The organism is Flavobacterium sp. (genome assembly GCF_035195345.1).
Taxonomy (GTDB): Bacteria; Bacteroidota; Bacteroidia; order Flavobacteriales; family Flavobacteriaceae; genus Flavobacterium.
Genome location: NZ_CP136574.1, coordinates 1322082 through 1783454, shown reverse-complemented (window position 1 = coordinate 1783454; position 461373 = coordinate 1322082). Strand labels below are relative to the sequence as shown.

443 protein-coding genes, 8 tRNA genes and 1 riboswitch (2 of these 452 running past the window's edge) are annotated in these 461373 nt (G+C 31.6%); of the genes, 268 read left to right on the top strand and 183 right to left on the bottom strand.

Going from position 1 to position 461373, the window contains the following annotated elements; all coding sequences use genetic code 11:
- Nucleotides 1-271, bottom strand: the 5' portion of a protein-coding gene (ybeY, locus tag RSE15_RS08655; RefSeq protein WP_324067577.1) for an rRNA maturation RNase YbeY. Its footprint begins 149 nt before the window's first position; only the first 271 of its 420 coding nucleotides appear in the window; its start codon is at nucleotides 269-271; its stop codon lies beyond the left edge, outside the window.
- Nucleotides 264-3593 carry a hypothetical protein gene (locus RSE15_RS08650; protein ID WP_324067575.1) on the bottom strand — a complete coding sequence of 1110 codons (3330 nt, stop codon included), beginning with the start codon at nucleotides 3591-3593 and terminating at the stop codon, nucleotides 264-266. Before RSE15_RS08650 ends, ybeY begins: the two co-directional genes overlap by 8 nt.
- Before the next feature lie 203 nt (nucleotides 3594-3796).
- Here RSE15_RS08650 and gltX point away from each other — a divergent pair, with 203 nt between their 5' ends.
- Together gltX and RSE15_RS08640 are read left to right on the top strand one after the other, a co-directional pair.
- Nucleotides 3797-5293 carry a glutamate--tRNA ligase gene (gene gltX, locus RSE15_RS08645; RefSeq protein WP_324070440.1) on the top strand — a complete coding sequence of 499 codons (1497 nt, stop codon included), beginning with the start codon at nucleotides 3797-3799 and terminating at the stop codon, nucleotides 5291-5293.
- Between the two features lie 59 nt (nucleotides 5294-5352).
- Entirely contained in the window at nucleotides 5353-6327 is a 975-nt protein-coding gene (locus RSE15_RS08640) for an SPFH domain-containing protein (protein ID WP_324067573.1), read from the top strand.
- A gap of 446 nt (nucleotides 6328-6773) precedes the next feature.
- Here RSE15_RS08640 and RSE15_RS08635 read toward each other — a convergent pair whose 3' ends face one another.
- The gene (locus tag RSE15_RS08635) at nucleotides 6774-8456 is read right to left on the bottom strand and encodes a glutamine--tRNA ligase/YqeY domain fusion protein (RefSeq protein ID WP_324067571.1); all 1683 of its coding nucleotides are present in this window, start codon (nucleotides 8454-8456) and stop codon (nucleotides 6774-6776) included.
- Nucleotides 8457-8587: 131 nt separating this feature from the next.
- Here RSE15_RS08635 and folB point away from each other — a divergent pair, with 131 nt between their 5' ends.
- Nucleotides 8588-8947, top strand: coding sequence for a dihydroneopterin aldolase (gene folB / locus RSE15_RS08630; RefSeq protein WP_324067569.1), 360 nt, complete (start codon nucleotides 8588-8590; stop codon nucleotides 8945-8947).
- Between the two features lie 75 nt (nucleotides 8948-9022).
- Here the strand turns inward: folB and RSE15_RS08625 are convergent, their stop codons facing one another.
- A complete protein-coding gene (locus RSE15_RS08625; protein WP_324067567.1) occupies nucleotides 9023-10942 on the bottom strand; it encodes an LTA synthase family protein in 1920 nt (639 codons plus the stop codon).
- Nucleotides 10943-11065: 123 nt separating this feature from the next.
- Between RSE15_RS08625 and RSE15_RS08620 the strand changes: the two genes are divergently transcribed.
- Nucleotides 11066-11139 (top strand) — tRNA-Cys (locus RSE15_RS08620).
- 28 nt (nucleotides 11140-11167) lie between these two features.
- Here RSE15_RS08620 and RSE15_RS08615 read toward each other — a convergent pair.
- The 4 genes from RSE15_RS08615 to rnr form a co-directional block, all read right to left on the bottom strand.
- On the bottom strand, nucleotides 11168-11806 hold the full coding sequence (locus RSE15_RS08615; RefSeq protein ID WP_324067565.1) for a GldM family protein: 639 nt from the start codon (nucleotides 11804-11806) through the stop codon (nucleotides 11168-11170).
- Between the two features lie 54 nt (nucleotides 11807-11860).
- Complete coding sequence (locus RSE15_RS08610) at nucleotides 11861-12556, bottom strand: LysE family translocator (RefSeq protein WP_324067563.1); 696 nt, start codon at nucleotides 12554-12556, stop codon at nucleotides 11861-11863.
- Nucleotides 12557-12679: 123 nt separating this feature from the next.
- Nucleotides 12680-13354 (bottom strand): head GIN domain-containing protein, encoded by a 675-nt coding sequence (locus RSE15_RS08605; RefSeq protein WP_324067561.1) that lies wholly within the window; start codon nucleotides 13352-13354, stop codon nucleotides 12680-12682.
- A 388-nt stretch (nucleotides 13355-13742) separates the two neighbouring features.
- Nucleotides 13743-15920: a ribonuclease R gene (rnr, locus tag RSE15_RS08600; protein ID WP_324067559.1), complete on the bottom strand. Its 2178-nt coding sequence runs from the start codon at nucleotides 15918-15920 to the stop codon at nucleotides 13743-13745.
- Nucleotides 15921-16710: 790 nt separating this feature from the next.
- Here rnr and rpiB point away from each other — a divergent pair.
- On the top strand, nucleotides 16711-17142 hold the full coding sequence (gene rpiB / locus RSE15_RS08595) for a ribose 5-phosphate isomerase B (RefSeq protein ID WP_324067557.1): 432 nt from the start codon (nucleotides 16711-16713) through the stop codon (nucleotides 17140-17142).
- A 23-nt stretch (nucleotides 17143-17165) separates the two neighbouring features.
- On the top strand, nucleotides 17166-17999 hold the full coding sequence (locus RSE15_RS08590; protein WP_324067555.1) for an NAD(P)H-hydrate dehydratase: 834 nt from the start codon (nucleotides 17166-17168) through the stop codon (nucleotides 17997-17999).
- On the opposite strand, the gene RSE15_RS08585 is transcribed toward RSE15_RS08590, so the two are convergent.
- Nucleotides 17934-18296 carry a DUF1294 domain-containing protein gene (locus RSE15_RS08585; RefSeq protein ID WP_324067553.1) on the bottom strand — a complete coding sequence of 121 codons (363 nt, stop codon included), beginning with the start codon at nucleotides 18294-18296 and terminating at the stop codon, nucleotides 17934-17936. The genes RSE15_RS08590 and RSE15_RS08585 overlap by 66 nt on opposite strands.
- On the opposite strand from RSE15_RS08585, the gene RSE15_RS08580 reads away from it, so the two are divergent.
- On the top strand, nucleotides 18286-20412 hold the full coding sequence (locus tag RSE15_RS08580) for a Tex family protein (RefSeq protein ID WP_324067551.1): 2127 nt from the start codon (nucleotides 18286-18288) through the stop codon (nucleotides 20410-20412). The genes RSE15_RS08585 and RSE15_RS08580 overlap by 11 nt on opposite strands.
- Here the strand turns inward: RSE15_RS08580 and RSE15_RS08575 are convergent.
- The 4 genes from RSE15_RS08575 to RSE15_RS08560 form a co-directional block, all read right to left on the bottom strand.
- Nucleotides 20409-21311: a porin family protein gene (locus RSE15_RS08575; RefSeq protein WP_324067549.1), complete on the bottom strand. Its 903-nt coding sequence runs from the start codon at nucleotides 21309-21311 to the stop codon at nucleotides 20409-20411. The two genes, RSE15_RS08580 and RSE15_RS08575, sit on opposite strands and share 4 nt — an antisense overlap.
- Nucleotides 21295-22335, bottom strand: a complete 1041-nt coding sequence (locus RSE15_RS08570) for an RNA polymerase sigma factor (RefSeq protein ID WP_324067547.1) — start codon at nucleotides 22333-22335, stop codon at nucleotides 21295-21297. Before RSE15_RS08570 ends, RSE15_RS08575 begins: the two co-directional genes overlap by 17 nt.
- A 4-nt stretch (nucleotides 22336-22339) precedes the next feature.
- A complete protein-coding gene (locus tag RSE15_RS08565; RefSeq protein ID WP_324067545.1) occupies nucleotides 22340-23326 on the bottom strand; it encodes a hypothetical protein in 987 nt (328 codons plus the stop codon).
- A 133-nt stretch (nucleotides 23327-23459) separates the two neighbouring features.
- The gene (locus tag RSE15_RS08560; RefSeq protein WP_324067543.1) at nucleotides 23460-23660 is read right to left on the bottom strand and encodes a Sec-independent protein translocase subunit TatA/TatB; all 201 of its coding nucleotides are present in this window, start codon (nucleotides 23658-23660) and stop codon (nucleotides 23460-23462) included.
- Nucleotides 23661-23790: 130 nt separating this feature from the next.
- Between RSE15_RS08560 and RSE15_RS08555 the strand changes: the two genes are divergently transcribed.
- From RSE15_RS08555 to RSE15_RS08430, 26 genes are all read left to right on the top strand, one after another.
- Nucleotides 23791-24663: a murein hydrolase activator EnvC family protein gene (locus RSE15_RS08555; protein WP_324067541.1), complete on the top strand. Its 873-nt coding sequence runs from the start codon at nucleotides 23791-23793 to the stop codon at nucleotides 24661-24663.
- Between the two features lie 2 nt (nucleotides 24664-24665).
- Entirely contained in the window at nucleotides 24666-26165 is a 1500-nt protein-coding gene (locus RSE15_RS08550) for a GH3 auxin-responsive promoter family protein (protein ID WP_324067539.1), read from the top strand.
- 5 nt (nucleotides 26166-26170) lie between these two features.
- Nucleotides 26171-27049 carry a carboxypeptidase-like regulatory domain-containing protein gene (locus RSE15_RS08545; protein ID WP_324067537.1) on the top strand — a complete coding sequence of 293 codons (879 nt, stop codon included), beginning with the start codon at nucleotides 26171-26173 and terminating at the stop codon, nucleotides 27047-27049.
- Nucleotides 27049-27864: a carboxypeptidase-like regulatory domain-containing protein gene (locus RSE15_RS08540; RefSeq protein WP_324067535.1), complete on the top strand. Its 816-nt coding sequence runs from the start codon at nucleotides 27049-27051 to the stop codon at nucleotides 27862-27864. The genes RSE15_RS08545 and RSE15_RS08540 overlap by 1 nt, the downstream gene beginning before the upstream one ends.
- Nucleotides 27865-27905: 41 nt before the next feature.
- Complete coding sequence (locus RSE15_RS08535; RefSeq protein WP_324067533.1) at nucleotides 27906-29597, top strand: DUF6909 family protein; 1692 nt, start codon at nucleotides 27906-27908, stop codon at nucleotides 29595-29597.
- A 6-nt stretch (nucleotides 29598-29603) separates the two neighbouring features.
- A complete protein-coding gene (locus RSE15_RS08530) occupies nucleotides 29604-30596 on the top strand; it encodes a hypothetical protein (protein ID WP_324067531.1) in 993 nt (330 codons plus the stop codon).
- On the top strand, nucleotides 30596-31609 hold the full coding sequence (gene rfbB / locus RSE15_RS08525; protein ID WP_324067529.1) for a dTDP-glucose 4,6-dehydratase: 1014 nt from the start codon (nucleotides 30596-30598) through the stop codon (nucleotides 31607-31609). Before RSE15_RS08530 ends, rfbB begins: the two co-directional genes overlap by 1 nt.
- A gap of 56 nt (nucleotides 31610-31665) precedes the next feature.
- The gene (gene rfbA, locus RSE15_RS08520; RefSeq protein WP_324067527.1) at nucleotides 31666-32529 is read left to right on the top strand and encodes a glucose-1-phosphate thymidylyltransferase RfbA; all 864 of its coding nucleotides are present in this window, start codon (nucleotides 31666-31668) and stop codon (nucleotides 32527-32529) included.
- Nucleotides 32530-32531: 2 nt separating this feature from the next.
- A complete protein-coding gene (gene rfbC, locus RSE15_RS08515) occupies nucleotides 32532-33083 on the top strand; it encodes a dTDP-4-dehydrorhamnose 3,5-epimerase (RefSeq protein WP_324067525.1) in 552 nt (183 codons plus the stop codon).
- The gene (gene rfbD, locus RSE15_RS08510; protein ID WP_324067523.1) at nucleotides 33077-33982 is read left to right on the top strand and encodes a dTDP-4-dehydrorhamnose reductase; all 906 of its coding nucleotides are present in this window, start codon (nucleotides 33077-33079) and stop codon (nucleotides 33980-33982) included. Before rfbC ends, rfbD begins: the two co-directional genes overlap by 7 nt.
- A gap of 10 nt (nucleotides 33983-33992) precedes the next feature.
- Nucleotides 33993-35090 carry an acyloxyacyl hydrolase gene (locus RSE15_RS08505; protein ID WP_324067521.1) on the top strand — a complete coding sequence of 366 codons (1098 nt, stop codon included), beginning with the start codon at nucleotides 33993-33995 and terminating at the stop codon, nucleotides 35088-35090.
- A 1-nt stretch (nucleotide 35091) separates the two neighbouring features.
- Nucleotides 35092-35841, top strand: a complete 750-nt coding sequence (locus RSE15_RS08500; protein ID WP_324067519.1) for a GIN domain-containing protein — start codon at nucleotides 35092-35094, stop codon at nucleotides 35839-35841.
- 2 nt (nucleotides 35842-35843) lie between these two features.
- Nucleotides 35844-36809, top strand: a complete 966-nt coding sequence (locus tag RSE15_RS08495) for a glycosyltransferase (protein WP_324067517.1) — start codon at nucleotides 35844-35846, stop codon at nucleotides 36807-36809.
- Nucleotides 36784-38640 carry a glycosyltransferase family 39 protein gene (locus RSE15_RS08490; RefSeq protein ID WP_324067515.1) on the top strand — a complete coding sequence of 619 codons (1857 nt, stop codon included), beginning with the start codon at nucleotides 36784-36786 and terminating at the stop codon, nucleotides 38638-38640. Before RSE15_RS08495 ends, RSE15_RS08490 begins: the two co-directional genes overlap by 26 nt.
- Before the next feature lie 76 nt (nucleotides 38641-38716).
- Nucleotides 38717-39244 (top strand): hypothetical protein, encoded by a 528-nt coding sequence (locus tag RSE15_RS08485; protein ID WP_324067513.1) that lies wholly within the window; start codon nucleotides 38717-38719, stop codon nucleotides 39242-39244.
- 37 nt (nucleotides 39245-39281) lie between these two features.
- A complete protein-coding gene (locus RSE15_RS08480; protein ID WP_324067511.1) occupies nucleotides 39282-40415 on the top strand; it encodes a glycosyltransferase family 4 protein in 1134 nt (377 codons plus the stop codon).
- Between the two features lies 1 nt (nucleotide 40416).
- Entirely contained in the window at nucleotides 40417-41073 is a 657-nt protein-coding gene (locus tag RSE15_RS08475) for a class I SAM-dependent methyltransferase (protein ID WP_324067509.1), read from the top strand.
- Between the two features lie 135 nt (nucleotides 41074-41208).
- Nucleotides 41209-42393 carry an MATE family efflux transporter gene (locus tag RSE15_RS08470; protein WP_324067507.1) on the top strand — a complete coding sequence of 395 codons (1185 nt, stop codon included), beginning with the start codon at nucleotides 41209-41211 and terminating at the stop codon, nucleotides 42391-42393.
- Nucleotides 42394-42399: 6 nt separating this feature from the next.
- Nucleotides 42400-43188, top strand: a complete 789-nt coding sequence (locus RSE15_RS08465) for a glycosyltransferase family 2 protein (protein ID WP_324067504.1) — start codon at nucleotides 42400-42402, stop codon at nucleotides 43186-43188.
- Nucleotides 43189-44442 (top strand): O-antigen ligase family protein, encoded by a 1254-nt coding sequence (locus RSE15_RS08460; RefSeq protein WP_324067502.1) that lies wholly within the window; start codon nucleotides 43189-43191, stop codon nucleotides 44440-44442.
- Nucleotides 44429-45538 carry a glycosyltransferase family 4 protein gene (locus tag RSE15_RS08455; protein ID WP_324067500.1) on the top strand — a complete coding sequence of 370 codons (1110 nt, stop codon included), beginning with the start codon at nucleotides 44429-44431 and terminating at the stop codon, nucleotides 45536-45538. Before RSE15_RS08460 ends, RSE15_RS08455 begins: the two co-directional genes overlap by 14 nt.
- A 37-nt stretch (nucleotides 45539-45575) precedes the next feature.
- Nucleotides 45576-46682, top strand: coding sequence for a DUF1972 domain-containing protein (locus tag RSE15_RS08450; RefSeq protein ID WP_324067498.1), 1107 nt, complete (start codon nucleotides 45576-45578; stop codon nucleotides 46680-46682).
- A gap of 55 nt (nucleotides 46683-46737) precedes the next feature.
- Nucleotides 46738-47958 carry an O-antigen ligase family protein gene (locus RSE15_RS08445; RefSeq protein ID WP_324067496.1) on the top strand — a complete coding sequence of 407 codons (1221 nt, stop codon included), beginning with the start codon at nucleotides 46738-46740 and terminating at the stop codon, nucleotides 47956-47958.
- 1 nt (nucleotide 47959) lies between these two features.
- Complete coding sequence (locus RSE15_RS08440) at nucleotides 47960-48943, top strand: UDP-glucuronic acid decarboxylase family protein (protein ID WP_324067493.1); 984 nt, start codon at nucleotides 47960-47962, stop codon at nucleotides 48941-48943.
- Nucleotides 48944-50296, top strand: a complete 1353-nt coding sequence (locus RSE15_RS08435; RefSeq protein ID WP_324067491.1) for an exopolysaccharide biosynthesis polyprenyl glycosylphosphotransferase — start codon at nucleotides 48944-48946, stop codon at nucleotides 50294-50296.
- Nucleotides 50296-51048, top strand: coding sequence for a glycosyltransferase family 2 protein (locus RSE15_RS08430; protein ID WP_324067489.1), 753 nt, complete (start codon nucleotides 50296-50298; stop codon nucleotides 51046-51048). Before RSE15_RS08435 ends, RSE15_RS08430 begins: the two co-directional genes overlap by 1 nt.
- On the opposite strand, the gene RSE15_RS08425 is transcribed toward RSE15_RS08430, so the two are convergent.
- Nucleotides 51045-52355, bottom strand: a complete 1311-nt coding sequence (locus tag RSE15_RS08425; protein WP_324067487.1) for a phenylacetate--CoA ligase family protein — start codon at nucleotides 52353-52355, stop codon at nucleotides 51045-51047. The genes RSE15_RS08430 and RSE15_RS08425 overlap by 4 nt on opposite strands.
- Before the next feature lie 112 nt (nucleotides 52356-52467).
- Here RSE15_RS08425 and purD point away from each other — a divergent pair, with 112 nt between their 5' ends.
- Entirely contained in the window at nucleotides 52468-53739 is a 1272-nt protein-coding gene (gene purD / locus RSE15_RS08420) for a phosphoribosylamine--glycine ligase (protein ID WP_324067485.1), read from the top strand.
- A gap of 20 nt (nucleotides 53740-53759) precedes the next feature.
- Here the strand turns inward: purD and RSE15_RS08415 are convergent, their stop codons facing one another.
- Nucleotides 53760-53990, bottom strand: coding sequence for a DUF6341 family protein (locus tag RSE15_RS08415; RefSeq protein WP_324067483.1), 231 nt, complete (start codon nucleotides 53988-53990; stop codon nucleotides 53760-53762).
- A gap of 46 nt (nucleotides 53991-54036) precedes the next feature.
- Between RSE15_RS08415 and RSE15_RS08410 the strand changes: the two genes are divergently transcribed.
- Nucleotides 54037-54966 carry a DUF6427 family protein gene (locus RSE15_RS08410; RefSeq protein WP_324067481.1) on the top strand — a complete coding sequence of 310 codons (930 nt, stop codon included), beginning with the start codon at nucleotides 54037-54039 and terminating at the stop codon, nucleotides 54964-54966.
- On the opposite strand, the gene upp is transcribed toward RSE15_RS08410, so the two are convergent.
- Nucleotides 54961-55614, bottom strand: coding sequence for a uracil phosphoribosyltransferase (gene upp, locus RSE15_RS08405; RefSeq protein ID WP_324067479.1), 654 nt, complete (start codon nucleotides 55612-55614; stop codon nucleotides 54961-54963). The two genes, RSE15_RS08410 and upp, sit on opposite strands and share 6 nt — an antisense overlap.
- A 74-nt stretch (nucleotides 55615-55688) precedes the next feature.
- Between upp and RSE15_RS08400 the strand changes: the two genes are divergently transcribed.
- Nucleotides 55689-56294: a DUF4254 domain-containing protein gene (locus tag RSE15_RS08400; RefSeq protein WP_324067477.1), complete on the top strand. Its 606-nt coding sequence runs from the start codon at nucleotides 55689-55691 to the stop codon at nucleotides 56292-56294.
- Between the two features lie 52 nt (nucleotides 56295-56346).
- A complete protein-coding gene (locus RSE15_RS08395; RefSeq protein WP_324070439.1) occupies nucleotides 56347-57342 on the top strand; it encodes a glycosyltransferase family 9 protein in 996 nt (331 codons plus the stop codon).
- A gap of 40 nt (nucleotides 57343-57382) precedes the next feature.
- Here the strand turns inward: RSE15_RS08395 and RSE15_RS08390 are convergent, their stop codons facing one another.
- Nucleotides 57383-58435 (bottom strand): 2Fe-2S iron-sulfur cluster-binding protein, encoded by a 1053-nt coding sequence (locus tag RSE15_RS08390; RefSeq protein ID WP_324067475.1) that lies wholly within the window; start codon nucleotides 58433-58435, stop codon nucleotides 57383-57385.
- 384 nt (nucleotides 58436-58819) lie between these two features.
- On the opposite strand from RSE15_RS08390, the gene RSE15_RS08385 reads away from it, so the two are divergent.
- From RSE15_RS08385 to RSE15_RS08365, 5 genes are all read left to right on the top strand, one after another.
- Entirely contained in the window at nucleotides 58820-59461 is a 642-nt protein-coding gene (locus RSE15_RS08385; protein ID WP_324067473.1) for a hypothetical protein, read from the top strand.
- Nucleotides 59462-59858: 397 nt separating this feature from the next.
- Nucleotides 59859-60350 carry a DUF1648 domain-containing protein gene (locus RSE15_RS08380; RefSeq protein ID WP_324067471.1) on the top strand — a complete coding sequence of 164 codons (492 nt, stop codon included), beginning with the start codon at nucleotides 59859-59861 and terminating at the stop codon, nucleotides 60348-60350.
- A gap of 61 nt (nucleotides 60351-60411) precedes the next feature.
- Nucleotides 60412-60813 carry a hypothetical protein gene (locus tag RSE15_RS08375; protein WP_324067469.1) on the top strand — a complete coding sequence of 134 codons (402 nt, stop codon included), beginning with the start codon at nucleotides 60412-60414 and terminating at the stop codon, nucleotides 60811-60813.
- A gap of 138 nt (nucleotides 60814-60951) precedes the next feature.
- Complete coding sequence (locus RSE15_RS08370; protein WP_324067467.1) at nucleotides 60952-61491, top strand: hypothetical protein; 540 nt, start codon at nucleotides 60952-60954, stop codon at nucleotides 61489-61491.
- A 78-nt stretch (nucleotides 61492-61569) separates the two neighbouring features.
- On the top strand, nucleotides 61570-62043 hold the full coding sequence (locus RSE15_RS08365; RefSeq protein ID WP_324067465.1) for a hypothetical protein: 474 nt from the start codon (nucleotides 61570-61572) through the stop codon (nucleotides 62041-62043).
- Nucleotides 62044-62183: 140 nt separating this feature from the next.
- Here the strand turns inward: RSE15_RS08365 and RSE15_RS08360 are convergent, their stop codons facing one another.
- Nucleotides 62184-62405 (bottom strand): hypothetical protein, encoded by a 222-nt coding sequence (locus RSE15_RS08360; protein ID WP_324067463.1) that lies wholly within the window; start codon nucleotides 62403-62405, stop codon nucleotides 62184-62186.
- Nucleotides 62406-62586: 181 nt separating this feature from the next.
- Here RSE15_RS08360 and RSE15_RS08355 point away from each other — a divergent pair, with 181 nt between their 5' ends.
- The 6 genes from RSE15_RS08355 (at nucleotide 62587) to RSE15_RS08330 (ending at nucleotide 66117) form a co-directional block, all read left to right on the top strand.
- On the top strand, nucleotides 62587-62922 hold the full coding sequence (locus RSE15_RS08355) for a PadR family transcriptional regulator (RefSeq protein ID WP_153207153.1): 336 nt from the start codon (nucleotides 62587-62589) through the stop codon (nucleotides 62920-62922).
- Nucleotide 62923: 1 nt separating this feature from the next.
- Complete coding sequence (locus RSE15_RS08350; protein ID WP_324067461.1) at nucleotides 62924-63559, top strand: hypothetical protein; 636 nt, start codon at nucleotides 62924-62926, stop codon at nucleotides 63557-63559.
- The gene (locus tag RSE15_RS08345) at nucleotides 63550-64086 is read left to right on the top strand and encodes a hypothetical protein (protein WP_324067459.1); all 537 of its coding nucleotides are present in this window, start codon (nucleotides 63550-63552) and stop codon (nucleotides 64084-64086) included. The genes RSE15_RS08350 and RSE15_RS08345 overlap by 10 nt, the downstream gene beginning before the upstream one ends.
- A 73-nt stretch (nucleotides 64087-64159) precedes the next feature.
- On the top strand, nucleotides 64160-64789 hold the full coding sequence (locus RSE15_RS08340) for a hypothetical protein (protein WP_324067457.1): 630 nt from the start codon (nucleotides 64160-64162) through the stop codon (nucleotides 64787-64789).
- A gap of 3 nt (nucleotides 64790-64792) precedes the next feature.
- On the top strand, nucleotides 64793-65419 hold the full coding sequence (locus tag RSE15_RS08335) for a hypothetical protein (protein ID WP_324067455.1): 627 nt from the start codon (nucleotides 64793-64795) through the stop codon (nucleotides 65417-65419).
- Nucleotides 65416-66117, top strand: a complete 702-nt coding sequence (locus tag RSE15_RS08330; protein WP_324067453.1) for a hypothetical protein — start codon at nucleotides 65416-65418, stop codon at nucleotides 66115-66117. Before RSE15_RS08335 ends, RSE15_RS08330 begins: the two co-directional genes overlap by 4 nt.
- An 89-nt stretch (nucleotides 66118-66206) precedes the next feature.
- Here RSE15_RS08330 and RSE15_RS08325 read toward each other — a convergent pair whose 3' ends face one another.
- On the bottom strand, nucleotides 66207-66719 hold the full coding sequence (locus RSE15_RS08325; RefSeq protein WP_324067451.1) for an acyl-CoA thioesterase: 513 nt from the start codon (nucleotides 66717-66719) through the stop codon (nucleotides 66207-66209).
- Nucleotides 66720-66813: 94 nt separating this feature from the next.
- Nucleotides 66814-67746, bottom strand: a complete 933-nt coding sequence (locus RSE15_RS08320; protein WP_324067449.1) for an HU domain-containing protein — start codon at nucleotides 67744-67746, stop codon at nucleotides 66814-66816.
- 284 nt (nucleotides 67747-68030) lie between these two features.
- Between RSE15_RS08320 and dprA the strand changes: the two genes are divergently transcribed.
- The 7 genes from dprA (at nucleotide 68031) to RSE15_RS08285 (ending at nucleotide 73680) form a co-directional block, all read left to right on the top strand.
- A complete protein-coding gene (gene dprA, locus RSE15_RS08315; protein ID WP_324067447.1) occupies nucleotides 68031-69134 on the top strand; it encodes a DNA-processing protein DprA in 1104 nt (367 codons plus the stop codon).
- 200 nt (nucleotides 69135-69334) lie between these two features.
- Nucleotides 69335-69457 (top strand): GIY-YIG nuclease family protein, encoded by a 123-nt coding sequence (locus RSE15_RS08310; protein ID WP_324067446.1) that lies wholly within the window; start codon nucleotides 69335-69337, stop codon nucleotides 69455-69457.
- A 27-nt stretch (nucleotides 69458-69484) separates the two neighbouring features.
- The gene (locus RSE15_RS08305) at nucleotides 69485-69655 is read left to right on the top strand and encodes a GIY-YIG nuclease family protein (RefSeq protein WP_324067444.1); all 171 of its coding nucleotides are present in this window, start codon (nucleotides 69485-69487) and stop codon (nucleotides 69653-69655) included.
- Between the two features lie 155 nt (nucleotides 69656-69810).
- Nucleotides 69811-72384 carry a phosphoenolpyruvate carboxylase gene (locus RSE15_RS08300; RefSeq protein ID WP_324067442.1) on the top strand — a complete coding sequence of 858 codons (2574 nt, stop codon included), beginning with the start codon at nucleotides 69811-69813 and terminating at the stop codon, nucleotides 72382-72384.
- Between the two features lie 31 nt (nucleotides 72385-72415).
- The gene (locus RSE15_RS08295) at nucleotides 72416-73036 is read left to right on the top strand and encodes a hypothetical protein (RefSeq protein ID WP_324067440.1); all 621 of its coding nucleotides are present in this window, start codon (nucleotides 72416-72418) and stop codon (nucleotides 73034-73036) included.
- A 4-nt stretch (nucleotides 73037-73040) separates the two neighbouring features.
- Nucleotides 73041-73505 carry a hypothetical protein gene (locus tag RSE15_RS08290; protein ID WP_324067438.1) on the top strand — a complete coding sequence of 155 codons (465 nt, stop codon included), beginning with the start codon at nucleotides 73041-73043 and terminating at the stop codon, nucleotides 73503-73505.
- Entirely contained in the window at nucleotides 73471-73680 is a 210-nt protein-coding gene (locus tag RSE15_RS08285; protein ID WP_324067436.1) for a hypothetical protein, read from the top strand. The genes RSE15_RS08290 and RSE15_RS08285 overlap by 35 nt, the downstream gene beginning before the upstream one ends.
- A gap of 59 nt (nucleotides 73681-73739) precedes the next feature.
- Here RSE15_RS08285 and trpS read toward each other — a convergent pair whose 3' ends face one another.
- Nucleotides 73740-74708 carry a tryptophan--tRNA ligase gene (gene trpS / locus RSE15_RS08280; protein WP_324067434.1) on the bottom strand — a complete coding sequence of 323 codons (969 nt, stop codon included), beginning with the start codon at nucleotides 74706-74708 and terminating at the stop codon, nucleotides 73740-73742.
- Between the two features lie 107 nt (nucleotides 74709-74815).
- Between trpS and RSE15_RS08275 the strand changes: the two genes are divergently transcribed.
- Complete coding sequence (locus RSE15_RS08275) at nucleotides 74816-75556, top strand: lysophospholipid acyltransferase family protein (protein ID WP_324067432.1); 741 nt, start codon at nucleotides 74816-74818, stop codon at nucleotides 75554-75556.
- A 91-nt stretch (nucleotides 75557-75647) separates the two neighbouring features.
- Here the strand turns inward: RSE15_RS08275 and RSE15_RS08270 are convergent, their stop codons facing one another.
- From RSE15_RS08270 to recA, 4 genes are all read right to left on the bottom strand, one after another.
- On the bottom strand, nucleotides 75648-77297 hold the full coding sequence (locus RSE15_RS08270) for a hypothetical protein (protein ID WP_324067430.1): 1650 nt from the start codon (nucleotides 77295-77297) through the stop codon (nucleotides 75648-75650).
- On the bottom strand, nucleotides 77294-77836 hold the full coding sequence (locus RSE15_RS08265) for an RNA polymerase sigma factor (protein WP_324067428.1): 543 nt from the start codon (nucleotides 77834-77836) through the stop codon (nucleotides 77294-77296). Before RSE15_RS08265 ends, RSE15_RS08270 begins: the two co-directional genes overlap by 4 nt.
- An 11-nt stretch (nucleotides 77837-77847) precedes the next feature.
- On the bottom strand, nucleotides 77848-78249 hold the full coding sequence (locus RSE15_RS08260) for a hypothetical protein (protein ID WP_324067426.1): 402 nt from the start codon (nucleotides 78247-78249) through the stop codon (nucleotides 77848-77850).
- A gap of 93 nt (nucleotides 78250-78342) precedes the next feature.
- Nucleotides 78343-79347, bottom strand: coding sequence for a recombinase RecA (gene recA, locus RSE15_RS08255; RefSeq protein WP_264548632.1), 1005 nt, complete (start codon nucleotides 79345-79347; stop codon nucleotides 78343-78345).
- A 218-nt stretch (nucleotides 79348-79565) separates the two neighbouring features.
- Between recA and RSE15_RS08250 the strand changes: the two genes are divergently transcribed.
- The 11 genes from RSE15_RS08250 (at nucleotide 79566) to RSE15_RS08200 (ending at nucleotide 90324) form a co-directional block, all read left to right on the top strand.
- A complete protein-coding gene (locus RSE15_RS08250) occupies nucleotides 79566-80924 on the top strand; it encodes an oxygen-dependent tRNA uridine(34) hydroxylase TrhO (protein ID WP_324067422.1) in 1359 nt (452 codons plus the stop codon).
- Complete coding sequence (locus tag RSE15_RS08245) at nucleotides 80924-82165, top strand: peptidase U32 family protein (RefSeq protein WP_324067420.1); 1242 nt, start codon at nucleotides 80924-80926, stop codon at nucleotides 82163-82165. Before RSE15_RS08250 ends, RSE15_RS08245 begins: the two co-directional genes overlap by 1 nt.
- Complete coding sequence (locus RSE15_RS08240; protein WP_026725596.1) at nucleotides 82165-82395, top strand: ferredoxin; 231 nt, start codon at nucleotides 82165-82167, stop codon at nucleotides 82393-82395. Before RSE15_RS08245 ends, RSE15_RS08240 begins: the two co-directional genes overlap by 1 nt.
- A gap of 178 nt (nucleotides 82396-82573) precedes the next feature.
- Complete coding sequence (locus tag RSE15_RS08235) at nucleotides 82574-83734, top strand: PSP1 domain-containing protein (RefSeq protein WP_324067416.1); 1161 nt, start codon at nucleotides 82574-82576, stop codon at nucleotides 83732-83734.
- A complete protein-coding gene (locus RSE15_RS08230; RefSeq protein WP_324067414.1) occupies nucleotides 83715-84212 on the top strand; it encodes a gliding motility lipoprotein GldH in 498 nt (165 codons plus the stop codon). The genes RSE15_RS08235 and RSE15_RS08230 overlap by 20 nt, the downstream gene beginning before the upstream one ends.
- Nucleotide 84213: 1 nt before the next feature.
- Complete coding sequence (locus RSE15_RS08225; RefSeq protein WP_324067412.1) at nucleotides 84214-86508, top strand: penicillin-binding protein 1A; 2295 nt, start codon at nucleotides 84214-84216, stop codon at nucleotides 86506-86508.
- Between the two features lie 14 nt (nucleotides 86509-86522).
- Nucleotides 86523-87221 (top strand): CoA transferase subunit A, encoded by a 699-nt coding sequence (locus RSE15_RS08220; RefSeq protein WP_324067410.1) that lies wholly within the window; start codon nucleotides 86523-86525, stop codon nucleotides 87219-87221.
- A 133-nt stretch (nucleotides 87222-87354) separates the two neighbouring features.
- Nucleotides 87355-88014, top strand: a complete 660-nt coding sequence (locus RSE15_RS08215) for a CoA transferase subunit B (protein WP_324067408.1) — start codon at nucleotides 87355-87357, stop codon at nucleotides 88012-88014.
- A gap of 129 nt (nucleotides 88015-88143) precedes the next feature.
- Nucleotides 88144-88512 (top strand): four helix bundle protein, encoded by a 369-nt coding sequence (locus RSE15_RS08210; protein WP_324067406.1) that lies wholly within the window; start codon nucleotides 88144-88146, stop codon nucleotides 88510-88512.
- Between the two features lie 114 nt (nucleotides 88513-88626).
- Nucleotides 88627-89790, top strand: a complete 1164-nt coding sequence (locus RSE15_RS08205; protein ID WP_324067405.1) for a class I SAM-dependent rRNA methyltransferase — start codon at nucleotides 88627-88629, stop codon at nucleotides 89788-89790.
- A 135-nt stretch (nucleotides 89791-89925) separates the two neighbouring features.
- The gene (locus RSE15_RS08200; protein ID WP_324067403.1) at nucleotides 89926-90324 is read left to right on the top strand and encodes a hypothetical protein; all 399 of its coding nucleotides are present in this window, start codon (nucleotides 89926-89928) and stop codon (nucleotides 90322-90324) included.
- 68 nt (nucleotides 90325-90392) lie between these two features.
- Here RSE15_RS08200 and RSE15_RS08195 read toward each other — a convergent pair whose 3' ends face one another.
- From RSE15_RS08195 to RSE15_RS08160, 8 genes are all read right to left on the bottom strand, one after another.
- Nucleotides 90393-91994, bottom strand: a complete 1602-nt coding sequence (locus RSE15_RS08195) for a fumarate hydratase (protein WP_324067401.1) — start codon at nucleotides 91992-91994, stop codon at nucleotides 90393-90395.
- A gap of 71 nt (nucleotides 91995-92065) precedes the next feature.
- Nucleotides 92066-92680: a DUF6438 domain-containing protein gene (locus tag RSE15_RS08190; RefSeq protein ID WP_324070438.1), complete on the bottom strand. Its 615-nt coding sequence runs from the start codon at nucleotides 92678-92680 to the stop codon at nucleotides 92066-92068.
- Nucleotides 92681-93054: 374 nt separating this feature from the next.
- Complete coding sequence (locus RSE15_RS08185) at nucleotides 93055-94065, bottom strand: IS1595 family transposase (RefSeq protein ID WP_324067399.1); 1011 nt, start codon at nucleotides 94063-94065, stop codon at nucleotides 93055-93057.
- Between the two features lie 8 nt (nucleotides 94066-94073).
- Complete coding sequence (locus tag RSE15_RS08180; protein ID WP_324067397.1) at nucleotides 94074-94532, bottom strand: hypothetical protein; 459 nt, start codon at nucleotides 94530-94532, stop codon at nucleotides 94074-94076.
- Between the two features lie 57 nt (nucleotides 94533-94589).
- The gene (locus tag RSE15_RS08175) at nucleotides 94590-94754 is read right to left on the bottom strand and encodes a hypothetical protein (protein WP_324067395.1); all 165 of its coding nucleotides are present in this window, start codon (nucleotides 94752-94754) and stop codon (nucleotides 94590-94592) included.
- A gap of 16 nt (nucleotides 94755-94770) precedes the next feature.
- A complete protein-coding gene (locus RSE15_RS08170) occupies nucleotides 94771-94974 on the bottom strand; it encodes a hypothetical protein (RefSeq protein WP_324067393.1) in 204 nt (67 codons plus the stop codon).
- Between the two features lie 19 nt (nucleotides 94975-94993).
- Nucleotides 94994-95368: a hypothetical protein gene (locus RSE15_RS08165; RefSeq protein WP_324067392.1), complete on the bottom strand. Its 375-nt coding sequence runs from the start codon at nucleotides 95366-95368 to the stop codon at nucleotides 94994-94996.
- Nucleotides 95369-95371: 3 nt separating this feature from the next.
- On the bottom strand, nucleotides 95372-96811 hold the full coding sequence (locus tag RSE15_RS08160; RefSeq protein WP_324067390.1) for a spore maturation protein: 1440 nt from the start codon (nucleotides 96809-96811) through the stop codon (nucleotides 95372-95374).
- A gap of 125 nt (nucleotides 96812-96936) precedes the next feature.
- On the opposite strand from RSE15_RS08160, the gene RSE15_RS08155 reads away from it, so the two are divergent.
- Nucleotides 96937-99897, top strand: coding sequence for a S8 family serine peptidase (locus RSE15_RS08155; protein ID WP_324067388.1), 2961 nt, complete (start codon nucleotides 96937-96939; stop codon nucleotides 99895-99897).
- A 45-nt stretch (nucleotides 99898-99942) separates the two neighbouring features.
- On the opposite strand, the gene RSE15_RS08150 is transcribed toward RSE15_RS08155, so the two are convergent.
- From RSE15_RS08150 to RSE15_RS08135, 4 genes are all read right to left on the bottom strand, one after another.
- Nucleotides 99943-100656, bottom strand: a complete 714-nt coding sequence (locus RSE15_RS08150; protein WP_324067386.1) for a 3'-5' exonuclease — start codon at nucleotides 100654-100656, stop codon at nucleotides 99943-99945.
- Nucleotides 100657-100706: 50 nt separating this feature from the next.
- Nucleotides 100707-101867, bottom strand: coding sequence for a serine hydrolase domain-containing protein (locus tag RSE15_RS08145; RefSeq protein WP_324067384.1), 1161 nt, complete (start codon nucleotides 101865-101867; stop codon nucleotides 100707-100709).
- Between the two features lie 60 nt (nucleotides 101868-101927).
- Nucleotides 101928-102401 carry a methylated-DNA--[protein]-cysteine S-methyltransferase gene (locus tag RSE15_RS08140; protein WP_324067382.1) on the bottom strand — a complete coding sequence of 158 codons (474 nt, stop codon included), beginning with the start codon at nucleotides 102399-102401 and terminating at the stop codon, nucleotides 101928-101930.
- Between the two features lie 72 nt (nucleotides 102402-102473).
- Nucleotides 102474-102980 carry a DUF1573 domain-containing protein gene (locus tag RSE15_RS08135; protein ID WP_324067380.1) on the bottom strand — a complete coding sequence of 169 codons (507 nt, stop codon included), beginning with the start codon at nucleotides 102978-102980 and terminating at the stop codon, nucleotides 102474-102476.
- 145 nt (nucleotides 102981-103125) lie between these two features.
- Here RSE15_RS08135 and RSE15_RS08130 point away from each other — a divergent pair, with 145 nt between their 5' ends.
- Both RSE15_RS08130 and RSE15_RS08125 read left to right on the top strand, forming a co-directional pair.
- Nucleotides 103126-104394, top strand: coding sequence for a sensor histidine kinase (locus tag RSE15_RS08130; protein ID WP_324067379.1), 1269 nt, complete (start codon nucleotides 103126-103128; stop codon nucleotides 104392-104394).
- Nucleotides 104387-105073, top strand: a complete 687-nt coding sequence (locus RSE15_RS08125) for a response regulator transcription factor (protein ID WP_324067377.1) — start codon at nucleotides 104387-104389, stop codon at nucleotides 105071-105073. Before RSE15_RS08130 ends, RSE15_RS08125 begins: the two co-directional genes overlap by 8 nt.
- Nucleotides 105074-105076: 3 nt before the next feature.
- Here the strand turns inward: RSE15_RS08125 and RSE15_RS08120 are convergent, their stop codons facing one another.
- From RSE15_RS08120 to hemA, 11 genes are all read right to left on the bottom strand, one after another.
- Complete coding sequence (locus RSE15_RS08120; RefSeq protein ID WP_324067375.1) at nucleotides 105077-105490, bottom strand: c-type cytochrome; 414 nt, start codon at nucleotides 105488-105490, stop codon at nucleotides 105077-105079.
- A 69-nt stretch (nucleotides 105491-105559) separates the two neighbouring features.
- Nucleotides 105560-106555 (bottom strand): porphobilinogen synthase, encoded by a 996-nt coding sequence (gene hemB, locus RSE15_RS08115; RefSeq protein ID WP_324067373.1) that lies wholly within the window; start codon nucleotides 106553-106555, stop codon nucleotides 105560-105562.
- A 32-nt stretch (nucleotides 106556-106587) separates the two neighbouring features.
- A complete protein-coding gene (hemF, locus tag RSE15_RS08110) occupies nucleotides 106588-107490 on the bottom strand; it encodes an oxygen-dependent coproporphyrinogen oxidase (protein WP_324067371.1) in 903 nt (300 codons plus the stop codon).
- Nucleotides 107480-108016 carry a GNAT family N-acetyltransferase gene (locus RSE15_RS08105; protein ID WP_324067368.1) on the bottom strand — a complete coding sequence of 179 codons (537 nt, stop codon included), beginning with the start codon at nucleotides 108014-108016 and terminating at the stop codon, nucleotides 107480-107482. The genes hemF and RSE15_RS08105 overlap by 11 nt, the downstream gene beginning before the upstream one ends.
- Before the next feature lie 45 nt (nucleotides 108017-108061).
- Nucleotides 108062-108295, bottom strand: a complete 234-nt coding sequence (locus tag RSE15_RS08100) for a hypothetical protein (protein ID WP_324067366.1) — start codon at nucleotides 108293-108295, stop codon at nucleotides 108062-108064.
- 67 nt (nucleotides 108296-108362) lie between these two features.
- Nucleotides 108363-109388 carry a uroporphyrinogen decarboxylase gene (hemE, locus tag RSE15_RS08095; protein WP_324067364.1) on the bottom strand — a complete coding sequence of 342 codons (1026 nt, stop codon included), beginning with the start codon at nucleotides 109386-109388 and terminating at the stop codon, nucleotides 108363-108365.
- A gap of 52 nt (nucleotides 109389-109440) precedes the next feature.
- Nucleotides 109441-110109, bottom strand: a complete 669-nt coding sequence (locus tag RSE15_RS08090) for a uroporphyrinogen-III synthase (protein ID WP_324067362.1) — start codon at nucleotides 110107-110109, stop codon at nucleotides 109441-109443.
- A 1-nt stretch (nucleotide 110110) separates the two neighbouring features.
- A complete protein-coding gene (locus RSE15_RS08085) occupies nucleotides 110111-110818 on the bottom strand; it encodes a potassium channel family protein (RefSeq protein ID WP_324067360.1) in 708 nt (235 codons plus the stop codon).
- Nucleotides 110819-110828: 10 nt separating this feature from the next.
- The gene (locus RSE15_RS08080) at nucleotides 110829-112571 is read right to left on the bottom strand and encodes a TrkH family potassium uptake protein (protein ID WP_324067358.1); all 1743 of its coding nucleotides are present in this window, start codon (nucleotides 112569-112571) and stop codon (nucleotides 110829-110831) included.
- Nucleotides 112572-112583: 12 nt separating this feature from the next.
- The gene (gene hemC, locus RSE15_RS08075; protein WP_324070437.1) at nucleotides 112584-113504 is read right to left on the bottom strand and encodes a hydroxymethylbilane synthase; all 921 of its coding nucleotides are present in this window, start codon (nucleotides 113502-113504) and stop codon (nucleotides 112584-112586) included.
- Nucleotides 113501-114757, bottom strand: coding sequence for a glutamyl-tRNA reductase (gene hemA, locus RSE15_RS08070; RefSeq protein ID WP_324067356.1), 1257 nt, complete (start codon nucleotides 114755-114757; stop codon nucleotides 113501-113503). The genes hemC and hemA overlap by 4 nt, the downstream gene beginning before the upstream one ends.
- 230 nt (nucleotides 114758-114987) lie before the next feature.
- Here hemA and RSE15_RS08065 point away from each other — a divergent pair, with 230 nt between their 5' ends.
- From RSE15_RS08065 to gdhA, 6 genes are all read left to right on the top strand, one after another.
- Nucleotides 114988-115860 (top strand): helix-turn-helix domain-containing protein, encoded by an 873-nt coding sequence (locus RSE15_RS08065; protein WP_324067354.1) that lies wholly within the window; start codon nucleotides 114988-114990, stop codon nucleotides 115858-115860.
- Nucleotides 115861-115965: 105 nt separating this feature from the next.
- Nucleotides 115966-116982 (top strand): ferrochelatase, encoded by a 1017-nt coding sequence (hemH, locus tag RSE15_RS08060; protein ID WP_324067352.1) that lies wholly within the window; start codon nucleotides 115966-115968, stop codon nucleotides 116980-116982.
- A 65-nt stretch (nucleotides 116983-117047) separates the two neighbouring features.
- Nucleotides 117048-117605, top strand: coding sequence for a CopD family protein (locus tag RSE15_RS08055; RefSeq protein ID WP_324067350.1), 558 nt, complete (start codon nucleotides 117048-117050; stop codon nucleotides 117603-117605).
- 56 nt (nucleotides 117606-117661) lie between these two features.
- Complete coding sequence (locus RSE15_RS08050; RefSeq protein ID WP_395654545.1) at nucleotides 117662-119077, top strand: sensor histidine kinase; 1416 nt, start codon at nucleotides 117662-117664, stop codon at nucleotides 119075-119077.
- 10 nt (nucleotides 119078-119087) lie between these two features.
- Entirely contained in the window at nucleotides 119088-119864 is a 777-nt protein-coding gene (locus tag RSE15_RS08045) for an enoyl-CoA hydratase/isomerase family protein (RefSeq protein WP_324067345.1), read from the top strand.
- Nucleotides 119865-120132: 268 nt separating this feature from the next.
- Nucleotides 120133-121476, top strand: a complete 1344-nt coding sequence (gdhA, locus tag RSE15_RS08040; protein ID WP_324067343.1) for an NADP-specific glutamate dehydrogenase — start codon at nucleotides 120133-120135, stop codon at nucleotides 121474-121476.
- 105 nt (nucleotides 121477-121581) lie between these two features.
- Here gdhA and RSE15_RS08035 read toward each other — a convergent pair whose 3' ends face one another.
- From RSE15_RS08035 to RSE15_RS08005, 7 genes are all read right to left on the bottom strand, one after another.
- Nucleotides 121582-122226 carry an HD domain-containing protein gene (locus RSE15_RS08035; RefSeq protein WP_324067342.1) on the bottom strand — a complete coding sequence of 215 codons (645 nt, stop codon included), beginning with the start codon at nucleotides 122224-122226 and terminating at the stop codon, nucleotides 121582-121584.
- Between the two features lie 71 nt (nucleotides 122227-122297).
- Nucleotides 122298-123296: an acyl-ACP desaturase gene (locus tag RSE15_RS08030; RefSeq protein ID WP_324067340.1), complete on the bottom strand. Its 999-nt coding sequence runs from the start codon at nucleotides 123294-123296 to the stop codon at nucleotides 122298-122300.
- 3 nt (nucleotides 123297-123299) lie between these two features.
- The gene (locus tag RSE15_RS08025; RefSeq protein ID WP_324067338.1) at nucleotides 123300-124034 is read right to left on the bottom strand and encodes a lysophospholipid acyltransferase family protein; all 735 of its coding nucleotides are present in this window, start codon (nucleotides 124032-124034) and stop codon (nucleotides 123300-123302) included.
- A gap of 98 nt (nucleotides 124035-124132) precedes the next feature.
- On the bottom strand, nucleotides 124133-124519 hold the full coding sequence (locus RSE15_RS08020) for a hypothetical protein (protein ID WP_324067336.1): 387 nt from the start codon (nucleotides 124517-124519) through the stop codon (nucleotides 124133-124135).
- Nucleotides 124520-124574: 55 nt separating this feature from the next.
- Complete coding sequence (locus RSE15_RS08015; protein WP_324067334.1) at nucleotides 124575-124985, bottom strand: BrxA/BrxB family bacilliredoxin; 411 nt, start codon at nucleotides 124983-124985, stop codon at nucleotides 124575-124577.
- A gap of 101 nt (nucleotides 124986-125086) precedes the next feature.
- Entirely contained in the window at nucleotides 125087-126262 is a 1176-nt protein-coding gene (locus tag RSE15_RS08010) for a lycopene cyclase family protein (protein WP_324067332.1), read from the bottom strand.
- 1 nt (nucleotide 126263) lies between these two features.
- A complete protein-coding gene (locus RSE15_RS08005) occupies nucleotides 126264-127001 on the bottom strand; it encodes a transporter (RefSeq protein WP_324067329.1) in 738 nt (245 codons plus the stop codon).
- 81 nt (nucleotides 127002-127082) lie between these two features.
- On the opposite strand from RSE15_RS08005, the gene RSE15_RS08000 reads away from it, so the two are divergent.
- Together RSE15_RS08000 and RSE15_RS07995 are read left to right on the top strand one after the other, a co-directional pair.
- Entirely contained in the window at nucleotides 127083-127730 is a 648-nt protein-coding gene (locus RSE15_RS08000) for a metal-dependent transcriptional regulator (protein ID WP_324067327.1), read from the top strand.
- Between the two features lie 2 nt (nucleotides 127731-127732).
- Nucleotides 127733-128551, top strand: a complete 819-nt coding sequence (locus tag RSE15_RS07995; RefSeq protein WP_324067325.1) for a ZIP family metal transporter — start codon at nucleotides 127733-127735, stop codon at nucleotides 128549-128551.
- On the opposite strand, the gene RSE15_RS07990 is transcribed toward RSE15_RS07995, so the two are convergent.
- The 5 genes from RSE15_RS07990 to RSE15_RS07970 form a co-directional block, all read right to left on the bottom strand.
- The gene (locus tag RSE15_RS07990; RefSeq protein WP_324067323.1) at nucleotides 128548-128676 is read right to left on the bottom strand and encodes a FeoB-associated Cys-rich membrane protein; all 129 of its coding nucleotides are present in this window, start codon (nucleotides 128674-128676) and stop codon (nucleotides 128548-128550) included. The genes RSE15_RS07995 and RSE15_RS07990 overlap by 4 nt on opposite strands.
- A gap of 70 nt (nucleotides 128677-128746) precedes the next feature.
- Entirely contained in the window at nucleotides 128747-130972 is a 2226-nt protein-coding gene (locus tag RSE15_RS07985) for a TonB-dependent receptor family protein (RefSeq protein WP_324067322.1), read from the bottom strand.
- A gap of 253 nt (nucleotides 130973-131225) precedes the next feature.
- Nucleotides 131226-133328 carry a ferrous iron transport protein B gene (gene feoB / locus RSE15_RS07980; RefSeq protein WP_324067321.1) on the bottom strand — a complete coding sequence of 701 codons (2103 nt, stop codon included), beginning with the start codon at nucleotides 133326-133328 and terminating at the stop codon, nucleotides 131226-131228.
- Entirely contained in the window at nucleotides 133329-133559 is a 231-nt protein-coding gene (locus RSE15_RS07975; protein ID WP_324067319.1) for a FeoA family protein, read from the bottom strand.
- A gap of 81 nt (nucleotides 133560-133640) precedes the next feature.
- Nucleotides 133641-134339 carry an SCO family protein gene (locus RSE15_RS07970; RefSeq protein WP_324067317.1) on the bottom strand — a complete coding sequence of 233 codons (699 nt, stop codon included), beginning with the start codon at nucleotides 134337-134339 and terminating at the stop codon, nucleotides 133641-133643.
- A gap of 131 nt (nucleotides 134340-134470) precedes the next feature.
- Here RSE15_RS07970 and RSE15_RS07965 point away from each other — a divergent pair, with 131 nt between their 5' ends.
- Nucleotides 134471-137854, top strand: a complete 3384-nt coding sequence (locus tag RSE15_RS07965) for a VPS10 domain-containing protein (RefSeq protein WP_324067315.1) — start codon at nucleotides 134471-134473, stop codon at nucleotides 137852-137854.
- Nucleotides 137855-137856: 2 nt separating this feature from the next.
- Entirely contained in the window at nucleotides 137857-139926 is a 2070-nt protein-coding gene (locus RSE15_RS07960; protein ID WP_324067313.1) for a M13 family metallopeptidase, read from the top strand.
- Nucleotides 139927-140064: 138 nt separating this feature from the next.
- Here RSE15_RS07960 and RSE15_RS07955 read toward each other — a convergent pair whose 3' ends face one another.
- From RSE15_RS07955 to RSE15_RS07935, 5 genes are read right to left on the bottom strand one after another with little or no spacing between them, the layout of a single operon-like run.
- Nucleotides 140065-140988, bottom strand: coding sequence for a DMT family transporter (locus tag RSE15_RS07955; protein ID WP_324067312.1), 924 nt, complete (start codon nucleotides 140986-140988; stop codon nucleotides 140065-140067).
- 2 nt (nucleotides 140989-140990) lie between these two features.
- A complete protein-coding gene (locus tag RSE15_RS07950) occupies nucleotides 140991-141833 on the bottom strand; it encodes an SDR family oxidoreductase (protein ID WP_324067310.1) in 843 nt (280 codons plus the stop codon).
- The gene (locus RSE15_RS07945) at nucleotides 141824-142249 is read right to left on the bottom strand and encodes a hypothetical protein (RefSeq protein WP_324067308.1); all 426 of its coding nucleotides are present in this window, start codon (nucleotides 142247-142249) and stop codon (nucleotides 141824-141826) included. Before RSE15_RS07945 ends, RSE15_RS07950 begins: the two co-directional genes overlap by 10 nt.
- A 47-nt stretch (nucleotides 142250-142296) precedes the next feature.
- Nucleotides 142297-142647: a hypothetical protein gene (locus tag RSE15_RS07940; RefSeq protein ID WP_324067305.1), complete on the bottom strand. Its 351-nt coding sequence runs from the start codon at nucleotides 142645-142647 to the stop codon at nucleotides 142297-142299.
- A 3-nt stretch (nucleotides 142648-142650) separates the two neighbouring features.
- Nucleotides 142651-143148 carry a DUF6265 family protein gene (locus RSE15_RS07935; protein ID WP_324067304.1) on the bottom strand — a complete coding sequence of 166 codons (498 nt, stop codon included), beginning with the start codon at nucleotides 143146-143148 and terminating at the stop codon, nucleotides 142651-142653.
- Nucleotides 143149-143338: 190 nt separating this feature from the next.
- Here RSE15_RS07935 and RSE15_RS07930 point away from each other — a divergent pair, with 190 nt between their 5' ends.
- The 4 genes from RSE15_RS07930 to RSE15_RS07915 all read left to right on the top strand — a co-directional run bounded on the left by RSE15_RS07930 (nucleotide 143339) and on the right by RSE15_RS07915 (nucleotide 145003).
- The gene (locus RSE15_RS07930; protein ID WP_008255617.1) at nucleotides 143339-143707 is read left to right on the top strand and encodes a four helix bundle protein; all 369 of its coding nucleotides are present in this window, start codon (nucleotides 143339-143341) and stop codon (nucleotides 143705-143707) included.
- Between the two features lie 70 nt (nucleotides 143708-143777).
- Nucleotides 143778-144098, top strand: coding sequence for a single-stranded DNA-binding protein (locus RSE15_RS07925; RefSeq protein WP_324067302.1), 321 nt, complete (start codon nucleotides 143778-143780; stop codon nucleotides 144096-144098).
- Nucleotides 144099-144234: 136 nt separating this feature from the next.
- Nucleotides 144235-144558 carry a single-stranded DNA-binding protein gene (locus tag RSE15_RS07920; RefSeq protein WP_133608852.1) on the top strand — a complete coding sequence of 108 codons (324 nt, stop codon included), beginning with the start codon at nucleotides 144235-144237 and terminating at the stop codon, nucleotides 144556-144558.
- A 7-nt stretch (nucleotides 144559-144565) separates the two neighbouring features.
- A complete protein-coding gene (locus tag RSE15_RS07915; protein ID WP_324067300.1) occupies nucleotides 144566-145003 on the top strand; it encodes an HRDC domain-containing protein in 438 nt (145 codons plus the stop codon).
- Nucleotides 145004-145032: 29 nt separating this feature from the next.
- Here the strand turns inward: RSE15_RS07915 and RSE15_RS07910 are convergent, their stop codons facing one another.
- The 5 genes from RSE15_RS07910 to metG form a co-directional block, all read right to left on the bottom strand.
- On the bottom strand, nucleotides 145033-145656 hold the full coding sequence (locus tag RSE15_RS07910; protein WP_324067298.1) for a CatA-like O-acetyltransferase: 624 nt from the start codon (nucleotides 145654-145656) through the stop codon (nucleotides 145033-145035).
- The gene (locus RSE15_RS07905; protein ID WP_324067296.1) at nucleotides 145653-146339 is read right to left on the bottom strand and encodes an HAD family hydrolase; all 687 of its coding nucleotides are present in this window, start codon (nucleotides 146337-146339) and stop codon (nucleotides 145653-145655) included. The genes RSE15_RS07910 and RSE15_RS07905 overlap by 4 nt, the downstream gene beginning before the upstream one ends.
- A 3-nt stretch (nucleotides 146340-146342) precedes the next feature.
- Nucleotides 146343-147023 (bottom strand): RloB family protein, encoded by a 681-nt coding sequence (locus tag RSE15_RS07900; RefSeq protein WP_324067294.1) that lies wholly within the window; start codon nucleotides 147021-147023, stop codon nucleotides 146343-146345.
- Entirely contained in the window at nucleotides 147024-148388 is a 1365-nt protein-coding gene (locus tag RSE15_RS07895; RefSeq protein ID WP_416380756.1) for an AAA family ATPase, read from the bottom strand.
- A 94-nt stretch (nucleotides 148389-148482) separates the two neighbouring features.
- Nucleotides 148483-150540: a methionine--tRNA ligase gene (gene metG, locus RSE15_RS07890; RefSeq protein ID WP_324067291.1), complete on the bottom strand. Its 2058-nt coding sequence runs from the start codon at nucleotides 150538-150540 to the stop codon at nucleotides 148483-148485.
- A 155-nt stretch (nucleotides 150541-150695) separates the two neighbouring features.
- On the opposite strand from metG, the gene RSE15_RS07885 reads away from it, so the two are divergent.
- The 31 genes from RSE15_RS07885 (at nucleotide 150696) to RSE15_RS07735 (ending at nucleotide 178119) form a co-directional block, all read left to right on the top strand.
- Complete coding sequence (locus RSE15_RS07885) at nucleotides 150696-151592, top strand: S66 peptidase family protein (protein ID WP_324067289.1); 897 nt, start codon at nucleotides 150696-150698, stop codon at nucleotides 151590-151592.
- A gap of 40 nt (nucleotides 151593-151632) precedes the next feature.
- Nucleotides 151633-151992, top strand: a complete 360-nt coding sequence (locus RSE15_RS07880; protein ID WP_324067287.1) for a YraN family protein — start codon at nucleotides 151633-151635, stop codon at nucleotides 151990-151992.
- A 62-nt stretch (nucleotides 151993-152054) separates the two neighbouring features.
- The gene (locus RSE15_RS07875) at nucleotides 152055-152720 is read left to right on the top strand and encodes an aspartate kinase (RefSeq protein WP_324067285.1); all 666 of its coding nucleotides are present in this window, start codon (nucleotides 152055-152057) and stop codon (nucleotides 152718-152720) included.
- A gap of 106 nt (nucleotides 152721-152826) precedes the next feature.
- Nucleotides 152827-155457 (top strand): type IX secretion system periplasmic lipoprotein PorW/SprE, encoded by a 2631-nt coding sequence (locus RSE15_RS07870; protein WP_324067283.1) that lies wholly within the window; start codon nucleotides 152827-152829, stop codon nucleotides 155455-155457.
- Nucleotides 155458-155476: 19 nt separating this feature from the next.
- A complete protein-coding gene (locus RSE15_RS07865) occupies nucleotides 155477-155830 on the top strand; it encodes a bactofilin family protein (protein ID WP_324067281.1) in 354 nt (117 codons plus the stop codon).
- 58 nt (nucleotides 155831-155888) lie between these two features.
- On the top strand, nucleotides 155889-156110 hold the full coding sequence (locus RSE15_RS07860) for an AtpZ/AtpI family protein (RefSeq protein ID WP_324067279.1): 222 nt from the start codon (nucleotides 155889-155891) through the stop codon (nucleotides 156108-156110).
- Complete coding sequence (locus RSE15_RS07855) at nucleotides 156110-156514, top strand: DUF6168 family protein (protein WP_324067277.1); 405 nt, start codon at nucleotides 156110-156112, stop codon at nucleotides 156512-156514. Before RSE15_RS07860 ends, RSE15_RS07855 begins: the two co-directional genes overlap by 1 nt.
- 120 nt (nucleotides 156515-156634) lie before the next feature.
- Entirely contained in the window at nucleotides 156635-157711 is a 1077-nt protein-coding gene (gene atpB, locus RSE15_RS07850) for a F0F1 ATP synthase subunit A (RefSeq protein WP_416380755.1), read from the top strand.
- Nucleotides 157712-157752: 41 nt separating this feature from the next.
- The gene (gene atpE / locus RSE15_RS07845) at nucleotides 157753-157953 is read left to right on the top strand and encodes an ATP synthase F0 subunit C (protein ID WP_026717725.1); all 201 of its coding nucleotides are present in this window, start codon (nucleotides 157753-157755) and stop codon (nucleotides 157951-157953) included.
- Nucleotides 157954-158026: 73 nt separating this feature from the next.
- Entirely contained in the window at nucleotides 158027-158518 is a 492-nt protein-coding gene (locus RSE15_RS07840) for a F0F1 ATP synthase subunit B (protein WP_153207230.1), read from the top strand.
- 4 nt (nucleotides 158519-158522) lie between these two features.
- Nucleotides 158523-159056 (top strand): ATP synthase F1 subunit delta, encoded by a 534-nt coding sequence (gene atpH / locus RSE15_RS07835; protein WP_324067275.1) that lies wholly within the window; start codon nucleotides 158523-158525, stop codon nucleotides 159054-159056.
- Nucleotides 159057-159069: 13 nt separating this feature from the next.
- Complete coding sequence (locus RSE15_RS07830) at nucleotides 159070-159579, top strand: hypothetical protein (RefSeq protein ID WP_324067272.1); 510 nt, start codon at nucleotides 159070-159072, stop codon at nucleotides 159577-159579.
- Nucleotides 159580-159594: 15 nt separating this feature from the next.
- A complete protein-coding gene (gene atpA, locus RSE15_RS07825) occupies nucleotides 159595-161172 on the top strand; it encodes a F0F1 ATP synthase subunit alpha (protein WP_008255651.1) in 1578 nt (525 codons plus the stop codon).
- Between the two features lie 76 nt (nucleotides 161173-161248).
- A complete protein-coding gene (atpG, locus tag RSE15_RS07820) occupies nucleotides 161249-162106 on the top strand; it encodes an ATP synthase F1 subunit gamma (RefSeq protein ID WP_133608822.1) in 858 nt (285 codons plus the stop codon).
- 214 nt (nucleotides 162107-162320) lie between these two features.
- Nucleotides 162321-163544 carry a DNA cytosine methyltransferase gene (locus tag RSE15_RS07815; RefSeq protein ID WP_324067269.1) on the top strand — a complete coding sequence of 408 codons (1224 nt, stop codon included), beginning with the start codon at nucleotides 162321-162323 and terminating at the stop codon, nucleotides 163542-163544.
- Nucleotides 163541-164680, top strand: a complete 1140-nt coding sequence (locus RSE15_RS07810; protein WP_324067267.1) for a phospholipase D-like domain-containing protein — start codon at nucleotides 163541-163543, stop codon at nucleotides 164678-164680. Before RSE15_RS07815 ends, RSE15_RS07810 begins: the two co-directional genes overlap by 4 nt.
- Nucleotides 164681-164825: 145 nt before the next feature.
- A complete protein-coding gene (locus tag RSE15_RS07805) occupies nucleotides 164826-167168 on the top strand; it encodes a S9 family peptidase (RefSeq protein WP_324067265.1) in 2343 nt (780 codons plus the stop codon).
- A 1-nt stretch (nucleotide 167169) separates the two neighbouring features.
- Entirely contained in the window at nucleotides 167170-167595 is a 426-nt protein-coding gene (locus RSE15_RS07800) for a GNAT family N-acetyltransferase (protein ID WP_324067263.1), read from the top strand.
- Nucleotides 167596-167600: 5 nt separating this feature from the next.
- Entirely contained in the window at nucleotides 167601-168053 is a 453-nt protein-coding gene (locus RSE15_RS07795; RefSeq protein ID WP_324067261.1) for a hypothetical protein, read from the top strand.
- Nucleotides 168054-168080: 27 nt separating this feature from the next.
- Nucleotides 168081-169541: a lipopolysaccharide biosynthesis protein gene (locus RSE15_RS07790; RefSeq protein ID WP_324067259.1), complete on the top strand. Its 1461-nt coding sequence runs from the start codon at nucleotides 168081-168083 to the stop codon at nucleotides 169539-169541.
- 76 nt (nucleotides 169542-169617) lie between these two features.
- Complete coding sequence (gene dut, locus RSE15_RS07785; RefSeq protein ID WP_324067258.1) at nucleotides 169618-170052, top strand: dUTP diphosphatase; 435 nt, start codon at nucleotides 169618-169620, stop codon at nucleotides 170050-170052.
- Nucleotides 170053-170154: 102 nt separating this feature from the next.
- Entirely contained in the window at nucleotides 170155-171165 is a 1011-nt protein-coding gene (locus RSE15_RS07780; RefSeq protein WP_324067256.1) for a sugar phosphate nucleotidyltransferase, read from the top strand.
- Nucleotides 171166-172506 (top strand): tetratricopeptide repeat protein, encoded by a 1341-nt coding sequence (locus RSE15_RS07775; RefSeq protein ID WP_324067254.1) that lies wholly within the window; start codon nucleotides 171166-171168, stop codon nucleotides 172504-172506.
- Nucleotides 172507-173271 carry a lipoprotein insertase outer membrane protein LolB1 gene (locus RSE15_RS07770; RefSeq protein ID WP_324067252.1) on the top strand — a complete coding sequence of 255 codons (765 nt, stop codon included), beginning with the start codon at nucleotides 172507-172509 and terminating at the stop codon, nucleotides 173269-173271. It abuts the gene before it with no gap.
- A 46-nt stretch (nucleotides 173272-173317) separates the two neighbouring features.
- Complete coding sequence (locus tag RSE15_RS07765) at nucleotides 173318-174556, top strand: murein hydrolase activator EnvC family protein (protein WP_324067250.1); 1239 nt, start codon at nucleotides 173318-173320, stop codon at nucleotides 174554-174556.
- 75 nt (nucleotides 174557-174631) lie between these two features.
- Nucleotides 174632-175582 carry a 2-hydroxyacid dehydrogenase gene (locus tag RSE15_RS07760; protein ID WP_324067248.1) on the top strand — a complete coding sequence of 317 codons (951 nt, stop codon included), beginning with the start codon at nucleotides 174632-174634 and terminating at the stop codon, nucleotides 175580-175582.
- A 117-nt stretch (nucleotides 175583-175699) separates the two neighbouring features.
- Nucleotides 175700-176041: a TM2 domain-containing protein gene (locus RSE15_RS07755; RefSeq protein WP_324067246.1), complete on the top strand. Its 342-nt coding sequence runs from the start codon at nucleotides 175700-175702 to the stop codon at nucleotides 176039-176041.
- 3 nt (nucleotides 176042-176044) lie between these two features.
- Nucleotides 176045-176458: a DUF2752 domain-containing protein gene (locus tag RSE15_RS07750; protein ID WP_324067244.1), complete on the top strand. Its 414-nt coding sequence runs from the start codon at nucleotides 176045-176047 to the stop codon at nucleotides 176456-176458.
- A complete protein-coding gene (locus RSE15_RS07745; RefSeq protein WP_324067242.1) occupies nucleotides 176455-176901 on the top strand; it encodes a magnetosome magnetite crystal formation protein family in 447 nt (148 codons plus the stop codon). Before RSE15_RS07750 ends, RSE15_RS07745 begins: the two co-directional genes overlap by 4 nt.
- A complete protein-coding gene (locus tag RSE15_RS07740) occupies nucleotides 176885-177679 on the top strand; it encodes a M48 family metallopeptidase (RefSeq protein WP_324067241.1) in 795 nt (264 codons plus the stop codon). The genes RSE15_RS07745 and RSE15_RS07740 overlap by 17 nt, the downstream gene beginning before the upstream one ends.
- Before the next feature lie 8 nt (nucleotides 177680-177687).
- Nucleotides 177688-178119 (top strand): RDD family protein, encoded by a 432-nt coding sequence (locus tag RSE15_RS07735; RefSeq protein ID WP_324067239.1) that lies wholly within the window; start codon nucleotides 177688-177690, stop codon nucleotides 178117-178119.
- 15 nt (nucleotides 178120-178134) lie between these two features.
- Here RSE15_RS07735 and RSE15_RS07730 read toward each other — a convergent pair whose 3' ends face one another.
- Nucleotides 178135-179925: a lysophospholipid acyltransferase family protein gene (locus RSE15_RS07730; RefSeq protein WP_324067237.1), complete on the bottom strand. Its 1791-nt coding sequence runs from the start codon at nucleotides 179923-179925 to the stop codon at nucleotides 178135-178137.
- A 196-nt stretch (nucleotides 179926-180121) separates the two neighbouring features.
- Between RSE15_RS07730 and RSE15_RS07725 the strand changes: the two genes are divergently transcribed.
- The 3 genes from RSE15_RS07725 (at nucleotide 180122) to RSE15_RS07715 (ending at nucleotide 183078) form a co-directional block, all read left to right on the top strand.
- Nucleotides 180122-180883, top strand: a complete 762-nt coding sequence (locus RSE15_RS07725) for an exodeoxyribonuclease III (RefSeq protein ID WP_324067234.1) — start codon at nucleotides 180122-180124, stop codon at nucleotides 180881-180883.
- Between the two features lie 86 nt (nucleotides 180884-180969).
- The gene (locus RSE15_RS07720; protein ID WP_324067231.1) at nucleotides 180970-181935 is read left to right on the top strand and encodes an OmpA family protein; all 966 of its coding nucleotides are present in this window, start codon (nucleotides 180970-180972) and stop codon (nucleotides 181933-181935) included.
- 102 nt (nucleotides 181936-182037) lie between these two features.
- Nucleotides 182038-183078, top strand: a complete 1041-nt coding sequence (locus tag RSE15_RS07715) for an aldo/keto reductase (protein ID WP_324067229.1) — start codon at nucleotides 182038-182040, stop codon at nucleotides 183076-183078.
- Nucleotides 183079-183094: 16 nt separating this feature from the next.
- Here RSE15_RS07715 and RSE15_RS07710 read toward each other — a convergent pair whose 3' ends face one another.
- Nucleotides 183095-184468, bottom strand: coding sequence for a PQQ-dependent sugar dehydrogenase (locus tag RSE15_RS07710; protein ID WP_324067227.1), 1374 nt, complete (start codon nucleotides 184466-184468; stop codon nucleotides 183095-183097).
- Between the two features lie 132 nt (nucleotides 184469-184600).
- Nucleotides 184601-186217: a DUF4139 domain-containing protein gene (locus RSE15_RS07705; RefSeq protein WP_324067226.1), complete on the bottom strand. Its 1617-nt coding sequence runs from the start codon at nucleotides 186215-186217 to the stop codon at nucleotides 184601-184603.
- A gap of 99 nt (nucleotides 186218-186316) precedes the next feature.
- Here RSE15_RS07705 and RSE15_RS07700 point away from each other — a divergent pair, with 99 nt between their 5' ends.
- Nucleotides 186317-187003: a hypothetical protein gene (locus RSE15_RS07700; protein WP_324067225.1), complete on the top strand. Its 687-nt coding sequence runs from the start codon at nucleotides 186317-186319 to the stop codon at nucleotides 187001-187003.
- Here RSE15_RS07700 and mgtE read toward each other — a convergent pair.
- The 5 genes from mgtE to serS all read right to left on the bottom strand — a co-directional run bounded on the left by mgtE (nucleotide 186987) and on the right by serS (nucleotide 192742).
- On the bottom strand, nucleotides 186987-188339 hold the full coding sequence (gene mgtE, locus RSE15_RS07695; RefSeq protein WP_324067224.1) for a magnesium transporter: 1353 nt from the start codon (nucleotides 188337-188339) through the stop codon (nucleotides 186987-186989). The genes RSE15_RS07700 and mgtE overlap by 17 nt on opposite strands.
- Nucleotides 188329-189108, bottom strand: coding sequence for a 16S rRNA (adenine(1518)-N(6)/adenine(1519)-N(6))-dimethyltransferase RsmA (rsmA, locus tag RSE15_RS07690; RefSeq protein WP_324067222.1), 780 nt, complete (start codon nucleotides 189106-189108; stop codon nucleotides 188329-188331). Before rsmA ends, mgtE begins: the two co-directional genes overlap by 11 nt.
- 1 nt (nucleotide 189109) lies before the next feature.
- Entirely contained in the window at nucleotides 189110-189436 is a 327-nt protein-coding gene (locus tag RSE15_RS07685) for a DUF4286 family protein (RefSeq protein ID WP_324067220.1), read from the bottom strand.
- Between the two features lie 184 nt (nucleotides 189437-189620).
- Nucleotides 189621-191327: a tetratricopeptide repeat protein gene (locus tag RSE15_RS07680; protein ID WP_324067219.1), complete on the bottom strand. Its 1707-nt coding sequence runs from the start codon at nucleotides 191325-191327 to the stop codon at nucleotides 189621-189623.
- Nucleotides 191328-191470: 143 nt separating this feature from the next.
- Nucleotides 191471-192742 carry a serine--tRNA ligase gene (gene serS / locus RSE15_RS07675; protein ID WP_324067217.1) on the bottom strand — a complete coding sequence of 424 codons (1272 nt, stop codon included), beginning with the start codon at nucleotides 192740-192742 and terminating at the stop codon, nucleotides 191471-191473.
- A 202-nt stretch (nucleotides 192743-192944) separates the two neighbouring features.
- Here serS and RSE15_RS07670 point away from each other — a divergent pair, with 202 nt between their 5' ends.
- The 4 genes from RSE15_RS07670 (at nucleotide 192945) to RSE15_RS07655 (ending at nucleotide 196529) form a co-directional block, all read left to right on the top strand.
- The gene (locus RSE15_RS07670; RefSeq protein WP_324067215.1) at nucleotides 192945-194876 is read left to right on the top strand and encodes a M1 family metallopeptidase; all 1932 of its coding nucleotides are present in this window, start codon (nucleotides 192945-192947) and stop codon (nucleotides 194874-194876) included.
- A 70-nt stretch (nucleotides 194877-194946) separates the two neighbouring features.
- Nucleotides 194947-196272: an RIP metalloprotease RseP gene (rseP, locus tag RSE15_RS07665; RefSeq protein WP_324067212.1), complete on the top strand. Its 1326-nt coding sequence runs from the start codon at nucleotides 194947-194949 to the stop codon at nucleotides 196270-196272.
- 72 nt (nucleotides 196273-196344) lie between these two features.
- Nucleotides 196345-196418 (top strand) — tRNA-Asn (locus tag RSE15_RS07660).
- Between the two features lie 37 nt (nucleotides 196419-196455).
- Nucleotides 196456-196529 (top strand) — tRNA-Asn (locus tag RSE15_RS07655).
- Between the two features lie 39 nt (nucleotides 196530-196568).
- On the opposite strand, the gene RSE15_RS07650 is transcribed toward RSE15_RS07655, so the two are convergent.
- Nucleotides 196569-197162, bottom strand: coding sequence for a 2OG-Fe(II) oxygenase (locus RSE15_RS07650; protein WP_324067210.1), 594 nt, complete (start codon nucleotides 197160-197162; stop codon nucleotides 196569-196571).
- 200 nt (nucleotides 197163-197362) lie between these two features.
- On the opposite strand from RSE15_RS07650, the gene RSE15_RS07645 reads away from it, so the two are divergent.
- The 3 genes from RSE15_RS07645 (at nucleotide 197363) to RSE15_RS07635 (ending at nucleotide 199707) form a co-directional block, all read left to right on the top strand.
- The gene (locus tag RSE15_RS07645) at nucleotides 197363-198652 is read left to right on the top strand and encodes an NAD-dependent succinate-semialdehyde dehydrogenase (RefSeq protein ID WP_324067208.1); all 1290 of its coding nucleotides are present in this window, start codon (nucleotides 197363-197365) and stop codon (nucleotides 198650-198652) included.
- 74 nt (nucleotides 198653-198726) lie between these two features.
- Nucleotides 198727-199149 (top strand): endonuclease domain-containing protein, encoded by a 423-nt coding sequence (locus tag RSE15_RS07640; RefSeq protein WP_324067207.1) that lies wholly within the window; start codon nucleotides 198727-198729, stop codon nucleotides 199147-199149.
- A gap of 54 nt (nucleotides 199150-199203) precedes the next feature.
- Complete coding sequence (locus RSE15_RS07635; RefSeq protein ID WP_324067204.1) at nucleotides 199204-199707, top strand: nuclear transport factor 2 family protein; 504 nt, start codon at nucleotides 199204-199206, stop codon at nucleotides 199705-199707.
- On the opposite strand, the gene RSE15_RS07630 is transcribed toward RSE15_RS07635, so the two are convergent.
- Nucleotides 199708-200664 (bottom strand): NAD-dependent epimerase/dehydratase family protein, encoded by a 957-nt coding sequence (locus RSE15_RS07630; RefSeq protein WP_324067202.1) that lies wholly within the window; start codon nucleotides 200662-200664, stop codon nucleotides 199708-199710. It abuts the gene before it with no gap.
- A gap of 232 nt (nucleotides 200665-200896) precedes the next feature.
- On the opposite strand from RSE15_RS07630, the gene RSE15_RS07625 reads away from it, so the two are divergent.
- The 5 genes from RSE15_RS07625 (at nucleotide 200897) to RSE15_RS07605 (ending at nucleotide 206361) form a co-directional block, all read left to right on the top strand.
- Nucleotides 200897-201505 (top strand): hypothetical protein, encoded by a 609-nt coding sequence (locus tag RSE15_RS07625; protein ID WP_324067200.1) that lies wholly within the window; start codon nucleotides 200897-200899, stop codon nucleotides 201503-201505.
- A gap of 96 nt (nucleotides 201506-201601) precedes the next feature.
- Nucleotides 201602-204865 (top strand): transcription-repair coupling factor, encoded by a 3264-nt coding sequence (gene mfd, locus RSE15_RS07620; RefSeq protein ID WP_324070434.1) that lies wholly within the window; start codon nucleotides 201602-201604, stop codon nucleotides 204863-204865.
- Between the two features lie 44 nt (nucleotides 204866-204909).
- Nucleotides 204910-205464, top strand: coding sequence for a tetratricopeptide repeat protein (locus RSE15_RS07615; RefSeq protein WP_324067197.1), 555 nt, complete (start codon nucleotides 204910-204912; stop codon nucleotides 205462-205464).
- Nucleotides 205465-205648: 184 nt separating this feature from the next.
- Nucleotides 205649-206152: a DUF2975 domain-containing protein gene (locus tag RSE15_RS07610; RefSeq protein ID WP_324067195.1), complete on the top strand. Its 504-nt coding sequence runs from the start codon at nucleotides 205649-205651 to the stop codon at nucleotides 206150-206152.
- Nucleotides 206153-206154: 2 nt separating this feature from the next.
- Entirely contained in the window at nucleotides 206155-206361 is a 207-nt protein-coding gene (locus RSE15_RS07605) for a helix-turn-helix domain-containing protein (RefSeq protein ID WP_250580626.1), read from the top strand.
- Nucleotides 206362-206364: 3 nt separating this feature from the next.
- Here RSE15_RS07605 and radA read toward each other — a convergent pair whose 3' ends face one another.
- Genes radA through panC form a run of 5 tightly spaced genes read right to left on the bottom strand, consistent with a single transcriptional unit; the run spans nucleotide 206365 to nucleotide 211157 of the window.
- The gene (radA, locus tag RSE15_RS07600; protein WP_133608740.1) at nucleotides 206365-207726 is read right to left on the bottom strand and encodes a DNA repair protein RadA; all 1362 of its coding nucleotides are present in this window, start codon (nucleotides 207724-207726) and stop codon (nucleotides 206365-206367) included.
- Nucleotides 207727-207732: 6 nt separating this feature from the next.
- Nucleotides 207733-208944 carry an alpha/beta hydrolase gene (locus tag RSE15_RS07595; protein WP_324067193.1) on the bottom strand — a complete coding sequence of 404 codons (1212 nt, stop codon included), beginning with the start codon at nucleotides 208942-208944 and terminating at the stop codon, nucleotides 207733-207735.
- A 39-nt stretch (nucleotides 208945-208983) separates the two neighbouring features.
- Nucleotides 208984-209943, bottom strand: a complete 960-nt coding sequence (locus RSE15_RS07590; protein WP_324067191.1) for a lysylphosphatidylglycerol synthase transmembrane domain-containing protein — start codon at nucleotides 209941-209943, stop codon at nucleotides 208984-208986.
- 1 nt (nucleotide 209944) lies between these two features.
- A complete protein-coding gene (panD, locus tag RSE15_RS07585; protein ID WP_026725939.1) occupies nucleotides 209945-210295 on the bottom strand; it encodes an aspartate 1-decarboxylase in 351 nt (116 codons plus the stop codon).
- Nucleotides 210296-210308: 13 nt separating this feature from the next.
- Nucleotides 210309-211157 (bottom strand): pantoate--beta-alanine ligase, encoded by an 849-nt coding sequence (gene panC, locus RSE15_RS07580; protein ID WP_324067187.1) that lies wholly within the window; start codon nucleotides 211155-211157, stop codon nucleotides 210309-210311.
- Between the two features lie 107 nt (nucleotides 211158-211264).
- Between panC and RSE15_RS07575 the strand changes: the two genes are divergently transcribed.
- The 5 genes from RSE15_RS07575 to RSE15_RS07555 all read left to right on the top strand — a co-directional run bounded on the left by RSE15_RS07575 (nucleotide 211265) and on the right by RSE15_RS07555 (nucleotide 217663).
- Complete coding sequence (locus RSE15_RS07575) at nucleotides 211265-212071, top strand: glycogen/starch synthase (protein WP_324067185.1); 807 nt, start codon at nucleotides 211265-211267, stop codon at nucleotides 212069-212071.
- 14 nt (nucleotides 212072-212085) lie between these two features.
- Nucleotides 212086-213786 carry a BamH family beta-barrel-assembly machinery protein gene (locus RSE15_RS07570; protein ID WP_324067183.1) on the top strand — a complete coding sequence of 567 codons (1701 nt, stop codon included), beginning with the start codon at nucleotides 212086-212088 and terminating at the stop codon, nucleotides 213784-213786.
- A gap of 7 nt (nucleotides 213787-213793) precedes the next feature.
- Entirely contained in the window at nucleotides 213794-215641 is a 1848-nt protein-coding gene (gene glmS, locus RSE15_RS07565) for a glutamine--fructose-6-phosphate transaminase (isomerizing) (RefSeq protein ID WP_324067181.1), read from the top strand.
- 151 nt (nucleotides 215642-215792) lie between these two features.
- On the top strand, nucleotides 215793-217304 hold the full coding sequence (atpD, locus tag RSE15_RS07560; RefSeq protein ID WP_324067179.1) for a F0F1 ATP synthase subunit beta: 1512 nt from the start codon (nucleotides 215793-215795) through the stop codon (nucleotides 217302-217304).
- Between the two features lie 77 nt (nucleotides 217305-217381).
- A complete protein-coding gene (locus tag RSE15_RS07555; RefSeq protein ID WP_324067178.1) occupies nucleotides 217382-217663 on the top strand; it encodes a FoF1 ATP synthase subunit delta/epsilon in 282 nt (93 codons plus the stop codon).
- A 54-nt stretch (nucleotides 217664-217717) separates the two neighbouring features.
- Here RSE15_RS07555 and RSE15_RS07550 read toward each other — a convergent pair whose 3' ends face one another.
- Nucleotides 217718-219214: an aminotransferase-like domain-containing protein gene (locus RSE15_RS07550; RefSeq protein ID WP_324067176.1), complete on the bottom strand. Its 1497-nt coding sequence runs from the start codon at nucleotides 219212-219214 to the stop codon at nucleotides 217718-217720.
- Between the two features lie 68 nt (nucleotides 219215-219282).
- On the opposite strand from RSE15_RS07550, the gene RSE15_RS07545 reads away from it, so the two are divergent.
- Nucleotides 219283-221097, top strand: coding sequence for a TonB-dependent receptor plug domain-containing protein (locus RSE15_RS07545; protein WP_324067174.1), 1815 nt, complete (start codon nucleotides 219283-219285; stop codon nucleotides 221095-221097).
- A gap of 97 nt (nucleotides 221098-221194) precedes the next feature.
- On the opposite strand, the gene RSE15_RS07540 is transcribed toward RSE15_RS07545, so the two are convergent.
- Nucleotides 221195-221944 (bottom strand): uroporphyrinogen-III synthase, encoded by a 750-nt coding sequence (locus tag RSE15_RS07540; RefSeq protein WP_324070433.1) that lies wholly within the window; start codon nucleotides 221942-221944, stop codon nucleotides 221195-221197.
- An 18-nt stretch (nucleotides 221945-221962) separates the two neighbouring features.
- Nucleotides 221963-222628 (bottom strand): DUF4271 domain-containing protein, encoded by a 666-nt coding sequence (locus RSE15_RS07535; RefSeq protein ID WP_324067172.1) that lies wholly within the window; start codon nucleotides 222626-222628, stop codon nucleotides 221963-221965.
- Nucleotides 222629-222734: 106 nt separating this feature from the next.
- Between RSE15_RS07535 and RSE15_RS07530 the strand changes: the two genes are divergently transcribed.
- The 3 genes from RSE15_RS07530 to RSE15_RS07520 are packed head-to-tail and all read left to right on the top strand — an operon-like array spanning nucleotide 222735 to nucleotide 225198.
- The gene (locus RSE15_RS07530) at nucleotides 222735-223457 is read left to right on the top strand and encodes a polyprenol monophosphomannose synthase (protein WP_324067170.1); all 723 of its coding nucleotides are present in this window, start codon (nucleotides 222735-222737) and stop codon (nucleotides 223455-223457) included.
- A complete protein-coding gene (locus RSE15_RS07525; RefSeq protein WP_324067168.1) occupies nucleotides 223457-224809 on the top strand; it encodes a dihydroorotase in 1353 nt (450 codons plus the stop codon). Before RSE15_RS07530 ends, RSE15_RS07525 begins: the two co-directional genes overlap by 1 nt.
- Entirely contained in the window at nucleotides 224809-225198 is a 390-nt protein-coding gene (locus tag RSE15_RS07520; protein ID WP_324067166.1) for a DUF4296 domain-containing protein, read from the top strand. Before RSE15_RS07525 ends, RSE15_RS07520 begins: the two co-directional genes overlap by 1 nt.
- Here RSE15_RS07520 and RSE15_RS07515 read toward each other — a convergent pair.
- Nucleotides 225182-226171, bottom strand: a complete 990-nt coding sequence (locus tag RSE15_RS07515) for an NAD-dependent epimerase/dehydratase family protein (protein WP_324067165.1) — start codon at nucleotides 226169-226171, stop codon at nucleotides 225182-225184. The two genes, RSE15_RS07520 and RSE15_RS07515, sit on opposite strands and share 17 nt — an antisense overlap.
- 102 nt (nucleotides 226172-226273) lie before the next feature.
- Between RSE15_RS07515 and tyrS the strand changes: the two genes are divergently transcribed.
- Complete coding sequence (tyrS, locus tag RSE15_RS07510) at nucleotides 226274-227581, top strand: tyrosine--tRNA ligase (RefSeq protein WP_324067163.1); 1308 nt, start codon at nucleotides 226274-226276, stop codon at nucleotides 227579-227581.
- On the opposite strand, the gene RSE15_RS07505 is transcribed toward tyrS, so the two are convergent.
- The 5 genes from RSE15_RS07505 to RSE15_RS07485 all read right to left on the bottom strand — a co-directional run bounded on the left by RSE15_RS07505 (nucleotide 227574) and on the right by RSE15_RS07485 (nucleotide 235218).
- Nucleotides 227574-228554, bottom strand: a complete 981-nt coding sequence (locus RSE15_RS07505) for a LuxE/PaaK family acyltransferase (protein WP_324067161.1) — start codon at nucleotides 228552-228554, stop codon at nucleotides 227574-227576. The two genes, tyrS and RSE15_RS07505, sit on opposite strands and share 8 nt — an antisense overlap.
- 81 nt (nucleotides 228555-228635) lie before the next feature.
- On the bottom strand, nucleotides 228636-230516 hold the full coding sequence (locus tag RSE15_RS07500; protein WP_324067158.1) for a T9SS type A sorting domain-containing protein: 1881 nt from the start codon (nucleotides 230514-230516) through the stop codon (nucleotides 228636-228638).
- 103 nt (nucleotides 230517-230619) lie between these two features.
- Nucleotides 230620-230961 carry a T9SS type A sorting domain-containing protein gene (locus tag RSE15_RS07495; RefSeq protein ID WP_324067156.1) on the bottom strand — a complete coding sequence of 114 codons (342 nt, stop codon included), beginning with the start codon at nucleotides 230959-230961 and terminating at the stop codon, nucleotides 230620-230622.
- A 186-nt stretch (nucleotides 230962-231147) separates the two neighbouring features.
- Complete coding sequence (gene odhB, locus RSE15_RS07490; RefSeq protein WP_324067154.1) at nucleotides 231148-232362, bottom strand: 2-oxoglutarate dehydrogenase complex dihydrolipoyllysine-residue succinyltransferase; 1215 nt, start codon at nucleotides 232360-232362, stop codon at nucleotides 231148-231150.
- 84 nt (nucleotides 232363-232446) lie between these two features.
- Nucleotides 232447-235218 carry a 2-oxoglutarate dehydrogenase E1 component gene (locus RSE15_RS07485; RefSeq protein ID WP_324067152.1) on the bottom strand — a complete coding sequence of 924 codons (2772 nt, stop codon included), beginning with the start codon at nucleotides 235216-235218 and terminating at the stop codon, nucleotides 232447-232449.
- Between the two features lie 116 nt (nucleotides 235219-235334).
- On the opposite strand from RSE15_RS07485, the gene RSE15_RS07480 reads away from it, so the two are divergent.
- A complete protein-coding gene (locus RSE15_RS07480) occupies nucleotides 235335-235880 on the top strand; it encodes a hypothetical protein (protein ID WP_324067151.1) in 546 nt (181 codons plus the stop codon).
- Here the strand turns inward: RSE15_RS07480 and RSE15_RS07475 are convergent.
- Nucleotides 235877-236230, bottom strand: a complete 354-nt coding sequence (locus tag RSE15_RS07475; protein ID WP_324067149.1) for a hypothetical protein — start codon at nucleotides 236228-236230, stop codon at nucleotides 235877-235879. The two genes, RSE15_RS07480 and RSE15_RS07475, sit on opposite strands and share 4 nt — an antisense overlap.
- A gap of 47 nt (nucleotides 236231-236277) precedes the next feature.
- Nucleotides 236278-237252, bottom strand: coding sequence for a polyprenyl synthetase family protein (locus RSE15_RS07470; protein ID WP_324067147.1), 975 nt, complete (start codon nucleotides 237250-237252; stop codon nucleotides 236278-236280).
- A gap of 160 nt (nucleotides 237253-237412) precedes the next feature.
- Here RSE15_RS07470 and RSE15_RS07465 point away from each other — a divergent pair, with 160 nt between their 5' ends.
- From RSE15_RS07465 to RSE15_RS07450, 4 genes are all read left to right on the top strand, one after another.
- The gene (locus tag RSE15_RS07465) at nucleotides 237413-238009 is read left to right on the top strand and encodes a TetR/AcrR family transcriptional regulator (protein ID WP_324067145.1); all 597 of its coding nucleotides are present in this window, start codon (nucleotides 237413-237415) and stop codon (nucleotides 238007-238009) included.
- A gap of 2 nt (nucleotides 238010-238011) precedes the next feature.
- Nucleotides 238012-239355, top strand: a complete 1344-nt coding sequence (locus tag RSE15_RS07460) for a TolC family protein (protein WP_324067143.1) — start codon at nucleotides 238012-238014, stop codon at nucleotides 239353-239355.
- A 21-nt stretch (nucleotides 239356-239376) separates the two neighbouring features.
- Nucleotides 239377-240504, top strand: coding sequence for an efflux RND transporter periplasmic adaptor subunit (locus tag RSE15_RS07455; protein WP_324067141.1), 1128 nt, complete (start codon nucleotides 239377-239379; stop codon nucleotides 240502-240504).
- A 66-nt stretch (nucleotides 240505-240570) separates the two neighbouring features.
- Complete coding sequence (locus RSE15_RS07450; RefSeq protein WP_324067139.1) at nucleotides 240571-244023, top strand: efflux RND transporter permease subunit; 3453 nt, start codon at nucleotides 240571-240573, stop codon at nucleotides 244021-244023.
- 67 nt (nucleotides 244024-244090) lie between these two features.
- Here the strand turns inward: RSE15_RS07450 and RSE15_RS07445 are convergent, their stop codons facing one another.
- Complete coding sequence (locus tag RSE15_RS07445) at nucleotides 244091-244435, bottom strand: toxin-antitoxin system YwqK family antitoxin (RefSeq protein WP_324067137.1); 345 nt, start codon at nucleotides 244433-244435, stop codon at nucleotides 244091-244093.
- 163 nt (nucleotides 244436-244598) lie between these two features.
- A complete protein-coding gene (locus tag RSE15_RS07440) occupies nucleotides 244599-245606 on the bottom strand; it encodes a TlpA family protein disulfide reductase (protein WP_324067135.1) in 1008 nt (335 codons plus the stop codon).
- A 90-nt stretch (nucleotides 245607-245696) separates the two neighbouring features.
- On the opposite strand from RSE15_RS07440, the gene aspS reads away from it, so the two are divergent.
- The 3 genes from aspS (at nucleotide 245697) to RSE15_RS07425 (ending at nucleotide 247960) form a co-directional block, all read left to right on the top strand.
- The gene (aspS, locus tag RSE15_RS07435) at nucleotides 245697-247442 is read left to right on the top strand and encodes an aspartate--tRNA ligase (protein ID WP_324067133.1); all 1746 of its coding nucleotides are present in this window, start codon (nucleotides 245697-245699) and stop codon (nucleotides 247440-247442) included.
- A gap of 2 nt (nucleotides 247443-247444) precedes the next feature.
- Nucleotides 247445-247675: a hypothetical protein gene (locus tag RSE15_RS07430; RefSeq protein ID WP_324067130.1), complete on the top strand. Its 231-nt coding sequence runs from the start codon at nucleotides 247445-247447 to the stop codon at nucleotides 247673-247675.
- 84 nt (nucleotides 247676-247759) lie between these two features.
- Nucleotides 247760-247960 carry a cold-shock protein gene (locus RSE15_RS07425; protein WP_008255794.1) on the top strand — a complete coding sequence of 67 codons (201 nt, stop codon included), beginning with the start codon at nucleotides 247760-247762 and terminating at the stop codon, nucleotides 247958-247960.
- Between the two features lie 464 nt (nucleotides 247961-248424).
- Here the strand turns inward: RSE15_RS07425 and pckA are convergent, their stop codons facing one another.
- On the bottom strand, nucleotides 248425-250050 hold the full coding sequence (gene pckA / locus RSE15_RS07420) for a phosphoenolpyruvate carboxykinase (ATP) (protein ID WP_324067127.1): 1626 nt from the start codon (nucleotides 250048-250050) through the stop codon (nucleotides 248425-248427).
- 69 nt (nucleotides 250051-250119) lie between these two features.
- Nucleotides 250120-250506, bottom strand: a complete 387-nt coding sequence (locus RSE15_RS07415; protein ID WP_324067125.1) for a DUF423 domain-containing protein — start codon at nucleotides 250504-250506, stop codon at nucleotides 250120-250122.
- Between the two features lie 125 nt (nucleotides 250507-250631).
- Between RSE15_RS07415 and RSE15_RS07410 the strand changes: the two genes are divergently transcribed.
- Nucleotides 250632-252002, top strand: coding sequence for a saccharopine dehydrogenase family protein (locus RSE15_RS07410; protein WP_324067122.1), 1371 nt, complete (start codon nucleotides 250632-250634; stop codon nucleotides 252000-252002).
- 103 nt (nucleotides 252003-252105) lie between these two features.
- The gene (locus RSE15_RS07405) at nucleotides 252106-252576 is read left to right on the top strand and encodes an Lrp/AsnC family transcriptional regulator (RefSeq protein WP_324067120.1); all 471 of its coding nucleotides are present in this window, start codon (nucleotides 252106-252108) and stop codon (nucleotides 252574-252576) included.
- Between the two features lie 84 nt (nucleotides 252577-252660).
- Here the strand turns inward: RSE15_RS07405 and RSE15_RS07400 are convergent, their stop codons facing one another.
- The 4 genes from RSE15_RS07400 to RSE15_RS07385 all read right to left on the bottom strand — a co-directional run bounded on the left by RSE15_RS07400 (nucleotide 252661) and on the right by RSE15_RS07385 (nucleotide 259906).
- Nucleotides 252661-253350: a zinc metallopeptidase gene (locus tag RSE15_RS07400; RefSeq protein WP_324067118.1), complete on the bottom strand. Its 690-nt coding sequence runs from the start codon at nucleotides 253348-253350 to the stop codon at nucleotides 252661-252663.
- A gap of 247 nt (nucleotides 253351-253597) precedes the next feature.
- Nucleotides 253598-256660, bottom strand: coding sequence for a class I tRNA ligase family protein (locus tag RSE15_RS07395; RefSeq protein ID WP_324067116.1), 3063 nt, complete (start codon nucleotides 256658-256660; stop codon nucleotides 253598-253600).
- Nucleotides 256661-256759: 99 nt separating this feature from the next.
- Nucleotides 256760-258280: a toxin-antitoxin system YwqK family antitoxin gene (locus RSE15_RS07390; protein WP_324067114.1), complete on the bottom strand. Its 1521-nt coding sequence runs from the start codon at nucleotides 258278-258280 to the stop codon at nucleotides 256760-256762.
- Nucleotides 258281-258283: 3 nt separating this feature from the next.
- Nucleotides 258284-259906: a WG repeat-containing protein gene (locus RSE15_RS07385; protein WP_324067112.1), complete on the bottom strand. Its 1623-nt coding sequence runs from the start codon at nucleotides 259904-259906 to the stop codon at nucleotides 258284-258286.
- Nucleotides 259907-260078: 172 nt separating this feature from the next.
- On the opposite strand from RSE15_RS07385, the gene RSE15_RS07380 reads away from it, so the two are divergent.
- From RSE15_RS07380 to RSE15_RS07355, 6 genes are read left to right on the top strand one after another with little or no spacing between them, the layout of a single operon-like run.
- Complete coding sequence (locus RSE15_RS07380; protein WP_324067110.1) at nucleotides 260079-260954, top strand: cell division protein FtsX; 876 nt, start codon at nucleotides 260079-260081, stop codon at nucleotides 260952-260954.
- 41 nt (nucleotides 260955-260995) lie between these two features.
- Complete coding sequence (locus tag RSE15_RS07375; protein WP_324067108.1) at nucleotides 260996-261235, top strand: DUF3098 domain-containing protein; 240 nt, start codon at nucleotides 260996-260998, stop codon at nucleotides 261233-261235.
- Nucleotides 261236-261240: 5 nt separating this feature from the next.
- Nucleotides 261241-262026: an undecaprenyl-diphosphate phosphatase gene (locus tag RSE15_RS07370; RefSeq protein ID WP_324067106.1), complete on the top strand. Its 786-nt coding sequence runs from the start codon at nucleotides 261241-261243 to the stop codon at nucleotides 262024-262026.
- The gene (gene truB / locus RSE15_RS07365) at nucleotides 262026-262724 is read left to right on the top strand and encodes a tRNA pseudouridine(55) synthase TruB (protein WP_324067104.1); all 699 of its coding nucleotides are present in this window, start codon (nucleotides 262026-262028) and stop codon (nucleotides 262722-262724) included. Before RSE15_RS07370 ends, truB begins: the two co-directional genes overlap by 1 nt.
- Entirely contained in the window at nucleotides 262714-263274 is a 561-nt protein-coding gene (locus RSE15_RS07360; RefSeq protein ID WP_324067102.1) for a hypothetical protein, read from the top strand. The genes truB and RSE15_RS07360 overlap by 11 nt, the downstream gene beginning before the upstream one ends.
- Before the next feature lies 1 nt (nucleotide 263275).
- The gene (locus RSE15_RS07355; protein WP_324067100.1) at nucleotides 263276-263893 is read left to right on the top strand and encodes a YiiX/YebB-like N1pC/P60 family cysteine hydrolase; all 618 of its coding nucleotides are present in this window, start codon (nucleotides 263276-263278) and stop codon (nucleotides 263891-263893) included.
- On the opposite strand, the gene RSE15_RS07350 is transcribed toward RSE15_RS07355, so the two are convergent.
- Nucleotides 263885-264490 (bottom strand): thioredoxin family protein, encoded by a 606-nt coding sequence (locus tag RSE15_RS07350; protein WP_324067098.1) that lies wholly within the window; start codon nucleotides 264488-264490, stop codon nucleotides 263885-263887. The genes RSE15_RS07355 and RSE15_RS07350 overlap by 9 nt on opposite strands.
- A 64-nt stretch (nucleotides 264491-264554) precedes the next feature.
- On the opposite strand from RSE15_RS07350, the gene RSE15_RS07345 reads away from it, so the two are divergent.
- The 8 genes from RSE15_RS07345 (at nucleotide 264555) to RSE15_RS07310 (ending at nucleotide 275460) form a co-directional block, all read left to right on the top strand.
- Nucleotides 264555-265334, top strand: a complete 780-nt coding sequence (locus RSE15_RS07345; RefSeq protein ID WP_324067097.1) for a patatin-like phospholipase family protein — start codon at nucleotides 264555-264557, stop codon at nucleotides 265332-265334.
- A 68-nt stretch (nucleotides 265335-265402) separates the two neighbouring features.
- Complete coding sequence (gene pyrH / locus RSE15_RS07340) at nucleotides 265403-266110, top strand: UMP kinase (RefSeq protein WP_324067095.1); 708 nt, start codon at nucleotides 265403-265405, stop codon at nucleotides 266108-266110.
- 46 nt (nucleotides 266111-266156) lie between these two features.
- Nucleotides 266157-266720 carry a ribosome recycling factor gene (gene frr, locus RSE15_RS07335; RefSeq protein ID WP_324067093.1) on the top strand — a complete coding sequence of 188 codons (564 nt, stop codon included), beginning with the start codon at nucleotides 266157-266159 and terminating at the stop codon, nucleotides 266718-266720.
- 67 nt (nucleotides 266721-266787) lie between these two features.
- Nucleotides 266788-269271 (top strand): DUF5686 family protein, encoded by a 2484-nt coding sequence (locus tag RSE15_RS07330; RefSeq protein ID WP_324067091.1) that lies wholly within the window; start codon nucleotides 266788-266790, stop codon nucleotides 269269-269271.
- Nucleotides 269272-269346: 75 nt separating this feature from the next.
- Nucleotides 269347-271806 (top strand): efflux RND transporter permease subunit, encoded by a 2460-nt coding sequence (locus tag RSE15_RS07325; protein ID WP_324067089.1) that lies wholly within the window; start codon nucleotides 269347-269349, stop codon nucleotides 271804-271806.
- Nucleotides 271807-271836: 30 nt separating this feature from the next.
- The gene (asnS, locus tag RSE15_RS07320; RefSeq protein WP_324067087.1) at nucleotides 271837-273285 is read left to right on the top strand and encodes an asparagine--tRNA ligase; all 1449 of its coding nucleotides are present in this window, start codon (nucleotides 271837-271839) and stop codon (nucleotides 273283-273285) included.
- An 84-nt stretch (nucleotides 273286-273369) separates the two neighbouring features.
- The gene (gene rpoN / locus RSE15_RS07315; protein WP_324067085.1) at nucleotides 273370-274839 is read left to right on the top strand and encodes an RNA polymerase factor sigma-54; all 1470 of its coding nucleotides are present in this window, start codon (nucleotides 273370-273372) and stop codon (nucleotides 274837-274839) included.
- Between the two features lie 9 nt (nucleotides 274840-274848).
- Entirely contained in the window at nucleotides 274849-275460 is a 612-nt protein-coding gene (locus tag RSE15_RS07310; protein ID WP_324067083.1) for a hypothetical protein, read from the top strand.
- On the opposite strand, the gene RSE15_RS07305 is transcribed toward RSE15_RS07310, so the two are convergent.
- The 9 genes from RSE15_RS07305 to RSE15_RS07265 all read right to left on the bottom strand — a co-directional run bounded on the left by RSE15_RS07305 (nucleotide 275455) and on the right by RSE15_RS07265 (nucleotide 281811).
- Complete coding sequence (locus RSE15_RS07305; protein ID WP_324067081.1) at nucleotides 275455-276114, bottom strand: porin family protein; 660 nt, start codon at nucleotides 276112-276114, stop codon at nucleotides 275455-275457. The genes RSE15_RS07310 and RSE15_RS07305 overlap by 6 nt on opposite strands.
- 72 nt (nucleotides 276115-276186) lie before the next feature.
- Nucleotides 276187-276660, bottom strand: coding sequence for an ExbD/TolR family protein (locus RSE15_RS07300; RefSeq protein ID WP_324067079.1), 474 nt, complete (start codon nucleotides 276658-276660; stop codon nucleotides 276187-276189).
- A 20-nt stretch (nucleotides 276661-276680) separates the two neighbouring features.
- Nucleotides 276681-277292 carry an ExbD/TolR family protein gene (locus tag RSE15_RS07295; protein ID WP_324067077.1) on the bottom strand — a complete coding sequence of 204 codons (612 nt, stop codon included), beginning with the start codon at nucleotides 277290-277292 and terminating at the stop codon, nucleotides 276681-276683.
- A 6-nt stretch (nucleotides 277293-277298) separates the two neighbouring features.
- A complete protein-coding gene (locus RSE15_RS07290) occupies nucleotides 277299-277727 on the bottom strand; it encodes a hypothetical protein (protein WP_324067075.1) in 429 nt (142 codons plus the stop codon).
- Between the two features lie 20 nt (nucleotides 277728-277747).
- Nucleotides 277748-278566: a MotA/TolQ/ExbB proton channel family protein gene (locus tag RSE15_RS07285; RefSeq protein WP_324067073.1), complete on the bottom strand. Its 819-nt coding sequence runs from the start codon at nucleotides 278564-278566 to the stop codon at nucleotides 277748-277750.
- An 83-nt stretch (nucleotides 278567-278649) separates the two neighbouring features.
- Nucleotides 278650-278737: transfer RNA gene (locus tag RSE15_RS07280), tRNA-Ser, on the bottom strand.
- A gap of 75 nt (nucleotides 278738-278812) precedes the next feature.
- Nucleotides 278813-279844 (bottom strand): asparaginase, encoded by a 1032-nt coding sequence (locus RSE15_RS07275; protein WP_324067071.1) that lies wholly within the window; start codon nucleotides 279842-279844, stop codon nucleotides 278813-278815.
- Nucleotides 279831-280970 (bottom strand): 1-acyl-sn-glycerol-3-phosphate acyltransferase, encoded by a 1140-nt coding sequence (locus RSE15_RS07270; RefSeq protein ID WP_324067069.1) that lies wholly within the window; start codon nucleotides 280968-280970, stop codon nucleotides 279831-279833. Before RSE15_RS07270 ends, RSE15_RS07275 begins: the two co-directional genes overlap by 14 nt.
- 61 nt (nucleotides 280971-281031) lie before the next feature.
- A complete protein-coding gene (locus tag RSE15_RS07265; RefSeq protein ID WP_324067067.1) occupies nucleotides 281032-281811 on the bottom strand; it encodes a TatD family hydrolase in 780 nt (259 codons plus the stop codon).
- A 97-nt stretch (nucleotides 281812-281908) separates the two neighbouring features.
- Between RSE15_RS07265 and RSE15_RS07260 the strand changes: the two genes are divergently transcribed.
- Complete coding sequence (locus RSE15_RS07260) at nucleotides 281909-282346, top strand: retropepsin-like aspartic protease (protein WP_324067065.1); 438 nt, start codon at nucleotides 281909-281911, stop codon at nucleotides 282344-282346.
- A 48-nt stretch (nucleotides 282347-282394) separates the two neighbouring features.
- Here the strand turns inward: RSE15_RS07260 and RSE15_RS07255 are convergent, their stop codons facing one another.
- On the bottom strand, nucleotides 282395-283555 hold the full coding sequence (locus RSE15_RS07255; protein ID WP_324067063.1) for a beta-helix domain-containing protein: 1161 nt from the start codon (nucleotides 283553-283555) through the stop codon (nucleotides 282395-282397).
- A 165-nt stretch (nucleotides 283556-283720) separates the two neighbouring features.
- On the bottom strand, nucleotides 283721-286501 hold the full coding sequence (locus RSE15_RS07250) for a TonB-dependent receptor (protein ID WP_324067061.1): 2781 nt from the start codon (nucleotides 286499-286501) through the stop codon (nucleotides 283721-283723).
- A gap of 178 nt (nucleotides 286502-286679) precedes the next feature.
- Here RSE15_RS07250 and RSE15_RS07245 point away from each other — a divergent pair, with 178 nt between their 5' ends.
- Both RSE15_RS07245 and RSE15_RS07240 read left to right on the top strand, forming a co-directional pair.
- Entirely contained in the window at nucleotides 286680-287369 is a 690-nt protein-coding gene (locus RSE15_RS07245; protein WP_324067059.1) for a response regulator transcription factor, read from the top strand.
- Nucleotides 287369-288412 carry a sensor histidine kinase gene (locus RSE15_RS07240; RefSeq protein ID WP_324067058.1) on the top strand — a complete coding sequence of 348 codons (1044 nt, stop codon included), beginning with the start codon at nucleotides 287369-287371 and terminating at the stop codon, nucleotides 288410-288412. Before RSE15_RS07245 ends, RSE15_RS07240 begins: the two co-directional genes overlap by 1 nt.
- Here RSE15_RS07240 and RSE15_RS07235 read toward each other — a convergent pair.
- Together RSE15_RS07235 and RSE15_RS07230 are read right to left on the bottom strand one after the other, a co-directional pair.
- Entirely contained in the window at nucleotides 288386-289441 is a 1056-nt protein-coding gene (locus tag RSE15_RS07235) for a glycosyltransferase (RefSeq protein ID WP_324067055.1), read from the bottom strand. The two genes, RSE15_RS07240 and RSE15_RS07235, sit on opposite strands and share 27 nt — an antisense overlap.
- A gap of 44 nt (nucleotides 289442-289485) precedes the next feature.
- Nucleotides 289486-290307, bottom strand: a complete 822-nt coding sequence (locus RSE15_RS07230) for a UDP-2,3-diacylglucosamine diphosphatase (RefSeq protein ID WP_324067053.1) — start codon at nucleotides 290305-290307, stop codon at nucleotides 289486-289488.
- A gap of 117 nt (nucleotides 290308-290424) precedes the next feature.
- On the opposite strand from RSE15_RS07230, the gene trmB reads away from it, so the two are divergent.
- From trmB to RSE15_RS07180, 10 genes are all read left to right on the top strand, one after another.
- Nucleotides 290425-291099 (top strand): tRNA (guanosine(46)-N7)-methyltransferase TrmB, encoded by a 675-nt coding sequence (gene trmB / locus RSE15_RS07225; RefSeq protein WP_324067051.1) that lies wholly within the window; start codon nucleotides 290425-290427, stop codon nucleotides 291097-291099.
- Nucleotides 291100-291152: 53 nt separating this feature from the next.
- Nucleotides 291153-291779: a hypothetical protein gene (locus RSE15_RS07220; RefSeq protein ID WP_324067049.1), complete on the top strand. Its 627-nt coding sequence runs from the start codon at nucleotides 291153-291155 to the stop codon at nucleotides 291777-291779.
- Nucleotides 291780-291783: 4 nt separating this feature from the next.
- Nucleotides 291784-292125: an MGMT family protein gene (locus tag RSE15_RS07215; protein ID WP_324067047.1), complete on the top strand. Its 342-nt coding sequence runs from the start codon at nucleotides 291784-291786 to the stop codon at nucleotides 292123-292125.
- Between the two features lie 166 nt (nucleotides 292126-292291).
- Nucleotides 292292-292879 carry a YceI family protein gene (locus tag RSE15_RS07210; RefSeq protein ID WP_324067045.1) on the top strand — a complete coding sequence of 196 codons (588 nt, stop codon included), beginning with the start codon at nucleotides 292292-292294 and terminating at the stop codon, nucleotides 292877-292879.
- A 50-nt stretch (nucleotides 292880-292929) separates the two neighbouring features.
- On the top strand, nucleotides 292930-294339 hold the full coding sequence (locus RSE15_RS07205) for a hypothetical protein (protein WP_324067042.1): 1410 nt from the start codon (nucleotides 292930-292932) through the stop codon (nucleotides 294337-294339).
- Between the two features lie 60 nt (nucleotides 294340-294399).
- The gene (locus tag RSE15_RS07200) at nucleotides 294400-294957 is read left to right on the top strand and encodes a YceI family protein (RefSeq protein ID WP_324067040.1); all 558 of its coding nucleotides are present in this window, start codon (nucleotides 294400-294402) and stop codon (nucleotides 294955-294957) included.
- Nucleotides 294958-295166: 209 nt separating this feature from the next.
- The gene (locus RSE15_RS07195) at nucleotides 295167-296306 is read left to right on the top strand and encodes an Mrp/NBP35 family ATP-binding protein (RefSeq protein WP_324067038.1); all 1140 of its coding nucleotides are present in this window, start codon (nucleotides 295167-295169) and stop codon (nucleotides 296304-296306) included.
- Between the two features lie 75 nt (nucleotides 296307-296381).
- Complete coding sequence (locus tag RSE15_RS07190; protein ID WP_324067036.1) at nucleotides 296382-296621, top strand: NifU family protein; 240 nt, start codon at nucleotides 296382-296384, stop codon at nucleotides 296619-296621.
- A 117-nt stretch (nucleotides 296622-296738) separates the two neighbouring features.
- Nucleotides 296739-297797, top strand: coding sequence for an NAD(P)/FAD-dependent oxidoreductase (locus RSE15_RS07185; RefSeq protein WP_324067034.1), 1059 nt, complete (start codon nucleotides 296739-296741; stop codon nucleotides 297795-297797).
- A 76-nt stretch (nucleotides 297798-297873) separates the two neighbouring features.
- Complete coding sequence (locus tag RSE15_RS07180; RefSeq protein ID WP_324067032.1) at nucleotides 297874-298206, top strand: 2Fe-2S iron-sulfur cluster-binding family protein; 333 nt, start codon at nucleotides 297874-297876, stop codon at nucleotides 298204-298206.
- Nucleotides 298207-298237: 31 nt separating this feature from the next.
- Here the strand turns inward: RSE15_RS07180 and RSE15_RS07175 are convergent, their stop codons facing one another.
- From RSE15_RS07175 to RSE15_RS07155, 5 genes are all read right to left on the bottom strand, one after another.
- The gene (locus tag RSE15_RS07175) at nucleotides 298238-299020 is read right to left on the bottom strand and encodes a DUF3050 domain-containing protein (RefSeq protein WP_324067030.1); all 783 of its coding nucleotides are present in this window, start codon (nucleotides 299018-299020) and stop codon (nucleotides 298238-298240) included.
- Between the two features lie 101 nt (nucleotides 299021-299121).
- The gene (locus RSE15_RS07170; RefSeq protein ID WP_324067027.1) at nucleotides 299122-300300 is read right to left on the bottom strand and encodes an acyl-CoA dehydrogenase family protein; all 1179 of its coding nucleotides are present in this window, start codon (nucleotides 300298-300300) and stop codon (nucleotides 299122-299124) included.
- A 198-nt stretch (nucleotides 300301-300498) separates the two neighbouring features.
- Nucleotides 300499-301203, bottom strand: a complete 705-nt coding sequence (locus tag RSE15_RS07165) for a tRNA1(Val) (adenine(37)-N6)-methyltransferase (RefSeq protein WP_324067025.1) — start codon at nucleotides 301201-301203, stop codon at nucleotides 300499-300501.
- Between the two features lie 62 nt (nucleotides 301204-301265).
- Nucleotides 301266-301793: a ribosome maturation factor RimM gene (gene rimM / locus RSE15_RS07160; protein ID WP_324067023.1), complete on the bottom strand. Its 528-nt coding sequence runs from the start codon at nucleotides 301791-301793 to the stop codon at nucleotides 301266-301268.
- A 15-nt stretch (nucleotides 301794-301808) separates the two neighbouring features.
- On the bottom strand, nucleotides 301809-302375 hold the full coding sequence (locus tag RSE15_RS07155) for a 30S ribosomal protein S16 (protein WP_324067021.1): 567 nt from the start codon (nucleotides 302373-302375) through the stop codon (nucleotides 301809-301811).
- 174 nt (nucleotides 302376-302549) lie between these two features.
- Between RSE15_RS07155 and RSE15_RS07150 the strand changes: the two genes are divergently transcribed.
- The 6 genes from RSE15_RS07150 to RSE15_RS07125 all read left to right on the top strand — a co-directional run bounded on the left by RSE15_RS07150 (nucleotide 302550) and on the right by RSE15_RS07125 (nucleotide 311092).
- Nucleotides 302550-303242 carry a DUF6252 domain-containing protein gene (locus RSE15_RS07150; RefSeq protein WP_324067018.1) on the top strand — a complete coding sequence of 231 codons (693 nt, stop codon included), beginning with the start codon at nucleotides 302550-302552 and terminating at the stop codon, nucleotides 303240-303242.
- Nucleotides 303243-303397: 155 nt separating this feature from the next.
- Nucleotides 303398-307921, top strand: a complete 4524-nt coding sequence (dnaE, locus tag RSE15_RS07145; protein WP_324067016.1) for a DNA polymerase III subunit alpha — start codon at nucleotides 303398-303400, stop codon at nucleotides 307919-307921.
- A gap of 112 nt (nucleotides 307922-308033) precedes the next feature.
- A complete protein-coding gene (gene trxA, locus RSE15_RS07140) occupies nucleotides 308034-308351 on the top strand; it encodes a thioredoxin (protein ID WP_133608539.1) in 318 nt (105 codons plus the stop codon).
- Nucleotides 308352-308472: 121 nt separating this feature from the next.
- Nucleotides 308473-309411 (top strand): DUF58 domain-containing protein, encoded by a 939-nt coding sequence (locus tag RSE15_RS07135; RefSeq protein WP_324067014.1) that lies wholly within the window; start codon nucleotides 308473-308475, stop codon nucleotides 309409-309411.
- Nucleotides 309412-309496: 85 nt separating this feature from the next.
- A tRNA-Asp gene (locus RSE15_RS07130) sits at nucleotides 309497-309573 on the top strand.
- A 250-nt stretch (nucleotides 309574-309823) separates the two neighbouring features.
- The gene (locus RSE15_RS07125; RefSeq protein ID WP_324067012.1) at nucleotides 309824-311092 is read left to right on the top strand and encodes an NAD(P)/FAD-dependent oxidoreductase; all 1269 of its coding nucleotides are present in this window, start codon (nucleotides 309824-309826) and stop codon (nucleotides 311090-311092) included.
- Between the two features lie 65 nt (nucleotides 311093-311157).
- Here RSE15_RS07125 and RSE15_RS07120 read toward each other — a convergent pair whose 3' ends face one another.
- A complete protein-coding gene (locus RSE15_RS07120) occupies nucleotides 311158-311655 on the bottom strand; it encodes a DUF456 domain-containing protein (RefSeq protein ID WP_324067010.1) in 498 nt (165 codons plus the stop codon).
- Nucleotides 311656-311720: 65 nt separating this feature from the next.
- Between RSE15_RS07120 and RSE15_RS07115 the strand changes: the two genes are divergently transcribed.
- Entirely contained in the window at nucleotides 311721-312338 is a 618-nt protein-coding gene (locus RSE15_RS07115; RefSeq protein WP_324067008.1) for an energy transducer TonB, read from the top strand.
- 1 nt (nucleotide 312339) lies between these two features.
- Nucleotides 312340-312825, top strand: a complete 486-nt coding sequence (locus RSE15_RS07110; protein ID WP_324067006.1) for a hypothetical protein — start codon at nucleotides 312340-312342, stop codon at nucleotides 312823-312825.
- A 167-nt stretch (nucleotides 312826-312992) separates the two neighbouring features.
- Here RSE15_RS07110 and RSE15_RS07105 read toward each other — a convergent pair whose 3' ends face one another.
- Both RSE15_RS07105 and RSE15_RS07100 read right to left on the bottom strand, forming a co-directional pair.
- The gene (locus tag RSE15_RS07105; protein ID WP_324067004.1) at nucleotides 312993-314018 is read right to left on the bottom strand and encodes a glycosyltransferase family 2 protein; all 1026 of its coding nucleotides are present in this window, start codon (nucleotides 314016-314018) and stop codon (nucleotides 312993-312995) included.
- 87 nt (nucleotides 314019-314105) lie between these two features.
- Nucleotides 314106-315032 (bottom strand): hypothetical protein, encoded by a 927-nt coding sequence (locus tag RSE15_RS07100; protein ID WP_324067002.1) that lies wholly within the window; start codon nucleotides 315030-315032, stop codon nucleotides 314106-314108.
- Nucleotides 315033-315086: 54 nt separating this feature from the next.
- Here RSE15_RS07100 and ruvC point away from each other — a divergent pair, with 54 nt between their 5' ends.
- Together ruvC and hemW are read left to right on the top strand one after the other, a co-directional pair.
- Nucleotides 315087-315641: a crossover junction endodeoxyribonuclease RuvC gene (gene ruvC, locus RSE15_RS07095; protein WP_324067000.1), complete on the top strand. Its 555-nt coding sequence runs from the start codon at nucleotides 315087-315089 to the stop codon at nucleotides 315639-315641.
- A gap of 62 nt (nucleotides 315642-315703) precedes the next feature.
- Nucleotides 315704-316834 (top strand): radical SAM family heme chaperone HemW, encoded by a 1131-nt coding sequence (hemW, locus tag RSE15_RS07090; RefSeq protein ID WP_324066998.1) that lies wholly within the window; start codon nucleotides 315704-315706, stop codon nucleotides 316832-316834.
- Nucleotides 316835-316838: 4 nt separating this feature from the next.
- Here hemW and RSE15_RS07085 read toward each other — a convergent pair whose 3' ends face one another.
- Nucleotides 316839-317219: a hypothetical protein gene (locus RSE15_RS07085; protein ID WP_324066996.1), complete on the bottom strand. Its 381-nt coding sequence runs from the start codon at nucleotides 317217-317219 to the stop codon at nucleotides 316839-316841.
- Between the two features lie 200 nt (nucleotides 317220-317419).
- Here RSE15_RS07085 and RSE15_RS07080 point away from each other — a divergent pair, with 200 nt between their 5' ends.
- From RSE15_RS07080 to RSE15_RS07050, 7 genes are all read left to right on the top strand, one after another.
- Entirely contained in the window at nucleotides 317420-317797 is a 378-nt protein-coding gene (locus RSE15_RS07080) for a GxxExxY protein (protein WP_264367588.1), read from the top strand.
- Between the two features lie 79 nt (nucleotides 317798-317876).
- Complete coding sequence (locus RSE15_RS07075) at nucleotides 317877-318638, top strand: cyclase family protein (RefSeq protein WP_324066992.1); 762 nt, start codon at nucleotides 317877-317879, stop codon at nucleotides 318636-318638.
- A 79-nt stretch (nucleotides 318639-318717) separates the two neighbouring features.
- Nucleotides 318718-319377, top strand: a complete 660-nt coding sequence (locus RSE15_RS07070; RefSeq protein WP_324066990.1) for a hypothetical protein — start codon at nucleotides 318718-318720, stop codon at nucleotides 319375-319377.
- A complete protein-coding gene (locus RSE15_RS07065) occupies nucleotides 319356-319928 on the top strand; it encodes a hypothetical protein (protein ID WP_324066987.1) in 573 nt (190 codons plus the stop codon). Before RSE15_RS07070 ends, RSE15_RS07065 begins: the two co-directional genes overlap by 22 nt.
- Nucleotides 319918-321015, top strand: coding sequence for an MBL fold metallo-hydrolase (locus tag RSE15_RS07060; RefSeq protein ID WP_324066985.1), 1098 nt, complete (start codon nucleotides 319918-319920; stop codon nucleotides 321013-321015). Before RSE15_RS07065 ends, RSE15_RS07060 begins: the two co-directional genes overlap by 11 nt.
- 1 nt (nucleotide 321016) lies before the next feature.
- The gene (locus RSE15_RS07055; protein WP_324066983.1) at nucleotides 321017-321388 is read left to right on the top strand and encodes an MmcQ/YjbR family DNA-binding protein; all 372 of its coding nucleotides are present in this window, start codon (nucleotides 321017-321019) and stop codon (nucleotides 321386-321388) included.
- Between the two features lie 43 nt (nucleotides 321389-321431).
- Nucleotides 321432-322139 carry a PH domain-containing protein gene (locus RSE15_RS07050; protein ID WP_324066981.1) on the top strand — a complete coding sequence of 236 codons (708 nt, stop codon included), beginning with the start codon at nucleotides 321432-321434 and terminating at the stop codon, nucleotides 322137-322139.
- Between the two features lie 84 nt (nucleotides 322140-322223).
- Here the strand turns inward: RSE15_RS07050 and RSE15_RS07045 are convergent, their stop codons facing one another.
- Nucleotides 322224-323324 carry a DUF4407 domain-containing protein gene (locus RSE15_RS07045; RefSeq protein ID WP_324066979.1) on the bottom strand — a complete coding sequence of 367 codons (1101 nt, stop codon included), beginning with the start codon at nucleotides 323322-323324 and terminating at the stop codon, nucleotides 322224-322226.
- A 172-nt stretch (nucleotides 323325-323496) separates the two neighbouring features.
- On the bottom strand, nucleotides 323497-324813 hold the full coding sequence (gene ahcY, locus RSE15_RS07040; RefSeq protein ID WP_324066976.1) for an adenosylhomocysteinase: 1317 nt from the start codon (nucleotides 324811-324813) through the stop codon (nucleotides 323497-323499).
- A gap of 129 nt (nucleotides 324814-324942) precedes the next feature.
- Between ahcY and RSE15_RS07035 the strand changes: the two genes are divergently transcribed.
- From RSE15_RS07035 to RSE15_RS07010, 6 genes are all read left to right on the top strand, one after another.
- Complete coding sequence (locus tag RSE15_RS07035; RefSeq protein WP_324066974.1) at nucleotides 324943-325572, top strand: 4'-phosphopantetheinyl transferase family protein; 630 nt, start codon at nucleotides 324943-324945, stop codon at nucleotides 325570-325572.
- Between the two features lies 1 nt (nucleotide 325573).
- On the top strand, nucleotides 325574-326290 hold the full coding sequence (locus RSE15_RS07030; RefSeq protein WP_324066972.1) for a phosphoglycerol geranylgeranyltransferase: 717 nt from the start codon (nucleotides 325574-325576) through the stop codon (nucleotides 326288-326290).
- Complete coding sequence (pnuC, locus tag RSE15_RS07025; protein WP_324066970.1) at nucleotides 326287-326901, top strand: nicotinamide riboside transporter PnuC; 615 nt, start codon at nucleotides 326287-326289, stop codon at nucleotides 326899-326901. Before RSE15_RS07030 ends, pnuC begins: the two co-directional genes overlap by 4 nt.
- Nucleotides 326871-328406 (top strand): DUF4301 family protein, encoded by a 1536-nt coding sequence (locus RSE15_RS07020; protein WP_324066968.1) that lies wholly within the window; start codon nucleotides 326871-326873, stop codon nucleotides 328404-328406. The genes pnuC and RSE15_RS07020 overlap by 31 nt, the downstream gene beginning before the upstream one ends.
- Nucleotides 328399-328800, top strand: a complete 402-nt coding sequence (gene arfB, locus RSE15_RS07015; RefSeq protein WP_324066967.1) for an alternative ribosome rescue aminoacyl-tRNA hydrolase ArfB — start codon at nucleotides 328399-328401, stop codon at nucleotides 328798-328800. Before RSE15_RS07020 ends, arfB begins: the two co-directional genes overlap by 8 nt.
- Nucleotides 328801-328893: 93 nt before the next feature.
- Nucleotides 328894-328989, top strand: a riboswitch (TPP riboswitch).
- A gap of 82 nt (nucleotides 328990-329071) precedes the next feature.
- Complete coding sequence (locus RSE15_RS07010; protein ID WP_324066965.1) at nucleotides 329072-331261, top strand: TonB-dependent receptor; 2190 nt, start codon at nucleotides 329072-329074, stop codon at nucleotides 331259-331261.
- Nucleotides 331262-331307: 46 nt separating this feature from the next.
- On the opposite strand, the gene RSE15_RS07005 is transcribed toward RSE15_RS07010, so the two are convergent.
- Nucleotides 331308-331730 carry a Rieske (2Fe-2S) protein gene (locus tag RSE15_RS07005; protein WP_324066963.1) on the bottom strand — a complete coding sequence of 141 codons (423 nt, stop codon included), beginning with the start codon at nucleotides 331728-331730 and terminating at the stop codon, nucleotides 331308-331310.
- A gap of 151 nt (nucleotides 331731-331881) precedes the next feature.
- On the opposite strand from RSE15_RS07005, the gene greA reads away from it, so the two are divergent.
- Genes greA through RSE15_RS06990 form a run of 3 tightly spaced genes read left to right on the top strand, consistent with a single transcriptional unit; the run spans nucleotide 331882 to nucleotide 333696 of the window.
- A complete protein-coding gene (gene greA, locus RSE15_RS07000; RefSeq protein WP_324066961.1) occupies nucleotides 331882-332358 on the top strand; it encodes a transcription elongation factor GreA in 477 nt (158 codons plus the stop codon).
- 14 nt (nucleotides 332359-332372) lie between these two features.
- Nucleotides 332373-332762, top strand: coding sequence for an HIT family protein (locus tag RSE15_RS06995; RefSeq protein ID WP_324066959.1), 390 nt, complete (start codon nucleotides 332373-332375; stop codon nucleotides 332760-332762).
- Between the two features lie 40 nt (nucleotides 332763-332802).
- Nucleotides 332803-333696 (top strand): hypothetical protein, encoded by an 894-nt coding sequence (locus tag RSE15_RS06990; protein ID WP_324066957.1) that lies wholly within the window; start codon nucleotides 332803-332805, stop codon nucleotides 333694-333696.
- Here RSE15_RS06990 and RSE15_RS06985 read toward each other — a convergent pair.
- On the bottom strand, nucleotides 333693-334844 hold the full coding sequence (locus tag RSE15_RS06985; RefSeq protein ID WP_324066955.1) for a sensor histidine kinase: 1152 nt from the start codon (nucleotides 334842-334844) through the stop codon (nucleotides 333693-333695). The genes RSE15_RS06990 and RSE15_RS06985 overlap by 4 nt on opposite strands.
- 157 nt (nucleotides 334845-335001) lie before the next feature.
- On the opposite strand from RSE15_RS06985, the gene RSE15_RS06980 reads away from it, so the two are divergent.
- The 3 genes from RSE15_RS06980 to aat all read left to right on the top strand — a co-directional run bounded on the left by RSE15_RS06980 (nucleotide 335002) and on the right by aat (nucleotide 337010).
- Nucleotides 335002-335877, top strand: a complete 876-nt coding sequence (locus RSE15_RS06980; protein WP_324066954.1) for a flavin reductase family protein — start codon at nucleotides 335002-335004, stop codon at nucleotides 335875-335877.
- Between the two features lie 11 nt (nucleotides 335878-335888).
- Nucleotides 335889-336266, top strand: a complete 378-nt coding sequence (locus RSE15_RS06975) for a DUF3127 domain-containing protein (RefSeq protein ID WP_166234885.1) — start codon at nucleotides 335889-335891, stop codon at nucleotides 336264-336266.
- Between the two features lie 108 nt (nucleotides 336267-336374).
- Nucleotides 336375-337010: a leucyl/phenylalanyl-tRNA--protein transferase gene (gene aat / locus RSE15_RS06970; protein WP_153207396.1), complete on the top strand. Its 636-nt coding sequence runs from the start codon at nucleotides 336375-336377 to the stop codon at nucleotides 337008-337010.
- On the opposite strand, the gene RSE15_RS06965 is transcribed toward aat, so the two are convergent.
- The 7 genes from RSE15_RS06965 to rplM form a co-directional block, all read right to left on the bottom strand.
- The gene (locus tag RSE15_RS06965; RefSeq protein WP_324066952.1) at nucleotides 337007-337258 is read right to left on the bottom strand and encodes a VF530 family protein; all 252 of its coding nucleotides are present in this window, start codon (nucleotides 337256-337258) and stop codon (nucleotides 337007-337009) included. The two genes, aat and RSE15_RS06965, sit on opposite strands and share 4 nt — an antisense overlap.
- Nucleotides 337224-337784, bottom strand: a complete 561-nt coding sequence (locus RSE15_RS06960) for a DNA-3-methyladenine glycosylase I (RefSeq protein ID WP_324066950.1) — start codon at nucleotides 337782-337784, stop codon at nucleotides 337224-337226. The genes RSE15_RS06965 and RSE15_RS06960 overlap by 35 nt, the downstream gene beginning before the upstream one ends.
- Entirely contained in the window at nucleotides 337774-338433 is a 660-nt protein-coding gene (locus tag RSE15_RS06955) for a queuosine precursor transporter (protein ID WP_324066948.1), read from the bottom strand. The genes RSE15_RS06960 and RSE15_RS06955 overlap by 11 nt, the downstream gene beginning before the upstream one ends.
- A 92-nt stretch (nucleotides 338434-338525) precedes the next feature.
- Nucleotides 338526-339347 (bottom strand): translation elongation factor Ts, encoded by an 822-nt coding sequence (gene tsf, locus RSE15_RS06950; protein WP_324066946.1) that lies wholly within the window; start codon nucleotides 339345-339347, stop codon nucleotides 338526-338528.
- A gap of 138 nt (nucleotides 339348-339485) precedes the next feature.
- Complete coding sequence (gene rpsB / locus RSE15_RS06945) at nucleotides 339486-340247, bottom strand: 30S ribosomal protein S2 (RefSeq protein WP_324066944.1); 762 nt, start codon at nucleotides 340245-340247, stop codon at nucleotides 339486-339488.
- 175 nt (nucleotides 340248-340422) lie between these two features.
- Entirely contained in the window at nucleotides 340423-340809 is a 387-nt protein-coding gene (rpsI, locus tag RSE15_RS06940; RefSeq protein ID WP_008256015.1) for a 30S ribosomal protein S9, read from the bottom strand.
- Nucleotides 340809-341264 carry a 50S ribosomal protein L13 gene (gene rplM / locus RSE15_RS06935; protein ID WP_297868720.1) on the bottom strand — a complete coding sequence of 152 codons (456 nt, stop codon included), beginning with the start codon at nucleotides 341262-341264 and terminating at the stop codon, nucleotides 340809-340811. The genes rpsI and rplM overlap by 1 nt, the downstream gene beginning before the upstream one ends.
- A 197-nt stretch (nucleotides 341265-341461) precedes the next feature.
- On the opposite strand from rplM, the gene RSE15_RS06930 reads away from it, so the two are divergent.
- Nucleotides 341462-342484: a LacI family DNA-binding transcriptional regulator gene (locus tag RSE15_RS06930; protein ID WP_324066941.1), complete on the top strand. Its 1023-nt coding sequence runs from the start codon at nucleotides 341462-341464 to the stop codon at nucleotides 342482-342484.
- Here RSE15_RS06930 and RSE15_RS06925 read toward each other — a convergent pair.
- The 7 genes from RSE15_RS06925 to RSE15_RS06895 form a co-directional block, all read right to left on the bottom strand.
- Nucleotides 342479-343189, bottom strand: a complete 711-nt coding sequence (locus tag RSE15_RS06925; protein ID WP_324066939.1) for a nicotinamide mononucleotide transporter family protein — start codon at nucleotides 343187-343189, stop codon at nucleotides 342479-342481. The genes RSE15_RS06930 and RSE15_RS06925 overlap by 6 nt on opposite strands.
- 2 nt (nucleotides 343190-343191) lie before the next feature.
- Nucleotides 343192-344559: a serine hydrolase domain-containing protein gene (locus RSE15_RS06920; protein ID WP_324066938.1), complete on the bottom strand. Its 1368-nt coding sequence runs from the start codon at nucleotides 344557-344559 to the stop codon at nucleotides 343192-343194.
- Between the two features lie 46 nt (nucleotides 344560-344605).
- Complete coding sequence (locus RSE15_RS06915; protein WP_324066936.1) at nucleotides 344606-345247, bottom strand: SdpI family protein; 642 nt, start codon at nucleotides 345245-345247, stop codon at nucleotides 344606-344608.
- Nucleotides 345248-345250: 3 nt separating this feature from the next.
- Nucleotides 345251-345505, bottom strand: a complete 255-nt coding sequence (locus RSE15_RS06910) for an autorepressor SdpR family transcription factor (RefSeq protein ID WP_111566189.1) — start codon at nucleotides 345503-345505, stop codon at nucleotides 345251-345253.
- Nucleotides 345506-345568: 63 nt separating this feature from the next.
- Nucleotides 345569-346225, bottom strand: a complete 657-nt coding sequence (locus RSE15_RS06905; protein ID WP_324066933.1) for a methyltransferase — start codon at nucleotides 346223-346225, stop codon at nucleotides 345569-345571.
- A complete protein-coding gene (locus tag RSE15_RS06900; protein WP_324066931.1) occupies nucleotides 346222-347226 on the bottom strand; it encodes a hypothetical protein in 1005 nt (334 codons plus the stop codon). Before RSE15_RS06900 ends, RSE15_RS06905 begins: the two co-directional genes overlap by 4 nt.
- A gap of 9 nt (nucleotides 347227-347235) precedes the next feature.
- Entirely contained in the window at nucleotides 347236-348759 is a 1524-nt protein-coding gene (locus RSE15_RS06895) for a B12-binding domain-containing radical SAM protein (RefSeq protein WP_324066929.1), read from the bottom strand.
- Between the two features lie 76 nt (nucleotides 348760-348835).
- Between RSE15_RS06895 and RSE15_RS06890 the strand changes: the two genes are divergently transcribed.
- The 4 genes from RSE15_RS06890 to RSE15_RS06875 are packed head-to-tail and all read left to right on the top strand — an operon-like array spanning nucleotide 348836 to nucleotide 352338.
- Nucleotides 348836-350584 carry a carbamoyltransferase family protein gene (locus RSE15_RS06890; protein ID WP_324066927.1) on the top strand — a complete coding sequence of 583 codons (1749 nt, stop codon included), beginning with the start codon at nucleotides 348836-348838 and terminating at the stop codon, nucleotides 350582-350584.
- Nucleotides 350571-350981, top strand: a complete 411-nt coding sequence (locus RSE15_RS06885) for a hypothetical protein (protein ID WP_324066925.1) — start codon at nucleotides 350571-350573, stop codon at nucleotides 350979-350981. Before RSE15_RS06890 ends, RSE15_RS06885 begins: the two co-directional genes overlap by 14 nt.
- A gap of 1 nt (nucleotide 350982) precedes the next feature.
- A complete protein-coding gene (locus RSE15_RS06880; protein ID WP_324066923.1) occupies nucleotides 350983-351141 on the top strand; it encodes a DUF5989 family protein in 159 nt (52 codons plus the stop codon).
- A gap of 6 nt (nucleotides 351142-351147) precedes the next feature.
- Nucleotides 351148-352338 (top strand): SGNH/GDSL hydrolase family protein, encoded by a 1191-nt coding sequence (locus RSE15_RS06875; protein WP_324066921.1) that lies wholly within the window; start codon nucleotides 351148-351150, stop codon nucleotides 352336-352338.
- Here RSE15_RS06875 and RSE15_RS06870 read toward each other — a convergent pair.
- The 12 genes from RSE15_RS06870 to polA form a co-directional block, all read right to left on the bottom strand.
- Nucleotides 352335-353414, bottom strand: coding sequence for a radical SAM protein (locus RSE15_RS06870; protein WP_324066919.1), 1080 nt, complete (start codon nucleotides 353412-353414; stop codon nucleotides 352335-352337). The two genes, RSE15_RS06875 and RSE15_RS06870, sit on opposite strands and share 4 nt — an antisense overlap.
- A gap of 29 nt (nucleotides 353415-353443) precedes the next feature.
- Complete coding sequence (locus RSE15_RS06865; RefSeq protein ID WP_324066917.1) at nucleotides 353444-354610, bottom strand: polysaccharide biosynthesis protein; 1167 nt, start codon at nucleotides 354608-354610, stop codon at nucleotides 353444-353446.
- Entirely contained in the window at nucleotides 354594-356114 is a 1521-nt protein-coding gene (locus tag RSE15_RS06860; RefSeq protein ID WP_324066915.1) for a glycosyltransferase family 87 protein, read from the bottom strand. The genes RSE15_RS06865 and RSE15_RS06860 overlap by 17 nt, the downstream gene beginning before the upstream one ends.
- Nucleotides 356115-356117: 3 nt before the next feature.
- The gene (locus tag RSE15_RS06855) at nucleotides 356118-356858 is read right to left on the bottom strand and encodes a glycosyltransferase family 2 protein (protein WP_324066913.1); all 741 of its coding nucleotides are present in this window, start codon (nucleotides 356856-356858) and stop codon (nucleotides 356118-356120) included.
- Nucleotides 356858-357985, bottom strand: coding sequence for a hypothetical protein (locus RSE15_RS06850; protein ID WP_324066911.1), 1128 nt, complete (start codon nucleotides 357983-357985; stop codon nucleotides 356858-356860). The genes RSE15_RS06855 and RSE15_RS06850 overlap by 1 nt, the downstream gene beginning before the upstream one ends.
- A gap of 36 nt (nucleotides 357986-358021) precedes the next feature.
- Entirely contained in the window at nucleotides 358022-358819 is a 798-nt protein-coding gene (locus tag RSE15_RS06845; protein WP_324066909.1) for a class I SAM-dependent methyltransferase, read from the bottom strand.
- Entirely contained in the window at nucleotides 358819-360183 is a 1365-nt protein-coding gene (locus RSE15_RS06840) for a B12-binding domain-containing radical SAM protein (protein ID WP_324066907.1), read from the bottom strand. The genes RSE15_RS06845 and RSE15_RS06840 overlap by 1 nt, the downstream gene beginning before the upstream one ends.
- A complete protein-coding gene (locus tag RSE15_RS06835) occupies nucleotides 360180-360950 on the bottom strand; it encodes a class I SAM-dependent methyltransferase (RefSeq protein WP_324066905.1) in 771 nt (256 codons plus the stop codon). Before RSE15_RS06835 ends, RSE15_RS06840 begins: the two co-directional genes overlap by 4 nt.
- Entirely contained in the window at nucleotides 360940-362385 is a 1446-nt protein-coding gene (locus RSE15_RS06830) for a B12-binding domain-containing radical SAM protein (protein ID WP_324066902.1), read from the bottom strand. Before RSE15_RS06830 ends, RSE15_RS06835 begins: the two co-directional genes overlap by 11 nt.
- Nucleotides 362378-363280 (bottom strand): nucleotidyltransferase domain-containing protein, encoded by a 903-nt coding sequence (locus RSE15_RS06825; RefSeq protein WP_324066900.1) that lies wholly within the window; start codon nucleotides 363278-363280, stop codon nucleotides 362378-362380. The genes RSE15_RS06830 and RSE15_RS06825 overlap by 8 nt, the downstream gene beginning before the upstream one ends.
- Before the next feature lie 401 nt (nucleotides 363281-363681).
- Nucleotides 363682-364005, bottom strand: coding sequence for a hypothetical protein (locus tag RSE15_RS06820; RefSeq protein ID WP_324066898.1), 324 nt, complete (start codon nucleotides 364003-364005; stop codon nucleotides 363682-363684).
- A 91-nt stretch (nucleotides 364006-364096) separates the two neighbouring features.
- On the bottom strand, nucleotides 364097-366949 hold the full coding sequence (gene polA / locus RSE15_RS06815; protein WP_324066896.1) for a DNA polymerase I: 2853 nt from the start codon (nucleotides 366947-366949) through the stop codon (nucleotides 364097-364099).
- 124 nt (nucleotides 366950-367073) lie between these two features.
- Here polA and RSE15_RS06810 point away from each other — a divergent pair, with 124 nt between their 5' ends.
- A complete protein-coding gene (locus tag RSE15_RS06810; protein WP_324066894.1) occupies nucleotides 367074-368303 on the top strand; it encodes a metallophosphoesterase in 1230 nt (409 codons plus the stop codon).
- 74 nt (nucleotides 368304-368377) lie between these two features.
- The gene (locus tag RSE15_RS06805; RefSeq protein WP_008256043.1) at nucleotides 368378-368674 is read left to right on the top strand and encodes a thioredoxin family protein; all 297 of its coding nucleotides are present in this window, start codon (nucleotides 368378-368380) and stop codon (nucleotides 368672-368674) included.
- Here the strand turns inward: RSE15_RS06805 and RSE15_RS06800 are convergent.
- Together RSE15_RS06800 and RSE15_RS06795 are read right to left on the bottom strand one after the other, a co-directional pair.
- Entirely contained in the window at nucleotides 368671-369309 is a 639-nt protein-coding gene (locus RSE15_RS06800; RefSeq protein WP_324070432.1) for a polysaccharide deacetylase family protein, read from the bottom strand. The two genes, RSE15_RS06805 and RSE15_RS06800, sit on opposite strands and share 4 nt — an antisense overlap.
- Nucleotides 369310-369384: 75 nt before the next feature.
- Nucleotides 369385-372585 (bottom strand): glycosyltransferase family 117 protein, encoded by a 3201-nt coding sequence (locus tag RSE15_RS06795; RefSeq protein ID WP_324066892.1) that lies wholly within the window; start codon nucleotides 372583-372585, stop codon nucleotides 369385-369387.
- A gap of 158 nt (nucleotides 372586-372743) precedes the next feature.
- Between RSE15_RS06795 and RSE15_RS06790 the strand changes: the two genes are divergently transcribed.
- Nucleotides 372744-372814, top strand: a tRNA-Gln gene (locus RSE15_RS06790).
- A 120-nt stretch (nucleotides 372815-372934) separates the two neighbouring features.
- Here the strand turns inward: RSE15_RS06790 and RSE15_RS06785 are convergent.
- A complete protein-coding gene (locus tag RSE15_RS06785) occupies nucleotides 372935-373759 on the bottom strand; it encodes a universal stress protein (protein WP_324066890.1) in 825 nt (274 codons plus the stop codon).
- Between the two features lie 171 nt (nucleotides 373760-373930).
- Between RSE15_RS06785 and rimP the strand changes: the two genes are divergently transcribed.
- The 3 genes from rimP to infB are packed head-to-tail and all read left to right on the top strand — an operon-like array spanning nucleotide 373931 to nucleotide 378498.
- Nucleotides 373931-374398, top strand: coding sequence for a ribosome assembly cofactor RimP (rimP, locus tag RSE15_RS06780; protein WP_324066888.1), 468 nt, complete (start codon nucleotides 373931-373933; stop codon nucleotides 374396-374398).
- Nucleotides 374399-374412: 14 nt separating this feature from the next.
- Complete coding sequence (gene nusA / locus RSE15_RS06775) at nucleotides 374413-375654, top strand: transcription termination factor NusA (protein WP_324066886.1); 1242 nt, start codon at nucleotides 374413-374415, stop codon at nucleotides 375652-375654.
- Between the two features lie 48 nt (nucleotides 375655-375702).
- On the top strand, nucleotides 375703-378498 hold the full coding sequence (gene infB / locus RSE15_RS06770; RefSeq protein WP_324066884.1) for a translation initiation factor IF-2: 2796 nt from the start codon (nucleotides 375703-375705) through the stop codon (nucleotides 378496-378498).
- Between the two features lie 64 nt (nucleotides 378499-378562).
- On the opposite strand, the gene RSE15_RS06765 is transcribed toward infB, so the two are convergent.
- Entirely contained in the window at nucleotides 378563-378952 is a 390-nt protein-coding gene (locus RSE15_RS06765) for an SPOR domain-containing protein (RefSeq protein ID WP_324066882.1), read from the bottom strand.
- Between the two features lie 216 nt (nucleotides 378953-379168).
- Here RSE15_RS06765 and RSE15_RS06760 point away from each other — a divergent pair, with 216 nt between their 5' ends.
- The 30 genes from RSE15_RS06760 to RSE15_RS06615 all read left to right on the top strand — a co-directional run bounded on the left by RSE15_RS06760 (nucleotide 379169) and on the right by RSE15_RS06615 (nucleotide 415336).
- Entirely contained in the window at nucleotides 379169-380443 is a 1275-nt protein-coding gene (locus RSE15_RS06760) for a c-type cytochrome (protein WP_324066880.1), read from the top strand.
- Nucleotides 380444-380475: 32 nt separating this feature from the next.
- Complete coding sequence (locus RSE15_RS06755; RefSeq protein ID WP_324066878.1) at nucleotides 380476-383529, top strand: TAT-variant-translocated molybdopterin oxidoreductase; 3054 nt, start codon at nucleotides 380476-380478, stop codon at nucleotides 383527-383529.
- Nucleotides 383530-383560: 31 nt separating this feature from the next.
- Nucleotides 383561-384970 (top strand): NrfD/PsrC family molybdoenzyme membrane anchor subunit, encoded by a 1410-nt coding sequence (gene nrfD / locus RSE15_RS06750; protein WP_324066877.1) that lies wholly within the window; start codon nucleotides 383561-383563, stop codon nucleotides 384968-384970.
- Between the two features lie 4 nt (nucleotides 384971-384974).
- Nucleotides 384975-385499: a DUF3341 domain-containing protein gene (locus tag RSE15_RS06745; RefSeq protein WP_324066875.1), complete on the top strand. Its 525-nt coding sequence runs from the start codon at nucleotides 384975-384977 to the stop codon at nucleotides 385497-385499.
- Between the two features lie 9 nt (nucleotides 385500-385508).
- Nucleotides 385509-386054 (top strand): c-type cytochrome, encoded by a 546-nt coding sequence (locus RSE15_RS06740; RefSeq protein ID WP_324066873.1) that lies wholly within the window; start codon nucleotides 385509-385511, stop codon nucleotides 386052-386054.
- A 27-nt stretch (nucleotides 386055-386081) separates the two neighbouring features.
- Nucleotides 386082-387590: a quinol:cytochrome C oxidoreductase gene (locus RSE15_RS06735; protein ID WP_324066871.1), complete on the top strand. Its 1509-nt coding sequence runs from the start codon at nucleotides 386082-386084 to the stop codon at nucleotides 387588-387590.
- 19 nt (nucleotides 387591-387609) lie between these two features.
- Nucleotides 387610-388767, top strand: a complete 1158-nt coding sequence (locus RSE15_RS06730; RefSeq protein ID WP_324066869.1) for a cytochrome c oxidase subunit II — start codon at nucleotides 387610-387612, stop codon at nucleotides 388765-388767.
- 31 nt (nucleotides 388768-388798) lie between these two features.
- Nucleotides 388799-390565 (top strand): cytochrome c oxidase subunit I, encoded by a 1767-nt coding sequence (locus RSE15_RS06725; RefSeq protein WP_324066866.1) that lies wholly within the window; start codon nucleotides 388799-388801, stop codon nucleotides 390563-390565.
- Between the two features lie 74 nt (nucleotides 390566-390639).
- On the top strand, nucleotides 390640-391662 hold the full coding sequence (gene ruvB / locus RSE15_RS06720) for a Holliday junction branch migration DNA helicase RuvB (protein ID WP_324066864.1): 1023 nt from the start codon (nucleotides 390640-390642) through the stop codon (nucleotides 391660-391662).
- A 54-nt stretch (nucleotides 391663-391716) separates the two neighbouring features.
- On the top strand, nucleotides 391717-392070 hold the full coding sequence (locus RSE15_RS06715) for a four helix bundle protein (RefSeq protein WP_324066862.1): 354 nt from the start codon (nucleotides 391717-391719) through the stop codon (nucleotides 392068-392070).
- Nucleotides 392071-392073: 3 nt separating this feature from the next.
- Entirely contained in the window at nucleotides 392074-393003 is a 930-nt protein-coding gene (gene queG, locus RSE15_RS06710) for a tRNA epoxyqueuosine(34) reductase QueG (RefSeq protein ID WP_416380769.1), read from the top strand.
- 96 nt (nucleotides 393004-393099) lie between these two features.
- Nucleotides 393100-393981, top strand: coding sequence for a DUF808 domain-containing protein (locus RSE15_RS06705; protein ID WP_324066860.1), 882 nt, complete (start codon nucleotides 393100-393102; stop codon nucleotides 393979-393981).
- Nucleotides 393982-393989: 8 nt separating this feature from the next.
- On the top strand, nucleotides 393990-394424 hold the full coding sequence (locus RSE15_RS06700; protein ID WP_324066858.1) for a hypothetical protein: 435 nt from the start codon (nucleotides 393990-393992) through the stop codon (nucleotides 394422-394424).
- A 169-nt stretch (nucleotides 394425-394593) separates the two neighbouring features.
- A complete protein-coding gene (locus RSE15_RS06695) occupies nucleotides 394594-396876 on the top strand; it encodes an NADP-dependent malic enzyme (RefSeq protein ID WP_324066856.1) in 2283 nt (760 codons plus the stop codon).
- A 9-nt stretch (nucleotides 396877-396885) separates the two neighbouring features.
- On the top strand, nucleotides 396886-397467 hold the full coding sequence (gene ruvA, locus RSE15_RS06690; RefSeq protein ID WP_324066854.1) for a Holliday junction branch migration protein RuvA: 582 nt from the start codon (nucleotides 396886-396888) through the stop codon (nucleotides 397465-397467).
- A gap of 63 nt (nucleotides 397468-397530) precedes the next feature.
- Nucleotides 397531-404697, top strand: coding sequence for a T9SS outer membrane translocon Sov/SprA (gene sprA, locus RSE15_RS06685; protein WP_324070430.1), 7167 nt, complete (start codon nucleotides 397531-397533; stop codon nucleotides 404695-404697).
- A 141-nt stretch (nucleotides 404698-404838) separates the two neighbouring features.
- Nucleotides 404839-405219 carry a glycine cleavage system protein GcvH gene (gene gcvH, locus RSE15_RS06680; protein ID WP_324066852.1) on the top strand — a complete coding sequence of 127 codons (381 nt, stop codon included), beginning with the start codon at nucleotides 404839-404841 and terminating at the stop codon, nucleotides 405217-405219.
- On the top strand, nucleotides 405188-405580 hold the full coding sequence (locus RSE15_RS06675; RefSeq protein WP_324066850.1) for a VanZ family protein: 393 nt from the start codon (nucleotides 405188-405190) through the stop codon (nucleotides 405578-405580). Before gcvH ends, RSE15_RS06675 begins: the two co-directional genes overlap by 32 nt.
- A 43-nt stretch (nucleotides 405581-405623) precedes the next feature.
- On the top strand, nucleotides 405624-406361 hold the full coding sequence (locus tag RSE15_RS06670; RefSeq protein WP_324066849.1) for an energy transducer TonB: 738 nt from the start codon (nucleotides 405624-405626) through the stop codon (nucleotides 406359-406361).
- 89 nt (nucleotides 406362-406450) lie between these two features.
- Nucleotides 406451-407206: an energy transducer TonB gene (locus tag RSE15_RS06665; RefSeq protein ID WP_324070380.1), complete on the top strand. Its 756-nt coding sequence runs from the start codon at nucleotides 406451-406453 to the stop codon at nucleotides 407204-407206.
- Between the two features lie 76 nt (nucleotides 407207-407282).
- Nucleotides 407283-408026 (top strand): deoxyribose-phosphate aldolase, encoded by a 744-nt coding sequence (deoC, locus tag RSE15_RS06660; protein ID WP_324070379.1) that lies wholly within the window; start codon nucleotides 407283-407285, stop codon nucleotides 408024-408026.
- Nucleotides 408027-408036: 10 nt separating this feature from the next.
- Nucleotides 408037-410142 carry a gliding motility outer membrane protein RemB gene (locus tag RSE15_RS06655; RefSeq protein WP_324070377.1) on the top strand — a complete coding sequence of 702 codons (2106 nt, stop codon included), beginning with the start codon at nucleotides 408037-408039 and terminating at the stop codon, nucleotides 410140-410142.
- 90 nt (nucleotides 410143-410232) lie between these two features.
- A complete protein-coding gene (gene cyoE, locus RSE15_RS06650) occupies nucleotides 410233-411135 on the top strand; it encodes a heme o synthase (RefSeq protein WP_324070429.1) in 903 nt (300 codons plus the stop codon).
- 2 nt (nucleotides 411136-411137) lie between these two features.
- Nucleotides 411138-411725: a cytochrome c oxidase subunit 3 gene (locus tag RSE15_RS06645; RefSeq protein WP_324070375.1), complete on the top strand. Its 588-nt coding sequence runs from the start codon at nucleotides 411138-411140 to the stop codon at nucleotides 411723-411725.
- Nucleotides 411726-411770: 45 nt separating this feature from the next.
- The gene (locus tag RSE15_RS06640) at nucleotides 411771-412751 is read left to right on the top strand and encodes a cytochrome c oxidase subunit 3 (protein ID WP_324070373.1); all 981 of its coding nucleotides are present in this window, start codon (nucleotides 411771-411773) and stop codon (nucleotides 412749-412751) included.
- A gap of 20 nt (nucleotides 412752-412771) precedes the next feature.
- Entirely contained in the window at nucleotides 412772-413122 is a 351-nt protein-coding gene (locus RSE15_RS06635; RefSeq protein ID WP_324070371.1) for a cytochrome C oxidase subunit IV family protein, read from the top strand.
- 77 nt (nucleotides 413123-413199) lie between these two features.
- Nucleotides 413200-413904, top strand: coding sequence for a hypothetical protein (locus tag RSE15_RS06630; RefSeq protein ID WP_324070369.1), 705 nt, complete (start codon nucleotides 413200-413202; stop codon nucleotides 413902-413904).
- A gap of 2 nt (nucleotides 413905-413906) precedes the next feature.
- Nucleotides 413907-414533 (top strand): SCO family protein, encoded by a 627-nt coding sequence (locus RSE15_RS06625; RefSeq protein ID WP_324070367.1) that lies wholly within the window; start codon nucleotides 413907-413909, stop codon nucleotides 414531-414533.
- A 1-nt stretch (nucleotide 414534) separates the two neighbouring features.
- On the top strand, nucleotides 414535-415074 hold the full coding sequence (locus RSE15_RS06620; protein ID WP_324070366.1) for a DUF420 domain-containing protein: 540 nt from the start codon (nucleotides 414535-414537) through the stop codon (nucleotides 415072-415074).
- On the top strand, nucleotides 415064-415336 hold the full coding sequence (locus tag RSE15_RS06615) for a CAMCR motif-containing small membrane protein (protein WP_324070363.1): 273 nt from the start codon (nucleotides 415064-415066) through the stop codon (nucleotides 415334-415336). Before RSE15_RS06620 ends, RSE15_RS06615 begins: the two co-directional genes overlap by 11 nt.
- A 63-nt stretch (nucleotides 415337-415399) precedes the next feature.
- On the opposite strand, the gene RSE15_RS06610 is transcribed toward RSE15_RS06615, so the two are convergent.
- Complete coding sequence (locus tag RSE15_RS06610) at nucleotides 415400-416791, bottom strand: DUF4403 family protein (RefSeq protein ID WP_324070361.1); 1392 nt, start codon at nucleotides 416789-416791, stop codon at nucleotides 415400-415402.
- A 111-nt stretch (nucleotides 416792-416902) separates the two neighbouring features.
- On the opposite strand from RSE15_RS06610, the gene RSE15_RS06605 reads away from it, so the two are divergent.
- From RSE15_RS06605 to tsaB, 3 genes are all read left to right on the top strand, one after another.
- The gene (locus tag RSE15_RS06605; RefSeq protein WP_324070359.1) at nucleotides 416903-418336 is read left to right on the top strand and encodes a TolC family protein; all 1434 of its coding nucleotides are present in this window, start codon (nucleotides 416903-416905) and stop codon (nucleotides 418334-418336) included.
- Nucleotides 418337-418356: 20 nt separating this feature from the next.
- Nucleotides 418357-419670 carry an efflux RND transporter periplasmic adaptor subunit gene (locus RSE15_RS06600; RefSeq protein WP_324070357.1) on the top strand — a complete coding sequence of 438 codons (1314 nt, stop codon included), beginning with the start codon at nucleotides 418357-418359 and terminating at the stop codon, nucleotides 419668-419670.
- A gap of 98 nt (nucleotides 419671-419768) precedes the next feature.
- Nucleotides 419769-420428, top strand: a complete 660-nt coding sequence (tsaB, locus tag RSE15_RS06595) for a tRNA (adenosine(37)-N6)-threonylcarbamoyltransferase complex dimerization subunit type 1 TsaB (protein ID WP_324070355.1) — start codon at nucleotides 419769-419771, stop codon at nucleotides 420426-420428.
- A 2-nt stretch (nucleotides 420429-420430) separates the two neighbouring features.
- On the opposite strand, the gene RSE15_RS06590 is transcribed toward tsaB, so the two are convergent.
- Nucleotides 420431-421249 carry a mechanosensitive ion channel family protein gene (locus tag RSE15_RS06590; protein ID WP_324070353.1) on the bottom strand — a complete coding sequence of 273 codons (819 nt, stop codon included), beginning with the start codon at nucleotides 421247-421249 and terminating at the stop codon, nucleotides 420431-420433.
- Nucleotides 421250-421553: 304 nt separating this feature from the next.
- On the opposite strand from RSE15_RS06590, the gene RSE15_RS06585 reads away from it, so the two are divergent.
- Nucleotides 421554-423806 (top strand): inorganic phosphate transporter, encoded by a 2253-nt coding sequence (locus RSE15_RS06585; protein WP_324070351.1) that lies wholly within the window; start codon nucleotides 421554-421556, stop codon nucleotides 423804-423806.
- A 55-nt stretch (nucleotides 423807-423861) separates the two neighbouring features.
- Here RSE15_RS06585 and RSE15_RS06580 read toward each other — a convergent pair whose 3' ends face one another.
- Nucleotides 423862-424761, bottom strand: coding sequence for a NifU family protein (locus tag RSE15_RS06580; protein WP_324070349.1), 900 nt, complete (start codon nucleotides 424759-424761; stop codon nucleotides 423862-423864).
- Nucleotides 424762-425098: 337 nt separating this feature from the next.
- Between RSE15_RS06580 and RSE15_RS06575 the strand changes: the two genes are divergently transcribed.
- Both RSE15_RS06575 and RSE15_RS06570 read left to right on the top strand, forming a co-directional pair.
- A complete protein-coding gene (locus RSE15_RS06575) occupies nucleotides 425099-426097 on the top strand; it encodes a PorP/SprF family type IX secretion system membrane protein (protein WP_324070346.1) in 999 nt (332 codons plus the stop codon).
- Between the two features lie 63 nt (nucleotides 426098-426160).
- Nucleotides 426161-426673 (top strand): gamma carbonic anhydrase family protein, encoded by a 513-nt coding sequence (locus RSE15_RS06570; RefSeq protein ID WP_324070344.1) that lies wholly within the window; start codon nucleotides 426161-426163, stop codon nucleotides 426671-426673.
- Here RSE15_RS06570 and murI read toward each other — a convergent pair.
- The 8 genes from murI to RSE15_RS06530 form a co-directional block, all read right to left on the bottom strand.
- Complete coding sequence (gene murI, locus RSE15_RS06565; protein ID WP_324070342.1) at nucleotides 426670-427449, bottom strand: glutamate racemase; 780 nt, start codon at nucleotides 427447-427449, stop codon at nucleotides 426670-426672. The genes RSE15_RS06570 and murI overlap by 4 nt on opposite strands.
- Before the next feature lie 73 nt (nucleotides 427450-427522).
- The gene (locus RSE15_RS06560) at nucleotides 427523-428026 is read right to left on the bottom strand and encodes an OmpH/Skp family outer membrane protein (protein WP_324070340.1); all 504 of its coding nucleotides are present in this window, start codon (nucleotides 428024-428026) and stop codon (nucleotides 427523-427525) included.
- 24 nt (nucleotides 428027-428050) lie between these two features.
- Entirely contained in the window at nucleotides 428051-429106 is a 1056-nt protein-coding gene (locus RSE15_RS06555; RefSeq protein ID WP_324070339.1) for an OmpH/Skp family outer membrane protein, read from the bottom strand.
- A 115-nt stretch (nucleotides 429107-429221) separates the two neighbouring features.
- Nucleotides 429222-431915: an outer membrane protein assembly factor BamA gene (gene bamA / locus RSE15_RS06550; protein WP_324070337.1), complete on the bottom strand. Its 2694-nt coding sequence runs from the start codon at nucleotides 431913-431915 to the stop codon at nucleotides 429222-429224.
- Nucleotides 431833-432588: an undecaprenyl pyrophosphate synthase gene (locus RSE15_RS06545; RefSeq protein WP_324070335.1), complete on the bottom strand. Its 756-nt coding sequence runs from the start codon at nucleotides 432586-432588 to the stop codon at nucleotides 431833-431835. The genes bamA and RSE15_RS06545 overlap by 83 nt, the downstream gene beginning before the upstream one ends.
- Nucleotides 432589-432591: 3 nt before the next feature.
- Nucleotides 432592-433275, bottom strand: a complete 684-nt coding sequence (locus tag RSE15_RS06540; protein WP_324070333.1) for a type IX secretion system protein PorG — start codon at nucleotides 433273-433275, stop codon at nucleotides 432592-432594.
- 120 nt (nucleotides 433276-433395) lie between these two features.
- Nucleotides 433396-434280 carry an NAD kinase gene (locus tag RSE15_RS06535; protein WP_324070331.1) on the bottom strand — a complete coding sequence of 295 codons (885 nt, stop codon included), beginning with the start codon at nucleotides 434278-434280 and terminating at the stop codon, nucleotides 433396-433398.
- Nucleotides 434281-434291: 11 nt separating this feature from the next.
- Nucleotides 434292-434951, bottom strand: a complete 660-nt coding sequence (locus RSE15_RS06530; RefSeq protein ID WP_324070329.1) for a CBS domain-containing protein — start codon at nucleotides 434949-434951, stop codon at nucleotides 434292-434294.
- 93 nt (nucleotides 434952-435044) lie between these two features.
- On the opposite strand from RSE15_RS06530, the gene RSE15_RS06525 reads away from it, so the two are divergent.
- From RSE15_RS06525 to clpX, 8 genes are all read left to right on the top strand, one after another.
- Nucleotides 435045-435758, top strand: coding sequence for a pyridoxine 5'-phosphate synthase (locus RSE15_RS06525; protein WP_324070327.1), 714 nt, complete (start codon nucleotides 435045-435047; stop codon nucleotides 435756-435758).
- A 1-nt stretch (nucleotide 435759) separates the two neighbouring features.
- Nucleotides 435760-436524, top strand: coding sequence for an alpha/beta fold hydrolase (locus RSE15_RS06520; protein WP_416380767.1), 765 nt, complete (start codon nucleotides 435760-435762; stop codon nucleotides 436522-436524).
- Between the two features lie 124 nt (nucleotides 436525-436648).
- The gene (locus RSE15_RS06515; RefSeq protein WP_324070325.1) at nucleotides 436649-437914 is read left to right on the top strand and encodes an OmpP1/FadL family transporter; all 1266 of its coding nucleotides are present in this window, start codon (nucleotides 436649-436651) and stop codon (nucleotides 437912-437914) included.
- Nucleotides 437915-437932: 18 nt separating this feature from the next.
- Entirely contained in the window at nucleotides 437933-439477 is a 1545-nt protein-coding gene (locus RSE15_RS06510) for a G-D-S-L family lipolytic protein (protein WP_324070322.1), read from the top strand.
- A 78-nt stretch (nucleotides 439478-439555) separates the two neighbouring features.
- Nucleotides 439556-439900: a phage holin family protein gene (locus RSE15_RS06505; RefSeq protein ID WP_324070320.1), complete on the top strand. Its 345-nt coding sequence runs from the start codon at nucleotides 439556-439558 to the stop codon at nucleotides 439898-439900.
- A gap of 101 nt (nucleotides 439901-440001) precedes the next feature.
- A complete protein-coding gene (tig, locus tag RSE15_RS06500; RefSeq protein WP_324070318.1) occupies nucleotides 440002-441327 on the top strand; it encodes a trigger factor in 1326 nt (441 codons plus the stop codon).
- A gap of 167 nt (nucleotides 441328-441494) precedes the next feature.
- The gene (gene clpP, locus RSE15_RS06495) at nucleotides 441495-442151 is read left to right on the top strand and encodes an ATP-dependent Clp endopeptidase proteolytic subunit ClpP (protein WP_262319236.1); all 657 of its coding nucleotides are present in this window, start codon (nucleotides 441495-441497) and stop codon (nucleotides 442149-442151) included.
- Nucleotides 442152-442227: 76 nt separating this feature from the next.
- Nucleotides 442228-443460, top strand: coding sequence for an ATP-dependent Clp protease ATP-binding subunit ClpX (gene clpX, locus RSE15_RS06490; protein ID WP_324070314.1), 1233 nt, complete (start codon nucleotides 442228-442230; stop codon nucleotides 443458-443460).
- Nucleotides 443461-443532: 72 nt separating this feature from the next.
- On the opposite strand, the gene RSE15_RS06485 is transcribed toward clpX, so the two are convergent.
- The 5 genes from RSE15_RS06485 to RSE15_RS06465 form a co-directional block, all read right to left on the bottom strand.
- Nucleotides 443533-444249, bottom strand: a complete 717-nt coding sequence (locus RSE15_RS06485) for a hypothetical protein (protein WP_324070312.1) — start codon at nucleotides 444247-444249, stop codon at nucleotides 443533-443535.
- A 245-nt stretch (nucleotides 444250-444494) separates the two neighbouring features.
- Nucleotides 444495-444959 carry an HNH endonuclease gene (locus RSE15_RS06480; protein ID WP_324070310.1) on the bottom strand — a complete coding sequence of 155 codons (465 nt, stop codon included), beginning with the start codon at nucleotides 444957-444959 and terminating at the stop codon, nucleotides 444495-444497.
- A gap of 27 nt (nucleotides 444960-444986) precedes the next feature.
- Nucleotides 444987-445586 (bottom strand): DUF262 domain-containing protein, encoded by a 600-nt coding sequence (locus tag RSE15_RS06475; protein ID WP_324070308.1) that lies wholly within the window; start codon nucleotides 445584-445586, stop codon nucleotides 444987-444989.
- Complete coding sequence (locus RSE15_RS06470) at nucleotides 445583-446551, bottom strand: adenine-specific methyltransferase EcoRI family protein (protein ID WP_324070306.1); 969 nt, start codon at nucleotides 446549-446551, stop codon at nucleotides 445583-445585. Before RSE15_RS06470 ends, RSE15_RS06475 begins: the two co-directional genes overlap by 4 nt.
- Nucleotides 446552-447186: 635 nt before the next feature.
- Nucleotides 447187-448701 carry a GH3 auxin-responsive promoter family protein gene (locus RSE15_RS06465; protein ID WP_324070304.1) on the bottom strand — a complete coding sequence of 505 codons (1515 nt, stop codon included), beginning with the start codon at nucleotides 448699-448701 and terminating at the stop codon, nucleotides 447187-447189.
- Nucleotides 448702-448801: 100 nt separating this feature from the next.
- Between RSE15_RS06465 and RSE15_RS06460 the strand changes: the two genes are divergently transcribed.
- The gene (locus RSE15_RS06460; RefSeq protein WP_324070302.1) at nucleotides 448802-449593 is read left to right on the top strand and encodes a DUF2797 domain-containing protein; all 792 of its coding nucleotides are present in this window, start codon (nucleotides 448802-448804) and stop codon (nucleotides 449591-449593) included.
- A 55-nt stretch (nucleotides 449594-449648) separates the two neighbouring features.
- Here the strand turns inward: RSE15_RS06460 and RSE15_RS06455 are convergent, their stop codons facing one another.
- Nucleotides 449649-452255, bottom strand: coding sequence for an AsmA-like C-terminal region-containing protein (locus tag RSE15_RS06455; protein WP_324070300.1), 2607 nt, complete (start codon nucleotides 452253-452255; stop codon nucleotides 449649-449651).
- 140 nt (nucleotides 452256-452395) lie between these two features.
- Nucleotides 452396-454162, bottom strand: coding sequence for a signal peptide peptidase SppA (gene sppA / locus RSE15_RS06450; RefSeq protein WP_324070298.1), 1767 nt, complete (start codon nucleotides 454160-454162; stop codon nucleotides 452396-452398).
- Nucleotides 454163-454277: 115 nt separating this feature from the next.
- On the opposite strand from sppA, the gene folK reads away from it, so the two are divergent.
- A complete protein-coding gene (gene folK, locus RSE15_RS06445) occupies nucleotides 454278-455420 on the top strand; it encodes a 2-amino-4-hydroxy-6-hydroxymethyldihydropteridine diphosphokinase (protein ID WP_324070296.1) in 1143 nt (380 codons plus the stop codon).
- Nucleotides 455421-455531: 111 nt separating this feature from the next.
- On the opposite strand, the gene RSE15_RS06440 is transcribed toward folK, so the two are convergent.
- The gene (locus RSE15_RS06440) at nucleotides 455532-456059 is read right to left on the bottom strand and encodes an RNA methyltransferase (protein ID WP_324070294.1); all 528 of its coding nucleotides are present in this window, start codon (nucleotides 456057-456059) and stop codon (nucleotides 455532-455534) included.
- Nucleotides 456060-456328: 269 nt separating this feature from the next.
- Here RSE15_RS06440 and mutS point away from each other — a divergent pair, with 269 nt between their 5' ends.
- The 4 genes from mutS (at nucleotide 456329) to RSE15_RS06420 (ending at nucleotide 459687) form a co-directional block, all read left to right on the top strand.
- Nucleotides 456329-458896, top strand: a complete 2568-nt coding sequence (gene mutS, locus RSE15_RS06435; RefSeq protein WP_324070426.1) for a DNA mismatch repair protein MutS — start codon at nucleotides 456329-456331, stop codon at nucleotides 458894-458896.
- A 150-nt stretch (nucleotides 458897-459046) separates the two neighbouring features.
- Nucleotides 459047-459119, top strand: a tRNA-Gly gene (locus tag RSE15_RS06430).
- Between the two features lie 16 nt (nucleotides 459120-459135).
- A tRNA-Leu gene (locus RSE15_RS06425) sits at nucleotides 459136-459221 on the top strand.
- Between the two features lie 106 nt (nucleotides 459222-459327).
- A complete protein-coding gene (locus tag RSE15_RS06420) occupies nucleotides 459328-459687 on the top strand; it encodes a YegP family protein (RefSeq protein WP_324070293.1) in 360 nt (119 codons plus the stop codon).
- A 53-nt stretch (nucleotides 459688-459740) separates the two neighbouring features.
- Here RSE15_RS06420 and RSE15_RS06415 read toward each other — a convergent pair whose 3' ends face one another.
- The 3 genes from RSE15_RS06415 to RSE15_RS06405 form a co-directional block, all read right to left on the bottom strand.
- A complete protein-coding gene (locus RSE15_RS06415) occupies nucleotides 459741-459956 on the bottom strand; it encodes a hypothetical protein (RefSeq protein ID WP_324070291.1) in 216 nt (71 codons plus the stop codon).
- 78 nt (nucleotides 459957-460034) lie between these two features.
- Nucleotides 460035-460241, bottom strand: coding sequence for a hypothetical protein (locus tag RSE15_RS06410; RefSeq protein ID WP_324070289.1), 207 nt, complete (start codon nucleotides 460239-460241; stop codon nucleotides 460035-460037).
- 164 nt (nucleotides 460242-460405) lie between these two features.
- On the bottom strand, nucleotides 460406-461373 hold the 3' portion of the coding sequence (locus RSE15_RS06405; RefSeq protein ID WP_324070287.1) for a S46 family peptidase. It continues 1186 nt past the right edge of the window; only the last 968 of its 2154 coding nucleotides appear in the window; its start codon lies beyond the right edge, outside the window; the stop codon is at nucleotides 460406-460408.

Sequence of the window (461373 nt, the reverse complement as noted above, 5' to 3'; positions counted from 1 at the left end):
AATCGCTTGCATTATCTTGAACTCGCTCTATAGAAACAAAAATATCGCCTTGTATTAAATTTCCTACTGTGTAATCAAAACTAATAATATCAGTTAAAGTATCGTGATCTAAATATTCTACATTAATTTTATGTAGGTACTCGTCATCACAAAAAATATAATTGATTTCCCCTTCATCAAATCCTTCGGAATGAATAATACGAGAAATCCAATCTTCATAATGCGCCTCGTTTTCGAGTTCGAAATCTGTTTCGTAATTAAAACTAATCATTGCTTTTAAAATAGTTTTGAACCTTCTGGTTAAAATTGGGTTGCAAAGGTAAGCTTTGTCTGTTTAATATTTCAACACTATTTAGATATTCTTTTAATTCCTTTGAAAGTGGAGTAGTGCTACCATTATAGTTTTTGTCATTCGTTTTAGATTGACGTTTAGTGTCTTCTCCTTGTTGTTGAATTGCCTTTTCTAATTTTAAAAGTTCGTGTTTTAAATTCAACATTTTTTGCAACGTCTCATTTTTAAAGCCTTTATTGATTAATTGCTTCTCTATATCCTTCATTTGGTTTAAAGCATTCTGGCCTTGACCTGACATACCTTCCTTTTCTAATGCCTTTTGCAAAGCATCACGCAATTGTCGCTGTTCTTTTAAAATTTCTAAAACCTTTCCAGCATTTCCATCAGAACCATTTTCACCTTCTTGATTTCCTTCACCAGATTGCCCTTTACCATCTTTACCTTTTTGTTTGCCTTGACCAGGCTTGTCACCAGGCTTGTCACCCGGTTTATCGCCAGGCTTCATTCCTTCTTTCATTTTATCACCTAAACCTTCTTGTTTTTTAATAATGTCAGGTAATTGCATGCCTTTGCCTTGACCTTTACCTGGTTTAGGTTTTCCTTGGCCTTGGCCTTGCATTTCCATATTCATATCACTTTGAACATTGCTTAAATAATCAGCTAAACGATTAGCAGAAGTTAAAACATACTGTTGATGAGATGCACCTTTTTGAATATTGTTATCAGCAATGGTCTCTAAAGTCTTGTCTAGATTATAATGGATTTCACCGACTTCATTAAGAATAGTTTCAGTAATTTTTGGATTACGTAAAGCTACTGCAAACAAACTATCATCTACATGTTTGAATTGTAATTTCAAATCTTGTTGCTTTTTTAACACCTTATTCAATTGCAAAGAACGAACTTGAGAAGCATTAGTAGTTTTAATTAACGATTCTTCATCAAATGAAAAAGCTAATAAATTATCTAAAATTTGACGCAATAATTTAGCATCTTCTTCCATTTGTTCCATACCACTAGCTGCCATAGAAGAAGACATCTTACTGCTCATTTCTTTCATTTTTTTTGCTGCTGCTTTTTGCTTGGGTTTTGCTTTTTGTTGATTTTGTTTTTGTAAATCTTCAGAAGCCTTCTCCATATCTTTCTTAACATCCTGTTGTTCATTCTTATCATTAGGAATGTCCATAGGTGCTTTTAATTCATTATTTTCTTTATCTAATTCTTGAAGTTCATTCTGAATATCCTCAAATTCCTTATTAATAGCATCTTGATTTTTCACCGTATTTTCCTTTGCATCATCAGACAACTTATCTTCTTTATCTGATAACTTATCTAATTTATCCGCAATTTGTTCTGCTTTCTTTTCTACGTAAAAACGTTTCGTTAATTCAACTAACTGTTCTAAATTTTGTTGTTGACTTTTAGCATTTTGTTTTAGCTTATCAGCTTTTTCAAACAATTCATCCTTTTCTAATTTCTTAGAAAGTTCCTCTAATTCTTTCAATAACTTTTCGTTTTTATCTGCTTGTTTTTCAGCTTCTTCTAAACGACGCACTAATTCTTCTTTGTCTTTGTCTTGCGATTTAGGATTGAACTCTTCCAAATTCTCGGTCAACTTTTTAGTAAATTCTTTCATCATTCCGTCTTGTTGTTTTTGACGATTGATAAAGTCTTCTACTTTCTTTTGATCTTTGAAATCTAAATTAGATTTCTCTTTATTCATCTTTTGCAGTTTGTCTAATTCAGAAATTTGCTTCTCTTGATTTTGAAGGGATTTTTCTAAACTATTGATGTTTTCATTCTGCTCTTGCAACTGTTTGTCTTCTTTTTGGTCTTCAGTCAATTCATAATGAAGAAAAACGGATGATTTAGTGCTTTTATAATTATTAACTACATCATTATCAAATACTTCAAAGTAATATTCGTAATTTACACCTTCTTCAATTGATAAACCATTAGGAAATGAATAAATAAATTGATCCACCGCTTGTTTGTTGATAGCTAAATTCGCTTTTCGAACTGCATTTGGATTTTCTTTCGGATAAAAAACAACTTGTAATTTAGATAAGCCATGATCATCGGCAACTTGACCAATCATCATTTTCGATTTTAACTTTAATGAATCCGGAGCAATTTGGACTGAAATGGTTGGATATTGATCTTTAATAGTCGCGATTTGATAAGACAATTTTTCAAATTCGTTAATATTTCTATTTGAAGTAATTACTTCGTAATTCAAATTATCAGTGATTCTTCTTGAAAGCGAAAAGTTGTTTTCTTTATTCGCAAAAACACTCAATAGATTATTCGATTTGAAACTAACTTTATCCGTTGCTAAAGCGTTAATTCTCCAATTCACAACAGTACCTTCTGGAACTACAGCATTTCCAGTTCCTTGAATAATTTCAGATTTCTTACCTAAATAAGAAGGATATTGTAAAACCATTTCAAAATTGGCAATAGTTGGTACATCCACCACATTAATCTGATAATCTTTCGAATTTAATCCATTTGCTAGAAGCGAAAAAGTAACATCTTTAGATACTTTTGAAAATGTATATTCAAAAACTCCAGGTTTTGTACTTTGTAGAAAATATTCTTCATCACCAATTTGAATCGCAATATTTTCAGGCATTACTTTTCCTTGTGTTTTCACTTGTAGAACGAAATCAGAATTCTGTTGAGCAGTTAATGATTTATTCAAAACCACAAATTCGAAAGGAGCTGGCGGTGCATATTTGGTTTGAAAATGAACTACACGATCAAAACTATTAGATATTATAGAAGAATTTCCAGTAACAAAAAACAAAATCAATAAAAAAATTGGAAGAATAGCATAAGGCAAAAACTTCTTATTGTTTGCAAAAATTACAGCATTTGAAAAAGGAATCGGTTGTAATGAAGCTGCTTTTTGCTCGATGGAAGCAGCTAATAATTCCGAAGTTTGGTTTTGGTTTGCCAATTGCAAAAAGTTCAACAACTTATCTTGCACTTCTGAAAAGTGATTTCCGATAATTTCTGATGCTTGTTCGTAGTTAATTCCTTGTTGTAATTTAAATAATTTAAACAATGGAAAAGCAATGAATCGAAGCAATAAAAATGATTCAACTCCAACGAATAACCAGAATAAAATTGTTCTTCCAGAAGTAGATAACCATAAAAAGTATTCAATCAGTAAGGTAAAAATGAAATACAACAAGCCCAATCCGATGAAAAGAATAACTCCTCTTATCAGTTCATTAGTATAAAACTTCTTGATAAATGCTTCAAGTTTATCGAAAATAATGCTTTTTGTTTCCAAGACTATTTATATATTGTTTATAACTGATAAAAATACAACATCTTCCTAGAATAGTCAATAGGTTTTTAATGAAACTTAACATTTGGGATTTGTTTCAAGTTTCAGGTTACAAGTTTTATTTTAAGTTTTCATCATCCAACTTCCATCATCCATCATCCACAAAATCAAAATTCAAATCGTATCTTTGCAAAAAATTTAATGAAATGTCAGTAAGAGTAAGATTTGCACCAAGTCCAACAGGACCTTTGCATATTGGTGGTGTTCGTACCGCTTTATTCAATTATTTATTTGCCAAAAAACATGGTGGTACTTTTTATTTACGCATTGAAGATACCGATCAAACGCGTTTTGTTCCAGGAGCAGAAGCTTATATTTTTGAAGCTTTAGAATGGTTAGGAATTGCGCCAGAAGAAACCGTTGGAAAGAATGAAAAATTCGGACCTTATCGTCAAAGCGAACGTAAAGCGATGTATCAACAATATGCGGATCAATTGATTAATTCAGGTTGGGCGTATTATGCTTTTGATACGGCTGAGAGTTTAGATGCGATGCGAAAAGAAGCAGAAGCAAATGGAAAAACGTTTATTTACAATCATTCGGTTAGAGAACAATTGGATAACTCGTTGACAGTTTCACGTGAGAAAGTAGCAGAACGAATTGCAAATGGAGAACATTATGTAATCCGTTTTAAAACACCTGTGAATGAAATTTTAGAATTGAAAGACATTATTCGTGGCGATATTAAGTTTGATACAAATTTATTAGACGATAAAGTATTATTCAAATCAGATGGAATGCCAACCTACCATTTAGCTAATATTGTGGATGACCATTTAATGGAAACTTCGCACGTGATTCGTGGAGAAGAATGGTTGCCATCAATGCCTTTACACGTTTTATTATACAAAGCATTTGGATGGATTGCACCCGAATTTGCGCATTTACCCTTGATTTTAAAACCAATTGGAAACGGAAAATTATCAAAACGTGATGGTGATAAAATGGGATTCCCAGTATTTCCTTTAGAATGGAAAACGGAAGAAGGAACTTCATCAGGTTACAGAGAAAACGGATTTTTCCCAGAAGCTGTAATTAACTTTTTAGCTTTATTAGGATGGAATGACGGAACCGAACAAGAGATTTTCTCATTGGAAGAATTGGTAGAAAAATTTGATTTAAACCGAATTCACAAAGCGGGAGCGAAGTTTGATCCAGAGAAAAACAAATGGTTCAATCATCAGTATCTAATAGGGAAAAGTGATAAGGAATTAGCCGTAAATTTTTCTGAAAATTTAGAAAAAAGAGGTGTTTCTACGTCAATAGATTTAGAAAGAGTTGTATCCTTAATTAAAGAAAGAGCACATTTTGTGAATGAGTTTTGGGATTTAGCCGATTATTTCTTTGAAGCGCCAACAACTTACGATGAGAAAGCAGCAAAAAACTGGAAAGAAGAAACGCCGGTATTAATGCAACAAGTGATTTCTGAATTGAATAAAATAGAAAATTTTACTTCAGTTAACATAGAAACCTTATTAAAAGAATGGATGGCAACCAATGAAATTGGAATGGGGAAAGTAATGCAACCGTTACGATTGAGTTTAGTTGGAGCGCTTAAAGGTCCACATTTATTCGACATTATCGAAATGATAGGAAAAACCGAAACAGTGGAAAGAATTGAAAAAGCGATTGAGAGACTATAAGTGTAACTTTTTTAAAAATTAAGCGTATAAGTATCATATAACTAAAACAATAAAAAATTATGGAGTTTATCATGTTTCCAATTATCTTCATTGGATTAATTGTCCTTTTTTCTTCTTTCTTTACCGTGAAACAGCAAACTGTTGTAGTAGTAGAGCGCTTTGGAAAATTTCTTAGCCTTAGAAATTCAGGTTTACATTTAAAAATTCCAGTAGTAGATCGAATTGCTGGAAGAGTAAATTTAAGAATTCAACAATTAGATGTAATCATTGAAACTAAAACTAAAGATAACGTATTCGTTAAAATGAAAGTTTCAGTTCAGTTTAAAGTGTTACAAGAAAAAGCATACGAAGCGTTTTATAAATTAGAATATCCACACGACCAAATTACATCGTATGTATTTGACGTAGTGCGAGCTGAAGTTCCAAAATTAAAATTAGATGACGTTTTTGAACGTAAAGATGATATTGCAGTTGCCGTAAAACGTGAGTTAAACGAGGCAATGACGACTTATGGATATGACATCATCAATACATTAATTACAGATATTGATCCAGATATTCAAGTTAAAAATGCGATGAACCGTATTAATGCGGCAGACCGTGAAAAAACAGCTGCAGAATATGAAGCTGAAGCTGGAAGAATTAGAATTGTTGCTAAAGCTAAAGCTGAAGCAGAAAGCAAAAGACTTCAAGGTCAAGGTATTGCTGATCAAAGAAGAGAAATTGCTCGTGGTTTAGTAGAATCGGTTGATGTATTAAACAAAGTGGGAATTAATTCTCAAGAAGCTTCGGCTTTAATTGTGGTAACGCAACATTATGACACATTACAAGCAATTGGTGCAGATGCAAATTCTAATTTAATTTTATTACCAAATTCACCACAAGCAGGAAGTGACATGTTGAATAATATGGTAGCGTCTTTTAGTGCATCAAACCAAGTAGGTGAAATGATGAAAAAAGGAAACATCAAAAAAGTTGCAAAGAAACATCAAAAAGATGAATTTGGAACTGAAGGCGAATCTGAAGAAGTATAAATTGATGCTGAAATAATCCCGAAGTTTCGGGACAACATAACAAAATGAAAACCATCAATTTAAAATTGGTGGTTTTTTTGTGTCTAATTATTAAAAAAGAATCCTGACAGGTTTTTGAAACTTGTCAGGATTAAAAACAAGCGTTTTTTAGCAAAAATTAAAATAAAGCGTTTTTAGACACTTTTAGTAATTGGGATGTAAAAACACTTTACCTAAAAAAGTTTTATTCTTAAAATTCATTTATGAAAGTCGCTTTTTTAAGTTTTTAGTTATTAAAAATTAAATTTCGATAGATTTTACTAATGATAATTTTTAGTGATAATTTTGTGATTTTTTATTAAGATTTCTATATAAAACGAAAACGTGTCAAGTTTTGAAAACCTGACACGTTTAAAAAATAACTTTGGATACTGAAATAAATTAAGCATGACAAAAATTGATACTTTTTATTGTTCTGAAATTTTTGCCCAAGTATCTCGTAATCCAACTGTTTTATTAAAAACTAATTTTTCAGCGGTAGAATCTCTATCGACACAAAAATAGCCTAAACGTTGAAATTGAAAATGATCTAATTCTTTTGAAGTAACTAAACTTGGTTCCACATAACCTGTAATTACTTTTAATGAATTTGGATTGATAAATTCTTTAAAATCAACTTCTTTATCTTTATCTGGACTTTCGTTGGTGAATAATCTATCATACACACGAACTTCTGCTTCTTTTGCATGAGGAATAGAAACCCAATGAATGGTCCCTTTTACTTTTCTTTGACTCGCTTCAGTTCCACTTCCAGATTTAGAATCTACATCGTAAGTAACATGAATTTCTGTAATTTTTCCGTTTTCATCTTTTACAACTGATTCACCTTTAATGATATACGCATTTTTCAAACGTACTTCAGTTCCTAAAGTTAATCGGAAAAATTTCTTATGTGCTTCTTCTTGAAAATCATCTCTTTCGATATATAATTCTTTAGAAAAAGGCACTTTTCTGTAGGTCATTACTTCTTCTTCCGGATTATTTTCAGCTTCTAACCATTCTTCTTGACCATTTGGATAATTAGTAATTACTAATTTCACTGGATCTAAAACGGCCATTACACGAGGAGCAATTTTGTTCAAATCTTCACGAACACAAAATTCTAAAAGTGAAACATCAATCAAATTATCACGTTTAGCAATTCCAATTGTGTTAGCAAAATTTACGATAGAATTTGGTGTATAACCGCGTCTTCTCATTCCAGAAATAGTACTCATTCGTGGATCATCCCAACCTGTAACGTGCTTTTCTTCAACTAATTGCAATAATTTACGTTTAGAAACAACCGTATGTGATAAATTTCTACGCGCAAATTCTCTTTGTTTGGGACGTACTTTAGTTTCATCATAAATTTGATTCAAAAACCAATCATATAATTCACGATGAGGCAAGAATTCTAACGTACAAAAAGAATGTGAAATTTGCTCTAAATAATCACTTTCACCATGTGCCCAGTCGTACATTGGATAAATACACCAATCGTTTCCTGTTCTGTGGTGATGTGCGTGCATGATACGGTAAATAATAGGATCACGCATCAACATATTGTTTGCACCCATTGAAATTTTAGCACGCAAAACGTGAGTTCCCTTTTCGAATTCACCGTTTTTCATACGAGTAAATAAATCTAAATTCTCTTCGATAGAACGATTTCTGTAAGGAGAATCAGTACCAGGTTGTGTAGGCGTTCCTTTTTGTTGCGCCATTTCTTCCGAAGTTTGGCTATCTACATACGCTTTATCTTTCTTGATTAATTCCACTGCCCAATCGTATAATTGTTGGAAATAATCGGAAGCATAACATTCTTTATCCCATTCAAAACCAAGCCATTCTACATCGCGCTTAATAGCATCAACGTATTCTTGTTCTTCTTTAGAGGGATTGGTATCGTCGAAACGAAGGTTTACTGGCGCTTTATAATCGATTCCTAAACCAAAATTTAAACATATTGCACTGGCATGACCCACGTGTAAATACCCATTTGGTTCTGGTGGAAAACGAAAACGTAATTTATCTGTTGTCAAACCATTTTTTAAATCTTCTTCAATGATTTGTTCTATAAAATTCAATGATTTTTCTTCTGTTGACATAGTATCAAAAATTTATGCAAAGATAGAAAATGTTTCAGGTTTCAAGTTTAAAAGTTTCAGGTTTTATGTAACTTTGAATAAAGAAAAACAAGTTGAAACTAAAAAACCCTCAAACTTGAAACTAAAATTTTATGGGAACTATTAAATTACAAAATATTCGCACTTTTTCCTATCACGGATGTTTAATTGAAGAAGAAAAAATAGGTTCTGACTACCGAGTAGATCTAGAAATAAAAACCGATTTACGTAAATCTTCTCAAACAGATGAGTTAGCAGATACGGTTGATTATGTGCTATTGAATAAAATTGTGGTAGAAGAGATGGCGGTTCGTTCCAAATTATTAGAACATGTTGCCCAACGCATAATCACTAGATGTTTTGCTGAAATACCGTCGATTTCTCGAATAAAATTAGCAGTTTCTAAATTAAATCCACCTATTGGAGGCGATGTAGAAGCAGTTACGATAGAAATGGAAGAGTTTAGAAATTAAAAAAAAGAATCGGAATTAACATCCGATTCTTTTTTTTTAGATGCTGAATCGAGTTCAGCATGAAAATAAGTATTTTTAATCGATTTTATACACTCTATTTTTATACATATTGCTTGATGCTACAATATGCGCTAAAGCATCTTTGGCTAATTCTTTATTTAAAGCAACTGGGATTAATTCGGTGTCACTTTTTACTTTAAATTGTAATGGTTTTGCATTTGGATTTAAGATAACAATATCGTCATCTACTCTAAAGGCATATGTTTCATGGAATAACATAATGGTTCTTCCTTTTGTGCCTTTTGGTAATTTTAATAAATTTCTTCCAACCATTGGAGTTTTAGTAGTTATTCCAGACAAAGCTAAAACTGTTGATGGAATATCCATTTGACTTGCTAAATTATCATAAGTAATTCCTTTTTCAACATTAGGAGCAATGATTAAAGCTGGAATATGAAATTTATTAACTGGAACTAAATTCTTACCATATGTTCTAGTGTTATGATCAGCTATTACTACAAAAATAGTGTTTTTGAAATAGGCTTCTTTTTTAGCCAATTCAAAGAATTTACCAATTGAAAAATCGGCATATTTCATTGCGTTGTGCACTGTGTTTTTTGGTTGTTCATACAATTTAATTCTTCCATCAGGAAACTCAAAAGGCTCATGATTTGAAGTAGAAAACATTAATGAAAAGAATGGTTTTTTACCAAGGCTTTTGTAGTATTCGTTTGCTTTAACTGCTAAATCTTCATCAGAATATCCCCAAGTTCCTTTCATGGCATATTTTTTACCATCGGCATCAAAATCAGTTTCATCAATTATATTTTTAAAACCATTTCCGTTAAAAAAAGAAGCCATATTATCAAAATTAGCCATTCCTCCATAAATGAAACTAGTATCATAATTATGACGACCAAAAGCGTCTGCTAACGTAAAAAATCCTTGTTGAGAACCACTAAGTTTTACAATACTTTCAGAAGGATTGGGTAAAAATCCAGCAGTTACTTGCTCAATTCCACGCACACTTCGTGTTCCTGTACAATATAAATTAGTAAACAATAATCCTTCTTTTGATAGTTTATCTAATTCAGGAGTTAGTGGCAAACCATTTAAACATCCCACATATTCGGCACCTAAACTTTCTTGTAAAAAAACAACAACATTGTAATTAGGTTGAGAAACATCTGGTTTTTGAAGATGTAAAAAAGGAACTTCTCCTGGAAGAAATTCGGTTACATCCATATATTTTTTTACACGGCTGTAAGCTTCTAATTCATCCATTTTTCCATATTTTTTTACATCCCCTTCATTCTTCATAGAATAAGCAGCAAAAGCAACGGTGTAAAACGAGTTTAATCCCAATGAGTTTGTCATTTGATCCGAACAAAAAATAGCATTACTAGTATTTATAGGTCGTTTAGTTGTTAAACTACCTCGAGCACCCCAAAACAAGAAAAATGAAACAACTAAAAATAAAAGCAATTTAGTTTTATAGTTACTTTCTTGAGGATAAAATAATTTTTTACCAAATTTTAAAGCAAAAAATAAAGCACTGTTTAATAAAATAGTAGTTATAATTAATGAAGGTAAATAACTTTTTAAAAGTGTTCCAACCACTTCTTTTGGATAAATTAAATAATCTAAAAACAAACGATTTGGACGTGTATCGTATTGATTAATAAAATCTAATGTTGATAATTCCATTAGTAGGAACAAAAACAAGAAGAAAATAAAGTAAATATTGAAGAATTTTTTAATGTATTGTAACACCGAATCTGGAAGTAAAGAAAGTAACACCGCTGGTAAAAAAGCAATGTAACTCATAAGAATTAAATCAAAACGAAGACCAATTAAAAACAATTGTCCATAGTTTGGATTCTCAACAACCCGTTCTTTGAAAATAAAAAACAAGAGAATTCTACTAATGGTGGTTATACACAAACCGATTAAGAAAAAACTAACTATAGGTTTAAGGTAACGTAAATTCTTCATAATTAATCAACTATTTGTTTTGAACAAAATTAAACTTTAAAACTAAATATTTCTACTTAATAAATGCTTAATATTTTTGGAAAAGAAGAAATAAAATGTAAATTTGCAGTCCGTTCAAATAATGGCGTCTTGGCCGAGCGGCTAGGCAGCGGTCTGCAAAACCGTCTACCCCGGTTCGAATCCGGGAGATGCCTCCAAAACCTTCTAAGAAATTAGGAGGTTTTTTTATTCTTTTACAATTCTAAAAGTTATAGGTGCTGGTTTTTTTATTAAACCGTCATATTTTCCTGCGTATACACCTTTAATATCAAAAATGATTATCACATCATTCTTTTTAACTTTTTTAAAAAGATTAACAATTTCTTCTGAAAAAGTATTTCCTGAGACTGTAATCGTTGGTTGATTAGGAATTTTTATATTAAATTGTTTTACTTCAATTTCATTTCCAAAATATTCTATAAAATTTACACCAACAATAGCGCTTTTTAACTCATTTAAAGTAAATAGCAACTCTCCTCTATTAGTATAATAACCGTTTAATGTTCCTTTTGGTGCAGATGAATTTATAACCCTAAAAACATGTTCTTCAACAACTTTAGAACCATCAAAATTTTCTATTTCAACAAATACTTTAGTTTCACTACCTGAGCCTGGACGAATAACATATTTTCCATCATCCTTTTTTGAAACACCATTTCCGTAAATAATATATGATTTAGCATTGTTAACCGCAAATGAAATAGGATTAGGAACACCACGATAAACCACATTCATTCTATCTAAAGCAATAACACTTTTTGAAGCTGGAATGGTGTCTTGAGCGTAAATTGATAGAGAAAATAAAAGAAAAAAGATGTATTTCATTAGTTTAAAAATTAGATCCTGAAACGAGTTCAGGATGACAAACAATAGAAAATATTATTCAGAAACTGCAGTATCAGGTAATAACTTATTGGTTATCATTTCTTTTTCTTTTGGGAAAAAACCTTGGAGTATAAAAAACAATCCAAAAATGGAAATAACCAAACTAATTACTCTTTTAATTTTGTAGATGTTTGCTGGAATTAATTTGTGTTTCAATTGCTTTGCTAATAATATTTTAGCGACATCAAATGCTAAATAAAAAGCTAAAATAGAAGCAAAAAAGATAGAAATACGAGAAGTATTCATTTCCATTTGTGGTCCGTATGTAATGATAATCATCATCCAAAAACCTAAAACTCCAATATTAATAAAATTCAATAAAAAACCTTTAAAAAACAAAGCGAAATAATTTTTTTTTGGAATGTTATCGTCGTCTTGTTCTTCGTCTTGTTGCTTTTTAAAATTACGTTTTAGCATGATAAAAGAAACCAAACCGTAAACCAACATGATAATTCCGCCAATAATAAACAAGGTGGGATTATCTTTTAATTGTTCTAAAAGTTGATTGGTACTTAAATAAGCAATCAAAATAAAGATAATATCTCCAAAAACAATTCCTAAATCAAAAGTAAAAGCAGCTCTAAAACCTTTGGTAATACTAGTTTCTAGTAATACAAAAAAACCAGGACCAATTGAAAAAGCTAACAAAAGTCCCCAAGGGATTGCGGTAAGTATGTCTTGTAAATGCAAATTTAAGTGATAAGTAAAGAGTGATAAGTGATAAGTTCACAAGGCTCTTTTGAATTAAAATATAAAATTACTAATTTCTAGAAAAAATAACTAATTACTAGTTACTTTTTACTAATCACTAAACTATTTCGCTTGTTCGATAGTTCCTCCAGCGATTTTCTTTTCGTTGATTTGTTTTGGTTTACCGTAGATTTTTATTTCACCACCTGCTCTTGTTTTAGCATCTACTAAATCCGTTGCATACACGTGAGCCATGCCGCCAGCGTTTACCGTAACTACTGTTTGTTGGGTTTTACAATCTTGACCATCATATTTTCCACCAGAATTGGATAAAATATCTTGGTTTTTAACGGTTCCTTTTGTAGTTACAATACTTCCTTGCGAAACACGAACTTGTAATCTATCGGCTTGTAAATTAGTTAGTTTAATTTCGGAACCTTCTTTACAAATGATGTCAAAATTTATCGCAGAAATTTCATCTTTTGAAGAAACTCTGCTTCCTTCATTAGCTTCAACAGCATCTAATTTTTTATAATAAACAGTTGCAGAAACATCGTCACCACTTAACATTTTTGTTAAAGGCATTCTGATTTTTAATTCGCCACTTTTATTAATTACTTCTACTTCTTGTGAATTAGCACCCGTTAAAACAACTTTATTTTCAGTCGATGCTACTAAGTTGACATCAATTTTATCAAAAGCGGTTACTTTAGTAAAATCACCAACTTGTTTTTCAGTTTGAGCTATTCCTAATGAAAAGATGGAACAGGTTATAAAGGTTAAAAATGTGTTTTTCATAGTATTTTTAATTTATTTATAGTAATAAAAAGTATAAACTGATAATAAAATAATTATTTCTAAAAGGTTTATAATCAATCGATTTTTAATTAATTTTTTAAAAATATAATCAAGCAAAAGTAAAATAAGTATCACAATTAAAAATCCAATTTTTAATTTAATAACTTTATAAAAAGGATTTGGATTAAAATTAAATTCTTGCCAAACTAAATGTAACGTGATTACAAAAAGTAGTAAAGAAATTACACTAAAAACAGAAATATACCTCTTTATAAATTCAACTACTTTCATCTTATTATGAGATTTAGTTTCACTGAACTAACGTTTCTCCTTACGTCGAAATGACAACTTTGTGTCTAACTAATTACTTTTCACTTATCACTAAAAATTACTCTCTCTTTCTCAAATAATGAAAATCCAATTGTTTCTTCACTAAATCGGCATTTTTTACTTTAACGTAAATTTCGTCTCCTAATTGTAAAATATTTTTAGAAACTTCACCTACTAAAGCATATTGTTTGTCATCAAAAGTGTAATAATCATCTCTAATTTCACGAATTCTAACCATTCCTTCGCATTTATTTTCGATGATTTCTACATAAATTCCCCATTCGGTTACACCCGAAATTACACCTAAAAACTCTTCGTCTTTGTGATCTTGCATGTATTTTACTTGCATGTATTTCACAGAATCGCGTTCGGCTTGTGCGGCTAAACCTTCCATTTGTGAAGAATGTACACATTTTTCTTCGTATTCTTCTTCACTTACACTTTTTCCACCATCTATGTAAAATTGTAACAAACGGTGTGCCATAACATCTGGATAACGACGAATTGGCGAAGTAAAATGACTATAATAATCAAAAGCTAATCCGTAGTGACCAATATTTTCAGTAGAATAAGCAGCCTTACTCATACTTCTAATGGTTAAGGTATCTACTAAATTTTGTTCTTTTTTACCTTGAACTTCTTCTAATAAATTGTTTAACGAATTCGAAATATCTTTTTTAGAACGGAAATTGATTGAATATCCAAACTTAGCAATCACGGTTTGAAGATTGATTAATTTATCTTCATTTGGTTCATCGTGAATTCTGTAAATAAAAGTTTTCTTTTGTTTTCCAATGAATTCTGCTACTTTTCTATTCGCTAACAACATGAATTCTTCAATCAAATGATTCGCATCTTTACTTTGTTTGAAGTAAACTCCAATTGGTTCTGCATCTTCATTCAAATTGAATTTTACTTCTACTTTATCAAACGAAATCGCTCCAGCTGCCATTCTTTTTCTTCGAAGAATTTTAGCTAATTCATCCATTTTTAAAGTAGCATCAACTATTAGTTTTGGAACAATGTATTCGTTTCCAGTCAATGAAATTTCAGCTGGAATAACATCTGATTTTGTTTCGATGATACTCTGAGCTTCTTCATAAGCAAAACGTTGGTCAGAATACGTTACGGTTCGTCCAAACCATGCATCTAAAACTTCCGCTTTATTATTTAATTGAAAAACAGCTGAAAACGTATATTTTTCTTCATGTGGTCGGAGCGAACAAGCAAAGTTGGATAACACTTCTGGTAACATTGGAACAACTCTATCTACTAAATAAACAGAAGTAGCTCTTTTATAAGCTTCATCATCTAAAATAGTTCCTTCTTGTAAATAATGCGAAACATCAGCAATATGAACTCCGATTTCGTAATTTCCATTTTCTAAAATTTGAAATGATAACGCATCATCAAAATCTTTAGCATCTTTTGGATCAATTGTAAACGTTAAAACATCACGCATATCGCGACGTTTTTTTATTTCTTCTTCTATGATTGAAGTATCTATTTTATTCGCATACGCTTCTACTTCAATTGGAAAATCATATGGTAAACCATATTCAGCTAAAATTGCATGAATTTCTGTATTGTGTTCTCCTGGTTTTCCTAAAACTTTTATCACAGAACCAAAAGGAGAATCGGCTTTTTTAGGCCAGTCTTCTAGCGTTACTAAAACAACATCACCATGTCCTGCATCACCAATTTTATTTTTTGGGATGAAAATATCGGTATACATTTTAGCATTGGCTGTTGTTACAAAAGCAAAGTTTTTTTGAATATCGATAACTCCAACAAATTCTGATTTTTTTCGTTCTAAAATTTCTAAAACTTCTGCTTCTGGTTTGCGTGAACTTCTTCTATTGTAAATATAAGCTTTCACTTTATCACCATCTAATGCATGATTTAAGTTAATAAACGGAACAAAAACATCATCTTCTAATTCATCACAAACAAAATAGCCTGTTTTACGAGAAGTCATATCTATAATTCCTTCGTAATATTCTGCTTTGGAAATAATTTGATATTTTCCAATTTCCGTTTCGTGAATTTTATCTTGTGCTTTAAGTATTTTTAAATCTCTAATTATTTCGTTTCTGCTTTTCGTATCTGAAAGTTCTAAAACAGCAGCTATTTGTTTGTAATTAAAAGATTTAGAAGGTTCTCTTGAAAGTATTTTAAATATTTGTGCAGTAAAATCTTTTGGTTTATTTCCTAATTTTTTTGGTTTCTTACTCATTGTATCATTTATGTGTGCGTTGATATTTTTTACGGGAACACATGAATATAGCTTTACATTCAGTATTCATATAAAAATTATCTTAGCTATATTTCTAATTATTGTTTAAAGTTACGAAGAAGAAATTAGAAATCAGAATTGAAAAATTAGAATTAACCAAATTATAACAAAATTGATAAAATGAAAGTTTTCAACATTTATTAAAAACAACAAAAAATATTTTTAATTAAATTTAAATTTATGATGGTTATTATAGCGTGTTAATATGTGGAATAAGTTTTTTTACAGAATTCATTTTTAAAAGTTATTGTTACTTATACAACGTAATTAACAATTATAAAAATTAGTAAAGAACTAAAAATAAGAACTTCTAAATTCTTTCTTTTGTAGTTATCAACAGTTGTTGAAAATAGATTTTATAATCGTTTTGTAAATAACTTCAATTGTTGATTTCTGTTGAAAACTAATTTTTTTCTATTGATAACTTTTCTAAAAATTCACGAAACTAAATTAGGATTTTTAATTTCAATTTTGGATTACTAATTTTTTTATTACAACCTAAAAAAACTTCTAAATTTCTATCCAAAGTTGTTAACAATTAATGTTAAATTAAGGTTAACTGATTATCAACGATTTACATAAAGAAATTAACAATGTGTAATTTTTAGTTTACTTTATTATATAATTCATTGATTTTAAATGATTTGGTTAAAAAAATATCAAAATACAAATCATATTATTATTACTCCTATATCTTTAGTATTTTTGCATAGATAAAACACACAATATTATGAAAATTTCAATTGGAAACGACCATGCAGGTCCAGATTATAAAAAAGCAATTGTTCAATATCTAGAAGAAAAAGGACATACCGTATATAATCATGGAACAGATACTTTTGACAGTGTTGATTATCCAGATTTTGGTCATCCAGTAGCGTATGATGTTGAAAGCAAAAAAGCTGATTTAGGAATTGTAATTTGTGGTTCAGGAAACGGAATAGCTATGACAGTGAATAAACATCAAGATATTCGTGCGGCTTTGTGTTGGACAAAAGAAATCGCAGCTTTGGCTCGTCAACATAATGATGCTAATGTTTTAAGTATTCCAGCTCGTTATACTTCTATTCAGCAAGCTATTGAAATGGTAGATACGTTTTTAAATACTTCTTTTGAAGGCGGAAGACACGGTAATCGCGTAAAAAAAATCGCTTGTAAATAATCAAATAATTAAAATCAATTCAAATGAAAGTTGTAAAATTAGATTTGAATTGTATTCAAAAAAGTTATAAAAAAAGACCTTGTGATTCTCATAAAGGAACACAAGGTCATGCTTTGTTAATAGCAGGAAGCACAAACAAAATGGGTGCTGCTATTATTGCTTCTAAAGCCAGTTTGCGTTCAGGTGTTGGATTGTTAACTGTAGCTTTTTCTCCTGAAAACAAAAATGTACTTTTTAATTCCATTCCCGAAGCCATATATGAAAATACATGTGTGATGAATGATTTATCTCCTTATCAAGCTATTGGAATTGGTCCCGGAATTGGCGTAGATGAAATCAGTCTGCAATGCATTTACGAATTGTACGAAAACAAACTTCCCGTTGTTTTTGATGCCGATGCCTTGAATTTAATAGCCAAATACAAAATAGATTGGAAAAACTTTAATTTTCCATTTGTGTTAACACCCCATCCAAAAGAATTTGATCGATTATTTGGTGAACATGATTCTGAATCCGAAAGAAGAATTTCGGCAATTCAAAAAGCGGCAGCATTAAATTGTGTAATCGTTTTAAAAGGTCACAAAACGTTTATCACTGACGGAATTCACATTTTTGAAAACACTACCGGAAATTCAGGTTTAGCAAAAGGTGGTTCAGGTGATGCGTTAACTGGAATGATTACTTCATTTTTAGCACAAGGTTACACTACTTTAGAAGCTTCAAAATTAGGTGTTTATCTTCATGGATTAGCTGCTGATATTACACTTCAAACACAAAGCGAAGAAAGCATGTTAATAACCGATGTTATTGAAAATATTGGATTCGCTTTTAAACGTTTGAATTCCGAAATACAATAAAACAATCTGAAGTATCACAATAGTATAAAAAGCGATTATAAAAGAAAATTTATTGGTTTTGTGTTTGAAAAGATAGATACTTAAAATCCCACCAATAGTTCCACCAACACCAGCTAATAAAAGCAAATTGAATTCTGAAATGCGTCTTTTATTGTTTTTAGCTTGCCATTTATCGTAGCCATAAGTTAAGAAACAGAGGCTATTAATCACAATTAAATAAATAGTACTTCCAAAAGTTAATAATTTTGTCCAAAGATAGTATTTTAGCAGTTCAATTTTATTTACAATGATCAACATTCAATTCATTCAAAACCAAACCAACATTGCTCCAAAAAACATTGAAGCTACTATAAAATTACTTTCGGAAGATTGTACGATTCCGTTTATTTCGCGTTATCGAAAAGATCAAACCGGCAATTTAGATGAGGTACAAATTGAAGCCATTTCGAAATTAAACAAGCAATTTGACGAAATCATCAAGCGAAAAGAAAGCATTCTAAAATCAATTGAAGAGCAAAAGGCGCTTTCGCCTGAATTGAAATCAAAAATTGAAAATAGTTTCGATTTACAAGAATTGGAAGATTTCTATTTACCTTATAAAAAGAAGAAAAAAACCAAAGCCGATGTGGCTCGTGAAAACGGTTTAGAACCATTGGCAAAAATCATCATGAGTCAACGAAATGATGATATTGAGTTTTTAGCATCGAAATATTTGAATGCAAACGTTAAAAACGAAGACGAAGCTCTACAAGGTGCTCGCGATATCATTGCCGAATGGATTAACGAAAACATTTTTATTCGTAAAAATTTACGTCGCTTGTTCCAACGAAAAGCAGAAATCACAACCAAAGTTGTTAAAACTAAAAAAGACGAGGAAGCGGCTCAAAAATTCAATCAGTATTTTGATTGGAACGAACCGATTTCTAAAGCACCATCGCATCGTTTATTAGCCATGTTGCGTGCCGAAGCAGAAGGTTTTGTGAAGTTAAATGTCGCTGTTGAAAAAGAAGAAGCTCTAGATTTTATCGAAGAAAATATCATCAAAAATAAAAATTCTGAGGCAACAGAACATTTAGAATTAGCTATTAAAGACAGTTACAAACGTTTGTTAGAACCAGCTATTTCAAACGAAACGTTACAAGAAGCTAAGGCTAAAGCGGATATCAAAGCAATTGATGTGTTTTCGGAAAATTTACGACAATTGTTATTAGCGCCACCATTAGGAGAAAAACGAATTTTAGCCATCGACCCAGGTTATAGAACCGGTTGTAAAGTGGTTTGCTTGGATGAAAAAGGCGATTTATTAAACAACGAAACCATTTATCCACACGCACCACAAAACGACACTGCCATGGCGATGAAGAAAATACGTTCAATGGTGAATGCGTATAATATTGAAGCAATTTCTATTGGAAACGGAACTGCTTCTCGTGAAACCGAATTTTTTATTAAAAAAATCGCTTTTGATAAACCCGTTCAAGTTTTTGTAGTTTCCGAAGCGGGTGCATCGGTGTATTCTGCCAGTAAAATTGCACGAGAAGAATTCTCAAATTATGATGTTACCGTTCGTGGTTCTGTTTCGATTGGAAGACGACTTTCTGATCCATTGGCAGAATTGGTAAAAATTGATCCAAAATCCATTGGTGTTGGACAATATCAGCACGATGTAGATCAAAGTAAATTGCAATCGGCTTTAGATAGTACGGTGATGAGTTGTGTGAATTCAGTGGGAATTAACATCAACACCGCAAGTAAATCGTTGTTGAGTTATGTTTCTGGAATTGGTGAAAAAATGGCTGAAAATATTGTAGCCTATCGTTCAGAAAATGGTCCTTTTGAAGATAGAAAACAACTGAAAAAAGTACCACGTTTAGGTGAAAAAGCCTACCAACAAGCCGCCGCTTTCATTAGAATTCGCGATGGAAAAAATCCGTTGGACAACTCGGCTGTTCACCCGGAAGCGTATCCTATTGTGGAAAAAATGGCAAAAGATTTAGGTATCAAAACCACGGAGTTAATCGCTAATAAAGAAAAAATCGCGCAGATAAAACCAGAAATTTACATTACATCCGAAATCGGAATTTTAACGTTGAAAGATATTCTAAAAGAGTTAGAAAAACCAGGTTTAGATCCAAGAAAAGCAGCAAAAATTTTCGAATTTGACCCGAATGTAAAAACCATAAAAGATATACGAACTGGCATGATTTTACCCGGAATCGTAAATAACATTACCGCATTTGGTTGCTTTGTGGATGTGGGAATTAAAGAAAGTGGTTTGGTGCACATTTCGCAACTAAAAGAAGGCTATGTTTCCGATGTAAACGAAGTAGTAAAAATGCATCAACACGTTCAAGTAAAAGTGGTTGAAGTAGACGAAGCTAGAAAACGCATTCAGTTGACGATGGTATTTTAATGCAAAAAAGTATAACGTAAACCAATTCCAAACGTGGTTTGCGTCTGTTTTTTAGATATTGCAAAAGATTCATCGTCACGACGAAACACTAATTTTTTAGCCGAAGCAAATGAGTAATTTACTCCAATAGACCAATTTTTATGTAAAGAATATTCTAGTTGAGCTAAATAGCCAAAATAAATAGCATTTGCGTTAAACGTTTGCGTTTCATCAAATCGTAGTGGTAAATTTCCGCTAGAACCAATAAATTTTGCTTGGTATTTGCTAAATATACTAAACACACCAACTGAAGGTGTAAATTTATTTATTTTCCAAAAAAACAGGAGTGGAACCTGAAATTGAAACCCTTTTGTATTTATACTTTCAAACAATTTTGGGTTGCCATCATTTGTGAAATAATAACCCAATAAATCAGATTCAGAATTAGTGTTCGTTTGTTTTACAACATCTAATAAAAAAGAAGTTTCAATTCCAGTACCAATCGAAAAATTCGAATTAAATAATTTCTTTTTTACTAACAATCCAAAACTTAAATAATGTTGGTTTTTTATTTCAAATTCTTTTAATAAACTAACAGAAGTTATACCGCTGTTAAGTTTTAAACTATAATCTAAATTAGAGAAAATATTATTTTTGAACCGTTTAATTAGTATAGTGTCAGCAGAAATAATAGTTGTTTGTTTTTTTTGAATAACAGAAATACTTGGTTTACTTCCTTTTTGTTCTTTATTTAAGATTATTTTATCGGCTTTTATTTTTGTTAATGGTTTTTCAATAAAAACAGTGTCTCTAATGATTACTTCTTCATAAACATATACCGTGTCAACCTTTTTTTCTTGAGAAAAACCAAGATGAAAAAGAAGTAAAAACCAAATAAAACAGTTATTCTTTTTCAACATAAACCGTATCTTTTTTAATAATTTGCTTTTTAATTACAACGATTTTTGGAACTTCAGAATTGGTTGCCGAATCCTTTTTTTCAACAGAATTTATATGTAACGCTGGTGTTTTCACTTCAATTATAGCCCTCTTTTTTTCTGAAGTTTTCACTTCATTTGATAAACTTATTGTGTCTTTTTTGTCTATAGTATTTATAATTGTATTTTTTTTAGTTTCTTGTATTATTTTAGGTGTTGCGTTATTGTAAAAGAATAATACAATCAATGAAACTAAGCCTGTAAAAAGAGTGATTAATTTTAATATTTTAGTTCGATAAATAGACGTATTAAGTAAAATCAAGTCTAAGTTATTACATTTTTTATCAGGATTAAAGGTGTTTTTTGGTGAAATTTCAAAATTAGAAAATGCTTTTTTGTAATAATTGGCAAAAAGTTGGTTTCCAAAACCTAAAAACAATAAAAACGCAATTATTCGTTTTTTCTTTTTCTCTTTTGAATGTAAAGAAAGTTTTTCAAAAAGAAATTCCTGAATATTTTTTCTTGCCCTTGACAAACTTGATTTAGAAGTTCCAACGGATATACTCAATAGTTTGCTAATTTCAAGGTGTGAAAAACCATCAATAATATAAAGGTTAAAAACGGATTTATGGTTTTCAGAAAGCGAATCAATCGCCTCTAACAATTCCTTGTGGCTGAAATCACTCGCTAAAAGGACTGATTTTTTATCGAGTTCCATTATATTTATTTCGTTTGTTTCATCAGCACATTCAAAATTTGTTGTACTTGTAAAATTTATTTTCTGTTCGTTTTTTAAATAATTTATCGCTCGATGAACTACAATTTTCCGCAACCATCCATTTAAAGCATCTTTGTTTTTTAATTCCTGCTCTTTTTGAATGGCAACAATGAAAGCATCTTGAACAATGTCTTCGGCTGTTGCGATATCCTTTATATATCTGCGACAAACACCTAAGAGCTTAGGAGAAAGCTTACTATATATCTCGTGCCAATTGGTTTCTTGCATTTTTTTAGTTTTGAACTACAGTGAGCGCATTAAATCTTCCTTGGTCAACAAAGATTTGAAAAACATTTATATCGTTAATATATACTGCATCGAAAGTTCCAAAATCGCCCTCTCTTTTTAAGATATAAACATTATTATTTAAAGCAATAAAGTCTAAGTAAAAGGAAAAAAAGCTTGAACTATATATTTGTGTATTGTTTTTAAAAATATTTACAACATCTGCTACGAAGGTGTTGTTATTATCAAAAAGTAATTTAAAAACGGATGGGATTGTTGTTAAAGTAGTTTCAACTCCAGTTGCCATATTTTTGTAAAACCCTGTATTTGTTGACGTATTTGTTCCATAAACATAAACCTGATTGTCTTTTACTGTAATATCTTTTAATAAATCCCCTACAGAAACAGATTGAAAAACGTTATTTACATATATTCCATGACAAGAGTTAAAGCAACTAGAGGTGTTGCCAATCACATAAACGGTATTTGTAACTACTTTTATTTTTGCTTGAAAAGTTGGGTTATTAATATTGTTGTCTAAAACGGTTTTTACCCCATTTTTCCAGTACGCTAATTCATATATTTCGACAGCAAGTAATGGATTTTTGGTATAACCTACAAAATACACATCGTTACCAACAACCTCCATATCAGTTATTGAGTGAACATATTGAGCGGGTGTATTAAATGCTGTGTTTAAATTGATTAGATTTCCGTTTTCCCAATATAAATATTCTGTTCTCCAGTTGTCTAACGTTTTCTTTCCTAAAACATGTAGGTTGTTATTTGATACACAAATTTTAGTTGCTTCTCCACCATTTCCGCCAGTTAATAAATAGGATTGATTATTTTTCCAATAGGCAGCATTATTTGTCTTAACACCTGCAATATATACATCAACAGGGTTTTGTGTTGAAGAATTTACTAAATCATCTACATCATTACAGCCAATAAGAATTATTGCAAATAAAAGGGAAACTAATTTATTCATCATGATACATAATTTGAATGTTACTATTAAAAGACATCAAAAAACAAAAAGGTTGCACTAAAAAACAAAAAAATCCCAAATACCAGCTAATTAAAGTTGGAATTTGGGATTTTAAATATATTAGTTAAAAATAAAATTATTCTTTAGTTTCTTCTTCTTTTTTAGAATTTGCTGGTTGTTCGTCTTTGGCAGCGTTTTTAAATTCTTTAATACCTGTACCAATTCCTTTCATTAATTCTGGAATTTTTTTTCCACCAAAAAGTAATAAAACTATTACCGCAATCAAGATAATTTGTGGAACTCCAACTACTCCTAAAAATATAGTTAATGCATTCATGATTTTAATATTTTAAAGCACAAAGATATAAAGAATTTAACAAATCATTATTTTTTAACGATATATTATACTATTCCAATTTACAAACCCGTTGTATTTAGTATATTTGTGATATAAATTGGTTCAAAAAATGGCTAACAAAAAGCTAAAAAGACAGTTACTTCTTAAAAAGTTATACAACAAAAGAAGACTAGTTATTCTTAACGAAGATACTTTTGAAGAGACCTTTTCATTAAAATTAAATTTAATGAATGTCTTTGTTGTGGGAACTATTGGCGCTATTTTAATCATTTTCGTTACTACTTATATCATCGCCTTTACGCCTCTGCGCGAATATATTCCAGGGTATGCTTCAACAAAATTAAAACAAGACGCATTGGAAATGGCAATTAAATCGGATTCTCTTGAAAAATCGGTGAAAATAAACAATGCATATATTGCTTCTATTAAAAAAGTATTAACAGGTGATTTAGAATACGCAAAACTGAACAAAGACTCCATCAAAGCATTAGATGTTTCCGATATAGATATTTCAGGACTTTCACCAACCGAAAAAGAGCAAGAATTAAGAGAACAAGTAATAAAAGAAGACAAATACAATGTATTTGAATCGTCTAAACCTAAAGTTAGTTTTGTATTGTTTCCTCCAGCTCAAGGTGCTATTTTACAAAAATACAATGTAGCTAATAAACATTTAGCGGTTAAAATTGCATTGACCAATAATACACCCATAAAATCTGTTGGAGCAGGAACTATTATTTTTTCCGATTGGACTCCTAGTTCGGGTTATGTGGTTATTATTCGCCATAAAGATGATATTTTATCGGTATATAAAAATGCGGCTTCGGTAACAAAATCACAAGGAAACATTGTTAGATCAGGTGAAGTTATTGCTCTTGCAGGAAATGCCAATGCTGTCCAAAATTCGGGCGCAACACTTCATTTTGAATTATGGAAAGATGGTTTTCCTATTGATCCAACTCAATTTATCAATTTCAATTAAACATGTCAGTAAAAGCCTTTGCGGCAAAATTATTTGCTAAAAGAATTCACGCTAAAACTCAAAAATGGGCCAATAATCCTGTTGAAACCCAACAAAAAGTTTTTGAAGCTTTAATCAAAGAAGCCGCACAAACGCAATTTGGAAAAGACCATAATTTTTCAGCTATAAAAACGTTTTCAGATTTTGCGCAAAAAGTTCCAATCCGTGATTACGAAGGGTTGAAACACTATGTGGATAAAGTTGTAAAAGGCGAAGAAAATGTACTTTGGAAAGGAAAACCACTTTATTTTGCTAAAACTTCTGGAACCACTTCTGGTGCAAAATATATTCCGCTAACAAAAGAATCCATGCCTTTTCATATTCAAGCAGCTCGAAATGCCATTTTGAGTTACATTCACGAAACGGGAAAAGCTGAGTTTGTAAAAGGTAAAATGATTTTCTTGCAAGGAAGTCCTATTTTAGAAGAAAAAAATGGCATCAAGCTGGGAAGATTATCAGGAATTGTAGCGCATTTTGTTCCGAAATATTTACAAAAAAATCGAATGCCAAGTTGGGAAACCAATTGCATTGAAGATTGGGAAACTAAAGTCAATGCCATTGTGGAAGAAACCATTAATGAAGATATGGCGGTGATTTCAGGCATTCCATCTTGGGTGCAAATGTACTTTGAGAAACTAGCAGCAAAAGCAAACAAGCCTGTTGGTGAAATTTTCAAAAACTTCAATTTATTCATTTATGGCGGCGTAAATTACGAACCTTATCGAGCGAAGTTTGAAAATTTAATCGGAAGAAAAGTTGATTCTATTGAGTTATTTCCTGCTTCGGAAGGTTTTTTTGCCTATCAAGATTCTCAATCAGAAAATGGAATGTTATTGCTATTGAATTCTGGAATTTTCTACGAATTCATAAAGGCAGATGAATTTTTTACCGAAAATCCAAAACGCTACACGATTAGTGAAGTAGAGTTAGGAGTCAATTACGTTTTAATTATTTCTACGAATGCCGGACTTTGGGCATACAATATTGGCGATACGGTTCAGTTTACGAGTTTAAAACCATATCGTGTGATTGTTTCAGGTAGAATCAAACATTATATTTCGGCTTTTGGAGAACATGTTATTGGAAAAGAAGTAGAATCTGCTCTACAAGAAGCAATGGAAGGAACTGATGTTCGTGTAAATGAATTTACCGTAGCACCACAAATTACGCCAACCGAAGGTTTACCTTATCACGAATGGTTTATTGAATTTGATTCCGAAAAATCGGAACAACCCAATAATTTAGAAGATTTTGCGTTAAAAATAGATAACGCCATGCGTAAACAAAATGTATATTATGATGATTTGATTGTTGGTAACGTGTTACGAACATTGGTCATCACAAAAGTTCCAAAAAACGGTTTTCAAGAGTATATGAAATCCATTGGCAAATTAGGTGGACAAAATAAGTTACCGAGACTTTCAAATGATAGAAAGATTGCTCAATTTTTTGAGATAAAATAATAAAGATGAAAGAAAATAGAGTGATTTGGATTTTTTTGATTCTTACACAATTTGCGTTTTCACAAATCCGTGGTGTAGTCAAAGACAGCATTTCAGGTGAACCTATTCCGTACGTGAATATTTGGGTGGAGAATGAAACTATTGGTACTACTTCGGAAACTAATGGTAGTTTTTCATTGGATATAAAAGAAGAGAAACTATTGGTTTTTTCGGCATTGGGTTATGAAAGCAAGAAATCATCTTCTAAAAACGAAATAATTCTTTTAAAACCTAAAGTTTTTGAGCTGAATGAAGTGGTGGTTACATTTCCTAAAAAAACGAAAGAATTAGAAATTGGAGAGGCTCACAAAGTTCACATAAGTCAATTATCAGGAAATAAACCATGGATTTATGCTAAATTATTTAATTATGATGAAAAATACATGGAAACACCATTTATTAAGAAAATTGTTTTCTACTCTAATAGTGATATCAAAGGAGCTAAAATTAAATTAAGAATTTTTGGCATTAATGATTCAATTCCTTCAGAAGATTTGATAAATGAAGATATCATTGTTACTGTAAAAGAAGGAATGAAAAAAAACACAATAGATGTTTCTAGTTATAATATTGAATTTCCTAAAAAAGGAATTGTAATAGGTTTAGAATGGTTAATTATTGAAGAAAATAAATACTTCTTTACATATAAAGACCCAAAAACAAAACAAAAAGTAAGTTTAGAAAACTATGCCCCATCTTTAGTAATCAATCATTCACCTGATGAAATTTCATTTACTTATTCAAAAGGGAGATGGTATAAACATAAAAGACATTCTTCTAATTACAAAAAAGAATGGAATAATAAAGTTGATACACCAGCCATAAATCTAATTTTAACCAACTAATGCAAAAATTCCTTTTTATTTTCATCCTCTCATTTTCCCTTTCCGCCCAAATCCGCGGTGTAGTCAAAGACAGCATTTCCGGCGAACCGATTCCTTTTGTGAATATTTGGGTGGAGAACGAAACGGTTGGAACTACTTCTGAAGCAGACGGAACTTTTTTCTTAGAAGCGTCAAAAGAAAAAAACATTGTGATTTCGGTTTTAGGTTATGAACGAAAAACGCTAAAAGGAACAGCTATTTCAATAGTTCAATTAAAACCAATGACTTACGATTTAGCGGAAGTGGTAATATTAAATAAGAAACAATCTAAAATAATAGAAATTGGCGATATTAAAAATGCGATATTTCAATCCTTTGATAACGGACCAAAAATTGAAGCCAAATTTTTCCCCTATCAAGCTTCTTACAGTAAAACCAAGTTTATAAAAGAAGTCACTGTTTTTACCGACAGCCGTATTGATGACGCAACCATAAAACTTCATTTTTATAGCGTAGATGAGAATGGTTCTCCAGGTAAAGAATTATTAACAAAAGACTATATAGTAACATTAAAAAAAGGTATAATTAAACATCGATTTGTTATTTCGCAATTTGATTTGATATTTCCAGAAAAAGGAATGTTTGTTGCCTATGAAAAATTGTTAATTGAAAGCAATAAAACAGGCTCAAAATACCAACCCTACGTATTGTATAATTATGTTGAACGCGATTTCTTTTATACTTATGCCTATGGAAAATGGACAAAATTAAATGCAGAAACACAAGGAAAATTACAATTAAACGAGCCCGCAATCAACCTAGTTTTATCCAACTAAAAATAAAAGTAGTACATTTGCAGGTTAGATAAACATATATAATGAAAGACATTAAAAACATTTCGCGTTCTAGAGCGCAAGAGTCCTCAGCAGCTATTGAGCGACTGTACATTACCATGAGACACTTATTCAACAGAGGTTTTTATAAACCAATGGGTGTTTCGGGAGAAACTTTAAGAGAAGCTTTATTAGCGCTTCGACCAGAAATTTACGGAAGTATTGCCGAAGAAAAAGTTGAATTAAACGGATTATTATACGTAATTGAACGTTTACCAATTGGAATTGAAGAGTGTTGTTATATCAATTTAACTTCAGATGAAGGGTATTCAAATTCACACTTTAAAGCGATTGTACCACCAAAAAGAAGAAGAAATTGTTACCGAATCGATGACGAACAAATGAATGTGGAAATCACACGTGGTCGTTCAGATATTTATGATATTTTAACGCATTTAACATTCATTTTCATCGAATCACATAAAATTAAAAATAGAGTTTTAATTGATGATGAAGGAGCTGTTTCAAGAGATTGGCAAAAACTAGAAATTGCAGTAAAGCAAACCAAAAAATTACCTTTAATTGAAAGAGAAAAGGCAATTTCACACGCAGCCAATGTATTAGGAAGAACGTTTGCCGAAGTACAAGCTATTTATGATGATTTTGCTACTACCGAAGCACCAGACCGATTTTTACATGTAGTTTATTGGTTAGGAAAATTAGCTATTGAAGAAGTAGTAGACAACAATAAAAGAACCATAACATTTAGTCCTATTTTAAGAGAACGATTAGGACACCATATTTATGGAGATATTTGGGCAACCACTATTAAAGAAGTTTTACAAAAGAATAATTTATTAGAACGTCCTATACACATTATAAGTGCTAACATGCACAGTGTTATGAACTCTCTTTTTGCTGAACCAGTTTTAGGAAAAAAATACAAAAATACTCCTGAATTTCAGATATTTGAAGATTTAAGTAGCTCATCCAATAAAGAGTTACGCAAGAAAGTGGAAGAATTTGCGTTTCAACAAGGAATGATTAGTTTACCCGATACATCTGGAACTAATATAGATGTTCAAATTTTTGACACCGCAAAAATTGATTTATCAAAAACCATTTTTGCTTCGTCTAAACTTGCCAAAGAAAAACCAGTACTTATAGTAATGGATTATGCTTTTGGCGAGCAAGCTTTTGAAACTATAGATGAGTTGTTGAAACCTTTTAAAGAAGAAAAAAACAATAAAATATTCTTAAATGTAGAGTCGGTTTCAATAATGGGTAAAGCGGGGATTTTAGAAGGTGGTAAAGGAGATATTATGATTCCTACAGCACACATAAACGAAGGAACAGCAGACAATTATCCTTTTGAAAATGAATTAACAAAAGCAATGTTTGAAGGAAATAATATTCCCGTTTTTGAAGGACCTATGATTACCGTTTTAGGGACATCACTTCAAAATAGAGATTTATTAAAATTTTTCCACGAATCTACATGGCAAGCCATTGGTTTAGAAATGGAGGGGGCTTACTATCAAAAAGCTATACAATCTGCTTCAAAAATTAGAAAAAGCATTAATCCAAATGTAAAGGTTCGATACGCATATTATGCTTCAGATAATCCTTTAGAAACAGGAAGTACATTAGCTTCAGGTGGATTAGGTACAACAGGAGTTAAACCTACATACTTAATTACAATTAAAATATTAGAACAAATTTTTAACATAAAATAAGAATTGATGAGCACAAATTCTCAAGATCAAGAAATCGACTTAGGACAAATAGGTAAAGGAATTAAGAATTTTTTTAATGGAATTGTTAATTCTGTATTTGATTTTATATTTTTTTTAAAAAAGAAAACGATAATAATAGGAATTTTGTTTGTAACCGGAATTATTTCAGGCTATTTATTAGATCAAAAAACTAAAAAATTTACTTCTGAAGTTATAGTTGCCCCTAATTTAGGAGGTTACGACTATTTATATGCAAAAGTTGACTTAATTAAATCTAAATTGAAGGAAGGAGATATAACTTTTTTTAAATCAATTGGAATTTCTAAAACAGATATTATATTAGATATTGAAGTAGAACCTATTATTGATATCTATACTTTTGTAAACACAAAAACAGCTATTGTAGATAAAACTCAAAGCACACAAAATTTTGAGTTGATGAAATTATTAGCTGAAAATGAAGATATAAACAAAGTTATCAAAGATGAAAAAACCAGTAAAAATTACCCTCATCATAAGATATTAATAACTACAACAAAAAAAATAAAAAATAACGATGTTATTGATCCTATTTTAAATTATTTAAATTCTGATGAATATTTGAATAAAATATTAGCAATAACTCGAGAAAACACTTTTATAAAGATTAAAAAAAATGAAGAACAAATCCTTCAAGTAGATAAATTAATCTTTCAAATTTCTGAAAATTTAGCAAAAGATAAAAGTGCCTCAAATTTAGTTTACAATAATGAAAACAGTGAGATAAACAGTTTGTTTATATTAAAAAATTCATTGATAAATGAGATAGCAGAACAAAGAATCACCCTAGAGAATATTAAATTGTATATTAAAGATATTAGCACAACAACAAATAGTATAAATTCTAAAGGGATAAATAATAAAATGAAATTTCTGTTACCATTTATTTTTGTTATTATTTATTTGATTTTATATGGTTTTATGTCACTTTATAAAAAACAATTAACTAGAGTTCGTTAATGAAAAATATATTAGTTACTGGAGGTGCAGGATTTATAGGCGCTAATTTTGTTCCTTACTTTATAGAAAACAATTTAGATTATCATTTGGTAAATTTGGATTTACTGACTTATGCAGGAAATTTAGAAAATGTTTCTGAAGTAGAAAATCATCCGAGATATACTTTTGTTCAAGGTGATATTTGCGATAGAAATTTTATTGAAGAATTATTTCAAAAATATCAATTTCACGATGTAATTCATTTTGCAGCAGAAAGCCATGTTGATAACTCCATTTCTGGTCCGGAAGCATTCATTAAAACCAATGTTTTAGGAACATTTAATTTGTTAGATACAGCAAGAAAACTTTGGATGTCGGCTCCTAATCAATACAATGCTGTATTTGAAAATTCCCGTTTTCACCACGTTTCTACCGATGAGGTTTATGGAACGTTAGGTGAAACCGGTTTGTTTGAAGAAACCACTCCTTATGCGCCAAATAGTCCATATTCTGCATCAAAAGCAGGTTCCGATATGATTGTGAGAAGTTATTTCCACACCTACGGAATGAATGTAGTTACGACAAATTGTTCTAACAATTATGGGCCTAAGCAGCATAATGAAAAGTTAATCCCAACCATTATTCGTAAAGCAATTTCTGGAGAAAATATTCCAATCTATGGCGATGGAAAAAATGTACGCGATTGGTTATATGTTTTAGATCATTGCAAAGGAATTGAATTAGCTTTCAAAACAGGAAAAGCAGGAGAAACCTACAATATTGGCGGAAGAAACGAACACAATAATTTATATATTGTTGACACTGTTTGTTCTATTTTGAATGAACTACAACCTAAATCAAACGGAAAATATCAAGATCAAATAACATTTGTAAAAGATAGACCAGGTCATGATTTACGTTATGCAATTGACGCCACCAAAATTGAAACAGAATTAGGCTGGAAAGCCGATGAAAATTTTGAGTCGGGAATCAAGAAAACAATAGAATGGTACTTAAACAAATTTAAAGGATAGAATTTAGGTTGATTTTCAACTTCTAACTTCTAACTTCTAACTTCTAACTTTGAAAAATGAAAGGAATTATATTAGCAGGAGGTTCTGGCACACGTTTACACCCGTTAACATTAGCAGTAAGTAAACAGTTAATGCCAATTTATGATAAACCAATGATTTACTATCCATTATCAACATTGATGTGGGCAGGAATCAACGAGATTTTAATTATTTCAACACCGCATGATTTACCCTTATTCCAAAAACTTTTAGGAGATGGAAAAACTTTAGGTTGTAAATTTGAATATGCGGTACAAGAAGATCCAAACGGATTAGCAGAAGCATTTATTATTGGAAAAGATTTTATTGGACAAGATAAAGTAGCGCTAGTTTTAGGAGATAATATTTTTTATGGGACGGGCTTAGCTGAGTTACTTCAGGCTAACAATAATCCAGAAGGAGGAATTATTTATGCTTATCACGTTCACGACCCAGAGCGTTATGGCGTGGTTGATTTTGATGCCGAAGGAAATGTACTTTCTATAGAAGAAAAACCATTAGAACCTAAATCAAATTATGCCGTTCCTGGTATTTATTTTTATGACAATTCTATTGTAGAAATAGCAGCTAATATTAAACCAAGTCCTCGTGGCGAATTAGAAATTACAGACGTAAATAAAGAATATTTAAAGCAAGGAAAATTAAAAGTAAGCATATTAGATAGAGGAACCGCTTGGTTAGATACGGGTACATTTCAATCATTAATGCAAGCTGGACAATTTGTGCAAGTTATTGAAGAACGCCAAGGATTAAAAATTGGAGCTATTGAAGAAGCAGCATATAAAATGGGATTTATCAATGCTTTACAATTGCAAAAATTAGCAGAACCGCTTTTAAAAAGTGGCTATGGTACACATTTAATGAGTTTGATTAAAGAATAAGCATGAATTTTATTACAACAAAATTAAAAGGATGTTTTATCCTAGAACCCAAAGTAATTATTGATGAACGTGGCTATTTTATGGAAAGTTTTAACCAAAAAACTTTTCAAGAAGGAGTGGGTCAAGAAGTTTGCTTTGTACAAGATAATCAATCGTTTTCAACTAAAGGTGTTTTACGTGGTTTACACTATCAATGTGGTGAACATGCTCAAGCAAAATTAGTTCGTGTTTTACAGGGAGAAGTACTAGATGTTGCGGTAGATATACGCCCAGAATCAGAAACATATGGTCAATATGAAGCCATTTTATTATCGGCAGAAAATCAAAAACAATTTTTTGTACCTAGAGGTTTTGCCCATGGATTTTTAGTGTTATCTGAAACAGCTACTTTCTTTTATAAATGTGATAATTTTTATAATAAAGAATCTGAAGGAGGCCTAATGTATAACGATAATACCGTTAATATCGATTGGAATTTTCCTGTTCAAGATTTAATTATTTCTGATAAAGATAAAGTATTACCTAATTTACAAAATGCTAAAAAAGTATGGTAGTACTTGTAACAGGAGCAAATGGGCAGTTAGGACAAGCTATTCAATCTATTTCTGGAAAATATCCTGAAATAGATTTTGTGTTTTGTTCTTCTTCTGAATTAGACATTACTAATTTAGAAAATTGTCAAGCTGTTTTTTCAACCTATCAACCACATTTTTGTATCAATGCAGCTGCTTACACAGCGGTTGACAAAGCAGAAAGCGAACCAGCAAAAGCTTTTAACATCAACGCAAACGGAGCAGAAAACTTAGCAATTACATCAAAACAACACAATACGATACTAATTCATATTTCTACTGATTTTGTTTTTGATGCTTATTTCTCAGAAGGAGTTGCCTATTATGACCGAGAATTTAGATTACCATTAAAAAGTAATATAGGACTTAGTGAAACCGATATCCCTTTTCCAAGTGGGGTTTATGGTTTAACAAAATTACAAGGTGAACAAGCAATTCAGGCAATTTGGGAAAAACATTTTATTATTAGAACTTCTTGGGTATATTCTCAATTTGGCAATAATTTTATGAAAACCATGCTACGATTGGCCTCTGAAAGAGATAGTCTTTCTGTTGTTGCAGACCAAATAGGAACACCAACAAATGCGGTTGATTTAGCGGAGGTTTTGTTAAAAATCATCCAATCACCCAACACTCATCGCCCTTCATCTTTTGGAATTTATAACTTCAGCAATGAAGGACAATGTTCATGGTACGATTTTGCAAAAGAAATATTTTCGCAAAGTAATATTACTATTGATTTAAAATCAATTCCAACAACCGCCTATCCAACACCTGCAAAACGACCTGCGTATAGTGTGTTAGATAAATCGAAATTAAAAGAAATATTTAATATTGAAATTAAAGATTGGCAAACTAGTTTAAATTCATGTTTAAATTAATTATAGGGTTATGAAGAAAGAAATCATTATTTTTTGTTTTTCATTCTTTATTTCTTTTTCTCAGGAAAAAGCAGCTACCTATTTAGATGTTCAACTTTTTAGAGGAAATGTTTATAAACATACAGATGATATTGGACATTTAATAAAAGGCCATCCAGATGGATTTATGCTAAGTTATAATTGGAAAACATTTGGCAAAAAAGAATGGCAGCAAGTTTATAATTATCCCGAATACGGAATTTCATATCATTATTTAGACTTCAAAAATCGTTACTTAGGAGTTAATCAAGCCATTGGTGTACATTATAATTTTTATTTTTTTAATCGCCAATTGATGCTTCGAATTTCCCAAGGAATCGGAATGACTTCAAATCCTTACGATAAGGAAAACAATAACAAAAACAATGCTTTTGGCACTAAAATAATGGATAATAACTATTTTTTATTGCAATATAAAAAGGAAAATATTTTTGATAAAATTGGATTTCAAGCAGGTTTTATGTTAACACATTTTTCTAATGGTAGGTTTAAAGCGCCGAATAGCGGTATAAACACCTTTGCCTTTAATGTGGGTTTAAACTATAATTTTGCAGATAAACAAGAATTTATTAAAGATTCTTTACCATCTAAAGAAACATACAAAGAAAAAATAAAATATAATATTGCTTTTAGAACGGGTATTTCAGAAGGACCAGTTCCGAATTTAGGACAACGACAGTTTTATCATATTGGTTTATATGCCGATAAAAGAATTGGCAGAAAAAGCGCCTTACAGCTTGGAACGGATGTTTTTTTCTCACGCTATTTGCAAGATTATATTAAATTTGTTTCAGTGGCTTTTGAACCTACACACGATTCTTATACTAAAGCGGATACTGATTATAAAAGAGTTGGATTATTTATAGGACACGAATTATTCATCAATAAATTTTTAATAGAAACTCAATTAGGTTATTATGTGTACAAACCATTTAATTACGAAACAGACATATACCAAAGAGTTGGAGTAAAATATTATATTTACAAAAATATTTTCTCAGGAGTTGGTTTAAAAACCCACGGAGGAAGAGCTGAGGCCATTGAAGCGACAATTGGAATACGATTATAATATGAAAAAAAGTGTTTTACATATTGCTCTTTTGTGTTGTCTATTTTTAGCAACTGCTTGTGGTATTTCAGAAGATTGTTTTAAAGGAAACGGCAATAGAATTACTCAAAGTTTCCCAATAGATAATTTCACCAAAATAAAAGTCTATGACGGTGTTGGGTTGGTCATAAAAGAAGGCCCAAACTATGAAGTTAATATAGCAACATCAGATAATATTATTGATGATATAGAAGTAAGATTAAACGGAGATATGCTTGTAGTTAAAGACAATTCTACATGTAATATTGCACGGGATTATGGACAAACAACGGTTTATGTAACAGCTCCCAATTTAGAAGAAATTTACTCTAAAACAGACCAAGACATTCGAAGTGATGGGATTTTACATTATAATTTACTAAGATTGTATTCTATAGGAGATGATGGCGACGGAGCTGGAACAGGAGATTTTTATATTACGATAGAAAATAATGGACAATTAGTAATTGAAAGTAATAATGTTTCTAATTTTTATATAAATGGCCATTGTAATGAAATGTTATTAAATTTTTATTTTGGAGATGGTCGTTTTTATGGTAAAGATTTACATTCTCAATTCATAAAAGTGTATCATAGAGGTTCAAATGATATGATTGTATATCCAGTTCAAAAGATAGAAGGAACTATCTTTGCCACAGGAAATATTATTTTAGAAAATGTACCGCCATTTGTTAATGTGGAAGAGGTTTATACAGGAAGAGTAATTTATTAGAAATGAATCAAAATAAAAATATTTATTGTTTAACTCCTATTTATAATGATTGGGATAGCTTTGCTGTATTGATTCAGGAAATTAGTAATCACAAACAAGATTTAAAGCAGTATAATTTTTTTGTAGTAGCAGTGAATGATGGTTCTACCGAAGATTTACCTAAAGATTTTGATTACAAGAATATACCTGTAACGGTATTAAATTTAAAAATCAACATTGGACATCAAAGAGCTATTGCTGTTGGGTTGCAATACATTTATAATGAAGTTTCTGATTATGATTTTGTTGTGGTTATGGATAGTGATGGAGAAGACAAGCCACAAGATATTAAGGAATTAATCAATAAGGCACAACAAGAAAAAGAAAAGAAAATCATCTTTGCTCAACGAAAAAAGCGTCAAGAATCTACTTTTTTTAAAGTAGGTTATTTTTTCTATAAGTATTTGTTTTATTTTTTAACAGGACAAAAAATAAGCTTTGGAAATTTTAGTGTTATCCCAAGTAAATTACTTTCAAAAGTAGTCCATCAAAATAATATTTGGAATCATTACTCTGGAGGGATTATCCAATCTAAAATTCCTTTTGAAAAAGTATTACTTGATAGAGGTAAACGATACAAAGGGGTTTCTAAAATGAATTTTAATAGTTTAATTATTCACGGTTTGAGTTCCATTGCTGTTTATTTTGATTTTTTATCATTAAGAATTTTAAGATATTCATTGTATGGCATAGGAATTTGTTTTGTTTCAGTTTTATTCATTCTATATCAAAAAATTTTTACAGATAATGCCATTCCTGGCTGGGCCTCAAGCCTAATATTGATAATATCAGGAATTATTTTACAATTATTTTCCGTTACCCTTATAGTGTTATTATTGCAATTAAGTTCAAGAAAAAACATAAGCGCACCTAATTCAAAAATATATAAAAATTTTATCAAAAATGAAGAAAATTTTAACAAAAATTAGAGAAAACAAGCTTTTAACAATAGTAATTGTAGTAGGAGCAATTTTAAGATTTTATAATTTAGATTTTCAAAGTGTTTGGCTTGATGAAATTCATACATTAAACGAGGCAAATCCAAATTTAACATTTATTGAAGTATATGAAAGTGTATTTCAAGGAGAGCAAATGCCGCCATTATACTTTTATATAATATATGTATTATTTAAAGTTTTTGGTTATGTACCAATTGTGATGCGAATTTTTTCTGCCATTATAGGAGTATTTAGCATTTATGGAATTTATCTATTAGGAAGAGAAATGTATTCAAAAAAGGCAGGAATAATTGCTGCACTTTTACTTTGTATAAATTATTTTCATATATTACATTCACAGGAAGGTAGACCTTATGCTTTTTTTGCCTTATTTACAATTTTATCTTTTTATTGGTTAATTAGATTATTGAAAGATTTTTCAAAAAGAACAATAATATATTATAGTCTTTTTACAGCATTAATGCTTTATGGACATTATTTTGGCTTGTTTACCTTTTTTTCACAATATATAATTATTCTATTTATATTTTTAATATCTAATAAGAATGAGCGAATTCAGTTATTTAAGCAAACGTTTTTTTCTTCTCTAATTGTCTTAATTTTATTTTTACCAGCCCTTCCACGTTTATTTAGTATTTCTAAAATTACTGATTTTTGGATTCCTAAACCAACAAATGAAACGATTACATTGATATTTAAAGAGTTTTTTGGATATTCAGAAATACTGGTTTCATTGATAACTATTTCCGTTATATGGTATTTTATTAGTTTATATAACAGAACTACTAAAATATCATTTACTAAAAAAGATTTAATGAATGATAGGATTACATTTAGCTTTATTACTTTACTTATATGGTTTACAATAGTAATAATATCTCCTTTGATACGTTCTTATTTATCAGTACCGATGTTATTAACGCGTTATTTTATAACATTATTACCAGCGATTATATTGCTAATAGCAATAGGTATTGCATCACTTAAAAATAAAGTGATTGCATATTCATTTTGTTTGGTATTATTTTTATTTAGTATTGTTGATTTAGTAGTTGTAAAACAGTTTTATACTACTATTTATAAATCTCAATTTAGGGAAGTAACAAATTTTATCAAAGAAAAAAACAAAACTAATAGGCCTGTTGTTAGTAGCATAGGAGTTTATATGCCTTATTTTTTTAGTGAAAAAACAGAGATTATAAATAAAAATTTAGATGAATTTGTTACAGAAATGCAAGCCGATTCATCTAAAATTAGAGAATTTTGGTATGTAGATGGTCATGGTAAAGATTATACAACGAATGAAAAAACATTAGATTTTTTAACTAAGAATTTTTATGTGGAAGATAATTTTGATCAAGTTAGCGCATGGACAAAACATTTTGTTTCTGTAAAGAAATTTTCATCAAAAGTAGATTTATCAAAATACACAAAAATAAATGAAATTAATGGTAACGAAATTACAAGTAATATTGAATTTTTCGAGAATAATGCTGGAAAATTAAAAATGACAGGTTGGGCAATATTTGAAAACCAACCTAGTATCACAACAAAGACAGAAATTATCCTGATAGATTTAAAAACCAAAGTTGCTTCAAAAATGAGAACTCAAAAAGTTTTTAGACCAGATATAACAATTGCTTTTAAAAACGAATATGATTTAGAAAGCGCTGGTTTTAGTGCAGAAATTTCACTTTCAGATTTAAAACCAGGAACATATAAATTAGCATTATTACTGATTGATATTACAACAAATAAAGAAGGGTTAAAACTTACAGATAGAGAAATAGTGATAAATTAAAAACCGAATTATTAAGTATCTAAACAATAAATTTAATTTATATATTTGCAAAAAAAAAATTTAAAAATCAAAAATTATGAATAAATGTATTTTTTTCCTTGGATTGTTACTAGTTTTTGTATCATGTAAAGATGAGGTTAAGGAACCAATAGATAAACCAGAAGCTGTAAAGGAGTCTTTCGAAGTTGCCTTAGATGCTGTAATTAAGAAAGATGATAGTTTACAGATTTTTTATTGTGAAAATGGCGAAATAAACTACGATGGAGTAAAAACGGTTTGGGCAAAAGTAAAAGGAAGTGAAACTTTACAAACAGTTAAGTTTAAGTTTCCTGAAGATGCCGTACCTACAAAAATGAGACTAGATATAAGTACAAATAAAGATCAGTCGCCAATTGAATTTAAAAAGTTTTCAATGAAATATTATGACAAAGCATATGAAATCAAAGACACAATGTTTTTTCAATATTTTATACCAAGCCATCAAATAGAGTGGAATAGAAAACAAGCAATTGCAACATTTAAAGTAAAAGATGGAGAGTTTTTTGACCCTCAATTTGGGAGTAGAACAAGTATTGAAGAAGAGCTTACGAAGATGTTTAACTAGTTAAAATAATAACTTTCTAGTTATTGTTTTTTACAATATGAAAAAAAAAATTGCTATTGCATTTATAACAGCATCTAACCCTTTAGATAAAAAATCGTGGTCAGGCATTTATTATCAAATGCACAATGGGTTAGCTAATAATATTGAAAAAGTGGAATGTATTGGACCCATTCCACTTTTTTTTATTAAAGCTATGGCTGTTACAAATAGGATAACTAAGTTTTTTTTTGGAAAAGGATATAATTATAAAAACTCAATTGTTTTAAGCTTCATTCACTCAAAGTTCATCCAATTTAAATTGCGAGGGAAAAAGTTTGATTATATTTTTGCGCCAGCTGCTTCAACCGAAGTTGCTTTTTTAAAAACAAATATTCCAATAATATATTGTTCTGATTCTTCTTTTGGACAATTAAATGAGTATTACGATACATATTCAAATCTTTTCGATTTTTCTGTAAATGAATCAAACCTAATAGAACAAAAAGGAATCCAAAAAGCAAAATTTTTAACATACCCTTCAATTTGGGCAAAATCTTATGTTGAACAAAACTATATTAATAAAGCTACAACAAAAGTTATTCCGTTTGGCGCTAATATTAATCAAGAATATATTTATTTTGAACCAAAAACAATTTCTAAAGCAGAAGAGATTAATCTATTATTTTTAGGTGTTGATTGGTATAGAAAAGGAGGAGAAATAGTTTATGACTCATTTTTACAGCTTATTGAAAAAGGATATAATGTTTCACTAACAGTATGTGGATGTATACCTCCAATAGTTCACAATAAAATGGAGATAATCCCGTTTTTAGATAAGAACAAAAATGAGGATTTAATTCGATTAACCACTTTGTTTTCTGCGGCTCATTTTTTGTTTTTACCGAGTAAAGCAGAGTGTTTTGGTATCGTTTTTTGTGAAGCAAGTGCTTTTGGAATACCAAGTATTACAAGAAACACCGGCGGAATAGGTAATGCAGTAATAAACGGTGTAAACGGATATTGTTTAGATGAAAAATCAAACTCGGACGCTTACACATTACAATTACAAAACTTAATTGAAAATGAAGAAGAGTATAAGAAATTAAGTTTATCTTCGAGAAAATTATACGAAGACGAATTAAATTGGGACCACTGGGCAAAAGAGGTTATTGCTATGTTAGAAACAAAATAATATGAATTACGCAAATAAGCAACAAGGGTATTATGGTAATGTAAGACACGATCTAATTGATTTCTTTGGAGAAGTTAATAATTTGAAAGTGTTAGAAATTGGAGCCGCATATGGCGAAACATTATATTATTTAAAAGAGCAAAAAAAAGCCTCTGAAGTTATTGGTGTTGAGCTATTTAAAGATGAAAAAAACTTAGATAAATATAAAAAAATTGATAAATTATATTTTGGCAATATAAATGACATAGATCTTTCAATTTATAAAAATTATTTTGATCTTATCATTTTAGCTGATGTAATTGAACATATAGATGAGCCATTATCAACTCTTGAAAAAGCTAAATCTTTATTAAAACAGAACGGTGTTCTTTTGATTAGCTTACCAAATATTAGACATTATTCAGCTTTTGTTAAAATATTTATAAAAGGTAGTTTTAAATACGAAGACAACGGAATTTTTGATTACACACATGTTAGATTTTATTGTAAAAAAGACATGATTGAATTGGCAAATAAGGCTAATTTAAACGTATTAAAATCGGAAGGTTCAATATCAAATTATAAAGGAAAGTCTCTTGTGAAATACATCAATAAATTAACTTTTGGTTTTTTTGAAGAATTTTTTTCTGTTCAAAATTATTTTATATTCGGAAAATAAATAATAAATATTCTTTGATTTAAAAATTAGAGGTTATAATGTATGCGATTAATTGAGAATTTATGGTTGCTGATTAAAAAGCAAATATTCAAACCAGGAGGAAGTGTCTTTTTGTTCAAATTTTTTGGAATGTTCTTGAATTTTATAGTTACTCTTATAATAACAAATATTTTCGGGGGCTTTTCATATGGATTATTTTCTCTTTCACTAACAATTAATCAATTGTTGGTAATGTGTTTTTCACTTGGAATACCTTCTGCATTCATAGCTTTTACAGGGTCTTTTGATTCGCCTACTCAAAATAAAGGTTTGCTAATTAAGGCCATTAAGTTGTCTTTTTTTACAACAATAGTTCCTTGTGTATTATTGTTTTTATTATCACAGGACATTGCAGAAATGTATGGTAAAATTAATTTAGAGCTGTTTTTAAAATCGGTTTTTCTTTTTTTCTTTTTTTCAATTATTCATGAAATAAACATTAATTATTTTTTATCTATAAAGAGTTTTTTAAAATACGGTTTATTTTATTTTGTTTTTCCTAATTTGTTTTTTTTATTACTTCTATTACTATTCAAATATTTAAATTATGAACAACATTATATAATGATTGCCTATAATTTGTCAATTGTATTAAATGTTATTTTGGCGCTTTTCCTTATTTTTAGAAAAGGTAAATACGAAGTTGTTCAAATTAAATCTCGTAAAATTTTAAACAAATCTTTACCAATGATGATTAGTGGGTTTTTTATTATGCTACTAAGTTGGACAGATATATTAATCATGGGTAAGTATGAAACGGAAGAGAATATTGGTATATATAATGCGGCTTTTAAAGTAGGTACTTTAGCCCTTTTTGTTATAAATGCAACAGGCGTAATAATACTTTCAGATATTTCAAAACATTATAACGACAAGAATTTCTTAAGACTAAAGAAAATAATAAATAAAACTACACAAATAACCATTTTATTAACACTTCCGATTGTACTATTTATCTTTTTCTTTGGAAAAGAAATGTTATCTTTATTTGGTAATGATTTTAAAAAAGGATATTTAGCTTTAATAATAATTGCTACTGGAGCCTTTTTTAATTCAATCACCGGAAATGTGGATCAAATACTGAATATGACAGGAAATGAACAAAAGGTAATTAGAGTTATGTTTGTTGGGTTTGTTTTAAACATACTATTAAACTTTATGCTTATTCCTAATTATGGTTATGTAGGAGCAGCCTTTGCAAGTTTTGTAGTAAATATTGTTGTAAACACTATATTTGTTATTGTAATAAGAAAAAAATTAGGATTTTACACATTCATATAAACTCAAATGGAATTATCTATAATAATTGTAAATTATAACGGTCAATTATTTTTAAAGAATTGTTTTGAAAGTATAAAGAATTGTTTAAAAAATGTAGCTTATGAAATAATAATCATTGATAATAATTCCTCCGATGATAGTTGTAATTTTATAAAAGAAAATTTCAAAAATGTTATTTTAATTGAATCAAAAATCAATTTAGGCTTTGGTAAAGGAAATAATGAAGCTGTAAAAAGAGCATCAGGTAAACATTTATTATTATTAAATAACGATACCATATTGTTGAATGATTTATCACCAATTCTGTCATTTATTAATAAAGAAAAAAACATTGGAGCAATTGGTATAAACATGTTAAATTCAAATAAAAATTACATACAAGCTGCAGGTAATTTTCCTAATTTTTTTAATTTATTTTGGATGAAATTAGCATTTAATATTAATTCAGATTTTAAGACTGGCAATTTCAAACAAGATTTTTATAATGTTGATTGGCTAACAGGATCTTTCCTTTTTATACCTAAATTTGTTTATGATGAAGTTGGAGGTTTTGATGAGGATTATTTTTTGTATGTAGAAGATGTAGATTTGTGTAAGAGAATAGCTAATAAAGGATACAAAAGAGTGTTTTTTTCTAGATTAAATTATATTCATTTTGTAGGTTTTAATAAAAACAAAAACCCACTTTTAATAAATGGATATAAAATTTATATAAAAAAACAATCATCGGGTATTCATAAATTATTTAATATTTTTGCATTATATATAAACAGTATTGTAAAAAAAATAAAGTAAATGAAAATAAACAGAACAACATTTTATAGTAGTATATTTTCTTTTCTTTTGCTGTCTCAAGTTTATTTACCTTCTTTTAAATTGAATATTGCATTTCAATTATTGGCATTATTATATTTTATTAGCACCCAAAAAGTAGTAATTTCATACAGTTATATAAAATTATTGTCTCCATTACTAATATTACTACTATTTCCAATTTTTATAGGTGTTGTACAAGGAAACTCAATAGCAAACATTATTAAAGATTTATCCTATTTTTTAAAACCAACATTAGGACTAATTTTAGGATATATTATTTTTAAGAAAATTAACAATATTGAGGTTTTTGTAAAAACAGTTGTATTTTCAGGCTTAATATCAGCGCTTATACACTTTGTTATATTGATTTTTTTTACAAATTTAATGTCTGGAGAAGTTTCTCAAATAAGAGAATATGGAAAAGATAATTTTCTAGAACTTTTTTCTTTATTTGTTCTTTTAACACATTCAAAATTTACAAAAGATAAGTTATTTAGCAAAAAAGCACATTATTTTTATTTGATTTTATTATCATTTTCATGTTTAATGTATTTATCTAGAACAATGCTAATTGTTGGAATTATACTTTATCTTTCAATAAAAGGATACACCTTAATTAGGTATCGTTCTATAAAAATAATAGCAATTATAATTTCAATTGTACTTTTGTTTTATGTTTATTTGTTTTCTGTTAAGATAGATCGAAATGCAAAAGGTTTTGAAGGCTTTTTGTATAAAATGAAAATTGCGCCATCAGAAATTTTTCTATCTAAAATAGATAGAGAAAATCATAAAGACCTTTGGGATCATTGGAGAGGTTATGAAGCAAATAGGGCTTTTGCATTAATGAAACAATCTCCTTCAAGTTATTTAGTTGGAACAGGATTTGGCTCCCTTATAGATTTAAAATTTAATTCTCCGCTAGGTGATCAAAAAAAAGGATTAAGATATATTTCTGAAATTCATAATGGTTATGTGTTTGTACTTTATAAAACAGGAATTATTGGATTGTTATTACTTTTAATTTTTTTAATCAATTTATATTTAAAAGGGTATCATAGAAAAAATTTTATATTCATTATGATTTCTAGTATTTCAGTAACATATTTTTTTACAACTTTAACAATTACTGGAATATTCAATAAGCGAGATATAATAATACTTTTACTTGGAGCTTTTTTATATTATGGCACAAAAAATGAGCAAATTGTTCAAGCAGATGAAAGCAAATAAACCAATTAAAATATTTGTAGATTGCCATAAATTTGATGAAGACTATCAAGGAATAACATCATATATAAAAGGGCTTTATAATGAACTAAGTAAAGACGAAAATTTTCATTTTTATTTTGCTTCATCAAATAGTATTTCTTTAAAAAAAGTATTTGGAGAAGCATCAAACATAACCTATTTAGACTATTTTTCTAATAATAAGTGGATAAGGCTTTTAATAGATATTCCGTTAAAAATTCTAAAATATAAAATTGATTTTGCTCATTTTCAATATGTAGTTTCGCCTTTTAAATTTTGCAAATACATCGTTACTATCCATGATGTTCTTTTTTTAGATTATCCTCAATATTTCGACAAAAAGTATCGTTTTAAAAACAATTTTTTATTTAAAATTTCTGCAAAAATGTCAGAAATTGTTTTAACGGTATCGGAATATTCAAAGCAAAGAATTGCATTTTATTATAATTTATCAAGTAAAATATTTGTTGTGCCAAATGGTATTAATAGTGAATATTTACAAGAATTCAATAAAGAGAAAAGTAAAATATACATAAAAGAAAAATATGGTGTAGAAAACTTTTTTTTATTGGTAAGCAGAATTGAACCAAGAAAAAATCATTTATTATTACTTAAGACATTTTACGAAGAAAAATTTTATCTTAATTATAGTCTATTATTTATAGGAAAAAGAGATTTATATTATAAAGAATTTGAAGTTTATCTAGAAAATATTCCAGAAGAGGTAAGAAAAAAAATTTATATTTTAGAAAACATTGATAATTCAAATATTATTGAATTTTACAGAGCTGCAGTTTTATTTATTTATCCCTCATTTGCTGAAGGTTTTGGAATTCCTCCTATAGAATCAATAGCGGTTAATACGCCTACATTGTGTTCAAATTCAACGGCAATGTCAGATTTTGATTTTTTAAACAATTTTTTATTTGACCCAAAAGACAATAATGAACTTACAGATAAAATTAAATTAGCACTTAAGGAAAATCAGGTATATAGTCAGAGAGAAAAAATGATATCAAAATACAATTGGACAAATAATTCTGTAAAATTTTTAGAAGCGGTGTATTCAAAAACTTAATGTTCTTATTACATTTGCCTTTGATAAAAAAAGCTAAATGAAAATTGGAATTTTAGGAACTCGAGGCATCCCTAATCATTATGGTGGTTTTGAGCAATTTGCAGAATATTTTGCAATTTATGCCGCAAGCCATGGACATGATGTGTATGTTTATAATTCTCATAATCATCCTTGTCAGGAAAAAGTTTTTAATAATGTTCATCTAGTTCATTGTTTCGATCCAGAGTATAAAATAGGCACAGTTGGTCAATTTATTTATGATTTAAACTGTATAATAGACGCTAGAAAAAGAAATTTTGACATCATTCTTCAATTAGGATATACCAGCAGTTCGGTTTGGTATTCACTTCATCCCCAAAAATCAATTGTTATTACAAATATGGATGGTTTGGAATGGAAACGAACTAAATATTCAAAAACTGTGCAAAAAGCACTTCAATTTGCTGAACGTTTAGCGGTTAAAAAAAGTGATTATTTAATATCAGATTCCTTAGGTATTCAAAAATATTTAAAAGAAAAACACAACGCAGAAAGCAGTTATATTGCTTATGGTGCTCATAATTTTACCAAACCTAATTCAGAAATATTAAAACTATATAATGTTGAAGCCGAAAATTTCAATATGATTATGGCTCGATTTGAGCCCGAAAATAATATTGAAATGGTATTGGAAGGTGTAAGTAAATCAAGTTCAAATACTCCAATTTTAGTCATAGGAAATCACAACACTAAATATGGCATATATTTAAAAGAAAAATTTTCTAACTATGAAAATATAAGATTTTTAGGCGCGGTATATAATTTAGAACATTTAGATAATTTACGATATTATTCAAATCTATATTTTCACGGTCATACAGTTGGAGGAACCAATCCTTCTTTATTAGAAGCAATGGCATCAAAAGCGCTAATAATTGCCCACAATAACGAATTTAACAAAGGTGTATTACTAGAAAATGCCTATTATTTTTCATCACCAGAAGAGGTTAAAAAAATCTCAAATTCAATCAAAAAAAGTAATAACTTGCAATTCGTAGAAAATAACTATGCCGCAATAGCTTCAACTTTTAATTGGGAGAAAATAAATGAAGAATATTTACAGCTTTTTAAACAATGTTTGGAGAGAAATTTTAGAAGAAAGTAAGCAAAATAAAGCTTTTATTCCTTTATTGTTATTATTGATTACTTTGCCTATTTCGATGGCGATTAATAATTTTTTATTAGGTGTTTTTTTTATTTCTGCTTTTTTTCTTATTGGTAAAAATAAGGTAAAATTTTCCTTAACATATTTTTTGCCAATTTTATTATTTGCATGGATGACCATTTCATTTTTTTGGTCTATTGATGCAAAAAGAACTTTAAATGCTATCCCAAAGGAGTTACCATTACTTCTTGTTCCATTAGCATTTTTTTTAATACCATCTTTTACAAAAGTTCAAAAAGAAAAAATATTGAAATATTATAGCTATAGTATCTTACTATATGTAATTTTCTTTCTATTAAGAGCCTCTATTCGTTTTTATATTACTAGCGATTCAAGCGTGTTTTTTTATCATGGTCCAGATAATGAAACAGATACAGGATTAGTGCCTAGGTTGTTAAATGCCATTCATGTTTCTGTTTATGTTGCGATTGCTTTTTTTTATTTTTTCAATAAAGAAATTAAAACAAAAGGTGAGCACTTTGTAAGTTTATTATTATTTGTATTTGTAATTTTACTTTCATCAAAAAATATTATTATTGTTTTTGTATTCTTGATTTTAACTCAGGTTTTCTTTTATTCAAAAATTGCTAATCGTTTAAGATTAAGGAATATTACTTTATTATTGTTAATATTAGGAGGGATTTTGTCTTTTGGAAAAATAAAAGAACGTTTTTTAATTGAATTTACTAGCAATACAGAAAAAAGTTTATCACACAATATAAAAGTTAATAACGAAGTAGGTGTTAACAATATTAGTGTTTATGAAGCATGGAATAATGAATCATTTACTCACAACGATTTTTTCCCAGGAACATCTTTTAGAGTATATCAATTTAGGATGTTTACAGAATTTTTATTTGAAGAACCTATATTTTGGAATGGATTTGGATTAAATGCGTCCTTAAGTAAGTTACAACAAAAAGAAAAATTTTATAACTTATATCCTGGTTACGGAAATTTTAATTTTCATAATCAATATGTACAAGTTTTCGCAGAACTAGGAATAATTGGATTTGTGATATTATTATTTATGTTGTTTTTAAATATAAAAAATGCTCTTAAATATAAAGATTTTCTTCATATTACTTTTGCAATTCTAATGATAAGCTTATTTTTGACAGAGTCTTTCTTGTGGAGACAGCGAGGCGTATTGTTTTTTATGATTTTTTATTGTCTACTTAACACTATGAATCAATCTATAATTGAAAAAAAATAAAATGAAAAGAATATTAATTACAGGCGCTGCAGGTTTTTTAGGCTCTCACCTTTGCGATAGATTTATCAAAGAAGGCTATTTTGTTATTGGAATGGACAATCTGATAACAGGAGATTTAAAAAACATTGAACATCTTTTTAAAGATAAAAATTTTGAGTTTTATCATCATGATATTACAAAATTTGTTCATGTTCCTGGAAAATTAGATTACATATTGCATTTTGCTTCACCAGCAAGTCCGATAGATTATTTAAAAATTCCGATTCAAACTCTAAAAGTGGGTTCACTAGGGACTCATAATTTATTAGGTTTAGCTCGTGTTAAAGGTGCTAGAATACTAATTGCCTCTACTTCAGAAGTGTATGGAGATCCATTAGTTCACCCTCAAACAGAAGAATACTACGGAAATGTTAATACTATTGGTCCTCGTGGTGTTTATGATGAGGCTAAGCGTTTTCAAGAATCTATCACCATGGCATACCACACTTTTCATGGGGTTGAAACCAGAATAGTTCGTATTTTTAATACTTACGGACCAAGAATGCGATTAAATGATGGTCGTGTTATCCCAGCTTTTATTGGGCAAGCACTTCGCGGAGAAGATTTAACTATTTTTGGAGACGGTAGTCAAACCCGTTCTTTTTGTTATGTAGACGATCAAGTTGAAGGAATTTTTAGATTATTACATTCTGATTATCATTTACCTGTGAATATTGGAAATCCAGATGAAATCACCATTAAAGATTTTGCTGAAGAAATTATAAAACTTACAGGAACTAATCAAAAAGTGGTTTACCATCCTTTGCCAGTAAATGATCCAATGCAAAGACAACCAGATATCACAAAAGCAAAAGAAATTTTAGGTTGGGAGGCAAAAGTTTCAAGATCGGAGGGAATGAAAATTACTTATGAGTATTTTAAAACACTTTCATCAGAAGAATTATTAAAAGAAGAACACAAAGATTTCACAAATTACATTCATTAATTGAAGAATAAAACCGGCAGATACTCAATTTATATAAGACCCACCATAATATTTTTAGATTTATTAATTGTAAATCTATTAGTATTATTGTGTATGAGACCTGCTATGAGTAATTTTGGTTATCATACTATTTTAACTTTGTTTTGGTTAGTTATTTCATATTATTCGGGATATTATGAAGTATTTCGATATAGTAAAGGAATTGAAATATTTGGAAAGTTATTAAAACAATTTTTCTATATTAGTTTAATAACATTTGCTTATGTAGGTTATAAATACAAATATGTTACTACAGATGAGGTTGGATTTTATATTCTTTCGTCATTTATTTTAGTTGGATTATTAAAGTTTTCAATTTTTATTTTACTTAAAAAGTATCGTATTTTATATGGTGGAAATTATAGAAATGTTATAATTGTAGGAAGTGGAAAAAATGTAGATGAATTAAGAAATTTTTTTACACAAAATCCTGATTATGGCTACAATCTTATTAAAATTTTTGATTTAAAAGGAAATAAGAAAGAGGCATTAATAGATTGTAGTAATTATGTAATTGAACATAAAATTGATGAAATTTATGCATCAATTAGTACTCTTAACAATAGAGAAATTAATAATTTAATACAATTTGCAGATAATAATTTAAAAACTATAAAATTTTTACCAGACAATAAGAACACTTTTTTTAGAAATTTAGCCGTAGAATATTATGAATATATACCTATCATTTCATTAAGAACAATTCCATTAGATAAGGAGGTAAATAAGCGTTTAAAGCGTTTTTTCGACATTTTTTTCTCATTATTAATCATTATCTGTTTGCTCTCATGGTTAACACCTTTTATTTCGATTATAATTTTAATTGAATCTAAAGGACCTATTTTTTTTAAGCAAAAAAGAAATGGTTTAAATTATGCAGAGTTCTATTGTTATAAATTTCGTTCAATGCATTTGAATCCAATAGCAGATCTTGAACAAGTACAAAAAAATGACCCTAGAATTACTAAAGTTGGAAAATTTATACGAAAAACAAGTATTGATGAATTACCTCAATTTTTTAATGTTTTATTAGGTGATATGTCAGTTGTGGGGCCTAGACCACATATGGTGAGTCATACAGAAATGTATGCAAAAAGTGTAGATAAATTCATGGTAAGACATTTTATAAAACCAGGAATCAGTGGTTTAGCCCAAATAAATGGTTTTAGAGGTGAAGTTGAAACGGAAAAAGATATTATTAATAGAGTAAAATATGATATTTTCTATTTAGAAAACTGGTCATTATTATTAGATATAAAGATTATTTTTATTACTGTTGTAAATGCAATTAAGGGTGAAAAAAAAGCGTACTAATGATTTCTTTAGTTTCTATAATTACCCCATCTTATAACTCTGCAAAATTTATTGCTGAAACAATACAATCAGTACAAAATCAAACCCATCAAAATTGGGAAATGATTATTGTAGATGACGCTTCTTCAGATGAAACGGAAAATATTGTTTTATCTATAATGCAAAACGATAGCCGAATACAATTTCATAAACTCAGTCAAAATTCAGGACCAGCTGTGGCTAGAAATACAGCTATTGAAAAGGCTTCTGGAGATTTTATGACTTTCATTGACGCAGATGATATTTGGTTTCCAACCTTCATCGAAAACAATATTAAAACCATTCAAGAGACCGCTATTCCCTTTGTGTTTTCATCTTATAGAAGAGCCAATGAACAATTAGAATTTGTGTATTCTGATTTTATAGTGCCACAAAAAGTTTCGTATACCGACATTTTAAAATCCAATTCAATTAGTTGTTTGACAGCTTTTGTTGATATAAAAAAGTTAGGTAAAAAATACATGCCCCTCATCCGAAAACGTCAAGATATGGGATTGTGGCTAAACTATTTAAAAGTAATTCCCTTTGCATACGGAATCCAAGAAACACAAGCTATTTATAGAATTAGAGAAAATTCGCTTTCTAGAAAAAAAACGGATTTAATTAAATACCAATGGCAATTTTATACAGAAGTTGAAAAATTGAATGTTTTCCAATCAGCTTATTACATGTTGCATTGGATGTATCGTGGTTTTATGAAATATAGAAATTAAATCATCGACTGAAATTGCTTCAATTTTCCTCTTTTTGTGCGTTCTAATACTTCTTTTCGATTGTAAGCGAAATGCAATCCAGGTTCTAAATATTTAGCAATTGCTTTTTCAATTTCTTGAATTTGTTCCAATGATAATTCCACAGAACTCACATAGTCAATTTCAAAACTATCCAATTTGGTTTGGCGCACAATAAATTCTTTTACGTTTCCATCGTCTTCAATAATACTTTTGGTTACGTAGTAAAAGGTTAATCCTGGTGATTTTTTTCCACTTGGTAAAAGTGCCACATCACTACTTCTCCCAATTATTTTTTTCAAAATAGGTTTTTTCAACGTACTTTTTTCATCCAAAATTCCAACATCGCCAATTTCATAACGAATAAACGGATGCGCTTTGTTATACAACGAAGTAATCACCACTTTCCCTTCTTTTCCATTAGAAATTGTTTGATTGTTTTCATCCAAAATTTCCACGAACAAGGTTTCCGAATTCACTTGCCATTCATTTTTTATATTCTGAAACGCAATTAAATCCAATTCTGAAGCACCATATTCATTCACAACCGGAATTCCTAAATGTTTTTCCAATAAAATTTTATCTTCCTCAAACAACATTTCTGAAGTTACCATGCAAACTTTCAACGTAGGACAAACATCGGTTAGAATAATATTTCGCGCTTGTAAGTATTTTCCAAAAAGCACAATCGAACTCGTGTAACCATTGATGTAATCAAATTTTTTGGTTTTAAAATGTTCTAAAACGCCGTCTAAAATTGTATCCGATAAATCAAAAATAGGAAAACGATATCTTTTGCTCAAAAAGTCTTTCAAACGTTCTTTTCTGTACCCAATAAAATCCAACGGAATACCATAAAACCGTGCTTGATAGGACGAATTAAAATCAACATCATACCAACCAAAACGATGAATTATGGAAGCCCAAGTAATCGCATGTGCTACTTTATCCTTAGCAAAAACAAACGGATCACCACTTGAGCCCGAAGTTTTGTTTACAAAAACGGTTTTTTCTGTGTAGCTTTTCGACAATCTATCTTTTAAAGGTTTTTGTAAATCTTTTTTGGTGAGAACGGGTAAATCTGTCCAATTGTCAAAGCTGTCTTTTTCAACTAAATTTTGATAAAATGGATTGTTTCTCAAATGAAATTCCACAATTTCTCGCTTTTTAGTTTCGAGATAATCGGGATAATCTACTTCCGAAATTTGTAGAATTTTTTCAAAATCAGCCTGAGCTTTCGCAATAGGAAAACCGCTTAATTTTAAAGAAAGATGAAACAAGTTGAACATTCGTTGGAATTTATCCAAAAGTAATAAATCCGAAAATAATCTTTCTTCTTTTTTCTTTTTTCTTTCTTCTTAAGAAATAGTACTTTTGCCAAACAACATAACAACACACAAAATGACTATTTTACTACTTGGTTCTGGCGGTCGCGAACACGCATTGGCTTGGAAAATGCTTCAATCTTCAAAATGTACTTCTCTTTTTGTTGCGCCTGGAAATGCAGGAACAGCAACCATCGCAAAAAATGTAGATTTAAATCCGAATGATTTTGAAGCCGTTAAAACTTTTGTTTTACAAGAAAAAGTAGTAATGGTTGTCGTAGGACCAGAAGATCCATTGGTCTTAGGAATTTATGATTTCTTTAAAAATGATGCTCAAATTAATCATATTCCAGTTATTGGTCCATCAAAAGTTGGTGCACAATTAGAAGGAAGTAAAGAATTTGCTAAAGAATTTTTAGTAAAACACAATATTCCAACCGCTCGCTATGAAAGTTTCACTAAAGAAACAGTTGAAAAAGGTTGTGCTTTTTTAGAAACGCTAGAAGCTCCATATGTTTTAAAAGCAGATGGATTGGCTGCAGGAAAAGGAGTTTTAATCTTATCTGATTTAGAAGAAGCAAAAACGGAATTAAGAAAGATGTTGGTGGAAGCTAAGTTTGGTCAAGCAAGTTCAAAAGTAGTTATCGAAGAATTTTTAGATGGTATCGAATTAAGCTGTTTTGTTTTAACGGATGGAAAATCATATAAAGTATTACCAACCGCAAAAGATTACAAACGTATTGGAGAAGGTGATACAGGATTAAATACAGGCGGAATGGGAGCAGTATCTCCAGTGCCATTTGCCGACGCTGTTTTATTAGAAAAAATAGAAACTCGAATTGTAAAACCAACGATCGCTGGTTTACAAAAAGACGGAATTGAATACAAAGGATTTGTTTTTATCGGATTAATCAATGTGAAAGGAGAGCCAATGGTTATTGAGTACAATGTTCGTATGGGTGATCCAGAAACAGAAGTGGTAATGCCAAGACTTAAAAGTGATTTAGTTGAAATTTTTGAAGCAATTGGTAATCAAGAATTAGAAAAAATTACATTAGAAATTGATGAAAGAGCTGCTACAACTATCATGGTCGTTTCAGGTGGATATCCAGAAGAGTACGAAAAAGAAAAGGAGATTTTCGGATTGGAAAACATCACCGATTCTATTCCATTTCATGCAGGAACAAAATTAGAAAACGGAAAAGTGGTGACAAATGGAGGTCGCGTAATTGCGGTAACTTCATACGGAAATGACTTTCAGGAAGCCATAAAAAAATCTTATCAAAGTATAGCAAAACTACAATTTGATAAGATGTATTTTAGAACGGATATTGGTAAGGATTTATAATCCTTGCTGATACCTTAAGATTATTTTAAAAATGAGTGTGCTGTAGTATCTTGCTCATCTTCATTGTTTGATTTGAAGATATTCAATTGCTTAATCCAATAAGTCATAGCTCCACAACAGATAATAATAAAAATCCAGTTTAAGATATTTGCAGTCCACCAATTAGTTAATTCTAATTCTCTTAACCAATCCATTGGTAAGAATAAAAAATCTACGAAAAGTGATTGTATTCCTTCAAAAAATGATTTCATTTTGATAAAGTATTATATTTACACCACAAAAATATAAAATATTCGCATGATAGCAAGTGTTTTTAGTAAAACTAGACCATTTAATTATTTAGTAATAGGAATTCTATCGCTTTTTTTCTTTTCTATAAAGATAATTACACTAGTAAAGCCTAATGCAGACTGGATTTACTATGCAGAGGAGTTTGGTTTATACCTGTTACTTTTTGCGTCATTATTTATTTTAAATTTTATTACACTCAAGAACGGATTAACCAAAGGAAATAATTATGCGTTATTTTTATTCTTTGTTTTTCTTTTATTCTTTTCTTCAATTTTTCAGAATAAAAATATTATAATTTCCAATTTCTTATTGTTGTTGGCGCTTAGAAGATTAATTTCGTTAAAGTCATTATTACAAACAAAAGAGAAAATTTTTGATGCTTCTTTTTGGATTTTCTTAGCGGCATTATTTCACTTTTGGAGTATGTTTTATATTGTTTTGGTGTTCATTGCAATCATCCTTCACGTTTCAAAAGATTATCGAAATTGGATTATCCCATTCATTGCATTATTTGCTGTAACCATTTTGTTTTTCCTTGCAAATAGTATCTTAGACAATAGTTTAATGAGTACATTGTTAAGTAAAACATATGTTAGTTTTGACTTTTATTACTTTGAAAGTATTTACCAAAGAATAGCTTTGGCGTTGTTCACGTCAATAAGTTTATTTTTCTTCGTATCACATGTTTTTGATGTCCCAAATAAGGCATTGAATATGCAATCCTCTCACAAAACAATTTTGTTTTCTTTTATTTTGGGTGTGGGAATCTATGTTCTTTCAGCCAATAAAAACAATGGTAGTTTAGCTTTTTGTTTTGGACCCTTAGCGATAATTGGCGCAAATTTTATTGAAAAAATCGAAAATAATTGGGTAAAAGAAATCGTAATTTATGCTTTATTTGGACTAGGAATTTTCTTTTTCACGATGCAATTATAATTTGATTCCGTACGCTAAATCTCCAGCATCGCCTAAACCAGGAACAATGTAGTTGTGTTCGTTTAATTTTTCATCTAAAGCGGCCACCCATAAATGACAATTTGAAGGCACGTTTTCTTCTAAATATTGAATACCTTCTGGAGTTGCAATAACAACTGCAATATGAATTTCTTTAGGTTGGTGCTCCAAATGCAATTTGTGTAATACCGCTACTAATGATTGACCTGTGGCTAACATTGGGTCAATTAAAATTAGATTTTTTCCTTCGAATGATGGAGCTGCTTGATATTCCACCAAAATCTCAAATTTATCGTCGTTGTTATAATGATGGCGGTAAGCTGAAACAAAACCGTTTTCTGCATTATCAAAAAAGTTCATAAAACCTTGATGTAACGCTAAACCAGCGCGTAAAATCGAACATAAAACCACAGGTTCAGCAATGGTTGTTGTGTGTTTAATACCAAGAGGTGTTTGCACATCGATATTTTTGTAATCAAGGGTTTTACTTAGTTCATAAGCCATTATTTCTCCAATACGCTCAATATTTTTTCTAAAGCGCATGCTGTCTTTTTGGATGTTTACATCGCGAATTTGCGCTAAAAAGTGATTTAGAATACTGTTTTGTTCTGAGATATAATGAATGTGCATCGATTTTATTTTTTGTAATTCAGGATAAAAGTACAAAAAATCGCTATTTTTGTATCAATTTTAAAGCTATAAATATGTTTGCTGAATTTGCATTTCCCATTTTTGAACAAAGTATAAAAACATATCACATTGTTGATGATGTGTATCAACCCGTTGTAAATCCTTTCGAAAAAGGAACTATTGAATATTTATTGTTTGCAAAAAACTGGGTAGATACGGTACAATGGCATTATGAAGATATTGTTCGTGATCCCAATATTGATCCCGTAGCGGCTTTAGATTTAAAACGTAAAATTGATGCTTCTAACCAAGTTCGTACGGATATGGTGGAATACATTGATAGTTATTTCTTAGATAAATATAAGACTGTTCAAGTAAAATCACATGCAAAAATCAACACCGAAAGTCCAGCTTGGGCAATTGACCGTTTGTCGATTTTAGCTTTAAAAATTTACCACATGAACGAAGAGGCAACTCGTGCTGAAGCTACGGCAGAACACAGAGCAAAATGTCAAGAAAAATTAAATGTTTTGTTAGACCAAAAAAACGATATGTTTACTTCAATCAGTCAATTAATTGAGGATATTGAAGCGGGCGACAAATACATGAAAGTATACAAACAAATGAAAATGTACAACGACGAGGAGTTAAATCCAGTGTTGTATCAAAACAAAAAATAGTATTCTATTGTTATCTACACCAAAACACATATTGGTAATAAGGCTCTCAGCTATGGGTGATGTCGCGATGACAGTTCCTGTGTTGAGAGCCTTAGTTTTGCAATATCCCGAAGTAAAAATTACCGTAGTTTCCCGACCTTTTTTTCAACCTTTTTTTGATGGAATTCCGAACGTGAATTTCTTTGGTGTCGATTTACATAAGCGTCACAAAGGTTTCATTGGTTTACTTCGCTTGTTTTCTGATTTACGAAAATTAAATATTGATTTGGTTGCCGATTTACACAATGTGCTTCGTTCCAAAGTCGTTCGTACATTATTTGCATTAAGTGGGAAAAAAGTGTCTTCAACGGATAAAGGAAGAACCGAAAAGAAAGCATTAACGAGTTTAACCAACAAAGTTTTTGCTCCTGTGAAGCCAATGTTCGAAAGACATGTGGATACTTTCAAGCAACTTGGATTTTCAATTGATTTAACGAATGTTCAATTTCCTGAAAAAGCTACGTTATCAGAAGAAATTCTTTCCATCATAGGAACAAAAAATCAAAATTGGATTGGAATTGCACCTTTTGCACAATACGAAAGTAAAGTCTATCCTCAAGATTTAATGCAACAAGTAATTGATGAATTAGCTGAAAATAAAAATCATAAAATCTTTTTATTTGGCGGAGGCAATAAAGAAATACAATTGTTGAACCAACTACAAAGCCAACATGAAAATGTACTAGTTTTAGCTGGAAAACTAAAATTCAAACATGAATTAGATGTAATTTCTAATTTAGACGTTATGCTTTCCATGGATTCTGGAAATTCACATATTGCTGCGATGTTAGGCGTAAAAGTGATTACACTTTGGGGAGCCACTCATCCTTACGCGGGTTTCAAACCATTTAACCAACCCGATGATTTTTGTTTGACTTCGGATAGAGCACAATATCCATTATTGCCAACTTCTATCTACGGAAATAAAAAAGTGGAAGGTTATGATGAGGTAATGAGAACGATTTTACCTACTCAGGTCATTGAAAAAATAAATTCCAATCTTACCTAGATAAAATTGGAATTTGTATTTTTAATTGAAATCTTAAAGATTAAACATCGTCAAAATCAATCTTAATCATAGTTGTTGTTGGATGTGCTTGACAAGCCAATGTTAACCCTTCAGCTACTTCAGAATCACTTAAAATTTGGTTTTTCTTCATGTCGGCCGCACCTTCGGTAATTCTACAAATACAGCTACTACAAATACCGCCTTGACAAGAATACGGAACATCCAACCCTTGTTTTAAAGCTGCTTCTAATAAAGTTTGTTTATGGCTCATTTCGAAAGTCGTTTCTTCATCATCTACTAAAATAGAAATTTTAGTATGACCTTCATTTCCAACGGTCGATTCATTTTCGTTTGAAGAAGTTGAAAACAATTCGAATTTAATATCAGCATCTGAAATGTTGTTTTCTTTCAAAGTGTCTGAAACCAAATTGATCATTTCTTCTGGTCCACACAAATAGAATTTTGAAAATTCGATTTCAGCGTGTTTGTTTTTTAAGATGAAATTCACGGTTGATTTATCGATTCTTCCAAGTAAAGCGTTATCTCCTGTTGATTGACTGTATACATATTGTACAAACAAACGCCCTACGTATTGCAATTGCAAATCGTGTAATTGGTTGTGAAAAATGGTGTCTTTTTCCGATTTGTTTCCGTAAACCAACACAAAAGTACTGTTTGGTTCCTCTTCTAAAACCGATTTTAATATTGAGTACACAGGTGTAATTCCACTTCCTGCTACAAAAGCTGCGTAATTTTTTTGACGTTCTGCTTTAGGTTCAAAGGTAAATTTTCCTTCAGGCGTTCCTACTTCGATTACGTTACCAACCGCTAATTTGTCGTTGGCAAATTTAGAGAAGAATCCAGTTTTTATAGCTTTAACAGCAATTCTTAATTCGCCACTTTTTGGAGAAGAACAAATAGAGTACGCTCTTCTAATTTCTTGTCCGTCCAACGTAACTTTTAAGTTTACATATTGTCCAGCAACAAAAGAATAGTATGATTTTAATTCGTCGGGAACATTAAAAAGAATGGAAACAGCATCAGCAGTTTCTTTGATGATTTCTTTAATGCTTAATTTATAAAATGATGACATGTGAAATATTTTTTTGCAAAAATACTATTTATCAAGAAAATAGAAGATAGAATTTAGAAAATAGATTTTCAGATTTTCGGATGTTCTGATTTTTGGAACACAGATTTATAAAATTATTGAAATAGTTGTAATCTTTTATGGACTTAATAAGTTAATGTTAGTTACGCTTTTTATATTCTACTATGACTTTTATGTTTTAATTTTTGAATTTGTTCTTGAACTTGAAAAAATACTTAAGAATGTTATGCATAAGAAATTTATGCATATATTTGTTTTCTCAAATTTATTTCTAAATGGACAACGGTTTAAGTTAATTAATTTACAATTTATACGTAATAATTTACATAAAATATCGTTGTACAAGAAAAATTAAAAAATAAAACAATGAAAAAAACAAAATTTACACTGCTATTTATCTGCTTTTTGACATTTGTTAGTCAAATTCAAGCTCAGGAAAAAAATGAAGAAAAAGAATCAAAATTTAATATTATTGCTTACGGTGGAATTGGCTATGCAATTGTTAAAAATGATGATGCGCCTAGTTACAATTTAAACACTAACAGTGGAGATATTCTTTTGAATTACAGAATAAATCAAAAATATGGTGTAGCAACAGGTATCGGAATAACCGAACTATCTGGAAATGGTTTTAACTCGTTAGGAAATTTTTATCACGAAAGAACAACTCTAAAGATTCCTTTATTGGTAACTTTAGATTATAAAATTTCTGAAAAAATAAAAATGATTGGAAATTTCGGTTTTTACACTCAAAATATAATAACTGATGAATATCGATTTTTGAATATTTCGCAAAAAGATGTATATGAAGGCTGGAATTTTGGGAGCCAATTAGGTCTTGGGTTTGTATTTAAAATGTTTGATAATTTTAGTGCAGGTGTAAATTATTCGGGACAATCAGATTTTAATTTTAGTAAGTTTAATTCAAATAACAATTCGGGAATAAATAACAAACAAAATTTGAAAAACATGAATTCAATAGGAGTTGTCTTAATGATAGATTTATAAAAGATTGCCCAAGAAAAATTATCCGCAATAATTGATTTTTCTTGAACTGGGATCATTTTTCGAGATTTTTATATTAGTGAACAAGCATTGAGTTCGATGGAATTGCTTCATTCAGATAACGACGAAACTTAGACCGACGTTATCCCAAAATTTCGAGTTAGAAATATTGGAGGGAGATTTTGAGGTTGTTTTTCCAAAATTCTACGAAGAAAAGAAATCTTTTATAAGACAAATGTTTGTTAGCCATATGAAATCGGATTATAAAAAAGGATACAAACAGCTTCTTAACAAGCTTTTTTCATTAATTTTTTTATATTTGTTAATAGGATGGTGAGCTTTTCCAAACTCTGAAGTTACAGTAAATGCTAAAAAACGACAACGAAGAAATGGAACAAATATGAAAGAAAGACCAAAATTAAAATTAGAACTTACACAAACTGACAAGACAATTGAAATAATTGGCTGGCTTTTAATTTTTGCGGTATGTTTTTTGACTGTTATAAACTACCAAAGTTTGCCTGATATTATTCCGACACACTACAATGGAGCTGGTATGGCAGACGGATTTGGCGACAAATGGATGATTTTGACTTTACCATTAGTAGCAACAGTTCTATTTGTTGGACTAACGATTTTTAATAAGTTCCCACATATTTTTAATTATCCTACAGAAATAACCACAGACAACGCATTAAGACAATATACGAATGCGACACGATTAATTAGATATTTAAAAGTAATTATTGTTGTCATTTTTGGACTAATTTCTTATCAAACAATTAGACATGCAAATGGACTGATAGAAGGTTTGGGAACTTGGGTTTTACCATTCACATTGGTTTTGATTTTTGTTCCAATAATCTATTTCTTAATTAAATCTTTAAAATAACAAGCAGATAAAGCACTTGCTATAAAAGCGTTAAGTGTTGCACAAATACCATTTTATAAAAATGAAAAAATTAATTTTCGGCTTTATTGCCACAGTTTTTTTTAGTGGCACTTCAATTGCCCAAACTACTCAATATCAAAAACCTGTTAGTGTAGTTTTTACAGCAAAAGCAGATCTCATTTCTGCAATAAACGGCTGCTATACTTTACAGGTAAGGGTATATATGACGAATGATGGCGACACCACTTTGGTTTCATGGGCAACTGTTCAATTTGGAGATTGTGGACAAAGAAGAGAAACAAACGCTAATCAAACATGTAAAGACCAAGAGTTTAAAGGCGATTATTTTTACTATACAGCAGATAGCTTAAAGTATTGTTTGGTAGATTTATTAGAGGATGAAGTAATTTATTCTAAATATATAATTGAGAAAGATAGAGTTATAAGTTCTGTGAAGAAATGAGAAAAATAAGTAGTCATAATAGTTAAAAATTTGATTAAATTCTTTTTTTACTTTTACCTGACAACAATTTATCCCAATCCAATTTTAAAAAAATTAAAATAATAGAATTTTTTATATGATTAAAGCATACAATCTACTATGAAAAAAATCATTTTAATTCTTGCTATAGTGTTTACTTCTTGTACAATTACAAAAAGTTTACCAATTAGTTATAAATCATCAGACGAGCTTTCGTTATTTTATAAGCAAAATAATATTGAAAGTTTTTTTATAGTAAATAGTTATACATCTTTAGTTGAATTATATAAACAAGATAGAGTATCTATTCCTCAAAATATAATTTTTGATTGTGATGGTCTTGAAATCAAACATTTTAATAATAAGTTATGTGTAAATCACACGCTTGAATTTTTAAAAAACTATAACTCAAAAACTATAATTCAAAAAACAAATTTTAATATTTCGGATTATTTAAAACACTTTAAATCTATTAATACTTTAGATTCAGAAAAAATTTTAAGTTCAAAAAAAATTAGAGTTTTTGTTAATACTGCTACTTATGCAGATAATTATAAAGCAAATGAAGAAGCATTTGAAATTTACAAGCAATTTAAAGATCAATATGAAGTTTATATAGTTAATTTAGATTATATAAGCGAATGGAAAGACAAAAAATAGAATTTGTTTTTCATTTTCACTTATTTTAAATTAGTTTACTTTACAGTATATTTTAATTGACCTAAAATTTCACAAAAAATGAATCAGATTTTAAAGTTCAGTTCAAAAATTTTCGAAGAAATAGTTGTAGAAGGAATAATAAACTTGAAAGCAGAAAGAAAATTTAAACATTTAAAAGCTTTCGATTTAAAAATTTTAAATAAAAATGAGCATTTATTGGATATATCGGCAATGAATGATTTTTTAAAATTAAAGTATTCAATTCCATATAATCAAACAGCCATAAGAATTCAAATAGAGAACAATAATAAGATTTTTTTTGATGACGATAAATACGAGTTAAAACTTGAAAGCATGTACCCTTTTAGGAAAAAATATGGCGAAGTATTGTTAAATAATCAAAAAATAGGGGATATTATTTTTGAAAAGAAATTTATAGATATGGTGTTAAATTTTACAACTTGCGATGATATTCTAATTAATGAAATCAATGCATTTAAAATTGCAGTTTTAATACTATTAAATATTGCAGATTTAGATGGTTCGGAGTAAAATATTCCAAAGACATTTAGTAAGTCAATTATCTATTCAAAAATAATTTAAAAATCATATACCCTCCAGTCTTTTTATAGGATTTTAAAAAAATGATCATCTTAATTAAATGGTAGTTTAAAATTCTATGAAGCTACGATTTAATTTTCTTTTTGTGGAAAATTACCAATTTTCAAAAACATATTTAGGATTCCTAATATCAATCCAGTTACAATTGAAGTAAAAAAAGATTTGAATAAAAGTTTTGTTAATTCCTTATTATTTGAAAAATCAACGTCAAATAATCCGTAAACTAACATGCCAACAAAAAGCCCCGTAGAAATTGCTAAAAATGTAATTTTAAAATAAAAAAATCTTTTCATTATTAAAATTGTTAACTTATTTTAATTGTTGAAATTTTATATTATTCACAAATATATAAATTTTTTAACAAGAAAGACACATAATAACGTTATGCATAAGAAAATTATGTATATATTTGTTTTTTGAAATTTTATTATCAATTTAAAGAAGTCCCTCTTTTGGAGGGATTTAGGGAGGCTTATGAAAAATTCACAATTATACAAAGGCAGTTTAAACACCATCATTATGAAGCTTTTAGAAGAAAAAGGCAGAATGTATGGTTATGAAATTACGCAAAAAGTAAAAGAAATCACCAAAGGCGAATTGAATATAACCGAAGGCGCTTTATATCCTGCTTTACACAAATTAGAAGCCGATGGTTTGTTAGATGTTGAAGTAGAAAAAGTAGATAACCGCTTAAGAAAATACTACAAACTTACTGAAAAAGGCACCACAGAAACTGTAAACCGTTTAGCTGAATTAGAAGAATTCATCAAAAACATGCAAACTATTGTAAATCCAAAATTAAGTTATTAAGATGAAGTTGACAGTAGAACAAATAGATAAAATAGATGTTATTCTAGACGAATTAGGATTAGAATTTCTCGATATTAAATTAGAGATTAAAGACCATATTGCTTGTCAGGTTGAAGAGAATATGAGTTCTGGAGAAACATCTTTTGATGCCTCTTTAGTATATGTGTTAAAATATTGGAAATCAAAGCTTATATTAAGAAAATCATGGCTAATAAGCAATAAAAAATCATTTCCTAAAATTGTGATTCAAAAATTATTTAAACGATTTTTAATTTATAATACAACTTTGCTTTTCTTTATGATTTTATCTTTTTATTTCTTTCAAAATTACAAAAAGGGTATCAATGATTCTATGTTCTTTTCCAAATATTCTACTATAATATATAGCTGTTTTCTTGCCGTTTACTCTGTATTATGGCTTAAAATGTATTTTCAGAAAATAAAAACCAGTTATTTTTACCAATTCAAACAAAACTTTTATCTTTTATTTCTTTTTCAATTTTACATGGTTTTTTTATCTAGTGCTTCTATTAATTATTTGTGTTTCTCATTGATATTAATTCTGACTCCTTTTCAATTACATACGTTTTATAAACACCAACAGTTTATTAATAAATATCAATTAAAGTGCAATTAATCTTATCCCAACTCGATGCTATCGATCGCTATTTAGAGCAACACCAACTCGATTTTCTTGATTTCAAACTAGAAATAAAAGATCATTTGGCCACTGCTACAGAAGGATTGATGAAGGAAAAAGAAATTCCTTTTGATAATGCTTTTTTATTAGCTGTCGAACCTTGGAAAAATGAGTTAAATGTAAAAAAACATTGGTTAATTAGTAACGAACGCTTGTTTCCAAATTTTGTAATTCAGAGAATAAAATATAAAGTAGCTTTTCATTATGGAGTGGTTTTAACTTTAGCGATAATTATCGCAGTGTTTTCTTCGAATTATTTAAATGAAAACCAAGAGCTATTGAAATATTGTGTTGGTTTGTGCGGTATCATTTATTTTCTTTTACGCCGATTAATGAAAAATAAGAAGGTGAAAACCAGTTATCGTTTCCACTTTGATTATTTTTATATGCCTGTTTTATTAGTGTTTGCTTTTTTTTTTGAGTCCCAATTGTCGTTTGTTTACGCTAATTCATTGGGTTTTTAGTCTTAGCTAATTTTCCTTTTATTATATATTATTTTATAAAACATCAACAATTTGTTAGGAAATATCAATTATTATGAAACTCACACCAGAAAACATCAAACATATAGACAACACTTTGATCAAGGATAGAATAAACTATATAGATTTAAGGGTTGAGATTATTGACCATATTTCTTCCGAGTTGGAAATATTGGAGGGAGATTTTGAGGTTGTTTTTCCAAAATTCTACGAAGAAAAGGAATTTTTTATAAGACAAATGTTTGTTAGCCATATGAAATCGGATTATAAAAAAGGATGCAAACAGCTTCTTAACAAGCTTTTTTCATTAAGTTTTTTCTTTTTATTCCTAATGATAAATGCTATTATTGTTTTTTTGAATCATACAAAAAACAAAGAGTTTGTGTTAGAATATTTAGACATTATTCCAATAATATTACCCACACCGATTACAATGATTCTGTTGTATAATTTTTTGTTGTCTAAAAATAATTCAACAGATTTAACAAGCTTAGTTGGTATAACTAATCTAATTATTGTTTCGTATGTTTTTGGCGGTATTTATATAATCAGAGAAATAGTTACGTTGTTATGGATTCCTATTTTCTCCTTTTACTTAACAATTAACTTATCGTATTACTTTTTTTATTTTTCTTCAAAGAAAAGACATGAAAAAAAATATAATAACATATTATATAACAGATGATTTATGTTCAAACTCACAACACAAAACATCCAATTCATAGATAATTATCTAAAAAACAGCGAAGTCATTTATTACGACATTCGTATGGAAATACTCGACCATGTGGCAACTGCTTTAGAATATACAATGCAAGCTGAAAATTTAGATTTTTACGATGCTTTCAAAAGTTATATGGTGGTGAATAAAAAAGAAATTTTGAAAGGGAATAAATTATGGTCGGTTTATTCAAAAGATACGATTCTAAGTTTCTTAAAGTTTTTACTTCATCCAATTATGATTTTTATCGGAATCTTGTTTTACGTTTTTTTTGATAATATTAACGTTACTTATTATTTTTCTGAATCATTTTCAATTAATAATTTATTTTTTACAATAATTCTTTCTATTGCTCTTTTTCAAATATTTTATTTTTACATATATTTAAAAGAAAGATTATATGTAATTGAAAAGGCTGGTGGGCTTTTAGGTTTGCTTTATTATGCGCAGATTTTCTTTTTCCCTGGCTATAGTAGTAAATCTCCATCAAATCTTGTTATGGCTATTTTCTTTTATTTATTATTTGCTTATTTGGTATATTTTATAATTCAGATTTTGAAATTTAACCAAAAAAACAAACATTTATTCCAATGAAACTCACACCAGAACAAATAGACCGATTATACCAATTCACTCGTCAACATTACTTGGAATGGTATGATTTACAAACAGAATTAGTAGATCATTTGGCTAATTCAATTGAAACACAATGGAAAGAAAATCCAAAAATTTCCTTTGAAGATGCGTTACAAGTAGAATTTAAAAAATTTGGGGTTTTTGGGTTTATGACTGTTGTAGAAGAACGTCAAGCAGCTTTAGGAAAAAAATACAATAAATTGGTTTGGCAACATTTCAAATCGTTTTTTACGATTCCTAAAATTATAGGAACGGCTGCTGCTTTTGGAATTTTAGTTCAATTGATGTTGAAATTTGAACGAGCTAACTTAATTGTAATTTCAATTTTTGTTTTGGCTACTTTCCTTTTTTGGATAGGAATTGTAAAAATGTCACGAAAAAACAAGAAAGAGGCTAAGCTTTCTGGTAAAAAATGGTTGTATAAAGATATTATTTTTGGATTAGGTTCATTCACTGGGTTCATTCCATTACCACTTCAGTTTGGATTACGAATAGAAGAAACCGCTCAATATGGAATAATTTCAGCAATAATTGTTAGTGTAACCGTAGTTTGTTTATTCTTGTTGGGTTATATTATTCTTAAAATTATCCCATCAAAAGCAGAAGAATACTTAAAAGAAACGTATCCAGAATATGCATTAGAAAATGCCAATTAAATTCTGATTTTGTCATTTTGAACTTGTTTCAAAATCTTGATTATAAGAGATAGAAACTGAAACAAGTTCAGTTTGACAACACCAAGATATTATTCCATAAACAACGCTTTTAATTCAGTTGCTTCGCTTGGTTTCATTTTTCCAGCTAACACTAAGCTTAATTGTTTTCTTCTTAATGCCGCCGCATAGCGTTTTTTTTCTAATTCTGTTTCTGGTTCAATTGGTGGAACGGGTATTGGTCTTCCTGTTTCATCAACCGCTACAAAAGTATAAATGGCTTCGTTGGCTTTATTTTTAATTCCTGATTCTCTGTCTTCAATCCATACATCAATAAAAATCTCCATCGAAGTGTTAAAAGTTCTCGATACTTTAGATTCAACAGTCACAACACTTCCCAAAGGAATAGCTCTGTTAAACGCTACGTGATTTACCGATGCCGTTACACAAATTCTACGGGAATGTCTTCTAGCGGTTATACTTGCAGCTCTATCCATACGAGCTAATAATTCTCCACCAAATAAATTGTTCAATGGATTCGTTTCACCTGGTAAAACTAAATCGGTTAAAGTAGTTACGGATTCTGAAGGAAATTTTGGTTGCATTGTTTTTTTTGCAAAGATAATGAGGAAATTGAAAATAAAATGCATAAAAAAATCCCAAAACTGGGATTTTAATACTTTTTATGCAATGTTGCTTTTAGTCGATCAACAACCAAGCTTCTGCATTATGTGATTTTTGTATCGCTCTGCGTTCTGATTGTGCTTCGTTTAGTGTTTTAAAACTTCCATATACTACAGGGTATAATTTGTATTTATTTAACGGAAGCATTTTAGCATTTTCAAAACCAGCAGCATTAAGTTCTGCAATCGCTTTATTAGCATTTTCTTCGCTTCTATAAGCGCCAGCCACCAAATGATAAGGCATTTTTTCTTCAACAATTGCCAATTCTACCGATGGAATCGGATTGGAAAGCATAAAAGTAGCTTCCTGAATTTGTTGTTGTACTTTTTCTTGTACGTTTTTCTCAGCCAATAAAGTTTCATTAGTAATTTGTTGGTCGTAATAAGATTTGTAACCAAAACCACCAACACCTAACATCACCACAAAAACAGCGGCATATTTTAAATATGAGTAATCTTTCTTTCTTTCAGGAGTAAAAATAATTGGCGCTTTTTCTTCTAAAGCTTCCACTTCTTTCTTTAAAACTTCTCTTGTAATTTCAGGAGAAACAAAAGGGGTTAAACCAAAAGAATCTGTTAAGTAATTAACTGTATTAGTTGGTTCAAAAACCCAATTCATTTCATTATTTACTGAAATTTCGCCAATATTTTTTAACACCAAATGATTGCGATTTTGTAACAAATACGTCCATTCGTTCACCACATCATTAATTTTGATTACCGCTAATTCGTATGACATTTTTTCTTGCAATGCCACATGATTTGCCAATAAACCATCATTGTTTTTTACATTCGCATTAAACGAAACCACTTTTTTAGGCGGAAAAAACGAACTAGCACTTCCAGTAACGTGAGCCGACACAGTTTCGGTTAAAAAAGCACCAAAACCAGGAACAGTAACGCACTGATAACGATATAATAAGTCGGATATGTGTTTTTCTATCTGCATAACAACAAAGTTAGATAATCAATAGCAATATCAAAATTTTATCAACAAAAATTATTAACAATTGTAATTTTTACTGTAAATAATTGGAAATAAAGTGTTTGTGGCTTTTGTTTGACATTCGTCATCCTGAGCTTGTCGAAGGGCTGCTGTCCGCTTTACATGGTGCCGCTCCTATCAGTACCTAAACTTCGGGATAGTTAGGTTTCCATTTTCTTTTTTGGATTATTGCTAAAAAGAACTATTTTTGTTCTTCAATTATACGCCAAATAAATTTTATACACGCCATGACACAGTCAGAATTATACCACACGCTTGCGTTGATGCAAGTGGAAGGAGTAGGAGATGTAATCGCCAAAAAACTCCTCCAACATTGCGGAAACGCTACAGAAGTCTTCGCTTCAAAAAAATCCCAACTTCAAAAAATTGACGGTATTGGCTCGGTTGTAATTAAAAATTTACAAGACAAATCGGTATTTGCAAAAGCGGAAGCCGAACTCAAATTCATCGCACAAGAAAATATTTCCACAACTTATTTTCAAGATGAAAATTATCCCGAACGATTAAAACATTGTTACGACAGTCCTGTCCTTTTATTCCAAGCGGGAAATATCGATTTACAAAACAGAAGAATTATTAGTATTGTTGGCACACGTCAAATTACTACTTATGGAATGGAATTTACTAAAAAATTGATGGAAGAAATTTCACCATTAAACCCTATTATTGTTAGCGGTTTTGCTTATGGCGTTGATATTTACGCCCATCAAATGGCAATGGATTGTGGTTTGCAAACCATCGGTGTTTTGGCTCATGGTTTGAATCAAATTTATCCGAAAACACACAAAAAGTACATGGCAAAAATGGAACAAAACGGTGGCTTTTTAACCGAATTTTGGAGCATAAGCAATCCTGATAAAGAAAATTTCATCAAACGAAACCGTATTGTAGCGGGTATTAGCGAAGCTACTGTTGTTATTGAAAGTGCCGAAAGGGGCGGTTCATTAGTCACTGCCAATTTAGCCAACGATTACAACCGAGATGTTTTTGCAGTTCCAGGAAGAACGACCGATAAATTCAGTCAAGGTTGTAATAATTTGATTAAAACTCAACGCGCCAATTTGCTCACATCCGCAGCAGATTTGGTCTATATTTTAAATTGGGAATTACAGCGTGAATCGCAAAAAGCGGTACAAAAACAATTGTTCATTTCCTTAACCGATGAAGAGCAAATTATATACGACTACCTTCAAAAAACCGGCAAAGAAATGATGGATATTATTGCCTTAGAATGTGATTTTCCTATTTATCGGATTTCTTCTATTTTGTTAAATATGGAATTAAAAGGTGTAGTTAGACCTTTACCTGGAAAAATGTTTGAGGTGGTTTAAAAGTTTTCTTGTCAAGCTGAACTCGTTCCAGCTTCTCTAAATTTTAAAATACTTAGATCCTGAAACGAGTTCAGGATGACAGAAAGTCAAGTTTAAAAAATAATAATATACAGTTTGTCAAGCTGGACTTGTTTCAGCTTCTCAATAATTAAAAGTTAATAGATCCTGAAACAGGTTAAGGATGATAAAACAAAACAAAAATGCCATATAGAACATATCATAATTATTGGGTTTATATTCTCACCAACAAACCAAAAGAAACACTTTATATAGGTGTAACAGATGGATTAGATGATAGAATGGAACGACATGTAAATGAATAAGGAAGTAAATTTACTTCGAAATATAATTTGAAAATTTTAGTTTATTTCGATGAATTTCAGTTTATAAATCATGCAATTGCAAGAGAAAAACAATTAAAGAATTGGCATCGACAATGGAAAATTAATTTGATTGTAGCGTCTAATCCTAATTGGGAGAATCTTTGGAAACCATTAGATCCTGAAACGAGTTCAGGATGACAGAAAATCGAGTAAATAAACATATTATACAGTTTGTCAAGCTGAACTCGTTTCAGCTTCTCATTTTGTTTAGACAAGAGATTCTTAAACAAGTTCGGGAGAACATGTGTTTTATTTTAATTTTAAACTCGTAAATTAGTACAAATTTAAAAACCATGTACACGCTTCCTAAAATTGAACGCTTCCAACAAAATGTTGCTTCAAAATATACCATTTACAACAGTGTTTTCATCACGTTGCCTTTTAACGAGATTAATAACACCGGTGTTTTGTTACCTTTATTTTCTGAAGTTTGTGAAAGCGGTTATAGAAACGAACAAAGTCCAGCGGAGATTTTTGAAACTTTTGTTAATAAATATTTAGATAATCCTTCTGAAGCTGAAAAAATCAGTTTATTGTTTCGATTTATTCAATATGTGGAGCGACAAGTGGTGCTTTTTGATGCGATTGAAGATGCGGCTTTTCCAATTGTAAATAATATGGAAGGTAAAAGTTCGCTTCGAGCTATTAAAGAAACGGCAGAATCGGAAGGAAAAACCAAAGAACTGAAAGAATTTTTAGAAAATTTCAAAGTTAGAACAGTTTTAACCGCACATCCAACACAGTTTTATCCGGGTTCGGTTTTAGGAATTATTACCGATTTGACGGAAGCTTTGAAAGCTAACAATCATATTGTAATTAAAGATTTGTTGGCACAATTAGGCAAAACACCTTTCTTCAAAAAAGAAAAACCGACACCTTTTGATGAGGCTGTAAGTTTGGTTTGGTATTTGGAAAACGTATTTTATCCTACGGCAAGCGAAATGGCGCACTATCTTCAAAAAAACATTTTCAAAGGAAACGAACTTAAAAATGATGTACTCAATTTGGGTTTTTGGCCGGGTGGCGATAGAGATGGAAATCCGTTTGTAACTACCGAAATCACCCTGAAAGTTGCTGAACGTTTACGAACTTCAATTTTAAAATGTTATTATACGGATGTTCGAAAGTTGAAAAGAAAATTAACCTTTACCGGTGTTGATGTAATTATTGCCGAATTAGAAAACAAATTATATCGTTCCGTTTTTTATTCGCAAGGGGAAATTTTTATTTCTTTGGAGGAATTCAAATCGCAATTGCACAACATAAAGAATATCATTGTTGAAAAACACCAATCACTTTATGTGGACGAAGTGGATTTGTTGTTGAATAAAGTTAATTTGTTTGGATTTCATTTTGCGACTTTAGACATTCGTCAGAACAGTAAAATTCACAAAATGGTTTTTCAAGACATTGTTCAAAAAGAGAGAAGTTTGTTTCCAGCAGATTATTTTAATTTATCGGAAACAGCAAAAATTGATATTTTGTCTAAAGCTTCTGCTCAATTAAAAGCTTCAGATTTTGACAATGAAATTACGAAAGAAACCATCAGTTCTATTGAAGCCATTCGCACGATTCAAGAAAACAATGGAGAATTGGGTTGTAATCGTTATATTATTAGTAACAACGAAAGTGCTTTGAACGTCATGGAAACGTTGGCGATGTTTCAATTGTGCGATTGGAACAATCCTTCGGTTGATGTAGTGCCACTTTTTGAATCGGTGGAAGATTTGCACAAAGCTGATTCGGTGATGGAACAATTGTACACGAATTCGGTTTATGTCAATCATTTGAAAAATCGCGGCAATCAGCAAACCATAATGTTAGGTTTTTCTGATGGCACAAAAGATGGTGGTTATCTAATGGCAAATTGGGCGATTTATAAAGCAAAAGAAGCGTTGACCGAAATTTCCAGAAAATACAACATCAAAGTGATTTTCTTTGACGGTCGTGGCGGACCTCCAGCGCGTGGTGGTGGAAAAACACATCAGTTTTATGCTTCGTTAGGACCAAAAATTGAAAGTCAGCAATTGCAATTAACGGTGCAAGGACAAACCATTAGTTCTAATTTTGGAACCTTGGATTCTTGTCGCTACAATTTAGAGAATTTAGTCAGTGCGGGTGCGAAAAATCAGGTTTTTAATACCAACCAAAACGAATTAACGCTTTCTGAAAATGCAATTTTAGAACAACTAGCAGAAATCAGTTTTAAGAAATATATTGATTTTAAAAATCATCCTTTGTTTGTGCCTTATTTGGAAAAAATGAGTACGTTGAATTATTACGCAAAAACGAATATCGGAAGCCGACCATCCAAAAGAAAAGCAGAAGCCAAATTGAATTTAGATGATTTACGAGCGATTCCGTTTGTAGGTTCTTGGAGTCAGTTGAAGCAAAATGTGCCTGGTTTTTTTGGTGTGGGAACTGCTTTAAAATACTTTGAAGAACAAAACCGTTGGCATGAAGTAAGTGACTTATACCAACATTCATTATTTTTCAGAACGTTGCTAGAAAACAGTATGATGGCGTTGAGCAAATCGTTTTTTCCACTAACGGCTTATATGAAGAACGATGCAGAATTTGGTGCTTTTTGGACCATAATTCACAATGAATATTTAGAAACCAAACGCTTGTTGTTAAAAATTTCAGGTTTCAAAGAATTAATGGAAAACTATCCCGATGGAAAAGCTTCCATAGAAATGCGTGAAAAAATGGTGGTTCCTTTATTAACGATTCAACAATATGCGTTGTTAAAAATTAAAGCGTTACGAGAAAGCCCAACTCCAGACGAAAAGTTAATTGCCGTTTATGAAAAAATAGTAACACGCTCGTTGTTTGGAAATATTAACGCAAGTAGAAATTCGGCTTAGTTTTTGTTGTTGATTTTATAAATTCAGATTTATGCAAAAACTAATCCTACTTACATTTTTTTCTTTCTTTATACTTTCTTGTGCCGAGAAAGAAAAAACCTATGAAGAATTAGAAGCGGAAGTTTTGTGCGATGTGTTACCGGAAGTTATATATCCATTTATTCAAATTAATTTGCCACCTCCACCTCCACCAAGTTCGGATTCAACAAAAATTATTTTAGATAATGATTTCATTATTAAGGATATCGAAAGGCAAACGGATGAAATTAAAAAATTAGTTCGAGAGAAACACAAAATACATGTTGGTTTAAATTTTCTGATGTTTTCAATCAATAAATCAGAATTTAAAACTATCAATAGAAATAATATTGCTATTGATAGTTTAATGGAAAGAAAATTTCGACCAAATGAATTATTAGACTCAACGCTCAAAGTTAAATTTTTTGAAAATGATACTATTGCTATCTGGGGTGAATTTATAAAGGATTCTGAAATTAAAGCGTTGTCAAGCGTTACTCGAGTTTTGTTTGATGATAAGAAAACAAAAGCTTTTTTTAAACTTTATCCATTTGGTTGTTTGCCTTATTCAATTGAAGTAGTTTCAGAGAAAGTGAATAATAAATGGGTAGTTAAAGAAATCATAAAAGAATAATTTTATGAGATATACTACAATTTTATTAATTTCATTAATGTTGTTTTCTTGTGCCGAGAAAGAAAAAACCTATGAACAATTAGAAGCGGAAGTTTTGTGCGATGTGTTACCAGAAATTGCAAAACATGAATTAAATCAAAATGAAAACAATTTTCTTCCTCCACCTTTAGAAATTGATAGTTTAAAATTTTCTAAAGAAAAGATTCAACAATTAAATAAGAAACGAGATGAGGATTGGATTACTTTTAAGTTAGAATTAAAACAAAAAATTGTAACTTCTATCAAAAAAATAGATGAATTCAAAAAATATAAATACGCTGTTATTGACACGTTACTTTCGGTAAATGCATCATTAGATCAAGATTTAAAGTATGAATTTGATTCATTACCTCAGCGAAAATTAAATGTAAAGGAATTTGAAAAATCAAATATTGATGTTGTTTTTAGTATCTTACAAAGACACTTTTGAAGGTAGTGTAAGAAATAATGAATATCTTCCACTTTCTGGTTTGAGTAGGGTTTTAATTCACAAAAACGGAAAAGCTTATTTTCAATGTAATAAAATGTATTATCACTATAACGTATTTTGTAATTTTTCACAAAAAGAGGATAAATGGAAAATAGAAAAAATCATTAAAGAATAAAACCTCAAAGTTTAGAAGTCTAAACTTTGAGGTTTTATTCTTTAATGAACTTTGAGTTTTTAATATCCCAACTTCTCTCTCACTCTTTTTAAAACACCATTAGCTACTTCCCCTGCTTTTGCGGCACCTTCAAGTAATAATCTATCAACTTCTTCTAGGTTGTTGATGTAGTAATTGTATTTTTCTCTTTCGGTGGCAAACTTTTCTACAATCAATTCAAATAAAGCTTGTTTTGCGTGACCGTAGCCGTAATTTCCAGCTAAATAATTAGCTTTCATTACTTCCGTTTGTTCGGGTGTCGCTAACAATTTGTATAATGCAAAACAATTACAAGTGTCTGGATTTTTTGGTTCTTCAAGCGGTGTACTATCGGTTTGAATTCCCATAATTTGTTTGCGAAGCGCTTTATCGTCTACAAAAATATTAATGAAATTATTTCTCGATTTACTCATTTTTTGGCCATCAGTTCCCGGAACATACATAGTTTCTTCACTTGTTTTTCCTTCAGGTAATACAAAAGTTTCACCCATTTGGTGGTTAAAACGCGAAGCTACATCACGAGTAATTTCAAGATGCTGCATTTGATCTTTTCCCACCGGAACAATATTGGCATCATATAATAAGATATCGGCCGCCATTAGCATTGGATAAGTAAATAATCCAGCATTTACATCTTCTAATCGATCTGCTTTATCTTTGAACGAATGCGCTAATGTTAATCGTTGAAACGGAAAGAAACAACTTAAATACCAAGATAATTCCGCTGTTTGAGGCACATCAGATTGACGATAGAAAATAACTTTAGTAGTATCTAAACCACAAGCAAGCCAAGTAGCCGCTGTACTGTAGGTGTTTTGTCTTAATTCATTGCCATTTTTGATTTGCGTAATCGAATGCAAATCGGCAATAAAAAGAAACGATTGATTATCAGGATTTGCTGCCATTTGAATAGCAGGTAAAATTGCTCCTAATAAATTTCCTAAGTGTGGCGTTCCTGTACTTTGAACTCCGGTTAAAATTTTTGCCATTGTTAAACTTATTTTTGCAAATGTAAACCATAATGCAAAAAGGGAAAAGTAAAACGGCTAAGTTTTATTAAAATCATTACTTTTGAAATTCTAATAGTTTAAAACCGATGAAATTTTTAAAATACCCACTTACTTTATTATACCGAATTTGGTTTTATATCTTGGTTTTAGTTCCAATTATAGTATTATTTCCATTTATTTTTGCCACTATTTTAAGTGAGAAAACCTATCCACTATTTTTTAAAATAGCAAGGTTGTGGTCTAAGATTATTTTAATTGGAATGGGTTTTAATTATTCTATTGAAGGCGATGATGTTTTTGAGGAAGGGAAAAGCTATATGTTAGTAGCCAATCATACTTCGATGACCGATATCATGTTGATGTTAATTGCAGTTAAAAATCATCCATTTGTATTTGTTGGAAAAAAAGAATTAGCAAATATTCCGATTTTTGGATTTATTTATAAACGCGTTTGTATTTTGGTAGATAGAAGCAGCAGTAAAAGTAGATATGCTGTTTTTGAACGCGCTCAAAAAAGAATTCAGCAAGGCTTGAGTATTTGTATTTTTCCAGAAGGTGGTGTGCCTGAAGAACATATTGTGTTAGATGAATTTAAAGATGGTGCTTTCAGAATTGCAATTGAACACGGCTTACCAATAGTTCCAATGGTATTTTTTGACAATAAAAAACGTTTTTCCTATACTTTTTTCAGTGGAAGTCCCGGAAAAATGCGCGCTAAGATTTATCCAATAATTGAAACGAAAGGTAAAACTTTAGAAGATAAAAACGATATTAAGAAGCAAGTACGTCAGTTAATTTTAGAACCATTGGAAAACGATTTAAAATAAAAAAGTCCAAACGAATTTGGACTTTCTCAGTTTCGTTTTAACTAGAAACGAAACAACTTAACTAAAAAATTTAAACTTACTTTTCGCAAGCTTAAAAACTAAAACTAATTCCAGAATACAAACCAATGAAATAAGGTTTGAAATTACTAGAATTCTGATTAAAGGTATTGATTTGGTATTTAAACATAGGTTGGAAATTAGCATTAAAGCTTTTCCAGAACGAGTATTTAAAACCCAAACCGACATTACTACTAAAATGTATATTGTTTAAATTATTTGCTCTTCCAACTTCCATTTCAAGGCCATTAGTTACTAAAGAAATATTGTTTTGATTCAGAAATAAAGTACTCATTCCGCCAATTATTTCTACCCCAAATTTCTTGTCAATTAATTTGTAACTAAGCTCTAGTGGCACTTCAATATAAGAGATGTTTTGTTTTAAAGCGCCTATATTATTATCAATAATTACGTTTTCTACATCACCAGATATTTCGTTTACAGTTCCGTTTTTTGAACTAAAAACCATATTAGATGCATTTGCATTTCTTGAGATAGTTGGAATATTATTATCTACTTCTCTCATTCTAGATTCAAAAAGAACATCATTTGTATTGTAGCTAAGATTGATGCTGTTTACGCCAGTTTTTAAGCTTAACTTATCATTTATTGCGTAGCTTCCGGCTAATCCAATACTTAAAGTTGTTGTGTAGTTTTTACTGTTCGAATTAAATTGTTCATCAATAGAAGAACCTTCTGCTAATGAATTAAAATAAACAGGCGATGCGTTAGTGCTAATCGCCCATTTACTTCTTTTTTCTTCTTTTTCATCTTCATTTTTCCCAACCTCTTTTTCTTTAAGCAATTCCTCTAACGGATTAGTTTCTTTTAAAACTTCGGCTATTAGAGTACTATCTTTACAAATAATCTCAGTAGAAGCAAGCACATTAGTATTGTTTGTTTCACTGTTTATAGAATCATTATTAGTTACAAATGTTTTGTTTGTTGTTGATTCTTCAAAAAACGTATCAATATCGTTTTTCATGATTTGTTGTTCTTTCGATGATTTATCAGCAACAATTAAATCAGTTGAAATTTCATTTTCAAAACCAACATTACTTTTATTTGACTTGAATTTTGACTTTCTTTTAGTTGTTGATTTTTTGGTATTAGAAATCACTACTGTTTCTGGATTTTCTTTACCAAAACGTTGTTGTTTGAAATTGTTATTTGATTTCTTTTTTCTTTTATAATTTGAATCTGTATTTTTTTCTAATTCATTGTATGTAATGATCGTATTTGTTTTTCCAGAATTAATTTTATTCTGTTTATTCAAAAGATTCTCTTTGTATATTTTCGATTTGTTATTGTTTTGTTGGTCCGATTCTAAAGAATTTTTTTTGTTGTTTTTTTCTTTAGAATCATAAACCAAAGATTCATCTGTTGAAAATTTAGTTTTTGAATTTATTTCGTTATTATTTGTTTCTTTACCATTTACAATAGTATTCTCAAAAGCGGGCAATTGTTCCGTTTCATTTTGAGCTGTAAAATTCCAAATTAATCCACCAACTAATAGTATAGAGGCTGCAACTCCAGAAAGTTGAAACCAAATTGGGATTATTCTTTTCTTCTTCTTTTTATGTAAACGATCAGCAATAAAATCCCAAGAATCTTCAGGCGGTAAAGCCTCAAAATCTTTAAATTTTTTTTGAAATAAGCGTTCTATATTTTTATTTTCTTTCATTTACTTTTTTTTACATCAAAACTACTATTTACATCAATTTTAGTTTTCAAAATAGCTTTTGCTCGGGCTAAATTTGATTTAGATGTCCCAATATTTATTCCTAACATTTCTGAAATTTCCTTGTGGGAATATCCATCTAAAACATATAAGTTAAAAACTAGTCGATACCTATCGGGTAACTCTTGTATTATTTTTGTTAAAAATTCAATACTAATAGAATCATCATCAATTTCTAGTTCCTCTTCAGCCGGAATTTTCTCTGAAACAATTTCAAAAACATTTTGTTTTCTATATTGTTGTAAAACATAATTAATTACTATTCGTTTTGCCCAACCTTCAAATGAACCTGAGTTTTTGTATTGGTTTATTTTATCAAATATGATTAAAAAACTTTCTTGTAAATTATCTTGAGCTTCTTCATAATTACGCGAATACTTCAAACACACAGAAAACAACTTTGGCGCTAATAAGCGATAAACTTGCTCTTGTGCTTTAGTATTGTTGTTACTACATTCATGTATAAGTTGCTCTATAATCAATTTATTGTATGTTAATTTACTGGAACATCATGTGTAATAAATGTGTCATTTCCTTCACTGTCGGTTCCTGTCCAAAACTTAAATACATAGTTTCCGGTGTTTGTAACATGAAAATTAAATGTTTCTCTAACCAAAATATTTTCTACTGGTGCACAATTGCCTCTTTCTTCAACCAAATTTCTTACAGCACAAGTTCTTACATTCAAATCTTTTTCATAATAAACACCATATGGTGAATGACAATTTGAGGGTCTGTAATATTCCATAGTAATTTCATATACTTCACCAAGAGTAAATTCAGTGGGCATTTCAACAGTATGTACCGGTAAAATTTCAACAGTAAAATTATTCTCATCTAACTGACAAGAATTGAACAAAAATAGAAGGCTTACTAATAAAATTAATTTTTTCATTTGTAATGGTTTATTATACTTAGTAGATTAATTTTTTTTAAAAAGGTTGCGTCAATTTACAAAAAAAATCACGCTCAAGGCGTGATTTAATTTTTAAGCGTTATTTTCTTTGATGAGATCTTTAATTTTTTGTTCTAATTCATCCATTAATTCTGGGTTGTCTTTGATCAATGCTTTTACCGCATCTCTACCTTGACCCAATTTAGTTTCTCCGTAGCTAAACCAAGAACCACTTTTTTTAATGATTTCAAACTCTACCGCTAAGTCTAAAACTTCACCTACTTTTGAAATTCCTTCACCATACATAATATCAAATTCTGCAGTTCTAAAAGGTGGTGCGACTTTGTTTTTAACAATTTTAACTTTGGTTCTGTTTCCTAAAACATTATCGCCATCTTTTATTTGAGTGGATTTACGAATGTCAATACGAACAGAAGCATAGAATTTTAATGCATTTCCTCCAGTTGTAGTTTCTGGACTTCCAAACATAACCCCAATTTTATCACGTAACTGGTTAATAAAAAATACAGTACAGTTTGTTTTATGAATCGTTCCTGTTAATTTTCTCAATGCTTGCGACATCAAACGCGCGTGTAATCCCATTTTAGAATCACCCATATCGCCTTCAATTTCACTTTTTGGTGTTAAAGCAGCAACCGAGTCAATAACAACAATGTCAACAGCTCCCGAACGAATTAAACTTTCTGCAATTTCTAAGGCTTGTTCGCCATTATCTGGTTGTGAAATAATTAAGTTATCAATATCGATTCCTAATTTTTCAGCATAAAAACGGTCAAAAGCGTGTTCTGCGTCAATAAATGCTGCAATTCCTCCTGCTTTTTGAGCTTCAGCAATGGCGTGTAATGTTAATGTAGTCTTACCTGACGATTCTGGTCCGTAGATTTCAATAACTCTTCCTCTTGGGTAACCATTTACTCCAAGGGCCAAGTCAATTCCTAATGAACCTGACGGAATAGCCTCTATTTCTTCAACAGCGCTATCGCCTAGTTTCATTACGGTTCCTTTTCCGTACGTTTTGTCAAGTTTGTCTAATGTTAGTTGTAAGGCTTTTAATTTGGCTTCTTTGTCTGAACTCATAATATTTGGCTTTAAATTGATTACAATTCTTTTTTTTGTAAAAATACAGTTTTTTTCAATTGCTCCAAAAATTGTTGATATGTTTTCCAATTCATTTAAAGATTTGATTTTTAACCAATTTTATTACCTTTGCTCCCGAATTCTTCCATTTAGAATTCCATTTTGTACAGATGCGATTTATCGCGTCTCATATTTTCTAATCTTAAAACGTTTATAGCATGCAACTGTATAACACCTTAAGCGCAGAAGAAAGAGCTCAACTAATTGATGAAGCTGGAAAACAACGTCTTACATTATCTTTCTATGCGTATGCCAAAATTGAAGATCCCAAAAAATTTCGCGACGATTTATTTATCGAATGGAACAAACTCGATGCTCTTGGGCGTACCTATGTAGCCAAGGAAGGAATTAATGCTCAAATGAGTGTTCCCGCTGAAAACTTCGAAGCTTTTCGTGAAACTTTAGAAGCCTATGATTTTATGCGTGGCATTCGTTTAAATGTAGCCGTAGAACACGATGATCATTCGTTTTTGAAATTGACTGTAAAAGTTCGTGACAAAATTGTAGCGGATGGTTTGAATGATGAAACTTTTGACGTTACTAATATTGGTGTGCATTTAAAAGCAAAAGAATTCAATCAAATATTAGAAGATCCAAACACCATTGTAGTTGATTTTAGAAATCACTACGAAAGTGAAATCGGACATTTTAAAGGTGCGATTACGCCGGATGTGGAAACATTTAGAGAAAGTTTACCAATCATCAACGAGCAATTAAAAGACTTTAAAGAAGATAAAAACCTAGTGATGTATTGCACCGGAGGAATTCGTTGCGAGAAAGCGTCAGCCTATTTCAAGCACCAAGGTTTTAAAAATGTATTCCAATTAGAAGGCGGAATCATCAATTATGCCAAGCAACTTAAAGAGGAAGGTTTAGAAAGTAAATTCATTGGAAAGAATTTTGTTTTCGATCATAGATTAGGTGAAAGAATTACTGACGATATTGTTTCGCAATGCCATCAATGTGGAAAACCTTGCGACAATCATACCAATTGTTTAAATGATGGTTGCCACTTATTGTTCATTCAATGTGATGAATGTCAAGCTGCTATGGAAAATTGTTGTTCCACAGAATGTTTAGAAATCACGCATTTGCCATTAGCCGAACAAGTTAAACTTCGCAGAGGAAAACAAGTAGGTAATAAAGTGTTCCGAAAAGGAAAATCGGAGAATTTGAAATTCAAACATTCAGGCGAATTGTCCGATAAACCTTTGGCTGTAGCCGAAAAAACAAAAGACATTCGTCAGAAAATAAAAGTAAAAAAAGTATTGCTTGGTAAAGCCGAACATTATTATGTGAAAGCACAAGTAGGACTTTTCGTTATAGAAAACCAAGAATTAAATATTGGTGATAGAATTCTAATTTCGGGTCCAACAACGGGAAATCAAGAAATGGTTTTAGAAAAAATGTTGGTAAACGGAACTGAAAATGCTCTTGCAAAAACAGGCGATAAAGTAACTTTTGAAGTACCATTCCGAGTAAGATTATCGGATAAATTATTTAAAATTATCAGCTAATGACAACTTCTGGAAGAATAGAATTAATGGCTCCTGCAGGAAATTTCGAATCCATGCAAGCGGCTTTAGATAATGGTTGCGATTCGATTTATTTTGGTGTCGAACAATTAAATATGCGTGCCCGCGCAACAGTAAATTTCGTTTTGGATGATTTACCTGAAATTGCGCGTCGTTGCAACGAAAAAAATGTTAGAACCTATCTAACTTTAAATACAATTATTTACGACCACGATTTATCGATTGTAAAAACATTGTTGACCAAAGCCAAAGAAGCTGGAATTACGGCTGTAATTGCATCCGACCAAGCGGTTATTATGACGGCTAGAACGATAGGAATGGAAGTGCATATTTCAACCCAATTGAATGTGACTAACATTGAAACGGTTAAATTCTACGCCATGTTTGCCGATACCATTGTATTGTCTCGCGAGTTGAGTTTACGGCAAGTGAAAAAAATTACCGAAGACATCGAAAAAGAACAAGTAAAAGGTCCAAGTGGCAATTTAGTTGAGATTGAGATTTTTGGTCACGGCGCTTTGTGTATGGCGGTTTCGGGAAAATGTTATTTGAGTTTACATTCGCATAATTCGTCAGCAAATCGTGGTGCTTGCAAGCAAAATTGTCGTAAAAAATATACCGTAATTGACCAAGAATCTGGTTTTGAAATAGAAGTTGACAACGAATATTTAATGTCGCCCAAAGATTTATGCACCTTAGATTTTCTAGATCAAGTAATCGATTCTGGAATAAAAGTGTTAAAAATTGAAGGTCGAGGACGTGCAGCTGATTATGTGGCAACCGTTATCAAAACCTATCGTGAAGCTATCGATTCGTATTATGATGGAACGTTTACCAAAGAAAAAATCAACACTTGGATGGAAGCTTTGGCAACGGTTTACAATCGTGGTTTTTGGAGCGGGTATTATTTGGGACAAAAGTTAGGCGAATGGTCAGATAATCCAGGTTCTAATGCAACTCAGAAAAAAGTATACGTTGGAAAAGGAATGCATTATTTTCCAAAATCAAGCATAGCCGAATTCAAAATTGAAGCCTATGATATCAAAAAAGGCGATAAAATTTTAATTACAGGCCCATCAACTGGTGCACAAGAATTAATTTTAGAAGATTTCTTTGTGAATGATACAACTTCAGAAAAAGCAACCAAAGGTGATAGTTGTACTTTGAAAGTGCCGTTCCGCATTCGTTTATCGGATAAAATGTATAAAATTGTAGAAAACTAATGGTCGTTGTAACACTACAAAGAGACAAATGTATTGGCTGTAATTATTGTGTTGAAATGGCACCAGCCCAATTTCAAATGTCCAAAAAAGACGGAAAATCAGTCTTAATAAAATCAGTTGATGCCAAAGGTTTTCATACTTTAAAATCGGCTGACCATACCATTGTTGAAAATTGTGAATTAGCAGCAAAGGCTTGTCCGGTTCACATTATTACCGTGAAAGAAACATAATTTTTAGATTTACAATACTATAAAAAGACCTATTTCGTTTTAATAACAGATAGGTTTTTTGTTTTTGTAAAACTTCAAAAGATTGAATTTGAAAGTTTCCATAAAAAATCAATATCTTTACGCTCAAAAACGTTTTGAAACGTAGTCCATTTAAGGACAATCACTATATATTTAAATTATGGCATGTACAAGTTGTTCAACCGCTGACGGCGGTGCACCAAAAGGGTGTAATAATAATGGGACTTGCGGCACCGATAGCTGCAACAAACTTTCGGTATTTGATTGGTTGTCAAACATGACATTGCCAGGAGGTCAGGCTCCTTTTGATGCGGCTGAAATTCGTTTTAAAAACGGAAGAAAAGAATTTTTTAGAAATACAGAAAAACTAACGTTATCTATTGGAGACATTGTCGCTACCGAAGCTTCTCCGGGTCACGATATCGGAATTATTACTTTGACAGGCGAATTGGTTAAAATTCAAATGAAAAAGAAAAATGAAAATCCCGATAAAGATTTAGCTAAAATATATAGAAAAGCTTCGCAAAGAGATATTGATATTTGGACAGAAGCTCGAAATAAAGAAGAAGCGGTGCGTATGCGTGCTCGTGAAATTGCTATCAATTTGAAATTGGAAATGAAAATTTCTGATGTAGAATTTCAAGGCGATGGTTCAAAAGCAACGTTTTATTACACAGCTAATGATAGAGTCGATTTTCGTCAATTAATAAAAGAGTTTGCACAAGATTTCAAAATTAGAATCGAAATGAAACAAGTAGGTTTCCGTCAGGAAGCTGCTCGTTTAGGAGGTATTGGTTCTTGCGGAAGAGAATTGTGTTGCTCTACTTGGTTAACTGATTTTAGAAGTGTGAATACTTCGGCAGCACGTTACCAACAATTGTCGTTGAATCCTCAAAAATTAGCGGGTCAATGTGGAAAATTAAAGTGTTGTTTGAATTACGAATTAGATACCTATCTAGATGCATTGAAAGATATGCCCGACATGGATACTAAATTGTATACCGAAAAGGGAGATGCTTATTGTCAGAAAATCGATATTTTCAAAGAAATCATGTGGTTTTCTTATGCGAATGCTCCAGCACAATGGATGGTTTTACCTGTTGAAAAAGTAAAAGAGATTTTAGCCATCAATAAGAAAAAAGAACGTGTAGCAGCTTTAGAAGATTATGTAGTTGAAACAGTTCAAGAAGTAGAGAAAAAATTCGAAAATGTAGTAGGTCAAGACAGTTTGACTCGTTTTGATCAACCAAAGAGAAAGAACAATAATAAAAACAAAAAACGTAAACCATCAAATTTTAAAAATGCTCCTAAAAAAGATTAAATTTATTGGATTATTGCTGGTATCGATTCTTTTTTTCGCATGCGATGAAAAGCAATTTTTTAGTGAATATAAAGAGTTAGACGGCACTTGGAAAAAATCAGACACGTTACGTTTTACATTTGAACAAAAAGATACGGTAAATCCTTATCATTTGTTTTTGAATGTTAGAAATAACAATAATTATCCCTTTAATAATATGTACTTAATTGTAACTATGAAAGAGCCAGGGATAAAGCCTACTATCACTGTAGATACTTTGGAATATCTAATGGCGAACCCTGATGGTACTCTTTTAGGAGAAGGGTTTTCAGATGTGAAAGAAAGTAAATTGTGGTATTTAGAAAATTTCCGCTTTAAAAGAGTTGGAAAATACAATGTTGAGGTAGTGCAGGCAGTAAGAGAAACTGGAAAAGTATCCGGCGTATCTGAACTAAAAGGGATTACAGAACTAGGATTAAGAATTGAAAATAGTAAATAGTATGGCTAACAGAAAAGCAAATACAACCGATTTTTCAGAGTATAAAAGAAAATTTTGGCAATTATTTGCCTACGGATTTTTAGGGATAATACTATTATTCCTTTTCGCTTCATGGGGGTTTTTCGGTAAAATGCCTTCGTTTGATGATTTAGAAAACCCAGACTCTAATGTAGCAACTGAAATTATTTCATCTGATGGTGTTGTTATTGGGAAATTTTTTAAAGAAAACAGAACACCCGTAAAATATCACGAACTTCCGCAGCATTTAGTAAAAGCGTTAGTAGCTACAGAAGATGAACGTTTTTATGAACATTCAGGTATCGATGCGAAAGGAACTTTAAGAGCAGTCGTAAATTTAGGTAGAGATGGTGGAGCAAGTACACTTACCCAGCAATTAGCAAAAAACTTATTTCATGGGGAAGGATCAAAATTTATTTTGTTTAGGGTAATTCAAAAAGTTAAAGAATGGATTATTGCTATTCGTTTAGAGCGTCAATATACCAAACAAGAAATCATTGCTTTGTACTTAAATCAAGTCGATTTTGTTAATGGTGCGGTTGGAATTCGATCGGCTGCCAAAATTTACATGAATAAAGAGCCTAAAAACCTAACCATTGAAGAAGGTGCTTTATTTGTGGGGATGTTAAAAAATCCATCTTTATACAATCCAAATCGTAAAAAAAGAGCAAAATTAGTTTTAGATCGAAGAAATACGGTATTAGGACAAATGGTTAAAAATGGTGTAATTACCGAATCAAAAAAAGAAGAATTAAAAAAACTTCCAATCAAATTAGATTTCAGACCTGAAAGTCATTCGGAAGGTAGCGCCACCTATTTCAGAGAATATCTTAGAGATTACATGAAAAAATGGGTGAAAGACCATTTAAAACCAGACGGAACTGAATATGATTTGTATCGTGATGGTTTAAAAATTTATACGACTATCGATTCTAAAATGCAACAATATGCAGAAGAAGCGGTTTACGAACATCTTAAAAATCTTCAAAGAGAGTTTTTTAAAAGGAATAAAGACCAAGAAAACGCTCCTTTTGTTGATATTACTCCAGAGCAAACCCAACAAATTATGAACCAAGCCATGAAAAATTCTGAGCGTTGGAGAAAAATGGATTTGAATGGGAAATCAGAGGAAGAAATTATTAAATCTTTTGATGTTGCAGCAAAAATGAAAATCTTTACTTATGACGGTGAAAAAGACACCATCATGAAACCTAAAGATTCAATCATATATTACAAACACATGCTACAAACAGGTATGATGGCTATGGAACCAAGAAGTGGTCATATTAAAGCTTGGGTTGGTGGTGTAAATTATAAATATTTTCAATACGATCACGTGGGTCAAGGAGCCAGACAAGTAGGCTCAACTTTTAAACCTTTTGTATACGCAACAGCTATCGAACAATTAGGAATGTCGCCATGTGATTCAATAATTGATAGTTATTTCACCATGCCAAAAGGCAAATGGGGAATCGATGCCGATTGGTCACCAAAAAATTCAGATGGTAATTACAGAGGTACAACAACATTACAAAAAGCATTAGCTAATTCAATAAACACTGTTTCAGCTAAATTAATTGATCGTGTAGGACCTCAGGCAGTAGTAGATATGGTTAAAGAGTTAGGAGTAACATCCAAAATTCCAGTTCAACCTTCTATTGCTTTGGGCGCAGTAGATATTACAGTTGAAGAGATGGTTGGAGCCATGAGTACTTTCGCTAATCAAGGAGTATATGTAAAGCCAACGTTTATTATTAAAATTGAAGATAAAAATGGTGTCGTAATAGATCAACCTGTTCCTTATCAAAAAGACGTCGTTAACAAAGATGTAGCTTATGCTGTTGTTAAATTAATGGAAGGTGTTACAAAGTCTGGTACAGGTGCAAGATTAAATTATGGAGGAGTTGGATTTGTGCAATATGATTATAGTTTTGGAAATCCAATTGCAGGAAAAACAGGAACTTCTCAAAACAATTCTGATGGTTGGTTTATAGGTATGGTACCTAATTTAGCAACCGGAATTTGGGTTGGAAATGAAGATAGAGCAGCACACTTTCGTTCAACAAATATGGGGCAAGGTGCTACAACAGCTCTTCCTATTTGGGGTATTTTTATGAAGAAATGTTATGATGATCCCTATTTAGATGTGTCAAACGAACCTTTTGAAAAACCAGAAAACTTATCCATAAAAGTGGATTGTTGGACACCTAAAAAAGAAGTAGATACTACTGCGATTGTTCCAACAGATGAACCAAGCATGGATGAATTTGGATTATAAACAACAAACTAAATATGATTTCTAGAAAAGTTAACAACGTTAAAGAAGCGTTAGAAGGAATTCAGGACGGACAAACTATCATGTTAGGTGGTTTTGGACTTTGTGGTATTCCAGAAAACAGTATTGCTGAATTAGTAAATAAAAATGTTACCGATTTAACTTGTATTTCAAACAATGCAGGGGTTGATGATTTCGGATTGGGATTACTATTACAAAAACGTCAAATCAAAAAAATGATTTCTTCTTATGTAGGAGAAAATGCAGAATTCGAACGTCAAATGCTTTCAGGCGAGTTGGAAGTAGAATTAACACCACAAGGAACTTTAGCTGAAAAATGTCGTGCTGCTCAAGCCGGAATTCCAGCATTCTTTACCCCAGCTGGTTTTGGAACAGAAGTAGCAGAAGGAAAAGAAACACGCGAATTTAATGGTAAAATGCACGTAATGGAATTGGCTTACAAAGCTGATTTTTCTATCGTAAAAGCGTGGAAAGGTGACGAAGCTGGAAATCTTATTTTCAAAGGAACGGCTCGTAATTTTAACGCTTGTATGGCAGGTGCTGCAAAAATCACAATTGCTGAGGTTGAAGAATTAGTCCCAGCTGGAACTTTAAATCCTAACGAAATTCACATTCCTGGAATTATGGTCAACCGTATTTTCCAAGGAGAGAAATTTGAAAAAAGAATTGAGCAAAGAACTGTTAGACAAAAATAATTAGACAATATGCCAATGAGCCAATTAGACGATGAGCCAATGAGTCAATAAAAACAATTGACACATTGACTCTTTCTCAAATGAACTAATTAAATTGGCACATTGACACATTATCACATTGACACATTACATTATGGCATTAGATAAAAATCAAATCGCAAAAAGAATAGCACAAGAAGTAAAAGATGGTTACTATGTAAATTTAGGAATAGGAATACCAACTTTAGTTGCCAATTATGTTCGTACGGATATTTCAGTAGAATTTCAGTCGGAAAATGGTGTTTTAGGCATGGGACCTTTCCCTTTTGAAGGGGAAGAAGATGCCGATATTATCAACGCAGGAAAACAAACGATTACAACTTTACCAGGAGCAAGTTTCTTTGATTCGGCTTTTAGTTTCGGAATGATTCGTGCGCAAAAAGTAGATTTAACTATTTTAGGTGCGATGGAAGTTTCTGAAAATGGAGATATCGCCAACTGGAAAATTCCAGGAAAAATGGTAAAAGGAATGGGCGGCGCTATGGATTTAGTAGCTTCAGCAGAAAATATCATCGTGGCAATGATGCACGTAAATAAAGCTGGAGAATCAAAAATTCTTAAAAAATGTACACTTCCATTAACTGGAGTGGGTTGTGTAAAAAAAATCGTTACCGAATTAGCGGTTTTAGAAATCACACCTAAAGGTTTTAAATTGTTAGAACGCGCACCAGGCGTTTCAGTGGAAGACATCATCAAAGCAACAGAAGCTGATTTAATTATTGAAGGAGATATTCCTGAAATGAGTATTAATTAGCCAATGAGGCAATAAGCCAATGTGACAATTAGTCAATGAATCAATGATAAGAATTGGCACATTGACACATTTTCAAATTGACTAATTAGATTGACACATTTTAAAATAGACACATTAAATATATAAGCCATGATAACATTTCAAGAAAAGTACAAAAACAATTTAATTCTTTTAAAATCATTTGAATTTGCTAAAAAAGTGGTTCAATACACAGAAAAATTAGAAGAAGACAGAAAGTATGTAATCGCCAATCAACTATTAAAATCAGGAACTTCAATCGGAGCTAATATCAAAGAAGCTCAAAATTCTGAAAGCAAAGCAGATTTTATTCATAAAATGAAAATTGCAATGAAAGAAGCTGATGAAACCGAATTTTGGTTATTCCTTTGTAATGAGTTGGAAAATTATCCAAATACAGAAGAATTATTATCTGAAGTTTTTGATATATTGAAAATCACAAACAAAATCATTTCAACAACCAAAAAAATTAGCCAATAAGGCAATGAGACAATATGCCAATTAGTTGATGAGTTAGCAATTTAATAATTGACTAATTCTCAAATTGACACATTGTATCGGCACATTGACTAATTGACTAATTGACACATTAACATGTTCCCAAAAGTAATTCTAAAATCAGGTAAAGAAAAATCTATTCAACGTCGTCACCCTTGGATTTTCAGTGGTGCGGTTTATGGCGTGAGTCGTGAAATAAACGACGGCGAAATGGTAGATGTAGTCGATTCGAAAAACATTCATTTAGGAACAGGATATTTCAGTGATAAAGGAAGTATCGTAGTTCGTATTTTGACGTTTGGCGAAGAGACTTTCTCTGAAAACTTTTGGGCAGCCAAACTACAATCGGCTTGGTATTTACGTACTCAGTTATTGGATTTTGAAGTTACCAATGCGTTCCGTGTCATTCACGGAGAAGGTGATGGAATTTCGGGATTAATTATTGATTATTACGATAAAAATTGGGTGATTCAAGCGCATTCAACGGGAGTTTTTCTTCAAATGGAGCAAATAGCGGAAGCCATAAAATCTAATTTTTCAGACAATTGCGAAACCATTTATTGCAAAAGTGCAGGAACATTACCAAACACAGGAACCGATTATTTCTTATTTGGAAACAAAGCCGAAGCAGTTGCTAAAGAGAACAACATTTTGTTTTCAGTAAATTGGGTAGAAGGGCAAAAAACAGGTTTCTTCTTAGACCAACGCGACAACCGAAGATTATTAGGCGAATTCTCAAAAGGCAAAAAAGTACTAAACACGTTTTGCTACACAGGCGGATTTTCAATTTACGCGATGAGTGCTGGTGCAGAATTGGTAACTTCAGTAGATATTTCTCAAAAAGCAGTAGATTTAGCAGCCAGTAATATGGAATTGAATTTTCCAAACGCTAATCATAAAGCCGTAGCTGACGATGTGTTCAACTTCATGAAAGAACACACACAACAATATGATGTCATCGTATTAGATCCACCCGCTTTCGCGAAAAGCATCAAAAGCAAACACACCGCAACGCAAGCCTACAAGCGTCTAAATATTGCCGGTTTAAAAGCCTTAGCGCCTAACGGAATTTTATTCACTTTTTCTTGCTCGCAAGTTATTGATGATGTTTTATTCTACAACACCATTGCCGCAGCAGCCATAGAAACCGGAAGAAACATCAGAGTTTTGCACAAATTAGAACAAGGCCCCGATCACCCAACGAATATTTACCATCCAGAAGGACATTATTTGAAGGGATTGGTGTTGTTTGTTGAGTAGGTTTTTAGTTGGGAGTTTAGAGTTGTTAGTTGGGAGTCTTCAGAGTTCAGTATTCTATAGTTTACGCATAGTTTGTCATTCCGAAGGAATCTTAATTTATTTTGTTGAAACAAGAAGATAAATATTTTTTCACTTATGAAATCAATTTCAAATTTTCTGAAAGCATTCATTATTATAGTTTTAATTTTAATTATTTCATATAGTTTTCCTTCAATGTTTGTTAAAGGAGGAATGGATGTAGATTTTCATTATTTAAACTTTCTCTTTGTTTTAATAGTTGGAACAATATTAATTTATGATTTTTATAAAATCAGTTTTTTTAAGAAACTATTGTTTGTATTCATGATTTCGTTATTAGCATTTATATTAGGAATTTCATTAGTTGAAGGAATAATTGAAAAAGCATATGGTTCAGATTATGAGCTTTATATAAGTTTCAATAATCTTGAATTTAGCACAAATATTCTTTTTTATAGTGTTCTCATCTTTATAGAATTATTGTCTTTTCAAATCATAAAGAGATTTTACAAATAAAAAAACCTGCAAGTCTTTCAACTCACAGGTTTGTCTATTTTCTGTATTCTATTCTCTTTTTTCTGAGATTAAAGATTCATAAAAAAATCATTTCCTTTGTCATCGGTAATAATAAACGCTGGGAAATCTTTTACGGTAATTTTACGAACGGCTTCCATGCCTAATTCTTCAAAATCAACGACTTCTACTGATAAAATGTTTTCTTTTGCTAAAATAGCAGCAGGACCACCTATCGAACCTAAGTAGAATCCGCCGTGTTTCTTACAAGCGTTCATTACGTCTTTGCTTCGGTTTCCTTTTGCTAACATAATCATGCTTCCACCAGCCGCTTGGAATTCGTCTACATAAACGTCCATTCTTCCTGCTGTGGTTGGTCCAAAACTTCCTGATGGCATTCCGTCTGGAGTTTTTGCTGGACCTGCGTAATATACAGGATGATTTTTGAAATACTCTGGCATTGGTTTTCCAGCGTCTAACAATTCTTTGATTTTTGCATGTGCAATATCACGAGCCACAATCAAAGTTCCGTTTAATTTCAAACGTGTTTTGATTGGGTATTTTGATAACTCTGCTAAAATTTCTGGCATTGGTTTGTTCAAATCAACTTCAACCGCTGGCTCTAAATGAGGCGCTGTTGTTGGTAAAAACTGACCTGGATTGGTTTCTAATTGCTCTAAGAAAATACCATCTTTAGTGATTTTTCCTTTGATATTTCTATCAGCCGAACAAGAAACTCCCATTCCAACCGGACAAGAAGCCGCATGACGAGGTAAACGAATCACACGAACATCATGTGTTAAATATTTTCCACCAAATTGAGCTCCAATTTGACTTTCTTGACAAATGATTTGTACTCTTTTTTCCCATTCCAAATCGCGAAACGCTTGACCTGACATGTTTCCAGAAGTTGGAAGATTGTCGTAATATCCTGCTGATGCTTTTTTCACTGCTGCTAAATTCGCTTCTGCAGAAGTGCCACCAATAACGATAGCCAAGTGATACGGAGGACAAGCCGCAGTTCCTAAATCCATAATGCGTTCACGAACAAATTCGTCTAACGATTTTTCATTCAACAACGATTTGGTTTTTTGATATAAAAACGTTTTGTTAGCTGAACCACCACCTTTTGTTAAAAATAAGAATTCATACGAACTTCCTTTTTTCGCATAAATATCAATTTGAGCAGGAAGATTTGAACCTGAGTTTTTTTCTTCAAACATCGAAATCGGAACAATTTGCGAATAACGAAGATTTTTATTTTGGTACGTATTGTAAATTCCTTTTGATAACCATTCGCCATCTTCTACACCGGTGTAAACGTTTTCGCCTTTTTTAGCAACTACAATTGCAGTTCCAGTATCTTGGCAAGAAGGCAATTGACCTTCTACAGCTACAGCAGCATTTTGTAATAAGTTATAAGCCACAAAACGATCGTTGTCTGTTGCTTCTGGGTCTTCGATAATGTTTCTTAGTTTTTGTAAATGTGCCGAACGCAACATAAATGAAACGTCGTCCATTGCTTCTTGTGCTAATAGTTCTAATCCTTTTGGATCTACTACTAAGATTTCTCTATCGCCAAGTTGCTCAACTTTTACGTAATCGGAAGTTAATTTTTTGTATTGAGTATCGTCTTTTAAAATTGGATACGGGTCTTGATATAAAAAGTCCATTGTGTGTATGTTTTGAAAGGTAAAGTTACGGATTTTTGTAGTATTTGTGAAATTCTAGTTTCTTAAATAAATTATTGTTTTAGTTTTATTATTGAGTTTACTTCAATAAAATTGTAACCAATATCGATTGTTTTCGAAGTGTTATTTTTATAAATGAATTTATAATACCTTCCATCTGTTTCTATTTTATTAAAAAGAAAACCTTGATTCAAATTAGAGAAGTTTAAGCTGTATTTTGGATTAAAACTTACATTACATTCTTTCCCTTTCATTAATTCTAATTCAAGTAAAAACAATTCTGAATTATATATTTTATTTTGGACTTTTTTATTTTCAAAAGAAGGAAAATGTACGCGATTATCAAAAAGAAAAACAATGTCATTTTTCTTTTTAACTTTTTGATATAAATAACTTAATTCATTATAAGCAGCAAAAAAATCTAAAGGAGCTTTATTTGCATAATCTTGAATAGACTTTACAATTTTTCCGTTTTTAATAAATGATATTGAATTGTTCTGAGCATCAGTAACAGATCTGTGGTATGAGTCGTCCATTTTAAGGATATCAATCTTATCAAAATTATCAAATATTTGAGTAACTGTTTTTAAATCTAATTGAGTTTTAAAATCCTTTTCATTTGTATTATAGCCCAATCCTTTGAAATACATTTCTCCCTTTCTATTGATGTATGTTGTATTTATTCCGCAACATCCAAATCCACCTTCTCTATCAACAACTATGGCGTCATATAGCGTAGAATTGTTATAATTATTTTCTGTTTTAATTAAATTATATTCTGTTTGATTTTGGTCTTCAAGAATTAAATGCTTTTGATTCGACTTTTAATTTTATATTCTACCCAAAAAGAACCCGATTTATCCCAAAAAAACAATGTTGAGTCTTTTACCTTATATTTTGTTTTTGTCCCTAAAAAACGTTGGGCATTAATTTTCATATTTAGGTTTTTACGATCAAAATGCAACACATTCATTGAGGTTGGCACATCTTCATAGAATCCAAACTTATATTCAAGAACACTATCGTTTAAAATATTTCGGAATTATAAAGAATTTGGGATAATATCCGATTTAGGGGTTTTCATAGCATTTATAACAAGAGTTTCAAACATATCATCTTCTTTTCGATTATTGTATTTAAAAACGGCTTCTGCAACATATTTAGGTAAGTGTTTCAAACTTACTTGATGATGTTGTCCAATTATTTGTCTTCGGATAATTGCCCAAAAACTTTCAATTGAGTTCGTATTTATTCCTTTGTATGAATATAATCTTTGGTGGTCTATTTTTACGTGTTCTATAATTTCATTTATTCTTGAATAACCTCTATACTCATCTGAAATTAAAACGCTATCATCAGTATCAACGTATTTTTGAACCATATCTTTTAATTGCTTGGCGGTAACGTGCTTTGAAACTTGTGCTACTACATCTCCATTTCTCTCAACTATTCCTATTACGGGAATTTTAGAAGTTCCTCTACCTCTTTTTGGATTTTCAGCCGATTTTGCTGGATTTCCCTTACCTCTTTTGAATTTAATTCCAACTTCTTTTAATTCGTCTATTCTTTCGTCTAATTCTGGAATTGAAGTTTTAAATAACGGCTTGTTTGTTTCTCCGTTGTTAAATTTTCTTGGCTTACCTCCAACATACATTTCGTCCATTTCTACAATACCCTCTAACTCTATGCTATCATTTTCAATACTCATTAAATTTCGCATTTTATGATACATATTTAAAGCGGTTGGATAACTTACATTTAGATTTCTTTGTAATTGTAAAGCAGATAAACCTTTCTTAGCATCGCAAACAATAGAAAATGCAAACATCCATTTTTTTAAACTCATATTGGTAGAATGTAAAGCCGTATCAACAGTTACAGAAGTAGATTTACCACAATTGTAGCACTTAAAACGTAAATCTTTACCACGTTTAGAAAGATTAGTAGATTCACAATAAGCACAAATAGGTTTTTCGCCCCAACGGATTTCCTCGAAGTATTTAACAGCATCTAATTCCGTTGGGAATTTTTCTGATATTTCTACTATATTCATTTTTAAACTTAATTTTTACTTAAACGCTCATTTATTGATTCTATAATTTCTGCTCTTTCATTTGAGTTTTTAGAATGTAATCTTTCTTCTTCTTCGGTCATCCATTTTTTTGGTTCAGGCAAAATAGTGTTTGCCTTTATACAATCATATAGATATTGTGTTTTCCTATTTTGTACAGTAGATAAATACATATCAATTTCATGAGAATCATCTCTTAGTATTTCACTTTGTGTTTTCAAATCTTGTTTTATAGCTTTGAATTTTTTATCAAAATATATAAAAACACCTAAAAAAAAGAATGGCAGTGCTATTAATTCAAATATTTGTAATGTAGTCATTGTTGTTTTTGTGTTAGATAATTGTTGAAATAAACTTATAAATCCTTCAATCTTTAAAAGTATTGGAGACAAAAAAGTTATAACGTAACTTATAATTGTTTTAGTTGAATCGTTAATTTTTGTTTTCATATCTTTGTGTTTAGGTGGAACACGAAGATAGTTAAATTTAGTTATATCCCAAATTCTTTATAATTCCGAAATATTTAAACCAAAAATTTCTTCATCGAAGGAATCATAACCTTCATTTTTTAATCGTTCATCAAAACACCAGTTACCTATTAAAAGGTTTTCCTCTTTTTTTTCACAAGAAAAAAAGAAAATAAAAATTAATAAAAAGAATATATTTTTCATTTAAAGCTTTGAGGAATTAATCTACAATATAAATTATTAACCCAACTATAATTAAAAACAAAACGAAGCCTATCCTAGTATTCCAATTTTCATTCTTAATTTCAGAGAATGGTTTTTTTCCTGAATAACAAATCCATTTAGTTAGCATACCAAGTCTTTTAAAAAAGAAGTACATGCCTTCTTGTCCTAAATTGATAATTATATCTTCAAAAAAACTCATTTTTATTTAAACTAAAAAATTATTTACTTGCTTTGAAATAACAATAAATTCCAGCAACAAAAATCAGTAAACCGGCTAAAAATTTAAAATGAATATCTTCATCTTCAAAGAGGAAAATATCTTTTGTTTCATTTGTAATTAGATTGATCTTGTCTCCAACATTTATTGAGCAACGACCTTCTAACCTTTTACTTTGTTTCTTTTCGTTAAAGTAAAAAGTAAAATAAGCTTTAGAAGTTTTAGAAGATTCGCTACACGAAATAGGTACTGAGAAAACACTAACAGAGATTTTGTTTCCAGAATTTAATATTTTGTATTCTTGAAATGTTCTGTAAAATGAAACAAAACTGATTAGAATAATTAATATTGAAGCATATTTAAGCATTTTATCCATCTTCTAAAAAAACCAACTCGCCACAAAAATTGCTGTAATCACACAAATTAAATCCACTAAAAGCATCATTCCTAAAGTATAGCGTGTATTTTTCACATTGATACTTCCAAAATAAACGGCAATCACGTAGAAAGTTGTTTCGGCACTGCATTGGAAAATACAGCTTAATCTTCCGGTTAAGGAGTCAGGTCCAAATTGCTTCATCGCATCAATCATAAAACCTCGTGAACCACCAGAACTAAAAGGACGTAACATCGCCACAGGGAGCGAATCGGTGATCTCTTTAGCGACACCAAGATGAGCAAATAGAAATGAAATTCCGTAGCTTATATTTTCAAACAAACCACTATTTCTGAATAACGAAATAGCTACTAACATTCCCATTACATAAGGAAAAATAGTTACTCCCGTTTTTAATCCGTTGTTGGCTCCTGATACAAAAGTGTCGAAAATGGTTGTTTTTTGTTCCACAAATTTCTTCTCTTGAACGAAAGAAAAAATCAAAGTTCCACCTATGATTAATATCAATAATAATCCAGAAAGATTAGAAGTAAAATAATTTTTTCCGATTAAATCTAAACTGTTTACATAAAATAATAATCCTACAATGGCGCCGATAACACCCATTAAAACTGCTAGTAGAGAAGCACTTTTAAAATTAACTCGTTGTTTAATTCCAACCAAGATAAAAGCAGCAATAGTTCCAACAAAAGAAGTAATAATACAAGGTAACATTACATCAGCAGGATTGGCAGCATGTTCAGCCGCTCGATACCCAATAATTGAGGTTGGGATTAATGTTAAACCCGCAGCGTGTAAACACATGAACATAATTTGGGCATCACTTGCTCGGTCTTTATCATCGTTGAGTTCTTGTAAACTTTGCATGGCTTTTAATCCAAATGGAGTAGCCGCAGAATCCAGACCTAAAAAGTTAGCAGCAAAATTCAATGTCATGTAGGAAATTGATTCGTGATTTTTTGGAATAGAAGGAAATACTTTGGCAAATAGAGGACTTAGTTTTTTAGCTAATCGTTCAGAAGCTCCAGAAATAATTAGTAATTCCATAATTCCACAAAAAAATGACAAATAAGCCATTAAAGGAAGAATTAAATCAAACAAACTGCTTTTAGTCATGGGTAGTAATCCATCAGCTTTTTGTTTTCCGCTGTAGATTTTTACAGTTTGATTGTTGAACACATAAGTGGTGTCGGCATCAGCTTCATTTTTATTAATAATGAATGTTTTATCTTCCGCTTTTTGCACACTGTCTTGTACAAATTGAGGCACTTCTTTTAAATATTTTTCACCAATTAAAAGCGGTTCACCTTGTTTGCCATTCAATACATAATCAATAGAATAGTATTGCGAAGAAAACAATCCAAAAACAATAAAAAAGATAGAAGATATAAATATCACTAACCAAAATCTGCTTAAAACCATAAATTGTTATTTTTTCGTAAAAGTAATATTAAATCAACAAATATTAAATAAATATAAATGTTTTAGAAAATTAGATAATTAATTTTATATTTGTTAATTAATCACTATAAAACCTACTAATAAAGATGAAAATCAGAACATTACTACTTATTTTTTCATTAGTTTTTTCTGGATTTGTTTGTTCTCAAACAAAAGAAGATGTAGAAAAAATAACCAAAAATTATGATTTGGAGAAAATTAAAGAATTAGAAGTTACTTACAAAAAGAAAGAGGCAGATGAGAAAGAAGCAGCTTATGAAGCAGCAAAAATAAATGGATGGCCTATTACAATCAAAAATGAAGATGGTTCATTTCAAGAATTAATGAAGTTAACACCAGATGGCTTCCCAATTTATTATTCAACAGAAAATGTTGCTGCGGCTAGATCCACTCGTACTAATTATTTAAATACTGGAGGTGGTTTAGGATTAACTTTAGATGGACAGAACATGGTGGCTAGAGTATGGGATGGCGGTACCGTGAGAAGAACACATAGAGGTTTTGAAACAGGCAGACTTACAACAGTAGATGATGCAACTGGAACAACTTATTCAGATCATGCCACACACGTATCTGGGACAATTATTGCCAATAGATGGAGTATTGGTTCTAATGCTATTAAAGGGATGGCAACACAAGCTACAGCAAGAACATTTAATTGGACAGATGATGAATCTGAAGTATTATCTGAAGTGGCATTAGGAATGCTCCTTTCAAATCATTCTTATGGAGTACCAGTTACAGGAACAGGAGGAACACTTCCTTCATGGTATATTGGTTCGTATGTAGATGATTCAAGGGCTTGGGATGAAATTGCTTATGTTTCACCATATTATTTAGCTGTTTATTCTGCTGGAAATGATGGAACAAATAATAATAATCCGGACCCAATTGCTGCTGGTTATGATAAATTAGTTGGTAATAAAGTAGCTAAAAATGTATTAACAATTGCTAATGCTCAGGATGCTGTAATTAACGCTGACGGTTCTTTATCAAGTGTTAATATTGATAATTCAAGTAGCCAAGGTCCTACAGACGATAGAAGAATAAAACCAGATATTGCAGGCAACGGTACTGCAGTAAATTCTATCGTTGAAACTTCTGATACCGCTACAGGTCAAATGTCTGGAACATCTATGGCTGCTCCTAATGTTACAGGGACTCTGTTATTGTTACAGCAACACTATAAAAATGTAACAAATAATTTTATGAAATCTGCTACATTAAAAGGTTTGGCTTGTCATACGGCTGACGATGCGGGAGTTTTAGGGCCAGATCCCAAATTTGGATGGGGGTTGTTAAATGCTAAAAAAGCAGCAGAAACTATTACAAATAATGGATTATCATCATGGGTTTCAGAAGAACGATTAAACCAAGGTGATATATTTTCAATGACTGTTGCATCTAGTGGAGGCGCAAGTAATCCACTTATAGCTTCAATTACATGGACAGATGTTCCTGGTGAAGCTAATAATGGTCAAAGATTAACACCAAATGACCCTTTCAAAGCGTTAGTAAATGACTTAGATATTAGAATTACTAAAGATGGTATTCCTTTTTATCCTTGGAGACTAGATGTTAATTCTCCAACTTCACCAGCATTGAGAGATGCGGATAATAGTATTGATAATGTTGAAGTAGTTAAAATTGACAATCCAGCGGCTGGGAATTATGTAATTACAGTGACTCATAAAGGGACTTTAGTTACAGGAGGACAAAATTATTCATTGGTTGTGACAGGTTTATCATCAAATATTGCTCTTATTCCAACCTCAGATAATGTTGAATTGTGTAGTAATCAAACAGCTACTTATACGTTTAATTATAAACAAGTAGGTGGTGGAACAACAAATTTTTCTGCTACAGGAGTACCTTCAGGCGCTAATGTTTCAATTTCTCCAACTAGTTTAAGTGCTAATGGAACAGTTACAATGACTGTTTCTAATTTAGGTTCTGTTGTTCCAGGGGAATACAATATTGGAATAGTAGGAAATAATGGGGTAGAATTAGAAACAAGAACTAAAGTACTTAAGATTTATAGTTCTACTTTTGATCCAGTTGCTATGTTATATCCTGCTAATGGATTTAATGGCGCTTCAACAACAGTTAATCTTGATTGGGCAGCTAATTCTAATGTTGAGAATCAAATAGTTCAATTGTCTACAAGTCCATCATTTTCAACTTATATAGTGAATCAGACTACTCCAAATACAAATTATATTGTTTCAGGTTTATCTCAAGATACTATGTATTATTGGAGAATAGTTCCTTCCAATAGATGTGGTGCAGCAAGTGAAACTAATGCAACAGTTTATTCTTTTAGAACAGGAATTTTATCTTGTGGGAATACATTTACTGCAACAGATTTTTCGAATGCTACAGTTGCAGAAGTGGCTAATTCTAGTGCTAGTGTGCCAGTTATTATAACAGGAGGTTTAACAATCGGTGAAATGAGAGTTTCTTTTGCAATGACTCATACTTATGTTCAAGATATGACAATAATGTTACAAGGCCCTGTTTCATTAGGAAGTCCTATTGTTACATTGCTACAGCAGCCTTGTGGTGATAACGATGATATTAATTGTAGATTAATTGATTCTGGTGCTGCTCCAACTTGTACGGGTACTCCATCAATTTCAGGAGATATAGCTCCGACAAATCCTTTAAGTAGTTTAAACGGTTTAATTGCAGATGGAACATGGACATTATTAGTTGACGATCCATTTAATAACGATGGTGGAACAATAAGTAGTTTTTCAATTGAGGTATGTGCTGTAACTGCTTCATTAAGTTCAAATGACAATGTTTTAGGATCTTTAAAAGTATATCCAAATCCTGCTAAAGGAATAGTAAATATTGATTTAGGAAATGTAACAGGAGATACAACTTATGAATTGTTTGATGTGCAAGGAAGAAAAGTAATCTCTAAAGTTTCTTCAACAAATTTTGAAACATTAAATGTTGAAAGTTTATCAGATGGAATATATATGCTAACGGTTCAAAACGGAAGTGCAAAAACAACTAAAAAATTGGTTATTAATAAATAGTCAACAATTAACCGTATAAAAAAGGGAGCTATTTAGCTCCCTTTTTTATACATGAATAATTTCATCTTCTACCAATAAATCTTCTCTTCTTAATCTTAGGAAAATTTGTGCCACTGCAATAACATCTTTTTCACAGTAAGTAATAATTCTATCAATGTCATTTTCTATATAAAAAACACACGCAACTTCGCTACCATCAATATCGTCTTTTGGAGATGGAATTCCTAAAACTTTTGTAAGTAATTTTAATGAAGTAAAGTGTTTGTAATCACCAAACTTCCATAATTCTAAAGTGTCAAGATGGGGTACTTCCCAAGGTTTTTTCCCGAATAAATTTAGTTTATTTGGTAAAGCAATTCCATTAATAATCATGCGTCTAGCAATAAATGGAATGTCAAACTCTTTGGCATTATGGCCACATAGTACATGCTGCGCTCCATTGAAATGGGTGTTTAGTAAATTTGAAAAATCTTGTAAAATCTTTTTTTCATCACCCCAAAAACTAGTTACTCGAAAGTTTCTAATATCGGCTTTATTTACAAAATACCCCACAGAAATGGTGATGATTTTCCCAAATTCTGCCCAAATACCTGCTCTTTCGTAAAAATCTTCAGCCGAGACTTCGTCTTTTCGTTGGTATTGTGTTTTGTGTTCCCATAAATAACGTGTTTCTTCGTCTAAAATGCCATAATTTTGGTGTTCCGGAACAGTTTCAATGTCTAAAAATAGAATGTTGTTAAGGTTAATTTTTTCAATCATTTTTGTACGGTTTGTAGTTAGTTTTTTTAATTATTATACTTTCAGCAGTATCATTTTTTTCTCAATTTCAACATTTCATAAGCTTCTTCCACATAAATATATAAATCTTCACTATGTGGATCGTATGATGTTTGAACACCTTTTAAATGGCCTAATCTAACAATAATTAACTCGTCTTCAGGAATTACAATTACAAATTGCCCTAAATGCCCACGCATATAGTATAAATCTTTTCCTAAAAAGTTGTGCATCCACCAGCCATACCCATAATGTGGAGTTTCATTAAAACGAGGTGTAATGCATTTTTTTACAAACGTACTATCTAATATTTGTTGATCATTCCACTTTCCATTATTCAAATATAATTTTCCGAATCTTGCGAAATCTCTTGCATTACTGGCGATACAACAGTAAGCTTTTTCAATTCCATCTGGCGCTTCATCCAGTTGCCAAAGCGCATCGTTTTCAGCTCCCATAGGTTGCCAAAAATGTTTTGAAACATAAGCAGATAAATGTTCTCCAGTCGCTTTTTCAACACACATGGCTAGTAGTTGGGTAGCACCGCTTAAATATTTGAAGGATTGCCCAGGTTTTTCATTTATGTCTAAGTTTAAGATTACATTTTTTAAATCATCGTCAAAATAAGCTCGGGTAACAATTGAAAATGGACTGTAATATTTTTCATCCCAACTCAATCCAGAAGCCATAGAAGACAAATCGCCAATGGTAACTTCTTTCGGATAAGTTCCTTTTAGTTCAGGAAAAAAGTCGGTTACTTTTTGATCTAAACTTTTCATTTTTCCTTCCATAAGGGCTTTTCCCATAGCCATGGTAACTATACTTTTTGCCATGGAAAAGGAATTTGATTTTGAATTTTCATCAAATCCATCAAAATAGCTTTCGTGCCAAATACTATCATTTTTAATGATGAGATATGCTATAGTTTGTAGCTCTTTATGATTTTTTGCTAACTCCTCGGTAGCCGGAATAGTGTTGTAATCAGATGCAATTGCCCATGGTTGTGCTATTCCTTTTTTGATTTCTCTATTTGGGAATTCTTTATAATCTTCTAAAAAGGCAGTAGTATAGCCTTTAAAATAAATAGTTCTTACGGCTCGTAAAAGATAATCTACATCAAAAATGTACATTAAAATAATAATGCTCGCTAAAACAATTGCGAACCATTTAAAAAATTTTAGAAGGAATTTCATGAGCTATTTTATAAGTTTGCGTTATAAAAGTAGCAAAAAGTGATTTGATTTTATAAAAATCTAAAACAAACTTTCTTGTTTTATTGGATTTTCATGTTCAAGTAACCATTTTTTTCGCCATAATCCACCGGCATAACCCTTTAGTGAACCATCTGTACCAATAACGCGATGACAGGGTACTACAATCCAGAGTGGGTTTTTACCATTTGCCGATGCTACTGCTCGAATTGCTTTTGCATTGCCTAATTTTTTTGATAATTCTAAATAGGAGCATGTTTTACCATATGGAATTTGTAGTAACTCTTGCCAAACCTTTTTCTGAAATTCGGTTCCTTTTGGGTTTAATTTAAATGTGAATTCGGTCCGTTTTCCTATAAAATATTCTTCAAGTTGGTTAACTGCTTCGATTAAATCATTAGGAATTATAGTCGATAATTCTACACTTTCATCCAATACATGAATTTTTGAAACTCCGTCAGCATCACCTTTAACTTCTGTAAAACTTAGTGGTGTTTTTATGATTACTGATTCCATATAGTAAATATAAAAAAACCACCTTTATAAAAGGTGGTTTAATAAGATGTAAAAGCTGAATTAATAATATTGTTAAGATTTAATCTCTTCTTTTTTGTCAGTAGCTGGCTCTAATACTTTTCCTTTGAAAGATAAAGTTTTTACTGCTTCAGCACCGTTTTCAGTAGTTGTAATTGTAACTGATTTTTGGAAAACACCACCATTAGCTGCGTTAAAAGTTGCAGCAACCATTCCTTTTTCACCTGGTTTAATTGGCGTTTTGGTGTAATTAGCTGCAGTACAACCACAAGCTGGTCTCACATTTGTAATTAAAATCGTTTCTTTGGTGTTGTTAGTAAACGAAAACTCATAAGTAACAGGTTTTCCTTTTTCAATATCTCCAAAATCATGCATTTCTTGATCCCATTTAATTGCAGACTGAGCTGGAGTAGCTGGAGTTTTAACTTCAGCAGGAATTGCTTCAACTTTTGTAGTTTCAGTTTTTAATTCTTTTGTAGGAACAACTTTTGAGTCTTTTACTTGTGCGAATGAAGCACTAGCAATAAATAAAGCTAAAATTGATAATTTAATTGATTTCATACGATATATGTTTTTAGTTATTTTAAATTTGTCATACAAAACTAAAAAACTTTTTAGTTGGTGTTGTTAATTAAATTTTAATGATTGTTAATGACATGTTAACAGTAAATATAGAAACCACTTTTTTTGTAATATCGACCTCATTATGAAGTTTAACCGATTTAACACTATTATTTTTATAGGCTTTTTAGCAATTGTTGGTGTAATTGTTATGCAATTGTTTTTATTAAACCAAGCGTATATTTTTGAAAAAAGGGATATGGAGGATAAAATCCATTTTGCCTTACAAGATGTTGTGGAAAAAATTTACCGAGATAACAAATCTGAATTACCTATTACAAATCCCATAAAAAAAATTTCTGAGAATTATTTTATTGTTAATGTAAATGATGTTTTTGAAAATCAAATTTTAGAGAAATATTTAAAGGTAGAATTTGAAAAAGTAAAGTTAGAATTAGACTTTGAATATGCTATTTACGATTGTAGTTCTGATGAAATGGTTTACGGGAATTATATTTCGTTAGATGGGAAATCTGAAAAGTTTTGTAAAGATTGTTTTTTAAAAAACAACGATTTAACTTACTATTTTGCTGTTCGATTTCCTAATTTAAAACAAACATATTTTAAGAGTATTTCGCAATATTGGATTTTTACTGGAGTGTTATTTTTGGTATTAATTATTTATGTTTATTCTGTATTTTTAATGTTACAACAAAAAAGATACACTGATTTACAAAAAGATTTCATCAACAATATGACCCATGAATTTAAAACCCCATTAGCGTCAATTCTAATAGCATCAAATTATGCAAATACACAAAAGGAAATAGCAGAAAATTCTAGGTTGTCAAAATACATGCAAATAATTATTAATCAAAGTAATAAACTAAATCAGCATATCGAAAAAATTCTATATATAGCAAAAACAGAAAGCAAACAAATTTTATTAGATAAAACCAAAGTTAACTTAACCACTTTACTTGAATTGGTAAAGGAAAATATTCTTTTAAAGCATCAGAAGGAGGTATTGATTGACATTCAATTAGAACGTGACTATTTGGTGCAAGCCGATGAATTTCATTTTTACAACATCCTTTATAATATTATGGATAATGCAGTGAAATATTCAGTTCAAAAGCCAATTATTCATATTCAATCGAATGAAAATGAAAAAGGATTGGTTTTGAAATTCTCAGACAATGGCGTTGGAATTCCTCCAAATGATTTACCTTTCATTTTTGATAAATTTTACAGAGTAGCGCGTACAGATAATAAAGATATCGAAGGTTTTGGCATTGGACTTTCGTATGTAAAACGTGTTTGTGAATGGCACAAATGGAAAGTTATTGCGGTTAATAATAAAGATTTAGGAATTACAGTATCTATACAAATTAATAAAAAAGAGTATGAGTAAAAAACGCATTTTGTATGTTGAAGACGACGAAACGTTAGCGTTTTTAACTAGCGACAATTTGGAACAACATTTTGAAGTAATACATTGTAACAATGGTAAAGAAGCCTTTCAATTATTTTGTAAAGACACTTTCGATTTATGTGTTTTAGATATTATGTTGCCCGACATGGATGGTTTTGAAATTGCTACTGAAATTAGAAAACGAAACCAAGAAATTCCAATTATTTTTCTTTCGGCAAAAACAATGAAAGAAGACCGAATTAAAGGGTTAAAATTAGGTGCAGATGATTATTTGGTTAAACCATATTCAATTGAAGAACTTATTTTAAAGATTGAAATTTTCTTAAATCGTAGCCAAAAATCTACCGATAATTCAACACAAAAGCAATATACTTTTGGGAGTTTTCATTTTGAACCAGAGAACTATTTACTAAAGAATGAAAATCAAAATATAACACTTACAGAAAGAGAAGCATCACTATTAAAATTGTTCTTAGACAATCCGAATACCGTTTTAAAAAGAGAAAAAATTTTAATGGAATTATGGGGAAGCGATGATTATTTTCTAGGCAGAAGTTTAGATGTTTTTATTTCCCGATTGCGAAAAATTATAAAAGAAGAAACCCACGTGAGAATCGAAAATATTCCGCGCGTGGGCTTTAAATTGGTGGTTGAATAAACGCTATTCTAAACTCATCATATATACTTCTAGTGCTTTGCGTTCTTCAGGTGTCATAGCTTTTGTAATTACAAAATTAGCTTTCATAATTTCATATTGAGAGGCATCTACTAATGTTTCGCCTTCGCCATTAATAAACGAAGCAATACTAGCACCTTTTTCTTTGTAAATTTTTGCAATATCTTTAATTGAAGGTCCAACAACTTTAACGTCTGGTTTATGACAAGCAGTACAAGTTCCTTTTCCTTCAAAAAGTTCTTGTCCTTTTGCTAATAATGGGTCAACAGTTGTTTCAGTTGTTGCCTCTTTTTTTTCTTCTACAAGATTTCCATACGCATCAGTTTCTTTCTTTTCACCACAGCTTGTTGCAATTAATGCGAAAGTCAAAACACTGATTGTTTTTAATAAAATTTTCATTTTGATATAATTTAGAAATGTCTATAAAATTACACTTTCAATTTTATACGGAGTGTGACAAATGTCACATTACTTATTCAATAAAATAGCGGCTTCTTTGGCAAAATACGTTGAAATTAAACTTGCGCCTGCTCTCTTGATACACATTAATTGTTCCATCATAATTTTATCATGATCTAACCAACCTCTTTCAGACGCTGCTTTTATCATAGCATATTCTCCGGAAACATGGAAAACCGTAACCGGAACATCCACCGCATTTTTAACTTCACGAACAATATCTAAATAAGCAATTCCTGGTTTTACCATAACCATATCGGCTCCTTCTTCCACATCCCACAACGCTTCTTTAACCGCTTCAATGCGATTAGCGTAATCCATTTGATAGGTCTTTTTATCTTTTGGCACTGCTACATCAGCTTCTCTTGGAGCACTATCTAATGCATCTCGAAACGGACCGTAAAAAGCAGAAGCGTATTTTGCAGAATAACTCATAATACCCACATTGTGAAATCCAGCAGCATCTAAACCTTGACGTAAACGTAAAACACGACCATCCATCATATCGCTCGGTGCTACAAAATCTGCACCTGCTTTTGCATGAGAAACCGCCATTTTTACTAAAGCATCATTGGTTGCATCATTTGCAATGTCACCATTTTCAATTATTCCATCGTGACCATAAATGGAATACGGGTCTAAAGCTACATCTGGCATTACAATCATTTTAGGACAAGCGGTTTTGATGGCACGAATAGCTTTTTGCATCAAACCATTATCATTCCAAGCTTCTTTACCTGTATTATCTTTTAGTGATTCGTCTACCTTGACATAAATATTTACAGCACGAATTCCCAAAGCAAAAAGTTCTTTTACTTCTTCAACGGTTAAATCAATCGAGCGACGAAAAATGCCGGGCATTGATGCAATTTCAGATTTGTAGTTTTCTCCTTCAGCAATAAACATCGGGAACATAAAATCTGCCGGACTTAAGCTGGTTTCGCGTACTAAACTTCTTATAGATTCGTTTACTCTTAAACGACGACCTCTGTGTAATGGAAACATATAATTTATAATTTATAATTGATAATGAATAATTAAATCCATTCAATTGGTTTTGCTAATACTTTTAGTAATTTTTCTTCTTCGCTTCCTGGTTCAGGATGGTGGTCATACACCCATTGTACATGTGGTGGTAAACTCATCAAAATACTTTCTATTCTTCCGTTGGTTTTTAGTCCGAAAAGCGTTCCTTTATCGTGAACCAAATTGAATTCCACATAACGACCACGACGAATTTCTTGCCAAGTTCTTTGAGCATCTGTATATCGTAAATCTTTTCTTTTTTCCACGATGGGAATATACGCTTGTAAGAAAGAATTCCCAACTTCTGATACGAAATTGAACCAATCTTCCATAGACATTTTCTCGGTAGCTTTTAAATAATCGAAAAATAAACCGCCAATTCCACGCGCTTCAAATCGATGTGCGTTCCAGAAATACTCATCGCATTTCTTTTTATAATTCGGATAAAATTCAGGGTTATGTTTATCGCAAGCAGTTTTACAGGTTTGATGAAAGTGTTTGGCGTCTTCTTCAAATAAATAATAGGGTGTTAAATCTTGTCCGCCACCAAACCATTGTTTAATGATGTTGCCGTTTTCATCATACATTTCAAAATAGCGCCAATTGGCATGAACGGTTGGCACCATTGGATTTTTAGGATGAATCACCAAACTCAAGCCGCAAGCGAAAAAATCAGCTTCTCCAACACCGAACATTTTTTGCACGGTATCCGGTAATTTGCCATGAACGGCTGAGATATTTACGCCACCTTTTTCGAAAACATTCCCGTTTTCAATCACACGTGTGCGTCCACCACCGCCTTCTGGTCGTTCCCAAATATCTTCCCGAAATTTGGTGCTGCCATCAATATCTTCTAATCCTTTACAGATTTGATCTTGCAGGTTTTGTATGTAGGTGTAGAATTTATTTTTCATGTTCTAATTCATATAATTCCATATCTAATGGAGTTTCATTTGGAGGCGTGTATTCATTTAAAAGTGTTTTTTTCCACTCGAAACTACACTTTTCTGCAACTTTACAACTTCCAATATTTGTTTTATGAGCAATAATTTGAAATTTATTGAATTCTAAAACTTCAAATCCATATTTTGAGGTTAGCGCAATAGCTTTTGACATCCAACCTTTGTTTTCGTATTCTGTACTTAAACAATAAGCAAATTCTCCTTGTTTGGTATCCCAATTTATTTCTTTGATGATAATTAAGCCAGCAATTTTTGAATTAGAAACATCTTTAATTCCAAAAGTAAATTCAGACTTTGAAACGTTTTCTTTTCTTTTTTCTTCAATATAACTTAAACTATCAGTAAAGGATTGATTTTTTGACAACGTAATTGGAAAGTACCGTTTAAAGTTATCAAAATTCAAGACCATCATTTCAGATAAACTTTTTGCGTCATCTGCTTGTAAATTGATTATATGAAATGAATCGGTTGCAATCATTAGTTACTTCTGAATGATTTGATTTTACAATGTTTATTGTGGAATTTATTTTCCATTTTTTACTAAAAATTCAAATACAAACTCAACAGCATCTTTTTCGGATTTGAAAAATTTATCATCATAACGATTTCCTTTTTCATCTATTGAATACCAAATATATAAACCGTTAAGATTTTCCAATCCTTCTCCAATATCGGTTAAGTATCTATGATTTGGAGTGAATGTGTTTTTAATGTTGTTTTTCAACATCCATTCTTCAAGTTCAACAATTGAATTCATACAGAGATATTTTTAATATTTACAAGGTTTTGAAAACCTTTCAGGAAAACTAATAACTGAACACTGATTACTTCTTATACTCCTTCACCGCTTCTACAAAAGCCTTCGCATGATCAACCGGAATATTTGGTAAAATGCCGTGACCTAAGTTTACGATGTATTTGTCTTTTCCAAATTCGTCAATCATTTCGTGAACCATTTTTTTGATGGTTGGAATTGGAGAAAGTAAACGACTTGGATCGAAATTTCCTTGTAAAGTGATATCGCCACCGGTTAAATAACGTGCGTTTCTTGGTGAACATGTCCAATCTACTCCTAAAGCTGATGCTTTTGATTTTGCCATGTCGTTCAAAGCAAACCAACATCCTTTTCCAAATACGATAACTTCGGTTTCTTCAGCTAAAACTTCTACAATTTGGTTGATGTATTGCCATGAGAATTCTTGATAATCAACAGGAGAAAGCATTCCGCCCCAAGAGTCAAAAATTTGAATCGCATTACAACCTGCTTTTACTTTTTCTTTCAAGTATAAAATCGTGGTATCGGTAATTTTTTGCAATAATAAGTGTGCTGCTATTGGATTTGAAAAACAAAATCCTTTTGCTGTATCAAAACTTTTAGAACCTTTTCCTTCTACTGCATAACAAAAAATCGTCCATGGTGAACCTGCGAAACCAATTAATGGTACTTCGTCGTTCAGCATTTCTTTAGTTAGTTTTACTGCATCCATCACGTAACCTAAAGTCTCGTGAATATTTGGAACAAAAACCTGATTTACTTGTTCAGCTGTACGAATAGGATTTGGAATTATCGGACCTAAATTGTCTTTTAATTCTACGTGAATTCCCATAGCTCTTGGTACTACCAAAATATCTGAAAATAAAATTGCAGCATCTGGTTTTACAATTCGAATCGGTTGAACCGTGATTTCAGCTGCTAATTCTGGAGTTTCGCAACGCGTGAAAAAATCATATTTATCGCGCAAGGCTCTAAATTCTGGCAAATATCTTCCTGCTTGACGCATCATCCAAACGGGTGGACGTTCAACGGTTTCTCCTTTTAATGCTCTTAAAAATAAATCGTTCTTTAACATGGTTTTTGTTTTTCAGACCTAACAGATTTCGAAAACCTTTCAGTTCTTATTTTTATTTATAAAATTTTATTACTTCAGTAATTACATTTTCAACGGTTGGTTGAGATGCAATTACTATGTTTTTATGTCCCGAAACTTCGGGATTATTTTCTAATGCTTTTGCAGTGGTGGTTCCAATACAAAAACACATTTTATTTTCTAATGTGTTGTTTTCCAAAAAGCTACTTACTCCAGACGGACTAAAAAATAAAATGCCATCAAATGGTTTTTTTATTTGGTGTGGTTTCAGTTTGGTTTCATATACGACAATTTCGTTATATGCGATTTTGTTTTGCTGAAAATAATATGGAATCGTATTTTTTCTGATGTTACCACAGAAGAATGTAAACGAATTTCCTTTGTATTTCGAATCAATAACTTCAATTAAATCTTCGGCATAATCAGCACTTTCAATAACGGTGAAACCTTTCTTTTCGAGAAAATTTTTGGTTTTACTTCCGACACACAAACATGAAATGGAATGAACGTTTTTTACTTCCGATTTTAAAACACTTTTTACCGCTTCTTTACTTGTAAAAATTAAGTAATTGTTTAGTTGAAGTGTTTCAAAAGAAACCGATTTGGGTTGAATAAAATTCTTTTCTACAAGTTCTATTCCAGCATCAGAAAACTTCTTTTTTAACGCCTTTGAAAGTTTTTTTGTAGAAAGAATTCGAGTCATTTTAGCTTCTAATTTGGTGTTCTTCTTGTCCTAAACAATACGTTTCAATGTCTTTGTTGTATCCATAAACTACTAAAATATCGTCTTCCTGAACGATTGTTTCGGGTGTAGGACGCCCAATAGATTCTTTTACAATTGACTTTTTCCCAATTAAATTACGTTTTTCTCTTTTGCGAATAATCGTAATTAGAGTTAAATGATATGTATCTATAGAGTCTAATTCACCCAATGTTTTTCCGAAGAATTCTGGTTTAGCTCTCACTTCAGAAATCGTAAAATTGTCATCTAATTGATAGTTTTCTAAAGTTGATTTGAAGTTGATTTGTTTGGTTAATCGATCTGCCGATTCTTGTTCTGGGTGAATAATACTATAAATTCCCATAGCTTCTAAAACCGTGTCGTGTATAGGAGATAAAGCTCTACTGATGATTTTTACATCACTCAATTTTTTAATAATTGCAGTTGTAATTATCGCTGCCCCTTCATTTTCTCCAATAGCTACTACAACTTTATCAGCATCTTTTAATGGTAAAGCTTCATATGATAATTCATTTGTTGAATCTAAGGCAATTGCATGTGAAATTTTATCTTTGATAAGATTAATTTTTTCGATGTTTTTATCTACACCTATTACTTCGTTTCCTGTTTCAGTTAAACTGATGGCAAGCGACATTCCGAAGTTTCCTAAACCAAATACTATAATTTTCATTTTTGGCACATTAGTTAATTAATATATTTTCTTTTGGATATTCATAGAATTGATGATTCAATTTTTGAAGCATTCCAATTAATAAGTTGAGCATTCCAATACGTCCTATGAACATATCTGCGATAAGAACATATTTGCTAGGTTCTGTTATTGTTGGGGTGAAATTTAAGCTTAATCCTACAGTACTATAAGCAGAAAAACATTCAAAAGCTACTGTTAATAGAGGGGTTCCTTTCGGTTCAAAAATTAACAAAAGTATAATTGAGATTCCGATAGAAATTAATGAAATACATAAAATTGCGAAAGCTCTTGAGGTGGATTCACTTGAAATTCTTCTTCCAAATATTTCAATTCTGCTTTTTCCTTTTGCTACTGCAAATATATTTAAAGTGGCTAATGCAAAGGTACTAGTTTTAATACCCCCAGCGGTTGAAGCTGGCGAACCTCCAATCCACATTAAAAAAATAATTACTAATAATGAAGGAACTGTCATATTAGCAAAATCAACCGCATTAAATCCGGCAGTTCTAGGTGTTACCGAATTAAATGCCGCGGCAGTTATTTTTCCAAAAGTGCTTTCGTGTTCTAATAAAGTGTTGTTGTATTCTGAAATAAATAAGAAAACAAAACCACCAATTAACAAAACTAATGTTGTATAAATTACAATTTGAGTATTTAGGGTAATGATTCGAACTTTTCGATGAACAATGGTTTTATCAAAAAATTCTAAAACTTGTGTTTTGATTTTTTGATAAAAATTGAATATAATATTATGGCCTAGCCCACCAAAAATAATTAATATCATAATTATCCATTGCAAGAAATAATCAAAACGAATCGCTTGGTCATACAATCCAGCCGATAAAATAGAAAAGCCAGCATTACAAAAAGCAGAAATTGAATGGAATATTGAAAAGAAAAATTTATTCTCGATGGCATTATTATCAATGATAGAAGTGTATACAAAAATTGCTCCGACTGCTTCAATTCCAATAGTAAAAAGCACAACATTTAGAGCCGCTCTAAAAACATCTTTTAAGCCATCGTGTGCAATAAAATCTTTTGTATTTAAGCCTTCTTTAAAAGAAGAACTTCCTCTAAAGAAGAAAGCAAAGAAAGACGTAAAGGTTAATATTCCAATTCCGCCCAATTGAATTAAAACTAAAATTATGGATTGCCCAACAACGGTAAAAGCTGTTGAAGTATCTACTACCGCTAAACCTGTTACACAAACAGCACTTGTAGAAGTAAATAATGCATTGGTAAATGTTATTCCGTTTGTAGTTGCACTTGGCAGCATTAACAAAAACCCTCCCGTTAAGGCTAAAATCATAAAACTTCCCACAAAAACAATAGCCGGATTGAAATATATATCATAAATATGGCGTACTAAGACCAAAAGCCTTAATAAGAAATAAAATATAAGTCCACCTTCCAAAACAGGTTTTACCTTTTGAAGAATATAATCGGTAGGGAAATCTAAGTTTAGTAATGAAATTACAAAGCAAGTTAACATGATGCCCGTTAGTAAAATCATATTTGCTAAGGCTACTTTCTTGTTGCTCTTATATTTGTAAGTAAAAAACTTAAATGAATTAAAGGCTAATAATCCAATAGAAAGGAGTATTAAACCAATAACGTGAGGCGAATTATAGTTTTCTTCGAAATCATATCCAAAGTCAAAAACTATAAAAAGTAATACAATAATATCAAAAAAGCGATATAAATAATTGAGTAATGATTCTTTCTCCATTTTGGAATAAAATTACTTTTTTAAATCACGACGAATGCTTTCCATTAAAGCACTTCCGCCGTTGTTTAAAATTTCTTCGGCACATTTTTTTCCGAAGTTTTTATAAGAATCAAAAGTACAACTTTTTTTGATTGTATGTTTTTCTTTTCCGTCTAAAGAAAACAGAACGCCTTCAAAATCAATTTTATCGGATGTAAATGTAGCTAAAGCTCCAATTGGAGCTGTACAACCGCCTTCTAATGTTTTTAAAAATTCACGTTCAATGTGTGTACAAATTTCGGTTTCAGAGTGATTTAGTTTGGCTAAAGCTTCTTTACAAAAAACATCATTTTCCATTGCCACCACCACCATTGCTCCTTGGGCTGGTGCCGAAACCATCCAATCTAAATCGATATAATTTTCTGGTTTTAAATTGATGCGTTCTAATCCTGCAGCTGCAAAAACAGCTCCGTTCCAATCGTTATCATAAATTTTTTGCATACGCGTATTTACATTTCCGCGTAAATCAACTACGGTATGATTTGGATATTTGTTTAACCATTGTGCTTGTCTGCGTAAACTTCCAGTGGCGATAGTTCCAGTTGAATTTAAAAATTCTAAATTGCCTTTGTGAACTAAAATATCAAGTGTATTGGCGCGTTCTAATACGGCAGCTTGCACAATTCCAATAGGTAATGCAGTAGGAACATCTTTCATAGAATGCACGGCAATATCTACTTGGCCATTTAACATGGCAATGTCTAATGTTTTAGTAAAAATTCCAGTGATTCCTAATTCGTAAAGTGGTTTGTCAAGAATAATGTCCCCTTGTGATTTTACGGCTACAATTTCAGTTGTGTATCCTAAATCGTTTAATTTTTTTTGAACTGTGTGTGCTTGCCAAAGGGCTAATTCGCTATCACGAGTTCCTATTCGGATTGTTTTGCTCATTATTTTGCAATCGTTTCTAATTGGAAAATTTTTTCAATCCATTCAATGCTTTCATCTACCATAGTTTCATCATCTTTTAAATGATTCGCAAAATGATTCGTAATTTTTTGAATGATTCTAGCGGTAATTAACTCTGCTTGTTCTTCGTCAAAATTAACTAGTTTTTTTCGTTGAAAGTTTAATTCTCCTTCTTTAATTATATTCAGTTTTGCTTTTAAAGCATGTATAGTAGGTGCGAATTTACGTTGTTTTGTCCAAGCAATAAATTCATCTTTAATCGTTTCAATAATTGTTTCAGCAGCGGGAATATGTTTTTTTCTATTTTCCAATGTTTCATCGGTCATTTGTGAAAGCTCATCCATGTGAACTAACGTAACATCTTTAATGTCTTTCACGTTTTCATTAACGTTTTTTGGAATGGATAAATCCAAAATCAACAAAGGTTTTTTTAGATTTAAAATTGCTTTATCAACCGTAGGATTTAAAGCGCCAGTTGCTACAACTAAAACATCTGCTTTTTGAATTTCTAATTGTAAATCTGAATATTCTTTTACAATTACGTTTAGTTTTTTGGCAATTTTTTCAGCTTTATCCTTTGTTCGGTTAATTAAAGTAATATGTTCGTGTTTTGAATGTTTTACTAGGTTTTCACACGTATTTCTTCCTATTTTTCCAGTTCCAAAAAGTAAAATGTTTTTAGAAGCAATATCTTCTACATTTTTAAAAATGTATTGTACCGAAGCAAAAGAAACCGAAGTTGCTCCAGAAGAAATCTCCGTATCCGTTTTGATTTTTTTACTGGCTTGAATAACCGCATTTACTAGTCGTTCTAAAAACGCATTCGCTAAATTAAGTTCTTTGCTTTGAACAAAAGCATTTTTCAATTGACTTATAATTTCAAAATCACCAAGGATTTGACTATCTAAACCTGTTCCAACACGAAACATGTGAGAAATGGCTTCTTTATTTTTAAATACAAATGCTACTTTTTGAAAATCTTCAACAGTTCCTTGGCTATTTTCGCAAAGTAATTTGATTAATTGAAATGGGTGTTGTGCAAAACCATAAATCTCTGTTCTATTACAAGTCGAAGTAACAATCAAACTCTCCAAACCTTCAGCTTTTGCCTGATGTAATAAATTTAGTTTAGCTTTATCGTCTAAACTAAATTTACCTCTCATTGCGGCATCGGCTTTTTTGTAACTTAAGCCAATAGCATAGAAAGTTGGATGTTTCGCAAATGTATTGTTTTCCATGGTTTATACTCTTTCCTAAAAGTTTAACAAAATTATTAGTATGTTGTTTATAAAAGTAACGCTTAAAGGACTTTTTATATCGATGAAAGATATTTTATATCTAATTCGTCTTTTTAGCGTTATTTCTATTAAATTTGTAACAAAATCAAGTGTTTTGAATTTAATTATATAGAATAGTTCTAAATAAGTAATTCGTTTTTGTTTGCAACTATATTCAAAAAAATATCGCTATGGGTTCACAAGAAGAAATAAAAATTGAAAATGATTTTATTTTATATCTCTTTCAAAATGATGGGGATGAAATGTATCGAGTTCAAAAATCTGTAAATCAGGGATATATTCAATTTCATTTTGGTTTAAAAGGAAAAGGAAAATTTATTTTCAATCAAGGAAATTATGCACTCGATTTAAAAGAAGAAAAGTCGCTTTTGTTTTATAATCCGCAAAAAGAATTACCGCTTAATTTAGAATTAGCACCACATACTTGGATTGTTTCGGCCATTATTTCTATAAAAAAGTTTCATGGTTTGTTTTCATCACAAGCAGAACATATTCCGTTTTTGAGTGAAGATAATAAAGATAAGAAATACTACAAAGAAAATGATATCAGTCCGTCAATGGCAATTGTGTTGAGTCAATTGTTTCATTACAACCTTAATTCGTTCATTAAAAACTTATACTATAAAGGAAAAGGGTACGAATTATTGAGTTTGTATTTTAACCGTTCCGAAGACCCAAATGCAGAACAATGCCCGTTTTTAATAGATGAAGAAAATGTATTAAAAATTAAAAAAGCTAAAGAAATTATGATTTCTAACATGGCAGAACCACCAGGATTAGAAGAATTATCGGAGCAAGTTGGATTAAGTTTGAAAAAATTAAAAATGGGTTTCAAGCAAATTTATGGCGATACAGTTTATGGATTTTTATTTGAATACAAAATGGATTATGCCCGCCAATTGCTTGATAGTGGTTCCTATAATGTAAATGAAGTAGGTTTGAAAATCGGATACAGCACAGGAAGTCATTTTATTGCCGCTTTTAAAAAGAAATTTGGTACTACACCAAAAAAATATTTAATGAATTTGAACACGATTGTATAAAACCACTTGATATCAATTTCGTATATCAAACTATAAATAAAAAAATGATAATTTGAAAAGTAAGAAAACCAAATTAATTACTTTTATAAAAAAAACAATTGCCACATGAAAGGAGTATTATTAGTAAATTTAGGATCACCAGAAAGTCCAACAGCAAAAGATGTTAAGCCTTATTTAGATGAGTTTTTAATGGATAAATACGTAATAGACGTTCCGTTTTTATTACGTGCTTTATTAGTTAGAGGAATTATTTTGCAAACGCGCCCTAAAAAATCAGCGGAAGCTTATGCAAGAATTTGGACTGATGAAGGTTCTCCTTTAATTGTGATTTCTAAAAAAATGCACCAAAAAGTAAAGCAAATGGTTGATGTTCCAGTGGCTTTAGCGATGCGTTATGGAACTATAACTATTCAAAAAGGATTGCAAGAATTAAAAGATCAAGGTGTTACCGAAGTAATGCTTTTGCCTTTATATCCGCAACATGCTATGGCTTCTACCACTACTATTTTAGTTTTAGCTGAAGAATTACGCCAAAAACATTTTCCAGAAATGACCATTACAAATGTTCCTGCGTTTTATAATAAACCTGATTTTATTCAGGCTTTAGCGAATTCTATTAAAAAACATTTAGAAGGATTTGATTACGATCATTTATTGTTTTCATATCACGGAATTCCAAAACGTCATATTCGCAAAACAGATGTAACAAAATCACATTGTAAAATTGACGGTTCTTGTTGTAACACACCTTCGCCATCGCACGAATTTTGTTACCGTCATCAATGTTATGAAACTACCAAACAAGTCGTAAAATTATTAGGAATTCCAGAAGGAAAATACAGCCAAACTTTTCAATCGCGATTAGCAGGAGATAAATGGTTAACACCTTACACGGATGTTGAAATCAATAAAATGCCTGAACAAGGCATTAAAAAATTAGCCGTTGTAACGCCAGCATTTGTTGCCGATTGTTTAGAAACTTTAGAAGAAATTGCAATGGAAGCCAATGAACAATTCTTGCATCATGGTGGCGAGGAATTTATGGCAATCCCTTGTTTAAACGATGAAGATGAATGGTGTGGTGTGGTGGCAAATTGGATTAAAGAATTTAAAAATAACTAAATTAGTTTACAGTCTCAGTCTCAGTAAACACCTGCGACTGAAAACTGAAAACTGAAAACTGAAATATGGAGCTTTATAACTACATAAAATCACTGCATTTAATCTTTGTAATTACTTGGTTTGCTGGGTTGTTTTACATTGTTCGTTTGTTTGTTTATCATGCCGAAGCCAAACAAAAGCCGCAACCTGAACAAGATATTTTGATTAAACAATACCAATTAATGCAATACCGATTATGGTATATTATTACTTGGCCAAGTGCTGTTTTGGCAAGTGTTTTTGCTTTTTGGATGTTGTTTTTTACGGAAGTAGGCAAAGTTTGGATGACACAGCCTTGGATGCATGTAAAATTAGCCTTTGTGTTTTTATTGTATTTGTATCATTTAAAATGCCATCAAATTTTTAAGCAATTACAGAATAACGAAGTAAAAAAATCAAGTAATTTTTTCAGGATTTGGAACGAAGGCGCTACAATTATTCTATTTGCAGTTGTTTTTTTAGTAATTTTAAAAAATGCCATCAATTGGATTTATGGTGTCATCGGAATTTTTGTTTTTTCGATGGTTATTATGTTAGGATTCAAGTTTTATAAAAAAATAAGAGAAAAGAACCAAAACAGTTAATGGATAGAATTTTTAATATCAAAAATCTTTCACTTCAAATAAGAATATTTTTATCCATGATATTCTTAACACTTATTGCGTCAATACTTATTGCTACAGTTTCTATTTATCAATTTAGAAAAGAGGCGCGTGAATACCATCAAGATCGTTTAGAGCGCAAGGAAACAGCTATTACAGAACATATAAATTATGTGCTACAAACAACAACCTATCCGCTAAACACACAAAACATTCCGCTAATTTTTAAAGAAAAAATATTTGAATTAGCAGACATTCATAGCATGGAAATTAATTTCTTTGATTTAAAAGGAAATCTATTAATTTCATCAAAAGCTATTTTTAAGCTGGATAAAGACAAACCTAAAATTAATCCTTCTACTTTAAAAATCATACAATCTTCATTAGATAAACGCTATATTGAATTTTCAAAAGTAGAAGACCAATCCTTTCGTTCTTCGTATTCTTATTTAAAGGATACCAAGTTTAAACCAATGGGAATTTTGAATTTGCCCTACGAAGAAAATACTGAATTTTATGACAATGAAGTGCAAAATTTCTTAATACGTTTTGGTCAAGTTTATGTATTTATGTTTTTGATTTCTATTGTGTTATCCTATTTTTTATCAAGTTATATTACAAAATCTTTAAAAATTATTAGCGATAAAATTCAGCAAACTCAATTAGACCAACGCAACGAGAAAATTGTTATAGAAGATGGTAGTAAGGAAATTAACTTACTAGTTCGTTCCTATAATAATATGGTGGATAAATTAGAAGAAAGTGCTGTTGTTTTAGCACAAAGTGAACGAGAACAAGCATGGAGAGAAATGGCAAAACAAGTGGCGCACGAAATTAAAAATCCACTTACGCCAATGCGTTTAACCGTACAAAGTTTTCAACGAAAGTTTGATGTTACTGATCCAAATATGTCAAAAAAGATTGATGATTATACAAAAACAATTCTTCAACAAATTGACACTATGAGTGCAGTAGCAAATGCATTTTCTAATTTTGCAACCATGCCAGCACAACAAAATGAAACGCTAAATGTGGTCTATATTGTTAAAATGGCATTGGAAATTTTTAATGAAAATTATATTCAATTTTCTGCAATAGAAGAAGAAATTATTGCCAAATTAGATCGAACACAATTAATCCGTGTGATAACAAATTTGGTTAAAAATGCCATTCAAGCTATTCCAGAAGAGCAAGAAAATAAATTAGTTTTCGTAACCGTTTTTAGACAAGACAACTATGTTAAAATTGCGGTAAAAGATAACGGAAAAGGAATTTCTGAAGAAAATCAGGCGCGAGTTTTTGAACCAAAATTCACTACCAAATCAAGTGGAATGGGACTTGGTCTAGCAATAATAAAAAATATTATTGAAAATTACCATGGAACAATTACTTTTGAAACGGAATTAAACAACGGAACCGAATTTTTGGTTTCTTTCCCAATAAATAAACTATAAACATACTATAATGGAAAACATTTTAATTGAAAAACAAGACAATATTGCGGTTATTACCATTAATAGACCAACAAAATTAAATGCTTTAAATAAACAAACTATACAAGAATTACATGATGGTTTTAAAACATTAAGCGAAGACAAATCGGTTAAAGCCATCATTATTATTGGAAGTGGAGAAAAAGCATTTGTAGCTGGAGCTGATATTTCAGAATTTGCAAATTTTTCTGTTGAAGAAGGTGGAAAGTTGGCTGCAGAAGGACAAGCTTTATTATTTGATTTTGTTCAAAATTTAGACACTCCTGTAATTGCTGCCGTAAATGGTTTTGCTTTAGGAGGTGGATTAGAATTAGCCATGTCGTGTCATTTTAGAGTGGCTTCTGATAATGCAAAAATGGGATTACCAGAAGTAACTTTAGGAGTAATTCCAGGTTATGGAGGAACGCAACGTTTAGCACAATTAGTCGGAAAAGGTCGTGCCATGGAAATGATTATGACAGCAGGAATGATTGATGCCGAAACAGCTAAAAATTACGGGTTAGTAAATCATGTTGTATCACAAGCAGAATTACTAGATTTTACAAAAGGAATTGCTGCTAAAATCACTAAAAATTCTAGTGTTGCTATTGCAAAAGCAATTCAAGCTATAAATGCAAATTATATTGATGGTGTAAATGGATACCAAGTAGAAATTGAAAATTTTGGAGCTAGTTTTGGAACTGAAGATTTTAAAGAAGGAACTACCGCATTTTTAGAAAAAAGAAAAGCAGCGTTTCCAGGCAGATAATTAATACATGTTAAAGTAATAATAATTTCGCTCTAAGAAATTAATATTGATAATATTGTGTTTTTTTCAGTACAATTAACTGTAAAAAACAACTTTTAAAAGTTTCATTTTAAAGTAATAAAAACCCAGATTTTTTTCTGGGTTTTTATTTGACCTCCAAAATTTCAATCATTTTTTTGATGATTTAATAATTTTTTATTGTTAAAATACTTAATTTTGAATCGAATTTTAAATTTATTGATAATTCATCAAAAACAACACAACAATTATGACCCAAAAAATTAATGACTTTGTAGCAGAAGTTGCAAAAACAAATCCAAACGAGCCTGAATTTTTACAAGCAGTTCATGAAGTTGCTGAAGCAGTAATTCCATTTATTGAGAACAACAACAAATACAACAACAAAATGCTTTTAGAGCGAATGGTAGAGCCTGAAAGAGTAGTTATGTTTAGAGTTGCTTGGATAGATGATGCAGGTAAAACAAGAATTAATAAAGGTTATCGTATTCAAATGAATTCTGCGATTGGACCTTATAAAGGAGGTTTGCGTTTTCATCCATCTGTTAATTTAAGTATTTTGAAATTTTTAGCTTTTGAACAAGTGTTTAAAAACAGCTTAACTACATTACCAATGGGTGGTGGGAAAGGAGGTTCAAACTTTGATCCTAAAGGTAAATCAGATACAGAAATTATGCGTTTTTGTCAAGCGTTTATGCAAGAATTAGCGAAACATATTGGTGCAGATACCGATGTTCCTGCTGGAGATATTGGCGTTGGCGGTAGAGAAGTAGGTTACATGTTTGGTCAGTATAAAAAAACAAGAAATGAGTTTACAGGAGTTTTAACGGGTAAAGGAATTTCTTTTGGAGGTTCATTAATTCGTCCAGAAGCTACGGGTTATGGAACGGTTTATTTTGCTCAAAGTATGTTGGCAACTAAAAACACTACGTTTGCTGGAAAAACAGTAATTGTTTCTGGTTCTGGAAATGTGGCTCAATACGCTATTGAAAAAGCAACTCAATTGGGTGCAAAAGTAGTTACCGCTTCAGATTCATCGGGATATATTTATGATGCTGATGGAATAGATACTGAAAAATTAGCTTACATTATGGAAATTAAAAATGTAAACTATGGTAGAATTTCTGACTATGTAGCAAAATATTCAAATGCTAAATTTGTAGCTGGAAAACGTCCTTGGGAAGTAAAAGGAGATATTGCATTACCTTGTGCAACGCAAAACGAGTTAAACGGAGAAGAAGCTAAAGCATTAGTACAAAACGGTTGTATTTGTGTTGCTGAAGGAGCTAACATGCCTTCAACACCAGAAGCAATTGCAGAATTCCATAAAGCAAAAATCTTATTTGCTCCAGGAAAAGCGTCAAATGCTGGAGGAGTAGCAACATCTGGTTTAGAAATGTCACAAAACTCATTACGTTTAAGTTGGACTACAGAAGAAGTAGATCAAAGATTATTCAAAATTATGAGCAATATTCATGAATCTTGTGTAAAATATGGAACAAATGAAGATGGCTATGTAGATTATGTAAAAGGAGCAAATATTGCAGGTTTTGTTAAAGTAGCAGATGCAATGTTAGCGCAAGGAGTGGTATAATAAGTTTACAATTTCAGTTTAGAGATTAATAAACAGATTTTAAATATAAAAGCAGTTTTCAGAAATGAAAACTGCTTTTTTTATTTAGTAATTCAAAACTGCTCACTATTCTTCACCATCCCACTCAGCATAAAACTGACTTAAATAAGTAATCATAAAATCATGGCGTTTTTGAGCAATTTTTTTACCAGTTTCGGTATTCATTTTATCTTTAAGAAGTAATAGCTTTTCGTAAAAGTGATTCAGTGTTGGCGATTCACTGTTTTTATATTCTTCTTTACTCATATTCAAATTTGGCTGAATATTCGGATTGTATAATGGACGATTTTTGAATCCTCCATAATTAAAAGTGCGTGCAATTCCAATCGCACCAATTGCATCCAATCGGTCTGCATCTTGAACAATTTCTAACTCCTTGGAATTAAATTTTTTCTCAAAATTTCCGCCTTTAAACGAAATATTTTCAATGATGGAAATTACATGTGAAATGATGTTTTCAGAAACATTTTGTGATTCCAAGAAAATTCTTGCTGTTTTTGGACCAATCTTTTCATCACCATCGTGAAATTTCGAATCAGCAATATCATGTAATAACGCACCTAGTTTTACAATTGTGATATCACAATCTTCTTCTTCAGCAATTAATAATGCATTTTTATATACACGTTCAATATGAAACCAGTCATGCCCACCTTCAGCATTGGTTAATTGATTCTTTACAAAAAGGATGGTATTATTGATTAATTGCATGATAACAAGTTGCAAAAAAATTTCAACTTTAAAAAAAATTGGAATTTAGATTTTTTAATATTCGAATATTTTTATCGAGCTAAAGCAGGTTCCACCCATTTAAAAAGTTGCCCTTCCGCAGGAACCACCAATCTTTCTGAAATTTTTGCCATTCGTGAAGGTAATTTCAATAGGTAATCTCTTGCTTTTTCTGCTTCATCAGTTAGATTACATATTTTTTCAATTTCCCATTTTTCATTTAGTTTCTGAAGAATATCTACGTAGTCCATAGCCGTGTAAACACCTAAACGCTGTGCTGATTCTGAGAATTTTTCAAAAGCAGTTCCAATACTTTCTCCTGATTCTCTAATCAAATGTGCAGGCATCGTAATTTTTTTCTTCATCATGTATTGAAAAGATAACATCATTTCGCTTGGATCTACTTCAAAAATACGTTTCACAAATTCACTATAGGCTAAGTGATGACGCATTTCGTCTCCAGCAATTAAATTACACATTTTGTGTAGTTTTTTATCGCCATATTTTTTAGCTAGTAATGCTACACGATTATGAGAAACATAAGTAGCTAATTCTTGAAAACTTGTAAAAACAAAGTTTTTATAAGGATCTCTTCCGGTTCCTGGATCAAAACCGTCGTTGATTAAATGGTGTGTTGTGATTTCCACTTCACGCATATTTACTCTTCCAGAAAGATAAAGATATTTATTTAAAACATCTCCGTGACGATTTTCTTCCCCTGTCCATTGGCGTAACCATTTTGCCCAACCATTGTCGCCATTTTCTCCTTTTTGAGTAACGCCTTCTACATCCATTAACCATGTTTCATAAGTAGGCAAAGCTTCTTCAGTAATGGTGTCACCAACTAAAGTAACCCAGAAATCATAAGGTAAATCTTTTGCAATTTCGCGTAATTCTTTCACTTCTTCCAAGAAGTTTTCTTTTGAAGAGTCAGGAAGTAAATCTGTAGGTTGCCATATTTTTTCAACTGGAATTAAGAATTCTTCCACAAAATGATCCACTTTTTTTTCTAAAAATTGCATCACCTCTAATCGTACATTTTGTATTGACATGGGTTATATTTTGATGTGTTCAGTAATTGTTTTTTCAGTGTATTCAAAAATTTCTTCAAACGCATGTTCTGAAATCTTCATTGGTTTGTGAATTGTAAAATCTAATTTCACACCAAGACCCAATGGAAATTGTCCGAATTTAGTCATTTTCCACGAGTTATTAATTGTAATTGGTAAGAAGTGAGCATCAGGTGCAAACTTGTATAACATTTTTAAACCATTCACAGCGAAAGGTTTAGGTGTTCCCGTTTTGCTTCTTGTTCCTTCTGGGAAAATCACTACGGAGTAATTATTATTGTTTACTAATTCAGCTACTTTTTTAATTTCAGGCAAAGCTTGTTTTGGATCTTTTCGGTTAATTAAGGCTGAACCTCCATGTCGTAAATTATATGAAACACTCGGAATTCCTTTTCCTAATTCAATTTTACTGATAAATTTTGGATGTACTTTTCGTAAAAACCATATAATAGTGGTGATGTCGTGTAAACTTTGGTGATTGGCAACAATAATTAAAGGTTTGTTTTCAGGTATGTTTTCCATTCCTTTAATGTGGTAAGTAGTTCCTATAACGTGAGCAGTTCTAACTAGAAACCAATTAAGGTAAGCCACACTTAGTCGATGGGCATTGTATCCAAAAACATTGAAACATATCCATTGTATAGGATGGAAAATTACCAACCATAATAGGAATAAAATATAATAAATTATCGATAATAGGTATGAAAGAATTTTTTCCATAAAAAACCAATTTGGGCAAAAGTAAGCTTTAAAATAAAAAACCACCAATGTTTTGGTGGTTTTTATTGTATGCCAGCATAGTATCTTAGCAATATTTGTTAGTTAATAATTGTACAGTTACCATTTAAACAATCAATATTATTAGGAGGAGTTACTACCATACAATCAGAAACTGCTCCCGTTTGTAGGTTGTATCGGTGATCCATTTCATAATATTCATTTACTAAATTTTCTAGCGTATTTTGATTTACCGCACTGGGATAAGCCAAATATTCTCTAGGTCCACCACAAGGCTTAGCACCAAATGCAATATAATTACAATTTGATGTATTGGTACACGGAAAACTGTTGATATAATCAAGAATTTCTTGTTTTTTTTCAATCAATTGTTCAGGTGTAATTTCCGTAACATTTGATTCATTTTCATCACATTGAAAACTTTGCAATAAAATGGACAAAAGTAAAATTCGAACTATAATCTTCATAATCTTTTTTAATAAGATTCAAAAATCATGAAAAGGTTGCGTGGTATAAATTTATTTAGCAAAATTCGTTGTAAGCGTCTTTTAAATTTTCAGCAATTAATTCAGCTGGTCGACCTTCAATGTGATGACGTTCTAACATGTGAACTAATTCACCATCTTTAAACAAAGCCATACATGGCGATGATGGAGGAAAAGGGAACATGTGTTGACGCGCTGCATCAACAGCATCTTTATCAACTCCTGCGAAAACGGTTACTAATTGAGAAGGTTTTTTTGCACCATCTAAACTCATTTTTGCTCCGGGACGTGCGTTTCTTGCTGCACAACCACAAACCGAGTTGATGACTACTAACGTAGTTCCTTCGTTTTTTAAAGCATTTTCTACTGCTTCAGCGCTATATAATTCTTGAAAACCAGCTTCTGTTAATTCAGCACGCATTGGTTTTACCATTTCTTCTGGATACATATTTGTAATGTTATAAGTTAACGAGTTGCAAAGCTACAAAGTTTTTTGCTTGATAGGGAATACCAATTCATAAAGATTTGTTATGATTTGATAGTTTACGGCTATTTTAAAATTCGGCCTATGAGCGCTTTCACAAATATCATTTTCGGACATTTCCAAATCACTTGCAAATCTTTCCAGATTGAAGTTTCTTCATCTAAAAATTTAAAAATCACAGTTGAATTTCCACTTCTAAACATCGAAGAAAATATCTTGGAACCTAAATCGTTTTTAGAACTTAAAATATCCAACAACAATAAATCATAGAACCAAAATTTATCTTTTTTATGAAATTTCGTAAAGTCAGATTCAGATTTTAGAAATTGAACTAATGACTTTGATTTTTTGGATGCGCTTTTAAAAGTATAACCTGTGCTAGCTTTTGTCCAACCACCAGCTGAACCAATATTGATGATGTTCTTAGTATTGTGTTTCCAAAAAGGATAACACGTCATTGGAATATTGCCTTGTTCTTTTTCTAGGATTTCGTATTCGGTTATTCCGAGATTTTCAATATATTTCAGAATTTCAGATTCATATTCCTCTTTTGAAAGTAAGTCTTTTGAAAACAACGTATATTCTAACAACGCTTCATTTTCCGATGTTGGTAAAACATATATGAAACGCGTATTGCCTTTTTGTTCCACCGAAAAATCCATAAAAGTAGCACAATTTGGAGTGAAAACAGCTTCTTTACTTTTGATAAACCAACCTACAAAATGTTGCTGAATCAAAGGAAATTTATTTTGCGCAGTAACAATTTCAGGATTGTAAATTGAATTAAAAATTTTGTTACAAGTGAAAGTTTCTTCTCTGGTTTTTACGATGCAATGATTCCCTAATTCTGTAAAATCAACAACTTTTTGATTTAGAAAATGGATGTTTTTATATTCGGAAATTTTCTTGAAAACTAATTCGTAAAAATCTAAACCATTAATTTTTTTGTATTGATACGGCGTTAATTCTAAAACGCGATTAAATTTTTCATTCGCAAAAACAGCTTGATTCCATTTTTTTGAAACAATTTCTCTGAATAATTCCCCTCTTTTAGAGGGGTGCCCTTTGGGCGGGGTGTCGTTTTCGTCCCAAAAGCACCAAGTTCTATCATTTGTTTTTTTTGTATTCTCATCAATTAGCAAAATAGATTTGTCATTAAACTTTCCGGATAAAAGCATTTCATAAACAGTCATCAAAGCCGATAATCCTGAACCTGTGAAAATGTAATGATAGTGTTGCATGTTAGATACGAAATGAAAAACCTAAAGATAAATAATATTTTGGGGCGTTTTTTGTAATTCCAACACCCGAAGACAAATCTAACATAAAATTATTGCTTATCAAATAAGTAAATCCACCATCTACACTGTGATGTGCTTTTTGATTTTCTGGCGCAAATCCAAATAGTTCTATATATGAGCCCATCTTTTCTGAAATAGTAAATCCCGAAGAAATAGTATATAAGTAAGTTGGGTTTGGTAACATTCCATCCCATTCAGCCCCTAAATTATATCCAATGTTTATTTTTCTAGTTAGTGTGTGTTGCATTGTAAATCTAAATTGTGGTGCATTTGTATTTGTTTTAAAATGAGTTGAAGCAACATTAGGTAAGCCAATATGAGCTATAAAAGAAGTTTTTGGCAGTAAACCTTTCTCCTCTGCTAGTTTCGTTTTAAATCCTATAAGTGTTGAAGGAAATCCTGATTGAATTGTGTTCTTATTTTTTTGATTATCAAATCCTGTTATTAATCTTATTTCTAGAATATCATTTACACCATATTTTATAAGTATAGTTGGCAGATTTGAACTAGAAACATTATTATTTTCTTTTTGATAATTAAATCCAGTTTCAATTTGCAGCATGTTTTTTGGAACAATTGCAGGTGTTTCAGTTTGATCAGGTCTATCTGTTTGAATGGATTCTTGAGCTTGTATAAAGTTTGAAATTAATATTGCAAAGCACAGGCATTTCTTTATCATAAAATTAAATTTAGACAAAACTAAAAATAAAATATATAGTAATCTAAAAAAAGTATATATATTTGTGTAAATAAATTGTTTATGACCATTTCTGAAGAAAATTATATAAAAGTTATTTATCATTTGTCGTTGGTTTCTCCAAAGGGTGTCAATACGAATGCTATTGCTGGAATGTTAGATACTAAAGCGTCATCAGTTACCGATATGATGAAGAAGCTTTCTGATAAAGATCTTGTAAGTTACCAGAAATATCAGGGAGTTACCTTAACTGAAAAAGGATTTCATTCGGCAAAAATGATAGTTAGAAAACACCGATTATGGGAAGTTTTTTTGGTGGATAAATTAGGTTTTTCATGGGATGAAGTCCACGAAATTGCTGAAGAGTTAGAACATATTAAGTCGGAAAAGTTAATTAATAGATTAGATGATTTTTTAGGTTTTCCTTCTTTCGATCCTCATGGCGATCCAATACCAGATGAAAATGGAATTATAAAAAAAATGGATAAACATTTATTGTCTGAGGCAGAAAGTAATGTAGAATATCATTGTGTTGGAGTTAAAGATTCCTCGGCAGAATTTTTACAATATTTAGATAAGCAAAAAATCGCATTAGGATCGGTTATAAGAATAATTGAAAAAGAAGAATACGATAAAACGTTATCCATTTTAATTGATGGAAAAAAAATAATGTTATCAAATAAAATAGCAACTAATTTATACGTACAATAATTATGTTCCAATCAGTAATTAATTTTTTTGAAAGTATCGACCCAATTCTGGCAGCTTTTTTAGCGACTACATTTACTTGGGGTTTAACCGCTTTTGGCGCTTCGTTTGTGTTCTTTTTTAAGACAATGAACCGCGTTGTTCTAGACGGAATGCTTGGTTTTACAGGAGGCGTAATGGTTGCGGCAAGTTTTTGGAGTTTGTTAGCACCCGCTATTGAAATGAGTGAAGGCGATGGGTTTATAAAAGTAATTCCAGCTGCAGTTGGATTTTTATTAGGTGCGATTTTTATTTTCGGATTGGATAAAGTGTTGCCTCACATGCACATTAATTTTAAAGAAACCGAAGGAATAAAATCGCCATGGCAACGCACAACACTTTTAGTTTTAGCTATTACGTTGCACAATATTCCAGAAGGATTAGCGGTTGGTGTTTTGTTTGGTGGTGTTGCAGCGGGAATTCCAGAAGCTTCAATTGCTGGAGCGGTTACCTTGGCTATTGGAATTGGAATTCAAAATTTCCCTGAAGGAATTGCCGTTTCTATGCCGTTACGAAGAATGGGAATGAGCAGAACAAAAAGTTTCATGTACGGACAATCGTCAGCCATTGTAGAACCTATTTTTGGAGTAATTGGTGCAGTTGCGGTTACTTTTTTTACCCCGATTTTGCCTTATGCGTTGGCTTTTGCAGCTGGAGCAATGATATTTGTAGTGGTTGAAGAAGTAATCCCAGAAACCCAACAAGATAAAAATACCGATATTGCCACCTTAGGATTTATTGGCGGATTTATTGTAATGATGGTTTTGGATGTTGCTTTAGGTTAATGACAAGCACAATCATCGCCACATGGTTTTGATTTTTTTGGACGTTTTTTCCAAAAGAATTTCTTAACCAAGAAACCAACAGCAATGGCTAAAGAAATGTAAACTAAGATTTGTTGAATATCCATACTGCAAAAATAAGAAAAGCAATCTCAATTATAATGAGATTGCTTTTTTATTAACTTTAAACTTTCATTATTAAAATTGTGCCGCTAAACCAATTGAAGCACTAAAAGGCATTCCTGGTCGCAAACCTGCTGGAACTCTTGAAACTAAATACGTGGTATCGAAAAGGTTATTGATGTTTCCAGTTACACTAAAATGTTTGTTGAATTTGTATTTTGAACCAAAATCCACTACAGTGTTACTTGGTACTGAGTTTTCGTTTGGAATTGAACCTTGACCTGCCACTGTTCTATATTCGCCACTATATCTAGCGCCTAAAATCAATTCAAATTTTGCGTGTTCTAATGCAATTGAAGCATTAAATTGGTGTTTTGAAATGTATGGAATTTCATCGCCTTTTTCAATGGTTCCCCAAGCTCCGTCCGAACTTGAAAATTCGTTAACAAATTCAGTATCGGTTAGGGTATATCCAAAAGAGATTGGTAGTTTAAATTTACTCTCTTCTTTTAAAACTTGATAGTTTAATAATAACTCAATTCCTTTAACATGCGCTTCACCGGCATTAAATTGATCTAATGTTCCAGAACCTCCACTTGCGGCCAAATCGCTTCCTAATAAATTAGAATAGTTATTAAAATAAGTTACAATTTCTGCTGATAATTTGTTGTAATTAAAACGAGTACCTAGTTCATAATTTATACTTTTTTCAGCATCTGTTCCTGGCGTATTTGTTGGTGGAGCAAACCCTTTATGAACTCCTCCAAAGAAGGATAAGTCATTATTAATTCTGTAGTTTATCCCTACACCTGGCAACCATACTTTCACATGATTGTCGTTTTCAATTAAGTTAATTCCAGTTCTAGCTACGTCATTTGTACCGTAGTTTTTGTTTAATAAATCAATAGTTTCAAAACGGATACCTGGTGTTACTGTTAAGTCCTTGAATTTTATTTTGTAAAGTGCGTGAGCTGCCAAAGCATTTGCATAAGCAATTCGGTTATCTTGTGTTCCTGGTGTTCCCGCAGTAGTTAATACCATCGAGCCATCAAGCATAGCATAGCTATCATTCCATTGGAATCTATCTTCGCTGTCTTTGTGGTATCTTACACCAACTTCTAAATCATGGTAAATATCTCCCGTTAAGAAATGAAAATCTAATTTAGTTTGAACGCCTTGAGCTAAATATGCTCTATTGTTTGCTCTAACACGTAAAGCATTATTTGGAGAGTTTTGAGCGCCCGTAATGTAATCAAAAGCTAATACATTTGTTAATGGGTCTTCTAAAATTGCATCGATAGCATAAGTTGTTCCACCAAATCTTACATCGTTCAGTTTATACCAATTTCTAGCAAATTTGTTGCGATAAGCTGTTGTGGTTACACTAAAATAATTGCTTGTTTTTAAAGTATGTGTTACTGAAAACTGATTGTTTTTTGTAGTAATGTTGTCTTTTTCAGAACCAACATAACGCATAAAAGGAGAATTATTAAAATCTTCTTCTGTTAATCCTAAATAGGTTTCATTTGCATCTTCTTCTGCATATACCATTTTAAAATCGAATGCATTATAAATTTTACTGGTTGGTTTTGATTGTACTCTAAATTTTGCCATTACATCTTTTTTGTCAAAACCGGTGTTGGCACCACTTGGTAAATCTTTAAAACCATCCGAATTGTAATTTAAAAATTGAACAACTGCCCCTACAGTTTTATTTGCAATTCCAACATTTGCTAAAGTACGACTCGTATTAAAACTTCCGTAATCTGTTAAAAATCCAGCATTAAATTTTGTTGGTATTGGAGCCGAAACAAAGTTTATAGTTCCTCCAGTAGTAAAAGGTCCGTACTGAATTTGGCTACTTCCTTTTAAAATTTCAACAGCACTCATACGAGCAACTGATGGGAAATAATAGGCAGCTGGAGCTGAATAAGGAGCTGGAGCAATTAAAAAATTGTCTTCCATTAAAGTGATTTTCGCACTTCTATCTGGAGAGGTTCCTCTTAAACTGATATTAGGTCTTAATCCAAACCCATCTTCTTCATAAACATTAACTCCTGTAACGGTTCTAAGTACACGATTAATATCGGTATAGTTGAATTTTTGTAAATCTGCCGCTGAAATGTAAGAAGCCGAACCTGTTTTATTAGCTGCTTCAAATTTACTACCAATCATTTGATTAGCAGAAATAACAACTTCTTTTAAATTTTTAATGGAATCTTTTGAAGTATTGTTTTCTTTTTCTTGAGAAAAAATTATGCTTGAAAACAGTAGTACAAAAGGGACAATAATACGCTTCATTTTATTTAGATTAATTCTATTCTGCAAAAATAGCCACTAAATTTTATTTAGACAAATTATAAATAAACTTTATTTGGAATTATTTTTAGAATTATATTTTGTATGCTTTTTTTTGTGTAAAAATTAATATTTTATAAAAATAGCTACACAATGATATAAGAAGTCGTTATACAAAATATTTTTTTTAAAGATTCTTTATTTTTAGAATAATAAAGATGAATAATAAAGATGAATAATTAAGTTTATGGCTTAATTATTTCAACAATTGATAGGCAATAAATGCTGTTATGTAGGCAAATCCACTCATAAAAACCAATTGGATAATTGGCCATTTCCATGAATTGGTTTCTTTTTTCACTATAGCTAACGTAGAAATACATTGCATTGCAAAGGCATAAAATAATAATAATGAAATTCCTGTCGCAAAGTTGAATATTTTTATGCCCGTTTCTGGATGTACTTCGGCGGCCATTCGGTTTTTAATGGTAGTTTCTTCTTCGCTATGACTACCTACACTATAAATGGTGGCTAATGTCCCAACAAAAACTTCACGAGCGGCAAATGAACTTACCACCGCAATTCCTATTTTCCAATCATATCCTAATGGACGAATCACAGGTTCTATAGCTTTACCCATATATCCAATATAGGAGTTTTCTAATTTATATGAATTGACTTGGTCTTCAAATGCTTCTGTAGTGATAGTTTTGTCTTGATTTTGTTGAGTGATAATCACTTCTGCGTTATTAAAATCGTCACTTAATCCATGCGAACCTAAATACCATAAAATTACCGATAGGGCTAAAATAATTTTCCCAGCTCCTGCAACAAACGCTTTGGTTTTTTCTAAAACGTTTATCCCAACATTTTTAAACATTGGAATTTTATAACTTGGCATTTCTACTACGAAATAGGATTTACAACTTAATTTTAAATATTTATTAAGCAAATAAGCAGAAAAAATTGCCATTCCAAAACCCAATAAATACAATGCCATAAGGGTTAATCCTTGCAAACTTAAAAATCCAAAAATTCTCTTTTCTGGTATAATTAAGGAGATTAAAATGGCATAAACAGGTAACCTTGCCGAACAAGTGGTGAATGGGGTAACCAAAATAGTAATTAAACGTTCTTTCCAATTTTCAATGTTTCTTGCGCTCATTATAGCTGGAATAGCACAAGCTGTTCCTGAAATTAATGGTACAATGCTTTTTCCAGACAAACCAAATTTTCTCATGATTTTATCCATCAAAAACACTACACGACTCATGTAGCCACTTTCTTCTAATACTGAAATAAACAAGAATAAAAAAGCAATTTGTGGAATAAAAATTACAATACCACCAATTCCTGGAATTAATCCTTCACTAATTAAATTGGTAAATTCTCCTGCTGGTAAATGATGTTTTGCAAGTGAACTAAAATTTGCAAATGTTTCATCAATAAAATCCATCGGAATGCTACTCCAATCAAACAAAAACTGAAAAATAAGCATTAAAATTCCGAAGAAAATAACGTAACCAAAAATTTTATGTGTTAAAACGCGGTCAATTTTTGCTCGAATATCAGATGCTTTAGAAACATCAATTTTTTGACCTATTTTCAGCGTATCATTTATAAACTGATAGCGCTTAATGGTTTCTTTTTGTTGTAAGCGTTTTAAATCGGCATGCGATTTAGTAAACGAACTTTTAATTTCGTTTCGTTCTAAATTTAAGAAATTAACATCTTGCGTAATAACTAACCAAAGTTTATATAATAATTGATTAGGAAAAGCTCTTCTTAAATTATTAAAATAATCCGGGTCAATTGATGATGCGTTTAAGCAAGGTTCGGTGGATAAATTTTGATAATTTAATATCAATGATTTTAATCCATCGATTCCTATTTTTTTTCGAGAACTAATTAATGCAATCTTAGTTTTTAGTTCTTTTTCTAAAAGCGGAATATCTAATTCTATTCCTTTTAGTTGCATCCTATCTGCCATGTTAATGACTAAGATGGTCGGAATTTCTAAATCTTTAATTTGAGTAAAAAGGAGTAAATTTCGCTTTAAATTTTCCACTTCAGTAACTACTACGGCAGCATCTGGAAAATCTTCATCGTTTTTATTTAGCAGCAATTCAATTACTACGTTTTCATCAATTGAACTTGCGTTTAAACTATAAGTTCCAGGCAAATCAATAATTTTCGCTTTAATTGAATCGGATAATTTGCAAGTGCCTTGTTTTTTTTCAACCGTAATTCCAGGATAATTTCCTACTTGTTGATTTAATCCTGTAAGTTCATTAAAAACTGAAGTTTTGCCCACATTTGGGTTTCCAATTAATGCTACTTTTATAAGATTTGAACTCATTTAAATATTCTTTAGAATGCTTATTTCTCTTGCGGTTTCTATGCGAATTGCAACATGAGAATCGTTCACGTTAAAATACAATGGATCACCTAAAGGAGCTACTTGAAGTAATGTAATTTTATTACCAGGTAAGCATCCCATTTCTAATAATTTTAGAGGGATTTCGTCTAAATTAACAGCAGTTATAGTTGCTGTTTCTCCTATTTTAAGAGCTGACGAATTAGTGTTCATTTTCTTATTTAGATTGAATTAAAATACAAAAGTAAAAATTATAAATTTAGAAAACCTGATAATTATCAATTTAATAACAAATTATTTTTGATTTTCAACTAACCAAATGATATCAGCAAGTAATTGTTCCATGTTTTTTGTTTTGGTGTCTTCAGTAGGCTTGTCAAGATTGGTGCCATCATAAAAACCACGAATTCTTTTGTTCTTGTCTACTAAAATAAAATTTTCGGTATGAACCATGTCATATAGTTCTTCAGGTTTGCCTGTTTTTACGGCTAAATATGATTTTCGAGCTAAATAATAAATGGCTTTTTTGTCACCAGTTACCAAATTCCAACGCGAATCATCAACTCCTTTTTCAAGTGCATATTTTTTTAAAACTTCTGGCGTATCAATATCAGGTGTTACAGAAAAAGATAGCAATTTTACGTTGGGGTATTTTTTTAATTGATTTTGTAACCAAACCATATTATCGGTCATTTTAGGACAAATAGTGGGGCAAGTAGTAAAAAAGAAATCAGCTACATAAACAGTGTTTTCATAATCTTTTTGGCTAATTAATTTTCCGTTTTGATTGGTAAATGCAAAATCGGCAATTTTATGATCGTTACCTATATGTTGCACCGTTGAGTCAACTAATTCCGGATTAATATCTCTTGGGGAATATATCGGCAACATTTTTTCAGGAGAAAGTAAGCTATAAATTCCAAAATAAATTCCTAAAGATAGTATTGAAAATAGAATTAAAAATTTTTTATAAGGTGCTATAAATTTAAACATAAAGTTTTTTACAAAAATAATGATAATTCAAAACACATTTGCTAAAAATATCAAATAGACATTTGTTAAAATTCTAATTAATTGATTTTCTTCATTATATTTGTGGTATGTACCCTAAATTTACTAAATAAATGACTAAAAATTACTTTATTATTAGCTTGTTGTGTTCCTTTTTAGGATTTTCACAATTTAATCCAACTGCTCCATGGATGGCTAATAAAAATACGGCTAAAAATGGTCAACTTACCATTGATGAACAAGTTGAGACTTTCAATGAATATTGGTTAACAAGAGATAAAAACGCTAGAGGCTCAGGTTATAAACCTTTTATGCGATGGGAATATCATTGGAGAAATTATACCAATGAACAAGGGTTTATTATTTCTTCAGAAGAATTTTGGAATGCTTGGCGTCAAAAAAATCAAGCTAAAACCAACCGAAATGTTGTAATGTCGCTTCCAGTTAGCAATTGGGAACCAATAGGCCCTTTTACTCATACAAATACTGGTTCCTGGTCTTCAGGTCAAGGTCGTGTTAATATTGTTCATGTTGACCCGTCTAATGCCAATACTGTTTATTTAGGAGCTCCTGCGGGTGGAATTTGGAAATCAACAAATAATGGAGCTACTTGGACGCCACTTACAGATCAATTACCTCAAATTGGCGTTTCTGGGATAGCTGTAGATTATTCTAATTCAAATGTAATTTATATTGCAACAGGCGATAAAGATGCAGGCGATTCTTACTCAGTAGGAGTATACAAATCAACTGATGGAGGTTTAACATGGAATCCTACAGGCAATATGGGTGTTTCAACGCCTACTAGAGCGGGAGATATTTTAATTCATCCAACAAATAATCAAATTTTATGGTGCGCTACTAGTTCAGGTGTTTTTAGATCTATAAATGCCGGAACTTCATGGTCTAGAGTGCAAACAGGAGATTTTTCTCAAGGTAGTATTCGATTGAAACCAAGTGATCCAAATACTGTATATATTATATCTGATACTAGGTTTTTCCGTTCTACAAACTCGGGAGCAACCTTTACGCAAATTTCTTCAGGATTACCAACTACTTCGGGTCGTATGTTATTAGATGTTACTCCAGCAAATGCTAATTATGTTTACATTTTAAGCGCTGATACATCAGGAGATTTTCAAGGAATTTATAAATCAACAGATGGAGGTACTATGTTCACAGCTACTAATACAACTACCGATGTATTTGAGTCGAATCAATCTTGGTATGATTTAGCTTTAGCTGTATCAACAATAAATGCAGAAGAAATTTACACAGGTTGTTTAAATGTATGGCAATCAACAAATGGCGGAGCTTCTTTAACAAAATTAAATAGTTGGAGTAATCCTAGTGGACCATCGTATACCCATGCCGATATACATTATTTAGGATTTCATGGAAATAAATTGTTTTGTGGTAGTGATGGTGGTATATATGTTTCAGACAATAGTGGAGCCAATTTTACCGATTTAACTGCAGGTGTACAAATTAGTCAATTTTATAAAATTGCCGTTTCAAAACAATCAGCAGCCAAAATGGTTGGAGGTTTACAAGATAATGGAGGTCATGCCTACAGCGGTGGTCAATGGAAAAACTACTATGGAGCAGACGGTATGGATACCGCTATAGACCCTACAAATTCAAATTTATATTATGGTTTTATACAAAATGGAGGTGGATTATATATTAGTAATTCTGCAGGTAATGGATTAAGTTCTTCTGTAAATTCACCAGGTGGGCAAAACGGAAATTGGGTAACTCCATTAACTTCAAATTCAATTGGAGAAATATTTTCAGGTTTTGATAACTTATATAAATTAACTAGTGGTGAATGGGTACAGCATAATGTAGATGCTTTAGGAACTGGAAATATAGATTTAATTACAGTAGATCCATCAAATAACAATATAATCTATGTTGCAAATGGGACAGTATTGTATAAAAGTGTTAATGGAGGTGTAAATTTTTCTGCGATTAGTTTCACTACAAATAACATTGAATCTATTACTGTTCATTCTACTGATAGTAATATTGTGTATTTAACAACTGAAGGTGCTAATGGAGAGGTTTTAAAATCTACTGATGGTGGAGCTTTATTTGTTGATATATCTAATGGAGTTCCAAATATTGGTAAAAACATAATTGTTCATCAAGGAAGAAACACCGATAATCCGCTGTATCTTGGCACAAGTTTAGGGGTTTATTATAGAGATGATTCTATGGCTGCATGGGCTCCATTTGATGCAAATTTACCAAATGTTTCAGTTACCGATTTAGAGGTTAATCTTGAAGATGCAAAATTAATTGCAGCAACTTATGGAAGAGGAATTTGGCAAACAGCTATTCCAGTTCAATTACCATCTGATGATGTTAAATTTTTGAGTATTAAAAATCCAACAGCAGACATTAATTGTGGAAGCACTATTACACCTAAAGTTGAAGTTAAAAATAATGGATTAAATACAATTTTTTCAATAACTGTTAATTATAGTATTGACGGAACATCTTCAAGTTTTGTTTGGAATGGCTCATTAGCTTCTGCTGTAACAACGGAAATTAATTTACCAACAACTGTTTTATCAAGAGGTGTTCATACATTAGATGTAACAACATTAATTGTGAATGATTCTTATTCAGACAATAACCAAGGAACAACTTCTTTTTATATAAACGATGCGGGAACTGTTGGGGTTGTAAATCCATTTACTAATCCTTCAAATGCCTTAATTGTATATAATGAAGGAACAAGTGGAGCACAATGGCAAAGAGGTACACGTACAGGTGGTTTAACATCATCAGGAAATACAGTATATGCTACTAATTTAACTGGAAATTATCCAGACAACATAAAAACATATTTGGTTTCTCAATGTTACAACTTATCAAACGTCATTAATCCGCAGATTAGTTTTGCAATGAAATATGATGTTGAACAGAATTGGGATATTGTTTATGTAGAATATTCTACAAACTTTGGTGGTTCATGGACTGTATTAGGTGAAATGGGTCCAACATGGTACAATAGTGACAGAACACCGGCAACTACAGGTACAGATTGTAACAATTGTCCTGGTGCTCAATGGACAGGATTAAATGCAACGTTATCAACTTATACGTATCCTTTAAATACATTAAATTCGGAAACAAATATAATTTTTAGAATTGTTTTCCATTCTGACCAATCGGTAAATGATTTAGGGGTTAATATTGACGATTTTGTTATTAATGGAACGTTATCTGGACAAAGTTTTGATTTACAAAATATTGTATTGTATCCAAATCCATCAAACGGAATTTTCAATGTAGTTTCTGGAGCTAATGAAATAACAGAAATTCAAGTTTATGATTTAACAGGTAAAGTGATATGGACTAAAAAAGATTTTGCAGTATCAAATTCTGAAATTCAAATAAATTTATCTTCTATTTCACAAGGAATTTACTTCGTTAAAATTTCAGCAAATAATCAATCAACAGTTAAACGAATTATTAAAGAATAACTATGAATAAATTTATCTTAAAAGGTAGTTTCGGCTTCCTTTTTTTATCAGTAGCATTATTTTCTTGTAAGTCATCACAAGAAGCAACGGCAAAAAAAGAATCCGTAGGAATCAATGTTGGTTATATGGATAAATCTACAAATCCAGCCGATGATTTCAATCGTTATGTAAATGGAACTTGGTTAGATAAAACCGAAATTCCTGCCGATAGAACCCGTTGGGGAAGTTTTGATGAATTGCGTAAAAACACCGATGACGATGTAATGGCTATTTTGAAAGAAGCCATCAAAGACAAGTCTATCGATCCAAATTCAGATCAAGCAAAAGCTATTAATTTGTACAAAACAGTGTTAGACACGGTAAGTAGAAATAAAGCAGGAATTGACCCTTTAAAACCTTATTTGGCTAAAATTAATAGTGTTCAAAACGCAGATGAACTAGTTGCTTTATTGGCCGAAATGGAACCAGAAATGGGATTAGGTTTCTTCGGAAGTTACATTGGTGCCGATGCTAAAAATAGTAACAAAAACGTAATCTATGTTGGAACCGGAAGCCTTGGTTTACCTGATAGAGATTACTACGTTTCTGATGCGCCTGACAACAAAGAAAAACGCGAAAAATACCTGACTCACATAGCAAGAATGTTAAAATTCATTGGTGAATCTGAAGATGTTGCTAACGTTAATGCAAAGAAAATTCTAGCTTTAGAGACTAAAATGTCAACCGCAACTTTAGACCGTGTTCAAAGAAGAGACAGAAGAAATACATACAATCCAATGTCTTTTGCTGATTTACAAAAATTAGCACCAACCGTTAAATGGGATGCTTATTTTCAAACCGTTGGAATGGGTAAAGTAGATTCTTTAGTAGTTTCGCAACCCAAATATTTACAAACGGTTGAAACTATTTTAAAAGACAACCAAGTAGAAGATTGGAAAGCCTACATGCGATGGACAGCATTAAGAGGTTCAGCAGGGTTATTGTCAACTGATATTGAAAATGCAAATTTTGAGTTTTATGGAAAAACCTTAACAGGAGCTGTAAAACAACGCCCAGCTGAAGAAAGAGCTTTAGCAACCGTTAATGGAAGATTAGGAGAAGCATTAGGTAAATTGTACGTAGCTAAAAAATTCCCACCTGAAGCGAAAGAAAAAGCACAAGCTATGATTGCTAACGTTATGAAAGCTTTCGATAATCGTATCGATAATTTACCTTGGATGACAAAAGCTACTAAGGAAAACGCAAAAATCAAATTAAATAAATTCCGAGTAAAAATTGGATATCCTGATAAATGGAAAGATTATTCTGCATTAGAAATGAAATCTCCAGAACAAGGTGGAACGTATTTTGATAATTCAAGAATGTACGCCAGATGGAGCCACAAGAAAAACATGGAAAAAATTGGAAAGCCAGTAGACAAAGAAGAATGGGGAATGTCGCCTCAAACAGTAAATGCATATTTTAGTCCAACCAATAACGAAATTGTTTTTCCAGCTGCGATTTTACAACCACCTTTTTATGATTATAGAGCCGATGAAGCAGTTAATTATGGCGGAATTGGCGCTGTAATTGGTCACGAAATTTCGCATGGTTTTGACGATTCAGGTTCTAGATACAATGCGGATGGAAATTTAGTGAATTGGTGGAGCGAAGACGATTTGAAACAATTCACAACATTAGGAAGTGCTTTAGCCGACCAATATTCAGCATTAGAACCATTACCAGGAATTTTTGTTGATGGAAAATTCACTTTAGGTGAAAATATAGGAGATTTAGGTGGAGTTAATGCAGCTTACGATGGATTACAAATCTATTTGAAAGCAAACAAAAATCCAGGGTTAATCGACGGATTTACGCCAGAGCAACGTTTCTTCATTTCTTGGGCAACTATTTGGAGAAGTAAAATGAGAGATGAAGCCATCAAAAATCAAGTTAAAACCGATTCACATTCACCAGGAATGTATCGTGCTTATGTGCCGTTACAAAATGTGGAAGCGTTCTATAAAGCGTTCAATATTTTACCACACAACGGTATGTATTTGCCTTTTGAGAAACGCGTGAAAATTTGGTAATCAAATTCAAATTTTAAATCAAATCCCATCTATTTCAGGTGGGATTTTTTTGTTTGATAAAATAGTAAAGATTATCGCCATGGATTAAAAGATTAGAAGGATTACAATCTGTGAAAATTCTTTAATCTGTGGCTAAATTTATTTTTTCTTAATCGCTCGATTCACTAAATAAAGTCCAATAATGGTTATTGTTCCGCCAATGACAATTGCAGGAGTTAAAGGTTCATTAAACAACAAATAGCCAAAAAACAACGCCACCATCGGATTAATGTATGCATACAAACTGCTGATTTCAGTTGGTAAGTTTTCCAAAGTATAAATAAAAGCAATAAACGTCAACACCGAACCTACAATAGCCAAATAAGCAATCGACCACCAAGAAATAGCAGGAATTTCACTCAACGGAACTGAAGTGCCATTAAATTCAATGACGCTCGAAATCACAATACTCGATATCAACATTTGCAATCCCAAACTAAAATACGGATTAAAATTGGTCTTGTTTTCTTTAATATATAGAGATGATAACGCCCAAGTAAACGTAGCAATTACAGAAAGTAAAATCCCAAATCGGAATTCAGGTCGTAAGAAATCGTTGAGGTAATCGTAGAAAATCACGCAAATACCAGCAAACGCAACAATCATTCCCACCACTGCTTTCCAAGAAGTTTTTTGACCTCGAAACAAACTGATAATGACAATCCAAAGTGGAAAAACAGAACCAATAATCGCTCCCAAACCACTCGAAATATATTTCACGCCCCAAGTACTCAAGCCGTTACTTAGCATGAAATTTAAGACACTCAAAACGAAAATATTTCTCCATTGACGTTTATTTGGCCAAGGATGTTTTTTGATTAAGAAATAAAGTAAGTACAATAATCCACCAAAAAGTTGACGCAGTGCTACCAATTGCATCGGAGGCATGTGTTTGATACCTTCTTTGGAAGCAATCCAAGTGGTTCCCCAGAAAAAGCTAGTCCAAATTAATGCTAAAATGGGCAAGCCAATCGCATTTTTCTTTTGTTGGATGTAATTGTGAAACACGCTAAAATACGCCATTACTAAATTTCTTTTTGGAACGAATAGCCTAAAATCGTTTCTACTTTTTCACTAGAAATAATTTTGCCTTTCGATTCTGAATCTTCCGCAAAGGTAGGCAATGGCAAATTGAATATTTCAGCTTTTTTATGATAATATGCTTTACGTGTTGGATGCTGAGGTGCGACAGCGTTGAAGGTTTCTCCCCAATTGTCATGCTGTTCCGAAGTTTCGGAATATTTCAGTATCTTTTCAATAATTCCAATGCAATCTTCTCTTTCAATCATATTCACTGGCGCATCTGGATTTTCAACATTGGTTCTTCCTGCCAAAAATTTTATAGGATGACGATTGTCTCCCAGCAAACCACCAAAACGAATTACAGTAGTTTTAAAATGTGAATTTGATTGCAAAAGAGTTTCTGTAATTGCTAATTGTTTTCCGCTTTCGGTATCGGGATTTGGTTTTGTTTCTTCCGTAATTTCAACAATTGGAAAACCATCACCATAAACGGAAGTTGAACTTACAAAAATAACTTTCTGAATGCCCGATTTTTCAATAAACGGAATCAATGTTTTTACTTTATTTACGAATGTCATTTCGTTGGAAGTCGAAATTTCCCTTCTCAACCCTGGTGGAATATCAATCACTAAAACATCGGTTTCTTTCAGAAATTCTTCTATATTTCCAATGATTTGATGTTCTTCCAATTGAATTTGGAAAGACAAAATTCCAGCGTTTTTCAACAGGTCTAACTTACTTTCCGAAGTCGTAGAACCTTTTACTACGTAACCTTTTGCAAGCAATGATTTGGCTAATGGTAAACCAAGCCAGCCACAGCCGAGTATGGAGATTTTTATTCCCATTTGTGTTTTTTTATGTAGGTATTTGTTGGAATGTCGTAATCGTAATAAGTAACATATTTAAAGCCAGCTTTAGTTAAAGCTATTGAATCTGGTTGAATTTCTTCGTTTAAATAAATGTGGCTATTTTCCGGATTTTTTTTATCAAAAACGACATTGAAAAACTTTTTTAAATCTTTCTCACTAAAATTATTTTCATTTGATTCAGAAACAAATCTTTGATTTTTATAATAAAAGTAATATCTCAAATCGCTTGTTTTTCCATGATTCTTAATACTGCTAGTTATGCCAATTGTTTTATCATTATAATTTTTGATTTTATTATTATATTCTTCTTTTTTAAATTTTGAAAAAATCATAATAAATATGAAGAACAATATAATTAGGAGGAAAACAATCTTCCCCTCATTTTCTTTCAAAAAAGTTGAATAACTTTTCTTTTCTCTTTCTTCTTTCATCTATCTTCCTAACTATCTTTCTTCACCAACATATAAAAATCATCTTCCAAAGCACGATATCCTTGGTCGTACAAAAAGAAATAAGTGTTGCCAGTTTTGGTTTGCAACATACTTGTAAAAAACTCAAAATCGAAACCTTTGCTTAGCAATTTGGTTTTGGTGGTTTTTCCTTTGTCTTCTGGGTTGAGTTCACACAAAATGCGATAATTTTTACGCAATTTGTTGTTAATGTTGCGCATCAGATTGTTCTGATCTTTGTTTATTTTGTTGTTGTAAGCATTGCGGCAACCATCCGAACAAAACTTTTTGTCTTCGCGACCAATGATTTTATCGCCACATTCTAAACAGGTTTTACTCATAGTTTACTTCTTAAAATTAAACTTCATTTCTTTACCACTATCTTCAAAAACTACGTAAATATTGATTTCGTTATCCGAAATTTTCTCAAACGTAAATTTATCGAAATACACCTGTGTTGGAGTGATTTTTACCAATCTAAAATCCTCGCTTACTTCCGCTTTTTCCCAGCCTTTTAATTCGCCATCAAAGTGTTTTAGTTGTAACAACAGCGTTTTGTCTTTTTCAATAATGTGTCCCAATTCATAGAAAGCGACTTTTCCATCGACTACTAGTTTGAAGCTAAACATCATCGAATTTCCAATCGGTTCGCTCCAAGTTTCTTGACAAATGCCACCTAAAGCTTCGCCTGTCCAATTGCCTACAATCCATTTTACATCTTGTAAAGTAGCTTTTGGCGATCCTTTTTCATCGTTATAATTCAGAGTGTTTTGTGCAAATGCGCTAAACGAACAAATAAAAAGTAAAAAATAAATACTTTTTTGGAAGAGTGATTTTTTCATCTGTAAAGTCTTATAGTTAAAGCGAATATACAAAAATAATTTCCATTTACAAACGCTTACAAATATTTACAACCGATATTAAATAGCTAATTACCGAATAACGTTTTTTTCTAGCCACATCTTTGCACTGTCGAAATGAACGAATTATTAGTCGCAGTTTTCAGTCACAGTTTTCAGAAAAATTAACAGAATGGATTTCAAAGAATTATTAGCCTATCAAAAAGCTTTTTCATTAGCTATGGAAATTAAAAAAGTATCTGATTCATTTCCAAAAGAAGAAAAATACGCATTAACAGATCAAGTTAGAAGATCATCAAGAAGTGTATGTGCCAATATTGCGGAAGCTTACAGAAAGAGAAGATATATAAATCATTTTATAAGTAAGCTTACTGATTCAGATGGTGAAAATTCTGAAACTTCCGTTTGGTTAGATTTTGCTTTAGAATGTAATTATTTATCAAAGGAACAGCATATTGATATGGTTGTAAAATCCGAAGAAATTGGTAAATTAATTAATTATATGATTTTAAATCCAACAAGATTTGGTTGTAAATTATAAAATTAAACACCTGTGACTGAACACTGCGACTGCGACTAAAAAGTAACATAATTATTAATATTTATACGCCATGAAAAACAGAGTACAATTAATCGGACATGTAGGTCAAGAACCAGAAATCAAAAACTTAGAATCTGGAAGAGTAGCAAACTTCACTATCGCTACGAATGAAAATTACACAAACGCCAAAGGTGAAAAAGTAGAACAAACCGAATGGCACCGCGTTTCCGCTTGGGGAAAAACTGTTGACATCATCGAAAAATTAGTAACCAAAGGAAGCTATGTAGCCATCGAAGGTAAATTAACTCACAGAAGCTACGACGACAAAGACGGAAACAAACGTTACATCACAGAAGTAGTTGCGAATGAATTAGTTTTATTAAACAAGTAAGCAATCTCAAGTTCAAAATTATTTTATAAACACAAACATTAAATATTTATTCGCCATGAAATGAGCATTTTCCTTAGGCTAAAACTTAGAGAAATGCGAATTATATAAAACACTTAAAAACAAATATATAAGCCTTATGAAAAACTCAGTACAATTAATCGGACACGTTGGTCAAGAACCAGAAATCAAAAACCTAGAAGGAGGAAAAAAATTAGCAAACATCAGCATCGCAACAAACGAAGTGTATTACAAAGACAACGGTGACAAAGTAGAACAAACGCAATGGCACCGTGTAACCGCTTGGGGCAAAACGGCTGATATTATCGAACGATTTGTAACCAAAGGCAAAGAAATTGCTATCGAAGGCAAATTAACACACAGAAGTTACGACGACAAAGACGGAAACAAACGTTTTGTTACCGAAGTTGTTGCAAACGAAATTTTGTTAATCGGTAAATAAGGATGTTATGCAAGTTAAAGTATTTTCAATCCGTTTGGATAACGCATTTTTAGAGTACGATCAACAACAATTGAATGCTTTTTTAAATTCGGTTACGTTTAAAAAATCGAGCACACAATTTGTTGAAAGTGAAGAAGCACATTGGTCGGTAATTGTTCATTACGAATCAGAGGAACAAGAAAAACCAGAACGATTAGAGCGAAAATCTTACGAAGATTTGAATCCGAAAGACAAAAAAGTTTATGGTTATTTGAATCAGTGGAGAAACGAAAAATCGGAAGCTTTGAAACTGAAAAAATACATGATTTGTCTCAATTCAGAATTAATCGATTTAGCGCTATACAAGCCAAGCAACTTAGATGAATTACAACAAATTAAAGGTTTCGGAAAACAAAAATCGGAACGATTTGGAGAAGATATTTTAGCAATTTTGAATGCTGTTTAATGGGTAAACCATCGACTTTTGTCGGTGGTTTATTTATTTAATTCTGTTTGTAAAGCTTCTACAAATAATCCCATATGATAGCCGTCAACTAAACCGTGATGCGCCATTACAGCTAAAGACATTGATTTTTTTCCGTTTTCTGTATTTAACTTTCCAAAAGAAACTTTTGGGCAACTATCGTGCAAAGTATAACTTCTTGAATGGGTTAAACCTGTATAATTAATCCAAGGAATAGCAGAAAAATGAATAATATTTTCGGAAAATTCTCTTGTAAATAGTCCAGGTGTAATTTGAATTCTTTCGATTTCCGTTTGGACGATTTTAGCAAATTCGTGAATATCGGAATGAAATTTCATAAACGAAAAACCAAATGTTTTATCATCGCGCATAATGGTTGATGAAGCGTCAATTACGTCATAAAGCATCACATCATTTCCTTCAATTCGATACCTGAAATTTTCCACTTGGTTTACAGCAGCAATCGTTTTGTGTAAATAATAAACAAAAAACGGAATTTGCATAGCTTTTGCCTTTTCATAAGCAATAGTCATATCGATTGGTGTGGTAATCCCAAAAAATGGTTCTTCGAAAGTACAGAAAAATTCAAAATGTTCTTTTCGATTCCAAGTAGAGATGTCTATTTTCTGCTTCATTTTAGTAAGGGTAAGATTTCAGTAATATTGGTAAACGATTTGAAATTATCGTGTTCAATTTCAAAATCAATTTTCTCGTATTCCCAAGTGGTGTGATACGGAATGTGAATCGCATGTCCGCCAATATTTAAAACTGGTAAAACGTCTGATTTTAATGAATTTCCAATCATTAGAAAATCTTGCGCTTTACAATCCAATCGACCTAACATTTTTTCATAATCCAATTCGGCTTTGTCGCTCATGACTTCGATATGATGAAAGTAAGCGCCAATTCCAGAATCGTGTAATTTTCTATGTTGATCTTTTAAATCACCTTTTGTAGCTACAATTAATTTATGACTTCCTTTTAATTGTTCTAAAACTTCAGTTACATTCGGTAATAATTCGACAGGTTTTTGCAGTAAATCTTTCCCAATAGCTAAAATTTGCTCAATTCCTTTTCCCGAAATTTTATGATTCGTCAATTGTAAAGCAGTTTCAATCATCGACAAGGTAAACGCTTTAATTCCGAAACCATACAAAGGCAAATTTTTAACCTGATGATTCAATATCAATCCCAAAATTTCCTGACTTGAAGCATAATCTTGAAACAAAACACAAAAGCGTTCTTGTGCCTCATCGAAATAAGGTTCGTTGTGCCATAAAGTATCGTCGGCGTCGAAAGCGATTATTTTTGGGTTCATATTTTATAATGTTTCAGGGTTGTTTACGTCTTCATTTAGAATAGAATGTTTTAGTAGTTCTTGCATCAGTAGATATACTTTTGAAGAGTTTTTGATTGGAAAAAAATTAGTTTTATCATTATCAGCATTTTCTGCTTCTTCAATTGCTTTTTTTATTCTTTCAGATGTTAAATAACCTCTCGGATAATTTTTTATTTTTAACTCAGTATGTTTTGCTCCTAATTCTGTTTTCATTTCGGAGCTACTATTACTTAATATTTTCTCTCTTTTATCCAAGTGAAAATATAACCAAACTTCAAAACAAATATTGCTTATATATAAGTTTGCATCATTTAATTTGTTGCAATATTCATAAAGCTCATTAAATTGATCTGCAGGATGCTGATCTACATCTAAAACAAATCTAAACTTATCATCTTCACTAGGAGTAACGGAAATATCTTTTGGAGGGTTTTTTATAAAGAAATCTGCTCTCTCAATTAATTTTTTGGGTTGAGAACCAACTATAGTGTCTTTTTCTAATACATGAATAATACTTGCTTTTTCTGGAGGTAAAAATAAATAGTTGAAAAGTTGAAAATAATTCAACTCCTTTTCTCCTTCATATACAACAAAAAATTTGGTAGCATCTTTAAAGGGCTCCCTTTTGTTATAATCATCGATTTTAAATTTCTTTCTTTCCATTTAGTACTGAATTTCTTCTGTAACTAATTTTGAAAAATCTCCTAAAAATGGAATTCCTCCATATCTTCCTTGTAAATAACCTCTTTCTAATACTTTATCTCCCCTTGGATTAAAGTTACTTAATGGGTAAAATTCAGTACTGCCATCTGTCTTTTTCTCCGTAAACCATATTTCATCTCTTCTTAAAAATTCGTCATCTAATAAATGACTTTCATGAGTTGTGAATATTAGTTGACTTTTATTCGTTTTTGATGATGAAAACATTTTTAGCAACTCTTTTGCTAAAAGTGGGTGCATACTTCTTTCTAATTCATCTATTAAGTAAACAATATTACCTTCATGTATTAATTGTTCAAAGACAGGTGATAGTTCGAATAATCTATTAGTGCCATCAGATTCTTCATCAAGATCAAATAAACTATTTGAGTTAAAATGTTTTGTTTTAAGGATTAAAACAAAATACTCGTTATTTTCCTTAATAAAGGCATTATAACTACCTTTTCTAACGAAATGAACAACTGGTCTTAACTTATCATCTGAATTTTCAGGATTATTATTTTCTAAAATATCAATTAATTCATTTTTCAAATCGTTATCGTCATATCCAAAAAACAAATCGGCTTTTGTTTTTTCTGAGACTAAATCTTCAATTCCTGTTTTGCTTTCTAAGAGTAATCTTTTGGTGAATAAATTTGATTTCTGATTCATCAGAATATCTGAGGCATAATCAAAATCAATCGTATCTGGGTTAAAAATTTTGATTTTTTCAAATGAATTAAAAGCTTTATCTAGAATTTTGTTTTCATCAAAAACATTATAGCAGGCATTTAAAACAGTTTGTGTGTCTCTTAGTTCTTTTTTTAAGAATTTTTCAGCGTAAATTAAGTCAGATGACTTTTGAAAATAATCTCCGAAAGTTACATTGCGATTTTCTCTTCTATATAATAGTTCTTCTTTTTCATTATTGATAGAATTGATTAAATACAACCATTCATCTACAATTTTTCCTTTGTAAATTTCAACAGCATAATCAAAATGTTGATCGTCAAATTCAAATTCTATCCTAAATGTTGAAGATTTATTTATATATTTTTCATCTAATCTAAATCTCTTGCTTTGAGGAACTAATAGTTCTACATCACTTACAACAAGAGACTTTAAAAAGGAAATAGCTTTTATTAAATTGCTTTTCCCAGCTGCATTTGCGCCATATATAGCTGCTGTTTTTAAAACTTTGACATTAGATTTTGTTTCAATAACATGTTCAATAAGCTTTCTTGAACCGTTACCTTTACTCTTTAACATGTTGAATTCTGTCTCTTCTTTAAAGGACATGAAGTTACTAACAATAAAACGAATAAGCATATTTTTACGATTTTTTCGTTAAAAAATAAATTATTAGACAAATAAACGTAATTTATCTGTTTAAACAAATAAAAAAATCGATTTTATCGTAAAATTAACTAATCATCGCACCATTAATCACACCTTCCGCATCTGGGTTTACGAAAACTAATTTACCTTCGGCGTTGTTCGTTAATAACAACATACCTTCGCTTTCTACACCACGTAAAGCTCTTGGTGCTAAGTTTACTAAAACGGTTACGCGTTTTCCAACAACTTCTTCCGGTGTAAAATGCTCTGCAATGCCAGAAACAATAGTCCTTACATCAATTCCAGTATCTACTTTTAAAACTAAAAGTTTGTTGGCTTTTGGCATTTTTTCTGCTTCGATGATGGTTCCAATTCGTAAATCTATTTTGGCAAAATCTTCAAACGAAGCTGTTTCTTTTTGTGGTTCAGCTTTTGCGTTTTCCACTTTATTGGCGGTTTTAGTTGCTTCTAATTTGTCTAATTGTTTTTGGATTTCGGAATCTTCAATTTGGGCAAACAAAATTTCAGCTTGACCAATTTGATGTCCTGCTGGCAATAAATCTGTTTTAGTCGTTACATCGTTCCAACCTAATGTATCGATTTTTAAAATATTCGATAATTTTTTAGCGGTAAATGGTAAAAACGGTTCCGATAATACCGCTAAAGCAGAAGCAATTTGTAATGCCACATACATTTGAGTTTGCACTCTTGCTGGATTTTCTTTTACCATTTTCCATGGTTCCTCATCCGCTAAATATTTATTTCCTAAACGCGCTACGTTCATTAATTCACCTAACGCTTCTCTAAATCTGTAACGCTCGATTGAACTTGAAATTACGGCTGGATACGCTTTTAACTCGGCTAATGTTTGCTCGTCAACTTCAGAAAATTCGTTTGGAGCAGGAACAATTCCGTTGTAATATTTATTAGTTAAGACGACCACACGATTGATGAAATTTCCAAAAATCGCCGCTAATTCATTATTATTTCTCGCTTGAAAATCTTTCCAAGTAAAGTCGTTGTCTTTGGTTTCAGGTGCATTTGCAGTTAACGCATAACGCAACGAATCTTGTTTTTCTGGGAAATCTTGTAAATATTCGTGTAACCAAACCGCCCAGTTTTTAGAAGTTGACAATTTGTTTCCTTCCAAATTCAAAAATTCATTTGCTGGAACATTATCTGGTAAAATGTAGCTTCCTTCTGCTTTTAACATCGCTGGGAAAATGATGCAATGGAAAACGATATTATCTTTTCCAATGAAGTGAACCAATTTTGTATCGCCATCTTTCCAATAAGGTTCCCAATCTTTTCCTTCGCGAGCTGCCCATTCTTTAGTAGATGAAATGTAACCAATTGGCGCATCAAACCAAACGTATAATTTTTTTCCTTCCGCTCCTTCTACTGGAACATCTATTCCCCAATCCAAATCACGCGTTACGGCTCTGGGTTCTAAACCACCATCAACCCAAGATTTTACTTGTCCGTAAACATTTGGTTTCCAATCGTTTTTGTGACCTTCTAAAATCCATTCTCTTAAGAACGATTCGTAACGATTTAAAGGTAAAAACCAGTGTTTGGTTGATTTTAAAATCGGAGTTTCTCCTGTAATGGTTGATTTTGGATTAATTAAATCGGTTGCGTTTAAAGTCGAACCACATTTTTCACATTGATCTCCGTAAGCTTCAGGGTTGTCACACTTTGGACAAGTTCCTGTTACAAAACGGTCTGCTAAGAATTGATCCGCTTTTGCATCGTATAATTGTTCGGTAGTTTCTTCGATGAAATCTCCGTTATCGTATAATTTTTTGAAAAATTCCGAAGCTGTTTTATGATGAATTTCCGAAGAAGTTCTCGAATAATTATCAAAAGAAATTCCGAAATCTAAAAACGATTGACGAATAATTCCGTCATATTTATCAATTACTTGTTGGGGCGTAATACCTTCTTTTTTCGCTTTCATTGAAATCGCCACACCGTGCTCGTCGCTTCCGCAAATGAAAGCTACATCTTTTCCTTGCAAACGCAAATATCTTGCATAAATATCAGAAGGAACATAAACACCTGCTAAATGTCCAATATGAATCGGTCCATTCGTATAAGGTAAAGCCGCTGTAATCGTATATCTTTTCGGATTTTCTAACATATCATCATAAAATTTGATGCAAAAATAATCGATTAGTGATGAAATCCCGAATTTTAATTGGATTTTGTTTACTTTTGAGTTAATAAAATCTGACGATGTATAGATTTATTTTAGTACTTATTTTAATTTCAAACTTTTCTCATTCACAAAAGAAAATGAAAATTCCACCTTATCTAAAAAAAGGCGATACAATTGCTATTGTTTGTACCGCTCGTAAATTTTTTCCAGAAGATGCAAAACCTGCTATTGAATTATTAGAATCTTGGGGATTGAAAGTCAAATTAGGCAAAACCATAGGTTTAGATAGTTGTCAACTTGGCGGAACTGATGCCGAAAGAATTGCCGATTTTCAAGAAATGATGGATGACGACAATGTCAAAGCGATTTGGTGCGCTCGTGGGGGTTATGGTACTGTTCGAATTATAGATTCATTAGATTTTACCAAATTCAAAAAGCATCCCAAATGGATTATGGGATTTTCCGATGTAACGGTTTTACATAGTCAATTAAACGTGGAACGCGTTGCAACTTTTCATTCTATAATGCCATTTACGGTTCCAAAAGCACCTGAAGAAGTTAAAGAAACCTTGCGAAAAGCACTTTTTGGAGAAACTATTTCATATACTGTTCCATCAAAACCATATGATGTAAAAGGAAAAGTTTCGGGAGAATTAGTTGGTGGAAACATTTCGATTTTATATAGTTTATTAGGTTCAAAATCCTCGATTGATACCAAAGGTAAAATTCTCTTTATTGAAGATTTAGATGAATATTTGTACCACATTGATAGAATGATGTACAATTTAAAACGCAATGGTTATTTCGAAAATGTCAAGGGAATTATAGTTGGAAGTATGGCCGACATGCACGATAACGAAATTCCGTTTGGACAAAACGAAGTGCAAATTATTACTGAAATTGCAAAAGAACACAACATCCCTATTGCTTTCGAATTCCCAGCCGGACATCAAAAAGATAATCGAACTTTAATTCTCGGAAAACAAGTTGATTTTGAAGTGAACGAAAAAGAAGTAAAACTTCAATTTCATTAAAATTCACATATCGACACATTGAAAATTGACACATTGAAAAATGGCAGAACACAACGATTTAGGTAAATTCGGAGAAGACTTAGCTGTGGATTTCTTAGAAAATAACGGCTATGAAATTTTGGAAACCAATTGGACTTTTGATAAAGCCGAAATAGATATTATTGCTCAAAAAGAAAATATTTTAGCAGTTGTAGAAGTAAAAACGCGTTCAAGTATAGATTTTGGATTACCACAGGAATTTGTTAAACCTAAAAAAATTCAATTATTGGTAAAAGCTATAAATGAATATGTTACTCAACGTGATTTAGAGGTAGAAGTTCGATTTGATATTATAGCCATACATAAAGAGAAACAAGAATTTCTTGTTGAACATATTGAAGAGGCTTTTTATTATTTTTAATGTTATATTTATAACAAATTGTTTTTATCTTTGCACCAACAACATACGTCACTATATTAAAAATGAAAACAATATCTTCAGTAGTAGAGCAATATATTAAATCGAAACCTTTTTTATTGAGTTCACTCTCTCAAGGCATTATCAATTTGACTTCTTTAGCGCGTATTATGATGCCAGAATTAGAAGCACATTTAGGTAAAGATATAAAACAAGGCGCAGTAGTAATGTCGTTAAAAAGACTTTCAGAAGAATTGGATTTTAAAATCAATTATAAAATCTCTAAAGTATTAAAGAATATTGGTGAAATCACTGTGCGATCTTCTCTTACGGATTTTACTTATGTGATTTCAGACACATTATTAGAAAATCAAGCTAAATTAATTTCAGAAATCAACAAGCAACAAGATATTTTTTATACATCATCTCGTGGGGTTAACGAAACAAATATTGTAATTAGCACATCTGTTGAATTACTTATAGAGGCTATTTTTAAAAATGAAAAGTTAACACATAAAATTGAAAACCTTTCTTCAATCACTGTAAAATTGCCGCAAGAAAATATTTCAACACCAGGAATTTATTATTATATTTTTCAAAAATTAGCTTGGGAAGGAATAATTATTCATGAAGTTATTTCTACAACTAATGAATTTACAATTATTGTAAGTGATGATCAAATTGATGTTGCTTTTAAGGTGATAAAAGACCTTAAAAACGTGTTTGATTAACAAAAAGTTGTCAATTTTTTTTCACATCAAAAAAAGAAACGTATTTTTACAATTCTATACATACTAAAAAGTGATTTTAGTAGTTTAAGTACAAAAACGTTTTACATTGAAAAGCACTATAATTAAATACTCTTTTGTTGTTGGTTTTTTCTTTTTTTTGATAGCTTGTTCTGTCAAAAAAGATAGATTTATCAACCGTAATTTTCACGCTGTTACTACAGAATATAATGTACTTTATAACGGCAATATAGCTTTAGATAAAGGGATTGAAGAGCTCAAACTAACCTATAAAGATAACTTTTGGGAAGTATTGCCGGTGGAACGAACTTCTAGCTTAGAAGAATCAACTTTGCCAGATCAACCAAAGAATCAAAATTTTACTCGAGCGGAAGAAAAAGCAGTTAAAGCTATTCAAAAGCATTCCATGAATATAGCTGGAACAGAGAAAAATCCGCAAATGGATGAAGCTTATCTTTTGTTAGCTAAGTCTCGATACTATGAAAATCGTTTCATTCCTTCTTTGGAAGCATTGAATTATATTCTTTACAAATATCCTTTGAGTGATAGAATTTATCATGCCAAGGTTTGGCGCGAAAAAGTTAATATCCGATTAGACAATGAAGATATTGCAATTAAAAATTTGAAAAGACTTTTAAAAGACGATAAAATACAAGGACAAGATTTAGCAGATGCTAACGCAATGTTAGCACAAGCTTATCTAAATATTCAGGTTAAAGATACTGCTATTGCAGCTTTAAAAATAGCAAAAGAAGCAACGAATGATTCTGATGAAAAAGCTAGATATACTTTTATATTAGGTCAGTTGTATGAAACTTTACAGTATAATGATAGTGCTTATGCTTCATTTGAAGAAGTAATTCAAATGAACCGAAAATCGCCTCGTAGATATGTAATCCAGTCCCATGCTAAACAAGCCTTGCAATTTGATTACAAAAAAGGGGATACTTTAGCTTTTACAGAAAAGTTTCATAAACTTTTAGAAGACAGAGAAAATAGAGAATATTTAGATATATTGAACCATCAAATGGGTATATTTTATGATAAACAAGACCTAAATGATAAGGCTATAGCTTTCTATGATAAATCCATAAAATCGCGCTCTCAAGATAAATATTTAGTAGCATCGAATTATCGAAATATTGCTGAAATTTATTTTAAAGAAGCCCAATACAAAAAAGCAGGAAATTATTACGATAGTACATTGGTTAACATGAATGATCGTTCAAGAGAGTTTCGTAAAATCAAGAAAAAAAGAACCAATTTAGAAGATGTTATTAAATATGAGTTTATAGCTCAACAAAACGATAGTATTCTAAATGTTGTGGCAATGAACGAGTCACAAAGAAAAGAATATTATGAAAGTTTTATATCGAAATTAAAAATCGAAGACGAAATCAAAGCCAAATTAGCTACTGAAAAAGCAAAAAAAGAAGCCAATATTCATGCTAGTGGGAATAATATTGCTGCGACTGGCAAAATTAACACATTAGACAAAAAAGATGTGCCAGAGATTGACATGGGATTTGCTCCAGATTTGACTTCAGGCAGTATGAAGCCAGATAAAGGATTAAATAATTTTTACTTTTATAATCCAGTGATGGTAGAATTTGGAAAGAAAGAATTTAAAGACAGATGGGGGAAACGCCCATTATCCGATAATTGGAGACTTTCTGCAAGTACTACGGGTAATGCAAATACTGTAGAAAATGATAGTTTGAATCTTGAACAAAATGAATTAGACAGTATAAAAGAAGCCAATCCTAAGTATGATGTTCAATTTTATTTATCCAAAATTCCAACCAATCAAACACTTTTAGATAGTTTGGCGAAAGATAGAAATTTCGCATATTACCAACTTGGACTTATTTACAAAGAAAAATTTAAAGAAAATGAATTAGCAGCTTCTCGTTTAGAACAATTGCTAAAAAACCAACCCGAAGAACGTTTAGTACTTCCGGCAATGTATAATCTATTTAAAATTTATCAGCAGATTTCTCCGTCAAAAGCTGTTGAGATGAAACAACGCATTTTGTCTCAATATCCAGACAGTCGTTATGCACAAATTATAAAGAATCCAGAAGTTGAAGTAACCGATACAGAAAATCCTGAATTGGTGTTTAATGCCTTGTATAAAAAATTTGAAAACAATCAAGTTAGAGAAGTTTTGGTTGAGGTTGATGAAGCAATCTTTAAATTTACAGGAGAAGAATCGTTGCCAAAATTTGAAATGTTAAAAGCTAAAATTCAAGCCCGATTAAAAGGGGTTGAAGAATACAAAAAAGCATTAAACTATGTTGCTCTAACTTATCCTAATGTTGACGAAGGAAAAGAAGCAGAGAAAACACTTCAAATGGGAATTCCAGTCATAGAAGCGCTTAATTTTGGTTTAGAGCCGCCAACAAGTTATAAAATCATTTTCCCTAAAAAATATCCGTACGATAAAGAGGTTAAAAACCTTTCCGATAAAATTGCGAAATACATTAAAGATACAAATGCTGTGACTTTAAAATCATCTGAAGATATTTATACGCTTACAGATAATTTTCTAGTAATTCATGGTTTCGACACCAAAGATGCAGCGATTTCAGTCTTAGCAGTGTTGCAATTACATAAAAATTATAAAGTAAAAGATAAAGTATATATTGTTTCAACAGAAGATTACAAGATTATACAAATGAAGAAGAAATTAGAAGAATGGATTTTGTTAAATAAATAAACATTAAATACCTACTATTATGTTTGAAAAAGTAAAAAATCAAGATCATTTATTAGGGAAAACCAATAGAATTGTTGACGGAACTACTATTATAGGAAATATTACAACGCAAGCTGATTTTAGATTAGATGGGAAATTAACTGGAAATTTTACTTCAGAAGGTAAAATTGTTATAGGTCCTACTGGCGAGGTAATAGGTGATATAATATGTAAAAGCATAGATGTTGAAGGTGTTTTTTCAGGGAAATTACAATCAGAAGGTATGTTAAATGTAAAGTCAAAAGCACATATAACTGGAGAAGTAATCGTTGGAAAATTAGCCGTTGAGCCTGGCGCACGATTTGAAGCGAGTTGTGAAATGAGAAATTCCTAATTTCGAATTCAACGAATCAAATAAAAAAAATGAGTTAAATGAGGACTCAAACTAAATAATGAATTCTAATAATAAACAATCGAACAAGTGGTTGGCACTAATCAATATCCCATTTCAAATGGGATTGATTATTTTTTTTGGAGTTATGTTGGGACAATGGTTAGATGAAAAATATAAAATTGAAGGTTCTACATTAACGATAATAGTTTCATTGTTAGCTCTTTTTTTAGCATTATATAATGTAATTCAGCAAGTTAATAAATTGAATAAAGATAAATAATGATAAAAAAAATCTCAAAACTTTTAATGGTTTTACTTCCTTTGACTTTTGTTTTATACTTTTGTCAGGAATTTATTTTAAGTAATTTTTTCAATCATTTGGAGTTTAAATTAACAACAATTTCTATTTATTTTTTTCATTTTTTTACGGTTATAGTTTCGTATGTTCTATTAGTTATTGTAAATAAATATTTTTTTCCTCAAACAGGATATGCTTTTTTGGCATTTGGTATTATTAAAATGGGACTTTCGGTTTATTTTCTTACGCCAGTTATACAGTCGAATTTAGCAGATAAGGTGCCAGATGTTTTATCGTTTTTTATACCTTTTTTTATTTATCTGTTTTTAGAAACAATTTTTTCAGTTACATTACTTAATAGTTCAAATTTGAATGATAATCAGTAAACTATATTATTTGATTACTTTTTTTAAAAATTATAATAATATGTTTTCATTTTTTAATTAATAATGTACCTTTGCACAAAATTTAGAGGAAATAAATTTTACTATTATTAGTATAAGTATATGAGAATAGCAAATCGCACAATTCAATTTTTGTTTTCATTATCATTTTTGATTTTACCATTAATGGCTTCTGCAAGCGGAGGACATTCAGAATCAGCTGATAAAGAGTTTAGCGCTACAGAACTTATTAATTCGCACATCGGAGACGCTCACGAGTTTCATATAGCTGATTGGAATGGTCACGCAATTTCGTTGCCATTACCTATTATTTTATGGACAGATAATGGATTAGAGATTTTTTCTGCTTCAGAATTTCATCATGATAACACAGGTCATCATGTAGCTAAAGAAAAATTTGTAAGATATAATGAAGTAATTTTTTATGCTGACAAATTTGAAACATTAAAAGAAGAAGATAAAAGTGCTTTTAATTTTGGGGCACGTCCTTTAGATTTTTCAATCACTAAGAATGTTTTTTCAATGTTAATGTCTGTTATCATTCTTTTAATTTTATTTATAACAGTTGCGCGTTCTTATAAAAAGAACAGCATGGCTCCAAAAGGATTAGCTGGTTTCTTAGAACCATTAGTAATTTTTGTTAGAGATGATATTGCAATTCCTAATATTGGAGAAAAGAAATATGGAAAATACATGCCGTATTTATTAACTATCTTTTTCTTCATTTGGATTAATAACTTAATTGGTTTAATTCCTTTCTTCCCATTTAGTTCTAACTTAACTGGAAATATTTACTTTACTTTTGTAATGGCATTTATTACATTTTTGATTACAACTTTAAGTGCAAACAAAGCATATTGGGGACACATTTTTGCACCACCAGTGCCAAAAGCATTGTATCCAATTATGTGGCCAGTTGAAATTATTGGGATGTTTACAAAACCATTCGCATTAATGATTCGTTTATTCGCTAACATTACTGCAGGTCACATTATTATTTTGAGTTTAATTTCATTGATATATATATTCAAAACAGTTGCAATTGCTCCGGTTTCAGGTGCTTTCGTATTGTTTATGAGTGTTTTAGAAATGTTAGTTGCTGCTTTACAAGCGTATGTATTTACTTTGTTATCTGCATTATTTATTGGTCAGGCTGTTGAAGAGCACGACTATCACTAGAATTGAGTTTTATTAATTATTAACTATATAAATATTTTATTATGGTATTAGCTGGAATCGGTGCTGGATTAGCTGTTATTGGAGCTGGAATCGGTATTGGAAAAATTGGTGGATCTGCTATGGACGCTATGGCAAGACAACCAGAAGTTGCTGGTAAAATTCAAACTGCAATGATTATTGCTGCTGCTCTTATCGAGGGTGTTGCTTTATTCGCTGTTGTAGTTGCATTAATTGCAAAGTAATTAAAGATAAACTTCTTACAGCGGTTGGCTGTAAGAAGTTTTTATTAAGAAACTAAATTAACAATATAGATATATGAACTTTACTTCACCAGAAAGCTTAGTATTTTGGACAACCTTAATTTTCGTTGTATTTTTTCTTTTAATGAGAAAATTTGCATGGAAACCTATTTTAGGAGCAGTTAAAGGAAGAGAAGACTCTATTAACAACGCTTTATTAGCAGCTGAAAATGCTAAAAAAGATATGTTAAACTTGAAGTCTGATAATGAAAAATTATTAGCTGAAGCAAGAGCTGAAAGAGACTTGATGATGAAAGAAGCAAGAGAAATCAAAGAAAAAATGATTGCTGATGCTAAATCTGAAGCGCAAGCTCAAGGCGAAAAAATGATTGAATCGGCAAAAGCTTCAATCGAAAGTGAGAAAAATGCAGCTATGGCAGAATTGAAAAATCAAGTTTCTTCTTTGTCATTAGAAATTGCTGAGACATTATTAAAAGGAGAATTATCTAACAAAGAAGCTCAAACTAAATTGGTTGAGAAAATGTTAGGTGACGCTAAATTAAATTAATATCATGGCAGGAACTAGAGCAGCAATTCGATACGCTAAAGCCATTTTGGACATTGCCCAAGTGAACAACAGCACACAAGCTGTAAATTCTGATATGACTTCAATTGTTAACGCAATTAAAGACAGCGCTGAATTAAAAGATTTCTTGCAAAGTCCAATTGTTAAAGGTGAAATTAAATTTTCTTCTTTAAACGAAATTTTTGCTTCTGCTCAAAAAGAGACAAAAGGATTATTTCAATTGCTTTTAGTAAACAAAAGATTTGAATTATTAAACGATGTTGCTTTACAGTTCAATGCTTTATACGATGAACTTAACGGAATTGAGATTGCAAAGGTAACTACCGCTTTCCCAATTACTCCAGAGTTAGAATCTAAAGTATTGGCAAAAATTGCATCGTTTTCAAATAAAAATATTACCATTCAAAATATTGTAGATCCTGCTATCATTGGTGGATTTATTTTAAGAATGGGCGACAAACAATACAATGCATCTGTGTCAAGCAGACTGCAAAATTTAAAAAGAGAGTTTAGTAATTAATTATTTTTGTCAAATGAAAAAAGTTTTACTATTCTTTTTGATGTTATTTTCTGTTTTAAGTTACTCTCAAAAGTTTAAATTTAAGAACCAAGAAGTAATTGTAGATGGTAGCACATGGTTAAAATATGATGGTTGTGGTGGATTTGATTCCTTTTGTTCGCTTGTAAATACCACTAATGGAGACGAAATTATTTTTATAAAAGTGATTCGCGTTTCTGGGGTTGAAGCAAGAATACCATCAAACCCGGATGGAGATTTAGTTTATTGGGAAGTTTCTTTTTTAGGTTTGAACAAAAAAATTGAATTAAAAAAATCTTCTAAATCAATTGTTGAATTACTTTATAAATCTAAAGTAATTAATGAAGATCAAACTTTAAATGAAGAAAAAGTTAATTTGCTTATTGAAAAGTATGGAACTGAATTTTCAGATAGATTAAATAAATCAAATAATGGTCAAACCATTATTATCAATAATAATCAAGAGCCAAAGAAATCTGGCATAAATATTAATATAGGAGGATAATAATTATATATAATTATGGCTGAAATTAAACCTGCTGAAATATCAGCAATATTAAAACAACAGTTATCAGGTTTTGAATCTGGTGCATCGTTAGAAGAAGTTGGAACAGTACTTCAAGTTGGAGACGGTATCGCTCGTGTTTACGGATTATCAAACGCTCAATACGGAGAGTTAGTACAATTCGAAAACGGATTAGAGGCGATTGTATTGAACTTAGAAGAAGACAATGTTGGGGTGGTACTTTTAGGACCATCAACAGGAATCAAAGAAGGTTCTACAGTAAAAAGAACACAACGTATTGCTTCTCTTAAAGTAGGAGAGCAAATGGTAGGTCGTGTTGTAGATACTTTAGGTAACCCAATTGATGGTAAAGGTCCAATCGGTGGTGAGTTATACGAGATGCCATTAGAAAGAAAAGCTCCTGGAGTTATCTTCCGTCAACCCGTAACTGAACCATTACAAACAGGAGTAAAAGCAGTTGATGCGATGATTCCAGTAGGTAGAGGTCAACGTGAGTTGGTTATTGGTGACCGTCAAACTGGTAAATCAACAGTTTGTATTGATACCATCTTAAATCAAAAAGAATTTTACGATGCAGGAAAACCTGTATTCTGTATATATGTTGCAATTGGGCAAAAAGCTTCAACTGTAGCAGGAATCGCAAAAATGTTAGAAGAAAAAGGTGCAATGGCTTATACCGTTATTGTTGCTGCAAACGCTTCTGATCCAGCTCCAATGCAAGTATATGCTCCTATGGCAGGTGCTGCAATTGGTGAGTATTTTAGAGATTCTGGTCGTCCAGCTTTAATTGTTTATGATGATTTATCTAAACAAGCAGTAGCGTATCGTGAGGTATCTTTATTATTAAGAAGACCACCAGGACGTGAGGCTTACCCTGGAGACGTTTTCTACTTACACTCTCGTTTATTAGAAAGAGCTTGTAAAGTAATTAACAACGACGAAATTGCTAAAAACATGAATGACTTACCAGATTCTATCAAAGGAATCGTTAAAGGTGGTGGTTCGTTAACAGCATTACCAATTATCGAAACTCAAGCGGGTGACGTATCTGCATATATCCCAACAAACGTAATTTCGATTACTGACGGACAGATTTTCTTAGATGGTGATTTATTCAACTCTGGAGTTCGTCCTGCAATTAACGTAGGTATTTCTGTATCTCGTGTGGGTGGTAATGCACAGATTAAATCAATGAAAAAAGTATCAGGTACTTTAAAATTAGACCAAGCACAATTCCGTGAATTAGAAGCTTTCGCGAAATTTGGTTCTGACTTAGATGCGGTTACTTTAAACGTTATTGAAAAAGGAAAAAGAAACGTTGAAATCTTAAAACAAGGTTTAAACTCACCTTTTACAGTAGAAGATCAGGTGGCTATCATTTATGCAGGTTCTAAAAACTTGTTAAGAAATGTACCAGTTGTAAAAGTAAAAGAATTTGAAAAGGATTTCTTAGAATACTTAAACGCTAAACACAGAGATACATTAGACGCACTTAAAGCAGGTAAGTTTGATGACGCTATCACTGACGTTTTAGAAAAAGTAGCGAAAGAAATTTCAGCAAAATATAATTAATTAGTCAATTAGACAATGTGTCAATTAGACAATTAATTGGCACATTGATAAATTGGCACATTGACAAATTAACAAAATGGCAAACTTAAAGGAAATACGTAATAGGATTACTTCTGTTTCATCTACGATGCAAATTACATCGGCGATGAAAATGGTTTCTGCTGCAAAATTAAAAAAAGCGCAAGATGCTATTACAGCAATGCGTCCGTATGCAGAAAAACTTACTGAGCTATTACAAAACTTAAGTGCAACTCTTGAAGGAGAAGTTGGTGGTGCTTTTACAGCTCAAAGAGAAGTAAATAAAGTACTTATCGTTGCAATTACTTCAAACAGAGGTTTGTGTGGTGCGTTTAATACGAATGTAATTAAACAAGCAAAAGCAGTTGCTGATACATATGCAGGAAAACAAGTAGATATTTTTGCTATTGGTAAAAAAGGAAACGACGTTTTGCGTAAAACAAACAACGTAATCGAAGTTAACAATGTTATTTTTGACAAATTAACTTTCGAAAATGCTTCTGATATTGCACAACAATTAATGGATAAATTTGTGGCAGGTGATTACGATAAAATCGAAATCGTTTACAACGAATTTAAAAATGCTGCGACTCAAATTGTAAGAACACAACAGTTTTTACCTTTAGCTCCAATCGTTGGTGGCGAAGTAGTAGCTTCTGATTATATTTTTGAACCATCTAAAGAAGAAATTGTGTTGACATTGATTCCAAAATCATTAAAAACACAATTATACAAATCAATTAGAGATTCATTTGCAGCAGAACACGGAGCGCGTATGACAGCAATGCATAAAGCAACCGATAACGCTACAGAATTAAGAGACCAATTAAAATTAACTTACAACAAAGCGCGTCAAGCAGCAATTACAAACGAAATCTTAGAAATCGTTGGTGGAGCAGAGGCTTTGAAAAGCTAGTTTTAATACACATATTTATAAAAAGTCTCGATTTATTCGAGACTTTTTTGTTTTATATTTTTGAGTAATTTAAATTATAGAACCACAGGAAAGGATTTGTGAGTGAGTGGCGTGACACGTTAGGCATTGCGACTGAAAGTACCTATAAACTCGACAGTAAAAAATTCAACCATTTTTTTGTAACTTGCACACAAATTTTTAATAGACAAAATAAATGAGTTTAAAACAGACAATAAGTATTAATGAATTTGATGGGAAAAGCTATCAAATTAGACTTGTTGAAGGCATTGAAGAGAAAGCTGTTTTGACACATTATCTACATAATTATAGAAATGGCGTAAAAATGCATTACGAAAAAGATGCAATTTCAACTCTAAAAAATTTTATAGAATATAAACAAGAAGAAACTGAACTTCCGATTGTTGAAGAAGACGCTTTGCAACAACTTTTGTTTGAAGTTGAAAATGTACCGTTTCCAACGCCAGAAAATTATAGCTTCAAATTCATTGATTTATTTGCGGGAATTGGCGGTTTTAGATTAGCATTGCAAAATGTTGGCGGAAAATGTGTATTTACAAGCGAATGGGAAACAGCAGCTCAAAAAACTTACAGAGAAAATTTTGGAGAAATTCCATTTGGTGATATTACAAAAGAAAGAGTTAAAAATTATATTCCACAAGAATTCGATGTTTTGTGCGCAGGTTTTCCTTGTCAAGCATTTTCAATTGCAGGAAATCGCAAAGGTTTTGCTGATACAAGAGGGACTTTATTTTTTGACATTGAACAAATTATTGAAAAACACAGACCAAAAGTTGTATTTCTTGAAAATGTAAAAAATTTAGTTTCTCATGATAATGGGAATACATTTAAAACTATAATTTCAGTTTTGGAAGATAAATTGGGTTACAAAGTTTTTACAAAAATTTTAAACTCAATGACATACGCAAATATTCCTCAAAATCGTGAAAGGATTTTTATAGTTGCGTTTGACCCAAATCAAGTTAAAAATTATGCTGATTTTAAATTTCCTTCGGAAATTAAATTAACTAAAACTATTCACGACATTTTGGAAAAAGGGAAACAAGCTGATAATTTATATTATCAAAAGGACCATCAATATTATCCTGAACTGAAAAAAGCATTGACATCAAAAGACACTGTTTATCAATGGCGTAGAGTTTACGCAAGAGAGAACAAAAGCAATGTTTGTCCTACTTTGACAGCTAATATGGGAACTGGTGGACATAATGTTCCATTGATAAAAGATGATTTTGGAATTAGAAAATTGACGCCAAAAGAATGTTTTTTGTTTCAGGGTTATCCCGAAAATTATATTTTACCAAACTTAGCAAACAGTAAACTTTATATGCAAGCTGGAAATTCTGTAACGACAACTTTAATTGAAAGAATTGCAAATCAAATTATTGAAGTTTTATGAAATCGTTTGCAGAAATTGACATAGAAAGAAACGGAAATTATTTGAAATTGCTTTCCGCAGTTTCAAAGCTTTCAGGGTTGTTCAGTGAAAGCGCAATACCTTTCATTAATTATCGTGTTGCTGAAAATATTTTTTGTAGAAGTTTTGATGCAGGAAATTTATCACGTTCTGATACTGCTTTTGATGCAAATTATAATTCTATTGGTGTTGGTTTGAAAACTTTTACTTGTAACACGAATAACAGCACTGAAAAAGTTGCAGAATTTAATTCACTTTCTAGAGTTTTAGCAGAGTTTAAAGGCAAAGAACTTGCTATAAAATTAGGCGAATTTAGAAACGATAGAATTAATTTGGCAAACAGACTTTACAACATCGAAAGTTCACTTTATCATATTGTAGCACGAAAAGAAAATGAACTTTTGCTTTATGAAACAGACTATAATACAATTGATATTGCAAATATTCATTCTGTAAAAGATAATAAAGCGAGTTTACAATTTGAAGATGGAAATAATTTCTATTCTTTCAATTATTCAAAAAGTACACTTTTTAGAAAGTTCATTATTCCGCAAAATGCATTTAGATTACCAATTGATATTATTGAAGACCCATATTCTTTGCTTCTTGAATTGTTCGAGGAAAACAAAGATTTAAAAACTGCAACTGATAAACTTGTAAAAGGCGAAAATTATGTGGTTTTGCCACTTTATGGTATTCAGAAAAAAGAGAAATTTATTTTTGAACGGAGTGGTTTAAATCAATGGAATGCAAACGGAAGAAAAAGAGATTTTGGAGAAATTTATATTCCAATTCCTGCGGAATTGCACAGAAAATATCCAAATTTCTTTCCGCAAAGAGATGAGATTTTCAATTTACAAATTCCAACAGGAGATATTTTTTCTGCAAAAGTTTGTCAAGAAAATTCAAAAGCATTAATGACAAATCCCAACAAAGCATTGTCAGATTGGCTTTTGCGTAAAGTTCTACAACTTAAAGAAGGTGAGCTTGCAACAATGGAAAAATTGGATAAATTAGGTTTTGACAGCGTAATTATTATGAAAGATAATAATGGAGATTTTAAAATTGACATTATGAAAACAAATACTTACAACGAATTTAATAAAGAAACCGAATAAAGTACACCCACATTAAACCCTAACTAGCCCAAAATCACATTCCTCCCCCACAAACAAATTCTCAAAGCCACAAATTCATTTAACAAAACCTTTTTTCCCTCATTTATTTTTATTGGTATATTTGTAAGTAACAAACTATTTTCCAATGAAAAAATATTGCTGTTTCTTCTTACTACTTTTCACATTTTTTGGTAATGCTCAAAATCTTCGTTTAGAAGACATCATGAAAGGTGACGAATTCATCGGGCACCAACCCGAAAACCACCGTTGGTCTATCGATGGGCAAACCGTTTTATTTGATTGGAACCCGAATAACGAAATCGATAACAGCACGTATTTTTGGAACAAATCGAGTAAATCGCCTCAAAAAGTAACGACTTCAAATCCTATTTATGATTTGGATTTTATGGCAACACAGAAAGATTATGATGTTGTGTATTATACCAATCAAGGCGTTTTGTATGCGTATACCAAATCCACAAAAAAGATTAAGAAAGTCATTCAATTAGCAGACCGAATAGTTTCTGTTCAAAGAAGTAACAATCCAGAAATTCTCTTTTTTCAGCAAAATAGAAATGTTTTTCAATTGAATTTGAAAGATTTCACCATCATTCAGTTAACTAATTTTAAATCAGGAAAAGAAAGTAAATCATCAAAAGAAGAAGATTCGTTCTTGAAAAACCAACAAAAAGAATTGTTTCAATTTGTTCGTGATGAAGCAAAAGCAGATGAATGGAATGAAGCGCAATCTAAAACCAATAAAGAGAAGTTTCCAAAAGAAATTTTCTATGATAAATCATCGTTAGAACAAGTAAAAGCATCGCCTGATGGAAAATTTGTAACGTTTCGAACTTCAGATTATCCAACGCAAGCTTCGACCAATATAGAGCATTTCATCAGCGATGATGGGTTTACTCAAAGCAAAAAAGCACGCGCAAAAGTTTCGGTAGAGGGTTTCAGTAAGCATAAATTCGGAATTTTCAATGTAGAAAAAGATACTACGTATTACGTTTCATTTTCTAATTTATCGGGCATCAAAGAAGCGCCAAAATACTACCAAGACTACGAAAATCTAAAAGATAAATCGGATTACGAAACAGCAATAGTAATGCAAAGTCCAGTGTATAGCAAAGACGGAAAAAATGCTGTGTTGGAAATCAGAAGTCAAGACAACAAACACCGTTGGATGGTGCAATTGGATTTAGTTTCAGGAAAAATCACCGAATTAGATCACCAACACGACGAAGCATGGATTGGCGGACCTGGAATTCCAGGCTATAGTTTTAGTAGCGGAACATTAGGTTTTATTGATAATTCCACTATTTATTTTCAATCGGAAGCTACTGGTTTTTCACACTTGTACACGTACAATTTAAAAACCAAGAAAAAAGAAGCAGTAACAAAAGGTAATTGGGAAGTTCGAAATGTTCAATTATCGAATGATACCAAATCGTTTTACATCACAACCACCACAACACATCCAGGCAACAGAAGTTTTTATAAATTAGACATCGCTTCTAAAAAAATGACCGGAATTTTAACGAATGATGGTAATTATGAAGTGGAATTATCTCCAGATGAACAAACACTTTTGGTACGCTATTCGTATAAAAACAAACCTTGGGAATTGTATGTGGGTGCTAACAAACCGAATGCAGATTTGAAACAAATTACCTTTTCAACTACGCCAGAATTCAAAAAATACAATTGGAAAACACCAGAAGTTATCACATTTAAAGCAGAAGACGGAACGACAGTCTACGCACGTTTGTACCAACCAAAAGTAGAAAACAAGAACAAAGCGGCAGTCATTTTTGTACACGGTGCTGGATATTTGCAAAATGCTCACAATTATTGGAGCACGTATCACAGAGAATTCATGTTTCACAATTTACTTACCGATTTAGGCTATACCGTTTTAGATATCGATTACAGAGCCAGTGATGGTTACGGACGTGATTTTAGAACGGGAATTTACCGTCACATGGGTGGAAAAGATTTATCGGATCAATTGGATGGAAAGAAATATTTAGTAGAAAAAGCAGGAATTGACGCGAATCGTGTTGGAATTTACGGCGGTTCGTATGGTGGATTCATCACGTTAATGGCTTTGTTAACAGAACCAGGGGAATTCAAAGCAGGAGCAGCGTTACGTTCAGTTACCGATTGGGCGCATTACAATCACGGTTACACCTCAAACATTTTGAATTTCCCAGAAACTGATCCAGAAGCGTACAAGAAAAGTTCACCGATTTATTTTGCGAATAATTTACAAGACAAGTTGCTGATGTTACACGGAATGGTAGACGACAACGTGCAATTCCAAGACATTGTTCGATTAACGCAACGATTTATCGAATTGGGTAAAAAAGACTGGGATTTAGCCGTATTTCCAGTAGAAGCCCACGGATTTACAAGAACGTATTCTTGGGTTGACGAATACAGAAGAATTTTAGACTTATTCAACGAAAATCTATTACAAAAATAAAATGCCACAGTTACTCGAATTAGGAACAAAAGCCGAAATGTTGGAGCAATTATCCATCATCCAACAATTATATCCCGATTATACACTTCAAATTTATGGCGATTTGTTAGACAAAATGATTCCGCACAATTACAAACAATTAATTATAGTAGAAAACGGAATAACAATGGGTTTAGCTGGATTTTGGATTGGAACTAAATTGTGGTCTGGCAAATATTTAGAATTAGACAATGTGGTGGTTCACGAGGATTTTCGTTCCAAAGGAATTGGCAGCATCATGACCGAATATCTCAATCAAAAAGCCATCGATGAAGATTGTAACATGATTGCCTTAGATGCGTATACGACCAATTTTGGCGCTCAAAAATTCTACATGAATCATGGTTTTGTCCCCAAAGGATTTCATTTTGTGAAATATTTAAAATAGAGATTATGAAAAACTATGTATCGTTACTATTCTTGATTTTAGTCACTAGTTGTTCTAGTCAGGATAAAATAATCAAAGAATCAGCGATTGTGGCTTCATATGAAACTTGGGTTGCTGGAGTGCGAGGTGGAGGAAGTGGAATTAATTTTTACCTTGAATTGAAATCAGAATTACCATCAAACGTCGAATTGAAAAAAGTAATTTTTAGAGGATATGAAGTGTCTTTTGAAAAACAAGATAATTTGCATTTTCAGGCAATGATTAAAACGTCTGGCAATCAACAAAAATTTGAAGGTGATGATTCTCAAATTTACACCAGTCCTAAAAATGCCTTAACATTAGCCGAAAATGAAGCCATCTTAATTTTCTCAAAAAACGGCAAAGAAATCCGTCAAACTATTAAAGAAGTAAAAGAAAGACCAATGTTACTTTATCCTTCGGCAAAACCAAAGAATTAATTACATTTGTTATTCTAAAAATTATAAATGAGTCTTTATAAAAGTCTTTTTAAACAAACAGCGATTTATGGCATAGCAACAGTTTTGCCTAGAATAATTAGTTTTATTCTGAATCCAATTTTTGTCTATTATCTTACCGATAAGGAAAAAATGGGCGAGGTTTCTGTGATTTTTTCCTATTTGGTGTTCTTCAACGTCATTTTATCTTACGGAATGGAAACAGCTTTTTTCCGATTTTATAATTCGGAAAGTGATAAAAAAAATGTAGTTTCAACAGCAACGGTTTCAATTTTTTGGTCTACCATTGGGTTTTTAGCGTTATTTCTACTTTTTAGAAAAAATCTAGCACTTTGGTCAGAAATTAATGTAGAATATATCGTTTTTACTATTTGGATTTTAGCTTTTGATGCCTTAGCGATAATACCTTTTTCTAAAATTAGAGCAGAAGGTCGTCCAATAAAATATGCTGTAATTAAGATTTCAAATGTATTGATTAATTTGGTCTTGAATGTTTTCTTTTTGATTCTGCTACCCGATATTGCTACTGAATCTTCAAATTCTTTCATTCAAACTATTTATCATGATGATTTTCAAATTGGCTATATTTTTGTATCCAATTTAATTGCTAGTTTGGTCACTTTAATTTTTGTTTTACCTGATTATTTCAAAATAAAATGGCAATTTGATGCTGATTTGTGGAAGAAAATGATGCACTACGGTTTGCCTATTTTAGTGGCTGGAATCGCCTTTGCTATCAACGAACATTTTGATAAAATTTTATTGGATTGGATGGATGTTGACATGGCAGATATTGGAGCCTATTCCGCTTGTTATAAAATCGGAATGTTTATGGTGTTATTTCGCACAGCGTATTCTCTAGGAATTGAACCCTTTTTCTTTAGTCATGCCAATAATGAAAATGCACCACAAACCTATGCTACAATTACCAAATATTTTGTCATTTTCGGTTCGTTTATTTGTTTGGGAGTGATTGTTTTTGCAGATGTTTTAAAATTAATTTTAGTACCAAAAGCTATTTACTGGGATGCGATGGATGTGGTGCCTTTAATTGTGTTGGCGAATTTCTTTTTAGGTATTTACACTAATTTATCGGTTTGGTACAAATTAATCGACAAAACTCGAATTGGCGCTTATATTTCAATAGTAGGAGCAATAGTAACTTTAGTTTTAAACTTGCTTTTAATTCCAATCATAAGTTACATGGGTTCTGCAATTGCAACCATTTTGGCTTACGGAACCATGATGTTGATTTCGTACTATATGGGACAAAAAAAATATCCAATTCCATACGATAAGAAATCGATTTTTACTTATTTAGGTTTGGCAATAGTTTTATCAGGATTGTCTTTTTATATTGAAATATTTAGAGAAACCTATATATTCGGAATTGCAGCTATCTTGTTTTTTGCTTACTTTGTGTACCGAAACGAAAAGGAAACTATTTTAACGATTATCAGAAGAAAATAATAACTTTGAATTATAGATTTAGTTAGGATTTCTCCAATTTCTAAAATCTGTATTCCAAAAAAAAATAGAATTAAAAATGCAAATTAAAATCATCAATAAATCAAATCACGCGTTACCAAACTACGAAACCATCGCTTCGGCTGGAATGGATTTACGTGCGAATATTTCAGAACCTATTACATTAAAATCATTAGAAAGAACCATTGTAAAAACGGGACTTTTTATTGAATTACCAATTGGTTATGAGGCACAAGTTAGGCCAAGAAGTGGTTTAGCAGCCAAAAAAGGAATCACCGTTTTAAATTCACCAGGAACAGTTGATGCCGATTACCGTGGAGAAATCGGGGTTATTTTAGTAAATTTATCCAATGAAGATTTCGTAATCGAAAACGGAGAACGCATTGCCCAATTAATCATCGCCAAGCACGAACGAGCAGAATGGATTGAAGTAACCGAATTATCAGAAACTTCAAGAGGAGAAGGCGGTTTTGGTAGTACGGGAGTAAAATAAGTGTTCAGTGTTCAGTATAAAGTGTTCAGAAAAAATATCAAAATATAATCTTAGCAAACTTTGTGAAACACCTTTGCGAGCTTTGCGTTTAAAATATAAAACATGAAAATAATTGTACCAATGGCAGGTCGTGGTTCACGCCTTCGCCCACACACTTTAACCATTCCAAAACCATTAATTCCAGTAGCAGGAAAGCCAATCGTTCACCGATTAGTGGAAGACATTGCTGGTGTTTTAAATCAGAAAATAGACGAAGTTGCGTTTATTATTCATGAAAGTTTTGGTAAAAAAGTAGAAGATGATTTAATTGCGATTGCTCAGAAATTAGGCGCAAAAGGAACCATTTATTATCAAAACGAGGCTTTAGGAACAGGTCATGCCATTATGTGTGCTAAGGATTCTTTAAGTGGTCCCGCGGTTATCGCTTATGCCGACACGTTAATTCGTGCGGATTTTGATTTGGATACTTCAGCCGATAGTGTTATTTGGGTAAAACAAGTCGACCAGCCAGAAGCTTTTGGTGTGGTAAACTTAAATACAAACGGAGAAATTATTGAATTGGTGGAGAAACCAAAAGAATTCGTATCGGATTTAGCGGTTATTGGAATTTATTATTTCAAAGATGTTGCTGTGTTGAAAAACGAATTGCAATCGGTTTTAGATAATAACATTATTCATGGTGGCGAATACCAAATTAACGATGGTATCAAACAAATGATGGCAAAAGGCATGAAGTTTGTTCCAGGAAAAGTAGATGAATGGATGGATTGTGGAAACAAAGACGTTACTGTTGAAACGAACACAAGAATGCTAGGGTTTTTACATAACGATGGCGAACATTTAGTGGATTATGATGTAAAATTAGAAAATTCAACGATAATTCCTCCATGTTACATAGGTGAAGATGTAGTATTGATTAATGCTACGGTAGGTCCAAATGTTTCATTAGGAAAAGGATGTCACGTGATTGATTCTACCATAAAAAATAGTTTAATTCAAACGCATGCTCATATCAAAAATGCCAATTTAGATAATGCTATGATTGGGAATCACGCGAGTTTTGATGGTAATTTTACTAGCATTAGTATTGGTGATTATTCAGTTTTAGAATAGATGATAAAGAAAAAACACATAGTTTTATTTACGTTCCTGCTTTTCAGTTTTGGGAATCAATTGTTTGCGCAAGAAAATCCCGATGCGATTGCTTTGGTGGACGACCAATTGGAAAATAATTTTTACGAAGCTGTAAAACAACGCGGCATCGAAAATTACGATAAAGCTATTGTGTCGATTCAAAAATGTATTGAAAAAGAACCCAAAAATGCGGCATTTCAATATGAATTGGGTAAGAATTACTTAAGTCTCAAAAATTATGTTGATGCCGAAAGTGCTTTCAAAAAAGCAATCGAGTTAGACAACAAACAACGTTGGTATTGGAACGGATTGTACGATGTATATTATCAAACCAAAGATTTTCAAAAATCGATTCCCATTGTAGAAAAGTTAATTGAGTTTGATCCGAACATGAAAGAGGATTTGGTTTCGCTTTTTATGAATACCAATCAACACGGAAAAGCATTGCAATTGTTAAAAGATATGGAATCTAAATCTAAGTTAACCAGTACTATGGAGTTCTATAAATTGAAGATTCAAGAATCCAACGCCTATTCAAAACCACAAAAGGAACAATTAGAAGAAGCAATTAAAAAGAATCCAAAAGTCGAACAAAATTACATCGATTTGATTGTTTTGTATACGAGTTTTAATCAAGAAGATAAAGCCTTTGAAGTAGCAAAACTGTTGGAAAAAGAAATTCCAAATTCTGACTGGGCACACGTGAGTTTAGTAAAATTCCATTTAAACAATAACGACGGCGATAATGCCTCAAAATCGATGTTTAAAATTTTGGATAATGACCGAATGGATTTAAAAATCAAACACCGCGTTTTTAATGAATTTCTCATTTTTGCCTATAAAAATCCAGCCTATTTAAAAGATATTGACAAAGCAATCCCTTATTTTGATATTGATAGAGAAATCAACGTAGCCAAAGAACTTGCTAAATTTTTCTGGAATAAGAACGATTTAGAAAAAACCGTTTACTATTTTGAGAAAGGACTTAAAAAGAATCCAGAAGATGTAGATGCAATGGAATTATATTTAGAAGCGTTGATTCAAAAACAAGATTATCAATTAGTTACAAGAAGAGCTGATGATTATTTGGAATTGTTTCCAACACAATCAGATTTTTATTTTTATTCAGGTTTAGGATACAATCAACTTAAAGAATTTAAGAAAGCGAAAAGCATTTTAGAAAATGGCTTGGATTTTGTAATTGAAAACAAAGTATTAGAAGCCAATTTTTACAAACAATTAATTATCAGTTGCGAAAATTTGAATGATAATGCTAAAAAAGAATTGTATAACAACAAATTAAAGCAATTACAAAAATAAATGAAATCAATACTATCTGCTTTTGTGCTCTTTATTTTGATAGGGTGTAAATCAAAACAAGCCGTTGCCACTGCTGCAGCAAATGAAAACACGGAAGTTACAAAAATCATAAAAGGTCATTATCAAAATAAGCACGATTTCTCTACTTTGAATATTAGAGCCAATGCTAAATATGAAGACGAAAAGCAATCGCACTCTTTGAATGCAGATATTCGTATAAAAAAAGATGAAATCATTTGGATTAATATTAAATTTTTAGGTCTTCCTATGGCAAAAGCAATGATTACGCCAACTAAAGTGAGTTATTATGAAAAACTAAATAACACTTATTTTGATGGCGATTTCAGTTTGTTAAGTAATTGGTTAGGAACCGATTTAGATTTCAATAAAGTACAGAATCTATTTTTAGGAAAAGCCATTGATGATTTAACAAAAGACCAGTGGATTTCTGTAGTGGTTGAAAAAATGTTCAAATTGTCGTTGCCTTCAAATTCTGATGTTTCTAAAGAATTTTATTTTGAAGGAGCCAATTATTTATTAAAAAAAGAAACCATTAACCAAGAAAGTAAAAAGCGCAGTTTAGAAATTCGTTATCCATCTTTTAAAGATGAAAATGGAATGTTCTTGCCTAACACAATTAATATTTTAGCGGAACAAAAAGATAAAGTAACAATTGATATTGAATATAAGCAAACAACATTTAATGAAAAACTGAGTTATCCTTTTTCAATACCTAGTGGTTATTCGGCTGTTGAAATCAATTAATTTTTTATTTACATAAAAAAACTACCTTTGTAAAAATCTATCTTGCATGAATCATTTTTTTAAAATAATATTCTTCTTTTTTATCACCTCAATGTGTTTTGCTCAACCTTCTGAACAACAAAAGTTGGAAGAACGTAAGGCGCAAATTCTGAAAGAAATTTCAGAGAATAAGTCACGATTAGAAGCCGAAAAAAAGAAAGAAAAATCAGTTTTAAAACAAATTGATCAGCAAAAAAATCTGATTCAATTAAGACAGAAATTGCTCAATACTACAGCAAAACAAACTCGCTTGTTAAGCGACGAAATCTATTTAACACAATTAGAAATGAACAAGTTAAATAGAGAATTAAAAGTTTTAAAAGAAGATTACGAAAAAATGATTGTAAAATCATACAAAAGTAGAAACGAACAAAGTCGTATTATGTTTGTTTTATCTTCCGAAAATTTCCTTCAGGCATACAAACGTATTCAGTATATGAAACAATATGCAGGATTTAGAAAAATGCAAGGGGAAGAAATTAAAATTAAGCAGCAAAAATTAGTAGTTGTTGAAAATCGTTTAGCTGAAAGTAAAAAGGAAAAAGAAATTGTTTTAGTTCAAACGGAAAAAGAAAAGCAAGAGTTAGAAAAAGAGAAACAAGAGCAAGAACGCTTAGTTAAATCGATTCAAAAAGATAAAAAGAAATTAGCGGCAGAAATTGATAAAAAACAAAAAGAAGCTAAACAATTAGAAAGAAAAATTAAGCAAATTATTGCTGCTGAGATTGCCGCAGCCAATAAACGAAATGCCGCTAAAGCAGGTTCTCCAGCCCCAAAAGCAGGAACAGCTGAGTCAACCAAATTCTTGTTAACTCCAGAAGGGAAAATTGAGTCTAATAATTTTAAAGCCAACAAAGGGAAATTACCTTGGCCAGTGGAAAAAGGAAACATTTTTCAAAAATATGGTGATCAACCACACCCTATTCATAAAAATTTAACCGTTCACAATAGTAGTATTGAAATTTCAACTGAGAAAGGTTCTTCTGCAAGAGCTGTTTTTGCTGGAGAAGTATTTCAAATACAAGTAAATGAAAACAATAGAAATTGGAAAGCGGTCTATGTTAGACATGGAGATTTTATTACCATTTATATGAATCTATCTTCAGTTAATGTGGTTAAAGGTCAAAAGGTCAATATCAAACAAAAGTTAGGAACAATTCACACTGATAATTCAGGAAGTACCACCATGAAATTTGCAGTGTTACAAAATACAACTTATCTCAATCCAGAATTATGGTTGAATTAAAAAACTATGAGGTCTAAACGGCCTCATTTTTTTTGAATCATAATTTCTTGTACTTTTATACTTCAATTGTAAATCATGAATGTAGCCCACATCAAAATACTGCACATCGACAGCAATCATCCCTTACTTTGGGAACAGCTTCAGAAAGCTGGTTTTCATAACGTAGCTGATTTCACTTCCTCTAAACAAGAAGTTGAAGCTAAAATTGAAAACTACCACGGTATTGTTATTAGAAGTCGGTTCAAAATTGATAAAACCTTTTTAGACAAAGCAATAAATCTACAATTTATAGCACGTGTTGGGGCTGGTTTAGAAAGTATTGATTGCGATTACGCTACTGCAAAAGGAATTCATTTAATTGCGGCTCCTGAAGGAAATGCCAATGCAGTTGGAGAACACGCGATAGGAATGTTATTATCACTTTTTAATAATTTAAACAAAGCCAATAACGAAGTGAAATCCGGACAATGGAAGCGCGAAGCCAATCGCGGACATGAGTTGGAAGGTAAAACAGTTGGAATTATTGGTTATGGAAATATGGGAAAATCATTCGCAAAAAAATTGCGGGGATTTGATGTAACCGTTTTATGTCATGATATTTTACCGAATATGGGAAATGAAAATGCAACTCAAGTTTCATTATCCGAACTTCAAGAAAGAGTAGATGTTATAAGTTTGCACACACCTTGGACACCCGAAACCGATAAAATGATTAATTCCGATTTTATTAATAAATTCAAAAAACCATTTTGGTTTATAAATACTGCACGAGGAAATTCAGTCGTGACCACTGATTTGGTTGAAGGATTGAAATCAGGTAAAATTTTAGGGACAGGATTAGATGTTTTAGAATACGAAAAATTATCTTTTGAAACCTTATTTGAAGGTGAAAAGCCTACTGCTTTTAAATATTTATTAAATGCTGAAAATGTATTGTTAACCCCACATATCGCAGGTTGGACGTTTGAAAGTCACGAGAAATTAGCCCAAGTTATTGTAGATAAAATTTGTAAGATTTATCAATAATTTTGTAACATTTAACTTAGTTGTCGACTAATACAGAAAATATTTTTTATATTAGCATTTCATGGCGCATCCGAAAAGCCTTACGAGTAGGAGACAACTAAAACAAACAATTTTACAATGGAATCACAAAAAGTAGACATGTTCATGATGGCGAACGCAAAATTTTTCGAAGGTCATCAATTAAATGCTATCAGAGAACGTTTATTACAAATGGATGATGATAAATGGCCAATGGTACAAACTCTTCAGTTCAAAGACCCAACAACTTCTTTGTTAATTTCAATTTTTGCAGGTGCTTACGGAATTGACCGTTTTTACATTGGTGATACTGGAATGGGAGTTGGAAAACTACTTACTTGTGGTGGTTTAGGTGTTTGGGCTATCGTGGATTGGTTTTTAATTCAAGGTGCTACCAAAGAGAAAAACATGGAATTATTCAACAGAACTTTTATGTTCTAAATAATGCATAGAAACAAGCTTTATTTATTTATCTTATTTGCTTGTTTTATAGGGTATAGTTGGTTGCTTTTTTCTTTGCATCACGAACACGAAATTCAAAACCAAGAATTTACCGTTTGCTTGTTCAAAAAAGTAACCACTGTTCCTTGTCCGTCTTGCGGAACTACACGTGCTGTAATGCAACTTTCACACGGAAATTTTCTTTCAGCTATTTTTATTAATCCTTTTGGCATACTTGTTGGACTAATTATGTTAGTCGCTCCCGTTTGGATTAGCTATGATTTCATTCAAAAAAAGGAATCGTTTTATACCGCTTATTTAAAAATTGAAATGATACTAAGAAAACGAAAAGTTGCCATGGTGCTAATCGTTTTAGTAATTGCCAATTGGGTTTGGAACATTAAAAAAAATCTATGATTACAACTACAAAATTTAATTATCAACCCCATGATTCGGAGCTAGAACGAGCTTCAAATAGTTATTTGATGTCGTTAGTAGCCGTAATTGGAGGTTTACCATTGCCTATTTTAAATTTAATGGCAAGCGTGTTCTTTTATCTAGGAAACCGTAAAAGCACTTCTTTTGTGAAATGGCATTGTACACAAGCCTTGGTTTCACAATTGGGATTGTTTTTCTTTAATAGTGCTGGTTTTTGGTGGACAGTTTCTGTCTTGTTTTATGATGAAATAGCAACCAATTACTATTTTGCTTACATTATTACGTTAGTGATTTTTAATTTAATTGAGTTCTTCTCTACATTAATTATCGCAACTAAAGTAAGAAAAGGGCAACATACCGAGTTCTTCTTTTTTGGAGATGTTACTAATTTAATTTGCAAAACAAATGAAGGCATTAAGTAAAGGATTAGTTATTATAGCACTATTTTTTGGTGTTTGGATGCTGTTGTCGCAAATTGATTTTGTGAAACATTTTAGAGTCAAAGAAGCTAAAACAGGAACCGAAAAAACACTTGGCGAAGTTATTTGGAATGAAATCGAAGAGACTGAAACAGTTATCTTTGATGATTCCATTGTGAATACTTTGGATTCCTTGTTATTGCCTATTTGCAAAGAAAATGGTATCGAAAGAGATAGCTTAAAAGTTCACATTATTGATAAAGATGAAGTAAATGCTTTTGCAATGCCCGATAATCATTTAGTGGTTTACACAGGTTTAATCAAAGCTTGTAAAAATGAACAAGCATTATTAGGTGTTTTAGGTCACGAAATTGCGCATATTGAAGGTAATCATGTGATGAAAAAACTATCGAAAGAAATAGGTCTTTCGGTTTTATTATCTGTAACTACAGGTTCAAATGGTGCGGTTTTAAGTGAAATTTTAAAAACACTTTCATCATCAGCCTACGACAGAAGTTTAGAATCTGAAGCTGATATGGAAAGTGTAAAATATCTCCTGAACGCCAATATCGACCCAAGACCATTTGCTGATTTTCTTTACGAATTATCAGTAGATAATGAATTACACAAATACACCTATTGGGTTTCCACACATCCCGAATCAGAGGCAAGAGCAAAAACTATTTTGAATTATTTAAAAGGGAAGAAAATTAAATCTAAGCCTATTTTAACCAAAGAAGCTTGGGAAAATTTTAAAGAAAAGGTTGAGAATGTAGAATAATTATTTAAATGATGAATCAATCAGAAAATAAAAAGAATATCGGAAAAAGATTCGTTGCAGGGTTAATAGATTATGTTCTTTTATACTCTTTAATCTTTGCTTATCTTTATTCGTTTGGTGAATCTAATGATGAAGGGGGAGTCTCGGTTACAGGAATAGCTGCAATTGTTCCTTTTATTATGTGGTTTGTAATTATTGTTTTAACTGAGGTTTTTTACGGTGCTACATTAGGAAATTCCATCATGAAATTAAAGCCAAAATCATTAACAACAAGCAATGGTGAACTAACTTTTACCCAGTCCATTAAAAGACATTTGTTTGATCCAATTGATATGTTCCCATTTGGAATTATAGGAATTTTAACCATAAAGACTTCAAGTAAAAATCAAAGATTGGGAGATATTATTGCAAATACAACTGTTGTTGAAATGAAAAGATAAAGGCTAATCAATCGATTAGCCTTTATCTTTTCTTTCCAATTCTGCTTGAAACTCTTCCATAACAGGTTTCATGGTGCTTTCAGGAATATCTGATATTCGAATATACATTAATCCGTCAACCGCATTATTAAATAGAGGGTCTACATTAAAAGCAACCACTCTTGCGTTTTGTTTGATGTATTTCTTAATTAAAACTGGTAAACGCAAAGTTCCTGGTTCTAGTTCGTCGATTATCTTATCAAATTTATTCAAATCCGATTCAGTTTCATTAAAAACAAAATCTTTATCGGCGTCTTTCAGTTTTACTTTAAATTCTTTCTTCGGATGTACATATTGCGCAATATACGGGTCGTAATAATGTGACTTCATAAATTCAATCATTAACGATTTAGAAAATTCAGAAAACTGATTACTAATGCTCACGCCACCAATCAAGTATTTATGTTCTGGATAGTGTAAAGTCGTGTGAACGATTCCTTTCCATAACAAGAACAAAGGCATTGGTTTTTGTTGGTATTCTTTGATGATGAATGCTCTACCCATTTCGATAGATTTACTCATCATATCATACAACTCTGGTTCAAAACGGAATAATTCATGTAAATAGAAACCATCAATTCCGTGTTTTGGATAAATATGTGAACCTAATCCCATACGGTAAGCTCCAGCAATGCATTGCGCATCTTCATCCCATAAAAACATGTGATGATAATATTTATCGTATGGATCTAAATCTAATGATTCATTAGTGCCTTCGCCTACTTCTCTAAATGTAATTTCGCGTAAACGACCTATTTCATGTAAGATGTTCGGAATTTTATCAGCCGTTACAAAGAAAACTTCGTAATTTTTACTTTGCAATAAACGATAATCCCCTTTTTTCAGAAAAGCCATTTCTTCTAAAATCTGTTCATGATTCGCTGGCTTTGCAATTTGTTTAGGCGATTTTGGTAAACTTAATTTTGGTAAATTAATTTTACTTTCTTCTTCAAAGGCATTGGAAAGCATGTATGTTTTTTTTCTTAAAAACTCACCATAAGCTTCAATGTCTTGATATTCATTTTGTTCAGCAACCGAAATGGGTTTTCCAATACGAACTTTAATAACTCGGTCTTTTTGAGTGTGAAGTTCACTTGGTAATTTTGCGGTTCTTAAAGTGTCATTAATTTTAGATAAGAAGTAAAATAATCTACTGTTCTTAGCATGAAAATAAATAGGTATAACAGGAACTTGTGCTTTTCTAATTACTTTAATAGCACCTTCTTCCCAAGGTTTGTCAACAACTAATTTGCCATCTTTATAGGTAGAAACTTCTCCAGCAGGAAACATTCCTAAAGGTTTTCCGTCGCTTAAATGTCGTAAAGTTTCTTTAATGCCAATCACACTTGATTTCACATCTTTGTGATTTTCAAAAGGATTCACAGGCATTATAAATGGTTTTAAAGGCGCAATACGATGCAATAAAAAATTAGCTATAATTCGAAAATTAGGCTCTTTTTCTAGCATTAATTTCAATAGCAAAATACCATCAACGCCTCCGAGCGGATGATTAGATATGGTAATATAAGCGCCATCTTTTGGTAATCGCTTTAAATCTTCTTCTGGAATTTCAAACTTAATCTGCAAATCATCTAAAATTGCATTCAAAAACTCCACATCTTTTAAATGTTTATGTCGGTCATACAACTTATTTAGTGCAGAAATTTTAAGCACTTTCATTAATAGCCAGCCAGAAAAAGTACCGAAAATCCCGTATTTATCAACGTTAATCGCTTTTGCAACTTCTTTAGCAGTAACTAAACCCATTTATTATTTATTTTTTGAGCAAGAAACAAAGATAAGAAATTTGCTGAATTTTCAACGTTTTTCATCTTGTATTAAAAAATGCTATTTTGTTATATTTTTTAGCACACTGATAGTTAAAGAATTATAAAAACAATAAAACCAAACTTTTATTTTTACAAACCTTTTTAGTATATTTGGTCAAAAGCTACAGTAGTAAATGAAAATTATATCATACAACGTTAATGGAATTCGTGCCGCAATTACTAAAGGATTTCTAGAGTGGTTGCAACAAGCGAATCCAGATGTTATTTGTCTTCAGGAAATTAAAGCAACCGAAGATCAAATTCCTAAAATAGAAATTGAAGCAGCGGGATATCCGTACCAATATTATTTTCCAGCCGAAAAAAAAGGATATAGCGGGGTAGCTATACTATCTAAAATTGAGCCTAAAAACGTGATTTTTGGAACTGGAATTTCCCATATGGATTTTGAAGGGAGAAATTTACGTGTCGATTTTGATGAATTTTCGGTAATGAGCCTATATTTACCTTCTGGTACGAATATTGATCGGTTAGATTATAAATTTCAATATATGGCAGAATTTCATTTGTATATTGATGAATTAAAGAAAGAAGTGCCAAACTTGATAATTTGTGGTGATTATAATATTTGTCATGAAGCTATTGATATTCACGATCCAATTCGAAATGCAAAAATTTCTGGGTTTTTGCCAGAAGAACGCGCATGGTTAGATGGTTTTATGAAAGGCGGTTTTATAGATACGTTTCGTCATTTAAACAAAGAACCACACAATTACAGTTGGTGGAGTTACAGAGCCAATGCTCGAAATAATAATAAAGGATGGAGAATCGATTATTGTTTAGCAGCCGAATCTTTGAAAGATAAAATTCAAAGAGCATTAATTTTGCCCGAAGCCAAACACTCTGACCATTGTCCGGTTTTAGTAGAAATAAAATAAAAAACAAGTTCAATATCAATTTCAAAAATCAACGTCAAAACCTGAAACTTGAAACCTGAAAATCAATTATAAAAACAAAAAACAAAATGATAAGAAAAATTGCCCTAGCCTGTGTAGTTTTAAGTTTAACTACTTCGTGTGTTTCTAAAAAAATCTATCAAGATTTAGAAAACAAATATGCCGATTTAAAGAAAGAACACAATGCTTTATCGGACGAAAATACTACACTTAAAACAGATAAAAATCAGTTAGAATTAGATAAAAATAGTCTACAAACAGAGTTAGATAAAGTAAAATCTGAACGAGATAAATTAGCTGCTGATTATGCTGCTACTAAAAAGAATTTAGACAATTTAAAAGCATCTTATGCGGCACTTGAAAAAGACAGTAACGATGCTTTAGAGGCAAACATCAACAAAAACAGACAATTGCTTGCTGAGCTTGAAGCCAAACAAAAAGCATTAACGGCTGAACAAGATCGTTTGAACAAACTGAAAAAAGATTTAGAAGCATCTTCTACTCGTTTAGCGGAATTAGAAAAAATGATGGCGGATAAAGAGGCAGCTATGAAGAAATTGAAAGAAACTTTGTCTAAATCACTAAAAGCATTTGAAGGTAAAGGGTTAACCGTGACTGAAAAAGACGGAAAAGTATATGTTTCTATGGAGAACAAATTACTTTTTGAATCGGGAAGTTGGACAGTGGGTTCAGAAGGAAAAAAAGCAGTGGATTTAGTTGGTAAAGTATTAGGCGATAATCCAGAAATTTCTGTTTTAATTGAAGGGCATACCGATAATGACAAAATCACAGGAACAATTGGTGGTGGCGTTGAAAATAACTGGGATTTATCTACAAAACGTGCTACTGCGATTGTAAATATTTTATCGGCAAATGCAAAAATTAAAAAAGAAAACTTAACTGCTGCAGGTCGTGGTGAATTTGCGCCTTTAATGAGTAATGAAACTGCAGAAGGAAAAGCAAAAAACAGAAGAATCGAAATTATCTTAACGCCTAAGTTAGATGAAATTTCTAAAATGTTGAATGAACTATAACATTTCATAAAAGATTGATAAAAAAGGCTTGAGTTGAAGATTCAAGCCTTTTTCTTTGGCTTAAACTTTGTAACTTTGAACTTTAAATTTTCAAATTCCGCGATGAACTACACAACACTACCAAATACCGAACTAAAAGTCAGTAAAATCTGTTTAGGAACTATGACTTTTGGGAATCAAAATACCGAAAGTGAAGCACACAGTCAATTGGATTATGCAATCGAAAAGGGCATCAATTTTATTGATACGGCTGAAATGTACCCAATTGGTGGCAACGCTCAAATTTTTGGAAGTACAGAACGTCACATCGGAACCTGGATTCAAAAAATTGGTGCATCGGAAAGAGAAAAATTAGTTATAGCAACTAAAATTGCAGGTCCAAATCGCGGTATGGAATACATTCGTCAACCATTAGATTTTTCTAGGAAAAGTATTCACGAAGCGGTAGAATTGAGCTTAAAAAATCTCCAAACAGATTATGTCGATTTATATCAAATGCATTGGCCTGAACGCGTGATGAATATGTTTCAAAAGCGCGGTGTTCAGGAATTAGACTCAAAATGGCAAGACAATATTTTTGATGTACTAACAGTTTATGACGGATTAATTAAAGAAGGGAAAATCAAACACATAGGACTTTCAAATGAAAATTCGTGGGGTGTAATGCGTTTTTTAATGGAAAGTGAAAAACACGGTTTACCAAGAATTGCCACAATACAAAATCCGTTTTCGTTATTAAATCGATTGTATGAAGTGGGTCTGTCAGAAATTGGAATGCGTGAAAATGTAGGTTTGTTAGCTTATTCTCCGTTAGGTTTTGGGTTTTTAACAGGGAAACATTTGAATGGAATTGAAAAAAATTCGAGATTGGATTTGTTTAGAAATTTCACTCGATATACCAATGATAATTGTTTTAAAGCTACTAAATTATATAAAGAATTAGCCGAAGCCAATGGTTTAACGTTAACCCAAATGGCAATTGCTTTTGTGCATCGTCAACAATTTGTGACGTCAACAATTATCGGCGCTACAACCATGGAACAATTACAAGAAAACATTGCTGCTTTTGACACTATTTTATCAGCCGAAATGGTAGCTGAAATAGAAAGCATTCAGGAATTAATTCCTAATCCAGCGCCTTAATAAGGTGTAACTTTAGTTATTCCACAATTAATTTTGTTGAGTAATTGGTTCCATTAGAGGTTTCAACAGATACTAAATAAATTCCTTTAGCCAAAGATGTTGTTTCAATTGTGTGTTCAGAATTATTGCTTAATTCTTTAGTAAAAAGCAATTTTCCAGTTATGTCAAAAATAGCAGCTTTTGTTGCCAAATTAGCTGTCGAACTTTTTATAGTAAACATTTCTTTGGCTGGATTTGGAAATAACGTAAAACCATTATTTTCAAAATCAGAACTACTTAAAGACGTATCAATTACTTTATAAATTGTTCCCGAAGAAATTCCTGCAATATATAACTCTCCATTTACATCTTCACCAAAAGTTACAAAGTTATTTCCAGAAAACGAAGTTGTAGTTGTAATGACTCCACTACTGTTGACCATTCTAATTTTGTCATCACAATAATCTGTAAAAAAGTATTTGTTTTGAAAATTTGGATACATTGAACCTGTATAAAAATAGCCTCCTGTTACAGAGCAAGCACCACCAGAACGTGCATATTGAGTAAACGGAAAAGTCATTGTGCTTGCAGGTGCACAACCTGTTGAATTATAAGTTGAATTTCCTTCATAACATCTCCAACCAAAATTTAATCCTGCTGTCAATGGGTTAATAACTTTATTAATTTCTTCCACAGAACCTTGACCCACATCGGCAATCCATAAATCGCCATTTAATCTGTTGAACGAAAATTTCCAAGGATTTCTTAAGCCAATTGCCCAGATTTCATCATTTCCAGCTACGCCCACATACGGATTTGTCGCTGGATTTGTATAATAAGGTGCAATGGTAGAATTTACATCAATTCTAAGCATTTTTCCTAAATTTTCATTGATATTTTGCGCTCTGTTTCCGGGGTCGCCACCACTGCCGCCATCCCCCATTCCAATATATAAATAACCATCTGGACCAAATTTTATACTTCCTCCATTATGGTTTGAATAGGGCTGTGTTATGGTCATTAATATAGTTCCTGTTGTGTTGGCAACACCTGGATTCCCAGAATTTACACTATATCTAGCAATAACTGTATCGCCTGAAGTATTGGAATAATTTATAAAAAAATAACCATTAGTAGCATAATTTGGGTGAAATGCCAAACCTAATAATCCTCTTTCACTAACGGTGCTTACAAGTGATGAAATGTTTAAAAATGGAGTTGCATTTACACTTCCATTAGCATTTACTATTCTAATTAATCCGCCTTTTTGAACCACAAATAAGCGTGAATCTCCTGCATGAGCTATCTCAAGCGGCTCTGAAAAACCTGTTGCAAAAGACTGTAAAGCGATGGTTTGAGCCTGTCCAAAAAATGACACGATTAACAAACCGAATGACAAGAGTGTTTTCATTTTCAGTTATTTTGTTTTCGTAAATTTAATAAAAAAAATCAATTTGTCTTATTTTAGATATTTATAACTGTTAAATAAAAAGCGTAAAGAATTTTTTGCACTCTTTACGCTTTTATCCATTTGTGATAGTGATTACAAATTATCTATAAACTTATCCTTCGGATATTTGATTTTATAACTGATTCTGAATTTCTTCGTTTCTCCTGCGCCTAGTTTTACATCCCAAGTTAAAATTCCAGTTTCTGTATTTACTTTTGCTTTTCCGTTGTCTAATAATTCGATGGTAATTTCTTTATCGGTACTAATTGGATATTGATCTTTTAACAATAATTCAATCGCTTCTTTTTTGTTATTTTTTACGGTAATATCGTAGGTAAACGTTTGTTCTTTATAACCCGATAAGAATTTAGTTCCCGATTTATCTGCGATTTTCTCACGTTTGATGGCTATTTTTTTATCTCTTCCCATGCTCAAATTCAACGTGTCAGATGTTTGATTTGGATTAATCATGGTTTTGCCAACATACATGCCTTCGAAAATAATATTCGCTTCACCTGGTAATAAATTGAATTTAGAATATTCGCTAATTTCAGCTAACAAAAATGCTTCTTTTTCCACTTTTGGAACGGCGTAATATTTGTAAGATGCCGGTAATTTCAAATCTTTTAAGGCAACACTGTGTGCTTTTCCATTCGATAAAATATCATACGGAATGTCAATGTCAAAGGAAATATTCAGTTGGTTTTCATTGATGGTTGTGTAATTTGAAATAGAAGATTCATCCATTTCTGCTTTATCTTTTTTCATATAACCAGACACCACAACCGTATTTAGTTTTGCGTTGCTGTTATCATAACCATATGTTCTTGGATAACCATATCTCAAAAACCAAGCTTGTAAAATAGGTGCTGTGTTGTTTTGATTTGGATTACCACTAGACAAAGTTAGTTTCACATTTTTCCAATCGATACCGGTGTTTTGTGTTACTTTTGCTTTATACATTAAATTGATTGGTGCATTTACATTGTCGGCTCTCATGTCATAAAACGGAATCCATGATGCACCATTAGTTAGATAATTTATATCTAAAGTCATAGTTCCAGCAACTGTATTCATCACCTGAAGTATCAAATTATATTCTGGTTTTGCAATAGGAGTATTTTTTTTTAACGCTAATTTTTCTTGAAGTAACTGAATTTTTTTTTCAAAGTTTTTTTCTTTAATACTCAATGTATGAATAGATTGTCCAAACTCATTTCGTTTAATTCTATAATAATCAATTAGTTTTGTAAACTCACTAATTGTAATTTCAGGTTTTGTTGTACCTGCTAATTCTTTTTTATCGAGTAGTTCAATTGTTTTTGAAATAGCATTTTTTTCGATTGTAATTTTATTAATTTCGTTTTCAAAATAATTAATACTGTCTGAAAATTTTTGTTGAATTGGGGTTAGTTTTAAGGGTTCGGTTGTTTCTGAATTTTCTTTATAATCTCGAACAAGTTGAACCGATAAAACGGTAACATTGGCTGGAGCGCCAATTTGAATGGTGTTTTCATTTACGTAGTCCGCTACGTTTTTAATGACAATTTCACTGGTTCCTGAAGGAAGTGTTACCGAAGCCGATTGCAATAATTCAGCCGAATTGCTGTAAACAGTTGCGCTTTTAATTTTAGCGGAAGTAAAAATTGGTTTTTGAGCAAATGTGATTGCCGAAAAACATAACAATGTAAATACAAGTATTTTTTTCATCTCTATAAACTTTAGTGTTTATTATATAGAGTGAAATAAAAAGAAAAAGGTTGGGAAGCCTTTTAAAAATTTTGTATAATTGTTAGAAAATTTTGATTTATGAAACGCTTTTTTCTGTTGTTATTTTGTTTTGTTGGAAGTTTAAGTTTTTCACAAAAACAATATCATTTCGATTATGCATTGATTTATGACAATCCTATTTCTGTGGAAAATGAAACTAAATCGAATTTATATTTAATTAATTCAAAAGACAACAGTTTTAGAACACTGGTTTCTTTTGAAAAAGATTCTATTAATGTATCATTACGGTTAATTGATTACGATGGTTTGTTTGTTAATTCGAATGTAAAGAAGGAAAAATTTTATGAAGCTGAAACCTTGTCGAATGAATGTAATTCTGTACATAGATTTTCAAATAAATATAAGTATAAGATAAAAGAATACAATTTTATAAAGCATCAAGACACAATAATTAATGATACCGTTTATTATCATTATTCTATGAAGTGTAATAAAAGTTTATCTTATCAGAAAAGAAATAAAATTGTAACATCACATTATATTATTGATAAAAATAGTGAGCAATTTAAGCCTTTTTTATATCATACTACGGTATACAATAAATGGGTTGAGACGTTAGAATTACCAAACGGAATTATTAAAATGAAGTACGATGTTAATGTAGAAGGTAAAATAATTTTCAAGCAAGAATTAATTAAGGTAATTCAAATAAATAAGTTTTTCACAATCCCAGATGAGTGTGATTATACTAAATCCCTAAAATAATTTTTGCAATCGTAAAATAGGTCAAAATCCCTAAGATATCGTTACTTGTAGTGATAAAAGGACCGGTTGCTAAAGCGGGGTCAACTCCGTATTTATTTAATATTATTGGGATAAAAGTTCCAATTAACGAAGCCATAATAATTACTGAAAGTAACGCGATGGCAACAGTGTAGCCTACATGAATTTCGTAGTCTAATAAAAAATAACTGCCCGCCAATAAGATTACAGAAAGAATTACTCCATTCAATAAGCTTAATGAAAGTTCTTTTAATAATCGTTCAACGACTGGACCAATAATTGTGTTGTTGGCCAAACCTTGTACAATAATCGCTGAAGATTGAACACCCACATTTCCTGCCATTGCGGCAATAAGAGGTGTAAAGAAAAACAATTCGGGATGCAAGTCCATTACAGGTTCAAAAATTCCTAAAACGTGTACCGAAATAAATCCTCCAAATAATGCTAAAACCAACCAAGGTAAACGTGCTTTTGTCAATTCTAAAATACTATCATCGGCTTCAACGTCTTGTGAAATACCCGCTGCTAACTGGTAATCTTTATCAGCTTCTTCCTTGATGACATCAATAATATCGTCAATAGTAATTCTCCCTACTAAACGCCCTAATTCATCTACAACCGGAATGGCATCCAAGTCATATTTTTGCATTATTCGCGCTACTTCTACATCTTTTGTGTCTACTTTTACATAGTCCACTTTTTTGATGTAAACTTCGCTAATATGTGTTTTGGTTGAGGTAGTTAATAAGTCTTTTAGAGACAAACGACCTTTTAAACGGTCTTCATCATCTACTACATAAATAGAATGTACTTTCGCAACATTTTCGGCCTGAGCACGCATTTCTTTAACACAAGTTAATACGTTCCAGTTTTCGTTCACTTTTACCAACTCTTTTCCCATTAAACCACCCGCTGAATCTTCATCATAGCGCAATAAATCTACAATGTCTTTGGCGTGTTCAACGTCTTCTAATTCAGAAATTACTTGTTCTTTTTTGTGCTGTGGTAATTCAGCAATAATATCAGCGGCGTCATCCGTGCTTAATTCGTCAAGCTCTTCTGCAATTTCTTTTGGAGAAAGGTTTTTTAAGATTTTTTCACGAACTTCTTCGTCTAATTCTAACAGAATCTCGGCTGTTTTTTCAGAATCTAAAGTGTTAAAAATATAACCAGCGCCATAATCATCGAGTTCTTCCATGATTTCGGCAATATCAGCAAAGTGAATATCTTCAAGTAGCAAAAGTAATTCTTGCGCCTTGTTTTCACTTATAAGTTGTTCTATTTCAGATAGAAACTCTCTGCTGATTTTAAACTCCATCGGCTGTTATTTTTTTGGTAATTTCTATAAATTGTTCCACCGTAAGTTGTTCCGGACGGAGGTCAAAGATACTATCTTCTTTTAAATTATCAGAAAAATTAAAGGTTTTTAAGCTATTTCGCAATGTTTTTCTTCGTTGTTGAAAAGCGGTTTTCACGACTCTAAAGAACATTTTTTCATCACACGGCAACGAATAATCTGCTTTTCTTTTCAATCGCAGCACACCAGAATCTACTTTTGGGGGTGGATTAAAAACATTGGGTGGAACTGTAAACAAATATTCCGCTTCATAAAAAGCTTGGGTTAAAACCGATAAAATTCCATAGACTTTACTTCCTTTTTTTTCACAAATGCGTTGGGCAACTTCTTTTTGAAACATGCCAGCAAATTCGGGAATTTGGTCTCGCATTTCTAAGGTTTTAAACACAATTTGGGTCGAAATATTATAAGGAAAATTTCCAATGATTGCGAAAGGCTCGTTATTGAAGACCTCGTTTAAATTGTATTTTAAAAAATCTTTAGCAATAATATGATGATCTAGTTTTGGAAAATGAACCCCCAAATATTCTACCGATTCTTTGTCGATTTCGATGACATAAGTTTCAGTGGGTTTGTCCAATAAATATTTGGTTAAAACACCCATTCCTGGACCAATTTCCAAAATTTTTGAATAGCCTTCGAGCGAAAGCGTATCAGCAATATCTTTTGCGATGCTTTCATCTTTTAGAAAATGTTGTCCTAAGTGTTTTTTTGCGCTTACTTTTTCCATTTTAATTCGTTTCTCCGTAGAATTCGCTCATTACTTCCAACTCCGTTCTAAAAGCCAACATTTTGTCAGCGAAAAGTTGTAAGCCTTCCTGGCGTAATCTTGGTGCGTGATTTTTGTAATAGTCTTCTAATTTGGCTCTGGAATCGGTGAAATACTGAACGGCATAGGTTGTACCTCCCATTTCTTCTTCTACCACTACTCGAACCATTTTGGCATTGGTAAATAATCCTGTTGCTAAAACATCGTTAATATGTTTGTTTTGCATCCATTTTAACCAATCGTGGTGAATGCTTTCGTCTACGTTTATGGTAACGTTGTATATAATCATTTTTAATAAATTTCAAGTTTAATGTTTTATCGCAAATTCCGAAGCTTCGGGGCGCTAAGTTTTTCGCAAAGGTCGCAAAAGAATAAATGTAAAATCCCAAATTATTTAATAAACCAAATATCTCTGTGCATCTATAATCAAAGCAAAGTAAGTTAAATAAACTCTGTGATTCTCTTTGTAAAAACTAAATTGTTGAATCGCCTCGCAACGTTCTATATTGTTTTCTGCTTTCGGTATAATACAAACTATCAGGATGTTCTAAAACTACTTTTTCGTATAGTGCTTTTGCTTTTTCGTTATCTAAAATATTTTTTCTGTAAATTTCTGCTGAATAAAATAAGGCTTCATCTTTGTAAATTCCGTCTTTGTGATGATCCAATAGGTTTTGATAATAGGTTAGAGCAGTTGTAAAATCTCCTTTTTCTTCATATATTTTACCTACTTTAAACAAAGTTCCTTCTTCAATACTTTCGCCTTTATGTTTTTGTAAAATAGTTAAAAATAGTTGAAGTGCTTCTTCTTTTTTATTTTGGTACAATTTCAAATCCGCAGTTGCATATGATTGAAGTGCCACGCGCAAACTGTCTTCGGCAGAATTATCTTGAATAAGCAAAAACATTTCGATAGCATCATTTGCAATTAGCAAACTCGGTGATTGTTTCAAGACTTTCACTTGTTGCAGAGTCCAATCAAAATCTTTTTTGTAAAAGTTGGCTTTGGCTAATTTTAGGCTGGCTTCGTGAGCCAAAACATCGTTTTTCAAATTGTCTTCTACTTGTGCGTAATATAAAATGGCTTGGTTGAATTTTTCATCATACACCATAATATCGGCCAATTTCATTTTAACTTTAGCTTGTTCTCTTGTATTCAATGGAAGTTTCAATGAGTTTTGTAATAACTCAATTCCTAATTTCGATTGATTCAGATAAAAAGTTTTAAAGTGCGCCGAAAGTATTTGCAAATCTAATGAATGCTGACTAATTCCATATTTTTTCAATAATTCATCTAGTTTAAAATCAATTGTAGGATATTCTTTTGAAGTTACCGATTCCATATCCATAGAAAGTAAAAAATGATGCGCTTGCATTTGCAAATCTAGATTTTGTGTATTTTCTAAAACAAAGGTTAGAATAGTATTGGCATCTTCATATTGTTTTTCTTCCATTGCCATTCTAGATAGGGTAACGATGTTTATAAAAGAATCTGGATTTCGATTATAAACCGCTTTCTCTTGAACAAATGCTTTGCCGTATTCCTTTTGTTGTACAAAAAACCAACTCAAAAACTGATTCCAATAAATATCTTGTGATTTTTGCGTTCTAAGCAATAAGTTTTTGCGAATGGAAGCGGCAAATGAACCATCCGAATCATCCATTAAAAAACGTGTCAACTGATTTTGAACCATCGGAGTACCATCAGGTGTATTGAAGCCGTAATCCAATAATTTGTTTAACATGACTTCTAAATTTCCTAATTGCCCTTGAATCATGGCAATTTGGTAATCGAAATTTAGATTTGGATTAGCTTTTTGTCCTTTTTCATAGGCTTTTAATGCCCAATCTAGCAGTACTTTTCTTTCAAAAACACTTCCTAAATTGTATGCAAAATTGGCATTTTTATCAATTTCATTAAGGGCTTCTTGGTACTTTTTATCTGCTTCAGGCTGTTTTTTTTGTAATTGATAAATATAGCCTTCTTCTACTAAAAGAGTAGGGTTGTTGTTTTTAGGCTTTAATTCATTTATAAATTTTAAAGCTTTGTCGTGTTGCTCTAATTGCTGATAGCAATATAAAATTTTATCCAAATGCAAAAGTTTATTTTTTGAGTAAACTTCTTCAAGAATGGTTACTGCTTTTTCATATTCTCCAGCATCAATATAGTTAAATGCCAATTGCTCGTTTTGTGCCGAAACCCAAAACGACGACAAAAAAAGTATAAAAAAAACTATTTTTCGCAACATAAATAAAACTAATAGGTTACTAAAGTAATACTTTTCAGCGTCAAATTAGTACTTTATTTAATAAAGATTAACGTTTAGTTAATGATGTCAAATCCTGTGTACTTTCTTAAAACTTCAGGAACTACGATACCTTCTGGTGTTTGATAGTTTTCTAAAATTCCAGCTAATACTCTTGGCAAAGCTAAAGAACTTCCATTTAACGTATGTGCTAATTGGTTTTTACCTTCTTTGTCTTTGAAACGCAATTTTAAGCGGTTTGCTTGGAACGTTTCAAAATTAGAAACCGAACTAATTTCCAACCAACGTTCTTGAGCAGTTGAATATAATTCGAAATCATACGTTAAAGCTGAAGCAAAACTCATATCGCCACCACATAATCTTAGAATTCTATATGGTAATTTTAATTCTTGTAAAATTTCTTTTACGTGTTCCACCATTCCGTTTAATGCTTTATATGAATTATCTGGATGTTCAATGCGAACAATTTCTACTTTATCAAATTGGTGTAAACGATTTAATCCACGAACGTGTGCGCCATATGAACCTGCTTCACGACGGAAACATGGTGTATATCCTGTGCAAAGAACTGGTAAATCATTTTCGTTTAATAAAACATCTCTAAAAATATTCGTTACTGGAACTTCCGCAGTTGGAATTAAATATAAATCATCCACACCTACATGGTACATTTGACCTTCTTTATCAGGTAATTGACCAGTTCCAAAACCAGAGGCTTCGTTTACCATATGTGGCACTTGGTACTCTAAATAACCTGCATCGGTGTTCTTGTCTAAGAAATAAGTGATTAAAGCACGTTGTAATTTGGCACATTTCCCTTTGTAAACTGGAAAACCCGCTCCTGTGATTTTAACCCCTAATTCGAAATCAATTAAATCATATTTTTTTGCTAATTCCCAGTGAGGTAAAGCGCCTTCGTGTAATTTAGGAATGTCACCTTCTTGAAAAACGTTTAGGTTATCTTCAGGAGTTTTCCCTTCCGGAACAATGTCGGCTGGTAAATTGGGTAATTTGTATAATTCTTCTTGTAATTTAGAGGCAAATCCATTCAATACTTCTGTAAGCTCTTTGTCTTTCTCACGAAGTTGAACTGATTTTTCTTTTAAGATTTCCGCTTTCGCTTTTTCGCCGCTTTTCATTAAATCGCCAATATCTTTAGATAGCTTGTTCGACTCGGATTTGATAGTATCTAATTCAACTTGAGTTGCTCTTCTTTTCTCATCTAATGCAATTACTTCTTCAACAGCACTTTTGGCATCTAAGTTTTTCTTAGCTAATCGTTTTACTACTTCGTCTTTGTTTTCTCTAATGTACGCTATCTGTAACATAATATATAGGATTTAAAGATGCAAATTTAAGGAATTGAATTTAGATAATTGATAAAAATTAAAAATGGTAGTAAGTTTATTTACTGCAATTGATTTTTATAAAAAGTAAGCAGAATTAAACATTTTTAGTATATTCGTTATTATTTTGCTTTTTTGAGCAAAAAACACAAGATTATTAAATAATTTAACCTACATATTTAAAATGCAAAAAATCACTTTTAGCTTTATTCTACTTATAGGAATTATTGGTTTTTCCCAAACTAGTGATTCTGAATTTGAAAGAATGGTTGAAGCAGAAATGAAATCAGTTTCATCGATTCAAAATCTTAGAGTGAATCCCAACACTCTAAATTACGATATTACCTATCATGAATTGCGTTTTACAGTTGATCCAAATGTTACCAATCCGTACATTAACGGAATAGTAAAAACAACTTTTAGAGCTCTAACAGATATTGATGCAGTTACTTTTGATATGGCAACTGAATTAACAGTGAGTTCGGTAACAATGAATAGTACTAGCTTAACTTTTAGTCAAAGCAATTATGAGTTAAATATCAATTTACCCTCAACAGTAACAACAGGGAATAGTGCAACCGTAGTAATAACATATGCAGGGTCACCACCACAGGCAGAAGGAGCTTTTACAAGAGGTACGCATAGCGGCACACCTGTAATTTTTACACTTTCAGAGCCTTTTGGAGCAAGAGATTGGTGGCCATGTAAACAAGATTTAAATGATAAAATCGAAAGCTTTGATATGTATATAACGTGTCCTAATACGTATATTGGAGTTTCCAACGGTTTGTTGCAAAGTTCTGTTACTTCAGGTGGATTTACAACACGTCACTTTAAACATAATTATCCAATACCTGCTTATTTAATATCATTAAATGTTACCAATTATACCACATACAATATTCAAGCAGGATTGGGAACAGTTGAAAGTCCGTTTTTTCCAATTAATAATTATTTGTATCCAGAAAGTAATACGGCTTCAAACAGAAGTTCCATAGACAATACAGTTCCAATAATGAATGTTTTTGAACAAAAATTTGGACCTTATCCGTATAGAAATGAACAATATGGTCACGTTCAGTTTGGATGGGGAGGCGGAATGGAACACACCACTATGTCTTCTATGGGAGCTTGGAATAGCAGAAGTTTAATTGCACATGAATTAGGTCATCAATGGTTTGGTAACAAAGTTACATGTGGCACATGGAAAGATATATGGTTAAATGAAGGATTAACTGAATATAGTGCTGGAATAGTGGTTGAAGAATTAGATGGCGATGCAGCTTTTGTTGCCTGGAAAAGCGGAAAAATAAACAACATTACTTCTCAAACTTCTGGAGCTGTATATTTAACCGACGATGAAGCTACGGATGTTAATAGAATATTTAGTAGTAGATTATCATATAACAAAGGTTCTATGGTGACTCATATGTTGCGTTGGGTAATGGGTGATGCAATTTTTTTTCAAGCACTTCAAAATTATTTGAACGCTCCTAATTTAGCTTTTGGCTATGCTGTTACTACAGATCTAAAATCGCAATTAGAAACTGTACATGGAAGTAGTTTAACGGAGTTTTTTAACGATTGGATTTATGGACAAGGATACCCTACATATACTGTTAATGCACAAAACTGGGGAGCAGGTCAAGCAAAAATTACAGTTAGTCAAACACAATCAAATGCAAGTGTTTCGTTTTTTGAAATGCCTTTAGAAATTAGATTGACTAGCGCTGGAGGATTAACACATGACGTAGTGGTAAATCATACTTCTAACGCACAAGAATTTATAGTTCCTGTTCCATTTGTGGTAACTGGAGTTACATTTGATCCGAACAAACACATTATTTCAAGAAACAATGTGGCTACTTTGGCAAATGAATCATTTGATTTAGAGCAAACTATTTCGGTTTATCCAAATCCTACTACTAATGAATTACACATTATGATGCCAACTACTCTTCAATTAGAAAAAGTTGAAATTTATAATAGACTGGGACAATTAGTAGGACAAAAAGATGCCAATGATTTTTCAGTAGCTGAATTATCTGCAGGTTTGCATTTGCTTAAAATTACCACTTCGGAAGGTGTAATTCATAAAAATTTTATAAAAAAATAGGTCAACTGTAAAAATATGATGAAAAGTAAGGTGAAAACCTTACTTTTGTTGTTTAAATAAAAGCATAAAAATGATTCAAGTAGCACAAATATTATTCATATTATCCGTTTTAGTTATTCTTCACGAATTTGGTCACTACATTACAGCCAAGATGTTTAAGGTACGTGTAGAGAAATTTTATTTGTTTATGGATGCTGGTTTTTCTTTGGTAAAAAAGAAAATTGGTGAAACAGAATGGGGAATCGGATGGTTGCCATTAGGAGGTTATGTAAAGCTTTCAGGAATGATTGATGAAAGTATGGATACAGAACAAATGAATGCACCTGCAGAGCCATGGGAATTTCGTTCAAAACCAGCTTGGCAACGTTTGATTATTATGTTAGGTGGAATTATTGTGAATGTAATTTTGGCGTGGCTGATTTTTACAATTATGTACTCAACCGTAGGTCAAAAATTTATTTCAACGGCAAAAATTCAAGAAAATGGATTAGCTTTTGGCGAAGTAGGTCAGAAAGCAGGTTTTAGAAACGGAGATAAAATTCTTTCAGTTGATGGAAAACACCAACCTAATTTTAACCGAATGACTTTAGATGTTTTATTAGGTGATAAAGTAGAAGTTGAGCGAAATGGAGAAAAGGTTGAGGTGATTTTGACTGACGAAATGAAAGGTGAAATCATTAGTAAAGAAGGAAAAGAGTTTGTTGGGCCTCGTTTTTCAAATACCGTAGTAGATTCAGTTGTTCCAAAATCGGCTGCTGATGTTGCAGGTTTAAAAAAAGGGGATAAAATAAAAGCTTTAAACGGAACGGCATTTACCTATTATGATGAGTTTAAAGAACGAATTTCTAAACATAAAAATGACAGCATTTCATTATCTGTTTTGAGAGGATCTCAAATAGTTGAACTGAAAGCTAAAGTAGATAAAGAAGGAAAATTAGGTTTCATTAACAAAGCTCTAGATAAGTTAGATTATGAAGTAAATAATCAATTATCGTTTGGTCAAGCAGTTCCTGCGGCAGTAAAAGAATCTTGGTCACTATTAGTTTATAATGTAAAACAGTTCAAATTAATATTACGACCAAAAACAGAAGCTTACAAGCATGTTCAAAGCCCTATTGGAATTGCACGTCGTTTACCAGATACTTGGAACTGGGAATTTATTTGGAATTTCACCGCTTTATTCTCAATTGGATTGGCATTTATGAACTTATTACCAATTCCTGGATTAGATGGTGGACATGCTTTATTTACGATAGTTGAAATGATTACAGGTAAAAAATTATCCGACAAAGCGGCAGGATATGTTCAAACTGCAGGAATGATTATCTTATTGACACTAATGGCTTTAACTTTCGGAAAAGATATTTACCAATTAGTAGTGGATAAACTTTTATAATTTTTTCAATAAAATAATTTGCGATAACAAAAAATCAGTTTATATTTGCACTCGCTTAAAAGATATACAACTTCCTCCTTAGCTCAGTTGGTTAGAGCATCTGACTGTTAATCAGAGGGTCCTTGGTTCGAGCCCAAGAGGGGGAGCAAACTTTTAAGCAACAATATAAACCTTTGAGGTGATTCCTCCTTAGCTCAGTTGGTTAGAGCATCTGACTGTTAATCAGAGGGTCCTTGGTTCGAGCCCAAGAGGGGGAGCAACAAAAAACCGATACAAATTGTATCGGTTTTTTTATTTTAATCTCGTCTCAACCAACCCGTAACGCTCAATCGAGGTTTGTGGCTTTCTAAAACTTCATGGACTAATTCATTGCTCTTAAAAAAAACTGTTTTTCGATTCGTTGGAGCTACTTTTTGAGTTATATCACCATCATAAATACACAATTCACCACCGTCTTCGGGTTGCCAATTCTCATTCAAATAGGTAATCATCGAAAATTGTCGGCTCGAATTATCTTGGAATTGATCTAAATGTTTTCGGTAAAAACTGCCTTTGTCAAACAAAGCAAAATGAAATTCATAACCTGTAATTCCAGTATAACAACTGCGGTTTAAATACGACACAAAAGCATCCACTTGGTCAAAAAAAGCATTTTCATGTGCATTATTATTTGCTCGGTCTAACCAATAAATCGCATCATTTCTAATCGCTGAATTCTGCGTTAATTTTGCGGCATTTCCTATTCCAGCGGCTTTCAATAAATTTTGTTCTTTCAGTTCAAACAATCTATTTACCAAGTGTTGTGCCAATTCTTCCGATACAAAATGTTCCACAATGCCCACTTTCGAATCCAAATAACTCGAAATTAAGGTTTCAAAACAATCTTCCATTTTATTTAAGTTGTAAATACATTACAAAGATATCATTTCCTTTTGAATTTGGGCGTTACTCCGCTTTAGCGAGTCGGGCTTTCCTTTGCAATCATTTCTTATAAAGTCTTGTAATTTTATAAGAAAAGGATTTTCACTACAATCCCTAACGCAAACCTCATTTTCAATTAAAATTAGTATTTTTACAAAAACCTTTCAGCATGCAAAATCTTTTAAAAGTTTCAGAAAACATTCAGCTTTCTTGGCGTAATTTGAGCATTCAAAACCGAATTTCTTTTTTGCCACAATTAGCTCAACTACTTTTAGAAAACAAAGAAGAATACGCAACTTGCATCACTACCGAAATGCATAAACCTATTTCGCAAGCAATTGCTGAGGTTGAAAAATGTGCGCTTTTGTGTAATTATTATTTCGAAAATGCTGAATCATTTTTATCCACAAAAAACATAAAAACTGAGGCGACAGAAAGTTTTGTTACCTACGAACCTTTAGGAGTAATTTTAGGCGTAATGCCATGGAATTTTCCTTTTTGGCAAGTTTTTCGATTTGCGGTTCCAACAATTATCGCAGGAAATACAATTGTGGTTAAACATGCGAGTAACGTTCCAAAATCTGCCGAATTAATTCAATCGATTTTTGAGCAAGCTGGTTTTCCAAAAGGGTGTTATCAAGATTTACCAATCCCGAGTATCGAAGTAGCAAAAGTCATAGCAAATCCAATTATTAAAGCTGTTTCTTTAACAGGAAGCGAACAAGCTGGAATTGCAGTTGCTGGCGAAGCTGGAAAACATTTAAAAAAGTGCGTTTTAGAATTGGGGGGAAGCAATGCTTTCATTATTTTAGAAGATGCCAATTTAGAAAAAGCAGTAGCAACAGCTGTCAATGCCCGAATGCAAAACGCAGGTCAAAGTTGTATTGCCGCGAAACGATTTTTAGTTCATGAAACTATCGCAGAAGAATTTGTAGCTAAATTCAAAGTAGCGATCCAAAACTTAAAAACTGGAAATCCGTTAGATAAAGCAACGCAAATAGGTTCTTTGGCACGAGTTGATTTAGCCGAAGAATTAGAAATCCAAGTTCAAAAATCTATTCAAATGGGAGCAAAGTTACTTGTTGGTGGAAACCGAAAAGATGCTTTTTATGAACCTACAATTTTGACAGAAGTAACAACAGAAATGCCAGTTTTTAATGAAGAAACATTCGGTCCTGTGGCAGCAATAATGACTTTCAAAACCATTGTAGAAGCCATCGAATTAAGTAATCAATCGGAATTTGGTTTGGGTGTTTCCGTTTTTACTCAAGATATTGATTTTATTAAAACAAAGATTTCAGCTTTTAATGAAGGTGCTGTTTTTATCAACGAAATGGTAAAATCCGATCCAAGATTACCATTCGGTGGAATAAAAAAATCTGGATATGGAAGAGAATTAGCAAAAGACGGAATAAAAGAATTTGTAAATGTAAAAACAGTTGTAATTAATATTTTATAATTTAGATGTTTCCCCTCCTTTGGAGGGGTGCCTGAAAGGCGGGGTGGTTTTTAGGTTGAATTAAAACGGAATAAATGCAAGAAGAAATCTTAACCATAATTCATAATATTCCAATTAAGAAAAATTTTGTTTTAAATTTACCTCATAATGCTTCTTTAAAAGGTAGAGCAAAAGCACTCAGAAAAGCAGGAAATTTTTCCGAAGTCGTGTTCTGGAAAGAAGTGAGAAATAAATCCTTTTGGAATATCGATTTTGACAGACAAAGAATTATTGGTAACTACATTGTAGATTTTTATGTTAAAGCACTCGGTTTAGTAGTTGAAATTGATGGAGAAATTCATAATTTCCAAGAAGAATATGATGAGAAAAGAGAAACTTATCTTAAAGATTTAGGTTTAAAAGTTTTCATAATATCAACGACAAAAATGTTATTTGATGCTGAGAATATTATGAAAGATTTAGAACAATTTATTATTTCAGAATATAAAGATATTTAATAACCACCCCGCCTTTCAGGCACCCCCCCAAAGGAGGGGAAAAACGAAACAATTATGAAAAAACTAACCATCTTACTCCTAGCAATTCTAGCTTTCTCTTGCAAACCATGTGAAGAAAAAAATCAATCAAAAAAACAAAATGTTATGGAAATTATAGACAATTGGCACAAAGCTGCTGCCGCGGCAAATTACGAAGCGTATTTCGATGCAATGGCAGAAGAATCTATTTTTATTGGAACAGATGCCACAGAAAATTGGAACAAAAAACAATTTCAAGATTTTGCTAAACCTTATTTTGACAAAGGCAAAGCGTGGAATTTTAAAGCCATTGAGCGTAATATTTATTTTAGTAAGGATGGAAAAACGGCTTGGTTTGACGAATTGTTAAACACACAAATGAAAATTTGCAGAGGCTCTGGGGTTTTAGTTCAAGAAAACGGACAATGGAAAATTAAGCACTATGTACTTTCGATGACTATTCCTAATGAAAATACGGATGAGGTGGTAAAAATAAAAGCGCCTATAGAAGACGCTTTTATGAATAATTTTAAGAAATAATTATTTTTTATAAATATGCACTTTTAGGTTTTGAAACATATCAACAGTCATATTTTCAATGGTAAAATCATTTTTCCATCCCCAATCTTCTCTTGCTGAAGTGTCGTCAATACTAGCAGGCCAGCTGTCTGCAATTTTTTGACGGAAATCGGGGGTGTAACTTAATTCAAAATTTGGATAGTGTTTTTTGATTTCTTCGCCTATTTGTTTTGGAGTAAAACTCATCGCTGCCAAATTATAAGAAGAACGTATTTTAATTTGTTCTGATGGCGCTTGCATAATGCCAATAGTAGCTTTGATTGCGTCATCCATATACATCATTGGTAACTCGGTGTTTTCTGATAAAAAACTAGTAAATTTCCCATCAGTTAGCGTTTTGTGATAGATGTCAACTGCATAATCGGTAGTGCCACCTCCAGCTTCAGTACTCCAACTAATTAAGCCAGGATAACGAATACTTCTAACATCTACACCATACTGATTGTGATAATATTCGCACCATCTTTCTCCTGTTTGCTTCGAAATTCCGTAAACTGTTGAAGGTTCCATTATTGTGTATTGTGGCGTGTTGTATCTTGGAGTTGTAGGTCCAAAAACCGCAATACTCGAAGGCCAGAAAATTTTCTTGATTTTTCCTGCTTTGGCTAAATTTAAAACATGAAACAACGAATTCATATTCAAATCCCATGCAAAAGCTGGGTTTTTCTCAGCGGTAGCCGAAAGCAATGCCGCCATTAAATACACATCAGTAATCTGATATTGCTCAATTAAGTGCTCAATTTGATTATAATCTAAAGCATTTATTACCTCAAAAATGCCGTTATTCACCACATCGTTATTCAGTTTTCTGATATCTGAAGCAATTACATTATCAACGCCATAAGTAGCTCTAAGTTTTGCTGTAAGTTCGGTACCTATTTGACCACAAGCACCAATTATTAAAATTTTCGTGTCCATTTGATAGAATAAAGAGGTAACAAATATAACGTTTTCGTACGAATCGAAAAGCCCTTTTTTTATTATATTTTAAGTAAAAACCACAATTCAGTTCGTATTTCATAAAAATGAACGCATAAAATGAGAATTATTAAAATACCAAGTAATTGCCTATCAAAGCACTGTTAAGATATTATTAGATTAGTACTTAAATTTTGTAAACATTTGTACCTTTGTTTTTTAAATTAAGATAATGAAAGGTTTAATTATAACAATGTTGGTTTTAACTTTAGGTTTAATGGCTTGTGAGAATGATTCAAAACAAGAATTAGAAGCACAAAAAGTAGCACAAAAAAATGAAGCCGTTTTTAAAAATATTTCCAAAATGTGGCAATTTAATTTTCCAACTCCAAGACCAGAAGTTGAAGCCACTTTAGATCGATGGAACGAATGGAGACAGTTTGAAATTGAAATGCTTCAAAAACCAAAATCTACCTTATCAGCTTTTCAAATGAAAACCAAAAATTTAGCTTCAAAAGCAGATACTTTATCCATTACCATTCCTTTTGAATATAATAAACCACAAATTTTAAGTAGAATAACAACATTAAATACAAAGTTAAAATCGTTAGAAACCTTTTTGAATTTAAGAATTATTCCTGAGCAAAAAATCGCGAAATTAATCCCTGAAATTAACGAAGAGATAAAGGGCTTATATAAACAATGGGATGAAATCATCATAAAAAAAGCCATTCCAAAAGAAATTGGAGAAGAGCTCATGTTGCAAGCATTGGATACAGCTCGAAATGCTAATCCAGATGAGATGCGAAAAAAAATGGAAAATTCAAACAAAATAAAATAGTACATTTTGAGCAAGTCCGACATTATATCCATTTACGATAAGTCATCAAAGATTGCCATTTTAGAAAGTACATTCGCAGCGCGCCAAAAGTCTCAAATGACTAGTTTGGTTGGCTCGTCGTTGTCTTTTGCGGCACATTCACTGTTTAAAAAATCCGAACTTCCGTTCCTGATTTTATTCAGTAATAAAGAAGAAGCGGCGTATTATTTAAACGATTTGGAGCAATTAATTAATGCCGAAGACGTGCTTTTTTACCCAAGTTCGTACCGAAGACCGTACCAAATTGAAGAAACCGATAACGCAAATGTGTTGCTTCGAGCTGAAGTGCTAAACAGAATCAATTCGCGCAAAAAACCAGCCATCATTGTTTCGTATGCCGAAGCCATTTTCGAGAAAGTCGTTACCCGAAAAGAATTAGAGAAAAACACGTTGAAACTATCTGTGGAAGACAAATTGTCCATTGATTTTATTAACGAAACACTTTTTGAATACAATTTCAAACGAGTAGATTTTGTTACTGAACCGGGCGAATTTTCCGTTCGTGGTGGAATTATTGATGTGTTTTCGTTTTCCAATGATAATCCGTACCGAATCGAATTTTTTGGCAACGAAATCGACAGCATCCGAAGTTTTGATGTCGAAACACAATTATCGATTGAAAAACTGAAAAAGATATCGATTATCCCAAATGTTGAAAATAAATTACTGCAAGAAAACCGCGAAAGTTTCTTGGATTATATCAACGAAAAAACGGTTTTAATTTTTCAAAATACCGAATTATTAGGACAACAATTGGATAAATTATTCGACAAAGCCAATGAAGCTTTCGATAAATTATCCAAAGATATTCAACACGTGCCACCCGAAGATTTATTTTTAAATCAAAAGCAGTTTTTAAAACGTGCACTGGATTTTTCAGTAATTGAATTGCAGGCTAATGCTGTTTTTAAAACGGATAAAAAAGTCGAATTTCATATACAACCGCAACCTTCGTTCAATAAACAATTCGATTTGTTGTTGAACAATTTGAGCGAGAATCATTTCAACGGTTACAAAAATTATTTGTGTTGTTCTAATGAAAATCAGGCGAGTCGCTTTCATGATATTTTTGAAGATATTGATGCCGAAAATTCTGAAAGTGTTCGCAAGCAGTATAAAGCCATGGTGTTGCCATTGTTTGAAGGATTTATCGATGAAGAAAATCAAATTGCGTGTTACACCGATCATCAAATTTTTGAACGTTATCATAAGTTTTCCATCAAAAATGGTTATTCAAAGAAGCAAACCATTACGTTAAAAGAATTAACTTCTTTGTCGGTGGGTGATTATGTTACGCACATTGATCACGGAATTGGAAAGTTTGGTGGTTTACAAAAAATTCAGGTGGAAGGCAAAACGCAAGAAGCCATAAAATTGGTCTATGCCGATAACGATATTGTATATGTGAGCATTCATTCGCTGCATAAAATCTCAAAATACAATGGGAAAGATGGCGCACCTCCTAAGATTTACAAATTGGGAAGTAACGCCTGGAAAACCCTAAAACAAAAAACAAAAGCACGGGTAAAACACATTGCGTTCAACCTAATTCAGTTGTATGCAAAGCGAAGATTAGACAAAGGTTTTCAGTTTTCACCCGATAGTTATTTGCAAAAAGAATTAGAAAGTTCGTTCATTTACGAAGATACGCCCGACCAAATCACAGCTACAGCTGATGTAAAAGCGGATATGGAAAACGAGCGTCCGATGGACCGATTAGTATGTGGCGATGTTGGTTTCGGAAAGACAGAAGTAGCTATTCGTGCGGCTTTTAAAGCGGTGGATAATGGAAAACAAGTCGCGGTTTTAGTGCCAACGACTATTTTAGCATACCAACATTACCGCACGTTTTCGGAACGTTTGAAAGATATGCCCGTAACGGTAAGTTATGTGAACCGATTTAGAACGGCGAAACAAAAAGCCGATACGCTTCAAAAATTACAAGAAGGGAAAGTTGATATTTTGATTGGCACACATCAATTGGTGAATAAAAATGTCGTGTTCAAAGATTTAGGTTTGTTGATTATCGACGAAGAACAGAAATTCGGAGTCAACGTAAAAGACAAATTAAAAACTATTGCTACGAATGTCGATACGTTGACGTTAACCGCCACTCCAATTCCGAGAACGTTGCAGTTTTCGTTGATGGCAGCGCGCGATTTATCGGTAATTACAACACCTCCGCCCAATCGTTATCCTATTGAAACGCACGTGATTCGTTTTAACGAAGAAGCCATTCGTGATGCGATTTCGTATGAAATTCAGCGTGGAGGCCAAGTGTTTTTCATCAATAACCGAATTGAAAACATCAAGGAAGTAGCCGGAATGATTCAACGTTTGGTGCCAGGAGCAAAAGTCGGTATCGGTCACGGTCAAATGGATGGAAAAAAACTTGAAGAATTGATGTTGGCTTTCATGGAAGGCGAATTTGACGTTTTGGTCGCAACCACCATTATTGAAAGTGGTTTAGATGTGCCGAATGCGAATACTATTTTTATCAATAATGCCAATAATTTCGGCTTGTCTGATTTGCACCAAATGCGGGGTCGTGTGGGAAGAAGTAATAAAAAAGCGTTTTGTTATTTCATTACACCACCGTATTCGATGATGACAGGTGAAGCGCAAAAGCGTATTACGGCTTTGGAACAATTTAGCGAATTAGGAAGCGGTTTCAATATTGCGATGAAGGATTTGGAAATTCGTGGTGCAGGTGATTTATTAGGTGGTGAACAAAGTGGTTTTATTAACGAAATTGGCTTTGATACCTACCAAAAAATCATGAACGAAGCCATTGACGAGTTGAAAGAAAACGAGTTCAAAGATTTATACCAAGAAGAAAACGACATTGAAACCAAAGAGTTTGTCAAAGACATTCAAATTGATACCGATTTCGAATTGCTGTTCCCAGATGAGTACATCAACAACATTACCGAACGTTTGAATTTATACAACGAGTTGAGCCAAATTAAAGACGAAGCTACGTTGCAACAATTTGAACAAAAACTAATTGACCGATTTGGAGCGTTGCCAAAACCAGCCATTGCATTACTAAATAGTGTGCGTATCAAATGGAAAGCCACCGCCATGGGAATTGAACGTTTACTAATGAAACAAGGCAAAATGGTAGGGTATTTCATTGGCGACCAACAAAGTGATTTTTACCAAAGTAACCGTTTCATGAAAGTGCTACAATTTGCCCAACGCAACGGCAATGTTTGTAAAATCAAAGAAAAAGAAACCAAAAACGGCTTACGTTTATTACTGACTTTTGATAATGTGAAAAGTGTGAATAAGGCGTTGGAGTTGTTGGAGGGGATTTAAAAATTTATTAGATTTGTTTTTATATAATTATTACAATCAAAAACATGAGATTATTAATATTGATTTTGTTAGCGTTTTATAGTGTCAATTCTTTAGGTCAAACAGCAGAAGAGTCATTTTCATTAGGGAAGCAAAAACTTGAGAATGGAGATCATAAAGGAGCCGTTGTTGATTTTACGAATGCTATTGATAAAGAAAAATATCCTACTTTATTAGGCACGTATTATTTATTTAGAGGGATGTCTAAAGATAGATTAAAAGATTATAGAGGAGCAATATTAGATATAACAAAAACGATAGAATTGTTAAAGGATTACACTTTGTCTGAAAAAAATATTAATCCAGATACATTCAAAATAATAGCATTAGCTTATTATGAAAGAGCTTATCCAAAAGTCGCTATGAATAACTTAAATGCTGCAATAATTGATGTTAATGAAGCTATCAAGATAGATGATAAAAACGGTATTTTTTATAAATTAAGGGGCGAAATAAAAATTTTACTTGGCCAAAAAGATTCTGCTTGTTTAGATTTTTCTAGGGCTGGAGAGCTTGGCGCAAAGGGAGCATATGAAAGAATTGAGGGTAATTGTGATTGATACCCGACCACTCGGGTATATCACCGCAACGATAGCGCAATTTAAAATTTGACAAGTTTCAAAAACCTGTCAGGTCTATTTATTTTTAACTTCACAAATTAAAAAATTATCAAAATTTAATGTTTTATTATTGTAAAACAATAATTTTTTATATTTTTGTCTCGAACTTAATATTTTTAAAGAGATGAGAAAATTAAATTTTTTGAAAGGTATTGTCGATTTTGTTTGGATTACCATGTTGATTACGATTCCATTTTTATTGTTTTTTATTGTTATGGTAGTTATTGATAGTGAACCTCTTGATGTTCCAATTAAAGTTAATGGCACTATTTTAGAAGTGGTTGATTTAAGAACTAAAGTACTTTTTGGGTTTTTATGTATTTCAGCTTCACTTATTATTTACGGTTTGTTTCTATTTAGAAAATTATTGCGTTTGTTTCAATTGAAAATTATTTTTGATCTGGAAATTGTAATTCTAATGAAGAGATTAGGGTTTGTTATTATTTTATCTGCTTTGTTAGGTGGAATTCCTAATTTCATTCTTGAAATAGTAAAAAATAATATTTCATTGAGTTTAGGATTGAATCCTTTTGTTTTGCTGTTTTCATTAGGTTTGTTTTTCTTAGTTTTGAGTGAAGTTTTTGTCATTGCAAAACACTTAAAAGAAGAAAACGATTTAACTTTTTAATTATGCCAATCATCATCAATTTAGATGTTATGTTAGCAAAAAGAAAAATGCGTTCGGCTGAATTAGCAGAAAAGCTGGGCATAACAACAGCTAATTTATCCATTATAAAAACAGGGAAAGCAAAGGCAATTCGGTTGACTACGTTAGAAGCAATTTGTGAAATATTAGATTGTCAACCAGCTGATATTTTGGAATATGTAAAAAAATAATTCCTACCCAAACAACTCACTCACCACATCTTCTATCTTTGCTACTAAAACAATTTTAATTCCCGTATTTTTTAAGGAAATTTTGTTGTGTTTCGAAACAAAAATGGTGGTAAATCCTAATTTTTCGGCTTCTTGAATGCGTTGTTCAATGCGGTTAACGGGTCTAATTTCGCCTGAAAGCCCTACTTCTCCGGCAAAGCAAAAACCTTCTGCTATGGCAATGTCTTCGTTTGAAGATAAAATAGCAGCAACAACGGCTAAATCAATCGCGGTGTCTTCTACTGAAATTCCCCCTGTTACGTTTAAGAACACGTCTTTGGTGCCTAATCTAAAGCCCGCACGTTTTTCTAAAACAGCTAAAATCATGTTTAAGCGTTTAGCGTTGTAACCTGTGGTACTGCGTTGTGGTGTTCCATAAACAGCGGTGCTTACCAAAGCTTGAATTTCTAGCATTAACGGACGCATGCCTTCTAAAGTCGTGGCAATTGCCGTTCCTGAAAGTTGCTCGTCTTTGTGAGAAATTAAAATCTCAGACGGATTGTCGACTTCGCGTAAGCCAGAACCTTGCATTTCGTAAATACCTAACTCAGCAGTAGAACCAAAACGGTTTTTTAACGAACGTAAAATTCTATACACGTGATTTCTATCGCCTTCAAATTGTAAAACGGTATCGACCATGTGTTCCAAAATCTTGGGTCCGGCAATAGTTCCATCTTTCGTAATGTGTCCAATTAATAAAACAGGCACATTGGATTCTTTGGCATATTTAATCAATTCAGCCGTGCATTCTCTAATTTGAGAAATACTTCCCGCAGACGATTCAATATAATCCGTGTGCAACGTTTGAATCGAATCGATAATGACGATATCGGGTTCAATTTCCAATATTTGACGGAAGATATTTTGAGTTTTGGTTTCGGTTAATATGTAGCAATTATCGCCATTCGAAGTAATACGTTCAGCACGCATTTTAATTTGCTTTTGGCTTTCTTCTCCCGAAACATAAAGGGTTTTATAAGGTAATTTCAAAGCAATTTGCAAGAGCAATGTACTTTTTCCAATTCCTGGTTCACCACCTAACAAAGTTAAGGAACCCGGAACCAATCCGCCACCCAAAACCCGATTCAACTCGTTATCAGTCGTGTTCAATCGGATTTCTTGTGCGGTATCTATTTCTTTAATCAGTAAAGGTTTGGTAGCGGCTTTTGAAGTAGCACTCGTGGTTTTCCAAGCTACTTTTTCTTCTTTTTGAACCAATTCTTCTACAATGGTATTCCATTCTTTGCAAGCATTACATTGTCCTTGCCATTTTGAATATTGGGTGCCACAATTTTGGCAAAAGAAAGCCGTTTTTACTTTACTCATTTTGTTTTATTCCTTTTTTTCAGTTGGTTCTTCTGTAGGAGTTTCAGCAGGAACTTCTGCTGGTGCTTCTTCCGATGGTTTGTCTTCTTTTCCTTTTAGCGCTTCTGCACGGTTCAACATATAATCTTTTGTTAACTCACGAATTGACTCTAAAGTAAAGGCTCTTTGATATGTTTTTACAGCTTTTTTAAAATTACCTGTTTTTTCAAAATACAAAGCTTGGTGATAGGTTCCTAAGATTGTTTTTGGGTAATGTTTGTCGGCATATTCTCCTAAAGTTTGTAATTCATTGTATGCTTTGTTTTTTAAAATAGCAGCTTCAATAGCTTTGAAATCTGACAATCTTGGTTTCAGTTTAAGACCAAATCGTTTTTCTAATTCATCATATTTAGCAATTAAATAGTCGGTATAACCCGCTTCTAATTTTAAAATTTTATCTTGAAATTCCACCATTGAAATGGGTTGGTAGCCGTCAAAGATGAAATAAATCGCATTTGGAACAGCTTTAGCTACTAATGAATAGTGAGAAGCGCCTTTAAAAGCATCGTTTTGATATTTAAAAGTAGCGTTTGGAATGGCTTTGATATTTGCATCTAGTTCTGCTGCTTTTTCGTTGATTTCTTTTAAATCACCTTCACCTGTTGCTTGATAGTAGAATATAGGTTTTGTTATTTTTGTTAAACGATCTGCAATTCGTTTCTCCATTTCTGGGGCCATTTCTGGAGCTAGAGAAATATATGCATTAAAAATCGGGTTGTCTTTGTATAAGTAAAAATTTAAAAATCCAGCAGTTGTGTCATGACCACTAATCATTCTAAAAGGCAGTGTACGGTATTTTTTTTCTACATATGGTAATAATTCAACCCCAATGAATTCGAAAAAATTTGCGCCTGAACCAGAAGGAAATCCAGCTTCATCAAATTCGCTATCTTTAAAACGAGTTTCGCCATTATTTTGATCAATGGCAATAATTATCATTTCTGGCAAATCGTCCCAATAGCTACCATATTTTAAAATTCCTTCAAATGGATCCAATAAATATTCACCATCTAATAGAACTAAAGTGGGATAATTTTTTTCAGGATTTGATTCATAAGAAGGCGGTGTTACCACTGTAAAACTTCTTGTTCCTATTTTTTTTGTTTCAATCGATTCGGGGATACGTTGTGCAAAAAGACTTGTAGTTGCTAACAGAATTAGCAATAAAAATTTTTTCATGAGAAAATAGTTAGTTTAAAAGAGTAGCAATTTACTAATTTATTTTTTATTTAAAATAGGTAAAAGTAAATATGATACTAAGCCTAAAAATATAGTTAAAAGGGTTTGTGAGGTCCATACTAACCAACCAAAGGCTACTCCAACATCATTTGGAATTCCATATAAAGAGTAAATTAGAGCAATGGCTAAGGGGTAAGCTCCAATGCCGCCATTAGTAAAACCTACTGCTAAACTGCCAAAAATAAATCCCATAATAACAACATCAAAGCCTATGTTGGCTGTTTCTGGCAAAGCAAAAATGGTTACATAAAACATTAAAAGATAGGATAGCCATATAAAAAAGGAATGAAAAATATAGTTCCATTTGTTTTTCATTTTTAAAATACTCGTCATTCCTTCTATTAAGCCAGATAGTTTTTGTTTTAATTTATTAATAATTTTCCATTCAGCATAAATCCAAACAAAAACAAAAATCACAAAAATTACAAAACCGCCTACTAGTAAATAGATTATTTTTTCTAAGGGTAGTTTATCAATTAAAAACTTATAAAGTTTTTCAAATTGCAAAACAAAGGCAATAACCACGAATAATAGAAAAATTAATAAATCAACAATTCTTTCGGCTACAATAGTTCCAAAACCTTTGTCAAATGGTACGTTTTCGTATTTTTTTAATAAGGCTGCTCTAGATATTTCTCCTGAACGAGGAATGGTTAAATTAACTAAATAAGAAACACAAACGGTCATTAGGTCGTTTCGAAAATGTGTTTTATATCCTAAATGTTGTAGAGAAAATTTCCAACGATAAGCTCTTGACCAATACCCAAAAAGCGCAATAAAAAGGGAGAGAAATATATAAAAATAATCGGCCTTTAAGAAGCTGATTTTTATTTTTTCTAATTCCTCATGAGTAAGTGTAGTGTACTGATAATAGATAATTGCTAGCCCAATTAATAGCGGGATAGAAAGGCTAAAAAAATTTCTAATATTTACTTTCAAACTAAGTTAAAGAGTTGTCTTTTTCGTTAGGAAAAACTAATGTAGGCTTGAATTTTTTGGCTTCCTCAAAATCCATAATCCCATAAGAAATAATAATGATAATATCTCCTCTGTGAACTTTGCGAGCTGCAGGCCCATTTAAAGTGATTTCTCCAGTGTTTCTAGGGCCTTTAATGGCATATGTTTCAAGTCGTTCACCATTATTGATGTTAACGATTTGCACTTTTTCGCCTTCGATAATGTTAGAAGCTTCCATTAACGCTTCGTCAATGGTGATACTACCTATATAATTCAAATCAGCACCCGTAACGGTTACTCTATGAATTTTTGATTTTACTACTTGAATTTGCATGATGCAAAGGTAATTAATTTAGTGAAATATTATCAATTAATCTAATATTCTCAATAAAAATTGCGATAAAACCACGATAATTTTTGTCGTTTTCTTTTTCAGAAACGGGTAAAAGTGTTGCTTCATCGGCAATTTCAAAATATTCTAATTGAAATTCTGTATGTTTTTTGAATTCGTTTTCTACAAATAAAATGGTTTCCTCGGCTGAATTTGTTTGAAATAACTTTTTTGCATCACTCAGTATTTGGTATATAATAGCTGCTTTTTCTTTCGCGATGGCGGATAGTCTTTCGTTTCTTGAACTCATGGCTAATCCGTTTGGTTCTCTATGAATTGGGCAACCAATAACTTCTACTGGAATATTGTATTTTGAAACTAATTTTTTCACAATTTGAAGTTGTTGAAAATCTTTTTCTCCAAAATAGGCTTTATTAGGTTGAACAATTTCAAACAATCTTTTGACAATTGTTCCCACACCATCAAAATGGCCTGGTCTATGTTTGCCTTCCATTTGATTTTCCAGCCCGTCGTATTCAAAATTTTCAGAAACGGTATTACCTTCATAAATATCTTCTACTTCAGGAGCGTATACAATAATTGAATTGCTTAATGCTTGCATAATTTGCACATCTCGTTCTAAAGTTCTTGGATATTTATCCAAATCTTCGGCATTGTTAAATTGGGTAGGATTGACAAAAATACTCATTACTGTTATGTCGTTTTCCGAAAGTGAGTTTTTCAGTAAAGATAAGTGTCCTTCATGAAGTGCTCCCATAGTAGGAACAAAACCAATGGATTTGTTTTGGTTGATAAAAGGGCTTAAAAAGGCACTTAAATCTGACTTTTTATTAAAAATAAGCATTTTAATGTTTGTTATTTCAAGTGCAAACTTACTATTTTAGTGGATAAATCCATAAAATTTTGTAATTTTGCAAGGTTTTTTAAAACAATAATTAACTAGAATACATTATGGAAGACAAGAGGATATTGTATGTATCATCTGAAGTGGTGCCTTATTTAGCTGAAAATGAAGTGTCGTTACAATCGTATGAAATGCCAAAAATGATTAATGATTTAGGTGGACAAATACGAATTTTTATGCCTAGATATGGTAATATTAACGAAAGAAGACATCAATTGCATGAAGTTATCCGTTTATCAGGAATGAACTTGGTGGTGAATGATATGGATATGCCTCTAATTATTAAAGTTGCTTCAATTCCAAAAGAGCGAATTCAAGTTTATTTTATTGATAATGATGAGTATTTCAAGCGTAAAGCAACTTTTTCAGACGAAGAAGGTGTGTTATATCCAGATAACGATGAACGAGCTATTTTCTTTGCTAAAGGAGTAGTAGAAACAGTTAAAAAATTAAATTGGGTGCCCGATGTAATTCATGTACATGGATGGATGGCAGCAATGTTGCCAGTTTATTTAAAACATTATTATAAAGATGAAGGTATTTTTGCAGAAACAAAGATTATTTCATCGGTTTATGACCAAGGTTTTGAAGGAGAGTTAGACAAAGAATTCATCAACAAAGTATTGTTTGATAATATTACTAATGAAGCTGTTTCGGATTTAGTTTCGCCTACTTATGAAAACTTAATGAAGGTTTCAATTATGCATTCAGATGCAATAGTAGCAGGGTCTGAAGCCTTGTCTCCAACTTTAACAAAATTTATAGAAAGTTCAAACAAACCTTTTTTACCTTTCGCCTCCAAAGACACAATTAAAGAAGTGTATACTTCATTTATAAAAAATCACGTACTATAAAGGGTTTATCTATTATGAAAAAAAGTATTTTTAAAATATCATCTTTGTTATTATTCGTTCTTTTTATATCTTGTGATAAGGATTTTAATTCCTTAGATTCAGATGTAATTGGGGAAGATCATTTTGATTTAGAGCAATATGAAGTTGAAAATTTAGTTGCTTATTCCAAAGCAACGGGTCCTGTTCAGGCTAATAATTTGCCATTAAATGCTTTAGGTGTTTATAATAATACAAAATTTGGAGTTACAAAGGCTCATTTTGTAACACAAGTTGAATTAGGTACCGAAAACCCTTCTTTTGGTTATAATCCTGTAATTGATTCAGTTTATTTATATGTGCCTTATTTTAGTGAGATACAGTCTACAGAAACAAGTGGCGAGCGAATCTATGAGTTAGATTCTGTCTATGGAAATGCAGAAACAGGAAAATTTAAATTGTCGGTTGTAGAGAATGGCTATTTCCTTAGAGATTTTGATCCAACGGATAATTTACAATCATCTCAAAAATATTATAGTAACGATAAGCCGCTTATTGATCCTTTTAAAGGAACAGAAATATTAAACAATAGTTCGGCTACATCTCAGAACAATGAATTTTATTTTAGTAAAAAAGAATTGTATATTTATAAAACCAATGGTGCAGGTTTATATTTAGACAGTAATGGTGCAGTATTATCTGATCAAAATGATGTTTCTTTGAGAGTTATCAAAGAAAGAAAAACACCAGGCATGTGGTTGGATTTAAAAAACAGCTTTTTCCAACAAAAAATTATAGATGCTACTGCTTCTGGAAATTTGTTTAATAACAATAGTTTTAAAAATTATTTTAGAGGTTTATTGTTTGAAGTAGAGGAAATTAATCCAGGTCAGGGTGCTTTAGCTATATTGGATTTTTCTAGAGCAGAACTTAAAATTTTATATAAAGCGTCTGCTGATCCAACGGTTGAAAATCCTAATCCGGTTAGAACAAGAAGAAATTTTTCGCTTAAAATGGGATATAACGCATCTTCAACATTAAGAAATAATAGTATTAACTTCTTAGAGCATACGAATTCTTCTGATTATACTTCTGGATTAGCGGCAACTAATGAAGTAACAGGAAGTGAAAGATTATATATTAAAGGTGGTAATGGTTCAGTTGCATTTATTGATTTGTTTAATGCTACCGAATTACAAACCTTAAGAAATAATGTGGCAAACAATGATTGGTTGGTTAACGATGCGCGACTTACTTTTTATGTTGATAAATCCCAGATGTTGAATGTAAGTAATGAGCCAGAAAGAATTTATATTTACGATGCTAAGAATAATGTTGTGCTTTTAGATTATACGTATGATAGTTCAACAAGTTCAAATGCTAAAAAAAATAAACTGGTTTTTGGAGGAATTATCGAAAGAGAAGTTGATGAATCAAAAAAAGGAATTAAATATACGGTAAGAATAACCGAACATATTAAGAGTGTTTTAAAAGTTGATAGTGATGGAGAGTATATGGATAACATTAAAATTGGTATTTCTGTTACAGAGTCCATAAATCTTGTCTCTACAGCTATGTTAAAAACTCCTTTTACTGCAAATGGTTTGGAAATAAAAAGCATTCCATTGGCATCAATTCTTAATCCATTGGGAACAGTTTTATATGGAAATGTAATTACTGACCCTTTAGATGAAGATAAAAAACTTAAATTAAATATTTATTTCACTAAACCTAATTAATAAAAATATGTGTGGAATCGTAGGTTATATAGGTCATAGAGATGCCTATTCGGTAATAATAAAAGGGTTACATCGATTAGAATATAGAGGTTATGATAGTGCTGGAATTGTACTATATGATGGTAATGATTTAAAACTATCAAAAACAAAAGGTAAAGTTTCTGATTTAGAAGCAAAAGCTGAAAGTGAAAAAACAACTTTTGGTAAAGTTGGAATGGGCCATACACGTTGGGCAACTCATGGAGTTCCTAATGATGTAAACTCACATCCACATTTTTCTAATTCTGGAAAATTAGTCATCATACATAATGGAATCATTGAAAATTATGAACCATTAAAGCAAGAATTAATTAAAAGAGGGTATACTTTTAAATCGGATACGGATACAGAAGTGTTAATTAATTTGATTGAAGAAGTAAAGAAAAAAGAAAACTGTAAACTTGGAAAAGCGGTTCAAATTGCTTTAAATCAGGTTATTGGCGCTTATGCTATCGCAGTGCTTGATATTGAAAAGCCAAACGAAATAATAGTAGCTCGTTTAGGAAGTCCGTTAGCAATTGGTATTGGTGAAGATGAATTTTTTATTGCTTCTGATGCTACACCATTTATAGAATACACTTCTAATGCAATATATTTAGAAGATGAAGAAATGGCTATTGTGCGTTTGCATAAACCATTAAAGGTTAGAAAAATTAAAGATGACACTTTGGTTGATCCTTATGTTCAAGAGTTGCAATTAAACTTGGAGCAAATTGAAAAAGGAGGTTACGATCATTTTATGATGAAAGAAATCTACGAACAACCAAGCGTAATTAAAGATACCTACAGAGGAAGACTTTTGGCAAACAAAGGAATTATCCAAATGTCGGGAGTTGAAGATAATTTAGAAAAATTCTTAAATGCTAAACGAATTCTTATTGTTGCTTGTGGAACTTCATGGCACGCCGGATTAGTTGCAGAATATATTATCGAAGAATTTTCAAGAATTCCTGTTGAAGTAGAATACGCATCAGAATTCAGATATAGAAATCCAATTATTAACAAAGATGACGTTGTTATTGCAATTTCACAATCAGGTGAAACGGCTGATACTTTAGCTGCGATTAAATTGGCAAAAGAAAACGGAGCATTTGTCTTTGGAGTTTGTAATGTAGTGGGTTCTTCAATTTCTCGTGAAACACATGCGGGAGCATATACGCATGCAGGTCCAGAAATTGGTGTGGCGTCTACTAAAGCATTTACTACACAAATTACAATACTTACTTTATTGGCATTACGTTTAGCAAAAGCAAAAGGAACAATGACAAATTCAGATTACCAACGTTATTTGTTGGAATTGGAATTAATTCCTGAAAAAGTACAAGAAGCGTTGCAAACAAATGAAGTTGCAAAACAAATTGCAGAAATATATAAAGATGCAACTAATTGTTTGTACTTAGGAAGAGGGTATAATTTTCCAGTTGCTTTAGAAGGTGCTTTGAAATTAAAAGAAATTTCATATATCCATGCAGAGGGATATCCGGCGGCAGAAATGAAGCATGGTCCTATTGCATTGATTGATGAACATATGCCAGTTATTGTTATTGCTCCAAATAAAGGACATTATGATAAAGTGGTAAGTAATATTCAAGAAATAAAATCGAGAAGTGGAAAAATTATTGCTGTAGTTACTAAAGGTGATACCCAAGTTAGAGCTTTAGCAGACCATGTTATTGAGATTCCTGAAACCAATGAGCCGTTTACGCCATTATTAACTACAATTCCGTTGCAATTATTGTCGTATCATATTGCAGTTTTGAGAGGCTGTAATGTCGATCAGCCAAGGAATTTGGCAAAATCCGTTACGGTAGAATAATATTTTAAAAGCGAAATTTAATAATTTCGCTTTTTTGTTGTAAAAAAGTCAAAAAATATATTGCAAAATTGTTTCAAAAAAAACTATCTTTGCACTCGGAAAATACATCATTTTTTCAACATTAATTAGCTATTAAATAAATACATAAGCAATGTCTAGAATCACAGGAAAAGTTGCACAAATTATCGGGCCAGTTGTTGACGTCGTTTTTAATGACTCAAATAACGAATTACCTAAAATTTATGATTCATTAGAAATCACTAAAAAAGATGGTACTTTATTAGTACTTGAAGTTCAATCTCACATTGGTGAAAACACTGTACGTACCATTTCTATGGACTCTACTGATGGTTTAGCAAGAGGTGTTGAAGTAGTTGCTACTGGTGCACCAATTCAAATGCCAATTGGAGCAGACGTTTTTGGTCGTTTGTTTAATGTAATTGGTGATGCAATTGATGGATTAGGAGATTTACCTAAAGCAGGTTCTAATGGTTTACCAATCCACAGAACAGCTCCAAAATTTGAAGACTTATCAACTTCTTCTGAAGTTTTATTTACAGGTATTAAAGTAATCGACCTTATTGAGCCTTATGCAAAAGGAGGAAAAATTGGATTATTTGGTGGTGCTGGAGTAGGTAAAACTGTATTAATTCAGGAGTTGATTAACAATATTGCAAAAGGTCACGGCGGACTTTCTGTATTCGCAGGAGTAGGAGAAAGAACACGTGAAGGAAATGACTTACTTCGCGAGATGTTAGAGTCAGGAATTATTAAATATGGTGACGATTTCATGCACTCTATGGAAAATGGAGGATGGGATTTGTCTAAAGTAGATATGCCAGGAATGAGAGAGTCTAAAGCTACTTTCGTTTTCGGACAAATGAATGAGCCACCTGGAGCTCGTGCTCGTGTAGCACTTTCAGGATTATCTATCGCTGAATATTTCCGTGATGGAGCTGGATCTGACCAAGGTAAAGATGTATTATTCTTTGTTGATAATATCTTCCGTTTTACACAAGCAGGTTCTGAAGTATCGGCTTTATTAGGTCGTATGCCATCTGCAGTAGGGTACCAACCTACATTAGCAACTGAAATGGGTGCGATGCAAGAGCGTATTACTTCAACTAAAAAAGGATCTATTACATCTGTACAAGCGGTTTACGTACCTGCAGATGACTTAACTGACCCTGCACCAGCAACAACGTTTGCTCACTTAGATGCAACAACAGTATTGTCTCGTAAAATTGCTGAGTTAGGTATCTATCCTGCAGTAGATCCATTAGATTCTACTTCTCGTATCTTAACTCCAGAAATCTTAGGTGCTGAACATTATGACTGTGCTCAAAGAGTAAAAGAGATTCTTCAAAAATACAAACAATTACAAGATATCATCGCCATCTTAGGTATGGAAGAGTTATCTGAAGAAGATAAATTATCTGTATCTCGTGCACGTCGTGTACAACGTTTCTTATCTCAACCTTTCCATGTAGCGGAGCAATTTACAGGTATTCCTGGAGTATTGGTTGATATTAAAGAAACAATCAAAGGATTTAACATGATTATGGATGGTGAATTAGACCACTTACCAGAAGCAGCGTTTAACCTTAAAGGTACTATCGAAGAAGCTATTGAAGCTGGACAAAAAATGTTAGCAGAAGCATAATTTTAGTATTCAGTGTTCAGTCACAGTATTCAGTTACTTACTAATCACTAATTACTAATCACTAATCACTTAAAGTTATGATTTTAGAAATAGTATCGCCAGAAGCTACATTGTTTAAAGGAGAAGTTACTTCGGTAGCGGTTCCTGGGATTAATGGTGAGTTTCAAATGCTAAACAATCACGCTCCTATTGTTTCATTATTAGCAAAAGGAAATGTGAAAATAAATGCTCAAAATATTACTATTGAAAAAGAATTTGCTTCTAAATTCAATAAAGTAAATGAGCAAACGTATTGGTTACCTATTAATTCTGGCACCATCGAAATGAATGAAAACAAGATTATTGTTTTAGTCGACTAAGACAATAGATTTATACTAAAAAAGTCCCGCATTTTGTGGGACTTTTTTGTTTAATCATTTTATGATTGTGTCATAAGCAAGTTTCAATTTGCTTATGACAATTTCAATTTCCTCTTCATTCAAATAACCAAAGCCAAAACGAATGGCGCACGTGTTTTTATCTTGATAAAGAATAGTTTTAGGCAGCAATACATCTAATTTTGCTACTTCTTCAGCAAGTTGAATTAATGATATTGATGGTTGAAATTCAACCCAAATGGCTAATCCTCCCGTTGGCTTTTTAAATCGGACAGTTTCTTTAAAATGACGTTTGAAACATTCACATGTATAATCTCGTCTTTGCTTATAGATTACAACATTCTTTTTTAGTAAACGATGAATTTCTCCTTCCGAAATTAATTCAGAAAGCATTTGTTCTTGAATTAAATCACCTTGGCGATCTAACATTTGCAAGTAATTTTTTGCTTCTACTATCAAATTTTCTTGCGCTACAACAAATCCAACTTGAAAACTTGGGAATAAAGATTGACCTAATTTACCTAGATAAATGACCAAACCATTTGCATCTGAACTTGCCATGGGGAGCATAGCCGAACCTTCAAATTGAAAATCATAATCATAATCATCTTCAATTATCGCAAATTGATAAAGTTTAGCAAGTTCTAATAATTTTAAACGACGTTCTACAGATAATGATGCCGTAGTTGGATAATCTCGATTTGTACAAATGTAAACACATCGAATAGTTCCTTTTGTATAATGAGTTCTTATGTAATCAATATCTAAGCCATATTCATCTACCGGAATAGTTTGAATAGATGCTCCAGATTCTTGAAAAATCATATTCGCAGCATAATTGCTTAAGTGTCCTACTAAAACTAAATCTTTCTTCCGAATTAATAGTTGAGAAATAATATATAAACTCATTTCTGTACTTCGGGTGCTAATTAAATTAGTAGGTTGAATATAAAAACCACGAGTTGCATTTAAATAATTACACAACTGATTTTCAAAGACTGAATTTTTAATTTTAGATGTTTGACTCCATTTTGAAAGCAATGTTTTGCGTTTCATGGAAGCACTAAACCATTTTGAAAACTCATGAATGGGATGTAGTCTTAAATCAGGCTGACCATCATTTATATTAAATTTTGCCTCCGACATTTCTTGAGTTGATGACAAATGAAATGAGGTTTGAAACGGAAATCCAGTTGTTTTAGAATAGGTATTGATTGCGTCAATTTGGTTTGAAGATGCTTTAATGGAGGCGGTTTTTTGTTCCGGTACTAAAATAAAAGTTCCTTTATTGGCGATTATTTCAACCCAACCTTGCGCTGCTAATTCTTCATAAACTGCAACGGCTGTGTTTCTATGAATTTGTAGTAGTTGGCCAAAAATCCTTGTACCAGGTAAAGCAGTTCCAGAAGTTAAATAGCCGCGTTGTATAGCATTTATTATTTGCTGAGATATTTGGATGTAAACCGAAGTGCTGCTGCGTTTTTCAAATTGAATAAATTCTTTAAGCAATGAATTTACCGGACTATCTTTCATTTTAAAACTGGACTATATTAATCGTCCGGAAAGTTACGACTTTTGCACCGTTTTAAAATAAACTTCAAATGAAAAATAAATACTTTTTATCTGTTATGCTTTTTGGTTCTATACTTGGAAACGCACAAGAAACAGAATTGAAAACCGATTCGCTAAAAGAAGTTGTGGTTACTTCTTCTCGAATTGATTTACCTTTTAAAGAAAATTCAAGAACCATTCAAATTGTTACTGCAGAAGATATAAAAAAACTTGGAATTACAAATGTAGCCGATGCATTGCAACAGCTCGCAGGGGTTGATGTTAGACGACAAGGTGTAAATGGAATGCAGGCCGATTTATACATCAGAGGTGGTGGTTTTGATCAAACGTTACTTTTAATTGATGGCATTAAAGTTGACGATCCACAAACAGGTCATCATACCATGAATTTGGCATTACCTATTGAAGTGATCAAAAGGATTGAAGTGATAAAAGGTCCAGCAGCCCGTATTTTTGGACAAAATGCTTTTACGGGTGCCATTAATATCGTAACTAACGATAATTTGGAGAACTCAATCATTGCTAAGATTCAAGGAGGTTCATTTGGTCAATTTATTGCTGAAGTTACAGGTACTGTTAACTTAGAAGACAGTAATCATGTGGTTCACTTTTCTAAGCAGTCTTCAGATGGTTATAGAAAAAACACTGATTTTGATAATACAAATTATGTATTGAGAAGTAAATTCAATAAATCTAAACTACCTATTAATTTAATTTCAGCTTTTTCTGAGAGAAAATTTGGAGCTCAAAATTTTTATGGTGTTACTAAGGATTTTGCACTTCCATATGAAGTTACGCAAGCAAGTTTGATTGGACTTTCGACAGAAGTAAAAAGGGGGAATTTTACTTTTAAACCAAGAGTTTATTGGAGAAGAAACCAAGACGAATATATTTTCATAAGAACAAATCCTTCAGTTTACAGAAATTTACATATCACAAATAAAATTGCTGGAGAATTTAATGGTTCTTACGAATCTAAAATAGGTATCACTGGTTTTGGTCTTGAATTTTCAAAATATATGATTCAAAGTAATAACTTAGGAGATGCCGAAAGAGAAATTGCCACTTTATTCTTAGAACATCGTTTTGAATTGTTTGATAAAATAGTAGATATTACTCCAGGTGTTGCAGTTTCGTATTTCTCAGATTTTGATAACAGAGCTTTTCCAGGTATTGATTTAGGAGTGAAATTATCGGATAGAATTCGACTTTACAGTAACGTTGGATATACATATAGAGTTCCTACTTATACCGATTTAAATTATAGTGATTTAGAAACTCAAGGGAATCCAAATTTAGAAGCAGAAAGAGCCTTTGCTCAAGAATTAGGATTCAAATATCATGCAAATAAAGTTGATTTTAATGTGGCGTTTTTTAATAGAAACACAGAAAATTTCATTGATTACAGAAGAGCAACTCCTGATGATTTATGGAGACCTGTTAATATTGATGTTGAAACAAAAGGTTTCGAATCTTCGTTGAAGTATAATTTTTCATTAGGTAAAATTAAAAATCAGCTGAACTTAGGTTATACTTATATTGATGACAATATCAACACGGATTTAATTTCAAAAAACGGCATAAATTCTTTGCGCCATCAAGTTGTTTTTAATTATGACATCAAGTTGTTTAAAGGATTTAGTCAAAATATTTCATACCGATATGCTGAGAGAACCTCAAGAATTTCTTATAATGTTTATGATTTGAATACAACATTCAGAACTAAAAATATTGAAATTAATATGTTAATTCAAAATATTTTCAATACTGAATATGTTGAAGCCGGTATGGTACCCATGCCAAAAGGAAATGTTTTATTTGGAATGAAATATCTTTTTAAATAAAAGTAGTTTAGTTAACGATTAAAATAAAGATTGCATTTTTAAACTGCAATCTTTATTTTAATCGTTAACTAATAAAACCAAAATAAAAAATTGGTTTTTATTTTCCTTTGTTAGCTTCTGCTACGTATTTTTCTAAAGCTCCAGTCATAGAGGGAGTTCCTGGGCTAGGTGCCATAATATCTATTCGTAAACCATGTTCTAAAGCTTCTTTTTGAGTGGTACTTCCAAAAACTGCAATACGCGTATTGTTTTGTTGAAAATTAGGGAAGTTTTTAAACAAGGATTTAATCCCTGTAGGGCTAAAAAACGCTAAAATATCGTAATATACATCTTTTAAATCCGTTAAATCACTCATTACGGTTTTGTAAAATGTTCCTTGCGTCCAATCTACTTTTAATCCGTCAAGTGTTTGAGGAATGTCAGCGTTTAATTGGTCTGAAGAAGGTAATAAGAATTTTTCATCTTTATACTTTTTTATCAAAGTTGACATGTCAACAAAATCTTTCTGGCCAACATATATTTTTCTTTTTCTATATACTACATACCGTTGTAAATAGAAAGCTACTGCTTCAGATTGGCAAAAATATTTTAAATCTTCAGGTATTTTATAACGCATTTCTTCCGCCACTCTAAAAAAGTGGTCAACTGAATTGCGACTTGTTAATATAATAGCAGTGAAGTTGTTTAAATCAATTTTTTGGGCGCGAACTTCTTTGGCAGAAACTCCTTCTACGTGAATAAAAGGGCGGAAGTCAATTTTAACTTTCAATTTATTTTGAAGCTCAAAATAAGGAGAATTTTCTACTTTAGGTTCTGGTTGTGAAACTAATATTGTTTTCACTTTCAAATTTGACATAATTTCTCTCTAATTTTTTGTAAACCAATTATAAATGAAATAGTAAGGTGCTATTTCAAGGGTGCAAAGATATAAAATAAAATAAAATATTTTACGTAATAATAAATTTTGATACAATTTCAAAACAACTAAGTAAGTAATTATGTTTATGCTGATTAAGGTAATTAATAAAGCCCAAAAGAACCAGTTTGAATTTAAAGAATTATAATACAAAATGATATTCACAGGTAACAAAATAAATCCAAAATATGCTCTATAATTCACCTTAAGTAAATTGAATTGTTCACTAAATTCTTCAATTTTGAAGGCAGTTGAAATTATTTTTTCTATTAAATATTTAGAAAGAATAAAAACACTTAAAAATGTTAAGATTTGGATGTAAACAATTAAGTCTGTTTTTTCAGCTTTATTAAATTGGTTCAATACCAACAAAGTGAAAAAAGAAAATGAAATCAATTGCAAGACAAACATTGAAATGGTAAACCCACTCATTAGATTACTACTGTCTCTGTAAATTTTTGTGTATTTATCGGAATAAGCCAAGCGAACAAATTCGTTAAAACGTACTGAAGATATGGTTTTGTTAACTGCAATGATAGCCAAGCAAACCATAAACAAAATGGTGGCCCAATCTTTGCTTTCAATAATTCGGTCGTGTAATTGAATTGCTAACATATCAGCGCAAATTTACAAAAAATAGTGTCATTTTCATTATTATAAAATTATTAAGAATTGTCTACAAGAAATAGTTTATTTTTGCAGTTAAATAGAAGATTTTTTTATGGCTCAGGGTATTGTTATAATTCCAACTTTTAACGAAATTGAAAATATTGAAGCGATTATAAAAGCAGTTTTTGCTTTAAAAACGCCTTTTGATGTTTTAATAGTGGATGATAATTCTCCTGACGGAACGGCAGCAAAAGTAAAAGAGATGCAGCAAAAATTTCCTTCGCAGTTGCATTTGAAGATTCGAATGAAAAAATCAGGATTAGGAACGGCATACGTAGCAGGTTTTAAATGGGCGCTTTCTCATGAATATGATTATATCTTTGAAATGGATGCCGATTTTTCACACAATCCGAATGATTTGGAAAAGTTGTTAGCAGCTTGTGAAAATGGTGCGGATGTTGCTATCGGTTCTCGATATTCAAATGGCGTCAATGTTGTAAACTGGCCTTTAAGTCGAGTTCTGTTATCTTATTTTGCTTCAGTTTATGTGAGAATGATAACTGGAATGAAAATTGCGGATGCAACAGCAGGTTTTAAATGTTACAGAAGAACTGTATTAGAAAAAATTAATCTAGATAAAATAAAATTTGTGGGGTATGCGTTTCAAATAGAAATGAAATATCGTGCCTTTGTAAATAAATTCATTATTGTTGAGGTTCCTATCATTTTTACAGATAGAACAAAAGGACAATCAAAAATGAGCGGTGGAATTATTCGTGAAGCCGTTGTTGGAGTAATAATGTTGAGACTACGTAAAATATTTAATAGATTATAATGAGTGCCAATACATATTTAATTAGAAATGCCAAAATTGTAAATGAGGGTGTTGTTTTTGATGGGGATATATTAATTGAAAATGAATTCATTAAAGAAATTGCAGAAAAAATTAGTGTAAAATCATCTGACTGTGTTATTATTGATGCCGAAGGAAGTTATGTAATTCCTGGCGCTATTGATGACCAAGTGCATTTTAGAGAACCTGGTCTTACTCATAAAGGAACTATCGAATCTGAAAGTAAAGCTGCTGTAGCTGGTGGAATAACTTCGTTTATTGAGCAACCAAATACAGTTCCTAATGCTGTTACGCAAGAACTTTTAGAAGATAAATATCAAATTGCCGCTAAAACATCGTATGCGAATTATTCATTTATGATGGGAGGTACTAATGATAATTTAGAAGAAATATTAAAGACAAATCCTAGAAATGTAGCTGGATTAAAACTTTTTTTAGGATCGTCTACTGGCGATATGCTTGTTGATAGTTCAGCTTCATTAGAAAAGATATTTACAAGTACTAAGTTGTTAATTGCTGTTCACAGCGAAGATGAAACTATAGTTAAAAATAATTTAGCAAAGTTTAAAGAAGTTTTTGGGGAAGATATTCCAGTTGATAAACACCCAGAAATACGTAGTGTTGAAGCTTGTTATGTGTCTACAGAAAGAATAATTGCTTTAGCAAAAAAAACAGGAGCTAGACTTCATGTATTCCATATATCTACAGCAAAAGAATTAGATTTATTTACCAATAAAATTCCATTAGAACAAAAGCAAATTACAGCGGAAGTATGTATTCATCATTTATGGTTTACAGATGCTGATTATGAAATAAAAGGCTCCTTGATTAAATGGAATCCAGCTGTAAAATCTCAAGCAGATAAAGATGCATTATGGAAAGCTTTATTAGATGATAGAATTGATGTAATAGCAACAGATCATGCACCTCATACGCTTGAAGAAAAAAGCAATCCATATTTAACCTGTCCTTCTGGTGGTCCTTTAGTTCAACATGCTGTTGTAGCTATGTTTGAAGCGCATCATCAAGGAAAAATTTCGGTAGAAAAGATTGTTGAAAAAATGTGTCACAATCCAGCTAAAATTTTTCAAATTGAAAAAAGAGGATTCATTCGAGAAGGTTATTATGCTGATATAGCAATTGTAAATGCATATTTACCGTGGAATGTTAAAAAAGAAAATATTATTGCAAAATGTGGCTGGTCTCCGTTTGAGGGATATAACTTTAAATCGCGCGTGACACATACTTTTGTAAATGGGAAATTAGTTTATCAAAATGGTAAAGTAAAAGACACTAAAGTAGGCCAACGATTATTATTTGAAAGAAATTTATAATGAAACCACTGCTATTTTTATTTGTAAGCTTATTGTTGTTTTCTTGTTCTAAGAATCCAGCACCCAAACCCGAAAATTTATTGGATGAGGAAGTAATGGTTGATATTATTTTTGATATTGCAATTTTACAAGCAGCGGATGGTAATATGCCTTATAAATTAGCAGAGGCGAATATTAATGCTAATCAGTATGTTTTTAAAAAGTATAAAATTGACAGTATAACCTACAGTCAAAATCAACGCTATTATGCTTCAGATTCAAGAAAATATAAAAAAATCTATAAAAAAGTAATTGAAAGATTAGATTTAGAACAAAAGAAAATGAATGATACAACTAAAGCAACAAATGCATCAGATGATGTAAAAAAAAGCTTTAGTGTTTCAGAATAGTTTTTAAATACTCTTCTTTTTCTTGAAATTCAAATTCGAATTCCGATTTAATTTTTGAAGTATCGTAAATTAAAGTTTCATGCAATGCGGCAGCTGTATTTCGAGTTATTTTCCTTTTGCGATTCGCAATTTTTGAAATTAACCAATCTAATCGCCAAGCAATTGATGTCATTGACTTCGTGGCATTTATAGAAGGACTTTTTACGTTTATTTCTTTAGCAATAAATTTAAGCAGTTTTTTAACTTCTATATTTTCACCAACAAGTGTAAAACGTTCTCCATTGATGTCACTTTTCATAAGTTGCATCATGCATTTGGTTACGTCATCTACAAAAACAATTCCAACAAAGCCCTTAGTGTAAAATGAAGTTCCTCTCCTAACAGATTGAATAATTACATCGCTACCTCTTTTTGGAAAACCGTAACCAAAAATCACACCCGGATTCACAATTACCACTTCTAAGCCTTCTTGATGGCCGCGAAATACTTCCATTTCGGCACCATATTTCGTAATGGCGTAATCACTATGCAATTCTTCAGGATTCCATTCGGTTTCTTCTGTGATAGTAGTTTCGTGTTCTTTTGGGTTTCCTAAAGCGGCAATCGAACTTACATGACAAAGTTTTTTGATGCCAAAATCAATGCAACAATTTACAATGTTGGCAGTTCCTTCAATATTGATTTTTCTAAGCTCGTCTTCGTCCCTAGGATCAAACGAAATCAAAGCAGCGCAATGATATACATGTGTAACCTTTTCAAAAGCAATTTCTAACGACGGAATATCGGTAATATCACCTTTTACCCAATTAATTTTATCAAAAAGCTCTAATTGATTATGAAAAGAAAATACATTCTTTGTCTTTTCAATTTGTTTTTCAGAACGAAATAGCGCTTTTACTGCCTCATTTTCTTGAAGAAGTTGCACTAACAAATGCGAACCTACTAAACCTGTTGCTCCTGTGACTAAAATCATGACGTAAAAATAGCAAATCTTTTAAAAACGGACTAACTTTTAAACCTTCAAACTTTTAAACTTTTAAACTAAAAGTTATCTTTGCCAAAATTAAATCGCAAAATGAAGAATTTAGTAGAAGAATTACGTTGGAGAGGTTTGTTTCATGATATGATGCCTGGAACAGAAGAGCAATTACTAAAAGAAGCTACTACAGCTTATATTGGTTTTGATCCAACGGCAGACTCTTTACATATTGGAAGTTTAGTGCAAATTATTTTATTAATGCACTTGAGAAAATCGGGCCATAAAGCCATTGCGCTTGTGGGTGGAGCAACTGGAATGATTGGTGATCCTTCTGGAAAATCTAATGAAAGAAATTTGTTAGATGAAGCTACTTTGAATCATAATGTAGAGGGAATTAAGAGAGTTTTATCTCGCTTTTTAGATTTTGATGAGAAAGATGAAAATGCACCAATTCTAGTAAATAATTACGATTGGATGAAAGATTTTTCATTCATTGATTTTGCACGTGATATTGGAAAACGTATTACCGTTAACTACATGATGTCTAAAGATTCTGTAAAAAAGCGTTTAAGCGGAGAAGAAGGGGCTGAAGGAATGAGTTTTACCGAATTTACCTATCAATTAATTCAGGGCTACGATTTTTATCATTTGAATAAACACCATAATTGTTTACTTCAAATGGGTGGAAGTGACCAATGGGGTAACATTACTACGGGTACAGAATTGGTAAGAAGAATGAATGTTGGTAACGAGGAGAAATCAAAAGCATTCGCGTTAACAACCCCATTAATTACAAAAGCTGACGGTTCTAAATTTGGTAAATCGGAAGGTGGTAATGTTTGGTTAGATGCTGACAAAACTTCGGTTTATAAATTTTATCAATTTTGGTTAAATTCTACTGATGTAGATGCTGAAAAGTATATTAAAATTTTCACGTTCCTAGATAAAGAAACGATTGAAAAATTAATTGCTGAACACAACGAAGCGCCTCATTTAAGAGCATTACAAAAACGTTTGGCAGAAGAAATTACGGTTATGGTACATTCTGCAGCAGATTTAGAAAATGCAATTGCTGCTTCAAATGCTTTTTTTAGTCCGTCAATGGATGAGTTGAAAAAGTTAGATGAAAAAACGTTTTTAGAAGTGTTTGATGGTGTTCCTCAAGCAGAAATTTCGATGGAAGATTTGAACGCAGGTATAGATATGATTGCCGCATTAGCAGCAAAAACAAATTTCTTAGCTTCTAATAGTGATGCGCGTAGAGAATTGAAACAAAACTCGATTTCTTTGAATAAAGAGAAAGTAGGAGAAGATAAAATCATCACGAAAGAAGATTTAATCAACAATCAATTCTTATTATTACAAAAAGGAAAGAAAAATTATTATGTAATTAAGGTTAAATAACCATCAAATTACAACCACGAATATCAGAATGATCAAAACGTCCCAACACTTCAAACGAATGGTTGGGATTTTTTTTGCCCAAATCTTGCGTAGCAATAAAGGAGCACGAATTGATATTAGCTAAATCAATCACGTTAATTCCGCCCGTTTTTCCTTCGGAAACGCATGTTAGTGCATCTTCCGTATCACGAATTAGAATTTGCATCCATGGCGGACATTCAAAAACGCCATCGCCAAGAGAATACGCTTGCGAAAGTAATTCCGTCATGCCATATTCGGAATGGATTTTAGAAACGCCAAATCCTTCGCGTAAAATAGTGTGTAATTCTTCACGAATCATTTCTTTTCGTTTGCCTTTCATACCACCCGTTTCCATGATGATAGTGTTTTTTAATTTGAATTTTTGCTTCTCAATTAAATCTAACAAAGCATATGTAACTCCAATTAAAATCACATTCTGACCTAAATTATCCAATTCAATCAATTTAGAAATTAATTCATCGTAGTTGTTTAAATAAAATCCAGAATCTTCGTGATTACTACTTTGAATTAAATCTTCTACCATATATATCAACGAAGAACCATCGCGCTCTAAATAGGAGGGAAGTAAGGCTAAAACACAATAATCTTCAATGTTTCCATAGAATTCTGAAAAGCCTAAACGGTAACTCATTTCGTACCAACTTACATCGGTAACTAAATGTTTACTGGTTTGCATTCGGGTGGTGCCGCTACTTGTAAACGTTTGCTGAATTGTTTCAGAAGAACTTAAAACGTTATGACTTTTAAAAAACTGAATGGGTAAAAATGGAATTTCAGTTATTGATTTCACATTGTTTTTGTCTTTCTTCAAGAAGTTACAAAATTGTTGGTACACCAAATTAGTATCGTACTGATGACGAAATACTTTTAAAGTAATTTTTTCAAATTCTTTTTTCGAGTTAATTTGGAAAATATCTTCTTGTGAAATCATGGTACAAAAATAGCAAACAAAATGGTCTTAAATAAAAAAGCACCAACTTTCGTTGATGCTTTTAATATAATTTAAAATTAATTACTTAATAACTAATTTTCTAGTAGCTGTTTTACCTTCTTCTGTAATTTTAATTACATAAACACCAGCTGTTAATTTAGCCACGTTTACAGTGTTGTTTACTACATTAGATTTTAAAACTTCTTTGCCTAATAAATCAAATATTTGAACAGACATAGCTGCATTAGCTGCAGAAGTAAAGTTTAATGTGCCTCCAGATACTGGGTTTGGATACATTGTTAAACCATTGATGTTGTCAAATGATGATGAAGATAAAGTAAAGTTTGGAGTTGTGTCGATTGTTAATTCGTCAATTGTCATACCTGGTGTAGTATTTGCAGCTTCTTGTCTTAACATAAATCCACTTATACTTGTTAATGGAGCAGCCATGGTAACACTAACTGTTGGAGCAACATTTGAACCGCCTATTGTTGGATTAACAAATAACGACAATGAATTAGTAGTAAAATTATAACCTAATACTAAATACTGCGTAGTATTTGTATCATATAAATTAGTATCCCAATCAGTTGGTGAAGCAGCTGTTCCAAGTCCATATTGGTATTGCGTTCCATTTTTTCTCATCCAAACTCTTGCATTTGTAGAAACACCTGAATTAGTTGTAAATAAAGCAGAATAGTTACTAGTTAAGTCAACAGTGATTCCAGAAATATCAGTTACTTTTGCTAAAAATGAAGCGTAAATTGTTCCACTTGTTGTGTCTGTAAACGGAGTTCTAGATTCAGCTCCTGTTCCAATAAATGACACAGAATTTCCAGAAGGAGTAATACCTGTGTAAGATAAATTTCCAGCTTCAATTAAAATATTATCACCTGTATTAACAATAGTCCATTTTTGTTCAGCATTTAAAGAATTTCCTACAGTATATGGAAAAGATTCGTTCAATGGTAAAGTATTTATAGGTTTACATTCTGGTGATGTAATAGTTTTAGATAGTGTACAAGCTCCAGTAACAGATAATGTTACATTTGTTCCTTCTGGAATATTACTAATTGTGATAGTTCCAGTAGCTGTGGTAGATGGATTATCACCACCAACTGTCCCAGTTGAAGCTACTAAAGTATAAGATCCTGTACCTCCACCTGTAAATGGGATAGAAACACTATAGGTATCAATGTTTAATGTAATAGCATCACAAGTTGTTGTTTCTGCTGCTAATGCTAAGGCACAAGGTGTAGCGCCAAACCAAGTAGAATAAATTCTGATACCGTCAATTGTAATGTTTTGTGCTGTTGCAGGTTGTCTTAAAAAGAAACCAGATATTGTAGCAGAACCTGAACCAGTTGTTGTAACTTCTGGTGTGCCTGCGCCAATTTCATTAGCAGGAACACCTGCTTGTTTTACCCACATACTAGCTGCACCTGAGGCTGTAACATCATATTTAACAATAATTAAATAGGTAGTATTAATATCAAAATCTGTAGTGCCATAGGTTCCTGTTCCAGTATTTGACATTCCAAAGTTTACTTTTCCAACTGTAGTTGATGGTTTAACCCAAAGTCTATTTCCAAAAGTACTACCTGTTGTATTTAAACCAGCAAAGTATCCTGCTGTTCCATCTGTAACATTAATTAGAAATGAATAGTATAAACTTCCTGATGTTACTGCAGTGAATGTTTTTTGGGCATCTTCTCCAGTATTATCTAATCTTGCAGCGTTTCCAACAACTGCGCCAGTTATACCAGTGGTGCCTGAGTATCCAGTATAAGTTAAACCGTTTGATGTACCAACATCTAAAGCATTGGTACCTGCTCCACTAAAAGCAGTCCATCCGTTTGCTGTAAGAAGAGCGCCGTCTGCGTAATTAAAATCTTCAGAAAGTATCTGCCCAAAAGACAAAGTACTTACTGCTATTAATAATAAAGTGTAAAGTTTTTTCATTTTTATAAAGTTAAATTATGGTACAAAGATAATTAGTTTTTAAGTTTTATGCTATTATTTAGTTGTTAACTTAAAATTAAATAATAGATATGAATTTAATTAACTAATTGATAATTAGTTTTCTAGTAGCAGAAGCTTCTCCTTCTTTAATTTTAATGATGTAAACACCGGCTTCTAAATGACTTACATTTACTTCTTTTGAGGTAGTAACTGATTCAAGAACCCTTTTCCCTAAAACATTAAAAATTTCTACTTTTTTGTCTAAAGAAGATTTAGTAGTAATAAAAATTTTACCAGAGTTCGTTGGGTTTGGATAAATAGTAAGTCCTTCAATAGTAGGTTCTTGCGTTTTTGTTGCACTAGAAAATTTGCTCTCTTGTGCTTGCAGCTTGAAAGAGAACAAAAGAGTTAAAATAAAAATAGTATAAAAGTATTTTTTTTTCATGCGAAACTAATATAGTGTGTAAATATAACTATTTTTTACATACAAATACGATGCCAAATAAAAAATTCACTATTAATGAATATTCGCCAAATTGTAAAATTTTTAGTGAATGTTCATAGTAAATATATAATTCTATAATATTAAATAACCTACAAAGCTTTTAGACCTTGTAGGTTATTTGACTAATTACAATTCTAACGCTTTTTTCACATTTCCGCCCATTAATAATTCTGCTGGATTTTCTAATGCTTCTTTCACTGCTACTAAGAACCCAACTGACTCACGTCCGTCGATGATTCTGTGGTCGTATGATAAGGCAACGTACATAACTGGCGCAATTACGATTTGACCGTTTTTAACGATAGCTCTTTCTACCACATTATGCATTCCTAAAATACCAGATTGTGGAGGATTTATAATTGGTGTTGATAACATACTTCCGAAAACACCACCATTTGAAATTGTGAATGTTCCACCTGTCATTTCATCGACTGTAATTTGTCCATCACGAGCTCTGATCGCTAATCTTTTGATTTCTGCTTCAACTCCTCTGAACGATAATGTTTCTGCATTTCTCATAACAGGAACCATTAATCCTTTTGGACCTGAAACCGCTACCGAAATATCACAGAAGTCATAAGAAATTTTCTCTTGACCATCAATCATTGAATTTACATCTGGGTATAATTGCAAAGCACGAGTTACCGCTTTTGTAAAGAACGACATAAAGCCTAATCCTAAACCATGTTTAGCTTTGAATTCTTCTTTGTATTGATCACGTAAAGCGTAAATAGCCGTCATGTCCACTTCATTGAAAGTAGTTAACATGGCTGTTTCGTTTTTAGCAGATACTAAACGTTCAGCTACTTTTCTACGTAACATAGAAAGTTTTGTTCTTTCTGAACCACGGTTTCCACCTGTTGGTGTTCCCATCGATGGTACTGCATTTACAGCGTCATCTTTAGTGATTCTTCCACCTTTACCTGTTCCTACAATTGCAGAAGGTTCTATGTTTTTCTCGTCTAATATTTTTTTTGCTGCTGGAGATGGTGCTTGCGTTGCGTATGTTTTCTCAGCTATTGGAGCTGCTTTAACTTCAGCTTTTGGAGCTTCAACCGCTTTTGCTTCTTCTTTTACTGTAGCTACGCCACCTTCTGGTTTTGCTGCACCTGTATCGATTAAACAAACCACAGCACCAACTGCTACTGCATCACCTTCTTCTGCTTTTAATGTAATTATTCCGCTTGCTTCAGCTGGTAATTCTAATGTTGCTTTGTCTGAATCAACCTCAGCAATCGCTTGGTCTTTTTCTACATAATCACCATCTTTTACTAACCATGTAGCAATCTCTACTTCTTTAATTGATTCCCCTGGAGAAGGGACTTTCATTTCTAAAATCATGTTTTTTAGTTTAAAAGTTTAAAATAAGTTTAGAAGTTTAAAAGTTGTGTTAGTTTTAAACCTAAACTATTATCTGTTTTATTTTTATTGAAATAATGTTTTATCAAAAACCATAGCGATAGCATTCTTTTGACGTTTTTTAGAACGCTCATAACTACCTGCTGCCGGTGCACTATATGCTTTTGGTGATGCCAATCTTAATTTTACTAAATCAAAGTTCATCAACATGTATCCATAAGCTCCCATGTTTTTAGGTTCTTCTTGTGCCCAAACGTAATCATCAACATTTGGATAACTGTCGATAATTGCTTTGATTTGGTCAACTGCTAATGGGAACAATTGCTCTAAACGAACCACTGCCACGTCGTTTTTACCTAATTCTTCTCTTTGTGCTATGATGTCAAAATATACTTTTCCTGTACAGAACACCAATGTTTTAATCGCTTTTTTGTCTTTTACATTTGGATCATCTAACACTTCTTGGAATTGTCCGTTTGCTAATTCATCCACAGAAGATACTACATCTGGATGACGTAATAAACTTTTTGGAGAAAACACTACTAATGGCTTACGGAATTCTGTTTTTAACTGTCTTCTCATCAAATGGAAGAAGTTAGCTGGCGAAGTTACATCGGCAATATACATGTTGTGTTTTGCACACATTTGTAAATAACGTTCCATACGTGCTGATGAATGTTCTGCTCCTTGGTTTTCATAACCGTGAGGCAACAACATTACCAATCCGTTTTGATTGTTCCATTTGTCTTCACCTGCAGAAATGTATTGGTCAATCATAATCTGAGCTCCGTTAGAGAAATCTCCAAACTGTGCTTCCCAAATTACTAAGGTTTTTGGTGATGCTAATGCATATCCATATTCAAAACCTAAAACACCATATTCTGAAAGGTGTGAATTGTAAATATAAAAGTTTCCTTTTTTATCTTTTATACGATCTAAAAGAATTACTTCTTCTTCTGAATCTTCTACTTTAACTACTGCATGACGGTGTGAGAATGTTCCACGCTCAACATCTTGCCCAGAAATACGAACATCAAAACCTTCCGAAATTAATGAACCATAAGCTAATAATTCGCCCATTGCCCAATCTAATTTATTGGTCTCCAACATGTTTTTTCTATCCCCAATTAACTTTGTAATCTTACTGATGAACTTTTTATCAGCAGGAAGTTCGGTAATGGTTTTAGCAATTTCTGTTAATTGATTTTTATCAAATGAGGTGTCGAATTTTTGAAGCATTACATCATCCGAAACTTGTTTGTAACCTTCCCACTCATTTTCCAAGAACGGTGTAATTACGGTTAAATCTTTCTTACGAGATGCTTCTAAATTCTCATCTAATTTTGCTTTGTAAGCTTCTTCTAGTTCTTTTACAAATCCAGCCGAAATCACATTTTCTTGTGCTAATTTCTCTGCATAAATATCTCTTGGATTTTTATGTTTTGCAATTAATTTATATAAAACTGGTTGGGTAAAACGAGGTTCATCACCTTCGTTGTGACCGTATTTTCTGTATCCTAATAAATCGATAAAAACGTCAGTTCCAAATTCCATACGGTAATCTAAAGCAAATAACATCGCATGAACTACCGCTTCTGCATCGTCTGCATTTATGTGTAAAACTGGCGACAACGTTACTTTAGCTACATCGGTACAATACGTTGATGAACGTGCATCTAAGTAATTCGTTGTAAATCCAACTTGGTTATTGATTACTAAATGGATTGTTCCACCCGTTTTATAACCATCTAATTTAGCCATTTGAATGATTTCATACACAATACCTTGGCCTGCAACCGCAGCATCACCGTGAACAGCGATTGGTAATACTTTTGAAAAATCATTTGGATAATTTCTATCTTGTTTTGCTCTTGTAATTCCTTCAATAACAGCGCCTACTGTTTCTAAGTGCGAAGGATTTGGCGCTAAATTTAAGTTAATTTTCTTACCTGAATTGGTTACTCTATCGGAAGTTAATCCTAAGTGATATTTTACATCCCCATCAAAGTTTGCGTCTTCATCATAGTCTTTTCCGTCAAATTCAGAGAAGATATTTTGAGTATTTTTTCCAAAGATGTTTGCCAATACATTCAAACGACCTCTGTGTGCCATTCCCATTACGAATTGCTCCACACCTTTATCAGCTGCAGCTTCCACTAAAGCGTCTAAAGCAGGAATAACTGCTTCACAACCTTCTAAAGAGAAACGTTTTTGACCTACATATTTAGTATGTAAAAAGTTTTCGAAAGAAACTGCTTCGTTAAGTTTACTAAGAATGTGTTTTTTCTTGTCAGCAGTAAAACTTGGTAAATTATCGTTGATGTCTAGACGATTTTTAATCCAATCTAATTTATGTGGCTCACGAATATACATGTATTCCACTCCAATAGATTGACAATATACGTTTTCTAAATGCTTAACAATATCTGCCAATGGACTTGGTTTCATGTTAACCATTTTAGCTGCATCAAAAACTGTATTCAAATCAGCTTGAGATAAGCCAAAGTTTTCTAATGCTAGCGAAGGGCCGTGAAGTCTTCTGTCTCTTACCGGATTGGTTTTTGTGAATAAATGCCCACGTGTTCTATATCCTTCAATTAATTTAAGAACATTGAACTCTTTTTGCATTTTTTCAGAAATTTCTCCTGAATCACCCGAAGCAACATAAGCTACTTGTTGGGCTACTTCTTCAGAAACGTAATTAGCCTGAGCAAAATCAAATCCTTGAAAAAAACTTCTCCAGCTTGGCTCAACGCTGTCTGGATTTTGTAAATATTGTTCGTATAAATCGGCAAAAAAAGCCGTGTGTGCAGCGTTTAAAAAGGAAAACCTATCCATATCTTGTTGTCTGAAAGACCTTTTAATTAAAAATATTACGCAAAAGTAAAACATTTTATGATAATCTTTCAAGGATTTTTATACTTTTATATCATTAATTTTTTTAAAATTGATTTATGAAAAAGAATTCTGTAATAAATTTAACATTTTTACTAACTATTGTGTTTTTGTTTGGTTTTAATATTGCAGTTTATGCACAAAAAAACCAAGAAATCAAGACAAAAAGTGATTTTTGGAACCACTTACAATTTGGAGGAGGACTAGGTTTGGGAGTTGGCAATGGTTACGCAGATATTATGGTGGCTCCAAGTGCTATTTATAATTTTAACGAGTATCTATCAGCAGGTTTAGGACTGCAATACAACTATGTAAAACAACGCGATTTTTACAATGCTAATATGTATGGAGGAAGTATAATTGCCTTATTTCAGCCCATCAGAGAATTGCAAATTTCAACTGAATTAGAACAGTTGCGCATCAACAGAACGTATGATAATTCTTTTGGCAACAACTCGCAAGATTTTTGGAATACCGCTTTATTTGTAGGTGCTGGTTATCGCAATGAAAATGTAACTTTTGGTGTTCGGTATAATGTTTTACACCGTGACAGAGACAATATTTATGCCGAAGCATTTATGCCTTTTGTAAGGGTGTTTTTTTAGTATTTATTCCGAAACCATACTTTTTGCCATTCGCGTTTTAACACTAAAAAAGCAACTTGTTCTGATAATTCTACCAAATCAGAGCCATCTAATTTTTTAATTTGATCTTCTGGAACATCAATGATATAAAGTAAATTCAAGTATTCAGCAAATTTGTATTGAATGAGTTTGTAGATTTTTTCTTGTACCAAATTTTTAAATTCAAACGGAAAAATACTTGTTGGCACATCTAAAGATTCATTTGCCAAAGCAAAATCTTTGTTGGTTTGCTCAATCAATTTAAAGTACAAATGCTCTTCTTCGGCTTGCGAAATTAAAGCATCTATATTTTGTGGGTTTACAAAATTCATTTTATTTTAAAATTGACACATTACCGAATTGATAAATTGGCACACTGTTAAACGTTTCTTCCCATTAAATTCTCACCAAAAGCTTTCAAAATAGCTTTCTTTTCAGCTTCGACATCCATTTTTTCTAAGGTTTCAAATGCTTTAAATGTATAGTCTTGAATCGCTTTTTTAGTAGCTTCACTTGCTCCAGAAGAATTAAAAATAGCTTTTACTGATTCTATTTTATCTGTATTTTCTGAAGGTTGAATCGAAAACAAATGCAATAATTTTTGCTTTTCTTCTGCTTTAGAAAACTCAATTGCTTTTAAGTATAAATAGGTTTTTTTGTTTTCGATAATATCGCCTCCCACTTGCTTTCCAAAGGTTTCTGGATTTCCAAAAGCGTCTAAATAATCATCTTGCAATTGGAAGGCAATTCCTAAATTCAGTCCAAAATCATAAATCAAATTGGCATTTTCATCAGAAGTTTCGGCAACAATTGCACCCATTTTCATGGCAGCACCTACTAAAACTGCTGTTTTATATTCAATCATTTTTAGATATTCGGGAATTGTAACATCGTCACGAGTTTCGAAATCTACATCATATTGTTGTCCTTCGCAAACTTCTAAAGCCGTTTTACTGAATAATTTCGCTAATTTCTGGAAAGTTGCTGGCTCATAATTTTCAAAAAATTGATACGCCAAAATCAGCATTGCATCACCTGATAATATTCCAGTATTCAAATCCCACTTTTCATGAACGGTTTGATTGCCTCTTCTCAAAGGAGCATCGTCCATGATATCATCGTGAATCAAAGAAAAGTTATGAAACACTTCAACCGCTGTAGCAGCTGGAATGGCTTTTTCACAATCTACATTAAAAACTTCTGTTGCCATTAAAGTTAAAACAGGACGCATTCTTTTTCCTCCAAGTGATAAAATATACTGTATAGGTTCGTATAAATTTTTAGGCTCTTTATTAGCTACAATTTGTAAAAAATGATTGCTTACTTTTTCTTGATAAAAGGATATAGAATGCATTGCTTATATTTTTTGCTAAAATACTTCAATATTCCGAAACTAAACGAATTAATCAAATGTTAAATTTTCGTAAAAACAATGGAAACTATTTTGGTGTTAAAAGTTTCCTGTATATATTTGTACCCGAAATTAAAATCTAAAAAGAGATTTTTTCGTAAAAATGAGAGATAAAATTATAAACAAAGCGAAAGAAATGTTTTTGAGACTTGGTTTCAAAAGCATCACCATGGACGATATTGCTTGCGAAATGTGTATTTCAAAAAAAACGATTTACAAGTATTTTAGTAATAAAGATGTATTGATTGAAGAAAGTGTAGAATTGGTTCATAAAGAAGTGCATGAAACTATTGAAAAAATTGTGTCTAAAAACTTTAACGCAATTGAAGAAAATTTTGAAATCAAAAGAATGTTTAGAGAAATGTTTAAAGCTGCGGAATCTTCTCCATTGTATCAATTAAAAAAACACTATCCAGAAATTTATGATAAAGTATTGACCCAGCAAATAAGTATTTGTGAAGATTGTTTTAGACAAAATATTATTAAAGGGATTAATGAAGGTTTATACCGAGAAAATCTAGATATAGATAATTACGTAAAATTTTATTACACCTTAATTTTCAACATTAATGAAAATACAATGCTAGAAAATGATGCTCATGAATTAGAAGTGAAAGCATTAGAATATCACATTAGAGCAATGGCAACATTAGCTGGGATTATTGAATTAGAAAAACACCTTAAAAATCCAATTATATAGACATGAAAAACAAACTATTACTCGCAATACTATTGCTAACTACTATTATCAATGCTCAGGAAAGTGATAAAAAATCGTATTCGTTTTCTTTGAAACAAGCTATTGAACATGCTACTAAAAACAACTATTCTATACAAAATACAAATAGAGATATTGAAGTAGCTAAAAAGAAAAAATGGGAAACCACAACTATGGGTTTGCCACAAATAAATGGATCTGTAAATTATCAAAATACCTTTGAGTTTCAAAAACAAGGTGCTGCAGCAAATTCTTTTAATCCATTAGCAGATCCAAACGAAATTACTTTATTGGCTTTTGGAACAAAACACCTAGGAATTGGTAACTTAACATTGAGTCAGTTAATTTTTGATGGTTCATATCTAGTGGGGTTACAATCGGCTAAAACATATTTAAAAATTTCCGAAAACGCAAAAGAAAAAACCAATCAAGAAATTAAAGAAATTGTAATTAACGCATACGGGAATGTGCTTTTAGCAGATGAAAGCATTTTAATAATTAATAAAAATAAAGTTGTTTTAGAAAAAATTCTTTCAGACACTAAAGAAATTTTTAAAAACGGACTAATTGAAGAAGAAAATGTAGAACAGCTTCAAATCACTTTAAATTCGGTAAATAATGCTTTAGATAATGTAACAAAACAAAGGGTTATTGCTTTAAATATGATGAAACTATTGTTAGGAATTGATTTAGAAAATGAAGTTTTTTTAACTGAAAAATTAAGCTCATTAACTGAAAATAATATCGATTTACAAGTTTTAACTTCTGAATTTGATGTAAATAAGAATATCGATTATCAAATTGGTAAAAACATGGAAGAAAGTAAAAAATTAATGGTAAAATTAGAAAAAAGCAAAGAATTACCATCAATAGGTGCTCAGGTAAATTTTGGATACAATGCGTTTTCAAACGAATTTACATTTTTTAATTCAGATCAAAAATGGAGTAACTACTCAAATATAGGGATTGGTTTAAATGTTCCTATTTTTAGCAGTGGCGCAAGAAGCTCAAGGGTACAACAAGCTAAATTAGAATTAGAAAAATCACAGACACAATTAAAAGAAAAAGAGCAAAATTTAAAACTGGAACATCAAAAAGCAAAAAGTGATTATGAATATAGTATTAATCAATTTCAAAATGCTCAATCTAATTTGAAATTGGCTGAGCGCATTGAAAGTAAACAACAAATAAAATTTAAAGAAGGTTTATCGTCGAGTTTTGACTTTGCCGATGCACAAAAACAATTATATACTGCTCAACAAGAAGTTTTACAAGCTATGCTTGAAATAATAAACAAAAAAGCAACATTAGAAAAAATATTAAACTAACAACTATAAATAAATTTAGATATGAGAAAAATAATATTAGTAGCAACAAGTCTATTATTATTCGCTTGTGGTGGAAAATCTACAGATGATTTAATAAAGGAAGAAAACATTACAGAATTAAAAAACAGAAAGTCAGACATTCAAGCCGAATTAGCAAAAATTGACGCCGTTTTAAACAAAGGTGACAAAGCAGAAGAATCTGAAGCATTAGTTTCTGTTTTAACTTTAAAAGACACCGTTTTTAATCATTATTTAGAAATTCAAGGAAATATAAATACAAAAGAAAATATTTTAGTCCAACCAGAATTTAGTGGAACTTTAACTTCGTTAAATGTAAAAGCTGGTCAACGAGTTTCAAAAGGCCAAATTTTAGGGAAAGTTGATGATGCCGGAATGTCGCAACAATTAGCTAGTATTGAAAATCAATATACACTTGCAAAAACCACATTTGAAAGGCAGAAAAATCTTTGGGACAAAAAAATTGGTTCAGAAATTCAATATTTACAAGCTCAAACACAAATGATTTCGGCTCAAAAATCTGTAGCTCACATGAAAGCTCAATTAGCAAAAACATTAATTCTTTCACCATTTTCTGGTACAATTGATGAAGTTTTTGTTGAACGTGGACAAGTGGTGTCTCCTAGCCCTCAAGGATTAATGAGAATTGTAAATTTATCAAACATGTATGTTACCACATCTGTTCCTGAAACCTACATTGGAAAATTGAAAGCTGGCACCGAAGTAGATGTTTTTTTAACTTCATTAGGAAAAACATATAAAGGAAGAGTAAGACAAGTAGGGAATTACATTAATCCAAATAACAGAAGTTTTGGTATTGAAGTTAGTGTTCCAAATCCTGATAATTTATTACGACCAAATCAAGTTGCAAAACTTAAAATCATAGATTATACAGTAAAAGATGCAATTGTTGTTCCTACAAACGTAGTTCAAGAAGATGGTGAGAAAAATAAATTTGTTTTTATTGTAACTAATGTAATTGGTAAAAAAGGAATTGCTAAAAAAATAATAGTAAAAGTTGGAAAATCATCAGATAATGTAACAGAAATTTTAAGCGGATTATCAGCAAATAATCTTATTGTAACGGAAGGCGTGAATACTATTTCCGAAGGAATGAAACTTAATTTCTAAAAATAATTGTTTCAGGTTCCAAGTTGTTGTTATAACACTTAAACCTGAAATTTGAAACAAAAATATATGAGTAATCAAAATAAAGAATTCGGAATATCGAGTTGGGCTGTAGACAATAGAGTTACAGTATATATCTTGACATTGCTAATTGTTATTACAGGTATCATTGCCTATGTAACAATGCCTCGTGAGGATTTTCCAGAAATTATAGAGAACAAAGTTTACATTTCTTCTGTTTTCCCTGGAAATTCTGCCGAAGATGTTGAAAAACTAATTGTAAAACCATTAGAAAAAGAAATTAAAAATATTTCTGGTGTAGAAAAAATTACGTCAAGTTCATTCCAAGATTATGGAATGATCATTGTTGAATTTAGTGATAACGTTGGTATTGAAGATGCTAAAACTAAAGTAAAAGACAAGGTAGATGTTATAAAAGCAGATACCGATTGGCCAAATTTAGATAATGGTAGTAAGGTAGAACCAAGTGTTTTTGAATTGAACATTTCGGAAGAAGTGCCTATTTTAAACATTAATTTGAAAGGAAATTATACGACTCAACAATTAAAAAAATACGGAGAATTGCTTCAAGATGATATTGAAGAAATACCTGAAGTTAAAAAAGTAGATATACTTGGAGTTGACGATAAAGAAGTTGAAATTGCTGTAGATATATTCAAAATGACAGCAGCACAAGTTTCTTTCGATGAAATTCAGAATGCGGTAAAATATGAAAACATGACACTTTCTGGCGGAAATTTAATTTCTCAAGGTTCGCGAAATAATATCAGAATTGTTGGGGAAATTAAAGATCCAAAAGAATTAGAAAACGTAATTGTAAAATCTTACGGCGGAACTGTTTACCTAAAAGATATCGCCGTTGTTCGTTTCAAAGAAAAAGAAAAAACAACATACGCACGCGAATCTGGCAAAGAGGTTGTAATGCTAAACGTAAAAAAACGTTCTAATCAAAACATGATTTCTGCCATCGAACAAGTAAAAGAAAAATTAGAAAAAGCAAAAGAATCATATTTACCATCTAACTTATCAATTGATTTAACAAATGATCAATCATCACGTGTCGAACACCAAGTAGATGAGCTATCGAATCATATTATATTTGGTATTGTGTTGGTAATGATTGTACTGATGTTTACCATGGGATTAAGGAATTCCTTATTTGTTGGTGCTGCGATTCCGCTTTCAATGTTGATGGCATTTACAATATTATCGGCTTTTGGATTAACACTAAATACAATGGTGCTTTTTGGATTGGTAATGGGATTAGGAATGCTTGTTGACGACGGAATTGTAGTAGTGGATAACGTTTTTGCCAATATGAAGAAAGGCATGGACAAAGTATCGGCTTCTAAAATTGGTATTGGTGAAATCGCTTGGCCAGTAATTTCTTCAACAGCAACAACCTTAATGGCATTTTTACCATTTGCTTTATGGCCGGGAACTATGGGTAAATTCATGAAATATTTCCCAATTACATTAACAGTAACATTAACAGCTTCGTTATTCGTAGCAATGGTTGTAAACGCGGCCATGACTGGTGGTTCAATGGATACAGAAGATAGAAACGTGTCTAATAAATCAGCTAAATTATATACAATTATATTTAGCGTTTTAGGTATTGTTTTTGTTTTGATTGGGCATATAATAGATTCAACTTTCGCAAAAGCGATCGGACATTTAGCTATTATTTCATTAGGATTAATGTGGTTATATAAAATCAAATTGTACCAATTGACGCAAGATTTTCAGCATAACTTTTTTCCAAAAATGGAAGATAAATATAAAAATTTCTTAGCGAAGATTTTGACAGGAAAAAGAGCTTGGTTGGCATTAGCTACGATTATTGGTATGCTATTTTTCTCTTTCATCTTGTTAGGAATTTTTCCTAGAAAAGTATTGTTTTTCCCGGATAACACTCCGAATCAAGTCATTACATATATTGAATATCCACAAGGTACTGATATCGAAAAAACCAATAAAGCTACACTTTTTGTTGAAAAGCAAGTGATTGAAATATTAAATAAATATGTAGACCCAAAAACTAACAAAAACTTCTTAGCAGAGAGCATTGTTTCGCAAGTTGGAGTTGGAGCTGGAAATCCGAATGTAGATGCGGGTTCGGCTTCAGAAACACCATATAAAGGCAAAGTAACAGTTAATTTCTCTGAGTACAAATTCCGTCAAGGCATCAATACCACGGAAGTTTTAGATGAAATTCGTGCGAAAGTAAAAGGCATTGCAGGCGCAACTGTTACCGTTGAAAAAGACGCTAACGGACCGCCAGCAGGTTATCCAATTAGTGTACAATTAACAGGAACGGATTATCAAGAAATGTTAGTTGAAGCAGATAAAATGATTGCTTTTATTAACTCGAAAAACATTCCAGGAATCGAACGTTTAAGTGTGGATGTAAACAAAGAAAGTCCTGAATTAGAAGTAAAAGTGGACAGAGTAAGCGCTGGAAGTATGGGTGTTTCAACTGGTCAATTAGGATTCAATTTACGTCGTTCAGTTTATGGCCAAGAAATTTCCACATACAAAGAAGGTGATGACGATTACAATATTACCATGCGTATGCAAGAAGACCAACGTAAGAATGAAAATGTATTGTTCAATCAATCTTTAACCTTTCGAAATCAAAATAACGGTCAAATTATGCAAGTGCCAATTTCTGCGATTTCTGAAACCAATAAAACTTCTACTTACAATCAAATCAAAAGAAAAAACCAAAAACGTATTATGACGGTTTATTCTAATGTATTGACAGGTTATAATGGAGATGAAATTACGAAACAAATTGCAGCAGAATTAGAAACTTATAAATTCCCTAAAACAGTAAGTTATTCGTTTTCTGGTGTTCAAGAAGAACAAGGCAAAAACCAAAGTTTCTTAATGTATGCACTTTTCTTAGCTTTAGCAGGAATTACAATTATTATTGTGTTACAATTTAATTCTGTTTCAAAAACAATGGTAATTTTATTTACTGTATTATTAAGTTTCAGTGGTGTTTTCTACGGATATGTAATTGCGAATATGGATTTCGTTATCCTTATGACAATGATGGGAATTATTTCACTGGCCGGAATTGTAGTAAAAAACGGAATTGTATTAATGGACTTCTTTGTTTTATTATTAGATAAAAAAGTTGCTGATAATAATTTGAAAAGTCATGATGATTTATCTTTAGAGGAAATAAAAGAAGTAATTATCGAATCCGGTAAATCTCGTTTGCGTCCAGTACTACTTACAGCTTTAACTGCTGTTTTAGGATTAATCCCTTTAGCAATTGGTTTAAATTTCGATTTCTTCTCTTTAATTACAGAGTTCAATCCTCATTTATATATGGGTGGTGATAACGTAATTTTCTGGGGACCATTAGCGTGGACCATCATCTTCGGATTAACCTATGCAACAGTTCTAACTTTAGTTATGGTTCCAGTAATGTTTTACTTAGTAAAAAGAGTAAAATATTGGTTAAGAGACAGAAAAAAACAAATTTAATAGCATAAATTTATAAAACAAAAAAAGTCCCGATTTTATCGGGACTTTTTTTGTTTTATAAATTGAATTAGTTTTTAACTAAAACATCTTTTGACCATTTTTTTACTTCAGCAATACGGCTATCAGAAAAATCAACTTCATTTAAGGAAGCATCACTCCAAAAAAACCATTTACCTGTTTTAGCACCTTTGTTGTACTCTCCAATAGATTGTTTACTTCCATCCTCATTATAAGCCATCCATTTACCATGTAATTTACCATCTAAGTAATAACCTTCTTGTTTTACTTGACCGTTATCATAATAATATGTTGCTTTTACCATTTCATTTACTACTTCTAATTTTGGTTTTACTTCTTGTGCAAATGACAAACTTGAAACCAATAAAACCGCTGCAATCACTAATTTTTTCATACTCTTTTCATTTTTTGGTTAACATTACTGTAACAAATATAAAAATATTTTTACAATAAAAAAACTTTTTGGTAACAATTTGGTAACATTGAACAAAAACTTAACATTAAAAAAGCCAATACATAACGTATTGGCTTTAAAATAGAATAAAAATCTAAGTTAATTATTTTACTAATCCATCTAATAATTCTACCAAAGAAACTGAAGAAGGTCTTGGTGCATCAGCCTTTACTACTTTCCCATTTGGATCAATCAATATAAATCTTGGAATTGAATTTATACCAAAGGCTTTAATAAAATCGGAAGTCCAATTTTTATCTGCAAACAACTGAATTCCTCCTAATTCTTTAGAAGTAACCATTTTCTTCCATTTCTCATAATCTTTCTCAACATCAACAGAAATACTTATAAATTCAATATTTTTCCCGTGATATTTTTCTTCTACTTTTTTTAAGTGAGGAATCTCAGCTAAACATGGTCCGCACCAAGTAGCCCAAACATCTATATATACATATTTGTCCTTTAAATCTTCAAGCTTTGTTTTTCCACCTTTATGGTTTTCATATTCAAATGTAGGAGAAGCAATTCCTTCCATTTTTTTTGCAGCCACTTTTTGAGTGTAATATTCTAATAAGAATTTTTCCTCTTGCTCAAATGAAGGACGTAACATAGTAACCAAAGATTGATCAAATCCTTTTCCGTCAATCATACTTATATCATTCGCTTTCTTTTTTGATAAAGCAGCTTTAAATGTGGCTTCATCTGCATCAAACAAAGGTTCTAATTCCATTTCAAATTTTTCATCAGATAACGCTTTTTGTGCTAAATAATTATTTTCGTTAGCTCCTTTCCCTTTGTAAACAAGTGTTTCATCAAAGTCTTTGGTATCCAATGTCACTGTTAAATCATACCCGTTTTTTAAAAATAAAGTAGTTCCTTCGTTACCATCGTTCAAACGATAAAAACCGCCGTCTTTAGATGCTTCAAAAGTGGTTTGAAACACTCCATTTTTATTTATTCCTACTTTTTGTTTAAAAGTTCTCCCCGAAGAAACAGTTATCGTGTCAGAAAATCTGTTAGCAATTTTTACGTTTAAAGAAACCGTATTGGAGGTATTTTGCGCAAATCCAGAAAGAATAGCAACAAAAAATAAAATGAATGTTTTTTTCATGTTTAAAAGTGTTATTTATTGAATCAAATCTATTAAAATTAAACGAATAAAATTAATATTTGTTATTACATTTGCATAAAATTTTTAGAAATGTACAGAAGTCATAACTGTGGCGAATTAAACGCTTCACACATCAATACAGAAGTTACCCTTGCAGGTTGGGTTCAAAAATCGAGAGATAAAGGATTTATGATTTGGGTTGATTTACGTGACCGTTATGGTATCACGCAATTAATCTTTGATGAACAAAGAACTGACAAAGCAGTTATTGAAAAAGCAAAATCTTTAGGAAGAGAATTTGTAATCCAAATCAAAGGAACGGTTATAGAACGTGTTTCTAAAAATCCAAATATGGCAACTGGTGACGTTGAAATTTTAGTTACCGAATTAACTATTTTAAACGAAGCACAATTGCCACCTTTTACGATTGAAGATGAAACGGATGGTGGTGAAGATATTCGTATGAAATATCGTTATTTAGATATCAGAAGAAATCCGGTTAAAAATAATTTATTATTCCGTCACAAAGTATCCATGGAAGTTAGAAAATATCTATCTGACCAAGGTTTTTGTGATGTGGAAACGCCTTATTTAATTAAATCTACTCCAGAAGGTGCGCGTGATTTCGTAGTGCCAAGTAGAATGAATGAAGGGCAGTTTTATGCACTTCCACAATCGCCACAAACGTTTAAACAATTATTGATGGTAGGTGGAATGGACAAATATTTCCAAATTGTGAAATGTTTCCGTGACGAAGATTTACGTGCTGACCGTCAACCAGAATTCACACAAATCGACTGCGAAATGGCATTCGTAGAGCAAGAAGATATTTTAGATATGTTCGAAGGCTTAACGCGTCATTTACTAAAAGAAATCAAAGGAATTGAAGTAGATAAATTCCCAAGAATTACCTACGATTATGCCATGAAAACTTACGGTAATGACAAACCAGATATTCGTTTTGAAATGAAATTCGGGGAGTTAAATGCTGTAGCTCAACATAAAGATTTTCCAGTATTTAATTCAGCTGAATTAGTTGTTGGAATCGCAGCACCAGGCTGTGCAAATTACACTAGAAAAGAAATTGATGCTTTAATTGATTGGGTAAAACGTCCTCAAGTTGGAGCATTAGGAATGGTTTATGTAAAATGTGAAGAAGATGGTTCATTCAAATCATCAGTAGATAAATTCTACGATCAAGAAGATTTGAAAAAATGGGCTGAAATTACCAATGCAAAACCGGGAGATTTAATCTTAATCTTATCGGGTAATGCAAATAAAGTTAGAACACAATTATCGGCACTTCGTATGGAAGTAGCTACTCGTTTAGGCTTGAGAAAATCAGATGAATTTGCACCATTATGGGTAGTAGATTTTCCATTATTAGAATGGGACGAAGAAAGTGGAAGATACCACGCAATGCATCATCCATTTACCTCTCCAAAACCAGAAGACATGGCATTAATTGAAACTGAACCAGGAAAAGTTCGTGCCAATGCCTATGATATGGTATTAAACGGAAACGAAATAGGTGGAGGTTCTATTCGAATTCACGACAGAGACTTACAAAGTAGAATGTTTGATTTATTAGGTTTTAGTAAAGAAGAAGCTTTAGCGCAATTCGGATTTTTAATGAATGCTTTTGAATTTGGAGCGCCACCACACGGAGGTTTAGCTTTCGGATTGGATCGATTAGTTTCTATTTTAGGCGGACAAGAAACGATTCGTGATTTTATTGCATTCCCAAAAAACAACTCGGGAAGAGATGTGATGATTGATGCTCCTTCAACAATTGATGAAGCGCAATTACAAGAATTACATATTAAATTAAGATAATAATGAAGAAAATTCTAATTGGACTTATCATTATCATTGCAAGCCTTATTACTTTTGGGTATTTACAAAAAAATAATGGGTTAAATGGTGATAAATGGATTGGAATTGGAGTCCTTTTAATAGCCTTTTTGCTTATTCCTTTGTTTTTATATTCAAGATTTAAGAATAAAGAAGTACGTGAACGTATGCTAAATTTTGATTTAAAAGAAAAGAAAGACACTGATAATCAATAAATTTGAAATATTTTTAACTTTTTCTTGTTCGTGTCGTAAATAAGTATATCTTTGAAGTATTATTAATTTTTTTATATTACACAAATGCGCACAGGCAAAGTTAAATTCTTCAATGAATCAAAAGGTTACGGTTTTATTACAGATGATGAAACAGGAAAAGACATTTTCGTACACGCAAGCGGAATGAGAGTTGAATCTCTTAATGAAGGTGATGCAGTTAGTTACGAAGAAGAAGAAGGAAGAAAAGGTAAAGTAGCTGCTCAAGTAGTAGTTATCGAAGACTAATATATATTATTTTTTGATTACCTAGAAAGATTAAAAGTCCCGATGATATCGGGACTTTTTTTGTTTGTGTCTTGTCCTGAAAAAAGGTGACTAAATATTACAAGGATAAGAAAACTTTAAAATTAAAGATTATTATAAACTTATAGTTGAACTATACGATAGATTTTTAAGTGAATTAGATAAATTAGAACAAGGGTTTTTTACTAAATCTAGTAGTCAATATATGACACAATTTTTTTAAAATAATATTTCAAACGGATTAATTTGACTATCAAGATAAATTAGCTATTTTTTTATGTTAGATTTTCAATAACAGTTTAAAAAAATATAACTCCAAACAAAGTATGTAAATAAGAAACAATTATAAAATTTAAAAAAAATCGTAACAGAATTATTCTGTTACGATTTAACTATGTTAATTTATTTAGTCATCATTTTAGGATAACTTATATAAAGCTTATAAATTACAACTGAGGACCAGCCGCTACTAATGATTTTCCTTCTTCGTTATCCGTATATTGAACAAAGTTTTTGATAAATCTTGAAGCCAAATCTTCTGCTTTTGTTTGCCATTCAGCAGCATTAGCATAGGTGTTTCTTGGATCTAAAATATTCGTGTCTACATTTGGTAATGCTGTTGGAACTGCAAAATTAAATGTTGGTACTATCTTAGTTTCTGCTTTCTCAATTGAACCATCTAAAATAGCATCAATAATAGCTCTCGTATCTTTAATTGAAATACGTTTTCCTGTTCCGTTCCAACCTGTGTTTACCATATAAGCAGTAGCATTGTGTTGCTCCATTTTCTTAACTAATTCTTCCCCATATTTTGTCGGGTGTAAAGATAAGAACGCTTTTCCGAAACAAGCAGAGAATGTTGGTTCAGGTTGTGTTACTCCTCTTTCAGTTCCTGCTAATTTAGCAGTAAATCCAGATAAGAAGTAATATTTAGTTTGATCTGGTGTTAATTTAGAAACAGGGGGCATTACTCCGAATGCATCAGCTGTTAAGAAAATAACTTTCGTAGCGTGACCTGCTTTAGAAACTGGTCTTACAATATTTTCAATATGGTTTATTGGGTAAGAAACACGCGTGTTTTGTGTTACTGAACCATCTTTAAAATCAATTTTTCCGTTAGCATCAACAGTTACGTTTTCTAATAGCGCATCTCTTTTGATAGCTCCGAAAATATCCGGTTCGTTTGCTGCACTTAAATCGATAGTTTTAGCGTAACATCCACCTTCAAAGTTGAAAACTCCATCATTATCCCAACCATGTTCGTCGTCTCCGATTAATTCACGTTTTGGGTCAGTAGATAAAGTAGTTTTTCCTGTTCCAGATAATCCGAAAAATACAGCAACATCGCCATCTTTTCCTTTGTTAGCCGAACAGTGCATAGAAGCAATTCCTTGTAATGGTAAGTAATAGTTCATCATAGAGAACAATCCTTTTTTCATTTCTCCACCGTACCAAGTTCCTCCAATTAATTGGATTTTTTCTGTTAAGTTGAACGCCACATATACTTCAGAATTTAATCCATGAGCTGCAAAATCTTTGAAACTTGTTTTAGAACCATTCATTACGATGAAATCTGGCTCACCAAAGTTTTCTATTTCTGCATCTGTTGGACGAATAAACATGTTTTTCACAAAGTGTGCTTGCCATGCAACTTCCATGATGAAACGAACTTTCAATCTTGTGTTTTCGTTTGCACCACAAAAAGCGTCAACAACGTATAATTTTTTATTTGATAATTGCTTAACTGTAGTTTCTTTTAAAGCATTCCAAGTGTCTTGTGAGATTGGCTTGTTATCATTTGCAGCTTTATCCGAATTCCACCAAATTGTATTTTCTGTAACACTATCTTTAACAATGTATTTATCTTTAGGAGAACGACCTGTAAATTCACCTGTCATTACATTAATTGCTCCAAGTTCTGATAGCTGTCCTTTTTCAAAACCTTCTAATGCGGTATTTAATTCCTCATTATATAAAAACTCATAGGAAGGATTGTAGATTATTTCTGACACATCAAAAATTCCGTATTTTTCTAACGAAATCGATTTCGTAATTTGATTATTAGTATCCATAATTAGTTTGTTACGTTGTGTTTTAATAAAGTGCAAAATTATAAATTTAATTTCAGATAGCGTTTTAAATTATTGTTTTTTACTTAAAATCACACAAAAAAGATAACCCCAAGCCAATATTAGCAGAAAACCACCTACAGGAGTAACTGGTCCTAAAAATTTAGTCTTTAAATTTGTAATACCATTTGTAGCCAATAAATAAATTGAACCTGAAAAAAACAGCACTCCTAAAATTGTTAACCAAAAAATCAACAAACGTTCCTTTTCATTTAAAAAAGCAAAAACACCAATAAACAATAAGAACAACGCATGATACATTTGATAACGAACACCCACTTCAAAAGACTGTAATTGCTCTACAGAAAGCACTTTTTTTAAAGCATGCGCTCCAAAAGCACCTAAAATGATTGCTGTAATACCTAAAAAAGCAGCACCTAAAAGAATTTTTTTGTCCATTTTGATAAAATTGAGACCAAAGATAACAAATCTTTTTATGTTAAATTATGACATAAATAAAGAATTAATTTTTATAAATATAACATTTTACTATCTTCGTGTGATATTTTACAATACTTCAAAAGATGAGACATATTTTAGTTATTGGAGCAGGAAGATCTGCTTCATCGCTCATAAAATACCTTTTAGAAAATTCGGAAAAAGAAAACCTTCATGTTACTATTGGTGATTTATCAGAAGAACTAGCTAAACAAAAAACTAATAATAATAAAAATGCAACGGCAATATGCTTTGACATTTTTAATGAAGCCCAACGAAAAGCTGAAATTCAAAAAGCTGACATTGTAGTATCTATGCTTCCAGCTCATTTGCATTTAGAAGTTGCTAAAGATTGTATTACCTACAAAAAACACATGGTAACTGCATCTTACATTAGTCCCGCAATGCAAGAATTAGATGCTGCTGCTAAAGAAAATGGTTTGGTTTTCATGAATGAAATTGGACTTGACCCAGGTATTGATCACATGAGTGCAATGAAAGTCTTAGATGAAATTCGTGAAAAAGGTGGAAATATCATTTTATTTGAATCATTTTGTGGTGGTTTAGTTGCCCCAGAAAGTGATACCAACTTGTGGAATTATAAATTTACCTGGAATCCAAGAAATGTTGTATTAGCCGGTCAAGGTGGTGCAGCAAAATTTATACAAGAAGGAAATTACAAATACATTCCCTATTCAAAATTATTCAGAAGAACTGAATTTTTAGAAGTAAAAGACTACGGAAGATTTGAAGCCTACGCCAATAGAGATTCGTTAAAATATAGAAGTGTTTATGGCTTAGACGATGCATTGACTTGTTATCGTGGAACAATCAGAAGAGTAGGATATTCAAGAGCTTGGGACATTTTAGTACAACTTGGAATGACTGATGATTCCTATATAATTGATAATTCAGAAGAAATGTCTTATCGCGAATTTACGAATTCCTTTTTACCTTATCATCCAACAGATACTGTAGAAATTAAGTTAAGAGCTATTCAAAAAATAGATCAAGATGATGTTATTTGGGATAAATTAGTAGAATTAGATTTATTTAATCCCGATAAAAAAGTAGAATTAGTAAAAGCCACTCCTGCACAAATTTTAGAAAAAATATTAGCTGAAAAATGGGCATTACAACCAAATGATAAAGATATGATTGTAATGTATCATAAATTTGGTTACGAATTAAATGGAGAAAATAAACAAATTGATTCTACAATGGTTTGTATTGGCGATGATCAAACCTACACAGCAATGGCAAAAACTGTTGGTTTACCTGTGGCTATTGCAACATTAAAAATTTTAAACAAAGAAATTACAACTCCTGGCGTTCAATTACCTATTACAAAAGAAGTATATACTCCAATATTAAAAGAATTGGAAAGTTATGGCGTAATTTTTAACGAAATGGAAGTTCCTTATTTGGGTTATAATCCATTAAATGTAAAAAATTAATCATTCATTCAATATTTATATAAATCCGAAATTGTAATTGGTTTCGGATTTTTTTATATAATTTGAAATCGATTTTGTATTTTTACTTTCAAATCAATTGAAAATGAAGATAAATCACTTACAAATTGAAATCGATGGAATCGACAAAGAGATCCTTCGCGATTTAATGGACGACGCACGAAAACCTATCTTACAAATCGCCAATAAAATTGGGATTTCAGGAGCTGCTATTCATCAACGGTTACGGAAATTAGAAAACTCAGGTGTAATTTCGGGTTCAAAATTTGTGGTTGACACAAAAGTTTTAGGTTACAGCACAATGGCTTTCATTGGAATTTATTTAGAAAAAGCATCGAGTAATTCCGAAGTGGTAAAAGAATTGAAGAAAATTCCTGAAGTATTAGAATGCCATTATACGACAGGAAATTGGAGTATTTTAATCAAAATCATTTGTAGAGATAACGAACATTTGATGCAATTGCTCAATAAAAAAATTCAACCCATTGATGGAGTTTCAAGAACGGAAACATACATTTCGTTGGAACAGCAAATAGAAAGACAAATTCAATTGTAGGTACGAAGTACAAAGTTGGAAGTACAAAAACAAAATCCGTCAAACTTGCATCTGACGGATTTTGTTTTATATAATTTTTAGAAATTAATCTCTACTTGCACCAACATAACGCATTACGTAGTACAATAAAGTGGCAATAGAACCAATTGCTGCAACTAAATATGTACGAGCCGCCCATTTTAATGAATCTTCAGCACCAGCATATTCTTGTTGGCTTACCATGTTTTTATTTTTTAACCAAGCTAAAGCTCTGTTACTTGCATCATATTCTACAGGAAGTGTAACTATTGAAAACAAAGTGGTTACCGCAAATAAAATAATTCCAATTAACAATAAAGATGGAAAAGTATTAATCATTAAAATACCACCAATTAACACCCATTGCACTAAAGATGATGAAATTTGAACCATTGGCACCATTTTAGAGCGCATTGTTAACCAACTATAAGCTTGAGCGTGTTGCACAGCATGACCACATTCGTGAGCTGCTACGGCTGCCGCTGCTGCATTTCTTTGATTATAAACTGCTTCGGATAAATTAACTGTTTTATCTGCAGGATTGTAGTGATCGGTTAATCTTCCGGGAGTAGAAATTACTTTTACATCATGAATACCGTGATCTGCTAACATTTTCTCAGCAATTTCAGCACCACTCATTCCATTTCTTAAATGCACTTTTGAGTAATAATCAAATTTAGACTGTAAGCGATTTGAAACCAACCAACTTACCAACATCACAACTCCTCCAATTATCATAGAACCTAAGTCAAACATATCTATATTTTTTAAAAATTAAAGTTACTAAAATTATATCAAATTACAAGCCAAAATACAAAAATGACATTTTGACATCTTGGTTTTATTCTTATACGCAAAAATTGAAAAATGTTACAAAGGAATATAAAAAAACTGCTGATTCGCTGATTTTAAAACAATCTGCGAATCTGCGGTTAAAATATCCATAAAGTTTGTCACTCTGAAATCGAAGAGATTCCTTCGGAATGACAAAATTGTGGTGAAATTATCCCACCAAATTAATAATCTTACCTGGAACGATAATGATATTCTTTGGCGTATTTCCTGCTAATTGCGCAATGGTTCTTTCATCTGCTAGAACAATTTCTTGAATTTGCTCTTTAGTTAAATCCAATGGTAATTTAATGGTGAAACGCATTTTTCCATTGAATGAAACTGGGTATTCTTTTTCAGATTCAACTAAATATTTCTCTTCAAATTTTGGAAAAGCAACGGTTGCAATAGAACCTTCGTGACCTAAAGCGCTCCATAATTCTTCTGCGATATGTGGCGCATAAGGCGAAACTAAAATAGCTAAAGGTTCTAAAATTCCTCTATGATTACATTTTAATTGTTGTAATTCGTTTACACAAATCATGAATTGAGAAACCGATGTGTTGAAAGAGAAATTTTCAATGTCTTCCGTAACTTTTTTGATGGTTTTGTGTAACGATTTGTACATTTCTGCCGTTGGTTCGTCGTTTACAATTACGGAACCATTATCATCAAAATATAATCTCCATAATTTTTTTAAGAAACCAGAAACTCCTGTAATTCCTGCTGTGTTCCAAGGTTTAGATTGCTCTAATGGCCCTAAAAACATTTCGTACAAACGCAACGTATCGGCTCCATATTCTTCACAAATATCATCTGGCGAAACTACATTGTATTTCGATTTCGACATTTTTTCTACTTCACGACCCACGATGTATTTTCCATCTTCTAAAATGAATTCTGCATTGGCATAGTCAGAGTATAAAGGATGATTTTTAAATTTTTCTATATCCAATTCATTAGTGATGTCGTTGATTACGGATAAATCAACGTGGATTGGAATTGCTTCAAATAAAATTATTTCTTTATTTATATCTTGTACTTCTTTATATACATCATTTTCTTTTAACCAATTTTTGACTTTAGTCGAAAGCTCATCAAATAAAGGAATATCGTTTTTTAAATAATTATCTTTAAATAAATTTTTAGATACCAAAGTATTTAAATATAATTTATCCATTACATCATGATAATTACTGTTGTAATTTATACCAATTGATGCTGTTCGAGGCTTTAATCTATAAACAAAAGCACTCATCCCCAAAATCATTCCCTGATTAATCAGTTTTTTGAATGGTTCTTCGGTTGGAGCGTAACCTCTGTCTTTTAAGAATTTATTCCAAAAACGAGAGTACAATAAATGTCCGGTTGCGTGTTCGCTTCCGCCAATATATAAATCTACGCTTTCCCAATATTTTAAAGCTTCTTCGTTTGCAAACTCTTCTGTGTTATGCGCGTCTATATAACGCATCCAATACCAAGAAGAACCCGCCCAACCTGGCATCGTGTTCAATTCTAATGGAAAAATATTGACATTGTCAATCAACTGATTACTAACCACTGAACACTGAACACTATCCCATGCCCAAACCGTGGCGTTTCCTAAAGGTGGCTGACCGTCTTCGGTTGGTAAGTATTTTTCTACTTCTGGTAACACAATTGGCAAGTTTTTTTTGTCAATCATTTGTGGTAAACCATTCACATAATATACAGGAAAAGGTTCGCCCCAATATCTTTGGCGAGAGAAAACGGCATCACGTAAACGGTAATTTACTTTGGCATTTCCTGCGCCGATTTTTTCTAATTCTTCGATGATTTTCTTAGTCCCAGATTTGTAATCTAATCCGTTTAAGAAATCAGAGTTTACTAATTCGAAACCACTTTTTTCTCCGTAAGCGGTTTCTGAAATATCTTGGTTGAAAATGTTCTTAATTGCTGTCATTCCGTTAGTTCCTTTAAAGAAATTCGCGAAAGCATAATCACGCTCATCACCACAAGGAACCGCCATAACCGCACCCGTTCCGTAACCTGCTAACACGTAATCGCCAATCCAAACTGGAATTGGTTCTTTGGTAAATGGATGTTCTGCATAAGCACCTGTAAAAACGCCTGAAATGGTTTTTACATCTGCCATTCTTTCACGTTCTGAACGTTTTGCTGTTGCTTCTACATACGCTTCAACTGCTGCTTTTTGTTCTGGAGTGGTAATTTGAGAAACTAATTCGTGTTCTGGAGCTAATGTCATGAAGGTAACTCCGAAAATGGTATCAGGACGAGTTGTGAAAACTTCAATTGTTATTGGAAGCTGGGTGCTGGAAGCTGGAAGAACTTTGAAAGAAACTATTGCTCCAACTGATTTTCCGATCCAATTACGTTGTGATTCTTTGATTGATTCACTCCAATCGATTTCGTTTAAACCTTGCAATAAACGTTCCGCGTAAGCAGAAATTCGCATTGACCATTGTGTCATTTTTTTACGAACTACGGGATGTCCACCACGTTCTGAAACGCCGTTTACAATTTCGTCATTAGCTAAAACGGTTCCTAAAGCGGCACACCAGTTTACTTCGGTTTCAGCTAAATAGGTTAATCTATATTGTAAAAGTATTTTTTGTTGCTCTTCTGATGAAAATGATTTCCAATCTTCAGCTGAAAATGGCGCAATATTATCATCGCAAACCGCATTTACATTCGCATTTCCGTTTTTATCAAATTCTTGCATTAACGTGCAAATGCTTTCTGCTTTATCCGAATTTTTATTGTACCAAGATTCGAATAATTGAATGAAAATCCACTGTGTATGTTTGTAATAATCTGGATTTGAAGTACGCACTTCACGACTCCAATCGAAAGAAAAACCAATTCTATCCAACTGATTTCTGTAGCCTTGAATGGTGTTTCCTGATTTATCTACACCACCTTCAATATTCATTCGGGTTGTGTCCGCTGGATGTTGTCCTGTTTGAATTGCATATTGTTCCGCTGGCAAACCAAATGAATCATATCCTTGCGGATGCAATACATTAAAACCTTGATGTCTTTTATATCTTGCAACAATATCAGAAGCAATATAACCTAGTGGATGCCCAACGTGCAACCCAGCTCCAGAAGGATAAGGAAACATGTCTAATACATAGTATTTTGGTTTTTCGCTGTTATTTGATGCAGCAAAAGTTTGGTTTTCTGCCCAATATTGTTGCCATTTGGCTTCGATTTTTTCGTGGTGGTATTTCATTACTCTAAAATGTTGTCGGTTTTCTGTTGTCGGTTTTATCCGAAAAAATAAGGTGCAAATTTACGTTTTAAATATCAAAGTTAAAAGTGTGAATAAAAGCTATTTCTTTTCTCCTTTTATAAGACTTTCATACTCTTCTTGGGTTACTTTTTTTGATTTCCCATTTGCTTCATAGTAATAGCTTGTGTTTTGAATTTCATCTAAATCGTTATACAAAATAACTTTTCCGTGCAACACATTGTTTCGGTAATTGTTTTCGACTTTTCCGCTATTGGTTTTGTAAATGTATTTGATTTTATTTCCGCTTTCGTCGTGATGATTTTCGCTTCGATACACAATTTCATCATTGGTTAAATCGTAGTTTATATGAATACCGATTGCTTTATCGTTTTTGTCGTATTTGTTTTCGTGAATTATTTTTCCAGATTTTTCATAATAAGTGTTTTTGTAAGAATTATTCACTTTTTCACTTATCATGAACAATTCACCCGAAGAATAAAACTTTTTATAAGTAATGGTTTTATCATTTAAATAATCGGTTTCTATGTCTACTTTTCCACCTTTATATTGTTTGGAAATTCCGTTTGTGATTCCGTTTTTATATGTTGTAGAATATTTAATTGTTCCGTCAGTATTATAGTTTATATATTCACCGTTTAGTTCATCGTTTAAATAGTATTTTTCATTTTCTATTGTACCTTTTTGATTGTACTTTATCCATTTTCCTGTTTTTAAGCCATAATCATCAAAATGAATTTCTTCTGTTAAAATTTTATCTTGCGAATAAATTTTATGTGTTCCAAATTTTTTATTGTTTTTGTATGGTAATTTGGATAATAATTCTCCGTTTTGGTCATAATAAGCTACTTCGCCATGAATTTTCCCAAAAACATATGGTGTTATTGAAGCAATTTTTCCAGTCGAAACATGATACATTTTAGCTTCGCCATGAATAATTTTTGGAGTAATAATAGAATATTCTGCAATTAATTTCTCGCTCAAAAACTGTTTTACAATTCCTTTTTTCATATCGTTTGGAACGATGATCACGGAACCATAATTGTTTGAAATTTTTATATCTCCAATTATGTTTCCGTTCTTATAATTCCCCTCAACCACAACTTCTGAACCTCTTTTTATATAATATTTTCTTTTGCCGTGTTTACTTCCGTTTAAATAATTTGTTTCTAAAATTAACTCGCCATCTTGACTATAATATTTTGTAATTCCGTTTAATTTTCCTTTGTTATAATTTGCAACTCTAAAGACGTTTTGATTACCGTGATAGATGATTTTTTCGCCTTCTAAAAATCCGTTTTTGTAGTTAGCTTTTGCATAATTATAACCGAATAATTTTAATGTTGCAACGGTTTCTGTGGCATTTTTTGAAATTGTATATTCGATTTCTTCATACGGATTTTCGGATTTCTTTTTTTGAAGTTCTGCCAAAGAAGGAGGCAAAAAATCGGATTCCATCTCATATTCCATTTGATAAAAACGATCAAAATCTTTAAAATTAGGCAACTCTATTTTGTAATTTGAACTATATTCATAGCTGTATTCTTGCCCAAAAATTACACCAAAAAAAAGTGAAAATAAAAGTATAAATATGCTTTTCATGTTTTAATTTTTAAAAAATAATTGCCCATTTGTTGCAGCATAACCCACGAATTTTCCTGCGTTATCTTTGAGTTTAAGTAATGCAATTCGCTTTGCCATAACTTTTTGCTCGGGTAAAATTTGACTACTTTGTTCGGGATAACTTTTTATAACATCTTGAATTTGATAGGGAGAAAAAGCTTCAATAAAAATAATCGAATTGTTGTTTGAAAACAGCAAACCATATTGATTTTCAACTTTGGTTTGAATCATTTTTTCGTAGTTGTATTTGGTGCTGTTTAGTTCTTTTAGTTCATCATATTTAGGCATTACAATGGTTTTTCCATCGGCTTGAATGAAGCCAAATTTGTTATTTATTTTTGTTTGAAAAATAGAAATTTGATTATAACTTGGCAAAATAGTTTGTTTAATTTCGTCGTAAATAACCTTTGAAACAAGATTTCTAACATTAGAATATAATCCGAATTTAAGAATGCCATTTTTGTTTTTATTTCCTACAACAAAAATAATTTCTTTGTTTTTAAACGATGCATCTTGAATTTCTCTAATTATTGGTGTAATCGAATCGAAATAAATTACATTTTGAGCACTTTCAGGAAAAATTATAGCCGATTTATTTTTGTTTTTATAAATCAAATAATTGCTATAATTTATAGTTGTTTCGTCTTCTTTTTTAGAATGATAATATGATTTTAATTGGCTCGTTTTCGGATTAAAATTGGTCTGAATTTCTTCTACAACGGGTTTCTCATTTACATTGTTAATAGTTTTTTGAAGTACAATCTTGTCCTTTTTGATCGTATAATTGTAAGAAATTGTTTTCGCTTTTATTCTTTCAGAATTACTATTATTAGGTTCCGAAATTACAACATCGTCATAACGCCCTTCTCTAATTCCTACTTCTTCAACCACTTCTTCCGAACCCGAAGAATATCCTGTTCCGTATGAATTTCCCGAACCACCACTGTAATTTTCGCTTCTGTTTTTCTTGGCTTTTCTAACAAACTGTTCTACATAATATTTTTCATCATCGACCGAATTATTATACGTAGTTTTCTTAAACGGAAATTTCGAAAAATCCCAAGTTTCAGAAGATAAATCATCGTTTTTAGCTTTTTTCAACATAAAAGTATAGTTTTCTGGATAGGTTTGTCTTCCATTTTTAGAAATACTATAATAATTTTCATACAAGGTTTGAATCATTTTTTTCGATTTATTATCAAAAACAAGTAAACTTTCAGACAAATCGTGATGCATTACATGATACAAATTGTAATTACCTACAATTCTTCCCGAAGAAATAATGTACGCAATTGGTTTTTTAAAAATTGAAACTCCGTCAAATGAAATTACATCATCTGTGTTGCCATTTTCGTTGCTTGATGTGGTAATAAAACCATCTGAAGCATAAACAAAATTATAGTTTGGTGCTAAAATTTCTTTTCCATTTACGAGCAATCCTTTTAAGCCGTTTTTATACGAAATAAGCAAATCGTGCTTATCATAAATACTGCTTCCGTCAAATTCTAATTTATCAAACTTAGGTTCAATAAGTATTTTTCCGGTTTCATTACAAATTCCCCACAAATTTCCATCGCGATATGGAATTGCAATTTCTTGTGCCAAAATTGAAAAAACATTTATACAAAAAACAACCAAAAACAATTTAAATTTGAATATCATACAGCAAAAATTAGGGAGCAAAAATACAGATTATAAATACTAAAGTTAAAACTTTGTTGTTATATTCTATGTAAACAAAATTTCTTTACTATTTTTACGGCTTAAATACATTTTTATGGCATCATCTTTTGAAAATTACAACAAGCGACGTTTAATCTCGTCCTACTTTTCGGTAGTTTTAAGTATCTTTTTAGTATTATTTCTTTTAGGAGCTTTAGGCCTTTTTGTAATTAATTCTAAAAAGATAACGAATGATTTTAAAGAAAACATTCCAATGACCGTTTTCTTCAATAATGATGCTAGTGATTCTGTCATTAGTAATTTTGATACCGAATTAAAAAATGCAAAATATATTAAAGACTACGCTTTTGTTCACAAAGACAGCGCTGCAAAAAATAATGTAGATATTGTAGGGAAAGATTTTATGGAGTTTTTAGGATTTAATCCGTTGCAAAATTCATTTGATATTCACTTAAAAGGGGATTATGTAATTGCAGATAGCATCCAAAGAATTGAGCGCAACATTCGTAAAAATGAAATGGTTACCGAAATTATTTATGACAAAGAATTGGTAGACATGGTTAATAATAATGTTTCTAATATAAGTTTTTGGATTTTAATAATTAGTTCTATTCTAACCATTGTTGCAATGCTGCTAATTAATAGTTCATTAAGGCTTTCTGTATATTCTCATCGTTTCACGATTAAAACGATGCAAATGGTAGGAGCTACAAAATCATTTATTAGAAAACCATTCATTTGGAGAAGTATCAAATTAGGATTAATAGGTTCTGGTTTGGCCATCATAGGATTACTATTTTTAGTGGTTTATGTGGATGGATTATTTCCAAGTTTAGGAATAGCAAAAGATTATGTTTCTATAGGAATTGTAATTTTTGGTGTTTTAGTCATTGGAATTATCATCACATCGATTAGTACTTTTTTTGCAACACAACACTTCTTAAATTTAAAAACAGACGATCTTTATTAGTAATCAGTGTGTAAGTATACAATGATTTAAAAACATATAGTATGGAAAATAACAACAAACCCGAATTTCTTTTTGATAAAGTAAACTACAAAATTCTTTTAGTAGGATTAGCAGTAATTGGAATAGGATTCCTTTTAATGAGCGGTGGAGGAAGTGAAGATCCTGATGTTTTCAATGGCGAAGAATTATTTAGTTTTCGAAGAATCAGATTGGCACCAACGGTAGTGTTACTTGGATTTGGCATTGCGATTTATTCAATTTTGAAAAATCCGAAAAGGTAATATTTATGGATGTTTTACAAGCTATTATTCTTGCCATTATTGAAGGAATAACCGAATTTTTACCTGTTTCATCAACAGGTCACATGATTATTGCCTCTTCTTTTTTTGGTATTGCTCAAGACGATTTTACCAAACTTTTCACCATAGTAATTCAATTAGGAACAATACTATCGGTAATTGTCTTGTATTTTAAACGATTTTTTCAATCGCTCGATTTTTATTTTAAATTACTTGTTGCTTTTATTCCAGCCGTAATATTCGGATTATTATTGAGTGATTTTATTGATGGTTTATTAGAAAATCCTATCACAGTAGCAGTTTCGTTAATTATAGGAGGGTTTTTATTATTGAACGTAGACGAATGGTTTGGCAATTCGGAAGGAACTGAAATCTCGTATTTAACTGCTTTTAAAATTGGCTTATTTCAATGTTTAGCAATGATTCCAGGCGTTTCTAGAAGTGGCGCAAGCATTGTAGGCGGAATGACCCAAAAATTATCAAGAACTACAGCTGCCGAATTTTCGTTTTTCTTAGCTATTCCCACTATGTTAGGCGCTACGTTAAAAAAATCTTATGATTATTATAAAGATGGTTTTGTGCTTTCAGACGACCAAATTAATTTATTAATTATTGGTAACGTAGTCGGGTTTATTGTAGCCTTAATCGCTATTAAATCATTCATTGGATTTTTAACCAAACACGGATTTAAAATTTTTGGTTATTACCGAATTATAGCAGGTATTGCCATTTTACTAATTCATTTCTTTGTTCAAAAATTAACTATTATTTAATGACTGCCGAAGAAATTTTAGAAGGAAAAGTACTCTTAATAGACAAACCGTTGAAATGGAGTTCGTTTCAAGCGGTAAACAAATTAAAATACGTTTTAAAAAATCAGTTGAATCTTCCTAAAAAATTCAAAATTGGTCACGCCGGAACTTTAGATCCATTAGCGACCGGTTTATTGATTATTTGCACGGGGAAATTTACCAAAAGAATCACCGAAATACAGGCGCAAGCAAAAGAATATACAGGAACCATCGTTTTAGGCGCTACAACTCCATCGTATGATTTAGAAACCGAAGTAGATGCGACTTTTCCAACTGAACATATTTCAGAAGCCTTGATTTTGGAAACCACCAAACAATTTATTGGTGAAATCGATCAAAAACCACCTGTTTTTTCTGCCATAAAAAAAGATGGTAAACGTTTGTATGAACATGCCCGCGCAGGCGAGGAAGTGGAAATTCAATCTAGAAAAACAACTATTCACGAATTTGAAATCACACGAATTCAATTGCCCGAAGTAGATTTTAGAGTTACTTGTAGCAAAGGAACATACATTCGTTCATTAGCTTTCGATTTTGGATTAGCGTTACAATCGGGTGGACATTTATCGGCGCTTCGTCGTACAAAAATTGGCGATTATTCTGTTGAAAATGGTGTTACACCAGATGATTTTGAAAAATCACTTCTTGATGAAATATAAAATTCTAATTTTTATTTTATTTATTTTCAGCTTGTCCTTTGGACAGGTAGAATATACCCTTGAAAATTCCGATTCTATCCCAACAAAGAATAAAATTACATTTACTCAATTTGAAATTTCTGTTCCGTTACAAGGAAATAAAAATCACGGAGAAATTTATCCCGATGGAAGAACAAATAACAGTTGGTTTGTTCCAGACGGCATCAATGCAAATTTTGGTTATGGTATTCATTTTAATAAATGGCTTGGCTTAACGGCTAATTCAGGAATTGGAATGAAACTTTCTGAAAAATTAGTAGTAGCTCCCTTATTTTCAAACCTAAGAATTATGCCAAAAATTGCCGAAGAAACTCGAATTGGAATTGATATTGGGTTAGGGCATACATTTGCGCTTGGAAGAGGCGACTTATCTGGAACTTTTAAAAGAATAAAATTAAACTTAGAAGCCGATGATATGCAACTTTTTATTGAAGTTGTTTCCTATGGATTTGAATTAAACAATAATAGTCAAGGAAGCTTAAGTCTTGGCATAGCTTTAGTGTCTTTTTAAAATGAAAAAAATCATCTTTCTTTCACTATTGTTTACTTTTTATGGTTTCTCTCAAAACGTAAAACTAAAAACAGGCGATATTTTATTTCAATCGATGAATTGCGGACCACTTTGCGAAGCGATAAACGAAGTAACAGAAGGTTATCAAGGGAAAGATTTTAGCCATTTAGGAATAGTGTATATCAAAAACGATTCTGTATTTGTGATTGAAGCTGCTGGAAAAGCGGTAAAAATTACACCTTACGAAACCTTTAAAACCTACACTACGGAAGAAATGTTTGTAGGAAGATTGAAACGTAAATACCAAAAATATATTCCCGAAGCCATTACGTTTTCATTGCAACAAGTGGGTGTTCCTTATGATGATGCTTATTTGTACAACAATGGAAAATATTATTGTTCGGAACTAATTTACGATGCCTTTTTATTTGCTTACAAAAAACCATTATTTGATTTGTATCCAATGACGTTTAAATCGCCAAAATCTAATGCGTATTTCGATGTTTGGGCTGACTATTATGAAAAACTAAAAATGAAAATCCCAGAAGGTCAACTTGGTTGCAACCCTGGTGGAATTTCCACTTCTGATAAGTTGAGGATTATTGGAACTTTACGCTAAGATATTCACATGCATTTCCACAATTTCATTCTGAATCGAAATTCCTTTATCGTGTAAATACCATTTTTGCAATTCAATTTTAGCAGTTTCATCCACTACTCCATGTGTTGCTTTGTAGTCTAAAATCAATTGTTTCGCACCTTGAGGTCTTGGTCCCCAATCGGCAACTACTTCCAAAGCTGCTGCATCTAAAATAATTAATTTCGGAATAGCTTTCCCGCCGTTCGTTAAAAAGTGTTGCATTAATGTATCATTATCATCGCGTAAAGCAATTTTTAATTCTACTTTATCCGTCGCTTCAGCCATTTTATGAATTACTGGAACTATTTGAGCCGCATCACCACACCAACCCTCAGCTAAAACTAACCAAATATACTTTTTATCTAAATTTTGTAATTTAGCTTTTACCTCTTCTGAAATTGAAATGGTTTTTTCTAAACGATTCATTCTAGTTTCGTTTAATTCAGAATAATGCAACAAATCGGGTGATTGTGTGTGACCTGTAGATTGACCTTCGGCAATTAAACTTGTAACTTTTTTTCTGTAATTGGCATAAGAAAAACCATTTTCCAATGCTTCATTTATAGCTTTTATCATCTACTTAACTTTATTTGACAAATTTAAGCCTAATTTTGATAATTATATGTAAGAAATGTTACACATGAATTTAACATCTAAATCTATAGGAATTGTATTGTCTGGTGGAGGTTCTAAAGGAATTGCTCATGCTGGCGCTTTACAATATTTGACAGAACAGGGAATTGAACCAACGTGTATTGCAGGAACAAGTGCAGGTTCCATTGTGGGAGGATTGTTTGCTTTTGGAAAAACGCCTAAAGAAATATTAGAATTCTTCAAATCCATTTACTTTTTTCATTGGAAACATTTTACCTTTAAAAAAGCGGGAATTGTAGATTCGGAATCGTTTAAAAATTATTTCGTTGATGTTTTTGGAGAAACAACGATTGGTGAACTGAAAATTCCAATGTATATAACTGCAACCGATTTAGTGAAAGGAAAACTAACAATTTTTAATTCAGATACTAAAGTAGCTGATGCAATTTTAGCATCATCGTCCTTTCCAGGTGTTATTTCTCCATATGAAATCAATAATTGTTTATTCAGCGATGGTGGTATTTTAAATCATTTCCCAACGGATGTTTTACAAGGAAAATGCGATTTTTTATTAGGCGTTTATGTTAGTCCTATTCAAAATATTGAAAATAAAGATTTAAAATCCATAAAATCAGTTACCAGTAGAGCTTTTGATTTGTTGTCGGCAAATAATAGTTATCAAAAATTTAATCTATGTGATTTAGTAATAGAGCCTAAAGAACTAGCTAATTACAGTACTTTTGAAACCAGTAAAACAAAAATGGATTTGATTTTTAAAATTGGATATCACGAAGCAAAAAAATCATTTGAAAATTTAGCAACATAAATGTTAAAACATTTTTTCTTAAAAAAAGCTATTTAACTATATTTGCACCACAAATAATTCAACACACGATGAAGTACAAAAGAATTCTTCTAAAATTAAGCGGTGAAGCTTTAATGGGTGATAGACAATATGGTATTGACCCACAACGTTTAGCCGAATATGCTGCCGAAATAAAACAAATTCACGATAAAGGTGTAGAAATTGCTATCGTTATTGGGGGTGGAAACATTTTTAGAGGTGTAGCTGGTGCAAGTAACGGAATGGACCGAGTGCAAGGAGATTACATGGGGATGCTAGCAACCGTTATTAATGGAATGGCACTTCAAGGTGCTTTAGAAGAAGCAGGTATGCAAACTCGCTTACAAACTGCCTTAAAAATTGAAGCAATTGCTGAACCTTACATTAAAAGAAGAGCAACACGCCATTTAGAAAAAGGAAGAATTGTAATTTTTGGAGCTGGTACAGGAAACCCATACTTTACAACGGATACTGCTGCGGTTCTTAGAGGAATTGAAGTAGGTGCTGATGTAATTTTAAAAGGAACTCGTGTGGATGGAGTATACACTTCTGACCCAGAAAAAAATGCGGATGCTGTTAAATTCGACTTTATTTCGTTTGAAGATGTATTAGCTAAAGGATTAAATGTAATGGATACAACCGCTTTTACATTGAGTCAAGAAAATAAATTACCAATTATAGTATTTGATATGAATAAAGATGGTAATTTATTAAAAGTATGTGAAGGGCAAACAATTGGAACAACAGTTACCATATAATTTAGAATTCGAAAATTGAATTTGAAGAATTTAAAAAATTAATACAATGACAGAAGAAATTAATTTTATTTTAGACAGTGCAAAAGAAGCTATGATTGGTTCTGTTGCGCATTTAGAAAAAGAACTTTTAAATATTAGAGCGGGTAAAGCAACTCCTCAAATGTTAGGTGGAGTTTTTGTTGACTATTACGGCTCTCAAACACCATTATCTCAAGTTGCAAATATTAATGCTGCTGATGCAAGAACTTTAACGGTTACGCCTTGGGAAAAAAACATGTTGCATCCTATTGAAAAAGCAATTATGATTGCTAATTTAGGGTTAAACCCAATGAATAATGGTGATAACATTATCATTAATATTCCTGCCTTAACGGAAGAAAGAAGACGTGATTTAGTTAAACAAGCTAAACACGAAGCGGAAGAAGCAAAAATTGGGATTAGAAATCACAGAAAAGATGCTAATACCGACATCAAGAAAGAAGAAAAAAACGGAACTGCTGAAGATATTTGCAAGAAAGCAGAAGAAGATGTTCAAAAATTAACAGATTCTTTTATCAAGAAAATCGAAGAAGTTTTGGCAGTAAAAGAAGCCGAAATCATGAAAGTATAAATTTTAAATCCCGATTAACACTCGGGATTTTTTATTTTGAATATATTTGTATAAAATCCATCGCTTCATGAAATATTTTTGGCTTTTGTTGTGCTTATTCATTACCAACATTTTTGTGGCACAAACCAAAATTAAAGGACAAATTATCGACTTTGATTCAAAAGTGCCTATAGCTTTTGCAGCAATCACATACAACAACACTAAATTTAATGCCGACTGGGAAGGAAAATTTTCAGTTGAAATTAAAGACTATAAACTTCCCATAAAAGTCAATTTTAAAGGCTACTATGAAAAAATAATTTATCCAGAACCTAAAGTTTTAAGCATTACAATCAAGCTTGTAAATGACTTAAACGAAAAAAAAGCAGAAATTTATACTGAAAACAGTGTCAATCAAATAATAAAAAAAGTAATTGAAAACAGAAAATTAAATGATCCTGAGAAAGGACTTTCAAGTTTTCAATATAAAAACTATGAATACCTGCAAGTAACTGCAAATCCTGATAGCATTTCTTCAAAAATTGACACTACTTACAAAAAACGTTTTTTAAGAAAGCCTTTAATGAAATTAGATTCTACGAATTATAAGTTCAAAAAGTTTTCTGAAAAACAACATTTGTATCAAACAGAAAAAGTTAATTTAATTCAGCACAATCAATTTCAAAATAAAGAAACCATTTTAGCCACAAGAATGGCTGGTTTTGAGCAACCTGTTTATGAATACCTTGGCCTTAAGTTAATTTCTTATTCGGTTTATGAAAACCCATTTGAAATTTTAGAAATTCCTGTTCAAAATCCAATATCAAACTTTGGACGAAAATTGTACAATTATAAATTAATTGACACCGTTAATATTGATGGTAGAAGTGCCTATAGAATTTATTTTGAACCAAAAAAGCTAAATACAAATCGTTTAAGAGGATTATTACATATAGATGCTGTTAATTTCGCGATTTGTAAAGCTTATTTTAGAATATATGGCGTTGTAAACATCAATGCAACATATACTTTTGACTATAGAAAAGAGTTTGATATTTGGTTTCCAAAAAACAGAAAATTCAAAGTTTCTAAAGGAAACAATCAGGAAGACATTAAAATTTTAGGTGGAACTATAAAATTTAGTTCGGATTTAGATTTAACCGAAAGTAAAAATGCTACCGACCAAGCCTATATTTCAATAGAATCTACTCCATTTGAAATTGAAATCAATAAACCTATTACCATTTCTAGACCTAGAGTAAAAATTGATGTTCCTCAATCCAGTTTAAAACAAGAAAACGATTATTGGAACGCCTTCAAAAAAGACACACTCGACAGTAGAAAACTTAGAACTTATACTTCAATCGACAGCTTATCGCTTTCCGAGAGAATTGAGCACAAAGTACTTTTAGGAAGAAAAATAATCAACGGCTATTTTCCAGTTTCAATTTTTGATTTAGATCTGCGAAGTATTGTAAAATATAACAATTTTGAAGGATTTAGACTAGGAATAGGAGCGGTAACAAATACAAAATTATCAGAAAACTATAAAATAGCTTTTTATGGTGCTTATGGCTTTAAAGATGATGAAATAAAGTACGGAATTACTCCTTCCTATTTAGCCCATAAAAAGACAGAAACATGGGTAAGTGCATCTTATATTGATGACATCAGTGAGATTGCGCAAACCAATTTTGTGACAGACTCCAGAAGATTTAAAATTTACGATCCTAGGCCTATTAATATTTCTACATTTTACAACAATAAAATGAGTTCGGTATTTCTAGAAAGTAAATTAATACCTAAAACTTCAAGTTATTTAGGACTTTCTCACAATCAAATTCAACCGCTGTTTGATTACACTTTTATTAATGATGGGAAATCATACACAAATTACAATATTACTGCAGTACAGTTAGCCTTTCAATGGAATCCATTTAGCAACTATATGCAAACACCAATGGGAAAAATCGAATACGAAAAAAGACATCCAAAATTCTCACTTCAATACACACAAACTATTCCTGGTGTTTTAGAAAATGATTTTACTTATTCTAAAATTGATTTTAAAACGTATTATGAATTGCCATATTTATCAGGTCAAAAAAGTTCGGTTTTACTACAAACGGGAATTGCATTTGGCGATGTTCCAATAACCCATTTATACAGCATTGTTCCTAATAATTTGAACAGAGACGCCATTTTACAACGTATTACTTTTGCAGGTAAAAATAGTTTTGAAACCATGTATTTCAACGAATTTTTCTCAAACAAATATGCATCATTACAATTAAAACATACGTTTAACAAAATCCGTTTAGGCTATAAAATAAACCCAGAATTTACTGTCGTTACTCGAATGGCTATTGGTTCTAACAATCAAAACAATCAACACATAGGTATCAGTTACAAAACTATGGAACAAGGCTTTTTTGAAAGTGGTGTAGAGTGTAATAAAATTTTCAAAGGTTTTGGTTTAGTGGCATTTTACAGATATGGACCAAATCAATTACCTAACTTTGATGATAATATTGCTATTAAAGTTTCTTATTATTTGGATTTAGGCTTTTAAAATTAACTTAAATCTTACACTCTAAACCAATAAATTAAGCAAAAATACATACCTTTGCAGCCTAATTTTTGAGAGATGTTAAAGTGGTTAAGCACTAGTTTTTGGGATTATATTGCCAGTAGAATTTTAAGAAATAAAATAGGATTATTAGTTTTAGTTGCCCTTTTTACCCTTTTTATGGCTTCTCAATGGAAGTACATAAAGTTTACTAACACTGAAGCTAATTTATTGCCAGCTTCTGAAAAAGCTAATATAGAATACAATTCGTTTTTAGAAAAATTTGGAGAAGAAGGAAATCTAATTGTTATAGGAATTCAAGACAGCCTGATTTTTTCTCCAAAAATATACGCTTCATGGGAAAAATTAATGCTTCAGTTAAAGCAAAACAAAGAAGTTGATGTAATTATTTCCTTAAATGATTTAAAAAGATTACAAAAAAACGATAGCTTATCTACTTTTGAATTAACTTCATTACTTGATCCTTCAAAAACACCGGATGCCGCTTATTTAAAAGAAAGACAGAAAGAATTACTTACTCAAATGCCTTTTTATGAAGGTTTGTTGTATAATAAATCAGGGATTATACGTTCGGCGATATATCTAGATAAAAAAATTGTCAATACCCCTGAACGTAAAAATCTAGTTCTACAAAAAATTATTCCAGCTATTGAAACTTTTGAAAACGAAACAAAAGTTGATTTACACGTTTCAGGAATGCCTTATATCCGTTCTTTGAATTCGGAATATATTATTAGTGAAATCAGCTTGTTTATCGGCGCTGCACTTGGAATAACCTCTTTGATTTTCTTTTTCTTTTTCCGATCATTCAGAACCACTTTAATTTCAATGTGTATTGTGGTTGTGGGTGTAATGTGGTCTTTTGGGTTTTTAGGCTTATTGCGCTATGAGATTACTGTTCTTACTGCTTTAGTGCCAACATTAATGATTGTTATTGGAATTCCAAACTGTATTTTCCTTACAAATAAATACCATCAAGAATGTAGAATTCATGGCAATCAAGCCAAAGCTTTAGTGCGTGTAATTACAAAAGTAGGCACTCCAACATTGATTACAAATCTTACAACTTCTTTTGGATTTGCTACGTTTATTGTAACCAATAATGAATTACTTAAAGAATTTGGAGTAGTTACTTCCATTAATATTATCGCATTGTTTTTCTTATGTCTTTTTGTTATTCCTGTGGCTTACAGCTATATGTCAATTCCAAAAGAACGTCATTTAGATCATTTAGAAAGAAGTTATGCTGTAAGTTTTTTAAACTGGATTCAAAAAACAATTAAAAGTAAAAGAATAATTGTTTACATAGTAGCATTTTCGTTATTGGCAACTGGAATTTTTGGAATTTTCAAAATGAAAATATCTGGAAGCTTGATAGAAGACATGCCTAAAAAAGCTGCTTTTTATGATGATATTGTGTTTTTTGAAAAAGAGTTTGATGGTGTAATGCCTATTGAAATTATGATTGATACCAAAAAGAAAAAAGGTGTCATGAAACTAACCACTTTAAAAAGAATGGATGAGCTTCAGGAAACTATAGATTCTATTCCTGAATTGTCAAAACCTATTTCCATTGTTAATTTAGTAAAATACTCTAAACAAGCATATTACAATAATAATCCTGACTATTATGAATTGCCCTCTTCACAAGAGCAAGCATTCATCTTATCGTTTGCGAAAAATTCGGTAAAAAACAGTAAAGACAATATTATGAAAAGTTATGTGGATGAAACGGGTCAATATACTCGAATTACCACTTTTATAAAAGACGATGGAATTAATAATTTAGATGTAATTGAATCTAAATTACAAGAAAAAATTGATGAACTTTTTCCTAAAGAAAGATATGAAGTTTCAATAACAGGTAAAGCAGTTGTGTTTCAAAAAGGAACTAAATATTTGCTAGATAATTTATTACAATCATTATTGCTTTCGGTATTCATAACAGCGTTATTGATTGCCTTTATGTTCCGTTCAATAAAAATGATTATTGTAGCCTTAGTGCCTAACTTATTACCATTATTGATGACAGCAGGAATTATGGGTTATTTTAATATTCCGTTGAAACCTTCAACAATTTTAGTCTTTGGAATTGCATTCGGACTTTCTGTAGATGACACCATTCGTTTTTTAGCAGAATATCGCCAATCGTTAACTCGAAACAATTGGAAAATCAAAAAATCTGTTTTTGCTACTATCAATGAATCAGGATTGAGTATGTTTTACACTTCAGTAGTTCTATTTTCTGGATTCTCTGTATTTATGTTATCTAGTTTTGGAGGAACAATTGCTTTAGGCGGATTGGTTTCCATAACGTTATTGTTTGGAATGTTATCTAATTTAGTATTGTTGCCATCATTGGTTTTAACACTGAATAAAACATTAGCAAATCAGCAAGAATTTGTAGAGCCAACCATAAATATCTTAAGCGATGAAGAAGTTGGCGAAATAGATAAAATTGAATCAAACGAATTTGAAGAAGAAGATATTGAAGAACAAAATTCAAACGAGAAATAGTATATTTGTATTTTAAAATAATAAATCGAAATGAAACACTCCAAAGTTATAGACCTTTTAAACAGCACGAAAATAGTACACGAAGTAACAGCAAAAGGTTGGGTTAGAACATTTAGAAATAATCAATTTATTGCGTTGAACGATGGTTCAACCATTCACAATATTCAGTGTGTTGTTGATTTTGAAAACACACCTGATGAAACTTTAAAAAGAATTACTACTGGAGCAGCAATTTCTGTAACCGGAGAATTGGTTGAAAGCAAAGGTGCGGGACAAAAATTTGAAATTCAGGTTTCTAAATTAGAAATTCTTGGTGATTCAGATGCAGAGAAATTCCCAATGCAGCCTAAAAAACACTCGTTAGAATTCTTACGTGAAAATGCGCATTTACGTGTAAGAACGAATGCTTTTGGCGCTATCATGCGTGTACGTTCAACACTAGCTTTTGCAGTACATCAATATTTTCAAGAAAAAGGATTTTTCTATGTAAACACGCCTATTATTACAGGTTCAGATGCAGAAGGTGCTGGGGAAATGTTCCAAGTAACAGCTTTACCAATTGATGGTTCTGCTCCAAGAAATGAAGACGGAAGCATTAACTATAAAGAAGATTTCTTCGGAAAACAAACAAATTTAACCGTTTCTGGACAGTTAGAAGGAGAAACTTTTGCTATGGCATTAGGGCAAATTTATACATTTGGACCTACATTCCGTGCTGAGAATTCAAATACATCTCGTCACTTAGCTGAGTTTTGGATGATTGAACCAGAAGTGGCGTTCAATGATTTGGCTGACAATATGGATTTGGCTGAAGATTTCATCAAATACGTTATCAAATATACTTTGGGAAAATGTGAGGATGATATTAGATTTCTTGACCAAAGATTATTTGATGAAGAAAAATTAAAACCATCAAACGAAAGAAGTGAACTAAACTTAATCGAGAAACTTCGTTTTGTAATAGATAACAATTTCAAACGTGTTTCTTATACGGAAGCTATTGATATTTTAAAAGATTCAACGCCAAACAAAAAGAAAAAATTCCAATACCTTATTAACGAATGGGGTGCTGATTTACAAAGTGAGCACGAACGTTTCTTAGTGGAAAAACACTTTAAATGTCCGGTAATTTTATTTGATTATCCAGCAAAAATTAAAGCGTTTTACATGCGATTAAACGACAATACTGAACCCGGAAAAGAAACTGTTAGAGCAATGGATATCTTATTCCCAGGAATTGGAGAAATTGTTGGAGGTTCACAAAGAGAAGAGCGTTACGATGTATTAGTAGAAAAAATGAAAGCCTTAGGAATCGACGAAGAAGAACTTTGGTGGTATTTAGACACTAGAAGATTCGGTTCGGCTGTACACTCAGGATTTGGATTAGGATTTGAACGATTAGTACTTTTTGTTACTGGAATGAGTAATATTAGAGATGTAATTCCTTTCCCAAGAACACCACAAAATGCAGAATTCTAAAAATATTTGTTTCAAGTTTCAAGTTTCAGGTTGTCTTTGTTAAGAAAATTGAAACTTGAAACCTGAAACTTTTAAACAAAAAAAATGCTTAAACATAGTTTACAATTCAAATTATCTCAAAAATTATCGCCTCAACAAATTCAGTTGATGAAGTTAATTCAATTGCCTACGCAAGCTTTTGAGCAACGTCTTCAAGAAGAATTGGTTGAGAATCCTGCTTTGGAAGAAAGCAGTAAAGAGGATAATTACGAAGCAGATAATTACGAAGTAAACACAAACAATGATGATTACGACGATTATGACAACGAGCATATCGACGCACAAGACATCAACATTGATGAATATTTAAGCAACGACGAAACACCAGATTACAAATATCAAACAAATAATTACAGCGATGACGATGATGACAAATCGCTTCCATTTGCTGCACCTGTTAGTTTTCATCAAGATTTAATTAATCAGCTAAACACTTTTATTTTAAACGATGATGAACGCGATATTGCCGAATTTTTAGTTGGTAGTATTGACGATATGGGCTACATAAGACGCACTATTCAGGATATTGTAGACGATATGGCGTTTACACAAGGTATTTATACCGATGAAGCTACAGTAGAACGAATTTTACATTTGGTTCAAGATTTAGAGCCTGCGGGTGTGGGAGCACGCGATTTACAAGAATGTTTGTTGTTGCAATTAAAACATAAAACACCTTCAGACTCGATTGCTTTAGCAATTCAAGTAATTGAACAACAATTTGAAGCATTTAGCAAAAAACATTACGACAAATTGTTGCAAAAATTTGATGTTAACCAGCAACAATTAAGAAAAGCAATTGATGAAATTGAAAAACTAAATCCAAAACCAGGAGGTAGTTTTGATGGCAATCAGAAAATGGTAGAACACGTTGTTCCTGATTTCACAATACGAATAATGGATGGCGAGCTAGAGCTTTTGTTAAATGGAAGAAATGCTCCAGAACTGCACGTTTCTAAAGATTATCAAGAAATGTTGCAAAGTTACAAAGACACTTCTGAAAAGTCGAATGCACAAAAAGATGCTGTTCAGTTTATCAAACAAAAATTAGATTCGGCAAAATGGTTTATTGATGCTATTAAACAGCGTCAGGAAACATTATATGTAACCATGAATGCCATTATGTATTACCAACAAGAATATTTTTTAGAGGGAGAAGAATCAAAACTTCGTCCGATGATTCTAAAAGATATTGCTGATATGGTTGGGTTGGATATTTCAACAGTTTCCCGAGTAGCAAATAGTAAATATGTAGATACACCATACGGTACAAAATTGATCAAAGAATTCTTTAGCGAATCAATGACAAATGACCAAGGTGAAGAAGTTTCAACAATTGAAATAAAAAACATTTTACAACAAGTTATTTCTGAAGAAGACAAAAAGAAACCATTACCAGATGATCAATTAGCCGAAATATTAAAAGAAAAAGGTTATCCAATTGCTAGAAGAACCATTGCAAAATATCGTGAACAATTAGATATACCTGTAGCGCGATTGAGAAAAAAAATCTAAAATAGAATTATGGATTTAAAGAAAATACTACCTGTTTTTTCGTATATTTTTCATCCCATATTTGTATCAATTTATGGAGCTTTATTTTATTTTTTAATTGCTCAATCTTTTTTTTATACCTCTCAAATAATAGTCACCTTAGTACAAGTAACAATATTAACATTGTTATTACCCTTATCTATGTATTTTTTATTTAGATCGTTAGGGGTTGTAAGTTCATTTACCGAAGCTAGTATAAGTGAAAGAAAAATGCCTATTGCAGTTCAAGCGATTTTGTTATTTGTGTTGATAAAATTTAGTGTCTCTAGAGATTCTGTTGCCGAATTATATTTCTTTTTTCTTGGCGGATTTTTAAGCAGTGTAATCGTTCTAGCGAGTGTGATTTTAAAATTCAAAGCAAGTTTACACATGATAGGAATTAGTGCTTTAACCTGCTTTATTTTTGGCTTAAGCATGTATTACCAATTGCTTTTTGTAAACCTAATTGCTTTTTGTATTGTTTGTATGGGTTTGGTAGCTTCCTCGCGTTTGTACATGAAAGCACACACCTACACAGAACTTATTGCAGGAATTATTATTGGAGCTGGACCACAAGTGTTTTTATATCAATTTTGGTTATAAAATATAAAACATCAAACCAATTTTTAAAGCGGTAACATTGTTCTCTGTGGCTGTTTTATTTTTATCGAAAAAAGGATTTAAACCATAATGGATGTAAGCATTCCAATTATTGAATCCAAAAGTTACATAAGTAGCATATTGAAATTTATTTAAAATATCGTTTATACTTTCGCTCCCCGATTCTAAACCACCTTCATAAGTAAATTTACCACTTATTAAATAACTAGCCATAAATCCCCCATGAATTCTCCAAAATTTATGACTTTCGGGAGTAGCATTACGCCAACGAATTTCTAATGGCATGTCAATATAATGTAATAGGATTTGACTTTTTACTAACTCGAAATCGGGATCATTTGTAACTGCTGATAAATCAATTGTTTGTTTTAAATCGTTAAAAGAATAACCGATTCCTGTAGCTATAGCCCATTGTCTGTTTTTGGAAATGGGAAAATCACGCAAAAAACCAGCAGAAAAGCCAGTAGAAAATGAATATTGATTAAAATAATCTGGTTTCTTTTGAAGAAAATTATACGCAATAGAAACGTAAAATTGATCTTCTCTAAAAAGGGAATCCACAACTGTTTCGTTTTTAGGCTGGGCAAAACTAATTGTTATGGAAAATAAAAAAAAAAGGGATAGAAATAAACGCATTATAATTTTTTTATAAAAATAATAAAAAAAGGCACGTAAAAAACGTGCCTTTTAATTTATTACTATAAAATACTATTCAACAGGATTTCCTTTTGCTGTTGTATAATTTACTTTTAATTGTTCTATTTTACGTAATTCTAATTTAATATCACTTACTAATCCCATTTTAACTTGTCTGTCAATTTTTAAGGATGCTGTAAGGTATTTTTCATCATCAGAGTTACGTTGTGCTCTTTCCGTAATAATGAAATTTTTGATTTCTGAAGGCGAAGCCATTTTATCAGCTAATTGAATACGATCAGTTCCTCCAAGAGTAGCACGATATCTTTCACTTGGTTTTCCTGCATATATATACATTACATACTCTTTCTTGTGCAATTTAGCAGTTTGATTTGCTTTAGGTAATGTATTTTCAATTTTTAAATCAGTATCTTTCATGGTAGTAGCCGTCATGAAGAAGAACAAAAGCATAAATACAATATCTGGTAAAGATGCTGTTGAAATTGCAGGAGTACCCTCCGTATTTTTCTTTTTAAATTTAGACATACTTTCTTAATATTATATAATTATTTTTTTGGCTCTGCTTCAGAAAGTCTCATTGGAAACAATTCTTGAATTTTTTCCACTTTCGGTTTCAAATCCTCTACTAAACCTTCGGTAGCTTTAGAAGCTGGATCATTATAAATGTATTCCATTTCTGTAAAAGTCATCCCGTAACGCTTCTTACATTCTCTATCTCTTAAAAAATTATAAGCAGCTACTAATTCATTTTGTACTGCTATATACGTTTCATAAGTAGTTTGCCCATCATTATTTAATGAAATTACCGCATCATCAGGACTATCTGATGAAAGAGCGTCTTTCTTTCCATTACAATAAGCACAAGTTCCTTTACCATTATTTTCAAGAAAATCAATAGCAGTTTGTCTTAAGTCTTTAATATCAATTAGTTTCTCTTCAACAAGTAACTGATTGTCTTTATTAACTAAAACTGTTAAAATATTTCTTTCATTAATAGGCGGAACAGGTGGGTTCTCTTCATAACGAGGTAAGAGTCTATTAATTCCTTGATCTACTCCAATAGTGGTAGTAACTAAAAAGAAAATTAAAAGTAAGAATGCAATATCTGCCATAGAACCAGCATTCACTTCTGGCGGTGCACCTCTTTTTTTACCCATGATCTATTATCTTTTAAATTTTGAAAAACCAGTCCAACCTAATACTGCCACTGAAATAAAAGCAAGAATATAAAATGTATTCAAACTTGTACTAATTAATTTTGAAGAGAATGAAGAAATAACTCCACCGTCTTTTAATTTAACTTCAGTGCTATCAGCTAGAATAAATGCTATAATAATAATAGCCGCAAACAATCCTAAAGAAATTAGCGCTCTTTTTAGCTGCTCTTTGTGTGTAATTAAATTTTTAAATACAAAGTAAATAACAGAAAAGAAAGCAATTGCCATTGCTAAATAGGATACATATATAAAGTAATCTACAATATAAGAGTTATTGTCCATCGAAACTTCCATACCTAATGCAGATACGAATAAAAGTGAGGCAATAATACCAATTATAATTACTACAATTTTTGAAATTTTGTATACGTTCATAACAACAATTTGTTAATGTATTATTTGTTTAATTTCTCTTTGAAGTAATCTGACAACATATCAACTAAGCTGATAGATGCATCTTCCATATCATTAACGATAGAGTCAATTTTAGCTGTAATGTAGTTGTAGAAAACTTGAAGAATCATCGCAACGATTAATCCAAATACAGTTGTTAATAACGCTACTTTAATACCACCAGCTACTAATGATGGCTCCATAGATCCTGCAGACTCAATTTGGTCAAATGCAACAATCATACCAATTACCGTTCCTAAGAATCCTAACATCGGTGCAAGAGCGATAAATAAAGATACCCAAGAAACGTTTTTCTCTAATTGACCCATTTGAACACCACCGTAAGCAACGATAGATTTTTCAGCTGATTCTAAACCATGAGATGAACGATCTAAACCTTGATAGAAAATAGATGCAACTGGCCCTGCAGTGTTTTTAGCTACTTCTTTTGCTGCTTCAATACCACCTGAGTTTAATGCAGATTCCACATCAGCAACGAATTTTTTAGTATTGATAGTAGAAAGATTTAAGTAAATAATTCTTTCAATAGCGATAGCCAAACCAAGAATTAAACACAATAATACTGGAGACATCCAAATTGGATCTCCTTCAATGAAACGTTTTTTCATTGATTGAGTAAATGTAGCTTCTTCAGCTACAGCTTCTTCCGTTGTTGCTGTTGCCTCATCAGTTGTAGCTGTTGCAGTTGTATCAGCTACTTGTTCTGTAGCAGGAGCTGCTGCTTGAGTTGAATCTTGAGCTTGAACATTTCCAAAAGTCATAAGCCCCGTGATTGCTAAAATAGAAAATAATCTTTTCATCGCTTTTGTTCTTAAATTTAATTAGTTAATTGGGTTTAAAGATATAAAAATATTTATAAAATTTTAAAATTAATATCATTCTGCAGAGAGGAAGGGATTCGAACCCTCGATACCCTTGTGGAGTATACACACTTTCCAGGCGTGCGCCTTCGACCACTCGGCCACCTCTCTATTGAAACAATACTCGATTTTAAGGGTGCTAAATAACGTAAAAAATCCCATGTATAAAAATTTTAAATGTTATTTTTATAACATTTCTCCACGTATAGCTGTTTCAAATAATGTCTTAAAGCCATCCTTTGATTTTTTTTGCCCTAAAAGATACATTAATTTAGTGATGGCCGCTTCAGTTGTAATGTCTTTTCCAGAGATTACACCAATACTTTTTAATTGTGTACTAGTCTCATAATTACCCATTGAAACACTTCCTCCACTACATTGAGTTACATTAATTACATGTATATTATTATGAATAGCCTCTTCCAATGCTTTAACAAACCATTTTTCGGTAGGTGCATTTCCAGAGCCATAGGTCTCTAAAACTATTCCTTTTAAATTTGGTATAGCAAAAAATGCAGTTAATACATTTTGATTAATCCCAGGAAAAATTTTTAAAATTGCCACATTATCATCAAAATTGGTATGAACTTTTAACTTTTTACTTCTTTTTTGCTTTAAGCCAATTTCATTATTTACTTTTAAATGTACCCCAGATTCTGCTAATTCTGGAAAATTTGGAGAGGTAAAAGCATTAAAATGTTCGGCACTTATTTTTGTAGTTCTATTACCTCGGTATAATTTATATTCAAAATACAAACATACTTCTTGAATAACTGGTTTGTTTTTTTCTTGAAGCGAGGCTACCTGAATTGCCGTAATTAAGTTTTCTTTGGCATCGGTTCTTAAATCGCCAATTGGCAATTGCGAACCTGTAAAAATTACTGGCTTTGATAAATTTTCCAACATAAAACTCAGTGCAGATGCGCTGTAAGACATTGTATCTGAACCGTGCAAAACCACAAAACCATCAAATTGAGAATAATTTTCCTCAATAATTTTAGCCATTTTTTGCCAACTGGAAATATTCATGTTCGATGAATCAATAGGCACTTCAAAAGAATAAGTTTCAATTTGACAATCTAACAAGTGAAGTTCTGGAATTCTACTTAACAACTCATTAAAATCAAAAGCTATTAAGGCTCCCGTTTCAAAATCTTTTACCATTCCAATGGTACCGCCAGTATAAATTAAGAGTATGTTTGGCTTATGCGATTTCATTAGTGTAATTCAATTTATTCACAACCGGATTTGCATACATTGCCAAGAAACCTTCTCTCATCGTTTCATTGTCAGCATCAATTCGCATTTCTAATCTTCTTTCAAATAATTGACGTTCTTTTTCGTCGTACAAATTAGAAAATCGGGTTGTTTTATATAAAATATCGTAAGCGATGAAATTCGTTGGCCACAATTTATAACTCTGAAGTATAGAATCATCAATTACTTGAGCCAAGGCTTGAATTTGCTTGTTATTGTTATCGTTTTCAGCAATAATTTTTTCGTATTCGTTTTCTAAAACATCTCCAACGTGAATATGAATACGTTTTTTTTGCCCAATAATCCCACTTAATAAAGTTATAAAATCTTCATTTTTTTCTTTTATATACACTTCGTCTTTAGAAAGTGCTAATAAATGTGGCATTTTTAATGCATCAGTAGGATCATATTCATATGAAATTGAAACAGGAACAATTTTAAGTTTTTTGAAAAAATTCATAGATTTCGCTTCATCAGATGCCATGGCAATCATTTTTAGCACCCCTTGGTGTGTGGCATCATTTCCGTCTTTTGTTCTTCCTTCGCGTTGGGCAATCCAAACCGAACGGTTTTCTTTAGACAATAAATGATACATGTATTCAGACATTAACTTAGAACTTTGTAATAATTCTCTTGGCGATAATCCTCTTTGAACTAAAAAGTTTCGGTTTAATTTCGATAATTTTAATAGAAAGTCTTTTTGAACCAAATTATCTCCAATAGCTGAAGCCGTCATTACCAATCCATGATCTATTAATGAAACATTTAATAACGACGTATCTAAAATGATATCACGGTGGTTAGAAATAAATAAATAGGAAGTATTAGGTTCTAATTTTTCAAAACCAGAAGTGGTCAAGCCTTCCGAACTTCTTTCTAAAACTCTTTGAATGGATTGATAAACAAAATTAACTTGAAAATCCCTAATGGAATGGGTTCTGATCAATTGCTCTTTCCAAACTTCATCTTCCATTTCAGGAAAAGTAAAATCCATCATAGCCTTCATCATAGGATGATGCAACAAAGACTTTATAGCTTTGTTTACTTCAGAATCATAAAAAGGGCGAATAGCATCGAACTTTGTCATAGTTAATTTAAAACAATTCACAAAAGAACAAAAATTTTATGAATTGAAGCTTTATTTTAGATTAAATTCCAAAAATTTGTTTTGAATTTTGCGTAGTGATTTCTCCTATTTCTTTTATTGGTAATTGATAAATTTCTGACAACTTTTGCGCTACTAAAACGGTATAACTACTTTCATTTCGTTTTCCTCTATACGGAACGGGAGCCAAATAAGGCGAATCTGTTTCTAAAACAATGTGTTTTAACTCAATTTCATTTAAAAATTGGTCTATTTTTCCGTTTTTGAACGTGGCTACTCCTCCAATTCCTAATTTCATTCCTAACGAAATCGCTCTTTGGGCTTGACCCAAATCACCCGTAAAACAATGAAAAATTCCAAATAAATCCGATGCTTTTTCACTTTCTAAAACTTCGAAAACTTCGTCAAAAGCATCGCGGCAATGAATATTGATTCCTAATTTGTACTTTTTTGCTAATTGAATTTGATATTGAAAAGCATGTTGTTGCTCTTTTAAGAAAGTTTTGTCCCAAAATAAGTCAATTCCGATTTCGCCCACAGCATAAAATTTTCTAGAAGACAGTTCTTTTTCCACATGTGTCAATTCTTCCAAATAATTCTCCTTTACATACGTTGGATGTAATCCCATCATTAGAAATACATTTTCAGGATATTGCTCTTCTAATTCATACATTTTTTGAGTATAATTAGAATCTATTGAGGGTACAAACATTCTTGAAACTCCTGCATTGATAGCTCTTTGCATCATTTCATTTCTATCTTCATCAAATTCTTCTGAATATAAGTGGGTGTGTGTATCGGTTAAAATTAGTTTCGGGTTCAAGGTTACGAGTTTTAAAGTATTGAATTGTGGTGCAAAGTTATAAAAGTATTAAGATAGATGTATTAAGTATTAAAACTAAAATTTTTACATTTGAATTATGAAAGATTTACAAGATTTTTTAAAAGGAAAAAAATATAAAAAGATAAGATTTAAGGTGCTAAAAACCCAACATTTATTAATAAAAGGAAAGATAAATGGCGTTAAAGGGAACTTCATTTTAGATACGGGTGCAAGCAATAGTTGTGTAGGATTTGAAAGTATTGTACAGTTCAAATTAGATGCGGAATTTTCAGAAACTAAAGCCGCTGGCGCTGGTGCTACTGGAATTGAAACCCAATTAGCAAAAAACAACGAAATTCAATTGGGAAGATGGAAAAATAAAAAATTCCACCTAATTATTTTTGACATGAGTCATGTGAATGATGCACTTCGTCATTATCATACCAAACCAGTTGATGGTATTATTGGGGCTGATATTTTACTAAAAACTAAAGCAATTATTGATTATAGTAATCATTATTTGTATTTGAAGTAAAAATAAAAATCCCTCACTAGGAGGGATTTAGAGATTTAGAGATAGATATTATTGTAATAAACTAACACCACCTACAGTTGACCAAGCACCATTTGTAATTGATGCACCTGTTGCAGCATTACTTGTAGTGAATTGTCCAGATGGGAATGTAACACTTACTGATCCTGCACCAGCATATTCTGATGTACCATCATTAATTTTAACAGTTGTTAATTTAATTTTGTTTGCGTTTACTTGGAATGTATTAGTATTAGCATCTTGAATTCTTACAGCAGTTGCTCCAGAAGTTGTATAACCTGAAATTACAATATTTGTAAAATCACCATTTCCGTGTTTTTTGAATTGGATAGCATCATATTCTGCAGCAGATGACCCGCCTTCTGTATTTGTTCCTGTAGCTCTTTTTAATGTAATATTAGCAATTACTGGATAAAAAGCGTTGTCATTATTAGAAGCTTCGATTTCCATTCCAAAGTTTCCTGTTCCTGTTTGATATGCGTACCAGTTAGAGTTGTTTTGACCTTTCCAACCATCTTGCCAGTCAAATGAATCGTCATAGTTTCCGTAAGAAATTAAGTTAGTAGCACTTACAGTTCCACCGTAAAATTCAAATCCGTCGTCAGCTCCTTTGTAAGAAACTAAGTTTTGTAAAATTGTTCCTGAACCAACTGAATAAAAAGAGAATCCATTCATTTCACTTGTTCCATCAGTAATTTTTTTACCAGCATATTCAACTCTTACGTAACGTAATGTACCACCATTGTGAGTAGCATTAGTACCACCATAAGTTAAGTTTAATCCATCTTCAGATGTTTTTGTTGTAGTAGCACCTGCACCGTTAATTGGAGCATCACCATACATTATAATTCCTCCCCATGAACCTGGAGTTGCAGTAGCTTCAGTTAAAACAATTGGTTGAGAAGCTGTACCATTCATGATTAATTTACCACCGTTTTTAACTAAGATAGCATCAACACCGTTAGCGCTATTTGCAGTTACAGTAGAACCAGCATCGAAAGTTACAGTTACACCACTTTCAATTGTGTATATTCCGTTTAAAGTGTAGTTTCCAAATGCAAGAGTTCTGTTAGTTGTTGCAGAACCTGTAAGTTCACCTTCAACTGGTTGAATTGTTCCTTCGTTGTCATCAGTTGAACAACTAGTAAAAATCGTAGCTAAAATAGATAAGCTTAATAAAATTTTTTTCATTTTAATATAGTTTTTGTTGTTTATAATATTTGGTACAAATATATATTAGCATTATTTACTTAATGTTTTTACTGTGTTATTTAATAATTATTATAACATCAGAAAAAAGTAAACGAAATGTTTATTTAATGTAAATAAAAAGAGCAGCTTAAGCTGCTCTTTTTATTAGAATTTATAGGACGCTCCAAGAGAAAATCCAGTTCCTCGTTTAAAACTTTGAACGGTTAATGAACTTTCTGTAACAGGTATTTGACTTTCATCTCCCATTACCCTTTCATAACTTGGATTCAAAATGTTATCAATCGATAATTTCACATCCCAAGCTTTATTAATGTTCTGACTCCAAATAAAGTCTAGTTTATGGAAAGGTTTTTCGTAAACATGATCTAATCCAGCAATACCTACAGCGTAAATTCTTTCACCATATACTCCGTATACAAAAGTGGCAGTGTTAGTCCATTTTTCGCTAAATTTAAATTCATATTTAATGTCAGCATTTACTAACCAATTTGATGCACCTTGTAATTGACGTTTTTCAAATGTATCGAAATATGTTCCATTTTGACTTGTACGATCTTTTTCTGCGGTTGCTTCTGTATGCATAATTGAAGTATTAAAACCAAGCGAGGCTCCTTTTAAATTATCATTTAATCTGCTTAACTGAATTAAGGTTTCAAATTCTAATCCAAATAATGTTGCTGATTTATTGTTGTAATAAGATACTTGTTGCCCACTTCCTCCACCGAAGTTATCAAATGAACGCTCAATAGGATTTTCAATATATTTTCCAAATGCAGTAACGGCAAATAATTCGTCTTTTGTTGGGAAAATTTCAAATTTTAAATCAACATTATTGTTAGTACTGTTTACAAGTAATGCATTACCTTTTTCAGATGTACCATCTGCATTGATGTAAGTAATTGGTAACGATTCAAATAAAACTGGTCTTGTGATAGTTCTACTAGCAGCAAAACGAATGTTCTTGTTTTCACTTGCAGCATACTTTAAATTAAAAGATGGTAAAATATCCATTTCATTAGTCTCAATCTTTCTGTAAACAGATCCAATAGGGTCACTAATAGTTCTATATTTTAAATCTCTGATAGTGTTTTCAACCCTTACACCTGCGTTTAACTCTAATTTAGGAGTAAGGTTATAAATTACGTTTCCGTAAAAACCATCTACTCTACTAAATATTTTTGTTTTGTATTCACCTCCAGTTTCTTCTCTAAATGAAATATCGTTATTTGCTATAGAAGTTTGAATAAATGAATCAATATTGTTTAAGTTTACAATACTAGCAGGTAAATTAGCGTTATTTGGTAATCCAGCAATAAATCTATATGATGTTTTCATATATTCTGCATAACCATTATACCCTAATGCAATTTTGTTTTGCTTGTCTTCGTTTTTGCCAAATTTATAATTGTATTCCATTAAACCTGACATGTGAAAATTATTTTCTACATCAAGAAACTGGCGAATTAAATTGTTACTTCCAAAACGTACTTCAATATCATCTTCGTTAATTTTTGTTCCGTTGATAAATTTTCTATCTGGTTGTGTGAATTTTGTTCTAGTATATGATAAACCTCCCTTAAGTAAGTGTTTTCCGCTTTTAGAAATCTTATATTCAGATTGAATTTGATTTGTAAAATAGTTTGATTCATCATATTGGTTTAAACGAATAATTTCATTTGGGTTTTGAACATTGTTTCTAGTGTAACCTAATTGATCTTGAATTTGGTTTTCAGTTGCTTTTATAAACAATGAGTTAGTTGTTACTTTTAATCTGTCTGATTTGAAGTTTAATGAAAACAAAGCAGATGCTTGAGTTCCAAATTTGTATTGAGCTGTTTTGAAGTTATTGTCGTAGATTCCTTGCCCTGTTTGAAATGTCCTTTGAGTTCCTTCTCTAAACTGATATTTGTTATCAAAATTAGCTGAAATAAAGTAGTACATTTTGTATGGTTTTTTACCTACGTCAAATTTGTTAGCATGAGTAACTCCAAAACTAGTATTTAATGGAGATGTTATTTTAGTTACATTCCAAGTTGATTGAAAATCATTATTGATTTGTCCGTTTGGAGTTGAACCAAATCCTGAAGGTAATACTCTTTCTTGTCCACCAAATCCAAAGAAACTTTTTGTATTATCAGCGTCTGGAGAAATTAGAAAATCGCGCATATTGTTATTGGAAACATATCCAACACCATAGCTAATTTTTGTAAAACTTTCAGTTGGTTGAGTTGTGTTAATATCAATAGTTGCTCCAGCAAAATCCCCGTAAACATTTGGATTAAATGTTTTGAAAATATCCATATAACCTACAATATCTGTTGGGAATAAATCTAAAGGGATGATTTTTTTGAACGGGCTATTAGATGGTACGGCTAAATTATTAATCAATAAATTATTGTAACGATCCTCTAAACCTCTAATGAATAAACCTCTTGATTCAACTTTCGTAATCCCAGTCACTTTCGTTAATCCAGTTTCTACGTTGCTGATTCCTTTTCTTGACATTTCTTGTGCACCAATACTTTGTTTGATTTCAACTGCTTTAAGTTGTTCTTGCAATAAAGCACTTTCCTTTTCTTTAGAAACTACTTGGATAATTTCAATATCTTGTAATTGTACTCCACTTGCTTCAAGGGTATGATTAATTACTTTTTTCTCATTTGCTTTTAAAGTAAAAGGTATTTCTTTAGTTTCATACCCTAAATAACCAATTACTAAGGTGTAGTTTCCTGGCTTTAATGAAATAGAGTATTTGCCGTTTTCATCTGTAGATGCACCTTGTTTTGTTCCTTTGATTACTATATTAGCAAAAGGTAAAGGTTCGTTGTTAAATTCTTTGTCTAAAATAGTTCCTGTTACAGTTCCATTTTGTGCAAAAATTGTTGTTGCAAAGAATAATGACAATAATAAAAAACGTAGTTTCATGTTGTGTTGTTAAATTTTTTGCAAAGGAACCGCTGAATTGTTATAATAAAGTTAACTGCTTGTTATGAATTAGTTGCTAATGCGTTATGTAATTGTTAACAGATTAAATAATTGTAAACCACTTAAAACATTTTTATTTATCTTTACCTTTACAGAACAAAACATAACATTTTTTGTAATGAAAAAAAAAGACATTAAGATCTTATTGGTTGATGATGAGCAAGATATCTTGGAAATTGTAGGGTATAATCTTTCTCAAGAAGGCTATCAAATTGTTACAGCTTCAAATGGTAAAGAGGCTATTACGAAAGCAAAAAAAGAGCTTCCACAGTTAATTATTATGGATGTGATGATGCCCGAAATGGATGGAATGGAAGCTTGTGAAAACATCAGAAAAATTCCAGAACTTCAAGATACCATTATTACTTTTTTAACCGCTCGTTCTGAAGATTATTCCCAAGTAGCAGGTTTTGATGCTGGTGCCGATGATTATATTACAAAACCTATTAAGCCAAAAGTATTAGTAAGTAAAGTACAAGCTTTGTTAAGACGTTTAAAAGGAATAGAAGGTGTTTCTTCTAGTACGACATTAAATGTTGGAAATATTGAAATTAATCGCGAAGAATATAAAATCATCAAGGATGGTGTAGAAATTATTCTACCTCGTAAAGAGTTTGAATTGTTTTATCTTTTAGCTACTAAACCTGGAAAAGTTTTTACAAGAGAAGAAATATTAGATAAAGTTTGGGGTAATGAAGTGGTTGTAGGTGGAAGAACAATTGATGTCCATATCAGAAAACTTAGAGAAAAAATAGGCGATGATTTCTTTAAAACCATCAAAGGAGTGGGATATAAAATCGAATTTTAATGCAATTAAAATTTAAAAAATCATATAAATTTGCTTTAAAGTCTTCTTTTTACATAACATTATTCTTTTTAGCAACTATATTATTGTATCATTTTTTTATTCAGTCATTACATTTGTTAATTGTATTGGCTTTTTCAACTATTTTTTATTTTGCTACCTTTTTTTTAATTCAATTTAGAGTTGAGCATTTTATTTACAAAAGAGTAAAAAAAATATATGATGATGTTTCTCTTTTAGAAACTACCTCTTATATAAATCAGCCCATAACTACAGATATGGCTACTTTGACCAAAGAAGTAAAGAAATTTGCTCGTGACAAAAAGCTAGAAATTGAAACCCTAAAAATTAGAGAAGAATATCGTAAAGAATTTTTAGGAAATGTTTCTCACGAATTAAAAACACCTCTTTTTACCATTCAAGGGTATTTGCTAACGCTATTAGATGGGGCAATGGAGGACAAAAATATTCGTACAAAATATCTAGAACGTGCAGAAAAAGGGGTAGAGCGGTTAATTTACATTGTGAAAGATTTAGATATGATTACTAAATTAGAAGTAGGTGAAATTAATCTAGATGTTACAAGATTTAATATTGTTGAAGTAATTCAGAATGTCTTCGATTTATTTGAAATGAAAGCTTCAAATAAAAACATTACGTTAACCTTTGATACAAGATATTCCAAGCCTATCTGGGTGATGGCCGATCAAGAAAAAATACAACAAATAGTAACTAATTTAGTTGTAAATTCAATTAAGTATGGTAAAAAGGGAGGAACTACCGAAGTAAGTATCGAAGATTTAATTAATAATAAAGTTATTGTTCGAATAACTGACAATGGCGAAGGAATTGAAAAACAAAATATTCCTCGTCTTTTTGAACGTTTTTATAGAGTAGATAAGAGTGGTGCTAGAAGTGAAGGCGGTTCCGGATTAGGTTTGGCAATCGTGAAACATATTATTGAAGGGCACGACGAAAAAATATATGTGGAAAGCCAAATAGGTGTTGGTTCAGAATTTTCATTTACTTTGGAAAAGACTAAATAATTCACTCCAATTTTGCTCAACAGAGACATCTTTAAATCCTTTATAGAAATAAATTTTTTCTAGCTTAGAAATTTTGAATTTTTCTTGTTTGCAGCTTGGGGCAATAATTTCTGATTTAAATTTTTTCGCTAAATATTCTTGCTCATATTGTCCTGGAGTAGGTATAAAAAATGCTTTTTTCTCCAATTTTGCTAAATCCATTACAGTTGTATAACCTGAACGACATAATACCACATCACTTTCGTTAAGTGCTGTGCCTAGTTCTTCAGAATTCATAAAGTTATAATAGGTAATAGAATTTCTTTTTTCATTTTGTTGAGTCGGTTCTATGATACCTTTAACGAAAAGAATTTCTTTTTCACTTTTTTCTAATTCTTTAATTAATCTTTTTTCGAGCAGTGTTCTTTGAGGTTCTGGTCCTGAAAGTAAAACCAAAAGATCATATTTAATGGGCAATGATTTTTTTTCTATTCGACTTAAAGGACCAATATATTTTATCTGTTTATTTGATTTTTCTATATGACCTAGTTTTCCTGATAAATTCTCAACGCCAGCAACATCAGGAACCCAACAAGTGTTAAATTTGGAAACATAACGTAAATGAAGTTTTGTTGTTAACCAAGAAGTGTTTCCAGAAAGTACATTTAATTGATGTGTTATAAAAACAGAAGGCACGTTAGCCGAATAAACACCCAAGCGGTTGTCGCTAATAATACCTGAAATCTCATAATTTTCAATAATTTTTTTAATTTTTGATTTCTCTTTTTTTATGGCAAGTAACATTTTTGGCATTTGATAGGCTAATTTCCATTTGAAGTTTTTGCCTTTTTCTGCATATTTAATATTGTAAGAAGGTAATTCGAGGGTAATTAAATGCGGAAATTCTTTCTTAAGTAATGCTAAAGCTACTCCGTCTGAAGCAATAATAGGATTAAAACCGTTTTCTTCAAGAGCTTTTATTATTGGAATACATCTTGTGGCGTGTCCTAATCCCCAATTTAGTGGCGCTATGAGTATGTTTTTATTCATTCTAGTTTATTGATACAAATTGAACCATTAAGGAATTAAATGGATTATTTTTTTAGAATAGTAATGAATTGTTCGGCTAGTTTATTTTCGCTTTCAAAATTATATTCTTCATCCTCGGTTACTTTATTTACTTCGTGTTTGTATAATTTCCATTTTTTGTTGTTGTATTCTAAAGCGGTTAAGTTCTCAACCCAGTCTCCTGAATTCAAATAGAAAGTTTCTCCTTTTTCATTTTCCATTAACTCAATCTTTGGTTCGTGAATATGGCCACAAATTACGTATTCATAACCATTTTCAATAGCTAATTCAACACAAACATTTTCAAAGTTAGTGATAAATTTAACAGCAGATTTTACATTATTTTTAATTTTTTTCGAAAGCGAATAAGGTTCTTTGTTAAATCTAGCTAATATCCAATTGATAAATCGATTAATCAAGATTAAGATATCATAACCCCAGCCCCCCAATTTTGCTAACCATTTTGCTTGAGTTATTGAAGCATCAAAAACATCGCCATGAAAAATCCATGCTTTTTTTCCGTCTAATTCTAAAACTAATTTGTTTTCTAGACTTAAGTTGCCCAAATGTAAATCGGTAAATTTTCGTAAGAATTCGTCGTGGTTCCCTGTTAAGTAATGCACTTTTGTTCCTTTTGAACTTAATGAAATGATTTTTTTAATCACATTTAAATGACTACTAGGGAAATAAGATTTTCTAAACTGCCAAATATCAATAATATCGCCATTTAGAATTAAAATTTTAGGTTTTATAGAAGACAAATAAGTTAACAATTCTTTTGCATGACAACCATAAGTTCCTAAGTGAACATCTGAAATTACAACAACTTCTACCTTTCTTTTCTTCAAAATAATACTTTTTTGCAAAGCAATAAAACATTTCTATTGTTAAGGTTATAGAAACATTATTAAAAGATTATTTGTGATGCTAATTATTTCCTTAATTTTGCCCAAAATATATTAAAGGTGGGAAGTAAAAATAAATTAAAAAGATTCAGCGAAAACGAAACGTTTGACAATGTTTTTCAACCAACACGAGAAGAAGTGGTTGGCGATCAATTTCCTTTGAAAGGGAAATGGAATAAAGAATTCTTTAAAAACGACAATCCAATTGTGTTAGAATTAGGATGTGGAAAAGGAGAATATTCTGTAGGTTTGGCTGAAAGATTCCCAGAAAAAAACTTTATTGGAATTGATATTAAGGGAGCTAGGTTTTGGCGTGGTGCAAAAACAGCGGTAGAAACTGGCATGAATAATGTGGCATTTGTAAGAACTCAAATCGAATTAATTCATCACATTTTTACTCAGAATGAAGTATCAGAAATTTGGATAACCTTCCCAGATCCGCAAATCAAATACAAAAGAACTAAGCATAGAATGACCAATGCTGCGTTTTTAGACAATTATAAAAAAATCCTAAAGCCAAACGGTTTGATGCATTTAAAAACAGATTCAGAATTTATGCATGGGTATACTCTAGGGTTGTTACATGGCTTAGGGTATGAAGTGCTTTATGCGAATCATAATATTTATAAAAATGAAGGTGCCCCAGCAGAAGTTACTGGAATTCAAACTTTTTATGAAAGTCAATACTTAGAAGTCAATAAATCAATTACTTACATTCAATTTAGAATTAAGTAATGTATGTTACATTCATTTTGTAATTGTTCCTTACTTTTGATAAAAATCAATTTATGACGTTTGTTTTAGCTATCTTTTTAGGTTTGATAATCTCTATAGGAGGTATCATTATTCCGGGCATGTTAAATATGACAATTGCCAAATTGAGTATTAAAGAAAACCAAAAACAAGCGCTCAATTTTGCTTTTGGAGCAGTTGTGGTGGTTTTTGTTCAAAGTTTTTTAGGAACTTATTTTGCAAAGTTTTTAGATGCTAATCCTGTTTTTAGTGAAGGATTAAAGAAAGTAGGAACCTTTATATTTATTGGTTTAACGATAGCCTTCATTGTAATGGGTATTAATGCCAAAAAGAAAAAAGATATTAAAGTTAAAATCGATAAAAAAAGAAATCGTTTTTTTTACGGGATGGCAATGTCCTCTTTTAATATGTTTGCTATTCCATGGTATGCGCTAACTTCATTAATGATGTCCTCAAAAGATTTGTTTCAGTATGATATGATATCTATTGTGTTGTTTTCTCTTTCGGCTGCTATTGGAACCTATTTTGTTTTTTATTTATATGCGCGCTTTTTTAAATTAATTGAGCATAAACTAACATTCATTGTAAAAAACATCAATTTTTTAATTGCTGCTTTAACCGGAATTGTTGCATTTTCTTCGCTATATAAAATGTATTTTTAGACTTTTGGCCAAATCAACCTCTAATAACGATAACTTTTTTGAACGTGTTTATGAAATCGTTCGACAAATTCCTGCGGGAAAAGTTACATCTTATGGTGCCATAGCAAAAGCTTTAGGAACAGCTCGTTCTGCCAGAATGGTAGGCTGGGCAATGAATGCTTCGCATAACTTAGAAGATGTTCCAGCGCATCGTGTAGTCAATAGAAAAGGGTTGCTAACAGGGAAACATCATTTTGAAGGTACAAATCTAATGCAGCAACTTCTTGAAAATGAAGGAATAATAATCAAAGAGAATCAAATTCTGGATTTAGAAAAACATTATTGGGAACCTATCCCGAAAAAATAATTCTATTATTACTTTGCGCGGTTTTATTGACCAACTTAAACACTTCTTAAAATAATATTAACATTTTTTTACAAATGTGACAATTGTCATGTTATACCTTTTTTTTTAAACTGAAATTTGTACTATAAAATTAGAACAAATAATAAATTTATTAAAATTAGGTATTATGAGCAATTTAAAAACACAGTTTGGAACTTTTCTAACACTTTTATTTGTGTTATGTAATTTTAATACTTTAGTTGCACAAGAATCTAAAGTGATATTAGCAGAAAGTAAATTAGTTGTAGACGGAACTTCAAATTTGCATGATTGGACAATTGAAGCAAAAGCTATGAGTGGAAAAGCTTCAGTAACTCTAGAGTCTGGCGATTTAAAAGTTGTTAAAAATTTAGATTTTATTGTAGAAGTTGAGCAATTAAAAAGTGGCAAAAGTGGAATGGATAAAAACACTTTTAAAGCATTAAAAAGTACAACAAATAAAAACATCAGTTTCAAATTAGTTAAAGTTATTAAAATCACTACAGTTTCAGATAATAACTATACCATTGAAACGCAAGGCGATTTAACCATTGCTGGAGCAACAAAACGAATTAATCAAACATTTACAGTTAAGCTTGTTGGGAAAAAAATAATTTTCTCTGGTAAACATAAAATTGACATGACAGTTTATGGTGTTGAGCCACCTACAGCTTTAATGGGAACAATTAAAACTGGTAAAGATGTTATAGTCGATTTTAAAGTAACTTACAATTAATTCAAATAACGAACTTATAACTAAAATACATATATTAAATTTTAAAAATCATGAGAACATTTATTAAATTATCCGTACTGATAGTAGCCCTAAGTTTTACTGGTGTATCACAAGCTCAATCAACTACTTTTGGACAAATGCAAAATATGATTCCTAGAGACCAAAGAGCAATTAATCAATTTGATGTTAAGAAAGATAGTGTTGAATTTAAAGGATTAAGCATTGATTTAGGTGGTGCATTTGCATTACAATTTCAAGCAATGAATTCTTTTAATGACCAACAAGGAGGAACGTATGTTGCTTCAAATGGAGCAGCAATTACAAATTATAGATTAAATAATTTGGAAAACCAATTTAATTTACCAACTGCAAATATGACAATTGGAGCTCAATTATATGATGGAGTTCGTGTAAATTTAGATTTATATTTAGCTGCAAGACACCATAACGAAACTTGGGTAAAAGGTGGATATTTACAAATCGACAAATTAGATTTCATTAAAAAAGATTTCTTAGCGGGATTCATGAAATATGCTACTATTAAAATTGGACAAATGGAAAACAACTATGGTGATGCCCATTTTAGAAGATCAGATAATGGTAGTGCGCTAGTAAATCCTTTCATTGAAAGTAACATTATGGATTCATTTACAACAGAAATGGGTGCTGAAATTTACTATAACAGAAGTGGTTTTGTTTCAATGTTTGGTATCACTAACGGTAAATTGAATCAAAATGTTACAGAGTTTGTTTCTGGTACAACAACTGTTGCAACACCAGATCAAAACACAACAATTAGTCCAACAATTTTAGCTAAATTGGGTTTTGACAAACAAATTAATACTGATTTAAGAGTAAGATTTACAGGATCATTATCTCACAACTCAAACATGAGTGGTAATCCATGGAGTTCAGATAGAGCGGGTAGCCGTTATTACTATGTAATGTCTCATGCTGCTTATAATTACAACGCAACTAGTGTTACAAATAATGCCACAACAGATTTAGCTGCTAATCCAACAACAGGTAGATTTAATCCTGGATTTGGTAACTGGTTTACAACGGTAATGTTCAATCCATTTGTGAAATTTAAAGGATTTGAATTCTTTGGAACTATTGAATTAGCTCAAGGTGGTGATAAAAAAGGAGTAGATGCTACTCGTAAAGTAAATCAATACGCTGGAGATGTAGTTTACAGATTTGGTACAAACGAGAAATTTTATGTAGGCGCAAGATATAATGTTGTATCAGGTAAATTAGCTAAAGCAGATGTTGATAAAGTAAGTGTTAATAGATTTGAATCAACGGTAGGTTGGTTTATGACAAAAAACATTTTAGCAAAATTAGCTTACACTACACAATCTTATAAAGATTATACACAATTTAGTGGAAATAGTTTAAATGATTTATACGGTGGAAAATTCAACGGATTAATGTTTGAAGCTGTAATTACATTCTAAAAAAAAAAAGTAAATCTAAAAGCGAAAAGCAATCTTGCTTTTCGCTTTTATTTTAAGATTATGAAATCACTACATATAATAGCCATTTTAATTCTTTTAAGTTTTGGTTTTTCAAAAAATCAATCTAAAGTTAAAATCACAAATAAAAGTGAAGTAACTATTAAAGGGAAATCGAATGTTAATAGTTTTGAATGCAAATACAATTCAGAATTTATTGAAAATGATTTGCATGTTTCTATAACAAGAAACAATTCAAAAATGCTATTAGAAGGAGCTAAAATCGATATAAAAAGCACTGGTTTTGATTGTGCTCATAAAATGATTACTAAAGATTTTAAATCTATACTTAAAGCAGAAGAATACCCGCATATTGTTATAAATGTAAGAGAATTAATTATAGTAAAAGAGAACATCTCTGCTAAATTAAATATAAAAATAGCTGGAATAGAAAAAGAATACATGGTTCCAGTAGCTTACAATCAAAATAATGCTAATGTAAAAGGCCAGTTGAAATTGAATATCAAAGATTTTAAGTTAAAATCTCCTAAAAAATTATTAGGCATGGTGGTAGTTAATGACAATGTTGAGATTAGTTTCAATTTGTTTTTACAGTATTAATAATTCAATTTTCATTTAGTTTTAAAAGCAATCTTTCATAAAGGTTGCTTTTTTTTATACTATAGATTATAACTATCAAATTATAAAAACTTTAAACTCCTAAACTTTTAAACTCCTAAACTTCTTATTATCTTTGCAATTCGTATTCAGTTTAAATAAAAAGTAAAACACTTTTAAACCTTTAAACGCCTTAACTTTTATTCAAAAAAATGAAATTAGATAGAAAAGAAATTTTAGCTGCATTAGAAACCATTTCGGTAGCAGGTGAAGGAAAAAATATGGTAGAAAGTGGTGCAGTTCAAAATGTAATTACTTTTGGAGATGAGGTTGTTGTTGATTTACTTTTATCAACGCCAGCTTTGCATATAAAAAAGCGTGCTGAAGTGGATATTATTAAAGTTATTCATGAAAAAGTATACGAGAAAGCCAAAGTAAAAGTTAATATTAAAGTTGAAGCACCAGAAAAACCAGAAAATCCTAATTTAATTAGAGGAAAACAAATTCCTGGAATTTCTAATATTATAGCTGTTGCCTCTGGTAAAGGAGGTGTTGGTAAATCTACAATCACAGCAAATTTAGCTGTTTCTTTAGCTAAAATGGGATTCAAAGTTGGGGTTCTAGATGCGGATATTTATGGGCCTTCAATGCCAATCATGTTTGATGTTGAAAATTCGAAGCCTATTTCAGTTGAAGTAGATGGAAAATCAAAAATGCAACCTGTTTCTAGTTATGGTGTAGAAATTTTGTCTATCGGATTTTTTACAAAACCTGATCAAGCGGTTATTTGGAGAGGACCAATGGCTGCCAAAGCATTAAATCAAATGATTTTTGATGCTAATTGGGGCGAATTAGATTTTATGCTAATCGATTTACCACCTGGAACCGGCGACATTCATTTATCAATTATGCAATCGTTGCCAATTACTGGAGCAGTCGTGGTAAGTACGCCGCAAGCTGTTGCCTTAGCTGATGCTAAAAAAGGAGTTTCAATGTTTATGTCTGAATCAATCAATGTTCCGGTTTTAGGAATTATTGAAAATATGGCGTATTTTACACCAGAAGAACTTCCTGAAAATAAATACTATATTTTTGGTAAAGAAGGTGCGAAAAATTTAGCCGCTGATTTGCAAGTACCTCTTTTAGGAGAAGTGCCATTAGTACAAAGTATTCGTGAAGCAGGAGATTTTGGTCGCCCTGCTGCTCTACAAACAGCATCTGTTTTAGAAGGGGTTTTTGAAACGATTACAAGAAATGTAGTACAAGAAACAGTTAGTAGAAACGAAACATTACCGCCAACTGAAGCTATCAAAATAACAACAATGGCAGGATGTTCTGCTGTTAAAAAATAGTAATCAGTTTACAGTCTCAGTTTACAGTTTAAGCTGTTTACTGCGACTGAAAACTGCGACTGAAAACTAAAAATTATGACTACAATAGAAATTAAAGAAAACGTAGAAAAAGCATTGGAAGAAATTCGTCCATTTTTGAATTCTGATGGTGGGAATATTTCATTAGTTGAAATTATTGATGACAAACATGTAAAGGTGCGATTAGAAGGTGCTTGTACAAGTTGTAATTTTAGCGTTAGTACTATGAAAGCAGGTGTAGAAACTACAATAAAAAAGTATGCGCCCCAGATAGAAACGGTAGAAAACATTGCATAACTGATTATTATCATACAATTTTATTATTGAATTTTTCAATTTTGCACCTTTGTAACTATTGTAACGTATAACAAATTTCGGTATTTGTATCTTTACGAAACTAAATGATTTTTAAACATGATTCAAACGGATATATTAATTATTGGTGCAGGACCTACAGGTCTCTTCGCTGTTTTCGAAGCCGGATTATTACAATTAAAATGCCATATTATTGATGCTTTACCTCAACCAGGCGGGCAGTTAGCGGAGTTGTATCCCAAAAAACCTATTTTTGATATTCCTGGATATCCTTCAGTTTTAGCAGGAGATTTGGTTACCAATTTAATGGAGCAAATAAAGCAGTTTCAACCTGGATTTACTTTGGGAGAAACCGCTGAAACCATTGAAAAATTAGAGGACGGAACTTTTATAGTAACTACTAATGAAGGCACAAAACATCAAGCAAAAGCAATTGCAATTGCAGGTGGTTTAGGAACTTTTGAGCCTAGAAAACCTGTTTTAAAAGATATCGAATTCTACGAAAAAGAAGATCGTGGAGTAGATTATTTCGTAAAAGATCCAGAAAAATATCGTGGAAAAAATATTGTAATCGCAGGTGGAGGTGACTCCGCTTTAGATTGGAGTATTTTCTTGTCGAATGTAGCAAATTCCGTGACTTTAGTTCATAGAAGAAACGAATTTCGTGGCGCTTTAGATTCGGTAGAAAAAGTACAAGAATTAAAAAATGCTGGCAAAATTAAATTAGTTACTCCTGCAGAAGTTATTGGTTTTAATGGTAGTGAAAGAATAACCGCAGTTGATATTGAAGTTAATGGAGCTAGAATGAAAGTAGTATGTGATTATTTCATTCCACTTTTCGGATTAACACCTAAGTTAGGCGCCATTGCCAACTGGGGATTAGAAATCGAAAAGAATGCCATCAAAGTAAATAACGCATTGGATTATCAAACCAACATCGACGGAATTTACGCTATTGGTGATGTTAATATATATCCAGGTAAATTAAAGTTGATTTTATGTGGTTTCCACGAAGCTACTTTAATGTGTCAAAGTGTTTACAACAGAATCAATCCAGGAAAACGTTATGTGTTGAAATATACCACCGTTTCTGGAGTAGATGGTTTTGATGGAACAAGAAAAGAAGCTGAAAAAGCTGTTGTAAAATCGATTGATTAAATAAAAATTTTGTTTTAAGTTTCGGGTTTCATATTAAGCGAACCTGAAACTTGAAACCTGAAACTTGAAACTAAAAATGCCACAAGACGTAACCATTTTCATAACCGACAGAAACGGAGTAAAACACGAAGTGTTAGCTCCCACCGACATGAATATGAACATCATGGAGTTAATTCGTTCTTATGAATTAGCCGAAGAAGGAACCGTTGGTGTTTGTGGAGGAATGGCCATGTGCGCTTCTTGTCAGTGTTATATTTTAAACGATGTAATCTCATTAGAACGCAATCCAGATGAGGAAGCAATGCTTTGGGAAGCCTATCATGTAAAGAATAATTCAAGGCTTGGTTGTCAAATTCCAATCACTGAAGACTTAGAAGGTTTGGAAATTGAAATAGCACCAGAACAATAAAAAAAGCGAGAAGAAATTCTCGCTTTTCATTTTATACTAATTCATGTTTATGTTCCATTTGTTCTTCAATTGCATTCCAAAGTCCAACTCTCTTTTCTAAAGCTAAAACTGAAATTTCTTGGACTTCATTCCATTTTTGTTCCGATGTTCCGCAAAGTTCTGCAATCATTTGCATTGCCATTGGTCCGTGCTCGTCAGCGTCTAATTCAATATGTCTTTCGAAATAATAAATTAGTTTTGACAAATCCGTTTCAGGGAAGTTTTGCTGAAAGTTTTTCAAGATTTCAGTAAACATATTCGGAATCAAATCTTCTCTTCCGAAAGTAAAAGCAGCAGCAATCTCATGTGGTTTTCCTTGTTCAATTACTCTAAAAGTGAAATCTAAAAACGCTTTCACATTCGGATGTAAATCACTTTGTTTGATCGATACAAAAATGTTTTTTGTTTCTTCTACATTCTTCAAAAAAGCATCGATTTGAGAAGTCGAAGCACCGCATTGCGTCATCGCATCCAAATACATTTCAAAATGACTTTGATGTGTTCCATCTAATGTTAAATCAGTTTCTTCGGCAACAACTATTTCATTAATTAAATAACGAATTTCTGGATTCCCAATAGGTAACCAAGGTGTTGTAGTGCAAGTCAATTTATTTTGCAAGGCTTTTAATAACGACATAAAATCCCAAACTGCATAAATGTGGTTTTCTAAGAAACAATGTAAATCGTCAATCGTTTTTACTTTGTTGTATAAAGAATGATTTAATAATTGTTCTTTTTGTTTTTGTATCGATTGGTTTATGGTTTGAATATTCATAGGATAATTTTCTAATTAAGTTTTTTAATCTATATACTACAAATGTAAAAATGCTTCTCTGAAAAGAGAAGCATTTTGTATCAATTTTATCTATTGTTTAATTACTTAAATGCAGGGAAACCGGTTACATCCATACCCGTAATTAACAAGTGAATGTCATGCGTTCCTTCGTAAGTAACAACAGATTCTAAATTCATCATGTGTCTCATGATTGAATATTCACCTGTAATTCCCATTCCGCCTAGCATTTGACGTGCATCACGAGCAATTGTTAATGCCATATCAACGTTGTTTCTTTTCGCCATAGAAATTTGAGCTGTAGTAGCTTTCCCTTCGTTTCTTAAAACTCCAAGTCTCCAAGTTAATAATTGCGCTTTGGTGATTTCAGTAATCATTTCAGCTAATTTCTTTTGTTGTAATTGAGTAGCTCCAATTGGTTTGTCAAACTGAATACGTTCTTTTGAATATCTCAATGCTGTATCATAACAATCCATTGCAGCTCCAATCGCTCCCCATGCAATTCCGTAACGTGCTGAATCTAAACATCCTAGTGGAGCTCCTAATCCAGATTTGTTTGGTAATAAATTTTCTTTTGGAACTTTTACGTTGTCAAAAATAAGTTCTCCAGTAGCTGAAGCTCTTAATGACCATTTGTTGTGTGTTTCTGGAGTTGAGAATCCTTCCATTCCTCTTTCCACGATTAATCCGTGAATTCTTCCTTCTTCATTTTTAGCCCAAACTACTGCAATGTCTGCAAATGGCGCATTCGATATCCACATTTTAGCACCATTTAAAAGATAATGATCACCCATATCTTTATAATTAGTCACCATTCCAGCTGGATTTGAACCGTAATCTGGTTCTGTTAAACCAAAACAACCAATGAATTCTCCAGTGGCTAATTTTGGTAAATATTTCATTCTTTGTTCTTCGTTTCCGTATTTCCAAATAGGATACATTACTAAAGAAGATTGTACAGAAGAAGTCGAACGTACACCCGAATCTCCTCTTTCAATTTCTTGCATGATTAATCCATAAGAAATTTGATCTAATCCAGCACCACCATATTCTACAGGAATATATGGACCAAATCCACCAATTTCTCCTAAACCTTTTACGATTTGATGTGGAAATTCTGCTCTTTGTGCGTAGTCTTCAATAATTGGAGATACTTCTTTTTTTACCCAAGCACGTGCAGCATCACGCACCATTTTATGTTCGTCAGATAATAATTCGTCTAATAAATAATAATCTGGAGATTGAAATAAGTCTGGTCTCATAGTTTTTAATTTGAAAGTCACAAAAGTAAGTAAAGATTTTTAACAAATCAATGAACAAGTGTTATAATTTTTAAGAAGCTTGATCCAGCTGTTCGCTATATCTTTTTGTTTTATCGAATTTTAAAAACAATTCGTTATTCCATAGCAAAGGAAATACTAGAAAAACAAAAAGGATGCCGCTACCATCTGGGCTAGGGGTTACATCTTCAAATAGAAATCTTTCGTTAATTCAATGTATTCAGGAGTATAATTATGTCTTGAAATTTCAATGATTAATTCATCGATTAAAGGAGCTTGTTCCATTCTACAAAAAGCCAATAAACTTCTTTTAATTTCCGATGTAGGTGTGCCTTTTACACGGGTAATTTTTAAGGGGAATAAATCCAATTCTTTACACATGGAAACAAATTGCTCTTCTTCTTTATAAGGAATAATTACTGAGAAAATTCCGTTATCCGAAAGTAATAAGGCGGCCGCTTCAATTAATTCTTCAAAAGGTAAGGCGTCTTCAAAACGCGCTAAATCTCTCGAAGTATTATCAGTTTTATAATCGTCTGTATAAAAAGGTGGATTGGAAATAATTAAATCGTATTCATCTTCAGGTTCGTCTACAAACTCATCCAAACCTGCATGAAAACAAAATAATTTGTCACCCCAACGCGAAGCTTCAAAGTTTTCAACGCATTGTTCGTAAGCATCTTCGTCAATTTCAATCGAGTCAATTTGTTCGGCGTTACTTCTTTGTGCCAACATCAAGGATAAAATTCCAGTTCCTGCACCAATATCTAAAATATTGTAAGGATTGTTGATGAGTGGAGTCCAAGCGCCAAGCAAAACACCATCCGTGCCAATTTTCATAGCACAACGATCTTGATTTACGGAAAATTGTTTGAATTTGAACAAAATGAATAAGAATTGAATTTGAACAATTTAAAAAAACTGTAAACTGTAACTGCGACTGTGAACTACTGTAAATAAAGGTCAACCAAACCTTCAGGAGTTTCTAAAGTAATCGATTTTTTTTCTCTGTCGAGAGCAATGATGAAATCATCAATAAGTGGAATTAAAATTTCAGTTCCGTTTTTGTCAATTTCAAAAAGCGGTTGTGCGCCACTATCGTTAATAGCTGCGATTTTTCCAATATTTCCTATGCGAGTGTCAATAACATCAAATCCAATCACTTCGTGGAAATAAAATTGAGTTCCTTCTAATTTTGGCAACATAGAAAGTGGAAGGTAAATTTCGCTTCCCATAATTTCGTCTGCTTCCTCTTCGGTTTGAATGTCTTCAAATCGAACACGTAAGAATTTTTCTTTGTGAAGTGAACTACTTTCAATAAAAAATGGAACCAGACTTTTGTTGATTTCAACAAAAACTGATTCCAAATTTTGATACAATTCGGGTTCGTCGGTGTCTAAATACGCCAATACTTCCCCTTTGAAACTAAATTTTTTTGCGATTTTACCTAAATAGAAACAATCTTCTTTACGCATGGAATCGCTATAAAATTATGCTTGAGTTTCTTCGTTGTTTTCTTCAACAGCTGGAGTTTCTTCAGCAGCAGCTTCCACTACTTCTTCAGTTACTTCTGCTGGAGCTTCTTCAGCTACTTCTTCTACTTTCGCAGCTTCAGCTTGAGCAGCAATACGTTTTGCGTTTGCTTCTTGTTCAGCTTTAAATGCTTTTGCTTTTGCATCAGCCTCTGCTTTAGATAAACCAGATTTTTTAGCATCAACTTTACCAGCTTTTTCTTCTAACCAAGTTGCTAATTTAGCATCAGCTTGTTCTTGAGTTAAAGCGCCTTTACGAACTCCTCCATCTAAATGGTGCTTTAATAAAGCCCCTGTGTAAGATAAAATTGCTCTTGCGGTATCAGTTGGCTGAGCACCATTGTGTAACCATTCTGCTGCTTTTTCGATGTTTAAATCGATAGTAGCTGGGTTAGTGTTTGGATTGTAAGTTCCGATTTTCTCTAAGAATTTACCATCTCTTTTTGATCTTGCATCTGCTGCAACAACCCAATAAAAAGGTTTCCCTTTTTTTCCGTGTCTTTGTAATCTAATTTTTACTGACATAATCTTGTGATTAATTTGAGGTTCTCGACCCCGGTTATTTAAGGGTGCAAATATATAAAACTTTGCAATACAAATGTATAAGTAATGTTAAAATATTTTTTCTTGTAAAATGTGTTTGTTTTCAATAAAAAAGTTATTTTTGTTACCTATATTAATTTATTCAGGAAAAATAAAATGAAAAAAATATTTTCTTTACTATTTGTTGCGATTTTCTTTACTTCTTGCGAGCAAGACATTAAAACAAATACCCCTGCTTTTTTAGCAAAAAAAAATGATGTTTATTGGAAAGCAAATGACGCAAGGGTCTCTGTTAGTGCAGATGGAGGAATGATTATTACAGCCTTTAATCAATATGAAACAGTTACCTTGGAAACATCAAGTACTGATCCTGGTGTTTATATTTTAGGAACTATAGATCAGGATAATTTCGCAACTTACACAAGAGATATTAATAACTCTTCAGATTTTTATGATACAGGGTTATATACTGGCCCTGCGTTTAAAGTCTCTCCAATGATAACTAGAGGAACATCATATCAAGCTAATGCAAATGGAGCACAAACAATTGGTGGTTCAGGTTCAGGGTTAAGAGTGGCAACGAAAACAACTAATGGAACAGTTACTTCTATTACAGTGGTGGCTAGAGGAATTGGGTACGCTCCAGATGATGTTGTTACTATTGTAGGAGGAGATAATAATGCCACTTTTAAAGTAGTAAATATCCAACAAAGTAATGGAGAAATTGAAATTGAAGAAGTTTCAAATGGTTTATTTACAGGAACATTTAAATTGAATGCAGTTAATAGTGATGGTGAAGTAATTACTTTTTCTGAAGGACATTTTTATAAAGTGCCACTAGGTCAATAATTAGCTTTTTAAAATATATCAAAACCATCTGGAGTAATTCAGGTGGTTTTTTGTTTTTGTTGATAACTTAAATTGGCATTCATTAACTTAAAATGTATTTTTGTTTTTATTCAAAAGTGTAAAAGAAATTTATTTTTTGCTTAATTATCAGATAGATGTATTTAATTTTCGATACCGAAACCACCGGATTACCTAAGAGTTGGACAGCACCCATTACCGATACTGACAACTGGCCTCGTTGTATTCAAATAGCATGGCAGTTGCACGATGAAATGGGAAATCTGATCGAACATCAAGACTATCTGGTAAAGCCGGAGGGATTTAATATTCCCTATGATGCCGAAAGAATTCATGGTATTTCTACTGAATTGGCAATGGAGCAAGGAATACTTTTATCGGAAGTTTTAGAAAAATTCAATATTGCACTTTCCAAAACAAAATTCATCGTTGGACAAAATGTAGGATTTGATGTCAATATCATGGGATGTGAATTTCATCGTATGAGCATTGGTTCCGATATGTCTAAAATGCCGGTTTTGGATACATGTACCGAAATCACTGCCAACTTATTAAAATTACCAGGTGGTCGTGGTGGAAGATTCAAATTACCAACATTAACAGAATTACATCAATATCTTTTCAACCACCCGTTTGCAGAAGCGCATAATGCAACTGCCGATGTGGAAGCTACAACTCGTTGTTTTTTAGAATTAATCAAAAGAGAAGTTTTTACCAAAGAAGAGTTAGATGTAACACCTGAATATTTAAGAAGTTTCCGAGAAAAAAATCTGGGCGAAATCCAATTAATTGGATTAAAACATATCAATCTGAAAAAAGCCTCTGAGGAAATTAGAGCGCGTTTGAAAAAAATTGAACAAGAGGAAGTTCAAACAACCATTTCAGAAGAAGTAAAATCAGATTTAAAAGAGGCGTCTTTCGCACATTTACACAATCACACACAGTTTTCGGTTTTACAATCTACTATTGCAATTAATGATTTAGTAAAAGCTTCGGCAAAATTCAAAATGCCAGCGGTTGCGATGACCGATACAGGAAACATGATGGGCGCTTTCCATTTTGTAAGCGCCGTTATGAATCATAATAAAGCCGCTAAAGCAAAAATTGAAGCCGCAATTGAAGCAGGAGAAGAACCAACTGAAACGGAAATCAAACCTATTGTTGGTTGCGAGTTCAATATCTGTGACGATCATAAAGATAAAACCAAAAAAGATAACGGTTACCAAGTGGTCTTATTGGCAAAAAATAAAAAAGGCTATCACAATTTAGCCAAAATGTCTTCCATTGCATATACGGATGGTTTCTATTACGTGCCTCGTATCGATAGAAAAATAGTAGAGCAATACAAAGAAGATATCATTGTTTTATCAGGAAATTTATACGGAGAAATTCCAAGTAAAATTCTAAATGTAGGCGAAAGTCAAGCGGAAGAAGCTTTGATATGGTGGAAAGAGCAATTTGGTTCCGATTTCTATTTGGAAGTAATGCGTCACAAACAAGAAGACGAAAATCGGGTTAATCAAACATTAATGGCTTTCGCTAAAAAGCACAATGTGAAGTTAGTTGCAACTAACAATACCTACTATGTTAATAAAGAAGATGCCAATGCGCACGATATTTTATTGTGTGTAAAAGATGGTGAAAAACAAGCTACACCAATTGGTCGCGGACGGGGTTATCGTTATGGGATGCCAAATCAAGATTATTATTTCAAATCGGGTGACGAAATGAAGCAACTTTTTGTGGATTTACCTGATGCGATTATCAATATTCAGGAAATCATCGATAAAGTTGAAGCGTATTCTTTATATAGAGATGTATTACTACCAAAATTTAAAATTCCTGATGAGTTTGAAGTTCCTGAAGATGCCGAAGATGGTGGTGTGCGAGGTGAAAATAATTATTTAAGACATTTAACCTATTTAGGGGCTGAAAAACGCTATCCAGAATTAACCGATGACATCAAAGAACGTATAGATTTTGAATTGCTCACAATTTCTAATTCGGGTTATCCAGGTTATTTTTTAATTGTACAAGATTTCATTGCGGAAGCTAGAAAAATGGATGTCTCTGTTGGGCCAGGTCGTGGTTCTGCGGCGGGTTCTGCTGTTGCGTATTGTTTAGGAATTACGAATATCGATCCAATTAAGTACGATTTGCTTTTTGAGCGTTTCTTAAATCCTGACCGTGTTTCCATGCCCGATATTGATATCGATTTTGATGACGAAGGTCGTGGAAGAGTAATGCAATATGTTATTGATAAATATGGAAAAAATCAAGTAGCCCAAATCATTACGTATGGTAAAATGGCAACAAAATCAGCTATTCGAGACACTGCTCGGGTGTTAGATTTACCGCTTTTTGAAGCTGATAGAATTGCCAAATTGATTCCAGGAATGATGCCTTCTAAATGGAATTTAGCCCGATTTTTAGCCGAAGAAGAAGGGGAAGTTAAAAAAGCTTTGCGTTCGGAAGAATTTGACAGAGTTAAAGAATTAATTGGGATTGCCAACTCAGAAGATTTAGCAGGCGAAACCATTCAGCAAGCAAAAGTATTAGAAGGTTCTATGCGAAACACCGGAATTCACGCTTGTGGTGTAATTATTACGCCTAGCGATATTACCAATTTCGTACCAGTTACTACAGCAAAAGATTCCGATTTATATGTAACGCAATTTGACAACTCGGTAGCGGAAAGTGCCGGTTTGTTGAAAATGGACTTCTTGGGATTAAAAACCCTAACCTTAATTAAAGACACCGTTAAATTGGTAAAATATCGTTTAGGAATCGACTTAGATCCGGATAATTTTCCAATTGACGACCAAAAAACATATGAGTTATTCCAAAGAGGTGAAACGGTTGGGGTTTTCCAATACGAATCGCCTGGAATGCAAAAATACATGAAGGATTTAAAACCAACTGTTTTTGCCGATTTAATTGCCATGAATGCCTTATATCGTCCGGGACCATTGGAGTATATTCCTTCTTTCGTTCGAAGAAAAAATGGTGAAGAAGAAATCAAATACGATTTAGATGCGTGCGAAGAATATTTAGCTGAAACCTATGGAATTACCGTTTATCAAGAACAGGTTATGCTTTTGTCGCAAAAATTAGCGGGATTTTCAAAAGGTGATGCCGACGTTTTGCGTAAAGCGATGGGTAAAAAACAAATTGACGTTTTGAACAAAATGAAACCTCAATTCATAAACCAAGCAGCAGAAAAAGGACACGATCCAGTTATTTTAGAGAAAATTTGGAAAGACTGGGAAGCGTTTGCAAGTTATGCGTTCAATAAATCGCACTCTACTTGCTATGCTTGGATTGCGTATCAAACGGCTTATTTGAAAGCACATTATCCTGCTGAATATATGGCGGCGGTGCTATCCAATAACATGAACGATATCAAACAAGTTTCGTTCTTTATGGAAGAATGTAAACGTATGGGATTGGCTGTTTTGGGTCCAGATGTAAATGAATCGTACTATAAATTTACGGTAAATGAAAATTATGCGGTTCGTTTTGGAATAGGAGCTGTTAAAGGGGTTGGGGCAAATGCAGTAGATACTATTGTTCAAAATAGAAAAGAGGCTCCCTATAAATCGATATTTGATTTAGCTAAAAAAATTGATTTAAGAGCTGCTAATAAAAAAGCTTTTGAAAGTTTAGCTTTAGCGGGTGGTTTTGATGGTTTTACAGAAACACATCGCGCTCAATATTTTCATCATGATGGAGACGGAATTACGTTTTTAGAAAAAGCAATTCGTTATGGTTCGAAATTTCAAGAAAACGAAAACTCATCACAAGTAAGTTTGTTTGGTGATGCTTCAGAAGTTCAAATTGCTGAACCACAAGTACCACCGTGTGATGAATGGAGTACAATGGAAAAATTAGCCAAAGAAAAAGAAGTCGTTGGAATTTATATTTCAGGTCATCCATTAGATGATTATAAGTTTGAAATGAAATATTTCTGTTCTACTAAATTAGAATCGCTCAAAAATTTGGAACAACATTTGGGTAAAAATCTTTCTTTTGGAGGAATTGTAACCAATGTGCAACATCGAACTGCAAAAAACGGAAAGGGTTGGGCAACTTTTGTTCTTGAAGGCTATGATGAAAGTTATGAGTTTCGAATTTTTGATGAAGAATATTTAAAATACAGACATTTCTTGTTGCAAAATCAGTTTGTGTATTTCAAAATTAATGTCAAAGAAGGCTGGGTAAATCGCGAAACAGGCAAAAAATCAGATCCGAGAATTCAGTTTTTAGATGCTAAAATGTTAGCCGATGTGTTGCCAACGTTTGCCAAGAAATTGATTTTAATGTTTCCAATAAATGAGGTTAAAGAGCATGTAATTACAGAATTAAATCAAATATTTTCTGAAAACAAAGGAGATAATTCGGTGACATTTGAAGTAATGGAATTGGATCGAATTAAAAAAGCCTTGGAAGAAATTCCAGTTGTTGCTCCGCTTGATATAGAAGAAGATATTGTGAATGAGTCGGGTGAAGTAGCAGAAATGGAGATAGAAGTTCCAGTAGAAAAGGAAGAAATTATCGTCAAAACAAAACTTTCAATGCCTAGTAGAAAATTGAAAGTAAAAATTTCCTCAGAACTGCTTCAAGAATTGGAACGTTTGCAGGTTAATTTTAAATTGAATTAAGTATAAATTCTTCAAATGAGAGTATAATCAAAAGTAATTTTAAAACATACTTTCATTCGTAATTAATTCCTAAATTTGCAATTCAAATAAGTATAAAACTAAAAAGAAAAATATGGCATTAGCAATAACAGATGCTACTTTTGATGAGGTAGTATTAAAATCAGACAAACCAGTAGTAGTAGATTTTTGGGCAGCTTGGTGTGGACCATGTAGAATGGTTGGGCCAGTTATCGACGAAATTCACAGTGAGTATGAAGGAAAAGCAGTAGTAGGAAAAGTGGACGTAGATGCCAATCAGGAATTTGCTGCAAAATACGGTGTTAGAAACATTCCAACAGTATTGATTTTCCAGAATGGAGAAGTAGTAGGAAGACAAGTGGGTGTAGCTCCTAAGAAAACCTATACTGATGCAATTGACGCATTACTATAATCAATAGAAAATAGATAAATAAAAGGTTCAACGAAAGTTGAGCCTTTTTTTAATTATTTTCTTAAAACTTTCTCACAAAACCTTTTTCCAAAAATAAAAAATCTTTTTCTATCTTTACGATATGAATCTAGAATCTCAAGTAGAAAAAATATCCAGTTTTGAGCACTTGGAACTTTTGGCTAACCAAATTGTCGAAGGATTTATTTCGGGTATGCACAAATCCCCTTTTCATGGATTTTCAGCTGAGTTTGCTGAACATAAAATCTATAATCCAGGTGAAAGCACAAAACATATCGATTGGAAATTATACGCTAAAACGGATAGATTATATACCAAGCGCTACGAAGAAGAAACCAATTTGCGTTGTCATTTGATAATCGATAATTCGTCTTCGATGCATTATCCAAAATTAAAAGAGAATCAGCTATTTTATGAGAATAAAATTGGTTTTTCGGTGTTGGCTTCTGCGGTTTTGATGAATTTACTTAAAAAGCAGCGCGATGCAGTTGGATTGAGTGTTTATTCGGATATCTATGAATATTATTCACCTGAGAAAGGGAGTGATCGTCATCATCGTATGATTTTAAGCAAGCTGGAAGAAGTTTTATCGCAAAATAAAACTACTAGAAAAACGGATACCGTAACTTTTTTGCATCAAATTGCAGAAAATATTCACCGCCGTTCTATGGTGATTTTGTTTACTGATATGTTTCATTCTGAAGGTTCCGAAGAAAACAATGAAAAAATTTTCAAAGCTTTACAACATTTAAAACATAACAAACACAAGGTGGTGGTTTTTCATGTGTATGATAAAAAAACAGAATTAAATTTTAATTTTGATAATACACCTCGTAAATTTATTGATGTAGAAACAGGAGAAGAAATCAATTTATTTGCAGAAAATACTCAAGAATTGTATCAAAAAAGAGTACAAGATTATTTTAAAACGGTAGAGGCAACGTGTATGCAGTATCAAATACGTTATGTGCCGGTTTCTGTAGATGAAAATTTTGAAAAAATTTTACTAACCTATTTGGTTGAAAAACAAAAGTTTGGCTAAAAACACTGAAAAAAGTTTATTTTTTTCGTAAAAATATTTGCAGGAATGAAAAAGCGTAGTATATTTGCACTCGCAATCAAGCACTGGTTTGGTAGTTCAGTTGGTTAGAATACATGCCTGTCACGCATGGGGTCGCGGGTTCGAGTCCCGTCCAGACCGCCAGTAAAGAGGAAGCCTTTCTTAAGAGAAAGGCTTTTTTGCCCTCTTACAATATTTAAAATAGTTGTGTTGTTTAGGTACGAAAGTACCACAAGGTTTAGTAGTTAGACCAATGAAAAGCTTTGCATTTATGCAAGGCTTTTTTGATTTTAAAACTTTTTATTTTTTTAACTTTTCTTTGTCTCAATCAAAATATATATATAGTAATTTTACAATATTAAAAGCGTATTAAGAGGCTTAAAGTGTTTGAAAAATGAAAAAACATATTGTGATTATTGGAGGCGGATTTGCAGGAATAAACCTTGCAAATTCATTAGCTAACAACAAATACTTCACCATTACATTAGTGGATAAAAATAATTATCATTTTTTTCCACCTCTAATTTATCAAGTTGCAACAGGTTTTTTAGAACCATCATCAATTAGTTATCCTTTTCGTAAATTATTAAAAGAAAATAAAAACATCCGTTTTTGGCTTGGAGAATTTTCTGAAGTACTTCCATCTGAAAATAAAATAAAGTTAAGTAATAGAGAACTTGCTTACGATTACTTAGTTTTTGCCACAGGTACAGAAAGTAATTACTTTGGAATGGAAAATGTAAAGAAAAATGCCATTCCCATGAAAACACTTGACGATGCTTTAAATATGAGAAATATTTTATTGCAACGAATAGAAAAAGCTACTGTTACAAAAAATAAAGCCGAAAAAAAACGATTGTTAACTATGGTTGTAGCAGGTGGTGGACCTACTGGAGTTGAGGTTTCGGGAATGTTTGCTGAAATGAGTAAAACTATTATTAGGAATGAGTATCCCGAATTGAGTCATTTCAGAAAGACAGAAATTTATCTAGTAGATGGTGGAGATAGGCTGTTAGCTCCAATGAGTGAGAAATCACAAAAATATACTTTAGAGTCTTTGAAACAATTAGGTGTTGAAGTAAAGTTAAACATGCAAGTTGTGGATTATGACGGAAATGTAGTAACATTTAAAGACGGAACATATATAAAAACTAAAAATCTTATTTGGGCTGCAGGTGTTTCTGCAATGATTTTTGAAGGAATACCAAAAGAATGTTATGGTAGAGCAAAAAGACTTATTGTAGATGAATTTAATAAAATAAAAGGAACCGACAATATTTATGCTATTGGGGACACATGTATTATGGAGAATACCGATATAAAATTTCCACATGGACATCCACAAGTTGCTCAAGTTGCTATTCAACAAGGTAAAAATCTAGCTCATAATTTAAATAACCTACAATTAAATAAATTGTTACAAACCTTTCACTACAAAGACAAAGGCTCAATGGCAATCATTGGAAGAGCTAAAGCAGTAGCTGATATTCCAGGTAATACACATTTTAATGGTTTTTTTGCTTGGATGATGTGGTTGTTTGTGCATATTATGTCGCTTGTAAATTATCGTAATAGATTAAAAACATTATACAATTGGGCAATTGCTTATTTTACAAAAGATCAATCACTACGAATTATTGTTAGACCAAAAGATACCGTTTAAAGGGAGGTAGTTAAACCAAGAAAAGCTTTACATTTATGCAAGGCTTTTTGATTTTTAGGGTATTATCAAAACCAAACCCCTCTATTTTGCCAAACCACAACAAAAAATACACCTAAAAATAATAAGCTAACCAAAAGCTTTATAAAAGTCCCGGCTAAGAAGCCTAAAAGCGAACCTAAAGCTGCTTTAAAAGCTCGTTTTCCTTCATTAGAGTTGTAAATAAGTTCTCCTATTAAAGCGCATAAAAAAGGACCAATTAAAAATCCATAAGGAGGAAAGAATAAGCCAATAACCAAACCTATATTCGTTCCCCAAATTCCGTATTTACTTCCGCCAAAATACTTAGTGCCTTTTGCTGGAATCACATAATCTAATACGCCAATTACTATCGCAATTACTAATGTAATGCCTAGCAACCAATAATTAGTTTCCATTCTAGGACAAAAATAAAGCAATAAAATCCCAACCCAACTAATAGGCGGTCCTGGTAAAGCAGGTAAAAAACTGCCAATAATTCCCACTAGCATCAAAAGTAAACCCAAAATCAGTAAAAAGTATTCCATAAGATTTTAGTTATTGTCTAACAAATTTATAACTTTGTTTCATACATTTTACTTAATTGATTGCTATGAGATTTGTTTTTTTACTTTTTATTTCTTTTTTAGTGGTTAACACGGCTGTTGCTCAAGACAAAAATTTGTCAACCCAAGATCGTTTGAAAGAATTGGCAAGGCTTAAAAAAGAATCAGATGAGCAAAAAAAAATAGAGTGGGATGCTTATTTGGTTCGTGTTCAGGAAAGTAAAATTGCCAAACAACAAAAAAAACAAGCCGATTCTATTGAGAAATCTAAAATTACAACTACAGTTGTAAAAGAAGATGATTTAGGTTTTACAAAATGTACTTCTCAAGAATTACCATTCTATAAAGTAAAAAATCTGACTACAGGACTTGAAGAACAAGTATCATTTAATGATTACATAAGAAAGCATATTTATAAAAAATTTAGATATCCAGAATTTGCAATGGATCACGAATTACAAGGAAGAGTGATGGTTTATTTTCTAATTGATAAAGAAGGGAACCCACAAATTAAAGATGTCATAGGTCCAAAAAATGGTCTAATTTTAGAAGAAGAGGCTGTTCGCATTATTAAATCGTTGCCAAAAGCCATTCCTGCTAATTGTGATGGAAAACCAGTTACTATTTCTTATGCAATCCCTGTAATGTTTCAGATGGAAGAATAATATGAAAAAAACAATTCAACTACTTTTTTTGCTTTTAGCTATTCAATCTTGCCAATACTTTGAAAAACAAGTACCAGATGAGAAGGAATTATTAAAGCAAGAACTTAAAAAAATCAATTGGGACGAAGTGGATGAATTTCCATCGGTTTTGCAATGCGATACCATTATAGATGCAGCAATAAAAAAACAATGTTTCTTTGATTATATGGCACAAACTATTCAGGAAAGAATAGGTATTGATACATTACGAATTGAATATCCAAAAATCGATACCATCAACGTAAAAATTACTATAAATACTGATTCTAGTTTACAATTTGAAACACAATATACTAACGACAGTATTGCTTTAGCAGATAAAACCAAAATCGATAGCATTTTAATGTCAAGATTATCCGATTTTCCAAAAGTAGAGCCTGCAATAAAAAGAGGCGTAAAAGTAAAAACACAATTTGTACTTCCAGTAATTATCAAAATGGAGAAATAATCAAGGATAAAATCAAGTACAATTACAAGCTAAAAATCAAATTCAAAAATTTAATTTTGAACATGAAAGAGATGCTTTCAGCATGACAAGTTTGCGGTTAAATAATCTGTAAAAATCTGTTTTATCTGTGTCATCAGCGTTCCAAATAAATCGTCTTTTCGAGCTAATTATTTTTTAAAGTTTCTCCCTTTCCAACTATATTTCCCAAACAACGAATACACCGCCACCGAAACACTAAAAAACGGATACAACAAACTACTCGCCAACACATATTGTAATTTCGATTCGAAGAAATTAGCGGTTTTATAGAGCAAAATAAAATCGATTAGGAATTTCAAAGCAACAAAAAGCATGAAAATATTTTGGTCTAAAAATCCAATTAACCAAAGTAAAAAACTTACTATCCAACCCAAATTTCCACCAAAAACAACAAGTGCTAACAATTTTCCATAAAGAGAAGAGTAACCCGTACTTTTCGAGGCCCAGCGAACCCGTTGTTGAAACAATTCAGACCAAGTTGCAACAGGCTTTGTAGCGACAATACTTTCTTTAGCCAATAAAAACCCAACTTGCTCTGGAGCACCTGAAACCGCTTTTTGCAATAAAAAAACATCGTCTCCGCTGGCTATGTTTTCATTTCCTTGAAAACCGTTTAATTCCTTGAAAAATTGTTTGGAATAAGCTAAATTAGCACCATTGCACATAAAAGGTTGGTTGATTCCAAAGCTTCCAATCGTAGCGCCTTGTAAACTCAAGAAATCTAAATTCTGAAAAGCGGATAAAAAGTCTTTTTTTGTAACATAACAAACGCCAGAAGCTACCATTTCAACTTCATTTTCCTGAATATATTGGTCGTAAATCGTCAACCAATCTTTCTGAACCAAACAATCCGCATCGGTAGTAATAATCCAATCATTTTTAGCAATTTCAATCGCAGTCTCAATCGCATCTTTCTTGGGTGAATTAGATTTACGAATATTCTTTACCATTTGAATTCTAAATTCTAAATTCTGAATTCTAAATTCATCATCAGAATCATCATCCACCAAAATCACTTCCACTAATTCCTTCGGATAATGTAACAATGAAATCGAATGTAATAAATTAGGAAGATTCTCTTTTTCATTACGGAAAGGAACTACAATGGTAAAAGAGGTTTTTGGAGTGAATTCTGTTTTTGAAAAGCGTTTCATTCGGTTAAATCCATAAATCAGTTGCCCGATGAACAAGAGGTAAATGAGAAAAACGGTTCCGAGAATTAATTCCAACATACGAATAAACTATTTTGAAGTATTCAACTTAAATCGCATCACATAATAACTGCCAATCACCACAGGTAAAACTACGTTTAAAAACCACATTAAGGTACTAATGAAAATCACAATCCATTCGTTAACACCATATTTTCCAAAGAAAAACATCGCCACACTTCCTTTAACCGCAAAATCTAAAAATTGGAAACTTGGTAACGAAGAAGCTAAAAAGTAAACAGCAGCAATTGAACTAATCAAAGTCAGATAAGGTAAATCTACATCAAAAACCAAAAACAAAACATAATATTGATGCGAAAAAACCAAGTAACGACAAACGCCAAGGACAATATTTTTTTGGTGAATCTTTTTTGGAATTTCGTTAATTTTATGCAATAATTTTTGAATCGAATAACCTTTTATGGTGATGTTTTTAGAGAGAATTGAAGCAAAAAATAAAACAACAGCAATTCCAATAATCGCTAAAGCCCATTTCCAATATCCAATTAAAATCAATCCAATAGTTCCGAAAATAATCGTCAATATCATTTGAATTCCATTGCAAATCAGGTTTAAAAACACCACTTTTTTAGTTTGCTCTTTTTTGAAAAACATCGCTTTTCCTGCATATTCGCCTAAACCATTTGGTGTGAAAATTCCAGCTGTTAAAGCGCCTAAAACTTGTTTACTCGCTTCACCAACCGAAATAGGTTTGATAAAAGCAACCAAATTCTGCCATTTTAAAATTTCAAAATAACGATTGGCAACACTAAATAATAAAATGAAAATAATGGTTAAGACAGAAGTTTTTTCCAAAACTAAAGTCTTAAATTTACTCCATTCTAACTTTGAATTTCCTGCAATTTGGTCATAAATAAAATAAAACGCACCAATTACAATCAAAAGTTTGATGGTAAAAACAAGGAATTGCTTAGCTTTGTGAGGAATTGAAATCATGTTGCAAAGAAACGAAAACTTTGAACTTGAAACTTGAAACTTGAAACAAAATAATTGGCAAACGAACGCATCATATTAGGAATTGACCCAGGAACGACGATTATGGGTTTTGGATTAATCAAAGTAGTCAACAAGAAAATGGAATTTCTACAGTTGAACGAACTCATTTTGTCCAAATACGACAACCATTATCAGAAACTAAAAGTTATTTTTGAACGAACTATCGAATTAATTGAAACGCATCATCCAGATGAGATTGCCATTGAAGCGCCGTTCTTTGGGAAAAACGTACAATCGATGCTGAAATTAGGAAGAGCACAAGGCGTTGCCATGGCAGCCGGACTTTCAAGAGATATTCCTATTACAGAATACGAACCCAAAAAAATCAAAATGGCCATCACCGGAAACGGAAACGCCAGTAAAGAACAAGTAGCCAAAATGTTGCAACAATTATTAGGTTTAAAAGAATTACCAAAAAATCTCGACTCAACCGATGGTTTGGCGGCAGCAGTTTGTCATTTTTTTAATTCGGGAAGAGTTGAGGTTGGGAAAAGTTATTCGGGTTGGGATGCTTTTGTAAAACAGAATGAATCGAGAGTTAAAAAATAGTTTTCAGTCTCAGTTTTCAGTCTCAGTACTGCAAACTGCGACTGCGACTGAATACTAATAAAATGTCAGGAATCTACATTCACATACCTTTTTGCAAACAAGCTTGTCATTATTGCGATTTTCATTTTTCTACTAATTTGAAGAAGAAAGATGAGATGGTTTTGGCATTGGCTAAAGAAATTGAAATGCGCAAAAGTGAGTTTCAAGATGAGATTGTAGAGACGATTTACTTTGGTGGTGGAACGCCTTCGATATTGCAAATTGCAGATTTGAGATTTTTGATTGATTCGGTTTATAAAAATTATAAAGTTGTTGAAAATCCTGAAATAACCGTAGAAGCCAATCCAGATGATTTAACGGAGAATCGAATAATTGAATTGTCAAAAAATAAAGTCAATCGATTGTCAATCGGAATTCAATCGTTTTTTGAAGACGATTTACAGCTGATGAATCGTGCACACAATGTTCAAGAAGCCAAAAAATGTTTGGAAATTGCCACACACTATTTCGATAATATTTCCATCGATTTGATTTACGGAGTTCCCGAAATGAGCAACGAAAAATGGTTACAAAATATCGAAACCGCTTTGTCTTTTGGTGTGCCACATATTTCAAGTTATGCGTTAACAGTGGAGCCTAAAACTGCTTTGCATTTGTTTATTCAAAAAGGAATCATTCCGTCACCAGATGACGAAGTAGCTCAAGAGCATTTTCAAATTTTGGTTGATAAACTTTCAGAAAACGGATTCATTCACTATGAATTATCGAATTTTGGAAAAGAAAATTATTTTTCAAAAAACAATTCGAGCTATTGGTTGGGTAAAAAATACATCGGAATTGGACCTTCGGCACACAGTTATGATGGGAAAAATCGTGGTTGGAATGTGTCAAACAATTCGTTGTATATCAAATCTATTCAAGAAAATAAATTACCCATCGAAATTGAGACTTTAACAAAAACCGACCGTTATAATGAATATATTATGACCGGTTTGCGCACGATTTGGGGTGTTTCGTTAGAACGAATCGAACAAGAATTCGGAAAAACCTATCTGGCTTATTTGAACCAACAAGCAGCAAAATTCATTGAAGATCATTTGTTGTTTGTGGATGATAATATTTTACGAACAACCAAAAAAGGAAAGTTTTTGAGTGATGGAATAGCAAGTGATTTGTTTTTATTAAATAAGTAAGACTTTATTTAATAGTAAACAAACTCAATGTTAAATTCAAAACACCAGTCAACAAAGCACTGCCAAAATCACTAACTCCATTTGGATTAAATGAGTCGATTTTAGAATTATAGATTGTATTTTCAGGAATGAAAATAGAATTTTTATATTCAAATTGACCTTTGTAAACTGAAAAATTATCATTCATCATCGTAGCTCTATTATAAATAGAAAAGTCATTTTTTGTGTAAAAATTTAGTTGATTAAAAGATAAAAAAGAACAAGTTGTATTCAGATTACTATTCATTTTAATCGGTTGTAGAATTGGTTGAATAGAGTCTGTTTTTATTTGTGCAAAAGAACAAACATTTGATAAAAGCACTATGATAACAAAATATTTTTTCATTTTAAGTTTCTTTTAGATCCAAAGAATACTTTAAAATTAATTAATTATAAATTTAAATACAATTAATTGAGGTGAATTTATTAATTCTTTAACTACTTCCAATTTGTTTTTATTAAATTTGGAGTAGTTTACCGCAAAGAGCGCAAAGTTTTTCGCAAAGGACGCAACAATTTAAATTATACACGCCAAAATAAATAATTATGACAGAAAATGAATTATCAAGAATTGTATTTGATTGTGCTTTGAAAGTGCATCAAAGTTTGGGTCCAGGTTTGCTGGAAAGTGCTTACGAAGAATGTTTGTATTACGAATTAAGGAAGACAGGATTAAATGTTGAAAAACAAAAGCCTTTACCCTTAATTTATGAAGAAGTAAAACTCGATGTAGGTTACAGAATTGATATAATAGTTGAAAACAAATTAATAATTGAAATTAAATCGGTAGAAGCATTGAATGATGTTCATTTCGCTCAATTATTGACTTATTTAAAATTAACAAATTGTAAGTTAGGCTTACTAATAAATTTCAATGTTTCTCTTATCAAAAATGGAGTAAAAAGAGTTGTAAATAACCTCTAACTCTATACGAACTAAATAAAAATAAAAAGTAAACTTAGCGAACCTTGCGTAAATCCTTGCGCTCTTTGCGGTTAAAAATATGAAAGCAACAATAAATAACCAACAAATCGACTTATCAAATCCTCTTGATATTTCGATTCCTCTAACAAACAACGAACAAAATCCAATTGCTTGGTATCAAAACACGCCCGAGATTGCACCTGTAACTATGGGTGATTGGATTGGCAAAGTTTCGGAAGGAAAATCTTCTACGAATTTTAATAATATTTTCTTCAATCCGCACGCACATGGCACCCACACAGAATGTTTAGGGCATATTACCCGTGATTTTTACTCAATCAATCAATGTTTGAAACAGTTTTTCTTTACTGCGGAATTGATTTCGGTGGAACCAAAAGCGATCGGAGAAGATTTAGTTATTACAAAAGAACAAATAGAAGAGACGTTGCATTGCAACGTCTCAACAGAAGCCATCATCATCAGGACATTGCCAAATCCAGAAAGCAAAAAACATTTAAATTATTCCAATACGAATCCGCCCTATTTAGAAGAAGCTGCAGCCATTTTTATCAGAGAAAAAGGCATTCAACATTTGCTAATCGATTTGCCTAGTGTAGACAAAGAACACGATGAAGGAAAATTATTGGCGCACAAAGCCTTTTGGAATGTAAAAGATGTCAATAATGTAAATAAAGATGCTCGTTTTAATTGTACAATTACCGAAATGATTTACGTTAATGATGCTGTAAAAGATGGAAGTTATATTTTGAATTTACAGTTTGCTTCGTTTGAAAATGATGCAAGTCCGAGTAAACCAGTTTTGTATAGAAATATATATTAATATTAACACTTAGTTGTTAATATTTTTTTATATTTACAGCTGTATTTACACAATGTATAAATTTTTAAAAAAAATAATTGTGGCTAAAGAAAAAGAAATCTACACTTTAGGTATTGCTGTTTTAGGAAATTTCAATCCGGTTATAATTACTCCATTTTGGTTGTCTTCAAAAGAGTTGATAAGGGAAATTGAGGCAGAAACAGCTAAAGTAGAGGTGATTCATCCAGATTTGACCAGATTTGAAATCGATTGGTTTAGTTTTGAAGCGACTCCTACAAGGATTGATTTTAAAACAAAGAGAGAGTCTCATTTTCAAGCTTTAAAGGATTTAATTGTAAGTGTTTTTTCAAACCTTAAAGAAACACCGGTAAAGGCTTTTGGAATAAATCACTTATGTCATTTTAGCATGAGAGATTTCAAAGAATATGAAAATTTTGGATTTTGGTTATCTCCTGCTAAGAAATTAGCAGATGTAATGAACAATCCAAAATTACAATCTATTCAATTTTCAGAGACTAAAACCGAAAAAAATGAAGACGGATTGATTCGTTTAACAATATCACCATCAGATTTGTTAAATGATAGAAAGTCAGTAGTTTTTAATTGTAATCATCATTTCGAAATTCAAACTATACATAATGCAAAAGAAATGATTAAGATATTGAATGAAAAATGGGAACTTTCATTTCAAAAAGTTGAAAATCTAAATAATAAGGTATGGGAGATAGCAGAGTATTAACTTCAGATTATTTAGGTAATTGGGTTGAAGATTTTTGTTTAACAGAGTCTAATCATGATTATTTAGACATTTATTCCAATGCAATTTCTAGATATAAAAATGAATTAGATATTGATAAATTTGAAACAAAAGAAGTAAACAATAAAGAACCCGAATTACAGTACTTTAGTTTGCCTAATTTTAATCCAAACTTTGATTTAGTTAATGGAAAAAAATACTCAAAAAAGATCCAAAATTGGAAAGGTGTAGTAACTAATCTTGAAGAGGAAACATTTACAGCAAGACTTATTGATTTAACTTTTGGGGGTACCGATGAAATTGTTGAATTTGAACTAAACGATATATCTCCTGATGATATGAATTTACTGGATATAGGTGCGGTTTTTTATTGGAGTGTTGGGCATTATATGGAGAATGGACAAAGTGTAAAAAGGTCTGATGTAAGATTTCAAAGATTAATACTTTTAGATGAAGAAGATATAGAATCAACAAAACTAAATATAGAATTAAAATACTCTAAATTAAAGGAAAGAAAGATTGATGACCAATAAACCTAAAGATACAGAAGTTGAAGTAACTTTAATAGGTACAGGTGGTGGATATGGAGAATCAATTGTTTTGAAAGTATCTAAAGATTCATGGGTAATTATAGATAGTTGTATAAATCCTAACAATAAACAGCCATTAGCAATTGAGTACCTTAATTCTATTGGAGTCAATTTGGACAATGTTGAACTAATTATTTGTACTCATTGGCACAATGATCATATAAAAGGACTCTCAAAAGCACTTGAATTATGTAAAAAAGCAGAATTTTGTTTTTCATCAGTTCACGATCTTGATAAGTTTTTATTATTATGTGAATTGGATTACACAAAATCAACAAAAGGATCTATTAGTTCAACAAATGAGTTTAGTCAATGTTTGAAAATAATTAATGATAGAGAAGATGCTTATTTTGTAAGAGCTCAAAAGGATTTACTCTTGTTAAAAAAGAAAAACATAGAAATAGATTTTGAAATATTTTCACTCTCTCCCTCACCGAAGACAATTTCAAATTTTGATTCAGAAATAAGTACTTTAATTACAGAGTTTGGCAAAAGAAATACTGCTGTAATAAATAAGACTCCTAACGATAAATCAGTTGCGATATTATTAAAATTTAATAATCACAGAGTTTTGCTTGGTGCTGATTTAGAAATTGGTAAAGATGATAGTGAGGGATGGAAGCATATTGTTAAACACTCTAAAATTATTGACGACAATAAAGCTAGTTTATATAAAATTCCTCATCATGGTTCTGAAAATGGTTACTTAGAAGCGATTTTCGATGTGTTAGTTAATAATGATAGTGTATTAAAATTAACACCGTATAATAGTAGCGGACTTCCAACGGAAGATATGACTAATGTATATTTAGGGCATTCAAAAGATTTATATATAACTTCTCAGAATCATAAAAGTAGAAAGCCAAAAAAGAGAGATAATTCTATTGAAAAAGTTATTAATAGATCTGTTGTTAGTTTAGTTGAAATTAAATTTACCCATGGTATAATTAGATCTAGAATTGATTATACATCTAAGGATAGTATTTGGAATTCAGAAGTATTTGAAAGCGCTGCAAGGATTGAAAACTAAAATGGATATTCAACAACTTTACGAATTCTGTCAATCTAAAAAAGGCGTTACCGAACATTTTCCATTTGATGAAGATACTTTGGTGTTTAAAGTGGGTGGAAAAATGTTTTGTTTAACGTCGTTAACCGAATGGGAAAAAGGGACACCATCGTTAAATTTAAAGTGTGATCCTGAACGGGCTTTGGAACTTCGAGCGGAATATGAAGCTATTGAACCAGGTTATCATATGAGTAAAGTGCATTGGAATACCGTTCGTTTTCACGGTGATGTTTCCGATAAAATGATGTGCGAATTGATTAATCATTCTTACGAACTTGTTTTCAAAAGTTTAACGAAAAAAGTCCAACAAGAAATTCAAGAATTAGAAAATTAGGCATTACTTTTGTGATATTAAAAGAAAATTCAAAGTAACTATCATGATAGACAACTTAAAAAAAATATTAAACGAAGATCAAGATCCAAAAGCTATTGAGAAAATAACGGCTAAATTAGAGAATCTTCTAATGTCGAACGAAGAAGTAGGCTACATTGCCGTTCAAAAAAAACCAGCGGTAACTATTTTTCCAGACAGTATTGTAGTAACCAACAAACGTATCATTTTGTGTAAGCCTAAAAACTTAGGATTATCAATGGAATTCATTGATTACGATTGGGATGATATTTCAGGTTCATTTGTAAAAGAAGGTATTTTAGGTGCTGATTTTACCTTTACAACTAATTCCGATTTAACACAAACGGTTGATTATTTACCAAAAAATCAGGCAAGAAAATTATACACTTACGCTAAAGAGCAATTGGATTTATTGAAAAATCCAAAAGCAGCAACTCCAATTGTAGAAGAAGTTAAACAAGAAGCTCCAATTGAATCGCCAGTTCAAGAAGAAGTTGTAGAAGAAATTCAAGCGGAAGAAGTAACTCATTTTGCAGAGTTAATGCCTACTCCAAATGATGTTATTCGTGATACGGAAGTAGAAGCTCCAATTTCAGAAGAAAAAGGATTAGCGCATTTAACGCAAGACGAATTGTTTGCGAAACTTCAGAATTATAAGAAATTATTAGACAACGGATTAATCCTTCAAGGGGAATACGACCGATTAAAATCCGATATTTTAAAATATCTATAATAAAAAAGCAACCCAACACTTTTAAAATGTTGGGTTTTTCTTTGTGTTCCTAGTGTTACTCTTAGTGAACTTTGTCGTTAAATTCTACATCGATTTCTTCTGTTTCTCCACAAAACCATCAGCTTGGAGTTTTAATAATTCTAATGCGCTTTTCTTTTTGTAGTTGTACAGTTCTTTATCTTCTTTGATGTCGACATAAACCTTATCGTAAATTTCGGCATCGGTTTTCTTTTGTAATTCGCTTTGGTAACGATTTTGAGCTAGCATATTTTTGATGCCCATTTCGTTGTCTTCTTGTTTGAAATCGTATTCACTTTTGGGTGATAATAATTTGGCGATAATTGGCGAAGTTTCAATCGCTAAAAACAACAGCATAATGAAAAACGATGGCAAGAAAGGTAATTTATGCAAAGCATTAATTCGAGCCATTAAACCGTCGAATCCTTCAATAATAGGTTGGGTTTCGGTGACTTTTTTATCTAGATCGGCTTGTAAAGTTTTGGATTTGGCTTCTAAATCGCTGATTTTTGTTTGGTTGGTTGTTTTTAAAGTAGCTAAGTCTTGCATAGAAGCATCGTGTTTTTCACGTTTTTCTTTATAAACCGGACCTTTGCCTAACTTTTTAGTTCCAGCAGTTCCTTCAGCTTCTGTGATGTAAACCGAATATAAATCGTTTACTTCTTTTTCTTTTTTAAGAATATCCGATTTTAAACTATCAATTTGCGCTTTGTTTTTATCTAAATCCGATTGAAAATAATTGGCTACTTGTTTTTTGTTAGCCAACATCATTTCATTTTTTTCTTTTAGTAAAACCGTATTGATTTCTTTTTCGAAGATTTTAATTTCCAAGGGTTTTGAAATTACGATAGCAATAATAATCGCCAAAGCAATACGCGGAGTAGCCTGAATAAATTCGTCTAAAAAGCTATCTCTTTTTTTAATGGTAGAAACAATAAATCGATCCAAATTAAAAATAAGCAAACCCCAAACTAAACCGAATGCAACTGCAATAAATGCATTATCGAAAACGGTAAAAAGTGCATAAGCACTCGCAATAAAAGCCATTACGGCTGTGAAGAAAACGGTTGCTCCAATTCCGGCATATTTGTTTTGCTCGCCATTAGAACAGCCATTAATTATGTCGGAATCTACGCCCGAACATAACATAAAAAAACGTTTTAACATGATGATTGATTTTGATTGATGATGATTAGTACAAATTTAACGCCAAAAGTTTCAAGTTGTTGCTAATTTGTTGAAAAATAGTTGGTAAAAGAAAAACCCTCACATTGCTGCAAGGGTTTTAATATGTTTTAAGTGACTATTTACTAATCACTTTTCACTATTTACTAAATATTTAGTATCTGTAATATTCTGGCTTGAATGGGCCTTGTACTTCTACACCAATATATGCTGCTTGGTCATCACGTAAAGTTTCTAATTCAACTCCTAATTTAGCTAAGTGTAAAGCGGCTACTTTTTCATCTAAATGTTTAGGTAACATGTACACTTCGTTTTTGTAAGCAGAAATATTAGTCCATAATTCAATTTGAGCTAACGTTTGGTTTGTAAATGAATTACTCATTACAAAACTTGGGTGACCTGTAGCACAACCTAAGTTTACTAAACGACCTTCAGCTAAGATGATAATATCTTTTCCGTTGATAGTATATTTGTCAACTTGTGGTTTAATTTCGATTTTAGATGCACCATGGTTTTTGTTTAACCAAGCCATGTCAATTTCGTTATCAAAGTGGCCAATGTTACAAACGATAGTTTTATCTTTCATTTGCTCAAAGTGCGAACCTAAAACGATGTCTTTATTTCCAGTTGTAGTAATAATAATGTCAGCATTACCAACAACAGTATTTAATTTTTTAACTTCAAAACCGTCCATTGCTGCTTGTAAAGCACAAATAGGATCAATTTCAGTAACCGTTACAATAGAACCAGCGCCACGGAAAGAAGCCGCAGTTCCTTTTCCAACATCACCATATCCACAAACAACCACTCTTTTTCCAGCTAACATAATGTCTGTCGCTCTTCTAACAGCATCAACAGCCGATTCTTTACATCCGTATTTGTTATCAAATTTAGATTTCGTAACCGAATCATTAACGTTAATAGCGGGCATGTGTAATGTTCCAGCTTTCATTCTTTCGTACAAACGGTGAACTCCAGTTGTAGTTTCTTCTGATAATCCATTGATTCCAGGAATTAATTCTGGATAACGGTCAAAAACCATGTTGGTTAAATCTCCACCATCATCCAAAATCATGTTCAATGGTTTTCTATCTTCACCAAAGAATAAAGTTTGCTCAATACACCAATCGAAATCTTCTTCATTCAAACCTTTCCAAGCATATACTTGAATTCCAGCAGCAGCAATAGCAGCAGCAGCCTGATCTTGAGTTGAGAAAATGTTACAAGAAGACCAAGTAACTTCTGCACCTAAAGCAATTAAAGTTTCAATTAAAACAGCCGTTTGAATTGTCATGTGAAGACATCCTGCAATTCTAGCTCCTTTTAAAGGTTGAGATGCTCCATATTCTGCTCTTAAAGCCATTAAACCTGGCATTTCAGCTTCTGCTAATTCAATCTCTTTTCTTCCCCAAGCCGCAAGTGAAATATCCTTCACTTTATAAGCTACATAAGGTAATGTTTGTGTACTCATCTATTATGTATATTTGTATATTCTAAATTAGGGCGCAAAATTACAAAATAAGTTTTTATTTTCTCAAAGAATTTAAGTATTTTGTGAATTGTTTAATATTCTAATGATTTGAAAAACAACAAAATATAAATGCCGATATATAAAACCTTACATATAAACGAAACTACCACGGCGTACTTTTGGCATATTACTGAAGACGTAACTTCATTATTTAGAGCAGTTTCGTTAAAAGACACCTCTCTTTTTCGCTTAAAAGGAATGAAATCTGAAGCCCATCAAAGAGGGTTTTTAGCTGTTCGAATGTTATTGCAACATTTGGGTTACACCGATTACGATTTGATATATGATGCATCGGGAAAACCACATTTAGTTGATGGAAAACAGATATCAATTTCTCATTCTCATGAATTTTCGTGTATTTGTATAAGTACCGAATTAATGGGAATTGATATTGAAAAACTAAAAGAAAAAACACTTAAAATAGCGCCAAGGTTTTTAGAGATGAAGCATTTGAAAAATCTTTCTACTCCAGATAAAATTGCAAAAGCAACAGTCATTTGGGGAGTAAAAGAGTCTATTTTTAAAATTAAAAATGAAGTTGGAATTAGTTTTCCAGAACATATTTTTGAAGATGAATTTAATTTAATTGATGGGAAATGTTCAGCTATTTTGCAATTTAATAACCAAATAGAAAAGTTCAAGATTCATTTTTATAACGTAGAAGCATATATCTTTGTGTGTGCTTTCCCAAAAAAATAAAATGCAAAATCTATATTCAAATATACTTCTAGCCAAAAAGAATCGTCAGAAGCTATTAGCTGTTTTAATTGATCCTGAAAAGGTTTCAATTGAACAAGCGGTGGTGTTGGGTGAGAAAATTAAAAAATCGCTTGCCACACATATTTTTGTGGGTGGAAGTACTTTCAATGGAACGCATTTAGATGAATTGATTTCCGTTATTAAAACAACTACTCAATTACCAGTATTAATTTTTCCAGGACATCCTTCGCAAATTTCAAATGAAGCAGATGGAATTTTATTTTTGAGTTTACTCTCAGGCAGAAATCCAGAATATTTAATTGAACATCATATAAATTCAGTTGAAATATTAGTGCAATCTAAATTGGAGATTATTCCCACAGGTTATTTGTTAATTGATGGAGGAAAAGAAACTGCTGTGCAACGTGTAAGTCAAACGCTACCAATTGAACAAGACAATATCGAATTGGCATATAAAACCGCAAAAGCAGGCGAATTTCTTGGAAAAAAGTTGATATATTTAGAGGCAGGAAGCGGTGCTAACCAGCATGTTTCTTTAGAAATGGTGCAATATGTAGCTCAAAATATTGATGTTCCTTTGATTGTGGGCGGCGGAATTCGTTCAATGACAACCATTCAAGATATTTACTCGGCAGGGGCAGATTTGGTAGTAATTGGAACTGCTTTTGAAAACGATCATAATTTCTTTTCAATATGATAGAATTTTTATTTTCTCAATATAAAGACTATTCTAATGTTTTTATTTTTCTCGAATTAACCGCTGTAGTTTTTGGAATAATAAGTGTTTTATTTGCTAGAAAAAACAATATTTTAGTTTATCCAACGGGTTTAGTAAGTACCCTGATTTATGTGTATATTTTATTAGAATGGAAATTATTTGGCGATTTTATCATTAATATTTATTATTCTATAATGAGTATTTTAGGATGGTATTTATGGACCCAAAAAAAAAATGGAGCTACTGAATTTCCAATTTCAGTAATGAATCGAAAAGATTATTTGATTTCAAGTGTAATTTTTACAGGAACCTTACTTTTTGTTGCTTTAGTTTACTATTTTTTTGATAAATTTACCCATTGGACAGCTTATGTTGATACGCTTACAACTGCTTTGTTTTTTGTAGGAATGTGGCTCATGGCCAAACGAAAAATTGAAAACTGGTTACTTTGGATTGTTGCTGATATTATTTCGGTTCCTTTGTATTTTTATAAGGGACTAACATTTTCAAGCATACAATTTTTATTATTTACAATTATTGCTATTTTAGGCTATATAGAATGGAGAAAATTTTTACAGAAGCAGATTTAAAATATATAAAGGAAAGAGGCAATTCTATTGATAAAGTGGAGCAACAATTGGCTCTTTTTATACAAGGAATTCCTAAAATTAATTTAGTAAAATCGGCAACCGTTGGCGATGGTATTTGGCGTTTTTCAGAAAGCGAAATTAATTTGTTTGTAACTTATTTTGATAGGCATAAAGATAAATATACCATAGAGAAATTTGTTCCTGCTTCGGGAGCGGCAACTCGTATGTTTAAGTTTTTAAATGAGTTTTTAAATGAATTTGATGCCGAAAATGACACTATAAATAGTTACATCAACAAAAAAAACGCAAAAGATGTTTCTATATTTATTTTTGGATTAAATAACTTTCCTTTTCACAGAGAATTAAAAAAGAAAACACTCGATTTATTTCCTGATTATTATTCCTTGTCTAATGATAAAAGGCATTATGCTTTAATTAAAACGTTGCTGAGTGAAGAGGGTTTAAATTATGCTCAAAAACCTAAAGGAATTTTGCCTTTTCATTTTAAAGCCGATACTATTGTTACTCCTATTGAAGAAAATATTTTTGAAGCAGAGTTTTTTAAAAGTTCAAATGATAAAACTAAAATTCATTTTACGATAAATAAAGAATTTCAATTCGAATTTGAGAAAATAACGAATCTTTTCTCTGATTATGAAATTAACTTTTCTTATCAAGATCAATCGTCAGATACTTTAGCGGTTAATGATGATAATACGCCATTTCGTTTAGATGATAATACGTTGTTTTTTAGACCTGGCGGGCATGGTGCTTTGATTGAAAATTTAAATGCGCTTCAATCAGATGTGATTTATATTAAAAATATAGATAATGTTTCTCAAAATCATTCAGATGTAATAACACTTTACAAGAAATTATTAGGAGGCGTATTGTTTAGAATGCAATATCAAATTTTTGATTATTTAAATAAGTTGTATAGCGGAAATTTAACGGAAGATGAAATAACTGAAATTAAAGATTTTGCCGAAAATAAAGCAGCTTTTCCATTGCCTGAGGAATTTAATTATTTTCAGACAACTTATAAAATTGAATATTTAATTAAAGTATTAAACCGTCCAATTCGTGTTTGTGGAATGGTTAAAAATGAAGGTGAACCTGGCGGTGGGCCATTTTGGGTGCAAGATGAAAAAGGTCGATATACGCTTCAAATTGTTGAATCATCTCAAATAGATACCAACAACAAAACTCAAAAGAAAATTGCTAAAAGAGCTACACATTTTAATCCGGTTGATATTGTTTGTGGTGTAAAAAATCATAAAGGGGATAAATTTGATTTAACTCAATTTGTAGATCCAAAAACGGCATTTATTACAGAAAAAACAAAAGACGGAAAATCTATAAAAGCATTCGAATTGCCTGGATTATGGAATGGTGCTATGGCTAAATGGACGACAATTTTTGTTGAGGTGCCATTAGAGACTTTCAATCCGGTTAAAACAGTAAATGACTTATTAAAATCGTCACATCAACCTGATAATGGATAAATCAATTATCGCATCTGAGTTTTCATTTAAAGCAGTGAGGAGTAGTGGTTCAGGTGGACAAAATGTAAATAAAGTGTCGTCAAAAGTGGTGCTGACTTTCGATTTAGTCAATTCAAAAGGATTAAAAGAGGAAGAGAAACAATTACTTCAAACTAAAATAGCTACCAAACTTACGCAAGAAGGCATATTAATTATAACAAGCCAAGAAGACAGAAGTCAATTAAAAAATAAAGAAATTGCAATTAAAAAATGTTTTAAATTAATTGAAAATAGCTTACTGGTTTCTAAAGAACGCAAGGAAACTAAAATTCCAAGAGCTGTAAAAGAAAAGCGCCTCAATGCAAAAAAAGTAATGAGCGTTTTAAAACAAAACAGGAAAAAGCCAAACTATTAAATTTCAACAACAAATTCAAAAGTCAAGTTCAATAAAAATGAAATAAATTGAGTTTTTGTATTGCAATTGTAATTGATATTGCTTTATCTTTGCCTCGTCTCAAAGGGGTGCTCTAAATAACGAGCTGAGATCATACCCATAGAACCTAGAACAGATAATGCTGTTTAGGGAATCGACAAAAATAAAAGTGCACGTTTATTGGCGTTGAAGAGTATCAAATTTAATTTTTAACCAAGAGTAATTACCCCTTTTATTCGTATTTTTTTTACGAATGAAAACTTTATTAAAACAAAGTACAAGGTACAAGGTACAAAGTACAAAGGCTTATTTAAGTCTATTTTTTATTTTCTTTTCTCTTTTTTCTTTTTCACAAGAAAAACCTAAAGACAGTCTAAAAACAACTGAACTAAAAGAAGTTACAGTTTCTTCTGTAAGAGCAAAAGATAAAAACCCAATCACTTATACAAATCTTTCAAAAGAAGATATTGCACCAAGAAATTTAGGTCAAGATGTGCCTGTATTGTTGCAATATTTGCCATCTGTAGTTAGTACAACCGATGCTGGAAATGGTGTAGGTTATACTTATATGAGAGTTCGTGGTGCTGATGGTTCTCGTATCAATGTTACTTTAAACGGAGTTCCCTTTAACGATAGTGAAAGTCAGGGAACCTTTTTTGTGAATTTACCCGATTTTGCTTCTTCTTTAGAAAGTGTTCAGCTACAGCGAGGAGTAGGAACTTCAACAAACGGAGCTGGAGCTTTTGGTGCGAGTTTAAATATGCAAACCAAATCGTTTCAAGAAAAAGCTTATGCTGAGGTTTCAAATTCCGTAGGGAGTTTTGCCACTCGAAAACATACAATAGCTTTTGGAACAGGTTTGCATAACAATTTTGAAATGAATGCACGTATTTCTAACATAGCTTCGGATGGATTTATTGACAGAGCAACATCAAATATGTTTGGTTATTTTTTTAACACCAATTATATTACTGAGCAATCACAAGTGAAATTTTTAGCTTTTGGCGGAAAAGAAAAAACATATCAGGCTTGGTATGGCATTGAAGACCTAGAGAAATTAAAAAATGACCGTACATTCAATCCAGCAGGAATGTATACAGATGAATTTGGAAATGTGCAATTCTATGATAATGAAACCGATAATTATTGGCAAAATCATTTTCAATTGCATTGGACAGAAAAGTGGTCTGAAAAATGGATTTCAAATGCAGCATTGCATTACACCATCGGAAAAGGTTATTTTGAACAATACAAAGAAGATGAAGATTTAACCGATTACAATTTACCTGATTTTAATGGGAATTCGATTTCAGATTTAGTCAGAAAGCGATGGTTAGATAACGATTTTTTTGGGGCAACTTTTTCATTAAATTATCGAACACCAAAAACGGATTTGTTATTTGGAGGAGCGGCCAATCGTTATTTAGGAAAACACTTTGGAGAGGTTGTTTGGACTCAAAGTTATATTCCAAATTCTAATCGTTACTACGATAATTATGGTAATAAAAATGATGTCAATTTCTATACAAAAGCATCTCATAATATTACAAGTCAACTGAATTTATTTGCTGATTTGCAATACCGAATGGTGTTTTATGAAGCAACAAGTGTTAAGTTTTCGGATGTGAATGATACTTTTCGTTTTTTTAATCCAAAAGCTGGGGTAAACTATCAATTAGATACTAAAAATTCCTTTTATGGCTTTTTAGGAGTTGCCAATAAAGAACCAAGACGCGATGATTATGAAAGCGGAAGCGTGAAACCAGAACGTTTAATAGATTATGAATTAGGTTGGAAATACAATACTCAAAAAGTAAAAATTAGTGCCAATGCTTTTTATATGAATTACAAAGACCAATTGGTTTTAACTGGTGCATTAAACGATGTGGGTTCTCCAATTTTTACTAACAGTGGAAAAAGTTATAGAGTAGGATTAGAAGTTGAGTCAACAATAGCAATTGCGGATAAATTAATTTTGAATCCAAACGTAACTTTGAGTCAAAATAAAAACCAAGACTTTTACTTTCAACGAGATGGTGTTTTACAAAATTTAGGTAACACAGATATTGCTTTTTCACCAAATATAATCGTTGGAAATCGATTGACTTTTTTGCCAATTAAGGATTTTCAAATTTCGCTTTTGTCCAAATTTGTAAGTGAACAATACATGGGGAATATCGATTCAAAGCAATCTAAATTGGGGGCTTATTTTGTCAATGATTTAAATATTAATTACGAATGGAAGATAAATAAATCCATCAAATCAATAGTTATATCAGGATTGGTAAACAATATTTTTGATTTAGAATACGAATCCAATGGTTATTTCTATACTTATGATGACGATTGGAGTAGTCCAGGAAATATTACAACAATTGAAGGAGCAGGATTTTTTCCGCAAGCGGGAATTAATTTCCTTTTAGGTATGAGTTTAAAATTTTAGTAAATAAAAAAACCTAACAGGTTTTCTCAATCTGTTAGGTTTTGTATTAATTATAAACTCGTAAAGAAACAGCGTCTAATTGTTCTACTCTGTATTGTTTCATAGGATATTGCATGCCAGTTGCTTGACCTGTAAACAAGCTGTAAGAAGCCCCGTCACATGCGCAAATAGCATTTATACCACTTAATGTCATGGTGGAACAGCTACTTAATGCCTCATTTGGGCAAGCAGCATCAAAAGCTACATAACTTCCGCCAGTATTAAAAACGATAATACCTCTTACGCCAGCACTTCCATTATTTATATAAACAGCATTGCTTGGAAATTGTAAATTACTAAATTGTGGCAAATTCATGTTTATATTTACACTAAAACCATAGTTAGGTAAATACGGATTATTGTTGCTAAAGTTTTCTTTTTCACAACTCATCAAAAAAGGTAATAAAAGGAGCAGTAGGTATTTTTTCATTTTTTTTCTAAAAAAAGTTAAACAAATTTAATTAATTACTTTTGAGATACATTATACATTATCATAAATTAATATTAAAAATAAATTACTATCTTTGTAAAAAGGAATCCCATGTAGGTGGGATTCTTTCTATTTTATAAACGATGAAGTTATGAGTACAGTATCTTATTACACAGCAGAAGGATTAAAAAAATTAAGAGACGAATTAGACCAACTTAAAAGTATAGAGCGACCTAAAGCATCGCAAGCCATTGCAGAAGCGCGAGATAAAGGAGATTTGTCTGAGAATGCAGAATATGATGCAGCAAAAGAAGCACAAGGATTATTAGAAATGAGAATTTCTAAAATGGAAGAAGTTGTTGCTAATGCACGTTTAATTGATGAATCGCAATTGGATTTATCAAAAGCATTGGTATTGTCAACAGTTAAAATTAAAAATCAAGCTAATGGTATGGAAATGAAATACACATTAGTGGCTGAAAGTGAAGCAGATTTAAAAACAGGAAAAATTTCTGTAACATCTCCTATCGGTAAAGGTTTGTTAGGGAAATCTGTTGGAGAAGTAGCAGAAATTAACGTACCAAACGGAGTTTTAAAATTTGACGTTTTAGAAATTACAAGAGACTAATAATACGTTTAAAAATGGCAAGTATTTTCACTAAAATAGTAAACGGAGAAATTCCATGTTATAAAATTGCTGAAGACGAAAATTATTTAGCTTTTTTAGATGTGAATCCAAATGCAAAAGGACATACGCTTTGTATTCCAAAACAAGAGATTAATAAAATCTTTGATATGGATGAAACACTTTATTTAGGATTAATGAAGTTTTCACGAAAAGTAGCAAAGGCTCTTGAAAAAACCGTTGAGTGTAAACGAATTGGTGTGGCGGTCGTAGGACTTGAAGTGCCCCATGTTCATGTGCATTTAATACCACTTCAAGATATGGATGATATGCGTTTTCAACGAAAAACAAGCTTAACTCCACAAGAGTTTCAAGAATTAGCTCAAAAAGCAGCAACTTATTTATAAAAATCTGATACCACAAATTTTAAAGTTTGTGGTTTTTTATATGAAAAAAATAGTTTTTTTTTTATTCTACACAAACCTTATTTTTTCTCAAGAATTATCTTCTGAAAATTTTTATTGGCCTTTTTATCATAGCCAAAATATTGAAAGTGTAATAGGTGTAAAAAAATGTTACATTAGGCAAGAACCTTCTTTAAATGGAAAATTATTAGATTCGTTAAGTATAGGTTATAAAGTTAATGTTCTTGAGAACACAACAAAAACAACAACTATAAATGGACTGAATTTATCATGGGTTGAAATTGAATATATATACAACAGTGAAATTAAAAAAGGTTTTTTATGGAAGGGTTGTTTAGCACTAGGGGTATCAAAAAGAAATGGGGTAGTTTTTTTAACAACGATTGATTCTAAATTTACTAAGAAAATTAAAGAAGGAGGTTTTGAATATAATCCTCATTTTTGTAATATTTCTGTTAAAGCAGTTAATCAAAATTATCAACTTTTGGATACTTTTACAATAGCTAAACAGTTAGATGAGAGCATGTTTTTTGAAAATTCAGCAATCAATGGATGGGGATTAAAAAATGTAAATTCTATTTATAGAATTTCTCTAAGCGGTGAAGCTTGTGGTATACCAACGTACCATTATTATTTTGGATGGACTGGCAAAAAAATCCTACTCCTTCCTCAAAAATATCAAGTAGGTGATGCAGGTATTTTTTATCATACAGAAGAATTTATTTTTCCAAATGAAAAAAAAGGAGAGCAAAACACCATAATTAAACAAATTATTGAAGCTGAAATTATTGATGAAAATATAGCAGACAATAAGTTTTTAGTAAAAAAAGAGCTTGAGTATTATTCTTGGAATGGAATGACTTTTAAACTTATTAAAACAAAGAAAATTAAACCATATATTCAAATAGAGAATTAATTTTCTTTCCTGTAACTAATCTGCATTGTAGTTCCTTTTCCTATTTCAGAATGAATTACTCTAATTTTTCCTTTGTGGTATTCTTGAACAATTCGTTTAGTTAATGATAGTCCTAAACCCCAACCGCGTTTTTTGGTTGTAAATCCAGGTTCAAATACTTTTCCAAACTGGTTTTTTGGAATTCCTTTACCGGTATCTGTAATTTTTATTTTAACTTCATTTTCTAATTCAGAAATAGCGATAGTTAAACTTCCTTTGCCTTTCATAGCATCAATTGCGTTTTTAACTAAATTCTCAATCGTCCAGCTGTGTAATGCAGGATTAATGGCGACATAAATAGGATGTTCTGGCGACAAGAAAGTAAATACCACTTGTTTTGAAACACGTGATTGTAAATAATCAAAAGAACTTTTAGTTTCTTCAATAATGTCTCTTTTTTCTAAAGAAGGTTCGCTACCAATTTTTGAAAATCGATCGGTTATGGTTTGTAATCGATTGATGTCTTTTTCAATTTCTATAATGGTACTCTCTTCTACATTTTCTAATTTTAAAATTTCTAACCAACCAATTAATGAAGATAATGGTGTGCCAATTTGATGCGCTGTTTCCTTAGCCATTCCTGCCCAAAGTTTGTTTTGGGTAGCCATTTTAGTGGCGCGATAAAAATTATAAACAACGGCACCAAATAAAATAATAATTAGTAATAAAGCAACCGGATAATATTTCAACTTATTTAAAAGGGGAGAATCGCCATAATAAACCAATTGATATTTGCTTTTAGAGCTTTCCATTTTAATGGGTAAATTATCGTTTTTTATCGAATTAAAGTATTTTTTTAAAGCAATGCTATCTTTCGTAATGGCTTCGTCAATATTATTAGAATCAATAATTTTATCATTATTGTCGGTGATAAAAATTGGAATCGTAGTGTTTTTACTTATAATTTCAAGCGGTAAATCTAAATCTGAATTTTCATTAGCATTTGCAACAGTAGTTAAGGCACTTGCCCAAAATTCCATTTTTGCACGCTCTTCATTTTTGAAAATCTGGAAAAAATTATAGGTATTCCAAAGTATTAAGATTACGATGAAAAAGGAAGCAAGTATAATAAACCATCGCGTAAGATTTCGTTTTTCTGAAAACTGCATGTAACAAGATTTGATGTAAAAATACTAAAAACATTTAATTGTTTGATTTTAGATTGATGATTAATGATTTTTGAACTTGAAATTGATTTTTGAAATTGATATTGATATTGAAGTTGACATTGTAATTGTTTGTTATCTTTGCAGAAAATAGTATACTATGTTAAGCATCGATCCAAAAGAAATAGCGCCAGCAAAATTACAAGGATATTTACAAAGTGCAGTTGCACCAAGACCAATTGCCTTTGCTAGCACCATGGATAGTAATGGAAATCCGAATTTATCGCCATTTAGTTTTTTTAATGTATTTAGTTCAAACCCTCCAATTTTGATTTTTTCGCCAGCAAGACGCGTGCGTGATAATACTACTAAGCACACTTTAATTAATGCACAAAACACCAAAGAAGTCGTAATTAATGTTGTGAATTATGATATCGTACAACAAATGTCATTATCAAGTACCGAATATCCAGAGGGTGTAAATGAGTTTGAAAAAGCCGGATTTACGATGCTAAAATCAGATAAAGTGAAACCATTTCGTGTAGCAGAAAGTCCAGTGCAATTTGAGTGTAAAATTAACGATGTAATTGCGTTAGGTGACCAAGGCGGAGCTGGAAATTTAGTGATTTGTGAAGTGGTTAAAATTCATATTAATGAAGCTGTTTTAGATGCGACAGGAATGATTGACCAATACAAAATTGATTTGGTTGCCCGAATGGGAGGAAACTGGTACAGTCGTTCAAATGTAGGTATGTTTGAAGTAGAAAAGCCATTGACAACTTTAGGTGTTGGGGTGGATGTAATTCCTGATTTCTTTAAAGAAAGCACTTATTTTAACGGTAACGATTTAGGAAAATTAGGGAATATAGAAAATATTCCAACTGAAGAAGAAATTGCTATATTTGTAAAAGAAAATTTTGAAGTTAAAGCGGTTTTAAGTTCCGATGATATGGATACAAAATTTCAAAAAGCAAAAGAATATGTAGATAATGGAAGAGCTATCGATGCTTGGAAATTGTTATTAGCAAAAAAATAAATTTAAGTATTATGGAAGTTTTAGGAAGAGTAAGATTAATTAATCCTGTACAACAAGTTAGTGCTTCTTTCAAAAAAAGAGAGCTTGTAGTTACTACAGAAGAGCAATATCCTCAACATATTTTGATTGAGTTTGCACAAGACAAAACAGATTTGTTAAACAATTATAATGTTGGAGAGCAAGTAAAAGTATCCATCAATTTAAGAGGAAGAGAATGGGTTAATCCACAAGGAGAAACTAAATTTTTTAACTCTATCCAAGGTTGGAGAATTGAAAAAGTACAAGCTGAAGCACCAAGTGCACCTCAAATGCCACCAATGCCAGCCTCTGAAGCTTTTGAACCAGCAACTAATTTCAAAGAAGAAGAGCACGACGATTTACCTTTTTAAAAGATTGAAGTCAGAAGTTAGAAGTCAGAAGTTTAAGCAATACTTGAATTTCTGGCTTTTTTATTGAACTTGAAATTTGATATTGTAATTGAACTTGATTTTTGAACAATGTATTTTCTAACCAAAGAATTATATTTTCCTCCAGCTGAAACTGCTTCCTTCGATGGAATTGTGGCAGTAGGCGGCGATTTGTCACCTGAAAGATTGGTATTGGCTTATAATTCGGGCATATTTCCTTGGTTTGATGACGACGAGCCTATTTTGTGGTGGAGTCCGCCTGAGCGTATGGTGTTGTTTTTTGAAGATTTGAAAATTTCGAAAAGTATGCGTAACATCATCAATCAAAGAAAATTCAAAGTTACTTTCAATACTGCTTTTAGAGATGTAATACTCAACTGCAAAAAGATTTCTCGAAAAGATCAACCAGGAACTTGGATAACCAATGATATGGTTGAAGCTTATTGCAAATTACATGAATTAGGTATTGCAAAAAGTGTCGAGGTTTGGCAAGATGATGAATTGGTAGGTGGTTTGTATGGCGTAGATTTGGGTCACATTTTTTGCGGCGAAAGCATGTTTTCAAAAGTTTCTAATGCCAGTAAATTGGCTTTTATCGCCTTAGCAAAACAATTAGAATTGGCTAATTATCGTTTGTTAGATTGTCAAGTTTACAATGATCATTTAGCAAGTTTAGGTTGCGTAGAGATTGAAAGAGAAGATTTTTTGATGGTGTTGAAATCTTAAAACTTCGGCAAAGTTCTAACATACAATTCTTCCACTTTTTTTCTAGCCCAATCCGTTTTTCTTAAGAATTTTAAACTAGAATTTACAGATGGATTTTCTTTAAAACAGTTGATGTTGATTAATTCGGCTAAGGTGTCAAAGCCGTAGAAATTTACTAATTGTTCTACAATTTCCTTTAAAGGTTTTCCGTGAAGTGGGTCGTTGCTCATTTTCTTATTTTCTTGTAAAACATTCCATAATGTGATCATTCACCATTCCTGTGGCTTGCATGTGGGCATATACAACGGTAGATCCTACAAATTTAAAGCCACGCTTTTTTAAATCTTTACTTAGCTTATCTGAAATTTCAGTGGTTGCTTTAACATCCCCTAAAGTTTTTGGTTGATTATCGATGGGTTTTCCATTAACAAAGCCCCAAATGTATTTTGAGAAACTTCCAAATTCCTCTTGTATCTTTATATAAGCCTGCGCATTAGAAACCGTTGCTTTGATTTTTAGCTTGTTTCTAATAATTCCTGTATCTTCAGCTAATTCAGCCATTTTATCTTCTGAATAATTGGCAATTTTATTCCAATCAAAATTATCAAATGCTTTTCTAAAATTTTCTCTTTTTGCTAAAACAGTATGCCAACTCAATCCCGCCTGGAACGTTTCCAAAATCAAAAATTCAAAAATAGTTTCATCATCATAAACCGGTTTTCCCCATTCGTTATCATGATAATTGCGATACAAATCATCTTTTTCGCACCAAGCGCATCTTAGTTTAGTTTCCATTTTTTTCAGTTCCTAAATAGTTATCAATTAAATAATGGCCTAAATAAATCAAAGGAGTCAAACCAATTGCAATTAGTAATTTTACAAAATAACCAGTAAAAGATGAGGCTACAAATGTTTCTCCATTTATTTTTCCAGGTAACCAAAAGGCAATTCCTAACACAATAAAACTATCAAATAATTGAGAAATCACTGTAGAGCCTGTACTTCTTAGCCAAATCATTTTTTTGCCCGTTCTGTTTTTTACAAAATGGAAAATGGTAACATCAATTAATTGGGAAACTAAAAATGCAGTGATGCTTCCCACAATAATCCACATACTCTGACCAAAAACTGCATTAAATTGTTCATCCGAAATTAATCCATCGCCTTTTACTGCGGGAATATTGAGTCCAATTAACAACAAAAAAAAGGTGTAAGCAATTAAGCCTGCGGTAATAAAAGAGAGTTTTTTTACGCCTTTTTCGCCAAAATATTCGTTGATTAAATCGGTGGTAATAAAAACTATGGGCCAAGGTAAAATACCTAAACTCATCACGGTATCACCTACATAAATTAATTTTCCGCCAATTAGTTCTGCAACTAATGCATTGGTGATGAAAATTCCCGCCAATACAACATATATTATGTCTTTTTTTCTGTGAAACATTGCAATATTTTTATCAAAAATAGCTGAATTATGTCATAAAAAAAACTTCAACCCGAAGATTGAAGTTTTTATATGTATTTGAATTAGGTAGATTAACCTAAAGCAACTCTTTTGAATCCAGAAACAGTTAAGTTAGCCTCTACAGATTTAATGTAAGCAGCAACACTCATAGAACCATCTTTGATATAATCTTGGTTTACTAAAGTGTTGTCTTTGTAGAAACGTTGGATTTTTCCTTTAGAAATGTTGTCTAACATTGCTTCTGGTTTACCTTCAGCTCTTAATTGTTCTTTTGCAATTTCGATTTCTTTTTCAATGATTGCAGCATCAACACCAGCTTCGTTTAAAGCAATTGGGTTCATTGCAGCAGCTTGCATTGCAACGTTTTTAGCAGCTTCGTCAGCTCCTTCAACATTTGCAGATAATGCTACTAAAGTAGCAATTTTACCAGCGTGAATGTAAGATCCAACAAAAGCACCTTCTAATCTTTCGAAAGAACCTACTTCAATTTTTTCTCCAATAACTCCAGTTTGCTCAATTAATTTTTCAGCAACAGTAATTCCACCAAAATCAGAAGCTAATAATTCTTCTTTAGTAGCGAAGTTTAATGCTTGGTTTGCTAAGTCTGTAGCTAATTTAACGAAAGATTCGTTTTTACCTACGAAGTCAGTTTCACAATTTAATGTAATTGCAACACCAGCAGTTTTGTCTGCGTTGATAACAGCAATAGCAGCACCTTCAGTAGATTCTCTATCTGAACGGTTAGCAGCTACTTTTTGACCTTTTTTTCTTAAGTTTTCGATAGCTAAATCGAAATCTCCTTCTGCTTCCACTAATGCTTTTTTGCAATCCATCATTCCAGCACCAGTGATAGTTCTTAATTTATTTACGTCTGCAGCAGTAATATTTGCCATTTTGTATGTTTTTTATTTGTTGTTTATAAAAGTAAAAAATTCCAATTATTAAATCCCAAATTCCAATTTTACTAAATTGCTAACTAAAAGTTAGAACAAGTTTGGAATTTGGAATTTAATTCTTGGAATTTAATTTATTTATGCTTCAGTTTCAGTTGTAGGCGCTTCAGTAGCTTCTACTTCTTTAGCTGGTAATTCGTCTTTTTCAACTTTTCTATCAGAAAGACCTTCGATTAAAGCAGCAGATACTAAAGATAAAACTTTATCAATAGATTTAGAAGCATCATCATTAGCAGGAATAACGAAATCAATTGGACGTGGATCCGAATTCGTATCTACCATTGCGAAAACTGGAATGTTTAATTTTTGTGCTTCTTTAATTGCAATATGCTCAGCTTTAACGTCTACTACAAAAAGAGCTGCTGGAAGTCTAGACATATCAGCAATAGAACCTAAGTTTTTCTCTAATTTAGCACGTAAACGATCTACTTGTAATCTTTCTTTTTTAGATAAAGTCATGAAAGTACCGTCTTTCTTCATTCTATCAATAGAAGCCATTTTTTTAACAGCTTTACGGATAGTTACGAAGTTAGTTAACATACCACCAGGCCATCTTTCAGTGATGTAAGGCATGTTACATGCAGCTGCCTTCTCAGCAACGATATCTTTTGCTTGTTTTTTGGTAGCAACGAATAATACTTTTCTACCAGATGCAGCAATTTTTTTCAAAGCTTCATTAGCTTCTTCAATTTTAGCTGCAGTTTTATATAAGTTAATGATATGAATACCATTACGCTCCATATAAATGTAAGGAGCCATGTTTGGATCCCATTTACGAGTCATGTGTCCGAAATGTACACCTGCTTCTAATAACTCTTTAACGTCAATTTTGTTTGCCATTGTGTAATAGTTTACGTTCCGTGATTAGCAATTTTCAAGTAGTCACTTGCGTTGGTCTTGAAAATTTAGATGCTAAACTAATTCCCTTTTTACAAGGAATATCGACAACTTTGTTTTTAATTCAATTTTAATTGTAAAAATAAATCTGAAAATATATTCTGATAAATATCGAATATTAACGTTTAGAGAATTGGAATCTCTTACGTGCTTTTTTCTGACCGAATTTTTTACGTTCTACCATTCTAGGATCTCTTGTTAATAATCCTTCTGGTTTAAGAATAGCTCTGTTTTCAGCCTCAACTTCACACATTGCTCTTGCAATAGCCATTCTCACAGCTTCTGCTTGTCCTGTTGAACCACCACCATATACGTTTACTTTAACGTCAAAGTTAGATGCATTTTCTGTCATAGACATTGGTTGCATAACTTTGTACTGTAAAGTTGCAGTTGGGAAGTAGTTAGTGAATTCTCTTTTGTTTACAGTGATTTTTCCTGTTCCTTCTGAAACATAAACACGTGCAACAGCGCATTTTCTTCTACCGATTTTGTGAATAACTCCCATTACTTAAGATCGTTTAGGTTAACGGTTTTAGGTGTTTGAGCTCCATGTTTGTGCTCAGAACCTACATATACATTTAAATTACGGAATAATTCAGCACCTAATTTATTTTTAGGTAACATTCCTTTGATAGCTTTTTCTACTAATAATGCAGGATTTTTTTGTTGCATTACTTTAGCAGTTAAAGTTCTTTGACCTCCTGGGTAACCTGTGTGTCTGATGTACGTTTTGTCATCTAACTTGTTACCAGTAAGGTTGATTTTTTCTGCGTTGATAACAATTACGTTATCTCCACAATCAACGTGCGGTGTATAACTTGGCTTGTATTTACCTCTTAAAAGCATTGCTACTTTTGTAGATAAACGACCTAAGTTATGCCCTTCAGCGTCCACAACAATCCACTGCTTGTCTGCAGTTGCTTTGTTGGCTGATACTGTTTTGTAGCTTAATGTGTTCACAATAATTAATTTAAATTAAACATTCCATTCCCAATAAAGGGAGTGCAAAAGTACAATTATTTATTAGAATTGCAAACCAGATGTGTAAAATATTATTTTTTCTAATTTATTAAACATCATGCTCTTATCAATAATTAAGGAGCAGTTGTTTTTTTTAATTCAATAAATGTACTATTTTTACTTCTTATCTTTTATTTATGAAAGCAAAAGCCACCTTAAAACAAATTGCAAAAGAGTTTGAAGTCTCTATTTCGACTGTATCTAAAGCACTAAGTGATAGTCCTGAAATAAGTGAAGCTACCAAGATTAAAATCCAAGAGTATGCTAAATTGCAAAATTACAAGCCAAATAGTATTGCTAAAAATTTAAAAAATCAACGTACTAATACTATAGGTGTTATTATTCCTAATATACTTAATCCTTTTTTTGCTAAAGTATTTAGTGGAATTGAGAAGGAAGCTTTGTCTAAAGGTTACAATGTAATCACAGGTATTTCAAATGAATCATTTGAAAAAGAAAAAGAAGTAATGGATATGCTTAACAATGGAACAATTGATGGTTTTATTGTTGCTGTAGCAGAAGAAACCCAAGCTTTAAAAGAACACCAACATTTTAAAGATATTATTAATAGCGGTACACCAATTGTAATGTTTGATCGTGTGGCAGAAACTGTGAATTGTGATAAAGTTATAGTTGATGATTTTGAATCCTCTTTTGATGCTACCAATCATTTACTTAAATTAGGGAGTAAAAACACAGCATTAGTTTCTACTATAGATAATCTAAGCGTAGGAAAACTTCGTGTAGGTGGTTTTAAAAAGGCAATGGAATCGTCAAATTTGTCATTGAATAATCAATTAATTGTTATTGAGAATGATATAGAATTATTTGATAATAAATTAATTGAGTTGTTTAATACTAAAAAAGTTGATGCTGTTTTTGCTTTAGATGAGCATGCATCAACCATGGCAATGAAGTTTGCGCTTAAAAAAGGCATCAAAATTCCAGAAGAATTAAATATTATTGGTTTTGCCGATGGTGTTTGGTCAAGAAGATTAACACCGAGTTTATCTACGGTAAGCCAACACGCACCCGAAATTGGAGCCAAAGCGGCCGAATTATTAATTCATAAATTGAATTCTAAAGACGAGTTTTATCAACCGCAAACTGTTGTGATTAAAACAGAGTTGCGTCAGAGGGAATCTACGAGGAAGTTATAGTTGTTTTGCTTTATCATCCCGCCAAGTAATATATCCTAAAATCGCATTGAACATATAAAACACATATTTTGCGGTGTTGGCAATGTTCATTAGTATTACATTTTGTATGATTTTGAATAAATTATATACTTGCCAGTTAATCCAATTGTCGGGATACATTCTGCCTGTATTAAAGGTGCCTCCAAAACTAATTCCAGCAGGAATAGCGATGGCAAAAAATAATTTCCAATCAATCGCTTTGTCAGATAAAGTGGTAAAAGCAATGTAATTCAATACGAATGAAAGGATTAACCCAATTGCCATATTTCGAAAAAAGATAACATCAATTGCATTCAAAAATTGTTTCTTTTTCCAAATTCGGAAGGCAATATAATTTCCAAAAAATGAAATCGGATAAGTCAAAATCGCACCTATATTTCCTAAAAGATAATCAATACTTCCGCTCAACAACGTATTGCAAGTGCTGATTAAATTCCCAATATTGTTTTTCTTGGTGACTAGCCGAGTGGCTATCATCGACAAGCAAGTGTTTAGAATGGAAAAATACCCTAAGTAAAACGAGTAATTCTTTCCATCAAAACTAAAATCGTACGTGGTTTTGTAATATTCTAAATACACCGAAACGCCCACCACCAAAACCACTCCAATGATATCGAGATATTTACTATTGGTAATACTTTTGATGGTAGCGATGGTGTTCTGCATATCTATTCTTTTGTGAAGTTGAATTTCGTTCCGCCCTGATTTAATATAAAGGAGTTGTCTCCAAATATCATTTCAATTCCAGCTGCTGCAAAAACAAAAGTCTTTTCTTCTCTAAATGTTAATGGAAAGGCACCTTGTCCTGTAGCTTGAGCGAATAATTCGCCATTCTTTTCTGAAACGGTAATTTTTAAAGAAATTTCTTTTGAAGCATAAGTTCCAGTAAATTTTGCTAATTCACCTTTATCCATTTTCATGAATTGTGGGAACGGGAATGGCATTTTGTGATAAATACTTAGGATTCCTATGATGATATCGTTTTGCACAAAATTATCGCCATTGGATATTATAGAAAAACTCAATTTTTCAGTTGGATAATAACCTAACATCGAACTGAAATTCTCAATTCTTCCGCCATGACCATAAAATCGTCTTTCGCCAAAAGGAAACTGAATTAATGCTTTTCCATAACCTTCTTTTATTTCTTTCATTTGGTCTAAAGAAGTTGGACTAACTAATTTTCCATCGAAAAGTGCATAAATGAACTTAGTTAAATCAGCTGGAGTTGAAGTAATTCCGCCTGATGAAAACGCAATTGAGTTATGATTTTCATATGATTTTATCCAATTTGTTCCATCAAAGTAATAAGAATAACTTTCTTTATTTGCTGTATTTGTAGCTTCTTCTTTGTAATATGTGGTTGGAACGAAAGTTTTATTAGTAACCGCACCTTTAGCAGTCATTTCAGTTTTATTTTCGTAAGTTCCTAGCTCGGCTTTTTTAACGATTCGATTTTGTAAATTTTCCTCGTATGATTTTTTAGTTAGCTTTTCGATGATGCAGCCTAAAATAAAAAAGTTTGAATTGCTGTATTCGTATTTGCTTCCAGGTTCAAAATTCGATTTATAAGTTGTAATTACTTTTAAAATATCTTCTTTTGAATGTTTTTTGTCAATTACTTTATGAAAAGTCGAATCCTGATTTACAAAATCCACAATTCCGGTTCTGTGGTGCAATAAATCATATATTGAGATTTTTTCTGCATTTGGCATTTTCGGATAAAAACGATTCAGCTTGGTTTGCAAGGTTAGTTTTTTCTCTTCAATTAATTGCATGACCATTACGGCAGTGAAAGTTTTAGAAATTGAACCAATTTTATAGCGTGTAAATCGATCTGCCTTGATGTTTTTTTCTACATCAGCAAAACCATAGGCTTTATTAAAAACCACATTTTCACCTTCGCGAATGGTTAACGAACCCATGAATTTGTTGTTTTCATACAAATAGTTTAGCAAGCTATCTATTCTTGTAAATTTATCTTGTGCAAAAGTGAAACTCGAAAAAGTTAATACAAAAAGAAGTAATTTTTTCATGATTTATTTTATTGTTTTACTAATTAGTAGTAAAGATATTATTTTGTTACTGATTCTTAATTTTGTTGAATATTCTATAAGAATATACTATTGGAATAATTGTAATAACGGCAGTAATTCCCATAAAAGTATAAAATTGAATATTATTTGGCAATACAAATGTCAACGCCATCAATAGTCCGCCCACAAACCATAATTTTCCACCTAGTTCATGTGTTTTTTTCCAAACTTCCTCGTTTTCCAACGTCCAAGGGGTTTTGATACCAATGAAATAATTTGGTTTTATGGTTTTGAAATAATTACCTAAAAACGCAAAAAGCAAACCAATAATAACAAATACGAATCCTGGATTACTGTTCTTTTGTTCCACGCTGTACAAGATAAAAAGCGCTAAAGCCGACATGAATAGGGTTAGAATCATTCTCATAATATTTAATTTGTTGCCCATGTTTTGCAATTTTTGTTTTGGATCAACATATGGAATTAATAGAAAGACAAAATAATTTATTCCAACCAACATTAGTAACACGGCAACTAGTTCCTTTTTATCTCCATAACGGTCAATTTCTCCAGCGCCATTCCAATGCATAGGTACTTTTTCTGGTAAGCGATTCCAAATGTAAATTAGATAAACAAAAGGAATTAATGCAATTGCTAAAAACGGAATTTCTTTTTTAAACTTCTCCATACTTTACTTTTTTAGGGTAATAATCCATTTTAAAATATCATCAACAATGGTAGTATTTAACGAATAGACTACAAATTGTCCTTTTTTTTCGCTTGTGACTAAATCGGCACGTTTTAAAATATCCAAATGATGCGAAATACTAGGTTTTGAAATATGAAATTGGTCCGCAATATCGCCAGCTGTCATTTCCTGTTTACGCAGCAATTCCAGAATATCTCTTCTGGTTTCGTCGTTTAAGGCTTTGAAAATTGCGTTCATACTAATTTATATATTTAGACAAATATCTAAATATTATTTGAAATGACAAAAAATATTTTATTTTTAGGTTAGGTTATAGATATAATTTTTCTCAAAAGAATTTGATTTTACCAATTCTAATGAAAAGAAAATATTGTTTTTTGCCGCTATGGATTGTATTGTTTTAATATCGCAATCTTCTGACAATATAACGTAGCATTTTGTATTATTTTTAAGGTGTTTTGGAAGTTGCTCAAATAAATTTTCAAAATACTCAAATTTTTCTCCGCAAAACCAAGCGTTTTCTTTAATGTTTTTTGGTTTTTTTGGATAGTAAGGTGGATTAATAATAATATAATTAAACGATTTGTTTTGTAAATTTTCAAATAAATCGGAATATAAAATCTCAATTTTTGATTGATTTTTTAGGCTGTTTTTTTCTAAATTTTCTAATGCTATTTTATTTATATCGGTTGCAGTAACTATTGCGCCTTTTTTTGCAGCCAATAAAGATATTATTCCGCTTCCACAACCTAATTCTAGAATTGTTTTGTTTTTTAAATTGATATCTTGAATAAAATCTAATAAAAATTTTGTGCTAAAAGTTAGGTGTGGTGGAAATACATCCGGATGTACGGAGATTCTAATATTGTCATAACTAAAGCTTCTGGGTTTGTAATAAAATAATTTCAATCCGAGTTTTAGAAAAGGATGAGTAATTTTTTTTATTATTTGTTTCATTTTTTTATGTATTTCAATATTTCAGAAGCTGTTGTTTGTATTCCTCTTCCGCTAAAATGAAAGTCGTTTACTAAATATTGTCTATTGTTTTCTCTGTCATTGCTTCTAAGAGCAGGCAATAAATTGATGATTTTAATATTTTTATTTGAAAATTTTTTCTTTAACCCTTTAATGAATGGATAATTATAAATTGTGTATTTTGAATCTTGAGAAATTGAAAGCCCCATTTTTTTATATTTATTTTTATAATGGCTGTTAATTTGAGAGCAGTGTGGAACAACTACCAAATAAACAGGAATAGAATCTCCCACTTTACATATTTCTAATAATGTTTCAATTTTCTTTAACATTTTATTGAAATCTTTTATTCGATCTCCTTCTACTAAAATGGAGTTTTTTAATAATTTTTGATCTCCATTTAAAGTTTGCTTTTCGTAATCTGAATATTTATCAATACTAAAAATAGTATCATTTTTAATATAATTTGGATTTGGAATATCCAATTTTGATCTAAAATCACGAATAGTTTTAAATTGGCTCAAACGATAATTTAAAAAACGAAAAGATATTAGATTGTTAGAAATACTATAATACACTTTTTTCCAAAATGGATAATTACTAGCGTTAGATTTCTTACGAATATCCATTAAATCATTGCCAACATATATTTGATAAATTAACGCTTTAGGAGCTTTTATTACTCTTTTTTTTGCAATTAAATTGGCTTCAATGATTCCGGTACCTGAAACAGCATTATTAATAAAACTTATATTTGGCAATGAATCTTGAAGTGTTTTTACATAAGATTGATTATTTGCTGAAAACGAATCTCCAAATACTAAAATTGAGTTATTATTCTTGTTATAATTTTTAGAGTTATATTCTTTAAGTTCAGGTTTGTAAAAGTCTATAATTTGATACCGATAAGAAATTTCAAATAAAATTATTACAACTGTAATAAGATAAAAGATATAAGCTATTTTTTTAAACTTTTTTTTCATTCGTTTAATCTATTCTGAATAAAAACCTTCAATTTCTGGCTGACGATATTTCCAAAGTTTATGCAAAGCCTTTATTTCATATGGAAATTTATAGAATCCAAATTTATAGCGTAAAAAAGAAATGGTTTTTAAAAACGGTTTTTTATACCCTTTAATTCTAAAGTCAGAAACTGTTGGGTAATAGCCATTCAAAACTGTTTCGAAGTTTTTAATAGTATCAATCATGTAGGGTTTTAACCAAGGAGTTAATGGATTTTTTCTTAAATCAAAATTTTCCCAACTTGGCGAAATCCAATCTTCCAATTTTTCTGGAAAATGGAAACCTGCATCTAAAATTTGTTGGTATAGTTCAGAACCTTCTGTAGGAACTGGGCTAAACAAATATATAATTATTTCAGCATTTGGATTAATTTGTTTGATTTCTTTGATGAAATTTATATCCCATAAAATTTGTTTGTAAACTTCTTTTTCAGTTGGCGCAGGCATACCTAATACAAAAGAAAGTTCCGGAATAATATCTGCGTTTTTCATTCGCAATACAAAATCTTTAATCATTTGACCGGTTTGCTTACCACCTTTATTCATTTGTTTTAAAACGGCATCATTACCCGTTTCCGCACCTAAAAATATCATTTTACAACCCGCTTTTCTCATCAATTTTAAGTCGTCATCAGAATACATATTGATGGTGTCAATTCTGCCTTCTCCCCAATAACTCAGGTTGTCGTTCATTATTAATTCAGAAAATTCTAAAACTCTTTTTTTAGATGTAAAAAAATTATTGTCGTGAAATTCAATGGCATCAATCTTATATTTTTCTTTAAAATATTTTACATCTTCGTAAATTCGAGAAGCGGACATACCTTTCCATTTTGCATTATAAATGGGAACGACTGCACAGAATGAACAGGAAAACGGGCAACCCATACTTGAATGATACGATAAGGTTGTATTGCCCATAAAAGTTTTTGCTAGATAATTTCTAACAGGATAAAAAGAATTTAAATATTCGTAGGGAAATTTTGGAAGTGTGTCTTGATCTAAAAGTGCCTCAACCGCTGTTTTGACAATTTTATCATCTTCATTTTTATAAATTAGATTTTTTATAGTTGGTAATTTATCTAATTCGTTGTTTTCTAAAGTTGTAATTAATTCTGGAAATGTAGTGTCACCAGGGCCATTAACAACATAACCAACATAACCTGATTCTAGACAAACTTTATATTGATTAGAAGCAAAATAACCACCCCAAATTGTAATAATTTCCGGAAATTCTTCTTTAATTTTTTTGGTAAAAGGAATCGCTTGGCGCAATTGTGGTCCAGGCATTACAGTAGAACCAAAATATTTAAATTCACCTGTTTTTAAATAATTTTCTATGGTTAACCAAGGATTTTCTTCTAAATTTCCATCGACAAAAACATACTCAAATTTTCCATGAATAGACGCTCCAACTTGCAAAATAGAATTAGGAATTCTGTGTTTGCTGTTTGCACTCTTAGGATTAAAAATGATGATTTTGTTTTGTTTCATAATCGGTAAAAATAATAAGTTTTTATGATACAAATTATATTTTTCGTTACTTTGATACAATTAACTCGCATGTTTAATGTATATATTAGGAATTTCTGCGTTTTATCATGATTCTTCGGCATGCTTGTTGAAAAATGGCCATGTTGTGTGTGCCATTGAAGAAGAACGTTTAACAAGAAAGAAGCATGATAATTCATTTCCCAAAAAATCGATTGAATTTTGTCTAAATCAGGAGCAAATATTAATTTCACAAGTCGATTTAATAGTATATTACGAAAAACCATTTTTGAAATTTGACAGAATTCTTACTACTATAAAAAGAAACATTCCTTTTGGTTTCAATTTTTTTAAGGATTCAATAAATACTTGGGTAAAATCTAAATTATGGATTCCTCAAACGATAAAAAATGAGCTGAATTATAACGGAGAAATTATCTTTTGTGAGCATCATGAATCACATGCTTCGGGTGCTTTTTATACTTCTTCATTTAATGAAGCTGCTATTGTTACAATTGATGGAGTTGGAGAAAAAGCAACCATAACCATTGCAAGAGGTCAAGATAATCGGGTTGAAATGATTAAAGAGCAACATTATCCTAATTCATTTGGGCTACTTTATAGTGCTTTTACGCAGTATTGTGGATTTAAAGTAAATTCGGGAGAATATAAGTTAATGGGACTATCACCCTATGGGAAACCAATTTTTAAAGATTTAATTTTAAGCCAATTAGTAACTATTTCAGATGATGCTGTACTTACACTAAATATGAAGTATTTCTCCTTTGAAAATGGTAAAAGTACTATAAATGTGCATTTCTGTAAACTATTTGGAATGCCTGTTAGACAAGAGCAGGAACCTTTTACGCAATTCTATTTTGACATTGCAAATTCCATTCAATCTATTTCAGATGATTATTTGGTTACTCTTGCTACCTATGCAAAAAAAATTGTTGACTCGGATAATTTATGTTTATCTGGAGGTGTAGCATTGAATTGTAAATCAAATGGTTTTTTACTCCAAAAAAAAATATTTAAAAATATATGGATTCAACCTTCACCTGGTGATGGTGGAACTTCAATTGGTGCAGCTTATGTTGGATGGTATCATTATTTTAAAAAAGAACGAGTTTTAATTTCTGATAACTTACAAAATCAAGTATATTTAGGTAGTAGTTATTCGGATAAACAAATTGTAGAAATATTAGAGAAAAATCAGATTGTTTATCAAAAAGTAACGCGTCAAGATTTGGTAAAACGAGCAGCTTTTAATCTGTCAAATAAAAAAATTATTGGGTGGTTTCAAGGGAAAATGGAATTTGGTCCCAGAGCTTTAGGTAATAGGAGTATTTTAGCGAGCCCACTTTATGAAGACATGAAGGAATACCTAAATTCTAAAATAAAATTAAGAGAAGGTTTTAGGCCTTTTGCACCCGTAATTTTAAAAGAAAAAGTTGGGGATTGGTTTGATACAGTCATAAATTCTAAATGTATGTTATTTACTTTTAATAGTAGTAAAAAACAAATTATCCCATCATGTATTCATGAAGATAATTCTGCAAGGGTACAAACCATTTCAAAAGAAGATAATGCACTTTTTTATGAACTAATAGCCGAATTTGAAAAAATAACACAAACCCCCATTTTAATTAATACTTCATTTAATGTTCGTGGTGAACCAATAGTTGAAAGTCCGGTCGATGCGCTTTATTGTTTTTTTTCAACTGAAATAGACACTTTGATTTTAGGTAATTTTATAATTGAAAAAGAGTACAATAAGGCATTGCCAACTTTATTTAAAACGAAAAGAAATTATGAAAAAGATTAATGAATTTGTGAAAGAAATTCAATTGCTGAGTAAACAACAAAATAAGCAAAAGCAGTTTGGTTGGCTGTTAATTGGAATTTGGTTAGTTGTTTTTTATTTAAAAATAAAACAGAATGATTTTGATTATCAATTAATTGAAAAATGGTTTTATGGTTTTCCAATTGTTTTAATTATTATTACATCTTTAGTAACAAGATTATTGCAACCAATTTTGTTTGTTTGGTTTCTGACAGGTAAAATATTAGGACTTATAACTTCTTTTATTATTCTATTTGTTTCTTATTATGTTATTTTGTTGCCGATAGTTTTTATTTCTAATATTTTTACAAAAAAAGAAGAGCCAAAAGTTGTATGGTTGTCTAAAACATCAAGCATCGACTATAAAAAATTATACTAAAATGAATAAGATTTCGATTTTTATAGAGTTAATTCAGTTTTTAATTAAAAATAAAAGATATTGGATTATTCCAATTATTATTGTTTTAGTATTACTTGGGATGTTGTTAATTCTTACAGAGAGTTCAGTATTGTCGCCTTTTATTTATAGTTTATTTTAATAGCTTATGTATAAGTTGAAATTTTATTTTAAAAAATTCGCAACCTATTTTACAATTACGTTTTTATTATTCTGTTTAATAAACGTTATTGCTTTTGTTATAATTAATAATACTAAAAGAAGAAGTTTCGAAACGATTTTACAGCCTGAAAAAAAATTAGAATCTAACCCAAGATTAATGCAAGAAATTTATTTAGGAAAATCAGTTAATGAAATATCAAAAATACAATCTGATTGTCCTCAAAATGTTTCGCATCCTACACTATCTTTCATGATGCAACCTATTAAAAATGAAAATTATGAAGTAGGAATTGAAAATTGTAGGTATGATGCTTTTTGTAATGCAACTAATTTTTATAAAAATGTTAATGGTGGTGTTTGGGTTTTTGGAGGAAGCACAACTTTTGGAGTTAATGTAAGTTCAAACCAAACATATACTTCTTATTTAAATCAATTAGATAAAGATAATCACTATTTCAATTTTGGAATATCATCCTATCATCAAAGTTTAGAAATCGACAGATTAATACTGCTTTTAAAAAAAGGATATCGTCCTAAAAAAGTTATTTTTATGGACGGCTTAAATGACATTACTCAGTTAACATATACCAATTATTCTTCAAGTGAAACACCTGCAAAAGCTCATTTAGCATATCCTTCAACATATAATGCTGAAAGAGCATTTAATAACTATTCGATAGTAAATTCGTTACCAATAGTTAAGTTGATGATTTTAAAAAATAAAAAATATCAAAACAATTTTGAAGATATTTATAGTGATAAAGTTTTGTATCATCAAAATCCATTATTCCACTATGATGCAGTTGTGAAATACCTTCCTAAGATAGAAGACTTAGATAAAAAGGTTACAGATTACTATAAAAACAATTTAATTTTGATTGAAAATCTAAGTAAAAGTTATGGTTTTGAATACCAAGTTTATTTTCAACCTAATGGGATTTTATATACAAAAAACAGTTTTGTTACAAATTATGCAGATTTTAAAAGTGAATTGATTAATTATACTCTTGTATCAAGAGCTTATGAGATAATTCGTAAGAAAATTAAAAATAATGAGTTGAACATGATTGATATTGCAGATTTGCATGAACATTCAAAAAATTCTTATGTTGATTTAGCACATTATTCTCCAGAATTAAATAAAAATATTGCAAAAGTTATTTTGTTAAACAATTAAATGGCACTACAACATCTTGTGCAAGCAGTGAGCATTCCATTGTTTTTCTTTAAATCTTTTCTGAAAGTTGTCATTACAACCGAATTCCATATTTCATTTAGATTATTGTTATGTAAGTTTCCAATAGTTAAATTATAGCATCTTCCATGAGCAGGAATAACACTTCCATCAGATTTTATCATAATACTTGAATACACTTCTCTACACTCGTTTTTAATTTTAGTTTCTGGAGAAAAATAAAACGATTTTAATTTTTCAAAACTTTCTATTTCTGGAGAAAACACTATTCTATTATCATTAAGTTGTTTTATTTGTTTTATTTCATCCCAAAGTAAGTCAAAATCATAATTATCAAAATTAATTTCATCTAAATTAGAAGTAGTAGCAAAATATTTATCTCCAAAAATTGAATTATGTGTTTCTGCAATATTATTTGTTGTGAAATTTGCATGCATAAATCCTATATTTTTTAAAGGAAACTCTTTTAGATAGGAAACAAAATTAACTAATTCGCCAATATTCCATTCCGTAATTACGCAATACACCGAAACCTCTTGTTTTGGATTATATTTAAAAATTTCTTTAATTCCTTCAATTGCTTTTTGAAAAGATTTTTGATTACCTCTAATGTGATTGTGAATCTCTTGTGGACCATCAAGGGAAATGTTTAGCTCGCCTAAACCATTTTTAACTAGTTCTTCTGCATGATTTTTAAGGGTTAACCCATTAGTTGTGATTGAAGTTTGAATTTTTTTTGATTTACAATAAGCCAATGATTCTTGTAGATAAGGATAAACTAATGGCTCTGTAAAAGCATAACCTATTTTAGCTTTTGGATAATAAGTATGAGTTTGATCTACGACTTTTTTTATTAAATCTAAAGGCATATTTAGCGGAGAAGTTCCAACTAAATTTTTTGCAAAATTAGTAGTTAAATTTTGTGTACCTACATCGCACATTTTACAATGTAAATTGCATACATTATTTACACCAAGTACAATCCAGTTTGGCGAAAAATAGTATTTACTAGTACAGTAATTTCGGTTAAAATATTTTAAAATTTTTTCTGGAAGCATAAAAAGAGTCTTTAATCAAATGTACTGATTTATTTTGGCTTAGAAATTTGAAATAATTTAAATAGGGCTAAAATTATCCATTGTGAAATTGTTGCACTAATTAATAAAGTTAGTAAGCTGTGATTTATTTTTAAAAATAAAATATTAGAAAAAAATAATGATAAAGCGCCAATTATAAATATTACTAAAACATGCTTCTCTCTTTTCTCTTTATAATTTTCATACACATCCATTCCGTACAAATAGGAAGGTAAAATGTATAAAAAACCAATATAATAGAACAAAGGTTGAAAATAAATTTTTAAATAATAGGTGTTTAAAAAGTAAATAAATACAATAGAAAAAATAGATATTATTAACCCAAAAAGAGCATACGTTTTTTTTATTTTAGCATAATAAGTTTCATTTTTTCGGTATAAAACTTTAACAAAAGGTAGAATTGCCATATTGCCAATTGCCATAGCAAATAAAAATAAATTATTTTGTAAACCATATTTACCCAATTCTGTGGAAGGGAAAAACAAACTTGCTATAAATACATCTATTTTTGAAACTAAAAAGCCAGAAAATGCCAATAAAAAAAAGCCAAATGAATATTTAAGTTCATTCCAATCAATTTTGAAATTATTCCAATTGAACCATTTAAAATAGACTACTAAATAGATTAGTCCTTTGATAAATTGATACAAAGCATAATAAAACACCAAATCGATGGAATTGATATTTAAAGTTAATTTTAGAAGAATTACTAATAAAAGAAAAGTAGAATATTCAATTATTGAGGTTGTAAAATTATCTTTTTGGTATTGGTTAACAACTTCAAAACTCCAACTAAGATATCTGCCAATTAACCATAAAGTTAAAAACAAACTAAGTTTTACATCAAATAATAAAAATGCAATAAAAATACTAAACAGTAAAAAAGGAATTCGTACAAAAAAGTGATTACTAAAGTGTTTATGCATCAAATTTGGTTCTTTACTAAACTTAAGTAATAAATATTCTTTGCTTCCCCAATTAGAGATAATTGAAACAATTAATGCGAATAGAAATATCTCAAAAAAATCACCCCAAATAGATGGATTAGTTGTTTTAAGAACCAAAATTGGAAACAGAAAGCCTAACAGTGCAATAGACAATTGTCTAAATACACTCAGTAATACCTCTTTTGTTTTTTTGCTATTCGTTTTTTTCAAGTTTCATTTTTTTTAAATCATAAAACCCAATTCCTCTATCATAATCGGATAGAAATAAAATATATTCGTTGTTAAGTAAAACAGCTTTCTTTTTAGAACTAGCTTCGTTTGTTACTTTTTTTTGGTTAAAATAGATTTGATTTTCTTTAATATATAAAGGTTGTGTAGCGTTTGTTTTGCAAAATATTTTTTTAGATTTCAACCCTTCATGAGTCCAGTAGTAATAGGTTAATTGGTCGTTTAGTAATTTATAATCGGTAATCAAAAGTTCTTTTTCATTAGGAATTACTTTGTCATAAGTTACATTTTCGTTTTGAAAAAATAGAACATGAATAACAGAAATCAAACCACTACAAAACAAAATTATAAAAACAGGAAGTTGTTTTCTGATATAAAATACCAAGCTACTTCCTAAAAGAATTATGATTAATAATCGAATATAGTTGAACGGAAAAATAATATTTTCAAAATAATGAGTAGGAACATTACAAATAAGAAAAAGTAAAATCAGCGAAAAAACTTTCCATTTGAAATTAACAGTGCTTTTGCAAACACTCACATACAACCAAATAAATAAAAGTAACGAATAGGTACTGCCGTAACTAGAAAAAACAATAGATAATATTAACCAAACGGTATAGTTATACAAAGAGTTCTTATTTCGAATTGTATAAAAAACAGCACCTAAGATTAGAGCTATTTTACAACCTAATAAGTAACTCTTATAATTAGTAAATTCAGATTTAAGAAACATATGTAAGCTTTGATAATTGCTTACAATTTCGCCAGATATTTCACCATTTGATGCTTTTTTTAAAACAGTTGTTGCATAATACAACCAACTTTCAATCGATACAAAAAATAAAGTAATTCCAATGAAAATAGAAGTAAATAGAAAAATAGAAAAAATAGATTTCCAATCCTTTTTCATTATGAAATAAGGAATTAAAAAAACAGTAAATACTTTTAAACAAATTGCCAGACTTATTAAAAATCCAGCTTTGAAAGATTCCTTTTTTTCTAGTAAAATATAGGCTTCTATTAGTAAAACCAAAATTAAAAAATAGGTTTGTCCAAATAGGATATTGTTTTTAATCGGCAGCAAAAATAAAATAGGTAATAGGGCTAAATAGTGGTTATCGATATTTAAAAATCGAAATAGTCGATACAAGCTTCTTCCAAATAAAATAAAAGACAGTAAACCGAAAATAAACTTTGAAATATCTAGGTCTAAAAATGAAAAAGGCAGATAAAAGAGAGCTAAAAAGGGGGGATTTGGCGTGTAATTTAGATAATAGGTTTGTTTTGAAATTTCAACAATTTTTTCATTAAACCATTCTGGAAAATATATTTTTAAATCGAATTCATGATGCCACAGAATTTTTGCACCATAGTAGTAGTTTCCATAATCATGAATAGGTGATTTGATGGCTAGTAAAATGAAGTATATTCCAATAAAAACATAGGGTAGTAAATAAAGATATTTTATAATATTCTTATTCATAATTTATTCAAATAAATTGTTTTTTACTACACCTAATTGATGAAAAAAGTAAGCTATCGAAACTCTTAAAACACCCAATCCATATATTATGCTTCTTTTAAAGTTGATTGAAGATGCTTCTTCAAAATACTTAGCTGGACAAGATATTTCTCCTATTTTGGTTTTCTGGAAAATCAATTGGGCTAATAATTCATTATCAAATACAAAATCATCTGAATTTTTTTCGAAATTTATTTTTCTTAATACTTCTGCATTGAAACAACGATAACCTGTGTGGTATTCAGATAGTTTTTGTTGTAATAAGATGTTTTGAATAAAAGTTAAAATGCGATTTGATATATATTTATACAAAGGCATACCACCTTGTAAAGCACCTTTTGATAAAATTCGTGAACCTAAAACAACATCAAAAGTTTGGTTGGTAATAAGTTCACACATGGCTGGAATTAACTTTGGAGTATATTGGTAATCAGGGTGAAGCATTATGATTATATCTGCCTCCAATTCTAGTGCTTTTTTATAGCACGTTTTTTGATTGGCTCCATATCCTTTGTTTTTTTGATGTTCAATAACATAGTCAATTCCAATTTTTTTTGCAATTTCAACGGTTTTGTCTTGACTGTAATCATCTGTTAAAATAACGGTATCCACAATATGAAAAGGGATTTCTTCCACTGTTTTTTGAAGTGTTTTTTCTGCATTATAAGCAGGAAGAATAACTATTATTTTTCTATTATGGAGCATTATTGTAAATAATTGACTTCTTGATTGCTTTTTTCTCTAATATTTCCAGAAACTGGTATACTTTTTAGCGGAGCTAAATGTTCTATTTCATTTCTATGATACAATTCGCCTAAATAAACAAATTCATGATGCTGGTGTGTCTTGTAGTTTTTTAATTTAGTTTTGACTTGCATTTCAGACATGTTCCATTCTAAAGCTAATCGTTTAGCTGATGGCTCCATAAAACTAGTATATAAAATTTCTGTAAACGTATGATCTTGGGTTTTTTTATAATTGATGTGATTTAATGTGTCTGTAACTTTTATTTTTAAATCATTATTTATCTTTCTATAGGTTTCTAAAGTTTTTTGTAAGTCTTTTAATGATAAATACCCTTTTTTGTCTTTCTGGTCTGAAAACAAAGGTTGAATTGAAGATTCGTGGCACCAAATACATTTGGCAGGTTTTCCTGCATTTGAATGGTTGCTATCTGCGGCAATTTTTCGTTTTCCATTAGCATCGAAAATTCCAAATCGAATTTGCCCATTTTTCATTAATTCAATGGTTTCGAATTCATAAACTTGACCCGTAATTGAATCAATTTCTTTTGAAATAAATAATTGATTAAATCTATTTTGTTCTGAAAAACGAATGATACGATGCTCTTTTGAAACATCAGAATTGTTTATGTAAGCCTTCTCTGATTTTAAATTATAGTTTTTTGTAATGTCTTCTAATGACATAGGAGTTTCAGTTAACGCATAATAATGCTCTGATGATCCTAGTAGTAAAGAAATATATCTTCCAAGATCAATACTATGATTCGTTTTATATTCTTCGGATTCTTTTATTTTTTGATGAATTTTTATAAGTGATTTTTCGGCATTTTTACTAAATCTCATTTTGGAAACATCAATGCGTAAATTTTCTTTATCATTTTGTATGTTTTCTTTGTTTAAAATATTAGCTCCAACATATGATAAAGCCCATTTTAAGCCAATTATATTCTTCTCTATAGTATCTTTATTGTAAGCTTGGTTCCATTTTAAAAAAATGACACCTTCAGCCGAGTCTACCAAGAAAGAATTGGAGCTATCTTTCCAGCTAATGAAGAGTAATAAAATCAATATAAAAATATTTTTTTTCATTTCTGTTTTATAAATATACTAATTAAATTTAACTTGTTATTTTTTTAAAACTATAAGGTAACCAATTAAAAAATTACCTTTATTAGAAGTAATTTTCATTGCCTTTTTATATTTCACATTTTGTTTAATATATTCAAAATTCATTTTTGATGTAATGTATCCAATTAATGTAAAAAATTTTGATAATTTTTGTTTGTATGATGTGTTTCTTATATGGTTTTTTGAAAAAGATAAAGTGTTAAGATTAATAGTCTTTTCAATAATGAAGCTTTTTTTTTTGAATAATTGAATCCAATCGTTAATGTAAGGATATTTCTCATTTGATTGAATAATTCCAAAATTTGAAGTGCAAAAAATATTCATTTTTTTTATTTCATCAAGTGGAAAATTATCGCTCCAAATCCCTTCATTAATTATTAATTTTCCGTTTGGTTTTAATATTCGACATAGTTCTTCAATTTGTTTTTCCAAATCATCATTATCTTGTATAGCTAAAACTGATTCAATATATATTTTGTCAAAAAAATTTGTTTTAAATGGAAATGGAGCAGCCTTATTATTTAGTTGAAGTTCAACATTTTTTATTTTACAAAATTTAAGCCTTTCCTTTGCTTTTTTAAGCATAAATGAATTACTGTCTAATCCAAAAAAATTTGTTTTTTCGTTTAAAGAACTAAAATACACCAATGTAGCTCCTGTTCCGAAACCAAATTCTAGAACATTTTCATTCTCTTTACATTCTAAATATTTTAATAATTCATTTGTTGCTTTTTTACCTTTTGGGTGAAGAAAAGCAGTGTTTGAATTACTGTAATGCTTTAATATACATTCCATTAATTATACATTTTCATTAATCCACTAGCCGTAATTGACTTAATTTTATGTTTTATCTTATTTAGATAAGAATTGCTTCTACTCGCTTCAACTTCATTAACCAACTTACTAACGGCATATTTATAAAATTTTTTGGAGTAGGTTCGTTTAAAATCAATTTCTCTATCGGTTGATGATTCCCATTCGGGTTGAATTGTAATTTTATCTTCAATTTCATTATATAAACTTGTACCTTTTATTGGATATGCTATAGTTATGGTATATTGTGTTGGCTTGGCCTCTTTTAAATATTGAATAGTTTTGTCAATGTCATCAATTGTTTCATCAGGATAGCCTAACATTACAAAAGTTCCAGTTTCGATACCGATAGCATTCGTGTTTTGAATCATTTTTTTAACGTGATTGATATCTACTCGTCTGTCCATCAAATCAATAATTTTTTGCGACCCACTTTCGGCTCCAATCCAAATTCTAAAACAGCCTATTTCTTTTAAAAGTCGCAAAATTTCATCGTTTAAGCGTTCCGCTCTTGTAATGCATTCAAATGGAATGATGGCATTTTGCTTTATTATTTCCGAATGAAATTCTGTTAACCATTTATGACTTATGGTAAAAACATCATCCACAAACCAAATAGCATCTGGATTATATTTTTCTTTAAGCATTTTCATTTCTTCAACTACCAAATGAGTAGGTCTTCTTCTGTAACTTTGTCCATAAACCGCAGTACTACACCATTTACAAGTATAAGGACAACCACGTTGTGTAGAAATGGTCATGGAACTTTTTCCGTGATTATTTTTCCAAGTTTCCAAATACTTTTGCATGTAAATTGCCTCACGATTTGGCAAAGGCAATTCGTTTAATTCTTTAAATTTTGTTCTAGCTTCGGTTTGAATTACTTGATTGTTTTCTAAAAAAGCAATTCCGTAGATTTGATGAATATCTGAATTATTAATTATAGCTTGATACAATTCAAAAGTTGTTTCCTCCCCTTCACCAATCACTAAAAAATCGGCTCCAGCTTTTAAATAATTTTCAACATTGTAGGTAACATCTGGACCGCCTAAAACTATTTTTGGAAAATTATACGTTTCAGTTTTTAGGATTTTCATCAATTTAATCACCTCTATTTTGGTCATTAAATTGGTATAAATACATATTACTTTTGGTTTTTTTTCTAAGATAAACTCAAGTTGTGTGGTTTGATTAGAAAAAGTGGTGTCAAAAACATCATTACTAATATTTTTACTTTTCAAATAACCAGAAACGTATAATAAACCCAATGGCGGATAGGGTTTCATTATCTTTTGTTCCTTAGGATCATCAGACAAATAATAAGCATGTGTAAAAAGAATACTCATTTTTTTTGTAAAGTTATGATGTAATGATCTGCAAATTTTGATAGAAATGACCAATTTTTAATTTTGTTTTCCAATACATATAAACTATATAGAACTGACTTTTTGTTTTTGAAAAAAGGTTCTAAATAGGATGGTGGAATAAAAAATCCAATGGGTTTCGCATCAACTATTTCAAAATTTATTTGACATAAATGTACAATATCTTTTGGATTATAATAATAAGTAGCTACTTTTTCTCCCTCAACATTAGCGTAAACAACTTCTTTTTTTCTTCTAAATGCATTTTGAAAATCTAATTTCAATAGAAAGTAAAGTGGTTCCCAAAGGGTATTTTTAGGCATGATAACTAAACATATTTTCCCATTATCCGAAAGTACTTCTTTAGCCGAATTTAAAAAAAGTTCTAATTCAGATTTCGTCAAACAATTTAATCCGCCAAAATTTGAAAATATTATATCAAATTTTTCTGATTCTTCCAAAATTTTATTGATGTCTAGAACTTTAAAATTTGGGTTTTCTCCACTTGATTTTGTTTGAGCAACAGCAATCATTTCTTCAGAAATATCTGTAGCAGTAACCTCAAAACCTTGTTTTGCTAACCAAATCGCATCTTCACCAGTTCCACAATTAATTTCTAATAGTTTATTTAGGTTTTTTAACTTATTTTGGAGATTAGCATATACCATTTTACGTTGTAGTTTGCCAATTTCAGAATAAGTGAAATGGGTGTCGTAATTTTTGGCTGCTTGGTCGAAATCAGCTTTCATGTTGTAATTTTTTCAATAGCATTTTATCAACAAAACTACTTGGAATGTAATACCCCAATTTTAATATAGATTTAATTTTTTCTTTTGAGAAAGAAAAGTTTTTTAGATTTTCAATGCCTTGACTTATTCTGAATTCTTTGTGAACAAATCGTTGTAACTTTCTATAATAATTAGAACTGTAAGTTCCCTGAAACATCATTTCAAAATCGTCTGAATCGGTCCAATTGGCTTTTAATAATAAGTCGTCTTTTACTTTTTCATAAAATTTGGTTCCAGGTAATGGATAAGAAATAGAAATCCCAATATTGTCGGGCTTCAATTCTTTAACCATAGCAATCGTTTTGTGGATATCTTCTTGATTTTCATCTAAATATCCAAATTGCAAAAAGAAAGCTACTTTAATTTTTTTAGATTTTAATAATCGAGTCGCTTCATAAATTTCTTCCACTTTAGTGCCTTTATCCATAGCATCTAAAATTTTTTGTGAAGCACTTTCTGCACCCACCCAAACTTCTTCTAAACCCGATGCTGCCAAAGCTTCAATGGTATCTTCTTTTAATAATAAATCAACACGACTTTGTATAAAATAGTTGATTTTTAGTTCTTTCTCTTTTAAAATAGAATTAAATTCTTGCACCCAATTGGGTTTTAAACCAAAAATATCGTCGCACATCCAAAAACGAGACACTCCAAATTTTTCCTTCAAAAATTTAATCTGATTGACTATGTAGGTTGGTGAATGCGCATTATATCGGTTTCCATAGATAGGTTTAGCACACCAATTACATTTATACGGACAACCACGAGTTGTAGCAATATTTAAAGTGAAAGGTTGTTTACTTTGTTTCCAAATGTTTTTATAACTTTCCATATCCACTAAATCCCATGCTGGCTGAGGTAAATCATCTAAATTTTGTAGGACAGCTCTGCTTGGGTTTTGAATAATTACACCTTCTTTTTTATAAATAATTCCAGGAATGTTAGCTGTTTCATTCCCGTTTTCAATAGTTGAAATTAATTCTAAGAGTGTGATTTCACCTTCACCTCGAATAACAAAATCAGCCCCTTTATTTAAATATTTTTCAAAATGATCTGAAGCGTCGGAACTACAAACAATAACGATACAATTGTGATCTTTTCCTGTTTTCATCATTTCAAAACAGGCTTCACGCATATTGGTTAAGCACATTTTGGTTAGATAATTAAAGCCATCATCATAAATAACTAAATATTTAGGGCTTTTATTTTTTAAAATTGGAAGAATCGCTTTCGTGTTATCTCTTAAATTTGTGTCAAATAAATCAACTTCAAATCCGTTTTCACGAATTAAAGCAGCAGCATATAAAGTGCCTAACGGTGGAAATGGCGTTTTGTTTTCCCACTGTTTGCGATCTAGTTTATAATAATACGAATGTGAAAATAAAACCTTAGACATTTTCTTTAGATAAAATGATGTTGAAATTAGTTTTTACTTCTTCAATTTTAGAATTTAAAGCCAAGATTACTTTTTTTTGAAAGTTGGAAGGATGATGCTTTGAGATATTTTGAGTTGATTTTAATGCGATATTAAAATCCTCATTATTCAAAAGATTGAATTTAGATTTCCATTTTTTTAAGGTAATTTTTTTAAAAATATTATCTGTAATTTTTCCTAAACTAGTATTGAAAATTAATTCAATACTTTTTGATATAAAAGGTTTTTTTGTATTTGAAATGGTGTCTAAATTGGTTTCAAATTTTGAAAAATAGTTTTTAATCCAAAGATTATTTGCATAAAAAGCGCTAAAAATTTCTTTACCTTCCATGGGAATTAGCGTTTTTAGTTCGGTTGCAGTAAATCTATTTTTTTCTTCAATTTCTAACTGTTGGGATGAAATGAAATAATTAATACAGAAATATTTGCGAGAATTTAAGAGAAATATTTTTTTGTACGACATTAATAAGGTTCTACAAATCCATAATTTATTAGGTTTTGTAATCACAAAAAAATCTATATCACTTTCGTTATCATAATAACCCTTTGAAAGCGAGCCTGAAACTCCAACTGCCATAACAAAAGGAAATTTAGCAATGAATTTCGCTCTTTTTTTAGCAATATAAAGAGCATTTTGTGCTTGTATGTTTCCTTTTAGCCTTTTGGTAACACTATCAAAATCTTTATTGTAAACATAAAATGTATCAATTTTACTTATAATATCATCTGATATTAAAGTTTCTAATTCGTTAATTGTTTCATTTACAGACGCATTATTTGTGTAACTATGAATTTCTTCAAGAGTTAGCGGATATCTAAAAATCGAAAAATACAATATGGTTTTTAAGGATTCCAAGTTTCTTTATAGCTATTTTTATCAAAAATACTAAATTGAAAGTTGAATATTGTAAGTAATTGTTAATTTTCTGAAAAATAGTTATTAGAGTAATTAATTTAATTAGTATTAGGATATTATTTGAAATAGCTAAATGTTTTCAAAAAATAAACCCGATAGGTTTTGAAACGTATCGGGTTATTCTTAATAGTCAATCCAATTTAAACAATATAATGTCTCTCCTCCAAAACAATTATTTATTCCTGTAATAATTCCAAAGTTAAAAAGCGCATGAGCATATTTTATTTTTTCAAGTTCATCTTCAGAATCAAAGCTCCATTTTTTTTCCTGAAAGATTTTTTAGATAGGTTTTCTATGTCTTTTTCAATAATAAATTCATTTAGACTTTCTTGTGAATAGTTTTATTGATTCAATCTTTCAAGCGCTTTTCCATTTGAGAATTCAAAGTATCTTTTTTTGTTTTTTTGTGCAAAATCAAAAGCGACTTTTTTTTCAGAAAAATCAAGTTTCATTTCGTTTCTAATTGCAAAAATTAAATCCGAAGATTCAATACAAACTTCTCTTTGAATATTGGTGTTTAAATCTTTAAATGTAATTACAAGAAATGCTGGAGCAGTTGAATTACAAGTATTCAAAGCTGTTTTGTAATTTTCGTATAAGTCAATTTTATTTCTATTTTGTCCAAAAGAAATTACACAAAAAAGCAGTAAAAATAAATGCTTCATAATGTCTAATTCTAATATTATGAGATTTCTCCTCCGTCGAAATGACAAAACTAATCCAACTGCCAACTGTTACTGTCTACTGAACACTTTCCTAATGCGCTTCCAACCAATTCTTACCCAATCCAATTTCAACATCTAACGGAACTGCCATTTTGAATGCGTTTTCCATTTCGTGTTTGATCATCGGTTGAATTTTTTCTAATTCGGAGTTGTGTACATCAAATACTAATTCGTCATGTACTTGTAACAACATTTTTGATTTCCAGTTTTCATAAGTCAGTTTTTTGTGGATGTTAATCATCGCAATTTTAATGATATCCGCAGCCGAACCTTGAATTGGCGCATTCACTGCATTTCGTTCCGCACCGCCACGAACAATGGCGTTGGCTGAGTTGATGTCTTTTAAATAACGTCTTCTTCCTGAAATGGTTTCCACATAACCGTTTTCTCTGGCAAAATCTACTTGCGAAGTCATAAACGATTTCAATTTTGGATACGTTTGATAATACGCTTCAATTAATTCTGCACTTTCTTTTCGAGATAAGTTGGTTTGGTTGCTCAATCCAAAAGCCGAAACCCCATAAATAATTCCGAAGTTTACGGTTTTGGCGTGACTTCTTTGCTCTTTTGTTACTTCGTCTAAAGACACATTGAATACCTTTGCAGCTGTACTTTTGTGAATATCTTCGTGATTTTGAAACGCTTTAATCATGTTTTCTTCACCACACAAAGCCGCAATAATGCGCAATTCAATTTGAGAATAATCGGCAGAAAGTAGCGTGTAATTTTCATCACGCGCAATGAAGGCTTTTCTAATTTGTCTTCCTCTTTCAGTACGAATTGGAATGTTTTGTAAGTTTGGATTATTCGAACTCAAACGACCCGTAGCGGCAACCGTTTGCATGTAATCGGTGTGAACTCTCCCCGTTTTTTTGTCGACTTGATTTGGCAAAGCATCAATATAAGTACTTTGCAATTTAACCATTTGTCGCCATTCTAAAATATCGCGCACAATTTGATGTTCGTTTGCCAAATAACTCAATACTTCTTCCCCAGTCGCATATTGACCGGTTTTGGTTTTCTTTTGTTTCGCACCGCCAATTTTTAGTTTGTCGAATAAAATATCACCTAACTGTTTTGGAGAAGCCAAATTGAATTTCTCACCAGCGGTTTCATAAATTTGTTGTTCAAAAGCATCGATTTCTTTTTGCATGTCAACCGACATACTTTTTAGAAATTCTACATCTAATCGAATTCCTTCTTTTTCCATATCCGCTAAAACAGGAACTAGCGGAATTTCGATTTTGTCAAACAATTTTTTCGTTCCTACTTTTTCTAAAATCGGTTGGAAATGTTCCTTCAATTGGAAAGTAATATCAGCATCTTCAGTCGCATATTCTTTAATGTCTTCCAATGGAACATCGCGCATTGTCAATTGATTTTTACCTTTTTTACCAATTAAAGTTTCAATCGATTTTGGCGCATATTTCAAATACGTTTCCGACAACACATCCATATTATGACGCATATCAGGATTAATCAGATAATGTGCAATCATGGTGTCGAATAATTTTCCTTTGACTTGCATGTTGTAATTCGAAAGAATTTTCAAGTCGTATTTCATGTTCTGACCGATTTTTTCGATATTTTCATTTTCGAAGAATGGTCGGAATTTTTCAATTAATGTTTGTGCTTCTTCCTGATTTTCGGGAAACGGAACATAAAATCCTTTTCCTTGTTCGAAAGAGAACGACATTCCTACTAATTCTGCATTTAAAGCGTCAATTCCTGTAGTTTCAGTATCAAAACAAACAGAAGTTTGATTTAATAAATTTTGTAATAACAACTTCACAGGTAAATCACCTTGAATAATTTGGTAAAAATGCGTGGTATTTTCTAACGTTGCATAATAGGAATGATTCATTGTTGGTTCATCCGATTCGTCACTAAAACCGAACAAATCAAATTGGTCTTCATTTGATTTTTTAGCTGGAGCTTTTTTAATGGGTTGCGGAATTTCAGAAGTATTTCCGTTGGCATCAATTTCGTCGTATTCTTTCCCAGAACCAAATAATTTATCAAACTGCGCTTTCATTTGACGGAATTCTAATTCCTGAAACAAAGCATCAGTTTTTTCTACATCGGGTTTTGATAATTCGTAATCGTCAGCATCAAATGTCACGGGACAATCGAGTAGGATAGTGGCTAATTTTTTGGATAATATTCCTAACTCTTTATTTGCTTCGATTTTATCTTTCATTGCACCTTTTAGTTGATGCGTGTTCGCCAATAAATTTTCTAGTGTGCCATATTCGGCTAAGAATTTCTTCGCTGTTTTTTCTCCCACACCCGGTAATCCCGGAATATTATCGGCAGAATCGCCCATCATTCCTAAGAAATCAATCACTTGATCAGGACGTTCAATTTCAAATTTTGCTAAGACTTCAGGAATTCCCCAAATCTCAATATCATTCCCCATTCGGGCAGGTTTGTACATGAAAATATTTTCAGAAACTAATTGGGCAAAATCTTTATCTGGCGTCACCATGAACACTTGAAAACCTTCTTTTTCGGCTTGTTTCGCTAATGTTCCAATTAAATCATCTGCTTCAAAACCTGCTTTTTCAATAATTGGAATGTGCATAGCGCGCAACAATTCCTGAATATAAGGAACCGCAATTTTAATCGCTTCTGGTGTTTCGTCACGGTGTGCTTTGTATTCTTGATACATTTCAAAACGATAATCGCTTCCACCTTTATCAAAAGCCACCGCTAAGTGATCTGGTTTTTCTCGTTTAATGACATCCATTAAAGAATTCATGAATCCCATAATAGCGGAAGTATCCATTCCTTTTGAATTGATACGAGGATTTTTTATAAAAGCATAATACCCACGAAAAATAAGCGCGTAAGCATCAAGAAGGAAAAGACGTTTTTGTGACATTGTATAGAAATTTCATTAAAAGTGTAAAAGTACAATTCTTTGCTTAAAAAAACTTTGTTAAAATTCATTTAATACAGCATCAATTTGTCAAACTTGTTACTTACTTTGCAAAAAAAAAGAGCTAATGATTCGTTGGATTGTTTTTTTAGTATTTGTTGTCATTCTTGAAATCTATGCTTTTCAGGCGTTTAAAACGTTGATTAAATCGAAGTGGTTCTTCATTTTTTATTATGTTACTTCGGCTATAGCATTAGCTTATATCATTTATCAATTATATCATTTTGATAGAAGTGTAGGGCAAACGCCAAAAACTATGATGACGATGGGATTATTGCTAATGCTCTATGTTCCCAAATTATTATTAACTATTATTTTATTTGGAGAAGATATTATTCGCTTTTTTTCTGGATTATTTTCATTGGTAATTAAAAGTGGACCTGAAAGTTTCTTACCAGAACGAAGACGTTTTGTAAGCCAAATTGCCCTTGGAGTTGCTGCGATTCCATTTGCCTCATTTTTGTATGGAATTACTATTGGAAAATACAATTTTAAAGTAATCAAACAAACGTTGTTTTTTCCAGATTTACCAGATGCTTTTGATGGAACTACTATCACACACATTTCTGATATTCATAGTGGAAGTTTTGATGATGCCGAGAAAATTCAATATGCGATCGATTTGATTAACGAACAAAATTCGGATATGGTTTTGTTTACAGGCGATATTGTGAACACACACGCAACTGAAATGGATCCTTGGATTGATACGTTTAAAGGTATTCATGCTCCAAAATTCGGAAAGTTTTCTATTTTAGGAAATCACGATTATGGCGAATATTTAGATTGGAAATCACAAGCAGAAAAGAAGGCAAATTTTGAAGGAATAAAAGCTATTCATGATAAAATAGATTTCAAGTTGTTGTTGAATGAACATGTGAAAATCAAAAAAGACAATCAGGAATTAGCAATCGTGGGTGTTGAAAACTGGGGAAGAAAATTCGGTGAACGCGGCGATTTGAATTTAGCTGCTCTAGGTTTAAATAAAGAAGATTTTAAAATTGTACTGAGTCACGATCCAAGTCATTGGGATGAGAAAATTCAGCATGATGATAATCATTATCATTTAACGCTTTCGGGTCATACGCATGGGTTTCAATTTGGGATAGAAATTCCGGGTTGGATCAAATGGAGTCCAGTGCAATATGTTTATAAACAATGGGCAGGATTGTATGAAAATGCAGGAAGATATATTTATGTAAATCGTGGTTTTGGCTTCCATGCTTACCCTGGTAGAGTAGGAATTATGCCCGAAATAACGGTTATTGAACTAAAAAAAGGAGAAAATGTAGCGTAATTCAGTAAAAATGCTACATTTGTATATTATTTTCGCGTGAAAAATAATTTTTTTGATACTAATAAATTCAATTTATGTCAAAATTTGGAGAACTTATCGATGCTCAAGTCCCTGTACTTATCGATTTTTTTACAGAGTGGAATGAACCTTCAGTAGCAATGAACGAAGTTATTCGTCATGTAGCAGCGGCCTTAGGAGACAAAGCGCGTGTAATTAAAATTGATGTGGATAAAAATCAGGAATTAGCCGATGCACTTCGTATTAAAGGGTTACCTACTTTAATGATTTATAAAGAAGGTCAAATGGTATGGAGGCAAAGCGGTGAACTTGATGCAAATACGTTGATTTCGTTAGTGCAAGAACAAGCCTAAGAAATTACATCAAAAACAAATCCCCTATTTTTTAAAATTTGTATTGCTTTTGGTAATGCAAATTTCAAATTTTTTTCTGCTTTTAAGCTATCGTGAAATACGATAATGCTTCCTTGTGCCGTATTTGAAATTACATTTTCCAGACATTTTTCTGCCGTAAGGGTTGAATCAAAATCATAACTCAAAACATCCCACATGATTATTTTGTAACCGAACGCTCTAATTGCTTTCGATTGACTAGGCTTTATTTTTCCATAAGGAGGACGAAATAAAAAAAAGTGTTCAGTGTTCAGTTTTAAGTGTTCAGTTTCGCACAACTTGAAATTATCGATGTAATGATTAGTTTGGGTTTTCCATCCGTTTAAATGATTGAAAGTGTGATTTCCTGTTTGATGTCCTTCAGACAGAATTCTTTTATAAACTTCAGGATGTTTTTTGATATTATCTCCAATACAGAAGAAAGTCGCTTTAATTTTCTCCGATTTTAAAAGGTCTAAAACCCATTCAGTTACTTCTGGAATTGGTCCGTCATCAAATGTTAAATAGATTTTCTTGTCCAAGTTTGGTATATCCCAAACCAGATTAGCGAAAACCTTTTTTATCAAACTATTTGTTTTTACCCAATTATAGTCCATCGTGTAAAAATAGCATAAAAAAAATGTTCCAAACGAAATTTCTTTCACTTGGAACATTTTATATCTATAAATTAGTTATTCCATTTTTCTACCAAAACGGTCAAACATTTTATTAAAGGTATTAAATTTTGCTTTTTCTTTATTGTAAAATTCTAAATCATCAGCAGCTTCTGCTACTTGTAGCAAGCTTCTATAATATTCAATATCACTTACAATATCAATAGCGCCAAAGTTTTGTTCACTAGGTTTCCAGCTATTATAAAAAGTCAGATTTTCTTGGTATTTTTTAATTACTTCCGAAATAATTGCTCTTGCTTTTTCTTTTTTGCCTACTTCGTAATATCCAATTACAAATGGTTCAAGCATTGAATAATATTCAAAATATTTAACCGGCATTTTTTCCATAGCTAAATCAATTACTTTTTCTGCTTTTTCTAATTTACCTTCTGTAATTAAAGTTTCTGCTAAACGCGCTAGATTAGTTCTGTATGTGATGCTGTTTTTTCGAGTTTCAACATCGTGATATATAATAGATTTTCCACTATTACCCCAATCCCATTTCATTACAATATTATACATTTTTTCAGAGTCAATTAAGCCCATTTTCATTGGACTTGGAGATTCTGCAGGTGTTTTTATTGGAACTAATTTGAAACACATTCCATCTAATTGTAGATAATCTTTCATCCAAATGTAGTCATCTTCACCAAAACTTCCGCCAGTAAAATAAATAGGACGTTTCCAATTATTTTGATTTACAATGTCAAGCATCATTAATCGATTTTTGTAAAGTGCGTCATCTTTTATTTCAAATTCAATAGCAGGAACAATTGAGTCATAGAATTTTTCTGAAACTACTTTGTTTTTTATTATTGTTGCTTTGTCTATTGGGAAAATTACTTTCTTAGATGGGAAATAATTTACCTTTCTACCGTTGTTTAATTCAATTTTAGCACGTTCATCGTCAAGAGCAATGAATTTAAGCATTTCGTCTAGTAATAAAGGATCTTTCGTGCGTTCCACATATAAACTGTAATCTCTATGACTTCCCTTATATTGTTCTCTGTTAAAAGAGCTTGGAATAGGTTCAGAATTATGAGTTTTCATTTTCATTTGATCAATATACCAATCCGTCATAAATAGACTTGTATTTACTATTCGTATATCAGTACGATATCCTTCAATTTCTTGCATATACCAAAGTGGGAAAGTGTCATTATCACCAATAGTAAATAAAATTGCATTAGGCTCACATGAATCTAAATAGGCTTTTGCCATTGTATAAGCAGTGTCTTTGTTTGAACGATCGTGGTCGTCCCAATTTTGAGCTGCTAAAACAACTGGTGAAGCTAATAACGAGGTTACTAAAACGATTGCTAATGCTGCTTTTGGTTGAATGTATTTTTTCAAAGTGTCGAAAATAGCAAAAATTCCATAGCCAATCCACATAGCAAAAACGTAGAAGGAGCCTACAAGCGCATAATCTCTTTCTCTTGGTTCAAAAGGTCTTTCGTTTAAGTAAATTTTTAAGGCAAGACCTGTGAATAGGAACAAGACTAAAAGGACATAGAAACTTTTTTTATCTCTCATGGCATGAAAAACAAATCCAATGAGTGCTAAAAGTAAAGGAATACCATAATAAATGTTTCTTCCTTTGTTGTTTTGCATATCCGATGGAAGATTTTTTTGAGTTCCAGTAAAAATTTCATCTATAAAATTAATTCCACTAAGCCAATTACCATTAGTATTGTCATATTTTCCTTGTACATCATTTTGTCTTCCTACAAAATTCCAAAGTAAATAGCGCAAGTACATGTATCCGAATTGATATTGTACCATGAATTTCATGTTATTGACAAATGTAGGTTTATCAACTATTAAATACTCACCATATCCTTTTAAGAATTTGTCATAATCCTTTTCGTCTAATTCTCCTGCGGCATATGCTTTTCTAAATTGTGTTACAATTTGAACTAATTCGTCTTCATGAGCATATTCTGGATTGATTCTAAATTCTAAAGGCTCTGTGAAAATCATATAATTTTCATTGTGCTCATTGCTCCACATTCTAGGTAATAATCCTTTATGAGCGTCGTCAGTATTCTGTTTTGCGTTGATGTAATCGTTAGTGATGATGTATTTTTTTGTTTTATAATCACGTTCGTAGTTTGGCTTATCATCTAAATAAGGTGTAACAGGATCTAAACCAGAATAGGTGTCCGAAAATTGAGGTCCGTAGAATAATTTTTGTTCACCATATTGTTCGCGATTGTAGTAAGCTAAAACCTCTGCTGCATCCGATGGTTTGTTTTCGTTAATTGGTGTGTTAGCATTGGCACGAATAGGTAACATCATCCATGTAGAAAAACCAATTAAAATAAAAAGAGTAGCTAAAATTAAAGTATTGTAAAAAACATGTCCTTTTTTCTTGGTATAATTTAATCCGAAATAGAAAGCAGCAACTATTAAAATAAAAGCAAAGATAGTTCCAGAGTTAAATGGCATTCCAAGACTGTTCACCATGAAGATTTCAGTTTTACCAAAGAATGCTAAGGTATATGGAAGTAAAAGTTTAAAGATAAAAAGCAAAATAGCGACTATAACTACATTAGCAATCAAAAAACTTTTCAAGGTAACATTATTGTATTTTTTGAAAAAATATAAAAATCCAATAGCTGGAAATGCTAAAAGAGCCATAAAGTGAACTCCAAATGAAAGACCTATTACTAAAGAGATTAGTAAAAGCCATTTGTTTCCTCTTGGTGTGTTTATTTCTTGTTCCCAGCGTAATCCTAACCAAAATAACAAAGAGATTAGAAAAGTTGCCATTGCATATACCTCAGCTTCTACTGCGTTGTACCAAAAACTGTCGGTAAAAGTAAAAGACAAAGTAGCAACAGCTGCACTGCCTAAAATAAGAATGGCATTAATTGTTGAAAGTTCAGTTTCTTTAGTAATTAATTTTTTTAATAAAATGGTTAACGACCAAAACATAAAAAGTACAGTAAAAGCACTTGAAAATACAGAAAGGTAATTAACCATCAGTGCAATTTTGTCTGCACTTAAGGCAAACATTGCAAAGAACGCTCCTAACATTTGAAACAAAGGTGCTCCAGGTGGATGGCCTACTTCTAAATTAGCTGACGTTGCGATGTATTCGCCACAATCCCAAAAACTCATGGTGGGCTCTACAGTTAATGAATAAGTAATTAATGCTACTATAAAAGTAGACCAACCAATTATAGTGTTCCACTTTTTAAAGTTGAATGAATTCATATTGTTTTTTTGTTTTTTTCTATATTTTACTACAAAGAAACTATTTTTTTGTTTATTAAAAAGGTTTAATAAATATTTTAATATTTTTTTTAGAAAAATTTGCAGAATAGAAATTATGTATTACATTTGCACTCGCAATCGAAAAGGTTGTTAGGTATTGGCCCATGGTGTAATGGTAACACTCCGGTTTTTGGTACCGTCATTCAAGGTTCGAGTCCTTGTGGGCCAACAAAACTCCACTTATAAATAAGTGGAGTTTTTTATTTTTATAAAACGTTGATGGCTTACTAGTTGGCATAAAAAAAGACTGCTTTTGCAGTCTTTTTTTATGCGATTAAAATTTTAAAATCTAGATTTTAAAAGTAATAACTGGACGTTTAGCGTGATTTACTAAGTCTTCACTGATGCTTCCGTTGAAGAAGTGTGATAAGCCTTTTCTTCCATGTGTACTCATTCCAATTATATCAGCATTGATGCCTTTTGCAAAATGTAAAATACCTTTTTCTACATTAACGTCGTTGTAAATATGAGTTGAACAATTATTGATTTTAAATTCAGCAACAAATTCATCCATAGCTTTTTGTGCTACTCTTGTTGATTTAAAATTGTTAGGAGTGTTAACGGTTACTAAATGTAAATGAGAATTAAATTTATCTGCAAATTCAACAACTTTTTCAAAAGGTTTTTTTATTTCTTCGGAAAAGTCAGAAGCAAATACAAAGTTATTAGCATTAAAATCGCTTTCTTCTCTTTTGATTACTAATACAGGTACATCTGAGTTTCTAACTACTTTCTCTGTATTAGATCCAATAAACATTTCTTGAAAACCACTCGCTCCGTGAGATCCCATTACTATTAAGTCTACATTGTGAGCTTTGCCATTTTTAATGATCCCGTCAAAAGCCATTTCGAATTGAATAATTTTAGAAATATTAACACCACTAAGATATTCAGCACTCATAATAGTATCTAATTTATTAATTGCAGCGTTTTTAAATAGCATTAATTCGGGTATTTCATGTGCTGTAGACATGGCGTCATTTCCTGATGTTGGTAATTCAAGCATGTGTACTAAAAATATCTCTCCACCACTTTTTTTGGCTATCTGGGCTGCAACTTTTAATGCGTATTCTGCGTGTTTTGAAAAATCGGTAGGTACTAAAATTCGTTTCATAATTTTGTTTTAGGTTATGTTATATAGTGTAAAATAAATTACACCATAAAAGTACAAAAAATATCCAAATTGACAATCTTTTTTTTAATTCAAAAAAAATTGTATATTTGTGGCGTTATTAAAGAACAGAGGATTATGAGGCACGCAAAGCGTGCCTCTTTTTATAAAAGTATGACATTTAAAAATAAAGTTCAAGAAGCATTAGATGTAGCATTGTTGGAGCGTGAGCATCTTTTTTTGATAGATTTTACTATCAATGACGCTAATAAAATTAGTGTAGTTTTAGATGGTGATTTTGGTGTAAATTTACAAGATTGTATCGATGTAAGTAGAGCTGTTGAGGGTAATTTAGATAGAGAAGAGCAAGATTTTTCTTTAGAAGTTGCTTCAGCAGGAGTTTCAAGTCCGCTAAAATTAGTAAGACAATACAAAAAAAATATAGGTAGAACTATAAAAGTTAAGACCATTTCATCGGAAGAAATTGAAGCAAAATTAATTACAGCTGATGATGAAAAAATAACTTTAGAATGGCAGGCTCGTGAGCCAAAAAAAATAGGAAAAGGAAAAGAAACAGTTGATAAAAAACTGGAACTTTCTTATGGAAATATAAAAGAAGCAGTTGTTATAATATCATTTTAAAATAAAGAGTTGACATGGAGAATATTGCATTAATAGAATCGTTTTCAGAATTTAAAGACGACAAACTCATCGATAGAGTTACACTAATGGCAATTTTAGAGGATGTATTTAGAAATGCATTAAAAAAGAAATATGGTTCTGACGATAATTTTGATATCATTATTAATCCTGATAAAGGAGATATGGAGATATGGAGAAATCGTGTTGTCGTAGAAGATGGCGAAGTAGAAGATCCAAATTCTGAAATTTCATTAACTGAAGCAAGAAGAATTGAGCCTGATTTTGAAGTAGGCGAAGATGTTTCTGAAGAAGTAAAGTTGATTCAATTAGGAAGAAGAGCAATTTTGTCTTTACGTCAAAACTTAATTTCTAAGATTCACGAACACGATAATACAAATCTTTATAAACAATTTAAAGACTTAATTGGAGATATTTATACAGCGGAAGTACACCATGTTCGGCCAAAAGCTGTAATTTTGATGGATGATGAAGGAAATGAAATTGTTTTACCAAAAGAAAAACAAATTCCAAATGATTATTTCAAAAAAGGAGATAATGTTAGAGGTGTAATCGAAAATGTTGAATTGAAAGGTAACAAACCACAAATCATCATGTCTAGAACTGCTCCAGAATTCCTTGAGAAATTATTCGAACAAGAAATTCCTGAAGTGTTTGATGGTTTAATTACAATCAAAAAAGTAGTTCGTATTCCTGGTGAAAAAGCAAAAGTAGCGGTAGATTCTTATGATGATAGAATTGATCCTGTTGGAGCTTGTGTAGGTATGAAAGGTTCCCGTATTCATGGAATTGTTCGTGAATTAGGCAACGAAAACATTGATGTTATTAATTATACAACCAATGCTCAATTGTATATTACAAGAGCTTTAAGTCCTGCAAAAGTTTCTACAGTTAAAATTAATGAAGAGGCTAAAACGGCAGAAGTATTTTTGAAAATAGAAGAGGTGTCTAAAGCTATTGGTAGAGGTGGGAATAACATTAAATTAGCTAGTTTATTAACAGGTTATGAAATTGATGTAATTAGAGAAGGCGCAATACAGGAGGAAGATGATGTTGAGTTAAGAGAATTCTCTGACGAAATTGAAGCTTGGGTTATTGAAGAATTTGAAAAAATCGGTTTAGATACAGCTAGAAGCGTATTAAATCAAGATGTTGATGATTTGGTAAGAAGAACCGATCTTGAAGAGGAAACAATTTTAGATGTAATGAATATATTAAAAGAAGAATTAGAAGGATAATTCTTTAACCAAACAGCACACAACATAAAAGAATTTTAAAAAGGTTATATGTCTGAAGAAAGAGTAATAAGAATAAACAAAATTTTAAGGGAGTTAAATATTTCTCTTGATAGAGCTGTGGATTTTCTAAAAGAAAAGGGTCATGAAATAGAGGCTAGTCCTAATGCTAAAATATCACAAGAGGAATACAAAGTCTTATGCGGTCAATTTTCTGCTGACAAAGGGAATAAGGTTGCCTCTCTTGAAGTGAGTGAAGAAAAGAAAAAAGAGAAAGAGGCACTTAAACGTGAACTTGAAAAAGAACAAGAAGTTAAGCGTTTGCAAGAAGAAGAGCGTCAAAGGCAAGAGATTATCAAAGCTAAAGCAGTTTTATCTGGTCCTAAAGCTGTTGGTAAAATCAATCTAGATCCTAAAAAACAAGAAGTTAAGTCTGATAAACCAGTTTCTGAAGAAAAACCTGTTGTTTCTGAATATAAACCTGTTGAAATAGTTAATAAAGAGGTGGTTGAACAATTGGTTGAAGTTAAAAAAGGGGAAGTTGTTAAGCCAGTTAAGGAAGTTGAAGAAAAAGCTGAGACTACAATTGATGAAGCAGGGGAAGTAAAAATAGAAACACAATACCAAAAATTATCTGGAGCTACTTTTACGGGTCAAAAAATTGATTTATCACAATTTGAAAAACCTAAAAAGAAAAAAGAAGATCCTAAAAAAGATATTAAAAAGCCAGGAACTCCTCAAGCTCAAAATGCTGGAGGTGCAAATGCTGCAAATAATAAAAACAAACGCAAACGAATTATCAAACCTGGTGGACCAGGTGCTCCTGGAACTCCTGGAGCTAATAATGTTGAAGGTGGACCAAAAAGAGAATTTGTCAAAGGCGGAGGATCTGCAGGTGGATTTAATAAAGGTAAAAAACCAATCATTCAAAAGGTAGAACCTTCGGAAGAGGATGTTAAAAACCAAATTAAAGAAACGCTTGAAAGGTTACAAGGAAAAGGAAATAAATCAAAATCGGCGAAATACCGTAGAGATAAAAGAGATTCTCACCGTCAACGTGTAGATGATGAATTGCAAGCTCAAGAAGAAGGTAGTAAAACTTTAAAAGTTACAGAATTTGTAACTGTTGGTGAAATAGCTTCTTTAATGGATGTGCCTATTACAAAAGTAATCGGAACGTGTATGTCGCTTGGAATCATGGTAACAATGAACCAACGTTTAGATGCTGAAACATTATCTATTGTAGCTGATGAGTTTGGATTTGAATTAGAGTTCATTACTACAGATATTGAAGAGGCAACTGTTGTTGTGGATGATAATCCAGAAGATTTAGTACACAGAGCGCCAATTGTTACTGTAATGGGTCACGTTGACCATGGTAAAACCTCTTTATTAGATTACATTCGTAAAGCAAATGTTATTGCGGGTGAATCAGGAGGAATTACACAACATATTGGAGCATATGGAGTAATTTTAGAAAATGGCGAAAAAATCACTTTCTTAGATACACCAGGTCACGAGGCGTTTACTGCGATGCGCGCACGTGGGGCTCAGGTCACAGATATTGCTATTATCGTAATTGCAGCGGATGATGATATTATGCCACAAACAAAAGAAGCAATTAGTCATGCTCAAGCGGCTGGTGTTCCAATGATTTTTGCTATTAATAAGGTAGATAAGCCAGCGGCTAATCCAGAAAAAATTAAAGAGCAATTAGCAGGGATGAACTTATTAGTTGAAGATTGGGGTGGAAAATATCAATCTCATGACATTTCAGCTAAACAAGGAACCGGTGTTTCTGAATTACTTGAAAAGGTATTGTTAGAAGCAGAAGTACTTGAGCTTACAGCAAATCCTAAAAAACCTGCGCTTGGAACAGTTGTTGAAGCACAGTTAGATAAAGGTAAAGGATATGTTTCTACTATTTTAGTTCAAGCAGGAACACTTCGTATTGGTGATTATGTCTTAGCTGGAAAAAACCATGGTAAAATTAGAGCCATGTTTGATGAAAGAGGACACCAAATCAAAGAAGCGGGTCCATCTACTCCAGTATCAGTATTAGGTTTAGACGGTGCGCCAACTGCGGGAGATAAATTTAATGTTTACGAAGACGAAAGAGAAGCAAAACAAATTGCATCAAAACGTACACAATTGCAACGTGAACAATCGGTTCGTACACAAAAACATATTACTCTTGCCGAAATTGGTCGTCGTATTGCATTAGGACAATTTAAAGAATTGAATATTATCCTTAAAGGAGACGTGGATGGTTCTGTTGAAGCATTATCGGATTCATTCTCTAAATTATCTACTGAAGAAATTCAAATCAACATTATTCATAAAGGAGTTGGAGCAATTACTGAATCTGATGTATTGTTAGCTTCTGCTTCTGATGCAATTATTATCGGATTTAACGTTCGTCCACAAGGAAATGCAAAACAATTAGCAGAAAAAGAAGAAATCGATATCCGTAACTATTCAATTATTTACGATGCTATTGATGACTTGAAAGATGCAATGGAAGGAATGTTGTCTCCAGAGATGAAAGAAGAAATTACAGGTACTGCCGAAATTAGAGAAATTTTCAAAGTATCTAAAGTAGGAACTATCGCAGGATGTATGGTTACCGATGGTAAAATCTTCAGAAATTCTAAAATACGTTTAATTAGAGAAGGAGTTGTAATTTACACTGGTGAATTAGCTACTTTAAAACGTTTCAAAGACGACGTTAAAGAAGTTTCTAAAGGATATGATTGTGGTATGCAGATTAAAAATTACAACGACATTCGTGAGTATGATTTAATTGAAGGATTCCACGAAGTTGAAGTGAAGAAAAAATTGAAATAAGATATTTTTAATCATAAAAAAAGCCATTCGTTTTGAATGGCTTTTTTGTTTTATTAGGATGTTACTAATTTGAGGGTTTAATTATTAAAGCAGCTGGGTACTTTTTTTTGACTTCAAGAAACAAACGTTCTACTTCTATTCTCGATTTAAAATTACCAATCCAAACTTTGTAGTTGGGACTATTAAATATTAAGGTGCCATCTAAGTCTTTAAAATCTCTTTTAAATTCCTGAAGTTTCTTTTTCGAATCTTCACTATTTCCATAAAAAATTTGAATTTTATAGGCTTCATTTAAAAATAAACCTGTATTTAGTTTTCTTTTTTCTTTTAATAATTGGTCAATTTTTGGGTCTACTGAAACATTTGTTTTTACGTCCTGAGCCCTTGATGATAAACAGAAAAATGAAGATAGAATAAAGAAGTACAATAAGTTATGTTTTGATATATTTTTCATATGCTTTTGAATTTAATACAAAAATACAATTTAAGAAGATATTTGAATGCTTAAAAATTATTTAGAACAAATATAAATTACATTTTAAGATAAAATTAAGGTTTTAATAATAGTTCGAATATTGTATTTTTGTCGGAGTTTTGAAAAAATAACGTGTTGTTTTTAGATAAGGTATATCTAAAAGTATACCAAATTAAGTCGATAATCATTTTAAATATGAAAAAGGTGGGTAACCATAAATCGTTTTCAAAGATTTTCTTCAGTTTAGCATTCGTGCTAGTAACTTCTTTATCTGCGTTCGCTCAGGATGCAGCAAAGGGTAAAGAATTATTTAATACCAATTGTGCCGCATGTCATAAATTAGATGCAAAAGCTACGGGTCCTGCACTTCGTGACGTTGCTGCTAAGTACGACAAAGAATGGTTGTATAAATGGGTAAAGAATAGTGGAGAATTAATCAAGTCAGGAGATGCGCAAGCAGTAAAAGTGTTTGAAGAGAACAATAAAGTTCCGATGACTGCATTTCCACAATTGTCAAATGAAGATATTGACAATATTTTAGCTTATACTTCTGAGCCAGCTTCTGCTGCTCCTGCAGTTGTACCTGGTGCTCCTGTGGCTGGAGAAGCAAATGCTGATAATTCGGGTGTTTCTAATAATGTTATATTAGGAGTGCTATCATTAGTAATGATAATGTTAGTTGTTATGTTGTTCCTAGTGAATAATATGTTAACTAAAATTGCTAGTGCTAAAGGATTAGAGGTTGTTCAAAAAGATCGTTCATTAATGAATGTTTTTAGAGCTTATGTTAAAAATCAGTTTTTAGTATTGGTTTCTGCAATCATGTTATTATTGGTTTCTGCTTATTTTGCATACGGATGGATGATGCAAATTGGTGTTGACCAAGGGTATGAGCCAGTGCAGCCAATTCATTATTCACACAGAATTCATGCTGGTGAAAACGGAATTGATTGTAAATACTGTCACTCTGCTGCAAGAGTCGGTAAACATTCTAACATTCCTTCTTTGAATGTGTGTATGAACTGTCATAAAAACATCAGTGAAGTGGCTGAAACTACGGCTACTGAAGATCACTCAAAAGCGTTTTACGATGGAGAAATTGCTAAATTATACGATGCTGTTGGATGGGACAAATCGTTACAAAAATATACTGGTAAAACGAAGCCAGTTAAATGGGTTAGAATTCATAACTTGCCAGATCACGTTTATTTCAATCACTCACAACACGTAACTGTTGCGGGAGTTGAGTGTCAAACTTGTCACGGTCCAGTTGAAGAAATGGAAATAATGAAACAACATGCTCCATTAACAATGGGATGGTGTATCAACTGTCACAGAGAAACAAATGTGAAAGTAGAAGATAATGCTTACTACAAAAAAATCCACGAAGAACTTTCTAAAAAATACGGAGTTTCTCAGTTAACTGCGGCTCAAATGGGAGGTTTAGAATGTGGTAAATGTCACTATTAATAAAATAATTTAAGAAGCTAATATACTATACAATGGCATCAAACAAAAAATACTGGAAAAGTGTTGAAGAACTAAACGAAAATAGTTCTATTGTTGAGACGCTAAGAAACAACGAGTTTGTGGAACCAATTCCGGTTGACCAGTTTTTAGGAGATAAGGAAACTTTATCTGCTTCGTCAACTACTCGTCGTGACTTTTTGAAATATGTTGGATTTAGCACGGCTGCCGCTTCATTAGCAGCTTGTGAAGGTCCTGTTGTAAAGTCAATTCCTTACGTAGTTCAACCAGAAGAAATTATTCCTGGTGTTGCTGATTATTATGCAACAACAATGGCTGATGGATTTGATTTTGCTAATATTTTAATCAAAACTCGTGAGGGTCGTCCTATTAAAGTAGAGAACAATAATTTAGAAGGAGCAAAAACTGGAGCAAATGCAAGAGTTCATGCTTCTGTTCTTTCATTATATGATAGTTTACGTTTAAAACAACCTAAAATTGCTGGAAAAGATGCAACTTGGGCTGACGTAAATACTAAAGTTAAAGCTAGTTTAGAAGATGCAAAAGCAAAAGGTGGAAATGTAGTAGTGTTAACAAACACCATGGCAAGTCCTTCAACAGATGCTTTAATTGCTTCTTTAGTTGCTAAATATCCAACAACTAAACATGTTGTTTATGATGCAGTTTCTGAATCAAACGCTTTAGACGCTTTTCAAGCGGTTTATGGTGTAAGAGCTTTAGCTAATTACGATTTTTCAAAAGCTAATACAATTGTTTCTGTTGGTGCAGATTTCTTAGGAGATTGGCAAGGTGGAGGTTTTGATGCTGGATATGCTCAAGGTCGTATTCCTAAAAACGGAATGATGTCTAAACATATTCAAATTGAAGCTAATATGTCTTTAGCAGGTGCTAATGCGGATGTTAGAATTCCATTGAATGTTTCGGCTCAAAAACAAGCATTAGTTAAAATTTATAATATCGTTACAGGTGGCGCTGTAAGCACATCAAAAATTGATAAATATGAAGAGGCTGTTGTAAAAGCGGCTAATCAATTAAAAGCAGCTGGTTCAAAAGGTGTTTTTGTAACTGGTTTAGACGATGTAAACGCTCAATTATTAGCATTAGCTATTAATAATGAATTACAGTCTACAGCTTTTAATACTTCTGATGCTATTCTTACAAGAAAAGGAGATGCAAAAGCGGTGGCTCAATTAGTGGCTGATATGAAAGCTGGAAAAGTTCATACATTAATTATGAATGGTGTTAATCCAGCGTATACTTTAGCAGATTCAAAAGAGTTTGTTGCGGCTTTAAAATCAGTTAAACTTTCTGTTGCTTTCTCAATGAAAGAAGATGAAACTTCAACTTTAACTTCAATTGCTGCTGCGGCTCCACATTATTTAGAGTCTTGGGGAGATGTTGCTATTACTAGAGGTAATTACAGCATTATGCAACCAACGATTCGTCCTTTATTCAATACAAAACAGTTTCAAGAAGCTTTATTAGCTTGGACAGACAATACGGTTGCTTATTATGATTTCTTAAAATCTTTCTCTGCTACTTATTTAGCAGGAAAATCTTGGAATCAAGCAGTGCATGATGGTTTTGTTGCTTCTGTAGCAAGTCCATTAAGTGGAGCTTCTGCTGATTATGCTTCGGCAGCTTCAGCTTTAGCGCAAGCAAAATCTTCTAATTTTGATTTAGTTTTATATTCTAAAGTTGGAATGGGAGATGGGCAACAAGCAAATAACCCATGGTTACAAGAATTTCCTGATCCTATCACAAGAGTATCTTGGGATAACTATGTAACTATGTCTAAAGCAGATGCTGAAGCTAAAGGTTTTAAAAATTGGAATGTAGCTAACGGAGGTTTAAACGGAAGTTATGCAACTATTAAAGTAGGAAATGCTACTTTAGAAAACGTACCAGTTATTATTCAACCAGGTCAAGCAAAAGGAACTTTAGGTTTAGCTTTTGGATATGGTAAAAAATTAGGATTAAAAGAAGAGATGCAAGTAGGTGTTAATGCTTATGCTTTATACGCTAACTTAAACTCTAATCAATCGGCTACTATTACTGTTGCTGAAGGAGAGCATGAATTTGCTTGTGTTCAGTTGCAAAAAACATTAATGGGTAGAGGTGATATTATTAAAGAAACTACATTAGAAGTTTTTAATACTAAAGACGCTAAAGTTTGGAATCCAATTCCAATGGTGTCATTAGATCACAAACCAACAGCTGCTACAGAGGTTGATTTATGGGATTCTTTTGACAGAAGTGTTGGTCACCATTTTAATTTATCTATCGACTTAAATGCTTGTACAGGATGTGGAGCGTGTGTTATCGCATGTCACGCAGAAAACAATGTACCAGTAGTTGGTAAAGATGAAATTAGAAGAAGTAGAGATATGCACTGGTTGCGTATTGACAGATATTATTCTTCGAAAGAAACTTTTGCTGGTGATATCGAATTAAAAGAATCTGCAAGTGGATTAATGAGTTCTATCGATACTTTCGCAAGTATGGAAGATCCTTCTGAAAATCCTCAAATTGCTTTCCAACCTGTAATGTGTCAGCACTGTAACCACGCTCCATGTGAGACAGTTTGTCCTGTAGCTGCAACATCTCATGGTAGAGAAGGTCAAAATCACATGGCATACAACAGATGTGTTGGTACGCGTTACTGTGCTAACAACTGTCCATATAAAGTAAGACGTTTCAACTGGTTCTTATATAACAAAAACAGCGAATTTGATTATCATATGAATGATGATTTAGGTCGTATGGTTATCAATCCAGATGTAAATGTACGTTCTCGTGGAGTTATGGAAAAATGTTCTATGTGTATCCAAATGACGCAAGCTGTTAAATTAAAAGCTAAACGTGAAGGTAGAGTTGTTGGTAAGGATGAATTCCAAACTGCTTGTTCTGCTGCATGTTCTAGTGGTGCTATGAAATTTGGTGATATTAATGATTCAGAATCAGATGTTGCTAAATTAGTAGAATCAGACAGAATGTATCATTTATTAGAGCACATCGGAACAAAACCAAACGTGATGTACCACGTGAAAGTTAGAAACGATAAATAAGTATTAATTAATAGAAACAATATAAAGGATTATGTCGTCTCATTACGAAGCACCCATTAGAAAACCTTTAGTAGTAGGAAGTAAATCTTACCACGATGTAACGGTAGATGTGGCTAGACCTGTAGAAGGTAGAGCAAACAAACAATGGTGGACAGTATTTTCAATCGCATTAGCCGCTTTCCTATGGGGATTAGGTTGTATGATTTATACGGTAACCACTGGTATTGGAACATGGGGATTAAATAAAACAGTAGGTTGGGCTTGGGATATCACCAATTTCGTTTGGTGGGTAGGTATCGGTCACGCCGGAACTCTTATCTCTGCAGTATTATTATTATTCCGTCAAAAATGGAGAATGGCTATTAACCGTTCTGCAGAAGCAATGACGATTTTCTCGGTAATGCAAGCAGGTTTATTCCCAATTATCCACATGGGTCGTCCATGGTTAGGTTACTGGGTATTACCAATTCCAAATCAATTCGGATCATTATGGGTGAATTTTAACTCACCATTATTATGGGACGTATTTGCAATTTCTACGTATTTATCAGTATCATTAGTTTTCTGGTGGACTGGTTTATTACCTGACTTTGCTATGTTACGTGATAGAGCGGTAACTCCTTTTACAAAAAGAGTTTATTCTATCCTTTCTTTTGGATGGTCTGGTAGAGCTAAAGACTGGCAACGTTTTGAAGAGGTTTCTCTTGTATTAGCTGGTTTAGCAACTCCTCTTGTACTTTCTGTACACACTATTGTATCCTTTGACTTTGCTACTTCTGTAATCCCAGGATGGCATACTACAATCTTACCTCCATACTTCGTTGCTGGAGCTATTTTCTCTGGATTCGCAATGGTAAATACTCTTCTTATTATCATGAGAAAAGTATCTAACTTAGAAGATTATATCACTGTACAACATATCGAATTAATGAACATCGTAATCATGATTACTGGTTCTATCGTAGGTTGTGCTTATATTACGGAGTTATTCGTAGCTTGGTATTCTGGAGTTGAATACGAACAATATGCATTCTTAAACAGAGCAACTGGTCCTTACTGGTGGTCATACTGGTTAATGATGACTTGTAACGTAATTTCTCCGCAAGTTATGTGGTCTAAGAAAATTAGAACCAACATTATGGCCTCTTTCATTATCTCTATCGTTGTAAACGTAGGTATGTGGTTTGAGCGTTTCGTAATTATCGTAACTTCATTACATAGAGATTATTTACCATCTTCATGGACAATGTTCCAACCAACTTTTGTTGATGCTGGTATTTATATTGGAACTATCGGATTCTTCTTTGTATTATTCTTATTATATTCTAGAAGTTTCCCTGTAATTGCTCAAGCAGAGGTTAAAACAATCTTAAAAGCTTCTGGAGATAATTACAAGAAAGAAAGAGAACAACACGGTCATAATCATTCAGATAATCATTAATATCATGAGTAATAAAGTCATACACGCTATATATAATGATGATGATGTTTTAATGGATGCTGTTAAACAAACAAGAGCAGCTCATCATCATATCGAAGAAATTTATACGCCTTTTCCAGTTCACGGATTGGATAAAGCAATGGGATTAGCTCCAACAAGAATTGCTATTTGTGCTTTTATTTATGGAATTATTGGTTTATCTGTTGCTACAACATTGATGAATTTTATTATGATTCAAGATTGGCCACAAGATATTGGAGGTAAACCAAGTTTTAGTTATATTGATAACATGCCAGCTTTCGTTCCAATTATGTTCGAATTAACGGTTTTCTTTGCAGCTCACTTAATGGTTATTACCTTTTACATGAGAAGTAAATTATGGCCTTTTAAACAAGCTGAAAATCCAGATGTAAGAACTACTGACGACCATTTCTTAATGGAAGTGGGTATTCATGGTAATGAGGAAGAATTAGTTTCTTTCTTTACTAGTACTGGAGCGGTTGAAGTTAAAGTTGTAGAAAAGCATTAATAGATAGTTATGAAAAGTTTATATAAAATAGTAGCAGTAGTAGGTTTGTCTTTCATGGCAACTTCATGTTTCGATAAAGCAAAACCTAACTATCAGTTTTTTCCTAATATGTACGAAGCGGTTTCTTATGAAACGTATTCGGAGCATGATGTATTTAAAGGTGGAGTTGAAGCTCAAGTGCCTGCAAAAGGATCAATTAAAAGAGGTTTTGTTCCTTACGAAATTCCAAATACACCAGAAGGATATGCTTTAGCTAAAGCAACTTTAAAATCTCCTTTAGACCCAACAAGAATTAATCAAGATAAGGCTAAAGACTTATATACAGTTTATTGTGCAATTTGTCACGGTGAAAAAGGTGACGGAAAAGGAAATTTAGTTGTTAAAGAAAAATTCCTTGGAGTACCAAATTATAAAGATAGAGAAATTACAGACGGAAGTATTTTTCACGTAATTACTTATGGATTAAACTCTATGGGTTCTCACGCTAATCAATTATCTCAAGAAGAGAGATGGATGGTGGCTGATTACGTTTTAAAATTAAAAGCTGGATTATAATAGTAAAACTTTTTGAAAATAATAGATATGTACACGTTTTCAAGTAAATTAAAAACTTTTTCATTCGTCCTAATGATTTTAGGTGCAATTGGTATTGGAATTGGTTTCATGGCCGCTCCTAAAACAATTGAGGATGTAGAAAAATTATTAGCAGATAGTCATCATGGTCATGAAGCTGCTCATGTAGAGAAAGTTGCTCCACATAGTACAGATACTCATGTTGTAGCTGATACTGTAAAAGTTGCTGAGGCTCATGCTGCAGATTCAACACATGCCGAAGCTCACACTACTACAGTTGATTCCACTTCACACGCTGAAGATACTACCGCTGTTGTAGCTGTTGCTGAAGCTCCTGCTCATGCAGACAATCACGATACTCATGCTAAAGCTGACGCTCATTCTCACGATGAACATAAAGAACATTTAGAACATGTATTACACCAATTACAAAACAAACCTTGGGCTGCTTTGTATGTTGCTTGTATTTTCTTTATGTTAATCTCTGTTGGTGTTTTAGCTTTTTATGCTATTCAATATGCGGCTCAAGCAGGTTGGTCTCCAATCTTATTTAGAGTAATGGAAGGTATTACTGCGTATTTATTACCTGGTTCTATTATTTTCTTCGTATTGTTAGTTTTAGCTGGAATGCATTTCAATCATTTATTTGTTTGGATGGATCCTGAAGTGGTTAACCCAGAATCTGTTAAATTTGACAAACTTATTTTCCTTAAAAAAGGTTGGTTAAGTGTTGGTAGATTTTTAGCTACTGCAGCTATTATTTTAGTAGTATGGAACTTTGTTCGTTTCAAATTTAGAAAAAACTCTATCGCTCAAGATAGTGCAGAAGATAATACACCTTACAAGAAAAACTTCAAATTAGCTGCTTTCTTCCTAGTATTCTTCATCGTTTCTGAGTCAATTATGTCTTGGGACTGGATTATGTCTGTTGACCCACACTGGTACAGTACTTTATTTGGATGGTATGTATTTGCAAGTTTCTTCGTAAGTGGAATTACTGTAATTGCAATGATTACATTATACTTAAAATCTAAAGGATATTTAGAGCATATTAATACAAGTCACATTCACGATTTAGCTAAATTTATGTTTGGTATCAGTATTTTCTGGACATATTTATGGTTCTCTCAATTTATGTTGATTTGGTATTCAAATATTCCAGAAGAGGTTACTTATTTCGTGACTCGTATCGAGCACTACAAATTACCTTTCTTCGGAATGTTAGCTTTAAACTTCATTTTTCCATTGTTAATCTTAATCAATACAGATTTCAAACGTTTAACTTGGATTGTAGTTATGGCAGGTATCGTAATATTATTTGGACATTATGTTGATTTCTTCAATATGATTATGCCTGCAACAGTTGGTGATCAATGGTTTATTGGTATTCCTGAAATTGGAGCTTTAATGTTCTTCTTAGGTTTATTTATCTTCGTTGTTTTTACAGCTTTAACTAAGGCTCCATTAGTTCCAAAAGGAAATCCTTTTATTGAGGAAAGTAAGCATTTTCATTATTAATAGTTAAAAAGAAATAAAAATGACAAGTTTCTTGGTATTTATAATTTTAGTTTTAGTTGGTATTGCGGTTTGGCAATTAACTAAGATATTTGATTTAACCCAAATAGGCGGTTCTTCAGATAATGACGAAATTGCTAATGATAAAGATAATAGTGTTAATGGTTATTTAATGTTTGCCTTTGTAGGATTCATTTATGTATTCACTATTTATTCATTATATGCTTGGGGTGATTTAGTATTAGGTACTCCTGGTTCTGAACATGGTAAAGATGTTGACAATTTGATGGCTATTTCTATGGCATTAATTTTCTTCGTTCAAACTATTACTCAGTTCTTATTGCACTACTTTGCTTTTAAATATAGAGGTAAAGAAGGTCAAAAAGCATTATATTTTGCAGATAACAACAAGTTAGAAGCTATTTGGACTATTATTCCAGTTATTGTTTTAGCAGGTTTAATTATGTATGGTTTATATACTTGGAACGATATTATGTTTGTTGATAAAGAAGACGAACAAGATGCTATTGTTATCGAATTATATGCTAAACAATTTGGTTGGGAAGCTCGTTATGCTGGTGATGATAAAACATTAGGAAAAGCAAACGTTCGATTAATTGAAGGTATTAATACTTTAGGTGTTGATTTAGCTGATCCAGCTGCTCAAGATGATAAAGTGGTTAATGAATTACATATCCCAAAAGGCAAAAGAGTAATTTTTAAAATGCGTTCACAAGACGTTTTACACTCTGCTTATATGCCTCATTTTAGAGCGCAAATGAACTGTGTTCCTGGTATGGTTACTCAGTTCTCTTTTATCCCAACAGTTACAACTGCTGACATGAGAAATGATGAAGCAATTGTTGCTAAAGTTGATAAAATTAATAAAATCAGAACGAAAAACAGCAAGAAAATTGTTGCTGAAGGTGGTGTAGCTTTAGACCCTTATACATTTGATTATTTATTATTATGTAATAAAATTTGTGGTGCATCTCACTACAATATGCAAATGAAAATTGTTGTTGATACACCTGCTGATTTTAAAGCATGGTTAGCTGAAAAACCTACATTAGCACAACAATGGAAAGAAGCTAATGCTCCTGCACCAGCAGCAGCGCCAGCTGAAGCTACCGCAGTAGCTGTTGATTCAACAAAAGTTGTAGCACAAGTTATTAAATAAGTTATTTTATATTAAATATAATAGAATTAGTATGTCACACGATCACGGTCATCATAAAGAAACTTTCATAACTAAATATATTTTTAGTTTGGATCACAAAATGATAGCGAAGCAATACCTTATTTCAGGTTTATTGATGGGTATTGTTGGAGTTGTTTTATCTTTATTCTTCCGTATGCAAATTGCATGGCCAGAAGAATCTTTCGAAATTTTCAAAGTATTCTTAGGAGATAATTTCGCGCCAGATGGAGTAATGCGTAACGATATTTACCTTGCTTTGGTAACTATTCACGGAACAATCATGGTATTCTTTGTACTTACTGCTGGTTTGAGTGGTACTTTTAGTAACTTGTTAATTCCATTACAAATTGGAGCACGTGACATGGCTTCAGGATTTATGAACATGCTTTCTTTTTGGATGTTCTTTATTTCTTGTATTATCATGATTGCTTCTTTATTTGTTGAATCTGGACCAGCGTCTGCAGGTTGGACAATTTATCCTCCTTTAAGTGCTTTGCCTCAAGCTATTCCTGGATCAGGTTTAGGTATGACTTTATGGTTGGCTTCAATGGCTATTTTCATCGCATCTTCTTTAATGGGATCTTTGAATTACGTAGTTACAGTTATCAACTTAAGAACTAAAGGTATGACGATGACAAGATTGCCTTTGACAGTTTGGGCTTTCTTCGTAACTGCTATTATTGGTATTGTATCTTTCCCAGTATTATTTTCTGCGGCATTATTATTAATTTTCGATAGAAGTTTTGGAACATCATTCTTCTTATCAGATATTTTTATTCAAGGTGAAGTTTTACATTACCAAGGTGGTTCTCCAGTATTATTCGAGCACTTATTCTGGTTCTTAGGTCACCCTGAAGTTTACATCGTTTTATTACCAGCTTTAGGTATTACTTCTGAAATTATTGCTACAAACTCTAGAAAACCAATTTTTGGTTACCGTGCAATGATTGCTTCTATTTTAGCAATTGCATTCTTATCAACTATTGTTTGGGGTCACCACATGTTTATTTCAGGTATGAATCCTTTCTTAGGTTCAGTATTTACCTTTACAACATTATTAATTGCAATTCCATCGGCTGTAAAAGCATTCAACTACATTACAACATTATGGAAAGGTAACTTACAATTAAATCCTGCAATGTTATTCTCTATCGGATTAGTATCTACTTTCATCACTGGAGGTTTAACAGGTATTATTCTTGGAGATTCAACTTTAGATATTAACGTTCACGATACATATTTCGTAGTAGCTCACTTCCACTTAGTAATGGGTATCTCTGCACTTTACGGATTCTTTGCTGGTGTTTACCACTGGTTCCCTAAAATGTTTGGTAGAATGATGAACAAAAACTTAGGTTACGTTCACTTCTGGGTAACTGCTGTTTGTGCTTACGGAGTTTTCTTCCCAATGCACTTTATTGGAATGGCTGGTTTACCAAGACGTTACTATACTAACTCAGCTTTCCCATTATTCGACGAATTAGCTGATGTGAATGTTTTAATTACAATTTTTGCAATCGTTGGAGCTGCATTCCAAATCGTTTTCTTCTGGAACTTCTTCTATAGTATTTTCTATGGTAAGAAAGCAACTCAAAACCCATGGAGATCTAATACTTTAGAATGGACTACACCAGTTGAACATATTCATGGAAACTGGCCTGGAGAAATTCCTGAAGTACACAGATGGCCTTATGATTATAGTAAACCAGGTCATGATGAAGACTTTGTTACGCAAATCACACCAATGAAAGAAGGAGAAGAAGTTTTACATCACTAAGATTTTTTCCACAATATACAAACCTCTCCAATCGGAGAGGTTTTTGTTTTATAACTTTACTTATCTTTGCTTTTATGAACGATAATTTGAATCCCAATAAAGAATTCTATACTCCGCAAGATATTGATATTGAAAAGGCATTGCGCCCACTCAGTTTTGATGATTTTGCTGGTCAAGAGCAAGTATTAGAAAATCTAATTGTTTTTGTACAAGCGGCAAATTTGCGAAATGAAGCTTTAGATCATACCTTGTTTCACGGACCTCCAGGTTTGGGTAAAACTACGTTGGCAAATATCTTGGCAAACGAATTAGGAGTAGGAATCAAAATCACTTCAGGACCGGTTTTAGATAAGCCGGGTGATTTAGCTGGATTATTGACCAATCTAGAAGAAAGAGATGTTTTATTTATTGATGAAATCCATCGTTTAAGCCCGATTGTGGAAGAATATTTATATTCTGCAATGGAAGATTTCAAGATTGATATCATGATTGAATCGGGTCCAAATGCAAGAACGGTTCAAATCAATTTAAATCCATTTACTTTAGTTGGTGCAACTACTCGTTCTGGATTATTGACGGCTCCAATGCGTGCTCGTTTCGGAATTCAAAGTAGATTACAATATTACAATACCGAATTATTAACCACGATTGTCCAACGTAGTTCTTCTATTTTAAAAATGCCAATTACAATGGAAGCGGCTATTGAAATCGCAGGAAGAAGTAGAGGAACACCTCGAATCGCCAATTCTTTATTGCGTCGTGTTAGAGATTTTGCTCAAATCAAAGGAAACGGTAACATCGACATTGAAATTGCAAAATTTGCACTAAAAGCACTTAATGTAGATGCACACGGATTAGATGAAATGGACAATAAAATTCTATTAACCATAATCGAAAAATTCAAAGGCGGACCAGTTGGATTATCAACATTAGCAACAGCAGTTTCCGAAAGTGGTGAAACCATTGAAGAAGTCTACGAGCCTTTCTTAATACAAGAAGGCTTTATCATGAGAACTCCAAGAGGAAGAGAAGTGACAGAAAAAGCCTATAAGCATTTAGGGAAAATTAAAAATAGCATTCAAGGAGGACTTTTTTAGTGATGGGTGATGGATGTTTGATGATGGATGTTTCAAATTTTAAGAATAAAATATATGAGTTTTAAGTTTGAAAAATTAATTATTTGGCAATTAGCAATGGATTTTGGGGAAGAAATTAATACTATAGCGAATTCTTTTCCTCAAATTGAACGTTATAATTTATCTTCTCAAATTTTAAGAGCTGTTGATTCAATTGCATTAAACATTTCTGAAGGTTCCGTTGAACAAACTATACCTGAATTCAAGCGATTTCTAAATTATTCAATTCGTTCAATAGCTGAAGTTGTAACGTGTTTGCATAAAGCAAAAAGGAGAAATTACATAACTCAAGAGCAATTTGATTACTTGTATGCTAAGTCATTCGAATTGATGAATAGAACTTTGGCTTTCAAAACGCAATTAAAATAAGTGATTCAGTCATCCATCATCCATCATCAGACATCCATCATAAAACAAGAAGCCCAACGCCTCGGCTTTTTGTCTTGTGGTATTTCCAAAGCTGGTTTTCTTGAAGAAGAAGCGCCTCGATTAGAAAATTGGTTAAACAATCAAATGAACGGTCAAATGAGTTATATGGAAAACCATTTTGACAAACGTTTAAATCCAACGCTTTTGGTAGATGATGCTAAAAGTGTGATTTCGTTATTATTGAATTATTATCCTTCCGAACTTCAAAATGAAGATTCGTATAAGATTTCCAAATACGCTTACGGACAAGATTACCACCATGTCATAAAAGAGAAATTAAGGGAATTGTTACATTTCATTCAAACCGAAATTGGCGAAGTTTCAGGAAGGGCTTTTGTAGATTCGGCACCGGTTTTAGATAAAGCTTGGGCAGAAAAAAGTGGCTTGGGTTGGATTGGAAAAAATAGTAATCTTATCACCCAAAAAGTCGGTTCGTTCTATTTTATTGCAGAATTAATTATTGATTTGGAATTAGATTACGATACACCAACAACCGACCATTGTGGTTCTTGCACTGCTTGTTTGGATGCTTGTCCGACGGAAGCTATTGTGGCTCCGTATGTTGTAGATGGAAGCAAATGTATTTCATATTTCACGATTGAATTGAAAGATAATTTACCACAAGAAATGAAAGGTAAATTTGATGATTGGATGTTTGGTTGCGATGTGTGCCAAGATGTTTGTCCGTGGAATCGTTTCTCAAAACCTCATAATGAACCGCTTTTTCAAGTGAATTCAGACATTTTAAATTTCTCAAAATCGGATTGGGAAGAAATTACGGTGGATACATTTCAAAAAGTATTTAAAAATTCTGCTGTGAAACGAACCAAATATGAAGGCTTACTTCGTAACATTATTTTTTTGAAGAAATAAGAATTCGATACACTTTTTCAAACAAAAAATATTTTCCAAAAGAAAACTTTGACGTAGTTTTGAGGGTTATTAAAAAGAAAAATTAAATTAAAAATTATGGCTTCAGGATTTTTCGCAATCTTAGACGATATCGCTGCATTGATGGACGATGTAGCAATGACAAGTAAATTAGCAACCAAAAAAACAGCAGGAATTTTAGGAGATGACTTGGCGGTAAATGCCGAAAAAGCAACTGGATTTTTAGCTTCAAGAGAAATTCCAGTGTTGTGGGCGATTACAAAAGGCTCGTTTATCAATAAATTAATTATTCTGCCAGTTGTTTTTGTTTTGAATTGGTTATATCCGCCAGCCATTAAAGCAGCTTTAATTATCGGAGGAGTTTATTTAGCCTACGAAGGTGTGGAGAAAATTATCGAATACTTTTTTCATCGTGCTAAAAAAGGCGAAGAAGTTATCAAAGAAAGTAAGCTTGAGGAAGATAACGAAAATTCTGAAAAAGCAAAAGTAAGCTCTGCGATTAAAACCGATTTTATTCTTTCGCTTGAAATTGTCATCATCGCCTTAGGAACAGCTATGGAAAAGCAACACGAATTAATTACCCAAATTATAAGCGTGACTTTAGTAGCTATTATTGCTACAATAGGAGTTTACGGAATCGTAGCTTTAATTGTACGAATGGATGATGCTGGTTTTTATTTGATGAGAAAATCGGATAACAAAGGATTTTTTTCTTCATTGGGTGGAATTTTAATTAAAGCCTTACCAATAGTGATTAAAGGACTTGCCGTGTTAGGAACTATCGCTCTTATCTTAGTTTCAGGAGGTATTTTTCTTCATAATATTGAATATGTTCATCATTTAATTCCACACAGTATTCCATCAACACTAGCTGAATTTGGTGTAGGAATCGCTTTTGGATTGGTAGCCGTTTTGTTGATGACGGGTTTTAAGAAGGTGAAAGGTTTGTTTGTAAAATAAAATGTTGGATGAAATTACAAGTAAATACATTGGTCAAGATTTTTTTACTCATAGTTTTAATTTACTTATCTGTAGTTTATTATATTTATTATGAAAATAAAGTCTTATATGGCAATGCTAAATATACAACTGCAATAGCTTTACGGAATACTTATGGTAGCGGTAATAGTGGTGTTGAATATAGATATTTAGTGAATGATAGTATTTATTTAGCTTGGGATAGTACAAGTAAAAAAGCTTTAGAAGGAGCTAATTATTTTATTGTATTTGATGAGAAAAATCCGAAGCATAGTTCTTTTTTTGTTGAATGTCCAGCGCATGATTCAATTAAATTTATTCCAAAAGATGGTTTAAAAGTAATACCTATTAAAAAATATCAAAAATATGCTGAAAGCTATTTTGATGATTTGTTAAATGGTTGGCTAACCCAATTTTTTCCTTAAATGAATATTTTATACTAGTAAGACTATTTTGCTTTGTAAAATATTCCTTCAAGTCTAAAACCAAATCAACTTCAACAAATAATCCATTTATTTTTTCAAAAGAATGCCAAAATAATTTCTCATTTTATACGTATACCCTTATATTTGTAAGTTAGTAAAATATAAAACCATGCATAAAGATAGTAAACGTAGAGAAGCCTTATTATATCACGCAAAACCAACTCCCGGAAAAATTCAGGTAGTTCCCACAAAAAAATATGCAACACAAAGAGATTTAGCTTTAGCGTATTCTCCAGGTGTAGCAGAACCTTGTTTAGAAATAGAAAAAGACGTTAACAACGTTTATAAATATACCGCAAAAGGAAATTTAGTAGCTGTAATATCAAACGGAACCGCAGTTTTAGGTTTAGGAGATATTGGTCCAGAAGCTTCAAAACCCGTAATGGAAGGAAAAGGGTTGTTGTTTAAAATCTTTGCAGATATTGATGTTTTTGATATTGAAGTTGGAACAAAAGACATCGAAGAATTCATTGCAACAGTAAAAAATATTTCTCCAACTTTCGGAGGAATTAACCTAGAAGACATCAAAGCACCAGAATCATTCGAAATTGAAAGACGTTTGGTAGAGGAATTGAATATTCCAGTAATGCACGATGACCAACACGGAACTGCCATCATTTCATCAGCCGCTTTATTGAACGCAGTAGAATTAGCTGGTAAGAAAATGGAAGAAGTTACGATGGTGATTTCTGGAGCAGGTTCGGCAGCCATTGCTTGTGCCAATTTGTATGTTTCTTTTGGGGTTAAACCAGAAAACGTAGTAATGTTCAATAGTAAAGGGGCATTGCGTAAAGACGATCCAAAAATTTCTGACATGCAACGTGTCTATGCAACAGATAAACATTTTGACGATTTAGCACATGCTATGAAAGGCGCTGATGTTTTTGTAGGATTGTCAACGGGTGATATTGTTACACCCGAAATGTTGTTAGGAATGGCCGACAATCCAATTGTGTTTGCTATGGCAAATCCTACTCCTGAGATTAATTATGATTTAGCAATCGCTACAAGAAAAGATATTATTATGGCAACGGGTCGTTCAGACCATCCTAATCAGGTAAATAATGTACTTGGTTTTCCATTTATTTTTAGAGGTGCTTTAGATGTTAGAGCGACTAAAATTAATGAGGACATGAAAAAAGCGGCTGTTGTTGCCTTAGCTAATTTGGCAAAAGCATCAGTTCCAGAACAAGTAAATATTGCGTATGGCGAAACTAAATTAACGTTTGGTCGCGATTATATTATTCCAAAACCATTTGATCCAAGATTGATTGCCGAAGTTCCGCCAGCAGTAGCAAAAGCTGCGATGGAATCAGGAGTAGCTTTAGCGCCAATTACGGATTGGGATAAATATAAAGATGAATTATTAGAACGAATGGGTTCTGATAACAAAATGATTCGCTTGTTAACCAACAGAGCAAGAACAAATCCAAAACGTATTATTTTTGCTGAAGCTGATCAAATTGATGTGTTAAAAGCAGCCCAAATTGTTCATGAAGAAGGTATTGGTTTTCCAATTTTATTAGGAAACAAAGAAATAATCATGGAATTAAAAGAAGAAATTGGTTTCGATGTGGAAGTGCCAATTTTTGATCCAAAAACAAAAGAATCTGAAGCAAAACGATTAGAGTACGCAAAGCATTTTTGGGATACCAGAAAACGTAAAGGCGTTACATTGTACGAAGCTGAAAAATGGATGCGTGAACGTAACTATTTTGGGTTAATGATGGTAAACACTGGCGAAGCAGATGCTTTGGTAACTGGATATTCAAGAAGTTATCCTTCAACGATTAAACCTGTTATGCAATTAATAGATAAAGCTCCAGGAGTTTCTAAAATTGCAACGACCAATATGATGATGACGGCAAGAGGACCAATCTTCTTGTCAGATACTGCAATTAATCCAAATCCGTCAGCGGATGATTTGGCAAGAATAGCATTAATGACTGCTAAAACGGTTAAGATGTTTGGAATGGAACCTGTTATTGCCATGATTTCCTATTCAAACTTTGGTTCTTCTCAAAATGAAGGACCTAATAAAGTAAGACAAGCAGTTGCTTATTTACATGAAAATTTCCCTGATTTAATTGTGGATGGTGAAATTCAAACCGACTTTGCTTTGAACCCTGACATGTTAAAAAGTAAGTTCCCATTTTCTAAATTGGTAAATAAAAAAGTTAATACACTTATTTTTCCTAATTTAGACGCAGCTAATATTACCTATAAATTATTAAAAGAATTAAATAAGGCTGAATCTATCGGGCCTATAATTCTTGGATTAGACAAGCCTGTTCACGTGTTTCAGTTAGGCGCAAGCGTTGAAGAAATGGTGAATATGGCAGCGGTTGCAGTAGTAGATGCACAGGAAAAAGGAAAAAAGTTAATGAAATAAAAAGGTAATATGATAGCACACATTCAAGGAAGATTAGTTGAAAAAACACCAACCGAAGTAATCATAGATTGCAATGGTGTGGGCTATCATATTAATATTTCATTGCATACGTATTCTTTATTATCTGATTCTGAAAGTTTAAAATTATTTACTTTTTTACAAATTAGAGAAGATGCGCATACTTTATATGGGTTTGTAGAAAAACAAGAACGTGAATTATTCAAATTGTTACTTTCCGTTTCTGGAGTGGGAGCAAGTACTGCTAGAACTATGTTGTCTTCGCTGGCACCAAGTCAAATTATACAAGCCATTGCTTCAAATGATTTGGGAACGATGCAATCTATGAAAGGAATTGGAGCAAAAACTGCTCAAAGAATTATTTTAGATTTAAAAGAAAAAGTGTTAAAAGTGTATAATTTAGATGAAGTTTCTGTTGTGGAAAGCAATACAAATAAAGATGAAGCGTTATCTGCTTTAGAAGTTTTAGGTTTTGCGAGAAAAGCTGCCGAAAAAGTAATTGATAAAATTGTTAGAGAAACCCCAAATTCCTCTGTAGAAAACTTAATAAAACAAGCTTTAAAAAATTTATAAAACTTGGAAAAAACGGCAATAAAAGTAATAGGTAATATAAAATATAGTTTTGCATTCGTAGTAATGTTGTTTTCTTTTTCACTTCAAGCTCAAGTAGATGAAGAGGAAAAAGATACTGTAAAAACAGGTGTTGATTTAGGAAAATTAAACATGCCAAATCCTTTGAGTATTTTGGATAAATACACCTATGATGCGGCTTCTGATCGTTATATTTACACCAGTTCTGTTGACGGGTTTAATATTAAATATCCTATGATACTTACCCCAAAACAATATGAAGAGCTTGTTTTGAGAGAACAAATGCGTAAGTATTATCAAGAAAAATCTGCTGCAATTGATGGTAAAAAAGAGGGCTCTGAAGCGGCTAAAAAAGATTTATTACCCAGATATTATGTGAATTCTAAATTTTTTGAATCTATATTTGGAAGTAATACTATAGATGTAAAACCTACCGGTTCTGTTGAATTAGATTTAGGGATACGTTTTACCAAACAAGATAATCCTTCATTTTCTCCAAGAAATAGAAAAACAACAAGTTTTGATTTTGATCAAAGAATTAGTGTTGGTTTGCAAGGTAAGGTGGGAACTCGATTAAATGTAAATGTGAATTATGATACCCAATCAACTTTTGCGTTTCAAAATTTAATAAAATTAGAATATACGCCAACGGAGGATGACATTATCAAGAAAATAGAAGTAGGAAATGTTAGTTTTCCATTATCAAATTCATTGGTGAGAGGTGCTCAAAGTTTATTTGGTGTAAAGGCACAATTACAATTTGGTAAAACTACGTTTACAGGAGTTTTTTCAGAACAAAAATCGCAAACTAAATCGGTTACCTCACAAGGTGGTGGAACACTTCAAGATTTTGAAATTTTTGCCTTGGATTATGATGCTGATCGTCATTATTTCTTATCACAATATTTCAGAAATAATTATGATAAGGCTCTTGAAACTTTTCCATACGTAAATTCGCGTGTACAGATTAATAGAATTGAAGTTTGGATTACCAATAAGCAAAATAGAGTAAATTCAACAGAAAATAATCTTAGAAATATTGTTGCACTTCAAGATTTAGGTGAAGCCCCTCTAACGGGAGTTTTGCCTCAAGAAACTGTTCATATCAACTTAGGTTCTAATCCTGCTTTTTATAATGTGGGAGCAAATACTCCTTCTAACAATGCGAACAATAAATATGATCCAAATGCCATCGGAAGTAATTTTTTAAACAGTTCAATTAGAGATGTTTCTTTGGCATCAAACGGTTTTATCCCTAGTGTGGTTGCTTCAGAAGGAATTGACTTTGCAAAACTTGAAAATGCCAGAAAATTAACTGCATCAGAATATACATATCATCCGCAACTAGGATATATTTCGTTAAATCAAAAATTAGCAAACGATGAAGTTTTAGCGGTTTCATATCAATACACAATAGGCGGTGATGTATATCAAGTAGGAGAATTTGGTACGGACGGAGTTGATGCTACCAATGTGAATTCTGGAATTCCAAATTCACAAGCGTTGATACTAAAATTATTAAAAAGTAACTTAACCATTGATAAATACCAAGTTGCAAGTGTAGATTATACGATGCCTACTTGGAATTTAATGATGAAAAATATTTATCAAATCCCGGGCGGTTATCAATTGCAACAAGAAGATTTTAAGTTAAATATTCTTTATACCGATCCTTCGCCTTTAAATTACATAACACAATCTGGAGTTGATCCTTTGCCTTCAAATGTTGAACAAACACCTTTGTTGAAAGTTTTTAATTTAGATCAATTGAATTATACTAACGACCCTCAAGAAGGTGGAGATGGTTTTTTTGATTTTTATCCAGGTTTAACAGTTGATACGCAACGCGGAAAAATTATTTTTACAAAAGTGGAACCTTTTGGAAAGCATTTATTTCAAAAATTAGATGTTCCGTCTTTGGTTGAAAATTATGATGATCCATTAACATATAATAGTAATCAAGCTAAATATGTATTTAGAAGTTTGTACAAAACAACTCAAGCAGCAGCTTTACAAGAAAGTGCAAAAAATAAATTCCAATTAAAAGGTCGTTTTAAATCAATGGGTGGAGACGGAATTTCAATTGGGGCTTTCAATGTACCACAAGGTTCTGTTGTAGTTACTGCTGGTGGTAGAGTTTTGGTAGAAGGAGTTGATTATACTGTGAATTATCAAATGGGTAAAGTACAAATTTTAGATCCTTCATTACAAGCATCAAATACTCCAATTGAGGTTTCTGTGGAAAACAACTCGGTTTTCGGACAACAAACCAGAAGATTTTGGGGATTAAATGTGGAGCACAAATTTAACGACAAGTTTTTAATGGGAGCTACTATTTTAAACATGTCTGAAAGACCCTTTACAACCAAATCAAATTACGGACAAGAATCTGTAAATAATACTATTTTCGGATTCAATACAAACTATTCTACGGAAGTTCCATTTTTTACACGATTAGTAAATAAGTTGCCAAACATTGATACTGATGTGCCGTCAAACTTATCTTTTAGAGGTGAAATTGCTTATCTAAAACCAGGAGCATCCAAAGCAGATCAATTTAATGGAGAAGCAACAACTTACATAGATGATTTTGAAGGTTCGCAAACCACCATTGACATGCGTTCACCTCAAGCTTGGACCTTGTCAAGTGTTCCTTTAGAGGATAATTATGATGGAGTTCCATCTACTGCTGAACCACTTACTGATAATTTAAGGGTAGGTGATAAAAGAAGTAAGTTGGCTTGGTATTCAATAGATCCTGTTTTTTATACGCAAACTCCTTCTGGAATTGATGATGATGATTTGTCATTCAATAAAACAAGACGTGTATTTAGCCGTGAATTGTATCCTGTAACGGATATTGCTCAGGGACAGTCTACGGTAATTAATACCTTAGATTTAACCTATTTTCCTAAAGATAGAGGCCCTTATAATTTTAATCCAAACTTGAGTGTTACAAATCAGTTTACAGATGTAGAAGCTCCTGAAACATGGGCTGGTATAACTAGAGCTATCAATTCAACAAATTTTGAGCAATCAAATGTAGAATATATTCAGTTTTGGGTAATGGATCCGTATTATGGGAATACTGGTGATAAAGCGGATCCAACAAATACAGGAAAATTAGTTTTTAATCTTGGAGAAATATCTGAGGATGTTTTAAGAGATGGAAGAAAATTATATGAAAATGGATTACCAGAAGTAGGTTCAACTCAACCAACAATTAGTACAGCTTGGGGGCAAGTACCAGCTTCTCAATCATTAATTTATGCGTTTGACACGAATGAAGCAAATAGAGCGGTTCAGGATGCTGGATTTGATGGACTAACGGATGTTAATGAGGCTGTAAAATATACTGATTTTGCTGCTTTCCCTGACCCTGCTGCGGACAATTACCGTTTTTATTTAGAAACTTCGGGTGATGTAGTGACACGTTATAAAAATTATAATGGAGTTCAAGGAAATTCACCTGTAAATGTTACAAACGATAATAGAGGAAACACAACATTCCCAGATGTAGAAGATGTAAATCGTGATAATACGATGAATACCATCAATGCTTACTTTAAATTCGAAGTGCCTTTTCAAGCATACGGGGATAATGATGCTGATGTACCTGTTGGACAAAACTATATTGCCGATTTTAGAAAGGATGATAATGTTGATTTACCTAATGGACAGGTTGGAAAAGCTAGATGGATTTTATATAAAATACCAATTCTAGAGGTAATTGATGCGAATAAAGTTGGGCCAATTACCGATTTCCGTTCAATCCGATTCATGAGAATGTATATGAGCGGATTTAAAGATGAAGTAACCTTGCGTTTTGGTGCTTTAGATTTAGTTAGAGGAGAATGGAGAAGATATACAGGTACATTTGATGAATTAGATACCGATCCAAATGACGAGAATACAGGTTTTGATGTAGTGGCTTTGAATATTCAAGAAAATGGACAAAGAAGCCCAATTAAATATGTAACTCCTCCAGGTGTAGTTAGAGAACAACTTTATAACAATAATACTATTATAAATCAAAATGAACAATCGCTTTCGTTACGCGTTTATGATAAATTAGGCGGTACTACTAATGGATTGGAAAATGACGATGCTAGAGCAGTATTTAAAAATGTTAATGTTGACATGCGTCAGTTTAAAAAACTACGAATGTTTTTACACGCAGAGGCGGTACAGGATGGTGATTTACAAGATGATGAACTAATTGCGTTTATTCGTTTTGGAAATGACTTTACGGATAATTTCTATCAAGTTGAAATGCCTTTAAAAGTTACAGCTTTTGGTGCTTCTACTCCTGAAGAGGTATGGCCGTCTGAAAATGAAATGGAAATTCCTTTAGATTTTTTAACTAAACTAAAAATTTTAAATCTTCAGAATGATCCCGCTATTGATTATAGTGATCCTAGTGGTATTGGTTTTATTGAGGAGGAAGATGCTAAAATTGGCTCTTCAAATAGCAGACTGACTTTAGGAATTAAAGGAAACCCAAATTTTGGTTTGGTTCGAACCTTAATGATTGGTATCAAAAATAAATCAGGCGATATTCAACGTGGAGAAGTTTGGTTTAATGAACTTCGTATGTCGGATATGGACAACAAAGGAGGATATGCAGCTGTTGCTAACTTAGATACTAATTTTGCTGACTTTGCAAATGTTTCAGCTACAACTAGAGTAGGAACTATTGGTTTTGGTGCGTTAGAACAAGGTCCAAATGAAAGAAGTAGAGAGGATGTTTTTCAATATGATATTGTAACAAATGTAAATTTAGGAAAATTATTGCCAAAAAAATGGGGAATCAATTTGCCGTTTAATTATGCTGTTGGCGAAGAAACAATTACTCCAAAATTTGACCCTTTTTATCAAGATATTGAATTAAATCAATTATTAGATATAACTTCGGATGCTAATGAACGTTCAAATATTGAACAAAGAGCTATTGATTACACAAAAAGAACAAGTTTCAATTTAATTGGAGTTAAAAAAGAGAAAGCGCCTGAAAAAACAGCAAATTTCTACGATGTAGAAAATCTAACCCTATCGTATTCATTAAACGAAACAGAACACCACGATTATGAAATTGAAAATTTAATTGATAAGCAAAATAGAACTACAGTTGATTATGCTTTCACTTTTAAACCTAAAACCGTTGAGCCATTTAAGAACAGCAAATTCTTAAATAAAAATGGATATTATAAAATGTTAAGCGATTTTAATTTCAATTATTTGCCATCAAATGTTTCGTTTAGTTCTAATATAATTCGCCAATTCAATAAACAACGTTTTAGATTAGTTGATGTGCAAGGTATCGGTTTAGGTGATTTGTATAGAAGAAATTATTTTTTCAATTATACGTATGGGTTTAATTATAATTTAACCAAATCGCTTCGATTAAATTATACCGCTTCATCAAACAATATTGTACGTAATTATTTGGATGAAAATAATTTACCAATTGATGGATTAGATATTTGGGATGATTATTGGAATATTGGGGAATCTAATCAACACAATCAACAATTGGTTTTAAATTATGATTTGCCAATTAATAAAATTCCGCTGTTAAGTTTTGTAAAATCAACTTATACTTATACTGGAGATTACAATTGGCAACGCTCTTCTGATGCTTTTTCATCGGTAACAGGTGAAGATGGAAATATTTATGCTTTAGGAAATTTGATTCAAAATGCAAATTCTCATAAGTTGAACACTACTTTAAATATGGATTTGTTTTACAAGTATATAGGATTGACTAAAACGAAAAGCAACAAGAAAAAGCCAGTTTCTGAAAAAGATAAAAAAGTTGCACCAAAACCAGGAGAACAAGTTAAAGCACCAAAAGGAAATGTTACTTTAGAAAGAAGTGCTTTCATGAGCGGTTTAATAGGAGTAATTACGAGTGTAAAAAATATTCAAATTAATTATACTGAAAATAACGGAACAGTTTTACCAGGTTATTTACCAGGTTTAGGGTTCTTTGGTTCATCAAAACCAACACTAGGATTTGTTTTTGGAAGCCAATCCGACGTTCGATATGAAGCAGCAAAAAATGGCTGGCTAACAAATTATCCTGAGTTTAATCAAAATTTTACACAGGTTGAAAACAAAAAAATAAGTTTTACAGCTCAAATGGAATTGTTCCCTGATTTAAAAATTGATTTTACGGCGGATAGAACGTATGCTTATAATTTTTCAGAACAGTTTGATGTTTCTGGTGGGCAATATAATTCTCGTGCACCGTATGATTTTGGGAATTTTAATGTTTCAACTATTTTAATTAAAACCGCATTTGCGCAAAGCGATGTAAACGTTTCTCAAACTTTTCAAGATTTTAGAGACAATAGGTTAGTGGTAGCAAATCGATTAGCAGAAGGATATTATGGAGGAAACTCATTTCCAAGAGATGCTGATGGTTATCCAATTGGATATGGAAAAAATAGTCAACAAGTTTTATTGCCTTCATTTTTAGCGGCTTATTCTGGACAAGAAGCAGAAAAGGTTTCTACGGGTGTTTTTAGAAATGTGCCTTTGCCAAACTGGACTATCAAATATACAGGTTTAATGCGATACAAATGGTTTAAAGATAATTTCAAAAGATTTTCTGTTCAACATGGGTATCGAGCTAGTTATAACGTAAATTCATTTCGTTCAAATTTAAATACAGCTCCTGTAGATGCTAATGGAAATTTCTTTGCATCAAAAATTATCTCAAATGTTAATTTAGCAGAACAATTTAATCCATTAGTTAAAGTAGAATTTGAAATGAAAAATTCAATAAAAATTCTTGCAGAACTTAAAAAAGATAGAACTTTAAATATGAGTTTCGATAACAACTTACTTACAGAAGTTAGTGGAAATGAATATATAATAGGATTGGGTTACAGAATTAAAGATGTTACGTTTAATTCTTCATTAGCAGATAATGTAAGTGGCGTAATTAAGAGTGATATTAACATTAAAGCCGATTTTTCATTACGAAAAAACAATACAATTGTTCGTTATTTAGATTACGATAATAATCAATTGGGTGGAGGGCAAGATTTATGGTCTATCAAATTTACAGCAGATTATTCTTTCAGTAGAAATTTAACAGCTATTTTATTCTACGATCATCAATTCTCTCAAGCTGTAATTTCAACTTCTTTTCCAACAACAAATATTAGAGGAGGATTTACTTTGCGCTATAATTTCGGAAACTAGTTGAATTAAATAATGAATTAAAAACAACCTATCAAAATCAATTTTTTGGTAGGTTGTTTTATTTGATAAAAAAATAACAAAAACCTTTTTTTCTATTCAATAAATACAATTACATTTGTACGTCAAAAATTTATAATCAAAATGAATATACCAGCAAATTTAAAATACACTAAAGACCACGAGTGGGTTTCCATTGATGGCGATGTAGCAACAGTCGGGATTACAGATTTTGCTCAAAAAGAATTGGGTGATATTGTATATGTTGAAGTTGAAACTTTAGATCAAACGTTAACTAAAGACGAAGTATTTGGAACAGTTGAGGCTGTAAAAACTGTTTCTGATTTGTTTTTACCATTGTCTGGAGAAATAATCGAATTCAACGATTCATTAGAATCAGATCCTGAAAAAGTAAATACAGATCCTTATGGAGATGGATGGATGGTTAAAGTGAAATTTTCTGATGCCTCTGAAATAGAAACACTTTTATCAAGTGAAGATTATAAAGCACTTATCGGAGCGTAATTTTTTATTTCTTGCTATAATTTGGGCACTTTTTATTGCTGTTTTAAGTTTAATAAGTTTTAATAGTTTTCCCAAAGAATATGTATCGGGCAATGATAAAATAATACATTTTTTATTTTATGCCGTATTTGTTTTACTTTTATGTTTGGCAAAAAGAAAGTCTCACTTAAAAATGAAACATAATTTGTTAATTGTTGTTTTTGTAATACTATATGGCATAGTTATTGAAGTGTTGCAATGCGTATTGACAAAAAACAGAGAAGCTGATTTTCATGATGCTTTAGCAAATTCGCTAGGAGCTATTGTAGGATTTATTTGCTTTTACTGTCTAAAAAATAAAATTTTTAATAAATATTTTTAAACATTTCTAATATTAACTATATTAGCACCTCAAAATTAGAATTATGGAAGTAAAGAAAAATCCTAATGTAGATCCTAAGAGAAATAGCTCGCTATATTTTTTGGTTGGTCTTACAGCTGTTTTAATGTTAACTTATGTAAGTATAGAGTTAAAATCAGAGGATCCAAGAGTTGAAGTTGAAACATTGGATATAGCTGATAATATGATGGGTGAGGAAGAAGAGGTTATTTTAACGATGCCTCCTGTTCAAAAATTACCACCACCACCACCGCCAGCTCCAGAAGTAATTCAAATTGTTGATAACAAACAAGTTATCGAAGATAAAAAAATTGAAACTACAGAGGTAGATGAAAATAAACCGGTAGTTGTAACACAAGCATCATCTTATGGAGAAGAAGGTGGTACTGCTGAAGAAATTGATGAAGAAGTGCCTTTTGCGGTTATTGAAGATGCCCCAATATTTCCTGGTTGTGAAAATGTTCCTAAAAACCAAAGATCTGCTTGTTTTCAAGAACAAATATCAAAATTCATTAAAAAGAATCAGCAATATCCAGAAAGAGCTATGGAAGATAACATTCAAGGAAGAGTTTCTGTAGTATTTGTTATTGATAAAGATGGTAGTATTATAAATGTACAAGCTAAGGGTCCTAAAGGAGCCGAGCTGCTTGAAAAAGAAGCCTTAAGGGTTATTTCTAAGTTGCCAAAAATAAAACCTGGTTCTCAAAGAGGTAAGCCTGTAAAAATTAAGTTTAGTCAACCAATCGTGTTCAAGCTACAATAATATTTAATCCCAACTTAGGTTGGGATTTTTTTTTGGCATGTAAATTGTATAGGTTAATTAACAAAGTGTTAACTAATAATCTATATATCATGAAAGCAAATGTTGATTTCCCGAAAAGAGCCAAAAATAGTTTCATCTATTTTCAAGTTGGACTTATAGCAACAATGTTAGTTGTTCTTTTTATTTTAGAGTTTAATTTTAAAGATGGTTCTAAACCTTTGGTATTTGTGCCTCCAATAGAAATTAAATCTGAGCCTACATTTGTTTATAACCCAGCTCCGTTAACAAAAAAAACAGAAATAATAAAACCAGTTGTTGTTAAAGTGCCTAAAGTAACTCAATTTTTTAAACCCACTAAAGAGGAACCTATAAAAGAGACCGATGCGAATCCAATAGTTGCGCAAGATAATCCAAGTGATAATCAAAACAATAATAATACAACAGCGGTTGATGTTCCTAAAGATAATGGTAATGGTGTTGTTGTAGCTCTAAATGTTTTTTCGGTAGAACAACTACCAATGTTTGAAGCTTGTAAACGTTTGAGCAGAGCAGATCAAAAAGCTTGTTTTGATGCGCAATTAGCTAAAGCGGTTGCAAAACATTTAAATTATCCAGAAAGTGATATAGAAAATGGAAGACAAGGTGTTGCGCAAGTAGAATTTGTTATTGACGAAAATGGTGCTATTACTAATGTTAAAGCGTTGGATAACAAAAGAGCTACTATTGAAATGCAACAAGCTGCTGAAAAAGCTGTAAAAAGAATTCCTAAATTAATCCCAGCAAAACAAGGGAATAAAGCAGTTAAAATTAAATATTCTATACCTGTTGTGTTTAGAATGAAATAAAATAAATATAATCCAGTTAAAACATCCCATTTCGATGGGATTTTTTTATTTTTACACTTTCATAATTCAATTTAAAATGAACATTAAGCACTATTTAGATTCAACTTATCTCAAAACGGCGGCTCAAGCCAATCTTTCAGAACAAGAAAATACCGAAGTGGTAAAAAAATGTATTCAAGAAGCTATTGATTATGATTTTAAATTAATTATGATTCGCCCTGATCAAGTTGTTTTAGCTAAAAAAATGATTGAAGCAGCAAATTCAAAAGTTACTATTGGAACTGTTATTGATTTTCCATTTGGCAACGGCACATTGGAAGAAAAATTAGCTGAAGCAAAACAAGCGATTGAAAATGGAGTAGATGATTTAGATTATGTGCTAGATTATGAAGCCTTCAAAAGAGGAGAAATTGAAACAATAAAAGAGCAAGTTCTTCAAGGTACTAAATTAGGTTTGGCACATCATAAAATAGTAAAATGGATCATTGAAGTAGCTGCTTTAGATAATCATCAAATAGTACAATTATCAGCATTAATAAAAAACGTTGTAATTGCTAATTTTAGTGAAAAGGAATATGATAAAGTGTTTGTAAAATCATCTACAGGATTTTACAAAACACCCGAAGGAGTTCCAAACGGAGCTACCGTTTCTACTGTAAAATTAATGTTAGAAAATTCGTGTCCACTAGCTGTCAAAGCCGCGGGAGGTGTAAGAACGTATGAAGAAGCCGTTGAAATGATTCAATTGGGTGTCAAACGAATTGGAACTTCAGCAGCAAAAGCTATTTCAACGGGAGAAATTTCAAATAGTAATTATTAATAATTACCAGATGAAAAAAGTATATAGTTTTCTGTTGTATATTTTAGGATTAACAACTTTTGCTCAAAATTCTAATAATGAACAATTTCCATTATTCCATGATTGTGAGGGTTTGGTAGGAAAGCAACAAGAATCTTGTTTTTACAATACGATTCAAAACTATTTTTATACAAATTATAAAATACCACAAGAACTTCAAAATCAACAATACAAAGGAACTGTAATAGTCCTTTTTGAAGTGGATACTGTCGGAAATTTCAAGGTTTTATATGCCGATGCGGCTCATGAATTACTAAAAAAAGAAGCAATACGAGTTTTCGAATCTTTGCCTAAAGTTGCTCCTGCTACTTATTCAGGAAAGGCAACCTATTCAAAATTTACAATTAAGATTAATATTCCTTTGGTTGCGCCAAATTCTATAGATGGAAACGAATCAACTAAGTATGCTAAAACAAATACGTTATTAATTGACAATAAAAAAGAATTGTCAGAATACGATAATATTCAATATAAACCTTTTGAAAATCCGCAATTTAAAAGTACCGGAATTGTTCAATTTTCGCATCAGAATTATGGAGTTTTTGATGCTTTGTTAAATCAAGTAGGAAGTAATAATCATACAGCATCTAAGCCCTATTCTTATGATGAAGTAGCAAAATATTATGATTTAGAAACGGCAAATCAATCATTCCTAAAGAAAAAAGACTCTTGGTGGGGAAGAAAATTGTGGAATGAAAATGTTGTAGCCATTCAAGGGGAAGAATATTGGTTTACTTTAAATCCAATTCTTGATTTTAGAGTTGGTAAAGACACAGAAAGTCAGGCGTCAAATACATTTGTAAATACTAGAGGAATTATTGTAAATGGAGGTTTAGGCAAGCAATTGACGTTCACCACATCCATATACGAAAGTCAAGGAAGATTTGCAGATTATTATAATGCATATGCAGAAAGTATAAGACCTTCAGGAGGTAATCCAGCAATTATTCCAGGGATTGGTATTGCAAAACGTTTTAAAGAAGATGCTTATGATTTTCCTTTAGCAGAAGCCAATATTAAATACCAACCAAATAAGTTTATCAACCTTCAATTAGGGTATGGTAGAAATTTTTTAGGTGACGGATATCGTTCCTTATTACAAAGTGATGCGGCAAGTCCGTATCCGTATTTTAAAATCAATACAACTTTTTGGAAGATAAAATATACAAATACGTACATGTGGTTAAAAGATGTACGCGATGCGGTTACGATTGATGGAACATACACTACAAAATACATGGCAAGTCATTATTTAAGTATGAATGTGACTAAGCGTTGGAATTTAGGTTTCTTTGAAAATGTTGTATGGACTAATACGAATGAAAGAGGTTTTGATTTCAATTTTGTTAATCCATTAATTTTTTATAGAACGGTTGAGTTTGGTTCGTCATCCAAAACAGGAAATGCGTTATTAGGATTGACTTCAAAATACAAATGGAATAATCAAATCAATTTTTACGGACAGTTTTTAATTGATGAATTTGCTATTAGCGATGTTAAAGAAAGTAATCAAAGTTGGAGAAATAAATTTGCTTATCAAATAGGAGCTAAATATTATGATGCATTTAAAGTTAAAAATTTATTACTTCAGGTAGAATATAATCAAGTGCGTCCTTATGTGTATTCGCACAGTAATCCTATTACAAATTATGGTCATAACAACCAAAGTATGGGGCATTTATGGGGTGCAAATTTTAGGGAGTTTGTTGCAATTGCTCGTTATTATAGAGGAAGATATTTTGCAGATGCCAAGTTAATTTACGGCCAACGCGGATTTGATTTCAATGATGGAACTAACAATTTTAATTACGGAGGAAATATCTATTTAGATTACGATGAAAATCGTCCTTATGATAATGGGGTTTCAATTGCACAAGGAAATAAAACAACCGTTATGATTGCTGATTTACAAGTAGGATATGTAGTAAATCCAGCATATAATCTGAAGGTTTTTGGAAATGTAATGCTAAGAAATTTTGACCCAACTGCAGAAACTGCTTCAACAATACAATCAAACACGACTTGGTTTTCAATTGGACTAAGAAGCGATTTATTTAACTTGTATTTCGATTATTAGTAGTTTTAACGAATTTTCTAAATTCTAAATTCTAAATTCTAATTTTCATATTGTATCTTTGCACGCAATTTTACAGTGAAAAACAATAAAGTGGACACGAATACGCAACCTCAAATAAAAAAATCGTTATACAAAGACTTTGTGGAAATCACCAAGGCGCGCTTATCTATTAGCGTGGTGGTATCTACTATTGCGGGTTATTTGTTAGGATTTAATACTGATCAGCCTTTTCAGTGGAGTGTTTTGTTTTTGTTAGCAATAGGCGGTTACTGTATGGTGGGTGCTTCAAATGTTTTTAATCAAATCATCGAAATTCAATTAGATGCTCAAATGGACCGAACTAAAAATCGTCCATTGCCTTCAGGAAGAGTTTCAAAACAAAATGCATTTATATTAGGAACAGTTTTAACTACGTTAGGTTTAATTATTTTGTATAATGTAAATCCTAAAACCGCTATGTTTAGTGCTATTTCGATTTTCATGTATGTAAGTTTGTATACGCCACTAAAAACTGTTACACCTTTGTCGGTTTTTGTGGGTGCATTTCCAGGAGCTATTCCTTTTATGTTGGGTTGGGTTGCTGCAACAGGTCATTTTGGTATTGAAGCAGGAACTTTATTTATTATACAGTTTTTTTGGCAATTTCCTCATTTTTGGGCCATCGGTTGGTTTTTATATGAAGATTACAAAAAAGCTGGATTTTTCTTATTACCCTCTGGAAAGCAAGATAAAAAAACTACTTTGCAAATAGTATTATATTCCATTTGGACAATTATGGCTTCTGTAATTCCTGTTTTTGGGTTTACGGGTAATTTGATTTTGAGTAAATTTGCTGCAGTTATAGTAGTTTTGTTAGGTTTGTGGATGTTGTTTTATGCTTTTAAATTACACAAAGAAATGAGTGTAAAAACTGCTAGAAAACTAATGTTGGTTAGTGTTTCTTACATATCTTTGTTGCAAATCATATATGTTATAGATAAATTTTTACGATAGTTATGGAAAATAGAATGACTTTGGAAGAAGAACAAGCACGTAAAGGCAAAACCTATAAAATGTTGTTATGGTTCGGAATGATCAGTATTTGTATGATTTTTGCCGGATTGACAAGTGGTTTTATTGTTAGTAAAAAACGTCCTGATTGGGTTGCAGATTTTGGAATGCCAAAATCCCTTATTTTAAGTACTATTATTATATTAATTAGTAGTTTTACGTTTCATTTGGCTAAAAAATATATTAAAGAAGGAATGAATTCTAGAGGAATGTTCTTTTTAATATCAACGTTGGTTTTAGGATGTTTATTCATTGCTTTTCAATTTAATGGTTTTTCAGAGCTATTTAGTATGCAATTAGTTCCAACTGGGCCATCAAGCACAGTGAGTGTTTCGTTTTTGTATGCATTTGTTATTGTGCATGTTGCGCATCTTTTTGGAGGTATAATTTCACTTTTTGTGGTAATTTATAATCATTATAAACAAAGGTATAATCCTGCTCAAACCCTTGGTATAGAGCTAAGTGCGATGTATTGGCACTTTATGGATTTTATTTGGGTTTATTTGTTTTTGTTTTTCTATTTTTTCAAATAGAAAAAAAATAATAAATTTGGGAACTTTTTAACAATTAAAAAATTTATGGGAGCGACAGTTATTTCAGATGAACACGCTTTAGACGGAGGTCCAGGACCATTAGGAGCAACCTATGGTAAAATGATGATGTGGTTTTTCATCTTATCAGATGCATTAACATTTTCAGGTTTCTTAGCCGCGTACGGTTTTTCAAGGTTTAAATTCATTGAAACTTGGCCAATTGCCGATGAGGTTTTTAACCACTTTCCATTCTTACACGGTGTAAATGCGCCTATGTATTATGTGGCTTTAATGACTTTTATCTTAATTTTCTCTTCAGTTACTATGGTTTTAGCGGTTGATGCTGGACATCATATGAATAAAGCAAAAGTAGCTTTCTACATGTTTTTAACTATTATTGGAGGTTTTATCTTCTTAGGTTCTCAAGCTTGGGAGTGGAAAAATTTTATTAAAGGTGAATATGGTGCAGTAGAAACAAAAGGAGGTTCTATTCTTCAATTTGTACAAAAACAAGCAGATGGAACATACAAAAGAGTAGCTCTTGCTGATTTTTCTGCAACGTTACCAGAAGCGAGAACACAACACGAAAGAAGTAATGGTGTTTGGTTTATGGATGAGGCTACTTTACCTACTTATTCAGTAAACGAAGTGGTTGCTGGTTTTAAAGCAGATGAATCTATTTTAGTACGTTCAGAATTTTTAAATGCTGAAAAACACAAAACTGTTTTATCAAGAGAAGAGTCATTAAAAAGATTAGCAGACGCTAAATATGTAGTTGAAGGGGCTAACTTAGTTAGAAACGAATACGGACATAAATTATTTGCTAACTTCTTCTTCTTTATAACTGGATTTCACGGATTCCATGTATTTACAGGAGTATTAATTAATATCATTATTTTCTTTAATGTGTTATTAGGTACTTACGAGAAAAGAAAAAGTTACGAAATGGTTGAAAAAGTTGGATTGTACTGGCACTTTGTCGACTTAGTGTGGGTATTCGTATTTACTTTCTTCTATTTAGTATAATTATATAATAAAAGTATATCATGGCACACGCACACGAATCAAATACAAAAAGAATTTGGGTAGTTTTTGGAATTCTTTCTATCATTACTATCGTAGAGGTTTTGTTTGGTATTTATAAACCAAAATCATTATACTTCAATAATTTCTTAGGAATGAATTTGTTAAACTGGTTGTTCATCATTTTAACTATCGTTAAAGCATATTACATTACTTGGGCTTTCATGCACATGGAAGGTGAAAAAAAATGGTTTAGAAGATCTATTGTTTGGACAGTTATATTCTTAATCCTTTATTTATGTTTTATTTTACTAGTTGAAGGTGATTACGTTTATGGTATTTACAAAACAGGTCATTTAAAGTGGATATTTTAACACTTGTTTCTATAATATAATCCCGATTTACATCGGGATTTTTTTTACTTTTGTATGAACAAATTTAGTGTAACCTAATGAAAAACAAATTAGTTCTAATATCCTTATTTATCTTGCCAATTGCCATTTATTTGGTTTTTTCAACGGCTTCACATAATTCTCTTTTTTTACCTACTATTTCTAAAAGTAACCAAGATATCCCAGCAGATTGGTCTAGTTTAGATGGTAATCCACTTTCAATGAAAGATAAAATTACTATTCTTGGTTTTGTAGGTGATAATGTAATTGAGAACAGAGGTAATTTTTTTAATCTGAATCAAAAAATTTATAACAAATACAAAGGGTTTAAAGATTTTCAAATGATTATGGTTGTTCCTGAAGGCAATGAAAAAAAATGCCAACAGATAATTGATGAATTAGCTCCTATTACTGGAGAGATGACTGGATGGAAATTTGCATTTTCAACCCCTGATAGCATTCAAGATTTTTATGATAGCTACAAGTTAATCGGGCAATTGGATGAAAATAAAGGGACTCCAGCTGTAATTATTGTGGACAAAGAGTTAAATCATCGTGGTAGAAAGGGTAAAAATAAAAAAGGAGAAGACGAGTTTAAAGAAAGTTATAACACCATTTCGGCTGCTGATTTGCATAACGAAATGACGGATGATGTAAAAATTATTTTACGCGAATACCGATTAGCACTTAAAAAAAATCAAAATGAAAGAAAAGATGTTTTTAGAGATAACATCAAAGAAAATATTGAAAAACAAAATAAATAGGAATGAAAAATAAATCATACATAGGGATATCATTTATCATTTTAATTTTTGGTATTTGGGCTGTGCCTAAGATTATTGCTAAATTTCAAAAATCAGATTTAGTTGAAATTGGACCTGTTCCTGAGTTCAAGTTAACGAATCAAAATAATAAAACTATCTCTAATAAAGATTATTTGGGTAAAGTATATGTAGTGGAGTTTTTCTTTGCAACCTGTCCTACGATTTGTCCTAAAATGAATCAAAGTATGCTACAATTACAAGATGAATTTTACGGAAATCCTAGCTTTGGTTTAGTTTCAATCACCATCGACCCAAGTAATGACACACCTGAGTTTTTAAATGAGCATGCGCGCCTTTTAGGAGTAAAACATTACAATTGGAATTTTTTAACAGGAGATAAAGATTATATTTTTAACTTAGCAAATAAAGGATTTAATTTATACGCTGGTGAAAATAATAAAGCGGCAGGTGGTTTTGAGCATTCAGGATTATTTGCTTTAGTTGATAAAGAAGGTAAAATACGTTGTAGAAAAGATGCTCAAGGGAATCCTATTTTATACTACGACGGATTAGATCCTAAAGGAGTAGAAGCGATTAAAGAAGATATAAAAAAATTATTAGTTGAATAAAATGGAAACAAATAAAGAAACAAAATTTAATAAATTAATTGTCGTATTATCAATTGCTATCCCTTTGGTAGTAGCTTTGTTATTTGGTGTAAATCTTAGAAGATTGGGTTTTGATGTCCAACCTCTATATGTTTTACCTCCAATTTATGCCTCAATTAATGGAGCAACAGCTTTTTTACTAATAGCTGCTGTTGTTGCAATCAAAAACGGAAATAGAAAATTGCACGAAAATTTAATGAAATTAGCAATTGCTTGTTCTGTTTCGTTTTTGGCAATGTATGTGGCGTATCATATGACATCAGATTCTACAAAATTTGGTGGTGAAGGTGTTATTAAGTATTTGTATTATTTTATTTTAATCACCCACATTTTATGTTCTATTATAATCATCCCATTAGTTTTAACAACGTATGTTAAAGCATGGGCTGAAAAATTTGACAAGCATAAAAAATTAGCAAAAATTACATTTCCAATTTGGTTATATGTTGCCATTACGGGTGTTGTTGTTTATATTATGATTTCTCCTTATTATGCACACTAAAGAAAATAGAACAAAGAAAATAGAACAAAGAGGTTGTAAGATGAAAATATTTTTCTTTTTTCTTTTCTCTTTTTTCTTTTCTCTTTCTACTCAAGCCCAATGCGCTATGTGTCGTGCCGCACTTGAAAGTGAAGGAGGTGGTGTAAAAGCCGAGGCTGTAAATGATGGGATTGTTTATTTAATGGCAATTCCTTACATTTTAGTTGGGGTTTTAGGTTATGCAATTTATCGTTTAAAATACGGAAAAAAGAAAGTAGAGTAAATTATTCCTTTCGTATAGATAAAATAGCTGTCGTCTAAAAACAGTTAGAATTGTAATTTAAAATTATTCCATTCCATCAACTGTAATATTCATTTTTCCTGAAGTAGTTATAAACGCAATAATTGCTTTGTCTGTTATTTCTACTTTTTCAAATTCAAAATCATTTAAAGTTCCATTTACAAAAACACCTTTCATTGGTGAGTAATTAGATAAATAAGGATTCATGTTTTTTTTCCCTTCTTCTAAATTTCCTTGTATTGAATAGCGACAACTTTCTTGAATTTTTTTTAAAATGGTACCCTGCATTAACCAATTTGCCGATTTCATTAATATGTTTTTGGTGTTTAAAACATAATCCATTTGTTCAAAGTAAATTTCTTTAGTTATTGCATTGTAATTTGGAATTCCAGATAAGTATATGGTTCCATTTATGCTGCCAATAATATCTAAAGCAATAATCATTTTTCCATCTTTTTGCCATAAATCTACTTTTTGAACTACAATTTTTCTACTACCAGCAGCAAATTCTTGCCCTTGAAAGTTTTTGGTTACTATTTTGCTAGCACTTTCATAAGTAGATACCGCAACTACTGAAACCGTTGTTTTGTTTGGGATGGATGCTATTGGTTTTAAAATAATTTTAGCAGCATCAAAATTATTTTTTGGTTCTTGACCAACCATTGTTTGCATATTGCATTTTAATCCCATATTCATGGTGATTTTTCTTTTTCCTAGTTTAGCTTCTGTAACGTAAAGCTCAATCGGAACCATTTTAAACCAAGTTTCATATTGCTCGCTAGTTAAAAAAGGAGTGCTCAGTTTTTCTAAAACAGATAAAACTTGCGGTTTAAAATCACAAGTAGCATTAATTGCATCATCTATTTTTTTAGCAATTTTAGATTTAAAAATGCTTAAAGTGGGGTTGATTATGTATGTAATTGGCACTTTTTTTCCAGCAACAAGGATGTTTGGACTTTCGCTCCATTCAAAATCTTCAATTTTTGAAGTAGTTGTTAATTTCCAGTTGTATAAATTAGTAACACTATTTAGTGTAATTGTTCCGTTTAGATTTATCTCTCGGGTATCATTTAACCCTAAAAAATCAGTACCATATTTAAATTTAGCCCAAATTTTTAGTGGAATAACTGAAACAATATTACCGTTTTTTTCAGCTAGTTTTATGGGTGCCGTTTTCCAAATTTTCATTTCGGTTTTGTCATCGCTTAAAATCGAATCGTTGTAAATTAAACCCGTTAAATTTTTATTTAATTGGCTTTCAATTTCTTTTAAAGAAATTTCAATGGGCATTGCTACAAACGATATTTTGTTTTTATATACTACGGCAGCATTATTTGAAGGGGCAGGTTTTAAGGCTTCAATTTTATTGGTTGTTCCACAAGATACTGATATAAGTAGGGTGCAAGCAAGAAGTGCAAAAGCGATAATTGTTTTCATTGTGCAATATAAAGGTTCTTTTTTTTATTGTAAAAGTAAAATTTTAATTGATATCTGTAACAAAAATGTAAAAAGAAGGTCTTATAAGAAATGAGAAGTAAAGTACATAAAATGATAACAAAAAAAATAATTCTTTTTCTATTGCTAGTTGGCTTTCAACTTTCGGCACAAGATAAGAAATGGACTTTAGAAGAATGTGTAGATTATGCCATTCAAAATAATATATCCATTAAGCAGTCTGAATTGGATTTAAAAAATGCTAATATTAATCGAAAAGATGCAGTTGGCGCATTTTTACCTAGTATAAATGGTAATGCATCTCACTCTTGGAATATTGGTTTGAATCAAAATATCACAACGGGATTGTTAGAAAATCAAACTACGCAATTTACGTCTGCTGGCTTAAATGTGGGTATTGATATTTATAATGGGTTAAGAAATCAATTGCAATTACGTAAATCAAATTTACAGATTATTGCAAATCAGTATCAAATAACTAAAATGCAAGAAGATATTGCTTTAAATGTAGCGAATGCTTATTTGCAGATTTTGTTTAACAAAGAAAATTTAAAAGTTCAAGTTCAACAAAAAGCATACGATGTAAAACAGTTAGAAAGAACGCAAGAATTAGTTGAAGCGGGTGTAGTTCCAAATGGTGATTTATTAGATATTAAAGCAACTGTTGCCTCTGATAACCAAAGAGTAATTGCTGCTGAAAATGCATTGTTAATATCAAAATTAAGTCTTGCTCAATTGTTAAGACTAGAAGATTTTGTTAATTTTGATATAGATGATAATCAAATTCCATCTTTCAATTCAGAAATATTATTGCAAACGTCTCAAGATATTATGCAAAAGGCAAAAGAAACTAGAACAGAGATTAAAATTGCACAGTCAAATCTAGAATTAGCTCAAAAAGATGTATCAATCGCTAAGGGAGCATATCAACCTACAATTTCAGGTTTTTATAGTTTTAGTACAAGAGCGGCTTATAGTGATAAAATTGTTGGTTTTCAACCAAACATTAATAATCCAACATCTGTAATTGGTTATGTTGACGGAACAAATCAAGCCGTACTTCAACAAAATTACTTGCCAATTTTAGGAAATCCAGATTCAATTATTGATCAATTTAGTAATAATAAAGGACAAAATTTTGGATTACAATTAACTATTCCAATCTTTAATGGATTTGCCACTAGAAACAATGTTCAAAGAAGTAAAGTTGCATTGGAAAGAGCTAAATTAAATTTAGAACAACAAAATTTAGATGTTGAAAGAATTGTTTTTACTGCATACAGTGATGCAAATTCAGCAAAGGAAAGTTATGAAGCAGCTGAAACAACACTATCAGCTAGAAAATTATCTTTTGAATACGCTAAAGCAAGATATGAAGTTGGATTAATAAATGTTTTTGATTTCAATCAAGCGCAAACATTATATGTAAACGCTCAATCTGAAGTATTGAGAACTAAATACGATTACATTTTTAGAACCAAAATTTTAGAATTTTATTTCGGAATACCATTAATTAAAAAACAATAATAAAACATAAATACTAAGTCATGTCAAAGAAAACCATATACATTTTATTAGGAAGTGCCATCGGATTAATCTTACTATTAGTTGGACTAAAAAAAGGAGGTGTTGTCGGAAATAATGATGATTCTAAAATTGTAGAATTGTCAAAAGTGGCGCAAACTACAATTGTTGAAACGGTTTCAGCAACAGGTAAAATTCAGCCAGAAATCGAAGTGAAAATTTCGTCAGAAGTTTCTGGAGAAGTTATCGCGTTACCTGTAAAAGAAGGTCAACAGGTTAAAAAAGGAGATTTATTGGTACGTATAAATCCAGATTTATATGAATCAGGTGTAAATCGTTCGGTAGCATCTATGTCAACTACAAAAGCAGGCTTAAGTCAAGCTGATGCCCAAGTAAAAGAAGCAAAAGCAAATTACGACAGAAATAAAAAATTATTTGAGAAAGGAATTATTTCAAAATCAGAATGGGATAGATTGGTTTCTGCTTATGAAGTAGCTGTAGCGAACAAACAATCGGCTTATTATCAAGTACAAAGTGCTTCTGCAACAGTAACTGAAGCTAAAGATAATTTAGGGAGAACTACTATTTATGCACCTGCTGATGGGACTATTTCTATGTTGAATATTGAATTAGGGGAACGTGTTTTAGGAACACAGCAAATGACAGGAACGGAAATTCTTAGAATTGCGAACTTAAATAACATGGAAGTAGAAGTAGATGTAAATGAAAATGATATTGTGAAAATAAATATTGGTGATTCTGCAAATATTGAAGTTGATGCTTATTTAAAAAGAGAATTTAAAGGAATTGTTACTAGTATTTCAAATTCGGCTAGTGCTGCATTGACCGCTGATCAAGTAACTAATTTTAAAGTTAAAGTTAGAATTTTAAAAGAATCATATCAAGATTTGTTAAATGGAAAACCTGAAAGTTATTCTCCGTTTAGACCAGGAATGACCGCTACCGTTGATATTATTACTGAAAGAAAAGAAAAAATTATTTCGGTGCCAATTAGTTCAGTTGTAATCAAAGACGATACTACTTCTGTAAAAAAGGATATTGTAGCAGAATTAGAAAAAGAAGAGCAAGAGAAAAAAGGAACTGCGCCTAAAAGTGATAAAAAATACGAGTGTGTTTTTGTGAAAGTGGGCGATAAAGCTAAATTAAGAGTTGTAAAAACCGGAATTCAAGACGATTCTAATATTGAAATTATTTCGGGACTAAAACCAGGTGAAGAAATTATAATTGGACCTTATACAACGGTTTCTAAAGATTTAGTTTCAAATGATAAAGTTCGTGTAGAAACAGAAAAAGATAAAAAAGAAAGTAAGAAATAGATTTCTTATTAGTTATTTGGGTAAATATGGCGCTAGAAATAGCGTCTTATTTTTTTTACCTAATTATCTTCTTAACTTTGCACTTCAAAAATGTCATTATGCCAATTATTCTAAATATAGAAACTGCTACAAAAAATTGTTCGGTTGCAATAGCTAAAGAAGGAAAAATAATAGCTTTTAGAGAAATTGCAGAGCAGAATTTTTCTCATGCCGAAAAGTTACACGTTTTTATAGCAGAACTACTTTCAGAAAATCAATTGCAATTTTCTGATTTGAATGCTGTTGCTGTTAGCCAAGGACCAGGTTCTTATACAGGTTTGCGTATTGGTGTTTCTTCAGCAAAAGGATTTTGTTATGCGTTGAATATTCCAATGATTGCGATTGACACACTTCAACTTTTAGCAAAACAAATTAAAATTGGAGATGGAATTATCATTCCGATGATTGACGCACGTAGAATGGAAGTTTTTTCAGCATTTTATGATAAAAATTACCAACAAATTAGAACCACACAAGCTGAAATAATTGATGAGACATTCTATCAGGAAATTTCAGACACGATACATTTAGTTGGCGATGGAATAGAAAAATTCAAAAATACTTTGACAGATTCTAAATTTATATTTCACTCAGCTATAGTATTTCCATCTGCAAAAGAAATGAGTCAGTTGTCTTTTGAGAAATATCAAGAAAATAATTTTGTTGATGTCGCTTATTTTGAACCTTTTTACTTGAAAGATTTTGTCTTAACAAAATAAAATTATTCTTTGTGAATTTCCACTTGATGTGGATAGGGAATTTCTATGCCCACTTGGTCAAAAGCTATTTTAGTTTTTTCTAAAACATCTGATTTAACTTTCCAGAAATTTTCGTTCTTAGTGTATGGTCTAACGGCAAAATCAATAGAACTTGTGCCTAAATTGTTTATAAATACCATAGCCGCTGGTTCTTGTAAAACTTCAGGAATTGTTTCTAAAATGGTCTCTAAGGTTGTTTTTGCTAATTGTAAATCTGTTTTGTAATCCACAGAAATTATTAAATCTACTCTTCTTATGCCGTTAATGGTATGATTGGTAATAACGCCGTTTGATAACGCAGCATTTGGTATCACAATTTGTTTGTTATCTGGAGATGTAACAACGGTAGAAAATATTTTTATATCTTTTACAGTTCCAAGAACGCCTTGTGCCTCAATAAAATCACCTAATCTAAAAGGTTTAAATAAAATAATTAAAATACCACCAGCAAAGTTTGATAATGAGCCTTGTAATGAAAGACCAATAGCTAAACCTGCGGCACCTAAAATAGTTACAAAGGCAGAAGTTTCAATGCCAAGTTTTGAAATTACGGTGACAAATAATAGAATTCGGAGTGTCCAAAAAATCACATTTCCAATAAAAGTTGAAAGTGTTAGTTCAATTTTTCGTTTCAACATTATCTTTTTGGCGGTTTTGGTAATAAAACTGCTTCCCCAAAGTCCAATTAAAAGAATAACAATTGCTATAATAAATTTAGGAGAATATTCTAAGATTAATTTTTTTATCGTTTCAAAATAATTTTCTATTTCTATTGTTGTCATATTTAATTTTTTTGCAAAGATATTCAGAGAATCTTTTAAGCCTAAAAAAAACTTAAAAACCTTATTTTTTATGCTTTAGTTTTTTGATGCATTATTTTGAATTGAAACGTAAAAAAGAAACTAAAAATTCAGATTTTTAACATAAGTTGTTGTTTTAACAATATGTACTTATTGAAATATTTTAATTGCAAATTTATAGCATTGTTTTTTCTAGATTTAAACCTTCATTTTTTAAATTGATAACATTAAGTTAACATTAAAACAGAATTCTTGAAAGACTTTTGCATATTATTAAATTATACAAATGGAACAGATTTATATTATGATGTTAATTGCTTTAGCTATACTTGCTATCACTGATTTGATGGTAGGGGTTAGTAATGACGCAGTTAATTTTTTAAACTCTGCAATTGGATCAAAAGCGGTTTCGTTTAAGACAATTATGATTGTTGCGAGTATTGGAGTTGCAGTTGGAGCTTTGTACTCAAACGGGATGATGGAAATTGCCCGAAATGGAATATTTACTCCAAGTATGTTTAGCTTTAATGACGTAATTATTATCTTTTTAGCGGTAATGATTACAGATGTATTATTGCTAGATGTTTTTAACACATTAGGATTGCCAACTTCAACTACAGTTTCTGTGATTTTTTCATTATTAGGAGCTTCAGTCGTATTAGCGATTTATAAAGTAGTTGTAAGTGGAGATAGTTTTAGTACATTAGATAATTATATTAATACTGAAAAAGCGACCGAAATTGTTTATAGTATTTTATTATCAGTAGCATTATCTTTTGCATTAGGTTCGTTAGTACAATATGTTTCAAGGTTAATTTTTACATTCCATATCGAAAAAAGATATAAGTATGTTGCTGCTGTTTTTGGTGGAGTTGCCATGACAGCTATTACTTTTTTCATTTTGGTAAAAGGATTAAAATCAATAACATTTGTGCCGTCAGAAGTAAAAGATTTCATTAAAGAAAGTCCGTTTACAATTATTGCATATTCATTGATTTTATGGACAATCGTTTGTCAATTATTAATAAGTGTTTTTAAATACAGTGTTTTTAAATTTATTATTATAGTTGGTACTTTTGGATTAGCACTTGCTTTTGCTGGAAACGATTTAGTAAACTTTATTGGTGTGCCAATTGCTGCTTATCAAGCTTTTGAAATTTGGTCAGCACCTGGGCAAACAGTTGGAGCAACTGAATTTATGATGACCGGATTAGAAAAAGATAATTTGCCTGCACCATTTATCTTCTTAGCATTGGCAGGTTTAGTAATGGTTTATACCTTATGGACGTCTAAAAAAGCGAGAACAGTTATTGAAACAGAACAAAATTTATCACGTCAAGGTGATGGAAATGAGAAATACAATGCCAATAATTTATCTAGAAATTTAGTTCGTGGTATTATGTATATTGGTAATATAATTAGTTTTATTTTACCAAAATCGGTACAGCAAAAATTAGATGCTCAGTTTGTACAACCGGAATATACTGGAAAAAGAGACGAACAGCCTATGTTTGATATGGTTCGTGCTTCAGTAAATTTAATTGTGGCATCGGTTTTAATTTCTATTGGAACATCAATGAAATTGCCTTTATCTACAACGTATGTTACATTTATGGTGGCCATGGGTTCCTCCTTTGCGGATAGAGCTTGGGATAGAGAAAGTGCTGTATATCGAGTTGCAGGTGTGTTCAATGTAATTGGTGGTTGGTTTGTAACTGCATTAGCCGCTTTCTTATCATCAGCCATCATTGCTTACATTTTGTTTGTTGGTGAAGTGTTTGCATTCTTTGCTTTTATGATTATCGTTGCTCTTTTCTTTTACAGAAGTAACCAAGTTCATAAAAAGAAACTTATCGAAGAAGAAGAAATTAAAAGTTTACGTAAAGAAGATATTGTAACATTAAAAGAAATGATTAATGAAAGTTCTTCTCAAATTTCTAAAGTTTTACGCAAAACGAGTACTTTGTATTCAAATGTTATTGATAATTTGGGATTACAAGATTTGACAAAACTGAAAGAAAATAAGAAATCACTCAAGAAACTTGAAAAAGAAATTGATGAATTAAAAAGCAATGTTTTCTATTTTATCAAAAATCTCGATGAAAATTCAGTTGAGGCTAGTAAATTTTATATTTTGATACTAGGTTATTTGCAAGATATGGTGCAGTCAATTGAATTTATTACTTCCAATAGCCATTCTCATGTAAATAATAATCATAAAAAACTGAAATTCAATCAAATTCGCGATCTTAAAACGGTTGATACTCAATTGCAAGAATTATTTAGTCGTTTAGAAGAGAGTTTTAATTCAGAAGATTTTTCAAAACTAGATATTATTTTAAAAGACAAAAATGTGTTTTTAGATACTGTTTCAGAATTAATTACTAAACAAATTGTTCGCATTAGAACTATAGAGACAAGTCCTAAAAACAGTAAATTGTATTTCTCTTTATTACTTGAAACAAATGATTTGATAAAATCTATCATGAACTTGCTAGAATTGTTTAGAGAATTTAACTTACAGAATAATAAGAAGTAACAATCATAAAAAAAGAGCCGAAAGGCTCTTTTTTATGATTTATAAAGTAGTTTTGTTAACCATTAATGGCTTCTACTTTAATAGCTTCGTCTTTAAGCATGTCTTTAAGCATGTTTTCAATACCATTTTTTAAAGTGAAGGTAGAAGAAGGGCAACCACTGCATGCGCCTTGTAAAACAACTTTAACTCTTTTTTCAATTGGATCAAAAGATTCAAACATAATGTTTCCACCATCGCTTTGAACAGCTGGTTTTACATATTCTTCAATAATGTTAATGATTTGTTGTGAAGTTACATCAAGTGTATCGAAATAAGCTTCTTGTTGTTTTTGATGTATCTCCGTTTTTACAATTGCAGTTTCATCAATAACGGTTTTCCCGTTTTCAATGTATTCTTTAATGAAAGTTCTAATTTCTAATGTAATTTCGTCCCATTCAGTTATAGCAAATTTGGTTACAGAAATATAATTTTCATCTATAAAAATTTCTTTTACAAATGGGAATTTAAATAATTCTTTTGCTAATGGAGAGGCAATTGTTTCGTCTATATTTTTACATTCCAGTGCTGTTTTAGTTAACAGTTTGTTGCAAACAAATTTTAAAACAGCTGGATTGGGTGTGGTTTCAGCATAAACGGTTACAGGTTGTTTTTTTGACTTGTTTTCGTCAATTTGTATAATTACACCACCATTCGATATAAATTCGTTGATTTGATTTGCTACGTCTTCTTGAACATCTTTCCATTCTACTATTGAAAATTTTTCAATAGCTATGAAATTTCCTGAAATATAGACTGTTTTCACAAATGGTAAAAAAAATAATTGTTTTGCTAAGGGAGAATTTTGTGTTTCGTCAATGTTTTTGAATTCAAAATTTTCGGTTCTAACGATTATTTCATCCAATTCAAATTTTACAATGGCTGGATTTTGAGTTATTTTTGTTGCGATTACTTGCATTTTGATATTGTTTTTTGCAAAGATACAAAGTTCAAAAGATATGCGGATTATTTTAGATGTAGACTTTTGTATTTAACTTTTTATTTTATTTTGATAAATTATTATTACAAAGTTGTTCCTTTTTTTTCAAATATTAAAAAAATGTAAATTTAACTTAAGAATATTTTATTCGAAAGGTAAAAGAAACCTAAAAATTTATATCTTTGGCAAGTTCATAGTAAAAAGAAGAATTTAATTTATTTAGAAGTTTTTTTATTATTAATAATATTCTAATTTTAGAACTTTTAAGTACAATTAGAATTAAAAAGAATTATGTTTTCATTAAACAATAACTACAATGAATTTTAAAAAGAGTTATTTTATTTTAGCATTTTTATTAGCACAATTTTCTTTCGCTCAAGAAGGGGTTGCTGTTTATTCGGATTATTTGTCGGATAATTATTATTTAATTCACCCTTCAATGGCAGGTGCTGCTAATTGTGGAAAAATTAGATTGACTGGACGTCAACAATGGTTTGGTCAAGAAGATGCTCCAGCTTTGCAAACCGTTAGTTTTAATACAGCTTTAGATGAAGATGGTATATCTGGATTAGGAATGATTTTCTTTAATGATAAAAATGGATATCATTCACAGCAAGGTGCTAAGTTTACTTATGCGCATCATTTAAGATTTTCTAGAGGAACTTTAGATTTAAATCAATTATCTTTTGGTTTAAGTGCTGCTTTTGTTCAGAGTAATATTGATGGTAGAGATTATAGAGGTTTTGACCCAGTTATTGTTCAAGGGGTTATTCAGAAAGATTCTTATTTTAATGTGGACTTAGGGGTTTCATACCACTATATGGATTTCTTTACGCATTTTACAATTAAAAATTTCTTAGCGAGTAGAAGAGAATTATATACTAGAGATATTGAGTCTGACAATTTAAGTAAATATTTATGGAGCGCTGGTGCAGTGTTTGGTAATGAGAATGATTTGTTATTTGAACCTTCATTCATGTTTCAATATGTCTCAGAAACTAAAGAAAAATCTATTGATTTAAATTTAAAAGTTTACAAACAATTAGAATTTGGTAAACTTTGGGGAGGATTGTCTTACAGAAGAAGTTTTGATGGTGCTCAATATGTTGATGGAAGTGGATTACAAGAGCAAAAATTACAATGGATTACTCCTATAATTGGATTGAATTATGATAAATTTATGTTCTCTTATACATATTCTCATATTATGGGTGATGTTAAGTTTGATAACGGTGGTTTTCATCAAATTACATTAGGTATTAACGTTTTCTGTAAAGACAAAGCTTGGGATTGTAATTGTCCTGCAGTTAATTAAGAACAAATTTTTCAATTATATTTGTCCCGATTTATTCGGGACATTTTTTTTAAAAAGATAATTATGTTAATTAAAGAAGTAAACGGAAAGTATCCTCAAATCCCTCAAGATTGCTATGTGGCAGAAAATGCAACGATAGTTGGTGATGTAACCTTTGGTTCCAATTGTAGTGTTTGGTTTAATGCTGTAATTCGTGGCGATGTAAATTCTATTTCAATTGGCAATAAAGTAAATATTCAAGATGGTGCGGTTGTACATTGTACCTACTTAAAGCATCCTACAATTATAGGGAATAATGTTTCCATTGGACATAATGCTATTGTTCATGGTTGTACCATTAATGATAATGTGCTTATTGGAATGGGAGCTATTGTAATGGATAATTGCGTTATAGGAAGTAATTCAATTGTAGCTGCTGGTTCTGTTGTAACACAAAATACAATTGTAGAATCGGGTTGTATTTATGCGGGTGTTCCTGCCAAAAAAGTAAAAGATATAAATCAAAGTGACTTTGCGGGTGAAATTGAACGAATTTCTAATAATTATGTAATGTACTCTGGTTGGTTTAAAGACTAAAATTGTTTGTACACAACTTTTTCCTGATTGTTTAAAATGTTTTCTAAAACATGCGGCTCACTATTCGTATAGAATAATTGTACACTTTTTTCATTCGAAATATTCAATAGCTGATGTTGCTCTAAAACCTTTCGAGTCTGTTTAGCTACTGCTTCTCCTGAATCTATTATTTTAATTGAAGCAGGGATGATTTTTTTAATTTGCGGAATTAGATAGGGGTAATGACTGCAACCTAATACTAAATAGTCAATATTTTTTTCTACCATTGGAATGAGATAACTTTTTAAAAGTTCTAGCATTTCTGGCGAATCAATATCTCCATTTTCAATTAATTGAACTAAACCGTGACCTATTTGTTCGATGATTCTAACATCTGGATGATTTGAGACACTTTGGTGAAACAATTCACTATTCAGGGTTCCTTTAGTTGCAAGAATTCCAATGGTATGTGTTTTAGATTGTAAAGCTGCAGGTTTTATGGCTGGCTCGATTCCAATAAACGGGACTTTGTACTTTGTTCGTAATTCTTTCATCGCGTTTGTTGTGGCTGTATTGCAAGCTACAATGATAATCTTGCAATTTAGTTCAAGTAAAAGTTCCGTATTTTTGCAGCTTAGTCCTATAATTTCATCTTTTGATTTTAATCCATAAGGAGCATTCTTGCTGTCGGCAAGGTATATTGTGTTCTCATTTGGTAATAATGCGTGAACCTCTTTCCAAATAGAAGTTCCTCCAATTCCAGAATCAAACAATCCTATGGCATTTTCTTGTTTCATATAAACAAAAATAAAAAAAAACTGCTCAATCCGTATCAAGATTGAGCAGTTTTTAATTGTTTAGGTTGAAATATTAGAAACCTAATGATTTTTTTACATCTGCTAATATGTCTGTTCCATCAGCCACTAATAAACYACTTCCAGTTGTAGCATCTAAAACATAGTTATAACCTTTTTCTTTTGCTACTTTTTGAATCACTTTTTGAGCTTTCTCCATGATTGGTTTATATAAGTCCATTTCTTTTTGACCTAATTCTTTTTGAGCTGTTTGCTGAAATTGTTGGATTCTAGTTCCCATATCTTGCATTTCTTTAGAACGTGTTTCGTTTAATGCTTCTCCAGCAGTTGGAGCTTCTTGTTCGTATTTTTGCAATTTTGTTTGGTATTCAGCTACCATATTTTTGTAATCTTTATCATAAGTCTCTTGAATTTTTTTCATTTGATCTTGTGCTACTTTCATTTCTGGCATTGAAGTCATTAATGCTTGTAAGTCAATATGAGCAACTTTAGTTTGTGCCGAAACTTGTGTTCCAATGAATAAGATGATTGCGATTGCTACTGTTTTTAAATGTTTCATTTTTAATTTTAAAATTTAAGTTATTTAATTTTTATTCTCTGTTTCTGTTTTTTGTTCTTTTGCTTTTTTAGCAGCTTCTTTATCTTCAGCTATTTTTTTCTTTTTATCTTCTATCGCTTTTTTGCGATCTGCTAATTTTTTATTACGATCATCAATCGCTTTTTGTTTTATTTCAGCTGGCGTTAGTTTCTTCTTTGTTTCCTCCTTTATTTCTCCTTCTTTTGTAGGTTCCCCTTCTTTTGTAATTTCTTCTTCTTTCTCTTCTTTCTCTTCTTTCGAATTTTGATTGTCTTGCGGTTCTTCTTTAGGATCCTTTTCAATTACTGTGCCATTTTTTTTCGCATCACGCTCTTCAAGTAATTTTTTTCTCTTTGCAATTGCATCAGCTTTCTTTTGTTCGTTAGCTAATTTGCGTTCTTCGATTAATTTTTCTCTAGCCGCCTTTTTTTCATCTAAGATTCTTTGTCTTTCTGTAAATGCAGGATTTTCTTCAACACCTTCTTCTAAGGCTTCTTTAGCTTCAAGTGCTTTTAGTTGTTTTTTAGACATTTCTTCTCTTTTTTGAGAAGAAGAAAGTTTTTTTACCACAAAATCACTGATATCATATTTTTGAGCAGCAAACAACATAGTTAAATCAGATGATTTGTCAAAAATAAAATCATATTTTCTTTGTTCAGCAACATCTTGTACGATTGTGAAAATTTGATCTTGAATAGGTTTTATTAAAACAGATTTTTGAATAATCAAATCGCCTTTTGGACCAAATCTTTTTTCCTGATAATCAAGAAGTTCTTTTTCTAAATAAGAAATTTCATCTTCCCTTTCCTCAATTAATTCTTTAGTTAATAAAACTCTTTCTGTTTTTAAAGCGTCTTTTAACTTTGTAATTTCTGTTTTTTTGACTTCAATTTCTTGCTTCCATTTTTGAGCTTTTTGCTCTAATTGATTATTTGCTTCTGCATAATCGGGTACCTTTTCTAAGATATATTCCATATCTATGTATCCAATTTTAACGCCTCTAGCTGTTTGAGCCTGTGAGGAAAAAGTAATTAAAGCAAGTATAAATAACAGTTTTTTCATTTTAAATTTAATTTTGTTTAGCAGTTGAATCTATTTAGATTCTACTTTTATATATGTCAAACGTAATAAGTAATAAAATATTTTTACGAATTTAACAAAAAAGTACTAACAAACCTTAAAATTGTTGTCCAATAATAAAGTGTGTTTGCCAACCACTTTTTACAGTTTCTCCTGGCACCGCATCAAATCCATGTGCAAAATCAATTCCTAATAACCCAAATGCTGGCATGAAAACTCTAATTCCAACTCCTGCAGAACGTTGTAATTTAAAAGGATTGTATTGTTTAAAGGTGTCAAATGCTGAACCCGCTTCTAAGAAACTTAATGCGTAAATAGAAGCAGACTGATTTAATGTTATAGGATATCTTAATTCCGCAGAAAATTTATTATATATTGTTCCTCCATCTTGAGAAGATAATGAATTATTTGGATATCCTCTTAACTGAATAACTTCTCTACCGTCTAATGAAAAGTTAGCTAAACCATCGCCTCCAAGGAAAAAGCGCTCAAAAGGAACTAAACCTCTATCTGAATTATAAGCACCCATAAAGCCAAATTCTGCATTAGTTCTAAGCACAAGTTTTTCGTAAATTCTTGTATAGTTGTCTGCTTTGAATTTAATTTTGTAGTATTCTAACCAATTAAATTTTTCCTGATCTACTTTTCCTCTATCTACTGCCGCATCTGCTGGATCGGTTACTGGATAACCTTCACTATTTAAATAACTACCCGCTGGATAATTTGTTCCATCTGGAGCCTCACTTGCTACAGTTGCCCTTACTTTATTTTCAGCTAAATTTTCTAAATTAGCATAGTCAATTCCGTTGAATAGAGAATAAGGTAGTGTGAACTTACCTGAAATACTGAATTCAGAACCCACCGTAGGGAAAATCGGATTCACACCTTTGCTATTTCTTGATAAACCAATGGTGTAAGCTAAGTTTCTAGACGCACCATCTCCAAAAGTAAATAATCCAGTGTTATAGTTATTTAAATCATAATATTGGAATGATAATGCCTGTGATAACACAAAATAATCATCTGGCACAGTAAGTCTTTTGGCTAAACCAATAGATAAAGATGTAATATTAAAACTTTGGCTTCTATCAACATCTCTTGATCTAGAATTGAATAAAAATTGTTTACTATGTGATAATGATGTTGAAAAACTAACTGGTTTTTTACCACCAAACCAAGGTTCAGAAAACGATAAACTATACGTTTGAAAGAATGAACTTCCTTGAAGTCTTAAAGCCATTTTTTGCCCATCTCCCATTGGAAGTGGTTTGTAGGCTCCTCTTTTAAACATGTTTCTTGCCGAAAAATTGTTAAATGATAATCCTAATGTTCCAATGAAACCGCCACCACCGTAACCTCCTTGAAGTTCTACTTGACTTGAACCTTTTTCTACAACATTATATTCAATGTCAACCGTTCCAGCTTGAGGATCTACATTTTTGAAATCAGGTTTGATAGCTTCTGGATCAAAGAAACCTAGTTGTCCAATTTCACGAATAGAACGAATTAAATCTTCTTTACTGTATTTTTGGCCTGGTTTTGTTCTAAGTTCTCTATAAATTACGTGGTCATTTGTTTTGTCATTTCCAACTACCGTAATTTTATTAAAATAAGCAATAGGACCTTCGGTAATTCTAATTTCAAAGTCAATAGTGTCATTAGCAGTTCTAACTTCAACAGGGTTAATGGTAGAAAATAAATAACCGTTGTTTTGGTATAAATTTGTTAAATCTTCTCCGTCAGGTTTTGTTTGGTCTGCAATTCTTTTTTGTAAAATGGTTCCATTATAAACATCTCCTTTTTTAATTCCTAGAATCGAATTCAGTTGACGCTCGGTATAAACGGTATTTCCAAGGTATCGAATATCTCCAAAATAATATTTTCTTCCTTCTTCAAGTTTTACCTTAATTGCAATAGTATTTGATTTTTTATCGTAAATAACCGAATCAGAAATAATACGGGCATCTCTATTTCCTTTTTCCTTGTATTTGTCAATAACTGTTACTAAGTCTTCTTTGTATTTTTCTTTAATGTATTTAGATTTCTTGAAAATACGAATAGGATTACGTTGTTTGGTGTTTTTAAATGCTTTTTTTAGTTTAGCATCACTGATTTGATTATTGCCTTCAAATTCGATACTTTTTACTTTTACTTTATCGCCTTTGTCGATATTAACAACCATTTTAACTTCAGTGTCTAAACTGTCTGGCACAGTGTTGATAACCACTTTTGTTTGGTAAAAGCCTTCTTTTTTATATTTGTTCTCGATGTAATTTTTGGTTGTAGTAATTAAATTTTCATTTACTATTTTACCTTTCTTTAAATCGGTTTCTTTAATTAATTCTTCTATTTTTCCCTTTTTTACTCCTTGTATTTTAATATCGGATAGTTTTGGAAGTTCATTGATATTTAGTTCTAAAAAGATACTATCACCCTCAATTTTATTTACATAAAAGTTTACATCAGAGAACAATCCTAATTTCCACAATTTTTTAATAGCATTACTAATATCTTGGCCAGGAACAATTAATTGTTGTCCTTTTTCCAATCCCGTAAACGTAGTTATGGTTTGTTCGTTGTAACTTATTTTTCCAGTTACATCAATTTTGGCTAAGATATATTCTTTGCCACTCTCTAGTTTTGTGTCTTGTGCAAAAAGTGAAGAGCTTGTTAATATTATAAATATTGAAAGTAATTGTATTCCTTTTTTAAACATTTTTTTCGGGTATAATTTGTTCGCTTGTTTTTCCAAATCGGCGTTCTCTTTTTTGATAACTAATAATTGCTTCATACAAATTGTTTTCTGTAAAATCAGGCCAAAGCACATCTGTGAAATAAAATTCAGCATAAGCAATCTGCCATAATAGAAAATTACTTATTCTGTGTTCACCGCTTGTTCTAATTACTAAATCTACATCAGGTAAATTGTGTGTGTAAAGATGCTGATTAATAATTGATTCGTCAATAGCCTCTTCAGAAATTATATTATTTTTAACTTTGTTGGAAATTTTTTTAACAGCTTGAATTAGCTCTTCTCTAGCACCATAACTTAGCGCTAAAGTTAGTGTCATCCTAGTGTTTTCAGAAGTTTTGTCAATTACTTCTTGTAATTCTTTTTGGACTTTTAGTGGTAAATTTGTTAAATTTCCAACAGCATTTAATTTAATGTTATTGGCTTGTAATGTTTTAATTTCTTTCTTTAAAGAAGAGATTAACAATTTCATTAGTGTTTCAACTTCTAATTTTGGTCGGTTCCAGTTTTCTGTAGAAAAAGCATAAAGTGTAAGGTTTTCAATTCCTAATTTAGCACAAGTTTCTACAGTAACTTTAACGGACTTTGTTCCACTTTCATGACCTAAAGCTCTGATTAAACCTTTTTGTTTAGCCCATCTTCCATTTCCGTCCATAATAATGGCCAAATGTTTGGGTAAGGTTGAAGTATTTATTTGTTGAACTAGTTCCATTGTTTATTCGCCGCAAAAACATGGGTTTTTCCCAAATGTATATGTTAATGTTAAACCGGTAAATACATACCAATCATTACTATTTAAATTTCCAAAACGCAAGGTTTCAAAGTTGTCGTTCTTTGGATTACTTCCGTCTAAGTTATCGGTAAATGTATATCTAACGCCTACTTCAGCTCCAATAATAAATTTTTTTAAAAATCTTCCTTTCACTCCAATAACCATAGGTATTGATGCTGCACTACTTTGGTAATCTATTCGACTTGTTTGGTCAATAATGAAAATTTCATCATATATGAAGTAACTAATGCCACTATATATATAAGGAGTCATTTTTGGATCTGAGTCATGTAAATCAAATTCAAGAAAATTAAATTCTAATCCTGCCGAAAATTCTTTTACACTGTTTTCAAATGAAACACCTCTAAGATTTCTACTAGGAACATCACTATCAATATCTTTTGAATTTATATTTCCTTGTGTGTAAGAAAATCGATAGGAATGTCTAGGACTTCTGTTCCATTTGTATAGAATTCCAAATGCCGATTCATTTGGGGCAATGTATTTGGTTGGGCCAACATCTCCAATATAGTTTACGCCACCAATAAATACACCCAATTCGTTTATTTGAGCATACGTACTGAACCCGCAGATAATTAATGATATATATAAAAAAAAGTGCTTCATTTTTTGAAATAGTTTGCAAATATAACAATAATGACTACTTATCCCTATTTTAAAGGTTTTTTTTGTTGTCTTTTAGCATGTTAAAAACGCTAAAAAATGAAAAATGATATAAATAGTATGTTAATTTCTTTTGTCTTCACCCCAAAGTAATTTTTTTCGTATTGTATTTAGAAAGGACTCTTCTTTAAATTCAATGATTGAAATGGAGAATGAGGATTTTTTAATTTTCACAATTGTCTCTTTTGAAACTGCAGAAATTCTGGAATCTAACGAAATTAAAAACTGTTCTTCTCTGCCCGAAATTCTAAGTTCTATTTCCATGTCATCTGGAATCACTAAAGGTCTTGCATTTAAATTGTGGGGTGCCATTGGTGTAATAACCAAACTTTCAACATTGGGGGTTAATACTGGTCCTCCACAACTAAGGGAATAACCCGTAGAGCCTGTTGGGGTTGAAATAATTAAACCATCTGCCCAATACGAAGTAAGATATTCACCATTCAAATACGTAATAATTGTAATCATCGAAGTGGTGTCTTTTCTGGCTACGGTAACTTCATTTAGCGCAAAATCTAAATCCGAAAAATTGTCATGTTTCGGAGAAGTTTCTATGCTTAAAAGAGTTCTTTTGGAGATGGCATAATCTTTATTAAGCAGTTTTTGTAATAGCGATTCAATATTTTCAAATTGTATAGTAGCTAAAAACCCTAATCTTCCTGCATTGATTCCAATAATAGGAATATTTTTATCTCTTACAAATGTGGCTGCTTTTAGAATTGTACCGTCTCCGCCAATACTAATTAATGCAGTATGATTTGCATCTAAATCACTGTAGCCAGCGTAAGTTTCGTAGGTTTTAGAAAGGATGTTTTTTTCTTTTAGAATAGCTAAAAAATTAATTTCAAATGCAATTGCAATCCCATTTGATTCTAAAAAATCAACTACTTTGTGAACGATTTCAGCGGTGCTGTTTTGGTAATATTGACCGAAGAGCGCTATTTTCATAATTTTATTTTTTAAATATTCAGGTATTTGTCTAAATATTCAGAGCGTTCTTTAAGACTGTTTAAATAGGAGTCTTCTTGGTGTTCCGATATGATTTCATATTCATAACGTCTAAAAGTTTGAATAATATCGTTTATTCCGCTTTGACTAATTTTTATTGTAATTTCAACCTTGTTTCCTACTACATTTGAGATAAATATACCTAAAATTTTTGCGTTATTACTTTCTATTATTTGCGCTACTTGACTCATCGAAAATTTATCTATTTCCTTTTCGACCACAATAATTCCGCCTTCTTCTTTTAGAAAAGGAGTTTCATGTAAAAAACGGATAACATCTTCTAATTCATAATAGCCAAGATAGGTGTTTTTTGTATCTAAAACAGGAATTATATTGCTATCATTCTTAGCGAAAATTTCTAAAACATCTAGCCAAATCATATTTTCTCGTACAAAAAAACGATCAAAATTAAAGCGACTATCATTTATAAGTGCTTCACTGTTTAGTAGCTCTGCATTTTCTTTACTTATGCAACCCATATAAATGCCTTCTTCAGTTACGGGGAAATGAGTGTAGGGTATGTCTAAAAATAAATCCTGCGCATTAGCAATAGTTTGGGTATGCTTTAGCGGTTTTATTTCGTTGTTAATGTAGCTTGTTAAATTATTCATAGCGCTTTACTGAAAATATATCGCAAAATAATCAAAAAATACCATATGCTGGCTAACTTATACTTTGTATTTTTGTATAAATTTAAAATTATCATGACAAAATTATCGGTAAATATTAATAAAATAGCTACACTTCGTAATGCTAGAGGTGGTAATGTCCCTGATTTATTGAAAGTTGCAACGGCTATTCAGCAGTTTGGAGCACAAGGAATAACTATTCATCCAAGACCAGACGAAAGACATATTCGTTATCAAGATGCACGCGATTTAAAATCGGTTGTTTATACAGAATACAATATTGAAGGAAATCCACAACATAATTTCATTGATTTGGTTTTAGAATGCAAACCTACTCAGGTTACATTGGTGCCTGATGCTATTGGAGCTATAACCTCAAGTGCTGGATGGGATACTATTAAACATCAATCGTATTTGAGTGAAATAATCCAAGAGTTTCAACGCAACGGAATTAGAACTTCCATTTTTGTGGATGCCGATGAACGAATGATTGAAGGAGCTAAAGCAACCGGAACAGAACGCATTGAGTTGTATACCGAATCCTTTGCACATGAGTACGATTTGGGAAATAAAAACGGAATTGAACCATATGTTAAAGCAGCAATCAAAGCAAATGAATTAGGTTTGGGGATCAATGCCGGACATGATTTGAGTTTAGATAATATCAAGTTTTTTAAAGATAATATTCCAAATTTGTTAGAAGTTTCTATCGGTCATGCGCTAATTTCGGAATCTTTATTTTTAGGATTAGAAAATGTGGTGAATATGTATCTTCAAAAATTGAAATAAAATGTTGTTGCATTCAAGAATAGAAGGAGAAGGAAAGCCGATGGTAATTATTCATGGGTTTTTAGGAATGTCAGACAATTGGAAAACATTAGGAACTCAATTTGCAAATGAAGGGTACCAAGTGCATGCATTAGATTTGAGAAATCATGGAAAAAGTTTTCATACGGATGATTTTTCATATGATGTTATGGCAGCTGATGTAATGCAATATTGTGTACACCATCAATTAAAAGATATCATTATTGTTGGACATTCCATGGGAGGAAAAGTAGCTATGCTTTTGGCAACAACTTATCCTGAATTGGTTTCTAAATTAATAGTGGCTGATATTGGTCCAAAATATTATGCGCCACATCATCAAACCATTTTAGCGGCACTAAACGCTGTTGATTTTTTAAAAAAACCGAGTAGAGCAGAAGTAGAAGAGATAGTTTCAGGTTATATTAAAGATTTTGGAACACGACAGTTTTTACTTAAGAATTTATATTGGGAAACTTCTGAGCAATTAGCTTTTCGATTTAATTTAAAAGTTTTTAATGAAAAGATTGAAACAGTTGGAACGGCATTACCTTTTGAAAATACTTTTTCTAAAGATACCTTGTTTTTAAGAGGAGATAAATCTGATTATATTTTGGATAGTGATTTCGAAACTATTTACCATCATTTTCCTTCTGCCAGTATAAAAACGATAAAAAATGCAGGGCATTGGTTGCATGCCGAAAACCCCAAAGATTTTTTATCAACGGTACTAGATTTTATTAAATAAAAAGGCTAAAAAATTATGCATGCATAATTTTTTAGTTAAAAAAATTGTAAAATTCATATTTTGTTATAATTTTGAAGTATTGATTATTACAAATTCAGAAAAAAAACTAACACATTTTTACATTATGAGAAAATTACTTTCTTTAACATTATTGGCTTTGGTTGGCTCTTCTGCTTTTGCAGGTGGATATAGAGTAAGTATCCAAGGGCAAAAACAATTAGCTATGGGACACACCGGTGTAGCTGTAGTAAACAGTGCAGAGATTGCGTTCTTCAATCCAGCGGGGATGGCTTATTTAGATAAAAAATTCAATTTGTCGGTAGGTGGAAACGGATTATTTGCAAACACAAAATTTCAAAATTCTCAATACAATTGGGAAGCGGAAACCAATAACTTGGGAACTCCATTTAGTATTTATGCTACTTATAGATTAAATGATTGGTTTACCGCTGGATTAGCAGTTTATACACCTTACGGAAGTTCTGTAGAGTGGGATCAAGATTGGCAAGGAGCACATTTAGTAAACAATATTGATTTAGCTGCCATATTCGTTCAACCTTCTATATCAGTAAGAGTTGGAGAACATTTTAGTATTGGTGGTGGTCCAATTTTTGCTTCAGGTTCAGTCAATTTTAATAGAAATGTAGCGATAAATCCATTGTTGTCAGTTGATGGAAGTGGAACAGATGTAACTTTAGATGCTAAAGGAATTACCGCTTGGGGATATACAGCTGGTTTTATGTTTAATCCAACTGATAAATTTAGAATTGGTATGAATTATCGTTCTGAAATTATTATGGAAGCGCGTGATGGTGATGCAAACTTTAACGATGTTCCTGGTTTTGCTGCAACTTCACCAACACTTCAAAACACTACTTTTAATGCAGATTTACCTTTACCAGCAGAATTAACAGTAGGTATGTCGTATCAAGTTACAGACAAATGGCTTTTAGCATTCGATTATAATAGAGCAATGTGGGGAGTTTATGAAGCTTTAACTGTTGATTTCCTTAATGCTGATGGTTCTATAAGAAATACATCAAATAATCCAAGAAATTATAAAAACTCTAGTACCTATAGATTAGGTACTCAGTATAAAGCAAATGATAAATTTACATTCAGAGCAGGTTGGTATTTTGATGAAAGCCCAGTTCAAGATGGTTATTTTGCTCCAGAAACTCCAAGAAATGATTCAATGGGTTATACAGGAGGGTTAACATACCAAGTAAATAGCAAGTTAGGAGTTGATTTCTCATTCTTATATTTACATTTTGACGAAACAGATAATTCTTATAATTACTATCAAGAAAACGGAAATACACTACCATTTGGTGGAACTTATAAATCTTCAGTTTTCTCACCAGGTATTGGTATTACTTACGGGTTCTAATTTTTAATAAACAGAAAAATGAAAAATAAATTTATATATTTAGCTATTATAGCTGCTGGATTTGCTTCTTGTGAACCAGAATTTGAAAATACAGTAGATGCAAATTATACTGCTGGAGATGCTGATTTTACTACATACGTTGCAGTTGGAAACTCATTAACTGCAGGTTACATGGATGGAACTGTTTCTAGAGTAGGTCAGACTTATTCGTTTCCAAATTTATTAGCGCAACAATTTGCATTAGTAGGTGGTGGGGCTTTTACCCAACCATCTTATGCAGAAGATGTGAATAATTTAGGAGGAATTCAAGGTTTAACAGGAACTAGATTAGTAATTAATGCTTCTGTTGGTGGTGTTCAGCCAATTGCAGGAACACCTACAATAACACTTACTCCTCAGGCAACTGCTTATAACAATATGGGAGTGCCTGGTGCTAAATCGTTTCATTTAACTTTTCCTGGATATGGGGCATTGAATCCATATTTTACAAGACATGCAACTTCTCCTACAGCAACAGTTTTGGGTGATGCGATGTCTAAAGTGCCAACTTTTTTCACTAACTGGATTGGGGCTAATGACGTGTTAGCTTATGCAACTAGTGGTGGTGCTCAAGCAGATGGTGTAACGCCAGCGGCTGATCACAATTCGACTGGGAATATGAATCCTGCAACTTATGGAATGAATGATATTACAAATTCTAATGTATTTGCTAGTGTTTATTCAACAATAGTTACTACCTTGACTTCTGGTGGTGCAAAAGGTGTTGTAGCAACAGTACCTAGTGTAACTTCTATTCCATATTTTACAACTGTTAAATATAATGCTATTTCAGATGCTGCTATTGCATCTAATCCTCAAGCATCTTTGTTGGTTCAATTATATGGATTTTTATCAGTGGCTACTAATGGGCGAATTACACCTTTAAACTTAACTGACGGAGTTAATAATGCTTTACTTATTAATGATTCTGATTTGACTAGTTTAAGTGCTCAAATTACAGCTTATGCAAATGCTTCAGGAAATCCTTTATTAGTTTCTAATGCAAATGCCTTGGGTGCTATATATGGTAAATCAAGATTGGCAACAGCTGAAGATTTAGTAGTTTTAACTGCGAGTGGTATTTTATTGCCACCAAACAATGTTAATGCTAGCCTTCCTGCTCCTTTTAATTTAAATGGGATTACAGCTCCTTTAGCAAACAAATGGGTATTAACAGCGAATGAAAAAGCTAAAGTAGCTAATGCTACGGCAGCTTATAATGCAGCTATTGTATCTATTGCAAACGCAAATGATATTGCTGTTGCAGATATGAATGCAATTATGAATCAATTAGTATCTGGTTTAAGAATCGAAACGGGACAATTGTATACAGCTAACTATTTTAGTGGTTCGGCTACAGAAGGTGTTGTATTGTTTTCTTTAGACGGAGTTCATCCAAATGCACGTGGTTATGCAGTAATTGCTAATGAAGTTATAAAAGTGATTAATGAATTTTATAATGCTAATTTACCATTACATAATCCATCTTATTTCCCAGGTATTAATATAGTATCTTCGAATTAATATTTGAAATAAATTTCTAAAAAGGCATCAATATTGATGCCTTTTTTTTGTAATTTTAAATTTCTAAATACGATTAAAATGAATTTAATTATTAAGCTTTTAATCAGTACAATTGTAGTTTTTGTGCTGTCTTATTTTTTGCCAGGAGTTCATGTTACTAGTTTAACAGGTGCTTTAATGGTGGCTGTTGTATTGGGTTTGTTGAATACATTTCTAAAACCAATACTGGTATTGCTTACTATTCCAGTTACCTTTTTTACTTTAGGGTTGTTTTTATTGGTAATTAATGCAATCATAATTTTAATTTGTGATTATTTTATTGCTGAGTTTTATGTGGATGGATTTATAAATGCTTTATTGTTCAGTGTTCTATTGTCTATTATTCAGTCTATTTTGAATAAAATCTTTATAGATCAAAAATAATTTTTAGCGAATTGAATTTCAATAAATTAAAAACTTGTTTGGGTTGTAAAAATTCTATAATTTTGCAACCCAATTTTTATGGTACTTAAACAAACAGATAAATGAACATTACAAAAACGCAAGTTGATGCATTAAATGCTATTGTAACAGTAGCAATCACTAAAGAAGATTATTCAGATAAGGTAGAAAAAGTATTAGCTGACTACAGAAAAAATGCAGCAATTTCTGGATTTAGAAAAGGAGCGGTTCCAATGAGTTTGATCCAAAAACAATATGGTAAAGCTGTTTTATTAGAAGAAGTAAACAAAGTGTTACAAACTTCACTTAATAATTATTTAACGGCTGAAAAATTAGATATTCTTGGAAATCCATTACCGGTTATTAAAGAAACTATTGATTGGGATGCAGAGAATTTTTCTTTTGACTTTGAATTAGGGTTAGCGCCTCAGTTTTCAGTTGATTTAACAGCTAAAAATAACGTTACTAAATTCAACGTAATTGCTGATGATAAAATGTTGAATGATCAAGTTGAAAGAATTCAAAAACAATACGGAAAATTAATTTCTCAAGCAGAAGTAAAAGCTGATTTTGAAGTAAGAGGAACGTTTGCAAATGAAGAAAAAGGAATCAACGCTCCAGCTAATTTTGCGTTAGATATTTTTGCTGATAAAAATGTTGCAAAATCATTTATCGGAAAAAAAGTAGGTGATGTAGTTACTATTGGAACAAAAGGTTTATTTGACGATGATCACAAATTAATGGATTATTTGAAAGTAAGTCATGATGAGGTTCACGGTTTAGATATCAATGTTGATTTTACTATCGAAGAAATCAATGCAGTAGAAAAAGCAGAATTAAATCAAGAATTGTTTGATAAATTATTTGGACCTGGTGTTGTTTCTTCGGTTGAAGACGTAAAAGCTAAAATAAAAGAAGATGCAGAAGTTCAATTTGCACAACAAGCAGATCAAAAATTCTTAAATGATGTTACAGATTTCTTAATTGAATCTACTAAATTTGATTTACCAGCTGCTTTCTTGAAAAAATGGATTCAAACGGCTGGAGAAAATCCACTTTCTGCTGAACAAGCTGAAGAGGAATATGCTAAAGCTGAAAAAGGATTACGTTTCCAATTAATCGAAGGAAAAGTTATGGCTGAAAATAACTTACAAATTACTTTCGAAGATTTAAAAGCACATACTGCTGAATTAATCAAGAAACAAATGGCGCAATTTGGTCAATTAAATCCATCAGATGAGGAAATTAACGGAATTGTTGCTCGTGTAATGTCAAATCAAGACGAAGTAAAACGTTTGTCAGAGCAAGTAATGGGCGAAAAAATGTTAGGTCTTTACAAAGAAAAAGTATCGGCTAAAACTAAAGAAGTAAATTACGATCAATTCATTAAAGAAATGTACGGAGAATAATTTCTCACAAAAAAATAATTATCTTTGAGCGTCAAACTAGTTTTGGCGCTTTTTGTTTCGAGTCAGTTTGTCAGGCAGAAAAAAAGGCACGACCTTTGTAAAATACTAATGGCTAAAAGTTTAATTCCTTTTAAACTTTTAAACACACAAACTTTTAAACTTAAATTATGAACTACGGAAAAGAATTTAAAAAATATGCTACTAAGCATCACGGCGTAAACAGTCTATATTATGATAAAATTGTAGGAAGTATGACGCCTTACATCATTGAAGAACGTCAATTAAATGTAGCTTCAATGGATGTTTTTTCTCGTTTAATGATGGATAGAATTATCTTCATGGGAACAGGAGTAGATGATTATGTAGCGAATATTATTCAAGCACAGTTATTGTTTTTAGAGAGTGTTGACGCGTCTAAAGACATCAGTATTTACATCAATTCTCCAGGAGGAAGTGTGTATGCTGGATTAGGAATTTACGATACTATGCAATTTGTAAAACCAGATGTAGCTACAATTTGTACAGGAATGGCTGCTTCTATGGGAGCTGTTTTATTGTGTGCTGGAGCAGAAGGAAAACGTTCGGCATTACCACATTCAAGAGTGATGATTCACCAACCATCAGGAGGAGCGCAAGGTGTAGCAACTGATATGGAAATCAACTTGAAAGAAATGTTGAAATTAAAAGATGAATTATACGAAATCATTTCTAAACATTCTGGACAATCGTTCGAGAAAGTGCACAAAGATTCTGAGCGCGATTACTGGATGATTGCTGCAGAGGCAAAGGAGTATGGAATGATTGATGAAGTATTAACAAGATAAATTCAGTTTTCAGTTTTCAGTCACAGTTTTCAGCAATGTAACTGCGACTGTACACTGTGACTGTCAACTAAGAAAAATGGCTAAAGAAGTATTAGAATGTTCATTCTGCGGAAGGAAAAAGCCTGAAACCAATTTATTAATTGCAGGGATTAATGCGCATATTTGCGACAAATGTATTGAACAAGCGCATGGAATTGTTTTAGAAGAATTAAAGCAATCAGGTAATTCAGATTTGGTTGCCGATTTGATTTTGTTAAAACCAAAAGAAATTCGTGCGTTTTTAGATGATTATGTTATTGGACAAGATCAAACTAAAAAGGTAATGAGTGTAGCGGTATATAATCACTACAAACGTTTGATGCAAATTCAATTGGAAGACGAAGTTGAGATTGAAAAAAGTAACATTTTAATGGTAGGTCAAACCGGAACCGGTAAAACATTAGTAGCAAAAACCATTGCAAAAATGTTGAATGTTCCGTTAGCAATTGTTGATGCAACCGTATTAACAGAAGCAGGTTATGTAGGAGAAGACGTGGAAAGTATCTTAACTCGTTTGTTACAAGCTGCTGATTATGATGTAGCGAAAGCTGAACGTGGAATCGTATTTATTGATGAAATAGATAAAATTGCCCGTAAAAGTGATAACCCATCCATAACGCGTGATGTTTCTGGTGAAGGGGTACAACAAGCTTTATTGAAATTATTAGAAGGAACGGTGGTTAATGTGCCACCAAAAGGAGGAAGAAAACATCCCGATCAAAAATTTGTGGAAGTAAATACTCAAAACATCTTATTTATTGCTGGTGGTGCTTTTGACGGAATTGAAAGAATCATTTCAAAACGTTTGAACAGACAAGCGGTAGGTTATAGTTCGTCTATTGGAACCGACCATATTGATAAAGATAATTTGTTGCAATATTTAATTCCTAAAGACGTCAAAGATTTTGGATTAATTCCAGAAATCATTGGTCGTTTACCGGTTTTAACACATATGGATCCTTTAGATGCTGCTACGTTAAGAGCTATTTTAACTGAACCTAAAAATGCCTTGGTAAAACAATATAAAAAATTGTTTGAAATGGATGAGGTAACGTTAGAAATCGAAGAAGAAGCATTGAGTTATATTGTTTCTAAAGCGTTAGAATATAAATTAGGTGCCAGAGGATTACGTTCATTATGTGAAGCTATTTTAACCGATGCAATGTATGAACTACCAAGTTCTGACGATAAACACTTACAAGTAACAAAAGAATATGCCGAAAACAGTTTGAGCAAAAATTTATTGCAACGATTGAAAGCGGTTTCGTAGTTTGTTACGCATTAGAATAAATAAGCCCCAGTAGAATTTTATCTAATGGGGCTTACTGTAAAAAAACTTTTTTTAATCGTCTAAATCGCAAGAATCTTCAATGCTATTAGCAATTTGATTTGCTAGAGCACGATTACCATCAGTGTCGTTTGGTCCTATTTCTATAAGTCCATCTCCATCTCCATCAACTGCAGTGCTTAAGTCTACGCTACTCAATACTTGATTTAAATCGAAGTTGAAAACTAAGTCAAATGAGTTATTGTTGATTACTAAGTTTTGATTAGTATCTTCATAATCAATTTCAAAATCTTCATCTATTGTATGCCAAAAAACGAATGGGGTTCCGTTGATTGTTCCTGTAATTTCAATTGATTTATTAAACATCTGAGAAGCACTGTTTGTGCTTTTGTGCAATTTGAATTCTACTTCTTCATACGTTCCATTTGGAACAGTTACTGTTGTTACTGGTGCATTTTGATTTAGTAAGTCTAATTCAAATGGACCATACAGTTCAAATTCTTCATCACTGTCATAATAACCATCATCATCTAAATCTCCATCAGAATCGTCATCTATTCCTTCAGCTAATTGAAATTCAATTTCTTTTAGATTAATTTTAAATGTATTTAATAATACACCATTGTTTAGCGAAGTTCTGTTTGCTGATGGTGAATAGGTTGCACTAGCTTTAATATTCAAGGTGTTTGAATTGCTAGAACTATCACTTGAGCAAGACACCACAAAAAATAGTAATGTAATAATTACTACTAAATTTTTTAATTTTCTCATACCAATTATGTTTAATTTTCTTAATGTGTATAAAATTATGCATTAATTTTTTAAATTACAAAATAAATTAAATGTTAGTTTCTTAATTTGTCGCTCAGTAAAAACTAAAATACAGCTCAGAAACGTATGTTTTTGAGCTGTATTTTTTTAATCTGTGCGCTTTATTACTCCTGCAAGGTTTTCAAAACCTTGTAGGTGTCTTATAATTTTAAATACCTACAAGGTCAAAAAAAGACCTTGCGGAATTATTTTCCAGACTTTATTCTATTATCGTGTTTACACAACATTTGACAATTATCAGCAGCCGTTTTTCCGCCTTCGTGCCATGGAGTTATGTGGTCGGCTTCCATTTCATTCAGTTCAAATTTTTCGCCACATTTCACACAAATTCCTTTTTGACGCTCAAAAGCTTCTCGTTTTTGTTTTTCCGAAAAAGCACGAATGCTTAAATGTCTTTCTTTTCGGTTTAAGACAAAGTAATAAATTCCTTTTTTATTAGAAACATCTTCATCTAACATTAAATATGTGATTTCTTCTTCTAATATTTTAGCGTTTAATTTTTCATTTTTAAATTCATTATATAAAACGCCCCATTCAATCCCTTTCATTTCTTTGCGGTATTTTGGAAACGTAACTTTGACCCAATTAATCACCGATTGAAAATACAACCATAGTTCATTAGCATTGGATTCAAACTGATTTTTAGACATGTATTCTTTTATCTTTCCTTCAGAAATTCAATCAATTGCTTTTTCTAAATATTCTTGGCGATTTGCCGAGCCGTTCAAGTATTCATCGCCAATTTTTGGACGAGAATTTTTCGAAAAATACCGTTTGGCATCTGATACCCAAGAACCCGAATAGACTGCATTGCGCAATTCTTGTTCTGTTAATACTTTTCCAGCAATGTTGATGGTTTCAAACCAATCCAATTTTTCGCTATCGGTACCCGAACAGAAATAAACCATTAATTTGTAATTCAAAATCTGTTCTTGCTTGTCTTTTGGTAAGTTATGAAATGCTAAGCCATCAATAGAATAATCACCATTCACATATTGGCAAATAGAAATAGTGCGTTGCTGTCCATCAATCACTTCTAATTCTTGTACTGCGCTTGTCGAATCATCTCTTACTGCCCAATACATTACATTCAACGGAAAATTCTTTTGCAACGTATTAATAACCGCATTGCGTTCTTTTACATCATATACAAATTCTCTTTGGTAAGGCGGACGAATATCAAGTTTTCCACCATAACCCACCACACCATCATCGTTATTGTCTTTGTAACCGTTGGTTAATTCTCTAACCGATATTTCTTTGAGTTCTATGTTCATAGTTTTTTGTTTTTGATAATTATTCTAAAATAGGGTGACTTTCCATTTATTACTAAATCCTTATCATCGTCACCTTTTCTGAATTTTACAATTTCAAATTGATTCGGATTATACTTATCTAAAAATGTAATTGGCACTCCAATGTTTCCAACATAATCAACAGGGATATCTTTGGTTTTATCCACATTAATAGCGTCATAGTTATCGTAGCTTGGATATTCTTCAGGTGTATATTTCTTATGGAGTATTAAATCAACATTACGTTTTTCAATATCTAAATTAGTGTACCACGTTACATTTCGAAATTTCACTAGACCTGTATTTATATTATAAACTCCTTCAACAAAATTATCATTTGAATATGGGGTTTTAAAATATGCATTCCCGCCGCTAAACCCATAACCTAACCACATTTTATTTTCTTTAATTATTTTGAAAATTTCTTTGTAGGTAATTGCATTATAACTACCAACAATTATAAATTTCTTTTCAAAATCAATTAATTGAGTCACATATTCTCGAAACAAAGAAAAAGGTGGATTGGTGACCACAATATCGGCTTGTTTCAAGAGTTCAATACTTTCTTGGCTTCTAAAATCGCCATCACCTTGTAAGTCTTTTACTCCAATTTCATGAGCATCAGGAATACTATTCCCATTCTTGTCGCCCGTATATTCAAGATAAACTGCTTTATCGGATACATTAGTACTAAACAAATCGGCATCTTGGTTTTTATAGCAAGTGGCTATCAATTTTTTAAGTCCTAAATGCTCAAAATTATAAGAGAAATAATGAAAAAAGTTGCTCACTCTAGGGTCATCACAATTACAATAAACTACTTTGTTTTTAAAGTGTTCTTTGTAGTGCCGTAATTCGTTTTCTATATCCGAAAGTTGGGTGTAAAACTCGTCTTTCTTATTGTTTTTGGCTTTGTGAAGATTGGTGTTGGAAGATTGCTTTGCCATAGTTTAGTTTAAAAGCGAAGCTTGCTCTTAAACTAATAAGCATAAAAAAAAGGTGTGGTTGCCGTCCGTTTAAATGCTTATGTTCAACTCGGGTACCTGAGAAGACCCTATGCACAAATAAGCACGAACGGTCCACACCAGACTGGTGTGAACCTCGCGACTTATTCTCGTGCATATTGTGAAATTTCTCAGGTTTCGAGTTGCAAGAATAAGAGCTAAAAGCTCAACGATATGTTTATATTTTTATATTGCTATAATTTTTTGTTTTTATGTTACTACAAAGGTATTTAAAAGTTCATTAGAAATAAAAAATTTCTTTACTGCACTATTTTTACTTTTACTTGATCAATAAATCAAATGCCCTACATCTTTTACTCAAAAGATGTAGGGCATTTAGTTAAAAGATGTACAGTAATTAATCAAAAGATGTACATCTTTTTATAAAGTAGTGCTTATAAATTCAGTTTAAGATAAGGAAGTTCTGCTTTTTTCTAGCGTTTGCGGTAAAGTGGGTTGGGGTTGCGTTTTTATTTCGCATCTTCGAGGGCCGCAGCCGTAACGTCTGGGTCCGCAAGAAGAAAGAAAGCCCAAACAAAGTAAAAGAAGTAGGGCAGTACTTGTTTTTTTGATCATGGTTATAATTGTAATTTTAATAAATTTTCTAAATACGTTCGTTCGTTTGATAATCTGGGTACTTTGTGTTGGCCGCCTAATTTATCTTCTTGTTTTAGCCAATCATAAAACAAATTTTCTCTGGCTATATTTAACACTAACGGATTTAAGGTCATATTGTTGTAGCGTTTAGCTTCATAATCTGAATTAACACTTTGCAAGTTTTCGTCTAAGGCTTTTCGGAAATTTTCAATAGAATTGGGTTTGGTTTTAAATTCAATAATCCATTCATGAGCCCCTTTTTGTTGATTGGTCATAAAAATGGGTGCAACCGTATAGTCGACAATTTCACAGTTGAATTCTTTACAGGTTTTTGCAACGGCTGCATCCGTGTTTTCTACCATTAATTCTTCTCCAAATACATTAATATGGTGCTTCGTTCTTCCTGTAACTTTAATTCGATAAGGGCTTAAAGAAGTAAAACGAATAGTGTCGCCAATTAAATAGCGCCATAAGCCCGAATTAGTCGTAATAACTAAAGCATAATTTTTATGCAATTCTACTTGATTCAGTCGAATAACCCTTTGGTTCAGTGTACCAAAAGTATCCATGGGTATAAATTCGTAAAAAATACCATAATCTAGCATCAATAGTAACTCATCGCTATCGTTTTGGTCTTGAATTGCAAAAAAGCCTTCTGAAGCATTGTAGATTTCGTAGTATTTAAAACTATCTTTTGGAAATAACTTTTTGTATTGTTCTTTATAGGGTTCAAAACTCACACCGCCATGAAAATACACTTCAGCATTTGGCCACAGTTCCAATAGGTTTGATTTTCCTGTAGTTTCTAATGTTTTTTGTAACAAGACCATCATCCAGCTAGGTACTCCAGCCAAGCTAGTAACATTTTCATTCATTGTTTCATTGATGATAGCTGGAAGTTTGGTTTCCCAATCGCCCATCAACGATATTTTACTGCTGGGTGTGGAGCTAAATTCTGCCCAAATAGGCATGTTGTCAATCAAAATAGCTGATAAATCACCAAAAAAAGTATTGTTGTCTTCATACAATTGCTTGCTTCCACCTAGGCGCAAACTTTTTCCTGTAAACAATTGAGAATCTTCATTGTTATTTAAAAATAAACATAATAAATCTTTACTAGCCTTATAATGACAATTTTCTAAGGCTTCTGAACTTACGGGGATAAATTTACTTTTAGCATTGGTAGTGCCACTCGATTTTGCAAACCATTTAATGTTAGAATTCCAAAATACATTTTGTTCTCCTTTTCGCGTGAGTTCAATTAAAGGTTCTAACTCTTCATAGGTTGAAACAGGAATTCTTTCACTAAATGTCGTGTAGTTTTTCATCGAAGAAAAATCATATTTTCTACCAATTTGAGTGTTTTCGGCTGATTTGATTAGGCTAAAAAGCAACTCATCTTGTACTTCATGCGGATATTTTAAAAACAATTCCATTTGATGAATTCGTTTTTTTAAAATCCAAGTAGCAAAAGAATTTATAATTTGTAATGGCATTTAGCGCGTTCTATTTTGAATTATGAATTGGGAATAATAACTTTACCAAAAATAGCATTTTTTTTAAATAATTTCGATAAAAAGCAAATCTTAACATAAAATGATCTACCATGGCACACTAACCAAAATGCAAACCGAATTAGGGAAACCTATTCAGTATTATTTGGTTTTTGAAAATAGTTTTTTAAACCTCAATCAGCTTTTGGGTAAAACATTTGAAATTGAATTCCAAGGCTACCAATGTCTGAATTGCGGTAAAGCAAAGAAAATCTTTCGTCAAGGCTTTTGTTACGATTGTTTTATGAGCAGCCCAGCCGTAGGCGATTGGATTATGAAACCCGAATTAAGCACCGCTCATTTAGAGATTGAAGATAGAGATTTAGCGTATGAAAAACGCGTGCAATTGCAACCTCATGTGGTGTATTTAGCGCTATCGAGTGAAGTAAAAGTAGGCGTGACCCGAAAAACGCAAGTGCCCACAAGATGGATTGATCAAGGTGCTGTGCAAGCTATTCCAATTGTAGAAGTTCCAAATAGATATTTAGCAGGAATTACAGAAGTGGCGTTAAAAAACCATTTTGCTGATAAAACCAATTGGCAAAAAATGCTAAAAAACGAATATCTAGAGATGGATTTAATTGCTGAACGAAATAAAGTTTTCGATTGGTTACCAACAGAAGTAAAAGACTATTTCCCAACCGAAGAAAAAATAATTCAACTTGATTTTCCAGTTTTACACTATCCAAAAAAAGTCACGAGTTTAAATTTAGATAAAACACCCAATTTTTCAGGAACCCTAACCGGAATCAAAGGCCAATATTTACTTTTTGAAGATGGCACTGTTTTTAATATAAGAACCTATGAAGGTTATGTGGTGAAGATGAGTTTATAAAAAGAAACCCTTTCAAATTTTGAAAGGGTTTGTCTTTTAATTATATCCTCCGTTTTTATTCTTTTTTCTTTTTTCCTCCAAACAAGCCTTTTATAGCATCGGTTGCTTTGGTTTTAATTTCCTCTTTTGGAGTGGTTTTAGGTTTTGTAGTATCTGTCGCAGTTGAGGTTCCAGATGTATTTGCTTTTGTGCCATTAATTAAATTACCTAAGGCACTTGTTCCTTGATTCACTAATTTGTCTTTTTGCATTTTAACTAATTGTGTAGTTAAATTTGTAGTAGATTGTTTTAAATCGGTGCTAAATTTAGGCTGAGAAAAATTCCCTGTCATTAAACCATTTACTGGAATACTCGTTATTTGTTTTTGGTTGGCTGGTGTTAATTTAGCAATTAAATTGTTTACATCCTTACCTAAATATTTAACAGGAACATCAAATTTCAAATCGTAATTCATAGTTTGATCAAAACCATTTGTACCACCTATATTTACAACAATGTCTTGGTATTTAATGTCGAATGGTTTTACGTTTACTTTTCCATCTTTGAAAGATAAAGCGGCTTTTACATCGTTTAAATTAACTTTACTCATGTCTATGAATTTTAAGTTAGAGCTTAAAGCCGTTAACATAGCTGAATTTTTTTCATTTACGGTAGTTGATAATAATTGACCAAATAAATCACCAGAAATGGATTTTAAATTGGGTGTCATATCGTTTTGTAAATCGCCTGATAGTTTAATGGTCGAATTTAATTTTCCATTAATAACACCAGCAATTGGTGCAATTGATTTCAGCATATCTAACTGTGTGAACGATTCGGCAATATTAACTTTATCTAAACCTAAATTCATGTTGAAAGTAGGTGTTTTTCCTTTGGTTGAAACGGTTCCTGTTAAACCTATATTTCCGCCAAAAACACTCATTTTTAAATTGTTTAAGCTTAAGGCTTCATCTCTAATAACCATGTTTCCAGAAACATCTTTTAAATTCAAATTATCATAAACAACTGTTTTTGCTTTTGCTGTAATACTACAATCTAAGAATGAAGGGATTTTAACTGCTTCGGTTGTTTTCTTTCCCTCATCAGTTGTAGTAGTGGTTGGTGCCATGAAATCTGAAACTACTAATTTGGTCGAATTCATGTTGAATTTTCCTTTCAAGATTTGGTTTTTAAACATAAAGCCATAAAAATTGTCCAACGTTCCATTTACTTGAATATCAGATGTTCTTGTTTTGGCATCAAATTGATTCAAGCGAATTTGGTTCGGATTAAAGGCAACCGAAGCTTGATTGATTTTGAACGGTTTCGCCATTTCTGGACCTTCGTAATTGAATCCAGTCAAACTAATTGTTCCAGAATTTTGTATATTTTGATATTGACTTTTTTCTACCGATTGCATGTCGAATTTCGTTTTTACATCGGCTTTTAGAATTCCAGTTAATGGTTTGTCTAATTTTACAGGATACGCTTTGGTAACATTTGCTAAATTAATAGTTCCTTTTAATTCGGCATCAATAAGTGCATTTTCTGCAATGTTTTTAACCGTTGCTTTGGCATTAAAAACATCTTGGTCAATTGCAAATGATAAATTATGTAAGTTTACATACGTGTCGTTCATTAAACCTGTTTCGTTGACTATGTGTGTGTCAATTACAATGTTTTTAACTGATTTTGGTAAATCTGGGTATTGGAAAGAAGCATTGTTTGAAGCAATCTTTACATCAAAAGTAGGAATGGTTGTTTCGGTTAAATTTCCTTTTACTTTTCCATCTACCGAAAATTGTCCTGTTGTTTTCACTTTATTGATATCGCCCGAATATGCCGCTGGAATTAATCCCAAGAAGTTTTTAAAATCAGAAGTTGGTGTTTTGAATGTTAAATCATAGGTTTGACCTGCTTCCACCATTTGAATAAAACCATTAAATTCTATGGGCAATTGATTAATCAACGCTTTGTTGTCTTTGAATTCATATTTGCTTTTCTCTAAATCAATCCCTAAAATGGCATCTAATGAAATGGCTACGTTGTTTATGTAGTTTATTTTGTCCATATCAAAAGATAGTTTTGCAGTAGTTTTAGTTTCTAAATCTAATTTTTGAGCGGCAAAATTTCCTGTTCCTTCATGATAAATACTGTCTAAAACCATTTTCATTTTGGAACCTTCATCAAGGTAAGTAAATTTTAAGTTTTCTACTTCGTAATCCTGAATATTCATAGCAAAAGGTTTGCTATCAGAAGGTTTTTTTTCAGTTTCTTCTTTTAAAGCGATGTCAAAATTCCCAATACCATCTTTGTTAAAAATGATGTTTACGATGCCGTTCACTATACTAAAACTCTCTAGATTCATAGCTTCTCCTTCGCCTTTAAAAAGCTCTTTGATGCTCATGGTTACGTTGGTTTCTCCAGCATATAAAAGCGTATCTTTTTCAAAAGGGGCGTTTGTTATAATGCTAAGTTTGTCAATGGTAACGTTCGCTTTTGGAAAACTCTTGAATAAACTTAAATCTACATCTTCAAACGCAATGTTCGCATTTACATTTTCATTTAGGGTTTTAGCAATCATTTCCTTGATTTTGTCTTTAAACAAAAAAGGGGCTGCAGCTAAGGCAATGATGGTTACCAATAGAAAAATCCCAAGTCCTTTTAAAACTTTCTTTAACATAATTGTATTTTTTGAAGTGATTTATTTTAGGGAGACAAAAGTAGTGCCAATTGTAAATTTACGCATTAATTTTGAGTAAAAATTATAAAAAAATCCCAAAAACAAATTGTCTTTGGGATTTAGTGTTTTATAGAAATGAATTAATGAATCTCAATTTCATAAGGCATCATTGCTTGAATACCTTTTCTGCTTTTCACTCGTTTGATTTGTTCTAACATTTGGAATCCTTCTTCTCCTAATTGTTCTTTTAACAATTGTTCTTTGGTTTTAAACATCGCCATTCCAGTGAAATTAGCTAACAAATCATCAAAGCTTTTTTCGTATTCTGGATAGTTTTCAGTTCTGTACGAAGACGTTTTTCCTAATTTAGCGGCATATTTAATCGCTGCATCTAAACCACCTATTTCGTCTACCAATCCAAGTTTGTGAGCGTCAACTCCGGTCCAAACTCTCCCTTGACCAATAGCATCTACTTGCGTAGTTGTCATTTTTCGTCCATCGGCTACACGTTTTAAGAAAGTAGCATATATTCTTTCGATACTTTCTAAAACATAACCTTTAAAATTTTTGTCTATAGGTTCAAAAACACTGTATCCACTTGCATTATCATGTGTTTTTACTTGCTCAGCATTGATTCCAATATTTTTACCTAATTGGTTCATGTTGGGTAACATCCCAAAAACGCCAATTGATCCAGTAATTGTGTTAGGTTCTGCAAAAATTCGATCCGCATTAGCAGCAATATAATAACCACCAGAAGCCGCATAATTTCCCATTGACACCACCACTGGTTTTACTTTTTTAGTAATTTCGATTTCTCTCCAAATCAATTCAGAAGTTAATGCATTTCCACCTGGACTATCTACTCTCAATACAATTGCTTTTACATCATCATCCTCACGAGCTTCTTTCAATGAACGATTGATTGAACCTTCACCAATTATATTTACATCTCCTTCTCCTCCTGTAATTTCGCCTTGTGCATAAATCACAGCAATAATGTCATTTTTAGAATAATCTTCAACAGTTGATGCTGCCTTTTTTGCATAATCTGTGATGCTTACAAAGTCGTATTTTTCTTTTTTATCTAACTTTAATTTTGCTCTAATGGCATCATGATATTCATCTTCATAAGCTACTTTATCAACTAATTTATTAGCCAATGCTAATTCAGGTGTTCTTGCTCCTAATGAATTGGCAATAGCATTTAATTGAACCACAGTTAATTTTCTACTCTTTGCAATATCAGAAACAATAGTACTCCAAACAGAATTCAATAAAACAGTCATTTGTTCACGATTTTCAGGACTCATTTCTTGTGTTAAGAATGGTTCAACCGCGCTTTTGTATTTTCCATGACGAATTACTTCCATTTTTACACCTGTTTTCTCTTGCAAGTCTTTCATGTATAAAATTTCAGCAGATAAACCTTTAAAGTCGACTTCCCCCATAGGGTTCAAATAAACTTGATCGGCAACCGAATTCAAATAATATTCGCCTTGTGTGAAAAAATTTGCATACGCATAAACGAATTTCCCTGACTTTTTAAATTCTTCTAGTTTGTCACGAACAGCTTTACTTTGGGCTAAGCCAAGTTGTGATTGGTTATTTAAGATAGAAATGCCTCTAATTTTGTCATCGGTTTTAGCAGCTTCAATTGCATTTAAAATATCGGTAACTCCATCATGTTCTGCTTCAAAATAACCAAAGTCTTTGTAATTTGTTTTTCCAGCATAATCTAAAGTTACTTTGGATAAGTCTAATTCAATTACTGAATTCTTTTTTACACTAACCGTGTCTTCATCGCCACCCGCAATGGCACCAATGATTATAATTCCGAAGAAAAAAATCATACAAAAAATAAATATACCTACAATTGTAGCTAATACATTTCCTAAAAATTTCATTTCAATTTATTTATTATTTACCTAATTAGTAGTTAAAAATATAAAATTGTTACATGTTCATAAAAAAACAAGAAAGGTAAATTATAAGTCTAAAAATGTTCGTTATTTTGCCAATATGAGTCAGCATCAAGTAATTTTATCTTTAGGAAGCAATCAAGGCAATCGATTAGCAACGATTCAGTCTTGTATTGATTTGATTCATAATGAAGTAGCAACAGTTGTAAAGGTTTCTAAAATTTATGAAACACCTGCTTGGGGTTTTGAAAGTGAGCCTTTTTTTAATGCTGCTATTCTAATTCATACCTCAAAATCGGCGCAAAAAGTTCTCAAACAAGTTTTGAAAGTCGAAAAAAAGTTAGGCAGAGTACGTTCTAAAGATTCAGGTTATCAAGCTCGAATTATTGATGTAGATATCATTGCTTTTGACGAAGAAATTATTTCTACAGAAACCTTGCAAGTTCCACATCCGTTACTTCAAAATAGAAAATTTGTTTTGCAACCCATGTTGGATTTAGGTTTGAATTGGGAACATCCAACGTTGAAAAAAACTATTGCTCAATTATTGCTTCAAACTGAAGATAATAGTGAAATTAAAGCTGTTCATTCCATAGTTTCGCCCATTGAAAAATTAGCATTACAACAATTCAATTACATAGCTGTTGAAGGAAATATTGGAGCAGGAAAAACTACTTTGTCAACCAAATTAGCTGAAGATTGCAATGCCAAATTAGTATTAGAACGTTTTGCTGATAATCCGTTTTTGCCAAAATTTTACAAAGACCAAAGTCGCTATGCGTTTCCTTTAGAAATGTCGTTTTTAGCCGATAGATACCAACAATTATCAGATGATTTAGCGCAATTTGACTTATTTAAAGATTTTGTAGTGGCTGATTATCACATTTTTAAATCGCTGATTTTTGCTAAAGTAACGCTTCAAGAAGATGAATTTCGTTTGTACAAAACTATGTTTGACATCATCCACAAAGAAATGCCAAAACCTGATTTGTATGTGTATTTGTATCAAAATACGGATCGCCTTTTGGAAAACATCAAAAAGCGTGGCAGAAGTTACGAACAAGAAATTCCAGCCGATTATTTAGAAAAAATTAATCAAGGTTATCTAGATTACATCAAAACGCAAACCGATTTGAATGTTTTGATTATCGATGTTTCGGATTTGGATTTTGTCAAAAAACAAGAGGATTATGTGTTTTTGTTTAATGAAATTAATAGAAAAATAGCATTAGCACGCGGATAAAACTGATGCTTCACAACGCTGATTTTTACGGATTTTCTATGTTTATTTTGTAAAGTGTAACGTCTAAGAATCAACACAAAGTAATTCTATTGTGACTATATGTTTAAAGAATTATTTCAACTTCTGAAACAAATCCCAAATTACAATTCCAGCACTAACCGAAATATTCAACGAATGTTTGCTTCCCAATTGCGGGATTTCAATCACACCATCGCTTAAATTAATAGCCTCTTGCGAAACACCTTTTACTTCGTTTCCAAAAATTAAGACATATTTTGTATTGGTTTCTGGTTGAAAATTATCCAACATAATGGCATTTTCAGTTTGTTCCACAGAATACACTTTTACATTTTCTTGTTTCAATTGATGCACCACTTCTAAAACGTCTTTAGCATATTCCCAATTCACAGTTTCCGTAGCGCCAAGAGCCGTTTTATGAATTTCTTTATTGGGCGGAGTAGCCGTAATACCACATAAGTAAATCTTTTCAATCAAAAAAGCATCCGAAGTTCTAAAAACCGAGCCAATATTGTGCAAACTTCTAATATCGTCTAAGATGACAATAATTGGTGTTTTTTGAGCTTCCTTAAACTCGTTGATGTTTTTACGTTCTAATTCTGCGTTGGCTAATTTTCTCATGTGGCAAAAATAGATATAATGTGTCAATTAGACAATTAGTCGATGTGTCAATTTTTAAACATATAAGCCATTTAAGTTCATACAAGCCTTTGCGAAATTTGCGAAAAACTTAGCTTCTTTGCGTTAAAAATTTTAGATTTTAGTCTTGCTACTTAATTCTTTTATCTTAATACTTTATTTTCTTACCTTCGCAATCATACTTAAAATTTGAAATTGTGGCTAAAAAATCTGCAGCAACTCCCGATAAAGCACCAAAGGAAACACCATTAATGAAGCAATACAACGAGATAAAAAATAAATATCCCGATGCTTGTTTGTTGTTTCGTGTGGGCGATTTTTATGAAACTTTTGGAGAAGATGCAGTGCGTGCAGCCGGAATTTTAGGAATTACTTTGACAAAACGTGGTGCTGGTTCTGAGACTGAAACTGCGTTGGCTGGATTTCCACATCATTCCATAAATACCTATTTACCTAAGTTAGTTAAAGCCGGACTTCGAGTAGCAATTTGCGATCAATTAGAAGATCCAAAAATGACTAAAACTATTGTAAAACGAGGAGTTACGGAATTAGTTACGCCCGGGGTTTCAATGAATGATGAGGTGTTACAATCGAAGTCGAATAATTTTTTAGCAGCTGTTCATTTTGGGAAGAAAACGCTTGGTGTGGCATTTTTAGATGTTTCTACAGGGGAATTTTTAGTTTCGCAAGGCAATGAAGAATACATTGACAAATTATTGCAAAACTTTCGTCCAAGTGAAATTTTAATTCCGAAACAGTTTAAAAATCAGTTTAATTCTGTTTTTGGAGACGATTTTCATACGTTCTTTTTGGAAGATTGGGTGTATAAAGAAGATTACGCTTTAGAAAGTTTAACCAAACATTTCCAAACTAATTCGCTAAAAGGCTTTGGTGTTGAAGAATTAACTGAAGGTTTGATTGCCTCAGGTGCGATTTTGTATTATTTGTCGGAAACGCAACATAACAAGATTCAACATATCACTAATATTCAACGTATTGCCGAAGATGCTTACGTTTGGATGGATAAATTTACCATTCGAAATTTAGAGTTATACCACAGTTATAATCCAAATGCAGTAACGCTTTTAGATGTGATAGACAAAACGCTTTCGCCAATGGGAGCAAGACTTTTGAAGCGTTGGTTGGCACTTCCGTTGAAAGATATTTCAAAAATTAGAAGTCGCCATGAAGTGATTTCGTATTTGAAAGCCAATCCAGAAGTTTTACAGCAAATTCAATATCAAATCAAACAAATTTCCGATTTAGAACGTTTGATTTCAAAGGTTGCTACAGGAAAAATTTCTCCAAGAGAAGTCAATTTCTTGAAAGATTCGCTGGATGCAATTATACCAATTAAAACATTGGCTTTAGGAAGCGATAATGAAGCTTTACGAGTAATTGGAGATAGTTTACACGCTTGCGAATTGTTACGAGAAAAAATCAAAACCACTATTCAAGAAGATGCACCAGTAAGTGTGAATAAAGGAAACGCAATTGCTGTTGGAGTTCATTCTGAATTAGACGAATTACGTGCTATTTCATCCACTGGAAAAGGCTATTTAGAAGAATTAGAACAACGCGAAAGTGCAGCTTCAGGAATTCCATCGTTGAAAGTTTCGTTCAATAATGTTTTTGGGTATTATATCGAAGTTCGAAATACACATAAAGATAAAGTCCCAGCCGAATGGATTCGTAAGCAAACCTTAGTGAATGCAGAGCGATACATTACGGAAGAACTAAAAGAATACGAATCGAAGATTTTAGGTGCCGAAGAAAAAATCCATCAATTAGAATCGCAGTTGTTTGAGCAATTGGTGAATTGGATTGCTACGTATATCAAACACGTTCAGTTGAATGCCAATTTAATTGCGCAATTAGATTGTTTGACTTCTTTCACCCAATTAGCGATTGATAATAAATACGTTTGTCCTGATTTAGATGAAAGTTTCGATTTGGAAATTAAAGAAGGACGTCATCCAGTAATTGAAAAGCAGTTGCCTGTTGGTGTGCCGTATATTTCCAATGATGTGTATTTGGATAGAGAAACCCAACAAATCATCATGATTACGGGTCCGAACATGTCGGGTAAATCGGCTATTTTGCGTCAAACGGCTTTGATTGTATTAATGGCGCAAATGGGAAGTTTTGTTCCAGCAGAAAGCGTGCGAATTGGTGTTGTGGATAAAATTTTCACTAGAGTAGGAGCAAGTGATAATATTTCGATGGGTGAATCTACTTTTATGGTTGAAATGAATGAAACCGCTTCCATTTTGAATAATATTTCAGAAAGAAGTTTGGTGTTGTTAGATGAAATTGGAAGAGGAACTTCAACCTATGACGGAATTTCAATTGCTTGGGCGATTTCAGAATATTTGCACGAACATCCAAATAAACCCAAAACACTTTTTGCTACGCATTATCATGAATTAAACGAAATGGAAGTTACATTTGACCGTATCCAGAATTTCAATGTTTCGGTAAAGGAATTAAAAGATACAGTTTTATTCATTCGTAAACTAGTCAAAGGTGGAAGCGCACATAGTTTTGGTATTCACGTAGCGAAAATGGCGGGAATGCCTCAAATTGTGATTCAAAAAGCGCAAAAATTATTGAAGCAATTAGAGAAAAGACATTCCAGCGAAGAATTATCCGGAATTAAATCAGCAAATGATGAATTGCAATTGAGTTTCTTTAATTTAGACGATCCACTTTTAGAAGATATTAAAGAAGAAATCATGAATATCGACATCAATACGTTAACTCCTGTGGAAGCTTTAATGAAGCTAAACGAAATAAAACGAATGTTGGTAAAAAAATAATTTCAAAATAAATAATTCGTTATCAAAAGGTTATAAAAAAGTTTTAATTTTTATTTAAAAAGTCCTTGCAAGAATAAAAATATGTACTATATTTGCACTCGCAATACGGAACAAGTATAGCGACGTTCTTTAAAAATTATAATACGAAACGCGAAAATAGCTCAGTTGGTAGAGCGCGACCTTGCCAAGGTCGAGGTCGCGGGTTCGAACCCCGTTTTTCGCTCTATACCAAAATATTTGCTTGAGTGGTGGAATTGGTAGACACGCTGGACTTAAAATCCAGTGGGTAGTAATGCCCGTGCGGGTTCAAGTCCCGCCTTGAGTACAAAAGCTCCGAACATTGTTCGGAGCTTTTTTTGTTTATAAAACTCTCTATTTAGAATTTTCTATTATCTTTAAAGAATTCTTTAAAAAAATTATCAATCACAACTATGGGTACATTTGTAATCGCACAACGATTAAGCGGGGCTTATAAATATGAGTTTGTTTCTAGAAAGGGGAAAACTATTTTTACAAGCAACGATTTTGAATTGCGTTTTGAATGTGAAGAAGAGATAGAGCGACTTAAAAATGCAATTGAACGATGTGTTTTTATGCGTTTTAAATCGTCTAGCGGTAAGTTTTTCTTTCGATTGATATTAGATGACCATGAAGTGGCAGTAAGCAGGAGGTATACTACACAATTGTTACTTCAAAAAGGAATTGATGAAATTGTAAAATATGCTCATAAAGCTGAATATTTAGATTTTTCCTCTGCAGAGGATATTTTTGGTTCAGATATAAATGGATAGCAACAAAAAAGCCCTACATTGTTTGTAGGGCTTTGATTTAAAATATATCAACCTTATTCGTCAATTCTTTTAAGGCTTACTTTTGGAGTTCCTTCAACTTTTGCAGTTGCAGAATCAACAACCGCTGAAGTAGAGTCTATAACTTCAGTTGCAGTTTCTTCAATTTTTGTAGTCGTTGAATCGATAGTGTTTTCTACTTCAGCAGTTGTTTCTTTACAAGAAACAAACATAGCAGCTAAAACTGCTAAGCTTAGAGCGATTTTTTTCATTTTTATATTTTTTTTAGATTTTTTTTTCATTAAAAAAGCCCCACATTGTGAGGCTTGATTTTTTTGTTCTAGCAATAATTATTTTGCTGGAGCTTCTGTAGCTGGAGCTTCTGTAGCTGGAGCAGCAACAGTAGAGTCAACAGCAGTAGTGTCAGCTGCAGGAGCAACTTCTTCAACTGGAGCTTCAACTACTGAATCAGTTGCTGGAGTTTCCTCAGCAGCATTTTCTTTACAAGAAACGAACATAGCAGCAACAATTGCTAAACTTAAAACAACTTTTTTCATCTTACTAAATTATAAAGGTTAATTATTAATTCGGAGCAAAGATATAAATTTTTTAACATGTCAAAATATTTTTAGACAAATTTTTTCATTTTTTTTTCTTTGGATTCCGAAATGCTTTATTTCAAATGGCGTGCCAAACTTTTTATTTTTGAAAAAATTTGTAATTATTTGGCTTTTTGAGACTTAGGATATACTATTGTCATCTCCTCTATAAGGTTTTTTGCGCCAGCAAATTTATCAATTACAAATAAAATATAACGCGCATCAACCATAATGTTTCTACAAATCTCTGAACTGTAATAAATATCACTCATGGTGCCTTCCCAAACTCTATCAAAGTTTAATCCGATAAGGTTTCCTTTTACGTCTAAAGCTGGACTTCCAGAGTTTCCACCAGTAGTATGATTAGTTGCAATAAAAGCTAATGGCATTTTTCCATTTTTATCAGCATATCTTCCGTAATCTTTCGCGTTATACAAATCGATTAATTTTTTTGGAACGTCAAATTCGTAATCGCCAGGAATATATTTTTCGATAACACCATCTAAATAACTTATAGGTTCGTATATAACAGCATCACTAGGTTTGTAGCCTTTTACTTTTCCATACGTTACACGTAAAGTACTATTGGCGTCTGGGAAAATTCTATCGTTTGGAAAGAATTCTATAATTCCTTTCATATAAGTTCTTTGTAAAGCAATGTTTTTTAAATTGATTTCATCAAACTTAGGCGCAACATTTTTTTGGTAACTATCTGCAATTGATTTTACCAATTTATAGGCAGAATCTTGATTTAATTTTTCTAAAATCGCTTTTGCATCACCACTTAGTAATTCTTTTAAGCCATTGTAGTTGGTTAATTTTGACGAACCAAAAACATTTGCAGTTAAATTTGAAGCATTAATATTATTCAAACCCTCAGGTAAAAATTGTTTTGGGGATTTTGTTGCATACAAATTGATTAACTGTTCAAAAACTTTTTCATCCACTTGAGCGCTGTAATCTTTATACAAACCTTCAAAACTTGCAACAAGGTTATTTTTACGATCGTTAAAAGCTTGTTCTCCTTTGGTGTTGTATACTTGTTCTAATTGGTACAAACGGTATCCAAATGATAAAATTTCTGAATTAC

Coding starts and splice junctions, on each gene's coding strand:
- gltX (WP_324070440.1), top strand. CDS start 3,797: ATGTCAGTAAGAGTAAGATTTGCACCAAGTCCAACAGGACCTTTGCAT.
- RSE15_RS08640 (WP_324067573.1), top strand. CDS start 5,353: ATGGAGTTTATCATGTTTCCAATTATCTTCATTGGATTAATTGTCCTT.
- RSE15_RS08635 (WP_324067571.1), bottom strand. CDS start 8,456: ATGTCAACAGAAGAAAAATCATTGAATTTTATAGAACAAATCATTGAA.
- folB (WP_324067569.1), top strand. CDS start 8,588: ATGGGAACTATTAAATTACAAAATATTCGCACTTTTTCCTATCACGGA.
- RSE15_RS08625 (WP_324067567.1), bottom strand. CDS start 10,942: ATGAAGAATTTACGTTACCTTAAACCTATAGTTAGTTTTTTCTTAATC.
- RSE15_RS08615 (WP_324067565.1), bottom strand. CDS start 11,806: ATGAAATACATCTTTTTTCTTTTATTTTCTCTATCAATTTACGCTCAA.
- RSE15_RS08605 (WP_324067561.1), bottom strand. CDS start 13,354: ATGAAAAACACATTTTTAACCTTTATAACCTGTTCCATCTTTTCATTA.
- rnr (WP_324067559.1), bottom strand. CDS start 15,920: ATGAGTAAGAAACCAAAAAAATTAGGAAATAAACCAAAAGATTTTACT.
- rpiB (WP_324067557.1), top strand. CDS start 16,711: ATGAAAATTTCAATTGGAAACGACCATGCAGGTCCAGATTATAAAAAA.
- RSE15_RS08590 (WP_324067555.1), top strand. CDS start 17,166: ATGAAAGTTGTAAAATTAGATTTGAATTGTATTCAAAAAAGTTATAAA.
- RSE15_RS08580 (WP_324067551.1), top strand. CDS start 18,286: ATGATCAACATTCAATTCATTCAAAACCAAACCAACATTGCTCCAAAA.
- RSE15_RS08585 (WP_324067553.1), bottom strand. CDS start 18,296: ATGTTGATCATTGTAAATAAAATTGAACTGCTAAAATACTATCTTTGG.
- RSE15_RS08575 (WP_324067549.1), bottom strand. CDS start 21,311: ATGTTGAAAAAGAATAACTGTTTTATTTGGTTTTTACTTCTTTTTCAT.
- RSE15_RS08570 (WP_324067547.1), bottom strand. CDS start 22,335: ATGCAAGAAACCAATTGGCACGAGATATATAGTAAGCTTTCTCCTAAG.
- RSE15_RS08565 (WP_324067545.1), bottom strand. CDS start 23,326: ATGATGAATAAATTAGTTTCCCTTTTATTTGCAATAATTCTTATTGGC.
- RSE15_RS08560 (WP_324067543.1), bottom strand. CDS start 23,660: ATGAATGCATTAACTATATTTTTAGGAGTAGTTGGAGTTCCACAAATT.
- RSE15_RS08555 (WP_324067541.1), top strand. CDS start 23,791: ATGGCTAACAAAAAGCTAAAAAGACAGTTACTTCTTAAAAAGTTATAC.
- RSE15_RS08550 (WP_324067539.1), top strand. CDS start 24,666: ATGTCAGTAAAAGCCTTTGCGGCAAAATTATTTGCTAAAAGAATTCAC.
- RSE15_RS08545 (WP_324067537.1), top strand. CDS start 26,171: ATGAAAGAAAATAGAGTGATTTGGATTTTTTTGATTCTTACACAATTT.
- RSE15_RS08540 (WP_324067535.1), top strand. CDS start 27,049: ATGCAAAAATTCCTTTTTATTTTCATCCTCTCATTTTCCCTTTCCGCC.
- RSE15_RS08535 (WP_324067533.1), top strand. CDS start 27,906: ATGAAAGACATTAAAAACATTTCGCGTTCTAGAGCGCAAGAGTCCTCA.
- RSE15_RS08530 (WP_324067531.1), top strand. CDS start 29,604: ATGAGCACAAATTCTCAAGATCAAGAAATCGACTTAGGACAAATAGGT.
- rfbB (WP_324067529.1), top strand. CDS start 30,596: ATGAAAAATATATTAGTTACTGGAGGTGCAGGATTTATAGGCGCTAAT.
- rfbA (WP_324067527.1), top strand. CDS start 31,666: ATGAAAGGAATTATATTAGCAGGAGGTTCTGGCACACGTTTACACCCG.
- rfbC (WP_324067525.1), top strand. CDS start 32,532: ATGAATTTTATTACAACAAAATTAAAAGGATGTTTTATCCTAGAACCC.
- rfbD (WP_324067523.1), top strand. CDS start 33,077: ATGGTAGTACTTGTAACAGGAGCAAATGGGCAGTTAGGACAAGCTATT.
- RSE15_RS08505 (WP_324067521.1), top strand. CDS start 33,993: ATGAAGAAAGAAATCATTATTTTTTGTTTTTCATTCTTTATTTCTTTT.
- RSE15_RS08500 (WP_324067519.1), top strand. CDS start 35,092: ATGAAAAAAAGTGTTTTACATATTGCTCTTTTGTGTTGTCTATTTTTA.
- RSE15_RS08495 (WP_324067517.1), top strand. CDS start 35,844: ATGAATCAAAATAAAAATATTTATTGTTTAACTCCTATTTATAATGAT.
- RSE15_RS08490 (WP_324067515.1), top strand. CDS start 36,784: ATGAAGAAAATTTTAACAAAAATTAGAGAAAACAAGCTTTTAACAATA.
- RSE15_RS08485 (WP_324067513.1), top strand. CDS start 38,717: ATGAATAAATGTATTTTTTTCCTTGGATTGTTACTAGTTTTTGTATCA.
- RSE15_RS08480 (WP_324067511.1), top strand. CDS start 39,282: ATGAAAAAAAAAATTGCTATTGCATTTATAACAGCATCTAACCCTTTA.
- RSE15_RS08475 (WP_324067509.1), top strand. CDS start 40,417: ATGAATTACGCAAATAAGCAACAAGGGTATTATGGTAATGTAAGACAC.
- RSE15_RS08465 (WP_324067504.1), top strand. CDS start 42,400: ATGGAATTATCTATAATAATTGTAAATTATAACGGTCAATTATTTTTA.
- RSE15_RS08460 (WP_324067502.1), top strand. CDS start 43,189: ATGAAAATAAACAGAACAACATTTTATAGTAGTATATTTTCTTTTCTT.
- RSE15_RS08455 (WP_324067500.1), top strand. CDS start 44,429: ATGAAAGCAAATAAACCAATTAAAATATTTGTAGATTGCCATAAATTT.
- RSE15_RS08450 (WP_324067498.1), top strand. CDS start 45,576: ATGAAAATTGGAATTTTAGGAACTCGAGGCATCCCTAATCATTATGGT.
- RSE15_RS08445 (WP_324067496.1), top strand. CDS start 46,738: ATGGCGATTAATAATTTTTTATTAGGTGTTTTTTTTATTTCTGCTTTT.
- RSE15_RS08440 (WP_324067493.1), top strand. CDS start 47,960: ATGAAAAGAATATTAATTACAGGCGCTGCAGGTTTTTTAGGCTCTCAC.
- RSE15_RS08430 (WP_324067489.1), top strand. CDS start 50,296: ATGATTTCTTTAGTTTCTATAATTACCCCATCTTATAACTCTGCAAAA.
- RSE15_RS08425 (WP_324067487.1), bottom strand. CDS start 52,355: ATGTTCAACTTGTTTCATCTTTCTTTAAAATTAAGCGGTTTTCCTATT.
- purD (WP_324067485.1), top strand. CDS start 52,468: ATGACTATTTTACTACTTGGTTCTGGCGGTCGCGAACACGCATTGGCT.
- RSE15_RS08415 (WP_324067483.1), bottom strand. CDS start 53,990: ATGAAATCATTTTTTGAAGGAATACAATCACTTTTCGTAGATTTTTTA.
- RSE15_RS08410 (WP_324067481.1), top strand. CDS start 54,037: ATGATAGCAAGTGTTTTTAGTAAAACTAGACCATTTAATTATTTAGTA.
- upp (WP_324067479.1), bottom strand. CDS start 55,614: ATGCACATTCATTATATCTCAGAACAAAACAGTATTCTAAATCACTTT.
- RSE15_RS08400 (WP_324067477.1), top strand. CDS start 55,689: ATGTTTGCTGAATTTGCATTTCCCATTTTTGAACAAAGTATAAAAACA.
- RSE15_RS08395 (WP_324070439.1), top strand. CDS start 56,347: ATGGGTGATGTCGCGATGACAGTTCCTGTGTTGAGAGCCTTAGTTTTG.
- RSE15_RS08390 (WP_324067475.1), bottom strand. CDS start 58,435: ATGTCATCATTTTATAAATTAAGCATTAAAGAAATCATCAAAGAAACT.
- RSE15_RS08385 (WP_324067473.1), top strand. CDS start 58,820: ATGAAAAAAACAAAATTTACACTGCTATTTATCTGCTTTTTGACATTT.
- RSE15_RS08380 (WP_324067471.1), top strand. CDS start 59,859: ATGAAAGAAAGACCAAAATTAAAATTAGAACTTACACAAACTGACAAG.
- RSE15_RS08375 (WP_324067469.1), top strand. CDS start 60,412: ATGAAAAAATTAATTTTCGGCTTTATTGCCACAGTTTTTTTTAGTGGC.
- RSE15_RS08370 (WP_324067467.1), top strand. CDS start 60,952: ATGAAAAAAATCATTTTAATTCTTGCTATAGTGTTTACTTCTTGTACA.
- RSE15_RS08365 (WP_324067465.1), top strand. CDS start 61,570: ATGAATCAGATTTTAAAGTTCAGTTCAAAAATTTTCGAAGAAATAGTT.
- RSE15_RS08360 (WP_324067463.1), bottom strand. CDS start 62,405: ATGAAAAGATTTTTTTATTTTAAAATTACATTTTTAGCAATTTCTACG.
- RSE15_RS08355 (WP_153207153.1), top strand. CDS start 62,587: ATGAAAAATTCACAATTATACAAAGGCAGTTTAAACACCATCATTATG.
- RSE15_RS08350 (WP_324067461.1), top strand. CDS start 62,924: ATGAAGTTGACAGTAGAACAAATAGATAAAATAGATGTTATTCTAGAC.
- RSE15_RS08340 (WP_324067457.1), top strand. CDS start 64,160: ATGAAACTCACACCAGAAAACATCAAACATATAGACAACACTTTGATC.
- RSE15_RS08335 (WP_324067455.1), top strand. CDS start 64,793: ATGTTCAAACTCACAACACAAAACATCCAATTCATAGATAATTATCTA.
- RSE15_RS08330 (WP_324067453.1), top strand. CDS start 65,416: ATGAAACTCACACCAGAACAAATAGACCGATTATACCAATTCACTCGT.
- RSE15_RS08325 (WP_324067451.1), bottom strand. CDS start 66,719: ATGCAACCAAAATTTCCTTCAGAATCCGTAACTACTTTAACCGATTTA.
- RSE15_RS08320 (WP_324067449.1), bottom strand. CDS start 67,746: ATGCAGATAGAAAAACACATATCCGACTTATTATATCGTTATCAGTGC.
- dprA (WP_324067447.1), top strand. CDS start 68,031: ATGACACAGTCAGAATTATACCACACGCTTGCGTTGATGCAAGTGGAA.
- RSE15_RS08310 (WP_324067446.1), top strand. CDS start 69,335: ATGCCATATAGAACATATCATAATTATTGGGTTTATATTCTCACCAAC.
- RSE15_RS08300 (WP_324067442.1), top strand. CDS start 69,811: ATGTACACGCTTCCTAAAATTGAACGCTTCCAACAAAATGTTGCTTCA.
- RSE15_RS08295 (WP_324067440.1), top strand. CDS start 72,416: ATGCAAAAACTAATCCTACTTACATTTTTTTCTTTCTTTATACTTTCT.
- RSE15_RS08290 (WP_324067438.1), top strand. CDS start 73,041: ATGAGATATACTACAATTTTATTAATTTCATTAATGTTGTTTTCTTGT.
- RSE15_RS08285 (WP_324067436.1), top strand. CDS start 73,471: ATGTTGTTTTTAGTATCTTACAAAGACACTTTTGAAGGTAGTGTAAGA.
- trpS (WP_324067434.1), bottom strand. CDS start 74,708: ATGGCAAAAATTTTAACCGGAGTTCAAAGTACAGGAACGCCACACTTA.
- RSE15_RS08275 (WP_324067432.1), top strand. CDS start 74,816: ATGAAATTTTTAAAATACCCACTTACTTTATTATACCGAATTTGGTTT.
- RSE15_RS08270 (WP_324067430.1), bottom strand. CDS start 77,297: ATGAAAGAAAATAAAAATATAGAACGCTTATTTCAAAAAAAATTTAAA.
- RSE15_RS08260 (WP_324067426.1), bottom strand. CDS start 78,249: ATGAAAAAATTAATTTTATTAGTAAGCCTTCTATTTTTGTTCAATTCT.
- recA (WP_264548632.1), bottom strand. CDS start 79,347: ATGAGTTCAGACAAAGAAGCCAAATTAAAAGCCTTACAACTAACATTA.
- RSE15_RS08250 (WP_324067422.1), top strand. CDS start 79,566: ATGCAACTGTATAACACCTTAAGCGCAGAAGAAAGAGCTCAACTAATT.
- RSE15_RS08245 (WP_324067420.1), top strand. CDS start 80,924: ATGACAACTTCTGGAAGAATAGAATTAATGGCTCCTGCAGGAAATTTC.
- RSE15_RS08240 (WP_026725596.1), top strand. CDS start 82,165: ATGGTCGTTGTAACACTACAAAGAGACAAATGTATTGGCTGTAATTAT.
- RSE15_RS08235 (WP_324067416.1), top strand. CDS start 82,574: ATGGCATGTACAAGTTGTTCAACCGCTGACGGCGGTGCACCAAAAGGG.
- RSE15_RS08230 (WP_324067414.1), top strand. CDS start 83,715: ATGCTCCTAAAAAAGATTAAATTTATTGGATTATTGCTGGTATCGATT.
- RSE15_RS08225 (WP_324067412.1), top strand. CDS start 84,214: ATGGCTAACAGAAAAGCAAATACAACCGATTTTTCAGAGTATAAAAGA.
- RSE15_RS08220 (WP_324067410.1), top strand. CDS start 86,523: ATGATTTCTAGAAAAGTTAACAACGTTAAAGAAGCGTTAGAAGGAATT.
- RSE15_RS08215 (WP_324067408.1), top strand. CDS start 87,355: ATGGCATTAGATAAAAATCAAATCGCAAAAAGAATAGCACAAGAAGTA.
- RSE15_RS08210 (WP_324067406.1), top strand. CDS start 88,144: ATGATAACATTTCAAGAAAAGTACAAAAACAATTTAATTCTTTTAAAA.
- RSE15_RS08205 (WP_324067405.1), top strand. CDS start 88,627: ATGTTCCCAAAAGTAATTCTAAAATCAGGTAAAGAAAAATCTATTCAA.
- RSE15_RS08200 (WP_324067403.1), top strand. CDS start 89,926: ATGAAATCAATTTCAAATTTTCTGAAAGCATTCATTATTATAGTTTTA.
- RSE15_RS08195 (WP_324067401.1), bottom strand. CDS start 91,994: ATGGACTTTTTATATCAAGACCCGTATCCAATTTTAAAAGACGATACT.
- RSE15_RS08185 (WP_324067399.1), bottom strand. CDS start 94,065: ATGAATATAGTAGAAATATCAGAAAAATTCCCAACGGAATTAGATGCT.
- RSE15_RS08180 (WP_324067397.1), bottom strand. CDS start 94,532: ATGAAAACAAAAATTAACGATTCAACTAAAACAATTATAAGTTACGTT.
- RSE15_RS08175 (WP_324067395.1), bottom strand. CDS start 94,754: ATGAAAAATATATTCTTTTTATTAATTTTTATTTTCTTTTTTTCTTGT.
- RSE15_RS08170 (WP_324067393.1), bottom strand. CDS start 94,974: ATGAGTTTTTTTGAAGATATAATTATCAATTTAGGACAAGAAGGCATG.
- RSE15_RS08165 (WP_324067392.1), bottom strand. CDS start 95,368: ATGGATAAAATGCTTAAATATGCTTCAATATTAATTATTCTAATCAGT.
- RSE15_RS08160 (WP_324067390.1), bottom strand. CDS start 96,811: ATGGTTTTAAGCAGATTTTGGTTAGTGATATTTATATCTTCTATCTTT.
- RSE15_RS08155 (WP_324067388.1), top strand. CDS start 96,937: ATGAAAATCAGAACATTACTACTTATTTTTTCATTAGTTTTTTCTGGA.
- RSE15_RS08150 (WP_324067386.1), bottom strand. CDS start 100,656: ATGATTGAAAAAATTAACCTTAACAACATTCTATTTTTAGACATTGAA.
- RSE15_RS08145 (WP_324067384.1), bottom strand. CDS start 101,867: ATGAAATTCCTTCTAAAATTTTTTAAATGGTTCGCAATTGTTTTAGCG.
- RSE15_RS08140 (WP_324067382.1), bottom strand. CDS start 102,401: ATGGAATCAGTAATCATAAAAACACCACTAAGTTTTACAGAAGTTAAA.
- RSE15_RS08135 (WP_324067380.1), bottom strand. CDS start 102,980: ATGAAATCAATTAAATTATCAATTTTAGCTTTATTTATTGCTAGTGCT.
- RSE15_RS08130 (WP_324067379.1), top strand. CDS start 103,126: ATGAAGTTTAACCGATTTAACACTATTATTTTTATAGGCTTTTTAGCA.
- RSE15_RS08125 (WP_324067377.1), top strand. CDS start 104,387: ATGAGTAAAAAACGCATTTTGTATGTTGAAGACGACGAAACGTTAGCG.
- RSE15_RS08120 (WP_324067375.1), bottom strand. CDS start 105,490: ATGAAAATTTTATTAAAAACAATCAGTGTTTTGACTTTCGCATTAATT.
- hemB (WP_324067373.1), bottom strand. CDS start 106,555: ATGTTTCCATTACACAGAGGTCGTCGTTTAAGAGTAAACGAATCTATA.
- hemF (WP_324067371.1), bottom strand. CDS start 107,490: ATGAAAAATAAATTCTACACCTACATACAAAACCTGCAAGATCAAATC.
- RSE15_RS08105 (WP_324067368.1), bottom strand. CDS start 108,016: ATGATTGCAACCGATTCATTTCATATAATCAATTTACAAGCAGATGAC.
- RSE15_RS08100 (WP_324067366.1), bottom strand. CDS start 108,295: ATGAATTCAATTGTTGAACTTGAAGAATGGATGTTGAAAAACAACATT.
- hemE (WP_324067364.1), bottom strand. CDS start 109,388: ATGTTAAAGAACGATTTATTTTTAAGAGCATTAAAAGGAGAAACCGTT.
- RSE15_RS08090 (WP_324067362.1), bottom strand. CDS start 110,109: ATGACTCGAATTCTTTCTACAAAAAAACTTTCAAAGGCGTTAAAAAAG.
- RSE15_RS08085 (WP_324067360.1), bottom strand. CDS start 110,818: ATGAAAATTATAGTATTTGGTTTAGGAAACTTCGGAATGTCGCTTGCC.
- RSE15_RS08080 (WP_324067358.1), bottom strand. CDS start 112,571: ATGGAGAAAGAATCATTACTCAATTATTTATATCGCTTTTTTGATATT.
- hemA (WP_324067356.1), bottom strand. CDS start 114,757: ATGGAAAACAATACATTTGCGAAACATCCAACTTTCTATGCTATTGGC.
- RSE15_RS08065 (WP_324067354.1), top strand. CDS start 114,988: ATGGGTTCACAAGAAGAAATAAAAATTGAAAATGATTTTATTTTATAT.
- hemH (WP_324067352.1), top strand. CDS start 115,966: ATGAAAGGAGTATTATTAGTAAATTTAGGATCACCAGAAAGTCCAACA.
- RSE15_RS08055 (WP_324067350.1), top strand. CDS start 117,048: ATGGAGCTTTATAACTACATAAAATCACTGCATTTAATCTTTGTAATT.
- RSE15_RS08050 (WP_395654545.1), top strand. CDS start 117,662: ATGATATTCTTAACACTTATTGCGTCAATACTTATTGCTACAGTTTCT.
- RSE15_RS08045 (WP_324067345.1), top strand. CDS start 119,088: ATGGAAAACATTTTAATTGAAAAACAAGACAATATTGCGGTTATTACC.
- gdhA (WP_324067343.1), top strand. CDS start 120,133: ATGACCCAAAAAATTAATGACTTTGTAGCAGAAGTTGCAAAAACAAAT.
- RSE15_RS08035 (WP_324067342.1), bottom strand. CDS start 122,226: ATGCAATTAATCAATAATACCATCCTTTTTGTAAAGAATCAATTAACC.
- RSE15_RS08030 (WP_324067340.1), bottom strand. CDS start 123,296: ATGTCAATACAAAATGTACGATTAGAGGTGATGCAATTTTTAGAAAAA.
- RSE15_RS08025 (WP_324067338.1), bottom strand. CDS start 124,034: ATGGAAAAAATTCTTTCATACCTATTATCGATAATTTATTATATTTTA.
- RSE15_RS08020 (WP_324067336.1), bottom strand. CDS start 124,519: ATGAAGATTATAGTTCGAATTTTACTTTTGTCCATTTTATTGCAAAGT.
- RSE15_RS08015 (WP_324067334.1), bottom strand. CDS start 124,985: ATGTATCCAGAAGAAATGGTAAAACCAATGCGTGCTGAATTAACAGAA.
- RSE15_RS08010 (WP_324067332.1), bottom strand. CDS start 126,262: ATGCAACACTATCATTACATTTTCACAGGTTCAGGATTATCGGCTTTG.
- RSE15_RS08005 (WP_324067329.1), bottom strand. CDS start 127,001: ATGATAAAGAAATGCCTGTGCTTTGCAATATTAATTTCAAACTTTATA.
- RSE15_RS08000 (WP_324067327.1), top strand. CDS start 127,083: ATGACCATTTCTGAAGAAAATTATATAAAAGTTATTTATCATTTGTCG.
- RSE15_RS07995 (WP_324067325.1), top strand. CDS start 127,733: ATGTTCCAATCAGTAATTAATTTTTTTGAAAGTATCGACCCAATTCTG.
- RSE15_RS07990 (WP_324067323.1), bottom strand. CDS start 128,676: ATGGATATTCAACAAATCTTAGTTTACATTTCTTTAGCCATTGCTGTT.
- RSE15_RS07985 (WP_324067322.1), bottom strand. CDS start 130,972: ATGAAGCGTATTATTGTCCCTTTTGTACTACTGTTTTCAAGCATAATT.
- feoB (WP_324067321.1), bottom strand. CDS start 133,328: ATGAGTTCAAATCTTATAAAAGTAGCATTAATTGGAAACCCAAATGTG.
- RSE15_RS07975 (WP_324067319.1), bottom strand. CDS start 133,559: ATGAACACTAATTCGTCAGCTCTTAAAATAGGAGAAACAGCAACTATA.
- RSE15_RS07970 (WP_324067317.1), bottom strand. CDS start 134,339: ATGTTTAAATTTATAGCACCTTATAAAAAATTTTTAATTCTATTTTCA.
- RSE15_RS07965 (WP_324067315.1), top strand. CDS start 134,471: ATGACTAAAAATTACTTTATTATTAGCTTGTTGTGTTCCTTTTTAGGA.
- RSE15_RS07960 (WP_324067313.1), top strand. CDS start 137,857: ATGAATAAATTTATCTTAAAAGGTAGTTTCGGCTTCCTTTTTTTATCA.
- RSE15_RS07955 (WP_324067312.1), bottom strand. CDS start 140,988: ATGGCGTATTTTAGCGTGTTTCACAATTACATCCAACAAAAGAAAAAT.
- RSE15_RS07950 (WP_324067310.1), bottom strand. CDS start 141,833: ATGGGAATAAAAATCTCCATACTCGGCTGTGGCTGGCTTGGTTTACCA.
- RSE15_RS07940 (WP_324067305.1), bottom strand. CDS start 142,647: ATGAGTAAAACCTGTTTAGAATGTGGCGATAAAATCATTGGTCGCGAA.
- RSE15_RS07935 (WP_324067304.1), bottom strand. CDS start 143,148: ATGAAAAAATCACTCTTCCAAAAAAGTATTTATTTTTTACTTTTTATT.
- RSE15_RS07930 (WP_008255617.1), top strand. CDS start 143,339: ATGGATTTCAAAGAATTATTAGCCTATCAAAAAGCTTTTTCATTAGCT.
- RSE15_RS07925 (WP_324067302.1), top strand. CDS start 143,778: ATGAAAAACAGAGTACAATTAATCGGACATGTAGGTCAAGAACCAGAA.
- RSE15_RS07920 (WP_133608852.1), top strand. CDS start 144,235: ATGAAAAACTCAGTACAATTAATCGGACACGTTGGTCAAGAACCAGAA.
- RSE15_RS07915 (WP_324067300.1), top strand. CDS start 144,566: ATGCAAGTTAAAGTATTTTCAATCCGTTTGGATAACGCATTTTTAGAG.
- RSE15_RS07910 (WP_324067298.1), bottom strand. CDS start 145,656: ATGAAGCAGAAAATAGACATCTCTACTTGGAATCGAAAAGAACATTTT.
- RSE15_RS07905 (WP_324067296.1), bottom strand. CDS start 146,339: ATGAACCCAAAAATAATCGCTTTCGACGCCGACGATACTTTATGGCAC.
- RSE15_RS07900 (WP_324067294.1), bottom strand. CDS start 147,023: ATGGAAAGAAAGAAATTTAAAATCGATGATTATAACAAAAGGGAGCCC.
- RSE15_RS07895 (WP_416380756.1), bottom strand. CDS start 148,388: ATGCTTATTCGTTTTATTGTTAGTAACTTCATGTCCTTTAAAGAAGAG.
- metG (WP_324067291.1), bottom strand. CDS start 150,540: ATGTTAGAAAATCCGAAAAGATATACGATTACAGCGGCTTTACCTTAT.
- RSE15_RS07885 (WP_324067289.1), top strand. CDS start 150,696: ATGAAAATTCCACCTTATCTAAAAAAAGGCGATACAATTGCTATTGTT.
- RSE15_RS07880 (WP_324067287.1), top strand. CDS start 151,633: ATGGCAGAACACAACGATTTAGGTAAATTCGGAGAAGACTTAGCTGTG.
- RSE15_RS07875 (WP_324067285.1), top strand. CDS start 152,055: ATGAAAACAATATCTTCAGTAGTAGAGCAATATATTAAATCGAAACCT.
- RSE15_RS07865 (WP_324067281.1), top strand. CDS start 155,477: ATGTTTGAAAAAGTAAAAAATCAAGATCATTTATTAGGGAAAACCAAT.
- RSE15_RS07860 (WP_324067279.1), top strand. CDS start 155,889: ATGAATTCTAATAATAAACAATCGAACAAGTGGTTGGCACTAATCAAT.
- RSE15_RS07855 (WP_324067277.1), top strand. CDS start 156,110: ATGATAAAAAAAATCTCAAAACTTTTAATGGTTTTACTTCCTTTGACT.
- atpB (WP_416380755.1), top strand. CDS start 156,635: ATGAGAATAGCAAATCGCACAATTCAATTTTTGTTTTCATTATCATTT.
- atpE (WP_026717725.1), top strand. CDS start 157,753: ATGGTATTAGCTGGAATCGGTGCTGGATTAGCTGTTATTGGAGCTGGA.
- RSE15_RS07840 (WP_153207230.1), top strand. CDS start 158,027: ATGAACTTTACTTCACCAGAAAGCTTAGTATTTTGGACAACCTTAATT.
- atpH (WP_324067275.1), top strand. CDS start 158,523: ATGGCAGGAACTAGAGCAGCAATTCGATACGCTAAAGCCATTTTGGAC.
- RSE15_RS07830 (WP_324067272.1), top strand. CDS start 159,070: ATGAAAAAAGTTTTACTATTCTTTTTGATGTTATTTTCTGTTTTAAGT.
- atpA (WP_008255651.1), top strand. CDS start 159,595: ATGGCTGAAATTAAACCTGCTGAAATATCAGCAATATTAAAACAACAG.
- atpG (WP_133608822.1), top strand. CDS start 161,249: ATGGCAAACTTAAAGGAAATACGTAATAGGATTACTTCTGTTTCATCT.
- RSE15_RS07815 (WP_324067269.1), top strand. CDS start 162,321: ATGAGTTTAAAACAGACAATAAGTATTAATGAATTTGATGGGAAAAGC.
- RSE15_RS07810 (WP_324067267.1), top strand. CDS start 163,541: ATGAAATCGTTTGCAGAAATTGACATAGAAAGAAACGGAAATTATTTG.
- RSE15_RS07805 (WP_324067265.1), top strand. CDS start 164,826: ATGAAAAAATATTGCTGTTTCTTCTTACTACTTTTCACATTTTTTGGT.
- RSE15_RS07800 (WP_324067263.1), top strand. CDS start 167,170: ATGCCACAGTTACTCGAATTAGGAACAAAAGCCGAAATGTTGGAGCAA.
- RSE15_RS07795 (WP_324067261.1), top strand. CDS start 167,601: ATGAAAAACTATGTATCGTTACTATTCTTGATTTTAGTCACTAGTTGT.
- RSE15_RS07790 (WP_324067259.1), top strand. CDS start 168,081: ATGAGTCTTTATAAAAGTCTTTTTAAACAAACAGCGATTTATGGCATA.
- dut (WP_324067258.1), top strand. CDS start 169,618: ATGCAAATTAAAATCATCAATAAATCAAATCACGCGTTACCAAACTAC.
- RSE15_RS07780 (WP_324067256.1), top strand. CDS start 170,155: ATGAAAATAATTGTACCAATGGCAGGTCGTGGTTCACGCCTTCGCCCA.
- RSE15_RS07775 (WP_324067254.1), top strand. CDS start 171,166: ATGATAAAGAAAAAACACATAGTTTTATTTACGTTCCTGCTTTTCAGT.
- RSE15_RS07770 (WP_324067252.1), top strand. CDS start 172,507: ATGAAATCAATACTATCTGCTTTTGTGCTCTTTATTTTGATAGGGTGT.
- RSE15_RS07765 (WP_324067250.1), top strand. CDS start 173,318: ATGAATCATTTTTTTAAAATAATATTCTTCTTTTTTATCACCTCAATG.
- RSE15_RS07760 (WP_324067248.1), top strand. CDS start 174,632: ATGAATGTAGCCCACATCAAAATACTGCACATCGACAGCAATCATCCC.
- RSE15_RS07755 (WP_324067246.1), top strand. CDS start 175,700: ATGGAATCACAAAAAGTAGACATGTTCATGATGGCGAACGCAAAATTT.
- RSE15_RS07750 (WP_324067244.1), top strand. CDS start 176,045: ATGCATAGAAACAAGCTTTATTTATTTATCTTATTTGCTTGTTTTATA.
- RSE15_RS07745 (WP_324067242.1), top strand. CDS start 176,455: ATGATTACAACTACAAAATTTAATTATCAACCCCATGATTCGGAGCTA.
- RSE15_RS07740 (WP_324067241.1), top strand. CDS start 176,885: ATGAAGGCATTAAGTAAAGGATTAGTTATTATAGCACTATTTTTTGGT.
- RSE15_RS07735 (WP_324067239.1), top strand. CDS start 177,688: ATGATGAATCAATCAGAAAATAAAAAGAATATCGGAAAAAGATTCGTT.
- RSE15_RS07730 (WP_324067237.1), bottom strand. CDS start 179,925: ATGGGTTTAGTTACTGCTAAAGAAGTTGCAAAAGCGATTAACGTTGAT.
- RSE15_RS07725 (WP_324067234.1), top strand. CDS start 180,122: ATGAAAATTATATCATACAACGTTAATGGAATTCGTGCCGCAATTACT.
- RSE15_RS07720 (WP_324067231.1), top strand. CDS start 180,970: ATGATAAGAAAAATTGCCCTAGCCTGTGTAGTTTTAAGTTTAACTACT.
- RSE15_RS07715 (WP_324067229.1), top strand. CDS start 182,038: ATGAACTACACAACACTACCAAATACCGAACTAAAAGTCAGTAAAATC.
- RSE15_RS07710 (WP_324067227.1), bottom strand. CDS start 184,468: ATGAAAACACTCTTGTCATTCGGTTTGTTAATCGTGTCATTTTTTGGA.
- RSE15_RS07705 (WP_324067226.1), bottom strand. CDS start 186,217: ATGAAAAAAATACTTGTATTTACATTGTTATGTTTTTCGGCAATCACA.
- RSE15_RS07700 (WP_324067225.1), top strand. CDS start 186,317: ATGAAACGCTTTTTTCTGTTGTTATTTTGTTTTGTTGGAAGTTTAAGT.
- mgtE (WP_324067224.1), bottom strand. CDS start 188,339: ATGGAGTTTAAAATCAGCAGAGAGTTTCTATCTGAAATAGAACAACTT.
- rsmA (WP_324067222.1), bottom strand. CDS start 189,108: ATGGAAAAAGTAAGCGCAAAAAAACACTTAGGACAACATTTTCTAAAA.
- RSE15_RS07685 (WP_324067220.1), bottom strand. CDS start 189,436: ATGATTATATACAACGTTACCATAAACGTAGACGAAAGCATTCACCAC.
- serS (WP_324067217.1), bottom strand. CDS start 192,742: ATGTTACAGATAGCGTACATTAGAGAAAACAAAGACGAAGTAGTAAAA.
- RSE15_RS07670 (WP_324067215.1), top strand. CDS start 192,945: ATGCAAAAAATCACTTTTAGCTTTATTCTACTTATAGGAATTATTGGT.
- rseP (WP_324067212.1), top strand. CDS start 194,947: ATGATTCAAGTAGCACAAATATTATTCATATTATCCGTTTTAGTTATT.
- RSE15_RS07650 (WP_324067210.1), bottom strand. CDS start 197,162: ATGGAAGATTGTTTTGAAACCTTAATTTCGAGTTATTTGGATTCGAAA.
- RSE15_RS07645 (WP_324067208.1), top strand. CDS start 197,363: ATGCAAAATCTTTTAAAAGTTTCAGAAAACATTCAGCTTTCTTGGCGT.
- RSE15_RS07640 (WP_324067207.1), top strand. CDS start 198,727: ATGCAAGAAGAAATCTTAACCATAATTCATAATATTCCAATTAAGAAA.
- RSE15_RS07635 (WP_324067204.1), top strand. CDS start 199,204: ATGAAAAAACTAACCATCTTACTCCTAGCAATTCTAGCTTTCTCTTGC.
- RSE15_RS07630 (WP_324067202.1), bottom strand. CDS start 200,664: ATGGACACGAAAATTTTAATAATTGGTGCTTGTGGTCAAATAGGTACC.
- RSE15_RS07625 (WP_324067200.1), top strand. CDS start 200,897: ATGAAAGGTTTAATTATAACAATGTTGGTTTTAACTTTAGGTTTAATG.
- mfd (WP_324070434.1), top strand. CDS start 201,602: ATGACTAGTTTGGTTGGCTCGTCGTTGTCTTTTGCGGCACATTCACTG.
- RSE15_RS07615 (WP_324067197.1), top strand. CDS start 204,910: ATGAGATTATTAATATTGATTTTGTTAGCGTTTTATAGTGTCAATTCT.
- RSE15_RS07610 (WP_324067195.1), top strand. CDS start 205,649: ATGAGAAAATTAAATTTTTTGAAAGGTATTGTCGATTTTGTTTGGATT.
- RSE15_RS07605 (WP_250580626.1), top strand. CDS start 206,155: ATGCCAATCATCATCAATTTAGATGTTATGTTAGCAAAAAGAAAAATG.
- radA (WP_133608740.1), bottom strand. CDS start 207,726: ATGAGTAAAGTAAAAACGGCTTTCTTTTGCCAAAATTGTGGCACCCAA.
- RSE15_RS07595 (WP_324067193.1), bottom strand. CDS start 208,944: ATGAAAAAATTTTTATTGCTAATTCTGTTAGCAACTACAAGTCTTTTT.
- panD (WP_026725939.1), bottom strand. CDS start 210,295: ATGCAAATTCAAGTAGTAAAATCAAAAATTCATAGAGTAACCGTTACG.
- panC (WP_324067187.1), bottom strand. CDS start 211,157: ATGCTTATTTTTAATAAAAAGTCAGATTTAAGTGCCTTTTTAAGCCCT.
- RSE15_RS07575 (WP_324067185.1), top strand. CDS start 211,265: ATGGAAGACAAGAGGATATTGTATGTATCATCTGAAGTGGTGCCTTAT.
- RSE15_RS07570 (WP_324067183.1), top strand. CDS start 212,086: ATGAAAAAAAGTATTTTTAAAATATCATCTTTGTTATTATTCGTTCTT.
- glmS (WP_324067181.1), top strand. CDS start 213,794: ATGTGTGGAATCGTAGGTTATATAGGTCATAGAGATGCCTATTCGGTA.
- atpD (WP_324067179.1), top strand. CDS start 215,793: ATGTCTAGAATCACAGGAAAAGTTGCACAAATTATCGGGCCAGTTGTT.
- RSE15_RS07555 (WP_324067178.1), top strand. CDS start 217,382: ATGATTTTAGAAATAGTATCGCCAGAAGCTACATTGTTTAAAGGAGAA.
- RSE15_RS07550 (WP_324067176.1), bottom strand. CDS start 219,214: ATGAAAGATAGTCCGGTAAATTCATTGCTTAAAGAATTTATTCAATTT.
- RSE15_RS07545 (WP_324067174.1), top strand. CDS start 219,283: ATGAAAAATAAATACTTTTTATCTGTTATGCTTTTTGGTTCTATACTT.
- RSE15_RS07535 (WP_324067172.1), bottom strand. CDS start 222,628: ATGTTAGCAATTCAATTACACGACCGAATTATTGAAAGCAAAGATTGG.
- RSE15_RS07530 (WP_324067170.1), top strand. CDS start 222,735: ATGGCTCAGGGTATTGTTATAATTCCAACTTTTAACGAAATTGAAAAT.
- RSE15_RS07525 (WP_324067168.1), top strand. CDS start 223,457: ATGAGTGCCAATACATATTTAATTAGAAATGCCAAAATTGTAAATGAG.
- RSE15_RS07520 (WP_324067166.1), top strand. CDS start 224,809: ATGAAACCACTGCTATTTTTATTTGTAAGCTTATTGTTGTTTTCTTGT.
- RSE15_RS07515 (WP_324067165.1), bottom strand. CDS start 226,171: ATGATTTTAGTCACAGGAGCAACAGGTTTAGTAGGTTCGCATTTGTTA.
- tyrS (WP_324067163.1), top strand. CDS start 226,274: ATGAAGAATTTAGTAGAAGAATTACGTTGGAGAGGTTTGTTTCATGAT.
- RSE15_RS07505 (WP_324067161.1), bottom strand. CDS start 228,554: ATGATTTCACAAGAAGATATTTTCCAAATTAACTCGAAAAAAGAATTT.
- RSE15_RS07500 (WP_324067158.1), bottom strand. CDS start 230,516: ATGAAAAAACTTTACACTTTATTATTAATAGCAGTAAGTACTTTGTCT.
- RSE15_RS07495 (WP_324067156.1), bottom strand. CDS start 230,961: ATGAAAAAAAAATACTTTTATACTATTTTTATTTTAACTCTTTTGTTC.
- odhB (WP_324067154.1), bottom strand. CDS start 232,362: ATGATTTTAGAAATGAAAGTCCCTTCTCCAGGGGAATCAATTAAAGAA.
- RSE15_RS07485 (WP_324067152.1), bottom strand. CDS start 235,218: ATGGATAGGTTTTCCTTTTTAAACGCTGCACACACGGCTTTTTTTGCC.
- RSE15_RS07480 (WP_324067151.1), top strand. CDS start 235,335: ATGAAAAAGAATTCTGTAATAAATTTAACATTTTTACTAACTATTGTG.
- RSE15_RS07475 (WP_324067149.1), bottom strand. CDS start 236,230: ATGAATTTTGTAAACCCACAAAATATAGATGCTTTAATTTCGCAAGCC.
- RSE15_RS07470 (WP_324067147.1), bottom strand. CDS start 237,252: ATGCATTCTATATCCTTTTATCAAGAAAAAGTAAGCAATCATTTTTTA.
- RSE15_RS07465 (WP_324067145.1), top strand. CDS start 237,413: ATGAGAGATAAAATTATAAACAAAGCGAAAGAAATGTTTTTGAGACTT.
- RSE15_RS07460 (WP_324067143.1), top strand. CDS start 238,012: ATGAAAAACAAACTATTACTCGCAATACTATTGCTAACTACTATTATC.
- RSE15_RS07455 (WP_324067141.1), top strand. CDS start 239,377: ATGAGAAAAATAATATTAGTAGCAACAAGTCTATTATTATTCGCTTGT.
- RSE15_RS07450 (WP_324067139.1), top strand. CDS start 240,571: ATGAGTAATCAAAATAAAGAATTCGGAATATCGAGTTGGGCTGTAGAC.
- RSE15_RS07445 (WP_324067137.1), bottom strand. CDS start 244,435: ATGAAAAAATTAGTGATTGCAGCGGTTTTATTGGTTTCAAGTTTGTCA.
- RSE15_RS07440 (WP_324067135.1), bottom strand. CDS start 245,606: ATGAAAAAAACATTCATTTTATTTTTTGTTGCTATTCTTTCTGGATTT.
- aspS (WP_324067133.1), top strand. CDS start 245,697: ATGTACAGAAGTCATAACTGTGGCGAATTAAACGCTTCACACATCAAT.
- RSE15_RS07430 (WP_324067130.1), top strand. CDS start 247,445: ATGAAGAAAATTCTAATTGGACTTATCATTATCATTGCAAGCCTTATT.
- RSE15_RS07425 (WP_008255794.1), top strand. CDS start 247,760: ATGCGCACAGGCAAAGTTAAATTCTTCAATGAATCAAAAGGTTACGGT.
- pckA (WP_324067127.1), bottom strand. CDS start 250,050: ATGGATACTAATAATCAAATTACGAAATCGATTTCGTTAGAAAAATAC.
- RSE15_RS07415 (WP_324067125.1), bottom strand. CDS start 250,506: ATGGACAAAAAAATTCTTTTAGGTGCTGCTTTTTTAGGTATTACAGCA.
- RSE15_RS07410 (WP_324067122.1), top strand. CDS start 250,632: ATGAGACATATTTTAGTTATTGGAGCAGGAAGATCTGCTTCATCGCTC.
- RSE15_RS07405 (WP_324067120.1), top strand. CDS start 252,106: ATGAAGATAAATCACTTACAAATTGAAATCGATGGAATCGACAAAGAG.
- RSE15_RS07400 (WP_324067118.1), bottom strand. CDS start 253,350: ATGTTTGACTTAGGTTCTATGATAATTGGAGGAGTTGTGATGTTGGTA.
- RSE15_RS07395 (WP_324067116.1), bottom strand. CDS start 256,660: ATGAAATACCACCACGAAAAAATCGAAGCCAAATGGCAACAATATTGG.
- RSE15_RS07390 (WP_324067114.1), bottom strand. CDS start 258,280: ATGAAAAGCATATTTATACTTTTATTTTCACTTTTTTTTGGTGTAATT.
- RSE15_RS07380 (WP_324067110.1), top strand. CDS start 260,079: ATGGCATCATCTTTTGAAAATTACAACAAGCGACGTTTAATCTCGTCC.
- RSE15_RS07375 (WP_324067108.1), top strand. CDS start 260,996: ATGGAAAATAACAACAAACCCGAATTTCTTTTTGATAAAGTAAACTAC.
- RSE15_RS07370 (WP_324067106.1), top strand. CDS start 261,241: ATGGATGTTTTACAAGCTATTATTCTTGCCATTATTGAAGGAATAACC.
- truB (WP_324067104.1), top strand. CDS start 262,026: ATGACTGCCGAAGAAATTTTAGAAGGAAAAGTACTCTTAATAGACAAA.
- RSE15_RS07360 (WP_324067102.1), top strand. CDS start 262,714: ATGAAATATAAAATTCTAATTTTTATTTTATTTATTTTCAGCTTGTCC.
- RSE15_RS07355 (WP_324067100.1), top strand. CDS start 263,276: ATGAAAAAAATCATCTTTCTTTCACTATTGTTTACTTTTTATGGTTTC.
- RSE15_RS07350 (WP_324067098.1), bottom strand. CDS start 264,490: ATGATAAAAGCTATAAATGAAGCATTGGAAAATGGTTTTTCTTATGCC.
- RSE15_RS07345 (WP_324067097.1), top strand. CDS start 264,555: ATGAATTTAACATCTAAATCTATAGGAATTGTATTGTCTGGTGGAGGT.
- pyrH (WP_324067095.1), top strand. CDS start 265,403: ATGAAGTACAAAAGAATTCTTCTAAAATTAAGCGGTGAAGCTTTAATG.
- frr (WP_324067093.1), top strand. CDS start 266,157: ATGACAGAAGAAATTAATTTTATTTTAGACAGTGCAAAAGAAGCTATG.
- RSE15_RS07330 (WP_324067091.1), top strand. CDS start 266,788: ATGAAATATTTTTGGCTTTTGTTGTGCTTATTCATTACCAACATTTTT.
- RSE15_RS07325 (WP_324067089.1), top strand. CDS start 269,347: ATGTTAAAGTGGTTAAGCACTAGTTTTTGGGATTATATTGCCAGTAGA.
- asnS (WP_324067087.1), top strand. CDS start 271,837: ATGAAACACTCCAAAGTTATAGACCTTTTAAACAGCACGAAAATAGTA.
- rpoN (WP_324067085.1), top strand. CDS start 273,370: ATGCTTAAACATAGTTTACAATTCAAATTATCTCAAAAATTATCGCCT.
- RSE15_RS07310 (WP_324067083.1), top strand. CDS start 274,849: ATGGATTTAAAGAAAATACTACCTGTTTTTTCGTATATTTTTCATCCC.
- RSE15_RS07305 (WP_324067081.1), bottom strand. CDS start 276,114: ATGCGTTTATTTCTATCCCTTTTTTTTTTATTTTCCATAACAATTAGT.
- RSE15_RS07300 (WP_324067079.1), bottom strand. CDS start 276,660: ATGTCTAAATTTAAAAAGAAAAATACGGAGGGTACTCCTGCAATTTCA.
- RSE15_RS07295 (WP_324067077.1), bottom strand. CDS start 277,292: ATGGGTAAAAAAAGAGGTGCACCGCCAGAAGTGAATGCTGGTTCTATG.
- RSE15_RS07290 (WP_324067075.1), bottom strand. CDS start 277,727: ATGAACGTATACAAAATTTCAAAAATTGTAGTAATTATAATTGGTATT.
- RSE15_RS07285 (WP_324067073.1), bottom strand. CDS start 278,566: ATGAAAAGATTATTTTCTATTTTAGCAATCACGGGGCTTATGACTTTT.
- RSE15_RS07275 (WP_324067071.1), bottom strand. CDS start 279,844: ATGAAATCGCATAAGCCAAACATACTCTTAATTTATACTGGCGGTACC.
- RSE15_RS07270 (WP_324067069.1), bottom strand. CDS start 280,970: ATGACAAAGTTCGATGCTATTCGCCCTTTTTATGATTCTGAAGTAAAC.
- RSE15_RS07260 (WP_324067065.1), top strand. CDS start 281,909: ATGAAAGATTTACAAGATTTTTTAAAAGGAAAAAAATATAAAAAGATA.
- RSE15_RS07255 (WP_324067063.1), bottom strand. CDS start 283,555: ATGAAAAAAATTTTATTAAGCTTATCTATTTTAGCTACGATTTTTACT.
- RSE15_RS07250 (WP_324067061.1), bottom strand. CDS start 286,501: ATGAAACTACGTTTTTTATTATTGTCATTATTCTTTGCAACAACAATT.
- RSE15_RS07245 (WP_324067059.1), top strand. CDS start 286,680: ATGAAAAAAAAAGACATTAAGATCTTATTGGTTGATGATGAGCAAGAT.
- RSE15_RS07240 (WP_324067058.1), top strand. CDS start 287,369: ATGCAATTAAAATTTAAAAAATCATATAAATTTGCTTTAAAGTCTTCT.
- RSE15_RS07235 (WP_324067055.1), bottom strand. CDS start 289,441: ATGAATAAAAACATACTCATAGCGCCACTAAATTGGGGATTAGGACAC.
- RSE15_RS07220 (WP_324067049.1), top strand. CDS start 291,153: ATGACGTTTGTTTTAGCTATCTTTTTAGGTTTGATAATCTCTATAGGA.
- RSE15_RS07210 (WP_324067045.1), top strand. CDS start 292,292: ATGAGCAATTTAAAAACACAGTTTGGAACTTTTCTAACACTTTTATTT.
- RSE15_RS07205 (WP_324067042.1), top strand. CDS start 292,930: ATGAGAACATTTATTAAATTATCCGTACTGATAGTAGCCCTAAGTTTT.
- RSE15_RS07200 (WP_324067040.1), top strand. CDS start 294,400: ATGAAATCACTACATATAATAGCCATTTTAATTCTTTTAAGTTTTGGT.
- RSE15_RS07195 (WP_324067038.1), top strand. CDS start 295,167: ATGAAATTAGATAGAAAAGAAATTTTAGCTGCATTAGAAACCATTTCG.
- RSE15_RS07190 (WP_324067036.1), top strand. CDS start 296,382: ATGACTACAATAGAAATTAAAGAAAACGTAGAAAAAGCATTGGAAGAA.
- RSE15_RS07185 (WP_324067034.1), top strand. CDS start 296,739: ATGATTCAAACGGATATATTAATTATTGGTGCAGGACCTACAGGTCTC.
- RSE15_RS07180 (WP_324067032.1), top strand. CDS start 297,874: ATGCCACAAGACGTAACCATTTTCATAACCGACAGAAACGGAGTAAAA.
- RSE15_RS07175 (WP_324067030.1), bottom strand. CDS start 299,020: ATGAATATTCAAACCATAAACCAATCGATACAAAAACAAAAAGAACAA.
- RSE15_RS07170 (WP_324067027.1), bottom strand. CDS start 300,300: ATGAGACCAGACTTATTTCAATCTCCAGATTATTATTTATTAGACGAA.
- rimM (WP_324067023.1), bottom strand. CDS start 301,793: ATGCGTAAAGAAGATTGTTTCTATTTAGGTAAAATCGCAAAAAAATTT.
- RSE15_RS07155 (WP_324067021.1), bottom strand. CDS start 302,375: ATGTCAGTAAAAATTAGATTACAAAGACACGGAAAAAAAGGGAAACCT.
- RSE15_RS07150 (WP_324067018.1), top strand. CDS start 302,550: ATGAAAAAAATATTTTCTTTACTATTTGTTGCGATTTTCTTTACTTCT.
- dnaE (WP_324067016.1), top strand. CDS start 303,398: ATGTATTTAATTTTCGATACCGAAACCACCGGATTACCTAAGAGTTGG.
- trxA (WP_133608539.1), top strand. CDS start 308,034: ATGGCATTAGCAATAACAGATGCTACTTTTGATGAGGTAGTATTAAAA.
- RSE15_RS07135 (WP_324067014.1), top strand. CDS start 308,473: ATGAATCTAGAATCTCAAGTAGAAAAAATATCCAGTTTTGAGCACTTG.
- RSE15_RS07125 (WP_324067012.1), top strand. CDS start 309,824: ATGAAAAAACATATTGTGATTATTGGAGGCGGATTTGCAGGAATAAAC.
- RSE15_RS07120 (WP_324067010.1), bottom strand. CDS start 311,655: ATGGAATACTTTTTACTGATTTTGGGTTTACTTTTGATGCTAGTGGGA.
- RSE15_RS07115 (WP_324067008.1), top strand. CDS start 311,721: ATGAGATTTGTTTTTTTACTTTTTATTTCTTTTTTAGTGGTTAACACG.
- RSE15_RS07110 (WP_324067006.1), top strand. CDS start 312,340: ATGAAAAAAACAATTCAACTACTTTTTTTGCTTTTAGCTATTCAATCT.
- RSE15_RS07105 (WP_324067004.1), bottom strand. CDS start 314,018: ATGAAACGCTTTTCAAAAACAGAATTCACTCCAAAAACCTCTTTTACC.
- RSE15_RS07100 (WP_324067002.1), bottom strand. CDS start 315,032: ATGATTTCAATTCCTCACAAAGCTAAGCAATTCCTTGTTTTTACCATC.
- hemW (WP_324066998.1), top strand. CDS start 315,704: ATGTCAGGAATCTACATTCACATACCTTTTTGCAAACAAGCTTGTCAT.
- RSE15_RS07085 (WP_324066996.1), bottom strand. CDS start 317,219: ATGAAAAAATATTTTGTTATCATAGTGCTTTTATCAAATGTTTGTTCT.
- RSE15_RS07080 (WP_264367588.1), top strand. CDS start 317,420: ATGACAGAAAATGAATTATCAAGAATTGTATTTGATTGTGCTTTGAAA.
- RSE15_RS07075 (WP_324066992.1), top strand. CDS start 317,877: ATGAAAGCAACAATAAATAACCAACAAATCGACTTATCAAATCCTCTT.
- RSE15_RS07065 (WP_324066987.1), top strand. CDS start 319,356: ATGGGAGATAGCAGAGTATTAACTTCAGATTATTTAGGTAATTGGGTT.
- RSE15_RS07060 (WP_324066985.1), top strand. CDS start 319,918: ATGACCAATAAACCTAAAGATACAGAAGTTGAAGTAACTTTAATAGGT.
- RSE15_RS07055 (WP_324066983.1), top strand. CDS start 321,017: ATGGATATTCAACAACTTTACGAATTCTGTCAATCTAAAAAAGGCGTT.
- RSE15_RS07050 (WP_324066981.1), top strand. CDS start 321,432: ATGATAGACAACTTAAAAAAAATATTAAACGAAGATCAAGATCCAAAA.
- RSE15_RS07045 (WP_324066979.1), bottom strand. CDS start 323,324: ATGTTAAAACGTTTTTTTATGTTATGTTCGGGCGTAGATTCCGACATA.
- ahcY (WP_324066976.1), bottom strand. CDS start 324,813: ATGAGTACACAAACATTACCTTATGTAGCTTATAAAGTGAAGGATATT.
- RSE15_RS07035 (WP_324066974.1), top strand. CDS start 324,943: ATGCCGATATATAAAACCTTACATATAAACGAAACTACCACGGCGTAC.
- RSE15_RS07030 (WP_324066972.1), top strand. CDS start 325,574: ATGCAAAATCTATATTCAAATATACTTCTAGCCAAAAAGAATCGTCAG.
- pnuC (WP_324066970.1), top strand. CDS start 326,287: ATGATAGAATTTTTATTTTCTCAATATAAAGACTATTCTAATGTTTTT.
- RSE15_RS07020 (WP_324066968.1), top strand. CDS start 326,871: ATGGAGAAAATTTTTACAGAAGCAGATTTAAAATATATAAAGGAAAGA.
- arfB (WP_324066967.1), top strand. CDS start 328,399: ATGGATAAATCAATTATCGCATCTGAGTTTTCATTTAAAGCAGTGAGG.
- RSE15_RS07010 (WP_324066965.1), top strand. CDS start 329,072: ATGAAAACTTTATTAAAACAAAGTACAAGGTACAAGGTACAAAGTACA.
- RSE15_RS07005 (WP_324066963.1), bottom strand. CDS start 331,730: ATGAAAAAATACCTACTGCTCCTTTTATTACCTTTTTTGATGAGTTGT.
- greA (WP_324066961.1), top strand. CDS start 331,882: ATGAGTACAGTATCTTATTACACAGCAGAAGGATTAAAAAAATTAAGA.
- RSE15_RS06995 (WP_324066959.1), top strand. CDS start 332,373: ATGGCAAGTATTTTCACTAAAATAGTAAACGGAGAAATTCCATGTTAT.
- RSE15_RS06990 (WP_324066957.1), top strand. CDS start 332,803: ATGAAAAAAATAGTTTTTTTTTTATTCTACACAAACCTTATTTTTTCT.
- RSE15_RS06985 (WP_324066955.1), bottom strand. CDS start 334,844: ATGCAGTTTTCAGAAAAACGAAATCTTACGCGATGGTTTATTATACTT.
- RSE15_RS06980 (WP_324066954.1), top strand. CDS start 335,002: ATGTTAAGCATCGATCCAAAAGAAATAGCGCCAGCAAAATTACAAGGA.
- RSE15_RS06975 (WP_166234885.1), top strand. CDS start 335,889: ATGGAAGTTTTAGGAAGAGTAAGATTAATTAATCCTGTACAACAAGTT.
- aat (WP_153207396.1), top strand. CDS start 336,375: ATGTATTTTCTAACCAAAGAATTATATTTTCCTCCAGCTGAAACTGCT.
- RSE15_RS06965 (WP_324066952.1), bottom strand. CDS start 337,258: ATGATCACATTATGGAATGTTTTACAAGAAAATAAGAAAATGAGCAAC.
- RSE15_RS06960 (WP_324066950.1), bottom strand. CDS start 337,784: ATGGAAACTAAACTAAGATGCGCTTGGTGCGAAAAAGATGATTTGTAT.
- RSE15_RS06955 (WP_324066948.1), bottom strand. CDS start 338,433: ATGTTTCACAGAAAAAAAGACATAATATATGTTGTATTGGCGGGAATT.
- tsf (WP_324066946.1), bottom strand. CDS start 339,347: ATGGCAAATATTACTGCTGCAGACGTAAATAAATTAAGAACTATCACT.
- rpsB (WP_324066944.1), bottom strand. CDS start 340,247: ATGGCAAACAAAATTGACGTTAAAGAGTTATTAGAAGCAGGTGTACAT.
- rpsI (WP_008256015.1), bottom strand. CDS start 340,809: ATGGGAGTTATTCACAAAATCGGTAGAAGAAAATGCGCTGTTGCACGT.
- RSE15_RS06930 (WP_324066941.1), top strand. CDS start 341,462: ATGAAAGCAAAAGCCACCTTAAAACAAATTGCAAAAGAGTTTGAAGTC.
- RSE15_RS06925 (WP_324066939.1), bottom strand. CDS start 343,189: ATGCAGAACACCATCGCTACCATCAAAAGTATTACCAATAGTAAATAT.
- RSE15_RS06920 (WP_324066938.1), bottom strand. CDS start 344,559: ATGAAAAAATTACTTCTTTTTGTATTAACTTTTTCGAGTTTCACTTTT.
- RSE15_RS06915 (WP_324066936.1), bottom strand. CDS start 345,247: ATGGAGAAGTTTAAAAAAGAAATTCCGTTTTTAGCAATTGCATTAATT.
- RSE15_RS06910 (WP_111566189.1), bottom strand. CDS start 345,505: ATGAACGCAATTTTCAAAGCCTTAAACGACGAAACCAGAAGAGATATT.
- RSE15_RS06905 (WP_324066933.1), bottom strand. CDS start 346,225: ATGAAACAAATAATAAAAAAAATTACTCATCCTTTTCTAAAACTCGGA.
- RSE15_RS06900 (WP_324066931.1), bottom strand. CDS start 347,226: ATGAAAAAAAAGTTTAAAAAAATAGCTTATATCTTTTATCTTATTACA.
- RSE15_RS06895 (WP_324066929.1), bottom strand. CDS start 348,759: ATGAAACAAAACAAAATCATCATTTTTAATCCTAAGAGTGCAAACAGC.
- RSE15_RS06890 (WP_324066927.1), top strand. CDS start 348,836: ATGTATATATTAGGAATTTCTGCGTTTTATCATGATTCTTCGGCATGC.
- RSE15_RS06885 (WP_324066925.1), top strand. CDS start 350,571: ATGAAAAAGATTAATGAATTTGTGAAAGAAATTCAATTGCTGAGTAAA.
- RSE15_RS06880 (WP_324066923.1), top strand. CDS start 350,983: ATGAATAAGATTTCGATTTTTATAGAGTTAATTCAGTTTTTAATTAAA.
- RSE15_RS06875 (WP_324066921.1), top strand. CDS start 351,148: ATGTATAAGTTGAAATTTTATTTTAAAAAATTCGCAACCTATTTTACA.
- RSE15_RS06870 (WP_324066919.1), bottom strand. CDS start 353,414: ATGCTTCCAGAAAAAATTTTAAAATATTTTAACCGAAATTACTGTACT.
- RSE15_RS06860 (WP_324066915.1), bottom strand. CDS start 356,114: ATGAATAAGAATATTATAAAATATCTTTATTTACTACCCTATGTTTTT.
- RSE15_RS06855 (WP_324066913.1), bottom strand. CDS start 356,858: ATGCTCCATAATAGAAAAATAATAGTTATTCTTCCTGCTTATAATGCA.
- RSE15_RS06850 (WP_324066911.1), bottom strand. CDS start 357,985: ATGAAAAAAAATATTTTTATATTGATTTTATTACTCTTCATTAGCTGG.
- RSE15_RS06845 (WP_324066909.1), bottom strand. CDS start 358,819: ATGGAATGTATATTAAAGCATTACAGTAATTCAAACACTGCTTTTCTT.
- RSE15_RS06840 (WP_324066907.1), bottom strand. CDS start 360,183: ATGAGTATTCTTTTTACACATGCTTATTATTTGTCTGATGATCCTAAG.
- RSE15_RS06835 (WP_324066905.1), bottom strand. CDS start 360,950: ATGAAAGCTGATTTCGACCAAGCAGCCAAAAATTACGACACCCATTTC.
- RSE15_RS06830 (WP_324066902.1), bottom strand. CDS start 362,385: ATGTCTAAGGTTTTATTTTCACATTCGTATTATTATAAACTAGATCGC.
- RSE15_RS06820 (WP_324066898.1), bottom strand. CDS start 364,005: ATGAAGCATTTATTTTTACTGCTTTTTTGTGTAATTTCTTTTGGACAA.
- polA (WP_324066896.1), bottom strand. CDS start 366,949: ATGTCACAAAAACGTCTTTTCCTTCTTGATGCTTACGCGCTTATTTTT.
- RSE15_RS06810 (WP_324066894.1), top strand. CDS start 367,074: ATGATTCGTTGGATTGTTTTTTTAGTATTTGTTGTCATTCTTGAAATC.
- RSE15_RS06805 (WP_008256043.1), top strand. CDS start 368,378: ATGTCAAAATTTGGAGAACTTATCGATGCTCAAGTCCCTGTACTTATC.
- RSE15_RS06800 (WP_324070432.1), bottom strand. CDS start 369,309: ATGGACTATAATTGGGTAAAAACAAATAGTTTGATAAAAAAGGTTTTC.
- RSE15_RS06795 (WP_324066892.1), bottom strand. CDS start 372,585: ATGAATTCATTCAACTTTAAAAAGTGGAACACTATAATTGGTTGGTCT.
- RSE15_RS06785 (WP_324066890.1), bottom strand. CDS start 373,759: ATGAAACGAATTTTAGTACCTACCGATTTTTCAAAACACGCAGAATAC.
- rimP (WP_324066888.1), top strand. CDS start 373,931: ATGACATTTAAAAATAAAGTTCAAGAAGCATTAGATGTAGCATTGTTG.
- nusA (WP_324066886.1), top strand. CDS start 374,413: ATGGAGAATATTGCATTAATAGAATCGTTTTCAGAATTTAAAGACGAC.
- infB (WP_324066884.1), top strand. CDS start 375,703: ATGTCTGAAGAAAGAGTAATAAGAATAAACAAAATTTTAAGGGAGTTA.
- RSE15_RS06765 (WP_324066882.1), bottom strand. CDS start 378,952: ATGAAAAATATATCAAAACATAACTTATTGTACTTCTTTATTCTATCT.
- RSE15_RS06760 (WP_324066880.1), top strand. CDS start 379,169: ATGAAAAAGGTGGGTAACCATAAATCGTTTTCAAAGATTTTCTTCAGT.
- RSE15_RS06755 (WP_324066878.1), top strand. CDS start 380,476: ATGGCATCAAACAAAAAATACTGGAAAAGTGTTGAAGAACTAAACGAA.
- nrfD (WP_324066877.1), top strand. CDS start 383,561: ATGTCGTCTCATTACGAAGCACCCATTAGAAAACCTTTAGTAGTAGGA.
- RSE15_RS06745 (WP_324066875.1), top strand. CDS start 384,975: ATGAGTAATAAAGTCATACACGCTATATATAATGATGATGATGTTTTA.
- RSE15_RS06740 (WP_324066873.1), top strand. CDS start 385,509: ATGAAAAGTTTATATAAAATAGTAGCAGTAGTAGGTTTGTCTTTCATG.
- RSE15_RS06735 (WP_324066871.1), top strand. CDS start 386,082: ATGTACACGTTTTCAAGTAAATTAAAAACTTTTTCATTCGTCCTAATG.
- RSE15_RS06730 (WP_324066869.1), top strand. CDS start 387,610: ATGACAAGTTTCTTGGTATTTATAATTTTAGTTTTAGTTGGTATTGCG.
- RSE15_RS06725 (WP_324066866.1), top strand. CDS start 388,799: ATGTCACACGATCACGGTCATCATAAAGAAACTTTCATAACTAAATAT.
- ruvB (WP_324066864.1), top strand. CDS start 390,640: ATGAACGATAATTTGAATCCCAATAAAGAATTCTATACTCCGCAAGAT.
- RSE15_RS06715 (WP_324066862.1), top strand. CDS start 391,717: ATGAGTTTTAAGTTTGAAAAATTAATTATTTGGCAATTAGCAATGGAT.
- RSE15_RS06705 (WP_324066860.1), top strand. CDS start 393,100: ATGGCTTCAGGATTTTTCGCAATCTTAGACGATATCGCTGCATTGATG.
- RSE15_RS06700 (WP_324066858.1), top strand. CDS start 393,990: ATGAAATTACAAGTAAATACATTGGTCAAGATTTTTTTACTCATAGTT.
- RSE15_RS06695 (WP_324066856.1), top strand. CDS start 394,594: ATGCATAAAGATAGTAAACGTAGAGAAGCCTTATTATATCACGCAAAA.
- ruvA (WP_324066854.1), top strand. CDS start 396,886: ATGATAGCACACATTCAAGGAAGATTAGTTGAAAAAACACCAACCGAA.
- sprA (WP_324070430.1), top strand. CDS start 397,531: ATGTTGTTTTCTTTTTCACTTCAAGCTCAAGTAGATGAAGAGGAAAAA.
- gcvH (WP_324066852.1), top strand. CDS start 404,839: ATGAATATACCAGCAAATTTAAAATACACTAAAGACCACGAGTGGGTT.
- RSE15_RS06670 (WP_324066849.1), top strand. CDS start 405,624: ATGGAAGTAAAGAAAAATCCTAATGTAGATCCTAAGAGAAATAGCTCG.
- RSE15_RS06665 (WP_324070380.1), top strand. CDS start 406,451: ATGAAAGCAAATGTTGATTTCCCGAAAAGAGCCAAAAATAGTTTCATC.
- deoC (WP_324070379.1), top strand. CDS start 407,283: ATGAACATTAAGCACTATTTAGATTCAACTTATCTCAAAACGGCGGCT.
- RSE15_RS06655 (WP_324070377.1), top strand. CDS start 408,037: ATGAAAAAAGTATATAGTTTTCTGTTGTATATTTTAGGATTAACAACT.
- RSE15_RS06645 (WP_324070375.1), top strand. CDS start 411,138: ATGGAAAATAGAATGACTTTGGAAGAAGAACAAGCACGTAAAGGCAAA.
- RSE15_RS06640 (WP_324070373.1), top strand. CDS start 411,771: ATGGGAGCGACAGTTATTTCAGATGAACACGCTTTAGACGGAGGTCCA.
- RSE15_RS06635 (WP_324070371.1), top strand. CDS start 412,772: ATGGCACACGCACACGAATCAAATACAAAAAGAATTTGGGTAGTTTTT.
- RSE15_RS06630 (WP_324070369.1), top strand. CDS start 413,200: ATGAAAAACAAATTAGTTCTAATATCCTTATTTATCTTGCCAATTGCC.
- RSE15_RS06625 (WP_324070367.1), top strand. CDS start 413,907: ATGAAAAATAAATCATACATAGGGATATCATTTATCATTTTAATTTTT.
- RSE15_RS06620 (WP_324070366.1), top strand. CDS start 414,535: ATGGAAACAAATAAAGAAACAAAATTTAATAAATTAATTGTCGTATTA.
- RSE15_RS06615 (WP_324070363.1), top strand. CDS start 415,064: ATGCACACTAAAGAAAATAGAACAAAGAAAATAGAACAAAGAGGTTGT.
- RSE15_RS06610 (WP_324070361.1), bottom strand. CDS start 416,791: ATGAAAACAATTATCGCTTTTGCACTTCTTGCTTGCACCCTACTTATA.
- RSE15_RS06605 (WP_324070359.1), top strand. CDS start 416,903: ATGATAACAAAAAAAATAATTCTTTTTCTATTGCTAGTTGGCTTTCAA.
- RSE15_RS06600 (WP_324070357.1), top strand. CDS start 418,357: ATGTCAAAGAAAACCATATACATTTTATTAGGAAGTGCCATCGGATTA.
- tsaB (WP_324070355.1), top strand. CDS start 419,769: ATGCCAATTATTCTAAATATAGAAACTGCTACAAAAAATTGTTCGGTT.
- RSE15_RS06590 (WP_324070353.1), bottom strand. CDS start 421,249: ATGACAACAATAGAAATAGAAAATTATTTTGAAACGATAAAAAAATTA.
- RSE15_RS06585 (WP_324070351.1), top strand. CDS start 421,554: ATGGAACAGATTTATATTATGATGTTAATTGCTTTAGCTATACTTGCT.
- RSE15_RS06580 (WP_324070349.1), bottom strand. CDS start 424,761: ATGCAAGTAATCGCAACAAAAATAACTCAAAATCCAGCCATTGTAAAA.
- RSE15_RS06575 (WP_324070346.1), top strand. CDS start 425,099: ATGAATTTTAAAAAGAGTTATTTTATTTTAGCATTTTTATTAGCACAA.
- RSE15_RS06570 (WP_324070344.1), top strand. CDS start 426,161: ATGTTAATTAAAGAAGTAAACGGAAAGTATCCTCAAATCCCTCAAGAT.
- murI (WP_324070342.1), bottom strand. CDS start 427,449: ATGAAACAAGAAAATGCCATAGGATTGTTTGATTCTGGAATTGGAGGA.
- RSE15_RS06555 (WP_324070339.1), bottom strand. CDS start 429,106: ATGAAAAAACTGTTATTTATACTTGCTTTAATTACTTTTTCCTCACAG.
- bamA (WP_324070337.1), bottom strand. CDS start 431,915: ATGAAGCAATTATTAGTTATCAAAAAAGAGAACGCCGATTTGGAAAAA.
- RSE15_RS06545 (WP_324070335.1), bottom strand. CDS start 432,588: ATGGAACTAGTTCAACAAATAAATACTTCAACCTTACCCAAACATTTG.
- RSE15_RS06540 (WP_324070333.1), bottom strand. CDS start 433,275: ATGAAGCACTTTTTTTTATATATATCATTAATTATCTGCGGGTTCAGT.
- RSE15_RS06535 (WP_324070331.1), bottom strand. CDS start 434,280: ATGAAAATAGCGCTCTTCGGTCAATATTACCAAAACAGCACCGCTGAA.
- RSE15_RS06530 (WP_324070329.1), bottom strand. CDS start 434,951: ATGAATAATTTAACAAGCTACATTAACAACGAAATAAAACCGCTAAAG.
- RSE15_RS06525 (WP_324070327.1), top strand. CDS start 435,045: ATGACAAAATTATCGGTAAATATTAATAAAATAGCTACACTTCGTAAT.
- RSE15_RS06520 (WP_416380767.1), top strand. CDS start 435,760: ATGTTGTTGCATTCAAGAATAGAAGGAGAAGGAAAGCCGATGGTAATT.
- RSE15_RS06515 (WP_324070325.1), top strand. CDS start 436,649: ATGAGAAAATTACTTTCTTTAACATTATTGGCTTTGGTTGGCTCTTCT.
- RSE15_RS06510 (WP_324070322.1), top strand. CDS start 437,933: ATGAAAAATAAATTTATATATTTAGCTATTATAGCTGCTGGATTTGCT.
- RSE15_RS06505 (WP_324070320.1), top strand. CDS start 439,556: ATGAATTTAATTATTAAGCTTTTAATCAGTACAATTGTAGTTTTTGTG.
- tig (WP_324070318.1), top strand. CDS start 440,002: ATGAACATTACAAAAACGCAAGTTGATGCATTAAATGCTATTGTAACA.
- clpP (WP_262319236.1), top strand. CDS start 441,495: ATGAACTACGGAAAAGAATTTAAAAAATATGCTACTAAGCATCACGGC.
- clpX (WP_324070314.1), top strand. CDS start 442,228: ATGGCTAAAGAAGTATTAGAATGTTCATTCTGCGGAAGGAAAAAGCCT.
- RSE15_RS06485 (WP_324070312.1), bottom strand. CDS start 444,249: ATGAGAAAATTAAAAAATTTAGTAGTAATTATTACATTACTATTTTTT.
- RSE15_RS06480 (WP_324070310.1), bottom strand. CDS start 444,959: ATGTCTAAAAATCAGTTTGAATCCAATGCTAATGAACTATGGTTGTAT.
- RSE15_RS06475 (WP_324070308.1), bottom strand. CDS start 445,586: ATGAACATAGAACTCAAAGAAATATCGGTTAGAGAATTAACCAACGGT.
- RSE15_RS06470 (WP_324070306.1), bottom strand. CDS start 446,551: ATGGCAAAGCAATCTTCCAACACCAATCTTCACAAAGCCAAAAACAAT.
- RSE15_RS06465 (WP_324070304.1), bottom strand. CDS start 448,701: ATGCCATTACAAATTATAAATTCTTTTGCTACTTGGATTTTAAAAAAA.
- RSE15_RS06460 (WP_324070302.1), top strand. CDS start 448,802: ATGATCTACCATGGCACACTAACCAAAATGCAAACCGAATTAGGGAAA.
- RSE15_RS06455 (WP_324070300.1), bottom strand. CDS start 452,255: ATGTTAAAGAAAGTTTTAAAAGGACTTGGGATTTTTCTATTGGTAACC.
- sppA (WP_324070298.1), bottom strand. CDS start 454,162: ATGAAATTTTTAGGAAATGTATTAGCTACAATTGTAGGTATATTTATT.
- folK (WP_324070296.1), top strand. CDS start 454,278: ATGAGTCAGCATCAAGTAATTTTATCTTTAGGAAGCAATCAAGGCAAT.
- RSE15_RS06440 (WP_324070294.1), bottom strand. CDS start 456,059: ATGAGAAAATTAGCCAACGCAGAATTAGAACGTAAAAACATCAACGAG.
- mutS (WP_324070426.1), top strand. CDS start 456,329: ATGAAGCAATACAACGAGATAAAAAATAAATATCCCGATGCTTGTTTG.
- RSE15_RS06420 (WP_324070293.1), top strand. CDS start 459,328: ATGGGTACATTTGTAATCGCACAACGATTAAGCGGGGCTTATAAATAT.
- RSE15_RS06415 (WP_324070291.1), bottom strand. CDS start 459,956: ATGAAAAAAATCGCTCTAAGCTTAGCAGTTTTAGCTGCTATGTTTGTT.
- RSE15_RS06410 (WP_324070289.1), bottom strand. CDS start 460,241: ATGAAAAAAGTTGTTTTAAGTTTAGCAATTGTTGCTGCTATGTTCGTT.